This window comes from Zhihengliuella salsuginis (assembly GCF_014651715.1).
In the GTDB taxonomy this organism is placed as follows: domain Bacteria; phylum Actinomycetota; class Actinomycetes; order Actinomycetales; family Micrococcaceae; genus Zhihengliuella; species Zhihengliuella salsuginis.
The window spans coordinates 1-336,243 of sequence record NZ_BMXK01000002.1 but is presented as its reverse complement, the minus strand read 5'-3'; the positions used below and the strand labels follow the sequence as shown (position 1 = coordinate 336,243).

General features: G+C 69.9%; 286 protein-coding genes, 10 tRNA genes, 1 other RNA gene and 1 riboswitch. Of the genes, 91 read left to right on the top strand and 206 right to left on the bottom strand.

Annotated elements, in window-relative coordinates; all coding sequences use genetic code 11:
- Nucleotides 1-36: 36 nt before the first annotated feature.
- The 5 genes from leuA to IE069_RS03585 all read right to left on the bottom strand — a co-directional run bounded on the left by leuA (nt 37) and on the right by IE069_RS03585 (nt 5,966).
- Entirely contained in the window at nt 37-1,782 is a 1,746-nt protein-coding gene (leuA, locus tag IE069_RS03605) for a 2-isopropylmalate synthase (protein ID WP_189348738.1), read from the bottom strand.
- Between the two features lie 233 nt (nt 1,783-2,015).
- Nucleotides 2,016-3,017 carry a GTPase Era gene (gene era / locus IE069_RS03600; RefSeq protein ID WP_189348737.1) on the bottom strand — a complete coding sequence of 334 codons (1,002 nt, stop codon included), beginning with the start codon at nt 3,015-3,017 and terminating at the stop codon, nt 2,016-2,018.
- Nucleotides 3,014-4,339, bottom strand: coding sequence for a hemolysin family protein (locus IE069_RS03595; RefSeq protein ID WP_189348736.1), 1,326 nt, complete (start codon nt 4,337-4,339; stop codon nt 3,014-3,016). The genes era and IE069_RS03595 overlap by 4 nt, the downstream gene beginning before the upstream one ends.
- On the bottom strand, nt 4,336-4,809 hold the full coding sequence (gene ybeY, locus IE069_RS03590; protein ID WP_189348735.1) for an rRNA maturation RNase YbeY: 474 nt from the start codon (nt 4,807-4,809) through the stop codon (nt 4,336-4,338). Before ybeY ends, IE069_RS03595 begins: the two co-directional genes overlap by 4 nt.
- Nucleotides 4,810-4,811: 2 nt before the next feature.
- Nucleotides 4,812-5,966, bottom strand: a complete 1,155-nt coding sequence (locus tag IE069_RS03585) for a PhoH family protein (protein ID WP_229790916.1) — start codon at nt 5,964-5,966, stop codon at nt 4,812-4,814.
- Between the two features lie 462 nt (nt 5,967-6,428).
- Between IE069_RS03585 and IE069_RS03580 the strand changes: the two genes are divergently transcribed.
- On the top strand, nt 6,429-7,226 hold the full coding sequence (locus IE069_RS03580; RefSeq protein WP_189348734.1) for a GerMN domain-containing protein: 798 nt from the start codon (nt 6,429-6,431) through the stop codon (nt 7,224-7,226).
- Here the strand turns inward: IE069_RS03580 and IE069_RS03575 are convergent.
- From IE069_RS03575 to hrcA, 3 genes are all read right to left on the bottom strand, one after another.
- The gene (locus tag IE069_RS03575) at nt 7,223-7,993 is read right to left on the bottom strand and encodes a 16S rRNA (uracil(1498)-N(3))-methyltransferase (RefSeq protein WP_189348733.1); all 771 of its coding nucleotides are present in this window, start codon (nt 7,991-7,993) and stop codon (nt 7,223-7,225) included. The two genes, IE069_RS03580 and IE069_RS03575, sit on opposite strands and share 4 nt — an antisense overlap.
- Entirely contained in the window at nt 7,993-9,114 is a 1,122-nt protein-coding gene (gene dnaJ, locus IE069_RS03570; protein WP_189348732.1) for a molecular chaperone DnaJ, read from the bottom strand. The genes IE069_RS03575 and dnaJ overlap by 1 nt, the downstream gene beginning before the upstream one ends.
- A 75-nt stretch (nt 9,115-9,189) precedes the next feature.
- Nucleotides 9,190-10,203 carry a heat-inducible transcriptional repressor HrcA gene (gene hrcA / locus IE069_RS03565; RefSeq protein ID WP_189348731.1) on the bottom strand — a complete coding sequence of 338 codons (1,014 nt, stop codon included), beginning with the start codon at nt 10,201-10,203 and terminating at the stop codon, nt 9,190-9,192.
- 225 nt (nt 10,204-10,428) lie between these two features.
- On the opposite strand from hrcA, the gene IE069_RS03560 reads away from it, so the two are divergent.
- Together IE069_RS03560 and IE069_RS03555 are read left to right on the top strand one after the other, a co-directional pair.
- Nucleotides 10,429-11,280 (top strand): DUF3097 domain-containing protein, encoded by an 852-nt coding sequence (locus tag IE069_RS03560; RefSeq protein WP_229790915.1) that lies wholly within the window; start codon nt 10,429-10,431, stop codon nt 11,278-11,280.
- A gap of 107 nt (nt 11,281-11,387) precedes the next feature.
- Entirely contained in the window at nt 11,388-11,795 is a 408-nt protein-coding gene (locus IE069_RS03555; RefSeq protein WP_308425368.1) for a DUF4870 domain-containing protein, read from the top strand.
- Nucleotides 11,796-11,811: 16 nt separating this feature from the next.
- Here the strand turns inward: IE069_RS03555 and hemW are convergent, their stop codons facing one another.
- Both hemW and lepA read right to left on the bottom strand, forming a co-directional pair.
- Nucleotides 11,812-13,041 (bottom strand): radical SAM family heme chaperone HemW, encoded by a 1,230-nt coding sequence (hemW, locus tag IE069_RS03550; protein ID WP_189348729.1) that lies wholly within the window; start codon nt 13,039-13,041, stop codon nt 11,812-11,814.
- Nucleotides 13,042-13,043: 2 nt separating this feature from the next.
- Nucleotides 13,044-14,897 (bottom strand): translation elongation factor 4, encoded by a 1,854-nt coding sequence (gene lepA, locus IE069_RS03545; protein ID WP_189348728.1) that lies wholly within the window; start codon nt 14,895-14,897, stop codon nt 13,044-13,046.
- Between the two features lie 189 nt (nt 14,898-15,086).
- Between lepA and IE069_RS03540 the strand changes: the two genes are divergently transcribed.
- Together IE069_RS03540 and rpsT are read left to right on the top strand one after the other, a co-directional pair.
- Nucleotides 15,087-15,650: a type II toxin-antitoxin system PemK/MazF family toxin gene (locus tag IE069_RS03540; protein WP_189348727.1), complete on the top strand. Its 564-nt coding sequence runs from the start codon at nt 15,087-15,089 to the stop codon at nt 15,648-15,650.
- A gap of 180 nt (nt 15,651-15,830) precedes the next feature.
- Entirely contained in the window at nt 15,831-16,091 is a 261-nt protein-coding gene (gene rpsT, locus IE069_RS03535) for a 30S ribosomal protein S20 (protein WP_189348726.1), read from the top strand.
- A 110-nt stretch (nt 16,092-16,201) separates the two neighbouring features.
- On the opposite strand, the gene holA is transcribed toward rpsT, so the two are convergent.
- The 8 genes from holA to IE069_RS03495 all read right to left on the bottom strand — a co-directional run bounded on the left by holA (nt 16,202) and on the right by IE069_RS03495 (nt 28,512).
- Nucleotides 16,202-17,086: a DNA polymerase III subunit delta gene (gene holA, locus IE069_RS03530; protein ID WP_189348764.1), complete on the bottom strand. Its 885-nt coding sequence runs from the start codon at nt 17,084-17,086 to the stop codon at nt 16,202-16,204.
- Entirely contained in the window at nt 17,052-19,886 is a 2,835-nt protein-coding gene (locus tag IE069_RS03525) for a ComEC/Rec2 family competence protein (RefSeq protein WP_189348725.1), read from the bottom strand. Before IE069_RS03525 ends, holA begins: the two co-directional genes overlap by 35 nt.
- Nucleotides 19,886-20,626 carry a ComEA family DNA-binding protein gene (locus IE069_RS03520; RefSeq protein ID WP_189348724.1) on the bottom strand — a complete coding sequence of 247 codons (741 nt, stop codon included), beginning with the start codon at nt 20,624-20,626 and terminating at the stop codon, nt 19,886-19,888. The genes IE069_RS03525 and IE069_RS03520 overlap by 1 nt, the downstream gene beginning before the upstream one ends.
- Before the next feature lie 92 nt (nt 20,627-20,718).
- Nucleotides 20,719-21,666 carry a DegV family protein gene (locus tag IE069_RS03515; RefSeq protein ID WP_189348723.1) on the bottom strand — a complete coding sequence of 316 codons (948 nt, stop codon included), beginning with the start codon at nt 21,664-21,666 and terminating at the stop codon, nt 20,719-20,721.
- Nucleotides 21,667-21,684: 18 nt separating this feature from the next.
- On the bottom strand, nt 21,685-24,183 hold the full coding sequence (gene leuS / locus IE069_RS03510; protein WP_189348722.1) for a leucine--tRNA ligase: 2,499 nt from the start codon (nt 24,181-24,183) through the stop codon (nt 21,685-21,687).
- Nucleotides 24,184-24,456: 273 nt separating this feature from the next.
- Nucleotides 24,457-25,968, bottom strand: a complete 1,512-nt coding sequence (gene glpK / locus IE069_RS03505) for a glycerol kinase GlpK (RefSeq protein ID WP_189348721.1) — start codon at nt 25,966-25,968, stop codon at nt 24,457-24,459.
- Between the two features lie 49 nt (nt 25,969-26,017).
- Complete coding sequence (locus tag IE069_RS03500) at nt 26,018-26,749, bottom strand: MIP/aquaporin family protein (protein WP_189348720.1); 732 nt, start codon at nt 26,747-26,749, stop codon at nt 26,018-26,020.
- A gap of 59 nt (nt 26,750-26,808) precedes the next feature.
- Nucleotides 26,809-28,512, bottom strand: a complete 1,704-nt coding sequence (locus tag IE069_RS03495; protein ID WP_189348761.1) for a glycerol-3-phosphate dehydrogenase/oxidase — start codon at nt 28,510-28,512, stop codon at nt 26,809-26,811.
- A gap of 148 nt (nt 28,513-28,660) precedes the next feature.
- Here IE069_RS03495 and IE069_RS03490 point away from each other — a divergent pair, with 148 nt between their 5' ends.
- Both IE069_RS03490 and IE069_RS03485 read left to right on the top strand, forming a co-directional pair.
- Nucleotides 28,661-29,668, top strand: coding sequence for a sugar-binding transcriptional regulator (locus IE069_RS03490; RefSeq protein WP_229790913.1), 1,008 nt, complete (start codon nt 28,661-28,663; stop codon nt 29,666-29,668).
- 9 nt (nt 29,669-29,677) lie between these two features.
- Nucleotides 29,678-30,559, top strand: coding sequence for an alpha/beta fold hydrolase (locus IE069_RS03485; protein WP_189348718.1), 882 nt, complete (start codon nt 29,678-29,680; stop codon nt 30,557-30,559).
- Here IE069_RS03485 and IE069_RS03480 read toward each other — a convergent pair.
- From IE069_RS03480 to IE069_RS03400, 17 genes are all read right to left on the bottom strand, one after another.
- A complete protein-coding gene (locus IE069_RS03480) occupies nt 30,556-32,604 on the bottom strand; it encodes a primosomal protein N' (RefSeq protein WP_189348717.1) in 2,049 nt (682 codons plus the stop codon). The two genes, IE069_RS03485 and IE069_RS03480, sit on opposite strands and share 4 nt — an antisense overlap.
- A gap of 13 nt (nt 32,605-32,617) precedes the next feature.
- Nucleotides 32,618-33,826 (bottom strand): methionine adenosyltransferase, encoded by a 1,209-nt coding sequence (gene metK / locus IE069_RS03475; RefSeq protein WP_189348716.1) that lies wholly within the window; start codon nt 33,824-33,826, stop codon nt 32,618-32,620.
- Nucleotides 33,827-33,836: 10 nt separating this feature from the next.
- Entirely contained in the window at nt 33,837-35,096 is a 1,260-nt protein-coding gene (coaBC, locus tag IE069_RS03470) for a bifunctional phosphopantothenoylcysteine decarboxylase/phosphopantothenate--cysteine ligase CoaBC (RefSeq protein WP_189348715.1), read from the bottom strand.
- Nucleotides 35,097-35,122: 26 nt separating this feature from the next.
- Nucleotides 35,123-35,389 (bottom strand): DNA-directed RNA polymerase subunit omega, encoded by a 267-nt coding sequence (rpoZ, locus tag IE069_RS03465; protein ID WP_189348714.1) that lies wholly within the window; start codon nt 35,387-35,389, stop codon nt 35,123-35,125.
- Nucleotides 35,390-35,433: 44 nt separating this feature from the next.
- Entirely contained in the window at nt 35,434-36,012 is a 579-nt protein-coding gene (gmk, locus tag IE069_RS03460) for a guanylate kinase (protein WP_189348713.1), read from the bottom strand.
- Between the two features lie 17 nt (nt 36,013-36,029).
- Nucleotides 36,030-36,344 (bottom strand): integration host factor, actinobacterial type, encoded by a 315-nt coding sequence (gene mihF, locus IE069_RS03455; protein WP_189348712.1) that lies wholly within the window; start codon nt 36,342-36,344, stop codon nt 36,030-36,032.
- 167 nt (nt 36,345-36,511) lie between these two features.
- The gene (gene pyrF, locus IE069_RS03450) at nt 36,512-37,393 is read right to left on the bottom strand and encodes an orotidine-5'-phosphate decarboxylase (RefSeq protein WP_189348711.1); all 882 of its coding nucleotides are present in this window, start codon (nt 37,391-37,393) and stop codon (nt 36,512-36,514) included.
- Nucleotides 37,386-40,697 (bottom strand): carbamoyl-phosphate synthase large subunit, encoded by a 3,312-nt coding sequence (gene carB / locus IE069_RS03445; protein ID WP_189348710.1) that lies wholly within the window; start codon nt 40,695-40,697, stop codon nt 37,386-37,388. The genes pyrF and carB overlap by 8 nt, the downstream gene beginning before the upstream one ends.
- Nucleotides 40,697-41,905: a glutamine-hydrolyzing carbamoyl-phosphate synthase small subunit gene (carA, locus tag IE069_RS03440; RefSeq protein WP_229790912.1), complete on the bottom strand. Its 1,209-nt coding sequence runs from the start codon at nt 41,903-41,905 to the stop codon at nt 40,697-40,699. The genes carB and carA overlap by 1 nt, the downstream gene beginning before the upstream one ends.
- A complete protein-coding gene (locus tag IE069_RS03435; protein WP_189348709.1) occupies nt 41,902-42,453 on the bottom strand; it encodes a PH-like domain-containing protein in 552 nt (183 codons plus the stop codon). Before IE069_RS03435 ends, carA begins: the two co-directional genes overlap by 4 nt.
- Nucleotides 42,450-43,793: a dihydroorotase gene (locus IE069_RS03430; protein WP_189348708.1), complete on the bottom strand. Its 1,344-nt coding sequence runs from the start codon at nt 43,791-43,793 to the stop codon at nt 42,450-42,452. Before IE069_RS03430 ends, IE069_RS03435 begins: the two co-directional genes overlap by 4 nt.
- A gap of 134 nt (nt 43,794-43,927) precedes the next feature.
- Nucleotides 43,928-44,890 (bottom strand): aspartate carbamoyltransferase catalytic subunit, encoded by a 963-nt coding sequence (locus tag IE069_RS03425; RefSeq protein ID WP_189348707.1) that lies wholly within the window; start codon nt 44,888-44,890, stop codon nt 43,928-43,930.
- Complete coding sequence (gene pyrR, locus IE069_RS03420) at nt 44,887-45,489, bottom strand: bifunctional pyr operon transcriptional regulator/uracil phosphoribosyltransferase PyrR (protein ID WP_189348706.1); 603 nt, start codon at nt 45,487-45,489, stop codon at nt 44,887-44,889. Before pyrR ends, IE069_RS03425 begins: the two co-directional genes overlap by 4 nt.
- Before the next feature lie 134 nt (nt 45,490-45,623).
- Entirely contained in the window at nt 45,624-49,163 is a 3,540-nt protein-coding gene (locus IE069_RS03415) for a DNA polymerase III subunit alpha (protein ID WP_189348705.1), read from the bottom strand.
- Complete coding sequence (locus IE069_RS03410) at nt 49,160-49,471, bottom strand: DUF6504 family protein (protein ID WP_189348704.1); 312 nt, start codon at nt 49,469-49,471, stop codon at nt 49,160-49,162. The genes IE069_RS03415 and IE069_RS03410 overlap by 4 nt, the downstream gene beginning before the upstream one ends.
- A 183-nt stretch (nt 49,472-49,654) precedes the next feature.
- Nucleotides 49,655-50,419: an SOS response-associated peptidase gene (locus IE069_RS03405; protein WP_189348703.1), complete on the bottom strand. Its 765-nt coding sequence runs from the start codon at nt 50,417-50,419 to the stop codon at nt 49,655-49,657.
- Nucleotides 50,420-50,478: 59 nt separating this feature from the next.
- Nucleotides 50,479-51,288, bottom strand: a complete 810-nt coding sequence (locus IE069_RS03400) for an MBL fold metallo-hydrolase (RefSeq protein WP_189348702.1) — start codon at nt 51,286-51,288, stop codon at nt 50,479-50,481.
- 172 nt (nt 51,289-51,460) lie between these two features.
- On the opposite strand from IE069_RS03400, the gene IE069_RS03395 reads away from it, so the two are divergent.
- Nucleotides 51,461-52,513, top strand: a complete 1,053-nt coding sequence (locus tag IE069_RS03395; RefSeq protein WP_189348701.1) for an alpha/beta fold hydrolase — start codon at nt 51,461-51,463, stop codon at nt 52,511-52,513.
- A gap of 22 nt (nt 52,514-52,535) precedes the next feature.
- On the opposite strand, the gene IE069_RS03390 is transcribed toward IE069_RS03395, so the two are convergent.
- The 12 genes from IE069_RS03390 to IE069_RS03335 all read right to left on the bottom strand — a co-directional run bounded on the left by IE069_RS03390 (nt 52,536) and on the right by IE069_RS03335 (nt 64,085).
- The gene (locus tag IE069_RS03390) at nt 52,536-52,763 is read right to left on the bottom strand and encodes a tautomerase family protein (RefSeq protein WP_189348700.1); all 228 of its coding nucleotides are present in this window, start codon (nt 52,761-52,763) and stop codon (nt 52,536-52,538) included.
- A 218-nt stretch (nt 52,764-52,981) separates the two neighbouring features.
- Nucleotides 52,982-53,054: transfer RNA gene (locus IE069_RS03385), tRNA-Ala, on the bottom strand.
- Nucleotides 53,055-53,146: 92 nt separating this feature from the next.
- Entirely contained in the window at nt 53,147-53,539 is a 393-nt protein-coding gene (gene rsfS, locus IE069_RS03380; RefSeq protein ID WP_189348699.1) for a ribosome silencing factor, read from the bottom strand.
- Between the two features lie 23 nt (nt 53,540-53,562).
- Nucleotides 53,563-54,819: a hypothetical protein gene (locus IE069_RS03375; protein WP_189348698.1), complete on the bottom strand. Its 1,257-nt coding sequence runs from the start codon at nt 54,817-54,819 to the stop codon at nt 53,563-53,565.
- 15 nt (nt 54,820-54,834) lie between these two features.
- Nucleotides 54,835-55,458 (bottom strand): nicotinate-nucleotide adenylyltransferase, encoded by a 624-nt coding sequence (gene nadD, locus IE069_RS03370; RefSeq protein ID WP_268245170.1) that lies wholly within the window; start codon nt 55,456-55,458, stop codon nt 54,835-54,837.
- Nucleotides 55,451-55,675 (bottom strand): hypothetical protein, encoded by a 225-nt coding sequence (locus IE069_RS03365; RefSeq protein WP_229790910.1) that lies wholly within the window; start codon nt 55,673-55,675, stop codon nt 55,451-55,453. Before IE069_RS03365 ends, nadD begins: the two co-directional genes overlap by 8 nt.
- A 114-nt stretch (nt 55,676-55,789) precedes the next feature.
- The gene (locus IE069_RS03360; RefSeq protein ID WP_189348697.1) at nt 55,790-57,076 is read right to left on the bottom strand and encodes a glutamate-5-semialdehyde dehydrogenase; all 1,287 of its coding nucleotides are present in this window, start codon (nt 57,074-57,076) and stop codon (nt 55,790-55,792) included.
- Nucleotides 57,077-57,116: 40 nt separating this feature from the next.
- Nucleotides 57,117-58,265, bottom strand: a complete 1,149-nt coding sequence (gene proB / locus IE069_RS03355; RefSeq protein ID WP_189348696.1) for a glutamate 5-kinase — start codon at nt 58,263-58,265, stop codon at nt 57,117-57,119.
- Nucleotides 58,266-58,279: 14 nt separating this feature from the next.
- Complete coding sequence (obgE, locus tag IE069_RS03350; RefSeq protein WP_189348695.1) at nt 58,280-59,851, bottom strand: GTPase ObgE; 1,572 nt, start codon at nt 59,849-59,851, stop codon at nt 58,280-58,282.
- A 201-nt stretch (nt 59,852-60,052) separates the two neighbouring features.
- A complete protein-coding gene (gene rpmA / locus IE069_RS03345) occupies nt 60,053-60,307 on the bottom strand; it encodes a 50S ribosomal protein L27 (protein WP_189348694.1) in 255 nt (84 codons plus the stop codon).
- Nucleotides 60,308-60,356: 49 nt separating this feature from the next.
- The gene (gene rplU, locus IE069_RS03340; RefSeq protein ID WP_189348757.1) at nt 60,357-60,665 is read right to left on the bottom strand and encodes a 50S ribosomal protein L21; all 309 of its coding nucleotides are present in this window, start codon (nt 60,663-60,665) and stop codon (nt 60,357-60,359) included.
- A gap of 285 nt (nt 60,666-60,950) precedes the next feature.
- Nucleotides 60,951-64,085 carry an Rne/Rng family ribonuclease gene (locus IE069_RS03335; protein ID WP_189348693.1) on the bottom strand — a complete coding sequence of 1,045 codons (3,135 nt, stop codon included), beginning with the start codon at nt 64,083-64,085 and terminating at the stop codon, nt 60,951-60,953.
- Nucleotides 64,086-64,486: 401 nt separating this feature from the next.
- Here IE069_RS03335 and IE069_RS03330 point away from each other — a divergent pair, with 401 nt between their 5' ends.
- Nucleotides 64,487-65,098, top strand: a complete 612-nt coding sequence (locus tag IE069_RS03330; protein WP_189348692.1) for a vitamin K epoxide reductase family protein — start codon at nt 64,487-64,489, stop codon at nt 65,096-65,098.
- Between the two features lie 77 nt (nt 65,099-65,175).
- On the opposite strand, the gene ndk is transcribed toward IE069_RS03330, so the two are convergent.
- From ndk to IE069_RS03260, 14 genes are all read right to left on the bottom strand, one after another.
- Nucleotides 65,176-65,592, bottom strand: coding sequence for a nucleoside-diphosphate kinase (ndk, locus tag IE069_RS03325; protein WP_189348691.1), 417 nt, complete (start codon nt 65,590-65,592; stop codon nt 65,176-65,178).
- Between the two features lie 52 nt (nt 65,593-65,644).
- Complete coding sequence (locus IE069_RS03320) at nt 65,645-66,082, bottom strand: DUF4233 domain-containing protein (protein ID WP_189348690.1); 438 nt, start codon at nt 66,080-66,082, stop codon at nt 65,645-65,647.
- Nucleotides 66,083-66,092: 10 nt separating this feature from the next.
- Nucleotides 66,093-67,463 carry a bifunctional folylpolyglutamate synthase/dihydrofolate synthase gene (locus tag IE069_RS03315; RefSeq protein WP_189348689.1) on the bottom strand — a complete coding sequence of 457 codons (1,371 nt, stop codon included), beginning with the start codon at nt 67,461-67,463 and terminating at the stop codon, nt 66,093-66,095.
- Nucleotides 67,460-70,759, bottom strand: a complete 3,300-nt coding sequence (gene ileS, locus IE069_RS03310; protein WP_189348688.1) for an isoleucine--tRNA ligase — start codon at nt 70,757-70,759, stop codon at nt 67,460-67,462. Before ileS ends, IE069_RS03315 begins: the two co-directional genes overlap by 4 nt.
- Before the next feature lie 285 nt (nt 70,760-71,044).
- A complete protein-coding gene (locus IE069_RS03305) occupies nt 71,045-71,833 on the bottom strand; it encodes an SDR family oxidoreductase (RefSeq protein ID WP_189348687.1) in 789 nt (262 codons plus the stop codon).
- Between the two features lie 94 nt (nt 71,834-71,927).
- Nucleotides 71,928-73,388 carry an FAD-dependent oxidoreductase gene (locus IE069_RS03300; RefSeq protein ID WP_189348686.1) on the bottom strand — a complete coding sequence of 487 codons (1,461 nt, stop codon included), beginning with the start codon at nt 73,386-73,388 and terminating at the stop codon, nt 71,928-71,930.
- Nucleotides 73,385-74,206 (bottom strand): uroporphyrinogen-III C-methyltransferase, encoded by an 822-nt coding sequence (gene cobA / locus IE069_RS03295; protein WP_189348685.1) that lies wholly within the window; start codon nt 74,204-74,206, stop codon nt 73,385-73,387. The genes IE069_RS03300 and cobA overlap by 4 nt, the downstream gene beginning before the upstream one ends.
- Nucleotides 74,203-75,099, bottom strand: a complete 897-nt coding sequence (locus IE069_RS03290) for an ABC transporter permease (RefSeq protein ID WP_189348684.1) — start codon at nt 75,097-75,099, stop codon at nt 74,203-74,205. Before IE069_RS03290 ends, cobA begins: the two co-directional genes overlap by 4 nt.
- Nucleotides 75,080-75,814 carry an ABC transporter ATP-binding protein gene (locus IE069_RS03285; RefSeq protein ID WP_189348683.1) on the bottom strand — a complete coding sequence of 245 codons (735 nt, stop codon included), beginning with the start codon at nt 75,812-75,814 and terminating at the stop codon, nt 75,080-75,082. The genes IE069_RS03290 and IE069_RS03285 overlap by 20 nt, the downstream gene beginning before the upstream one ends.
- On the bottom strand, nt 75,811-76,872 hold the full coding sequence (locus IE069_RS03280) for an ABC transporter substrate-binding protein (RefSeq protein WP_189348682.1): 1,062 nt from the start codon (nt 76,870-76,872) through the stop codon (nt 75,811-75,813). Before IE069_RS03280 ends, IE069_RS03285 begins: the two co-directional genes overlap by 4 nt.
- A complete protein-coding gene (locus IE069_RS03275) occupies nt 76,859-78,199 on the bottom strand; it encodes a sulfate adenylyltransferase subunit 1 (protein WP_189348681.1) in 1,341 nt (446 codons plus the stop codon). Before IE069_RS03275 ends, IE069_RS03280 begins: the two co-directional genes overlap by 14 nt.
- The gene (gene cysD / locus IE069_RS03270) at nt 78,200-79,120 is read right to left on the bottom strand and encodes a sulfate adenylyltransferase subunit CysD (protein ID WP_189348680.1); all 921 of its coding nucleotides are present in this window, start codon (nt 79,118-79,120) and stop codon (nt 78,200-78,202) included. It abuts the gene before it with no gap.
- A gap of 25 nt (nt 79,121-79,145) precedes the next feature.
- Nucleotides 79,146-79,853, bottom strand: coding sequence for a phosphoadenylyl-sulfate reductase (locus IE069_RS03265; RefSeq protein WP_189348679.1), 708 nt, complete (start codon nt 79,851-79,853; stop codon nt 79,146-79,148).
- A complete protein-coding gene (locus IE069_RS03260; protein ID WP_189348678.1) occupies nt 79,850-81,559 on the bottom strand; it encodes a nitrite/sulfite reductase in 1,710 nt (569 codons plus the stop codon). Before IE069_RS03260 ends, IE069_RS03265 begins: the two co-directional genes overlap by 4 nt.
- Before the next feature lie 269 nt (nt 81,560-81,828).
- Between IE069_RS03260 and valS the strand changes: the two genes are divergently transcribed.
- The gene (gene valS, locus IE069_RS03255) at nt 81,829-84,456 is read left to right on the top strand and encodes a valine--tRNA ligase (RefSeq protein ID WP_189348677.1); all 2,628 of its coding nucleotides are present in this window, start codon (nt 81,829-81,831) and stop codon (nt 84,454-84,456) included.
- 126 nt (nt 84,457-84,582) lie between these two features.
- Here the strand turns inward: valS and IE069_RS03250 are convergent, their stop codons facing one another.
- From IE069_RS03250 to IE069_RS03205, 10 genes are all read right to left on the bottom strand, one after another.
- Nucleotides 84,583-85,194, bottom strand: coding sequence for a mycothiol-dependent nitroreductase Rv2466c family protein (locus IE069_RS03250; protein WP_189348676.1), 612 nt, complete (start codon nt 85,192-85,194; stop codon nt 84,583-84,585).
- Between the two features lie 67 nt (nt 85,195-85,261).
- Nucleotides 85,262-86,557, bottom strand: coding sequence for an ATP-dependent Clp protease ATP-binding subunit ClpX (gene clpX, locus IE069_RS03245; protein WP_189348675.1), 1,296 nt, complete (start codon nt 86,555-86,557; stop codon nt 85,262-85,264).
- A 147-nt stretch (nt 86,558-86,704) separates the two neighbouring features.
- Complete coding sequence (locus tag IE069_RS03240; RefSeq protein WP_189348674.1) at nt 86,705-87,364, bottom strand: ATP-dependent Clp protease proteolytic subunit; 660 nt, start codon at nt 87,362-87,364, stop codon at nt 86,705-86,707.
- A 50-nt stretch (nt 87,365-87,414) separates the two neighbouring features.
- Nucleotides 87,415-88,008, bottom strand: a complete 594-nt coding sequence (locus tag IE069_RS03235; protein ID WP_189348756.1) for an ATP-dependent Clp protease proteolytic subunit — start codon at nt 88,006-88,008, stop codon at nt 87,415-87,417.
- 226 nt (nt 88,009-88,234) lie between these two features.
- Nucleotides 88,235-89,593, bottom strand: a complete 1,359-nt coding sequence (tig, locus tag IE069_RS03230) for a trigger factor (RefSeq protein ID WP_189348673.1) — start codon at nt 89,591-89,593, stop codon at nt 88,235-88,237.
- A gap of 85 nt (nt 89,594-89,678) precedes the next feature.
- Nucleotides 89,679-89,752: transfer RNA gene (locus tag IE069_RS03225), tRNA-Pro, on the bottom strand.
- Between the two features lie 141 nt (nt 89,753-89,893).
- Nucleotides 89,894-89,964, bottom strand: a tRNA-Gly gene (locus IE069_RS03220).
- Between the two features lie 82 nt (nt 89,965-90,046).
- Nucleotides 90,047-90,991, bottom strand: a complete 945-nt coding sequence (locus tag IE069_RS03215) for an Fpg/Nei family DNA glycosylase (protein WP_189348672.1) — start codon at nt 90,989-90,991, stop codon at nt 90,047-90,049.
- Nucleotides 90,992-91,465 carry a ribose-5-phosphate isomerase gene (locus IE069_RS03210; protein WP_189348671.1) on the bottom strand — a complete coding sequence of 158 codons (474 nt, stop codon included), beginning with the start codon at nt 91,463-91,465 and terminating at the stop codon, nt 90,992-90,994.
- A 52-nt stretch (nt 91,466-91,517) separates the two neighbouring features.
- Nucleotides 91,518-92,594 (bottom strand): lactonase family protein, encoded by a 1,077-nt coding sequence (locus tag IE069_RS03205; RefSeq protein WP_189348670.1) that lies wholly within the window; start codon nt 92,592-92,594, stop codon nt 91,518-91,520.
- Nucleotides 92,595-92,795: 201 nt separating this feature from the next.
- Here IE069_RS03205 and pepN (IE069_RS03200) point away from each other — a divergent pair, with 201 nt between their 5' ends.
- From pepN (IE069_RS03200) to IE069_RS03190, 3 genes are all read left to right on the top strand, one after another.
- The gene (gene pepN, locus IE069_RS03200) at nt 92,796-95,354 is read left to right on the top strand and encodes an aminopeptidase N (protein WP_229790909.1); all 2,559 of its coding nucleotides are present in this window, start codon (nt 92,796-92,798) and stop codon (nt 95,352-95,354) included.
- Nucleotides 95,355-95,435: 81 nt separating this feature from the next.
- The gene (locus tag IE069_RS03195) at nt 95,436-95,942 is read left to right on the top strand and encodes an OsmC family protein (protein WP_189348668.1); all 507 of its coding nucleotides are present in this window, start codon (nt 95,436-95,438) and stop codon (nt 95,940-95,942) included.
- The gene (locus IE069_RS03190) at nt 95,939-96,355 is read left to right on the top strand and encodes a globin (protein WP_189348667.1); all 417 of its coding nucleotides are present in this window, start codon (nt 95,939-95,941) and stop codon (nt 96,353-96,355) included. The genes IE069_RS03195 and IE069_RS03190 overlap by 4 nt, the downstream gene beginning before the upstream one ends.
- Before the next feature lie 18 nt (nt 96,356-96,373).
- On the opposite strand, the gene IE069_RS03185 is transcribed toward IE069_RS03190, so the two are convergent.
- The gene (locus IE069_RS03185) at nt 96,374-97,042 is read right to left on the bottom strand and encodes a DUF8185 domain-containing protein (RefSeq protein ID WP_189348666.1); all 669 of its coding nucleotides are present in this window, start codon (nt 97,040-97,042) and stop codon (nt 96,374-96,376) included.
- A 111-nt stretch (nt 97,043-97,153) separates the two neighbouring features.
- Between IE069_RS03185 and IE069_RS03180 the strand changes: the two genes are divergently transcribed.
- Nucleotides 97,154-98,053 carry an acyl-CoA thioesterase gene (locus IE069_RS03180; protein ID WP_189348665.1) on the top strand — a complete coding sequence of 300 codons (900 nt, stop codon included), beginning with the start codon at nt 97,154-97,156 and terminating at the stop codon, nt 98,051-98,053.
- A 122-nt stretch (nt 98,054-98,175) separates the two neighbouring features.
- Here the strand turns inward: IE069_RS03180 and ettA are convergent, their stop codons facing one another.
- On the bottom strand, nt 98,176-99,858 hold the full coding sequence (gene ettA, locus IE069_RS03175) for an energy-dependent translational throttle protein EttA (RefSeq protein ID WP_189348664.1): 1,683 nt from the start codon (nt 99,856-99,858) through the stop codon (nt 98,176-98,178).
- Nucleotides 99,859-99,960: 102 nt separating this feature from the next.
- Nucleotides 99,961-100,587 carry a single-stranded DNA-binding protein gene (locus IE069_RS03170; protein WP_189348663.1) on the bottom strand — a complete coding sequence of 209 codons (627 nt, stop codon included), beginning with the start codon at nt 100,585-100,587 and terminating at the stop codon, nt 99,961-99,963.
- Between the two features lie 234 nt (nt 100,588-100,821).
- On the opposite strand from IE069_RS03170, the gene IE069_RS03165 reads away from it, so the two are divergent.
- The 3 genes from IE069_RS03165 to IE069_RS03155 all read left to right on the top strand — a co-directional run bounded on the left by IE069_RS03165 (nt 100,822) and on the right by IE069_RS03155 (nt 103,363).
- Nucleotides 100,822-100,895 (top strand) — tRNA-Arg (locus tag IE069_RS03165).
- Nucleotides 100,896-101,421: 526 nt separating this feature from the next.
- Nucleotides 101,422-102,489, top strand: coding sequence for an MFS transporter (locus tag IE069_RS03160; RefSeq protein ID WP_189348662.1), 1,068 nt, complete (start codon nt 101,422-101,424; stop codon nt 102,487-102,489).
- 244 nt (nt 102,490-102,733) lie between these two features.
- Nucleotides 102,734-103,363 (top strand): uracil-DNA glycosylase family protein, encoded by a 630-nt coding sequence (locus IE069_RS03155; protein WP_189348661.1) that lies wholly within the window; start codon nt 102,734-102,736, stop codon nt 103,361-103,363.
- A 69-nt stretch (nt 103,364-103,432) separates the two neighbouring features.
- On the opposite strand, the gene mptB (IE069_RS03150) is transcribed toward IE069_RS03155, so the two are convergent.
- Together mptB (IE069_RS03150) and mptB (IE069_RS03145) are read right to left on the bottom strand one after the other, a co-directional pair.
- Nucleotides 103,433-105,076 (bottom strand): polyprenol phosphomannose-dependent alpha 1,6 mannosyltransferase MptB, encoded by a 1,644-nt coding sequence (mptB, locus tag IE069_RS03150; protein ID WP_189348660.1) that lies wholly within the window; start codon nt 105,074-105,076, stop codon nt 103,433-103,435.
- A gap of 1 nt (nt 105,077) precedes the next feature.
- Entirely contained in the window at nt 105,078-106,607 is a 1,530-nt protein-coding gene (gene mptB / locus IE069_RS03145; RefSeq protein WP_229790908.1) for a polyprenol phosphomannose-dependent alpha 1,6 mannosyltransferase MptB, read from the bottom strand.
- 202 nt (nt 106,608-106,809) lie between these two features.
- Here mptB (IE069_RS03145) and IE069_RS03140 point away from each other — a divergent pair, with 202 nt between their 5' ends.
- The 4 genes from IE069_RS03140 to def (IE069_RS03125) all read left to right on the top strand — a co-directional run bounded on the left by IE069_RS03140 (nt 106,810) and on the right by def (IE069_RS03125) (nt 108,587).
- Entirely contained in the window at nt 106,810-107,043 is a 234-nt protein-coding gene (locus IE069_RS03140; protein WP_189348659.1) for a hypothetical protein, read from the top strand.
- A gap of 23 nt (nt 107,044-107,066) precedes the next feature.
- Entirely contained in the window at nt 107,067-107,702 is a 636-nt protein-coding gene (orn, locus tag IE069_RS03135; RefSeq protein WP_189348658.1) for an oligoribonuclease, read from the top strand.
- A gap of 176 nt (nt 107,703-107,878) precedes the next feature.
- Nucleotides 107,879-107,951: transfer RNA gene (locus IE069_RS03130), tRNA-His, on the top strand.
- Between the two features lie 63 nt (nt 107,952-108,014).
- Nucleotides 108,015-108,587, top strand: coding sequence for a peptide deformylase (gene def, locus IE069_RS03125; protein WP_189348657.1), 573 nt, complete (start codon nt 108,015-108,017; stop codon nt 108,585-108,587).
- A 61-nt stretch (nt 108,588-108,648) separates the two neighbouring features.
- On the opposite strand, the gene IE069_RS03120 is transcribed toward def (IE069_RS03125), so the two are convergent.
- Together IE069_RS03120 and rnpB are read right to left on the bottom strand one after the other, a co-directional pair.
- Nucleotides 108,649-110,112, bottom strand: coding sequence for a glyceraldehyde-3-phosphate dehydrogenase (locus IE069_RS03120; protein ID WP_229790907.1), 1,464 nt, complete (start codon nt 110,110-110,112; stop codon nt 108,649-108,651).
- A gap of 208 nt (nt 110,113-110,320) precedes the next feature.
- Nucleotides 110,321-110,693, bottom strand: an RNA gene (gene rnpB / locus IE069_RS03115) — RNase P RNA component class A.
- Nucleotides 110,694-110,798: 105 nt separating this feature from the next.
- Here rnpB and IE069_RS03110 point away from each other — a divergent pair.
- Together IE069_RS03110 and IE069_RS03105 are read left to right on the top strand one after the other, a co-directional pair.
- Entirely contained in the window at nt 110,799-111,614 is an 816-nt protein-coding gene (locus tag IE069_RS03110) for a YaaA family protein (protein WP_189348655.1), read from the top strand.
- Nucleotides 111,611-112,441 (top strand): serine hydrolase domain-containing protein, encoded by an 831-nt coding sequence (locus IE069_RS03105; RefSeq protein WP_189348654.1) that lies wholly within the window; start codon nt 111,611-111,613, stop codon nt 112,439-112,441. Before IE069_RS03110 ends, IE069_RS03105 begins: the two co-directional genes overlap by 4 nt.
- A gap of 134 nt (nt 112,442-112,575) precedes the next feature.
- Here the strand turns inward: IE069_RS03105 and wecC are convergent, their stop codons facing one another.
- On the bottom strand, nt 112,576-113,808 hold the full coding sequence (wecC, locus tag IE069_RS03100; RefSeq protein WP_189348653.1) for a UDP-N-acetyl-D-mannosamine dehydrogenase: 1,233 nt from the start codon (nt 113,806-113,808) through the stop codon (nt 112,576-112,578).
- Nucleotides 113,809-114,191: 383 nt separating this feature from the next.
- Between wecC and wecB the strand changes: the two genes are divergently transcribed.
- Together wecB and IE069_RS03090 are read left to right on the top strand one after the other, a co-directional pair.
- Nucleotides 114,192-115,337 carry a non-hydrolyzing UDP-N-acetylglucosamine 2-epimerase gene (wecB, locus tag IE069_RS03095; protein ID WP_189348652.1) on the top strand — a complete coding sequence of 382 codons (1,146 nt, stop codon included), beginning with the start codon at nt 114,192-114,194 and terminating at the stop codon, nt 115,335-115,337.
- A 124-nt stretch (nt 115,338-115,461) separates the two neighbouring features.
- Nucleotides 115,462-116,748 carry a glycosyltransferase gene (locus IE069_RS03090; protein WP_189348651.1) on the top strand — a complete coding sequence of 429 codons (1,287 nt, stop codon included), beginning with the start codon at nt 115,462-115,464 and terminating at the stop codon, nt 116,746-116,748.
- A gap of 1 nt (nt 116,749) precedes the next feature.
- Here the strand turns inward: IE069_RS03090 and IE069_RS03085 are convergent, their stop codons facing one another.
- From IE069_RS03085 to IE069_RS03075, 3 genes are read right to left on the bottom strand one after another with little or no spacing between them, the layout of a single operon-like run.
- The gene (locus IE069_RS03085) at nt 116,750-117,694 is read right to left on the bottom strand and encodes a MaoC/PaaZ C-terminal domain-containing protein (RefSeq protein ID WP_189348650.1); all 945 of its coding nucleotides are present in this window, start codon (nt 117,692-117,694) and stop codon (nt 116,750-116,752) included.
- Nucleotides 117,695-117,699: 5 nt separating this feature from the next.
- A complete protein-coding gene (locus IE069_RS03080; RefSeq protein ID WP_189348649.1) occupies nt 117,700-119,037 on the bottom strand; it encodes a 3-oxoacyl-ACP reductase in 1,338 nt (445 codons plus the stop codon).
- Nucleotides 119,038-120,366, bottom strand: coding sequence for an acetyl-CoA C-acetyltransferase (locus IE069_RS03075; protein ID WP_189348648.1), 1,329 nt, complete (start codon nt 120,364-120,366; stop codon nt 119,038-119,040). It abuts the gene before it with no gap.
- Between the two features lie 85 nt (nt 120,367-120,451).
- On the opposite strand from IE069_RS03075, the gene IE069_RS03070 reads away from it, so the two are divergent.
- Both IE069_RS03070 and IE069_RS03065 read left to right on the top strand, forming a co-directional pair.
- Nucleotides 120,452-121,150 carry a TetR/AcrR family transcriptional regulator gene (locus IE069_RS03070; protein WP_189348647.1) on the top strand — a complete coding sequence of 233 codons (699 nt, stop codon included), beginning with the start codon at nt 120,452-120,454 and terminating at the stop codon, nt 121,148-121,150.
- Nucleotides 121,147-123,222, top strand: a complete 2,076-nt coding sequence (locus IE069_RS03065; RefSeq protein WP_189348646.1) for an acyl-CoA dehydrogenase family protein — start codon at nt 121,147-121,149, stop codon at nt 123,220-123,222. Before IE069_RS03070 ends, IE069_RS03065 begins: the two co-directional genes overlap by 4 nt.
- Nucleotides 123,223-123,277: 55 nt before the next feature.
- Here the strand turns inward: IE069_RS03065 and glgA are convergent, their stop codons facing one another.
- Nucleotides 123,278-124,489 carry a glycogen synthase gene (gene glgA, locus IE069_RS03060; protein ID WP_189348645.1) on the bottom strand — a complete coding sequence of 404 codons (1,212 nt, stop codon included), beginning with the start codon at nt 124,487-124,489 and terminating at the stop codon, nt 123,278-123,280.
- A 98-nt stretch (nt 124,490-124,587) separates the two neighbouring features.
- Between glgA and glgC the strand changes: the two genes are divergently transcribed.
- Genes glgC through pepN (IE069_RS03040) form a run of 4 tightly spaced genes read left to right on the top strand, consistent with a single transcriptional unit; the run spans nt 124,588 to nt 131,111 of the window.
- Nucleotides 124,588-125,862 (top strand): glucose-1-phosphate adenylyltransferase, encoded by a 1,275-nt coding sequence (gene glgC, locus IE069_RS03055; protein WP_373287786.1) that lies wholly within the window; start codon nt 124,588-124,590, stop codon nt 125,860-125,862.
- A 36-nt stretch (nt 125,863-125,898) separates the two neighbouring features.
- A complete protein-coding gene (locus IE069_RS03050; protein WP_189348643.1) occupies nt 125,899-127,419 on the top strand; it encodes an SDR family oxidoreductase in 1,521 nt (506 codons plus the stop codon).
- A gap of 4 nt (nt 127,420-127,423) precedes the next feature.
- On the top strand, nt 127,424-128,479 hold the full coding sequence (locus IE069_RS03045; protein ID WP_229790906.1) for a YeiH family protein: 1,056 nt from the start codon (nt 127,424-127,426) through the stop codon (nt 128,477-128,479).
- Nucleotides 128,480-128,486: 7 nt separating this feature from the next.
- Complete coding sequence (pepN, locus tag IE069_RS03040; RefSeq protein WP_189348642.1) at nt 128,487-131,111, top strand: aminopeptidase N; 2,625 nt, start codon at nt 128,487-128,489, stop codon at nt 131,109-131,111.
- A 64-nt stretch (nt 131,112-131,175) separates the two neighbouring features.
- Here the strand turns inward: pepN (IE069_RS03040) and lplAB are convergent, their stop codons facing one another.
- A complete protein-coding gene (gene lplAB, locus IE069_RS03035; protein ID WP_189348641.1) occupies nt 131,176-132,246 on the bottom strand; it encodes a lipoate-protein ligase LplAB in 1,071 nt (356 codons plus the stop codon).
- Between the two features lie 106 nt (nt 132,247-132,352).
- Nucleotides 132,353-132,610 (bottom strand): type B 50S ribosomal protein L31, encoded by a 258-nt coding sequence (locus IE069_RS03030; protein WP_189348640.1) that lies wholly within the window; start codon nt 132,608-132,610, stop codon nt 132,353-132,355.
- Between the two features lie 182 nt (nt 132,611-132,792).
- Between IE069_RS03030 and IE069_RS03025 the strand changes: the two genes are divergently transcribed.
- Nucleotides 132,793-133,230, top strand: coding sequence for a VOC family protein (locus IE069_RS03025; RefSeq protein WP_189348639.1), 438 nt, complete (start codon nt 132,793-132,795; stop codon nt 133,228-133,230).
- Between the two features lie 21 nt (nt 133,231-133,251).
- Here IE069_RS03025 and IE069_RS03020 read toward each other — a convergent pair whose 3' ends face one another.
- From IE069_RS03020 to IE069_RS03010, 3 genes are read right to left on the bottom strand one after another with little or no spacing between them, the layout of a single operon-like run.
- Entirely contained in the window at nt 133,252-134,079 is an 828-nt protein-coding gene (locus IE069_RS03020; protein WP_189348638.1) for a TrmH family RNA methyltransferase, read from the bottom strand.
- A complete protein-coding gene (locus tag IE069_RS03015) occupies nt 134,076-134,894 on the bottom strand; it encodes a sulfite exporter TauE/SafE family protein (protein ID WP_189348637.1) in 819 nt (272 codons plus the stop codon). The genes IE069_RS03020 and IE069_RS03015 overlap by 4 nt, the downstream gene beginning before the upstream one ends.
- Before the next feature lie 17 nt (nt 134,895-134,911).
- Nucleotides 134,912-135,709, bottom strand: coding sequence for an ABC transporter ATP-binding protein (locus IE069_RS03010; RefSeq protein ID WP_189348636.1), 798 nt, complete (start codon nt 135,707-135,709; stop codon nt 134,912-134,914).
- Nucleotides 135,710-135,818: 109 nt separating this feature from the next.
- On the opposite strand from IE069_RS03010, the gene serB reads away from it, so the two are divergent.
- Together serB and IE069_RS03000 are read left to right on the top strand one after the other, a co-directional pair.
- Entirely contained in the window at nt 135,819-136,781 is a 963-nt protein-coding gene (serB, locus tag IE069_RS03005; RefSeq protein ID WP_189348635.1) for a phosphoserine phosphatase SerB, read from the top strand.
- A 145-nt stretch (nt 136,782-136,926) separates the two neighbouring features.
- Nucleotides 136,927-138,633, top strand: coding sequence for a VanW family protein (locus IE069_RS03000; protein WP_189348634.1), 1,707 nt, complete (start codon nt 136,927-136,929; stop codon nt 138,631-138,633).
- Nucleotides 138,634-138,712: 79 nt separating this feature from the next.
- On the opposite strand, the gene IE069_RS02995 is transcribed toward IE069_RS03000, so the two are convergent.
- On the bottom strand, nt 138,713-139,486 hold the full coding sequence (locus IE069_RS02995; RefSeq protein WP_189348633.1) for an SDR family oxidoreductase: 774 nt from the start codon (nt 139,484-139,486) through the stop codon (nt 138,713-138,715).
- A 115-nt stretch (nt 139,487-139,601) separates the two neighbouring features.
- A complete protein-coding gene (gene fabG / locus IE069_RS02990; RefSeq protein ID WP_189348632.1) occupies nt 139,602-140,327 on the bottom strand; it encodes a 3-oxoacyl-ACP reductase FabG in 726 nt (241 codons plus the stop codon).
- A gap of 143 nt (nt 140,328-140,470) precedes the next feature.
- Here fabG and IE069_RS02985 point away from each other — a divergent pair, with 143 nt between their 5' ends.
- From IE069_RS02985 to IE069_RS02975, 3 genes are read left to right on the top strand one after another with little or no spacing between them, the layout of a single operon-like run.
- Nucleotides 140,471-140,929 carry a DUF3099 domain-containing protein gene (locus IE069_RS02985; protein WP_189348631.1) on the top strand — a complete coding sequence of 153 codons (459 nt, stop codon included), beginning with the start codon at nt 140,471-140,473 and terminating at the stop codon, nt 140,927-140,929.
- Nucleotides 140,926-141,162, top strand: a complete 237-nt coding sequence (locus IE069_RS02980) for a hypothetical protein (protein WP_189348630.1) — start codon at nt 140,926-140,928, stop codon at nt 141,160-141,162. The genes IE069_RS02985 and IE069_RS02980 overlap by 4 nt, the downstream gene beginning before the upstream one ends.
- Nucleotides 141,163-141,166: 4 nt before the next feature.
- Nucleotides 141,167-142,054 (top strand): SURF1 family cytochrome oxidase biogenesis protein, encoded by an 888-nt coding sequence (locus IE069_RS02975; protein WP_189348629.1) that lies wholly within the window; start codon nt 141,167-141,169, stop codon nt 142,052-142,054.
- Nucleotides 142,055-142,150: 96 nt separating this feature from the next.
- Here IE069_RS02975 and IE069_RS02970 read toward each other — a convergent pair whose 3' ends face one another.
- The gene (locus IE069_RS02970; protein ID WP_189348628.1) at nt 142,151-143,752 is read right to left on the bottom strand and encodes an ABC-F family ATP-binding cassette domain-containing protein; all 1,602 of its coding nucleotides are present in this window, start codon (nt 143,750-143,752) and stop codon (nt 142,151-142,153) included.
- Between the two features lie 110 nt (nt 143,753-143,862).
- On the opposite strand from IE069_RS02970, the gene IE069_RS02965 reads away from it, so the two are divergent.
- The 3 genes from IE069_RS02965 to IE069_RS02955 are packed head-to-tail and all read left to right on the top strand — an operon-like array spanning nt 143,863 to nt 145,908.
- A complete protein-coding gene (locus tag IE069_RS02965) occupies nt 143,863-144,483 on the top strand; it encodes a biotin transporter BioY (protein WP_229790905.1) in 621 nt (206 codons plus the stop codon).
- Between the two features lie 24 nt (nt 144,484-144,507).
- Nucleotides 144,508-145,242, top strand: a complete 735-nt coding sequence (locus IE069_RS02960) for an energy-coupling factor ABC transporter ATP-binding protein (RefSeq protein ID WP_189348626.1) — start codon at nt 144,508-144,510, stop codon at nt 145,240-145,242.
- The gene (locus IE069_RS02955) at nt 145,243-145,908 is read left to right on the top strand and encodes an energy-coupling factor transporter transmembrane component T family protein (RefSeq protein WP_189348625.1); all 666 of its coding nucleotides are present in this window, start codon (nt 145,243-145,245) and stop codon (nt 145,906-145,908) included.
- A gap of 105 nt (nt 145,909-146,013) precedes the next feature.
- On the opposite strand, the gene IE069_RS02950 is transcribed toward IE069_RS02955, so the two are convergent.
- The 5 genes from IE069_RS02950 to IE069_RS02930 form a co-directional block, all read right to left on the bottom strand.
- Nucleotides 146,014-146,349, bottom strand: coding sequence for a metal-sulfur cluster assembly factor (locus IE069_RS02950; RefSeq protein WP_189348624.1), 336 nt, complete (start codon nt 146,347-146,349; stop codon nt 146,014-146,016).
- Nucleotides 146,350-146,351: 2 nt separating this feature from the next.
- Nucleotides 146,352-147,107, bottom strand: a complete 756-nt coding sequence (sufC, locus tag IE069_RS02945; protein ID WP_189348623.1) for a Fe-S cluster assembly ATPase SufC — start codon at nt 147,105-147,107, stop codon at nt 146,352-146,354.
- 70 nt (nt 147,108-147,177) lie between these two features.
- On the bottom strand, nt 147,178-148,455 hold the full coding sequence (gene sufD / locus IE069_RS02940; protein ID WP_189348622.1) for a Fe-S cluster assembly protein SufD: 1,278 nt from the start codon (nt 148,453-148,455) through the stop codon (nt 147,178-147,180).
- A 2-nt stretch (nt 148,456-148,457) separates the two neighbouring features.
- A complete protein-coding gene (gene sufB, locus IE069_RS02935) occupies nt 148,458-149,918 on the bottom strand; it encodes a Fe-S cluster assembly protein SufB (protein ID WP_189348621.1) in 1,461 nt (486 codons plus the stop codon).
- Nucleotides 149,915-150,688 carry a helix-turn-helix transcriptional regulator gene (locus IE069_RS02930; protein ID WP_189348620.1) on the bottom strand — a complete coding sequence of 258 codons (774 nt, stop codon included), beginning with the start codon at nt 150,686-150,688 and terminating at the stop codon, nt 149,915-149,917. The genes sufB and IE069_RS02930 overlap by 4 nt, the downstream gene beginning before the upstream one ends.
- Before the next feature lie 204 nt (nt 150,689-150,892).
- Between IE069_RS02930 and IE069_RS02925 the strand changes: the two genes are divergently transcribed.
- The 6 genes from IE069_RS02925 (at nt 150,893) to IE069_RS02900 (ending at nt 156,161) form a co-directional block, all read left to right on the top strand.
- Entirely contained in the window at nt 150,893-151,855 is a 963-nt protein-coding gene (locus tag IE069_RS02925; protein WP_189348619.1) for an ABC transporter ATP-binding protein, read from the top strand.
- Nucleotides 151,848-152,621 (top strand): ABC transporter permease, encoded by a 774-nt coding sequence (locus IE069_RS02920; RefSeq protein ID WP_189348618.1) that lies wholly within the window; start codon nt 151,848-151,850, stop codon nt 152,619-152,621. The genes IE069_RS02925 and IE069_RS02920 overlap by 8 nt, the downstream gene beginning before the upstream one ends.
- A 19-nt stretch (nt 152,622-152,640) precedes the next feature.
- Nucleotides 152,641-153,582, top strand: coding sequence for a COX15/CtaA family protein (locus IE069_RS02915; protein ID WP_189348617.1), 942 nt, complete (start codon nt 152,641-152,643; stop codon nt 153,580-153,582).
- Nucleotides 153,583-153,679: 97 nt separating this feature from the next.
- The gene (locus tag IE069_RS02910; protein ID WP_189348616.1) at nt 153,680-154,234 is read left to right on the top strand and encodes a GNAT family N-acetyltransferase; all 555 of its coding nucleotides are present in this window, start codon (nt 153,680-153,682) and stop codon (nt 154,232-154,234) included.
- Entirely contained in the window at nt 154,231-155,586 is a 1,356-nt protein-coding gene (locus IE069_RS02905) for an alpha/beta fold hydrolase (protein ID WP_189348615.1), read from the top strand. Before IE069_RS02910 ends, IE069_RS02905 begins: the two co-directional genes overlap by 4 nt.
- A complete protein-coding gene (locus IE069_RS02900; RefSeq protein WP_189348614.1) occupies nt 155,583-156,161 on the top strand; it encodes an HhH-GPD-type base excision DNA repair protein in 579 nt (192 codons plus the stop codon). Before IE069_RS02905 ends, IE069_RS02900 begins: the two co-directional genes overlap by 4 nt.
- Nucleotides 156,162-156,248: 87 nt before the next feature.
- Here the strand turns inward: IE069_RS02900 and IE069_RS02895 are convergent, their stop codons facing one another.
- The 4 genes from IE069_RS02895 to coaE all read right to left on the bottom strand — a co-directional run bounded on the left by IE069_RS02895 (nt 156,249) and on the right by coaE (nt 160,705).
- Nucleotides 156,249-157,301, bottom strand: coding sequence for a TerC family protein (locus tag IE069_RS02895; RefSeq protein WP_229790904.1), 1,053 nt, complete (start codon nt 157,299-157,301; stop codon nt 156,249-156,251).
- A gap of 261 nt (nt 157,302-157,562) precedes the next feature.
- On the bottom strand, nt 157,563-159,671 hold the full coding sequence (gene uvrB, locus IE069_RS02890) for an excinuclease ABC subunit UvrB (protein WP_189348613.1): 2,109 nt from the start codon (nt 159,669-159,671) through the stop codon (nt 157,563-157,565).
- Between the two features lie 9 nt (nt 159,672-159,680).
- Nucleotides 159,681-160,076: a hypothetical protein gene (locus tag IE069_RS02885; protein WP_189348612.1), complete on the bottom strand. Its 396-nt coding sequence runs from the start codon at nt 160,074-160,076 to the stop codon at nt 159,681-159,683.
- On the bottom strand, nt 160,073-160,705 hold the full coding sequence (coaE, locus tag IE069_RS02880; protein ID WP_189348611.1) for a dephospho-CoA kinase: 633 nt from the start codon (nt 160,703-160,705) through the stop codon (nt 160,073-160,075). The genes IE069_RS02885 and coaE overlap by 4 nt, the downstream gene beginning before the upstream one ends.
- Before the next feature lie 53 nt (nt 160,706-160,758).
- On the opposite strand from coaE, the gene IE069_RS02875 reads away from it, so the two are divergent.
- On the top strand, nt 160,759-161,448 hold the full coding sequence (locus tag IE069_RS02875) for a YigZ family protein (RefSeq protein ID WP_189348610.1): 690 nt from the start codon (nt 160,759-160,761) through the stop codon (nt 161,446-161,448).
- On the top strand, nt 161,445-162,644 hold the full coding sequence (locus tag IE069_RS02870) for a class I SAM-dependent methyltransferase (protein ID WP_189348609.1): 1,200 nt from the start codon (nt 161,445-161,447) through the stop codon (nt 162,642-162,644). The genes IE069_RS02875 and IE069_RS02870 overlap by 4 nt, the downstream gene beginning before the upstream one ends.
- Here IE069_RS02870 and IE069_RS02865 read toward each other — a convergent pair.
- From IE069_RS02865 to IE069_RS02835, 7 genes are all read right to left on the bottom strand, one after another.
- On the bottom strand, nt 162,639-163,058 hold the full coding sequence (locus IE069_RS02865; protein ID WP_189348608.1) for a hypothetical protein: 420 nt from the start codon (nt 163,056-163,058) through the stop codon (nt 162,639-162,641). The genes IE069_RS02870 and IE069_RS02865 overlap by 6 nt on opposite strands.
- Nucleotides 163,059-163,064: 6 nt before the next feature.
- Entirely contained in the window at nt 163,065-163,595 is a 531-nt protein-coding gene (locus tag IE069_RS02860) for a DinB family protein (protein WP_189348607.1), read from the bottom strand.
- A gap of 93 nt (nt 163,596-163,688) precedes the next feature.
- Nucleotides 163,689-165,164: a 30S ribosomal protein S1 gene (gene rpsA / locus IE069_RS02855; protein WP_189348606.1), complete on the bottom strand. Its 1,476-nt coding sequence runs from the start codon at nt 165,162-165,164 to the stop codon at nt 163,689-163,691.
- 188 nt (nt 165,165-165,352) lie between these two features.
- Nucleotides 165,353-166,675, bottom strand: coding sequence for a GNAT family N-acetyltransferase (locus tag IE069_RS02850; protein ID WP_189348605.1), 1,323 nt, complete (start codon nt 166,673-166,675; stop codon nt 165,353-165,355).
- Nucleotides 166,676-166,701: 26 nt separating this feature from the next.
- A complete protein-coding gene (gene polA / locus IE069_RS02845) occupies nt 166,702-169,431 on the bottom strand; it encodes a DNA polymerase I (RefSeq protein ID WP_189348604.1) in 2,730 nt (909 codons plus the stop codon).
- Between the two features lie 54 nt (nt 169,432-169,485).
- The gene (locus tag IE069_RS02840) at nt 169,486-170,049 is read right to left on the bottom strand and encodes a dihydrofolate reductase family protein (protein WP_189348603.1); all 564 of its coding nucleotides are present in this window, start codon (nt 170,047-170,049) and stop codon (nt 169,486-169,488) included.
- Between the two features lie 145 nt (nt 170,050-170,194).
- Nucleotides 170,195-170,275, bottom strand: a tRNA-Leu gene (locus IE069_RS02835).
- Nucleotides 170,276-170,411: 136 nt separating this feature from the next.
- On the opposite strand from IE069_RS02835, the gene IE069_RS02830 reads away from it, so the two are divergent.
- Nucleotides 170,412-171,014, top strand: a complete 603-nt coding sequence (locus IE069_RS02830) for an ANTAR domain-containing response regulator (RefSeq protein ID WP_189348602.1) — start codon at nt 170,412-170,414, stop codon at nt 171,012-171,014.
- Nucleotides 171,015-171,135: 121 nt separating this feature from the next.
- Here the strand turns inward: IE069_RS02830 and pyk are convergent, their stop codons facing one another.
- The 11 genes from pyk to hisI all read right to left on the bottom strand — a co-directional run bounded on the left by pyk (nt 171,136) and on the right by hisI (nt 186,176).
- Entirely contained in the window at nt 171,136-172,677 is a 1,542-nt protein-coding gene (gene pyk, locus IE069_RS02825) for a pyruvate kinase (RefSeq protein WP_189348601.1), read from the bottom strand.
- A 65-nt stretch (nt 172,678-172,742) separates the two neighbouring features.
- Nucleotides 172,743-174,200, bottom strand: coding sequence for a glutamate synthase subunit beta (locus IE069_RS02820; RefSeq protein ID WP_189348600.1), 1,458 nt, complete (start codon nt 174,198-174,200; stop codon nt 172,743-172,745).
- Nucleotides 174,193-178,803, bottom strand: coding sequence for a glutamate synthase large subunit (gltB, locus tag IE069_RS02815; protein WP_189348599.1), 4,611 nt, complete (start codon nt 178,801-178,803; stop codon nt 174,193-174,195). The genes IE069_RS02820 and gltB overlap by 8 nt, the downstream gene beginning before the upstream one ends.
- A 329-nt stretch (nt 178,804-179,132) precedes the next feature.
- The gene (gene lgt / locus IE069_RS02810; RefSeq protein ID WP_189348598.1) at nt 179,133-180,188 is read right to left on the bottom strand and encodes a prolipoprotein diacylglyceryl transferase; all 1,056 of its coding nucleotides are present in this window, start codon (nt 180,186-180,188) and stop codon (nt 179,133-179,135) included.
- Entirely contained in the window at nt 180,185-181,012 is an 828-nt protein-coding gene (gene trpA / locus IE069_RS02805) for a tryptophan synthase subunit alpha (protein ID WP_189348597.1), read from the bottom strand. Before trpA ends, lgt begins: the two co-directional genes overlap by 4 nt.
- The gene (gene trpB, locus IE069_RS02800) at nt 181,012-182,304 is read right to left on the bottom strand and encodes a tryptophan synthase subunit beta (protein WP_189348596.1); all 1,293 of its coding nucleotides are present in this window, start codon (nt 182,302-182,304) and stop codon (nt 181,012-181,014) included. The genes trpA and trpB overlap by 1 nt, the downstream gene beginning before the upstream one ends.
- 58 nt (nt 182,305-182,362) lie before the next feature.
- Nucleotides 182,363-183,205, bottom strand: a complete 843-nt coding sequence (gene trpC / locus IE069_RS02795) for an indole-3-glycerol phosphate synthase TrpC (RefSeq protein ID WP_189348595.1) — start codon at nt 183,203-183,205, stop codon at nt 182,363-182,365.
- A gap of 2 nt (nt 183,206-183,207) precedes the next feature.
- Nucleotides 183,208-183,471: an HGxxPAAW family protein gene (locus tag IE069_RS02790; protein ID WP_189348594.1), complete on the bottom strand. Its 264-nt coding sequence runs from the start codon at nt 183,469-183,471 to the stop codon at nt 183,208-183,210.
- 123 nt (nt 183,472-183,594) lie between these two features.
- Nucleotides 183,595-184,173 (bottom strand): Trp biosynthesis-associated membrane protein, encoded by a 579-nt coding sequence (locus IE069_RS02785; protein WP_229790919.1) that lies wholly within the window; start codon nt 184,171-184,173, stop codon nt 183,595-183,597.
- Nucleotides 184,173-185,753 carry an anthranilate synthase component I gene (locus IE069_RS02780; RefSeq protein WP_189348592.1) on the bottom strand — a complete coding sequence of 527 codons (1,581 nt, stop codon included), beginning with the start codon at nt 185,751-185,753 and terminating at the stop codon, nt 184,173-184,175. Before IE069_RS02780 ends, IE069_RS02785 begins: the two co-directional genes overlap by 1 nt.
- Before the next feature lie 3 nt (nt 185,754-185,756).
- Nucleotides 185,757-186,176 carry a phosphoribosyl-AMP cyclohydrolase gene (hisI, locus tag IE069_RS02775; RefSeq protein ID WP_189348591.1) on the bottom strand — a complete coding sequence of 140 codons (420 nt, stop codon included), beginning with the start codon at nt 186,174-186,176 and terminating at the stop codon, nt 185,757-185,759.
- Between the two features lie 188 nt (nt 186,177-186,364).
- Here hisI and IE069_RS02770 point away from each other — a divergent pair, with 188 nt between their 5' ends.
- Nucleotides 186,365-187,006: a TIGR03085 family metal-binding protein gene (locus IE069_RS02770; protein WP_189348590.1), complete on the top strand. Its 642-nt coding sequence runs from the start codon at nt 186,365-186,367 to the stop codon at nt 187,004-187,006.
- Between the two features lie 10 nt (nt 187,007-187,016).
- Here the strand turns inward: IE069_RS02770 and IE069_RS02765 are convergent, their stop codons facing one another.
- The 14 genes from IE069_RS02765 to IE069_RS02700 form a co-directional block, all read right to left on the bottom strand.
- On the bottom strand, nt 187,017-187,769 hold the full coding sequence (locus tag IE069_RS02765) for a GNAT family N-acetyltransferase (RefSeq protein WP_189348589.1): 753 nt from the start codon (nt 187,767-187,769) through the stop codon (nt 187,017-187,019).
- A 22-nt stretch (nt 187,770-187,791) separates the two neighbouring features.
- Nucleotides 187,792-188,562: an imidazole glycerol phosphate synthase subunit HisF gene (gene hisF / locus IE069_RS02760; protein WP_189348588.1), complete on the bottom strand. Its 771-nt coding sequence runs from the start codon at nt 188,560-188,562 to the stop codon at nt 187,792-187,794.
- Between the two features lie 13 nt (nt 188,563-188,575).
- On the bottom strand, nt 188,576-189,424 hold the full coding sequence (hisG, locus tag IE069_RS02755; RefSeq protein ID WP_189348587.1) for an ATP phosphoribosyltransferase: 849 nt from the start codon (nt 189,422-189,424) through the stop codon (nt 188,576-188,578).
- 81 nt (nt 189,425-189,505) lie between these two features.
- Nucleotides 189,506-189,769 (bottom strand): phosphoribosyl-ATP diphosphatase, encoded by a 264-nt coding sequence (locus IE069_RS02750; protein ID WP_189348586.1) that lies wholly within the window; start codon nt 189,767-189,769, stop codon nt 189,506-189,508.
- 120 nt (nt 189,770-189,889) lie between these two features.
- A complete protein-coding gene (gene ribH / locus IE069_RS02745) occupies nt 189,890-190,363 on the bottom strand; it encodes a 6,7-dimethyl-8-ribityllumazine synthase (protein WP_189348585.1) in 474 nt (157 codons plus the stop codon).
- 47 nt (nt 190,364-190,410) lie between these two features.
- A complete protein-coding gene (gene ribB, locus IE069_RS02740) occupies nt 190,411-191,691 on the bottom strand; it encodes a 3,4-dihydroxy-2-butanone-4-phosphate synthase (protein ID WP_189348584.1) in 1,281 nt (426 codons plus the stop codon).
- Nucleotides 191,688-192,320 (bottom strand): riboflavin synthase, encoded by a 633-nt coding sequence (locus IE069_RS02735; protein ID WP_189348583.1) that lies wholly within the window; start codon nt 192,318-192,320, stop codon nt 191,688-191,690. The genes ribB and IE069_RS02735 overlap by 4 nt, the downstream gene beginning before the upstream one ends.
- Nucleotides 192,321-192,381: 61 nt before the next feature.
- Entirely contained in the window at nt 192,382-193,479 is a 1,098-nt protein-coding gene (gene ribD, locus IE069_RS02730) for a bifunctional diaminohydroxyphosphoribosylaminopyrimidine deaminase/5-amino-6-(5-phosphoribosylamino)uracil reductase RibD (RefSeq protein ID WP_189348582.1), read from the bottom strand.
- Nucleotides 193,476-194,243 carry a nicotinamide riboside transporter PnuC gene (gene pnuC, locus IE069_RS02725; protein ID WP_189348581.1) on the bottom strand — a complete coding sequence of 256 codons (768 nt, stop codon included), beginning with the start codon at nt 194,241-194,243 and terminating at the stop codon, nt 193,476-193,478. Before pnuC ends, ribD begins: the two co-directional genes overlap by 4 nt.
- A gap of 89 nt (nt 194,244-194,332) precedes the next feature.
- Nucleotides 194,333-194,489: riboswitch (FMN riboswitch) on the bottom strand.
- Nucleotides 194,490-194,506: 17 nt separating this feature from the next.
- The gene (gene rpe, locus IE069_RS02720; RefSeq protein WP_189348580.1) at nt 194,507-195,181 is read right to left on the bottom strand and encodes a ribulose-phosphate 3-epimerase; all 675 of its coding nucleotides are present in this window, start codon (nt 195,179-195,181) and stop codon (nt 194,507-194,509) included.
- 35 nt (nt 195,182-195,216) lie between these two features.
- Entirely contained in the window at nt 195,217-196,725 is a 1,509-nt protein-coding gene (locus tag IE069_RS02715) for an RsmB/NOP family class I SAM-dependent RNA methyltransferase (RefSeq protein WP_189348579.1), read from the bottom strand.
- The gene (locus IE069_RS02710) at nt 196,722-197,702 is read right to left on the bottom strand and encodes a methionyl-tRNA formyltransferase (protein WP_189348578.1); all 981 of its coding nucleotides are present in this window, start codon (nt 197,700-197,702) and stop codon (nt 196,722-196,724) included. The genes IE069_RS02715 and IE069_RS02710 overlap by 4 nt, the downstream gene beginning before the upstream one ends.
- Nucleotides 197,699-198,274, bottom strand: a complete 576-nt coding sequence (def, locus tag IE069_RS02705) for a peptide deformylase (protein WP_189348577.1) — start codon at nt 198,272-198,274, stop codon at nt 197,699-197,701. Before def (IE069_RS02705) ends, IE069_RS02710 begins: the two co-directional genes overlap by 4 nt.
- 119 nt (nt 198,275-198,393) lie before the next feature.
- Nucleotides 198,394-199,248, bottom strand: a complete 855-nt coding sequence (locus IE069_RS02700) for a PD-(D/E)XK nuclease family protein (RefSeq protein WP_189348576.1) — start codon at nt 199,246-199,248, stop codon at nt 198,394-198,396.
- A 242-nt stretch (nt 199,249-199,490) separates the two neighbouring features.
- On the opposite strand from IE069_RS02700, the gene IE069_RS02695 reads away from it, so the two are divergent.
- The 4 genes from IE069_RS02695 (at nt 199,491) to IE069_RS02680 (ending at nt 199,944) form a co-directional block, all read left to right on the top strand.
- Nucleotides 199,491-199,564 (top strand) — tRNA-Gly (locus IE069_RS02695).
- 66 nt (nt 199,565-199,630) lie between these two features.
- Nucleotides 199,631-199,701, top strand: a tRNA-Cys gene (locus IE069_RS02690).
- 27 nt (nt 199,702-199,728) lie between these two features.
- A tRNA-Val gene (locus IE069_RS02685) sits at nt 199,729-199,800 on the top strand.
- Between the two features lie 67 nt (nt 199,801-199,867).
- A tRNA-Gly gene (locus IE069_RS02680) sits at nt 199,868-199,944 on the top strand.
- A gap of 333 nt (nt 199,945-200,277) precedes the next feature.
- Here the strand turns inward: IE069_RS02680 and zapE are convergent.
- Nucleotides 200,278-201,318, bottom strand: coding sequence for a cell division protein ZapE (gene zapE, locus IE069_RS02675; RefSeq protein WP_189348575.1), 1,041 nt, complete (start codon nt 201,316-201,318; stop codon nt 200,278-200,280).
- Between the two features lie 202 nt (nt 201,319-201,520).
- Between zapE and IE069_RS02670 the strand changes: the two genes are divergently transcribed.
- The 3 genes from IE069_RS02670 to IE069_RS02660 are packed head-to-tail and all read left to right on the top strand — an operon-like array spanning nt 201,521 to nt 203,427.
- Nucleotides 201,521-202,438, top strand: a complete 918-nt coding sequence (locus IE069_RS02670) for a sulfurtransferase (RefSeq protein WP_189348574.1) — start codon at nt 201,521-201,523, stop codon at nt 202,436-202,438.
- 15 nt (nt 202,439-202,453) lie between these two features.
- Nucleotides 202,454-202,885 (top strand): SufE family protein, encoded by a 432-nt coding sequence (locus IE069_RS02665; protein WP_189348752.1) that lies wholly within the window; start codon nt 202,454-202,456, stop codon nt 202,883-202,885.
- Nucleotides 202,886-202,893: 8 nt separating this feature from the next.
- On the top strand, nt 202,894-203,427 hold the full coding sequence (locus tag IE069_RS02660) for an aminoacyl-tRNA deacylase (RefSeq protein WP_189348573.1): 534 nt from the start codon (nt 202,894-202,896) through the stop codon (nt 203,425-203,427).
- On the opposite strand, the gene IE069_RS02655 is transcribed toward IE069_RS02660, so the two are convergent.
- Nucleotides 203,424-204,746, bottom strand: coding sequence for an alpha/beta hydrolase family protein (locus IE069_RS02655; RefSeq protein ID WP_189348572.1), 1,323 nt, complete (start codon nt 204,744-204,746; stop codon nt 203,424-203,426). The two genes, IE069_RS02660 and IE069_RS02655, sit on opposite strands and share 4 nt — an antisense overlap.
- A 91-nt stretch (nt 204,747-204,837) precedes the next feature.
- Here IE069_RS02655 and msrB point away from each other — a divergent pair, with 91 nt between their 5' ends.
- From msrB to IE069_RS02620, 7 genes are all read left to right on the top strand, one after another.
- Nucleotides 204,838-205,290, top strand: coding sequence for a peptide-methionine (R)-S-oxide reductase MsrB (msrB, locus tag IE069_RS02650; protein ID WP_229790903.1), 453 nt, complete (start codon nt 204,838-204,840; stop codon nt 205,288-205,290).
- 25 nt (nt 205,291-205,315) lie between these two features.
- Nucleotides 205,316-206,410 (top strand): threonine aldolase family protein, encoded by a 1,095-nt coding sequence (locus IE069_RS02645; RefSeq protein ID WP_189348570.1) that lies wholly within the window; start codon nt 205,316-205,318, stop codon nt 206,408-206,410.
- Nucleotides 206,411-206,511: 101 nt separating this feature from the next.
- Nucleotides 206,512-207,147 carry a DUF3000 domain-containing protein gene (locus IE069_RS02640; protein ID WP_189348751.1) on the top strand — a complete coding sequence of 212 codons (636 nt, stop codon included), beginning with the start codon at nt 206,512-206,514 and terminating at the stop codon, nt 207,145-207,147.
- 69 nt (nt 207,148-207,216) lie between these two features.
- Nucleotides 207,217-208,449: an HRDC domain-containing protein gene (locus tag IE069_RS02635; protein WP_189348569.1), complete on the top strand. Its 1,233-nt coding sequence runs from the start codon at nt 207,217-207,219 to the stop codon at nt 208,447-208,449.
- A 20-nt stretch (nt 208,450-208,469) separates the two neighbouring features.
- On the top strand, nt 208,470-209,540 hold the full coding sequence (locus tag IE069_RS02630) for a nitronate monooxygenase (protein WP_189348568.1): 1,071 nt from the start codon (nt 208,470-208,472) through the stop codon (nt 209,538-209,540).
- Between the two features lie 50 nt (nt 209,541-209,590).
- Nucleotides 209,591-211,726, top strand: coding sequence for a 3-hydroxyacyl-CoA dehydrogenase NAD-binding domain-containing protein (locus IE069_RS02625; protein ID WP_189348567.1), 2,136 nt, complete (start codon nt 209,591-209,593; stop codon nt 211,724-211,726).
- 49 nt (nt 211,727-211,775) lie between these two features.
- Nucleotides 211,776-212,234, top strand: a complete 459-nt coding sequence (locus IE069_RS02620) for a Rieske (2Fe-2S) protein (protein WP_189348566.1) — start codon at nt 211,776-211,778, stop codon at nt 212,232-212,234.
- Here IE069_RS02620 and IE069_RS02615 read toward each other — a convergent pair.
- The 5 genes from IE069_RS02615 to IE069_RS02595 all read right to left on the bottom strand — a co-directional run bounded on the left by IE069_RS02615 (nt 212,231) and on the right by IE069_RS02595 (nt 217,425).
- Nucleotides 212,231-213,661, bottom strand: coding sequence for an ABC transporter ATP-binding protein (locus tag IE069_RS02615; protein ID WP_189348565.1), 1,431 nt, complete (start codon nt 213,659-213,661; stop codon nt 212,231-212,233). The genes IE069_RS02620 and IE069_RS02615 overlap by 4 nt on opposite strands.
- A complete protein-coding gene (locus tag IE069_RS02610; protein ID WP_189348564.1) occupies nt 213,658-214,425 on the bottom strand; it encodes an energy-coupling factor transporter transmembrane component T family protein in 768 nt (255 codons plus the stop codon). Before IE069_RS02610 ends, IE069_RS02615 begins: the two co-directional genes overlap by 4 nt.
- 12 nt (nt 214,426-214,437) lie before the next feature.
- A complete protein-coding gene (locus IE069_RS02605; RefSeq protein WP_189348563.1) occupies nt 214,438-215,244 on the bottom strand; it encodes an ECF transporter S component in 807 nt (268 codons plus the stop codon).
- Nucleotides 215,245-215,333: 89 nt separating this feature from the next.
- Nucleotides 215,334-216,452, bottom strand: coding sequence for a nucleoside hydrolase (locus IE069_RS02600; protein ID WP_189348562.1), 1,119 nt, complete (start codon nt 216,450-216,452; stop codon nt 215,334-215,336).
- A gap of 1 nt (nt 216,453) precedes the next feature.
- A complete protein-coding gene (locus IE069_RS02595) occupies nt 216,454-217,425 on the bottom strand; it encodes an aldo/keto reductase (protein WP_189348561.1) in 972 nt (323 codons plus the stop codon).
- 119 nt (nt 217,426-217,544) lie between these two features.
- Here IE069_RS02595 and argG point away from each other — a divergent pair, with 119 nt between their 5' ends.
- Nucleotides 217,545-218,972 carry an argininosuccinate synthase gene (gene argG, locus IE069_RS02590; protein WP_189348560.1) on the top strand — a complete coding sequence of 476 codons (1,428 nt, stop codon included), beginning with the start codon at nt 217,545-217,547 and terminating at the stop codon, nt 218,970-218,972.
- Nucleotides 218,973-219,054: 82 nt separating this feature from the next.
- Here the strand turns inward: argG and IE069_RS02585 are convergent, their stop codons facing one another.
- From IE069_RS02585 to IE069_RS02555, 7 genes are all read right to left on the bottom strand, one after another.
- Complete coding sequence (locus IE069_RS02585; protein ID WP_189348559.1) at nt 219,055-219,618, bottom strand: hypothetical protein; 564 nt, start codon at nt 219,616-219,618, stop codon at nt 219,055-219,057.
- 54 nt (nt 219,619-219,672) lie between these two features.
- On the bottom strand, nt 219,673-220,350 hold the full coding sequence (locus IE069_RS02580; protein WP_229790902.1) for a DUF402 domain-containing protein: 678 nt from the start codon (nt 220,348-220,350) through the stop codon (nt 219,673-219,675).
- On the bottom strand, nt 220,347-222,341 hold the full coding sequence (gene dxs / locus IE069_RS02575) for a 1-deoxy-D-xylulose-5-phosphate synthase (RefSeq protein ID WP_189348558.1): 1,995 nt from the start codon (nt 222,339-222,341) through the stop codon (nt 220,347-220,349). The genes IE069_RS02580 and dxs overlap by 4 nt, the downstream gene beginning before the upstream one ends.
- Nucleotides 222,342-222,414: 73 nt before the next feature.
- Nucleotides 222,415-223,755 (bottom strand): MFS transporter, encoded by a 1,341-nt coding sequence (locus tag IE069_RS02570; RefSeq protein ID WP_189348749.1) that lies wholly within the window; start codon nt 223,753-223,755, stop codon nt 222,415-222,417.
- Between the two features lie 194 nt (nt 223,756-223,949).
- Nucleotides 223,950-226,655, bottom strand: a complete 2,706-nt coding sequence (gene acnA / locus IE069_RS02565) for an aconitate hydratase AcnA (protein ID WP_189348557.1) — start codon at nt 226,653-226,655, stop codon at nt 223,950-223,952.
- Between the two features lie 140 nt (nt 226,656-226,795).
- Nucleotides 226,796-228,208 (bottom strand): class I SAM-dependent RNA methyltransferase, encoded by a 1,413-nt coding sequence (locus tag IE069_RS02560; RefSeq protein ID WP_189348556.1) that lies wholly within the window; start codon nt 228,206-228,208, stop codon nt 226,796-226,798.
- Nucleotides 228,205-230,223, bottom strand: coding sequence for an APC family permease (locus IE069_RS02555; protein ID WP_189348555.1), 2,019 nt, complete (start codon nt 230,221-230,223; stop codon nt 228,205-228,207). The genes IE069_RS02560 and IE069_RS02555 overlap by 4 nt, the downstream gene beginning before the upstream one ends.
- Nucleotides 230,224-230,379: 156 nt before the next feature.
- Between IE069_RS02555 and IE069_RS02550 the strand changes: the two genes are divergently transcribed.
- Nucleotides 230,380-231,099: a potassium channel family protein gene (locus IE069_RS02550; RefSeq protein WP_189348554.1), complete on the top strand. Its 720-nt coding sequence runs from the start codon at nt 230,380-230,382 to the stop codon at nt 231,097-231,099.
- On the top strand, nt 231,096-231,758 hold the full coding sequence (locus IE069_RS02545; RefSeq protein ID WP_189348553.1) for a potassium channel family protein: 663 nt from the start codon (nt 231,096-231,098) through the stop codon (nt 231,756-231,758). The genes IE069_RS02550 and IE069_RS02545 overlap by 4 nt, the downstream gene beginning before the upstream one ends.
- Here IE069_RS02545 and IE069_RS02540 read toward each other — a convergent pair.
- The 4 genes from IE069_RS02540 to dut all read right to left on the bottom strand — a co-directional run bounded on the left by IE069_RS02540 (nt 231,755) and on the right by dut (nt 234,227).
- The gene (locus IE069_RS02540) at nt 231,755-232,483 is read right to left on the bottom strand and encodes a DUF3159 domain-containing protein (RefSeq protein ID WP_189348552.1); all 729 of its coding nucleotides are present in this window, start codon (nt 232,481-232,483) and stop codon (nt 231,755-231,757) included. The genes IE069_RS02545 and IE069_RS02540 overlap by 4 nt on opposite strands.
- Nucleotides 232,480-232,920 carry a hypothetical protein gene (locus IE069_RS02535; protein ID WP_189348551.1) on the bottom strand — a complete coding sequence of 147 codons (441 nt, stop codon included), beginning with the start codon at nt 232,918-232,920 and terminating at the stop codon, nt 232,480-232,482. The genes IE069_RS02540 and IE069_RS02535 overlap by 4 nt, the downstream gene beginning before the upstream one ends.
- Before the next feature lie 7 nt (nt 232,921-232,927).
- The gene (locus IE069_RS02530) at nt 232,928-233,656 is read right to left on the bottom strand and encodes a DUF3710 domain-containing protein (protein WP_189348550.1); all 729 of its coding nucleotides are present in this window, start codon (nt 233,654-233,656) and stop codon (nt 232,928-232,930) included.
- An 85-nt stretch (nt 233,657-233,741) separates the two neighbouring features.
- Nucleotides 233,742-234,227, bottom strand: coding sequence for a dUTP diphosphatase (dut, locus tag IE069_RS02525; protein ID WP_229790901.1), 486 nt, complete (start codon nt 234,225-234,227; stop codon nt 233,742-233,744).
- 86 nt (nt 234,228-234,313) lie between these two features.
- Between dut and IE069_RS02520 the strand changes: the two genes are divergently transcribed.
- Complete coding sequence (locus IE069_RS02520) at nt 234,314-234,808, top strand: DUF3093 domain-containing protein (RefSeq protein ID WP_189348549.1); 495 nt, start codon at nt 234,314-234,316, stop codon at nt 234,806-234,808.
- A 93-nt stretch (nt 234,809-234,901) separates the two neighbouring features.
- On the opposite strand, the gene IE069_RS02515 is transcribed toward IE069_RS02520, so the two are convergent.
- Nucleotides 234,902-235,201 (bottom strand): DUF4193 domain-containing protein, encoded by a 300-nt coding sequence (locus IE069_RS02515; RefSeq protein WP_189348548.1) that lies wholly within the window; start codon nt 235,199-235,201, stop codon nt 234,902-234,904.
- A gap of 51 nt (nt 235,202-235,252) precedes the next feature.
- Between IE069_RS02515 and IE069_RS02510 the strand changes: the two genes are divergently transcribed.
- Together IE069_RS02510 and sepH are read left to right on the top strand one after the other, a co-directional pair.
- Complete coding sequence (locus tag IE069_RS02510) at nt 235,253-235,435, top strand: hypothetical protein (RefSeq protein WP_189348547.1); 183 nt, start codon at nt 235,253-235,255, stop codon at nt 235,433-235,435.
- Nucleotides 235,436-235,480: 45 nt separating this feature from the next.
- Nucleotides 235,481-236,656 carry a septation protein SepH gene (gene sepH, locus IE069_RS02505; RefSeq protein WP_189348546.1) on the top strand — a complete coding sequence of 392 codons (1,176 nt, stop codon included), beginning with the start codon at nt 235,481-235,483 and terminating at the stop codon, nt 236,654-236,656.
- Between the two features lie 3 nt (nt 236,657-236,659).
- Here sepH and IE069_RS02500 read toward each other — a convergent pair whose 3' ends face one another.
- The 3 genes from IE069_RS02500 to IE069_RS02490 form a co-directional block, all read right to left on the bottom strand.
- Nucleotides 236,660-237,805, bottom strand: coding sequence for an alkaline phosphatase family protein (locus tag IE069_RS02500; RefSeq protein ID WP_189348545.1), 1,146 nt, complete (start codon nt 237,803-237,805; stop codon nt 236,660-236,662).
- A gap of 7 nt (nt 237,806-237,812) precedes the next feature.
- The gene (locus tag IE069_RS02495; RefSeq protein ID WP_189348544.1) at nt 237,813-238,433 is read right to left on the bottom strand and encodes a DUF5998 family protein; all 621 of its coding nucleotides are present in this window, start codon (nt 238,431-238,433) and stop codon (nt 237,813-237,815) included.
- A 77-nt stretch (nt 238,434-238,510) separates the two neighbouring features.
- A complete protein-coding gene (locus IE069_RS02490; protein ID WP_189348543.1) occupies nt 238,511-241,246 on the bottom strand; it encodes a bifunctional acetate--CoA ligase family protein/GNAT family N-acetyltransferase in 2,736 nt (911 codons plus the stop codon).
- An 85-nt stretch (nt 241,247-241,331) separates the two neighbouring features.
- Between IE069_RS02490 and IE069_RS02485 the strand changes: the two genes are divergently transcribed.
- The gene (locus IE069_RS02485) at nt 241,332-244,010 is read left to right on the top strand and encodes a DNA gyrase/topoisomerase IV subunit A (RefSeq protein WP_189348542.1); all 2,679 of its coding nucleotides are present in this window, start codon (nt 241,332-241,334) and stop codon (nt 244,008-244,010) included.
- Here IE069_RS02485 and cydC read toward each other — a convergent pair.
- From cydC to IE069_RS02470, 3 genes are read right to left on the bottom strand one after another with little or no spacing between them, the layout of a single operon-like run.
- A complete protein-coding gene (gene cydC / locus IE069_RS02480; RefSeq protein WP_189348541.1) occupies nt 244,007-247,339 on the bottom strand; it encodes a thiol reductant ABC exporter subunit CydC in 3,333 nt (1,110 codons plus the stop codon). The two genes, IE069_RS02485 and cydC, sit on opposite strands and share 4 nt — an antisense overlap.
- On the bottom strand, nt 247,340-248,362 hold the full coding sequence (gene cydB / locus IE069_RS02475) for a cytochrome d ubiquinol oxidase subunit II (protein WP_189348540.1): 1,023 nt from the start codon (nt 248,360-248,362) through the stop codon (nt 247,340-247,342).
- A gap of 25 nt (nt 248,363-248,387) precedes the next feature.
- The gene (locus tag IE069_RS02470; protein WP_189348539.1) at nt 248,388-249,962 is read right to left on the bottom strand and encodes a cytochrome ubiquinol oxidase subunit I; all 1,575 of its coding nucleotides are present in this window, start codon (nt 249,960-249,962) and stop codon (nt 248,388-248,390) included.
- Nucleotides 249,963-250,152: 190 nt separating this feature from the next.
- Between IE069_RS02470 and IE069_RS02465 the strand changes: the two genes are divergently transcribed.
- Entirely contained in the window at nt 250,153-250,581 is a 429-nt protein-coding gene (locus IE069_RS02465) for a BlaI/MecI/CopY family transcriptional regulator (protein WP_189348538.1), read from the top strand.
- Between the two features lie 23 nt (nt 250,582-250,604).
- Complete coding sequence (locus IE069_RS02460) at nt 250,605-251,537, top strand: M56 family metallopeptidase (RefSeq protein WP_189348537.1); 933 nt, start codon at nt 250,605-250,607, stop codon at nt 251,535-251,537.
- A gap of 27 nt (nt 251,538-251,564) precedes the next feature.
- Here IE069_RS02460 and IE069_RS02455 read toward each other — a convergent pair whose 3' ends face one another.
- Nucleotides 251,565-253,670, bottom strand: coding sequence for a DNA gyrase/topoisomerase IV subunit B (locus tag IE069_RS02455; protein ID WP_189348536.1), 2,106 nt, complete (start codon nt 253,668-253,670; stop codon nt 251,565-251,567).
- 226 nt (nt 253,671-253,896) lie between these two features.
- Here IE069_RS02455 and IE069_RS02450 point away from each other — a divergent pair, with 226 nt between their 5' ends.
- Nucleotides 253,897-254,124 carry a DUF7455 domain-containing protein gene (locus tag IE069_RS02450; RefSeq protein ID WP_189348535.1) on the top strand — a complete coding sequence of 76 codons (228 nt, stop codon included), beginning with the start codon at nt 253,897-253,899 and terminating at the stop codon, nt 254,122-254,124.
- 185 nt (nt 254,125-254,309) lie between these two features.
- Here the strand turns inward: IE069_RS02450 and IE069_RS02445 are convergent, their stop codons facing one another.
- From IE069_RS02445 to IE069_RS02435, 3 genes are all read right to left on the bottom strand, one after another.
- Nucleotides 254,310-255,593 carry an RNA polymerase sigma factor gene (locus tag IE069_RS02445; protein WP_189348534.1) on the bottom strand — a complete coding sequence of 428 codons (1,284 nt, stop codon included), beginning with the start codon at nt 255,591-255,593 and terminating at the stop codon, nt 254,310-254,312.
- A gap of 299 nt (nt 255,594-255,892) precedes the next feature.
- Nucleotides 255,893-257,098 (bottom strand): DUF4192 domain-containing protein, encoded by a 1,206-nt coding sequence (locus tag IE069_RS02440; protein WP_189348533.1) that lies wholly within the window; start codon nt 257,096-257,098, stop codon nt 255,893-255,895.
- 114 nt (nt 257,099-257,212) lie between these two features.
- Complete coding sequence (locus IE069_RS02435; protein ID WP_189348532.1) at nt 257,213-258,130, bottom strand: proteasome assembly chaperone family protein; 918 nt, start codon at nt 258,128-258,130, stop codon at nt 257,213-257,215.
- Nucleotides 258,131-258,402: 272 nt separating this feature from the next.
- Between IE069_RS02435 and IE069_RS02430 the strand changes: the two genes are divergently transcribed.
- The 4 genes from IE069_RS02430 (at nt 258,403) to IE069_RS02415 (ending at nt 264,052) form a co-directional block, all read left to right on the top strand.
- Entirely contained in the window at nt 258,403-259,923 is a 1,521-nt protein-coding gene (locus IE069_RS02430) for a leucyl aminopeptidase (protein ID WP_189348531.1), read from the top strand.
- 292 nt (nt 259,924-260,215) lie between these two features.
- Nucleotides 260,216-261,595: a dihydrolipoyl dehydrogenase gene (lpdA, locus tag IE069_RS02425; protein ID WP_189348530.1), complete on the top strand. Its 1,380-nt coding sequence runs from the start codon at nt 260,216-260,218 to the stop codon at nt 261,593-261,595.
- A gap of 170 nt (nt 261,596-261,765) precedes the next feature.
- Nucleotides 261,766-263,547, top strand: coding sequence for a 2-oxoglutarate dehydrogenase, E2 component, dihydrolipoamide succinyltransferase (sucB, locus tag IE069_RS02420; protein WP_189348529.1), 1,782 nt, complete (start codon nt 261,766-261,768; stop codon nt 263,545-263,547).
- A gap of 154 nt (nt 263,548-263,701) precedes the next feature.
- Entirely contained in the window at nt 263,702-264,052 is a 351-nt protein-coding gene (locus IE069_RS02415; RefSeq protein ID WP_189348528.1) for a hypothetical protein, read from the top strand.
- A gap of 75 nt (nt 264,053-264,127) precedes the next feature.
- Here the strand turns inward: IE069_RS02415 and IE069_RS02410 are convergent, their stop codons facing one another.
- Complete coding sequence (locus tag IE069_RS02410) at nt 264,128-265,633, bottom strand: serine/threonine-protein kinase (RefSeq protein WP_189348527.1); 1,506 nt, start codon at nt 265,631-265,633, stop codon at nt 264,128-264,130.
- A 161-nt stretch (nt 265,634-265,794) separates the two neighbouring features.
- Here IE069_RS02410 and lipB point away from each other — a divergent pair, with 161 nt between their 5' ends.
- The 3 genes from lipB to IE069_RS02395 are packed head-to-tail and all read left to right on the top strand — an operon-like array spanning nt 265,795 to nt 268,202.
- A complete protein-coding gene (lipB, locus tag IE069_RS02405) occupies nt 265,795-266,499 on the top strand; it encodes a lipoyl(octanoyl) transferase LipB (protein WP_189348526.1) in 705 nt (234 codons plus the stop codon).
- Nucleotides 266,496-267,431, top strand: a complete 936-nt coding sequence (gene lipA / locus IE069_RS02400; RefSeq protein ID WP_189348525.1) for a lipoyl synthase — start codon at nt 266,496-266,498, stop codon at nt 267,429-267,431. The genes lipB and lipA overlap by 4 nt, the downstream gene beginning before the upstream one ends.
- A gap of 12 nt (nt 267,432-267,443) precedes the next feature.
- On the top strand, nt 267,444-268,202 hold the full coding sequence (locus IE069_RS02395) for a DUF4191 domain-containing protein (RefSeq protein ID WP_189348524.1): 759 nt from the start codon (nt 267,444-267,446) through the stop codon (nt 268,200-268,202).
- An 87-nt stretch (nt 268,203-268,289) separates the two neighbouring features.
- Here IE069_RS02395 and IE069_RS02390 read toward each other — a convergent pair whose 3' ends face one another.
- Nucleotides 268,290-268,712 carry an RDD family protein gene (locus IE069_RS02390; RefSeq protein ID WP_229790900.1) on the bottom strand — a complete coding sequence of 141 codons (423 nt, stop codon included), beginning with the start codon at nt 268,710-268,712 and terminating at the stop codon, nt 268,290-268,292.
- A 223-nt stretch (nt 268,713-268,935) separates the two neighbouring features.
- On the opposite strand from IE069_RS02390, the gene glnA (IE069_RS02385) reads away from it, so the two are divergent.
- Complete coding sequence (glnA, locus tag IE069_RS02385; protein WP_189348523.1) at nt 268,936-270,360, top strand: type I glutamate--ammonia ligase; 1,425 nt, start codon at nt 268,936-268,938, stop codon at nt 270,358-270,360.
- Between the two features lie 231 nt (nt 270,361-270,591).
- Here the strand turns inward: glnA (IE069_RS02385) and IE069_RS02380 are convergent, their stop codons facing one another.
- The 3 genes from IE069_RS02380 to glnA (IE069_RS02370) all read right to left on the bottom strand — a co-directional run bounded on the left by IE069_RS02380 (nt 270,592) and on the right by glnA (IE069_RS02370) (nt 276,923).
- Nucleotides 270,592-272,397, bottom strand: coding sequence for a BCCT family transporter (locus IE069_RS02380; protein ID WP_189348522.1), 1,806 nt, complete (start codon nt 272,395-272,397; stop codon nt 270,592-270,594).
- Nucleotides 272,398-272,569: 172 nt separating this feature from the next.
- Complete coding sequence (locus IE069_RS02375; RefSeq protein ID WP_189348521.1) at nt 272,570-275,578, bottom strand: bifunctional [glutamine synthetase] adenylyltransferase/[glutamine synthetase]-adenylyl-L-tyrosine phosphorylase; 3,009 nt, start codon at nt 275,576-275,578, stop codon at nt 272,570-272,572.
- A 4-nt stretch (nt 275,579-275,582) separates the two neighbouring features.
- Nucleotides 275,583-276,923, bottom strand: coding sequence for a type I glutamate--ammonia ligase (gene glnA, locus IE069_RS02370; protein ID WP_189348520.1), 1,341 nt, complete (start codon nt 276,921-276,923; stop codon nt 275,583-275,585).
- A 261-nt stretch (nt 276,924-277,184) separates the two neighbouring features.
- Between glnA (IE069_RS02370) and panB the strand changes: the two genes are divergently transcribed.
- On the top strand, nt 277,185-278,051 hold the full coding sequence (panB, locus tag IE069_RS02365) for a 3-methyl-2-oxobutanoate hydroxymethyltransferase (RefSeq protein ID WP_189348519.1): 867 nt from the start codon (nt 277,185-277,187) through the stop codon (nt 278,049-278,051).
- Between the two features lie 35 nt (nt 278,052-278,086).
- On the opposite strand, the gene IE069_RS02360 is transcribed toward panB, so the two are convergent.
- Nucleotides 278,087-278,263 (bottom strand): SPOR domain-containing protein, encoded by a 177-nt coding sequence (locus tag IE069_RS02360; protein WP_189348518.1) that lies wholly within the window; start codon nt 278,261-278,263, stop codon nt 278,087-278,089.
- A 106-nt stretch (nt 278,264-278,369) separates the two neighbouring features.
- On the opposite strand from IE069_RS02360, the gene map reads away from it, so the two are divergent.
- Complete coding sequence (gene map, locus IE069_RS02355) at nt 278,370-279,242, top strand: type I methionyl aminopeptidase (RefSeq protein ID WP_189348517.1); 873 nt, start codon at nt 278,370-278,372, stop codon at nt 279,240-279,242.
- A gap of 59 nt (nt 279,243-279,301) precedes the next feature.
- Nucleotides 279,302-280,102, top strand: a complete 801-nt coding sequence (ppgK, locus tag IE069_RS02350; RefSeq protein ID WP_189348516.1) for a polyphosphate--glucose phosphotransferase — start codon at nt 279,302-279,304, stop codon at nt 280,100-280,102.
- 109 nt (nt 280,103-280,211) lie between these two features.
- On the opposite strand, the gene nrdR is transcribed toward ppgK, so the two are convergent.
- From nrdR to dinB, 25 genes are all read right to left on the bottom strand, one after another.
- A complete protein-coding gene (gene nrdR, locus IE069_RS02345; protein ID WP_189348515.1) occupies nt 280,212-280,700 on the bottom strand; it encodes a transcriptional regulator NrdR in 489 nt (162 codons plus the stop codon).
- Nucleotides 280,701-280,800: 100 nt separating this feature from the next.
- Complete coding sequence (gene hisD / locus IE069_RS02340) at nt 280,801-282,159, bottom strand: histidinol dehydrogenase (RefSeq protein ID WP_189348746.1); 1,359 nt, start codon at nt 282,157-282,159, stop codon at nt 280,801-280,803.
- Nucleotides 282,160-282,273: 114 nt separating this feature from the next.
- Nucleotides 282,274-285,834 carry a DNA polymerase III subunit alpha gene (dnaE, locus tag IE069_RS02335; RefSeq protein ID WP_373287782.1) on the bottom strand — a complete coding sequence of 1,187 codons (3,561 nt, stop codon included), beginning with the start codon at nt 285,832-285,834 and terminating at the stop codon, nt 282,274-282,276.
- A 93-nt stretch (nt 285,835-285,927) separates the two neighbouring features.
- A complete protein-coding gene (locus tag IE069_RS02330) occupies nt 285,928-286,851 on the bottom strand; it encodes an RluA family pseudouridine synthase (protein WP_189348514.1) in 924 nt (307 codons plus the stop codon).
- Nucleotides 286,852-287,355: a signal peptidase II gene (gene lspA / locus IE069_RS02325; protein WP_189348744.1), complete on the bottom strand. Its 504-nt coding sequence runs from the start codon at nt 287,353-287,355 to the stop codon at nt 286,852-286,854.
- Nucleotides 287,356-287,503: 148 nt separating this feature from the next.
- A complete protein-coding gene (locus tag IE069_RS02320; protein ID WP_189348513.1) occupies nt 287,504-288,274 on the bottom strand; it encodes a DivIVA domain-containing protein in 771 nt (256 codons plus the stop codon).
- A 167-nt stretch (nt 288,275-288,441) separates the two neighbouring features.
- Complete coding sequence (locus IE069_RS02315; RefSeq protein WP_189348512.1) at nt 288,442-288,732, bottom strand: YggT family protein; 291 nt, start codon at nt 288,730-288,732, stop codon at nt 288,442-288,444.
- 15 nt (nt 288,733-288,747) lie between these two features.
- Nucleotides 288,748-289,278, bottom strand: a complete 531-nt coding sequence (locus IE069_RS02310; protein ID WP_189348511.1) for a cell division protein SepF — start codon at nt 289,276-289,278, stop codon at nt 288,748-288,750.
- A 68-nt stretch (nt 289,279-289,346) separates the two neighbouring features.
- On the bottom strand, nt 289,347-290,153 hold the full coding sequence (locus tag IE069_RS02305; RefSeq protein WP_189348510.1) for a YggS family pyridoxal phosphate enzyme: 807 nt from the start codon (nt 290,151-290,153) through the stop codon (nt 289,347-289,349).
- A complete protein-coding gene (locus IE069_RS02300) occupies nt 290,150-290,905 on the bottom strand; it encodes a purine nucleoside phosphorylase YfiH/LACC1 family protein (RefSeq protein WP_189348509.1) in 756 nt (251 codons plus the stop codon). The genes IE069_RS02305 and IE069_RS02300 overlap by 4 nt, the downstream gene beginning before the upstream one ends.
- Before the next feature lie 89 nt (nt 290,906-290,994).
- Complete coding sequence (gene ftsZ, locus IE069_RS02295; protein WP_189348508.1) at nt 290,995-292,278, bottom strand: cell division protein FtsZ; 1,284 nt, start codon at nt 292,276-292,278, stop codon at nt 290,995-290,997.
- A gap of 165 nt (nt 292,279-292,443) precedes the next feature.
- On the bottom strand, nt 292,444-293,181 hold the full coding sequence (locus tag IE069_RS02290; protein ID WP_189348507.1) for a cell division protein FtsQ/DivIB: 738 nt from the start codon (nt 293,179-293,181) through the stop codon (nt 292,444-292,446).
- A gap of 2 nt (nt 293,182-293,183) precedes the next feature.
- On the bottom strand, nt 293,184-294,623 hold the full coding sequence (gene murC, locus IE069_RS02285; RefSeq protein WP_373287781.1) for a UDP-N-acetylmuramate--L-alanine ligase: 1,440 nt from the start codon (nt 294,621-294,623) through the stop codon (nt 293,184-293,186).
- Between the two features lie 36 nt (nt 294,624-294,659).
- Nucleotides 294,660-295,763, bottom strand: a complete 1,104-nt coding sequence (gene murG, locus IE069_RS02280; RefSeq protein ID WP_189348505.1) for an undecaprenyldiphospho-muramoylpentapeptide beta-N-acetylglucosaminyltransferase — start codon at nt 295,761-295,763, stop codon at nt 294,660-294,662.
- Nucleotides 295,760-296,962: a putative lipid II flippase FtsW gene (gene ftsW / locus IE069_RS02275; protein ID WP_229790899.1), complete on the bottom strand. Its 1,203-nt coding sequence runs from the start codon at nt 296,960-296,962 to the stop codon at nt 295,760-295,762. The genes murG and ftsW overlap by 4 nt, the downstream gene beginning before the upstream one ends.
- 34 nt (nt 296,963-296,996) lie before the next feature.
- Nucleotides 296,997-298,517: a UDP-N-acetylmuramoyl-L-alanine--D-glutamate ligase gene (murD, locus tag IE069_RS02270; RefSeq protein WP_189348504.1), complete on the bottom strand. Its 1,521-nt coding sequence runs from the start codon at nt 298,515-298,517 to the stop codon at nt 296,997-296,999.
- On the bottom strand, nt 298,518-299,627 hold the full coding sequence (mraY, locus tag IE069_RS02265; RefSeq protein ID WP_189348503.1) for a phospho-N-acetylmuramoyl-pentapeptide-transferase: 1,110 nt from the start codon (nt 299,625-299,627) through the stop codon (nt 298,518-298,520).
- Nucleotides 299,624-301,096, bottom strand: a complete 1,473-nt coding sequence (locus IE069_RS02260) for a UDP-N-acetylmuramoyl-tripeptide--D-alanyl-D-alanine ligase (protein WP_189348502.1) — start codon at nt 301,094-301,096, stop codon at nt 299,624-299,626. Before IE069_RS02260 ends, mraY begins: the two co-directional genes overlap by 4 nt.
- A gap of 2 nt (nt 301,097-301,098) precedes the next feature.
- The gene (locus IE069_RS02255; protein WP_189348501.1) at nt 301,099-302,754 is read right to left on the bottom strand and encodes a UDP-N-acetylmuramoyl-L-alanyl-D-glutamate--2,6-diaminopimelate ligase; all 1,656 of its coding nucleotides are present in this window, start codon (nt 302,752-302,754) and stop codon (nt 301,099-301,101) included.
- A 3-nt stretch (nt 302,755-302,757) separates the two neighbouring features.
- Complete coding sequence (locus IE069_RS02250; RefSeq protein WP_189348500.1) at nt 302,758-304,626, bottom strand: peptidoglycan D,D-transpeptidase FtsI family protein; 1,869 nt, start codon at nt 304,624-304,626, stop codon at nt 302,758-302,760.
- A 48-nt stretch (nt 304,627-304,674) separates the two neighbouring features.
- The gene (ftsL, locus tag IE069_RS02245) at nt 304,675-305,469 is read right to left on the bottom strand and encodes a cell division protein FtsL (RefSeq protein WP_189348499.1); all 795 of its coding nucleotides are present in this window, start codon (nt 305,467-305,469) and stop codon (nt 304,675-304,677) included.
- Nucleotides 305,470-305,474: 5 nt separating this feature from the next.
- Nucleotides 305,475-306,509, bottom strand: coding sequence for a 16S rRNA (cytosine(1402)-N(4))-methyltransferase RsmH (rsmH, locus tag IE069_RS02240; RefSeq protein WP_189348742.1), 1,035 nt, complete (start codon nt 306,507-306,509; stop codon nt 305,475-305,477).
- 250 nt (nt 306,510-306,759) lie between these two features.
- Nucleotides 306,760-307,191: a division/cell wall cluster transcriptional repressor MraZ gene (mraZ, locus tag IE069_RS02235; RefSeq protein ID WP_189348498.1), complete on the bottom strand. Its 432-nt coding sequence runs from the start codon at nt 307,189-307,191 to the stop codon at nt 306,760-306,762.
- A gap of 400 nt (nt 307,192-307,591) precedes the next feature.
- Complete coding sequence (locus IE069_RS02230; protein ID WP_189348497.1) at nt 307,592-307,954, bottom strand: DUF3040 domain-containing protein; 363 nt, start codon at nt 307,952-307,954, stop codon at nt 307,592-307,594.
- Between the two features lie 288 nt (nt 307,955-308,242).
- Complete coding sequence (gene dinB, locus IE069_RS02225) at nt 308,243-309,454, bottom strand: DNA polymerase IV (RefSeq protein WP_189348496.1); 1,212 nt, start codon at nt 309,452-309,454, stop codon at nt 308,243-308,245.
- A 77-nt stretch (nt 309,455-309,531) separates the two neighbouring features.
- On the opposite strand from dinB, the gene IE069_RS02220 reads away from it, so the two are divergent.
- Nucleotides 309,532-310,638 carry a polyprenyl synthetase family protein gene (locus IE069_RS02220; protein WP_189348495.1) on the top strand — a complete coding sequence of 369 codons (1,107 nt, stop codon included), beginning with the start codon at nt 309,532-309,534 and terminating at the stop codon, nt 310,636-310,638.
- 15 nt (nt 310,639-310,653) lie between these two features.
- Here the strand turns inward: IE069_RS02220 and IE069_RS02215 are convergent, their stop codons facing one another.
- Nucleotides 310,654-311,007, bottom strand: a complete 354-nt coding sequence (locus tag IE069_RS02215; RefSeq protein ID WP_189348494.1) for an Rv2175c family DNA-binding protein — start codon at nt 311,005-311,007, stop codon at nt 310,654-310,656.
- Between the two features lie 405 nt (nt 311,008-311,412).
- On the opposite strand from IE069_RS02215, the gene IE069_RS02210 reads away from it, so the two are divergent.
- A complete protein-coding gene (locus tag IE069_RS02210; protein WP_189348493.1) occupies nt 311,413-312,984 on the top strand; it encodes a LysM peptidoglycan-binding domain-containing protein in 1,572 nt (523 codons plus the stop codon).
- 83 nt (nt 312,985-313,067) lie between these two features.
- On the opposite strand, the gene IE069_RS02205 is transcribed toward IE069_RS02210, so the two are convergent.
- The 5 genes from IE069_RS02205 to IE069_RS02185 form a co-directional block, all read right to left on the bottom strand.
- Nucleotides 313,068-314,525 (bottom strand): sensor histidine kinase, encoded by a 1,458-nt coding sequence (locus IE069_RS02205; RefSeq protein WP_189348492.1) that lies wholly within the window; start codon nt 314,523-314,525, stop codon nt 313,068-313,070.
- Between the two features lies 1 nt (nt 314,526).
- Nucleotides 314,527-319,359 carry an NAD-glutamate dehydrogenase gene (locus IE069_RS02200; RefSeq protein ID WP_189348491.1) on the bottom strand — a complete coding sequence of 1,611 codons (4,833 nt, stop codon included), beginning with the start codon at nt 319,357-319,359 and terminating at the stop codon, nt 314,527-314,529.
- Between the two features lie 70 nt (nt 319,360-319,429).
- The gene (locus tag IE069_RS02195) at nt 319,430-320,614 is read right to left on the bottom strand and encodes a CpaE/TadZ family protein (RefSeq protein WP_189348490.1); all 1,185 of its coding nucleotides are present in this window, start codon (nt 320,612-320,614) and stop codon (nt 319,430-319,432) included.
- Nucleotides 320,615-320,688: 74 nt separating this feature from the next.
- Nucleotides 320,689-321,345 (bottom strand): CpaB family protein, encoded by a 657-nt coding sequence (locus tag IE069_RS02190; RefSeq protein WP_189348489.1) that lies wholly within the window; start codon nt 321,343-321,345, stop codon nt 320,689-320,691.
- 133 nt (nt 321,346-321,478) lie between these two features.
- Nucleotides 321,479-322,021 (bottom strand): hypothetical protein, encoded by a 543-nt coding sequence (locus IE069_RS02185; RefSeq protein ID WP_189348488.1) that lies wholly within the window; start codon nt 322,019-322,021, stop codon nt 321,479-321,481.
- Between the two features lie 301 nt (nt 322,022-322,322).
- Here IE069_RS02185 and IE069_RS02180 point away from each other — a divergent pair, with 301 nt between their 5' ends.
- Together IE069_RS02180 and IE069_RS02175 are read left to right on the top strand one after the other, a co-directional pair.
- Nucleotides 322,323-323,201: a LysM peptidoglycan-binding domain-containing protein gene (locus IE069_RS02180; RefSeq protein WP_189348487.1), complete on the top strand. Its 879-nt coding sequence runs from the start codon at nt 322,323-322,325 to the stop codon at nt 323,199-323,201.
- A 42-nt stretch (nt 323,202-323,243) separates the two neighbouring features.
- Nucleotides 323,244-323,948 (top strand): Rv3235 family protein, encoded by a 705-nt coding sequence (locus IE069_RS02175; protein WP_189348486.1) that lies wholly within the window; start codon nt 323,244-323,246, stop codon nt 323,946-323,948.
- 45 nt (nt 323,949-323,993) lie between these two features.
- On the opposite strand, the gene secA is transcribed toward IE069_RS02175, so the two are convergent.
- The 6 genes from secA to mtrA form a co-directional block, all read right to left on the bottom strand.
- Nucleotides 323,994-326,714, bottom strand: a complete 2,721-nt coding sequence (secA, locus tag IE069_RS02170) for a preprotein translocase subunit SecA (protein ID WP_189348485.1) — start codon at nt 326,712-326,714, stop codon at nt 323,994-323,996.
- A gap of 196 nt (nt 326,715-326,910) precedes the next feature.
- Nucleotides 326,911-327,594, bottom strand: a complete 684-nt coding sequence (hpf, locus tag IE069_RS02165; RefSeq protein WP_189348484.1) for a ribosome hibernation-promoting factor, HPF/YfiA family — start codon at nt 327,592-327,594, stop codon at nt 326,911-326,913.
- A 114-nt stretch (nt 327,595-327,708) separates the two neighbouring features.
- Nucleotides 327,709-328,764 (bottom strand): ComF family protein, encoded by a 1,056-nt coding sequence (locus IE069_RS15555; RefSeq protein WP_229790898.1) that lies wholly within the window; start codon nt 328,762-328,764, stop codon nt 327,709-327,711.
- A gap of 119 nt (nt 328,765-328,883) precedes the next feature.
- Nucleotides 328,884-330,605 (bottom strand): LpqB family beta-propeller domain-containing protein, encoded by a 1,722-nt coding sequence (locus tag IE069_RS02155; protein WP_189348483.1) that lies wholly within the window; start codon nt 330,603-330,605, stop codon nt 328,884-328,886.
- A complete protein-coding gene (gene mtrB / locus IE069_RS02150; RefSeq protein WP_229790897.1) occupies nt 330,602-332,185 on the bottom strand; it encodes an MtrAB system histidine kinase MtrB in 1,584 nt (527 codons plus the stop codon). Before mtrB ends, IE069_RS02155 begins: the two co-directional genes overlap by 4 nt.
- A 50-nt stretch (nt 332,186-332,235) precedes the next feature.
- Nucleotides 332,236-332,913, bottom strand: coding sequence for an MtrAB system response regulator MtrA (mtrA, locus tag IE069_RS02145; protein ID WP_189348482.1), 678 nt, complete (start codon nt 332,911-332,913; stop codon nt 332,236-332,238).
- A 210-nt stretch (nt 332,914-333,123) separates the two neighbouring features.
- Between mtrA and IE069_RS02140 the strand changes: the two genes are divergently transcribed.
- A complete protein-coding gene (locus IE069_RS02140; RefSeq protein ID WP_189348481.1) occupies nt 333,124-334,158 on the top strand; it encodes a DUF7847 domain-containing protein in 1,035 nt (344 codons plus the stop codon).
- On the opposite strand, the gene IE069_RS02135 is transcribed toward IE069_RS02140, so the two are convergent.
- Nucleotides 334,155-335,222: a uroporphyrinogen decarboxylase/cobalamine-independent methonine synthase family protein gene (locus IE069_RS02135; RefSeq protein WP_229790896.1), complete on the bottom strand. Its 1,068-nt coding sequence runs from the start codon at nt 335,220-335,222 to the stop codon at nt 334,155-334,157. The two genes, IE069_RS02140 and IE069_RS02135, sit on opposite strands and share 4 nt — an antisense overlap.
- 17 nt (nt 335,223-335,239) lie before the next feature.
- Nucleotides 335,240-335,644: a chorismate mutase gene (locus IE069_RS02130; RefSeq protein WP_189348480.1), complete on the bottom strand. Its 405-nt coding sequence runs from the start codon at nt 335,642-335,644 to the stop codon at nt 335,240-335,242.
- A 162-nt stretch (nt 335,645-335,806) separates the two neighbouring features.
- Between IE069_RS02130 and IE069_RS02125 the strand changes: the two genes are divergently transcribed.
- Nucleotides 335,807-336,181: a hypothetical protein gene (locus tag IE069_RS02125; protein WP_189348479.1), complete on the top strand. Its 375-nt coding sequence runs from the start codon at nt 335,807-335,809 to the stop codon at nt 336,179-336,181.
- The last annotated feature ends 62 nt before the right edge of the window (nt 336,182-336,243 follow it).

The window sequence follows — 336,243 nt, the reverse complement described above, 5'->3', positions numbered from 1 at the left end:
GCGCCCGCCTCGCGCGGCGGGCGCCGTCGTCGGGGATCAGCTGCGGTCGCGGATGGCCCGGTTGACCGCGGAGATCACGGCCTTCATGGCCGCCGTGGACGTGTTGGCGTCGATGCCGACGCCCCACAGGACGCGTTCGCCGATCGCGCATTCCACATAGGCGGCCGCCGTCGCCGTGCCGCCCTCCGACAATGCGTGCTCGGAGTAGTCCAGGACCCGCACATCGATGCCCTCCGCGGCGAGCATGCTGACCAGTGCGTCGATGGGCCCCGTGCCACCGGCGGACCGATCGCTGGTCTGGCCGTCGATCGCCAGCTTGGCGGCCAGCGAGAACGTGCCGTCCTCGCGGCTCGTCGCGGTCGCGGAGGCCAGCTTGAAGTGACCCCAGGCCTCGCCGCCGGCACCCTCGGCACTCGGCAGGTACTCGTCCTGGAAGGCCTCCCAGATCTGGGCGGCGGTCATCTCGCCGCCCTGGCCGTCGGTCTTGCGCTGGATCACGCCGGAGAACTCGATCTGCGCGCGGCGCGGCAGATCCAGGGAGTAGTCGTGGTTGAGCAGGTAGGCGACACCGCCCTTGCCGGACTGCGAGTTCACGCGGATGACCGCCTCGTAGGAGCGGCCGATGTCGCGCGGGTCGACGGGCAGGTAGGGCACGCCCCAGACGATGTCGTCGACCGTCTTGCCGGCCTCCGCCGCCCGGCGGTCCATGTCGTCGAAACCCTTCTTGATGGCGTCCTGGTGGGAGCCGGAGAAGGCCGTGAAGACCAGGTCGCCGGCCCACGGGGAGCGCTCGGGCACGTTGAGCTGGTTGCAGTACTCGGCCGTCCGGCGGATGTGGTCCATGTCGGAGAAGTCGATCTGCGGGTCGACGCCCTGCGTGAACAGGTTCATGCCGAGGATCACGAGGTCGACGTTCCCGGTGCGCTCCCCGTTGCCGAACAGGCAGCCCTCGATGCGGTCGGCGCCGGCCATGTAGGCGAGCTCGGCGGCCGCGACGCCGGTGCCGCGGTCGTTGTGCGGGTGCAGGGAGAGCACGATGGAGTCGCGGTTGGCCAGGTTGCGGTGCATCCACTCGATGGAGTCCGCGTAGACGTTCGGCGTGGCCATCTCCACGGTCGCCGGCAGGTTGAGGATCATCGGGTTCTCGGGCGTCGCCTCGAGGACCTCGGCGACGGCCTCGCTGATCCGCTTCGCGAACTCGAGCTCGGTCCCGGTGAAGGATTCCGGCGAGTACTGGTAGGTCAGGTTCGTGGCCGGATCGAGCATCTCCTCGAACTTCTTGCACAGGCGTGCACCGTTCGTGGCGATGTCGACGATGCCGTCCTGGTCCTGGTTGAACACGACGCGGCGCTGGAGTACCGAGGTCGAGTTGTACAGGTGGACGATCACGTTCCTGGCCCCGTTGACGGCCTCGTAGGTGCGCTCGATCAGGTGCTCGCGGGCCTGTGTCAGAACCTGGATCGTCACGTCGTCGGGAATCTTCCCGTTGTCGATGAGCTGACGGACGAAGTCGAAGTCTGTCTGCGACGCGGCCGGGAATCCGACCTCGATCTCCTTGTAGCCCATGGAGACGAGCAGGTCGAACATCTTCTGCTTCCGCTCCGGGCTCATCGGATCGATCAGGGCCTGGTTGCCGTCACGCAGGTCGACCGCGCACCAGCGCGGGGCTTTCTCGATGACCTTGTCCGGCCAAGTGCGATCCGGCAGTGAGACCGGGATCTGCTCCTGGAAGGGAACGTATTTGTGGATCGGCAATCCGGAGGGCTTCTGTGCGTTCTGCATGGTGATCTCGCCTTGTCTTTGGTGCGGTTGAGTCTGGCTCTCATGAGCACGGCCGGCAGCACGAAACTCCGCAGTGAGGGGGTCGACCTCGGGGCTATGCAGCCTGTGGGCCCTCACCGCGGCGACTTAGAAGAAGCGACATGCAACGCATGCTTGAAACCATAACATCGACTTCACCGTCGAACCCGCCCTCATCTCATTGTTGCGCAGTCGGTCCGGTCCGCCGAACCGGGCTAGAACCCGAGGCGTCCGAGCTGCTTCGGGTCCCGCTGCCAGTCCTTGGCGATCTTGACATGCAGGTCCAGGTAGATCCTGGTCCCCAGCAGCGCCTCGATGCTCTTGCGCGCCCGCGATCCGACCTCCCGCAGCCGGGAGCCGCCCTTGCCGATGATGATGGCCTTCTGGCTGGACCGCTCGACGAAGAGGTTCACGTGAACGTCCAGCAGCGGGTTGTTCTCCGGCCGGCCCTCCCGCGGGATCATCTCCTCGACGACGACGGCCAGCGAGTGCGGGAGCTCGTCGCGCACCCCCTCGAGTGCGGCCTCGCGGATGAGCTCGGCGACCATCTTGATCTCGGGCTCGTCCGTGAGCTCGCCGTCCGGGTACAGCGGCGGCGACAGCGGCAGCTGCTCGACCAGGACGTCGGCCACCGATTCGACCTGGTAGTCGCCGGTGGCGGAGACGGGGACGATGGCGGCCCAGCCGCCGCTGCCCATCGTCTCCTCGCCGAGGGCGGCCACGGCCAGCAGCTGCTCGCCGAGCGCGTCACGCGAGACGAGGTCGGCCTTCGTGACGACCGCGACGACGGGCTTGCGGCCCAGCCCGGACAGCTGCTGCGCGATGAACCGGTCGCCCGGGCCGATCTTCTCGTTGGCGGGGAGGCAGAAACCGATCGCGTCGACCTCGGCCAGCGTCTGCTCCACCAGGTCGTTGAGACGCTGGCCCAGCAGCGTCCGCGGGCGGTGCAGACCGGGCGTGTCGACGAGCACCAGTTGGGAATCGGGCCGGTGCACGATCCCGCGAATCGTGTGGCGGGTCGTCTGCGGTTTGTTGGAGGTGATCGCCACCTTGCGCCCGACGAGTGCGTTCGTCAGGGTCGACTTTCCAGCGTTGGGACGGCCGACGAAGGACGCGAACCCCGCACGGTACCCCTCGGGAACGTCGGTGATGAAAGCGCCGTTCGACTGTCCAGCACTGACTGGACGGCCGGCGTCGTGCTCTTGATGTCCGCTCATTCTGCCTCCTCGGCAATTTCGTCTGCGGTCCGGCGACCGGTGGAACCGTCGTGCCGCTCGGTCGAGTCATGGTCGCTGCCCGGCTCCCAGGCCAGCACGTTCCGGATCCGGTTGCGCCGGCCCTCGAGGTCCTCCGCATGGAGTCGGATCCCGTCGATGGTGACTTCGGAGCCGACGATCGGAACCCGTCCGAGGGTCTTCGCCAGGAGGCCGCCGACCGTGTCGACTTCCTCGTCGTCGAGCTGCCGGTCGAAGATCTCGCCCAGGTCGTCGATCGACATCCGCGAGTGCACCCGGTAGACACCGGGCTCCAGCTCCTCGCTCTCGTGGCGGTCGGCGTCGTACTCGTCGTCGATCTCGCCGACGATCTCCTCGATCAGGTCCTCGAGGGTGACCAGGCCGGCCGTGCCGCCGTACTCGTCGATGACGATCGCAACGTGCGTGGACTCCCGCTGGAGTTCCTGCAGCAGCTCCGCCACACCCTTCGATTCGGGCACGTACCGGACGTCGCGGGCCAGCTCCTCGGCCGGGCGCGGGTCCGCGGGATCGGCGTGGAGCGCCGCCGCGAGGTCCTTGAGGTAGACGATCCCGACGATCTGGTCCGCGCTCTCCTCGATGACGGGGATGCGGGAGCACCCGGAGCGCAGGAACAGGCTCATGGCGGAGGGCAGCCGGGTTCCGGCGTCGACCGTCACCATGTCGGTGCGCGGAACCATCACGGCTCGGACGCGGGTGTCGCCCAGTTCGAAGACGGAGTGGATGAGGTCCGCCTCCACGTCCTCGAGCACGTCGGCCTCGTTGGCGCGGTCCACGAACTCCCGGAACTGCTCCTCCGTGAAGAACGCCTCCTCGTCGGCGGCTTCGCCGGGGCTCAGCTTGGAGCCGAGCCTGACCAGCCACGACGGGATCGGGCCGAGGATCAGGCGCAGGAACCGCACCATCGGCGACGCCAGGAGGACCACGCGCGAGGCGTTGACCTGGCCGAGCCGGCGCGGCGAGATGCCCACGAGCACGAACCCGATCGCGGCCATGCTCGCCGTCGCGAGCAGGCCCGCGAAGAAGAGGTGGTCGAACAGGTCGTGGTAGAGGATGCCGAGGGCGACCGCGGACGCCATCTCGAACCAGATCCTCCAGAAGCGCACCGCATGCGTGTGCGGGGCCGGATCGGCCAGGATCGCCCGCAGACGAGGGCGCTTCCGACCGGCCAGCATCTGCTCGGCCTCTTGGCGGGGCAGGAAGAAGAATGCGGATTCCGCAGCCGTCAGGAGGGCAGCGCAGACGATGCTGACGACCGCCAGCGCGGCGAGTCCGGCAATGATCATTCGATGGTCTCCCGCGGGGCCGGACGGCCGAGGTACTCCGTCAGCAGTTCGCGCTGCAGCCCGAACATCTCGTCCCGTTCCGCGGGCTCATCGTGGTCGAAACCGAGCAGGTGCAGCATCCCGTGCGTGGTCAGGAGCAGGATCTCGTCGGCCAGCGAGTGCCCGCCGCGCTTCGCCTGTTCTTCGGCCACCTGCGGGCAGATCACGATGTCTCCCAGCGTTCCGGCGGGCGTCGGCGACCCCGGACGTCCGGGGCTGAGCTCGTCCATCGGGAACGACATGACGTCGGTCGGGCCGGCCAGATCCATCCATTCGAGGTGCAGCCGCTCCATCGCGTCCTCGTCCACCAGGATGATGGACACCTCCGCCTCGGGATGCACGTAGAGGCGGTCGAGGATGTGCCGCCCGAGCTCGGAGAGCGCCTCGAGGTCGGCTTTCACCGCGGACTCGTTGTTGACGTCGACGGCCATGTTCACTCCTCCGTGTTCTCGACGGCACGACGGCGGCCGGGCGCCTTGGCGCCGCGCGCCTGCCGGCGCCGCCGGTCGGCGGCGTCCGAGTGGCCGGGGGTGCGGTTCGACCACGTCTCGTAGGCCGTGACGATGTCCGAGACGAGGCGGTGGCGGACCACGTCCTCGGCACCAAGGTGGCGGAATTCGATGTCGTCCACGCCCTCGAGGATCTCCGAGACCACGCGGAGGCCGGACCTGGTGCCGCCGGGGAGGTCGACCTGGGTCACGTCGCCGGTGACGACGATCTTGGAGCCGAACCCGAGACGGGTGAGGAACATCTTCATCTGCTCGGGCGTCGTGTTCTGCGCCTCGTCGAGGATGATGAACGCGTCGTTGAGGGTGCGCCCTCGCATGTACGCCAGCGGCGCGACCTCGATCGTTCCGGCCGCGATCAGGCGGGGGATCGTCTCGGGGTCGATCATGTCGTGCAGCGCATCGTAGAGGGGGCGGAGGTACGGGTCGATCTTGTCCGTGAGCGTGCCCGGAAGGAACCCGAGCTTCTCCCCCGCTTCGACGGCGGGGCGGGTCAGGATGATCCGGCTGACCTCCTTGGCCTGGAGGGCCTGGACGGCCTTGGCCATGGCGAGGAACGTCTTGCCCGTGCCGGCCGGTCCGATGCCGAAGATGATCGTGTGGTCGTCGATCGCGTCGACGTAGGACTTCTGGTTGACCGTCTTGGGGCGGATGCTCTTGCCCCGCCCGGACAGGATGTTCAGGCCGAAGACGTCGGCGGCTCCCCCGGCGGACTGGCGCTGATCGTTGACCATGCGCACCAGCTGTTCGACGAGCTGCGGGTTGACCCTGGTGCCCTTGGCTGCCAGGGCGCGCGCCTCGTTGACGACCCTCAGTGCCTTCCCCGCGTCCCCGGGTTCACCGGTCACCGTGAGCTCGTTCCCGCGGACGTGCAGCGCGGCGTGCGGGTAGACGTTCTGCAGAATGCGCAGAACCTCGTCGTGCGCTCCCAGCGAAGCGACCATCTCCTCGGTGGACGCGAAGGTGATCAGGGCCGGCTCGGCAACGCGAGTCCGGTCCTCGTCGGCACGGGAATCGCCGGGGATCGCGTTCAGCGCGTCTCCCAGCTCGTCCGCCATCGGCGAGTCGGCGTCGTGGGTCATCAGTGCGGCAAAGCCTCCTTGGATCATGTCGCGGCCATCCGGCCGCGGTCCCGCGTTCCCGGGCCCCTCCATCCTACGCGACACCCCCCTCGTTGCCGCGACCGGCGGGGGTGGCAACCGCACACCCAAAACCTTTCGAGACGGCGCATAAATCCCCCGGCTCGAATATCAGTACGGCAACAGTTCGCTCGTTCGGCCCGGATCCGCGCGAAGCCCGCCGATCGGTATGCCAAGCTGGGGCCTGCCCGTGAAGCCCACGGCTTCGCTCCGAGACCGGTTCCCGGCGCATGCCGCACAGGACGCATGGACTCCATCCCCCACCGAGAAAGCACCACACGAGTGACCACGAAGCCTTCCGCACGAACACGCTTGATCGCGCTGCCCGCGATCGCGGCTGTCGTGCTGGCATCGGGTTGCGCTGTCGGGGAATCCACTGCTGACGTGTCGGCGAGTCTGGCCAGCATGTCCGCTTCGGCCCCACAGAGCCTGAGCCTCGGCGAGACGGGGCGGCAGGAGAACCTGTCGAGCCACCGCCTCGCCCCCGTCTACTGGACGGGACAGGTGGACGGCGAGGACCGGCTGTACCGGGAGTTCGTGAAGGCCGAAGACGAGGGCGACCCGATCACCACCAGCCTGCGCTACATGCTGGCCAACAAGCCCTTCGATCCCGACTACGGGTCCCCCTGGTCGGCCGAGTCGTCGATCGGCACGTCGATCTCCGACGACAACACGATCACGGTCGACGTCGGCTCGGGCGCCTTCGCGGCCGACCTCTCACCTGAACAGGCCGAGCTCGCGGTCCAGCAGCTGGTCTACACTGCCACCGCCGCAGCGTGGACGTCCGGCCTGCTGGCCGAGGGGACCGCGCCGAGCGTGAGGCTCCTGATCGACGGCCGGACCGATCTGCGTGCCTTCGACCACGTGGACCTCGGCCGCCCCCTGGTCCGGGACGCCGACCTCCGTGCACCCGTCTGGATCATCGACCCCCAGTACGGTACGAGCCGCGCGGCGGGCAGCATCACGCTCACGGGCGTGGCCGAAGACTTCCCCGGTGGACTGCACTGGAAGGTGGCCGAGGCCGAGGCCCCCGAGCAGGTCGTCACCGAGGGAACGTTCGGCGACGACCAGACCGAGGGCGAGGGATTCAGCGAATCGCTGGCGCTGCCCCCGGGGATCTACGAGGTCTCGGTGTGGGGCGTCGACTCGACCGGTGCGACGAGCGGCCTCGATACGAAGCACTTCACCATTTCCGGCACCTAGAACCAGCCCGTCAGGTGGCGGGCCAGAACGATGCCCGCCGGTCCCGCGGTCCCGGAGCGCAGCACGTGCCGCCCCAGGACGACCGGCTTCGCCCCGGCCTCGCGCAGCTGCTCGACCTCGTTCTCCGAGATCCCGCCCTCCGGTCCCACGATCAGGACGATCTCGTGCAGATCGGGCTCGGCCGCGACGGCCGCACGGACGCGCTCGCCCAACGGTTCGGCCGCGTCCTCGTGCATGACGAGGACCAGCCGGGCCCCGCCGTCGTGCCGGATCCATTCCGAGAGCGCCCGCGTCGACATGGCGGCCTCGACGTCCGGGACCCACGCCCGGCGGGACTGCTTGACGGCCGACCGGACCGTCGCCTCCCACTTCTGGCGCCCCTTGGCGGCCTTGTCGCCCTGCCAGCGCACGACGCAGCGCTCGGCCTGCCACGGGACCACGCCGCCCGCGCCGAGCTCGACGGCGGCCTCGACGGCCTGCAGGTCGCGGTCGCCTTTGGCAAGCGCCTGCACGAGGACGATGCGGCACCCGGGCGCCGGCTCGTCGCCGATACGGTCGACGCGCGCTTCCAGGCTGCGCTTCGCGGTGGACGTCACGGTCGCCTCGGCCCGCCGGCCGCGCCCGTCGACGAGGTCGATCGCCTCGCCGGCACGGATCCGCTTGACCGTGACCGCGTGGTGCCCCTCGTCCCCGTCCAGTACGACGACAGCGCCCTCCGCGGTGTCCGCGAGGGCCTCCGGGGCGACGAGGAACGCCTGGTTGCTCATCAGCCGCGCTGGCCGAACTTGTCGCGGAGGCGGGTGAACACGTTGCCGCGGTCCGTGAGGCGGCCCTCGGCCGTCTCCTCGCCCCGCAGCGCCGCCAGCTGCTCGATGAGCTCGCGCTGCTCGTCGGTCACCTTGGTCGGCGTCTCGACCTGCAGGTGGATGACCAGGTCGCCGCGGCCTGCTCCGCGCAGGCGCGGGACGCCGAGCTCTTTCAGGCGCACCGTCTGGCCCGACTGCGTCCCCGGGTCGATCGTGATGTCCTGCTCGCCGTCGAAGGTGTCGAACTTCAGGTCGGTGCCGAGCGTCGCCGCGGTCATCGGGACGGACATCGTGGCGTGCAGGTCGTTGCCCTCGCGCTCGAAGACGTTGTGGCGGCGCACCTCGAGCTCGACGTAGAGGTCCCCGTTCGGGCCGCCGCCGAGGCCGGCCTCGCCCTGGCCGCCCAGGTGGATGCGGGTGCCCGACGCCACTCCGGCCGGCACCTTGAGCTGCTTGGTCACGCGCTCGCGCACGCGGCCCTGCCCGCTGCATTCGTGGCAGGGGTTGGGGATGGTGTTGCCATAGCCGCGGCAGATGTGGCAGGTCTCGACGCTCATCATCTGGCCGAGCATCGAGCGGACCGGGCGCTGGACCTGGCCGCGTCCCTGGCAGTTGGTGCAGGTCTCGGGATGCGTGCCGGGCTGGCAGCACGAGCCCTCGCAGGTCTGGCAGGTCACCGCCGTTTCGATGTCCAGCGGGTAGACGACCCCCTGCACGGCGTCCTGCAGCGAGATCGTCGCCGTGATCAGGGCGTCGCGACCTGGCTGGGTGCGGGAGATGGGGCCCTGCTGGGCGCCGCCGCCGAAGAACTGCTCGAAGATGTCGCCGAAACCGCCGAAACCACCGCCGCCGAAGCCGCCCTGCGGCGCGCCCTTCTCATCACCGGTCGTGTCGTAGTTCTGGCGCTTCTGCGGGTCGGAGAGCACCTCGTAGGCACGCGTGACCTGTTTGAACTGCTCCGCTGCGTCCTCGCCCGGGTTGACGTCCGGGTGGAGTTTGCGGGCCATCTTGCGGTAGGCCTTCTTGATCTCCTCGGCGGAGGCTTCTCGGGCCACGCCGAGGACGTCGTAGTAGTTGCTCACAGTGTTCGCGATGTCCTTTCGAACTGGTCTGCAGGAAGTACGGCGCGTCGGACGCGCCGGGGTGTCGGGACGTGTCTAGCTGGAGAGGATGCGGGAAAGATAGCGCGCCACCGCGCGGACGGCGGCCATCGAAGAACTGTAGTCCATCCGGGTCGGGCCCAGCACACCGACCTTGGCGATTTTGTCGGGCCCGTAGCCGGTGGCGACGACGGACGTCTCCTCCAGCCCGTCGTACATGTTCTCCCGGCCGATCCGCACGGCGACCCCGCGGGGGTCGATCTCCAGTTCGGAGAGCAGCCGCAGGAGGACGACCTGTTCCTCGAGAGCTTCGAGCACCGGCGTGATCGAGAGCGAGAAGTCGCGGTTGGAGCGGGCCAGGTTCGCCGTGCCCGCCATGACGATCTTGTCGACCACGCTGTGCTCGGAGAGCGAGTTGAGCGCTGCGGCGAGACTCGCACCGGCCGCACGCAGCGTCTGCGGCAGGGAGGAGAGCGCGAGCTCCGCCCGGGCGGGCACCTCGTCGAGCCGCGAATCCGCCAGCCCGCCGAGCAGAGCGGCCTTGAGGACCTGAAGGTCCTCCTCGGCGACGTCGCGTTCCAGCTGTGCCACGCGCTGCTCGACCTTGCCGTTGGAGCCGATGAGGACGACCAGTGTCCGGCCCTCGCCGAGACCCACGAGCTCGATGTGCCGTACAACGGTGTTGCTGAACTGGGGAACCTGGAGGACCGCGACCTGGTTCGTCAGCTGCGCCAGGAGCCGGACGGTGCGCTCGAGCACCTCGTCCACGTCGCCGGCGCCCTCGATCAGGGCCTGGATCGCCCGCCGTTCGGCTGACGAGAGTGGCCGGACATCCTCGATGCGGTCCACGAACCGGCGGTAGCCCTGCTCCGTCGGAACCCGGCCCGACGAGGTGTGCGGGGCCACGATCAGCCCTTCTTCCTCGAGCAGCGCCATATCGTTGCGGATCGTCGCTGCGGAGACGCCCAGCTGGTGGCGGTCCAGCAGCATCCGCGAACCGACCGGCTCGCGCGAATGCACGAAGTCCTCGACGATGGCGCGCAGGACTTCGAGGCGGCGTGCTTCCGACATCGCTTCCCTCCGTCTCCGCTCACTTAGCTCACTTAGCACTCGACACGTTCAAGTGCTAAGTCTAATACGAAGAGGCCGTTGTTAGCATGGTGCCCGCCCCGTCGCAGGCGTGAGACCCCACACCAGTGGGCCGGCTGCGCCCGGTCGGCACGACCGCGACGCCCGGCCCGCCGCCGATCCGCGGCAGGGATGCAGATGGACCGAGCCGCAACGAGAAGGAGAACCGTGTTCGATTATTCGTGGGGCGCACAGGAGATTTCCAAGCCGAAGCCCAAGAAACTCCGTCAGGTCCCCGTGGAGCGCGGAATGATCCTCGAGGACGTCCAGACGGGCTGGGTCGGAGAAGCGATTCGCATCGAGAAGTCCGGCGGCATGCTCGTCGTGGCTCTGGAGGACCGGCGGGGCCGGTCCAAGTCGTTCCCCGTCGGGTTCGGCTTCCTTCTGGAGGGCGAACCCGTCGAGCTCGTCGCACCGCAGCGGAACGCGGCCCCGGCACCCCGGCGCACAGCCTCCGGTTCGGTACATGTCGAAAATCTCCGAGCCCGGACGGCACGCGCCAGTCGCGTCTGGGTGGAAGGCAAGCACGATGCCGAACTCGTGGAGAAGGTCTGGGGCCACGACCTGCGGGTCGAGGGAATCGTGGTCGAGCCGCTGCACGGAGTCGACGATCTGGCAGGCCTGATCCGCGATTTCTCCCCCGGCCCCGATCGCCGGCTCGGCATTCTCGTCGACCACCTCGTTACGGGATCCAAGGAGTCCCGGATCGCCGCCGAGGCCATGCGGACCCCCGGCGCGGCCGGAAACGTGCTGATCGTCGGGCACCCGTACGTCGACGTCTGGCAATCCATCAAGCCGCACGTCATCGGGATCGAAGAGTGGCCGCAGGTCCCCCGGGGCACCGACTGGAAGACCGGCATCCTGCGCGGGATCGGCTGGCCGCATTCGTCCCCTGCCGACATCGGCCTCGGTTGGCAGCGGCTGCTCGGCTCCGTTTCCACCTACGCAGATCTGGAACCCAGCCTCCTCGGGCGCGTCGAGGAGGTCATCGACTTCCTCACGGCAGGCGACGCGCGATAGCCCTGCCCGGTGGAGCTTCCGCGGTTCGCCCGCGACTGCGGATACACTTTGACAACGATCTGGTCGCACACGACCGGCGATGAATCACGCTCAGCGAAGGAAACCTTGTGAACGAGAGGATGAAGGACCCCCAGCCGCACCCGGATGCGCCATTCGAGGGTTCCTCCCCGGCGGCCGAGCCCCTGACGCCCAGCCAGGACAGGCAGTGGGCCACCATGGCCCACTTCGGGGCCATTCTCGGCTGCGTGCCCTCGGCGATCATCTACTACGTCTACCGGGACCGCGGCGCATTCACGGAGCAGGAGGCCAAGGAGGCCTTCAACTTCACGCTGCCCCTGACCGTGATCGCGATCGTCTGCAATCTGCTGACCCTGCTCCCATTCATCGGCGGCATCTTCGCGATCATCGCAGTCGGGATCTGGGTCTTCGTCAGCGTCAACGGGGTTGTCGCCGGGTTGGAGGCCAACCGCGGTCGGCCCTACCGGTACCGGATCAACCTGCGGCTGATCTCCTAGCGGGACACGGCCCGCCTCAGAAACCCAGCAGTCGGCGAACCACCGCGTCGGCCAGCAGGCGCCCCTGGAGCGTCAGTCTGATCGTCCCGCGGATCGCGGCCGGCCCCTCGACGAGGTCGTCGGCGATGAGCCCCGCGACCTCGTGGCGCGCCGAGTGCGGCAGCTGGGCTGTCGGCAGTCCGTCGCTGATCCGCGACAGGAGCATGACCCGTTCGAGCAGGCGCGCCTCCTCGTCGGGCTCCTCCCGCCCGGCGGCCGGCGATTCACCGGCATCGATCCGCTGCTGGAATGCGGACGGATGTTTGACGTTCCACCAGCGGAGGCCGCCGACGTGCGAGTGGGCTCCGGGCCCGACCCCCCACCAGTCGCCGCCCTGCCAGTAGGCGAGGTTGTGCCGGCACCGGCCGGCCTCGGTACGGGACCAGTTGGAGACCTCGTACCAGTCGAAGCCGGCCTCTGCGAGCAATCGGTCGGCCAGGAGGTACTTGTCCGCATGATCGTCGTCGTCGATGTCGGGGACCTGGCCGCGGCGAATCTGTGCGGCCAACTTGGTGCCGTCCTCGATGATGAGGGCGTAGGCCGAGATGTGGTCCGGTTCGTAGGAGACGGCCTCGCGGAGACTCGTCTCCCAATCCTGCAGGCTCTCCCCCGGCGTGCCGTAGATCAGGTCGACACTGACGCTCAACCCGGCCTCGCGCGCCCACTGGACCGCCAGCGGGACCCGCGACGGGCGGTGGGTCCTGTCGAGCACCTCCAGGACGTGCGGGACCGCGGACTGCATGCCGATGGACACCCGGGTGAACCCACCCGCCGCGAGGACCCTGAACGTCTCGGGCGTCACGGACTCCGGGTTCGCCTCCGTGGTCACTTCCGCCCCGTCGGCGATGCCCCACACCTCACGGATCTCGGCGAGGATCCGGACGAGATCCTCGGCCGGGAGCAACGTGGGCGTCCCGCCGCCGAAGAACACGGTCTCCACCGGACGGTCGGCGATGCCGGACGCCCGCAGGGCACCCGCGGCGAAGACCACCTCGCGCGCCGCGGCGTCGGCATAGGAGTCCTGGCTGGCACCGGAGCCGAGCTCGGTCGCCGTGTACGTGTTGAAATCGCAGTACCCGCAGCGGACGGCGCAGAACGGGATGTGGACGTAGACCGAGAAGGTCCGCTCTCCAGCACCGTCGGCAGCACTTCCGGGAAGCCTGCCGTCGACCGGGGCCGGATCACCCAGCGGCAGCGTAGAAGGCACGACTACTTCTTCTTCTCCCCGGCAGCGGACGTCGAGGACAGCGCGGCGATGAAGGCTTCCTGAGGGACCTCGACGCGGCCAACCGTCTTCATCCGCTTCTTGCCCTCCTTCTGCTTCTCCAGCAGCTTGCGTTTGCGGCTGATGTCGCCGCCGTAGCATTTGGCCAGGACGTCCTTGCGGATGGCACGGATGTTCTCACGAGCGATGATGCGCGAGCCGATCGCCGCCTGGATCGGAATCTCGAACTGCTGACGCGGAATCAGTTCGCGCAGCTTCTGCGTCATCTTGACGCCGTAGGCGTAGGCCTTGTCCTTGTGCGTGATCGCGCTGAAAGCGTCCACCTGGTCCCCCTGCAGGAGAACGTCGACCTTGACCAGGTCGGCGACCTGGTCGCCGTCCGGCTTCCAGTCCAGGGACGCGTAGCCGCGCGTGCGCGACTTCAGATGGTCGAAGAAGTCGAACACGATCTCGGCCAGCGGCAACCGGTAGTGCATCTCGACGCGGTCCTCGGACAGGTAGTCCATGCCGCCCATCTGGCCACGGCGCGCCTGGCACAGCTCCATGATAGTGCCGACGAACTCGCTCGGGGCCAGCACCGTCGCGGAGACCATCGGCTCGTGCACCTCGAGGATCTTCCCTTCCGGGAATTCGCTCGGATTGGTCACGGTGAACATCTCATTGCCCTCGACCACGACGTCGTAGACGACGTTCGGGGCCGTCGAGATCAGGTCCAGCCCGAACTCGCGCTCGAGTCGCTCGCGGATGATCTCCAGGTGCAGCAGCCCGAGGAAGCCGACGCGGAAACCGAATCCGAGGGCGACGGAGGTCTCCGGCTCGTAGACCAGCGCTGCGTCGTTCAGCTGCAGCTTGTCCAACGCGTCTCGGAGCGTGGGGTAGTCGGATCCGTCCAGCGGGTACAGGCCGGAGAAGACCATCGGCTTCGGCTCGTCGTACCCGGCCAACTGCTCGCTCGCGGGCTTGTTCAGGGTCGTCACCGTGTCGCCGACCTTCGACTGGCGCACGTCCTTCACGCCCGTGATCAGGTAGCCGACCTCGCCCACGCCGAGCCCCTTCGTCGGCGTCGGCTCCGGCGAGCTGACACCGATCTCCAGCAATTCGTGGGTGGCCCGGGTGGACATCATCTGAATACGCTCGCGCGGCTTCAGATTCCCGTCGACCACGCGGACGTAGGTGACGACGCCGCGGTAGCTGTCGTACACCGAGTCGAAGATCATCGCCCGCGCCGGGGCGTCCGCGTTCCCCACGGGGGCCGGCAGGTCCCGGACGATCTTGTCCAGCAGCGCCTCCACGCCCTCACCGGTCTTGCCGGAGACCCGAAGCACGTCCTCCGGTTCACCGCCGATGAGGTTGGCGAGCTCTTCCGCGTACTTCTCGGGCTGGGCCGCGGGCAGGTCGATCTTGTTGAGGACCGGGATGATCGTCAGGTCGTTCTCCATGGCCATGTACAGGTTCGCCAGCGTCTGGGCCTCGATGCCCTGCGCGGCATCCACGAGCAGGATCGCCCCTTCGCACGCTGCCAGCGACCGCGAGACCTCGTAGGTGAAGTCGACATGGCCTGGCGTATCGATCATGTTCAGCGCGTGGGCCTTGCCCTCGAGCTCCCACGGCATGCGCACGGCCTGGGACTTGATCGTGATTCCGCGCTCGCGCTCGATGTCCATCCGGTCCAGGTACTGGGCCTTCATCTCGCGGGGCTGGACGACACCGGTCGCCTGCAGCATCCGGTCAGCCAGAGTCGATTTGCCGTGATCGATGTGCGCGATGATGCAGAAGTTCCTGATGATCGCCGGATCGGTGGCGGCGGGCACCGGTGCGGTGCGGGCCAATGGTGACACGTTGAAGACCTCGTTGGTATACGGACACGGACAAATCCAATTCGCGGCCGCACGCGGCCGCAATGCCCCATCATCCCATGAAATCCCCGCCGTCCCGCATCCGACGCGTTCCGCAGGCGACGGACCGCCGGCCCGTCACGTAGGCTGCTCATCCGCCGGATCGCCGACCACGGCTGGTAGCTTGCTGTCATGCAGATCAACGTGCGAACCGTGCGAAGGTGGGCCGGCATCGTCGGCCGCGTCGTCCGCGAAGTGAAGAAGGCCCGCCGCGCGTCCAACGAATCACCGGGCGGCCGCGGCGGCCGGCACCCCGACGTCGTCCCCGGCCAGGTGGGCAGCGGCAGCTGGGAGGCGGGCGGCTATCCGGGAGACTTCTCCGGACGCATCCAGCCGGTCTACGCGCCGGCACCGGACGGGAAACCGGACCCGGGAGAGATCGTCTGGTCGTGGGTGCCCTACGAAGAGGACTACGGCCAAGGCAAGGACCGCCCGGTCCTCCTGATCGGGCGCGACGGCCGGTACCTGCTGGCCCTGATGCTCACGAGCAGGGACCGCAACAACGAGGACCAGGCAGACCCCGACTACGTCGACATCGGCTCCGGCGACTGGGACGACAGGGGGCGCGAAAGCGAGGTCAAGGTCGACCGCGTCATCCGCCTGCTGCCCTCCGGTGTGCGACGCGAGGGTGCCGTGCTCGCCGAGAACCGGTTCGAGCGGGTGGCCCAGCGCGTGGCGGAGCGCTACGCCGGCTGATCCCCGGCCGCAGCGCCTTTGCGCAGGCGGCAAACTACAGATAGACTTGGCGGCAATGTGCCCGTGCAGGTCGACGGGCGCGTCTTACGGAGTCGCCAAAGGCATCCCCACGCCGCTCAGTCAATGGCTCCAGTAGATAACCCTCAGACCTTATCCACAACAGCAAGAGAGTTTACCTAAGTGGCAAACATCAAGTCCCAGAAGAAGCGCATTCTCACCAACGAGAAGGCGCGCGCGCGCAATGCCGCGTTCAAGTCCGAGCTGAAGACGCTGATCCGCAAGGTTCACGCAGCAGTTGCAGCTGGCAACAAGGAAGCCGCCACCGCGGCCCTCGCAACTGCCAGCCGCAAGCTGGACAAGGCCGTCAGCAAGGGTGTTGTCCACAAGAACCAGGCTGCCAACCGCAAGTCGGGTATCGCGCAGAAGGTTGCTTCCCTCTAAAGCAACCGACTGACGAAGAGCGGGCCGCCCCACTGGGGCGGCCCGCTCTTTTCGCATGCGCGCCTGCTCCTGCCCCGGGCGGTGAGGCCCGAGCCGAGCGGGAGCGGCCATCAACGCCGGGCCGACATCGCAATCCTCGACACCGCGCGTTCGACAGCGTATTCGGGATCGCGCCCGGCGCCCTTGACCAGCTGGTCCGTCTCCGCAATGAGTTCGAGACAGCTGGCCAGATCCGCTTGAGACCAGAAGCGCGCCTGTTCCTGTGCCTGCTGGACCTGCCACGGCGGCATCCCCAGTTCCTGGGCGAGCTGGCCCGACGACTGGCGGACGCCGGCGACCTTGGCGACCTGGCGCAGCTTCATCGCCAGAGCGGCGACGATCGGAACCGGATCGGTGCCCGTCGCGATCGCGTGTCTGAACGTCGACAACGCCACCGCGCCGCGACCGGTCAACGCCGCATCGGCCACTTTGAATCCCGTCGCCTCGACGCGCCCGCCGAAGTACTCGTCCACCTTCTCCTGGGAGATCTCCCCGGTTGCGTCCTGGACGAGTTGCGAGCAGGCGGAGGCGAGCTCCGCCAGATCTGATCCCACAGCCGCGACCAGCGCACGGGCAGCGTCCGGCTGGATTCTGCGGCGGTTGTGCCGGAACTCCTGGGCCACGAACTCCAGCTTGTCCGCGTCCTTCTTCAGCGGCTGACACGGCACGGTGGGGACCCCGGCCTTCTTCAGCGCGTCGAGGAGCTTCTTGCCCCGGTTCCCGCCCGAATGGTGCATGACCACGGTGACGTCCTCGGCGCCGTTCTTCACGAACTCGAGCGCGTCGAGCAGGAAGTCCTCGCTCATCGTCGCCAGACCCCGGACCTCGATGTGCTTGGACTCCCCGAACAGCGAGGGACTCGCGGCCATGAGGAACTCGCCCCGCTCGTACGACGCGGCGTCGAACCGGGTGACCTCCGTATCAGGCGCCGCGTCCAGGACCTGCCGGCGAACCAAATCGAAACAGCGCGAGGCGACGTAGTCCTCGGACCCCGACAGGAGCACCAGGGGTGCCGGCTCTATCGACCGCCAAGCGTGCGGATCGGCGGCGCCGCGCTGGCCACCGCGCCGTTGGCTCGCTCCTGCCATGAATTCCTCCTCGATGACGTCGGTCTACGATCCTATCGCGCCGGTTCGCCCGGCGCGGGCCGATCGCCCGGATCGTCAGCCGTCCGGCTCCGGACCCGTTCTCCAGGTCCACCAGCACAGTTCCCCGTTCATCGGTCCGCAGCAGGGGGACGCCGGCGGCCGCATAGGCCTCCACGACGCGAGGGGATGGATGGCCGTAGGTGTTCTCCCGCCCGACGCTCACGAGGCCCACGCCCGGCAGACTGGTTTCGAGCGCCTCCGTGCCCCCGTTGGCCGCACCATGGTGGGAGACCTTCAGCACGTCCGTCCGCAGGTCGGGTCGTTCGCGCAGCAGAACGGACATGGCCTGTTCCTCGATGTCCCCCGTCGCGAGCATGCGCGCCCGGGCACCCGATTCGCCGACGAGCAGGTCCATGACCAACGACGCGTCGTTCTCCTCTCCGGGGACACTGTCGGCGCGCGGCCACAAGACCTCCCAGGCCAGGGAGAATTCTCCCTTCTCGAAAGCGCCCCTGTCGCCGGCCACGAGCCGGCGGATCGGGGGCGATCCGGCGCCCGACCCGCCGACCAGATCTCCCAGCCGAGCCGGCGGATCCGCCGTGGTCCCGGCAAATGGTCGAGCTGTCGAATAGTAGATGACTCCTACATCGTGCCGCGCGAGCACGCCGGCGAGGGCGCCGACGTGGTCGGCATGCAGGTGACTGATGAAGACGGCATCAAGCGCCTCGACGCCGACCCTGTCGAGACAGGCGAGCAACGCCTCCGGGTCGTCCCCCACGTCGATGGCGACAGCGGCTGACGTACCGGTGCGGAGCAGCAGCGCGTCCCCCTGGCCCACATCGCAGGCCGCGATATTCCATGCGCGGGCCGGTGGCTCCATCAGCGGCGTCGCCGGGAGCACGACGCCGGCGATCAGGGCTGCGCCCGCCGTCACCGCGGCCGCGGTCGCGACACCCCACGGCCCGCCTCCCGGTGCCGGCCCCGTCCGGTTGCGGCTCGACGTTCCGGCGACTCCCCGTCCCGTTGCCCGCCGGGCGGCAGCCCACACCGCGAATGCCGCACAGGTGGCCAGGGCAGCCGCCAGGCCCGAACCCGTCCCGCCCTCGGGCCACGGGACGGAGGCGCCCGGCCAGTCGGCGATCTCCGTCCCCAGGAGACCGACGAGATGGGCCAGCCACCCGGACAGCTGCACCAGCGGTTGGCTGAGGTGTCCGGGCAGGGCGGCGGTGACCAGACCCGCGGTCCCTGCCACGGTGATGACCGGCACGAGGGGCGCGACGACGAGATTGGCGAGGACCCCGTAGGTGGCCAGCCTCGGCTGAAGTGCCACCAGGACCGGCTGGCAGGACAATTGCGCGGACAGGCTGATGGCGACCCCCTGGGCCAGCCATCCCGGCATCAGCCGCGCGAGTCGCCCCGCCATGGGTCGGCCCATGACGACGATCCCCGCCGTCGCGAGCACCGAGAGCTGGAAGGCCGGGTCGCGGGCGAAGCCGGGGTTGAGGCCCAGCAGGATGACGCTGCACGCGCACAGCGCGGCGAACGCCTGACGCCCGCGGCCGACGAAGACGGCTGTTGCCGCGATGGCGCCCATGACGGCCGCTCGGACCACGCTGGCATCGAAGCCCACGAGGACCACGAAACCGGCCAGCGATCCCGCAGCCCCGGCGAAGGCCAGCCAGCGCGGGCAGCGGGCGAGCCTCAGCAGCCACAGCACTGCGCCCATGATGAACGCGCAGTTGGCACCGCTGACGGCGGTCAAGTGGGCCAGCCCGGTCACCTTCATGGCCTCGTCCAGCTGCTCGGACTGACCGCTGCGGTCGCCCATCACCATGCCCGGCAGCAGGGCCGACCCGTACGCCGGCAGGCCCTGGCTGCGTTCGACGAACCGGTCCCTCAGCTGGTGCACGAGCCCGCTCCGGTCGGACTCGACGATCGTGGAGCCCGCGCCCATGGTCGCCCAGAACGAGTGGTTCATGCCGTCCTCGGCCGTTTGCAGGGTCGCGAACCCGAAGATCCTCGTCCCGGCGCGGAGGGGCCCCGGGCGTTCCGGGGTTCCCGCGGCCGGCGCCAAACGGAGGTACACGGGCACGTCCGCCTCGTGCCACCGGCCCCGGGACCAGAAGCGCTGCACGGTCGCCGCTCCCGCCAGCTCCCACCGGCCCGGACCGGCTCGCGTCCCGAGCCCGTCGGGCCTCGGCGGCGGGGCGTCCCAGACGGGCCGCGGCGCGGGTGGCACCGATGCGGGTTCACCGTCCCGGGTCGACCACACGTCCTCCTTCCAGACCGGCAGCGCGTCGCCGGTCAGCTCGGTTTCGATCCGCACCGTCGGCCCGCCCGCCACGTGCTCGGCCAGCCGTGCCAGGCCCGAATTCGCGGGGCCCGCGAGGGCCACGGTGGAGGCCACCAGCGTGGCCCCGGCCAGGGTCGCCGCGGCCGGCCCCCACAGGTGGTGCGACCAGGCGATGAGCCCCTGGTTCCGGACCAGCAGCCAGACGAGCCCGAAGAGCAGGCCCACTCCCCCCGCCGCAGCCCATCCGGCGGCGCCGGCGTCTGCTCCTCCCAACGCGAGCGCGGTCCCCCACGCCCCGGCGACCGCCCAGATGCCCCGGGCATCGAATCGGGCGCGCTCTCCGTCCCGGTGCGTGTCCCCGGCCGCGGTGGGCATCAGAACTCGACGACGTCGCCGAGCTGCTCGAGCAGCACCGGCCCGATGCCCGAGACGGCGTCGAGGTCGGCGATGCCCTGGTACGGTCCGTTCCGCTCGCGGAAGTCGATGATCCTCCCGGCGAGGGCCGGGCCGATCCCCGGCAGTTCCTCCAGCTGGGCGGCCCCGGCCGTATTGACGTTGACGAACGCTGCACCCTCTGCTCCGCCGGTCGTCCCGCCGGCCGGCGGCGGTGCGGGCATTCTGCCGGCCTCGTCGCGGGTCGGGATCCAGATCTGCTGGCCGTCCGCGACCTCGGCCGCCAGGTTGACGCCTTCCGTCGCCGCCTCGCCGGTCGCCCCGCCGGCCGCTTCGAGGGCTTCCAGGGCGCGGGCGCCGCCGTCCAGCTCGTAGACTCCCGGCTCCTGGACGGCGCCGACAACATGCACCAGCACCGTCCGGACGTCCTCGGCCGCGGGCTGCTGATCCGAGTCCCGCGACGACTGCGGCGAAGCCGTCGGACTGCCGGTCGGAGAGGCGGTCGGAGAAGCGGCGGAGGTCTGCGGGCGCTCGTCGAGCTCGACGGTCTCGATCTCCCGGCCGCCGCCGACCCACGGCCGCACGACGAGGCTGACCCCGATCCAGACGATGACGCCGACCGCCAGGCAGACCAGGGCACCCCGGCCGAGCGACCAGCGCACACGGGCCGGTGACGGCCGTTCCCGGGTGTTGTCGCGCGTCTGCCAGCGGTGTCGGACCATGCCTCGACGCTAGGGCGGCGGCGCCTGCTCGATTCCGTTCCAAGCGCGGCCTGTGGACCGGCGCCGCGGAAGCGCCGCCTGTGGACGGGGAGTCAGGCCACGACGACGGCGACCACGCCGGCCCCCGTATGCGCGCCGAGAACCGCGGGCAGCCCCACGACGCGCACCTCGCCGTCGGCATAGGCCGCCAGTTCGTGGACGATCTCCTGCGCCTGGTCGGTGTTCCCGTAGCAGTGCACGGCGATCCGGGCGGGGCGGCCGCTCTTCTCGGCGCGGGCCGTGGCCGCGTCGCGGCTGATCTCCACGAGGCGGTCGAGGGCGCGCGACTGGGTGCGCACCTTGTCGCGGACCTGGATCTGCCCGTCGCGCACGGTCAGCAGCGGTTTGACCGACAGCAGCGTGCCCAGCACGGAGGCCGCCAGTGTGATGCGGCCACCGCGCCGGAGCTGATCCAGCGTGGGAACGACGAAGTTGATGCTGCCGGGACCATCGGCTGCGGCGGCCGCGGCGACGTCGTCCGCGCTCCCGCCGCCGCGTGCCGCCTCCAGCGCCGCGAGGACGGCGTACCCCTGGGCCATGCCGACGGTCTCGGAGTCTACGACGCGCACGTCGATCGCTGCGTCCCGCGCCGCCAGCCGGGCGGCGTCGACCGTCCCGGAGAGTCCGCTGGAGAGGTGGACGGAGACCACGGCCGTGTACCCCGTCTCCGCCAGGTCGCCGTAGGTGCGGGCGAAGACGCCCGGTGCCGGACGGGACGTGCTGATCCGGGCGCCCGTGGCGAGTCCCGTGGCCAGCGCGGTCTCGACGTCGTCGTGCCCCTCGGTGTAGATCTGCCCGTCGATCATGACGGGCATCGGGACGACACGCACGCCGGCGCCGAACGGCTCCAGCCAGTCCTCCGGCAGGGCGGCCGCGCTGTCCGTGACGACGGCGACGCGGTCGGCCGTCTCGGCGCCACCGGCCTGCCGCGGCTCGGAGGAGGCCAGCCCGCGGAGTCGTTCGATCCACCCCGCCGGCTGTCTGCCCCGAGCGTTGCCCATACTGTGCAGCCTACCGGCCTAGGCCGGGACGATGTTGACGAGTTTCGGCGCCCGGACGATCACCTTGCGCGGCTCGGCGCCGTCCAGGAGCTTCTGCACGGCGGGGGAAGCGAGTGCCGTCGCGCGCAGTTCGTCCTCGCTGATGTCCGGCGAGACCTCCAGGCGGTCGCGCACCTTGCCCTTGACCTGGACCACGGCGACGACCGTGTCGTCGACGAGCAGCGCCGGGTCCACCGCGGGCCAGCCGGCCTTCGCGACGGACGGCTCGTGGCCGAGGCGGGCCCACATGTCCTCCGCCGTGTAGGGGGCGAAGAGGCTGAGCATGACGGCGACGGTCTCCACGGCTTCGCGGACCGCCGGGTCGGCCGCACCCGCGCCGGAGTCGATCGCCTTGCGCGTCGCGTTGACCAGCTCCATCGACTTGGCGACCACGACGTTGAACTTGCCGGAGTCCAGCAGTTCCGTCGCCTCGGCCACGGTTTTGTGCGTGACCGAGCGCAACTGCGCGTCGCCCGCCGCGGGATCGGCGCCGGGGCGGCTGGCGACGTCGCCGGCGAGCCGCCAGGCGCGGGCCAGGAACTTGGCCGAGCCGGACGGGGAGACGTCGGCCCAGTCGACGTCGTCCTCGGGCGGGGACGCGAAGATCATCGTCAGGCGCACGGCGTCGACGCCGAACACGTCCAGCTGTTCGCCGAGGTCGACGCCGTTGCCCAGCGACTTGCTCATGGCGCGGCCGCCGTTGAGCACCTGCCCCTGGTTGAGCAGGGCGCTGAACGGTTCGGTGGCGTCGATCAGACCCAGGTCGTGGATGACCTTCGTGAAGAAGCGCGCGTAGAGCAGGTGCAGGATCGCGTGCTCGACGCCGCCGACGTACTGCCCGACCGGCATCCAGTCGCGCACCGCCTGCGGGTCGAACGGACCCTCGGTGTAGTCCGGCGAGACGAAGCGCAGGAAGTACCAGGACGAGTCCACGAACGTGTCCATGGTGTCGGTGTCCCGCTGGGCGGCGCCGCCGCACCGCGGGCAGTCGACGTTGACCCATTCCTCGGCCGCGGCCAGCGGCGAGGTGCCCTTCGGGGAGAGCTGCTCGCCGCGCAGGTTGTCGGGGAGGCGGACCGGCAGCTGCTCGTCCGGAACCGGGACCTCGCCGCACGCGGCGCAGTGGATGATCGGGATCGGGGTGCCCCAGAAGCGCTGGCGGCTCAGCAGCCAGTCGCGCAGGCGGAAGTTGACGGTGTGCTCGCCGGTGCCGGCGGCCTCGACGATCTCTATGGCCCGGGCGATGCCGTCGGCCTTGCTCAGCCCGTCGAGCTCGCCCGAGTTGATCAGCGTGCCCTCCCCGGTGGTGGCGGTCCCCGTGGCGGCCGGGTCCTCCTCGCCGGTGTCCAGGACGGCGCGCACCGGCAGGTCGAAGGTCCTCGCGAAGTCCAGGTCGCGCTGGTCGTGGGCCGGCACGGCCATGATCGCGCCCGTGCCGTAGTCGGCGAGGACGTAGTCCGCGGCCCAGACCGGCAGCTTCTCGCCGTTGAGCGGGTTGGTCGCGTAGCGGCCGGTGAACACGCCGGTCTTCTCACGCTCGGTGGACTGGCGCTCGATCTCGCTCAGCGCCTTGACCTGCTCCTGGTAGGCCTCCAGCGCCGGGCGCTGGGCGTCGGTGACCAGCTCGCCGGCCAGGTCCGCGTCGGCGGCGACGACGAAGAACGTCGCCCCGTGCAGGGTGTCCGGGCGTGTGGTGAAGACGGTGGTCTTCGCCTCCGGCTTGTCGCCCTCGGCGGCGATGACGAAATCCACGTGGGCGCCCTCGGAGCGGCCGATCCAGTTCTTCTGCATCAGGAGCACGCGCTCCGGCCAGTGGCCCTTGAGCTGCTCCATGTCGTCGAGCAGCCGGTCGGCGTACTCGGTGATCTTGAAGTACCACTGGTTCAGGGACTTCTTGGTCACCGGGGTGCCGCAGCGCTCGCACGCGCCGTCGACGACCTGCTCGTTGGCGAGCACGGTCTGGTCCTTCGGGCACCAGTTCACGGGGTGGTTCTTGCGGTAGGCCAGGCCCTTCTCGTAGAAGCGGGAGAACAGCCACTGCGTCCACCGGTAGTACTCGGGGTCCGAGGTGTGCAGGCGGCGCGACCAGTCGGCGCTGATCGCGTAGCGCTTGAAGGACGCGGCTTGGGTGTCGATGTTTTTGTAGGTCCACTCGGCCGGGTGCGCGTCGCGCTTGATGGCGGCGTTCTCGGCCGGCAGGCCGAAGGAGTCCCAGCCGATCGGGTGCAGCACGTCGTAGCCGCACTGGTTCCAGTAGCGGGAGACGACGTCGCCCATGGCGAACGCTTCCGCGTGGCCCATGTGCAGATCGCCCGAGGGGTACGGGAACATGTCCAGCACGTAGCGGCGCTCGCGGCTGCCGTCGTCGGCCGGCGTGAACACACCTAGCTCCTCCCACACCGGGGCCCACTTGGCCTCGATCTCGCGGAAGTCGTACGCGGTACCGCTCTGGGTCGCTTCGCTGGGCTGCGTGCTCACGTGTTGTTTCACCTTCACTGTAGGTACGTCGTGCATCGGCGGTGGCCCCGGGGGCGCGGGGTGCCGGTGGCTTGGCCAGAACATGCAAAAGCCCCTTGCATGCAAGGGGCGCACCGCACGGGGACATCCGGGAGGATGGTCTCCGGCGGTCAACGTAGGGCTGGGCGCAATACCATGTCCGCCAGTTTACAGCACGGGCAGGGACGACGACGGCGGTCCCCCGCCGTCGTCGTCCCCCGTCGCGCCGCTGAAGCCGGTCGCCGGAAGGCGCCCCTAGAGCACGTCCTCGTCGACCCAGTCCAGCGTGCGCTGGACGGCCTTGCGCCAGAGACGCATCTGGCGCTCGCGCTCGGCGTCGTCCATCGCCGGCTCCCAGCGCTTGTCCTCGGCCCACTTGGCCGTGAGCTCGCCGAGGTCGTTCCAGAAGCCCGTGGCGAGGCCGGCGGCGTAGGCCGCGCCGAGCGCCGTCGTCTCGATGATCTCGGGCCTCACGACGGGCACGCCGAGGATGTCCGACTGGAACTGCATGAGCGCGTCGTTCTCGACCATCCCACCGTCGACGCGCAGCTCCGTCAGCGGGACACCCGCGTCCGAGTTGACCGCGTCGAGGACCTCGCGGGTCTGGAAGGCCGTGGCCTCGAGCGCCGCGCGGGCCATGTGATTCTTGTTCGCGAAGCGGGTCAGGCCGACGATCGCGCCGCGCGCCTCCGGGCGCCAGTGCGGGGCGAACAGGCCGGAGAAGGCCGGGACGATGTAGACCCCGCCGTTGTCGTCGACCTTCTTCGCCAGCTCCTCGATCTCCGGCGCGCTGGCGATGATGCCCAGCTGGTCGCGGAACCACTGCACGAGGGATCCGGCGACGGCGATCGAGCCCTCGAGCGCGTAGACGGTCTTGTTCTCACCCAGCTTGTAGGCGACGGTGGTCAGCAGCCCGTTGTCCGAGTGGACGATCTCCTCCCCCGTGTTGAAGATGAGGAAGCAGCCCGTGCCGTAGGTGTTCTTGGCCTCGCCCTGCTTGAAGGCGGCCTGCCCGAAGGTGGCGGCCTGCTGGTCGCCGAGGATGCCGGCGACCGGGACCTCGCGCAGCAGCTGCGAGCCGGCGACGTGCCCGTAGACCTCGGACGAGGACTTGATCTCCGGCATCATCGAGGCCGGGACGCCGAAGTCCGCGAGGATCTCCTCGTTCCAGGTCAGCGAGTCGAGGTTCATGAACAGGGTGCGCGACGCGTTCGTCACATCGGTGGCGTGCACGCCGCCGTTGGTTCCGCCGGTCAGGTTCCACAGGACCCAGGAGTCCGTGGTCCCGAACATCAGGTCGCCGGCGTCGGCCCGCTCTCGGGCCCCCTCGACGTTGTCGAGGATCCATTTGATCTTGGTGCCCGAGAAGTAGGTCGCCAGCGGCAGGCCGACCCGGTCCTTGTAGCGGTCGGTCCCGCCGTCGGCCGCGAGCTCGTCGACGATGCCCTGCGTGCGGGTGTCCTGCCAGACGATGGCGTTGTAGACCGGCTCACCGGTGGTCCGGTCCCAGACGACGGCCGTCTCGCGCTGGTTGGTGATGCCGACCGAGTCGATGTCGTGGCGGGTCAGGTTGGCGCGGGAGAGCGCCTGCCCGACGACCTCGCGGACATTCGTCCAGATCTCGGCGGCGTCGTGCTCGACCCAGCCGGCCTTCGGCAGGATCTGCTCGTGCTCCTTCTGGCCGACCGAGACGATGTTGCCTGCCTGGTCGAAGACGATGGCGCGGCTGCTCGTGGTTCCCTGGTCGATCGCGATGATGTAGCTCATGGGGTCTCCTTTGACGTGGTGGTGGGGCGTGTCGGCGTCGGGGGTCGGGTCAGAAGATCGCACCGGCGGTCAGGCCGCCCAGCGCGCCGCCGACCAGCGGGCCCACGATCGGGACCCACGAGTAGCTCCAATCGCTACCACCCTTGCCCTTGATGGGCAAGAGCGCGTGGGCGATGCGCGGGCCGAGGTCGCGGGCCGGGTTGATGGCGTACCCGGTCGGGCCGCCGAGGGAGGCGCCGATCACGAGGACGAGCAGGCCGACCGCCAGCGGGCCGAGTTCGTGCGGCGTCCCGCCGAGGCTGCCGATGACGAAGACCAGGAAGAACGTGCCGATGATCTCGGTCACCAGGTTCCACGGCTTGTTGCGGATCTCGGGGCCGGTCGAGAAGACTGCCAGCTTGGCCCCGGTCTCGGTGTCCGGGTGGTCGAAGTGGTTGCGGTAGGTCAACCATGCCAGCACGGCGCCGAGGAAGGCGCCGAGCATCTCGGCCGCGAAGTAGAGCAGGGTGTTGGCCACCGTGATGGCCACGCCGGGGGCGAACTCGTGGACGTCCTGGTTGGCGATCAGGCCCACGGTGACGGCCGGGTTGAGGTGGGCCCCGGACTGCGCGGCCACGAACACGCCGGAGAAGACGCCGAGCCCCCAGCCGAAGTTGATGAGCAGCCAGCCGCCGCTGAAGCCCTTGGTCTTGGCCAGGACGACGTTGGCGACGACGCCGCAGCCGAGGGCCAACAGCGTCATGGTGCCGAACATCTCGGCGAGGAATATCTGGGCTGTCATAAGGTGACTCCTTTGTCAGTCGTTGTCATTGCAGGTGTGAGTGGTGTCGGGCAGGTCGCCTAGACGAGCTCGACCTGGTGCTTCTCGTGCAGGACCGAGGTGCAGCCGAGGATCTCGGCGCTTCGCCGGTCCTCGTCCCAGCCGAGGCGCGAGGCGAGCTCGTCCGCCAGCTGGTCGACGAGTTCACGGGTGACGAGCCCCCGGAAGGCGAGGGCGGTGCGGCGGACGAGCACGTCGACGAGGTGGCCGACCTGCTCGTGCTCGACCATGTAGGCCAGCTCGCCGGTGGACAGCTCGTTCGGGTTGCCCAGGCCGGCCAGCGGGAGGTCGCTCTCCCCGCCCAGATACGGCAGGACCTCGTCGGCGCGCGTGCCGTAGCGCTCGAGCAGGATGTCCAGGCGCTCGGCGCTGGCGAAGCGCGTGCGGGCGGAGGCCCAGGCACGGCGTCCGGCGTCGGTCGTCGGGTAGTTGCGGCCGCCGCCGATCGCCAGGCCGGTGGTCTGCACCGAGCGGGCCAGGCCGACCTCGTCGAGGACCTCGTTGGTGAGGTGCTCGGCCACGGCGCGGAAGGTGGTCCACTTGCCGCCGACGAGCGAGAACACGGTGTTGTCTCCGGCGCGGCGCTCGATCCGGTAGTCGCGGGAGACGAAGCCCGGCGCGGTGTCGTCGTGGCGCGGCAGCGGGCGGACGCCCGAGAAGCGGTAGACGATGTGGCTGCGCTCCACGGAGATCTTCGGGAACACGTGCCCGACGAGGTCGAAGAAGTAGTCGACCTCCGCCTCGGTGCAGACCGCGTCGACGCTCATGTCGGCCTCGAGGTCGGTGGTGCCCACGAGGACGCGGTCGCCGAGCGGGTAGATCAGCACGATGCGGCCGTCGGTGTGCTCGAAGAAGATCTCGCGGCCCGCGCAGGCGGCGTGCAGCTCCGGGTGGTCGAGCACGATGTGCGAGCCCTTGGTGCCGCCCATGTAGCTGGTCGCGGCGCCCATGTCGGTGTTGGTCAGGTCGGTCCACGCGCCGGTCGCGTTGACGACGACGTCGGCGGCGAACTCGAAGGTCTCGCCGGTGAGCTCGTCGCGCAGTGTGGCTGCGCCGCCGTCGTTCCCGATGAGCGAGACGTAGTTCGCGGCGCGGGCCTGCGGGTTGGCGGCGAGGCCGTCGCGCAGCACGTCGAGGGTGAGGCGCTCCGGGTTGTGCACGGAGGCGTCGAAGTAGGTGGCCGTGTACTTCACGTCGTCCCGCAGGGCGGGCAGCTGCTCGCGGCTGGCCTTGCGGCCGACGAACGTGTGCCACGGGGTGCTGCGCTTGATGCCGGCGAACGCGTCGTACATCACCAGGCCGAGCTTGATGAGGACGGCGCCGCGCTCGGTCGGCTTCCCGGAGCGGTGAGTGAGGAACCGCGTCGGCGCCGAGAGGATGCCGGAGAACGTGGAGAAGATCGGGATCGTCGTGCGCAGCGGCTTCACGTGGTGGGCCGCGACCTCGAGCAGGCCGTTGCGCTCCTGGACGGACTCGTGCACCAGGCGGAACTCGCCGTTCTCCAGGTAGCGGATGCCGCCGTGGATCATGTGGCTGGACGCCCCGGAGGCGCCCTCGCAGTAGTCGCCGCGCTCGACCAGCGTGACGTCGACGCCCTGGAGCGCGAGGTCGCGGAACGTCGCGACTCCGTTGATTCCGCCTCCGACGACCAGCACGCGGGCTGCGGGGCGCTCCTGAAGCTGGCGGACGATCTGGCGGCTCTGTTCGGTCTGCACGGTGGTGATGACTCCTCAATACGTGGTGACGCGACCCGTCGTACGGGGTCACGCAGAACAGTCTTGGAAACCCTCGCACGATCGGTCAACGCAAATGCACGAACGTGCAACAATGGGTGTCCCAACGACATCTCGACCACCAGATTCGGAGTCGGCAGTGAAAAAACGTGAGGCGAGTCACCGCACGGAGTCGGCCCTCCGACGCGACGCGCAGGCGCTGCGGGCCTCCCAGCTCTACTACGTCCAGCACCTGACGATGGACTCGATCGCCCGCGACCTCGGGACCTCCCGGTCGACGGTCTCGCGCCTGCTGACGTACGCGCGCGACGCCGGGATGGTGACCATCACGATCACCGAGCACGAACGGCAGGCCCCGGAGACCGCCGCCGCCATCGCCAGGACCTTCGGGGTCCGGGTGCACGTGGTGCCGACCGACGGCGGCCTGAGCGAGGCGCAGGTGCTCGACCGCGTCGCCCTCCAGGCGGCGCTGCTGGTCGGCCGGCTCGTGGATTCGGAGATGACCATCGGCGTGGCCTGGGGCTCGACGATGAGCGCCATCAGCCGGCACCTCAAGCGCAAGCCGACCCACGACTCCGTGGTCGTCCAGCTCAACGGGTCCGGCAACACCCAGTCCTCCGGGATCGGCTACTCCTCCGAAATCCTGCACCGGTTCGGCACCGCGTTCACCGCGCGCGTCGAGCAGTTCCCCGTCCCGACGTTCTTCGACCACGCCGAGACGCGGGAGATGATGTGGCAGGAACGCTCGGTGCGCCGCGTGCTGGACCTGCACGCGCACATGGGCCTGGCCGTGTTCGGCCTCGGAACGATCGGTGCCGAGGTCCCCAGCCACGTCTACCGGGGCGGGTACCTCACACCCCTCGACATCAGCGCCCTGCGCCGGCAGGACGTCGTGGGCGACATCGCCACGGTCTTCTTCCGGGCCGACGGCGACACGGCGGGCATCGAGCTCAACCGCCGGTCGACAGGACCCGCGCTGGACCTGCTGAAGACCGTGCCCCGCCGCCTGTGCGCGGTGGCCGGGCAGTCCAAGGTCCCCGCTCTGGCGGCGGCGCTGCACGCCGGCTACATCACCGACCTGGTCGTCGACGAAGGGGCGGCCCGGCACCTCGTGCGGCACCACGAACGCCATGCGGCGACGCGGTAGATTGAAGGCATGACCACCCGAAGCGCCCTCATCAGCACTCATACGGTCTACGGTGCGGCGGTCCGCTGCTGGACGTACCCGGGCCGGGCCGTCGCCGGCAGGGCCGCCCCGGTCATCGTCGCCGTCCACGGGTTCCGCGGGGACCACCACGGCCTGGCCCGCCTGATCGACGGGCTCGAGGACTACACCGTCGTCGTGCCCGACCTCCCCGGTTTCGGCGCCTCGACCGAGGTCGCCGAGTCCTCGGGCCTCCGCCACGACATCGCGGGGTACTCCGCGGTCCTCGGTGAACTCGCCGACCAGCTCGAGGTCCCCGCCGGCTCGACGCTGCTCGGACACTCGTTCGGCTCCGTCGTCGCCGCGGCCCACGCCTCCGCCCACCCGCACCGTTGGTCGCGGCTGGCTCTGATCAATCCGATCAGCGAGCCGGCGCTCGAGGGCTCCGAGGCCCTGCTCTCCCGGCTGGCGCACCTCTTCTACGTCGTCGGGGCCGCCCTTCCCGCCCGGTGCGGCGACGCGCTGCTGCGCTGGCGGCTCGTCACCGACATCATGAGCCTGACGATGACCAAATCACCGGACCCGGCGACCCGCGACTACGTCCGCCAGCAGCACCGGCTCCACTTCGGCGGCTTCACCAGCCGCCGCGCGCTGCTGGAGGCCTTCGAGGCCTCGATCAGCAGCACGGTGCGCGACTACGCCGCGTCGATCCCGATGCCCACCCTGCTGGTCGCCGGTATCGAGGACGAGCTCGGCAGCCCGGCCTCGCAGCAGCACCTGGCGCGCCTGTTCCCGGACGCCAGGCTGCGGATGATCGACGACGTCGGGCACCTCATCCACTACGAGGCCACGGGCCCCGCGGCCTCGCTGGTCTCGGATTTCGCCGCGGGCTAGAGCTGGGTGTCGCCGTCGACGCGGACGTTGACGACCGGCTCGCGGTTCGCCGAGGACACGGCCTTGGCATGGCGCAGCCGGCCCGTGACGGCCGCGCCGTCGGCGTGCCGGAAGAACAGCAGCCACCTGTGGCGGACGGCGTCGTCCTCCTCGAGGATCACGGGGCCGATCCGCCGCACGTCCTCCGGTAGATCCAGCCCGTCGACGAAGGCGTCGGCGGCCGCGGACGGACCCGTGACGACGGCGCTGCGCACCGCCGGCGGCAGCCCCAGCTCCCGGCGCTCCACCAGCTCGCGCTCGGCGAAGCCCGGCGCGTCCCAGCGCACGAACGCCCGCAGCACCTCCGACTCCCCGGCCGTCGCCACGACCGCTCCCCCGTCGTCGCGGGCCCGGCCCAGGGCCGCCGCGCCGAACCACCGGTGCAGGACCTCCTCGGCCGTGCGGAGCGAATCGCGCGCGAGCATCCGGTCGCCGTCGAGGAGCAGAACCGCCGCGTACCCGTCGGCCGCCACGGGCTCCGCCCCGGGGGTCGCGACCACCAGCACACCCTGCCCGGAGACCGACGCCCGCGGGCTGGCACCCGTCGCCGAGACGACCCGCGCCTGCGGGAAGGCGCGCCCGAGCTCCTCGGCCGTGCGGTCGGCGCCGATCGACGAGGCGCGGAGCCGCTGGAACCCGCAGCTCAGGCACGCCCAGCCGTGCGCAAAGGTGCCGCACCAGCGGCACTGGGGCCGGGCGCCCTGCCCGCTCAGCGCCAGCGGCCCGGAGCACTCGAGGCACCTCGCCGGTTCGCGGCAGCGTTCGCAGCGCAGCGCGGGGATGAACCCGGTGCGGGCGACCTGCACGAGCACGGGGCCGCGGGCGAGCCCGTCGTGCGCGGCCTGCCAGGCTGCGCGGGGAAGACGCGCGGCGTGCAGGGCCGGGTCGCGCTCGACCTCGTAGGAGTCGGACGTCGCGACGACGCGCGGGGCGCGGCGCCGCAGCACCGACCGCGGAACCTTCAGCTCCTGCGCCCAGCCCGTGAGGACGAGCCGCTGGGCCTCGGGCGAGCGCGACCAGCCGGCGATCAGCAGCCCGCAGCCTTCCAGCTCGCTGCGCAGCAGCAGGATCTCGCGCGCATGCTGGTACGGGCTGCGCGGTTCGGCGTGGGAGGAGTCGTGGTCCTCCCACAGGACCGCCAGCCCGAGGTTCTGCAGCGGCGCGAAGGCCGCCGATCGCGTCCCGACGGCGATCCGCACGTCGCCGCGGCTGACCGCCAGGAAGCTGCGGTACCTCGCGGTCGCGCCGTCGTCGGCGGTGAGCCGCGCGTAGGCGGAGGCGCCGAAGACGGTGTCGAAGAACTCGCACAGGCGGTCGACGTCCCGCTGGTCGGGGGCGACGACGACGGCGGCGCGGCCGGCGTCGACGGTCGCCGCCACCGCCGAGGCGATCGCGTGCAGCCACGAGGCGCCCGTGCCCTCGTCGGCGCGCTGCGGCGCCGGGACGTTCGGGGCCAGGGTGGCGACCGCTCGGGGCCCGCCGCCCGCGGCGAGTTCGGCGCGGAAGTCGGCGCCGCCGTCGTAGGCGTCCAGCGCGTGCGCGGTGAACCCGGGGGGCGCGGCGGGCTCCGCCCAGTCGGGGCGGCCCTCCTTCTCCACCCTGGCCATGCGCGGCGGGACTGCGGCGCGCACGACATCGGAGACGACGCCGGCGTAGCGGGCGGCGACCGCCTGGCAGAGCGCGAGCACCGGCGCACCCAGGACCCGTTCGGGCGAGACGACCTTGTGCAGCGGCTGGAGTCTCACGCCGGCGTCGGTCTCGGCACGGCGCTCGGTGATGAATCCGCTCAGCTCCTGGCCGCCGAAGCGGACGCGCACGCGCACGCCGGCGACGGCCGTCCCGTCGAGCTCGGCAGTGACCGCGTAGTCGTAGAGCTGGTCGAGGTGCGGCACCGGGGTCTCGAGGAGGACCCGGGCCACGGGCAGGTTCTCGGCCAGCTGGGGACCGCCCGGAGCGGGCCGGCTGACGTCGAATCCCTGCAGGAGGGATGGCTGCGAGGCCTCCATCCGGGAGTCCGGCCTACGCGTCGAAGTAGGCGCGCAGAGCGTCGACCCGGTTCGTGGCCTCCCACGGGAAGCCGTCCCCGTCGCGGCCGAAGTGCCCGTGGGCCGCCGTGCGCTTGTAGATCGGCCGGAGCAGGTCGAGCTCCTCGATGATGCCGAGGGGGCGCAGGTCGAAGATCTCCTGGATGGCCGCCGGCAGGCGCGCCGGATCGACGGTCTCCGTGCCGAAGGTCTCGACGTAGAGCCCCACCGGGCGGGCCTGGCCGATCGCGTAGGCGACCTGGACCTCGACGCGGCGGGCGAGGCCGGCCGCGACGATGTTCTTGGCGACCCAGCGCATGGCGTAGGCCGCGGAGCGGTCCACCTTGGACGGGTCCTTGCCGGAGAACGCGCCGCCGCCGTGGCGCGCGAACCCGCCGTAGGTGTCGACGATGATCTTCCGGCCCGTCAGCCCGGCGTCGCCGACGGGGCCGCCGACGATGAACTTGCCGGCCGGGTTGAGGATGATCTTGGTGTTGGAGGTGTCGAGGTCCAGATCCAGGCCCTCGAGGACCGGGCGGACGACGTCGGCATCGAGGATGTGCTGGAGGTCGTCGAGTTCGAGTTCCCGCGCGTGCTGGGCCGACACGACCACCGTGTCCACGGCGACGGGGCGGTCGCCGTCGTAGCCGATGGTCACCTGCGTCTTGCCGTCCGGGCGCAGCAGCGGCTGCGAGCCGGACTTGCGCACGTCGGTCAGCCGCTCGGAGAGGCGGTGCGCCAGATAGATCGGGGTCGGCATGTGGGCCGCGGTCTCGTCGGTGGCGTAGCCGAACATGAGGCCCTGGTCCCCGGCGCCCTGGGCGTCGCGGGGATCGTGCGCCGAGCCGCTGCGGACCTCGAGCGACGTGTTGACGCCGTCGGAGATCTCCGGCGACTGCTGGCCGATGGAGATGGAGACGCCGCAGCGCTCACCGTCGAAGCCGTTCGCGGAGGAGTCGTAGCCGATGTCCAGGATCGTGTCGCGGACCAGGCGCGGGATCTCGACGTACCCCTCGGTCGTGACCTCGCCGGCGACATGCACCAGGCCGGTGGTCGTCATGGTCTCGACGGCGACGCGCGAGTTGGCGTCCTGGGCCAGCATCGCGTCCAGGATCGCATCACTGATCTGATCGCAGATCTTGTCCGGGTGGCCTTCGGTCACCGATTCGGAACTAAACAGGCGGAGGGAGTTGGCTTCAGTCACCCGAGCTACTTTACCGGTTCAAAGCGCCGGCCATGACGTCGGCGATTTTCCGGGCCACGTCGTCCTTGCTGCCCGCGACGTGCTCCGGCTCCCGCGGACCGCCCGGGGCGTCGTCCCGGAAGAGCAGGGTGGCCGCGTTCTCGTCCCGCCCGAACCCCTTGTCCTCCCCGACTTCGTTGACAACCAGGACTTCGCACCCCTTCCGCGCGAGCTTCGCGCGGCCGTACTCCTCGACGCTCGAGGTCTCGTCCCCGGTCTCGGCGGCGAAGCCGACGATGAGACCGGGCAGGTCCGCCCGGTCGCGGCGCTCGGCCACCAGATCGGCGAGGATGTCGGGGTTGCGCACCAGCTCGATGGCGGGTGCGCCGCCGTCGTCGGTCTTCTTGATCTTGGAGCCGTTGTAGGCGGCGGGCCGGAAGTCGGCCACGGCCGCTGCCATCACCAGGCCGTCGGCCCCGCGCGCCGCCTCGCGGACCGCGGCCTGGAGTTCGACGGCGGTGCTCGCCTCGGTCAGCTCGACGCCCTCGGGCGCCGGCTGGGACAGGTGGGCGGCGACGAAGCGCACGCGCGCGCCGGCGTCGACCAGGGCGCGCGCGACGGCGCTGCCCTGCTTCCCGGAGGAGCGGTTGCCGAGGTACCGGACCGGGTCCAGGGGCTCGCGGGTGCCGCCGGCCGTCACGACGATGGTGCGTCCGGCCAGTGGCTTGTCCCCGCGGGCCTCCTCGACTGCCCCGGCGCCGCCGAGGACGTCCCGCGCGGCGGCGTAGATGTCCTCCGGCTCGGGCAGGCGCCCGGGACCGGAGTCCTTGCCCGTCAGGCGGCCGACGGCCGGATCGAGCACGGCGACCCCGCGGTCGCGCAGGGTCGCCACGTTGGCTCGCGTGGCCGCGTGGTCCCACATCTCGGTGTGCATGGCGGGCGCCAACAGGACCGGTGCGCGGCTCGCGAGGAGCGTGTTCGTCAGCAGGTCGTTGGCCATGCCGGCGGCCGCGCGTCCGAGAAGGTCCGCGGTGGCCGGGGCGACGACGATCAGGTCGGCCTGTTGGCCGAGGCGCACGTGGTTGACGGATTCGACGGCGTCGAAGACGGTGTCGGTCACAGGGTTCCCGCTCAGCGCCTCCCAGGTGGGCTTCCCGACGAACTCCAGCGCGTTGGACGTCGGCACGACGTCGACGTGGAACCCGTCCTCCTTAAACAGCCGCAGCAGCAAAGCGGCCTTGTAGGCGGCGATTCCACCGCAAACTCCCAGGACGATTCGCTGCTGCGACATGTGTTCTGCCCTCAGCTCGAGCCGGACTACTCGGCCGGCTTGTCGGTCGCCTCGGTGACCTGGAGCAGGCCCTCGTTGATCTCGCGCAGGGCGATCGAGAGCGGCTTCTCGTTGAGCTTGGTGTCGACCAGCGGGCCGACGTACTCGAAGAGGCCCTCGTGCAGCTGGGCGTAGTAGGCGTTGATCTGGCGCGCACGCTTGGCCGAGTTGATGACCAGAGCGTACTTGGAGTCGGTGGTCTTCAGCAGATCGTCGATCGGCGGGTGGATGACGCCCTCAAGGTTCGTGGACACGAAGCCTCCAAATTCAGTAGAAAGTCGTTCGATGGAGCCGGTTGTCAGCGCTGGTGCGGGACCAGGCCCATGAGGCCCACAAGTTCGTCCGCAGCGCGCTCGACGTCGTCGTTCACGATCGTGACGTCGAACTCCGACTCGGCAGCAAGTTCCAGTTTAGCGGTTTCCAGCCGCCTCTGCTGCTCCTCGGGCGTTTCGGTGCCGCGGCCGGTGAGCCGGCGGACGAGTTCCTCCCACGTCGGCGGCGCCAGGAACACGAATTTCGCCTCCGGCATCGACGCCTTGACCTGGCGCGCCCCCTGCAGATCGATCTCGAGGAGCACGTGCTTTCCGGCCTCCGCGGCCTCCTCGACCTTGCTCCGGATGGTCCCGTAGCAGTTGCGCCCGTGGACGACGGCCCACTCCAGCATCTGCCCGGTGTCGGCCAGGCGCTGGAACTCGTCGCGGTCGGTGAAGTAGTAGTGCACCCCGTCCTGCTCGCCGGGTCGAGGCTCGCGCGTCGTCGCCGAGACGGAGAGCCAGACATCCGGATAGTTGTCGCGGATATAGGTGGAGACGGTCCCCTTGCCGACGGCGGTGGGGCCGGCCAGGACAGTCACCTGCGGCTGGCGTGTGGCGGACATAGTGCCTTTCGTGGAGGTCAGTCGGCGAAGTGGTCGATCAGCGCCGCCTGCTGTTTGCGCCCGAGGCCCCGAACACGGCGGTTCGCGGAGATCCCGAGGCGATCCATCAGCGCGGCGGCACGGACCTGCCCGACGCCGGGAACGGATTCGAGGAGGTCGGCGACGCGCAGCCGCCCGACGGCCTCGTCCGAGGCGCCGAGTTCCAGCACATCGCCGATGGAGATGCTACCCGTTCGGAAGGATTCCTTGATCTCGGCACGGCGTGTTCGCGACCGCAGGGCCTTGGCCCTCGCGTTCGCTCGATCTTCGTCTGATAGCGATTTCAGGACCATGTCGCTCTACCCCTTGGTTGACTAGGCCGTCTTACAAACAAGACTCTGTGGCTTTGAACCTAGCGAACCCCGGAGTCAGGCGCAATGGTTAGCTGCGAGGTTTTTGCTCAAGATTGGATGCGGGCACGGGGTGGTGAACCTCACCCCGCACCCGTCATCACCAGGGCTCATGCGAGCTCGTCGCGGGCCCTCTCGGCCGCGGATCGCAGCCGGGACGCGTCGGGACCGGCCGCGAGGATCCCCCGGCTGCTGGTCGCCAGCACCTGGCCCCATGCACCGCCGAACGTGCGGCGCATGTCGGCCGGCGTCGCCCCCTGCGCCCCGTACCCCGGGGCCAGCACGGGCGCCCGCGTCGCGGCGAGGTCGATGCCCAGTTCCTCGAGCGCGGGCCCGACGGTCGCGCCGATGACGAGCCCGACCGGCCCGAGTCCCCGGTCGCCCCCGGCGGGCACGACGCCGTCGGGGGCGTTGTCGGCCCTCGTCGCCTCGATGATCCGCCTGGCGACCGACGCGTCTCCGCCGACGTGCTGGACGCTGGCGCCCTCGGGGTTCGAGGTCAGCCCGAGCACGAAGACGCCGCGCCCGGTCTCCTTCGCCAGGTCGATCGCCGGCCGCAGGGACTCGTAGCCGAGGTACGGGCTGAGGGTCACCGAGTCGGCCGCCAGGGGCGAGCCCTCCCCCAGCCAGGCGTCGGCGTAGGCGGCCATCGTGGAGCCGATGTCGCCGCGCTTGGCGTCGGCGATCGTCAGGACGCCGAGCTCCCGGGCCCCCGCGAGCAGCTCCTCGAGCACGGCGAGCCCCCGCGAGCCGTGGCGCTCGAACAGCGCCACCTGCGGCTTGAGGGCCGCGGCGACCGGGGACAGCGCCTCGAGCGCGGTGTGCGCGAACCGGGCCAGCCCGGCGACGTCGTCGTCCAGCCCCCACTCCGCCAGCAGCGACGGGTGGGGGTCGATGCCGGCGCACAGCGGTCCCCGGGCCGCCATGGCGGCCGCGAGCCGCTGCCCGAACGGGGCGCGGGCCGCGGCCGGTTGCGATCCGGCGTCAGGCATCGGATGCCTCCGCGGCGCGCAGGCCGGCCGAGATCGTGCGGGCGTGCTCCTGCAGGCTCGTGACGTTCCACTGGAAGTGGCGCATCGCCGTGATGGCCTGGATCGCCGCCCCGAGCTCCGCGACGGTGGTGATCACGGGCGTGCCGACGCTGGTCGCGGCAGCACGGATCTCGTACCCGTCGCCGCGCGCCTCGCCGCCCGACGGCGTGTTCAGGATGAGGTCGATCTTCCCGTCCGTGACGAGGTCGACGATGTTCTCCTCGCCCTCGGCGACCCCCTCCCGGACCTTGCGGACCACGGTGGCCTCGATCCCGTTCCGGCGCAGGACGTCGGCGGTGCCGCCGGTGGAGACGATCTCGAAGCCCAGGTCTGCGAGGTGCTTGATCGGGATCACGATCGAGCGCTTGTCGCGGTTGGCCACGGAGACGAAGACGCTGCCGGAGGTCGGCAGCGGGTTGTTCGCCGCTGCCTGGCTCTTGGCGAAGGCCGTGTCGAAGTGCTTGTCGATGCCCATGACCTCGCCGGTCGAGCGCATCTCGGGGCCCAGGAGGGAATCCACGACGGTGCCCTCCGGCGTGCGGAAGCGCGCGAACGGCAGGACGGCCTCCTTCACGGAGATGGGGGCCGACTCGGGAAGCGTCGACCCGTCGCCGACCCGGTTGAGCAGACCCTGCCCGCGCAGGTCAGCGATGGTCGAGCCCGTCCCGATGAGGGCCGCCGCCTTGGCGAGCTGGACGCCCGTGGCCTTCGAGGTGAACGGCACCGTGCGGCTGGCGCGCGGGTTGGCCTCGATGACGTAGAGGACGTCCGAGGCCAGCGCGAACTGGATGTTGATCAGACCGCGCACGCCGACGCCGGAGGCGATGTGCCCGGTCGCCTCGCGGACGCGGTCGATGACGTCGGAGGCCAGGGTGATCGGCGGCAGGACGCAGGCGGAGTCGCCGGAGTGGATTCCGGCCTCCTCGATGTGCTCCATGATGCCGCCCATGTAGAGGTCGGTGCCGTCGAAGAGCGCGTCGACGTCGATCTCGATCGCGTCCTCGAGGAAGCGGTCGACCAGGACCGGGTGGTCCTCGGTGATCTCGGTGGCGTTCTCGATGTAGCGGGCCAGGTGTGGCTCGTCGTAGACGATCTCCATGCCGCGGCCGCCGAGCACGTAGGACGGGCGCACGAGCACCGGGTAGCCGATCTCGTCGGCGATCCGCTTGGCGTCCTCGAAGGAGACGGCCGTGCCGTTCTTCGGCGCGATCAGGCCGGCGGCATCGAGCACGCGCTGGAACGCGCCGCGGTGCTCGGCCAGGTCGATGGCCTCCGGCGAGGTGCCGAGGATGGGCACGCCGGCGGCCTTGAGGTCGGCGGCGAGCTTCAGCGGGGTCTGGCCGCCGAGCTGCACGTAGACGCCGAGGACGCCGCCCGTGGACTCCTCCGCGTGGATGACCTCGAGGACGTCTTCCAGCGTGAGCGGCTCGAAGTACAGGCGGTCGGCCGTGTCGTAGTCGGTGGAGACGGTCTCCGGGTTGCAGTTGACCATGACGGTCTCGTGCCCGGCCTCGCGCAGTGCCATGGTGGCGTGCACGCAGGAGTAGTCGAACTCGATTCCCTGGCCGATGCGGTTCGGGCCCGAGCCGAGGATGATGATCGACGGCTTCTCGTGCTGCCCGACCTCGTTCTCCTCGTCGTAGGACGAGTAGTGGTACGGGGTGAAGGCCTCGAACTCGGCCGCGCAGGTGTCGACCGTCTTGTAGACGGGCCGGATGCCCAGCGCGTGGCGGACGCCCCGCACGACGGCCTCGTCGAGGTTGGCGAGCCCGCCGATCTGCGCATCGGAGAAACCGTGGCGCTTGGCCTCGCGCAGCAGCTCCGGGGTCAGGGAGTCGGCGGAGCGGATCCCGGCGGCCACCTCGTTGATCAGGACGAGCTGGTCGAGGTACCAGGGGTCGATCTTGGTGGTCGCGAAGACCTCCTCGATCGTGGCGCCGCCGAGCAGGGCCCGCTGGACGTTCGACAGCCGATCCGTGCTGCCCTTCTCGGAGGCGGCGATCAGCGCGGTCGCCTCCTCGCGGGTCGGAGCGTCGAAGGAGAGCTCGGCACCCTTCTGCTCGAGCGAGCGCAGGGCCTTCTGCAGGGCCTCGGTGAAGTTGCGGCCGATCGCCATGGCCTCGCCGACGGACTTCATGGTCGTGGTCAGGGTCTTGTCCGCCGCCGGGAACTTCTCGAACGCGAAGCGGGGGACCTTCACGACCACGTAGTCGAGCGTCGGCTCGAAACTCGCGGGCGTCTTCTTGGTGATGTCGTTCGGGATCTCGTCCAGGGTGTAGCCGACGGCCAGCTTGGTGGCGATCTTCGCGATCGCGAAGCCGGTGGCCTTCGAGGCCAGAGCGGACGAGCGGGAGACGCGCGGGTTCATCTCGATGACGACCACGCGGCCAGTCTCCGGCTCGATGGCGAACTGGATGTTGCAGCCGCCCGTGTCGACGCCGACTTCGCGGATGACGTTGATCGAGATGTCGCGCAGGTTCTGGTACTCGCGGTCGGTCAGGGTCATGGCCGGTGCGACCGTGATGGAGTCGCCCGTGTGGACGCCGACCGGGTCGAAGTTCTCGATGGAGCACACGACGACGACGTTGTCGTTCTTGTCGCGCATCATCTCCAGCTCGTACTCCTTCCAGCCGAGGATGGACTCCTCCAGGAGCACCTCGGTGGTCGGCGAGTACTGCAGGCCGGCACCGGCGATCCGGCGCAGGTCTTCGGCGTTGTACGCCATGCCGGAGCCGAGCCCGCCCATGGTGAACGAGGGACGGACCACCATCGGGTAGCCGAGCTGGTCGACGGCGGCGAACGCCTCCTCCATGGAGTGGACGATCACGGACCGGGCCGATTCCGCGCCGGAGCGCTCGACGACGCCCTTGAACTTCTCGCGGTCCTCGCCGAGTTCGATGGCGGCGATGTTCGCGCCGATCAGCTCGACGTCGTACTCGGCCAGCACGCCGTTCTTGTCCAGGGCGATGGCCGTGTTCAGCGCGGTCTGCCCGCCGAGAGTCGGCAGGACGGCGTCGGGGCGCTCCTTGGCGATGATCTTCTCGACGACTTCGGGCGTGATGGGCTCGACGTAGGTGGCGTCGGCGAACTCGGGGTCGGTCATGATGGTCGCCGGGTTCGAGTTGACGAGGATGACGCGCAGGCCCTCCTCCTTGAGGACGCGCAGGGCCTGCGTGCCGGAGTAGTCGAATTCGGCGGCCTGGCCGATGACGATCGGGCCGGAGCCGATGACGAGGACGGACTTCAGATCTTCGCGCTTCGGCATTAGTTCTCTTCCTTGGTCGTTGCGGTCTCGGCCGCCATGACGTCGATGAAACGGTCGAACAGGTAGGCGGAGTCGTGCGGGCCCGCCGCGGCCTCGGGGTGGTACTGGACGGAGAACGCCGGCAGGTCCAGGCAGCGCAGGCCCTCCACGACGTCGTCGTTGAGCGAGTAGTGGCTGACCTCGACCCGGCCGTAGCGGCCGTTGGGGGCGGTGGCTGCGCCGTCGCGGGGCGCGTCGACGGCGAAGCCGTGGTTCTGGCTGGTGATCTCGACGCGGCCGGTGGTCTTGTCCATCACCGGCTGGTTGATCCCGCGGTGGCCGAAGCGCAGCTTGTAGGTTCCGAAGCCGAGGGCGCGGCCGAGGATCTGGTTGCCGAAGCAGATGCCGAAGAACGGTGTCTTCGCGTCGAGGACCTGCTGCAGCAGCGCGACCTGGGTCTCGGCCGTGGCCGGGTCGCCCGGGCCGTTGGACATGAAGACGCCGTCCGGATTGACCGCAGCGATGTCCTCGTAGGTCGAGGTGGCCGGCAGGACGTGGACGCGGACACCGCGCTCGGCGAACCGGAACGGGGTCATGCCCTTGATGCCGAGGTCGATGGCGGCGAGCGTGAAGCGCGCCTCGCCGTCCCAGCCGCAGTCGGCCGGTTCGACGACGTAGGCCTCCGCTGCGGTGACCTCCTCCGCCAGACGGGCGCCCTTCATGGAGGGCTGGCCCGACACCTCGGCGACCAGCTCCGCCTCGGGGCGGCGGGCGGCGTCGCCCGAGAAGATGCCGCCCTTGAGCGAGCCGGCCTCGCGCAGGTGGCGGGTGATGGCGCGGGTGTCCACGCCCTGGATGCCGACGACACCCTGCTCCTCGAGCTCGGCGTCCAGCGACTTCTCGCTGCGCCAGTTCGAGGGGCGGCGGGCGGCGTCGCGGACGATGTAGCCGGCGACCCAGATGCGCCGGGATTCGGCGTCCTCCCGGTTCACACCGGTGTTGCCGATGTGCGGCGCGGTCTGGACGACCAGCTGGCGGGCGTACGACGGGTCCGTGATCGTCTCCTGGTAGCCCGTCATCCCGGTCGCGAACACGGTCTCGCCGAGCGTGGTGCCACGCGCACCATAGGAACGGCCGCGGAAGATGCGCCCGTCCTCGAGCACCAGCAGGGCCGGCTCGGCGTGAACCGGACGCGGAGTCGCCAGCTCAGAATTCGTCTGTGCAGTCACTTGGTGTCCTTCTTCTCAACATCGTGGTTGTTCTGTGGGCCGCGGGCCTCGGCAGCGTGCGCGGCGATGATCATGTCGATGGCGGCGACGGCAGCGTCGCCGTCGTCGCCGAAACGCGGACGGAAACCCGTGTCGACGGCCAGGCCGCCGAGCCGCCACTCGGCGACGATGAGCCCGTCCCGTTCGACGAACTTGCCGGCCATCCCCGACTCCCGCCGCACGCTCGTCAGGTCGGCGACCGGGACGAACACGTCCGGGGCGCCGTCGCGGGCGTAGAGCGCGCCCTCGGGGTGCACCGTCAGCACGGCGTTCGCCTTGAAGCCGAGCGAGTGGACGGCGATCCGGTCGAGCCAGTCGCCGGCCGTCGTCGTGCTGACGTACTGCCCGTCGACGGAGACGTGCGGTTCGGAGAGCCCGGCCGGGACGGCCGCCGGCGCGGGCACGTGGCCCTGGCGCCTCAGGCGGTGGCGCCAGCCGAGCGCGACGAGGCCCACGAGCACGACGCAGACCGCCAGGGTGAGGAGGACGGCGGGGACGTATTCGCTCATGCCCACTCCCCCGCGGTCCGCGGGGTGTTCAGCTCGCCGTCGAGCACCGTGGCCGTCCCGTGGAAGAACGTGGCGCGGACCCGGCCCGGCAGCTCGAGGCCGGAGAACGGGGAGTTGCGGCCCATCGTGGCCATCGCCTCCGGGTCGACGGTCCAGCGCGCGTCGGCGTCGACGAGCGTGATGTTCGCCGGCTCGCCGACCGCCAGCGGGCGCCCCTGGTCGGCGACGAGACCGATCTCGGCCGGAGTCGTCGAGGTGACGCGCGCGAAGTCCGCCCAGGTCATCATGCCGGTCTCGATCATGGTGTGCTGGACGACCGACAGGGCCGTCTCGAGCCCGGTCATGCCCATGGCCGCCTGGGCCCACTCGCACTCCTTGGCCTCCGTGGGGTGCGGGGCGTGATCCGTGCCGATGATGTCGATCGTGCCGTCGGCGAGGGCCTCGCGCAGCGCCATGACGTCCTTCTCGCGGCGCAGCGGCGGGTTGACCTTGTAGACCGGGTTGTAGGTGCGGGCCTTCTCGTCCGTCAGCAGCAGGTGGTGCGGGGTGACCTCTGCCGTGACGTTGATGCCGCGGGACTTGGCCCAGCGGATGATGTCGACGCTGCCGGCGGTCGAGACGTGGCACACGTGGAGGCGGGAGTCGACGTGCTCGGCGAGCAGGACGTCGCGGGCGATGATCGACTCCTCGGCCACGGCCGGCCACCCGGGGAGGCCGAGGACGGCCGAGACCGTCCCCTCGTTCATCTGAGCACCCTCGGTCAGACGGGGCTCCTGCGCGTGCTGCGCGACGACGCCGTCGAACGACTTCACGTACTCGAGGGCGCGGCGCATCAGCACGGGGTCGTGCACGCAGATGCCGTCGTCGGAGAAGACGCGGACGGCGGCCCGGGACTCTGCCATGGCGCCGAGCTCGGAGAGCCGCTCGCCGGCGAGGCCGACGGTGACCGCGCCGACCGGCCGGACATCGACCCAGCCGCTGCGCCGGCCGAGGCTCCAGACCTGCTCGACGACGCCGGCGGTGTCGGCCACGGGGTTGGAGTTGGCCATCGCGTGCACGGCTGTGAAGCCGCCCAGCGCGGCGGCCCGGGTCCCGGTCTCGACGGTCTCGGCGTCCTCGCGGCCCGGCTCGCGCAGGTGCGTGTGCAGGTCGACCATGCCCGGGAGGGCGATCAGCCCGTCGGCGTCGACGACGGTGGCCTGCTGCGCCCGTTCGTCGGCCGCCGCGGCGTCGCCGACCGCGGCGATGCGCCCGTCGGCGAGCAGGAGGTCGGTCGGCTCCCCGCCCAGGAGGGAGGCTCCGCGGATGAGATGGGTTTCGGTGGCTGCGGTGCTCGTCATGATTGCTCCAAAGTTTAGTTTGCTTTGGCGGGTGGTGGGTGGTGTTACGACTGCCCTGCCGGGGCCCTGTTCGCGCCGGGTGCGGCAGATCGCGCATCCCCGTCCCGCGAGGTTGTTCGGGTGCGGGCGGCGGGCTAGTGGTCGCCGGAGAGCAGCAGGTACAGGACGGCCATGCGGACGGCGACTCCGTTGCTGACCTGCTGCAGCACGACGGCGCGCGGGGAGTCCGCGGCACCGGCGGAGATCTCCAGCCCTCGGTTCATCGGCCCCGGGTGCAGGATGATGGTGTCGTCGAGGCCGCGCGCATCCAGCATGGCCAGCCGCGCGTCGTCGAAGCCCCAGCGCCGGGAGTACTCCGCGGTGCTCGGGAAGTAGGCGGCGTTCATCCGCTCGGCCTGGACGCGGAGCATCATGACGGCGTCAGGGCCGGCGGCCAGGGCGTCGTCGAGGTCGTAGTTGATCGTGCACGGCCAGGCGTCGGCGCCGATGGGCAGCAGCGTCGGCGGCGCGACGAAGGTCACGTCGGCGCCCAGCGTCTTGAGCAGCCAGAGGTTCGACCGCGCGACCCGCGAGTGCAGGACGTCGCCGACGATGACGACGCTCATGCCGTCCAGGCCGGTACCGAGCGGGTCGACGCCCTTCACCCGGGCCCAGTGCTGGCGAAGGGTGAAGGCGTCCAGCAGGGCCTGCGTCGGGTGTTCGTGCGTCCCGTCGCCGGCATTGACGACCGCGGAGGAGATCCAGTCGGTCTCCGCCAGGCGGGCGGCGGCACCGGAGGCTCCGTGGCGGATCACGACGGCTTCCGCGCCGATGGCCTCGAGTGTCTGGGCCGTGTCCTTCAGCGACTCGCCCTTCGAGACCGAGGAGCCCTTGGCGGCGAAGTTGATGACGTCGGCGCTGAGCCGCTTGGCGGCGGCTTCGAAGGAGATGCGGGTACGGGTCGAGTCCTCGAAGAAGAGGGTGGCGACGGTGCGGCCGCGCAGGGCGGGGAGCTTCTTGATCTCCCGGGTCCCGACCGTTGCCATCTCCTCGGCGACGTCGAGGATCCGGACGGCGTCCTCGCGGCCGAGGTCGTAGGTGGAGAGCAGGTGTTTCATGCGTGGTCCTCGATGACTACCTCGTTGACGGGTTCGCCGTCGAGCGCGTCGAGTTCGGCGAGCCGGACCTTGACCTTCTCGCTCGTGGCGGTGGGCAGGTTCTTGCCCACGTGGTCCGCCCGGATCGGCAGCTCGCGGTGGCCGCGGTCGACGAGGACCGCGAGCCGGACGGTCTTCGGCCGGCCGATGTCGGCCAGCGCGTCGAGTGCGGCGCGGATCGTGCGGCCGGAGTAGAGGACGTCGTCGACGAGGACTACGACCTTGTCGTCGAGCCCCCCGCCGGGGATCCTGGTCGGCGCCGGCGTGCGCGAGGTTCCGTGGCGCAGGTCGTCGCGGTACATCGTGACGTCGAGCTGGCCGACGAGCTCGTCGACCTTCACGTCCGGGTCGGCGGCGGCGATGCGCTGGCCGAGGCGTTGCGCGAGCGGGTAGCCGCGGGTGGGGATGCCCAGGAGGACGAGGTCCTCGGTGCCCTTGTTGGCTTCGATGATCTCGTGGGCGATGCGCGTAAGGACGCGTTCGATGTCGCTGCCCGTCAGGACGGTGCGCGATGTGGTGGGCACAGGTGTGCTGCGGTCCGGTGAATCCGCTGGATTCATTGCGCCGCCTCCTTCCCCGCCTCACAGGACGGAATTTAAAGGGTGACTGCCAGGAGCCAACTTACCACGCGGTTCGCGGCCGCCCTCCGGCCGCATGCACCACCGCGACGCGAACGTGACGGAGGTCATGCGGATTATTTCGGGGCCACCCGGTTGTCGAGGCCCTCGGCCTCCGTGTGGACGTCGAGACGCTGCGGCACGCCGTTGCCGGAGGCGGTGCCGCCCTGCTGCCGCGGGGCGTTCCGGGCCCGGTCCGCGCTCGCCAGGTGGCCCGGCCCGGGCAGCGATGCCGTGTCGGCGAGGTCCCAGGCCTGCAGCGCCTGGACGCTGATCCCGCGCGGCCCCGTCCTCCGGGTGATCCCGTGCATCAGCAGCAGCCGGGTGCCGAACAGGAACGGCCCGGAGCGCTGCTGCGCCTCGTGGAAGAACGTGCAGTCGACGCAGCCCGTGCCGTCGTCGACGCTGATGAAGACGACCCGCCGCCCGCCGCGCATGGGCGGGGTCTGCGTCGCCACGCGAACCCCGGCCACCAGCACCTCCGTTCCGTTGCGCAGCCCGAGCAGCTCGCTCGCGGGGGTGGTGCCCAGCCGGCGCAGGAGCGGGGCGTGGCTGTCCATCAGGTGTCCGCTGACGTCGACGGCCAGCAGGTCCAGCTCGGTGCGCACGGATTCGTCCCGGCTGGGCGCGGAGGCGCCGGTCTGCAGCATCTCGCGCTCGAGGTCCGGCAGGGGAAGCGGCTGCTGCCCCGGAAACGGGCGGCGGGACGCCGGCAGGGCCCGGACGGGCCGGCGCTGGAAGTGCAGTACCAGGTCGGCCCGGTTGCCGCGGCCGTCCTGCAGCGAGTCGAACGCCCCCAGCGCGGCGAACCGTTCGAGCGACGCCCGCTTGAGGCCGGAACGCTCCCGGACGTCGGACAGTGTCGAATAGGGCTGCCCGGACCTCAGCCGCGCGACCTCGCGGGAGGACACCCCGTACACCCCGGTGAGCGCCAGGCGGATCCCCAGAGTGCCGTCGTCGCACCGCTCCACCCGGTAGGAGGTGTCCGAGGCGTTGACGTCCATCGGCAGGATGGGGATGCCCAGGCGGCGCGCCTCCGAGACGAGCAGGCGCTTGGGGTACATGCCGGGGTCGTGCTCCCACAGGCCGGCGAGGAACGCCTCCGGGTGATGGGTTTTCAGCCACGCGCTCTGATAGGTGGGCACCGCGAACGCCGCGCCGTGCGCCTTGCAGAACCCGAAGCTGCCGAAGGCCTGCAGCGTCTGCCAGACCTCGTCGACCACGGCCGGGCTGTATCCCCGTCCGGCCGCGTGCTCGCGGAAGTACGCCTCCACCCGCGGTTCGTGCGTCGTGCTGCCGAGCAGGCGCCGGAAGACGTCCGCCTCGGCGTAGTCGCACCCGGTCATGACGTTCAGGATGCGCAGGATCTGCTCGTGGAACACCGTGACGCCGTGGGTTTCGGCGAGCGCTTCGCGGAGATCGGGGTGCGGGTACACCTCCGGCGCGAAGCCGTGCCGGTTCTCGAGGTACGGCTTGACCATGTTCGACTGCATCGGCCCTGGCCGGAAGAGGGAGATGTCGATGATCAGGTCGTTGAACTCGCGGGGTGCCAGCTTGCCGATCAGCTCGCGCTGGCCCGGCGACTCGATCTGGAAGCAGCCCAGCGTGTGGGTGCTGCGGATCAGCTCGAACGTGGACTCGTCGTCGAAGGGGATGCGTTCGAGTTCGATGGTGCCGTCCGCCTGGACGAAGTCCGGTGCCCGGCGGTCCTGCAGGTAGTCCCCGGCGGCGGCCGCCTGTTCGCCGCTCCCGTGGATGCGACGCACCTCGGAGACGGCATGCGCCATCGCACTCTGCATGCGCACGCCGAGGACGTCGAGTTTGAGCATGCCCATCGGATCCATGTCGTGCTTGTCGAACTGACTCATCGGCAGTTCCAGGCCGCTCGGCTGGACGGGGGTGCGCCGCAGCAGCGAGGTGTCCGAGAGGATCACTCCGCAGGGGTGCATCGAGATGTGCCGGGGCAGCCGGTCGAGTCGTTCGGTGAGGTCCACCAGCAGGTCGAGCTGCCGGTGGGAGCTGACCTGCTCGGAGAGCCGGGCGAGCTCGGGCTTCTCGGCGAGCGCCTCGCGGAAATTCGATGCGGAGAAGCGCCAGAGCTGTTTGGCGATGTCGTCCAGCCCGTCCGCCTCCATGCCGAGGGCGAGACCCGCGTCCCGGACGGCGCCCCGGGCGCGGTAGGCGTTCTGCATACTCATCAGGGTCACACGCTCGGAGCCGAACCGGGCGAAGATCTCCCGGTACACGCGGTGGCGCTCGGCGCTCTCGACGTCGATGTCGATGTCCGGAAGCGTGGTCCTGTTGCGCGAGAGGAAGCGCTCGAAGACGAGGTCGTGGCGCAGGGGGTCGACGTGGCTGATCCCGACCAGGTAGTTCACCAGGCTCGACGCCCCCGACCCGCGGGCGGCGTTGCGCACGCCGAGCCGGGTGATCATCTTGGAGACCTCCGCGACGGTCAGGAAGTAGGAGGCGTAGCCGAGGTCGGAGATGACGTCGAGCTCCGTGCCCAGCCGTTCCCGCAGCCGGGCTTCGGCAGCGCTGCCGGCCACCACGGCTGCCTCGCGCCCGTAGAGGCGGTCGATCCCGGCCTCGCAGCGCAGGGCGAGTTCGCGGTCGGGCGCACCGGTGATCCCGATGACTCCGGCCTCCGGCACCACCGGCATGCCCCACCCTGTGTCCCCCGCCGGGTCCAGCATGCAGGCGGCGGCCACCGCCTCGGTATCGCGCAGCAGGTCCGCGGCGGCCTCCGCCCCGTCGCCGGCCGCGTAGGCGACGTCACGGGCGATCTGCTCCATCGCGGAGCCGTCCTTGAGCCATCCCTGTCCGTTCGGCTGCCACCCGCCGGGGGTGCCCGGCGCGCTGACCTGTCCGAGGTCCCGCAGCGGGGTCAGCGCCCGGACGGCGTCGAGCACGTCGGCGGTCGCCGCCCCGTCGGGTCCGGCGTAGCGCACGGCGTTGGTCAGGACGGTGCTCACGCCCGCCGCCCGCCCGGCCCTGACCATGCGCGCCGCGTGCGACGTGCTCAGGTACGCCCCCGGCGCGTTCAGGTGCGTCACGGCCTCGACGGCCACGGACCCCGCCGGCAGGCAGCGGATCCACCGCTGCAGGAGGGCGCGCTGGCGCACCCCGTCCCGGCTCAGGGACGCCCGCCCGACGTCGGACTCCGGGCCGACCAGCACCGTCAGCACCCCCTGCTCCCCTGCGGCGCGCGCGATCTGATCGCGGGTGACGCCGACCCGGCCGTCCCCCGCGTGGGCGGCGGAGACCAGCTGGCAGAGCGCGCTGTATCCGGCGCCGCCGTCGTGCCCGTGGGCGAGGACGGTCACCCGCCCCTCCACCTCGCCTCCGGGCTTCCCGGGAGCACGACGGCGTCCGCCCCCTGCCGTTGCCGCGCCCCCGTCCGCGAGCACCGCCAGGTTGACGCCGAAGATCGCGGCGATGCCGTTCTCGCGGCAGGCCTTCAGGTGCTTGACGACCCCGTAGAGTCCGTCCCGATCGGTGCAGGCGAGGGCCGGCTGCCCGTCGGCGGCGGCGGCCGCGGCCAGGACGTCGGGGCGGTTCACCCCGTAGTGGGGGCTGAACGCGCTCGCCACGTCGAGGTGGACGAAGCCGCTCATGCCGCCTCCCGCAGCGCCTCGTGGACGCGGATCATGCGCCAACGCTTCGAGCGCTGGTGCCGCGAGAGATCGAAGGTCCGGTGCTGCCCGTCCTCCACCCCGCGGGCCTGTACCCGCCAGATCTCGTGGTCGACGAGGCCGCGACCGCTCCCCCGCTGCGCCCGCTGCTCCTCGGCCCACCAGCTGCGCCGTTCGAACCACCGCACCGGCTCCGCCGAGACGGCATAGTCCTGCCCCTGCCAGTGCAGTCTTTCCGGCACCCCGGCCGGGGAGCAGCTGATCTCGATGCCCTGAGTGAATAGGCCCATGTGTGGAAACCTCCATGCCCGGCGCCGGCAGTGTGAGCGGTTGCGCGGCGCGTGGAAACGGGGAAGTCCTCGCCCTCGGGAAGCGGGAAGACGAGAACTCCATTGTATTCGAAAGTTTGTTCGAATGCATGCTGAAGGGTACCCGCTAGAACCCGCAGAATGGGTGCAGCTGCGCAGCGCAGGCTAGAACAGGGCGCTGACCGGCTCGATCAGCCCGGGGCCGTCGTTGCGGACGTTCCCGACAGCGGCGCCGACGGGGTCCAGGCGCCAGGAGGCGGCGACGTCGTACGCCTCGGCGCGGATGCGCTCGACCAGGGGTGACGCCTCGCGCCCGGCGGGGTCCAGCCAGCCGGCCAGCCCCTCGCGCGAGAGCGGGACGGGCAGCCGGTCGTGCAGCCGCCCCAGGTCGCCGAGCACTCCCCCGGACCCGGGATCGGGCGAGGGCATCGTGACGATGCTCGTCGAGAGCATCCAGCCGCCCGGCTCTCCCGCGGCCACCTCCGGGTCCCTCCACCACTCGTAGAGGCCGGCGAAGAAGCTCAGGCCCCCGCCCTCGGGGTGCACGAAGTACGGCTGCTTGGCCGCGGAGCGCCCGGCCCCCTGGCGCTTCCACTCGTAGTAGCCGTCCATCGGCACGGCGCACCGGCGGGAGACGACGGCGGAGCGGAACATCGGCTTCTCGGTCACCGTCTCGCTGCGCGCATTGAACGCCCGCACGCCGATCCTGGGGTCCTCGGCCCAGCGCGGAACGAGGCCCCAGTGCGCGACGTGCACCTCCCGGCGCGCCTCGCCGTCGACCAGACGTTCGAGCACGATCGGCACGTCGGAGGTCGGCGCGACATTCCAGGAGGGGTGGAGATCGCGCCCCTCGAGCTGTTCACCCAGGAGAGCATCGGCCTCAGCCATCAAGTCGCCGGAAGCCCTCGCCATCACGTATCGGCCGCACATGCGCCCATGGTAGACCCTGCGGCCCGTGAATACCGGCGCATCCGCAGCAGGCCGCGCCCTCAGGTCAGATGGTCGAACTCGCCGCCTGCCCAGGCGGCATGGCGTCGCGCGGAATACCGCAAGGCCTCCTTCGCCCCGGATTCCAGGCTGTTCCCGAAGTTGGCGTAGACGCGGTCAAATTCCAGGGGCTCCAGCTGCTCGACGATGCGCTGCGCCACCGCGCCGGAGAGCGGGATGTAGTTGGGGTAGGACCACATGAAACTCAGCGTCCGCCCGTCCGGGTTGGGTGCGACGGCGTCACCGGCCAGCAGCACGCCCCTGCCCTCCGCGCCGGCTCGCCACAGGGCGACGGCGCTGCCGGGGAAATGGCCGCCGACGCGGTGCAGGGTCATCTCCTGATCGACCTCGACGCTCTCGCCCCAGAGCTCGACCGCCGGGTCGCCCCGGCCCAGCCACTCCCGGTCCGCTTCGTTGACGAGCACGGGCACACCACCCAGCGCCCGGCTCCACTCCACCTGCACCCCGAACATGTGCGGGTGACTGGCCGCGACGGCTCGAATCCGCCCCAGCGCGGCAACCGCAGCGACGGCCTCGTCATCGACGTAGGCCGGAGGGTCCCACAGGAGCCCGCCGTCCACCGTGGTGGCCACGAGCGCCGTATGGCCGATGCCCACCTTCGGATGGGCCCGCAGGCCGGTCAGACCCGGCTCGAATTCCCGCAACCGCACCTCGTGCTCCGGCGACAAGTCCTCCACCGCGAGCCACCGCTGGCCCGAGTCGGGGACGTACTGGCGCTCGTCGGCACAGATGGGGCACGTCGCGGGCAGCGGCCCCTCGCGCTCGACCCCGCACGTGGCGCAGATCCTCATGGTCCTCCTCCGCGGCGTCCCGTGGCTCTCGCGCCCAGCCTTCCCCGCACCCGCGCCCGAAGTCAACAGCTCGGCGCGCGCTTGCACCGCTGAGCACGGTCCGAGGAGGACGACGAAACATCAGGCGTGCAGCTCAAGGCTCACTGCGCGCAGACCCGCGTAGGATGAACAGATGCAGCCGACGGCCCGTTTCTGCACCTCAGCCGACGGGACCGGCATCGCCTTCGAATCGCGCGGTTCCGGCCCCACCCTGGTGCGCGTCGGCACGTGGCTGACCCACCTGAGGCACGACGCGGACAGCCCCCTGTGGTCGCACTGGCTCGAGGCCCTGTCCGCCGGCCGCACCCTGGTCCGATACGACGAGCGGGGATCCGGCGCCTCGGACCGCGACACCGAACGGTTCTCCATCGAGGCGTGGGTCGAAGACCTCGAGGCGGTGGTCGACGCGGCCGACCTCAGGGAGTTCTCCCTCCTGGGCATGTCGAACGCCGCGGCCGTCGCCGTCGCCTACGCCGCTCGTCATCCCGACCGCGTGGACCGACTCCTGCTGTACGGCGGATTCGCGCAGGGCCGCCTGCGCCATGACACCTCCCCACGAGCCCGCGCCGAGGCGGATCTGATGGTCGACCTGATCAGGACCGGGTGGGGCAAGGCGAACCCGGCCTTCCGCAGGATCTTCACCACGCTGTTCGTGCCGGACGCGAGCATCGAGCAGATGACCTGGTTCGACGAGATGCAGCGAATCTCCGCTTCTCCGGATACGGCCGCCTTGATGCGGAACGCCCGCCAGCGGATCGACGTCCTCCCGCTCCTCCCGCGGGTCAAGGCGCCCACACTGGTCATGCACGCCCGGGACGACGCCGTCGCACCGTTCGAGCAGGGCCGGGTCCTCGCGGCCGGTATCGACGGCGCGCGCCTCGTCCCCCTGGACGGGCGGAACCACATCCTGCTGGCGGACGAGCCCGCGTGGCCGGCCTTCACCCGTGAGCTCGACGGCTTCCTGGGCGGCGGGGCCAGTGCCGGATCCGCGACGGGGTCGCTGACTGCGCGGCAGACCGACGTGTTGCGGCTTCTGGCCGGTGGCCGGAGCAATGCGGAGATCGCGGCGGCCCTGCACCTCAGCGAGCACACCGTCCACCGGCACGTCGCGAACATCTATCGCACGCTCGGACTCGGCTCGCGCGCAGCAGCTGCGGCGTACGCCGCCCTCAGGGGCATTGTCTGAGGGCGGCGCTCCGGCGACCGGTTCAGGCCGCTCCGCCGCCTGCGGCGAGTGCGTGGACATCGGCGGTGGTGAGGGCGTTGCCCGCGATTCCCCAGTCTCCGCTGGCGACTTCGTGGATCACACACCACGTGACTGGACGCATGTTCTCGCCCTCGACGGCGACCATGGCGTCGGTGAGTCTGGCGATGATCTCGGTCTTCTGCCCGGGGGTGAAGACATCCTTGATGACGTTTACCTGGATGAGCGGCATGATCCTGAACCTTCCGGAGAGCCCCTGGATGGGACCGTCTGATCTCAGTATCGGCCCGGAGCCGGCCCCCACGCTTCGGCCGTGCGGGCCATCTTCCGTGCGCCCGGGATGGCCCGCACGGGCCGATGGCCCGGGTGCTCCCAGTGACTGATCACGCGACTCGTTAAACAAAGAAGTCCCGGGACATCGAATGAACGATGTCCCGGGACTTCACATCGTGGAGGTAAGGGGATTCGAACCCCTGACCTTCTGCATGCCATGCAGACGCGCTACCAACTGCGCCATACCCCCGGAATGGAGTGCCGCCGCGGAACCTTCCCACGACAACTCGTCCATCATAGTAGAGGATTCGGAACCTCACAAATCAGGCCCGGCTCCCCCGTCTATTCGGCCGAGGCGGCCTCTCCCGGCTTGGCGAAGGACGGCAACTCGATCGTCGGGCAGTCGCTCCAGAGCCGGTCCAGCGCGTAGAAGACCCGGTCCTCGGTGTGCTGGACGTGGATGACGACATCCAGGTAGTCCAGCAGCACCCAGCGGCCCTCGCCCCGGCCCTCGCGGCGAGCCGGTTTGAGGTCCAGCTGTTCCAGCAGCGCTTCCTCGATGCCGTCGACGACGGCGTTGACCTGCCGCTCGGTTTCGGCCGAGGCGATGAAGAAGGCATCGGTGATGCCCAGTCGTTCGCCGACGTCGATGGCCATCAGGTTCTCGGCCAGTTTGTCGTCAGCCGCCTTGGCGGCGATGTTGATGATGTTCTGAGTGTGCTCGTTGAGCGCCACGGGTCTCCCTCGCTGGAAATTCTCTAGTTGCTGTTGGTGATCATCACGAGGCCCGCGATGAAGGTGGCCAATCCGACGCCCAGGGCGCCGAACGACACGAAGAGCCACAGGTTGGCTCGGCGGATGCCTGCTGTCACGGAGTCGAGCGGGTCGAGTCCCTGCGCCTTCACGGCCGCCAACGGCTGACCGCCTGGCCCGGCCTCGCCCGCAGCCCGGTGGCCGCCGGCCTCCGGTCCGGACTCACCCGGCGTATCCGCCGAGTCGTAGTCCGCCTCCGCGACATCGGCCGCCTGCTGCTCGGCTTCCTCCGTGCTTCGTCCCGCGGACTTGCCGCGCGACGAGAAGTCGAGCTCCACCCCGCTCGTCGGCGGACCCGAGATCCCGGTGTTGACGAGCTGGCGTTCGGCTTCCGTGCCGACGAACTGGTTCATCGAACCGGTGAACGGATTCGAGCTGACCTGGTTCAGGCGCTGCACATTCTCGGCCTCGAGACGACGCCGTTCAGCAATGCGGCGGTTGATGATCGCCGCGCGGGCGGCGTGCTCGCGCTGGGCCGCCAGAGTCTCGAGGTCGATCAGCCCCGTATCGTCGGTCGGATAGTCCGCTTCCGTCGCCGGCCCGTCGACGTCGTGCCCAGCCGTATCCGGCTTGGCCTTCTTCTGCTCTTCGAGCGCCTCTTCGACGCTCATCTCGCCCTGGGCGACTCGCTGTCCCGATGCCGCGGGCGGGACGACGGGCCGTGGGGCGGTGTCGAGGTCCGCCGCTTCCTCCGGCGACTCCGCACCCTGCGGCCCGACGGGCGCCGATTCCGCACCACCGTTCTCCGTCGCCGGCTTCTCCTGCCGGCCTGCCGCGGACTTGGCAGCTGCCAGCGCCTGCAGACGCAGTTGACGGCGTGTCAGCGGCGCCGGATCGTCCGCCGGAGCCGGAGCCGGGGCGGTCTCGGCAGCTCGACGACGGCGCAGGTCCTCGCGGTCGCGCGCACGCTGAAGCGAACTCCGCTCCCGACGCTCCGGAACCGCGTCCACCGGGACCTCCGCCGCACGGCGGCTCCGGTTGGCCCGCTGGACGCGCTGAACGGTGTCGTCGGCAGTCGCCTGCTCGGGCTGTGCAGCGTCGGCCTCCGGATCGGTCGGGGAACCGGGCGCAACGCCGCCGGCCGCCGGCTCATCGGTGTGCGCCTCGGCGGCCTCTGATTCGGCACGCTCCGCAGTCTCCTGCGCGCGCCTTCTTTCCCGCAGAGCTCGCCTGGTGAGGGCGGGCTCTCCTTCGTTGCTCATGCTGTCCATTCCCGGTTAAGCATTCTCGGCATCTGACGTTTCCAGATACAACTTGTGTTTTGCGATGTGCTGGACCACACCGTCCGGTACGAGGTACCAGACGGGCTGATGGTCCCTCACGCGGTTCCGGCAGTCCGTCGACGAGATCGCGAGTGCCGGAATCTCCAGCAGGCTGACGTCTTGGCGCCCCAGATCCGGCAACTCGTGGCCCGGCCGGGTGACCCCGACGAAGTGCGCCAGCCCCCAGAGCTCGTCAACGTCCTTCCAGGACATGATCTGCTCCAGTGCGTCCGCGCCGGTGATGAAGAACAACTCCGCTTCGGGACGCTGCTCGCGCAGATCTCGTAGCGTATCGATCGTGTACGTCACGCCCGGACGATCGATGTCGACGCGGCTGACGGTGAATCGGGGGTTCGATGCCGTCGCGACGACGGTCATCAGGTACCGGTGCTCGGACGGCGACACCTGCTTGTGCTGCTTCTGCCACGGTTGACCGGTCGGTACGAAGACCACCTCATCCAGACCAAACTTGGCGGCGACCTCGCTGGCCGCCACCAAGTGGCCGTGATGAATGGGGTCGAACGTACCGCCCATAACCCCCAACCGGACCTTGCGGCCCGCCGTCTTGGAGCTAGTGATTGGCTCCACCGTGGTTGTTGGGGTGCTGACGGTGCGGATCCACGGTCTCGGCGTGGGCGTCGTGGCCCAGACCCCGGTTCGCGAACGAGACGGTGATCAGAAGCAAGAGCAGGAAGGCCGCCATGATGCCACCGCCAATCAACAACGCGTAGTTTCCGGCGCTTTCTGCCTCGGCGGCTGCGGTTACAATGCCGGAGGCGATGAGCTGATCGAGCATGTATCTCCCTTATCTCTTGGCGAACCCGTCACACCCCGAGGGGCGGGCGGAGTCTGTAGTCTGCACCCAATGGTACCCACTGACAGGGCTCCGCCACGAATGACTCGCGTGTCCCTACGGGCGGATCTGCCCGTCGCCCTGGATGATCCACTTGGTGGTGGTCAGCTCGCGCAGGCCCATCGGACCCCGCGCGTGCATCTTCTGCGTGGAGATGCCGACCTCGGCCCCCAGTCCCAGTTGGCCGCCGTCGGTGAAACGGGTCGAGGCGTTGACGATCACGGCGGCCGAATCGATCTCGCGGACGAACCGTTCGGAACGCGCCAGGTCATTCGTCAGAATCGCCTCGGTGTGACCGCTGGAGTACTGGCGGATGTGATCCATGGCGGCGTCGAGCGAGTCGACGACTGCCACCGCGATGTCCATGTCGAGGTACTCCGTCGCCCAGTCCTCGTCCGTGGCGGGAACCGTGTTCAGCCCCGCCGCCAGCTCCGCAGCGCGTTCGTCGACGTGCAGCCGCACGCCGGCGTCCGAGAGCTTCGTCAGGACCTCCCGCGCCACAGCGGAATCCTTGTGGACCAGCAACGTCTCGGCCGCGTTGCAGACGGACGTGCGGTGCGTCTTCGCGTTGACGACGATCGGAACCGCCAGCTCCTCGGTGGCCGACTGGTCGAGGAAGATGTGGACGTTGCCCTCACCGGTCTCGATGACCGGCACGGAGGCGTTCTTGACCACGGCCTGGATCAGGTTGCGCCCGCCGCGCGGCACCAGCACGTCGACCTTGCCGCGAGCACCCATCAACGCGGTCGCGCCCGGACGCCCCAGCTCGTCGATGCCCTGCACTGAGTCGGCCGGCAGGCCGACACCCTCGAGCGCCTCCCGAATCAGGCCGATCAGGACCTTGTTGCTCTCCTCGGCGGCGGAACCACCGCGCAGGAGCACGGCGTTGCCGCTCTTGAGGGCGATGCCCGCGATATCCACGGTGACGTTCGGACGCGCCTCGTAGATCGCGCCGACGACCCCGAGCGGGACGTGCACCTGACGCAGACGCAGCCCGTTCGGAAGCGTCTGGCCGCGCAGGACCTCGCCGACCGGATCCGGCAGGCCGGCCAGGTCCTCGAGCGCGGAGATCAGGCCGTCGATGCGGGCGTCGTCCAGACGCAGCCGGTCGAGCAGCGCCTGCGACGTGCCGTTGGCCTCTCCACGCTCGAGATCCTTCTTGTTTCCCTCGAGGATGGCAGCGCGGTTGGAGTCCAGCTTCTCGCCGATGGCGCCCAGAGCGCGGTCCTTGTGGTCCCGGTTGGCCTGGGCCAGGACGCGGGACGCAGTGCGTGCCCGGTCCGCCTTGGCGGCGATCGCTGCCTCGACGTCGGTTGCGGAAGTTTCGGTGATGGTGTCGGTCATGTCTCCCCCTGGGGGTTGAGTGGCTTCGAGTGGACGGGTGCTAGCGGCGGCGGACTACCACCACCAGGTCATCTACGTGAACAACGGAACGCGCGTAACGCTTCCCCTGCTTCTTCGAGAGCTCTCGTGTGGTCTTGCCGATCATGGCCGGAAGCTCGTCGTTGTCGTAGTTGACGATGCCGCGCGCGATGATCTTGCCCTTCTTGTCGGTCAGTTCGACGACGTCGCCGGCATTGAAGTCGCCGCTGACCGAGGTGATGCCTGCCGGGAGCAGGGACTTCTTCCCGCCGGCAATGGCCTTGACGGCGCCGGCGTCGAGCACGAGGCGGCCGTCAGGGTCGGCGAGGTGCTCGAGCCAGAGCATGCGGGCCGAACGGCGCACGCCGCGCGTGGCGAACCACGTTCCGACGTCTTCACCCTCCAGCACGCGGCCGACGTTCGCGGCCGAGGTGACGAGAGCGGGAATGCCGGACTCCGCCGCCATCGTCGCGGCCCGGACCTTCGTGGCCATGCCGCCGGTGCCGATCCCCGAGCCGGTGCCGCCGATCTCGACGCCGTCGAGATCGGCCGGGGAGTCCACGCGGCTGATGCGCGTGGCGCCCTTCTGCGGCGGCCCGTCGTACACCGCGTCGACGTCGGAGAGCAGCACGAGCGTCTCCGCCTTGACGAGGTCGGCGACGAGGGCGGCCAGGCGGTCGTTGTCGCCGAAGCGGATCTCGTGGGTCGCCACCGTGTCGTGCTCGTTGATGATCGGCAGGACGCCGAGATCGAGCAGGCGGTTCAGGGTGTTGAATGCGTTGCCGTACTGCTCACGGCGGTTCAGATCCTCCGCGGTCAGCAGGACCTGGCCGACGGTGACGCCGTGCTTGGCGAACTCGTCGACGTACTGGGCCACCAGGTGGCCCTGCCCGACGGCGGCCGCAGCCTGCTGGGTGGCGAGGTCGCGGGGGCGCCGCTGGATGCCCATCGGCGACAGGCCGGCGGCGACGGCACCCGAGGAGATCAGGATGATCTCCGTACCGGCGGCGCGGGCCCTGCCGAGCGTGTCGACAAGCGCCTTCAGGGCATCCTCGCTGACGCCGCCGTCAACGGTGGTCAGGGAGGATGAGCCGACTTTGACGACGATTCGTCCTGCACGTGTGATATCGGACCGCTCGCGAACCGCGGACGGTTTGCGAGTTTCTTTCATCCTCAGGCGTTGCTTCATCCCTTGTCGCTGTCTCCTTCAGGGGCGGGCATCTTGTAATTGACCGATTCCGTCCAGATCCCAGCTTTGCGCTCGGCCTCCATCTCGTCGCGGGCTGCCTGCTTGGCATCCCGACGAGCCTGGTGGTCCTCGCGTTTCTGCTGACGCGTCGGGCGGTTGGCTTCGTCCAACCGCACGTCCTGACCTCGGCGCGAACCCAGGAGTTCGGCACCGGCGCTCATGGTCGGCTCCCAGTCGAAGACCACGCTGTCGTGCTCGTCTCCGATCACGACGGCGTCGCCCGGCTGAGCGCCCACCTTAAACAGTTCATCCTCAACGCCAAGCTTGGCGAGACGGTCGGCAAGGTAGCCCACAGCCTCGTCATTCCGGAAATCCGTCTGCTTGACCCAGCGAACCGGCTTCTCTCCGATAATACGGAAGAGCGGCTCGAGATTCCGCTCTTCGCGCCGAATTGTGAACGCACGTTGATTGCCGGCGCGGCGTTTGATAACGGGCGCCTCGACGACCGGCGGCGCGGCATCGATTCTGGCCCGTGCTTCCGCGACCAGATCGGCCATCGCGAACGCGATCTCGCGCAGGCCGGTACGCGCCAAAGCGGAGATTTCGAAGACCCGGTAGCCTCTCTTTTCCAGCTCAGGGCGAACAAAATCGGCCATGTCCTGGCCGTCGGGCATGTCGACTTTGTTCAGGGCGATCAGCTTGGGCCGCTCGTTGAGCGGGATCAGCTGGCCGTCGGATCCGGCGAACGTCGAGTCGACCTCGTACTGCTCGAGCTCCGCCTCGATGATGTCGAGGTCGGAGATCGGGTCGCGATCCGTTTCGATGGCCCCGCAGTCGAGGACGTGCACGAGGGCCGCGCAGCGCTCGACGTGGCGCAGGAATTCGTGCCCGAGGCCTTTGCCCTGGCTGGCTCCCGGAATCAGTCCCGGGACGTCTGCCACGGTGAACCGCGTCGTCCCAGCCTCGACGACGCCCAGATTCGGGATCAGCGTAGTGAACGGGTAGTCGGCGATCTTCGGCCGCGCGGCCGACAGGGCCGCGATCAGGCTCGACTTGCCGGCTGACGGATAGCCGACGAGGGCGATGTCCGCCACCGTCTTGAGCTCGAGCACAATGTCCAGTTGTTCGCCTGGGATGCCGAGCAGTGCGAATCCGGGCGCTTTGCGCTTCCTGGAGGCCAGCGCGGCGTTGCCGAGACCGCCCTGCCCGCCGGCGGTCACCGTGTACTCCGTGCCCTCGCCCACGAGATCAGCCAGGATGTTCCCGGCACGGTCCTTGACGACGGTCCCCTCCGGTACCGGCAGGATCAGGGATTCGCCGTGCCGGCCGGGGCTGTTGTCGCCCTTGCCGCCTTCGCCGTTGCTCGCGTTGCGGTGCGGCAGGTGGTGGTAGTCGAGCAACGTGGTGGTCTGGGTGTCCACGCGCAGGATCACATCTCCGCCGTTGCCGCCGTTGCCGCCATCGGGCCCGCCGAGGGGCTTGAACTTCTCACGATGGACGGAGACGCAGCCATGCCCGCCCGTGCCACCGGACACATGCAGGACTACGCGATCGATGAACGCTGCCACGGATTGGACTCCTCACGATTGCTGCACCCAATGCTCGGGTGCTGATACGACGATCGACGACTTGACGTCGTCGTTCTCTCTCCGACGGTAGACCACCGTCGGGGAAAATAACACTGGATAGACGACTGGAGGGTGGGCCCGCAGGCCCACCCTCCAGTCTAGATAATTCTTCGTTGACGAACCCGTCAACCGATGACTTGGTCAGTCAGCGGAGACGATGTTCACCACGCGGCGACCACGGCGAGAACCGAACTCGACCGAGCCGGCAGCCAGGGCGAACAGGGTGTCGTCGCCACCGCGGCCGACATTGGCGCCCGGGTGGAAGTGCGTGCCGCGCTGGCGAACCAGGATCTCTCCAGCGGAGACGTCCTGTCCACCGAAGCGCTTCACGCCGAGGTACTGTGCGTTGGAATCGCGGCCGTTGCGAGTGGAGCTCGCACCCTTCTTATGTGCCATTGAATATGCCTACCTTCAGATCAGGGGGTTGCTGGTCTCTTCAATCGCCTCAGGCGATCGAAAGGACCTTGACCTTGGTCAGAGCAGCGCGGAAGCCCTGGCGCTTCTTGTAACCGGTCTTGTTCTTGAACTTCTGAATGACGATCTTGGAGCCACGGAAGGACTCGACGACCTCGGCCGTGACCTTGACCTTGGCCAGTTCGTTAGCAGCAGAAGTCACCTTGTCACCATCGACCAGCAGCAGGGCGGGGAGCTCAATGGTGCCGCCGGCAGCTACGGGAACGCGGTCAAGGGTAACGAAGTCTCCTACGGAGACCTTCTCCTGGTGGCCGCCAGCGCGGACAATTGCGTACACCACTTTGGTACTCACTTCTCTCGACGATCTTAATCTCATTACTGCGCAGAGGTGCCCCGAACAGGGCCACAACAGTAGCCCCGGTAAGCTCCAGGATTTGCGCCGTGCAGTCACGCCGATTGGAAAAGGATCCGATGAGCGGCGTTCGCACCGAAGAACTAGACTACGCTAGTTCGACCCCCGGGGGCAAATACAACGTCCCCCGGCGAGTCGTCAAGACCTGCGAGCGGCGGAGTTTCCAATTCCGCGCCCCATGGTCCTCCTAGCCTGTCCAGCTGCTTCGCCTCTTTAGAGTTCCGACGCGGGCACGCCCACGCCAAAAATTGTCGGTTCCGACCCGCTGGTCGGAACATCCCGCGCGGTCGGCAGCTCGCCGACCGTGTGCGCGGTCCCCTCGGCGGCGGGGGCACCGCCGCGCTCGACGGGGGTCTCGCCCGAGCCCTGGGCGCTCGTCGCCACGCGCGACCCGCGACCCCGACGCCTGCCTGGTGCCGGCGCGGCTTCGGGCGCGGCTTCGGGCGCGGCGCGTTCCGGAACAGGGGCGGGTTCGACCGCCGGCTCGGGGAGCACCTCCGCAGGCTTCCGCTCGGCCGGCCGCTCCTCCGCCTGCACCGGCTCCGCGCCGGCCTCCGGCGTGCCGAAGGCCGCCGTCAGGCTCTCGAGGGTCAGCTCGGGGCTCTGCGCGGGTGCGGTCGCCTTGCGGCGTCCGCGGCGGGAGCGCGGAAGCCTCACCTTCTCCCCCGCGATCTCGACCACCGGTTCGCCTTCGCGCCCGGGCTCGGCACCGGCCGGCTGCCGGTCCGGTTCCGCAGCCGGCTGCTCGGCGCGGCTCTGCGGCCGATCCTGCGCGGGCTCCGGCTTCTTCTCCGCTCCGCCCTCGTTCTCGTGGGCGGCGTGCGCGGCGGCCGCGATGTTCGCCAGCGCCTCACGGGTGGCGCTGGCCTTGGCCTCGCGCTCGTCGTCGTTCGACGCGTTCTCGCCGCCCTGGGACTTCTTCTTGCCGGCGTCCTGGCCCTTGCCTGCGTCCTGGCTCTTGCCGTCGCCGCCCTTGCCGTCGCCCTTGCGACGGCGGCGTCCCGAGCGGTCGCCGGCCGGTTCGCCGACGGAGTTGTGGGCGCGACGGTGCTCGACCGGCTCGTCGTGGGTGATGACACCCCGGCCGGCGCACGCTTCGCAGTCCTCGCTGAAGACTTCGAGCAGGCCGGTGCCCATGCGCTTGCGCGTCATCTGGACGAGTCCGAGCGACGTCACCTCCGCGACCTGGTGCTTGGTGCGGTCGCGGCCGAGGCACTCGACCAGGCGGCGGAGCACGAGATCGCGGTTCGATTCAAGCACCATGTCGATGAAGTCGATGACGATGATGCCGCCGATGTCGCGCAGGCGCAGCTGCCGGACGATCTCCTCGGCCGCTTCCAGGTTGTTCTTGGTGACGGTCTCCTCGAGGTTGCCGCCGGACCCGGTGAACTTGCCGGTGTTGACGTCGACGACCGTCATGGCCTCGGTGCGGTCGATCACGAGCGAGCCGCCCGAGGGCAGGAAGACCTTGCGCTCCAGCGCCTTGTAGATCTGCTCGTCGATCCTGTGGGCGCTGAAGATGTCCTCCTCGGCCTCCCACTTCTGGAGCCGCTCGAGAAGGTCCGGCGCCACATACGTCACGTAGGCCTCGATCGTGTCCCAGGCCTCGTCGCCGGAAACGACCAGCTGGGAGAAGTCCTCGTTGAAGACGTCGCGCACGACCTTGATGGTCAGGTCGGGTTCCGAGTAGAGCAGCTCCGGCGGGGTCGTCTTGTTCGACGAGGACTTGTGCTCGATGTCCTCCCACTGGGCGCGCAGGCGGTTGATGTCGTGCATCAGCTCCTCCTCGCTCGCGCCCTCTGCCGCGGTGCGGACGATCACGCCGGCGTTCTCCGGCAGGTGGTCCTTGAGGATCTTCTTCAGGCGGTTCCGCTCGACATCCGGCAGCTTGCGGGAGATGCCGGTCATCGAACCGCCCGGCACGTACACGAGGTAGCGTCCCGGAAGCGAGACCTGCCCCGTGAGTCGGGCGCCCTTGTGCCCGACCGGGTCCTTGGTGACCTGCACGACGACGGACGCGCCCGACTTCAGCGCGTTCTCGATGCGCCGCGGGGAACCGTCCAGATTCGCGGCGTCCCAGTTGACCTCGCCCGCGTAGAGCACGGCGTTGCGGCCCCGGCCGATATCGATGAAGGCGGCCTCCATCGACGGCAGCACGTTCTGCACCTTGCCGACGTAGACGTTGCCGATCAGCGAATCCTGCTGCGTCTTGGACACGAAGTGCTCAGCGAGCACACCGTCCTCGAGGACGCCGATCTGGATCCGGTCGTCGGCGTGGCGGACGATCATCTTGCGGTCCACCGATTCGCGGCGGGCGAGGAACTCGGCCTCGGTGATGACCTGGCGGCGGCGCCCGGAGTCGCGGGACTCCCGGCGGCGCTGGCGCTTCGCCTCGAGGCGGGTCGACCCCTTGACGCTCGTCACCTTGTTCGAGGCGGGCTCGCCGCCACGGGGCGTGCGCACGCGCGTCACGGTCCCGGGAGGATCCTCCTCCGACCCGCCGGTCAGTTCGAGGTCGGCGTCGCCGCGGCGGCGACGACGACGGCGGCGCGACGTCACGCTCTCGTCCTCCGCCGGCTCCTGCTGGTCCTCGGCGACCTCCTGCTCGTCCCGGCCGCCCTTGCGGCGGCGGCGCGAGCGGCGGTTGCGGCCGGCGTCGGCCGACTCGGCGTCCTGCTCGTCCTGCCCGGCGGCTTCGGCCGGGGCCTCGTCGTCCGGTTCCCCGGCCGGGGGAACCGTCGTCAGATCGGGCGCCTGGAAGAGCACGGACGTCGCCGATGGCGCGGCCTTGAACGGGTCGCCTTCCGACGCCTCGCCCTCTGCGGCCGCCACGGGCTCCGCGACGGGACCGGAGGGAACCGCCGGTTCGGCCGGCTGCTCTCCGCCGGTCGCCGGATCGGAGTCGGCGGGGGCCGGCGCTTCGACGGCCTTCTTGGCACGGGACTTGCGGGGCGCGCGCTTGGCCGGGGCCTTCTTCTCGACGGACTCCTCCTGGACGTCCTCGGACGCGGCGTCCTGCGCCGGCTCTGCCGGGGTGGCCTCATCCGCGGCCGGGGTCTCCGCGGCCTTCTTGGCACGCGAGGCTCGCGGAGCCCGCTTGGCAGGAGCCTTCTTGGCAGGCTTCTCGGCGGCCTCGTCAGGACCGCCCGCGGCGTCGGCCGTCGCCTCGCCCGCCCCGGCGGACTCGAGCTCCGCAGCCTCGGCGGCCTTCTGGGCCGCCGTCTTCCGGGGGCGGCGAGCACGCTTCTTCGGCGCGGTCTCCGCTGCGCCCTCGGGCGCGTCCTGCGCGGCTGGTGCCGCGATCTCGAGTTCTGCTGCCTGCGAGGGTGTCTCTGTGGTTTCGTCCATGGGACTTGCATCTCCTAGTCGACGGCTCGTCCACAGCGACGCCGCCGGCGGTCGTTCGGTCCTGTGGGCCGCCGGCTCCTCGCCGGCGCGGCCACGGACCGGAAGTCAGTAGCTATCCGTCCGGGTGCGCCCATTCGTTCTCCGGGTCGCGCCCCTCGTGGACGGACCAGCGGCGCTTTTCCTGGCATGCCGCTTTCTGTTGCGGCGGCCGGGAGCGGAAATCGTGTCGACGGTCTGTGGTTCTCCGTCGTGTCGAAACATCGCTCGAGGGCCTGGAAGCCTGTCGCTGGGTTGCCCGTGGACTGTGGATCCATGGCCAACCACCGCCATTGTCTCACACCCCGGAATCCTCACAGGCGGCGGGTCCGGCGACGGACGGGTTTAGTCCCTAGACTGTGAGCATGTCAGACACCGTGCAGGCGCCAGAGTCGCGCTCCTCTTCGACCGGAAAATCCTTCGGCTGGCTGCTCGCCATCACGGGCACTGTCGCGTGGCTCGCGTCGATCACGCTCGTCCTGGAGCGGCTCGAGCTCTACAAGGACCCGGACCACGTGACGAGCTGCGACATCAACCCGTGGGTGTCGTGCGGTGCCGTCATGCAGGAGTGGCAGGCGGCCCTGTTCGGCTTCCCGAATCCGTTCATCGGCGTGGTCGGCTTCGCGGTCGTGATGACGATCGGCGTGTCGCTGGTCGCCGGCGCCCGCTTCCCCCGCTGGTACTGGGTCGGCACCCAGATCGGCGTCACCCTCGCCTTCGTCTTCATCGTGTGGCTCTGGTCCCAGGCGGTCTACTCGATCCACATCCTGTGCCTGTACTGCATGGTCGTCTGGGCGATGATGATCCCCATCTTCGTGTACACCACCGCCCGCAACATGGCCGCCGGCCTGTTCGGCGGGCCCGAGCGCGTCCGCCGCGCCGCCCGCGACTGGGCGTGGGTCGTCACCACCGGCCTGATCCTGCTGGTCGCCGCCTCTGTGCTGATCAGCTTCTCCGGGGTGTTCTTCGGTTCCTGACCTCCCCGCCCCGAAAACAGAACGACGACGGCACGTTGCGTGCCGTCGTCGTTCTGTTTGTCGTCGGGGAGACCGGATCAGGCGAACCAGATACCGATCTCCCGCTCGGCCGACTCCACGGAGTCGGAACCGTGCACGAGGTTCTTCTGGACCTTCTCGCCCCAGTCGCGGCCGAGGTCGCCGCGGATGGTGCCCGGCGCGGCCGTCGTCGGGTCGGTGGTGCCGGCCAGCGACCGGAAGCCCTCGATGACGCGGTGGCCCTCGAGGACGGCGACGACGCTCGGGCCGGAGAGCATGAACTCGACAAGCGGCTCGTAGAACGGCTTGCCGACGTGCTCCTCGTAGTGCTGCTCGAGCAGCTCGCGCGTCGCCTGTGCCTGCTTCAGCTCGACGATCTTGTAGCCCTTGGCTTCGATGCGGGCGAGGATCGTTCCGGTCAGCTGGCGCTCGACGCCATCCGGCTTCACCAGAACGAGGGTGCGTTCGGTCGTCATGTGTTTCCCTTCGCGGTTGGGGATGATCTGTTGGAAGTCTATGCGGTTCGGCTCAGGCCGTCTCGCCGTGCTCGGCGTCCCAGGCTTCCTGGGCCGCCTCGCGCGCCCGGTTCTCCTCGTCCATCTGCCGCCCCTTGGTGACGGCGTACCACCACGCCACGGCGAAGAGCGCGCCGATGACGAACATGTAGTAGTCGAGGAAGCCGGCCACGATCAGGACCAGCTGGAGCGCCCAGCCGATCCAGTATCCGAAGGGCTTGCGAAGTACCGCGCAGGTGAGGATGCTGACGGCGGCGAGGGACAGCCCGACGCCCCACACCAGCGGCTTGCCGAGTTCGTCCCCGTGCAGGCCGGCGATCGACATCGTCGCGAACAGGAACACGAAGGCTTCGAGGGTGAGGACCGTCGAGGCGAACATGACCCGGATCGACCGGCGCTTCTTCTTCATGCCCGGGCGCCACTCGCGCTGGGCCTTGGTCAGTCGTGCCATCTGTTGCTTCCTAGCTCTTTCCCAGCAGTGTGCGTGCCTCGGCGACGAGGGTGATGGAACCGGTGACGAGGACGCCGCCGCCGCCGAAGTCCTCCGTCGCGTCCGCCCGTCCGACGGCCCATTCGAGGGCGTCGTCGAGCTTCTCCGCGGCGTGCAGGTCCTCGTCGGCGAACCCGGCGTTCAGGGCCAGCCGGCCCAGTTCGCCGGCGGGGATGGCCCGTGGCGACGTCGACTGGGTCAGGCAGATGTCCTCGACGAGGTCGCCGTACGCCTCCCGCAGTTCGACGAGCATCGCCTCGGCGTCCTTCTCGGCGAGGATCCCGACCACCAGAACGAGCTTGGTGAAGCCGAAGACCTCTTTGATCGCCTCGGCCGAGGCCCGCACGCCGTCGGGGTTGTGCGCGGCGTCGACGACGATCGTCGGCGACGTGCGCACCACTTCGAGCCGCCCCGGGCTCGTCACCTTCTCGAGGCCGGCGCGCAGCGTCTCGACGTCGAGTTCCTTCTCCCCGCCGCCGATGAACGCCTCGAGGGCCGCGATCGCTACCGCCGCGTTCTGGGCCTGGTGCGCGCCGTGGAGCGGCAGGAGCAGTTCCTCGTAGCGGCCGGCCAGGGAGCGGACGGTCAGCTGCTGGCCGCCGACGCCCATCTCCCGCTGCTCGACGCCGAATTCGACGCCCTCGAACCGGAACTCGACGCCCTTCTCGCGGGCGGCGTCGAGCAGCACCTGTGCAGCGTCCGGCTCCTGCGCGGCGGAGACGAGGAAACCCCCCGCCTTGACGATGCCGGCCTTCTCCGCGGCGATGTCCTCGACGCGGTCTCCGAGCAGGTCGGTGTGGTCCAGCGAGATCGGCGTCACGACGGAGACCTGGCCGTCCGCCACGTTGGTGGCGTCCGTGATCCCTCCGAGGCCGACCTCGAGGACCACGACGTCGACCGGCTCGTCGGCGAAGACCGCGAACGCGAGGATGGTCACGGCCTCGAAGTACGTCAGCCGGTTCTCGCCGCGCTCCTCGAGCTCGGCGTCGACCATCGACAGGTAGGGGCGGATCTCGTCCCAGATCCGCACGAACGTCTCGTCGTCGACGGGCTCGCCGTCGAGGGAGATGCGCTCGGTCACCTTGGACAGGTGCGGGCTGGTGTAGCGGCCGACCCGCAGGTCGTGCGCCAGCAGGAGCGATTCGAGGATGCGGGCCGTCGACGTCTTGCCGTTGGTCCCCGTGATGTGGATGACGGGCGCGGCCTTGTTGGGCTCGCCAAGGAAGTCCATGGCACGGAACATCGGCTCCATGCGCGGTTCCATCTTGTTCTCGGGCGCGCGTCCGAGGAGCTCGGCGTAGACGCTCTCCACGGAGAACGCGTCGTAGTGGTCGGCACTCATGTGGTCGGCCCCATTTCCTTTTCGGCGGCCTCGGCCTGGGCGACGGTCTCGACCTGCACGGCCGGGGCCGCGCCGTCGTCGGCCGTCTCCAGGACCAGGCCGGTGGTGAGCGTCTCGCTCTTGAGCAGCTCGGTGTGCTGGTGCAGTGCCGCGATCGTCTCCGCGTCAGCGGTGACGACGGCGCGGATCCGGTCGGACACGTTCAGGTCGGCGTCCTTGCGGGCCTGCTGGATGACGCGGATCATGTCGCGGGCAGCGCCCTCGGCGGCCAGTTCGGCGCTGACATGCGTGTCGAGCACGATGAAGCCGACGCCGTCGATGACCGCCGCGGCGATCTCGGCATCCTCGGAGGCGTCCACGACGGTCTCCAGCGAGTACTCGTGCTCTTCGAGCCCGAGGCCTCCGGCGGTGACCGCGCCGGCCTCGTCGACCGACCAGTCCCCCGATTTGGAGCCCTTGATCGCCTGCTGCACCCCCTTGCCGAGTCGCGGGCCGGCGGCCCGGGCGTTGACGACCAGCTTCTGGCTGATGCCGTACTCGCTCGCCGTGGTGTCGGCCGCGTCCTTCAGCTCGACGCCGCGCAGGTTGAGCTCGTCGGCGATGATCGCGGCGTAGGTGCCCTCCAGGTCGGCGGCCCCCGAGGCCACGATCGTGAGCTTGTTCAGCGGCAGGCGGACCCGCAGGTTCGCGCCCTTGCGCAGGGACGATCCGACCGAGCAGATCCGCCGCGTCAGGTCCATCCGCGCAACCTGGTCCGCCTTCCGCGGGAAGGCAGAGGCCTCCGGGAAGTCGGTCAGGTGGACCGAGCGTCCCCCGGTCAGCCCGCGCCAGATCTCGTCCGCCGCCAGCGGCAGCAGCGGCGCCGCGACGCGGGTGAGCGTCTCGAGGCAGGTGAAGAGCACGTCGAAGGCCTGCTCGTCCTCGGCGAAGAACCGCTGGCGCGAGCGGCGGATGTACCAGTTGGTCAACGTGTCCATGTAGCGGCGGACGACGTCGCAGGCGTCCGAGATCTCGTACGCGTCGAGCGACGCCCGGGTCTCGCGGACCAGATCGCCGGTCGCGGCGAGCATGTACTCGTCCAGCGGGTCCGTCGACTCGAACCGCAGCTGCGCGTCGTACCCGGTGCCCCCGCCCGCCGCGTTCGTGTACAGGCTGAAGAAGTGCCACGCGTTCCACAGCGGCAGCAGCACCTGGCGGACGCCGTCGCGGATTCCCTGCTCGGTGACGACGAGGTTGCCGCCGCGCAGGATCGGGCTGGCCATGAGGAACCAGCGCATCGCGTCGGACCCGTCGCGGTCGAGGACCTCGTTGACGTCCGGGTAGTTCTGCAGGGACTTCGACATCTTCGCCCCGTCCGATCCGAGGACGATGCCGTGGCTGATGACGTTCTTGTAGGCCGGGCGGTCGAACAGCGCCGTGGAGAGGATGTGCATCGTGTAGAACCAGCCGCGGGTCTGGCCGATGTACTCGACGATGAAGTCGGCCGGGTGGTGCGAGTCGAACCACTCCTTGTTCTCCATCGGGTAGTGGGCCTGGGCGTACGGCATCGACCCCGAGTCGAACCAGACGTCGAGGACGTCCTCGACGCGGCGCAGCGTGCCGCCCTCAGCGCAGCCCTCGTGGGCGCGCGTCAGGTCGTCGATGAACGGCCGGTGCAGGTCCGGCTCGCCGTCGTGGTTGAGCGGGAGGCGCCCGAAGGCGGCCCGCAGGTCGTCGAGCGATCCGTGGACCTCCCGGTGCTCGCAGTTCGGGCCGTCGCACTCCCAGACGGGGATCGGGGAGCCCCAGTAGCGGTTGCGGCTGATCGACCAGTCGCGGGCGTTCTCCAGCCACTTGCCGAACTGGCCGTCCTTGACGTTCTCCGGGATCCAGTTGATCTGCTGGTTCAGCTCCAGCATGCGGTCCTTGATCCTGGTGACCTCGACGTACCAGGAGGAGATCGCGCGGTAGATCAGCGGCGTGCGGCAGCGCCAGCAGTGCGGGTAGGAGTGGACGTAGCTCGCCTGTTTGACCAGGCGGCCGGCGTCCTTGACGACGCGGGTGATGGTCTTGTTGGCCTCGAAGGCCTGCACGCCGACGATGTCGGCGAGGTCGCCGCCCGCGAAGACCTCGAGGAACTTCGCCCCCGAGTCGACGGAGAGCACCACGGGGATGCCGGCGGCCTCGCAGATCGCCTGGTCCTCCTCGCCGTAGGCCGGGGACTGGTGGACGAGGCCCGTGCCGTCGGTGGTGGTGACGTAGTCGGCGACGAGGAGCTGCCACGCGTTCTCCGTGCCCCACGTCTCCGTGTCCGCGAACGTGTCCCACAGCGGCTCGTAGGTGACGCCCTCCAGTTCCGCACCGCGGAAGGTGCCGGTCACGGCCTCGTGGGCGGCAGCGGCGTCGTCGTACCCGAGATCCTTGGCGTAGTTGCCGAGCAGGTCGGCGGCGATCAGGAACCGGCCGGAGGCCTCGGAGGCCTTGACGCCCGCGGGACCGGCCGGGAGGACGACGTACTCGATGTCCGGTCCGACGGCCAGGGCGGCGTTCGTCGGCAGGGTCCACGGGGTGGTCGTCCAGGCCAGCGCCTGCACGCCCGTCAGGCCCAGGGACCCGGCCTTCTCGCCGGTCAGGGGGAACGAGACGGTGACCGTCTGGTCCTGGCGGTCCTGGTAGACGTCGTCGTCCATGCGCAGCTCGTGGTTGGACAGGGGCGTCTCGTCCTTCCAGCAGTACGGGAGCACGCGGAACCCCTGGTAGGTCAGGCCCTTCTCATGCAGCTGCTTGAACGCCCAGATCACCGACTCCATGTACTCGACGTTCAGCGTCTTGTAGTCGTTTTCGAAGTCGACCCAGCGCGCCTGGCGGGTCACGTAGTTCTGCCACTCGTCGGCGTACTTCATGACCGAGGTGCGGCAGGCGTCGTTGAACTTGTCGATGCCCATGGCCTCGATCTGCACCTTGTCGGTCATGCCCAGCTGCTTCATGGCCTCGAGCTCCGCCGGCAGCCCGTGGGTGTCCCAGCCGAAGCGGCGCTCGACCCGCGAGCCGCGCTGCGTCTGGTAGCGCGCGACGAGGTCCTTGACGTAGCCGGTCAGCAGGTGGCCGTAGTGGGGCAGGCCGTTCGCGAAGGGCGGGCCGTCGTAGAACACGAACTCGCCCTCGCCGTTCTCGCCGGCGTCGCGCTGCTCGATCGATGCGGAGAACGTGCCGTCCCGGCCCCAGTAGTCGAGGATGCGCTCCTCGATCTGCGGGAAGCGGGGGCTGGCGGGCGTCGCGCCCTGCGGATCGGTGGAAGCCTTGGGGTAAAAGCTCATCAGCGGGTCTCTCCTGCAGTCCTGGCATCGGTTGTCGCATCCCGCGCCGGTGGGCGGGACGCCGGGTCCTCGATGCGGGGACGGGGCTTCACGCCTGGGCGTTCGGCTCGCGGTACCACCCCGCTTGCCGCGCTCCGCCTCCCCGAGGGCGACGGCACGCGGCCGCTTGTGGCAGCTGTGACGGGCTTACCCGTCCGGTTCTACTGGGCCCTGGGAGGGGCTGTTCTTCCGGAAGCTCACCGGTGATGGCCGGGTCGTCGCTGGTGGAGTTGCAAGTGTATGCCCCTAGTCTAGCGGCTTGCGAATCACCTTGTGCGCCGCGGCCTGCGCCACCGGGCGGACCACGATCTCGTCGAGGTTCACGTGGTGCGGCGCCGAGACGGCGTAGGCGATGAGGTCCGCGACGTCCCCGGCGGTCAGGGGCTCGTCGACACCGGCGTAGACGTCCCGGGCCGCCTGCTCGTCGCCGAGGCGGTTGAGGGCGAACTCCTCCGTGCGGACAAGGCCCGGCAGCACCTCCACGACCCGGATGTTGTGCTCCGCCTCCTCGAGCCGCAGCGCCTGCGTCATCCCGCGCTGGCCGAACTTGGCCGCGTTGTAGCCGGAACCGCCCTCGTAGCTGACGAGCCCGGCCGTCGAGGTGAGGTTGAGCACGGTGCCGCGCCCGTGGGCGCGGAGCATCGGGAGGAACGCGCGCGTGATCTTCATCGTGCCGATCACGTTGACCCGGAGCATCCACTCCCAGTCCGCGGTGTCGGCCCCGGCCAGGGAGTCGGCGCCCCTGGCCCCGCCGGCGATGTTCACAAGCGTGTCGATGCCGCCGGCGGCGGTGACGGTGGCGAGCAGGCGCGCGACGTCGTCGTCGTCGGTGATGTCGGCGGTCACCGGCACGGCGCCCGTCTCCGCGGCCAGGGCCTCCAGCCGCTCGGAGCGGCGCGCGACGGCGAAGACCTCCCACCCCTGGCGGGCGAGCTGCCGGACGGTCGCCGCGCCGATGCCGGTGCTGGCGCCGGTCACGACGGCGGTGCGGAAGGGGCGGGCTGCGGGATCGGGGGCCGGGACCTTCGGGTTCATGCGCCCAGACTATCCGCTGCCGGACGCGCGATGCGCCGCCCGCGGCACCGGTGGGCCACCGGGCGCGGACGGCGCATCACGGCCGGGACGCCGTCTACGGGTTGCCGGCGAACTCGCGGGCGGCGGAGTGCTCGATCATGGTCTCGCGTTCGACGACCTTCACGCGCTGCCGGGTGACCGGGCCGAAGCGGGTCGGGACCTCGCCGGCGGCCGCCCCCAGGGCGCGCTCGTGCTCGTCGAGGTCGAGCCAGCCGTTCCAGTCGGTGTACGTCACACCGCGCTCGTGCAGCAGCGTCTCGATCGGCTCCTCGACCTGGACGCCGGGAAACGCCGGGGCGTCGGCGAGCAGGTGGGTGATGGTCTCCTGCGCGTCGCCCTTCGTGTGGCCGATGAGGCCGACCGGGCCGCGCTTGATCCAACCCGTCGCGTAGAGCCCCGGAACCGGGGAGCCGTCTGCGTCGAGGACCCGTCCCTCGACATTCGGGACGACGCCGCGCGCGCCGTCGTACTCGATCCCGTCGAGCGCGGACCCGAAGTAGCCGACCGCGCGGTAGACGCCGCCGACCTCGTAGTCGACGTACTCCCCCGTGCCGCGGGCGCCGCCGCTGCCGTCGAGCTCGTTGCGCTCGACGCGCAGACCCGTGACCATCCCATCCTCGCCGAGCAGCTCGATCGGCGACTGCAGGAAGTGCAGGTGCAGGCGCCGGCTCGCGGGCACGTGCTCCGGGTTCTCCTCGCGGTCGTCCTGCTCGACGAGCCAGTTCGTGAGCGTGGAGACCATGGTCTTGACCTGGTTGTTGGACTTGATCTCGGCATCCGAGCCGGCGTCGAACTCGAAGTCCTCCGGGTAGAGCACGATGTCGACGTCCTGGCTGTGCGAGAGCTCGCGCAGCTCAAGCGGCGTGAACTTCACCTGGGCCGGGCCGCGGCGGCCGAAGACGTGCACGTCCGTGACCGCCGAGTCGTTCAACTGCTCGTAGACGTGGTCCGGGATCTCCGTGGAGAGCAGCTGGTCCGCGTGCTTGGAGAGGATGCGGGCGACGTCGAGGGCGACGTTGCCGTTGCCGAGCACCGCGACCTCTTTCGCGTCGAGGGGCCACTGCCGCGGAACATCCGGGTGGGCGTCGTACCAGGAGACGAAGTCGGCGCCGCCGAACGACCCCTCGAGCTCGATGCCGGGGATGTTCAGGTCCGCGTCCTTCTGGGCGCCGGTCGCGACGATCACGGCGTCGTAGCGGGCCTTCAGGTCCGGCAGCGACAGGTCGCGCCCGAGCGCCACGTTGCCGAAGAAGCGGATCCAGTCCTTCTCGAGCACCTTGTGCAGGGCGTTGATGATGCCCTTGATGCGGGGGTGGTCCGGCGAGACGCCGTAGCGGATGAGCCCGAACGGGGTCGGCAGCTCGTCGAAGAGGTCGACGGCGAGGCGCACCTCTCCCCCGGCGACCTGCGGGGACTTCCCCAGCAGGTCGGCGGCGTAGATGCCGGCGGGGCCGGCTCCGACGATCGCGACGCGCAACAGGCGGCCGGTCGGCTGGTCGGTGGCGGTTTCAGTCATGAGAGTTCCTTTGCTGTCAGGTTCGGATGGGCCGCCGACTGCTCGGCGGCGAGAGCTGAGGTGAAGAAGTCCTCGCGTTCCATGTCGGCGAGGGTGACGACGTCGCCGATGACGATGACGGCCGGGTTCGACACGCCGATCGCCCGGGCGCGGGCCGCGATGGTCGCCAGGGTGGCGATGGTGCTGCGCTGGTCGGGCAGGAAGCCGCGCTCGACGATGGCGACCGGCGTGGTGCCGTCGAGCCCGCGCGAGCGCAGGGCCGCGACGGTCGACTCGAGCCGGGCGACGCCCATCAGCACGACGAGCGTGTGGTCGGCCCGCACGGGCACGTCGCCGAGCTCCTCGTGCCCGGTCACCACGGTGAACCCGGTCGCGAGGCCGCGGTGCGTGACCGGGATCCCGGCCGCCGCGGGCACGGAGACCGCCGAGGTCACCCCGGGGACCACGCTGACGTCGATCCCGTGCTCGCGCAGGAACGCCGCCTCCTCCCCGCCGCGGCCGAGCACGTAGGGGTCGCCGCCCTTGAGCCGCACCACCCGGTGCCCGGCGCGCGCCTCGGCGACGAGCCGCACGTTGATCTGGTCCTGCGTGGCCACGTGCGCCCCGGGCGCCTTGCCGACGTCGATCACCCGCGTGCCGGGCCCGGTGTGCTCGAGCAGCTCGCGCGGGGCGAGCCGGTCCATCAGGACGACGTCGGCGCCCGCCAGGGCGCGCGCCCCGGCCAGCGTGATGAGGTCGGCCGCGCCCGGCCCCGCCCCCACCAGGGTGACGGTTCCGGCGCCGGTGCGCGCCGTCGTCGTGCGGGTTTCGCTGTTCATGCGTCGGCCCCCTTCGGGCTGAGTCCGCGTCCGGCGAGCAGCCGCCGCTCCCACGGCGCGAAGACCAGGAGCTCGACGACGATGCCGATCGCGAGGATGACGAGGATGATGAGGGCCACCAGGCCGAGGTCGGCGAGGTCCCGGCCGCGCTGCAGCAGCGAGCCGACGCCGAGGCCGAGGGAGCCGCCGACGGCGATCAGCTCCGCGGCCATGAGCGAGCGCCACGAGAACGCCCAGCCCTGGCGCAGGCCGGAGACGTACCCGGGCAGCGCCGCGGGCAGCTCGACCAGCAGGATGTGCTGGAGCCGGCGGGCGCCGAGCACGTGCGAGAGCGCCCGGTACTGGCCCGGGATCATGTCGATGCCCGCGAGCAGGCCGTTGACGATCGACGGGATCGCGCCCAGGAGGATGACCGCGTAGATGGTCGCGTCGGTCAGCCCGAAGACGATGATCGCGGCGGGCACCCAGGCGACCGACGGCAGCACCTGCAGCGCGGAGACCAGCGGGCCGACCGCCCGGCGCAGCCACGGGGCGTGGGCGAGCGCGAGGGCGAGCGGCGTCGCGATGACGAGCGCGACGGCGAACCCGCTGAGCCCCCGCCAGAGCGAGGTCGCCGCCGCGGAGGGCAGGGTCCCGTCGCCGACGACCCGGCCCGCGGTGGCGAGGACCGCGCCGGGCCCCGGGAACAGGTCGTCCCGCATGGGCGAGGCCCACGCGGCGATCTGCCACAGGCTGACGAGCACGACGACGGCGGCCAGCGGGGGTGCCGCCTTGGACCAGGCCCGGGCGAGCGCCCCGCGGCGCGGCCGCGATGCGGAGGAGCGCGCCGGCGGGGCGATTGCGCCCTCGGGGTCCGGCCCGGTGCGGGAGCGTTCATCGATCAAGGTGCTCATGTTTGAACTGCTCCTTCCTGAGGACGTCGGTCAGCTCCGCCGCGAGTGCGGCGGCCCGGGCGGGGTCCGCCCTGAAGTCGTCGGTGATGGTCCGGGTGTCGATCACGCGGCCGGGGTGCGAGGAGAGGACGAGGATCCGCCCGGCCAGGCGGATCGCCTCGCGCACGTTGTGCGTGACGAAGACGATCGTCATGCCCGTGCGCTGCCAGATGGCCCGCAGCTCCTCGTGCAGCATGTCGCGGGTGATCGCGTCGAGGGCCGCGAACGGCTCGTCCATGAGCAGCAGCCTCCGCCTCTGGGCCAGGGCCCGGGCGAGGGCGACGCGCTGGCGCATCCCGCCGGACATCTCGTGCGGCTTCTTCGTGCGGGCGTGGCCGAGCTGCACCAGATCGATCAGCTCGCGGGCCCGGCCGGAGCGCTCGGCGCGCGGCACCCCGGCGAGGCGCAGGGCGAGCTCCACGTTGTCCTGGGCCGTGAGCCACGGCAGCAGCGTGGGGTCCTGGAACATGAAGGCCGCGCCGTCGTCGGGGACCTCGACGCTGCCGCCGGTGGGCTCCAGCAGCCCGGCCAGTACGTTGAGCAGGGAGGACTTCCCGCAGCCCGAGGCCCCGAGCAGGGCGACGAACTCGCCCGGCTGGATCGATTCCGTCAGGCCGTCCAGCACGACCGGCCCGTCGCCGTAGCGCAGCGTCGTCTCGCTCAGTTCCACGCTCATGGTCCCTGACCTCCTTCGGTATCGCTCTTCGGCCAGTCGGTGTCGATCAGCCCGTCCAGGCCCCCGGGGCCGGCCCCCGGGAGGACTCCGGTCTCCCGGGCCCGCTCGAGCAGGACCGGGTACGTTCCGGCCAGCGGGTCGGCGGTGAATCTCATTCCGTCGATCGCACTCGCCAGGACGGACCGGGACAGGTTCTCTCCCGCGGCCCGCTGGATCGCCGCATCGGCGACGTCGACCAGCTGGTCGGGGTGCTCGTCGGCCCAGCGGATGCTCCGCTCGTTGGCCTCGACGAGCCGTGCCACGGTCTCCGGGTGCTGTCCCGCGAACTTCTGGGAGACGACCAGGACGCTCGTCGGGAAGTCGCCGCCGGGCCAGAGGTCGCGTTCGTCGACGAGGATCTCCCCGTCGTGCTCCTCCACGAGCATCGAGGCCCAGGGTTCGGGCTGCCAGGCGGCCGCGACAGCACCGCGGGCGAAGAGCTGGACGGCCGTGCCGGCGGCCGCGTGGCTGATGGCGACGTCGTCCTCCGCGCCGTGGGAGCGCAGGTAGTCGCGGGCCGCGACGTCCTGCGTACCGGCGTACTGCGGGGTCGCGATCTCGCCGCCGGCCAGGCCGGCGACGTCGGTCGTGCCCGGCTGGGCCACGAGATACGCGCCGCCGCTGGTCGCCCCGGCCACGACGCGGATCGACGCCCCGTCGCTGCCGAGGTAGGAGGCGATCGCCGGGCTCGGGCCCACATAGGCGGCGTCGATCGCGCCCGCGTTGATCGCCTCCATGGCGGACGGGCCCGCGGTGAAGACCTGCGTCTCGAGCCGCGTGCCGTCCGGGTCGAGCCCGTCGGCGAGGATCCCCCGTTCGAGCCCGACGAGCGCCGGGACGTGGGTCACAGTCGCGAAGTACCCGAGCCGGAGCTCCTCGGCCGGGCCTAGATCCGTCGCCTTCGCCGCCAGCTGCGGCGACGGGACGAACGCGGTGCCGATCGCCACCAGGGCGAGCAGCACCACGCCGGCTCCCGCGCCCCATGCACGGCGGCGCGCACGGGTCTCAGGCCGCGACATGTTCCGGGACTCGGCTGCCGTCGGCCGCACCGTGCGCGGCACCCGCGTCCGACTCGATCATGCCGGCCGCCAGCGTGGTGCCGTCCTGCGGGTCGATCATCAGGAAGGATCCGGCGGTCCGGCTGTCGCGGTAGTCGGTGACCGCGAGCGGGACCGCGGTGCGCAGGCGCACGAGCCCGAGGTCGTTCAGTCCGAGGCGGTCCGCCGGGTGCTTCGAGAAGTCGGAGACCCGCAGGACGTGGTCGATGCCCTCCACCTTGGCCTGGACGACCTGCGCACCGTGCTTGATCAGCACGCGCTGGCCGGGGCCTACCGGGACGTCCGAGAGCAGGCAGACCTCGGCGGCGAACTCGCGGGTCGGCTCCGACAGTTCACCGGCGACGATCGTGTCGCCGCGGGCGACGTCGATGTCGGCGTCGAGCTCGACGACGACGGCGTCCCCCGCGTGGGCGGCCTCGATCGGGCCGGTCGTGGAGCGCAGGCCCTCGATGCTGGCCGTGTAGGGCCGGCCGGCACTGAGCACCTGGACGGCATCGCCGACGCGCAGGCTGCCGCCGCTGACGGTGCCCGCGTAGCCGCGGAAGTCGCGGAACGCCTCGGCGTCGTAGCCCGGCTGCAGCGCACCCTGCGGGCGGATGACGAGCTGCACGTCGAGCCGGGCCACGTGCTGCTCCACGGCCACCGGCAGGGTCTCGAGCAGCTCGAGCAGCGTCGGCCCCGTGTACCAGGGCGCGGAGACGCCGCGGTCGACGACGTTGTCGCCGTCTAGGGCGCTGACCGGGATGACCGTGACGCTCTCGATGTCGAGCTCGCGGGCGACGGCGGTGACCTGGGACTCGAGGGCAGCGAACGCGGAGGCGTCCCAGCCGATCAGGTCCATCTTGTTCACCGCGACGATCACCTGCGGGACGCGCAGCAGCCCGAGCACGCCCAGGTGGCGGCGGGTCTGCTCGACCACGCCGTTGCGGGCGTCGACCAGCACGACGGCGGCATCGGCCGTGGAGGCGCCGGTCACCGTGTTGCGGGTGTACTGCACGTGGCCGGGGCAGTCGGCCAGGATGAAGCTGCGCGCCGGCGTCGTGAAGTAGCGGTAGGCGACGTCGATGGTGATGCCCTGCTCGCGCTCGGCGCGCAGGCCGTCGGTCACCAGGGCGAGGTCGAGCGCCGGCTCGTCTCCGCCGAACCCGCGTTCGGCCGAGACGCGGCGGATGTCGTCGAGCGAATCGGCGAGGATGGCCTTGGCGTCGTGCAGCAGGCGGCCCACCAGAGTTGATTTGCCGTCGTCGACGCTGCCGGCCGTTGCGAGGCGGAAAAGTCCGTGTGCCATTTAGAAGTAGCCTTCCTTCTTGCGGTCTTCCATGGCCGCTGCGGAGATTCGGTCGTCGGCGCGGGTCGCGCCGCGTTCGGTGAGCGTGGAGAGCGCCAGCTCGTCCAGGACCTCGGGGACGGTCCGCGCCTCGGACAGGACGGCGCCCGTGCAGCTTGCGTCGCCCACGGTGCGGTAGCGCACCGTCCGGGTCAGGACCTGCTCGCCCTCATTCGGCTGGCTGACGGGTGTGACGGCGCGGATCATGCCCTCGCGTTCGAACACCTCGCGGTCGTGGGCGAAGTAGATCGGGGGCAGCTGGATCCGCTCCCGCGCGATGTAGGCCCAGATGTCGCGTTCGGTCCAGTTGCTGATCGGGAACGCGCGCACGTGCCACCCGGCCGCGTGGCGGCCGTTGTAGAGGCTCCAGACCTCGGGCCGCTGGTTGCGCGGGTCCCAGCCGCCGAACTCGTCGCGCAGGGACAGGATGCGCTCCTTGGCGCGGGCCTTGTCCTCGTCGCGGCGGGCGCCGCCGAAGACGACGTCGAACCGGTGCTCCTCGATCGTGTCGAGCAGCACGCGCGTCTGGAGTCGGTTCCGCGTGCCGTCGGCGTTCTCGCGCAGGCGGCCGTCGTCGATGTAGTCCTGCATGCTGCCGACCACCAGGTTGAGGCCGTAGCGCTCGACGGTGGCATCGCGGAACGCGATCACCTCGTCGAAGTTGTGGCCCGTGTCGACGTGCACGACCGGGATCGGGACCCGCGCCGGGGCCACGGCCTTGGCGAGCAGGTGGAGGACGACGACGGAGTCCTTGCCGCCCGAGAAGAGGAGACCCGGGCGCTCGAACTCCGCGAGGACCTCGCGGATGATGTGGATGGACTCGGCTTCGAGGGCGTCGAGGACGTCGGTCTTCGAGGCCACTTCGCTGGCTACTACGGTCATGAATGCTTCGCTTTCTCGAACGTCTCTAGAGGTGGATGCCGCATTCGGTCTTGGACAGGCCGGCCCAGCGGCCCGCGCGCGGGTCCTCGCCGGGGGCCACGGGCTTGGTGCAGGGCTCGCATCCGATCGAGGGGTATCCGAACCCCAGCAGCATGTTGACCGGCACCCCGTGCTCCCCGGCGTAGTCCGTCAGCTCGTCGAAGCTCCACGTCGCAACCGGGTTGAATTTGATCAGCCCGTGCGCCTCGTCGAAGGAGATCAGCGGGGCGTTGGCCCGCGTCGGCGACTCTTCGCGGCGCACCCCGGTGAACCAGGCGCGGTACCCGCCGAGGGCGGCCTTCAGGGGGTCCATCTTGCGCATCTGGCAGCACTTGGCCGGGTCCCTCCCGAAGAGGTCCTTGCCGTACTTCTCGTCCTGCTCGGCGACGGTGAGCTCCGGCATGACATCGACGATCCTCACGGGCAGGTCCCGGGCGACCTGGTCGCGGGTCAGGTGCGTCTGCTGGAAGTGGTACCCGGTTTCGAGGAACAGGACGTCCACGTCCGGCAGCTCCTGCACCACGAGGTGGGGCAGGACGGCGTCGGCCATCGAGCAGGCGACGGCCACGTCCCGGACGTCGAAGTGCTCGGCGGCGAACCGGACGACGGCGTCGGCCGGAGCATCGAATCCGAGCTCGCGCTCGCCGAGCGCGACGATCTCCCGCAGGCGGGCGTGTTCGGTGGTGGTGGTCATGAGAGCTCCTCGTCCTCGACCCGGTTGGCCCACGCGGCGAACGACTCGTCGTCGGCGGAACCCTCCGAGTAGCGGTCCAGCAGGGTGGTGACGTAGTCCGGCAGTTCGTCGGCAGCGACCTTGAGGCCGCGCACGGTCCGGCCGAGGCTTGCCTGCCCGTCGTCGTTCGTGGCCAGCGTGCCACCGAGGTGCACCTGGAAACCCGGCACCTGCTCGCCGGCGTCGTTGGTGATCAGCTGCCCCTTCAGGCCGATGTCGGCCGTCTGGATCCGGGCGCAGGAGTTCGGGCAGCCGTTGACGTGCAGGCTCAACTTCTTGGGGAGCTTGCCCGCATAGCCCTCGATCCTGGACTCGATCTCCTTGATGGCGGTCGCGGCGGTGTCCTTGGTGTCGACGATCGCCAGCTTGCAGTACTCGATGCCCGTGCAGGCGATCGCGGACCGGGCCAGCAGGCCGGGCTCGGCCTCGAGACCGAGCTCCCGGGCGCCGGCGACGAAGTCGTCGACCTGCTCGGGCGCGATGTCGAGCGCGACGATCTTCTGGTGCGGGGTCGTGCGCAGCCGCTCGGAGCCGTGTTTCTCGAGCAGGTCGGCCAGCGACGTCAGGATCGTGCCGCTCACGCGTCCGACCAGGGGTGTCAGGCCGATATAGAAACGGCCGTCCTTCTGCTCGTGCACACCCGAGTGGTCGCCCGGCTCGCTCGGAACAGGCGCCGGCGGCCCGTCCGGGAGCTCGTACCCCAGGTACTCGTCCTGGAGGACCTGGCGGAACTTCTCCGCGCCCCAGTCGGCGAGCAGGAACTTGAGGCGGGCGCGGTTCCGCAGTCGACGGAAACCGTAGTCGCGGAAGATCGAGACAACGCCCTCCCACACGTCCGGCGCCTGCTCGTCCGAGACGAAGGCGCCGAGGCGCTCGCCCAGACGGGGCGCCGCGGAGAGCCCGCCGCCGACCCACAGGTCGTAGCCGATCCCGAGCTCGGGGTGTTCGACGCCGACGAGGGCGATGTCGTTGATCTCGTGCACGATGTCCTGGCTCGGGTGGCCGGTGATCGCGGACTTGAACTTGCGCGGGAGGTTGGCGAACTCGGGGTTGCCGACGTAGCGGCGCGCGATCTCCTTGATGGCCGGCGTCGGATCGATCAGTTCGTCGGCGGCGATGCCGGCGACGGGCGAGCCCAGGATGACACGGGGGACGTCGCCGCAGGCCTCGGTGGTGTTCAGGCCGACGGCCTCGAGCCGGCGCCAGATCTCGGGCATGTCGCGGACGTCGATCCAGTGCAGCTGGACGTTCTGGCGATCGGTCATGTCGGCGGTGTCGCGCGCGAATTCCGTCGAGATCCCGCCGATGACGCGCAGCTGCTCTCTGGTCAGCGTCCCGCCGTCGATGCGCACGCGCAGCATGAAGTACTCGTCCTCGAGCTCGTGGGGTTCGAGGGTCGCCGTCTTGCCGCCGGGTATGCCCTGCTTGCGCTGGGTGTACAGGCCCCACCAGCGGAATCGGCCGTGCAGGTCCGAGGGATCGATCGATGCGAAACCGCCGTCGGCGTAGATCGTCTCGATCCGCTCGCGCACGTTCAGGCCGTTGTCCTCGGCCTTCATCTCCTCGTTGGCGTTCAGCGGCTCGGTCCCGTCGACCTTCCACTGACCGTTCGGCTTGGAGGAGCGCCGGGCCGGGCGCTTCGGAATTCGTTCGGTCACTTGCGTCATGCCTACGACGCTAGGGCCCGCCGCGGGGTGGGAGGAAAGAAGACTTCGGGACGTGTAGTCACATGACCGGCGGCCCCGACATGACGTCACAAGGCGAAACTTCGAACCCTCAGATCCCCCTCTCGAAGCGGTTTCTCCGAGACAAATCGTCATCATGACGCCGTGTCACGAGAGCAGGTGCGCCTCGCGCCGCGATGCGCTACGCCGCCCGGGGTCCGCCGCCCCGGCGCCGGCAGGAGGACGTCGCCGAGTCGTGAAAGAATGAGCCCATGGCTGATGACAACTTGGGCACAGACACGCCCGCGACCGTTTCCGTCCCCGACAAACCGGGCCTCGAAGGGCTTGAAGCCAAGCTCAGCGAGCGCTGGCGCGAACAGGGGACGTTCACCTTCGACCCGGACACCACGCGTGCTTCCGTCTACTCCATCGACACTCCCCCGCCGACGGCCTCGGGCTCGCTCCATGTGGGACACATGTTCTCCTACACGCAGACCGACGTGCTGGCCCGCTACCAGCGGATGAAGGGCAAGAACGTCTTCTACCCGATGGGCTGGGACGACAACGGGCTGCCCACCGAGCGCCGCGTGCAGAACTACTACGGCGTCCGGTGCGATCCGAAGGTCCCCTACAACCCGGACTACCAGCCGCCGGAGAAGCCCGCGAAGAACCAGCGGGACTGGGACGCCGTCAGCCGGCGCAATTTCATCGAACTCTGCGAGCAGCTCGCCGTCGAGGACGAGAAGGTGTTCGAGCACCTGTTCACGACGCTCGGACTCTCGGTCGACTGGAACCTGACGTACCGCACGATCGACGACGTCTCGCGCTCCGTCTCCCAGCGCGCCTTTCTGAAGAACCTGACCGGCGGCGACGCCTACCTCTCCGAGGCGCCCACCCTGTGGGACGTCACGTTCCGCACGGCCGTGGCCCAGGCCGAGCTGGAGGACCGGGAGATGCCGGGCGCCTACTACCGTCTTCCGTTCTTCGCCGAGGACGGCACCAAGATCTTCATCGAGACGACGCGTCCCGAGCTCCTGCCCGCCTGCGCCGCACTGGTCGCGCACCCGGACGACGAGCGTTTCCAGCCGCTGTTCGGCCAGAAGGTCACCTCCCCGGTCTTCGGCGTAGAGGTCGAGGTCAAGGCGCACGCTCTGGCCAAGCCGGACAAGGGTGCCGGCATCGCGATGGTCTGCACCTTCGGCGACCTCACCGACGTGACGTGGTGGCGCGAGCTGCAGCTGCCGACGCGCGCCATCATCGGCCGCGACGGCCGCGTCATCGCCGAGACCCCGGAGTGGATCACGACCGGGGCCGGCCGCGCCGCCTACGAGGCCATCGCGGGCAAGACCGTCTTCTCCACCAAGGAGGCCGTCGTCGAGATGCTCGCCGAGGCCGACCTGATCGACGGCGAGCCGAAGAAGATCCAGCACCCGGTGAACTTCTACGAGAAGGGCGACAAGCCGCTCGAAATCGTCTCGTCCCGGCAGTGGTACATCCGCAACGGCGGCCGCGACGAGGAGCGCCGCGAGCGCCTCATCGCCCGCGGCCGGGAGATCGACTTCCACCCCGAATACATGCGCTCCCGCTACGAGAACTGGATCTCGGGTCTCAACGGCGACTGGCTCGTCTCGCGTCAGCGCTTCTTCGGCGTGCCGATCCCCGTCTGGTACGGCCTCGACGACTCGGGTGAACCGGACTACGAGAACCCGATCCTGCCGGCCGACGAGGCCCTGCCGGTTGACCCGGCCGCGGAGGCCGCGCCGGGCTTCGACGAGTCGCAGCGGAATCAGCCGGGCGGGTTCATCGGCGACGCCGACGTTCTCGACACCTGGGCGACCAGCTCGCTCACCCCGCAGATCATCGGCCGCTGGAGCCGTGACGACGACTTCTTCGACAAGGTCTACCCGTTCGACCTGCGCCCCCAGGGGCACGACATCATCCGCACCTGGCTGTTCTCGACGGCCGTCCGCGGGGACGCCCTGCACGGCAGCGCTCCATGGAAGAACGCGGCGATCTCCGGTTGGATCCTCGATCCCGACCGCAAGAAGATGTCGAAGTCCAAGGGCAACGTGGTCGTTCCGACCGAGGTCCTGGACCAGTTCGGCGCCGACGCGGTCCGCTACTGGGCCGCCTCCGCGAAGCTGGGCGCCGACACCGCGTACGAGATCGCGCAGATGAAGATCGGCCGCCGTCTGGCGATCAAGATCCTCAACGCCTCGAAGTTCGTCTTGAACCTCGGTGCGACGGAGGCCGATGTCATCACGGGCGACGCCACGGTCGTGACCAACGGGCTGGACCGGTCCCTTCTGGCCCGCCTGTCGACGGTCCTGGACGACGCGAACCGCGCGTTCGAAGCCTACGACTACGCCCGCGCCCTGGACATCACGGAATCGTTCTTCTGGTCGTTCACCGACGACTTCGTGGAGCTGGTCAAGGACCGCGCCTACGGCGGCCGCGGCGACGCGGAGCAGGCATCGGTCCTCGCCGCGCTCGCGACGACGCTCGACTCCGTGCTCCGTCTCTTCGCACCGTTCCTACCCTTCGCGACCGAAGAGGTCTGGAGCTGGTGGCGCTCGGGATCGGTCCACCAGTCGGCCTGGCCGACATCGGATCACCTGTCGGCTGCCGCCGACGGCGCCGATGCCGGAGTGCTGCCGACGGTCGGCATCGCCCTCGGCGGCATCCGCAAGTCCAAGTCCGAAGCCAAGGTCAAGCAGCGCACGGAGGTGCTCTCCGGCACGATCTCCGCACCTGCCGCGCAGCTCGCGCAGCTGCGCCAAGGCCTCGGCGATCTGCTGGCGGCGTCGAATGCCCGCGATCTGGAGCTGGCGGAGTCCGCCGACGAACTCTCCGTGCACGGCGTGGAGCTGGCGGCGCCGGAGGCGCTTCCGGCCGAGTAGCCCGGATTGGGCGGGGTCCGGCGGCGACCGTCCGGCCCCGCCGGCCACCCCGTCTCGGTGGTGAACACGAATGGGCGGCAACCCCCGCGGGGGTTGCCGCCCATTCGCTTGCCGGCGCTGCGGTTCCTAGACGTCGAAAGTCGGGCTCTCCGTGCGGGTGCGCTTGATCTCGAAGAAGTAGGGGAAGCTCGCGAGCTTGACCGACGCGTCGAAGAGCTCCCCGGCCTGCTCCCCGCTCGGGACCCGCGTGATCACCGGGCCGAAGAAGGCTGTCCCGTTGAAGGCCAGGATCGGGGTCCCGACGTCCTGCCCGACCTGCTCGATGCCTGTGGCATGGCTGGCGCGAAGTGCGTCGTCGAACTCGTCCGAGTCGGCCGCCGCCGCCAGCTCGGCCGGAAGCCCGACCGTCTCGAGGGCACGCCTGATGACGTCGCTGCGGTCTGCGACCTTCTCGTAGTGGAGGAGCTCGCCCATCGCGGTGTACAGATCGGCGACGACGTCCTCGCCGTGCTTCCGGGCCGCGGCGATGATCACGCGCACGGGACCCCAGCCGTTGTCCATCGACTTCCGGTAGTCCTCCGGCAGGTCGCGGCCCTCGTTGAGAACGGACAGGCTCATCACGTTCCACTTGACCCGGATCGGACGCACCTTCTCTACTTCGAGGATCCAGCGACTCGTCGCCCAGGCGAACGGGCAGATCGGGTCGAACCAGAAATCGACTGCAGTGGTTTCACTCATGATGACTCCTTGCGCGGCGGTGCCCTCCGGAGGGTTGTCTCCGGAGAGCACCTCGAAAGTGTGGTGGTCAGGCTGACTTGTTGCGGCGCTTCTGCGCGACCTGGTGCGAGATCAGGGTCGGTTCCGCGGTACCGGCGACGACGTCCGCGGTGATGATGCACTCCGCGACGTCCTCCCGGCCCGGCAGGTCGAACATGACTCGGCCGAGCACGGACTCGAGGATCGCCCGGAGGCCGCGGGCCCCGGTCTCACGTTCGATGGCCATCTGGGCCACGGACTCGAGCGCGGCCTGTTCGAACTGCAGCTCGACGCCGTCGATCTGGAACATCTTCTGGTACTGCTTCAGGAGCGCGTTCTTCGGCTCGGTGAGAATCCGCACCAGGGCTTCGCGGTCGAGCTCTTCGACGGTCGCCGTGACCGGAAGCCGTCCGATGAACTCCGGGATGAGCCCGAACTTGAGCAGATCCTCGGGCCGGACGTCGGCGTAGGAGACGTCCTCGCTCTTCAGGGCCGTCAACGGCGCCCCGAAGCCGATCCCCTTGCGTCCGGCGCGGGAGCCGATGATCTCCTCGAGCCCCGCGAAGGCCCCGGCCACGATGAAAAGGACGTTCGTGGTGTCGATCTGGAGGAATTCCTGGTGCGGGTGCTTGCGGCCTCCCTGCGGCGGAACCTGGGCGACCGTCCCCTCCAGGATCTTCAGCAGCGCCTGCTGCACGCCCTCGCCCGAGACGTCGCGCGTGATCGACGGGTTCTCGCTCTTGCGCGAGATCTTGTCGATCTCGTCGATGTAGATGATGCCCTGCTCGGCCTTCTTGACGTCGTAGTCCGCGGACTGGATGAGCTTGAGCAGGATGTTCTCGACGTCCTCGCCGACGTAGCCGGCCTCCGTCAGCGCCGTGGCATCCGCTACGGCGAAGGGGACGTTGAGCCGACGCGCCAAGGTCTGCGCGAGGTAGGTCTTGCCGCACCCGGTGGGGCCGACCAGCATGATGTTCGACTTCGAGACCTCGACGTCGTCGAGGGGGGTGCCGGCCTCGTTGAGCGTCGTGGCCGGGCGCTGCGACTGGCCGTCGCGGATACGCTTGTAGTGGTTGTAGACCGCCACCGAGAGAGAGCGCTTGGCGGCCTCCTGGCCGATCACGTACTCGTTGAGGTGCTCGAAGATCTCGCGCGGCCGCGGCAGGTCGAACTCCTCGGACTCGTCGACCTCGACGAGCTCCTCTTCGATGATCTCGTTGCACAGTTCGATGCACTCGGTGCAGATGTAGACACCGGGACCGGCGATGAGCTTGCGCACTTGCTTCTGGCTCTTGCCGCAGAAGTTGCATTTAAGCAGCTCGGAGCTCTCGCCCATTCGTGCCATCGAGTCCTACTCCCCTAGTACTTGTCTCTGTCTGCCCCGCACCGCTCGCGGGACCGCTCATCCAACTGTAAGTCAGCCGACCTGCAGAATGGCTGAAGGGGCGGACCGTGGTGGAAATCCACGATCCGCCCCTCGGCGCCTGCGACTCTAGTCGATGGCCTGCTGCGGCTTGATCTTGCGCGACTCGAGGACCTCGTCGACCAGGCCGTACACCTTGGCGTCGGCCGCCGTCATGAAGAGGTCGCGTTCGATGTCGTTGCTGACCTCAGCCGGGGTCTTCTTCGTGTGCGACGCGAGGGTCTCCTCCATCCACGAACGCATGCGCATGACTTCTTCGGCCTGGATCTGCAGGTCCGAGGCCGTGCCGCGCTCGCCACCGCCCATCGCCGGCTGGTGGATGAGCGCACGGGCGTTCGGCAGAGCGAGGCGCTTGCCCGGCGCACCGGCCGCCAGCAGCACGGCAGCCGCGCTGGCCGCCTGGCCCAGGCAGACCGTCTGGACCTCGGGGCGGATGAACTGCATCGTGTCGTAGATGGCGGTCATCGCGGTGAACGAGCCACCGGGCGAGTTGATGTAGAGCGTGATGTCGCGTTCGGAGTCCATGGACTCGAGCACGAGCAGCTGCGCCATGATGTCGTCAGCCGAGGCGTCGTCGACCTGTGCGCCGAGGAAGACGATGCGGTCCTCGAAGAGTTTCGCGTAGGGGTCCTGACGCTTGAAACCGTAAGGCGTGCGCTCTTCGAACTGCGGGAGGATGTACCGAGCGGACGGCATATCACCGGCGGCACCGTAGCCGTTGAAGTTCATTTCTACTCCTGAAAAGTAAGTGTCGATGTGTGGCTGGGGCGCGGGCCGCGCTAGGGGTTCATGCCGCCGCCGCCGGCGACGGCCGCGGAGTGCTCCGCGATGTTGTCGAAGAACCCGTACTCGAGGCCCTCGGACGCCGTGAACCACTTGTCGCGCTCGTTGTCCTTGAGGATCGTGTCGACGGTCTGGCCGGTCTGCTCCGCGGTCAGCTCCGACATGATCTTCTTCATGTGCAGGATCAACTCGGCCTGGATGCGGATATCGGAAGCCGTGCCGCCGATGCCACCGGACGGCTGGTGCATCAGGATGCGGGCGTTCGGCGTCGCGTAGCGCTTGCCCTTGGTGCCCGACGAGAGGAGGAACTGCCCCATCGAGGCGGCGAGGCCGGTGGCCACCGTGACGACGTCGTTCGGGATGAACTGCATCGTGTCGTAGATGGCCATGCCCGCCGTGATCGAGCCGCCCGGCGAGTTGATGTACAGGTAGATGTCCTTCTCCGGGTCCTCGGCCGAGAGGAGCAGGAGTTGGGAGCAGATGGCGTTCGCGTTCTCATCACGGACCTCGGAACCGAGCCAAATGATCCGTTCCTTCAGCAGCCGATTGTAGATGTAGTCATCGCGGTTGGCCGGGTCGACCGATGACATCGCTGGGGTCTGGGATTCCTCAGTCATGCTCGAATACCTCTCCGTACGGTTGGTGAACTTGTCTCCGAGATTACTGCCTGGCGCCCGCGTTTGAGACCCGCGACCGCGCTAGTTCGCTGTGGGCGCATAGCCGCCCGCCACCTCTTAAAGCGCCGTGGGGCCATCCGCGAATTCGCGGATGGCCCCACCTGGCCGGCCCGACGGCCGGCGATGCTTGAAGCGGTTCCTACTTGGCGGCTTCCTCAGCGGCCTCGGGCTCGGCGGTCTCGCCCTCCACGGCCTCGTCCTCGCCCTGCGGGGTGACGAACGAGGACAGGTCGACGACATTGCCCTCCGAGTCGGTCACCTTGGCGACCTCGAGGACCTTGGCCAGCGCCTTGCGACGGCGGACCTCGCCGACGATCATCGGCACCTGGCCGGCGCCGTCGAGCATCTGGGCGAACTGGTTCGGATCCATGCCGTACTGCGAGGCCGTCTGGACGATGTAGTCGATCAGCTCCGACTGCTCGACGCCGACTTCTTCCTTCTCGGCGATGGCGTCCAGGATGATCTCGTTCTGGAAGGCGCGGCCGGCGTTCTCGCGGACCTCAGCGCGGTGCTCATCGGTGTCGTGCTCGTCGCCCGAGGTGTGCTCGCCCTGGTTGAAGTGCTGCTCGAGCTGCTCCTCGACGATGGACTCCGGAACCGGAACCTCGATCATCTCGACCAGCTTCTCGAGGACCAGATCGCGGGCCTCGACGCCCTGCTCGGTGACCTTGGACTCTGCAGCCTGCTTGGCCAGGTCCGCCTTCAGCTCGTCGATGGTGTCGAACTCGGAAGCGAGCTGGGCGAAGTCGTCGTTCGCCTCCGGGAGCTCGCGCTCCTTGACGGCCTTGACGAGGACCTTGACCTGAGCGGTCTGGCCCGAGTGCTCGCCACCGGCCAGCGTGGTCTCGAAGATCGCGTCCTCATCGGCCGAGAGGCCGGAAACGGCCTCGTCGAGGCCCTCCAGCATCGTGCCGGAACCGACCTGGTAGGACAGGTCCGCTGCGGAGTCGGCCTCTTCGCCGTCCACGGAGGCCGACATGTCGATGGTCAGGAAATCGTCGTGCGCCGCCGGGCGGTCGACCGGCTTCAGCGTGCCGAAGCGGCCGCGCAGCTCGTCGAGAGCCTTCGTGACGTCCTCTTCGCTGGCCTCTGCGGCGGCGACCTCGACCTCGATGCCGGCATAGTCCGGCAGCTCGACGGTCGGGCGGATGTCGACCTCGAGCGCGAACTTCAGCTCGCCCTCGGCGTCCTTCTCCAGGCCCGGGAGCTCGTTGATCTCGACCTCGGGGCGGGACAGCGGCGTGAGCTCGTTCTCGGTCATCGCCTGCTGGTAGAAGCCGTTCAGGGACTCGTTGACGGCCGTCTCGATGACGTAGCCGCGGCCGACGCGCTGGTCGATCAGTGCGTTCGGGACCTTGCCCTTGCGGAAGCCCGGCACCTGAATCTGCTCGGAGATCGACTTGTACGCGGCGTCGATGCCCGGCTGCAGTTCGGCGAGCGGAACCTCGACATTGAGCTTGACCCGGGTCGGGTTGAGATTTTCGACGGCGCTCTTCACAGCGGTGTACTCCTGAAATGGAATCGGGGGTGGGGGCTCTGTTCGCACAGTCAGCCTCCCGCCACCGGAAGGCCGACTGTCAGAGTCGGGGTGACAGGAGTTGAACCTGCGACCTCACGCTCCCAAAGCGCGCGCTCTACCAAGCTGAGCTACACCCCGATCAGTGCACGAGTAAGTTTACGCAGACCTCGGAGGGATCCGCGAATTCTCCGCTCGCTGCGCGGAACCGCCAGAGAGGCTGTCCGCGCCGTCGCAATGAAAAGGCGGTCCACTTTTCCGTAGACCGCCGTTTCGATAGCGAGGGGATGACGGGAATCGAACCCGCGTCATCAGTTTGGAAGACTGAGGCTTTACCATTAAGCTACATCCCCGCAAAACCGGATTCTTCCGGCTCCGACTGCAAGAGATTAGCAGTGCGGTGGGCCACGCGCAAAATCCGCCGCGACCGCCGTTTCACCCCTGGCAGCCGGGACACCAGTAGAGCTTGCGCCCGGCCACTTCGGTCACGGCGATGTCCGCGGGGCACCGCCGGCACCCCTGACCGGCGCGCTGGTACACGTAGTACGCCTGCTCCGGCCACACGTCGGCGCCGGGTTCCGGCCGGTCGGCCGCGGCGGTCGTGATGATGCGTCCGTCGCGGACGCCGTCGCGCATCAACGACACCAGATCGCGCCACAGTCCGTCGACCTGCTCGGGCCGCAGCCGGTTCGCACTCTGCCACGGGTCCAGGCGTCCGCGGAACAGCGCCTCGGCGCGGTAGATGTTGCCGACGCCCGCCACCCGCGCCTGGTCCATGAGAGCGGTGCCGATCATCGTCCGTGTCGCCCCGAGGCGACGGGCGAATTCCGCCCCGGGGCCCGACGGCGGCACCGCACCCGGCGCGGCCCGGTCGCCGAGAGCGTCGTCGGCCAGCGGATCCGGACCCAGCCGGGAGCGCACGCCCGCCATCTCGAGGGTGCTCAGCACTTCGCAGGCGGAGGCGCCGCGCAGGTCGGCCCAGCCGTGTTCGGAGACCATGCGCAGCCGCACGGCCCCCACGGGCGGCGGCGGACCCGCGTAGGCCGGCGCCCCGCCGTCGTCCCGGGGTCCCGCGGAGACTTCACGCTCGCCGATCCGGCGCGGCGCCCCGATGCTCGAGGCGCCCGCGAAGCTCTCGTCCCCGCCGAAGCTGAACGCGCCGTAGAGGCCCAGGTGCACGCGCAGGTGGTGCGTGCCGTCGGGTCCGAAGTGCACGAACAGCTGCTTGCCGTGCGCGCTCGCGCCGATGACCTCGCGCCCGTCCAGCAGCGCCGCACCGTCGGCGAACCGGCCCTGAGGACTGGAGACGCTCACGCGCTGCCCGCCGAAGACGTCGGAGATCTGCCGGGCGAGACGGTGGATCGAATGTCCCTCGGGCACTTAGCGCAGGATCTCGCCGGTGGCCTCGTAGGCGGCGATCTTCCCGATGCGGCGCGCGTGCCGCTCGGCGCCGGAGAACGGCTCAGCGAGGAACGCGTCGATCAGCCCGGTGGCCTCTTCGAGGCTGTGCTGGCGCCCGCCGAGCGCGATCACGTTGGCGTCGTTGTGCTCGCGGGCGAGCCTGGCCGTGTCGAGGTTCCACGCCAGGGCGGCGCGGATGCCCTCGACCTTGTTGGCCGCGATCTGCTCGCCGTTGCCGGAGCCGCCCAGGACGATGCCGCGCGCCTCCACACCATTCGACTGGTCCGCGACGACCGCGAGGGCCGCGTCGATGCAGAACGCCGGGTAGTCGTCCTCGGCGTCGTATTCGCTCGGCCCGTGGTCGACGACCTCGAAGCCCTTCTGCGTCAGGTGCGTGACCAGGTGGGCGCTCAGTTCCATCCCGGCGTGGTCGGTGGCGATGTGTACTCGCATGCTCTGTGTCCTTCAGGTGCGTCGTGGCGGCATCGGATAAACCGAGTCAACCCTACCGGCTGACCGGTTCGACCCACAGCGGACCCGCACCTGTTGCGACGCCCACCGCGGCGCCGAGCGCCCCGGTCTGCGGGTCGACCGGGTGCGCACCGACGGTTCCCGACGCCTCGCCTGCGACGACAAGGTAGTCGCGCCCTCCGGCGCCCGGCACGACGGCGGCGCCTCGCGGCTGCTTCTCCGTCTCCCAGGTGCCCGCGTAGGTGAGCGTGCCCGAGTCTCCGTCGACGGCGAACCCGGTCACGGTCGACGTCGACCGCTCGGTCGTGTACAGGAAACGCCCGTCCGCGGCCAGGTGCAGGTCGGCGCACCAGATGCGGTCGAGCCCGGGGACGGGCGTGTTGCCGTCCCGCGCCCATCCGGGCACGAGGTCGAGCGAGTCGGGCACCGCGTCGATGTGCTGGAGCCCGGTCAGGCGGCCGGTCGACGCCTCGCGCTCGAACACCGTGACGAGCCCGCTCATCTCGTGCAGGACGTAGAGGCGGTCCCCGGCCGCGTTGAACCGCTGGTGCCGCGGACCGGAACCGGCCGGGCTCGACACGCGGGAGACTTCGCTCAGCCGCGCGCCGTCGACCGCGTAGGCGACCACGACGTCGTCGCCCAGCGACGCCACGTAGGCGTGGGCGCCGTCCGGGGAGACCACCACGGAGTGGGCCTTCTCCCCCGGTGCGTCGCCGGCGACGGCGGGAGGGTCCGGGATGCCGTCGGCGTCGAGCGGCAGGCCGTGCACGCTGTGACCGTGGTAAGAGGCGGAGTAGACCGCCGACCCGTCCTGCGCGAGCGCGATGCTGACGCACTTGGCGGGGACCTCGGCGGTCGCGACCGAGGCGAGGGCGCCGTCGTCGTCCCGGCGCAGGACCTGGACCGTGGCCGGCTGGCTGGACTGACCGGAGTAGAAGAGTCCGCGGTCCGCGTCGTAGGCGGACGTGCGGATGCCCGGCGCCGGGTACGACTCGCCGGTGGCGGTCAGCGCACCGGACGCCGTGTCGAGCGCCAGGCGGTCGATCCGGTCGTCGCCGGCGCAGGCGATGTAGAGGTCGTACACGTTCGCTTCCGCGTCATGCGTGGGCATCAGGTCTCCTCGGTGATCGTTGCGCCAGCGGGCGCGTTCTGCCGACATCGATCCTACGTGCGCCGATGCGGGCTGCGCGATCTATGGTGGACGAAGCTTCACATTGAACCCGCGCCCCTCTGGTCTGCGCTGCCCGCAGGTGAGAGACTGGAGGCAGGTACTCAGCAACTGCTTCACAACCCCTATTGCCAAGGAGGCATTGTGCCCGGTCTCAACCTCACCCGCGCCGAAGCGCAGGAGCGTGCCGGCCTCGTCGCCGTCGACACCTACCGCGTCGAGCTCGACCTCACCCGCGGCGAGCGGATCTTCGGCTCGACCACGACCGTCGAGTTCACGGGGACGCCCGGCGCGTCGACCTTCATCGACGCCGTCACGGACGCGGTCCACTCCGTCACGCTCAACGGGCGCGCGCTCGATCCGGCGCAGGTCGCCGACGGCGTCCGCATCCAGCTGCCCGATCTGGCCGAGCGCAACGAGCTCGTGGTCGTCGCCGACGGCCTCTACACGAATACCGGCGAAGGCCTGCACCGGTTCGTGGACCCGGTCGACGACGAGGTCTACCTCTACACCCAGTTCGAGGTGCCCGACTCGCGCCGCATGTTCGCCGTCTTCGAGCAGCCCGACCTGAAGGCCGCCTTCCAGTTCGAGGTCACCGCTCCGGGGCACTGGGACGTCGTCTCGAACTCCCCCACGCCCGCCCCGGTCCCCGACCCCGAGTCGGCCCTCGAAGGCGCGAAGACGTGGAGTTTCGAGCCGACACTGAGGATGTCGTCCTACATCACCGCGATCATCGCCGGGCCGTACCAGTCGGTCCGCAGCGAGCTGACCAGTTCCGACGGCCGCACGATCCCGCTGGGCGTGTTCGCGCGCGCCTCGATCATGGAGCACCTCGACGCCGAGAACATCTTCCGCCTGACCCGCCAGGGCTTCGAGTTCTTCGAAGCGCAGTTCGGCACGGCCTACCCGTTCCCCAAATACGACCAGCTCTTCGTCCCCGAGTTCAACGCGGGCGCCATGGAGAACGCCGGGGCCGTCACGTTCCTCGAGAACTACGTCTTCCGCTCGCGGCCGACGGACGCGCTCGTGGAGCGCCGCGCGATCACGGTCCTGCACGAGCTCGCCCACATGTGGTTCGGCGACCTGGTGACGATGCGGTGGTGGAACGACCTCTGGCTCAACGAGTCCTTCGCCGAGTTCATGTCCACGCTCGCCGCCGCCGAGAACACCGAGTTCACGCAGTCGTGGACCACGTTCGCATCGATGGAGAAGGCCTGGGCCTACCGTCAGGACCAGCTGCCGAGCACGCACCCGATCGTCGCCGAGATCACGGACCTCGAGGACGTCCAGGTCAACTTCGACGGCATCACCTACGCCAAGGGCGCCTCCGTCCTGCGCCAGCTCGTCGCCTGGGTCGGCCAGGAGGAGTTCATGGCCGGCGTGCGCACCTACTTCTCCAAGCACGCCTTCGACAACACCGAGCTGAAGGACCTGATGGTCGAGCTCGAGGCCTCCTCCGGCCGCGAGCTGACCGAGTGGAGCCGGCTCTGGCTCGAGACCGCCGGTGTCAACAAGCTGACGCCGAAGCTCACCACGGACGACGACGGCACGCTCACCTCGTTCGCCATCGTCCAGTCGGCGCCGGAGGACCACCCGACGATCCGCCCGCACCGGCTCGCGGTGGGCTTCTACGACCTTGTCGACGGCGCGCTGGTGCGCACCCACCGCGAGGAGCTGGACGTCGACGGCGAGTCCACCGAGGTGCCGGGCCTCGTCGGGCGCCCGCGCCCAGACCTCGTGCTGCTCAACGACGACGATCTGGCGTACGCCAAGATCCGCCTCGACGAGGCCTCGCTCGCCGCCGCGGTGAAGCACCTCAAGGACTTCGACGAGTCCCTGCCGCGCACCCTGATCTGGGGATCCGCGTGGGATGCCGCCCGCGACGGCGAGACGCGCGGGCGGGACTACGTGGAGCTGATCCTGAACAACATCGCCCACGAATCCGATTCGTCGGTCGTCATGGTCCTGCTGCGCCAACTGGGCACCACCCTCGACTACTACGTGGCGCCGGCCGCCGCGCCCGGTTTGTCGGAGTTCGTCGGCGACCGCCTCTGGGAGCTCGCGCTCACGGCCGAGGCCGGGTCGGACCACCAGCTCCAGTTCGCCAAGGCCTTCGCCCTGCGCTCCCGCACCGCCACACAGCTGGGCGAGGTCGCGGCACTGCTCTCGGGAGAGACGGTCCTCGAAGGGCTCACGATCGACACGGACCTGCGCTGGGAGCTCCTGACGGCGCTCGTGTCCGGCGGTCGCGCCGGCGAAGCCGACATCGCCGCGGCCCTCGCGGCCGACAACACCGCCAACGGGGCGCTGGCGGCCGAGCTCGCCCGGGCGGCCGTGCCCACGGCAGCGGCCAAGCGGGAGGCCTTCGACGCCGTCGTGCGCCGGGACGAGCTCTCCAACACGCACCAGCGGCAGGCGATCACCGGCTTCAACCGTGTCCACGACGCGTCGCTGATCGCCGGGTTCGCGGACGACTACTTCGCGAACGTGCGGCGCGTATGGGACGAGCGCAGCCACGAGATCGCCCAGCAGATCGTCGTCGGCCTGTACCCGGCCGCCCAGGTCTCGGAGGAAACGCTGCGCCGGACCGACGAGTTCCTCGCCGGGCTCGGAGACGACGAGTCCTCGCTGCGGCGGCTGATGCTCGAGAACCGCGACGCTGTCGTCCGTGCGCTGGCGGCGCGGGCCGCGGACGCCGGCTAGGTCCGGCCAATCGACGGGGCGGCGCCCGGCATCCGGACCACGCGGATGCCGGGCGCCGTCGTTTCCGCGTAGCGTAGAGGCATGAACCTCAGCAGCCACCGCTACGAGATCGGGATCGAATGGACCGGCGCACGCGGGACCGGGACGAGCAGCTACCGGTCCTACGGACGCGACCACGTCATCCGCGCCGCCGGCCTGCCGGATCTGGCCGGCACCGCCGACCCCACGTTCCACGGCGACCGCGACCGCTGGAATCCCGAGCAGCTGCTCCTGGCCGCCCTGAGCCAGTGCCACATGCTCTCCTACCTGCACGTCGCAGTGAAGCACGGGGTCGTCGTGACGGGCTACACGGACGATGCCGAGGGCGAGCTGCGGCTCAACCGCGACGGCAGCGGAGAATTCGCGTCCGCCCTGCTGCGCCCGCGGGTGCAGCTCGCCGACGAATCGCAGCGGGAGCTGGCCGACGAACTGCACGAGCAGGCCAACCGAGTCTGCTTCATCGCGCGCAGCGTCAACTTCGACGTGCGCCACGAACCGCGCCTGCCGGAAGCCGGCACGGACCGCACCGAACCGGAGGACACCGAATGAGCGACTACGAGGGCACCTTCTACGAGCAGGTCGGCGGCAAGGAGACGTTCCGCCGCCTCGCCGAGAAGTTCTACGAGGGCGTCGCCGCCGACGAGGAGTTCCGGGCGATGTACCCGGAGAAGGACCTGGGGCCGGCGGCCGAGCGGCTGCAGATGTTCCTCGAGCAGTACTGGGGCGGGCCGACGACCTACTCTGAACAGCGCGGCCACCCGCGCCTGCGCATGCGCCACGTGCCCTACGCCATCGATTCGAAGGCCCGCGACACGTGGCTAGCGCACATGAGGACGGCCGTGGACTCCCTGGACCTGCCGCCCCTGCAGCACGAGGTCCTGTGGGACTACCTGGAGCGCGCCGCCCACTCTCTCGTCAATACGCCCGACCAGCCCCACTCGAAGGGGCTGCGCCTGGCGTAGCGCACGTCGCGGCCGCTGCTAGAGCTTCGCACCCCGGCGGACGAGGATGTGGCCGGCGGCCGTGGACAGGCGGTGCCACGGGCCCTGCGCGAGGATCCGAGCCGTCCCGTCGCCGGAGATGAAGCCGAGCGTCTTGGCGCCGAAGGCGGCCCCCGAGGGCAGCTCCGGAACCGCGCCGGTTCCCAATGGGCTGGACCAGATGCGCGATCGGACGGTGGCGAGCACCGGCTGTCCCGAGTTCTCCGGCAGCGCGTCGACGACGGCGCGGGTTCCGGCCTCGGCCGCAGCGCGTAGCGCCTCCTCGTCGTACTCCCCCGCTTCGGACCACCCGGAGACCGGTGGGAGGATGCCGGCCCATGCGGCCCGGGACTGCGCCGGCGGCAACTGCAGGGCCGTCTCGATCGGGCTCATCCTGGCGAGCCGGTCGGTGAGGGCTCCCAGCGGGTAGACGACCGTCCCCTCCGCGGGCTCGGCGAGGCGGAACGCGCGCATGCCGAGGATCGTCGGAGTGGGCTCCCCCAGTTCCTGCGGGACGATGACCGGCACGTACACGGCCATGGCCGCCCCCCGCAGCACGAGGGACACGTCGCCGTCGTGGACGCTACGCGCACGGGCCAGGAAGGTCCGCAGATCGGCGGTCGAATCGGGGTCGGCGAGGTGCACGATGGGGTTCTCTGGTGCAGGCATGGAACCATCCTGCCATCTAACGAAGCACCTGTGCTCGGTTGAGCACGATCAGCGGTGCCGCTAGGGTCAAGTGAGATCGACCGCCCCGGGGCACAGCCGACGGGGCTCAATGTGAAGGAGCCACCCATCGTGCGCATCGGCGATTCCGCGGGACTGCTGGAACTGTTGGACCTCGCGAAGGAGGGTGCCCGCACCGACGAGCACATCTTCCTCGGCAGCTCTCCGGAGCAGCCGCACCAGCGCGTTTTCGGCGGTCAGGTCCTGGCTCAATCCATCGTGGCGGCCGCCGAGACCGTCGACGCCGGGCGTCATGTGCACTCGATGCACGGCTACTTCCTGCGCCCCGGGGACGCCGCGAAGCCGATCACCTTCGGCGTCCAGGAGCTGCGCGACGGGCGGTCCTTCTCGGCCCGCCGCGTCCACGCCTACCAGGACGGGCGCCCCATCCTCTCGATGATCGCGTCGTTCCAGGCCGACGCCGACGGACTCGAACACTTCGAGCCCATGCCGGAGGGCATTCCGGCGCCGGAGTCCCTGCCCACCACCGCCGACCTCCTGGGCAAGATCGACCATCCGGCAGCACAGGACTGGGCGTTCAACCGGCCGTTCGACGTCCGCCACGTCCAAGAGCCCATCTACGTCAATGCCCCGGGCCCCGGCGACCTCTCCCCCACGAACGCCGTCTGGCTGAAGACGTTCGGCCCGATGCCCGACGACCAGTCCCTGCAGCGGGCCGCCCTGGCCTACGCGAGCGACTACACCATTCTCGAATCGGTCCTGCGCCGCCACGGCGTCTCGTGGGTGACGCCGGGGATGAGCGTCGCCAGCCTCGACCACGCCATGTGGTGGCACCGCAGCGTCCGGGTCGACGAGTGGCTGCTCTACGTGCAGGAGAGCCCGAGCGCGTCCGGAGCGCGAGGCCTGGGCCAGGGCCGTATCTACAGCCGGGACGGCCTGCTCGTGGCCACCGTGGCGCAGGAGGGCATGGTCCGCCTGCCCGATTTCTCCTGAGTTCAGAGGCCGCGTTCCGGCCCGCTGAGCGGGTGTGAACGCCTCGGGGCCGGGCCCGCGCCTCTGGAATCAGAGGGTGCGGACCCGGCCCCGGGTTTCGGGCTCTCGGCCCAACGATGCTCCTAGCCGCGGGTCAGGCGGCGGTGCGTGACGCGGTGCGGCTTCGCCGCGTCCGGTCCCAGGCGCTCGATCTTGTTCTCTTCGTAGGACTCGAAGTTGCCCTCGAACCAGTACCAGTTGGCCGGGTCCTCCTCGGTGCCCTCGTACGAGAGGATGTGGGTGGCCACACGGTCCAGGAACCAGCGGTCGTGGGAGACGACCACGGCGCAGCCCGGGAACTCGAGGAGGGCGTTCTCGAGGGAACCGAGGGTCTCGACGTCGAGGTCGTTGGTCGGCTCATCGAGGAGCAGCAGGTTGCCGCCCTGCTTGAGCGTGAGGGCCAGGTTCAAGCGGTTGCGCTCGCCACCCGAGAGGATGCCGGCGCGCTTCTGCTGGTCCGGGCCTTTGAAGCCGAAGGCCGAGACGTACGCGCGGGACGGCATCTCGACGTTGCCCACCTTGATGTAGTCGAGCCCCTCGGAGACGACTTCCCACAGCGACTTGTCCGGGTCGATGCCGGTGCGGTTCTGGTCGACATAGGAGGTCTTGACGGTGTCGCCGACCTTGAGGTCGCCGTCGTCCAGTTCCTCCATCCCGACGATGGTCTTGAAGAGGGTCGACTTGCCGACGCCGTTCGGGCCGATCACGCCGACGATGCCGTTGCGCGGCAGCGTGAAGGACAGGTCGTCGATGAGGACGCGGTCGCCGAAGCCCTTCTTGATGTCCTTCGCCTCGATGACGATGTTGCCCAGGCGCGGCCCCGGCGGGATCTGGATTTCCTCGAGATCCAGCTTCCGGGTGCGCTCCGCCTCGGCCGCCATCTCCTCGTACCGGTTGAGTCGGGCCTTGGACTTGGTCTGCCGGCCCTTGGAGTTCGAGCGCACCCAGTCGAGTTCCTCGCTCAGGCGCTTGGCGAGCTTGGCGTCCTTCTTGCCCTGGACGGCCATGCGCTCTTTCTTCTTCTCCAGGTACGTGGAGTAGTTCCCCTCGTACGGGTGAAGACGGCCGCGGTCGACCTCGCAGATCCACTCGGCGACGTGATCGAGGAAGTAGCGGTCGTGGGTCACTGCCAGGACGGCGCCCGGGTAGGACGCGAGGTGCTGCTCGAGCCACAGGACGGACTCGGCGTCGAGGTGGTTGGTCGGCTCGTCGAGGAGCAGCAGATCCGGTTTGGACAGCAGGAGCTTGCAGAGCGCGACACGACGACGCTCACCACCGGAGAGGTGCGTGACGTCCGCGTCGCCCGGCGGGCAGCGCAGGGCGTCCATGGCCTGCTCGAGCTGGTTGTCGAGGTCCCACGCGTCGGCTGCATCGATGTCCTCCTGCAGCTTGCCCATCTCCTCCATGAGCGCGTCGAAGTCGGCGTCGGGATTCGCCATCTCCTCGGAGATCTCGTTGTAGCGCGTGATCTTCCCGTAGATCTCGCCGACACCCTCCTGGACGTTGCCGAGGACGGTCTTCTCCTCGTTGAGAGGCGGTTCCTGGAGCAGAATGCCCACAGAATAGCCCGGGGACAGTCGCGCCTCGCCGTTCGAGGGCGTGTCCAGCCCGGCCATGATCTTCAGGATCGTCGACTTGCCGGCACCGTTCGGGCCGACGACGCCGATCTTGGCACCGGGGAAGAACGACATGCTCACGTCGTCGAGAATGACCTTATCGCCAACGGCCTTGCGGGCCTTGGACATGGTGTAAATGAATTCCGCCATGCGTCCAAGGCTAGTCGGTGCGCGGGCATTGTTCACAATGGGACCCCGCGCGGCCCTGCCGGGGTCCCGCCGCCGGCGGCCGGCGACCAGACCCCGGAGGGTTCAGGCCGCCTGCCGGACGTCCAGGTCGCCATGCCCGTCGCCGCCGTCCTCCTGCTCGTCGTCCAGCTCGGCGTCTCGTGCGCTCCCGTTGCTCGGGGACACGAAACCGGTCCCCCAGTCCCCCGTCGACGCAGCCGGGTCCGGCGACTGCCCCGCGCTCTCCGCTTCACCGCTCCCATCCCCCGGAACCGAGGGCGGCGGGTCCGCCGGGGCGGACACGGGACCGGGCTGGCCGTCGCCCTCGCCCAAGGGCGGCTCGGCCGCCACCCCACGGAAGAAGTTCACGTATCCGCGGGTGAGGTCCACGCCGACGTGGTCGGCCTCGATTTCCGAGAAATACGTCCATTTCGGCTCGGCGTCGGTCCCCTGGTTGACGCGCCGGTTGCGGATGCGCCCGTGGATGACGACGGCGGCGCCCTTGCCCAGCGAGACGGCGACGTTCCTCGCCTGGTCCCGGAAGACGACAATTCGGTGCCAGTTGGTGTGACCGTCCTCCCACTCCCTGCTCGCCCGGTTGAACCGGCGCTCCGTCGACCCCACGTTGAACCGTGCGACCGGAACGCCGGTCCTCGACGAGTACTTGGGATCGGCACCCAGGTTGCCTTTGATCGTGACGAAATCCGTCATTGCCCTTCCAACTCCTCCGTTGATTCCTCAACCGGCGCCTGCGAGTTCCACATGGTGCGGTGCCGCCCCGGCCTGTCCTACCAGTCTGGAAAGGGAGGGGCCCGCCGTCTCCACCCGCGGGGTCCTCTGTGGACAACCCGTGCGTGCGGCGCAGCTGTGGACAGCGGGTCCGAGGTCATTTCAGTGCGCACCGTACCGGTGACTAGAATGGTTGCGGCGCCTTGTTGAGCGCATGCCCCCGTAGCTCAGTTGGATAGAGCAGCAGCCTTCTAATCTGCCGGTCGCGCGTTCGAGTCGCGCCGGGGGCACGGTGAAGCTCCAGCCGGTCCCGCCCGCGCGGTCCCGGCTGGGGCTTCACCCAGTTCTGAGCGCCCCGCCGCGCAGCCGCACGTGCACCCGGGAGCCGAGCCCCGCCGGGACCCATAAGAAACTTCCGCGGAATAATCTGCCCTCGGCGCCCGATGACCCGGGTCGACGCCTGCTTGGCCGAAACAGCGGAGGCCGCGACGAGTCGCAGGCCCTTCAGCCTCTTCACACTTTTTCCCCAGTTCCCCGGTATATCCTTGGTGGCACAGAGTTTCCGGTGCCTGAGCAACAAAGCACGGAGCTCGCCCGCCCCGCACACCCCGGAATAGATGGAGGAACCACGTGACGACGACGCCGCCGACTGCGCCATCGACACCGGCTCCTCCGACACCTCCCACCGCGGGACCAGCCTCCTGGCGAAACGCGGTTCTAGCGGTTTTCGCCCTCTGCGGCTTCGCGACGGCCTCGTGGGTTTCTCGTATTCCGGCCGCCCGCGACAACCTCGGCCTCACCACCGGTGATGTAGGAATGCTCCTCTTCGGGGGCGCCGCCGGTGCGATCGTCGGCTTGACGCTGGCACCGTTGTTCCAGCGGCTGCTCGGTGCCCGCCGCGGCATGCTCTACGGCCTGCTCGGCATGGCCGCCATGACGGCGGTCCTGGGGGTGGCCACGGAGAGCCACAGCACGTTCGCACTGGCGACTGCCGCACTCGTCGGCCAGAGCTTCGCTTTCAGCATCACCGACGTCATCATGAACGTCGAGGGCGCCGAGCTGGAGCGCAGCGTCCGCAAAACGCTCATGCCGCTGCTCCACGCCTTCTTCAGCCTCGGAACCATCGCCGGAGCCCTCGGCGGGGCCGGAGCGGCCGCGGCCGGAATACCGATCTCGGCGCATCTGGCCGTCGTCGGCTCTTCCGTCGCAATCGCCTCCGCCGGCGTCGTGCGCTTCATTCCACGCCTGCCCTCCGTGGACCGGGAACCGCAGACGAAGCAGACCGGTCCGGAGCGGCTGGCGCGATTGGTCAGTCTGCTGCGCGACCCCCGGCTGGCCTTCATCGGCCTCCTCGTCGTCGGCATGACGCTGACCGAGGGCGCCGCCAACGACTGGATCGCTCTGGGGACCGTCGACGGCCACGGCCTGTCCCAGGAGACCGGGGCACTCGTCTTCGGGGCCTTCGTCACGGCCATGACGATCGGGCGGATGCTCGGCGGCCCGATCATCGACCGGTTCGGACGCGCCAAGAGCCTGACCTGTCTCGCCTTCTTCGGCCTCTCCGGACTGATGTTGTTCATTCTCGCCGAGAGCTTCTGGCTCGTCGTCATCGGCGCCCTGCTGTGGGGCGTCGGCGGATCCCTCGGGTTCCCCATCGGCATCACCCTGGCAGCGGACCACCCCACCCATGCCACCGAACGCGTGAGCGCGGTGGCCATCTGCGGATACTTCGCGTTCCTCGTCGGCCCCCCGGCCCTTGGCCTGCTCGGCGAGCACTGGGGCGTACTCAACGCCCTCTACGTGGTGGCAGGCCTGCTGGCCGTGTCCCTGCTCGCGATTCCGCGGGCGGCACGCCCGACCCGGGAGACCGTGTCGGGCTCGTAGCCGCTGCGCCGCACAGCGGCAACGCGGGCACGGGTGGGAAGTCTCTCACCGACTGATTTCATCGCGGCGTCCAATTTCCGTTCATACATTGGTAACCTTGGAAGGTCCCGCGGCGATACGCCGCGCTCTGAAGGTTTCCGGGCCGACCCAGCAGGTCGCAGCCGGAGCCCTCCTATCAGTTTCAACGCCAACGTTCTGCGTGCAGTCAACGCGCCCAAAAATCGCCAAGGAGTGTCGCCCCTTCATGACAGCTGTTGCCACGGAAACATCGACCCCGTTGTGGGACCGTCGTTACGAGGAGCACATCGCTCCTGTCAACCGCATTCTCGATGAGACGGCAGCTCTGCGCCCCGACTTCTCGGTGAGCTACGTGGATCCCGTTCATGATGTGGACCAGGCGAAGATCGTCTCCCTCTACTCGAACGTCGGCGTGGCCGACGCGTCCGGCCTCATCACGGCCGGGGACTCGGAAGCAGTCACCCGCCAGCTCGGCCTGCATTGGCAGCTGGGACTTCGCCCGGAGTACGTGATCCCGTGGAACGTGTACCCCTGGCACGCCCCCAATGAGCCCAACGGCCGCCTCCAGCCGCCGCAGATCCGCAGCGGGCTCAAGCCGCTGCTGCGGATGCTCAAGGTCGTCGAACGGACGTCCGTGCTCGTCGCCCACGGCACGGAGGCGCACCGGCTCGCGGACCTGCTGCTGAAGACGGAGAACCCGCTTCTCTGGCGTCGCGGTTTCAAGGTCTACAAGGTCAAGTCATTCGGCGGCCGGGCGTTCGCCGGAGCGCCGGAGCGCCAGCACGCCAACCTCGAGGAGATCCGCAACGCGTATCAGGACTCCATGGCGAGGACGGGTATCGCCATCCCGCGCTAGTCCCGCCGCCTGGGACGAACGCGTCTACGGCCGCTGCAGCTGTCCAGCTGCAGCGGCCGTACGCGTTTCTCACGGCAACCGCCGCTCCCCCACGTGCCGTCGCTTGACGATGTGACTGCTCAGCGGCGCGAAGAGCCGGGCGGTCTTCGGGTCGACCAGCATGATGTAGGCCAGGTAGACGACGCCGCCCAGCGCGGCGATCACCTGCACCAGGAGCTGGTTGATCCACTGCGCCACGCTCACCTGCTCGATGACGACGAGCAGGACCAGCACCATGCTCAACGCGTACCAGAGGCGGGCAAGGCGTCCCCCGTACTGCCGGTACGCCGCGAACAGCGGCGCGAGCCACAGCAGGTACCACGGCTGGATGATCGGGGCGAGGAAGACTGCAGCTGCCAGGGCGAGCCCGCAGGACAGCAGGGCCTCGTGCGCGGGGCGCCGGAACGCCCACCAGAAGGCGAGGGCCACCGCGAGGTAACGGAAGAAGGAGAAGACGCCGCCCGCCACGGTCATGGTGTCCGCGCCGAACAGCGAGGCGATCCACCCGATCAGCAGCCCGAGCAGGCCGATGGGCGCATAGGGGAAGGCGGCCGATCCGGCGGTGGCCATCGCCGTGATCCACCCGAACCAGAGCCCGGTGGCACCGCCGATGAGGGCGAGCGTCGCGGCTGCGACGCCGCCGGTGAGTATCCAGACGCGCATCTTCTGCCAGAGGGTCACTGCCGCCGAGTCCCTGCTGTCGCGGGCACGGAGCATGGCGAGCCCCACGAAGGGCAGGGCCAGCACGACGATGGGCTTGATGGCGATCGCCACCGAGACCCAGACGACGCCGAGGACCCGCTGTCCGCGGGCGACGCAGAGGAAACCGAGCAGCAGCCCGCCGATCATGACGGCGTCGTTGTGGACGCCGGCGACCATCGTGACCAGGAAGAACGGGTTGGCGATGCACACCCACGTGGCCCAGCCGGGGTCCGTGCCGTGGGCCGCAGCGAGTCGCGGAAGGGCATAGAGGCAGGCGAGGACGCCGGCCACCGCCAGAACCCGCAGGATCAGCACGCCCCACTCCGGCACGCCCCCGGTGACGAAGTAGGTGGCACGGGCGAACAGCAGGAACAGCGGGCCGTACGGCGACGGCGACTCGGACCAGAGGCTGTCCGCGCCTTCGGCGTACCACCCGGGGAGCTGCGACACCCAGTTCTCGTACGGGTTCAGCCCCTGGTGCATCAACCGCCCCTGCGCGAGGTAGGAGTACACGTCGCGGCTGTAGATCGGAAAGCTCAACAGCATCGGCGCCGACCAGGAGAGCACCGCGCGGCGCACGGCGACCATGCCGGCCTGACCGGCCATGATGCGCTGCCCCAGGCGCAGCCAGGCGCGGCACAGGAGCATCGAGCCGAGCGCCAGGAGCAGGGAGCAGACGAGGACGACCCACGTCTCGGCCCGCAGCATGTTGAGCGTGGCCGCCCGGGCGAAGATCGACTCCTGACTGGTCGCGAGCCAGCCCACCCCCCACGAGCCGACGAGGATCATGATGCCGGCCAGGAGCCCCTGGGCGAGGACGACGTGGACGTCCGCTTCGGGACCACCGGTGAGGTGGCGGAGGATCGGCAGACGGGACAGCCGTCGTCGTAGTGATTCCAGCCCCCCGGTCAGGCCCGGAAACGGGACCTGGGGCGGCTGGGACGGGTCCGTCGGGGCGGGGAGGCGCGCCACGCTAGCCCGCCTTCCCGAAGCGGAACCGGCGGGGCAGCCTCAGCGTCTTCCAGAACTCGACGAAGATCAGCCGCGTCTTCGGGTCGAAGAACGCGAGGTAGGCCATGAAAGCCCAGGAGATGAACGTCGCCAGCTGCTGCAGAAGGGGCTTGATATCGCCCAGGAACTGCCAGACGAAGAGCTGGTCGGCGACGCCGTAGGCGATGAAGAACGCCACCGTGAAGTAGACCCAGATGGTCTGCCAGTCGTCCCGGATGCCGGAGGCCGCGAAGAACGGCAGCAGCCACAGCAGGTACCAGGGGTGGATGACCGGGGAGAGGACCACCAGCGCGGCGAATGCCAGGACCATCCGCTGGACGATGTGCCCGTGGCTGCCCTTGAACATCAGCAGCAGCACGATCGCGACCGAGGCCAGGCGGCCGATGAGTTTCAGCGTGGGCAGCACCCAGGAGGTTTCGAGACCGAGCGGGCCCAGCGTGCCGTGCAGGAAGTTGATGAGGATGCCGATCGGCGAATAGACGCTGTACCCCGTGCCGGTCGTGAGCATCACGGTCAGCCAGCCCAGGCCGTACCCGTTGACGTAGCCGATGACCACCATCAGCCCGAGCCCGATGGCGGCGGTGTAGGCCCAGTAGACGAACCTGCGCAGCCACGACGCGCCGGGGCCGGCCCACAGGAGGCCGATGAACGGCAGCAGGACCATGGTGATCGGCTTGATGCCGATCGACGCCGTGATCAGCAGAACGCCGCGGATGCCGCGGCCCGTCGCCGCGAAGTACGTGCCGGCGACCGCGAGCCCCACCATGAGCGCGTCGTTGTGGGCGCTCGCGATGAACGAGATCAAAAAGAGCGGGTTCGCAACGGTGATCCACGTGGCCTTCGCCCCGGAGACGCCGTGCAGCGCCGCGAGCTTCGGCGTGTAGACCATGCAGAGCACGACGCCGGCGTAGGCCGCGAGCCGGAACAGGATGATCGCGAGGTCTGGGTTGTCGCCGGCGATCATCATCACGAGATGCTCGACGTTCAGGAACAGCGGTCCGTACGGCGTGGTCGACTCGGACCACATCGTGTCGGTGCCGAGCTGGAACCAGTTCGAAATGGTCGAGATGCCCTGCTGGTAGGGGTCGTGCCCGGCCTCCACGAGCCGCCCCTGGCCGATGTAGGCGAAGACGTCGCGGCTGAAGATGGGCACGCAGGCGAGCAGCGGCAGCCCCCACGCCCAGCAGGCGCGGCGAACGGCGGCCAGCGACCCCTCGGGCCAGCCGCGCAGCTTCTGCCCGAGCCGCAGCCACGCGCGGAACATGATCCAGCAGCCGATCGTCATGGCCGCCGTCGAGGCGATGACGCCCCACGACTCGGTGCGCAGCGAGATCAGCAGCGGCATCCGGTTGAGCGGCGAGACGGAGGCCAGCCACCCGATGCCGAGCGAACCGGCGACGACGAGGATCGATCCGATGCTCCCCTGGACCATTGTGCGGGTCAGCTTCGGCAACGCAGTCCGGTCGGCAGTGCCGGGTTCGGTCACGTTCACGCACGTTCCTTCGAGTCGGGACGGTTCGGATCCTGCGGCCGCGCATTTCGGGCGCACGCGGGGTTAATCAATGCCCTAGATCCTAACATCGGCGCACCGATCCCCGGGGAGGAACCACCCGCCGTCGGCTTCGCCTGCGTCACGTCGGGCACCCCCGGAGCCTATGCTGGTCGTATCCGGTTTCCGCCTTGTCAGGAGCGTCATGGGCCGCCACGCCTCAAGCACCCCGGACGGCACGCGCCGCCCGTCCCGCCCCGCGGGCGTCCACGCCCTGCTGGGCTGGGGGCTCTTCGCCGCGCTCGTCATCGGCATCGCCGGACCGCGCCTCGGTCTGTCGCTGGGGGAATCCGTGGCAGCCAGTGCGACGACGGCCGTCGCCTTCGCGCTCCTCTGGCTCGTCTCGCTTCCCGCCGCGCGGTCCAGACGCCGCCGGTAGCCTGCGGGAGGTAGATTGGGACCGTGCCTATTTCTGCAGAGAACATCGTGTGGATCGATTGCGAGATGACCGGACTCGACCTCGGAGCCGACGCGCTCATCGAGGTCGCCGCGCTCGTGACCGATCCTGAACTGAACATCCTCGGCGACGGGGTCGACGTCGTCATCAGACCATCGGACGAGGCCCTGGCCCAGATGGGCGACTTCGTCCGGAGCATGCACACCGACTCGGGCCTGCTCGAGGTCCTCGCCGACGGCACGTCGATGGAGGACGCCACGAGCCGGGTGATGGCGTACATCCGCGAGTGGGTACCGGAACCGAACAAGGCCCAACTGGCGGGCAACACCGTGGGCACGGACCGGAACTTCCTCGCGCGCGACATGCCGGAGATCATCGAGCACCTGCACTACAGGATCATCGACGTCTCCACGATCAAGGAGCTCGCCCGGCGGTGGTACCCGAAGGCCTTCTTCCAGGCCCCGGCCAAAACGGGCGGGCACCGCGCCCTCGGCGACATCCGCGATTCGATCCAGGAGCTGCGCTACTACCGCCAGGCCGTCATGGTGCCGGCACCCGGCCCCGACAGCAAAACCGCCCAGAAGATCTCCCGCGCGATCGTGGCCGAGAACGGCGGCGACAACAGCTCCTCCACGACCTAACCCCGGGTGTGGCGCACCTCACACTCTTCCGATTAGGCCGTCGAGGCGTGAATGTGTGTAAGATGGTGTGCGTTGCCCGGACGGCGGGAGGCGAAAACCTCACGCCGGACTTGCACAGCGCCCCAGCACTGCAGACGTAGACTTCGGTTTCGGATGCACGCGCAGGAGCCGCAATGGTGGGTATAGCTCAGTCGGCAGAGCGTCTGGTTGTGGTCCAGAAGGTCGCGGGTTCAAGCCCCGTTACTCACCCCGAAGAAGCCGCCCCGGTCACCACCGGGGCGGCTTGTTTTTTGCCCGCCGAGGAGGAGACCCATGGCCGTTCGACCGATCGTGATCTACGGCGACGACGTTCTGCACCACCGCGCGCAGGAGGTCGCCGAGTTCGACTCCGGGCTCCGCGCCCTCATCCAGGACATGTTCGACACCCAGGACGAGGCCAACGGCGTCGGCCTGGCCGCCCCGCAGGTAGGAATCGGCCTGCGCCTCTTCACCTACGAGTTCCCCAACGAGGACGGCGTCCCGGCGCGCGGCGTCGTCGTCAACCCGCGGCTGACCCTGTCGAAGGTCTCGGGCGCGCAGCCGGACCCGGACGAGGAAGCCGAGGGCTGCCTGTCGGCACCGGGCCTCTCGTTCCCCCTCAAGCGCGCGGAGTACGCCCGCGTCGAGGGCTTCGACGGCGACGGGAAGCCCCTGTCCTTCGAGGCCACCGGCTGGTTCGCGCGCGTCATGCAGCACGAGTACGACCACCTGGACGGGTTCCTCTACGTCGACAAGCTCAACGAGAAGTGGGGCCGGCGCTGGAAGAAGGCCAAGAAGCAGCTCGACTGGGGCGTCGCCGGCAACACGTGGCTGCCGGGCGTGGATCCGGACCCGTTCGGCCACTAGCCGGGTACGGCAGAGGCCGGGTCCCGATCATCTCGATCGAAACCCGGCCCCGTGCTGCGCCCTACAGTGCGACGGCGACTTCCGCGTCGACGACCGGGAAGGCCCTCGGGTGGGTGCCGGCGAGTTCCTCGACGACGCGGATCACCTGGCAGGAGTAGCCGAACTCGTTGTCGTACCAGACGTAGACGACGGCGTTCTTGCCGTTGGCGATCGTGGCCAGGCCGTCGACGATTCCGGCGCGGCGCGAACCGATGAAGTCCGTCGAGACGACCTCGGGCGAGTCGATGTAGTCGATCTGCTTGTGCAGCGCGCTGTTCAGCGACGTCTGGCGGAGGTAGGTGTTGACGTCCTCCTTGGTCGCGTCCTTCTCCAGGTTCAGGTTCAGGATGGCCATGGAGACGTCCGGCGTGGGGACGCGGATGGCGTTGCCGGTGAGCTTGCCCTCGAATTCGGGCAGCGCCGTGGAGACGGCCTTGGCCGCCCCCGTCTCGGTCAGCACCATGTTCAGTGCGGCGGAGCGGCCGCGACGGTCGCCCTTGTGGAAGTTGTCGATCAGGTTCTGGTCGTTGGTGAACGAGTGGACCGTCTCGACGTGCCCGTGGACGACGCCGTACTCGTCGTTGAGGGCCTTCAGCACGGGGGTGATGGCGTTCGTCGTGCAGGATGCCGCGGAGACGACCTTGTCGTCGTCGGTGATGTCGCCGTGGTTGATCCCGTGCACGATGTTCTTCACGTCGCCCTTGCCCGGTGCCGTCAGCAGGACCCGGGCGACGCCCTTGGACTGCAGATGCTGCTCGAGGCCCTCGCGGTCGCGCCACTTGCCCGTGTTGTCGACGACGATCGCGTTGTCGATGCCGTACTCGGTGTAGTCGACCGCGGACGGGTCGGACGAGTAGATGACCTTGATCAGGGTGCCGTTCGCCTGGATCGTGTTGTTCTCCTTGTCCACGGTGATGGACCCGTCGAACGGGCCGTGGACGGAGTCGCGGCGCAGCAGCGACGCGCGCTTGACCAGATCCGTCTCCGAGCCCTTGCGCACCACGATGGCGCGCAGCCGCAGGCCGTAGCCGCCGCGCTCGATCAGGATGCGGGCCAGCAGGCGGCCGATGCGGCCGAATCCGTAGAGGACGACGTCGCGCGGCTCCGCCTCGGAGGCGCCGGCGGAACCGACGATGTCTCCGAACTCGGCCTTCAGGAAGTCGGAGAGCTCGGCGCCGTCGCCGGTCTCCTTGTACTTCCGTGTCAGCTTGGCGAGGTCGATCGACGAGGCACCCAGATTGAGGCCGTCGATGGCCAGCAGCAGCGGATACGTCTCCTCTAGCGGGAGCTCCCTGCCGTCGTTGTGGCGGGCGATGCGGTGGGCCTTGAGAATGTCGACGGCCGACTTGTTGATCAGCTTGCGCCCGTAGATGGAGGTCACCACGTTGTTCTTGCGGTAGAGACGCCCGATGAGCGGGATCATGGCCTCGGCGAGTTCTTCGCGTCCGCTCCACTCGGAGAGGGCCGCTGCAGACTGCTGGGTCACTAAATGTCCTTCCTTCGCACCGGCCGTGGATCCGCTGGCCGGCTGGCACCGTGTAAGCACCATTGCAGATACGGTTCGCGGGGTGTCAGGATCTTTCCCCGATGGAGCCTCATTGCTCCTCACCGTCCATCATATGTGGCCCGCCGGCGGCTGGGGGACCACAAGTCGTGAGGATCATCACAATCCGGGGCGGCGCAGGGAGATGGTGTGGACGGGACAACCTGTACGCCGGGTTTTGTGCCTGCCGCGGTTGCCCGACTGGCAGGTGACGATCATCCATCTAGGCGCACCGTTGCCGGTGCGCTCGAGCGGCCTACCCGGCTGCTGGGGCGGACCGCCTCATGCACAGCCTGTCTGGCCTTGCTCCGGGTGGGGTTTACCGAGCCGACCCAGTCGCCTGGGCCGCTGGTGGTCTCTTACACCACCGTTTCACCCTGACCCGCCGCGAACGGCGGGCGGTCTGTTTTCTGTGGCACTGGCCTGCGGGTTACCCCGAGTGGGCGTTACCCACCACCCTGTCCTGTGGAGCCCGGACGTTCCTCGAGCCGCCTCAGGCGGCGCGCGATCGTCCAGTTGTCCCGTCCAAGCTTCCAGTCTAACCCGGCCATGGGGGTGCACGACGACGCCGCGTGCCGCGCGTGCCCGGCGAATCGCTGGCGCCCCGCGCGCCCGATACGATGCTAGGCGTGCTCATCCTCCTCCCGCCTTCCGAAGGCAAACAACCGGCCGCGACGCAGACTCCTTTTCACGCCGAGAACCTCTCGTTCAGCGCGCTCACCGACGCCCGTCTGACGATGATGGCGGCCCTCGCCGAGGCCTCGGGCGGCGACGACGCCCACTCCGTCCTCGGCGTCGGCGAGTCCCTGGCGCACGAGCTCGAGCGCAACCGGCGCCTCGACAACGAGCCGGCGGCGCCGGCCCACACGATCTACACGGGCGTGCTCTACGAGGCGCTCGGCTACGAGGTCCTCTCCCCCGCCGCGCGCCGGGCCGCGGACGAGTCGATCGTCGTCGTCAGCGCCCTCTGGGGCGCCGTGGGGTTCGCGGACGCCATTCCCGCCTACCGCCTCTCGATGTCGGTCAAGCTCCCGGCACCCGCCGGCGCGCCGATCGGCCGCCTCGCCTCGTGGTGGAAGCCGCGACTCAAGCCCGTGCTGGACGAGCGCGCCGCTGACAAGCTGGTCATCGACTGCCGTTCCAGCACGTACGCCGCCGCGTGGGCGCCGCCCGCCGGCACCTCGGTGACAGCCGGCGTCGTGCAGGTCCGCAACGGACAGCGCAAGGTGGTCTCGCACTTCGCCAAGCACACGCGCGGCCAACTCATCCGGCACCTGCTGACCCGGCCCGGCCCCGCACCGGCCACGCCCGATGAGCTGCTTGCGGCCGCCCGGGAACGCTGGGAGGCTGAGCTCACGCCCGGCACCGCGCGCAAGCCCCACCAGCTGACCATCGTGCTGCCGGAGGACCACTCGTTCGCGCGCACCTCGGAAGGGACCCCATGACCGACCAGACTGTTTCCACCGCCCTCGGGGCGATCGCCGACTGGCCCGTCGACAACGCGGCGGCCGCGGTCGTGGGCGACGACGGCACCCGGTTGGGGTCGGCGGGCGATGTCACCCGGCGCTTTCGGCTGGCCTCGGTGACGAAGCTGCTCTCGGCGTATGCCGCGCTGCTGGCCCTCGAGGAGGGCGCGCTCGAGCTGGAGCAGCCGGCCGGCCCCGAGGGGGCCACGGTGCACGACCTGCTGGCGCACACTGCGGGCTACGACTTCGGCAGCCGCGATATCAAGGCGGCACCGCGGACCCGGCGCATCTATTCGAACGCGGGGTTCGAGGTGCTCGGCGAGACGCTCGAGACGGAGACGGGCATGACGTTCGCCCAGTACCTCGACGAGGCCGTCCTGCAGCCGCTCGGGATGTCCTCGACGTCGCTCGAGGGCTCCCCCGCCGCCGGTGCCGTCTCCACGGTCGAGGATCTGGAGAAGTTTGCGGCCGAGCTCATGGCGCCGCGCCTCGCCGCGCCCCAGACCCTCGCCGAGGCGGCGAGCGTGCAGTTCACCGGGCTGGCGGGGATCCTGCCCGGGTATGGCCGGCAGCAGGACAACGCCTGGGGTCTGGGCTTCGAGATCAAGGCGAACAAGACCCCGCACTGGACGTCCGCACTGAATTCCGCGGCGACGTTCGGGCATTTCGGGCAGTCCGGCACGTTCCTGTGGGTCGACCCGGAGCTGAAGGTCGCCTGCATCGCGCTGGCCGACCGCGACTTCGGGACGTGGGCCGTCGACGCCTGGCCGCCGTTCTCCACGGGTGTGGTCCAGGCCCTGAGCTGAATCAGCCGGGCGCGCGGTGATCCACAGCGCCGGCGCGTGACGGCGTCGTGCTGCAGATCAAACGTCCGAGGGGTTCACCCGATCAGCTGATCGGGTGAACCCCTCGGGCGTTGTCGCAGGATGAACCGGCTGGATCAGCGCCACATGCCGCGGGTGTCGATCACGGCCTTGCCGGCGAGGGCCGACCGGTCGATCGACTTGAACTGCGCGTGGTCGACCAGCAGCAGGACGATGTCCGCCTGCTCGATGGCGTCGTCGGTGGAGACCAGCTCGGCGTTCGCGAGGCCGGAGAGCTGCTTCGGCATCTCGTCGATGTGCGGCTCGACGATGAGGAACCGGGCATCGCCGAACTCGGCGCCCAGGCGCTGGGCGATCGAGATCGCCGGGGACTCGCGCAGGTCGTCGATGTTCGCCTTGAACGCGAGGCCGAGCACGGCCACCTTCGGGGTGCCGTCCACCTGGGCGACGGCCTTCTCGACCTGCTCGATGACCCAGCCCGGCTTGCTGTCGTTGGTCACGCGCGCCTGGTGGATCAGCTTGGCCTCCTCCGGAGCGCTCGAGACGATGAACCACGGGTCGACGGCGATGCAGTGGCCGCCGACGCCGGGGCCCGGCTGCAGGATGTTGACGCGCGGGTGGTGGTTGGCGAGCTCGATGAGCTCCCACACGTTGATGCCCAGCTTGTCCGAGATGACGGAGAGCTCGTTGGCGAACGCGATGTTCACGTCGCGGAAGGAGTTCTCGACCAGCTTGGCCATCTCCGCGGTGGTGGCGTCCGTCAGCAGGATCTCGCCCTCGCAGAACGTCTGGTAGAGGTCGCGGGCGGCCTCGGCCGCGGCCGGGGTGATGCCGCCGACGATGCGGTCGTTGGTGACCAGCTCGACCATGACCCGGCCCGGCAGGACGCGCTCCGGGCAGTGGGCGACGCGCAGATTGTCGATCGTCAGGTCCTCGCGCAGGCCGAGGATGTGGTCCGCGAGGTGCTGGGTCGCGCCGGGAGGGGACGTCGACTCGAGGATGATCAGCTCGTCGCCGACGAGCTGGGGCGCGATGGCGGAGCCGGCGGCCTCGATGTAGGACAGATCAGCGGTCTTGTCATCGTTGAACGGGGTCGGCACGGCGACGATGTAGGCGTCGGCCTTCGGCGTCTCCAGGGAGGCCGTCAGCGTCCCCTCCGACACGGCCCTCGAGACGTGGCCGCCCAGATCCGGCTCGACGAAGGGAACCTCGCCTCGGCTCACCGCTTCGACGGTCTTCGGGTTGACGTCGACGCCGACGACGTCGACACCGTTCGTGGCCAGAATCGCGGCGGTGGGCAGGCCGATGTAGCCCAACCCGATGACCGCGACGGTCTTGATTTCCGCCATAGAGGCTTCCTCACCTGTTCTCTGTCTTGCTGTCGATTGGTCGGAGCGAACCACCCGGAAGGGTCGAATTGATTCACCGCACGGCACCGCTGGCGGCCCGTGAACCGAAGATACGCGTAGATGCGAAATCGCGAGCCGTCCGCCACTCCGCGGACAAAATCCTAACACTGCGCCAGCTCGCGTCCGATGCGGCCCCGCGCGGGCGCGGACTCGGAGACAGTCCCCGCGGGCACCGTCCGCCGCGACGTAGATCACGAACCCTTAATAATCGGCGGATATCGCCCGGCAGCGCCCTTCAAAGAATCCCCGCCACCGTTGGTACAGTGGTGCCGAATACCTCGAACGAGCGAAACGACCTGACACCAAGGGGAAAAAGCACCACTATGCGACCAGTGATCATGCCCATCTATGGCACCCGTCCGGAAGCCATCAAGATGGCCCCGATCGTCAAGGCCCTCGAGGCTTCGGACCTGTTCGACAGCCGGGTCGTCGTCACCGGCCAGCACCGCGAGATGCTGGACCAGGTCAACGAGCTCTTCGACATCGCGCCGGACGTCGACCTGAACATCATGCGCCCGAACCAGAGCCTCAACGGCGTGATGACCCGCACCATCGACGGCCTCGACGCCATCTTCCGGGAGAACAAGCCCGCCGCCGTGATCGTCCAGGGCGACACGACGACGTCGACCGCCGGGGCCATCGCCGCCTTCTACCACGGCATCCCGGTCGTCCACGCCGAGGCCGGACTGCGCAGCTTCAACATCCTCTCCCCGTTCCCCGAGGAGGCGAACCGGAAGATGACCTCCCAGATCGCGAGCCTGCACCTCGCCCCGACCTCGGTGAGCAAGCAGAACCTCCTGACGGAGAACACCAACGGCGACGACATCGTGGTCACCGGAAACACCGTCATCGACGCCCTGCTGACCACCGTCGACAAGCAGGTGCCGTTCTCGGACCCGCAGCTCGAGGAGCTCGCCGCCTCCGGCAGCAAGGTCCTGCTGGTCACGACCCACCGCCGCGAGAACCAGGGCGGAGCCATGGAGGGCGTCGGCCGCGCCCTGGCCCGCATCGCCAAGGCGGAGCCGGACCTGACCATCGTGCTGCCGGCCCACAAGAACCCCGTCGTCCGCGAAGCGGTCCTGCCGGCGCTCGAGGGCCTCGACAACGTGATCGTCACCGAGCCTCTGGCCTACGGCGAGTTCACGCGCATGCTCTCCGTCTCGACCATCGTCCTCACCGATTCCGGCGGCGTCCAGGAGGAGGCGCCGAGCCTCGGCAAGCCCGTCCTGGTCATGCGCGAGAACACGGAGCGCCCCGAGGCCGTCAGCGCCGGCACCGTCGTCCTGATCGGCACCGATGAGGAGCGGATCTACTCCGAGGTCTCCGAACTGCTGCACGACGACGAGCACTACACCGCGATGGCCAACGCCGTGAATCCCTACGGCGACGGACGCGCCGCGGAACGCACGGTCGCCGCCGTCGCCCAGCTCCTCGGTGTTGGCGAGCGCATCGCCGAATTCGAACAGTAGACGATCACAACAAGCCCTGAGCCTTGTGCGCAAGCTTACAAGGCTCAGGGCTTGTTCGGCCTGGCCGGTTCAGAAGCCGTGAGAAAATGGCGCGAGTCGATGCGACGAGGCGAGGAGGCCAGCAGTGCCAGGCGAAGACACCCCTGACGGACACCGGATGGACGTCCGGCGCATCGCCGTGCTCTCCCTGCACACCTCGCCGTTGACCCAGCCCGGAGGCGGCGACGCCGGAGGCATGAACGTCTACGTCCGCCAGCTGTGCCGGCACGTCGCCCGTCTGGGCGTCGAGGTCGACGTCTTCACGCGGGTCCCGGAGACGGAGCCCGCCCACGCCGTCGAACCGGCGCCGGGGGTCACGGTCTACCACCTCCCGGCCGGCCCGGCCGCGGCCACCAAGAACGACCTGGCGGAGTTCGTCCCGGAACTCGCCGCGGCCGTCGCCCGCCACTACGCTGACACGGCGGCACCCGACGCGGTCCACAGCCACTACTGGGTCTCCGGTCTCGCCGGCCTCCAACTGAGCGCGGAATGGTCCGTCCCCCTCGTTCACACGATGCACACGCTCGCCCGGGTCAAGCTCCGCGAGGACCCGACGGCCGTCGAACCCCGGGCCCGGCTGGAGGCCGAGGACCGGCTCGCGGCGGAAGCCGACGTCCTCACCGCGAACACGCCGACGGAGTGCCAGGAGCTGCGCGACCTCTACGGCGCCTCGCCGTCGTCGATCGCCGTGATACCGCCGGGCGTGGAACGGTCGGTCTTCCGCACCGAGGGCCCCGCCCGGTGGCTGGAACCGGCAGCGGGGGCGACTGCGTCGTCGCGGCCGTTGCGCATCGTCTTCGCCGGGCGCATCCAGCACCTCAAGGGGCCGCACATCCTGCTGCAGGCGCTGAAGCGCGTGGGCGTGCTCGACCCGGCGGCGCGCTGCGAGGCCGTCCTGATCGGCCAGCACTCCGGGCCGGACGAGCTGGACCTCGAACGGCTGCTCCCCTCGGCCTGCGGCCCGGTCACTGCACGGCTCCTCGAGCCCATGCCGCCGGCCGAGCTCGCGGCCTGGTTCCGCGGCGCCGACGTCGTGGCGGTCCCGTCCTACAGCGAGTCGTTCGGGCTGGTCGCCGCCGAGGCCCAGGCCTGCGGGACGCCCGTGCTGGCGAATCTGGTCGGCGGGCTGCGCCACATCGTGCACGACGGCGTGACGGGCCGGCACGTCGTCGGGCAGACGCCCGAGGCGTGGGCCCAGGCGCTCCTGACCCTCGGCGCGCGCCGCGACGTCCTCGAGCAGTGGGGCCGGCAGGCGGCCGTGCATGCGGACCGGTTCGACTGGAACCAGGCCGCACGCACGATGCTCTCGCTGTACCGCTCGCACGCGGTCCGGGATCTCGGCCTGCTCGGCTTCAGCCCCTGCCACCACTAGCTCACCGGGGTGCGACGTACCCGGAGAAGTGCTCGCGCGAGGCGCCGCGCCGCCACCCCGTGAAGGCCACGGTGCCGTAGGGATCTGCCCCGCCCTCCGCGTCCGCCACCGAGAAGTCCACGGTTCCGGGCAGGAACACGGGGGACGCGAACTCGATGCCCCACTCGTAGCCGCCCTCACGCGGGGCTGCGCCCGCCAGCGCCCGCCCGGCGAGGTACATGCCGTGCGCGATGTGCCGCTTCATGCCCAGCGCCCGGGCCGACAGGCTGGTCAGGTGGATGGGGTTCCAGTCGCCGAGCACGCCCGCGTAGGCGCGGCCGGTGTCGGCGGCCAGGCGCCACTGGCCGGTGCGCGTCGGGGCCGTGAAGACCGGCTTCTCCGGGCGCTCCGGCCGCGTCCGCCCGGGCAGGTCGACCCCCTTGGCCAGGTAGGTCGACACGCCCCGCCAGACGGCCTCTCCCCCGGCGCCGACCTCGGCGACGACGTCGACCTGGGCGCCGGCGAAGTGCGGACGCAGGTCCTCGGCCCACGCGCGCACCGAGAGCTCCTCGCCGGGGCGGATGCGCCGCAGATGCTCGACGCGGTTGGACAGGTGCACCATGCCCAGCAGGGGCAGCGGGAACCCGTCGTCCACCATGACGCTCATGGCGACCGGGAACGCGAGCCCGTGCACGAAGACCGACGGCAGGTCCTCGCGCACCGTGTCGCCCATGAGCCGCTGGTAGCGGGTCAGCCGTCCGGTGTCGACGCGCAGGCGGCGGACCCGGTGCTCGACGGCGGGCAGCTGCCACCGGCCGTCGTCGTCCGCTCCCCGGCGCCGTCCGCCGCCGGGGAGCACTCCGCCGATCCGGCTGGCGGCGGTCTTCTTGACCGCGGCCGCGTAGATCCCGCCGAGCGCGGGGACCTCCGGCAGGTCGATGCAGCGGCGTTCGGCCGTTCCACTCATCCGCCTCACCTGCCGATCAGGCTCTGGCCGCAGACGCGCAGCGTCTCGCCGTTGACGCCGGCGGCCGCATCGGAGGCGAGGAACGAGATCGCCTCGGCCACGTCGACGGGCAGGCCGCCCTGCATCAGCGACGGCATGACCATGCGCGCGACGGCGCGGGTCGCCACCGGGACCCGGGCGGTCATCTCGGTCTCGATGAAGCCCGGCGCCACGGCGTTGATGCCGCCGTCGATGTCGGCGAAGGCCGCCGAGGAGGCGCGGACCATCCCCATCACCCCGCCCTTGGAGGCCGCGTAGTTGGTCTGCCCGCGGTTGCCGGCGATACCGCTTGTGGAGGCGAGGGAGACGACGCGCAGCCCGGGCAGTCCGGCTGCGAGGAACGCCTGGTTCATGCGCAGCTGCGACTCGGTGTTCACGGCGATCACCGACTTCCACCGCCCCTCGTCCATGTTGGCGAGCAGCTTGTCGCGCGTGATCCCGGCGTTGTGGACGACGATGTCGAGCCGGCCGTGGCGCTGGGTCGCGTGCTCGATGATCAGGTGCCCGGCGTCCGCCCGGGTGACGTCGAGCTGCAGCGCCGTGCCGCGCACGTCGTTGGCGACGCGCGCGAGCGCGCTGCCGGCCGCGGGGACGTCGACGGCGACCACCGTGGCGCCGTCGCGGGCGAGCGTCGCCGCGATCGACGCGCCGATGCCGCGGGCGGCGCCGGTCACGACGGCGACCTTGCCGGCCAGCGGCTTCTCCCAGTCCTCCGGGAGCTTCCCGCGCCCGTCGGAGACCTCGAGGAACTGGCCGTCGACGTAGGCGCTCCGACCCGAGAGGAGGAAGCGCAGGGCGGCCTGCGCCGAGGGGGCGCCCATGTCGACGCCCTCGGCGAGCAGCAGGCCGTTGGCCGTCGCTCCGCCGCGCAGTTCGCGCCCCAGCGAGCGCATCAGGCCGTCGACGCCCTGCCGGGCGGCGGCCAGCTCGGGGTCCTTCCCGTCGCCCGCGGGCCGCGAGATGGAGACCACTCGCCCCCCGGGCACCAGGGACTTCACGGCGGGGCCGAGGTTCAGCGCGACGTCGGCGAGGTCGCCCGGGCGGGCCACGTCGTCGTACGCGACGACGACGGCGCCCACCATGCGCCCCGGCGGCAGGTGCCGCAGGACGTCGAGGCCCCAGCCGAGCAGGAGGTCGGCGGTCGGCTGCGCGGACGCCCCGTCGCCGAGGACCACCACGGGTCCGGGGACGAGCGGCGCCCCCGCCGCGTGGCGGCGCAGGACGGCCGGGCGCGGCAGCCCGAGCTGCTTGGCGATCTTCTTGGTCAGCCCCGTGTTGACGAGTTTCTGGTACTGGTTGGTCATCTAGCGTGCCTCCAGAACGGCGACGACGCCCTGGCCGCCGGCCGCGCAGACGGAGATCAGGCCGCGGCCCGAGCCCTTCTCGTGCAGCAGCTTGGCCAGGGTGGCGACGATGCGCCCGCCCGTGGCGGCGAACGGGTGCCCGGCGGCGAGCGACGAGCCGGCGACGTTGAGCTTGGACCGGTCGATCGAGCCGAGCGGGGCGTCCAGGCCGAGCTTGTTCCGGCAGAAATCCTCGTCCTCCCACGCGGCCAGGGTGGACAGGACCGTTCCCGCGAACGCCTCGTGGATCTCGTAGAAGTCGAAGTCCTGCAGCGTCAGCCCCTGGCGGGCGAGGAGCCGCGGGACCGCGTAGGCGGGAGCCATGAGCAGCCCCTCCTTGCCGCGCACGAAGTCGACCGAGGCGGCCTCGAAGTCGACGAAGTTCGCCAGCATCGGCAGGTCGTTGGCGCGGGCGAACTCCTCGGAGCCGAGGAGGACCGAGGACGCGCCGTCGGTCAGCGGCGTCGAGTTGCCGGCCGTCATGGTCGCCTTGTCGCCGAGGTCCCGCCCGAAGGCCGGCTTGAGACTGCCGAGTTTCTCCAGCGTGGTGGAGGGGCGCAGGTTGTTGTCGCGGCCGACACCCCGGTACTCGGTGATGAGGTCGTCGAAGAAGTTGCGTTCGTAGGCGGCGGCGAGGTTGTGGTGGCTCTTCAGGGCCAGCTCGTCCTGCGCCTCGCGGGAGACGCCCCACGCGGCGGTCGTCAGCGCCTGGTGCTCGCCCATCGACAGCCCCGTGCGCGGTTCGCCGGTGCCGGGGGCGTGCGGCGCGAGGTCCTTCGGGCGGAACTTGGACAGGGCCGCCAGGCGCTGCTTCGGCGTGCGCGCCCGCGCCAGTTCGAGCAGGACCCGGCGCAGGCCCTCGCTGACGGCGATCGGCGCGTCGGACGTCGTGTCGACGCCCCCGCCGATGGCCGAGTCGAGCTGCCCGAGCTTGATCTTGTTGGCCAGGGAGCCGATGGCCTCCATGCCGGTCGCGCAGGCCATCTGCACGTCGTACGCCGGCGTCGTCGGGTCCAGTGCGGTCCCGAGAACGGACTCGCGCACGAGGTTGAAGTCGCGCGAGTGCTTGAGCACCGCACCGGCGGCGACCGCGCCGATCCGCTGGCCCTGCAGGCCGAAGCGCGCCACCAGGCCGTCGAGGGCGGCGGTGAGCATGTCCTGGTTCGAGGCGTCCGCGTAGGCGCCGTTCGAACGCGCGAACGGGATGCGGTTGCCGCCGATGACGACGACGGGGCGGACGCCCTGCGATGCCTGGCTCGGCGAAGCGGCTGACGACGTGGAAGTGGCCATGGTTCCTCCTGGAATCGGTCCTCGGTGCGGATCGAATGTGTGCTCCGCACCACTGTGACCGAGCTTACCTGATACGCTCGGTATCGTGAACTCGGAGAATGATCGGGGCCCCGCCCCGGAACAGGATGGACGCGCCGCGCGCTGGGAGGCCCACCGGGAGTCCCGGCGGCTGGACCTGCTGCGCATCGCCCGCAAGGCCATCCACCGCCTGGGGCCGGGCGCGTCCATGGAGGACATCGCGGCGGAGGCCAGCACCAGCAAGTCGGTCTTCTACCGGTACTTCGGCGACAAGTCGGGCCTGCGCCGGGCCCTCGGGCGGCTGGTCGTCGAGCACATGCGCACCACCGTGCTGGAGGCCGGCAAGGCCGCGCCCACGGAGGAGGAGGGCCTGCACCAGATGGTCTCCGCCTACCTCGCCATGGCGCAGCGCTCGCCCAACGTCTACTTCTTCGTCACGGCCCTCGACCACGACCCGTTCGCCGCCGGGGCCCGGACGGAGGCGGCCGACGACGAGGAACCGCTCGACACGTTCTTCCGAGACATCACGACGATGATGGCGGAATCCCTCACCCGCTACCTGAACCGCACCGAGCCCTCGACCGGCAGCGACCGGCGAGCGCAGTTGTGGCCGCAGGCCTCGATCGGCATGGTGCGCGCCGCGGGCGAGGCGTGGCTGCGCATGCCCGCCTCGGACGCGAAGCCCACACACGCAGAACTCACCAACACGATTACCGGCTGGCTGGTGCACGGCATCAGCAGCCCTTCACGAAAGGCCAGGTCATGAGCCAAGACGTACCCGAGTCGACAACCGAGGACCCGCGCGTCGACGTGGCGGCCCTCGGCGAGCAGCTGCTGGGGCGCTGGGCCGACGTCCGGCGCACGTCCCGCGCGCTGGCAGCCGAGCCGCGCACGCAGAAGATCGAGGGCCAGAGCATGGACGAGCACCGTGAGCGGGTGCTCGACCAGCTCGGGTACCTCGTGGAGCAGAAGGCGGTGCACCGGGCGTTCCCGGAGCGGCTGGGCGGCCAGGAGAACCCGGGCGGGAACATCGCGGGGTTCGAGGAGCTCGTCGTCGCGGACCCGTCCCTGCAGATCAAGGCCGGGGTCCAGTGGGGGCTGTTCGGTTCGGCCGTCCTGCACCTGGGCACGCGCGAGCACCAGGACCAGTGGCTGCCGGGGATCATGAACATGGACATCCCGGGGGCGTTCGCGATGACGGAGATCGGGCACGGGTCCGACGTGGCGTCGATCGCGACGACGGCGACCTACGACCCGGCCGCGGAGGAGTTCGTCCTCCACACGCCGTTCCGTGCGGCGTGGAAGGAGTTCCTCGGCAACGCCGGGCTGCACGGGAAGGCCGCGGTGGTCTTCGCCCAGCTGATCACGGCGGGGGTGAACCACGGGGTGCACGCGTTCTACGTCCCCATCCGGGACGAGGACGGCTTCCTGCCGGGCATCGGCGGCGAGGACGACGGCCTCAAGGGCGGCCTGAACGGCATCGACAACGGCCGCCTGCACTTCGACCACGTGCGCTTCCCGCGGACGAACCTGCTGAACCGGTACGGGGACGTCGCCCCTGACGGGACCTACTCCTCCCCCATCGAGAGCCCGGGCCGCCGGTTCTTCACCATGCTCGGCACCCTGGTCCAGGGCCGGGTCTCGCTCGACGGCGCGGCGACGGCCGCGTCGAAGGTCGCCCTGCAGATCGCGGTCGGCTACGCCAACGAGCGCCGGCAGTTCAACGCGTCGAGCGACACGGCGGAGGAGGTACTCCTCGACTACCAGCGCCACCAGCGCCGGCTGCTCCCGCGGGTCGCCGCGACCTACGCGATGAGCTTCGCGCACGAGGAGCTGCTCGAGAAGTTCCACGAGGTCTTCAGCAAGGACGCCACCGACGACGAGCGCCAGGACCTGGAGACCCTCGCGGCCGCGCTGAAGCCGCTGTCGACGTGGAACGCCCTGGACATCGTCCAGGAGTGCCGCGAGGCGTGCGGCGGGGCGGGGTTCATCACGAAGAACCGGTTCACGTCGCTGCGCGCCGACCTGGACGTCTACGTCACCTTCGAGGGCGACAACAACGTGCTGCTGCAGCTGGTCGCCAAGCGCCTGCTGGCGGACTACGCCCAGGAGTTCCGCAAGCTGGACGCCGGCGCCCTCACCAGGTACGTGGTGCGGCGGGCCGAGGGCGTCGCCCTGAACCAGTCGGGCCTGCGCCAGCTGGCGCAGACGTGGACGGACGCCGGCAGCGAGAAGCGCAGCGCGAACTTCCTCAAGGACCCGGACACGCAGCGGGACCTGCTCGCCGAGCGGGTGCGGACGATGGTCGCCGAGGTGGCCGAGGACCTCAAGGGGGCGGCCAAGCTGCCGCAGGCGCAGGCCGCCGCCGTGTTCAATGAACGCCAGGAGCAGATCATCTCCGCTGCGCGCGCGCACGCCGAGCTGCTGCAGTGGGAGGCGTTCACCCGCCAGGTCGAGAAGATCGAGGACCCGGGTACCCGGTCGGTCGTCACGTGGCTGCGCGACCTGTTCGGCCTGTGCCTGATCGAGGCGGACCTGGGCTGGTTCCAGATGTCCGGGCTGCTCTCGGGCCAGCGCGCCCGCACCCTGGGCCCGTACATCAACCGCCTGCTGGCGCGCCTGCGCCCGCACGCCCAGGACCTGGTCGACTCGTTCGGCTACACGCAGGCCCACCTGCGCGCCGACATCGTCTCCGGCATCGAGGCGGAGCGCCAGGACGAGGCCATGGAGTACTTCCGCACCCTGCGCGCCTCGAAGGACGCGCCGATCGACGAGAAGATCGTGCTGGCCCGCAAGCGCGCGGCCGGGAAGGCGGCGAAGAGGGCCGGCGCCCGGTAGTCTCCGGCGCACGACGGCGGTGCGGGCACCCGGGTGCCCGCACCGCCGTCGTGCGCTACCGGGAGGTGTGGGACGCCACGGCGGTCCGGTACACCTCGAGGGTGCGCTCGGCGATGGCCTCCCAGGAGAAGTGGTCGGCGGCGCGCCGGCGTCCGGCGGCGCCCAGCGCGTCGGCGTGCTCGGGGTCTGCGAGGGCCCGGTTCAGGGCCGCGGCGAAGTCGGCGACGAAGACCTCCTGGTCGAGCGGGGTCCCGGTGCCGTCCGCGGCCTGCTCGATGGGGACGAGGTAGCCCGTCTCCCCTTCGGCGACGACCTCGGGGATGCCCCCGGTCGCGGTCGCGACGACTGCGGTGCCGCAGGCCATGGCCTCGAGGTTGACGATGCCGAGGGGCTCGTAGATGGACGGGCACGCGAAGACGGTCGCGTGGGTGAGGATCTGCATGACCTGCTCCCGCGGGAGCATCTTCTCGATGACGACGATGTTGCCGCGATCGGCGCGCAGACCCGCGATGAGCTCGTTGACCTCGGCGGCGAGCTCGGGGGTGTCGGCGGCCCCGGCGCAGAGGACCAGTTGGACGTCCTCCGGCAGGAGGGCGGCGGCCCGGAGCAGGTAGGGCACCCCCTTCTGCCGGGTGATCCGGCCGACGAACGCCACGGTGCGGGCCTGGGGGTCGATCCCGAATTCCTCCAGCGCGTCGGTCTCCTCGCGCGGGCTCCACAGGTCCACGTCGACTCCGTTGTGCACCACGTGGACCCTGCCCGGATCGACGTCCGGGTAGGCCTGCAGGATGTCCTGGCGCATGCCGGCCGAGACCGCGATGATGGCGGCGGCGCCGTGGTATGCGGTCGACTCCGCCCAGGAGCTCAGGGCGTAGCCCCCGCCGAGCTGCTCGGCCTTCCACGGGCGCAGCGGCTCGAGCGAATGCGCGCTGACCACATGCGGGACGTCGTGCAGGAGCGATCCGAGGTGACCGGCCATGTTGGCGTACCACGTGTGCGAGTGCACGACGTCGGTCCCCTCCAGATCTCCGAGGATCGACAGGTCGGTGCCCAGGGTCTGGACCGCGGCGTTCGCCCCGGCGAGGTTCTCCGGCGTCGCGTAGCTGGCGACGGACGCCCCGTGGAAGTCGTCGGGGCGCGGATCGCCGAAGGCGCGGACGCGGATGTCGGCACGGGGGGCCAGCACCCGGGAGAGCTCCGCGACGTGGACACCGGCGCCGCCGTAAATGGTCGGGGGGAATTCTTTGGTAACAATGTCTACTCGCACACACACAACGTAGCCGGTACAGGGAAACTCACATAGTGTTTTCCCTACGTACTACGCGGTTCGGTCTTAAATGGCCCAGCCAAACGCCACATGAGGGAGTGCCGATGCCGAAATGCAAGGTCCTGGCCGTTGTTCTGGCCGGTGGAGAAGGCAAGCGGTTGATGCCGCTCACAGTGGACCGGGCCAAGCCCGCGGTCCCGTTCGCCGGCGAGTACCGGCTCGTCGATTTCGCGCTCTCGAACGTCGTGAACTCGGGGTACCGGCAGGTCGTGGTCCTGACCCAGTACAAGTCGCATTCGCTCGACCGGCACATCTCCGAGACGTGGCGGATGTCGACCCATCTGGGCAACTACGTCGCCTCGGTGCCCGCACAGCAGCGGCTGGGCAAGCAGTGGTTCCTCGGCTCGGCGAACGCGATCTTCCAGTCGCTGAACCTGATCCACGACGCGAACCCGGACTACGTGCTGGTGGTCGGCGCCGACCACGTGTACCGCATGGACTTCTCGGCGATGCTCGACGCCCACATCGAGGCGGGCGTCTCCGTCTCGGTCGCCGCGGTCCGCCAGCCGTTGAACCTGGCGAACCAGTTCGGGGTCATCCAGCTCAATGAGGACGACCCGCAGAAGATTGCGGGTTTCATTGAGAAACCGGAGACCACCGCGGGCCTCGAAGACGACCCGTCCATGTTCCTGGCGTCGATGGGTAATTACATTTTCACCAAAGACGCGTTGATCGAAGCATTAACGGCGGATAACAAAAAAGAAAACACCGCCCACGACATGGGCGGGGACATCATTCCCGAATTCGTCTCCCGCAACGACTGCGCGGTCTACGACTTCTCGAAGAACCCGGTCCCGGGCGAGCAGCCGACGGGGGTCCGCTACTGGCGCGACGTCGGCTCGCTCGACTCGTACTACGACGCCCACATGGATCTGCTGGCTCCGGTTCCGGCTTTCGACCTCTACAACAAGGAGTGGCCGATCTTCACCCGGCAGAACGCCTCGCCGCCTGCCAAGCTGGTGCGCGGCAAGGACGGCACGCCCGGCACAGCCCACGACTCGCTGCTCTCCGCCGGCGTCGTGGTCTCCGGCGGAACGGTCGAGCACTCCGTCCTCTCCGGCGACGCGACCGTCCTGTCGGGGGCGAAGGTCACCGAGTCCGTCATCCTCGGCAACGCCCACATCGGCGCCGACGCGGTGGTGCACCGGGCCATCCTGGACAAGAACACCGTGGTTCCCGCCGGAGCCCGGATCGGCGTGGACCACGACCTGGACCGGGCGCGCGGATTCCTCGTCACCGACTCCGGCCTGACAGTGCTCAGCAAGGGACAGACCGTCCCCGTCGACGCGCAGGTCCCGGAAGAGGCCGTTTAGGGGACGGTTCGCTCATGACGGTAAAGTTCTACCGTCATGAGCGAAACCGCCCCGAACGCCCCCGCCCCCGTCGCAGACCCCGGCTCCGCCGAGCCCGAGATCTCCGAATCCGACCTGGCCGTCTGCCTGCGCGTGCTCGACTCCGTGCACACTCTCAGCAATGACGACGAACGCTTCGTGGCCGTCCGCGACGGCACCGCCCGGATGTTCAAAGCCGTCAAGCGCTACCGGCGGGCGCAGGCCCGCCAGGCGGTGCAGGACGCCGACCGCGCCGCCGTCGAACGCACGGCCACCGGCTCGCGCGACCGGCTCGACGACGAGACCCTGGGCCTGCAGCTCTCCCCCGGGGCGGACGGCGAGTCGAACGGCCACTTCGTGCGCCCGCGCGGCTGCTACGTCTGCAAGCGCTCCTTCACGAAGGTCGACGCCTTCCACCATGCGCTGTGCCCGGAGTGCGCCGTCGAGGGCCGCTCCTGGCGCGAGGCCCGCACCGACCTGACGGGGCGGCGCGCCCTGCTCACGGGAGGCCGCGCCAAGATCGGCATGCACATCGCCCTGCGCCTGCTGCGCGACGGCGCCCACACGACGATCACGACCCGCTTCCCCCACGACGCGGCCCGCCGCTTCGCCGCCGTCGAAGACAGCGCCGACTGGCTGCACCGGCTCAAGATCGTCGGCATCGACCTGCGCGATCCCGGCCGCGTCGTGGCCCTCGCCGACGAGGTCGCCGCTGCCGGTCCTCTGGACCTCCTGATCAACAACGCGGCCCAGACGGTGCGGCGGACCGCCGGCGCCTATCGGCACCTCGTGGAGAACGAGTCGACTCCGCTGCCGCGGGAGCTGACGCCGGCGGGCGGCGGTCCCGAAGTCGTCGGGACCGGCCACGCACCGCAGTCGCACCCGCGGGCCCTCGCTGCGGCCTTCGACCTGACGGGCACCGAGCTCACGGCGTCCGAGGCCATGGACCCGGACGAGCTCGCCCGGCTCGCCATGACGGCCGGTTCGTCCTCCCTCGAGAAGCTCGCCGCCGGGTCGGCGATCGACGCCGGCGGACTCGTGCCGGACCTCGGCGGCGAGAACAGCTGGACGCAGGTCCTCGGCCAGGTCGATCCCCTCGAGCTACTCGAGGTCCAACTGTGCAACGTGACGGCACCCTTCCTGCTGGCGAGCCGCCTGCGCCCTGCCATGGCCGCCTCGGACGCCCGGAGGAAGTACATCGTGAACGTCTCCGCCATGGAGGGCCAGTTCTCGCGCCGGTACAAGGGACCCGGGCACCCGCACACCAACATGGCCAAGGCCGGGCTGAACATGCTCACCCGCACGAGCGCCGAGGAGATGCTGGCCGCCGACGGGATCCTCATGACCGCCGTGGACACCGGCTGGATCACCGACGAGCGCCCCCACGACGACAAGATGCGCCACGCCGGCGATGGCTGGCACGCCCCGCTGGACCTCGTCGACGGCGCCGCCCGCGTCTACCACCCGGTCGTGGCCGGCGAAGCGGGACAGGATCTCTACGGCTGCTTCCTCAAGGACTACAAACCGTCACCGTGGTGAACCGGTGAGCGCAGGCCCACCCGGAGCGCTGGCGCGCATGCGCCCGCTGCTCCCGGGCCTGCTCGCCGCGGCCGTCGTCGTCGGGTGCGGCTTCGGCCTGCACGCGGCCCTCGGCGCCCTGCCGGTGATGACGCTGTGCGTGCTCGGCGGCGCCGTCGCCGGCCACCTCCTGCGCTCCCCCGCCCGCCGCGCCCACGCCCTGCGCCGGCTGGACGCACGCATCGCCCCGGGGCTCGCGGCGGCGGGGCGCACCCTCATGCGCGCCGGGATCGTGCTGCTCGGCCTGCAGCTGGTCCCCGCGGACCTCGCCGCCCTCCGGCTGCAGGGCGTCGGGATCGTCCTGGCCGCCGTCGCGCTCGCCTTCGCCGGCACGTGGCTGACCGCCCGGCTGTTCCGCCTGCCCGGGGACGAGCCCGTGCTGCTCGCCGCCGGGTTCTCGATCTGCGGCGCGAGCGCGATCGGGGCGATGGGCCAGGCGCGCGGCACGGCGCGCGACGCGTCGACGCCGATCGCGCTCGTCACCCTGTGCGGCACGCTCTCGATCGCCCTGCTGCCGTTCGCGAACGAAGGGCTCGGCCTGGCCCCCATGACGTTCGGCCACTGGGTGGGCGCCTCGGTCCACGACGTCGGCCAGGTCGTGGCCACGGCCCAGACGGCCGGCACGACGGCGCTGGCCGCCGCCGTCGTGGTCAAGCTCGTCCGCGTGCTCGCCCTGGCGCCGGTGGCGACGCTGGGGGCCTGGCACGCCCGGCGGGCGCGGGGGCCGGCCGCCGGGGGTGCACGCGCGCCGATCCTCCCGCTCTTCGTGGTCGGCTTCGGCCTGATGGTGGCGTTGCGGACCACCGGCTGGCTGCCCGACGCCGCGCTCGAGGCCGGGCGGATCGGACAGGAGCTGCTGCTGGGGGCCGCGCTGGCGGGCCTGGGCTACGCGATCGACCTGCGCACGCTCTTCGCCTCGGCGGGGCGCTCGACGGGTGCGGCGGTGGTGGCCTGGGCCTGGGTCGCCGCCGTCGGGCTCGCGGTCGCACACCTCTTGTCAAACGGTTCTTTCATGATCTAATGAGCGTGTGGACTCGAAGAATCTGACGCGCAGCGAAGCGGCCGAGCGGGCCGACCTCATCTCCGGCCTGGCCTACCGGCTGGAGCTGGACGTCTCCCGGGCGGCGGACCCGTCGACGACGACGTTCGGCTCGCGCACGACCCTGACCTTCCGGGCCGCCTCCCCCGGGGCCACGACCTTCCTCGACTTCCTGCACGGCGGCGTCGACTCCGTCGTCCTCAACGGCGAGGAGCTGGACACCGCCCGGGTCGTCGGCGAGCACCGCATCGAGCTGCCGGGCCTCGCGGCCGAGAACACCGTCGTCGTCACGGGCCGCGGCCTCTACTCGCGAAGCGGCGAGGGCCTGCACCGCTACGTCGACCCGGCCGACGGGCGCACCTACCTCTACACGCAGTACGAACCGGCGGACGCCCGGCGCGTCTTCGCGAACTTCGAGCAGCCGGACCTCAAGGCCGCCTACGACGTCGAGATCACCGCCGACGCGTCCTGGCACGTCGCCTCGAACGGCGGCACGGTCCGCATCGACGACCAGGGCGACGGCTCCGCGACCTGGCATTTCGCGCGCACCCGCCGGATGTCCACCTACATCACCGCACTGCTCGCCGGGCCGTACCACCACGTGAGCGACGAGTGGACGGGGACCCTGGACGACGGCTCGAGCCTGACGATCCCGCTGGGCGCCACGTGCCGCGCCTCGCTCGCGGACGCCTTCGACCCCGAGCAGATCTTCGACGTCACCAAGCGCGGCCTCGATCTCTTCCACCGCCTCTTCGCGTACCCGTACCCGTGGGGCAAGTACGACCAGGCGTTCGTGCCGGAGTACAACCTCGGCGCCATGGAGAACCCGGGCCTGGTCACGTTCACCGAGGCCTACGTGTTCACCTCGCGCGCCACGGCCGCCCAGTACGAGGGCCGCGCCAACACCCTGCTGCACGAGATGGCGCACATGTGGTTCGGCGACCTGGTGACCATGGAGTGGTGGGACGACCTCTGGCTCAAGGAGTCCTTCGCGGACTTCATGGGCACGTTCGCCGTAGACCGCGCCACGGACCTCGGCCAGCCGTGGGTCACCTTCGCCAACCGCCGCAAGGCCTGGGCGTACGTGCAGGACCAGCTGCCGACCACGCACCCGATCGTCGCGGACATCCCCGACGTGGAGGCCGCCAAGCAGAACTTCGACGGCATCACCTACGCCAAGGGCGCCTCCGTGCTCAAGCAGCTGGCCGCCTACGTGGGCGAGGACGCGTTCTTCGCGGCCTCGCGCAGCTACTTCGAGCGCCACGCCTACGGCAACACCACCCTGTCCGACTTCCTGACGGTCCTGGAGGAGTCCTCGGGCCGGGACATGTCCGGCTGGGCCGACGCCTGGCTCAAGACCGCCGGCGTGCCCGTGATCGGCGTGGACGTGACCACGGACGACGACGGCGTGGTCACCGGCGCGAGGATCGTCCAGGAGGCCTCCGATCCCGTCACGGGCGAACCCGTGGTGCGGCCGCACGTGGTGCGCGTCGGCACCTTCGACCTGGCCGGCGGCCGGCTGGCCCGCACGGGCGGCTTCGCCGTCGAGCTCGCCGGGGCCGGCGCGGACCTGCCGCAACTGGTCGGGAAGCCGCGTCCCGCCGTCGTGCTGCCGAACGACGAGGACCTGACGTATGCGAAGGTCCGCTTCGACGCCGCCAGCCTGGAGACGCTCCTGGCCCGGCTCGGCGACCTCGACGAGCCGCTGGCCCAGGCCACGGTGTGGGCGGCACTGTGGAACATGGTGCGCGACGCGGCGCTGCCGGCGACGAGGTTCGCGGACGCCGTCGCCCGCATGTCGCCGAGGGTCGGCGAGGTCGGCGTCGTGCAACTGCTGCTCGAGCAGGCCGAGTCGGCCCTGGCGCGGTTCGCGCCGACGACGACGCGCGACGCGGCGTTCGCCCGGCTGGCCGACACCGTGCTGGGGCTGACCCACGCCGCGCACCCGGGGTCCGACCACCAGCTCGCGTTCGCCCGCGCGCTGGCGCGCCTCGGCCGGTCCGCGGCGGTCTCGCGCGACGTGGACACGGCCGTCGACGGCCTGCTCACCGGGGACCTGGCCTTCGAGGGGCTGGAGGTCGACGAGCAGCTGCGCTGGTCGCTGGTGCAGGCCCGCGCCGCCCGCGGACGCGCGGACCAGGCGGGGATCGACGCGGCCCTCGGCGCCGCACCGAGCGCCGTCGCCACCGTCGGCCACGCGCTCGCCTCGGCGGCGCGCCCGGAGCCGGAGGTCAAGGCGGCCGCCTTCCGCGCCGTGTTGACGGGCCGCGACAAGGATTCGAACATGCTGTCGAACGACGTGCTGAGTGCGACGGCGGCCGGCTTCCGGCTGGGCTCGCACGAGCTGATCGACGGCTTCTACCCCGAGTACTGGGACTCCCTCGAGGACCTGTGGGACCGCCTGAGCATCGGGCTGGCCACCCGCACCGTGCAAGGGCTGTTCCCGGGCGCGCAGGACGTCGCTCCGGCCGGCGTCGACGCGCACGCGGTGCTGGTCACGGCCCGCGACTGGCTGGACCGGCACCACGACGCCCCGGCGGCGCTGCGGCGCATCATACTCGAGCAGACGGACACGCTGGAGCGCACGTTGACCGCGCAGGCGGCCGCGCGCTGATCTGCTGCACGCGGGCGACGGCCGGCAGGGACGAACCACTCGCCCCGGCCGGCCGTTCCCGTAGTCACGGCACCCGCTGCAGCCACTCCTCCGTCAGGAACTTCTCCTGCGCGAGCGCCTCGGCGCGAGCGAGCGTGTCCGCGTCGAGCTCGCCGCGACGGGCGCCGTAGCGCTTCTCGAACACGCCCATCATGACCTCGAAGATGTCCGCCCGGCTGCGGCCGGCCTGGCGCTTGAGCGGGTCGACGCGCTTCTTCGCGCTCGCGATCCCCTTGTCGGAGATCTTCTCGCGGCCGATGCGCAGCACCTGCATCATCTTGTCGGCGTCGATGTCGTAGCTCATGGTGACGTGGTGCAGCAGGCCCCCGTTGGCCAGCCGCTTCTGCGCCGCCCCGCCGATCTTGCCGTGCGCGGTGGCGATGTCGTTCAGCGGCTTGTAGTGGGCGTCGATGCCCACCTCGGCCAGGGCCTCCATGACCCAGGCGTCGAGGAACGGGTAGGAGTCGGCGAAGCTCATCCCGTCCACCAGGGAGACCGGGACGCAGAGCGAGTAGGTGATGCAGTTGCCGGCCTCCATGAACATGGCCCCGCCACCGGAGATCCGGCGCATCACGGTCACGTCGTGCGCGGCGGCGGCGTCGGCGTCGACCTCGTTCTGCAGCGACTGGAAGCTGCCGATCACGACGGCGCGCTCCGACCAGTCCCACAACCGCAGGGTCGGCCTCCGGCGCCCGGCGGCGACGTCGCGCGTGATGACCTCGTCGAGGGCGACGTTGGTGGCGATCGGCAGGTCGCGCGGCGGCAGGATCTCCCACTCGTGGTCACCCCACGTGCTCGCGTGCCCGAGGGCCCGGCGGACGGCCGTCGCGACGGCGGCGGCGTCGAAACCGATCATCTCCGCCCCGTCGCGCAGGCCGTGGACGACGGCGTCGCGGATGGTGCCGTGCCCCGCGTCGACGGGCAGCCCCGTCAGGGCGGCGTTGAGGTCGTCGAGGGCCTCGTCGGGCTCGAGGAAGAAGTCGCCGTTGATGTTGGCCTCGGCGATGCTGCCGTCCGCGACGATCAGGTCGGCGACGACCAGCTTGCCGCCGACGACCTTGTACTCTCCGTGCTGTGCCTGCGCATTGGAACTCATGGTTCCAATCCTAGGGGCTGCGGCAACAGCCGCGCCGGCGGGCGTTAAAGACGTGGGGCCCGCTCCGGATCGGAGCGGGCCCCACGTGGGCGGTGAAGCAGGAAGACTACTTCTTGCCGCCGAAGTTCTTGAAGCGTGCGTTGAAGCGCTCCACGCGGCCTGCGGAGTCCATGATGCGCTGCTTGCCCGTGTAGAACGGGTGCGAGGCGGCGGAGATCTCGACGTCGATCACCGGGTAGGTGTTGCCGTCCTCCCACTCGATGGTCTTCTGCGACGTGGTGGTCGAGCGGGTCAGGTACTTCTCGCCGGAAGCCAGGTCGTTGAAAACAACCGGGGCGTACTCGGGGTGCGTGTTTGCCTTCATGAATGAACCTTTTCTCTGCGCCACTGGATTTTGCCAGCAGCTAGTCTGTGGAGGTGGGTCCGCGCGAAGGTGGACCGACGCACCATCCTAGCTCATCGCGCACCCAACCCCCAAAAGGCGCCGGCCGACCTTCAGCCGCCCTGGCACTAGAGCCGTCGACCTCTGATCGGTAGGCTGCGGGCATGGCCATCAAACTGGAGAACGTCGGCATCGCGGTCCGCGACCTGGAGGCGGCGATCTCCTTCTTCGCCGATCTCGGCCTCACGGTCGCCGGCCGGGACACGATCAGCGGCGACTGGGCGGACACGGCCGTGGGCCTCGACGGGAACCACGCCAGGATCGCCCTGCTGACGACTCCGGACGGGCAGGGCAAGATCGAGCTCTTCGAGTACATCCACCCTGAGGCGGTCGAGACCGAGCCGACGCTGCCGAATGAGATCGGCATGCACCGGGTCGCGTTCTCCGTCGACGACATCGACGCGGCGCTCGAGACCGCGGCGAAGCACGGCTGCCACCCGCTCCGGGGCGTCGCCACGTACGGGGACGTCTACAAGCTCACGTACGTCCGCGGGCCCAGCGGCATCCTGGTGATGCTCGCGGAGGATCTGACGAAGGGCTGACGGACTGAGCCCCAGTTGTACTCAGCGCGCCCGCAGTTCCCAGAAGGCGACCGCCGACGCAGCGGCGACGTTGAGCGAGTCGACGCCGGCTGCCATCGGGATCACGACCTGAACATCCGAGTCAGCAATCGCGGCCGCCGAGACGCCCGCACCCTCGGTGCCCAGAATGATGGCGAGCCGCTCGTGGTTCTCCGCCGCGACGTCGTCGACGGGCCTCGCCTCGTCCGTCACCTCGAGCGCCGCCAGGGTGAACCCGGCGGAGCGAAGGTGCGCGACGGCGTCGTCCCAGTCGCCGAGGCGCACCCACGGGACCTGGAAGACCGTCCCCATCGAGACGCGGATCGACCGCCGGTAGAGCGGGTCGGCGCAGCGCGCCGTGACGAGGACCGCGTCGATCCCCAGCGCAGCGGCCGACCGGAAGATCGCGCCGAGGTTGGTGTGGTCGGAGACGTCCTCGACGATCGCGACACGCCGGGCGCCCGCGAGCACGTCGTCGAGGGACCGCGGCTCCGGGCGGTCCATCGCCGCGAGCGCGCCGCGGTGCAGGTGGAACCCGGCGATCCGCTCGAGCAGCGCGGGTTCGCCCACGTAGGCGGGGACGTCCGGGAACTTCTCGAGCACGTCGGAGAGGCCCTCGAGCCATTTCGGGGCGAGGAAGAAACTGCGGGGCGCGTGGCCCGCGGCGACCGCCCGGCGGACCACCTTGGAGCTCTCGGCGATGTAGCGCCCATTGGCCGGGTCGGCGACCTGCCGCAGCGCGGCGTCCGACATCGCGAGGTAGTCGGCGACGCGCGGATCGGACGCGGGGTCGTAGGACGCGCCGTCCTCCGGCGTGAGATCGACGATCATCCGCCGTTCACCAGCCTCGCGATCAGGTTCACCAGCGCCATGCAGCCGAGCACGATGATCACGCCCCGCAGCCACCCCGGGGAGAGCTTCCGGCCGATCTTCGCGCCGACGAACCCGCCGACCAGGGAGCCGCCCGCGATGAGGGCGACGATGACCCAGTCGATGCGCTCGAAAGCGAAGAGCAGGTAGGAGATCGCGGCGATCATGTTCACGCCGAGCGAGAGGATGACCTTGATGGCGTTGGACTGCTGCAGGCTCCCGTGGAAGAACACGCCGAGGATGCCCATGAGCAGCACGCCCTGGGCGGCCGTGAAGTAGCCGCCGTAGACGCCGGTGATGAAGACCAGGACGTACACCAGCATCGGCAGCCGCTGCCGGTCGGCCATCTCCGGGTGCACGTGCTCGGCGCCCTCGCGCCGCTTGGCCCACGCCGACAGGCGCGGCTGGAAGATGACCAGCAGCACGGCGACGACGATCAGGACGGGGGCGACGACGTCGAACACCGACTCCGGCAGGTGCAGGAGCAGAAACGCCCCCAGCAGCCCGCCCACGAGGGAGACGGGCAGCAGGCGCAGCAGCGTCTTGGGCACGGAGCGGGCCTCGCGCCGGTACCCCCACGCGCCGGAGAAGCCGCCGGCGATCAGCCCCATCGCGTTGGAGACGATCGCGTTCACGGGCGCCGTGCCGAGCGCGACCAGCACGGGGAAGGTCACAAGGGAGCCGGAACCGACGATCGTGTTGATCGTGCCGGCCCACAGGCCGGAGACGAGGATCAGCGCCTCGCGCCAGAACTCCCAGATTGCCAGATCAGCCATGGGGCGGGGTCCGGCCGCTAGCCGGCGTCGGAATCGCGCGCGACGGCCGTGTAGCGCCCGCCGTTCTCGATGAGCTTGAGGTCGGCTCCGAACGTCGCGGACAGGTTGGCCTCGGTCAGGGTCTGCCCGAGGGGCCCGGACGCGACGACGCCGCCGTCGCGCAGCATCAGGACGTGGGTGAACCCGGGCGGGATCTCCTCCAGGTGGTGGGTGACGAGCACGGTCGCGGGGGCCGCCTCGTCGGCGGCGAGGGACGAGAGGCGCTTGACGAGGTCCTCGCGCCCGCCCAGGTCCAGTCCGGCGGCCGGCTCGTCGAGGATCAGCAGCTCCGGGTCGGTCATGAGCGCCCGGGCGATCTGCACGCGCTTGCGCTCGCCCTCGCTGAGGGAGCCGAACTGGCGGTTGATCAGCGTGGACATGCCCCAGTCGTGCAGCAGGCGGAAGGCCCGGCGCTCGTCCATCTTCTCGTATTCCTCGCGCCAGCGCCCGGTGGTCCCGTAGGCAGCGGTCACGACGACGTTGAGCACGGTCTCGTGGCCCGGGATCTGGTTCGCGAGGGCGGCCGAGGAGAGGCCGATCAGCGGGCGCAGCTCGAACACGTCGAACCGGCCCATGGTCTCGCCGAGGATTCCGGCGCTGCCGCTGGTGGGGTGCATCCGCGTGCCGGCGATCTGCATCAGAGTGGTCTTCCCGGCGCCGTTCGGGCCGAGCACCACCCAGCGCTCGCCCTCGCGAATCTTCCAGTCGACCCCATCCAGCAGTCGCTTCTTGCCACGGACGACCGTGACCGCAGCAAAATCCAACACGTCAGTCATGAGGAAAACACTAGGCCAGCGCACGCCGAAACGGCCAAACGACGTGCGGTAGCCGTCATGATCGGGCCCTCTTTTGCCTCGGAGACGGGGGGAACGGAAAATCATAGGCATGCAGATCACCGCCTACGTCGTCCACATCCACCGCGCCGACGCCTCCCCCGCACTCTCGAGCGGGGCCCTCACCGCCGCCGTCTCGCACCTGGGGACCGTCGTCGGCTCGGAGCCGCTGACCGCGCCGCAGGTGTACGACGACGCCACGCACGCGCCCGGGGTCGCGTACGCCGGCCTGCGGCTCGCCGTGGAGGACGCCGACGTGGACTCGCTGCGGGCCGCGGCGGCCGCGGCCCTGGACGCGGCGGGCGTCCCCGGCCCGGACAAGTGGGAAGGGCCGGAGCGCACCGGCGAGAGCGTCGCCGTCGTGCCGGCCGCCCTCCTGCAGGCGCCGACGAAGCTGCTGGTCATGGACGTCGACTCGACGCTGATCCAGCAGGAGGTCATCGAGATGCTGGCCGCCCACGCCGGACGCGAGGAGGAGGTCGCCGCCGTGACCGAGGCGGCGATGCGCGGCGAACTGGACTTCGCGCAGAGCCTGCACGCCCGCGTCGAGGTGCTCGCGGGGCTGGAGGCCTCGGTGGTCGACTCCGTGCGCGAGCAGGTCGCCTTCTCCCCCGGCGCCCGCGACCTGATCCGCGCCCTCCGGGCCGGCGGGCACCGCATCGGCGTCGTCTCCGGTGGATTCATCCAGATCCTGAAGCCGCTCGCTGACGAGCTGGGGCTGGACTTCGCCGTCGCCAACGACCTGGAGATCGCCGACGGCAGGCTCACCGGCCGGGTCGTGGGCGACGTCGTCGACCGGGCCGCCAAGGAGGGTTTCCTGCGCCGCTGGGCGGACGAGCTCGGCCTGCCGCTTGAGGCGACGATCGCGGCCGGCGACGGGGCGAACGACCTGGACATGGTGCGGGCGGCCGGTCTCGGCGTCGCCTACTGCGCGAAGCCCGCGCTGGCCGTCGAGGCCGACGCGCGCATCGACCTGCCCCGCCTCGACGTCCTCGGCGTGTACGCGGGGATCTGAGACGCTCGGCACGATCCGGTAACAACCGTCCGCCGGGAGCGCGGCGGGGACGGCGACCACAGGTTTCGCCGCTACTCTTGGGTATTGTTGCGTGACCGGTGCATCCGGTCACCCCAGGTCCCATACCGGAAAGCATTCAAAGCACGTGACGTCATCGAAAAAGGGACTCTCCCGCGCGGCCAAGGGCTGGATCATCGGCGGCTCCATCGCCGTCGTGGCCGCGGGCGCCTATGCCGGAACGGCCTACGCGCTGGTCGGCCAGGTCCCGCACGGGACGACCGTCCACGGCGTCGGCATCGGCGGCCTCAGCAACGATCAGGCACTGGAGAAACTCGACACCGAGCTCGGCCCGCTGGCCGAGGCCCCGTTCGAGGTCGTGGTCGGCGGCGAGAGCGTCTCGGTGGATCCCGCCGAGGCGGGACTCGGGCTCGACCTCGAGTCGACGGTCGCCGGCTACGCCGGCTTCACCCTCGACCCGGTCAAGCTGTGGCAGCACGTGGTAGGCGGCTCGGAGGTCGCCCCGGAGCTCTCCGTCGACGACCCGAAGCTCGAGTCCGCCCTCGCGTCGGCCGCCGAGGAGCTCGACGTCGCACCGACGGAGGGTTCACTCGAATTCAACGAGCTCGAGCCCGTCGTCACCGCGCCGCTGCCGGGCGAGCAGGTCGCCCAGAACGCGGCGTTCGGCACCGTCGTCGAGCGCTGGTTCGACCCGGCCGCGCCCATCGATCTGCCCACCACCGTCGTCCCGGCCGACGTACCGGCCGAGGAGTTCGACCGGGCCGTCGAGAACCTGGCCGAGCCGCTGGTCGCCGGCGCGATCACAGTCCGTGCCGAGGAGCACTCGGCGGAGCTCTCCCCCGCCCTGCTCGCCGGTGCCGCCACGTTCACACCGGAGAACGGGACGATCGAGCTGGAACTCGACGCGGAGAAGATCGTCGGTTCCATCAGCGAGGACAACCCCGGCCTCGGCGTGGAGGCACGGGAGGCACGGGTCGTCCTCGAGGACGGGAAGCCCGCGATCATCCCGTCCAAGACGGGACTGCGCGTCTCCCCCGCCGGCCTGGGCGAGAAGATCATCGCCGCCGCCGGCACCCAGGAGCGCTCCGTCGCGGCCGAAGCCGAGGTCACCGAACCCGAGTTCACGACCGACGACGCGAAGGCCTGGGGCATCGAGGAGGAGATCCTCACGTTCTCGACCCCGTACCCCGACTACGACGCAGTCCGCACCAAGAACCTCGAGGCGGGCCAGCGCAAGCTCAACGGCGTCATCGTCGAGCCCGGCGAGACGTTCTCGCTCCTCGGCGTGCTCGGCCCCATCACCAGGGAGAACGGCTACTTCGAGTCCGGCGTCGTCGAGTCCGGGTTCTCCACGACGGCCCTCGGCGGCGGCCTCTCCCAGATCTCGACGCAGATGTTCAACGTCGGCTGGCTGGCCGGCTACGACGACGTGGAGCACCGCCCCCACACCCGCTGGTTCGACCGCTACCCCGCCGGGCGCGAGTCGACCCTCTGGGAGGGGCAGATCGACATGAAGTGGAAGAACAACACGGACACTGCGGTCATGATCCAGGCCTGGGTCGGCGCGGACCGCGTGTACACACGGCTGTGGGGCACGGAGCACTGGGACGTGACAACCGCGACGAGCGACCACTACAACCTGACCGACCCGGAGACCAAGTACAACGAGGACGAGCAGTGCGTCCCCGAGTCCGGCGGCCAGAAGGGCTTCACCGTCGATGTCACGCGCACCCGCACCTCCGCCGCTGAGACGCTGCCGAAGGAGACCCTGACGTGGACATACGCCCCATGGCACAAGGTCGTCTGCGGCCCGCCGCCCGGCGACGACGACTGAACGCGGGGTTGAACGACGGCGGGGCGCCGGCAGCAGGGTTGGAACCCGCCGCCGGCGCCCCGCCGTCGTCGTACCGCTTCTAGCCCCGGCCGCCCGCGGCCAGGAAGTCCTCGGCGCCGCCCACGTACTCCGTGTGGCCGTGCTCGACGTCGGCGCCCACCATCGAGGCCACCTCGACGGCGAACTCCTCGACCGAGTAGAGCTTGCCGGCCGCCTCGCGGCGGGCCTCGATCGCGCCCGGCGTCGACCGGTCCAGAAGGGTCGCCGTGATGGTGCCCTCGATCATGTCCCCGGAGACCACGACGAACCTGACGCCCTTCTCCTCGAGCATCGGCAGACGCTCGCGCAGGGCGACCTCGCCGGCCCGCTTGGACTTCGCGACCGGTACGTACGCGTCCATCGTCGGCACCGTGTCGATGAAGTGGGCCTGGTGGCTCGTAACGAACACGACGCGCCCGCCCGGCTTCATGACGGACGCCGCAGCCTCGAGCATGTCGACCTGGGCGTCGCGGTTCAAACGAAGCGCGTAGTCCTCGCCGAGGCCCGACTCCATGCCGCCGGACGCGTTCAGGACCAGGATGTCGACGCCGCCGAAGGCCTCGACGGCCGCGTCGACCAGCGTCTGCGCCCCGCCGTCGGTGAGGTCGGCGCCCACTGCGATGGCCTGGCCGCCCGCTTCCTCGATCGCGGCCACGACCTTGTTCGCCCGCGGCGCCTTCTGCCGGTAGTTCACCACGACGTTGGCGCCGGCGGCGGCCAAAAGCTTGGCCGTCTCGGCGCCGATGCCGCGGGAAGACCCGGTCACAATGGCCGTCCTACCGCTGAGGTCGGTCGCTGCCGTCGTCTCGCTCATGCTGGCTCCTGTTCGTGCGTTTGTGGAAAAGCTTCAAAAACTGCGCCGCAGAAAGGGCGCCCGGAACCATTTTGCCAGCCCCCGGCGCCCCCGCGGTTGTAGGAAACCTCTAAGGTTAGTGACCCATGCCCAGACCGCCGTCGACCGGGATCACGGCGCCCGAGATGTAGGCCGCCTCGTCGCTGGAGACCCAGCGCACGACGTTTGCAACCTCCTCCGGCTCCGCGAAGCGGTTCGCCGGGATGGCGGAGAGGTAGTTCTTCTGCGTGTCCTCGGGCAGCGCCGCGGTCATCTCCGTATTGATGAATCCCGGGGCGACGACGTTGGCGGTGATGCCCCGGCCGCCGAGCTCGCGGGTCATCGAGCGGGCGATGCCGACCAGGCCGGCCTTCGATGCGGCGTAGTTGACCTGGCCCGGCGAGCCGTAGAGGCCGACGACGGAGGAGATCAGCACGACACGGCCCTTGCGCAGGCGGATCATGCCCTTCGTCGCGCGCTTGATCACGCGGAACGCCCCGGTGAGGTTCGTGTCGACGACGGACGTGAAGTCGTCCTCGCTCATGCGCATCAGCAGGGTGTCGCGCGTGACGCCGGCGTTCGCCACCAGCACCTCGACCGGGCCGTGCTCGGCCTCGACGGCCGTGAACGCCGCGTCGATCGACGAGGCGTCGGTCACGTCGGCCGTGACGCCGAACAGGCCCTCGGGCACCTCGCCGCTGCGGTACGTGATGGCCACCTTGTCGCCGTTGGCCTCGAAGGCCCGGGCGATCGCCAGGCCGATGCCCCGGTTGCCGCCCGTGACGAGGACGGAGCGCTGCTGGTGTGCCGTCGCGTCAGACATGTTTTACCTCCATCGGATTGCCGCCGGGACTGCCCGGCGGCCCACGTTCGTTGATTCGCAAGCCATCCTATCGGGCGGCGGCCCGAATTCTGCGCCCGGACCGGACGGTGAGACAATGGAAGCAACTGCCGTGGGAAAGATAGATGCGCGATTCAACTGATTCAGGATTCGACGATGCCGACCCCCGCCCGGGCGCGGCACAAAACGGCTCTGAGCACGTGTACAACATCACAGAAGCCGACGAGTCACACACCGCGGACGTGCATTCCCGCATGTTCAAATACACGCTGACCATGGGCATCCGTCTGGCCTGCTTCATCGCCGCGTTCTTCTTCCTCGACTCCTGGCTCGTGTGGGTCTTCCTCGCCGGCGCGGCCTTCCTGCCCTGGGTCGCCGTCGTCATCGCCAACGGGGCCACCAAAGACCACTCCCGCGATCCGGCGCCGACCAGCCTGATCGACCACGCCCCGTACGAGGAACTCGGCGCGGAGCACCCGGTCGACGAGCCGGACGACGAACCCGTCACCCTCGAGGGCGAGCTGTACACCGACGAACACCCCGAGCCGACACCACATCCGAAGACGAAGGAGGAAGGCCCGTGAGCCTCTTCAGCCAACTCGCCGGCGAGCACGGGCCGGACGCCCCGACGTGCTCGCGGAAGGGCTGCCGCGCCCCCGCCGCCTGGTCGCTCCTGTGGAACAACCCCCGCATCCACACACCGGACCGCCGGAAGCAGTGGCTCGCCTGCGGGGAGCACCGCGACTGGCTCCAGGACTACCTGACCCAGCGGGGCCTGTGGAAAGAGACCCTCCCGTTCGATTCGAAGGAGCAGTAGAGGCGTGTACCGCTTTCTTGTCAGCACACGGTGGTTCGGGTGGCTGCTGCTCGTCTGCGTCTTCGCCGGAGCCTGCACGTGGCTGGGGAACTGGCAGATGAGCCGACTCGACGAGGCGCGCGCCGCCAATGAGATCGTCGAGAACAACTACGACGCCGAGCCCGTCGCCTATGCGGAGGCCGAGGCCCTGTTCGACGGCCTCCCCGCGGAGCGGGCGTGGACGCCCGTGCGCCTCGACGGCCAGTACCTGGCGGACGACACGCTCATCGTCCGCAACCGGCCGCTCGGCGGACGACCCGGGTACGAGGTGCTGGTGCCCTTCCGCACGGACTCAGGCGACGTCGTCGTGATCGACCGCGGCTGGCTGCCCATCGGCAACGAGCACGCGGGCCGGCCCGACGTCATCCCCGCTCCGCCCGCGGGCCGGGTCGAGGTGGTCGCCCGCCTGCGCCCGCCGGAACCGACGCTGGACCGCGACGCGCCCGAGGGCCAGGTCGCCTCCATCGACCTCCCGCACGTCTCCGAGGTGCTCGGGATCCCCGTCGCCGAGGGCGCGTACGCCCGCATGGCGTCCGAGTCGCCCTCCCCCGCCGAGCTCCCGCAGGCGCTCGAGCGGCCGGTCCTCGAGGAGGGCAACCACCTCTCGTACTCGCTCCAGTGGTTCGCATTCGGCGTCCTGGGCTTCGTCGGGCTGGTCTGGGCCGCGCGGCAGCAGGCGCGCATCAACCGGGAGGACCGCGAGGAGGAGGCCGAGGCGGCCGCAGCCGGCCTCGAGATCAAGCATTCCGCCTACCGCGCGCCCCGCCGGAAGCAGTCGATCCGCCGCGACGGCCAGCCGACCGACGAGGAGCTCGAGGACGCCTACCTGGACGCGCTCGAACAGGAGCGGTAGCCGGCCCGGTACGCAAGAAGGGGCCCGTTTCCGGGCCCCTTCTCGCATCTCGGGACGACGCCTCGCCGTGCTGGGCCCCCGGGAAGGGGCGCGCGGTCAGGCCAGGGCGACCAGCTCGAGGTACTCCTCGCTGAAGAGGTCCTCGTCGCCGTCCGGCAGCAACACGACGCGCTCCGGATTCAGCGCCGCGACCGCGCCCTCGTCGTGGCTGACCATCACGACGGCGCCCTCGAAGTTCGCGAGCGCACTGAGGATCTCGGCGCGGGAGGCCGGGTCCAGGTTGTTGGTCGGCTCGTCGAGCAGCAGGACGTTCGCGCTGGAGGCCACGATGGTCGCCAGGGCCAGTCGGGTCTTCTCTCCGCCGGAGAGCACGCCCGCGGGCTTCTCGACATCGTCGCCGACGAACAGGAACGATCCGAGGATGCCGCGGATGTCTGCGTCGGCGAGGTGGCTCGGCGCGTTGTTCCGCATGTTCTGGAGCACGCTCGCCTCGTGGTCGAGGGTCTCGTGCTCCTGGGCGTAGTAGCCGACCTTCAGCCCGTGGCCGGGCTGCAGTTCGCCCGTGTCCGGCTGGGTGACGCCGGCGAGCATGCGCAGCAGCGTGGTCTTGCCGGCGCCATTCAGACCCAGGATGACGACCTTGGATCCGCGGTCGATCGCCAGCGAGACGTCGGTGAAGATCTCCAGCGATCCGTAGGACTTGCTGAGCCCCTCCGCCATGAGCGGGGTCTTGCCGCACGGGGCCGGAGTCGGGAAGCGGAGCGCGGCCACGCGGTCGACCTGGCGGACGTCCTCGAGCCCGGCCAGGAGCTTGTCGGCGCGCGCCGCCATCTGATGGGCGGCGGACGCCTTGGACGCCTTGGCGCCGAAGCGGGCGGCCCGGTCCTTGAGCTGGGAGGCCTTCTTCTCGGCGGTCGCGCGCTCCTTGCGGCGGCGCTCCTCGTCGGCGACGCGCTGGTCCTGGTAGCGCTTCCAGCCCATGTTGTAGACGTCGACCGTCGCGCGGAGCGCGTCGAGGTAGAGGACCTTGTTGACGGTCGCCTCCAGCAGGTCGGTGTCGTGGGAGATCACGAGCAGCCCGCCCTGGTGGTTCTTGAGGAACTCGCGCAGCCAGGTGATCGAGTCCGCGTCGAGGTGGTTGGTCGGCTCGTCGAGCAGGAGCGTGTCGGCGTCCGAGTAGAGGATGCGCGCCAGCTCGACACGGCGCCGCTGACCGCCCGAGAGCGTGCTCAACGGCTGGTTGAGGATGCGCTCCGGCAGGGCCAGGTTGTTCGAGATCGCGGCGGCCTCGGACTCGGCGGCGTAGCCGCCACCGGCGATGAACTCGGCCTCGAGGCGGTCGTAGCGGTTCATCGCCTTCTCGCGGACGGCCTCGTCCTCGCTGGCCATGTCGTCCTGCGCCTTGCGGAGCTTTCCGACGATGACGTCGAGTCCTCGGGCGGAGAGGATGCGGTCGCGGGCCAGCTGTTCCATGTTCGGGGTGCGCGGATCCTGCGGGAGGTACCCGATCCGGCCGGACTGGGTCACGCTGCCGCCGGCGGGCTGCCCCTCTCCGGCCAGGACACGGGTCATCGTCGTCTTGCCGGCGCCGTTGCGGCCGACCAGGCCGATCTTGTCCCCACTGTCGATGCGGAAGGCGACGCCCTCCATGAGCAGACGGGCGCCGGCTCGCAATTCGAGATCGGCTACGGAAATCACCGGCACATTCCTTTCGATGGGGACGCAAAATGACGGACGTTCCAGTCTAGCGGTGTCGGCTCGTGTACCATCATTGAACACCGTTCAATATGGCTTTCGAAGGAACGATCGTGACAAATCACACTACCGCACCCTCGCCGGGCGCGCCCCGGGTCCTGGCCCGACCGACGGCCCGGGACCTCTCGCTCGTCGCCGTCTTCGCGGCGCTCATCGCCGTGCTGGCGCTCGTCCCGGCCGTTCCGGTCGGCCCGCTGGGCGTGCCCATCACGCTCCAGACCCTGGGCATCTCGCTGTGCGGCCTGATCCTCGGCGGTTGGCGCGGCGGATCAGCCGCGCTGCTCTACCTCGTCGTCGGCCTGGCCGGCGTGCCGATCTTCGCGAAGTTCTCCGGGGGTCTCGGCGTCCTGGCGGGCCCGACGGCGGGATACCTCCTCTCCTTCCCGTTGACGGCTCTGCTGACCGGCGCCCTTGCAACGTGGCTGCTGCGCCGCACCACCCGCCTGCGCTTCCTGTGGCTCTTCGCCGCCTCCTTCGGCGCCTCGATCCTCGTGAACCACCCGCTGGGAGTTCTCGGCATGAGCATCAACGGCGACCTGCCGCTGGCGCAGGCCTTCCTGTACGACCTCCCCTACTGGCCGGGCGACATCCTCAAGTCCCTGGTGGCTGCGGGCATCACCGTGACCGTCTTCAAGGCGTTCCCGCGATTCGCCCGCCGCGATTTCCGGGCCTGATCGGGTCTGTGGGTTACTGGAGACATGCACGAATCGACAGTCAGCTTCGAGTCCGCCGCCCTGGCGGTGGAGGATGAGGCCGCGGTAGACGCCAGCGCGAAGGCCGTCCCGCAACGGACGGTCCTCTCCCCCGTCACCCTGACCCTGTCGGAACCGCGGGTCGCCGTGATCGGCGCGAACGGGTCCGGGAAGTCCACACTGCTGAAGATGATCAACGGGCTCGTGGCCCCGAGCGGGGGCCGGGTCCTCGTCAACGGGCACTGCACGCGGCAGGCGACCAAGCGGGTCCGCCGCGATGTCGGATTCCTGTTCACGGACCCCCTGGCCCAGCTGGTCATGCCGGTCGTCCTCGAGGACGTCGAACTCTCCCTCAAGGCGAGCGTTCCCGACCGCGGCGAGCGCCGCCGTCGTGCCCTCGAGATCCTCGAGCGCCTGGGCCTGGACCACCTGGCGCACCGGAGCGTCTACGACCTCTCGGGCGGAGAACGTCAGCTCGTCGCCCTGGCGACCGTGCTCGCCGCCGGGCAGCGGATCCTCGTCGCCGACGAGCCGACGACCCTGTTGGACCTGCGCAACAACGCGCTGCTGCAGCGGACCTTCGCGACACTGGAGCAACAGGTCGTCTACGCCACGCACGATCTCGACTTCGCCGCCCGGGCCGACCGCGTGCTGGTCGTCGACCAGACACGCGTGGTCTTCGACGGCGCACCCGACGAGGCGGTCGCCGCCTACCGGCAGCTCGCCCTGCGGGAGGCCTGAGTGCGGGGGCGGATGATGACGCTCGGGCTGGCCATCCCCGGACGCAGCGGGATCCACCGGGCGCCCCTGTGGGCGAAATACCTGGTGGTCCTGGCCTTCGGCGTGTGCGCCCTCGCCTGGCGGGAGGCGCCGGTGGCCCTGGCCCTGATCGGCCTGACCGTGCTGCTCTACGCGGCCGCCGGCCGGCGGGTGCTGGCCTGCTGGGCCGACCCGCTGCGCTACCTGTGGTGGATGTTCGCAATCCTCGGCGCGCACCAGTGGTGGCTGGCGTTCTCCGCCGGCGCCACGGGAATGGAGTCGGCCGCGCGCGCCGTCGCGATCGTGGGAGGGATGCTGGCGGCCCTGCAGGCGGCCCGGCTGCTGCTGCTGGTCACTGAGCTGACCGTCCTCATGGACGGGCTCGGCCGCGCCCTGCGCCCGCTGCGCCACGTCGGGATCGATCCGGAGGCCCTCTCCCTCGGGGTGAGCCTGATGCTGCGCAGCATCCCGGCGATCGCGGCCTCGGCCGTGGAGGTCGGCGACGCCGCGCGCGCCCGCGGGATCGGGCGCAATCCGGTCGCGCTGGCCGGGCCCGTCGTGGTCTCGGCGATCGACTACGCGCACCGGACCGGCGACGCGCTCGCCGCGCGCGGGCTCCTCGACCACGACGACGAACCCACCGGCTGAGGCGCCCGCACGCACGAAGAGCCCGGGCCCTTGACCCCGGCCGAGAGATTGCCTCTCGGTTGAGGTCAAGGGCCCGGGCTCTTGCGCACTACGGACCGCTGCGTCCTAGATGTTGAAGCCGAGGGCCCGCATCTGGTCGCGGCCGTCGTCGGTGATCCGCTCCGGACCCCACGGCGGCATCCAGACCCAGTTCAGCCGGTGCTCGTCCACGACGCTCTCCAACGAGGAGCCGACCTGCTCCTCGATGATGTCGGTCAGCGGGCAGGCAGCCGTCGTCAACGTCATGTCGATGATCAGCGTGCCCTCGTCGTCGTACTTCAGCCCGTACAGCAGGCCGAGGTCGACGATGTTGATCCCGAGCTCGGGATCAATCACGTCCTTCAGCGCCTCCTCGACGTCCTCGAGGGGCGTCTGCGTGTTGCCCTGGGTCGTCTCGCTCATGGTCAGGCCTTCACCGTGAAGCGGTCGTAGCCCTCTTCCTCGAGCTGCTCGGCCAGTTCCGGGCCGCCCTGCTCGGCGACGCGGCCGTCGACGAACACGTGCACGAAGTCCGGCGTGATGTAGCGCAGGATGCGGGTGTAGTGGGTGATGAGCATGGTGCCCATCTCGTGGTTCTCCGAGGCGCGGTTCACGCCCTCGGACACGACCTTCAGGGCGTCGACGTCGAGGCCGGAGTCGGTCTCGTCGAGGACGGCGAAACGCGGCTTGAAGAGCTCGAGCTGGAGGATCTCCACGCGCTTCTTCTCACCGCCGGAGAAGCCCTCGTTGACGTTGCGGTTCGCGAAGTCGGCATCGATCTTCAGGTTCGCCATGGCCGCCTTGACGTCCTTGGTCCAGTGGCGGAGGCTCGGCGCCTCGCCGTCGATGGCGGTCTTCGCGGTGCGCAGGAAGTTCGTCATGGTGACGCCCGGAACCTCGACCGGGTACTGCATGGCCAGGAACAGGCCGGCGCGTGCGCGCTCGTCGACGCTCATCTCGAGCACGTCCTCGCCGTCGAGCAGGATCGAGCCGGAGGTGACGTTGTAGCGCGGGTGGCCGGCGATCGTGGAGGCCAGCGTCGACTTGCCGGAGCCGTTCGGGCCCATGATGGCGTGCGTTTCACCGGTGTTGATCGTCAGGGTCACGCCCTTGAGGATTTCCTTGGTGCCCTGCTCGGTGTCGATCGAGACGTGCAGGTCCTTGATTTCCAGAGTAGACATTTTGTCCGTATCTCTCCTGTAAGCCGCTTGCAGCGGCGTGGGTCTGTGAATTCTTGCGGCCTGCGGGGGCCTAGTTCTCGGTGGCGGCGAGCTCTGCTTCGACGGTCTCGTTGAGGCGGTCCTCGAGATCGGCCACGCCGATCTTCTGGATGATCTCGTTGAGGAATCCGCGGACGACGAGCCGGCGCGCGGTCTTCTCGTCGATGCCGCGGGCCATCAGGTAGAACAGGTGCTCGTCGTCGAACCGGCCGGTGGTGCTGGCGTGGCCGGCGCCCTCGATCTGCCCGGTTTCGATCTCGAGGTTCGGCACCGAGTCCGCGCGCGCGCCGTCCGTCAGGACGAGGTTGCGGTTGGCCTCGTAGGAGTCCGTGCCCTCGGCGTTCTTGCGGATCAGGACGTCGCCGACCCACACCGTGTGCGCGTCCTTGCCCTGGAGCGCGCCCTTGTAGAGCACGTTGGACTTGCAGCGCGGCTGGTTGTGGTCCACCAGCAGCCGGTGCTCGAGGTGCTGGCCGGCGTCGGCGAAGTAGAGGCCGTACATCTCGGCCTCGGCGCCGGGTCCGTCGAAGCGCGCCGACGGGGTCAGGCGGACGAGGTCGCCGCCGAAGGTCACGGCCACGTGCTTGTAGTACGCGTCCTTGCCGACCTTCGCCTGCTGGGCCGAGGTGTGGATGGCGTCGTTCTGCCAGGCCTGCAGCGAGACGAGCGTCAGCTTGGCGCCCTCCTTCACGTCGACCTCCACGTTCTGGGCGAGCACCGCGGTGCCCACGTGGTCCAGGACGACGACGGAGCTCGAGTTCGGCTCGGCCACGATCACCACGTGCTGCGCGGCTGCCTCCGAGGAGTCGCCCTTGATCGTCAGGATCGCCTCGGCGCCCTCGGCACCTGCCGGAATCGACAGGACGGTGGCCTCCTTGGCGGCGTTCCAGGCGTTCGCGGAGACGCGGTCGTCCGGGACGCCGGCCGAACCGACGCGGGCGTCGTCCATGGCGACCGTCTCGAGGGCCAGGCCCTCGCTGCCGGCCAGGGCGACGGCGGGGGCGTCAGCCGACGGCGCGGCCTTGTGCAGGCCGCCCAGGCGCTTCAGCGGGGTGAAGCGCCAGTCCTCTTCACGGCCGGTCAGGGCCGGGAAGTCCGCCAGGTCGTAGCTGGTGGGGCGCTCGCCGCGGGATGCCTGCGGGATGCCTGCGGCGGCACCATGGCTGTGGGCCTTCGAGGCGTCGCCGCCCAGCGGCGATGCGTCCTCGTTCAACGGGGAGAGGTTCTCGCCCTCCTCGGTGAATCCCGCGATCGACGGCGAGCCGATGCGTGCCTTCTCGCCGGAGAGAGTAGTTGCGGTATCAGTCATGGTTAACCGACGGATCCTTCCATCTGAAGTTCAATGAGGCGGTTCAGCTCGAGCGCGTATTCCATCGGCAGCTCGCGGGCGATGGGCTCGATGAAGCCGCGGACGATCATCGCCATGGCCTCGTCTTCCGCCATGCCGCGGGACATCAGGTAGAACAGCTGCTCCTCGGAGACACGGGACACGGTGGCCTCGTGGCCCATCGTGACGTCGTCCTCGCGGACGTCGATGTACGGGTATGTATCGGAGCGGGAGATCTGGTCGACCAGCAGGGCGTCGCAGACCACCGAGTTCTTGACGCCCTTGGCGCCCTCGCGCACCTGCACCAGACCGCGGTAGGCCGAGCGGCCGCCGTTGCGGGCCACCGACTTCGCGACGATCGAGGAGGAGGTGTTCGGCGCGATGTGCACCATCTTCGAACCGGTGTCCTGGTGCTGCCCCTCGCCGGCGAAGGCGATCGACAGGGTCTCGCCCTTGGCGTGCTCGCCGACCAGGTAGACGGCCGGGTACTTCATGGTGACCTTGGAGCCGATGTTGCCGTCGACCCACTCCATCGTGGCGCCCTCTTCGCAGATGGCGCGCTTGGTGACCAGGTTGTAGACGTTGTTCGACCAGTTCTGGATCGTCGTGTAGCGGACGCGGGCGCCCTTCTTCACGATGATCTCGACGACGGCCGAGTGCAGCGAGTCCGACTGGTAGATCGGGGCCGTGCAGCCCTCGATGTAGTGGACGTAGGAGTCCTCGTCGGCGATGATCAGCGTCCGCTCGAACTGGCCCATGTTCTCCGTGTTGATACGGAAGTAGGCCTGCAGGGGGATGTCGACGTGGACGCCCTTGGGGACGTACACGAACGAGCCGCCCGACCACACGGCGGTGTTCAGCGAACCGAACTTGTTGTCGCCGACCGGGATGACCGAGCCGAAGTACTCCTGGAAGACCTCCGGGTAGTCCCTCAGCGCGGTATCCGTGTCGAGGAAGACGACGCCCTGGGACTCGAGGTCCTCGCGCAGCTGGTGGTAGACGACCTCGGACTCGTACTGGGCGGCCACACCGGAGACGAGGCGCTGCTTCTCTGCCTCGGGGATGCCCAGCTTGTCGTAGGTGTTCTTGATGTCGTCGGGCAGGTCTTCCCACGTCGTGGCCTGCTGCTCGGTCGAGCGCACGAAGTACTTGATGTTGTCGAAGTCGATGCCCGAGAGGTCTGCGCCCCACGTCGGCATCGGCTTGCGCTCGAAGTACTTCAGGCCCTTGAGCCGCAGGTTGAGCATCCACTCCGGCTCGCCCTTCTTGGACGAGATGTCACGGACGACGTCTTCGTCGATGCCACGCTTGGCGTTGGCTCCGGCGTCGTTCTTGTCCGACCAGCCGTACTCGTAGTTGCCGATCCCATGGAGCTCCGGATTCTTCTCCAGGATCTCATTGTTCACGCCGGGATCGGCGGTCTCCTGTGCAATCTGATCCGTCATCGCGGCCTCTCCTGCTTGTTGATCTTGATTCGAGTTCTCTTCTCAGCGCGCTGAGGAGTCTTGTGGCGTCCAACGGGAACGTGGGTGGTGCACACGTGCCCTCCGCCGGCGAGCGTGGACAGCCGGCGCACATCGACGCCGAGCAGCCGCGCGAAGGTCTTGGTTTCCTCGTCGCAGAAGTCGGGGAACTCCGCGGCGAGGCCCTGGATCGGGCAGTGCCCCTGGCAGAGCTGGACGCTCTGCATGGCCTCGGGCAGGGTCGCGCCGACTTCGCGGGTGTAGCCGACGAATCCGTCGGCGGCCAGTGCTCCGGCCAGCGCCTCGGCCCGGGCGGTCACATCCTCGCCGGCGGCCTCGACGATGGGCCGGTAGCGGCGCTCCATGGCCCCGAAGCGCCGGGCGGCGAAGGCGTTGACGGCCTCCTCGCCGACGGCATCGGCGAGCTCGGTGAGCGCGTCGGCTGCGATGTCGAGGTAGTCGTTGCCGAGCCGCGTCTGGCCGCGCTGGCTGAGCACGTAGCGACGCGCTGGGCGGCCTGCACCCGCACCCTGGCTCGCGATGACCTTGACCTCGACGAGGCCCTGCTTGCTGAGGGAGTCGAGGTGGCGGCGGACGGCCGCGGGCGTGAAGCCGAGCGACTCCCCCAGCTCCGCAGCACTGACGGGCCCCTGCTTCAGGACGGCCTGCAGTACGCGGTCACGGGTACGATCCTCGGTTTCGGGCGCCCGGCCACCATGGGACCGCGCCCCATCGTCTTCCGGAGTCGTCAACTGAGCTGAATACACAACACAATCATGACCTATTCGGGCCCTGTTGACTAGCAAGGCGACCCTTAGCCGGAGAGCGCCCGGCCGTGAGTTCCGACACACCCCGCTCTTCGGGGGCCGGCCCGGGGCTCCGGGCAGCGCAGTGGCGCGCGGTCCGACCCTACCGCACCCGCCGTCGGCCGGATTCTCTACGTCACGTAGAATGCTGTGGTGTCCTCGTCAGCCCCCGCCCTCGCCGTCGAATCCCTCCGCAAAGACTTCGGACCCGTCGCAGCCCTCGACGGCCGCATGGTCCGTGTGCTGCACGGCGTCTCCCTGCGCGCCGAGCGCGGTGCGGTCACCACGATCCTGGGAACCAACGGCGCGGGCAAGTCGACCACGCTCGGCTGCGCCCAGGGCCTGCTGAAGCCCGACGGCGGCTCGATCTCCCTGCTCGGCCACAACCCCTTCACGGCGTCCTCCGATCTGCGTTCGCGCGTCGGCGTCATGCTCCAGGACGGCGGCCTCCCGCCGTCGGTCCGCCCGATCCCGCTGCTCAAGCACGTGGCGGGAATGTACCGGCGGCCCGCCGACGTCGACGCCCTGATCGCGCGCCTCGGCATCGACGGCTTCGCCTCCACATCCGTGCGCCGCCTCTCCGGCGGCCAGAAGCAGCGGGTCGCCCTCGCCGCCGCCCTCGTCGGCCGGCCGGAGATCGTCTTCCTCGACGAGCCGAGCGCCGGCCTCGACCCGCAGTCCCGCCAGGTCGTCTTCGACCTGATCTCCGAACTGCGCGACGCCGGCCTCGCGATCGTCCTGACCACCCACCTCATGGACGACGCCCAGCGCCTGTCCGACTACGTCTACATCATCGACGACGGCCGCAACGTCGCCGAGGGCACCGTCGCGGAGCTGACCGCCCACGCCGAGACCGAGTCGCGCGTCCTCGAGATCAGCACGACGGCGGAGCTGAGCGCCGACGACCTGCGCGCCACCGCTGGGCTCACCCTGACGCGCGGGTCCGCGGGCCACTACCGCATCACCGGCGTCCACACGGCCGAGCACCTCGCCGCGGCGACCCGGTGGCTGGCCGAGGCCGACGTACTGCCCACCGCCCTGAGCATGCAGCCGCGCAGCCTCGAGGACGTGTTCCTCGATCTGGCGTCCACCAAGGAGCAGTCCGATGACTGAGACCACCCCCGCCCCGGCCGCGCCGTCGAACGCGGCCTCCGTCGCCCAGCGCATCCTGCGCCACGGCGGCTACGAGACCACGCTCATGCTGCGCAACGGCGAGCAGCTCGTCCTCGCCGTCGTGCTGCCCCTGCTCGCCCTCGTGGCGCTGACCTTCGTCGACCTGCTCGACGGCGTCGCCTCCTCGCGCATCGAGGCCGCGGCCCCCGGCGTGCTGGCCCTCTGCGTCATGTCGACCGCCTTCACGGGCCAGGGCATCGCGACCGGGTTCGACCGCCGCTACGGGGTCCTGACGTTCCTGTCGACGACGCCGCTCGGCCGGGTCGGCCTCATCTTCGGCAAGGCTCTCGCGGTGCTGGCCGTCCTGGCGGTCCAGCTGGTCGTCGTCGGCGGAACGGCCCTGCTCATGGGCTGGCGACCGGACCCGCTCGGGACCCTGATCGGCCTCGGCCTCCTGCTCGCGGGCGCCGCTGCGTTCACCTCCCTCGGCCTGCTCATCGCCGGCACCGTCCGCCCCGAGGCGACCCTGGCCATCACCAACCTGGCCTGGATCCTCCTGGCGGCGGCCGGCGGGATCCTCATCCCGGGCAGCCACCTGCCCGGGGTCCTCCCGGACATCGTCCAGGTCCTCCCGTCGGCAGCGCTCGGCGACGCCATGCGCGCAGCGCTGATCGACGGCACCGTGGCGACGGGATCCGTCGTCGTACTTCTCGCGTGGGCCGCCGTCGCCGGCACCGCCGCGACCCGCTGGTTCAAATGGACTTAGGTCCGATCGGAGTCACATCATGAGTTCCACCGTCTCCACCTGGACGGACCGCCTCCCCACCCGCGTCGGCCGCGGGGTGCACGCGCTCGCGATCGCGTCCCTGGTCTCGCAGATCGGGATCATCGTCACCGGCGGCGCCGTGCGGCTGACCGAGTCCGGGCTGGGCTGCTCGGAGTGGCCCAACTGCGTGCCGGGCTCCATGACGCCGACCCCGGAGATGGGCATCCACGGGCTGATCGAGTTCGGCAACCGCACGCTGACCTTCGTCCTCGCGGCGATCGCTGTCGCCATGATCGCCGCGGTCTGGAACATGCGCCGCACGCACCCGACGCTCTTCCGCCTCGCGCTGGGCCTGCTCGGCATCATCCCGGCGCAGGCGCTCATCGGCGGCATCACCGTCTGGACCGACCTGAACCCGTGGGTGGTGAGCCTGCACTTCCTCGTCTCGGCGACCGTCGTCGGCTTCGCCATGCTGCTGGTGAACCGGACGCGCATGCACCGGCGCGGCGAGGAGCGGATCATGCCGGCGGATCCGCCCGCCGGGATCGTCGCGGCGGGCTGGGCGATCCTCGCCACGGCGGCGGCCGCCGTCGTCCTCGGCACCGTCGTGACCGGCACCGGTCCGCACGCCGGCGACTCCGGTGCGCCTCGCCACCCGTTCGACCCGGAGATCGTCACCCGGCTGCACACGGCGCCCGTCTACGCCCTGGTCGCCGCCACGCTGGTCGCCGCGTTCCTGGTCTACCGCCGCGGGCAGCAGGCCACCGCGCAGATCTCGAGACTGCGGCGCGGCCTCGTGCTGCTGGTCCTCGTCCTCCTCGCCCAGGCGGGCATCGGCTACTGGCAGCACTTCACCGGGCTGCCGATCGGGCTCGTCCTGCTCCACATGCTCGGTTCCGCACTGCTGGTCGCGGCCGCAGTGAATGTGTGGGACCGGGCGACGGGCCGGTTCCCCCTCTGACCATGCGCGGCCCGACCGCGCTAGGATCGGGCCGAGACCTTGCGGCGCAGCGGCTCCCTGCTGCCATGCGTCCCGACCCGCAACGAGGAAGTAAGGCATGACTCAAACCACGTGTCGAATCCGCCCGGCCGAGCCGCGCGACGTCCCGGTCCTGCTGGCCCTGATCACCGAACTCGCCGAATACGAGCGCGAACCCGACGCCGTGCGCAACACGGGCGCCCTGCTGCACGAGCACCTGTTCGGCCCGGACCCGAAGGTGTTCGCCCACGTCGCCGAGGAGACCACCACCGACGACGACGGCGCCACGGTCGGCGACCCGGCCGTCGTCGGCATGGCGATCTGGTTCCTGAACTACTCCACCTGGGAGGGCGTGCACGGAATCCACCTCGAGGACCTGTACGTGCGGCCCGACGCGCGGAAGAACGGGCACGGCCGGGCGCTGCTCGCCACCCTGGCCCGCCTGGCCGTCGAGCGCGACTGCGCCCGCCTGGAGTGGCAGGTGCTCAACTGGAACGAGCTGGCGATCGGCTTCTACGACTCGCTCGGCGCCGAGGCCATGTCCGGCTGGACCACCCGCCGGCTCGACGGCGAGGGGCTGACCCGGCTGGCGGATCAGGCGCCGAAGGCGCCCGCGGAGGACCCCGCCGGATGAGCGCCCAGGCGACCGCGCACCGCACCGCCGCGACCCACGCGCACCGGGGGCTGAAGGCGACCGAGCACTACCTCGACGTCCCGCTCGACCACGGCGATCCGTCCGGCGAGCAGATCACCGTGTTCGCCCGCGAGATCGTCTCCACCGACGTCGACGACCCGGCGGCGCTGCCCTGGCTGCTCTTCCTGCAGGGCGGGCCGGGTGGCGCCGGCCCCCGCATCAGCTCCCTGTCGGGCTGGATCGGCGAGGCGGCGAAGTCCTTCCGCGTCCTGCTGCTGGACCAGCGGGGCACGGGGCTGAGCGCGCCGGTGAACCGGCAGAGCCTCCCGGTGCGCGGCGGCGTCGACGCGCAGGTCGCCTACCTGCGGCACTTCCGCGCCGACTCGATCGTCCGCGACGCCGAGGCCCTGCGCCGCGCCCTCGGCGTCGACCGGTGGACCACCCTGGGGCAGAGCTACGGCGGCTTCATCACACTCTCCTACCTGTCCCTGGCGCCCGAAGGGCTCGAGCGCTGCCTCGTCACCGGTGGCCTCGCCGCGGTGACGGGTCACGCGGACCGCGTCTACCGCCACACGTACGCCCGCATGGCGGCGCGGAACGCCGAGTACTTCGGCTGGTACCCGGAGGACCGGGACACGCTCGACCGCGTCTTCGCGCACGTCGACGAGGTCGCGGAGGTCCTGCCCGACGGCCGGCCCGTCACCCGTGGCGTCGTCCAGATGCTCGGCCAGTACTTCGGCGGGAACTCGCGCGTGCACCAGCTGCACTTCGCCCTCGAACAGGCGTTCGTCGAGACGGCGGACGGGCCGCGGCTCTCCGATGCGTTCCTGGGCACCCTGTACGCCCAGGCGTCCCGCCTGGCGAACCCGCTCTACGCGCTGATGCACGAGTCGATCTATGGGCAGGGAACGCTCGGACGGAACGACGACGGCTCGGTCGCCACGGCGTGGGCCGCCGAGCGGGTGGCGGAGGAGTTCGCGGACTTCCTGCCCGCCGCCGAGCGCCCGCTCCTGACGGGAGAGATGGTGTACCCGTGGTTCTTCTCCGCGGACCCGGCGCTCGTCCCCCTGCGGGAGGCGGCGGAGGCTCTGGCGGGCGTCGGCGACTGGCCGGACCTCTACGACCTCGACGTGCTGGCCACCAACACGGTGCCCGTCGCCGCCGCCGTCTACTCGGAAGACGTGTACGTGGACCGGGAGCTCAGCCTGGAGACCGCCTCCCGGGTGCGGGGGCTGCGCGTGTGGGAGACCGCCGATTTCCACCACGACGGCATCGCCGACGACGGTGCCGGGATCTTCGCCCGGCTGCTGTCGATGACCATGCCGGAATCGAAAGAAGGAGCTGCCCGATGAGCCTGCACATCACCGGTGACCCGGAGGCCGACGGCCTGCTGGACCGCGATCCCCTGGCGCTGCTGATCGGGATGCTGCTCGACCAGCAGGTGACGATGGAGTCGGCGTTCGCCGGGCCGGCCAAGATCGCCGAGCGCGCGGGAACCCTCGATCCCGGGGTGCTCGCGGACATGAAGAGCGACGAGTTCGTGGAGCTCTTCCGCATCACACCGGCCGTCCACCGCTTCCCCGGGTCCATGGCCGGGCGGGTCCAGGCCGTGTGCGCCGCGATCCGCGACGAGTGGGATTCCCGAGCGGAGAACATCTGGACCGCCGGGGATCCGGACGGGAGGGAGATCCTGAAGCGGCTGAAGGCGCTGCCCGGCTTCGGCGAGCAGAAGGCGCGGATCTTCCTGGCACTGCTCGGCAAACAGCGGGGTCTGGAGGCGGCCGGCTGGCGCGAGGCCGCGGGCGCCTACGGCGAGGACGGCGCCGACATGTCGGTGGCCGACATCGTCGACGAGCCGTCGCTGCAGCGGGTGCGCCAGAACAAGAAGGCGATGAAGGCCGCGGCCAAGGCGGCCAAGCAGAAGTAGCCACCGGCAACGAGAAAGCCGGGTGGCCGCCCCTGACGGGGTGGCCACCCGGCTTCGTCGTTCTGCGCGCGGTCGGCGACCGGTGCGCTACTTCTCTTCCGAGCCGGCCTCGCTGACCTGTTCGGTGTGCTCGGCCTGCTTGGCACGCTGCGCGAGGGCGGCCGCCTCGCGGCCCTTCTTGGACAGCAGGGAGGCCGCGGTGGCGATGATGATCGTGGAGAGGATCACGATCAGCGACAGGTTCGTGGAGATATCCGGGACCCACTCGATGTGCTCGCCGCCGTTGACGAACGGCAGTTCGTTGTGGTTCAGCGCGTGGAAGATGAGCTTCACGCCGATGAACGCCAGGATGAAGGACAGGCCGTGCTTGAGGTAGATCAGCCGGTCCATCAGGCCGCCCAGCAGGAAGTACAGCTGGCGCAGGCCCATCAGGGCGAAGATGTTGGCGGTGAAGACGATGAACGCGCTCTGCGTCAGGCCGAAGATCGCCGGGATCGAGTCGATGGCGAACATCAGGTCGGTCATGCCGATGGTGATGAAGACCATGACCATGGGCGTGAACATCTTGCGGCCGTCGACGGTGGTGCGCAGCTTGTTGCCGTCGTAGCTGTCGCTGATCGGAAGCTTGCGGGTCAGGCGGGCGACCAGGCCGTTGTTGGCCCCGGCTTCCTCGTCCTCGCCCTCGTCCTTGAGCTGGTGCCAGGCGGTCCACAGCAGGAACGCGCCGAAGATGTAGAACACCCAGGTGAAGTGCTCGATCAGGGTGGCGCCGACCAGGATGAAGATGCCGCGCAGGATCAGGGCGATGATGATGCCGAACATCAGCACTTCCTGCTGGTACTTACGCGGTACCGAGAAGCGGGCCATGATGATGATGAAGACGAAGAGGTTGTCGACACTCAGGCTGTACTCGGTGATCCAGCCGGCGACGAACTCCTGACCATACTTCGGGCCGGCCTGCCAGTACATGAGACCGGCGAAGACGAGGGCCAGGGTCACGTAGAAGCCGACCCACAGGCCGGCTTCCTTCATGGACGGTTCGTGGGGGCGCTTGACCACATAGAGGAGGTCGAAGAGCAGGATGAGGCCGAGCACCGTAAGCGAAACGGCTTCGAACCCGAAGGTCAGCTGATCTGACACGGACTACCTTTCATAGGGCGGCCGGAATCGCGGCCGCTGCGGGTACAACTTGTTGCCGCAAGTCTCTCCGCCGCCCGTGATCTGCTGCCGCCTGAGCGGTCAGATCGTCGGGTTCGGCCACTGCGCCCGGCTGATCGCGGCCCGTGTCTGGGCCGCTGACCGTCGTTGGTGTGTCAGCGTGTTGACGTCCGCAGTGTTCGGGATACTCCCCTACGTGCCATCGATTCTACCGCACATGCAGCCGTGGCCACGTCGTCCGTGTCACGCGTGCCCCGCGTCCTTCATCTGCCGCAGCTCCCGCTTGAGGTCTCCCAGCTCGTCGCGCAGGCGCGCCGCCAGCTCGAACTGGAGGTCGGCAGCGGCAGCGTGCATCTGCTCCGTCATCTGGGCGATCAGCTCCCCGAGGTCCTCCGCGGGGGCCGCGGCCAGCTTGCGCTTGCCCGGTTCGACCTTGCGCTGCGCCTCGGTCTTGGTCGAGTTGATGCCGCGCTTGCCCTTGCCGTAGTCGAACTCCTCGAGGAGCGCCTGCGTGTCCGCGTCCTCTCGCGCCAGCTGGTCGGTGATATCGGCGATCTTCTTGCGCAGCGGTTGCGGATCGACGCCGCGCTCCTTGTTGTACGCGATCTGGATCTCGCGGCGGCGCTCGGTCTCCTCCATCGCGTTGCGCATCGAATCCGTGATCCGGTCGGCGTACATGTGCACCTGGCCGTCCACGTTGCGGGCCGCGCGGCCGATGGTCTGGATGAGCGACGTGCTGGAGCGCAGGAAGCCCTCCTTGTCCGCGTCGAGGATCGCGACCAGCGAGACCTCGGGCAGGTCCAGGCCCTCGCGCAGCAGGTTGATGCCGACCAGGACGTCGAAGGTGCCCATGCGCAGCTCGCGCAGCAGCTCGACGCGGCGGAGCGTGTCGACGTCGGAGTGCAGGTACTCGACCTTGACGCCGTGCTCGGTGAGGTAGCCGGTCAGATCCTCGGCCATCCGCTTGGTCAGCGTCGTGACCAGGATGCGCTCGTTGCGCTCGGTGCGCTCGCGGATCTCCCCCAGCAGATCGTCGATCTGGCCCTTGGTCGGCTTGACCTTGATCTCCGGATCGACCAGGCCGGTCGGGCGGATGATCTGCTGGACGACGCCCGAGGACTGGCTGAGCTCGTACTTTCCCGGCGTCGCCGACAGGTAGACGGTCTGGCCGATGCGCTCGAGGAACTCGTCCCACTTCAGCGGGCGGTTGTCCATGGCGGAAGGGAGACGGAACCCGTGATCGACGAGGGTGCGCTTGCGCGACATGTCGCCCTCGTACATGGCGCCGATCTGCGGGATGGTCACGTGCGACTCGTCGACGACGAGGAGGAAGTCGTCGGGGAAGTAGTCGATGAGGCAGTGCGGTGCCGAACCGGTGCCGCGGCCGTCGATGTGCCGCGAATAGTTCTCGATGCCGTTGCAGAAGCCCATCTGCTGCATCATCTCGAGGTCGTAGGTGGTGCGCATGCGCAGCCGCTGGGCCTCGACGAGCTTGTTCTGGCCCTCCAGCGCCTCGAGCCGGACGCGCAACTCGTCCTCGATCTTGGTGATCGCCCGGTTCATCCGCTCGGGTCCGGCCACGTAGTGGCTGGCCGGGAAGACGTACATCTCCTCCTCCTCGCGGACGATCTCGCCGGTCAGCGGATGGAGGGTGTAGACGTTCTCGATCTCGTCGCCGAAGAACTCGATGCGGATCGCCAGCTCCTCGTAGACCGGGATGATCTCCACCGTGTCGCCGCGCACGCGGAAGGTGCCGCGCTGGAAGTCCATGTCGTTGCGCGAGTACTGCATGTTCACGAAGTGCCGCAGCAGGTCGTCCCGGTTGAGCTCCATGCCCTTCTTGAGCGTCACCATGCCGGAGACGTACTCCTCCGGCGTCCCGAGGCCGTAGATGCAGGAGACGGTCGCCACGACGATGACGTCCCGCCGGGTCAGCAGCGCGTTCGTCGCCGAGTGCCGCAGGCGCTCGACCTCCTCGTTGACCGAGGAGTCCTTCTCGATGAAGGTGTCCGTCTGCGGGACGTACGCCTCCGGCTGGTAGTAGTCGTAGTAGGAGACGAAGTACTCGACGGCGTTGTTCGGCAGCAGTTCGCGGAACTCGTTCGCCAGCTGGGCGGCGAGCGTCTTGTTCTGCACCATGACGAGGGTGGGACGCTGCAGCTTCTCCACGAGCCAGGCGGTCGTCGCGGATTTGCCGGTGCCGGTCGCGCCGAGGAGGACGACGTCCTTCTCGCCGGCATTGATGCGCTCGGTCAGCTCCTCGATGGCCGCCGGCTGGTCGCCGGCGGGGTCGAACTCGCTGATGACCTCGAACGGGGCGACGACGCGCTGGATGTCCTGGGCAAGACTCATGCCCCTAGGCTACCCCTGCGGGGGCGGCCCCGGCACCCGCTGATTCGAACTTTTCTTCGAAGGCGGAATCGGGCCGTGGCGACGTCCGCCGCGGTGCGCGCGGCCGCCCAGGAATCCGGTGAACACCGGGCCTGCGTCGACCCTCGTCAGGATGGCGATCGCGATCTGCTGGACGAAGAGCAGTCCCGCGACGGCGGCCACCGCCACCGACGACAGGCCGAGCCAGGCCCCCGCCACGACCGGTGCCCCGTACGGCTCGCCGGCGACGAACCCGGCGCGGCCGCCGAACCCGAGCCAGACGACGAGCCAGCCCGCCAGGAGCAGGCCGGCAACGGCGAAGAGCCGGCGCACCCACCTCATGCCCGGACCGAACTGGAAGGGGACCTGCTCCGGCGCCGCGCTCACGCCCGCTCCCCCGTCAGCTCGGTCCACACGCGGCGGACCGCGCGCCTGAGGTCGTCGCGGGTGGCGTCGTTGCGCAGCAGGGCGTCGGCGACGGCGGCCCGCTCCTCGTCCGTGGCCTGCGCGGCGATTCTGGCGCGGGCGTCCGCCTCGGTCATGCCGCGGTCGGCCACCATCCGGCGCACCCGCTCCTCGAGCGGCGCCTGCACCACGACCACGTAGTCGAACCGGTCCGCCTGCCCCGTCTCGACGAGCAGCGGGATGTCCTGCACGACGACGGCCCGCCCCCCGCCCGCCGCGTCGATCGCCTCCCGCCGCAGCCGGGACGCCTCCGCCCGCACGCGCGGATGGATGATGCCGTTGAGCCTCTCGCGGGCGCCGTCGTCGCCGAAGACGAGGGCGCCGACCGCTGGGCGGTCCATCTCGCCCGCCGCGGTGAGCACCCGCTCGCCGAAGGCGGCGACCACCTCGGCGAGCCCCGCGGTACCGGGGGCGACGACCTGCCGGGCCAGGGCATCGGCGTCGACGACCGTCGCGCCCAGCGCCGCCAGCTCGGCCGCGACCGTCGACTTGCCGGAGGCGATGCCGCCGGTGAGGCCGACGTCGATCACGTGCTCGCGCTGCTCAGTCATGCCCTCCAGCCTACCGAGCGTGGCGCGCAGCCCGCGCCCGGTAGGCTGGACGGGTGAATCAGAGCGAGACGCGGGCCACCAGCTACACCACCATCGGGGCCGGGGTGGTCCACGAGCTCGAGATCAAGCGCTCGCGCTTCATCACCTATCTGCGCCGGGTCGAGACCGAGCAGGAAGCGCGCGACCTCGTCGCCGAGCTGCGCAGATCCCACTTCGACGCGCGCCACCACTGCACCGCTTTCGTCCTGGGCGCCGACCGCGACGTCCAGCGCAGCAACGACGACGGCGAGCCGTCGGGCACCGCCGGAGCCCCCATGCTGGAGGCGCTCACGCGCCGCGAGACGCACGACGGCGGCGCGGACCTCTCCGACGTCGCCGCCGTGGTCGTGCGGTATTTCGGCGGCGTCCTGCTGGGAGCCGGCGGCCTGGTCCGCGCGTACTCCGAGTCCGTCTCCGCCGCCCTGGACGAGGCGCGCCTGGTGCGCCGGCAGCGGATGCGCCGCTACGACGTCGTGGCGGAGATGACGATCGCGCCGCGGCTGGAGAACGACCTGCGCACCTCGGGATACCAGGTCCTCGGCACGGACTACTCCCCCGGCCCCGACGGGCAGGTTCGGGCCGGAATCCGCGTGGCACTGGCCGACGCTGCGGACGTCGAGGAGGCGTTCTCCGCCTACCTGGCCTCGCACACCGCCGGCGGCGCCTCCTGGCAGCGCGGCGAGACCGAGTGGGTGGACTTGTGAGCGGCACGCCGACCTTCCCGAACCACGCGGAGATCTTCGCCCGGCTGCGCCGGTGGCCCGACGTCGAGGCCGAGAACCTCCAGGCGCACGACTCGGCTGACGAGCTCCTGCTGGCCACGGCCTCCGACCTCCTCGCCGAGGCCCCGATCGCGGGCGAGGAGATCGCCGTTCTCGGCGACCGCTACGGCGCCCTGACCCTGGGCCTGGCAGCGGCCGGCCTCACCGGGCTCCGCGTGCACACCGATCCGCTCGCGTCGCAGCTGGCCATCGACGCCAACGCCCGCACCCTGGGGCTGGAGGGCGCCTACCGGCACGTCCAGCCCGCTCCGGAGGGCAGCCTCGAGTCGCTGGGCCGGGAGCTGCTGACGGGAACGCGTCTCGTGGTGCTGGCGCTGCCGCGCTCGCTCGACGAGCTGCGGGACTGGAGCCGACTGATCACGACCTGCGCCCAGGATGCGGTCCGGGTCCTGGCCGGCGGCCGCGTCAAGCACATGAGCCGGGGCATGAACGAGGTCCTGGGCGAGTCGTTCGCGAGCGTCGGCGCGTCGCTCGCACGGCGCAAGGCGCGCGTCCTGACTGCATCCTCGCCGGTGCGCCCCGCGCCCGGTCCTCCCGGGCCGAGCACGGCGGGCTACGACGTCGGGCTGGACCGCCGGCTGGTGCTGACCGCGACGGGCGCGACGTTCGGCGGCGCCAAGCTCGATCCCGGGTCGCGCCTCCTCCTGCCCGCCCTCGCCCAGGCGCGGCCCGCGGACCGGGCCATCGATCTGGGCTGCGGCAACGGGACCCTCGCCGCCTTCCTGGCTGTCTCCCAACCGGACCTCCGCGTCCTGGCCTGCGACCAGTCGGCCGCCGCGGTCCTCTCGACCCGGGCCACGGCGGAAGCCAACGGCGTCGCCGAGCGCGTGCGGGCCGTCCGCGACGACGCGCTCGCCGCCCAGCCCGACGCGAGCGCCGAGTTGATCGTGCTCAACCCACCGTTCCACATGGGCAGTACCGTCCACGCCGGAATCGCGCTGAAGCTCTTCGCGGACGCCGGGCGCGTCCTTGCCGACGGCGGCGAGCTCTGGTGCGTCTGGAATTCTCACCTGCGCTACCGCGGGCAGCTCGAGCGGCTCGTCGGTCCGACCCGGCAGGTCGACCGCGACCCCCGTTTCACCGTCACGGTCTCGCGGCGCGAACGCGCCGGGTCATGACTCAACTGGAATCAGGCGCTGCTCAAGGTCCGGCCAAGGAACCGTGATTCGCTCAGTCGGAGTCAGGGACTTGGCGGCCAGCAGATCGGTGGCGATGATCCCGTTCGGTGAGATCTCGACAATCGTCAGATCGGAGGACATCCAGGCACCGGCAGCGGCCATCGCCGGCATCGGCCCTGCGAGCCGCCACGCGCCCGCCACGTGCGAGATGCCGTGCTCCAATAGCCTTTCTTCACCGTCAATGAAGTCGGCCGCCCCGCCGACTTTGTGCCCCAAGACGTCTCGCGGCTGAAGCCTGTCGTAGTCTGGTTGCCCGGATGAGTCCAGGTCAGGCTCAAGGTATCCAACAGTCTCCCGGTCTTCCCTCAGTACCGGGATCCATGTGGAAACCGCGTCCTCATGTTCGTTGTTCATCGCTGCTCAGTCCCCGACGCTGCCGTCGATGCTCTCGCGGAGCAGGTCCGCATGCCCGGCGTGGCGGGCGTACTCCTCGACCAGATGCACGAGCATCCACCGCAGCGTCACCTGCTTCCCGTCGCCGTCCGGACGGGCGAGCGGCTGGTCGAGGTCCCGGAAGCGTTCCACGGTGTCGCGGGAGCGGTCGATCTCGCGCAGGTAGAGGCTGGCGACGTCCTCCCAGGCATCGCGGGCGGCGGAGTTCCAGTCCCAGTCGACGTCGCTCTCCCAGTCGACCCCGCCCCACGGCTCGGTCCACTCGTTGCCCTCGAGCCGGTAGCTGAACCACTCGTGCTCCACGTAGGCGAGGTGCTTGATCATCCCGGCGAGCGTCATGGTGCTGGGCGGGACGCTGAGGGCGAGCTCCTCGCGGGTGAGCCCCTCCGCCTTGCGGAGCATGACGGACCGGTAGTAGTCGATGAAGTTCAACAGCATCTCCCGCTCCGGTGCATCGTACGGCGGATCGGCTGGCAGGGGCGTCGACGGCTCGTTCATGATGTCAGCCTAGACGCAGGAAATCCCCGCGACCACCGTAGTGGTCGCGGGGATTTCCCGTCGGTTCAGTCGCTGACTCGCAGCAGACGAAACCTAGTTGCCGGTCAGCTTCTCGCGCAGTGCGGCGAGTGCCTCGTCGGATGCCAGGGTGCCGGCATCGGCGACCGGGACGTCCGAGGAGAAGCTGGCGGAGGAGGAAGGCTTCTCCGCCGGGGTCTCGTCGACGGCGGCGCGGTCGTCGTTGAGGTGCTGGGCGACCTGCTTCTTGTGGGCTTCCCAACGCTCCTGGGCGGCGCCGTACTGGGCCTCCCAAGCGGAACGCTGCTCGTCGTAGCCCTCGAGCCACTCGTTGGTCTCCGGGTCGAAGCCCTCCGGGTACTTGTAGTTGCCCTCGTCGTCGTACTCGGCAGCCATGCCGTAGAGCGCCGGGTCGAACTCGGTGCCCTCCGGGTCGACGCCCTCGTTGGCCTGCTTGAGGGACAGCGAGATGCGGCGGCGCTCCAGGTCGATGTCGATGACCTTGACGAACAGCTCGTCGCCGACGGAGACGACCTGCTCGGCCAGCTCGACGTGGCGGACGGCCAGCTCCGAGATGTGGACCAGGCCCTCGATGCCGTCTTCGACGCGAACGAACGCACCGAACGGAACCAGCTTGGTGACCTTGCCCGGCACAACCTGGCCCAGGGCGTGGGTGCGGGCGAAGGTCTGCCACGGATCTTCCTGCGTAGCCTTCAGCGACAGGGAGACGCGCTCGCGGTCCAGATCGACCTCGAGGACCTCGACGGTGACTTCCTGGCCGACCTCGACAACCTCGTTCGGGTGGTCGATGTGCTTCCAGGAGAGCTCGGAGACGTGCACGAGGCCGTCCACGCCGCCCAGGTCCACGAAGGCACCGAAGTTGACGATGGAGGAGACGACGCCCGGACGGACCTGCCCCTTCTCCAGCTTGTTGAGGAAGGAGGAGCGGACCTCGGACTGGGTCTGCTCGAGCCACGCACGGCGGGACAGAACGACGTTGTTGCGGTTCTTGTCCAGCTCGATGATCTTGGCTTCGATCTCCTGGCCGATGTACGGCGCCAGGTCGCGGACGCGGCGCATCTCGACGAGCGATGCCGGCAGGAAGCCGCGCAGGCCGATATCCAGGATCAGGCCGCCCTTGACCACCTCGATGACGGTGCCGGTGACGACGCCGTCCTCTTCCTTGATCTTCTCGATGTCGCCCCAGGCGCGCTCGTACTGAGCGCGCTTCTTGGACAGGATCAAGCGGCCTTCCTTGTCCTCCTTGGTGAGGACGAGGGCCTCGACGTTGTCGCCGACGACGACAACTTCGCCCGGGTCGACGTCGTGCTTGATGGAAAGCTCGCGGGAAGGAATGACACCCTCGGTCTTGTAACCGATGTCGAGCAGGACTTCGTCGCGGTCGACCTTGACGACGGTGCCTTCGACGAGGTCACCATCGTTGAAGTACTTGATGGTGGCGTCGATAGCCGCGAGGAAGTCTTCAGCGGTGCCGATGTCGTTGATTGCGACCTGGGGGGCACCGGTCTTCTCGTTGGAGGTGATGGTCATGTAGTAGGGGCTCCGATGTGGATAGTCTCGTCAGTCGGGCAGTCGGAAGTCCCGACATGCTCCGAGGTGGATCTTGAAATTTGTGCTCGTCCGTCCGGGCACGCGCAAGCGCACGCGAACGTAGACATGCCCGATTATTCTAGCGCTCAGCCGAGAGGGGGTCAAAGCGCATTCGGCACCGGCGGCGGTCAGAAGAACGTGTGGTTCATCGGCCGCGGCCTGCCGCCGAAGATCCTGCGCATCGCCGCTGCGCCGCGCTCCCCGCCGGCGAGTCGACCTGTGGCCTCCGCCTGCCAGGGCTCGATCGCCCCGGTCAGCAGGGAGCCGAGCGTCTCGACGCCGACCCGCACGGTTTCCGCGGCGCCGGCCGGGCCCGGGGCCCCCTCCCCGGCGCGGCGCACCGAGGCGGCGCCGCCGTCGACGGTGAGCACCCACGTGCCGTCGACGTATCCGAGGCTGTCCTCGACGTCGAGGACGATCCGCCCGTCGGCGGCGAACTCCGACGCCCGGACGATGGCCGGCAGGTCCAGCGGCCGCACCCAGAGCGAGTCCTCGACGTCGCGGGTCTTGACGTCCCGGGGGTCGGCCAGGGCCCACCGCAGCGGGTCGTCGACGCGCGCCCGGCCGAAGGTCAGCACCTGCACCAGGTCGTGGGCGCCGAGGTGATCCCAGAGCGCCAGCTCGGCGGCGGGGTCGCCGGCGACGAGGTCCACGACGCGCAGCTCCTTCGGCGTCTTGTCCCACCCTCCGAACCGGGCCGTCGCGAACCCCAGCGGACGGCCGTCGGCGGCGTGGTAGGCGTAGCCGCGGAGGTCGTCGGCCGCCCCGCGGCCGTCCGGGCCCCAGCGGCCGGTGACCCGCTGGACGTCGTCGTAGGAACGCGTCACCGATCCGCGCGAGGCGGCGTGGAAACCGGCGAACACGGCATCGTGGATCCCCGCCAGGTCGCGCGGATGCACGTCCACGACGCGGCCGCCGGCACCGTCCACGAGCGCCCGCGCCTCCGGCCGCAGCCGGAGACCGCTCCGGACGTCGACGCGGACCGGCTGGCTGTGCGCCGCGGGCGAGAAGCCGAAGCGCCCGTAGATCCCCGCCTCGGAGGCGGTGAGCACGGCGACGGCCGCTCCGGCGGCCGCGGCACGGGACAGGGAGTCCTCCAGCATGCGCCGCAACAGGCCGCGGCGCCGGTGCGTCGCCCGCACGGTGACGTCCGAGATCTGGTGGGCCGGCACCGCCGCGTTCGGACCGACCGTGAACTCGCCGGCGAACTCGGCGAAGGTCGCCACGGGCAGGGTCGCGGCCAACGACGGCGGCGCGGCGCCGTCGTCGTACACGCCGACGAGCCGCGTGCCGCGGGCGCGCAGGGCGTCGACGACGCGCTGCATCGCCTCGGCGTCGCGTTCCTTGTCGTAGAAGCCCAGGTCGGTCGCGCGCACCCAGTCGGCGACGCGCTCGTCGCTGTCGCCGGGCCGCCCCGGCACGGTGAACTCCTCGAATCGAAGGGACTCCACGGCTCGCCTCCCTCTCTGCCCGTGCCCTAGTGGCCGGCGTCGTGCCAGCTGCGTCCGATGCCGACCTGGACCTCGAGCGGCACCGCCAGTTCGGCGGCGGCGGCCATCCTCTCCCGGACCAGCGTCTCGAGCGGCTCGAGCTCGCCCTCGGCCACCTCGAACACGAGTTCGTCGTGCACCTGGAGCAGCATGCGCGAGGCCAGCCCGGCCTCGTCGATGCCGGCCTGCACGCCGAGCATCGCCCGCTTGATGATGTCGGCGGCCGAGCCCTGGATCGGCGCGTTGAGCGCGGCCCGCTCCGCCATGTCCCGCAGCTGACGGTTGTCGCTTCCGAGGTCCGGCAGGTAGCGGCGACGGCCCTCGATGGTCGAGGTGAAGCCGTCCTGCCGGGCCTGCCCGACGACGCCGCGCAGGTACTCGCGGACCGCGCCGAAACGGTCGAAGTAGTCCTTCATGAGGCTCCGGGCCTCGTCGACCGAGATCTTCAGCTGCTTCGACAGCCCGAACGAGCTCAGGCCGTAGGCGAGCCCGTAGGACATCGCCTTCACCTTGGAGCGCATCTCGGAGGTCACGTCCTCGGGAGCGACGTCGAAGACGTGCGAGCCGACGAACCGGTGGAGGTCCTCGCCGTCGCGGTAGGCCTGGATGAGGCCCTCGTCGCCGGAGAGGTGCGCCATGATGCGCATCTCGATCTGCGAGTAGTCCGCGGTCAGCAGGGTCTCGTAGCCGTCGCCGACGACGAAGACGCCGCGGATCCGGCGGCCCTCCTCGCTGCGGACCGGGATGTTCTGCAGGTTCGGGTTCAGCGAGGACAGGCGCCCCGTGGCCGCGACGGTCTGGGCGTAGGTCGTGTGGATGCGGCCGTCGTCGCCGACGGCCTTGCGCAGGCCCTCGACCGTCTGCCGGAGCTTGGTCGCGTCGCGGTAGGCCATGAGCGCCACGAGGAACGGGTGCTGCGTCTTGACCAGCAGGTCCTGCAGCGAGTCCGCGTCCGTCGTGTACCCGGTCTTGATCTTCTTGGTCTTCGGCAGCTCGAGTTCGTCGAAGAGGACGCCCTGCAGCTGCTTCGGCGAGCTGAGGTTCACCTCGTGCCCGATCGCGTCGTAGGCCTCCTTGGTGGCGGCCTCGATGGTCTTGGTGAAGTCGCCGAGGAGCTCGTCCAGCTTCTCGCCGTCGACCGCGATGCCGGTCCGCTCCATGTGGGCCAGCGTGACGGCCAGCGGCAGCTCCATCTCCGTCAGGAGGCCGCTCGCGCCGTGCTCGACGACCTGGCCGGCCAGGTGGAGGGTCAGCAGCCGCACGATGTAGGCGGCGCGCACGGCCGGGACCGCCGCGTCGTCCTCGAGGCCGAGGGCGAGCTGGCCGTCGTCCGCGTCGTCCGCCGCGTCGAGGGTCAGCCGCAGGTGGACCTGCGCGATGTCGGCCAGCTCGTGGCTGCGCCGGTCCGGCTGGATCAGGTACGCGGAGATCATCGTGTCGTCGACGACGCCCGCCAGGTCGATTCCGCGCTCGCCCAGCAGCTTGTAGGCCAGCTTGAAGTCGTGCACGGCCTTCGCCACGCCGGCGGCGCCGAGGATGGCGGCCAGCGCCTCCTCGGTGGCCTGGTCCGCGTGCTCGAGGTCCACGTACGCGGTCGCCCCGTCGGCCGCGAAGGCCAGCCCGACGACGTCGTGCGCTCCCCCGGACGACTGCACGGTGGCGAGGTGCAGGCCGAAGGTCTGACCGGCGCGGGACGCGAACCACGCGTCGATGCCGTCCGCGGTGTCGAGGCGCTCGGACTCCGGCATCGGGTCCTCCTCCACGGCCTCCTCCTCCTCGCCGAAGAGGTCGAAGAGCCGCTTGCGCAGGGTGTTGAACTGCAGGGCGTCGAAGAGCTCCTCGACGGCCTCGCGGTTCGGGCGGTCGAGGGTGAGCGCATCGAAGGCGACGGGCAGCTCGAGATCGCGCAGCAGGTGGTTGAGCTTCCGGTTGCGCTTGACGTCGTCGACGTGTGCGCGCAGGGACTCGCCGACCTTGCCCTTGATGGAGTCGATGTTCTCGAAGACGCCCTCCAGGTCGCCGTAGAGGTTCAGCCACTTGGCCGCCGTCTTCGGCCCTACCCCGGGGACGCCGGGGAGGTTGTCCGCGGTCTCGCCGACGAGGGCGGCCAGATCCGAATAGCGCTCGGGGCGGACGAAGTACTTGGACTCGACCGCGTCCGCATCCATCGGCGGGATGTCGGAGACGCCCTTCTTCGGATACAGCACATGCGTCTTGTCGTTGATGAGCTGGAACGCATCACGATCGCCGGAGACGACGAGGACCTCCGCGTCCGCGTCCTCGCCGCGCGCGGCGAGCGTGGCGATGATGTCGTCCGCCTCGTACCCGTCGAGGCTCAGGTGCGGGATGTTCATCGCTTCCATGACCTTCTGGATCAGGTCGATCTGGCCGTAGAACTCCTCAGGCGTCTTGTTCCGGCCGCCCTTGTACTCCGCGTACTCCTCCGAGCGGAACGTCGGCGTGTCCAGGTCGAAGGCCACGGCCACATGGGTGGGCTTCTGGTCGGAGATCATCCGGATCAGCATCGAGACGAAGCCGTACACGGCGTTGGTGTGCTGGCCGGTGTCCGTGGCGAAGTTCTCGGCCGGCAGGGCGTAGAACGCCCGGAAGGCCATCGAGTGGCCGTCGATGACGAGGAGGCGCTGCGGGCCGTCCGCGCCGTTCCCGGCAGGGGTGGAAGATGCTCTGGCTTTGGAGGTCTGGGCTGAACTGCTCACCCGGACAGCCTACGTGAAGACGACGCCGAAGGGGCGTCTGGAACGCGTGGCGGATCAGTGCTGCCGCGGCGCGCCCGGCGGCTTGACGACGTCGTACGTGTCCTCGACGACACCGTCGGCGAACGCCCGTCGGTTCGTCAGCGTCAGGGAGACCGAGCCGCGGGTCGCGAAGAGGCGGCGCCCGCCGCCGAGGACGACTGGGACGGTGGTGAGGATGAGCTCGTCGAGGAGGCCGCTCTCGATGAGCTGGCCGGCCAGCGAACCGCCGCCGAGGAGCCAGGCGTCCTTGCCGCCGGCCGCGTCCTTGATGTCCGGGACCCACTCGGAGGGCTCGCCGCGCACGAAGGTGATGTCGGCGTCGGGCACGGCCTGCAACTCGCGGTGCGTGAAGACCCACGTCGGGATGGCCCCGTACGGCCATTCGCCCGGGCTGTGGGCGACGAGCCAGGCGTAGGTGTCGGCCCCCATCGCGATGGTGCCGATCTGCTCGATGAAGCCGCCGATGGCCTCCTCGAGGCCGGGCGTCGAGTCGAAGGGGGTCAGCCAGTCCAGCCGGTCCTGCTCGTCGGCGATGTAGCCGTCGACGGATGCGGCGACGTAGTAGCGCATACGGGTCATGGGGCCCACCATAGGCCACGCACATGAACCGGGGCACGTCGGACGGGGACCGGCCGCCGAGCGCGGCCGATCTAGTGCGAAAGAAAAAGCCCCGGCCGCGAAGCCGAGGCTGCCAACCCGGAGAAGACCGGGGCTGCACGTGCTGTGCCCGAGGTGGGACTCGAACCCACACGGTTTTACCCGCCGCATTTTGAGTGCGGTGCGTCTGCCATTCCGCCACTCGGGCGCAAACGCGACGTTCGGACGACTCGTGAGTCGTTCCTCCCGCGCTGTTGCGGAAAACTACTCTACATCCCGATAGGCTTGTAGGCAGAATCGTCGTATCTCATCAACGCCCGCCGGGCACACCAGGAGGACAATCCATGTCTGAAACTCCCACAGAAGAAACGACGACCCCCGCACGCCGGGTCGTCGTCGCCGAGGATGAGACTCTCATTCGGCTCGATATCGTCGAGATCCTGAAGGGCGAGGGCTACGACGTCGTCGCCGAGGCCGACAACGGCGAGAAGGCCGTGGAACTGGCTCGCGAGCACAAGCCGGACCTGATTCTGATGGACGTCAAGATGCCGGTCATGGACGGGATCACCGCCGCGGAGACCATCGTCAAGGAGCGGATCGCCCCGGTGGTCCTGTTGACCGCGTTCAGCCAGAAGGAGCTCGTCGAGCGCGCCCGCGAGGCCGGCGCCATGGCCTACGTCGTCAAGCCCTTCACCCCGTCGGATCTGATCCCGGCGATCGAGCTCGCGGCCGCGCGCCACGACGAGATCATCGCCCTCGAGAACGAGGTCGGGACCCTCCAGGAGCAGTTCGAGACGCGCAAGCTGGTCGAGCGCGCCAAGAGCGTGCTGACCACGAAGATGGGCCTGACCGAACCCGAGGCGTTCCGCTGGATCCAGAAGACGTCGATGGACCGCCGCCTGAGCATGCGCGAGGTCGCCGAGACGATCCTCGCTCAGGTCAAGTAGCCGGGCCCTCTCCCCCGACGCCGTCAGGCCGCCTCCAGCACCCGCTGGAGGCGGCCTGACGCTTTAACGCCGCGAGGCGGGCCCCGTCGGGACCCGCCTCGCGGCATCGGAAGCCGGACGACTAGCTGGTGCGGTCGTCGTCGCCCCGCATGTAGGTGACGAGGTCGTCGAGCGCCTCCTCGCGGGTGCGCCACGGCCCGACCTTCTCGCGCGCCGGGGGCTCCTGCCCCTCGAGCAGCTCGCCCGCATCCGCAACATCGCCCACGCGGTGCACGCGCAGCGAGTTCGTCGAGCCCGCCGTTCCGGGAGGGGAACCGGCCGCGATGCAGACGAGGTCGCCCACATTGGCCAGGCCCTCGAGCTGCAGGGACTTGTCGACCTGGGCCGTCATCTTGTCCGTGTGGTCCGCGTACTCGACCACGCGGGGCTGGACGCCCCAATACAGCGACATGATGCTGAACGTGTGGTTGAGCGGCGTGAACGCGAGGATCGGCTGCTTGGGGCGCAACCGCGAGAGACGACGTGCGGAGTCGCCGGACTGCGTGAAGGCGACGATGAACTTCGCATCCAGCTGATCGGCGACCTCGACGGCGGCACGCGTGATGGCGCCACCACGGGTGCGCGGACGCGATCCCAGGGGCGGGATCCGGCGCAGGCCGTGCTCCTCGGTGTTCTGGATGATGCGGGACATCGTCTCGACGGTCTTGATCGGGTAGGCCCCGACGCTCGTCTCGCCCGAGAGCATGACCGCGTCCGCACCGTCGAGGACGGCGTTGGCGCAGTCCGAGGCCTCGGCCCGGGTGGGCAGCGGGCTCTCGATCATCGACTCGAGCACCTGGGTCGCGACGATGACCGGCTTGGCCCAGCGGCGCGCCAATTCGACGGCGCGCTTCTGCACCAGCGGGACCTCTTCGATCGGCAGCTCGACGCCCAGATCGCCGCGGGCGACCATGATGGCGTCGAACGCGTCGATGATCTCCTCCAGGCTGTCGACGGCCTGCGGCTTCTCGATCTTGGCGATCACCGGGAGGCGGCGACCCTCCTCGTCCATGATCTCGTGGACGCGGTCGATGTCGGCCGCGTTCCGGACGAAGGACAGGGCGACCATGTCGACGCCGGCCCGGATGGCCCAGCGCAGATCGTCCTCGTCCTTCTCGCTCAGCGCGGGGACGTTGACGGCGACACCGGGCAGGTTGATGCCCTTGTTGTTGGAGACCTCGCCGCCGACGACGACCTCGGTCACGACCTTGACGTCGTCGACCTCGGTGGCCCGCAGGGCCACCCGGCCGTCGTTGATCAGGAGGCGGTCGCCGACGTTGACGTCGCCCGGCAGGCCCTTGAAGGTCGTCGAGCAGATGTCCTTCGTGCCCTCGATGTCCTCGACCGTGATGGTGAAGGTGTCGCCGACTTCCAGCACGTGCGGTCCGTCCGCGAAGCGGCCCAGCCGGATCTTGGGACCCTGAAGGTCCGCGAAGACGCCCACGGGGCGCTTCAGCTCGGCCGAGGCCTGGCGCACGTTGGCGAGGTTCTCTGCGTGAGTGGAGTGCTCACCGTGGCTCATGTTCAGGCGGGCGACATCCACACCCGCTTGGAGAATCTGCACCACCTTGTCGTAGGTGCCGATTGCGGGACCAAAAGTTGCCACAATTTTTGCGCGTCGCATACGTCGACTAACCGCCTTTTCTCAGTCGTTCACGTCCGGGAGTCCTGCAGTTGCAGAATGCCCGGTCAGAGCATTGAAATGGCTTGATCCGTCGGTGCCACGGGGGCAGGCAATCGGGTCTCGCCCATCAGGTACTTGTCCACCGCAGCAGCGCATGCGCGCCCCTCAGCGATGGCCCACACGATCAGCGACTGTCCGCGGCCGGCGTCGCCGGCAGCAAACACGCCGGGCGTGTTGGTCATGTAGTAACCGTCACGGGCCACGTTGCCCCGGTCATCAAACTCGGTGCCGGCCTGCTGCTGCAGACCAGCGGGCTCGGGGCCGGTGAAGCCCAGAGCCAAGAGTACGAGATCGGCTTTGATCGTACGCTCGGTACCCGCCTTGGGGAGGCGCCTACCATCAACAAATTCAGTTTCGGCGACCGTGATCCCAGTCACACGGCCTTCCTCGCCTACAAACTCTACCGTAGACGCAAGATAGGTGCGATCGCCACCCTCCTCGTGGGCCGACTGGACCTCGAACACGGTCGGCATCATCGGCCACGGCTGGTGCTCGGGGCGCTCCACCGGCGGCTCCTTGCCGATGGCCAGCGTGGTCACGGAGGCCGCACCATGGCGGTGCGACGTCCCGATGCAGTCGGCTCCGGTGTCGCCGCCGCCGAGGATGACGACGTGCTTGCCCTTGGCATGGATCTGGTCGGGCACCGCCTCGCCGGCCACCGAACGGTTGGACTCGGTCAGGTACTCCATCGCGAAGTGCACGCCGTCGAGTTCGCGGCCGGGGATCGGCAGGTCGCGCGGGATCGTCGACCCGGTGGCGACCACGACCGCGTCGTAGCGACGACGCAGCTGGTCCCACGAGATGTCCTTGCCCACCGCGACGTTCGTGCGGAACCGCGTCCCCTCGGCCCGCATCTGCTCCAGGCGGCGGTCCAGGATGGACTTGTCCATCTTGAAGTCCGGAATGCCGTAGCGCAGGAGGCCACCGACGGCGTCGTCGCGCTCGTAGACGGCGACCGTGTGGCCGGCGCGCGTGAGCTGCTGCGCCGTGGCGAGGCCGGCCGGACCGGAGCCGATGACGGCCACGGTCTGGTCGGTGTGGCGCTGCGGCAGGATCGGCTCAACGTTGTTGTCGTCGAATGCCTGCTCGGCGATCTCGGCTTCCATCTGCTTGATGGTCACGGCCGGCTGGTTGATGCCGAGCACGCAGGACGACTCGCACGGGGCCGGGCACAACTTACCCGTGAACTCCGGGAAGTTATTCGTGGCGTGCAGGCGCTCGGAGGCCTCCCCCATGCGGCCCCGGTAGACGAGGTCGTTCCATTCGGGGATGAGGTTGCCGAGCGGGCAGCCCTGGTGGCAGAACGGGACGCCGCAGTCCATGCAGCGCGAGGCCTGGTCGTGCAGGGTCCCGGCCTGCTGGCGCTCGTAGACTTCCTTCCAGTCCATGATGCGCACCGGCACGGGGCGGCGCGGCTGCGTCTGGCGTTCGCGTACCTTCAGAAATCCACGGGGATCAGCCACGGGTAGCCTCCAAAATCCGATTCCAGACGACGTCGCCGTCCGGGTCAAGTCCTTCCGCCACCGCGGTGGCGCGAGTTTCGAGTACCGCTTCGTAGTTGCGCGGCATGACCTGCGTGATGCGGGCCAGGGTGTCCTGGAAGTCGACCAGCAGCTTCGCGGCCAGGGCCGAGCCGGTCTCCTCGGCATGGCGGACCAGCAGGTCGCGGAGGGCGTCGCCCTCCTCCAGCGGGACGGGCCGCAGGATCAGGTCCTCGTTGGCGAGCGCGTCCTTGTTGATCTTCCTGCGGTCCAGGTCGAGCACGTAGGCGACGCCGCCGGACATGCCGGCGCCGAAGTTGCGGCCCGTCGCGCCCAGGATCAGCGCCAGCCCGCCGGTCATGTACTCGCAGCCGTGGTCGCCGATGGCCTCGACGACGGCGGTCGCTCCGGAGTTGCGCACCAGGAACCGTTCGCCGACGGCACCGCGGAGCAGGATCTCGCCGCTCGTGGCGCCGTAGCCGATGACGTTGCCGGCAATGACGTTGTCCTCGGCGAGGAACCCGGCATCGCGGTCCGGGCGGACGATGATGCGGCCGCCCGAGAGGCCCTTGCCGACGTAGTCGTTCGAGTCGCCGAAGAGGCGCAGCGTGATGCCCGCCGGCATGAACGCGCCGAGCGACTGGCCGGCCTGGCCCTTGAGCGTGACGTCGATCGTGTCCGTCGCCAGCTCCTCCGTGCCGAAGGTCCTGGTGACCTTGTTGCCCAGCATCGTGCCCACCGAACGGTCGGTGTTGATGACGTCGAGGCTGATGCGCACCGGCTGCCGGTGCTCGAGCGCGTCGGAGCTGAGCTCGATCAGCTTGTTGTCGAAGTGCTTCTCGAGCTCGTGGTTCTGGCCGTGCAGGTTGCGCACCGGCGAGTTCACGTCCTCGTAGGTCTCGAAGATCGGGCTCAGGTCGAGGCCCTCGGTCTTCCAGTGCTCGATGGCCGCGTTCTTGTGCAGCAGTTCGGCGTGCCCGATCGCCTCCTCGATGCTGCGGAACCCCAGCTCGGCCAGGATCTCGCGCACCTCCTCGGCCAGGAACTCGAAGAAGTTGACCACGAACTCGGCCTTGCCGTTGTAGCGCTTGCGCAGCTCGGGGTTCTGGGTGGCGACGCCGACGGGGCACGTGTCGAGGTGGCAGACGCGCATCATGATGCAGCCGGAGACGACGAGGGGGGCGGTCGCGAAACCGTACTCCTCGGCGCCCAGCAGCGCGGCGATGACGACGTCGCGGCCGGTCTTCAGCTGGCCGTCGACCTGCACCACGACGCGGTCGCGGAGGTTGTTCAGGCGCAGCGTCTGCTGGGCCTCGGCCAGCCCCAGCTCCCAGGGGGCGCCGGCGTGCTTGAGGGAGTTCAGCGGCGAGGCGCCCGTTCCGCCGTCGTGCCCCGAGACCAGCACGACGTCGGCCTTCGCCTTGGTCACGCCGGCGGCCACGGTGCCCACTCCGACCTCGGAGACGAGCTTGACGTGGACGCGGGCCAGCGGGTTGGACCGCTTCGCGTCGTAGATCAGCTGCGCGAGGTCCTCGATCGAGTAGATGTCGTGGTGCGGAGGCGGCGAGACCAGCGGCACGCCCGGCGTCGAGTGACGCGTCCGGGCGACCCACGGGTACACCTTCTGCCCCATCAGCTGACCGCCCTCGCCGGGCTTGGCGCCCTGGGCCATCTTGATCTGGATGTCGTCGGCGTTCGTCAGGTACTGGCTCGTCACGCCGAAGCGGCCGGAGGCGATCTGCTTGACCGCGCTGCGGCGCGTCGGATCCATGAGGCGGTCGATGTCCTCGCCGCCCTCACCCGTGTTGGACTTTGCACCCAACTGGTTCATGGCGATGGCGAGCGTCTCGTGCGCCTCCTGGGAGATCGAGCCGTAGCTCATCGCGCCGGTGGAGAAGCGCTTGACGATCTCCGAGACGGGCTCGACCTCCTCGAGCGGGACCGGGGTCCGCTCGGAGAGCTTGAAGCCCAGCAGACCGCGGAGCGTCATGAGCTCGCGGGCCTGGTCGTCGACGCCCTTGGTGTAGGCCTTGAAGATGTCGTAGCGGCGCTCGCGCGTCGCGTGCTGGAGGCGGAAGACCGTCTCCGGGTTGAACAGGTGCGGCGGTCCCTCGCGGCGCCACTGGTACTCGCCGCCGACCTCGAGCCGGCGGTGCGGGTCCTGGTTGCCGTCGTGCGGGTAGGCCGAGGCGTGGCGTGCCGCCGCCTCTCCGGAGATGACGTCGATCCCGACGCCGCTCATCTGCGAGTGGGTGCCCGTGAAGTAGGCGTCGACGAACTGCTGGGACAGGCCGAGCGCCTCGAAGGTCTGCGCACCGCAGTAAGAGGAGACCGTGGAGATGCCCATCTTCGACATGATCTTCAGGACGCCCTTGCCGAGCGCCTTGATCAGGTTCGTGTGGGCGGCCTCGGGGGCCACGTCGCCGAGTTCGCCGTGGAGGGCCATCTCCTCGACGGTCTCGAGCGCCAGGTACGGGTTGATGGCCGAGGCGCCGTAGCCGATGAGCACTGCGACGTGGTGCACCTCGCGCACGTCTCCGGCCTCGACGATCAGCGAGGCCTTGGTGCGGTTGGCGCTCTTGAGCAGGTGGTGGTGCACGGCGCTGGTCAGCAGCAGCGACGGAATCGGCGCCCACTGGGCGTTCGAGTCGCGGTCGGAGAGCACCACGTACTTCACGCCGCGGTTGATGGCGGCCGAGACCTTCTCGCAGATCTCCTGCAGACGCTGCTTGAGCTCGTCCGGACCGCCGGCCGGGCGGTACAGGCCGCGGACCTTCAGCGCAGACTTCGCGCCGGATTCGTCGCGGATGTTGGCGATCTTGGCCAGCTCGTCGTTGGTGATGACCGGGAAGTCCAGGGCGATCTGCGGTTCGCGGACCTGCTCCAGGGACAGCAGGTTGCCGTCCGGGCCGATGGACGACTTCATGCTGGTGACGAGCTCCTCGCGGATCGCGTCCAGCGGCGGGTTCGTCACCTGGGCGAAGGACTGCGAGAAGTAGTCGAAGAGCAGGCGGGGCCGCTTCGCGAGAACCGCGATGGGCGTGTCGGAGCCCATGGCCCCGAGCGGCTCGGCGCCGTTCTTCGCCATCGGGTTCAGCAGGATGCGCAGTTCCTCCTCGGTGTATCCGAAGGTCTTCTGGCGCAGCTGGATCGATGCCGTGTTGTGCACGACGTGCTCGCGTTCCGGCAGGTCGGCGAGGTTGACGAGGTTCTGCTTGACCCAGTCGGCCCACGGCTCCGACTCGGCAATCTCCTGCTTGATCTCGCTGTCGTCGATGATGCGGCCGGCCTCCGTGTCGACCAGGAACATCTTGCCCGGCGACACGCGGCCCTTGGAGACGATCGTCTTGTCGGAGAGGTCGACGACGCCGACCTCCGAGGCCAGCACGACGAGGCCGTCGTCGGTGACCCAGTAGCGCGCCGGGCGCAGGCCGTTGCGGTCCAGGACGGCTCCGACCTGCTTGCCGTCGGTGAAGGAGACGGCCGCGGGGCCGTCCCAGGGCTCCATGAGCATGGAGTGGTACTCGTAGAAGGCGCGGCGGGCCGGGTCCATCGTCTCGTGGTTCTCCCACGCCTCCGGCACCATCATCATGACGGCGTGCGTGATCGGCCGGCCCGAGAGCATGAGCAGCTCGGCCACTTCGTCGAAGGACGCGGAGTCCGAGGCGCCGGGGGTGCAGATCGGGAAGAGCTCCTCCGGAACTTCGCCGAGCACGTCGCCCAGGAGCTGGGACTGGCGGGCGCGCATCCAGTTGCGGTTGCCCTTGACGGTGTTGATCTCGCCGTTGTGGGCGATGGTGCGGAACGGCTGGGCCAGCGGCCAGGACGGGAACGTGTTGGTCGAGAAGCGCGAGTGCACGATGCCGAGCTTCGTCTTGAATCGCTCGTCGGAGAGGTCCGGGAAGAACGGCTCGAGCTGCGCGGTGGTGAGCATCCCCTTGTAGACGATGGTCTGGGAGGAGAGCGAGGGGAAGTAGACGCCGTACTTGTTCTGGGCGCGCTTGCGCAGCCGGAAGGCCCGGGCGTCGAGCGAGGCCAGCGACTCCCCCGTGCCCTCGACCGTGGTCAGGAACAGCTGGACGAACTTCGGCATGCAGGCGCGGGCGGCGGCGCCGATGATCGAATCCTCGATCGGGACCTCGCGCCACCCGAGGATCTTCAGCTGCTCCTGTTCCGCCAAGTCCTCGAGTCCGGCGCGCGCCGTCTCCTCCTCGTCGGCGATGTCGGGCAGGAACGCCGAACCGACGGCGTAGGCGCCGGCGGCCGGAAGGTCGAAGTCGACGACGGCCCGGAAGAACTCGTCCGGCACCTGCGTCAGCAGACCGGCGCCGTCGCCCGTGCCCTCGTCGGCGCCCACGGCGCCGCGGTGCTCGAGACTGCGCAGGGCGGTCAGGGCGTGGTCGACGATGTCGTGGCTCGGCTCGCCCCGCATGGAGGCGATGACGGCGAGTCCGCACGCGTCCTTCTCCGCTTCGGGGGTGTACGCGCCGGTGGCTTCCGGGATCTGCGCAAATCGCTTGAAAGGCGACACGGCAACCTCTGCTTCGCGATCGAGACCTTCGATCGGGGTTCCTGTCTGAGTCATAGAGTCCTTTCTCCGGAACGAGAATGCGCACCACGAACCATCGGCGCTGGGTGCGGAGGGGACGGCGTTGGCCCCGGTGGGTGAACGGGCAGCTACCAATGCGTAGCACGACTTGGGATGAGAGTCCGGCCTGCGGCCGGACTCGAGAACATCTCTCCAGGGGTTCGGAGAACCACTTCGTCGTGGCACCGGTTCGTCGCGGGAGCTTAGTCCTCCCGCGGGCCGGTGGATCTGCGTGGGTCACGGCTCTTGTCGGGCCGCGACCACATCACACAAGTACGGTGAGATTAGCACTGCCCCGGCCACCCGCCACAGAGAAGGCGGAATTTTTACGCTCCGGTTGCCGTCCCGTTGCGATTTCCGCCATCATGTTCGGCTTCTTCCGCGGAATCCGGGCTCCCCGACGTCCCTGAGGCGGCCGGCGGGACCTCAGCCGCGCTCCCGTTGTCGCTGGTCAGGCTGCCTTTAGCGCCAGCATCCGACGCCGCGGCCGCGGACACGCCGGCCTCGTCGCGGCGCCCTGGAAGATAGACCCCCGGGTCCGGCCGGCCGCGCGACGTGATGACCGTCACGGTGAAGGCGACAGCCGCGACGACCAGGAGGAGGACGCTTGTCCAGACGTTCAGCCGCTGCGTCATGCCGAAGAACGTGATCAGTTCCGCGTCGTCGATGCGCAGCATCTCGATCCAGACCCGGCCGAGGGTGTAGACGAAGATGTACAGCCACATCATGGCGCCGCGACGGAACTTGAACTTCTTGTCAAGGGCCAGCAGGAGGACGACGCCGAGAACGTTCCACACGAGTTCGTAGAGGAAGGTCGGGTGGAACAGGGTGCCGGCGGCCATGTCCGCCGGGAACGTCGGGCTGTCGGCGTCGATCTCCAGTCCCCACGGCAACGTGGTGGGGCCGCCGAAGAGCTCCTGGTTGAACCAGTTGCCCAGGCGGCCGATGGCCTGCGCGAGCAGGACTCCCGGAGCGGCGGCGTCCGCGAACGAGGACAGGCGGACGCCGTAGCGCCGGCACGCGATCCACGCGCCGATGAGGCCGAGGGCCACGGCGCCCCAGATGCCGAGGCCGCCGCGCCAGATCTGCCAGGTCAGGCTGAGGTCGCCCGTGCCGTCGAAACCGGGACCGAAGTAGGCGTCCGGCGAGGAGAAGATGTGGTACAGACGTCCGCCGATGATGCCGAACGGGATCGCCCAGATGCAGATGTCCCAGACAACACCCTCGGGCCCGCCTTTGGCGCGCCAGCGCCGGTTGGTCAGCCACATGGCCACGACGATCCCCGCCAGGATGCACAGTGCGTAGGCGTGGATGGTCAACGGTCCCAGGCTGATGCTCGACCATTCGGCCGGGGGGCTGGGGATCGACGTGGGAAGTGTCATGCGGGCTGGTCCTTTCGGCCGCTGAGGTGTGCGGTGAGTTCGGCGACGGCTTCGACCCCGCCGTCGCGCAGGGCCGCGACGAGCGCCGTGCCGACGATGACGCCGTCGGCGTAGGAGCCGATCTCCTCGATGTGGGAGCGGTTGGAGACGCCGAGTCCGACACAGGCCCGCCCGGCTCCGGCGGCATGCGCGGCCGCGACGACGCCCTCGGCGGTCGTCGCCACCGAGGTGCGGGCGCCGGTGACGCCCATGATCGAGACGCAGTAGACGAAGCCGCGGCTTGCGCTCACCGCCTCGGTGAGCCGCTTCGGCGTCGAGCTGGGGGCGACCAGGAACACCCGGTCCAGTCCGTGCTCGTCCGACGCGGCGAACCATTCGCTGGCCTCGTCCGGGATGAGGTCGGGGGTGATGAGGCCTGCGCCGCCGGCTTCGGCGAGCTTGCGGGAGAACTCGTCCACGCCGTGGCGCAGCACCGGGTTCCAGTAGGTCATCACGAGGACCGCGGCGTCGCAGCGCTCGGTGATGCCGCGGACGATGTCGAAGATCTGGGCGACCTTGAACCCGCCCGCGAGGGCCTGGACCGTGGCGGCCTGGATGACGTGCCCGTCCATGACCGGATCGGAGTACGGGATGCCCAGCTCGATGATGTCGGCACCGTTGTCGGCCATGGCGACGGCGGCGTCGATCGTCGTCTGCGCATCCGGGAACCCGGCCGGCAGGTAGCAGATGAGGGCGGGCCGGCCCTCGCCGCGCGCCTTCTCGATGGCTGCCGCGGCCTTGCTGCCGGTCGGCACGGCGTGGTTGGTCGGCGATTCGGTGGTCATTATTCGCCCTGCCCTTCGGCGTCGAGGTAGTTGAACCATTCGGCGGCGGTCCCGACGTCCTTGTCACCGCGGCCGGAGAGGTTGGCGATGATGACGACCTCGTCCGGGACCGCGCCCGCCTCCACCTTGCGGCGCCCGACCTTCATGGCCCCGGCCAGGGCGTGCGAGGACTCGATCGCCGGGATGATCCCCTCGGTGCGGCACAGCAGCTCGAAGGCCTCCATGGCCTCCGCGTCCGTGATCGGCTCGTAGGAGACGCGGCCGATGCTGTGCAGGTACGAGTGCTCGGGGCCCACCCCCGGGTAGTCGAGCCCGGCCGAGATCGAGTGCGACTCGATGGTCTGCCCGTCCTCGTCCTGCATCAGGTAGCTCTTGGCGCCGTGCAGCACGCCCGGGCGGCCCAGCGTGATCGTGGCCGCGTGGCGCGGCGTGTCGACGCCGTCCCCGCCCGCCTCGAAGCCGTAGAGCTCGACCCCGCGGTCGTCGAGGAAGCCGTGGAAGATGCCGATGGCGTTCGAGCCGCCGCCGATGCAGGCGCAGACGGCGTCCGGCAGGCGCCCGGTCTCCTCGAGGATCTGCTCGCGCGCCTCATCGCCGATGACCTGGTGGAAGTAGCGCACGAGGGCCGGGAACGGGTGCGCGCCCGCCGCGGTGCCGAGCAGGTAGTGGGTCGAGTCGACGTTGGCGACCCAGTCGCGCAGCGCCTCGTTGATCGCGTCCTTGAGCGTCTGGGATCCGGCCTCGACCGGGATCACCTCCGCCCCGAGCAGGCGCATGCGGGCGACGTTCAGCGCCTGCCGGCGCGTGTCCGCCGCGCCCATGTACACGACGCATTCCAGGCCCAGCAGCGCCGCGGCGGTCGCGGAGGCGACGCCGTGCTGGCCGGCCCCGGTCTCGGCGATGATGCGGGTCTTGCCCATCCGCTTCGCCAGCAGCGCCTGGCCGAGGACGTTGTTGATCTTGTGGCTTCCGGTGTGGTTCAGGTCCTCGCGCTTGAGGAAGACCCGCGCCCCGCCGGCGTGCTGGCTGAAGCGCTTGGCCTCGGTCAGCAGCGACGGCCGGCCGGAGTACGTCCGGTTCAGCTCGCGGACCTCCTCGACGAACCCGGGATCGTTCTTCGCGGTCTCGAAGGTCTCCGTGAGCTCGTCGAGGGCGGCGATCAGCGACTCGGGCATCCACCGCCCGCCGAACTCGCCGAAGTACGGGCCCGGCGCATCGCGGAGGCTCGAGTTGTCATTCAGGAATGCCCGGACGGGGTCGTCTCCTGCGGGAACGTGCGCGGAATCGCTCACGGTGTGCCTACCTTCCGGATCCAGCGAGTGGGATGTTGTCTTCCTTGCGCCGGGCGCTTCAGGCCCGGGCTCGGGCCGGCTTCGCGGCGCTGCCCTGGGCAACGAACGAAGCGATGGCCTGCTGCGGGCTGTTGTCTATCACGAGTGCCTCGCCCACGAGGATCGCGTCGGCGCCCTTCGCTGCGAATCCGACGGCGTCCTCGACTCCGCGGACGCCGGATTCGGCGACGATCACGGCGTCTGCGGGAATGCGGTCGGCCAGACGGGCGAAGGTGCCCCGGTCGACCTCGAGCGTTTTCAGGTTGCGCACGTTCACGCCGATGATCCGCGCGCCGACGGCCACCGCCCGGTCGATCTCCTCCTCCGTGTGCGCCTCGACGAGTGCCTCCATGCCGAGGTCGCGCGTCAACGCGAGGAACTCGGCGAGCTGCCCATCGCTCAGTGCGGCGACGATCAGGAGGACCAGGTCGGCGCCGTGGGCGCGCGCCTCGTGGATCTGGTAGGCCTCGACGGTGAAGTCCTTGCGCAGCAGGGGCAGCTCGACGGCGGCGCGGACGGCGTCGAAGTCCTCGAGCGATCCCCCGAAACGGCGCTGCTCGGTCAGGACGGAGATCACCGAGGCGCCGCCCTCCTCGTACTGGCGCGCGAGCTCGGACGGCTCGGGGATGTCCGCCAGGGCGCCCTTGGACGGGCTCTTGCGCTTGACCTCGGAGATCACGCGCAGACGGGTATCGCGTTCGGCCCCGGGGTCCCCGTCGCGCACGCCGCCGAGCGCCGCGAAGGCATCCCGCGCCGCGGGAGCTGCGGCGGCGAGGGACGCGATCTCGTCGTCGCCGAGGAGGGCGCGCCGCGCCTCGAGGTCCTCACGGACGCCGGCGATGATGTCGTCGAGAACGCTCACGATCAGTGCGAGGACTTGGACTTGGCGCCGCCGACGCCGAACCCGGCCTTCTTGAGGATCCAGCCGAGGATCAGGCCGGCGAGGATGATCACGATGCCGACGGACAGGACGATCATGTTCGCGATCGTGAAACCGACGCAGCCCACGGCGAAGCCCAGGAGCATGACGGCCACCATCGACCAGGCGGCGACGCTGTTGCCGTGGCCCGGCTGCTCCGCGTGCATCGGGTCGATCGCTTGTGTTGTCTGAGTAGTGGCGTTAGCCATGATCGTTTGACTCCTTGTGGGTGCGGGCGGGGATTTCGCCCCTTTGTAGAACTACATCCATTCTGCCACTGATCGACGTGCTTTGCGTCCTCGGTGACCTCTCGCGCGTCCGGCCGCGCGCGCTCAGCGGGTGGGGTCCTCGCCGCGCGAGAGCCGGTCCCACCCGTCGATCTCGTCGACGCGCGAGTCGTCGTCGGCCGCGGCCTCCGGAGCCGCGGGCTGCTCCCCCGCAGCGGCGTACTTGCGGCTGTCCGCCCAGCGGCGCGCGCTGACGGCGACGAGCAGTCCAGCGACGACGATCCAGACGCCGGCGGCGATCCCGACGACCGGCCAGGCCGAGGTCTCGTAGTCGGCGAGGATCTGCGCGGTCCCGGCGGCCTCGCCGACCAGACCCGCGGCGGCGGACTCGGGGTCCCCGAGGACCGACGCCGCGGCGAAACCGACCCCGGTGCCGGCCGCCACGAGCAGGGCGGCGATGATGTACCGGGCGATGCGCCCGGCGATCGACAGGCTGATGCTCGCGGCCAGCGCCACGATCGCCAGCGCCGAGACGCTGGTCGCAGCATCCGATCCCGGGACGACGACGGTGCTCTGCACGATCGCGGACTCCGCCGGGGTGACCGTGATCCAGGTCCGGGTCACGGTCAGCAGGGCCAGCAGCGCGCCGGCCAGCCCCGTGAAGACGGCCGCTCTCCGCGACATCACGCCCCCTCCCCGCCGGTGCCGGCGGCCCGGTGCCCGGCCATCGTCCCGGCCGCCCAGACGGCCCTCAGCGGCGCGGCGGACTTGTTGACCGTCTCCAGGGCCTCGGCGTCGAGGTCGGAGTCGTTGACGATGCCGCCGCCGGCCTGGACGTAGGCCGTCCCGCCCTTGATCAGGGCCGAGCGGATGGCGATCGCCATGTCCATGTCGCCCGCGAAGTCGAGGTAGCCGACGACGCCGCCGTAGACGCCGCGCCGGTGCGGTTCGAACTCGTCGAGCAACTGCAGGGCGCGCGGCTTCGGCGCCCCCGAGAGCGTCCCGGCGGGGAAGGTCGCGGCCAGCACGTCGTAGGCCGTGGCGTCGTCGCGCAGGTGGCCGACCACGTTGCTCACCAGGTGCATGATGTGGCTGAAGCGCTCGACCTCCATGAACTGCGTGACGTCGACGGTTCCGGCGTCGCAGACCTTCGAGAGGTCGTTGCGCGAGAGGTCCACGAGCATCAGGTGCTCGGCCCGCTCCTTCTCGTCCGCCAGGAGGTCCTTCTCCATCAGGGCGTCGTCCTCGTGGGTGGCCCCGCGGGGGCGGGACCCGGCGATCGGGTGGGTGACGACGTCGCGGTCGTCGACCGTCACCAGCGCCTCCGGGGAGGAGCCCACGATCGAGTAGGTGCCGCCGTCGTCGTCCGCCATCGTGTACAGGTACATGTACGGGCTCGGGTTGGTCGTGCGCAGGACGCGGTAGACGTCCAGGGGGTCCGCCTCGGTGGCGAGTTCGAACCGGCGCGAGACGACAACCTGGAAGACTTCGCCGTCGACGATCGCCTCCTTGCCGCGCAGGATGGCCTGGCGGTACGAGTCCTCGTCCCAGCTGTGGGTGACGGCGCGCATCAGCTCGCCGGCGTCGACGTCGGCGCCGGAGAACGTCGAGGTCGTCGTGGCGACGGGACCGTTCAGTGCCGCGAGCATGGCCTGGAGCCGCTCGACGGCGGCGTCGTACGCCTCGTCGACGCCGGTGTCCGCGCCGTTGTGGTTGATCGCATTGGCGATCAGCGTGACGGTGCTGTCGGTGTTGTCGTGCACGGCCATGTCGCCGACGAGGTTCATCGCCAGCTCCGGCAGGTGCAGGTCGTCGACGGGCGGGTCGGGCAGCTTCTCCCAGTGGCGGACGCAGTCCCAGCCGACGAACCCCACCATGCCGCTGGTCAGCGGGGGCATGCCCGGCAGGGGCTCGGTGCGCAGGGCCGCGACCGTGTCCCGCAGGACGTCGACGGCGAGCCCGTCGGAGGGCAGGCCGACGGGCACGTCGCCCGTCCAGTGCGCGGCGCCGTCGCGGGCGGTCAGGGTGGCGGGCGAGCGCACCCCGATGAACGAGTGCCGGCTCCAGACGCCGCCGGCCGCCGCCGACTCCATCAGGAACGTGCCGGGCCGGCCGCCGGCCAGCCGCTCGTAGATCGAGATCGGCGTCAGGCTGTCGGCCAGGACCTTCAGCGTCACGGGGATGACGCGCCGGCCGGAGGCCAGATCCCGGAACTCCTCTTTGCTCGGGCTGATCACGCCGAGCCCGCGGACGTTTCCGCTCATGCCCTACTCCCCTTCCCGCTCGTCGTCGCCCACGACAGCCTCGAGCTCGCGGCCCGTGAAGCAGGTGGGGGTACCGGTGTGGCAGGCCGGGCCGATCTGCTCGACCATCACGAGCAGCGCGTCGCCGTCGCAGTCGAGGCTGACGCCCTTGACGGTCTGGGTGTGACCGGAGGTGTCGCCCTTGCGCCAGTACTCGGCGCGGGATCGGGACCAGAAGGTCACGCGGCCGGTCGTCAGAGTCCGGTGCAGGGCCTCCTCGTCCATCCAGCCGAGCATGAGGACCTCGCGGGTGTCGTGCTGCTGCACGACGGCGGCGACGAGGCCGTCGCCGTCCTTCTTCAGGCGCGCTGCGAGGTCGGGATCGAGATTCCCGACAATGCGGCCGGCGGTCTTTTCAGCGGGGATTTCAGGGTTCGCGGACATCGCCTGCCAGTCTAGTGCTCCGGCGGCCCGATGCCCCACCAGGTGACCCTCCGGGTCGTGTCGACACGACCCGCGACACGCCCCGACGGGAGGTCCTTCGGGGTCCCACCTCGCAGTCCGTCGAAACGTTACGAGATACGGCACCGCGTACCCGGACACGGCCTGCCGGTCGTGTTACTTTCGAGTTGATGAGATTCGTTCCACCGTCACGCGAAATGCTCGCCGAGACCCTGCTCGCAGCAGGCCCCTCGGCTGAAACGCTGTGCGATGGATGGGAATGCCGCCACCTCGCGGCGCACCTGGTTCTACGCGAGCACCACGCGCTCGCCGCCGGCATCGCCGGAGGACCGCTGGAGAAGCCGATGATGCGCCTGCTCGACAAATGGGCGGACGAGGCCCGCAGCATCCCGGGCTACCAGCGGCTGGTCGAACGCTTCGCCGCCGGTCCCGGCAGCTTCTCGCCGTTCGCCATCGGCCGCGTGGAACGTGCGGCGAATCTCACCGAGTTCTTCGTGCACACCGAGGACATCCGACGCGCCCACGAACGCTGGGCGCCGCGCGTGCTGGACCGGGAGTACTCCGAACGGCTCTGGTCCGCGCTCACGCGCGTCTCGTCGCTGCTGTACCGCGGCGTCGACGTCGGCGTCATCCTGGTCCGGCCCGACGGCAAGCGCCACGTCGCCAAGAAGGCCAACACCTCCGTCGCCATCACGGGCGAGCCGTCGGAACTGCTGATGCACGGCTCCGGGCGGCGCGACCACGCCCTGGTCACCTTCGAGGGGACCGACGACGCCGTCGCGCTGCTGTCGGACGTCTCCGTCAGCCGCTGACCGCGCCCGTTCAGCGCCCGGCGCGCAGGGTCCGGTAGTAGTACGACGACGCGGTGGTGAAGCCCAGCTCGTTGTAGAGCTGGATCGCGGCGGTGTTCGACTCGCGCACCTGCAGCCACAGCCCGGTCAACGATTCGAGCGAGGCGGTGCGCAGCACGGCCCGCATGATCCGGCGCGAGTAGCCGTTGCGGCGCGCCTCGGGCCGGGTGACGACGCAGTAGATGCCGCCGAATCTCCCCTGCTCGCCCTCGTCCTCCTGCGTGACGAGCGCCAGCCGGGCGATGGCCTCGGTCCGGCCGTCGACCCGCAGGGAGAAGTAGAGCGCGTCCACGCCCGTCAGAATGAACTTTGAGACGCGCCGGTCCTCGGGGCCCTCCGGTCCCTCCTGCGACCAGAACAGCTCGAGCCACTCCTGGTCCGGTTCCCCCGCCACATCGATCCCGGAATCCGGGTGGGCGACCACGTCCACGTCCGAGAGCTCGCTGCCGTGCAGGATCTGGACGAGCGTCGGCGAGCCCACGGTGTAGCCGCGGTCGGCCAGCAGGGCGTCCAGCTCCTCCGGCTGGGCGACCGCCGTGATCTGGAAGGCCGTGTTGATCCACCGGGCGGAGTTCCGCTCCTCGACCTCCGTGATGGCGCCCGGCACGTCCGCCGGCGCACGCACCGGGAGGACCGAGTTCGCCCGCTGCGTCACGCCGCCCGAGAAGCGCAGCCGCCAGCCGGCGATCTCGCCGCGTTCGACGGCCGGCCAGCCGGCGTCCATGAGGACGTTGAGGAGGCGGGGATCAGCGAACAGGGAAACCGGCCTCCCGGATGGCCTGCTTCACCTGGGCGATCATGTCGACCGGACCGAAGTGGAAGATCGACGCCGCCAGCACGGCGTCCGCGCCGGCCTCGATCGCCGGCGGGAAGTGCGCCGGCCCCCCGGCGCCCCCGGAGGCGATGAGCGGCACGTCGACCGCGGCGCGCACGGCGCGGATCATCTCGAGGTCGAACCCCGCCTTGGTCCCGTCGGCGTCGATCGAGTTCAGCAGGATCTCGCCGACGCCGCGCCCGGCCGCCTCGGCGGCCCAGGCGACGGCGTCGATCCCCGTCCCCGTGCGACCGCCGTGCGTGGTCACCTCGTAGCCGGATTCGACCTGCGGATCGTCGGTGCGGCGGGCATCGAGCGACAGCACGAGCACCTGGGATCCGAACCGGTCCGTGATCTCGCTGATTACCTCGGGCCGGTTCACCGCCGCCGTGTTGATCGAGGCCTTGTCCGCGCCGGAGCGCAGGAGACGGTCGACGTCGTCGGCCGTCCGGACTCCGCCGCCCACCGTCAACGGGATGAAGACCTCCTCGGCGGTCTGCCCGACGACGTCGAACGTCGTCTCGCGGTCGCTCGAGGACGCGGTGACGTCGAGGAAGGTCAGTTCGTCGGCCCCGGCCGCGTTGTAGCGCTTGGCCAGCTCGACGGGGTCCCCGGCATCGCGCAGGCCCTCGAAGTTGACGCCCTTGACGACCCGGCCGGCGTCGACGTCGAGGCACGGGATCACTCGGATGGCAACGCTCATGGTTCGTTCTCCCCTAGATGCGGCAGGCGTGGATCTGGCTGACCAGAATCGCGCGTGCGCCCAGATCGTAGAGCTCGTCCATCATCGAGTTGGTCTGGCTCTTCTTGACCATGGACCGCACGGCCACCCAGTCCGAGTCCCGCAGCGGCGAGACCGTCGGGGACTCGAGCCCCGGCGTCAGGGCGCAGGCCTGCTCGACGAGGTCGCGGGTGATGTCGTAGTCGAGCATGACGTAGCGGCTGGCGACGAGCACGCTGTTCAGGCGGCGCTTGAGCACCTCGATGCCCGCCGGCTTCTCCCCTGCGCGTCCGATCAGCACGGCCTCCGAGGCCAGGATCGGCTCGCCGAACGTCTCCATGCCGGCCGCCTTGAGCGTGTTGCCGGTCTCGACGACGTCGGCGATGGCGTCCGCCACACCGAGGCGCACCGAGGACTCGACGGCACCGTCGAGCCGCACGACCTCGGCGTCGATCCCGCGGTCGGCGAGGTAGCCGCGCAGCAGGCCGTCGTAGCTGGTGGCGATACGCTTGCCGTCGAGCTCCGACTCGGAGGTGAAGTGCCCCACGGGGCCGGCGAAACGGAAGGTCGAGGCGCCGAGGCCCAGGGGCAGGACCTCTGCGGCGTCGGAGTCGACCTCCGCGTCGAGGAACAGGTCGCGCCCGGTGATGCCGACGTCGAGGATGCCGCGGCCGACGTAGACGGCGATGTCACGGGGCCGGAGGTAGAAGAATTCGATGTCGTTCTCGGCGTCGACGATCGCCAGCTCGCGCTTGTCGCGGCGCTGGAGGTAGCCGGCCTCGGTGAGCATGGAGGTGGCGGCGTCGGACAGGGCGCCCTTGTTGGGGACTGCTACTCGCAACATGTTGTAGATCCTTCGGTGTGGTCTCTGGTGAACGGACGATGTTTTCAGGCAACGAGCCGCCGGGCCGAAACCGGCCGGCGGCTACAAATGCTTGTACACGTCCTCCAGCGACAGACCCTTGGCCAGCATCAGGACCTGGAGGTGGTAGAGCAGCTGCGAGATCTCCTCGGCCGCTTCGGCATCGGATTCGTACTCGGCGGCCATCCAGACCTCGGCCGCCTCTTCCACGATCTTCTTCCCGATGCCGTGGACACCCGAATCCAGCTCGGTCACAGTGCGGGAGCCCTCCGGGCGCTGCTCCGCTTTGTCGGCCAGTTCGGCGAAGAGGGTGTCAAAGGTTTTCACCCCTCAACCCTAACGGTTCCGTCCGAACGCCCGGGCACCGCGCCGACGTATGTGACGAACGACAAGACCCGCCGCACCCCGCGCTCCGGGTACGGCGGGTCCGCCGGCCGGGGCGGCCGGTCAGCTCGCGGCGAGCACGGCCGCTGTCTGCAGCGCCGCCGCGGTCGCCTCGTACCCCTTGTCCTCCTTCGAGCCTTGGAGCCCGGCCCGGTCCAGGGCCTGCTGCTCGTCGTCGCAGGTGAGCACGCCGAAACCGACGGGGACGCCGGTCCGCACGGAGACATCGGTCAGCCCGGCGGTGGCCCCCTGGCAGACGTAGTCGAAGTGCGGCGTGCCGCCGCGGATCACGACGCCGAGAGCGACGACGGCGTCGTACTGCGGGGCCAGGCGCGCGGCCGCGACGGGCAGCTCGAAGGTGCCCGGCACCCGCACGATCGTCGCCTCGGCGGACGCGTCGGCGACGGCGCGCTCCGCGCCGGCGACGAGGCCGTCCATGATCTGCGTGTGCCAGCGCGCCGCGATGATCGCGACCTTGAGTCCGGCCGACGCCGCGAGTTCCTCCGCGCCGGTCTGCGGCGCTCCGTGTCCTGCCATGGTCTTCCTCTTCTCCTGTGGTGTCCGGCGGCCCGTGCGGGGCCGGGCTAGATGTCGAACGTGGTCGTGTCGAAGCTGTGGTCCATCCGCTCGCGCTTGGTCTTCAGATAGCGCGTGTTCTCGGGGCGGGCGGGGATGAGCGCGCGGACCGTCTCGACGACGTCGATCCCCGCCTGGTGCAGCCAGCTCGTCTTGACCGGGTTGTTGGTCAGCAGGCGGATCCTGGTCAGCCCGAGGGAGCAGAGGATGCCGACAGCCGCGTCGTAGTTGCGCCCGTCGACGGGGAGCCCCAGCTGCTCGTTGGCCTCCACGGTATCGGCGCCGCCGTCCTGGAGGGCGTAGGCCCGGATCTTGTTCGCGAGCCCGATGCCGCGGCCCTCGTGACCGCGCAGGTACACGACCGTTCCTCCCTCGGCCGCGACCCGTCCGAGCGCGGTGTCCAGTTGTTCGCCGCAGTCGCAGCGGTAGGAGCCGAACACGTCCCCGGTCAGGCACTCGGAATGCAGGCGCACCAGCGGCTCGTGCCCGCCGGCCGGGCCGGTGCCGGGGTGCGAGAGCGTGAGGTGCTCGTCGCCGGTGGCGTGGTCGGACCAGACCCGCACCGTGAACGTCCCATGCGGGGTCGGCACCTCGACGGCAGGCCCGGCCGAGACGACCTCCTCCCCCGGCGCGCCGGGCGGGGCCGCCTCCGGCGCTTCGGGGACGACGGCGCCCGCCCGTGCAAGGTGGGCGGCCAGGCCCTCGATGCTCACCAGGGGGACGCCCCACGCATCGGCGAACTCCCGGAGGGCGGGCAGCCGCATCATCGTGCCGTCGTCGTGCACGACCTCGGCGATGACGCCCGCAGGCTGCAGGCCGGCGAGCCGGCACAGGTCCACGGACGCCTCGGTGTGCCCGCGGCGGGCGAGGACGCCGCCGTCGGCGGCGCGCAGCGGGAAGAGGTGCCCCGGGCGGGTGAAGTCGCCGGCCGTGGCCGCCGTGTCGGCGAGCAGCCGGGCGGTCAGGGCGCGGTCGGCGCCGCTGATGCCCGTGCTCACGCCCGCGGCCGCGTCGCAGGAGACGGTGTAGGCGGTGCCCTTGGCGTCCTCGTTGACCTCCACCATGGGCGGCAGGCCCAGCGCGTCGGCGCGGTCGCCGGCGAGCGGCGCGCAGACGACGCCGGAGCTGTAGCGGACCGTCCAGCCCATGAGCTCGGCGGTGGCGAATTCGGCCGCGAAGACGATGTCGCCCTCGTTCTCCCGGTCTGCGTCGTCGACGACGACCACGGGCCGCCCGGCGGCGATCGCCGCGACGGCCGCCTCGATGCCGTCCAGTTCGATGCCGCTCACGCGTCGCCTCCCGTCAGTCGCGCGAACGCGGTCAGCCGCTCGGCGTACTTGGCGATGACGTCGACCTCGAGGTTGACGCGGTCCCCGATGGCGCGGTCGCCCAGGACCGTCTCGCGCAGGGTCATCGGGATGAGGCCGACCTCGAACCACTGCTCGTCCTCGGCCGGCTCGGACACGGCCGTGACGGTCAGCGACACGCCGTCGATCGCGATGGAGCCCTTGCGGGCGACGTAGCGACTCAGAGGGGTCGGGACCGAGTAGCGCAGGCGCTCCCACTCCCCTTCGTCTTCGCGCTCGAGCAGGCGGCCCACGCCGTCGACGTGCCCCTGCACGATGTGGCCGTCGAGCCGCCCGTGGGCGGGCAGGCAGCGCTCCAGGTTGACCTCGTCGCCGACGGCGAGGGTGCCGGTCGTGGTCAGGTCCAGCGTCTCGCCGATGACGTCGAGGTCCAGGGAGTCGCCGTTGATCGCGGTCGCGGTCAGGCAGACGCCGTTGACGGAGATCGACCCGCCGAGCCCCAGGTCCTCGACGTGGCCGGGGGCGTCGAGGGTCAGCACGACGGTTCCGGTGCCGGGCTGCGCGACGACTGATTCGACGCGGCCCTTGCCGCTGATGATTCCGGTAAACATGGTTGTCCTTAGCTGGTTCAGAGGCCCGGTGACAGGCGCGTGAAGTGTGGAGTCGGAGGGCTCAGGCCGCAGGGGCCGGGCTGAGGTGGAGGACGACGTCGTCGCCGCACCGCTGGACCGCACCGTCGCCGACGTCGTCGTATTCGAACCGCTTGGCGTCGGCGAGGGACTCGATGCCCAGGTCGACGACGGCGGCGCGGCCGGCCCCCAGCATCAGGGGCGCCTGGTACAGCCAGATCTCGTCGACGAGGTCCGCGGCGAGGAACGCGCTGGCGATGGACGCCCCGCCCTCGATCATCACGTGGGCGATGCCCAGCGAGCCGAGCTCCGCGAGCGCCTCGCTCGGATGGCGCGTGCGGACGTGGTGGAAGTGCCCGTCGCCGATCATGGCCGCGCCGGCCGGGACGTCGCGGTGGCCCATCGCGACCCGCAGCGGCTGGCGGGGCGCGTCCGTCCCGTCCGCGAACCGCGCCGTCAGCCGCGGGTCGTCGGCGAGGACGGTCCCCGTCCCGACCACGATGGCGTCGGCGCGGGCACGCACCCGGTGGCTGTGATGCCGCGACGCGGGACCGGTGATCCACTGGCTCGTGCCGTCGGCGGCGGCGATCCGCCCGTCGAGTGTCTGCGCCAGGTGCAGCGTGGTGAAGGGGCGGGACGACGCCCGCGCGGCGAACCACCGGTGGTTCGCGGCCCGCGCGGCCCCGGCCCACCGGGGGTCGATGTCCTCGCCGGCGATGACCCGGCACCCGTGGGCGGCGAGCCACGCGGCGCCTCCCGCGGCCTCCCGCGTGGTGTCGGAGGCGCCGTACACCACGGTCCCGATGCCGGCGTCGCGGATCGCGTGCGAGCAGGGGCCCGTCCGGCCGCTGTGGTTGCAGGGTTCGAGGGTGACGACCATCGTCCACTCGGCCGGCCCGTTGCCGGGCAAGGCGTCGATCCGGCCGGAGTCGAGGTCGGCCCGGAGCTGGTTGAGCGCATCGGCTTCCGCGTGCGCGGTGCCGGCGCCCCGGTGGTGGCCGACGGCGAGCAGGCGCCCGGCCACGTCGACGACGACGGCGCCCACGATCGGGTTGGCGCCGCGGGTGCCGAGCCGGGCGGCCGCGATCGCGCGCCCGCCGATGTCCTTCAGGTCGAAGGGGAGCTGGTGGTTGCCGGTCATTCGGTCCCCCGCTCCGCAGCTGCCGCGGATTCGCGGGAGCCGGCCTGCTGCACGCGCGGGTCGGGCAGGCGCGTCTCGACCCGGGGCTTCTCCTGCACCTTGGCCCGCCACCACACGAAGAACCCGACCAGCGTGAACACGCCGTAGAACAGGTACATGAAGGCCGTGGCGTAGTAGCCGGCCGAGAACAGCAGGGGCACCCCGACGATGTCGACGGCGACCCAGACGAGCCAGAATTCGACCCACCCCTTGGCCATGCCGTAGGTCGCCAGCAGCGAGCCGACGAACGTCCAGGCGTCGGCCCAGACGGGTTCGTAGGAGCCGAGGGCGGTGAAGACCGGGGTGAGCGCGACGGTGCCGACGATCAGCGCGGCCGCGAGGCCGAGCCGCTGCGGACCGGTGGCCCAGCGCGGCGTGACGGCGTGGCCGGCGGCGGAGCCGTCGTCGTGCCCGGCCTGCTCGGCTCGGGCGGCGCGCCACTGGCGCCAGCCGTAGACCGCGACGGCGATGAACATGACCTGGCGTCCGGCCTGGCCGAGCAGGTTCGCGCTCCCGTCGTCGCCGAAGATGCTGCCCAGGAAGACCGTGAGCAGCAGCGCGTTGCCGATGATTCCGACGGGCCAGGCCCAGATCTTGCGGCGCATGCCGCCGAGGGCGCTGGCCAGGCCGAACGCGTTGCCGACGACCTCTCGGACCAGCAGGCCGCCTCCGCCGACGGGCAGGTACGCGTTGAAGATTTCTATGAGCCACCGCAGGGCGTCCATCGTTCCTCCTTCGAAGCTGCGGCGGCTCCGGGGGTACGACAGGTAGGCGGCGGCTCCGACACCGATGGCGCCGGACCGAGCCGTGGCTGTACGTGCTTCTCCCATCCAGACTTTAACTGTCGGTACCGGAATTTCACCGGTTCAACCGGCCATCCGCGGCGTCTCCCGTCGGGGAGGACGCCTCGAGACGGCCGGGTCGCGGACTGTCACCGCCGGTTCGGACTTTCACCGACCCCGGAGCACGTTGAGTTGTACGTTTTGAATTAGACCACAGGAGTATGCATCGTCGTGACCACGTTGCGCAACGTGTCGATGGCCACGCTCGGCTCGTCGGCCCCGTACACCGCGCTCCCGGCCACGAAGACGTCCGCGCCGGCCTCGGCCGCGCGCAGGATCGTGTCGCGGGAGATGCCGCCGTCGACCTGCAGGGCGATCGGCAGCCCGGAGCCCTCGATCGCCGCGCGGGTGCGGCGGATCTTCGGCAGCGTCATGTCCAGGAACGACTGGCCGCCGAAGCCGGGCTCGACGGTCATGATCAGGACCATGTCGAGCTCGGGCAGCATGTCGAGGTACGGCTCGATCGGCGTGGCCGGCCGCAGCGCCATCGCGGCGCGCGCCCCGGAGGAGCGCAGGTCGCGCGCGAGCTTGACGGGCGCGTTGGAGGCCTCCGCGTGGAAGGTCACGGACTGCGCGCCCGCCTCGGCGAACCCCGGCGCCCACCGGTCGACGTCCTCGATCATCAGGTGCACGTCCAGCGGCAGGCCGGAAACCTGCTGCAGCCGCTGCACGATCGGCAGCCCCAGCGTGAGGTTCGGCACGAAGTGGTTGTCCATCACGTCCACGTGGACCGCGTCGGCCGTGTGGATGCGGCGCAGTTCCGACTCCAGGTTGGCGAAGTCGGCGGAGAGGATGCTCGGGTGGATGCGGCAGTTGGTCATTGAGGTCCCTTGCGTGTCTTGGTCAGGCTCTCAGCCTAGGGTTCGAGGGTGAAGAGCGCCATGAACATGGCGTCCGTGGCGTGCACGTGCGGCCACAGCTGGGCCGTCCGCGCGCCGGGCACGGGTGCGCCGCGCCGGCCGGGGACGTCCGCCCCGGAGCCGGTCGGCTCCAGTGCGACGGCGTCCAGTGCCGCCTCGGCGTCGAGCGCGGTGAGCTTCGGGTGGCGGGCCAGGGCGTCCAGCACGACGGCGGTCGTCTCGGCCGGGTGCGGCGAGCACGTCACGTAGGCCAGGACGCCGCCGGGCCGCAGCGCGGCCACGGCCGCGTCGAGGAGGTCGGTCTGCAGTCCGGTGAGCTCCGGGATGTCGTCCGGGGTCTTGCGCCACCGCGATTCGGGCCGGCGGCGCAGCGCGCCGAGGCCGGAGCAGGGGGCGTCGAGCATGATGCGGTCGAACTTCGCGTCCTGCTGCCCGTAGCGGCGCCCGTCGCCGGCGACGACGCTCCACGCCGTCTCCGGCACGGCGGCCAGCGCGTTCTCGACCAGGGTGGCGCGGTGCGGTGCGACCTCGTTGGCCTCGAGGCGGGCCCCGCGCTGCGCGGCCAGGGCGCCGAGCAGGGCCGCCTTGCCGCCCGGGCCGGCGCACAGGTCCAGCCACCGGGAGTCCTCACCCGTCAACGGTGCCTCGGCGAGCGCGCGGGCGACGAGCTGCGAACCGGCGTCCTGCACCCGGACCGTGCCGGAACGCACCGGCTCGAGCCGCGAGGGGTCGCCGCCGTCGTACAGCACGGAATCGGGGGCGAGCGTTCCGGCAGTGCCGCCGTGTTCGAGGATCCCGCCGGTGTCGCCGAGTCCGGGCAGGGCGACGAGGTTGACGACGGGTGGCGCGTTGTCGGCGGCGAGCAGCTGCTCGATCTCGTCGACGCCGCGGCCGTGGGCGGCGAGCCCCTGGCGCAGGGCGCGCACGATCCACTCCGGGTGGCTGTGCGCGATGGCCGCGCGGGCGGTGTCGTCGGCGACGGACGCGGTCAGCTCCTGAGTCCACTCCTCGAGGCTCCGGGCGGAGACCTTGCGCAGCACGGCGTTGACGAGGCCGGACGCGCCGGCGCCGATCTCTGCGCGGGTCAGTGCCACCGTCTCGTCGAGGGCGGCGTGGTTCGGCACGCGCATGGCCAGCAGCTGGTGCGCCCCGAGGCGCAGCGCGTCGAGGACGGGGGCGTCCAGCCGCTTCAGCGGTCGGTCGACGCAGCGCGACAGGACGGCGTCGTACAGGCCCTGCCCGCGCAGGGCGCCGTAGGTGAGCTCCGTGGCGAAGCCGGCATCGCGGGCGCCGAGATTGTACCGGCGCAGGCGGGCCGGCAGCACGAGGTTGGCGTAGGCGTCGTCGGAGGAGACGGCGCGCAGGACCTCGAAGGCCACGAGGCGGGCCGGGTCGGCCCGGCGCTTGCGGGCGGCCGGGGCCGAGGAGCTGAAACTGCGGGTTCCGCCGCGGTTGCGCTCGCGGCCCTTGTCGTTGCGGCGCTGGCCGCCTTGCTGCGCGCTCATGCGAACTTCGCTTCCTGAGCCGCGCCGCCGCGTGCCCAATCGGTGGCCGGCATCATCTTCTTGCCGGCCGGCTGGACTGTTTCGAGCTCGATGGGGTGCGAGCCCGTCCCCACGAAGGGGCGGGGGTTCTTGCCGGGGACGATGAACACGCGGCCGGGTTCGAGCGCGGCGAGGGGCGGGTGCTCCTCGGCGAGCGCGCGGGTGGCCTCGCGCGTCGACGCCCCGTTCCAGGCGTCGCGGCGGAGCGGGCCGATCTTGAACCGGGCGCCGTCGAGAGTCGTCCACGCGCCGGGCTCGGGCGTGACACCGTTGATGCGGCGGCGGATGGCCAGGGCCGGCTGTGCGAAGTCGATGCGGCCGTCGTCGATGGTCAGCTTCGGCGCGTGTGTGGCATCGCCCGACTGCGGCACGGGGGCCAGCCGGCCGGCGTCGACGCCCGCGAGCGTCTGGGAGAGGAGGACGGACCCGGACTCGGCGAGGTCATCGAGCAGCTCGCCGCTCGTGGTCGACGGGTCGACGGCCTGCGTCAGCTGGCCGAACACGGGGCCCGTGTCGAGCCCGGCCTCCAGCTGGAAGGTGACCGCGCCCGTGACGTCGTCGCCGGCGATGACCGCGTGCTGGACGGGGGCCGCGCCGCGCCAGGCCGGAAGCAGGGAGAAGTGGAGGTTGATCCACCCGTGCTCGGGGATCGCGAGCGCGTCGGCCGGGACGAGCCCGCCGTAGGCGACGATCGCGGCCACATCGGCGCCGGCGGCGGCGATCGCCTCCTTCGCCGCGGGGGTGATCCGGTTGGCCTTGATCGTGGCCAGGCCGAGCTCGGCGGCGGCGGCGGCCACCGGAGAGGGGGTCAAGACGCGTTTGCGCCCCAGCGGGGCGTCCTCGCGCGTGAGGACGGCGACGACGTCGTACCCGTCCGCCACGAGGCGGCGCAGCGAGGGGACGGCGACGGCCGGCGTGCCGGCGAAGAGGACCTTCATCGCCCGCCCCCGTTCAGCGCGCCGCGGCCGAAGGCGCTGCCCACGCGCTCGGCGCGGGAGGCGACGGTGGAGCCGGAGACCCGGTTGAAATCGGCGGCGCGGATGCGGCGCATCGCGTCCTTGCGGGGCTCCCCGGCGAGCCGGTCGATGTAGAGCCGGCCGTCGAGGTGGTCGCACTCGTGCTGCAGGCAGCGTGCGAGCATCCCGGTGCCCTCGACCTCGACGGGGTTGCCGTCCACGTCCACGCCGCGGACCCGGGCCCGGTCCGGGCGCCCGGTCTCGTACCCGAGGCCCGGCACGGAGAGGCAGCCTTCGGATCCGAGCGGCTGGCGCTCGTCGGAGACCTCGATCACCGGGTTGACGACGTAGCCGGCGTGCCCGTCGATGTCGTAGGTGAACACCCTCAGCCCGACGCCCACCTGGGGCGCCGCGAGACCCGCGCCCTCGACGTCGCGCATGGTCTCCTCCATGTCCGCGACGAGGCGGGCCAGCTCGGGCCCGAACTCGGTGACTTCCTGGGCGGGTGAGCGCAGGACGGGATCGCCGACGATCCGGATCTGCAGTACGGCCACGTTCTGCTCCTCAGCTGCCGCGGGCGCCCTCTGATCGCGTCCAGTCGTGGGCGCGGGCCCGGCGCGGGCGTGCGGCACTCAATGTGCTGTGGTCTGGTGGTCCGCCGGGCCCGACCAGTCTAGACGCCCGCGGCGGCCGGTGGGCCGATGGGGCGCAGTGCGGGCCCCGCCTCGGCGAGGGCGCGCCCCGTCTCCCACACCTGCCGCAGCGCCCAGAACCGCCGCCACTGGGTCGGCAGGGTCTCGGGGCTGGCCTGCTGGACCACGACCTCCGTCTCCGCGATCGCGACGCCGAGGAGCATCGGGGCCTCTCCCCCGTAGGGCCACGGCACCCACGTTCCGGCGTCGGCGTCGGTGCACAGCTCCTCGGCCTTGTAGCCGGCGGCGAGCTGCATGCCCACCTTGGGATCCAGCGCCTTCGCCCGCCCGTCGCGCGTGGTGCCCTTGGTCTTGAAGTCGATCAGGCACAGCTTGCCGCCGATCTCAGCCACGAGGTCGAGCGTGCCGGCGTACCCCACGGTCTTGTTCCACACCGTGGCCTCGGCCGCGATCGGCCGCACCCCGTACAGCTCCCACCACTCGTCGACGCGGTCGGCGAAGGCCGTCTCGCCGTTCCCGGCCAGCGCCGCCCGCGTCGCCTCGAGCGCGTGCTCCGGCCCCAGGTCCCGCAGCGCCAGCTGCTCGCAGTAGGCGTGCACCCGGTCGCCGCGTTCCGCCGCCGCGTCGCGGAACACCTCGGCCGCGCGGGAGGCCTCGCGGGCGATCGCCTTGAGCCGGCCCGGCTGGCCGACGGCCGCGGCCAGCTTCTCGTCCTGCACGACGGCGGTCGCCGCCATGTGCCCGGCCCACCCGGTCAGGTCCATGGCCGCCTGGGAGATGACGGTCGTGATGGAGGGCACTTCGAGCGCGCCGCCCACCGATCGCGCGTACATCCGGCCGTGTTCGGTCTGCTGGGCGAGTCTCGGGGCTGTCATGGCACCGATTCTGGCACGAAACCCGCCGTCCGGGGCGCCGGCCGAAAATATTCTGAAAACTTCTTCACCCCCGTGATTCCGGGCCGCGATCGCCCTTGTGGGCCCCGAAAAGGCCGGCTGAAGCCCCGAATCGGACACCTCGATTTGCACACCCCCGAACCACTCGTATAGAGTTTTTACTCGTTGGAACGCGGCCGGGACGGCGACGAACAAAGTCTCCGGAAAGGCCGCGATCTCGACATGCGGACATAGCTCAGCTGGCTAGAGCGCCACCTTGCCAAGGTGGAGGTCGCGAGTTCGAATCTCGTTGTCCGCTCGCAAGACACTGTAAGGTCTTCACGACCGCCCAGGAACGATGTCCCCGGATATTGTTCTCGGACATGGTGGGGTGGCCGAGAGGCGAGGCAGCGGCCTGCAAAGCCGTTTACGCGGGTTCGAATCCCGTCCCCACCTCGCTTACAGCGATTGCAACCCTGACAAGGGCGATTGGCGCAGCGGTAGCGCGCTTCCCTGACACGGAAGAGGTCACTGGTTCGAACCCAGTATCGCCCACTCGAGAATCCTTCTCGCCAAGGATTCCTGATTCGCCTCTGCGGGCTCCGGCCGGCAGAGGCGATCTGCGGACATAGCTCAGCTGGCTAGAGCGCCACCTTGCCAAGGTGGAGGTCGCGAGTTCGAATCTCGTTGTCCGCTCCACATGAACGAAAGCCCCGGTCCTCGGACCGGGGCTTTCGTCGTTTCCGCCTCCTGCACACCGCCCCCGTGTCCCCCGCGCGCTTCCAGGCATCGGTTCGGCGACAATCGGTGCAGTTCCTCGGGCGGACCCCTCTCGTTGCCGAGTGGACGACGTTGAGCCCGGATATCGCCGGATCGCTCGACCCTCCGCGCCGCAGTGCCCGCCATGAACACGTTCTCCGGCTCCTACAACCGCGGGGCCCGCCCACACGCCTCCGCCCACGCGGCGGAGACGACGAAGCCCGCCCCGCGACGAGCGCGGAGCGGGCCCCATCCGCCAGGGGCGCCCCTACATCAGGCGGCCGACTCCGCAACCTGGCCGTTGCGCGCCAGGGCGGTCAGCCGGGACACGGCGCGGAAGTACTTCTTCATGTAGCCGCCGGCCATCATCTCGGGGGTGAACAGCTCGCTGAAGGAGACGCCCGAGGCGACGATCGGCACGTCGCGGTCGTAGAGGCGGTCGGCGAGCACCACGAAGCGCAGCGCCAGGGACTGCTCGGTGATCGTCGAGACGTTGTGCAGCACCAGGACGTCGATGCCGTCCATCAGCTGCCGGTACCGGCTCGGGTGCACGCGCTGGAGGTGCTCGGTCAGCTCGGCGAAGTCGTCGACGGCGAGCGTCTTGTCTCCGAAGCGCTCGGCCGCGAACGCCTCGAGCGCGTCGTCGTCGAGCGTGGCGGGGGCCTCCGGCAGACCGCGGTGGCGGTAGTCCTCGCCGTCGACCCGGACCACCTCGAACTGGTCCGCGAGGACCTGGATCTCCCGCTTGAAGTCGGCCGCCGCGAAGCGCCCGTCGCCGAGGGCGCCGGGGAGGGTGTTGGACGTCGCGACCAGCCTGACCCCGGCATCGGAGAGCTCCCGCATCAGGCGGGACATGAGGACCGTGTCGCCCGGGTCGTCGAGCTCGAACTCGTCGATGCAGACGAGCCGGTACCCCTTCAGGACATCCACCGTCTTGCGGAAGGAGAGCGCGCCGACGAGGTTCGTGTACTCGACGAACGTGCCGAACGCCTTGGGGCCCGGAGCAGAATGCCAGAGCGAGGCCAGCAGGTGGGTCTTGCCGACGCCGAACCCTCCGTCGAGGTAGAGCCCCGTCTTGGCCGGCTTCTTGGACTTGCCGAACAGCTTGCCCAGGAATCCCCCGCCGCCGGCCGTCATGGACTCGGCGAATTCGCGCAGCTTCGTCACGGCGATCGTCTGCGACGGCTGGTTGGGGTCCGGGATGTAGGAGTCGAACGAGACATCGCCGAACCGGTAGGACGGTTCGAAGCCGTCCAGCAGGTCCTCGGGTGAGACGTGCGGCGTGCGTTCGGTGAGGTGTTCGATCGTGGGCACGGGTGAAAGGTCCTTCGGTTGGAGCGCGGCGTCGATGCCGCCACGGCAACTTTACGCGGCCCCGCGGCCCGGACGCACGTGCGCGTCCCGTCGGCGGCCGGGCGGGCGTGTAACGCCGGACGACGCCGGGGCGCGGCCGGGGCCTCGACGGCAGTAGGCTGGAGGCTGCTCCATGTTGTCTACAAGTGAACCGAGGTGCACGATGCCCGTTGCTGCCGACGCCAACGAGAAGTTTTCCGCCTACGCCCACCCCGAACGCCTCGTCTCCACGGAGTGGCTGGCCGAGAATCTCGGTGCCGACTCCCTGGTCGTGGTGGAGTCCGACGAGGACATCCTCCTCTACGACACGGGACACATCCCCGGCTCCGTCAAGGTCGACTGGCACACCGAGCTCAACGACGAGGTCACCCGCGACTACGTCGACGGCGCCGGTTTCGCCGCGCTGATGAGCGCCAAGGGCATCAGCCGCGACGACACCGTGGTGATCTACGGCGACAAGTCCAACTGGTGGGCCGCGTACGCCCTGTGGGTGTTCACGCTCTTCGGCCACGAGGACGTGCGCCTGCTCGACGGCGGCCGCGACAAGTGGATCGCCGAGGACCGCGAGCTGACCCGCGAGAAGCCGGAGCGGACGGCCGCCGACTACCCCGTCGTCGAGCGCGACGACTCCGTCATCCGCGCCTACAAGGACGATGTGCTCGCCCACCTGGGCAACGGACCGCTGATCGATGTGCGCTCCCCCGAGGAGTACTCCGGCGAGCGCACCCACATGCCCGCCTACCCGGAGGAGGGCGCGCTGCGCGGCGGCCACATCCCGTCCGCGGCGTCGGTCCCCTGGGCCAGGGCGGCGGAGGAGGACGGGACGTTCAAGCAGCGCGACGCCCTCGAGGGGATCTACCTCGGCGAGGCCGGCCTCGCCCCCGGCGACGACGTCGTCGCGTACTGCCGCATCGGCGAGCGCTCGAGCCACACGTGGTTCGTGCTCGAGCACCTCCTCGGCTTCGAGAACGTCCGCAACTACGACGGCTCCTGGACCGAGTGGGGCAACGCCGTGCGCGTCCCGATCGTCAAGGGCACCGAACCGGGCGAGGCGCCCGGCGCCGCGAAGGCGGGTGCGTAGGCCGTGGCCGGATCGATGCCCGCCGAGCTCGCGGAGATCGTGGACGACTTCAACGCCCTCACGGAGGCGGAGCGGCTCGAGCTGCTGCTCGAGTTCTCGGACGCCCTGCCGGAGCTGCCGGAGCGGTTCGCCGACCATCCGGAACTCCTGGAGCAGGTCGTCGAGTGCCAGACGCCGCTGTTCCTGACCGTGGAGGTCGAGGAGTCGGAGCCGCGGACGGTCGGCCTCTACTTCTCCGCGCCCCCGGAGGCGCCGACGACCCGCGGGTTCGCGTCGGTGCTCGCCGAGGGCCTGAACGGCAGGCCGGCCGCGGAGATCCTCGCGGTGCCGGACGACATGCCGAACCAGCTGGGCCTGACCCGCGCGATCACGCCCCTGCGCATGCGCGGCATGACCGCGATGCTGGGGCGCATCAAGCGGAAGATCAACGAGGCGCTCGCAGCCTAGGGGAACGTATGGGCAGGAAGAGGCGCCACGGGAAAGGCACGCCGGCCGCAGGAGAGTTGACTGCGGCCGGGGTGCCCTTCGCCGTCCACACCTACGTGCACGACCCGGCCGCCGAGTCGTTCGGGTCGGAGGCGGCACGGGCGCTCGGCGTCGACGCGGCGCGCGTGTTCAAGACCCTGATGGTGCGGCTCGAGTCCGTGCGCGGCGGCGCCTCCGGTACCACCGCCGAGGAGTACGCGACCGCCGTCGTCCCCGTCACCGGACGGCTCGATCTGAAGGCGGCGGCGGCCGCGTTCGGCGCCAAGCGGGCGTCGCTCGCGGACCCGGCGGTGGCCGAGCGGCTCACCGGCTACGTGCTGGGCGGGATCTCCCCGCTGGGGCAGCGGCAGCGCCACCGCCTCGCGCTGGACGTCTCGGCGCTGTCGGCGGAAGCAGGGACGATCTTCGTCTCCGGCGGCCGGCGGGGGCTGGAGATCGAGCTGGCCCCGGCGGATCTGCTCGCCGTCTCCGGCGGTACGACGGCGGGGCTCGCCTCGGGCTAGCCGCCGCCGTGGTGCCCCGGGGCCGGGGCGTCGAGCCGGGCGCCGAGCCACGTGCGCACGGTGTCGTCCCAGCGCTGCGGGTCCACGTTCCATTCGTGCGTGTGCCGGGCCCGGGTGAAGCGCTCGAACGTCACGAGGCCCGGGTTCAGCTCGGCGAGGGCAGCGGACGGGCCGATGGGCACGAAGTCGTCGTCTTCGCTGTGCAGGATGAGCGTCGGCGTGCGCAGGTGGTCCGCACGGTCGACCCAGTTCAGCTCCTTCAGGTCCACGGGGGCCGCCAGCCCGGTCACGAGGCGCCCGGCCCGGTGCCCGATGAGCCACTGGCCGAGGCGGCCGACGGATTCTGGGATGCGGTTGATGCGCGCCTGGTGGGCGAGGACGTCGATCCAGTCGACCACGGGCCCGTCGAGGACGAGCGCGGAGATCTGGTGCGCGTGGCGCGACTTGTCCACCGTCTGGAGGCAGATGGCCCCGCCCATGGACCAACCGAACAGGACGATCTCCCGGGCGCCGCCCGCCAAGGCGTACTCGATGGCCGCGTCGACGTCCTGCCATTCGGTGCTGCCGAGGCCGTAGCGCTGGTCCTCGGCCTCGGGAGCGAACCCGTCGTTGCGGTAGGACAACAGCAGGCTGGTCATCCCGAGCTGGTGGGCCACCGGCAGCCCGCGGATCGTCTCCAGGCGGTTGGACCCGCGGCCGTGCACCATGATCGCCCACGTGTCGCGGCGGTGCGCCCCGGCGACGAGCCAGGACTGGGAGACGCCGCCCTGGACAGGCACCTCGACGTCGTCGTACGCGTACCCCATGGCCTGCGGCGTCGGGTAGATGACGCCGGACCAGCGCCCGCGGACGGCGGTCAGCAGGTCGCCCTCGTAGACACGCTCGACGTGGCGCGTGACGGTTCCGTCGGCGGGTGCGAACGAGACGATCCCGCCGATCCTCGCGTGGCCCCGGCCCGAGTCGAAGAACAGTGAATAGGTCCCGGGCACGGTGGTCTCCGCGCGGGCCGGCAGGATGATGTCCCAGCCGACCGCGGCGGTGGCCGCGCTGTGCCGGCCGTGGGAGGCGTCCTGCGGACCCGCCCCGCCGTGGGTCGGCTCCGGCGACGGGACGACGGCGAGGATCTCGATGACCTCCGCCCGCTCCCTGGCCGGCGTCACGATCTGCCGGGCGAAGTAGCTGGCCAGGCCCGAGACGGCGGTGGCGAACAGGGATCCGGCAGCAGCCCCCGCCACGGCACCGACGATGCCCCATTTGACGGGGACGGCCCAACGGTCCCGGCCCGTATTCGAGTGGTGCACGGCTTTCTGACGCGACATGCCCCCATCATGTCAACCGCGGGACGCCGGTCAAAGCGCGCCGCCCCCGCAGGCCGGGAATCTCAGCCGACTCCCAGACGTTGACCAAGGTGTGAGTGAAAATTCAGCCTCCGAGGCCCAGCAGCCCAAAGTCACCAAGTCCGACGACGAGTGGAAGCGGGAGCTCTCCCCCGCCGAGTACCAGGTTCTGCGGCAGGCCGGTACCGAGCGCCCGTACACGGGCGAGTACTGGGACACGCACACCGAAGGCGTGTACGCCTGCCGCGCGTGCGGCGCCGAGCTCTTCACGAGCCGTGAGAAGTTCGACTCGCACTGCGGCTGGCCGTCCTTCTTCGCGCCGCTGGCCGAGGGACGCGTCCGGTACCTGCGCGACGAGTCGATGGGCATGGTCCGCGTCGAGGTGCGCTGCGGCACCTGCGACTCCCATCTGGGACACCTGTTCGAGGGCGAGGGGTACGCGACGCCGACCGATCAGCGCTTCTGCATCAACTCCGTGTCCCTGAGCCTGCGCCCTGCCGACGACGGCGAAACGTCCCCGCAGTAGCGCCGGTGTCGGTACCCTGAATGGCGTGAGCAACGAGAACACATTCCCCACCGACCCGTCCGCGCGCCTGCACGACCCCGCACTGCGCGTCTTCGCCTCCGACAACTACTCGGGGGTCCACCCGCAGATCCTCACGGCCCTGGCGGCCGCGAACGAGGGACACCAGGGCGCCTACGGCGTGGACGACTACACCCACGCCCTCGGCGGCGTCGTCGAGCACCACTTCGGCGCCGGGGCGACCGTCTTCCCCGTGTTCAACGGCACCGGGGCCAACGTGACGGCCCTGCAGTCGCTGCTGCCGCGGTGGGGCGCCGTCGTCTGCGCGGAGACGGCCCACATCAACGTGGACGAGAACGGGGCACCCGAACGCGTCGGCGGCATGAAGCTGCTGACCGTGCCCACGCCCGACGGCAAGCTGACCCCCGAGCTGATCGACCGCGAGGCCTGGGGGTGGGGCGACGAGCACCGCGCCCAGCCGCTCGCCGTCTCGCTGACCCAGTCGACCGAGCTGGGCACCCTGTACTCGGTCGAGGAGCTGCGGGCCATCACGGATCACGCCCACGCGAAGGGGATGCGGGTGCACGCCGACGGGGCGCGCCTGTCCAACGCGGCGGCGGCGCTGGATCTGCCGCTGCGCGACTTCACCACGGACGCGGGCATCGACATCCTGTCCCTCGGCGGGACGAAGAACGGGATCATGTTCGGCGAGGCCCTGGTCGTGCTGGATCCGGAGGACGCCGCGCTGGCCGACTCCCTGAAGTACCTGCGGAAGATGAACATGCAGCTGGCCTCCAAGATGCGCTTCATCTCCGCGCAGCTGGTGGCCCTCTACGGGACCGGCCTCTGGCTCGAGTCGGCCCGGCACGCCAACGCGATGGCCCAGCGCCTGCGCGCCGGCGTCGAGTCGATCGACGGCGTGACGCCGACGCAGGCGACCGAGGCCAACGCGGTGTTCGCCCGGCTCCCCAAGCCCGCGGCCGACGCCGTCCGCGAGCAGTACAAGTTCTACGACTGGGACGAGGCGGCCTCGGAGGTGCGCTGGATGTGCTCCTTCGACACGACCGAGGACGACGTCGACGCGTTCGTGGCCGCGATCGCCCGCGCCATGGACGGCCGGTAGGACGCCTCCGCCGGGCGGCGCGCGGAGACGTAGTTCGCCCCGCCCGGCGAGTCGGACCCCCGTTTTCCCAGCTCGCTCCTAGGATCGGGGGCGTGGCAAGTATCGGGGAATTGGCGGCCGCTCCGCCGGAATTCGTTCAGGCGCTGACGGCACTGCGCCGCGCCGGGCCGCGGCCCGAGGTCGCCCTCGAGGAGATCCCGGCGCCCGCCAGGCTGGCCCCGTACGGGGTGGCCCTGTCCGCGGACGTCTTCGAGAAGACGGCGGCCGCCCAGCGCCCCGCCCACGGGCCCGCAGCGGCCTTCTTCCATACGCCCAGCGAAGAGGCGACGGAACTGGCCACCGGCCGGTTCATCCTCCTGTTCGACCCGGCGGGCTCCCCCGTCTGGGACGGGCGGTTCCGGGTCGTGACGTACATCCGCGCCGAGCTGGACGCGCAGATGGGCAACGACGAGATGCTCGGGACCGTCGCCTGGACGTGGCTCTCGGACGCACTCGAGGAACACAGCGCCCGGTACGCCAATGCCGGAGGCACCGCCACCCGGGTCCTCTCCGAGAGCTTCGGCACGCTCTCCGAGCGACCTCAGACGATCGACATCGAGCTGCGCGCCTCGTGGACGCCGGCCGATTCGGACGTGACCGCCCATCTGGAGGCCTGGGCCGACATGGTGTGCGCCTTCGCGGGGCTGCCGCCCCTGCCGCCGGGGGTCACCCCGCTGCCGCGCCGACGCCTGACCTGACCACTTCGCCGGCCGCGGGCCGCTTCATTCCCACCCCTGCAGGCCGTTCCACGTAGACTGGGGGCCATCATGACGGATACCAGCGAAGAAATGCCTCCTCCCCCCACGCCCTTGAAAGAGCCCCGGGACGGCGTGCCGCTGGTCATCAACACCGAGTCCGGGCTGCGCCGCGCGGCCGCGGCGCTCGCGAACGGCACCGGGCCGGCCGCCGTCGACGCCGAGCGCGCCTCGGGGTTCCGGTACGGCCAGCGCGCCTTCCTCGTCCAGATCCGCCGCGAAGGCGCCGGGACGTGGCTGATCGACCCGGAGGCGTTCGAGAACCTCGAACCGATCGACACGGCTCTGCGCGGCGTCGAGTGGATCCTGCACGCCGCCAATCAGGACCTGCCGTGCCTGGCCGACGTCGGAATGCATCCGGACGCCCTCTTCGACACCGAGCTGGGGGCGCGGATCGCCGGCCTCCCGCGCGTCGGCCTGGGGGCCGTCGTCGAATCCCTGCTGGGGCTCGCGCTGGCCAAGGAGCATTCGGCGGCCGACTGGTCCAAGCGCCCCCTGCCGCAGTCGTGGCTCACCTATGCGGCCCTCGACGTGGAGATCCTCGTCGACCTCCGCACCGAGCTCGTCGAACTGCTGGAGGAGGACGGCAAGCTCGACTACGCGCTCGAGGAGTTCGCGGCCATCCGAGCTGCCGGGCCGCCGGCCCCGCGCCAGGACCCGTGGCGGCGCACCTCGGGGATCCACGCCCTGCGCGACCGCGTGCAGCTGGCGGCGGCCCGCGAGCTCTGGTACGAGCGCGAGTCCCTCGCCGAGAACCGCGACGTCGCCCCCGGGCGCATCATCCCCGACAAGGCCATCGTCGCGGCCGCCAAGGCCATGCCGGCCACGGTCCCCGCGCTGCTAAACACGCCCGGGTTCCACGGCCGCGCCGCCTCGAAGGAGGCGCCGCGCTGGATCCGGGCCCTGAACGAGGCCCGCCGCACCGACGACCTCCCGCCCATGCACCTGTCCTCGAACACCCCGCCCCCACCGCGGGTCTGGGCCGAGAAGAACCCGGAGGCCGCCGCCCGCCTGAACACGGCGAAGCCGCGCCTGGCGCGCAAGGCCGAGGAGCTGAACATCCCGCTGGAGAACCTGCTGACGCCGGACTTCCTGCGCCGCGTCGCGTGGAACCCGCCGCGGCCCGTGGACCCGGACTCCGTCGCCGCGGCCCTGCGGGATCTGGGTGCCCGCGAATGGCAGATCCGCCTGACCTCGCCGATCATCACCGTCGCGTTCCTCGATCCGGATCCGATCGGCGCGTAAGACACCACCCGGGAGGCCCCATGCTCGACCGCACGCTGCCCATCGTCCAGGCGCCCATGGCCGGCGGACCCTCGACGCCGGAGCTGGCCGCGGCCGTCGCGGGGGCCGGCGGCCTCGGCTACATCGCCGGCGGCTACCTCACGCCGGAGCGCCTGCTCGAGGCCGTCCGCGCCACACGCGGGCTGACCGCCGAACCCTTCGGCATCAACCTGTTCGTCCCCTCCCCCGAAGCCGGCCAGCGCGCGGCCGTCGGCGCCTACCGCCAACGCCTGCTCCCGCACGCCGAGCGCGTCGGCGCCTCCCTGCCGGGTGTCGACGAGCTGCCCTGGGACGACGACGACCACTACCGCGCCAAGATCGACGCGCTCTGCGCGCTCGAGACCCCGCCCGCCCTGGTCTCCTTCACGTTCGGCCTGCCCGGGCACGACGACGTCGCGCAGCTGCGCGCCCGCGGCACCCTGACCGTCGCGACGGTGACGGACGAGGCCGAGGCGAGGGCCGCCGTCGCGCTCGGTGTCGACGGGCTCTGCGTGCAGGGTCCCGAGGCGGGCGGGCACCGCGGCACCCACGACGCCCTCGCCGATCCGGACACCCGGCCCCTCGCCGAGCTGCTGCCGGCCGTCCTCGACGCCGTCGCCGACGTGCGCGGGCGCCTGAACGTCACGGCCGCCGGGGGCATCGACACGCCCGGGCACGTGCGCCTCATGCTCGGTCTCGGCGCCGACGACGTCCAGGCCGGCACCGCCTACCTCCTCGCCGACGAGGCGGGCACGAACCGGACGCACGCGGCAGCGGTCGCCGCCGGAGGGCGCGGCACGCTCGTCACCCGGGCCTTCACCGGCCGCCCGGCCCGGGCGCTGGCCAACGCGCTCGCCCTCGAGATCGGCGACGCGGCCCCGGCGGCCTACCCGGCGGTGCACCACCTCACGCGCCCGCTGCGCGCCGCCGCGGCCGGGGCGGGCGATCCGGAGCTGCTGCACCTGTGGGCAGGCGCCAACTGCTCCCGCGTGCCCGCGGCGCCGGCGGCGGAGATCACCCGGTGGCTCGCCGGCGGCGACGCCGCAATTGCCACAGATATTACCGACGAGTAACCTATGGTTCAGGTCACACCGAGTTTGACCGCACGTCGAAAGGACTCTCCATGACGCAGGAACCCGCCCAGGACGAATTCGCGCGCTTCTCCGATCTCGCGGCCGAGGTGCCTGACGAGATCGTCACGCATTCCGCCACCGCCGACCACGCGCTGCCCGGCGGCCGCACGCTCGCGGTGATCACCCTCGACAACGGGCTCGACGCCAAGCGCCCCACGACCCTCGGGCCGAACTCCCTGATCGAGTTCGGCCGCGCCCTCGCCGCCCAGCGCGAGCGCGCCGCCCGGGGCGAGATCCACGGCGTCGCCGTCGTCGGCAAGCCCGGTTTCTTCGTCGCCGGCGCCGACCTGTCCACGGTCTCGACCCTGCGCGACAGCACTCTCGGCGGCCAGATGGCCGAGGTCGGGCACGCCGCCTACGCGATCCTCGCGGACCTGGGCGTCCCGACGTTCGCCTTCGTCAACGGCGTCGCCCTCGGCGGCGGCCTCGAGGTCGCGCTCGCCGCGAACTACCGGACGGTGGCCGCCGGCGCGAAGGGACTCGGCCTGCCGGAGGCCTTCATCGGCCTGGTCCCGGGCTGGGGCGGAACCTACCGCCTGCCCCGCCTGATCGGTCCCGAAGCGGCCCTGAAGCTCATGATCGAGAACCCGCTGAACAACAACCGCTCGCTGTCGGCCGCGCAGGCGCACGAGCTCGGCATCATGGATGCGCTCTTCGACGACGGGACGTTCCTGGAGGACTCCGTCGCCTGGGCGGCCTCCGTCCTGGACGGCGCCGAGGTGCCCCGCCCGCACGCCGTCGACCCGACGTCGCCGGAGGGGGCCGAGCGCTGGGACGCGGCCCTCGAGAAGGCCTCCGCGTTCGTCGAGGCCAAGATCTCCAACGCCGCGCCCGCTCCGTTGAAGGTGCTCGAGGTGATGAAGGCCGGCCAGCACCTGAGCCAGCCCGAGTCCGTCCGGCTCGAGGTCGACGCGCTCGTGGCCCTCATGGCATCGCACGAGTTCCACAACACCGTCTACGCGTTCCTCGACCTGGTCCAGAAGCGCGCCAAGCGCCCCGCCGGCGCCCCGGATGCGGCGCTGGCCCGCCCCGTGGAGCGCATCGGCGTCGTCGGCGCCGGCCTGATGGCGGGCCAGTTCGCGCTGCTGTTCGCCACGCAGCTGCGCGTCCCGGTGACGATCACGGACATCGACGCCGAACGCGTCGAACGCGGGCTGGCCTACATCCGCGGCGAGCTCGACAAACAGGTCGCCAAGGGCCGGATGCGCGCCGAGGACGCCGCCGCCGTGAAGGACCTCGTCGTCGGCACGACCGACAAGGCCGACTTCGCCGACGCCGACCTCGTCATCGAGGCCGTGTTCGAGGAGCTCGAGGTCAAGAAGAAGGTCTTCGCCGAGGTCGAGGCCGCGGTCTCCCCCGAGTGCATCCTGGCGACCAACACGTCGTCGCTCTCCGTGACCGAGATGACCGCGGACCTGGCCCACCCGGAGCGCGTCGTCGGATTCCACTTCTTCAACCCGGTGGCCGTCATGCCGCTGGTCGAGATCGTGGCCACCCCGGCGACGGGCGACGCCGTCGTCGCGACCGCCTTCGCGCTCGCCAAGGGCCTGCGCAAGACGGCCGTGCTGGTCCAGGACGCGGCCGCGTTCGTCGTCAACCGGGTCCTGCTGCGCCTCATGGGCGAGGTGCAGAACGCGTACGACGACGGCACGCCCGCGGACGTCGCGGATCGCGCCCTGCGGCCCATGGGCCTGCCGATGACGCCGTTCACGCTGCTCGCCATGGTGGGCCTGCCGGTCGCCCAGCACGTCATGGAGTCCCTGCACGCGGCCTTCGGCGACCGCTTCCGCGTCTCGTCGAACCTGCAGACGCTGATCGACCACCGGATCACCGGCCTGTGGCAGAAGGACGACGACGGCGCACCCGTAGTCCCCGACTCCACCACGGAGCTGCTCTCCTTCGGCGACTCGCCGTCGAGCTCCGGGGAGCTGCTGACCCGCACCCAGGACGCCCTCGCGGAGGAGATCGGGCTGCTGCTGGACGAGGGCGTCGTCGCGAGCGCCGAGGACGTGGACCTGTGCATGATCCTCGGCGCCGGCTGGCCGATGCACCTCGGGGGCATCACGCCCTACCTGGACCAGGTCGGCGCGTCCGAACGGGTCAACGGCCGGCGCTTCCACAGCTGATGCGCCCCGCACCCGTGCCCGCGGTATGCCGGATCGGTAAGCTGGCACCATGACCGATTCGACGCCCGCGGGCATCCGCCCCGCACTCTCCACCACGTCCCGCCGGCGCGTGCTCGCCGCCGCCCCCGTCGCCGGCGCGGCGGCCGCGCTGGCCGCGTGCTCGGCTCCCGCCGAGCCCCAGGCCGTTCCGACCGCCGGCACCGAGGCCGAACCGCACGTCGTGGCAGCGGTTTCCGACCTGCCGCGCGGGTCGAAGCTCTCGGTCGAGATCGACGGGCGGAACTACCTGCTCTTCCGGCCGAGCGAGACCGACGTCCTCGCCTACCGGGCGCTGTGCACGCACCAGGGCTGCCAGGTGATGGTCGGCGAGGCCGAGGCCTTCCAGTGCCCGTGCCACAACTCCGAGTTCTCCCCCGAGGACGGCGCGGCGATCGCCGGCCCGGCCGACGATCCGCTCGAGCGCTTCGCCGCCGAGATCGACGGCGACGACGTCGTCGTCTTCGTCTAGGGTCCGTTCGGCGCCGCGCGTTCCAGCCGGGTGGTGCGGTGGGCCACGGCGGCCGCGAACGGCTCGTCGTGGGTGCTCAGCAGCACGGCGGCGCCCGTCTCCAGCGCGTACCGGATCGCGTCGACCAGGTGGCGCCGGCCGCCGGCGTCGAGCGCAACGGTCGGCTCGTCGAGCAGCAGCACCCTCGGGCGTCGCACCAGCACCGACGCCAGCGCCACGAGGCGCCGCTGGGAGGCCGGCAGCTCGTACGGGTGCGTCCCGGCGACCCCCGCCAGGCCGAGCCGCCCCAGCACCTCCGCGACGGCGGGATTCCGCCGCCCGCCGCGCAACCCGAACCCGACCTCGCGTTCGACCGTTCGCTCGAAGAGCTGGTCCGCCGGGTTCTGCAGCAGCAGCCCCGGCTCCTCGACGCGCAGGCGGCCGCCCTCGGGCCGCAGCAGGCCCGCCGCGGCCTTGAGCACGGTCGTCTTCCCGGACCCGTTGGGCCCGAGCAGCGCCGCGCACGTGCCTGCGTCCGCGTGCAGGCTCAGCCCGTCGACGGCGGGCGCCGCCGCGGACGGGTAGCGCAGGCGCACCCGCTCGAACTCGAGCAGCGCCTCGCCGGCGGCCGGCCCGGCCGGCACCGGCGCGGGAGCCCCGGTTCCGACGAGGACGCCGCACTCCTCCGCCGCCCCGCGCACCTCGGAAGGCGCCCCGGAAGCCGCCGCCCGGCCACCGGAGAGCACGTGCACCGTGCGCGCCCGCGTGACCAGCTCGTCGAATGCGTGGGACATGACGACCACCGCCGTCCCCCGCTCGCGCAGCCGGGATATCAGCCCGTCGACCTCTGCGCGCGCGTCGGCGTCGAGCCCCGCCAGGGGCTCGTCCAGCACGACGGCGCCGGGGTCCGCCACCGCCAGCGCGGCGATGGCCACGAGCCGCTCCTGCCCTCCGGAGAGCCGCTCGGGGGACGCGTCGAGCAGATGGGCGATCCCCAGCTCGCCGGCGACCGACTCGACGGCGGCGAGCATCCTCGAGCGCGGCGTCCCGGCGTTCTCGAGGCTGAACGCGAGCTCCTCGCGCACGGTGGCGCGCACCCCGGAGAGGTAGTGGCGGGCGTCCTGAGGCAGCATCCCGACGCGCCTCGCCCACGCCGCCACGTCGATGCGCGGCGCGTGGTCGGCGTCGAAGACCACCTGCTGGCCGTCGAGGCCCAGCCGCCCGCTCAGCCGGTCGTCGTCGTGCCCGCCACCGGGGGCCGGCCCCCGGGACCCGCGCGGCAGCAGGCCGGCCAGGACGGCCCCGAGCGTGGACTTGCCGCTCCCGGCGGCCCCGACGATCCCGGTCAGGGAGCCGGCGGAGATGTCCACCGCGAGGCCGGAGAGCGCGTCGACCCCGGCGGCCGCATACCGGAAGGACCCGATCTCGGCGCGCACGACCCCGCTCATGCCCCGCCCGCCGGAAGCAGGACGGGGACCCCGAGCACCGCCACAGGTCCGACGACGGCGGCGGCGAGCGCGAGGCGCCGCACCCGCCGCTGGGCGGTCGAGTCGGGCACCCGGCGCAACCGGGTCACGCGCGAGCGCGGCGGGAAGCCGCGGGCGGCCAGATGCGGCGCCCGGTCGGCGGCGTCGTGGACCGAGGAGAGCACGAGCGGCACGGCGCGCAGCCGCAGCCGGGTCCACCAGCCGGACGGGCCGCGGCCGGCGCGGGCGCCGCGCAGCGTCTGCGCCTCGCCGATCGCGCGCTGGCGGGCCGCCAGCTGCGGCAGCAGCGAGAGGGTCGCCGCGACGAGGTAGCCGACCTGCGGCGGCGCGGGCGAGGAGTCGACGGCGGCGACGAGGTCGTGCGTGTCGACGAGCAGCGCGCACAGCAGCCCGGCGACCACGAGGACTGCCAGGCGCGCCCCGAGCCCGGCGGCGGTCTCCAGGCCCTCGGAGGTGACGCGCAGCGGCCCGGCCGCGGCGATCACGTGCTCGCCGGCGCGGCCCGCGAGCCCGTGGATGATCAGCTGCGATCCCCACGCCGGCGCGAGGATCGCGAGCGAAGCGACCGCGAGGCGCGCCAGCACCCCGGCGGCCGCGGCGAGCGCGAGGCACCCGAGCACGACGGCGAGGCTGACCCACCAGGTGCCGAGCGCCGTCGTCGTGGTGACCACGGCGGCGGCGACGGCGAGCGGGGTGAACGGGTGCAGGCGGGCGGCGGAGAGCACGGGCGGGCCGGGCTACCCGGCGGCGCGGCGGCCGAGGACGCGGTGGCGCCGCACGAAGTCGAAACGGGAGGTCAGGCGGGCCGGCAGCGCGTAGACGAGCAGGGCCACGACCAAAAAGACGATCGCCTTGTCTCCCGGGTCGGAGAGGAGCGCCTGCTTGGTGACGGCGCCCAGCAGCGAGTCGCCCATGGCCCGGAACGCGCCGACCAGGGCGCCGGTGCCGACGCCGGCGGTGCCGCCGAAGACGAAGGCGGCCACCGGCGCGGAGACCACGCCGGCCAGCACGCCGGCGACGAGGCCCGCGACCGGGGCCAGGTACACGCGGCGCACCGCGCCGATGCGGGCGGCCGTCCCGGCGAGGAACCCGACGAGGGCGGCGCCGGCGGCGAACGGCAGCACGGTCGGGTTGAACAGCGACCAGACCAGGGTGCCGAGGATGCCGGTGGCCGCACCGGCACGGCGGCCGGCGAGGAACCCGACGAGCACTGTGCCGATCGAGTCCAGGTAGAGCGGGATCATGACGGACCCGACGAACTGGCCGAGCACGATGTTCAGCGCCAACGCGATCGGGATGAGCGTCAGCGCGGCCGGCGGCAGCTGCGGCAGCGCCGCGGCGAGCAGCAGGAGCGCGGCGGCGAGGTAGGCCCCGAACGTGGCGAGGGCGACGCCCTGGCCGATCCCGTCCACGAGGCCCGCCGGCTGGGTGGCCACGAGGGCCGCGTACGTCCCGGCCAGCAGGACGATGCCGAGCGCTGTCAGGAGGCGGCCGCGGCCGCGCCGGGTCTGGTCGGCGGCGGGCAGGGTCAGGGGGTGCGACATAGGGGTGTTCCTCACGGGGGCAGCATGCGGGTGATGCCGGCGGATCGTTGCCGGGAGGGCCCTATGTCACCTCGGGCCGATCCACGATTCTAGCCGATCGCCGGGCCCGCTGCAGGTCCGCCGCCTCCCTGTTCCCCGACGCGGCGCGCCAGGGCGCCGGTGCGCCGGACGAGCTCCGCGAAGCCGGCCGGCGGGTCGTTCCAGGAGACCACGTGCGCGTTCGCCGGCCGGTCCCGCAGGCCGCGGAAGTCGGCCACGGTGGTGCCGAAGAGCAGCGGCGATTCCGTCTCCACGTCGACGTCCGCCTCGCGGGTGCGGTAGTCGAGCGTCCCCGCGGCGACCCCGGCGGCGAAGTAGTCGTGCACGTGCGCGATGTACCCCTGGTCGTAGTGCCGGTGGAACTCGAAGTAGAAGCGCAGGGCGTCGGAGAGGTACCGCACCAGCGGGTTCGACGCCGTGCTGCGCGAGCCCTCCGGGTCGGCCGGCAGGACCCGTTCGGCCTCGGCGCACCCGGCGGCCTCGGCGAGCTCGCCCACCAGGGACGGCTGCATCTCGTAGCGCTCCGTCGTGTCCAGGGAGCACAGGACCGGCAGCTTCCCGGCCTCGAGCCCCGCGCCGGCCGCGGCCGTGTAGGCGGCGAACACCTCCTTCGCGGCGTGCGGGTCCACGTGCGTGTTCCACTCGGCGGTCGGCGTCGTATTCCCCTGGTGGTAGAAGGCGCCGCCCATGATGACGACCCGCTTCAGCAGCCACGGCAGCTCGGGTTCGGCGCGCAGCGCGTGCGCGAAGTTCGTCAGCGGCGCGGTGAGCAGGGCGGTCAGCTCCCCCGGGTTCGCCCGGGCGGCGCGGATCCAGTGCGCGACGGCGTCGTCGGCCCCCGTCGTCGTCCCGTCCGCCGCCTGTCCCGGCGGGGCGGCGAGCTCCGCGTAGCCCACGCCCTGGGGGCCGTGGGTCTCGGGCGTCGTGACGAGCGGGATCTGCAGCGGCTCCCGCGCGCCGATCAGCACGGGCACGTCGGGGCGGCCGCAGAGCGCGAGCAGGGCGCGGTTGTTGGCGGCGACCTGCTCGACGCCGACGTTGCCCGGCGTGCTGGTGACGGCGACGAGCTCGACGTGCTCGCACGCGGCCAGGTAGGCCAGCGCGAGGGCGTCGTCGATGCCGGTGTCGTTGTCGAGAAGGATCCTCACGCGCTCGGGCAGGTCGGGCATCTCAGAACAGCGCGATCTTCTCGGGGGCCGGGAAGATCTCGTCGAGTTCGGCCAGGTCCTCCACCGAGGGCGCCCAGGAGGCGGCCGCGGCGTTCTGCACGATCTGCTCGGGGCGGGTGGCGCCGGCGATCACGCTGGAGACGGCCGGGCGGGACGCGAGCCAGGAGAACGCGACGGTCAGCTCGTCGAGACCGCGGGCGGCGGCGAAGTCCCCGAAGCGGCGCAGCTGCTCCCAGTCGGCGGCGGCGAGCTTGTCCTCGCGGGAGGCGAGCCGGCTGCCCTCCGGCGCCCGGCCGGAGGAGTACTTGCCCGTCAGCAGGCCGGAGGCGAGGGGGAAGTACGGGAGCACCCCGAGCCCGAACGCCTCCGCCGCCGGCAGGACCTCTAGTTCGGCCCGGCGGTCGATCAGGTTGTAGTGGGACTGGCTGGAGACGAATCGGTTCGTCCCCCTCATCCGGGCGGTGAATTCCGCCTCCGCGATCTGCCAGCCGGCCCGGTTCGAGTGGCCGATGTAGCGGATCTTGCCGGCCCGCACGGCGTCGTCGAGGGCGGCGAGCGTCTCCTCGACGGGCGTGGCCGGATCAGGCGTGTGGAACTGGTAGAGATCGATGTAGTCCGTCCCGAGCCGACGCAGCGAGGCGTCCACCGCGCGGGTGACGTAGCGGCGCGATCCCCGCGCCGAGAAGTCCGCCCCGTTGGCCCCGCGCAGATCCATCCCGAACTTGGTGGCGACCACGACGTCGTCGCGCGCCGACCCCAGGGCCGCGCCCAGGCGCCGCTCCGAGAGGCCCGGCTCGGCGCCGTAGTTGTCGGCGGTGTCGAACAGCGTCACCCCGGCCTCGACCGCGGCCCGGACGACGACGTCCGCGCCCTCCTGCGTCTCGGTCGCCGACCCGGCGCGGCCGAGGTTGTTGCAGCCCAGTCCGACGGTCGACACGGTCAGGCCCGAGGCCCCCAGCTGACGGTATTCCATGGTTCTCCTTGTGCGTCGCGGCGTGTGCCCCCAGCCTAGTCAGTCACGGCCTGTGCATAGTCATTCACAGTTACGCATAAAAATTGTTTTTCGGGCGGAAACCGCCTAGGCTGTGGTGCATGTCAAAAGTCCTCACCTCCCTCCCCGTCGGCGAACGCGTCGGCATCGCCTTCTCCGGCGGCCTGGACACGTCCGTCGCCGTCGCCTGGATGCGCGACAAGGGCGCCATCCCCTACACCTACACCGGCGACCTCGGCCAGTACGACGAGACGAACATCGACTCGATCCCGGGCCGCGCCGTCGAGTACGGCGCTGAGAAGTCGTGCCTGGTCGACTGCAAGCCGCTGCTCGTCGAGGAGGGCCTCGTCGCCCTCGCGTGCGGCGCGTTCCACATCCGCACCGGCGGCAAGCCCTACTTCAACACCACCCCGCTCGGGCGCGCGGTGACCGGCACGCTGCTGGTCCAGGCCATGCGCAACGACGGCGTGGACGTCTGGGGCGACGGCTCCACCTACAAGGGCAACGACATCGAGCGGTTCTACCGCTACGGGCTGATGGCCAACCCGAACCTGCGCATCTACAAGCCGTGGCTCGACCCCCAGTTCGTGCACGAGCTCGGCGGGCGCCAGGAGATGAGCGAGTGGATGACCGCGCACGGCTTCCCGTACCGCGACTCCGCCGAGAAGGCGTACTCCACCGACGCCAACATCTGGGGCGCCACCCACGAGGCCAAGACGCTCGAGTACCTCGACACCTCGCTGGAGACCGTCGAGCCGATCATGGGCGTGAAGTTCTGGGACGACTCGGTCGAGATCGCCACCGAAGAAGTCACCATCGACTTCGAGGCCGGCCGCCCGGTCGCCATCAACGGCACCGAGTACTCCGACGCCGTCGCCCTCGTGATGGAGGCCAACACCATCGGCGGCCGCCACGGCCTGGGCATGACGGACCAGATCGAGAACCGCATCATCGAGGCCAAGTCCCGCGGCATCTACGAGGCACCGGGCATGGCGCTGCTGCACATCGCGTACGAGCGCCTGCTCAACGCGATCCACAACGAGGACACCGTGGCGACCTACCACGAGCAGGGCCGCCGCCTCGGCCGCCTGATGTACGAGGGCCGCTGGCTGGACCCGCAGTCCCTCATGCTGCGCGAGTCGATCCAGCGCTGGGTCGGCTCCGCCGTCACCGGCTCGGTCACCCTGCGCCTGCGCCGCGGCGACGACTACACGATCGCCAACACCACCGGGCCGGCCCTGAGCTACCACCCGGAGAAGCTCTCGATGGAGCGCGTGGGCGACGCCGCCTTCGGCCCGATCGACCGCATCGGCCAGCTCACCATGCGCAACCTCGACATCGCCGATTCGCGCACCCGCCTCGAGCAGTACTCGAAGTCGGGCCTGGTCGGCGGCACCACGAGCGATCTCATCGGCGACATGGAGGCCGGCGGCGCCGACGCCATCACGGGCGGCACCCGGATCTCCGAGGACGACCGCGCTGCCGACGAGGCCCTCGAGCGCGCCTCGTTCGACACCGGCACGGACTAGTCCCCGGCCAGAGACGAAAACGCTCCCCGCGCCGCCTGCACTGCAGGCGGCGCGGGGAGCGTTTTCTCGTTGCGGCGGCTGATCAGTCGACGCTGAACGGCTTCGGCGGGCTCGGGTGCTTCTGCTTCAATGCCGTCGGCTCCCCGAACGGTGCGATGCCGATGCGCAGCTTCGACAGGTCGAGGTCGTGCTCGCGTACGGCCGCCTTGAGCGCCGGCACCACCTTCTTGGGGTCCGGGGTGAGGATGTGCAGGTTCAGGGTCCCGGTGCCGAAGGTGGTCTCCTCGATCGTGCCGAGCCCGCGCCAGGCGAGGTGCCCGGTCAGGACCTGCACGGCCGTGTCGCGCAGGCGCTCGGCGTAGGCGCCGCCGGTCTTGGCCGGCCACTGGGCGATCGCCCAGAACTGCTCCTCGGCCGGGAGCTCGGCGTAGCCGTCCTCGGCGCACTGGGCCTCGAACGCGGCCAGCAGCGAGGCGCCGGTCTCCTCGTCGACGTTCTTGACGTCCTTCGTCGTCGACATGTGGCCGACCGCGCCGTGGTTGATCACGAACTGGCCCGCCTCCTCGTTCTCGTACGCCTCGAACCAGGCCTCGCGGAAGTCGAGACTGCCGTCGTCGTTGCGGCGGAACGTGCGGATGATCGCCATTTTTCTCCTCAGGTGGGTGTCTGCGGGCGGGTGGATCCCGTCTGCATCGAATCTCTAGCGGGCGGACGACGGCGCCGCGGACCGGGCGGCATCGAACCAGTCCTGCGCCGCGGCGGCGATCCGCGTGTCTGCATCGGCGGCGAACACGCCGCGCCCCTCGCGCACGGCGGCCAGGAGCTCGTCGGCCGCGGGCCGCAGACGGTCCACCAGCCAGTCGGGGTATCCGTAGCGGAGCGTGTGCTCGTCGAACTCGTCCTCGTCGTCGATGAACGCCTCGGCGTCGACCGTGCCGACCACGTCCAGGTCCATGTCGACGGAGTGGATCTCCCAGCCCGAAGGGGCCAGCGGGCGCCACCCGATCGCCGTCGAGACGTCGATGTAGACGCGCATCGCCTCCGGGTGGCCCTCGTCGTAGAAGGTCGCGACCCAGTCGCCGGTCCGCACGCCCGAGCCGCTCCCCGCCCCGTCGCCGTCCTGGTGCGGGAAGAGGCAGACGGCGTCGGAGTCGGCGAAGAACCCCGCCCCGGGCCGGGCGACGAACGATCCGGCGGGCTGGAAGATCCAGTGCCCCGCGGCGTCGGCGCCCAGGTAGACACCCGGCACGACCCAGTGCGGGCCGGCGTCGTACTTCCACGCCCGCGCGACCACGAGATCGCCGGCCGCGATCGCCCCGGGCGCCGGCACCGCGTCGGCCGGGAACGGGGCGGGGATCGGCGGGCGGGGTGCGCTCACAGCTGCGGCAGCTGTCCGGTGGGCAGGTCCTGGCCCTCGAGGGGGCGCGCGAACGGGACCTTGGTGCCCAGGACCTGTGCGAGGGTGTCGTGCGCGACCTGCTGGGCGGTCACGCCCACCCGGGCGAGGACCTCGCTGCGCGAGCCGTGGGCGAGGAACTCGACCGGCAGACCGACCTCGTTGAGCGCCGTGTCGACGCCGGCCTCGCGCATGTCCTGGCGGATCCGGCCGCCCACGCCGCCGGCCTTGACGCCGTCCTCGAGACAGACGACGATCCGGTGCCGGGCGGCCAGCGAGACGATCGAGCGCGGGACGGGCAGCACCCAGCGCGGGTCGACCACGGTCGAGCTGATGCCCTGGTCCTCGAGCCGGACGGCGACGTCCAGGGCCATCTCCGCCATCGACCCGACGGCGACGATCAGGACGTCGCGCTCGTCGCGGCCCTCGCGCTGCTCCGGCTTGGCCGTGCCCCGCCGGGCGAGGACGTCGACGCCGTCGGAGAGCCGCTCCAGCGCGCGGAGCGGCGCGCCGACGCTGCCCTTGGAGAACCGGACGACGGTCGGGGCGTCGTCGACGGCAACCGCCTCGCGCAGCTCCTCGCGCAGCGTGTCGGCATCGCGCGGCGCGGCGATGTGCATGCCCGGGACCGACTGCAGCAGCGAGAGGTCCCACATGCCGTGGTGGCTGGGGCCGTCGGGGCCCGTGACGCCGGCCCGGTCGAGGACCACGGTGACGCCGGCCTTGTGCAGGGCCACGTCCATCAGCAGCTGGTCGTAGGCGCGGTTCAGGAACGTCGCGTACATCGCCACCACCGGGTGCATCCCGCCGAAGGCCAGGCCCGCGGCACTGGTCAGCGCGTGCTGCTCGGCGATGCCGACGTCGATCACGCGGTCCGGGTGCTTCTCCGCCATCTTCTTCAACCCGACGGGGATGAGCATGGCGCCGGTGATGCCGACGATGTCCGCGCGCTCGTCCGCGATCGATGCGATCTCGTCGCCGAAGACGCTGGTCCAGGACTGCTTCGAGGGCGTCTCGACGGGTTCGCCCGTCGTCGGGTCGATGACGCCGACGGCGTGGAACTGGTCGGCCTCGTGCGCCCGGGCGGGGGCGTAGCCCCGGCCCTTCTCGGTGAGCGCGTGGACGATCACCGGCCCCTCGTAGGCGCGCGCCTGCTGGAGTGCCTCCTCCACGCTGGCCTGGTTGTGGCCGTCGATGGGCCCGATGTACTTGAGTCCGAGATCCTCGAAGAGTCCCTGCGGAGCCCACCAGTCCTTGATGCCCTTCTTGGCCGCATGCAGGGACTTGTAGGCGAACTTGCCGACGGTCCCGCCGCTCTGCAGCCGGTGCTTGACCTTGTCGAGCGTCTCCTCGTAGGCCTGCGAGGTCCGGAACTTGTCGAGCGTCATCTGCCGCAGACCGGCGAGCTGGTTCGCGAGGCCGCCGATCGTCGGCGCGTACGACCGGCCGTTGTCGTTGACGACGATGACGAGCTTGCGCTCCTTGTCGGCAGCGATGTTGTTCAGGGCCTCCCAGGCCATGCCCCCGGTCAGCGCGCCGTCGCCCACCACGGCGACGACGTAGCGGTCCGACTCCCCCGAGAGGACGCGGGCACGCGAGATCCCCTCCGCCCAGGAGAGGGAGCTGGAGGCGTGGGACGACTCGACGATGTCGTGCACGGACTCGGAGCGGTCGGGGTAGCCGGCGATCCCTCCCTGCTGGCGCAGCGTGCCGAAGTCCTGCCTGCCGGTGACGAGCTTGTGCACGTAGGACTGGTGCCCGGTGTCGAAGACGATCGAGTCCTTGGGCGAGTCGAAGACGCGGTGGATGCCCAGCGTCAGCTCGACGACGCCCAGGTTGGGCCCCAGGTGTCCGCCCGTGCGGGCGACGTTGGCGACGAGGAATCGGCGGATCTCCTCAGCGAGGGCGACGGTCTGCTCGTCGTCCAGCGCGCGCAGGTCGTCCGGTTCGCCAATGGCCTCCAGCAGTGACACTCGTCTTCCTTTCGCCGTCGACTTCTCCAATGCTCCGCCGCCGGTCTGCGGCCACGGTTGCTTTCCGTCAATCCTAACCGCCCGCGGCCGGCGGCGCGGTCTCCGGGGCGTCCGCGAACGTCGTCGACAGCCTCCGGTAGGAGCGCGAGCAGAGCGCCGCCGCCCCCAGACCGATGGACGCGAGACCCGAGACCAGGAACACGAGGGCGATGCCGCGCGCATCGCCCGCACCCAGCAGCGGGCCCCACGCCTGCCGGCCGTCGGCCGAGTCCATGTAGGGGATGATCCAGAATTCGGCCAGCGGAGCGATGAGGAAGGCCGTGATGGGCGCCGCCGCGGCCTCGAAGGTCATCGCGAATCCGAAGACCCTCCCCTGGACCGCGTACGGCACGACCTTCTGGATCACGGTCTGCTCGGCCGCCTCGATGGCCGGGATGAGCATCATGAAGACCCAGATGCCGACGGCGAAGAGCCACCACCACTCGCGAATCGTGAACGTGGCCCCCAGGACGCCCGTGCAGACCACCAGGATCAGCAGCGTGCGGATCGGGTTGGCGCCGAGGCCGAATCTGGCCACCACGCCGCCGCCGATGAGGAAGCCGGTCGCCGTGATGCCCAGGACCAGACCCCAGACCTCCACGGGGAAGATCGTCAGCCCGTAGGGGTCCATGAGCGCCATGAAGACGCCGCCGGTGAGATTGTTCAGGGTCGTGAACAGGATCAGCGCGAACAGGCCCCGGGTCGCGCGCACGGCCGCGATGCCGGCCCGCAGCTCGGAGAAGCTCTCCCGCTGCGCCGCGCGGACGATGTCCGGCTCGGGGATTCTGAGCGCCAACAGGTGCGCCAGCACGGCGGTGCAGGCAACGAGAGCGATGACGATCGTCCCGCCCATGCCGAGTATGCCGATCGACAGGCCGCTGAAGACCGAGGTGACCATGAAGGCGAGGCCCTGCACGGTCCCGACGAACCCGTTGGCGTTCGCGCGGCGGTCCGGTGCCACGAGGAGGGTGACCGTGGTCGACAGTGCGATGTTGCGCAGCTGCTCGACGACGGCCCCGATCAGGACGATGCCGGCGAACAGCCAGAACCAGATCCCGGTCAGGTCCAGAAGCGCGGTCTCCGGCAGCAGCAGGAACATCGTCCCCGCCAGCCCGAAGCAGAGCACGGTGAAGAGGGTGGACCCGACCATCACCGCGTGCTTCCGGTACCGGTCCACGAGCACTCCGAAGAGGAGTCCGAAGAAGGCCACGAGGAGCATGTAGGCCCCGCCGATGACCCCGGTCGCCAGGACGGAGCGGGTCTCGAGGTAGACCCAGAACGTCAGGCCGAACCAGAGATAGCTCGTGATGACGTTGGCGCACGCCGTATTGACCAGGACGTGCATGAACGTGCGGTGCCCGGGGCCGTGCGGCATCGTCGCCGAGGCCCGATCGCCGGTTCGGCCGGTGCTCTTCGGGGAACGCGCGTCCTGCGCCATGGACTCAGAATAGTTCCTCTGGACCCGCCCGGACAGGCCGCGGGCCGTACCCGTTCCCGCTTCGGGACCGAACGCCGCTGGGGCGGGCACCGGTTTCCCGGTGCCCGCCCCAGCGGTTGGTCGATCTGCGCCTAGTTCGCGGAGATCTGGCGCAGCACGTACTGCAGGATGCCGCCGTTGCGGTAGTAGTCGGCCTCGCCCGGAGTGTCGATGCGGACGACCGCGTCGAACTCGACCGTCTGACCGTCGGCCTTGGCGGCTGCGACCTTCAGCGTCTGCGGGACGGAGCCGTTGTTCAGCTCCGTGATACCGGTGATGTCGAAGGACTCCGTGCCGTCCAGGCCCAGCGAGTCAGCCGACTCGCCCGCCGGGAACTGCAGCGGCAGAACGCCCATGCCGATGAGGTTCGAACGGTGGATGCGCTCGAACGACTCCGTGATCACGGCCCGCACACCCAGCAGCGCGGTGCCCTTGGCCGCCCAGTCGCGGGACGAGCCCGAGCCGTACTCCTTGCCGCCGAGGACGACCAGCGGGGTGCCGGCCTCCTTGTAGTTCTGCGCCGCGTCGTAGACGTAGGCCTGCGGCGCGCCCTCCTGGCTGAAGTCGCGCGTGAACCCGCCCTCGACACCGTCGAGCAGCTGGTTCCGGATGCGGATGTTCGCAAACGTTCCACGGATCATGACCTCGTGGTTGCCACGGCGCGAGCCGTAGGAGTTGAAGTCCTTGCGGTCCACCCCGTTCTCCAGCAGGTAGCGGCCCGCCGGGGTCTCCGACTTGAAGGAACCGGCCGGGGAGATGTGGTCGGTGGTGACCGAATCGCCCAGCTTCAGCAGCACGCTCGCACCCTCGATGTCCTTCACGGCATCCGGCTGCGCCTTCATGCCCTCGAAGTACGGGGGCTTGCGCACGTAGGTGGAGTCCTCGGCCCAGGAGAACGTGTCCCCGGCCGGGGTGTCCAGCGCCTTCCAACGGTCGTCTCCGTCGAAGACCCCGTCGTAGCCCTTGGCGAACATGCCCTCGTCGATCGACTTCGCGATGGTGTCCTCGACCTCGAGCGGGGACGGCCAGATGTCGCGCAGGAAGACGTCGTTGCCCTCGGCGTCCTGGCCCAGCGCATCGGCTTCGAAGTCGAAGTCCATGGTGCCGGCCAGCGCGTACGCGATGACCAGCGGCGGCGAGGCCAGGTAGTTCATCTTCACGTCCGGGTTGATGCGGCCCTCGAAGTTGCGGTTGCCCGAGAGCACCGCGGTGGCCGCCAGATCGTTGGCCTGCACGGCCTCCGAGATCTCCGGCTCGAGCGGACCCGAGTTGCCGATGCAGGTGGCGCAGCCGTAGCCGACGATGAAGAAGCCGAGCTTCTCCAGGTACGGCGTCAGCCCCGACTTGTCGTAGTAGTCGGTGACGACCTTCGAGCCCGGTGCGACCGAGGTCTTCACCCACGGCTTCGAGGTCAGGCCCTTGTCGACGGCGTTGCGCGCCAGCAGCGCCGCCGCCAGCATCACCGACGGGTTCGACGTGTTGGTGCACGAGGTGATCGAGGCGATCGAGACCAGACCGTGGTCGAGGGTGAACTCGCGGCCGTCCTCCATCTTGACCTCCACCGCCTTCGACGGACGGCCGACGTTCAGCGCGTCGGAGTCGTCGCCGGAGTAGTTGTGGATGTCCTGGCGGAACTGCTCCTTGGCGTTCGTCAGCTCGATGCGGTCCTGGGGACGCTTCGGGCCGGCGATCGAGGGGACCACGCTGGACAGGTCCAGCTCGAGGTACTCCGAGAAGCGCAGCTCGTGCGCGGGGTCGTGCCAGAGGCCCTGCTCCTTGGCGTACGCCTCGACGAGGGCGACGTTCTCCTCGCTGCGCCCGGTCAGGCGCAGGTAGTCCAGCGTCACCTCGTCGATCGGGAACATGGCCGCCGTGGAGCCGAACTCCGGGGACATGTTGCCGATGGTCGCACGGTTGGCCAGCGGCACCGCGGCCACGCCCTCGCCGTAGAACTCGACGAACTTGCCGACCACGCCGTGCTTGCGCAGCATCTCGGTGATCGTCAGCACCACGTCGGTCGCGGTCGCGCCCGCCGGGATGGACCCGGAGAGCTTGAAGCCGACCACGCGCGGGATCAGCATCGACACGGGCTGGCCCAGCATCGCGGCCTCGGCCTCGATGCCGCCGACGCCCCAGCCCAGCACGCCCAGGCCGTTGACCATGGTGGTGTGGGAGTCGGTGCCGACGCAGGTGTCCGGGTAGGCGCGCAGCTTGCCGTCGACCTCGCGGGTCATCACGGTGCGCGCCAGGTACTCGATGTTGACCTGGTGCACGATGCCCGTTCCCGGGGGGACGACCTTGAAGTCGTCGAACGCGGTCTGGCCCCAGCGCAGGAACTGGTACCGCTCGCCGTTGCGCTGGTACTCGATCTCCATGTTGCGCTCGAGCGCGCCGGCATTGCCGAACGCGTCGATCTGCACGGAGTGGTCGATCACCATCTCGGCCGGAGCCAGCGGGTTCACGCGCGAAGCGTCGCCCCCGAGCTCCTTGACGGCCTCGCGCATCGTCGCCAGATCGACCACACAGGGAACACCCGTGAAGTCCTGCATGATCACACGCGCCGGGGTGAACTGGATCTCGGTGTCCGGCTGGGCGTTCTCATCCCAACCGGCCAGAGCACGAACGTGCTCGGCCGTGATGTTCGCACCGTCTTCGGTGCGAAGCAGGTTCTCCAGCAGAACCTTCAGGCTGTACGGAAGGCTGTCGGCGCCTTCAACGGCGTTCAGCCGAAAAATTTCATATTCCTTGCCACTGACGTCAAGAACGCCCTTGGCTCCAAAGCTGTCCACATTGCTCATTGGGACTCCTCTCGCCAGATTTTCATCTTTGTTGCACGCACTATCTGGCGCCAGTTAGGAAACCCTAACCAACACAAGATGGATGGTTCGCGGCAGAGCTGCGCCCCAGTCTATCGGTTCACGTGCGCCGCGCCTCAGGGTTACGCCCGGGCGAAGTGCCCGACCGTCTCCAGGTGGTGCGTGTTCGGGTACAAATCGAAGACCCTCGCTGTGACCAGCTCGTATCCGCGACGCCGAAGATCCGCGGCATCACGGGCGAAGGACGCCGGATCGCACGAGACGTAGGCGATCGTCGCCGGCTGCGCCTGCGCGATCAGCTCCACGGCCCGCTTGCCGGCTCCCGCGCGTGGCGGATCCAGGACGACGGCGTCAAGCCGGCGGGTGCCCCGCCCGCCGGACAGCCGCTGGAGCTGCCCGCGTAATGTGCGCTCCACGCGCCCCTGGGCGATCACCGCCTGCCGGTGCTCGTGGAGATTGCGCCGCGCATCCTTGCTCGTGCCCGGCGCCCCCTCGATCGAGAGCACGCGGCCGCCAGAGCCCACCCGCTCGGCCAGCGGCAGGGTGAAGAGGCCGGCCCCGGCGTACAGGTCCGCGACCGTCTGCCCCGGCTCCGGCGCGACGATCCCGAGCACCGCGTCGGTCAGCGTCGCCGGCGCGGCGCGGTGGATCTGCCAGAACCCCTCCCCCGTCACCCGGAACTGGTAGTCGTCGCCGGACGCCAGCTCCACCGATTCGGAGAGCCAGGTGCGGCCGGAGATGCGCTGCAGCGCGCCCCGGCCGTCGGCTGCGGCCCCTCCCTCCTGCGTCAGCACGGACACCGAGGCGCTGTCCGGCAACTGCGACGCCACGCGGCGGGCGGCGCGCCGGACGCCGGCCGCGTCGGCCGCCGCAGCGGACGGGACCAGCAGCACCAGGGTCTCGTCGCCGCCGGCCGGGGCCGCGATCTCGACGCGTTCGAAGCCGGAGAAATCCGCGTCCCACGGGCTCAGCCGCTGGATCTCCTCGCTGGCCAGCGGCATCGACGAGAGGGCGACGAGGTCGTCGCTGCGATGCGGGTGCATCGCGAGCCGCCCGTCCGCGTCCACGGCGAAAGCCATCCGCGTCCGCCAGAAGCGTCCCAGCCCGTCCTCCTCTCCAGCGGCCTCGACCCCCGCGAATCCCAGCGCGGAGACGTCGATCGAGGCGGCGCGCTCGAGGTGCTCCGCGAACACCTCGCCCTTGAGCCGCCGCTGGGCCTCGAGTCGGATGTGCCCGAACTCGGCACCGCCGGCGGCCGGACGCCCGGATCGGGCCGCCGCGAGGGCGTCGGCCTGGTCCCAGACGTGGTCCTGCCGGTCGGCACTGGCGTCGAGCACGTCGACGACGTCGGCGCGCCAGAACCGGGCGCCGTCGTCGTGCTCGGTCAGGCGCGCCAGCACCCGCTCGCCCGGCAGCGCGTGCCGGACGAAGACGACGCGGCCCTGGTGGCGGGCCACGAAGTGGCCGCCGTGGGCGACCGGGCCGATCGTGAGCTCGACGACCGGTGCGGGCTCGGGGGCGGCAGGCTGGTTCACTGGGGGTCCTTGCTCGGGTCGGTGGGAGGGGTCGTGCCGAAGTCGTTGTCGAAGAGCGCGCGGCCGTGGGTGTCCGCCGAGAGCTGCCAGGGAACGGACGCGACGACGACGCCCGGCTCGAAGTGCAGGCGCGCCTTGATGCGCAGGGCCGTCTGGTTGTGCACCAGCTGCTCCCACCAGCGGCCGACGACGTACTCCGGCACGTAGACCACGACGAGGTCCCGCGGGGAATCGCGCTTGATGCCCTTGATGTAGTCCAGCAGCGGCGGAGCGACCTCGCGGTAGGGCGAGGCGAGGACCGTCAGCGGGACGGGGATGCGCAGCTCGTTCCACTTCTCGATCGTCCGCTGGGTCCGCTCCTCCTCGGTGTCGACGACGATCGCATCGAGCTTCGAGGGGCGCGAGGCCCGGGCGAACGCGAGCGCCCGCAGGACCGGTTTGCGCACCGAGGAGACGAGGATCAGGGCGTGCACGCGGGCCGGGAGCGCCTTCGCCTCCGCGTTCGGATCGATGGCGAGCTCCCGGTCGACGGCCTCGTAGTGGCGGTGCAGCGAGAACATGATGAGGTACAGCAGCCCGATCGCCGCGACGGCCAGCCAGGCCCCGTGGACGAACTTGGTGATCAGCACGACGACGAGCACGGCGGCCGAGAGGACGAACCCGACGAGGTTCAGCAGGCGTGAGCGGACGATCTTCGCGCGCGCCGGGCGGCTCGGGGTCTGGACGTACCGGCGCTTCCAGTGCCCGAGCATGCCGAGCTGGCTCAGCGTGAAGGCCACGAAGACCCCGACGACGTACATCTGGATCAGCCCGGGCAGGTGCGCGTCGAAGGCCAGCACGAGCACGATGGCCGCGATGCCGAGCGCGGCGATGCCGTTGCTGTAGCCGAGCCGGTCCCCGCGGGTGCGCAGCTGGCGCGGCAGGTAGCCGTCGACGGCGAGCAGCGAGGCGAGGAACGGGAAGGATTTGAAGGCGGAGGCGCCGGCGGTCCAGAGCACCCAGATCGTCAGGACCAGGATGGCGATGAATCCGAACGTCCCGGAGCCGAAGACCGCCATGGCCAACTGGCCGAGGACGGGGATCTGGAAGTACCCCTCGGGAATCGGGCCGCCGTCGAGCTGCAGGGACTCGTGCGGGAACTCCACCAGGCGCATGTTCGTCGCCTCGGCCAGGAAGAGGGTCCCGAGGGTCAGGACCGCGGCCAGGATGCCGAGCCAGACCAGGACCGAGGCCGCGTTCTTGGCCCGCGGCGGGGCCATGTCCGGGACGCTGCTCTGCGGGGCCTCGATACCCGTGAGGGCGGCGGAGCCCGTCGAGAACGCGCGCAGGATCAGGAGGGCCCCGAAGAAGCCCGTCAGCCCCTCCTCGAAGCCGGCCTGCGGGGCGATGGTGAAGTCGGCGCTCGGGGCCTGGCCCAGCTGGCCCGTCACCGCGAGGATCGATCCGACCACGAGCATGAAGAGGACGCCCGCCACGAACAGGTAGGTCGGCAGCATCTGCGCCCAGCGCGAGCGCCCGAGCCCGCGCAGGCTCGCGAACGCCAGCAGGGCGACGCCCCACGCGGCGATCTCGCCGCGGTGCCCCTGCAGCTGCGGCAGGGCGGCCACCAGGTAGTGGGCCGCCGCCGACATCGAGACGGCGACTGTCAGGACGAAGTCGATGAGCAGCGCCGCGGCCGCCGTCGTGCCGGCCCTCGGGCCGAGGTTCGTGCTGGCGATGATGTAGTCGCCGCCACCGCCCGGGTAGGCCTTCACCGACTGCCGGTAGGAGGCGATGATGACGAACATGACGACCATCACCGCCGCGCCCACGAGCGGCGAGAAGTGGATCGCGCTCATCCCGGCGATGGCGAGGGTCAGGAGAATCTCGTCGGGCGCGTAGGCCACCGACGAGAGCGCGTTCGAGCTCACCTTGCCGAGGGCGACGAGTCGGCGCAGCGGGGTCCGCTTCAGGCTTTCGGTCTCAAAGGGCCGCCCGACCAGGACCCGCTTGAGTGCTTCGAGGAACGTCAACACTTCGTCAAAGTTAGCCTGTCGGCCGCGCTGTGTCATTCCTCGCCCCGCGCACGTCCGCGCGGGCACCCGGCGGACGGGCCCGGCGACGTGACACACTAGTGACGGAATATTCGTGCGGTCTCCAACCGCGAGACGCTTCACCAGCGGAGGAACCACATGCCGCATTTCGTCATCATGGGCGCCGGCCGCGTCGGCGTGACGCTCGCCCACACCCTCGACGAAGCCGGTCACACCGTGGCCATCATCGACCAGGACGAGCGGGCCTTCCGGCGGCTCGGGAGGCACTACTCCGGGCGCCGGGTGACCGGCGTCGGCTTCGACCGCGACACGCTGGAGCGAGCGGGCATCGAGGAGGCGTACGCCTTCGCGGCCGTCTCCAGCGGCGACAACTCCAACATCCTGGCCACGCGCGTGGCGCGCGAGACGTACAACGTCCCCCACGTCGTCGCCCGGATCTACGACCCGGGCCGCGCCGAGATCTACCAGCGCCTGGGCATCCCCACGGTCGCGGCCGTCCGCTGGAGCGCCGACCAGGTGCTGCGGCGGATCCTGCCGGAGACCGGAGTCCAGGGCGACTTCCGGGAGGCCTCCGGCCGGCTGCTGCTCGGCGAGGTGGGCCTGCACCGCGACTGGTACGGCAAGCTGCTGACCGAGATCGAGGAGGCCGTGCACCTGCGCGTGGCCTACCTGACCCGCTTCGGCCAGGGCATCATCCCCACTCCGAAGACCCGGCTGCAGGAGGGCGACATCCTGCACGCCATGATGCCCGTCGAGTCGACGGCCGACATCGACCGGGTGCTCTCCAAGGCACCCGCGAAGAAGGCGGGCGCGTCGACGCGGCCGACCAAGGACGAGGCCCAGGAGGACGAGCAGTGAAGGTGGTCATCGTCGGCGCGGGCAGCGTCGGCTCCTCGATTGCGCGGGAGCTCATGTCCCACGGGCACTCCGTGCTCCTCATCGACGCGAAGCCGGAGTCGATGGGCCGCAGCGACCTCGGCGACGCGGAATGGCTCATCGGCGACGCGTGCGAGCTCAGCGTCCTGCAGGACGCCGGGCTGGACGACACGGACGTCGTCGTCTCCGCGACCGGCGACGACAAGGTCAATCTCGTGGTGTCCCTGCTGGCGAAGAGCGAGTTCGGCATCGGCCGCACCGTGGGCCGGGTGAACAATCCGAAGAACGACTGGATGTTCAACGACTCCTGGGGCGTCGACGTGGCCGTGAACACGCCGCGCCTGATGACGGCCCTCGTCGAGGAGGCCGTCGAGATCGGCGACCTGGTGCGCCTACTGACGCTGCGCACGGGCGAGACGTCGATGGTCGAGTTCACCGTTCCATCGGATTCGCCGCTGATCGGCAAGACCCTGGGATCGCTGAACTGGCCCGAGGACTCGGCCGTCGTGGCCCTGCTGCGCGACGAGGTTCCGATCGTCCCCAGCGCGGACGACGTGGTCGAGGCCGGCGACGAGATGTTCTTCATCACCGCCATCTCCGCCGAGGACGGGCTGCGGACCACACTCCGCGCGGCCGACTAGTTGCGCGGGCGGGAGATCATCCAGGCCACCCAGAGGCCCATCGCATAGAGCGGGACGCCCATGATCAGGCGCGCCGACCCGAGCGCGGTGAGCGCGCCGTCGTCGTCCGCCGACGCGTAGTAGAGCGGGAGCTGGACCGCGAGGCGGGCCGCGAACACGGCGACGATGATCCACGTCGCGATCGCATACGCGCGGATCCGCCCCGGCGCCTGCCGCCAGTCCAGTCCCTCGCCGCGGATGAATCCGAACACGACGCCCATCAGCGGCCACTTCACGAGGATCGAGACGACGAGCGCCGCACCGTAGGCGACGTTGGTCAGGAAGCCCGGGACGTAGAAGCCGCGGGCCTCCCCGGAGGTGCGGGAGAAGAGCGCGCAGATCACGACGCCGGCCAGGCCGGCGAGAGCCTGCGTCAGCGACTGGCGCTGGATCAGGCGGAGGACGGCGAACACGACGGCGATGCCGAGCGCCCCGATGAGCGCGATGTCCAGCTGTTGCGTGGCCGTGAACGCGACGATGAACACCAGGCCGGGCCCGATGGCCTCGGCGAGCCCGCGCACGCCGCCGACGGTCGCGAGGACGTCGACCTGCCCGTCGTCCCGGCGCCGGACCCCGGCGCCGGCCGCGACCTGCCGGGCCAGCTGCTCCGGGGACGGCTGCTCGGGAGATTCGTCCCCGCCGCCCGTCCGCTGGCGGGCGTCTTCCGGTCCCTGGCCCGCAGTCATCGCGTCGCCTTTCCACTCAAATGGCTTTTGACCTGTCGATTCGTCGTCAGGCGGTCCTGCAGTTCGGTCTTCGAGGCGAGGATCTCGTAGTTGGGGTCGTACATCGTCGTGATGCCCTTCTCCTGCGAGACCGCGCCGACGACCCGGACCCACACGCCCTGGTCGATGCCGGGCACCCGGCGCTGGCCGTGCCAGACGACCAACATGCGCGGCGGCGGCGTCCTGCGGCCGCCCGGGCCCGCAGGGCTGTCGACGATGCTAGCCGCGAATTCCGGCGCGTCGCCGGCCGCCGAGAAACGGACGTATTCGACGAATCCGCCGGTGGTGACGCGGCCGCGCTGCGGGATGCTGGCGATCCTGAGGCAGGAGTCCGCGGCACCGGCCAGCGGCAGGCCCGCGCCCGTCGTCACCCCGGCGACCTCGGGTAGCCCGTTCACCGCGGGATCAGCCGATCTCGGTGATCTCGGGGCCGCGCTCCGGCGCCCGGAGCCCCGGCTCTGCCCCGCCGGCCTGCTGCTTCGGGTCCTCGTCGGAGCGCGGCACGGCGCCCTCGGGGACCTTCAGCGGCAGCAGCTCCGACGGCGGCATCGGCGAGTCGCCGCGGACGACGATGGCCCGGGCCATGCGCTCCTCGAGCGCTTCGGCCTTGGAGCGGTCGAGAGCCGCCGGGCCGCCGACGACGCCGCGCAGGAACCAGCGCGGGCCGTCGAACCCCAGGAAGCGGGCGACCATGAACCCGTCCGTGCCGTCGGGACGCTTGGCCGGGACGCGGGCCACCAGCTCTTCGCCGAAACGGCCGCTGACCTTGTCGGTCTTGCCGCCCTGCTTGTCGATGCTCGCGCCGATCTGCTCCTGGATGCGCGGCCACAGCGTCTCCGACTTGGGTGCGGCGAAGACCTGGAGCTGCAGACGGGAACCGTCCAGCTCGAGCGCGACGGCGATGACGCGCTTGGTCTTGTCCTCCACTTCGAGCCGCATCTGCATGCCCTCGACCGGTTCGACCAGCAGCGAACCGAGGTCCAGGTAGCCCTCGCGGTCCGGGTGCTCGTCGCCGTCGAAGGGACCGACGGCCTGCTGCGCCTCGGCGGCCTGCGCCGTCTCGGTCGTCTGCGCCTCGTGAGTCGTCTGTTCTTCGGCCTCGTCGGCCGCGCGCTGCTTGCGCTTGAAAATCATGCTGCTCCTCGTGCCGGTCTCCCGGCCATCTTATGTCGCCAACCTGACCGTCGGCCGTGCCGGCGGCGCCTCCGCGGAGGCGCGCTCAGCTGGCGCCCGCGGCGGCGGCGGGTTGGAATCCGCCCGTCGACCCGAAGCCGCCCGCGCCGCGCGCCGAGTCCGGCAGCTCCTCGACGGCCACGAACCGGGCCGTCTCGACTCTCTGGATCACCAGCTGGGCGATGCGGTCGCCCCGCTTGAGCTCGATGGGCGTGCTCGCGTCCGTGTTCAGCAGGGTCACGGCGATTTCGCCGCGGTAGCCGGCGTCCACGGTGCCGGGCGCGTTCACGACCGTCAGGCCGTGCTTGGTCGCCAGGCCCGACCGCGGATGGATCAGTGCCACGAACCCGAAGGGCAGGGCGAGGGAGACCCCCGTCGGAACCAGAGCCCGCTCCCCCGGTGCGAGCACGACGTCGGCGCGCGCGCGCAGATCAGCGCCGGCGTCGCCCGGGTGGGCGTACGACGGCGGCTCGATACCCGCGTCGAGCATCTTCAGTTCTACTTCAAGGGTGGTGTCGTGTTCGGCAGCCATGCGCCGCTCTACTCCTGCCGTCGGCTGGTTCGGGACGCACATCACTCTAGTCACTTTCGCCGCGCGCGTGAACCTAGACTGGTTTCATGCCTGAATCGATTGACGCGCACAGCACCGAACCGGCCGGCGCCCCCGGCCCGCCCTACAGCGAGTACCTCTGGCCCGCGTGGTGGATCTGGGTCGTGATCCTTGGGACCGGCGGCGCCGGCTACGTCATGTTCGCGCCGATCAGCGTGGGCACGGGGGTCATCGCGGGCGCGATCGTGGCCGCCGTGCTGGCGGTCATCACCGTCAACCACACGCTCACCGGCGGCAAGGTCGAGGTGACCGACGAGTGGGTGCGGGTCGGGCGCGCCCGGATCGAGCGCAGATTCGTCGGCGAGGTCGCCGCCTTCCGGGGCGAGGAGGCCCACGCGGCCCGCGGACCGAACCTCAACGGGACGGCGTTCATGTGCTTCCGCGGGTGGATCGACCCGGTCGTGACCATCGAGATCACCGACCCGGCCGACTCGACGCCCTACTGGATCACCAGCACCCGCCGCCCCGAGGAGCTCGTCGCCGCGCTCGAGGCCGCCCGCTAGACACGCGCGACCCGGCGGTCGGACGACGACGGCGGCGCACCCCGCGTGGGGTGCGCCGCCGTCGTCGTGTCGTACGGGGCGTGACGGGTGGATCTACCCCTCGCAGTCCTTGCAGTAGAACAGGCCGCCCTTTTCCTTGGCTACCTGCGAGCGGTGACGCACGAGGAAGCAGGAGGCGCAGGTGAACTCGTCGGACTGGGCGGGGAGAACCCGCACCAGGAGCTCTTCGCCGGAGAGGTCGGCGCCGGGGAGCTCGTAGCTGTCCGCGGTCTCCGCCTCGTCCTCGTCGACGACGGAAGACTGCTTATCGGAACGCCGGCCCTTCAGCTCCTCGATAGAATCCTCGTTGACCTCGTCGTCGTTCTTGCGCGGCGCGTCGTAGTCGGTCGCCATATTCTTTCAATCACGCTCCGGTGTTAGCTGCTGAACTTTTTCTGCTCGCAGGTGACCCTGGAGCAGCTGACACTGTGGCTTTATCTGCCCGTGACGCACAGATTGTTCACCATCAAGGCTGAAAAAGCCAATCTTTTTCGTCGTTCGTACCACAACCCGGGGCAGGGGGCGTTTTATTCCTCTCCCGACACCCGCGCCACACCACCCAAAATCACCGGAAAACGCCCGCCGTAGTGGCAGAGTCTGAGGGAGTAATCAACGGTGTGTGGAGGACTTGGAATGCAGCAACTCCGGCTTGTGGGTGTCCACGAGGATGGCGAGCACCTGTTAGTGGCGTCTGACGAGGGAGCAACCTACCAGTTGCCCCTCGACGAGGCCTTGCGTGCCGCCGCCACCCGACCGACCGGCCGCACGGCTGCGGGGCAGGCGGCGGACTCCGAACCGCGCCCGCTCTCGCCGCGCGAGATCCAGGCGCGGGTCCGCTCCGGTGCCTCGGCAGAGGACCTCGCGGACGAGACCGGCCTGCCTCTGGACGGGATCATGCGCTACGCCGGCGCCGTTTACGCCGAGCGCGAATTCGTCGCCCAGCAGGCCCGCAGCATCGAGGTGTCCGGCCCGCAGGGGCACGACGCCTACCGCTCGGCCTTCGGCGACGAGCCGGCCACCCTGGGCGACATGGTCAACGTCCGGCTGGCGAGCTTCGGCGTCCAGCCCGACGCCGTCGAGTGGGACGCTGCCCGTCGCTCCGACGGCGCCTGGGACGTCACGGCCCGGTTCGACTCCCCCGAGGGCTCCGGGCGCGCCGCGATCGGCGAGGAACCGCCGGCCCGCTGGGTCTTCCACCCGGCCCGCAAGCTCCTCCAGAACACCAACCGCTGGTCGCAGGTCCTCTCCGAGCTGGAGCCGCTGGACTCCCCGTTGACCGCGCGCCGGCTGACGGCCGTCAAGGACCGCCCGTTCGACGTCGAGGCAGACGAGGAGCCGGAGGCCCCGTCGGCGGAGTCGGCCGTCTCCCCCGGGGACGAGACCGACGAGTCCCGCGCCCAGGAGGAATTCCTCGACATCCTGCGCTCCCGCCGCGGCCAGCGCCTCGGCGAGGACGAGGACGGCGACGACACGCTCGCCACCATGCTCACCCAGGGAGTGCCGGCCGCGCACCCGCGCGATGAGGACTTCGCCGACGCCGACGAGGCCCGCCGCCTCGGCTTCGCCGACGACGAGGCGGACGAGGAAGTGCCCCGCCTGCACGACGGCGTGAGCACCGAGACCTCGGAGGTCACCGTCGTCCCCAACCTGCGCGCCCTGCGCTTCGCCGACCACGCCCCCGCAGACGAGACGGCGGCCGGCGACGAGGACCCCGACGGCCACGACGACCCGGGCCCCAAGCGCCAGAAGCCGAAGCGCTCCTCGGTGCCGAGCTGGGACGAGATCGTCTTCGGCAAGAAGTCGGACTAGGGCCTAGGTCCGCGCGAGCGTCAGCAACGGCACCTCGCGCTCGGCACGCGTGAGCGACCCGTGCTGGCCCACCATGTCGAAGGCGTGCGGGGCGACCCGGCGCCCGTCGTACAGCGCCAGCTCGTGCTCGCGCGCCAGCACCAGGACGTCGCCGATACGGCCGAGGACCCCGTCGCGGACGTCCGCCCCGAAGTACCCGGCCTGCAGCGCCTCGTCGCGGGTCAGAGCCCAGACCTTGGCGCCGAAGTGCGCCCGCCACGCGGCGGCCACCTGCTCCGCCCGACCCGGATCCGCCAGGTGCAGCTGCACCGCGCGCGGCTCTCCCGCGGTCAGCTCGACGCCGTCGAGCAGGTCGGCGTGCTGCGAGTAGTCGACCCGCTGCGATGCCGGGACGTCGACCATGCCGTGATCGGCCGTAAGCAGGACCAGGGTCGACGCCGGCAGCCGCCTGGTGAGCGTGCGCAGGGCGAAGTCCAGCTCCTCGAGCTGCTCGCCCCACTTGAGGGAGGCGGCGCCGTGGCGGTGACCGGTCTTGTCGAGCTCGTTGAAATAGAGGTACACGAGCGACCTCTCGTGTTTCGCCAGCGCCTCTGAGGCCGCGCGCACGCGCGCCTGCACCGACCGGGCGCCCACGAATTCGCCTCCGCGCAGCGCGGCCCGGGTCAGCTGGGAGGACGCGAACTCGGGCAGACTCACCGTGGTGACGCCGACCTCCTCGGCGGCGCGCTCCAGAACGGTCGGCCGGGGCTGCCACGCGGCGGCGTCGAGCCAGCCGGGCCAGTTGCCGAGCTGGTTCACCACGCTCCGCGTGCCCGGGTCGACGACGTCGTAGCCGACGAGCCCGTGGACCGCCGGGGACTCCCCGGTGCCGAAGCTGGCGAGGGAAGCGGCCGTCGTCGTGGGGAAGGCGACGTCCAGCGTCCGGTTGGTCGGCAGCGCTGCGCGCAGGAAGGGGGCGTGCCCGCCACGGGACTTCAGCAGGGACAGTCCCAGTCCGTCGACCATCACGACGCAGACGCGGCGGGCGGGAGGCAGGCCCAGGGTGTTCTCGAAGCCCCCGACGCCGAGCACGGCCGCGGCGCTCGGGAGGACGTGGCGCAGGTGCGGTCCGTCGTAGCGGGGAACCGCGGGCAGGTCGTTCGACGCCATCCGGCGCCTACGCCCGGCGCCCGAGGGCGGCGGCCGTGTTGATCTTGCGCAGGGTCCGGGCGAAGCGGCGGGCGTCCTCTACCGCCGTCGGCCCGTCCGCCTCCGCGCTGATCCGCAGCACGAGGTCCTCGCGGGCGACCGTGCCGGTGTAGCCGTGGTCGGCGTCGCACTGCGGGTCGGAGCAGCCGGCCGGCATCAGGTCGAGTCGCTGGCCGCCGGACCACGCGATGGCCAGAGTCATCTCGCGGACCGGATCGCCGGACTTGTACTCCTGCGGCTGGTGGTAGACCGAGCTGAGCAGCACGGACCCGATGCGTGCGACCGGCACGGTCTCGGTCGAGGCCTGGGCGACGACGTGGTCGCCCTGCTCGTCGAGCTGCTGGTCGTCGACGTGCACGATCACGAGCACGTCGCTGGTCAGCACCAGCGCGGTGACGTGGCGGTGGACCTCGTCGTGGTCGAAGTGGGTCTCGAGGTGGATGAAGTGGTCCACCGGGACATCGGAGTCGAGGGCATCCACGACGACGTCCTCGACGAGCTGGGGGTAGAAGGCGGCTCGGCTCAGGCTTTGGCGCAGAGCAGGGAGCGCGTCGTGTGAATCCGAGGGGTTCTGGGGTCGCGAGAACATAGTCTCCAGTCTATCGACGCCAGGCAATTCCGCAGTCCCGTCCTGTGGACACGGGGGCAGATGACGCGGCGCCCGGGTCAGAACTTCGACATGGACCGCCGTGCGCTGTCCGTGCGCTCGGCCGGGTTGCCGATGCGCACATCGGCCGCGAGGATCGTCACGCCCTCCGACGCGACGAGGACCGGATTGAACTCCAGCAGGGCGATCTCCGGATGCTGGTCCTTGAGGGTCGCGACCCGGTTCAGCACGTCCTCGAGCGCGGCGACATCGACGGCCGGCAGCCCCTGGTAGCCGAAGAGCTTCTCCGCTGCCCGCGGGCTGCGCACGAATTCCGCCAGGTCGGTGCTGCTCAGCGGAGGGATCACGTGGGCCCAGTCGTCCAGGAGGTTCACCGCGTCGCCGGCCAGGCCGTAGGAGACGAGCGGGCCCAGCAGCGGATCCTCGAGGGCCCTGACCACGCACCCCTGCCCCGAGGGCGCCATGGCCTGGAGCTCGAGGCCGACGGCGCCGAAGGGCTCGAGGATGCTGCGCATGTGCCGGATGTTGCCGCGCAGGCTCTCCTCGTCGTACACGTTCAGGCGGACGCCGCCGAGATCGAGCCGATGGCGCAGGTGCTCGTCGGTCGTCTTCAGCGCGACCGGGTATCCGATCCGACCGGCCGCGGCGACCGCCTCGTCTTCGGTCTCGAAGGCGGCGGATTCCAGGACGGAGATCCCGTAGCAGCCCAGCAGCTCGGCGGCCTGCGCGTGGTCCAGGCGCAGCAGCTCGGTGTCGCTGACCCGGCCCAGATGCCCCGCGACCAGCTCCTCCGCGCGGTCGACGTCGGCGTCGGGGACCCCGACCGGCTCGCCGAAATCGCGCTCGCGCCATCGCACGTAGGAGACGATCTGGCCCAGCGCCGCCGCCGCCTGGCCCGGGCTGGCGAAGTACGGCAGTGCCGGCTGCAAACCCGAGAGCGCCCGGTTCGAGGAGTCCGCGACGACCGGCCCCTCTCCCTCCTCGAGGACGCCCTCGGCCGGGAACGCCGGGTCGAGCAGGCCGGAGAAGGCGACGACGACCGGTTTGCCCGCGGCCCGGCCGGCGTCGTAGATGGCGCGGGCCAGGGTGGCCACTGCGATGCCGCGCACGGGCAGCAGGACCACCAGACCGGCGTCGACCTCTTCCGGCTCGAGGGCCGCCGCGAGCGCCCGGTTCAGGCGCGGCAGGGCGCGCGACTGGCCGTCGTCGAGCTCGAGGCCGCCGTTGGTGCGCGCCGGTTCCAGGCCCTGCTGGACGACGGCGTCCGCGACGACGTCCGCCAGCGCCGGCGAGTTCGTCACGATGGACACCCGGCCCCCGGCGGGCAGCGGCTGGCTCGCGACGATCTGGGCGATGTCCATGAGCTGCTCGTTGGTCTGCACGCGGATGACGCCGGACTGGCGCAGCATCTCGTCGACGGCGCCGAGCGGGGCCTGCGTGGTGCGCACGGCGTGTCCCGGGGGCAGGCGCACGCCCATGTAGTCGCTCTTGGCGACGATGACCGGCTTGGAGCGCGCGAGCCGGCGGGCGATGCGCGAGAACTTGCGCGGGTTGCCGAAACTCTCCAGGTAGAGCCCGACGGCGGAGGTCGCGTCGTCGTCCTCCCAGAACTGCATGGCGTCGTTGCCGGAGACGTCGGCGCGGTTGCCGGCCGAGACGACGCTGGAGACGCCGACGCCGCGGCGGCTGGCCGTGGTGAAGAGGATGATTCCCATCGCGGCCGACTGGCTGAAGAGCCCGAGCGTCCCGGCCTTGGGCATGGCCGGCGCGACCGAGGCGTTGAGGCGCACGTCGGAGGCCGTGTTGACGAGTCCGAGGGAGGCCGGCCCGACGAGGCGCATGCCGTTGCTGCGCGCGAGCCGGACGAGTTCGCGCTGCTGCTCGGCGGCCCCCTCGCCGGCGCCGTCGAACCCGGAGGTCACGACGACGACGCCCCGGACGTCCTTCGCGGCGCAGTCGGCGATGACGGCGTCGAGATCTGGGCGCGGCACCGCGATGACGGCCAGGTCGACGTCTCCGGGCACCTCGGCGATGCTCGCGTGGGAGACCATCCCGGCGATCTCCAGCGCGTCGGGGTTGATCCCGTAGACGGGTCCGCTGAACCCGCCCTCGATGAGGTTCTCGAGCAGGGAGTAGCCGACCGAGCCCCATTCGCGGCTGGCGCCGACGACGGCGACCGAGCGCGGGGCCAGCAGTCCGCCGAGGCTCCGCGCCTCGGCGCGGTGCTCGCGGGCCTCCATGACGGCCCGGGACCTGTCGGTGGGGTCGATGGGGAACTCCAGGGCGACGACGCCGTCGTCGAACCGCCGCTTGACCTCGTAGCCGGCCTCGGCGAACACTGTCAGCATCTTGCGGTTCTCGGGGAGCACCTCGGCGCTGAAGCGCTCGATCCCGTTCTCCCGGGCCGCAGCCGCCAGGTGTTCGAGCAGGATCGAGCCGACGCCTTTGCCTTGGGTGTTGTCCGCGATGTTGAACGCCACCTCCGCCTCCGCGGGATCGTCGAGGCGGTCGTAGCGGCCGACGCCGATGATGGCGCCCCCGCGGACGGTGACGAACGCGACGCGGTCCCGGTGGTCGACCCCGGTGAACCGCGCGAGCTCCTTCGACGTCAGCTTCGACTTGTAGGTGAAGAACCGCAGGTAGATCGACGCCTCGGACTGCGAGGTGTGCATCCGCTGCAGCTCGCCGGCGTCGGAGGGGGCGATCGGGCGCAGATGTGCCGTGGAACCGTCCCGGAGGACGACATCTGCTTCCCAGTGGGCCGGATATTCACCGTTTTCGCCTCGGTCCGCCATAGGCTTAGCCTACGGCCTGCGCGTGGTCATTGCCCGGATACAACGCAGCACGTCACTCAGATTCACGGAGGGAACCCAGACACCTATGGCGCGTCGGCAGAGTTCGATACTGGACGAGGACTTCACGGAGAGCATCGTGGACGTCGATGTCACCAGTGAAATGGAGGACTCGTTCCTCGAGTACGCCTACTCGGTGATCTACTCGCGCGCCCTCCCGGATGCCCGCGACGGTCTGAAGCCCGTCCAGCGGCGCATCCTCTACATGATGACGCAGATGGGCCTGCGCCCGGAGAAGGGGCACGTCAAGAGCGCCCGCGTGGTCGGCGAGGTCATGGGCAAGCTGCACCCGCACGGCGACGGCGCGATCTACGACGCCATGGTCCGCCTCTCCCAGACCTTCGCGATGCGCCTGCCGCTGGTGGACGGCCACGGGAACTTCGGCTCCCTCGACGACGGCCCCGCCGCCGCGCGCTACACCGAGGCCCGCATGGACGCGGCCTCGGTCGCGATGACGGACAACCTGGACGAGGACGTCGTCGACTTCGTCCCCAACTACGACAACCAGCTGCAGCAGCCCGACGTCCTGCCCTCGGCGTTCCCCAACCTGCTGGTCAACGGCACGACCGGCATCGCCGTCGGCATGGCCACGAACATGGCCCCGCACAACCTGGGCGAGGTCGTGGAGGCGGCGCGCCACCTGGTCGCGCACCCGGACGCCACGCTCGAGGACATGATGAAGATCGTCCCGGGCCCGGACCTGCCCGGCGGTGGCATCATCGTCGGCCTCGACGGCGTCAAGGACGCGTACGCGAAGGGGCGCGGATCCTTCAAGACGCGGGCCAAGGTCTCGCTCGAGCAGATCTCGGCCCGCAAGAAGGGCCTGGTCGTCACCGAGCTGCCGTACATGGTGGGCCCCGAGAAGATCATCGAGAAGATCAAGGACGCGGTCACGGCGAAGAAGCTGACCGGCGTCTCGGACGTCGTCGACCTCACCGACCGCAAGAACGGCATGCGGCTCGTGATCGAGCTGAAGAACGGCTTCAATCCGAACGCCGTGCTGGCCCAGCTGTACAAGTTCACGCCGATGGAGGACTCGTTCGGCATCAACAACGTGGCGCTCGTCGACGGCCAGCCGCGGACCATGGGCCTGCTGGAGCTGCTGCAGGTCTACGTGGGGCACCGGCTCGACGTCGTGCGCCGGCGGACCGCGTACCGCCTCGGCAAGCGGCGCGACCGGTTGCACCTGGTCGACGGCCTGCTCGTGGCGATCCTCGACATCGACGAGGTCATCCAGATCATCCGCACCTCCGACGAGACGGCGGCGGCCCGCGAGCGGCTGATGAAGATCTACGACCTGACCGAGGTCCAGGCGAACCACATCCTCGAGCTCCGCCTGCGCCAGCTGACCAAGTACTCGCAGGTCGAGCTCGAGGCCGAGCGCGACAAGCTCCGGCAGGAGATCGCCGAGCTCGAGTCGATCCTCGCCTCCGATCAGCGGCTGCGCGACGTGGTCTCCTCCGAGCTGGCCGACGTCGCCGAGAAATTCGCGACCCCGCGGCGCACCGTGCTGCTGAAGAAGGACGACGGCAAGCCGCTGAAGGGCTCGGCGCTGCCCAGCGAGCCGGCCGCCGCCCCGGGGGCCAAGGCCGGCCTGCCGCTGGAGATCTCCAACGACCCCTGCTACGTGCTGCTCTCCGCGTCGGGGCAGCTGGCGCGCACGGCCGACCGGTCCCAGCTCAACGAGTCGGGGCAGCGCGTCAAGCACGACGCCGTCCGCTCCGTGCTCCCGGCGACGGCCCGGGGCGAGGTCGGGGCGCTGACCTCGACGGGGCGCCTGATCCGCCTGCAGGTGGTGGACATGCCCGTGCTCGCCCCCACGCCCGGCTTCCCTCCGCTGGCCCAGGGCGTGCCGGCCAAGGAGTTCGCGACCCTGCAGAAGGGCGAATCCGTCGTCGCGATCGTCCCGATGAACGAGGCGTTCGCCCTCGGAACCCGCAAGGGCGTCGTCAAGCGGGTCACGCCCGAGTACCCGTTGAACCGCGACGAGTTCGAGGCCATCACGCTCAAGGACGGCGACGAGGTCATCGGCGCCGGGGCCACGCGCGAAGACGACGCCCTCGTGTTCGTCACCCGACAGGCCCGCCTGCTCCGCTTCGCCGCGTCCATGGTCCGTCCGCAGGGCCGCCTGGCCGGCGGAATGGCCGGCATCAAACTCGCCGCCGACGACCAGGCCCTGTTCTTCGGGGTCGCCGCCGACGACGCGGACGCCGTCGTCGTCACGATCGCCTCGGGCTCCGGCGCGCTGCCCGGCACCGAGGCCGGGACCGTCAAGGTGACGCCGCTCTCCGAGTATCCGGCCAAGGGCCGCGCGACCGCCGGTGTGCGCGCCCACCGCTTCCTCAAGGGCGAGGACGCCCTGACGCTGGCGTTCGCGGGCCGCGGCCCGGCGAAGGCGAGCTCGGCGGCGGGCATCTCGCGCGCCCTGCCCACCGAGCACGGCCGCCGCGACGGTTCCGGCGTGCCGCTGGCTCAGCGGATCGACCTGCTCGCCGGTTCGGTCGGCGGGCTCGACCCCGAGGCCGGCGCCGCCGACGGGCCGGCACCGCAGGCGGATGCCGCTCCTGCGGCGGACCGCGCGCCGTCCCGGACGGCGGAGCCCACGCTGGACTCGCTGCTGGACGACGAGCCGCGCCGCGCCCCGCTGGCGGCCCCCGAGCAGGACTCGATCCCGTTCGGCGACCCGGGGGTCGTCGAAACCGACTAGACGCCGGCGCCGACCGCTCCGAGGCGCACGTGCTCGTCGCCGGGGCGTGCCAGCCGGGCGTCGTGCGTGACCAGGACGACCGCCTGCCCGGCGAGCGCGCCGCGGAGGTCGGCGATCAGCGCCAGCGCCTCGTCCTCGCCGAGATGGGCGGTCGGCTCGTCCAGGAGGACGACGTCGGCCCGCGCCACGAGCGCCCGCGCGACGGCCAGGCGCTGGCGCTGCCCGCCGGAGAGCGAGTGGCCGCCGGAGCCGATCCTGGTCTCGAGGCCGTCCGCGCGGCCGGCCAGCCACGACCCGAGCCCCACCCGCTCGAGGGCTCCGCGCAGTTCGGATTCCGTCGCCGGGTCCGCCCGCGGGTCGCGGCCGAGCCCCAGATTGGCGCGGACGCTGGAGTCGAACAGGTGCGCCTCCTGCGGGCACCACGCGATCCGTCCGTGGTCGGCGGCCGCCGCGGGCAGCCAGGCGCCCCCGCGCCGGACCTCGAGCCGGCCCGCGCCCGGTTCCAGAGCGCCCAGCAGGACGGCCAGGAGCGTCGATTTGCCGCTGCCCGACGGGCCGGAGACGACCGTCCACTCCCCGCGGCCCGCCTCGGCGCCGACCCCGGACAGGACGGGTTCGCCGCCCGGGGACCACCGGGCCTCGACGCCGACCGCGCGCAGCCCGTCGATCGGTGCCGCGCCGGTACCGGAGCCGCCGTCCGGGGCGCCCGCCGTTTCCTGCGCCGGCAGGACGGCCGCCAGCTGCCGCACGCCCTCGTCGAGCGCCCGCGCGTTCTGGGCGGCGGTGGCCGTCGTCGCCATCGGCTCGGACAGGGCCAGCATCAGCAGCGCGCTCATGGCGGCCGCCTCGCCGCCGTGGCCGGCGGCCGCGATGAGCGCGCCCACGGCACCGGCCGAGGCGATGCCTGCCGCGGCGGCCGCCCCGACGGCCTCCGCGCGGCCGGTGGCGGTCAACCGCGCGGAGGCGGCGGCGTCGTACCGGGTGAAGGCGCTCAGCGCTGCGGCGGCTGCGCCGTTGGCGCGCAGCTGGCCGGCCGCCCGCACCAGGACGGGCACCCGGCGGGCGAGCCACGCCCGGTGCTCGGTCACGTCGGCGCGGGCCGCGGCGTCGACCCGGACGATCGCCGCCGGCAGGACCACCCAGCCGAGGACCGTCACGGCCACGGCGACCCACAGGGCGCCCGGCGCCCAGAGACCGATCGCGGTGCAGACCCCCGCCGCGGTCAGCAGGCCGGTCACGGGCGGGAAGACCACGCGCGGCAGCGCATCGCGCACCTCGTCGATGCGGGTGACCAGGTACTCGAGCGATCCCCCGCCGCGGGTGATCCTGCCCCACCACTGCGGGGCGGCGACGAGGCCGTCCCAGGCGCGCTGCCGGACGGCGGCCGCCCACGCCAGGAGGGCGTCGTGGACGATCAGCTGTTCGACGTAGCGGGTCACGGAGCGGCCGATCCCGAAGAAGCGGACGCCGACGATCGCGACCATCAGGTGCAGCATGGGCGGCTGGTGGCTGGCCGAGACGATGAGCCAGCCGGAGACGCCCGTCAGCGCTGCGGCGAAGAGGGCCGAGACGGTCCCGACCGTGATCCCGAGAGCCGCGCGTCCGCGCGGCAGACTGCCCAGTACCGCCCGCCAGGCGCCGGAACCCGGCGCCTGGGCGGCGGGCGCCTCCGCCTCGTCCGGTTTCGCGGGCACGGCCGGTGCCGCAGGCACCGCCTCGTGGGCCGCCGCGGGTTCCTGCTGCCGCAGCCGGGCGGCCAGCCGGCGGTCGTGCGTGGCGATCAGAGCCGCGCGGGGGCCGGCCATCTGCACGACGGCGTCGCGTGCGCGTTCGGCGTTCTCGGCGTCGAGGTGCGCGGTGGGCTCGTCGGCAAGGAGCACGTCGACCGGGGCGCCGTAGCGGATCCGGGCCATGGCGCGGGCGAGGGCGGTCCGGCGCAGCTCCCCCGGGCTCAGCGCCGCCGGGTCGAGTCCCCCGGCCCCGCGCAGGCCGACGGCGTCGAGGACGGCGTCCGTCTGGGCGCGGGTCAGCCGGACGCCGGCGTACAGGCCGAGTTCGTCCGCGACGGTGGCCTCCGTGGTCGAGGGGTGCTGCGGGACCCAGACCATCCGCGCCGCGTCGAGCGCGATCTCCCCGCGGACGGCGGTCGCCGGCAGGGTCCCGGCGACCGCCGCCAGGAGACTGGTCTTCCCGCTGCCGCTCGGCCCGTCCAGGACCTCGACCTGCCCGGGGGCGAGCGCCAGGTCGACCGGCCCGACGACGCGCTCGGCGGCGTACTCGACGGCGACCCCACGCAGTTCGAGCCCGCCGGGGCGCCCGGGCGCCCCGGACCGCTCGCGCGTGCCCCCGGGGTGCCCGGTGCCGCCGACGCGCTCGCGCGTCCGGCGCAGGGCTTCGACGCCGTCCTCGGAGGCGTGGAATGCGGCGCCGACCTCCCGCAGGGGCAGGTAGCACTCCGGGGCCAGGATCAGCGCCACGAGGCCGGCGGTGAGCCCCATGTCGCCGTGCACGAGCCTGATGCCGACGAACACCGCGACGACGGCGACGGAGATGGTCGCGATGAGCTCGAGCGCCAGCGAGGACATGAAGGCGGTCCTCAGCGTCTGCATCGTCGAAACGCGGTAGCGCTCGGACACCTCGCCCAGGGCCCTCCGCTGGGCCCCGGCGCGACGCAGGCCGATCAGTGCCGGGAGCCCCTGGGCCAGCTCCAGCAGGTGCGCGGAGAGGCGCTCGATCGCCGCCGCTGCGTCCGCGATCCGGTCCTGCGTGTGCAGCCCGATGAGGATCATGAAGAGCGGAACCAGCGGCACCGTCAACGCGACGATCAGCGCCGAGACCCAGTCCGCGGCGAGGATGCGCAGCCCGACGACGGCGGGGACCACCGCGGCCGTCATGAGGGCCGGGACGTAGGTCGTGAAGTAGGCGTCGAGGCCGTCCAGCCCGCGGGTGGCCAGCGCCGAGACGGTGCCGACGTCGTCCTGCCCGTCCTGACCGCCGGGGCGCGGGGTTCCGCCGAGGAGCCGGTGCCGCAGCAGCCGGGACCGCAGCTCCTCCTTCGCTCCGCGCCCCGCACGCTGGGCGAGCAGACGCGTACCACCGGCCGCGCCGGCGCGCACGACCGCTCCGCCGATCCCCCAGAGCGACAGGCGGGCCAGGTCGACAGGGTCGCCTGCGGCGGCCTGCCCGATCCCGACGGCGAGCGCGTCGGCGACGAGGATCAGGCCGGCGGCCTTGGCGAGAGCGAGGCCGGCGAGCAGGGCCAGACGGCGGCGTGTCCCGGGCAGGGACGCCTCGAGGAGCGGGGCCAGTGGCGACGTCGTGCGTGCCATTCAGACGATCCTCGTCACGGCGTGCGCGTCCGGGATGTGGTCCTCGGTCATCCTGCGGCGGAAGACCCAGTACGTCCACGCCTGGTAGCCCAGCACGAGAGGCAGTCCGAAAGCGGCGACGATGCTCATCACCTGCAGCGTGTACGCCGAGGACGACGCGTTCGCCACCGTGAGGTCGAACGCCGGGTCGATCGTCGACGGCAGGACCACCGGGTAGGCGGCCGTGAAGAGCGCGGCCACCGACGCGAGCAGGAAGACCCCGAGCGAGAGGAACGCCCGCCCCTCCGCCCGGCGCGCGGCGAAGGCCCACGCCGCTGCTGCTGCCGCGGCGGCCACTGCCAAGGCGGCGACGGCACCGGTGCGCGGGCTGCCCGCGACGACCACGGCCACCCAGGCGACGAGCGGGGCCAGCAGCACCGGGAACCAGCGCGCCAGCAGACGCGCAGAGCGCACCCGCACGTCGCCGTCCGTCTTGAGGGCGAGGAACGCCAGCGCCTGGGCCAGGCAGAACCCGACGACGGCCAGGCCGCCGAGCACGGCGGGCCAGGTCAGCCACGCGAACGGGCCGCCGACCCGGTCGCCGTTGGCGTTGAGCGGGAGCCCCGTCGTCGTCACGGCCAGCAGGACGCCGACGCCGAAGGCGATCACGAGGCTGCCGCCGGAGAGGGCGATCGTCCAGAGCCGCCGCGCGGCCGCGGTCTCCGCTTTGCCCCGGTACTCGAACGCGACGGCGCGGAAGATCAAGGCGAGCAGCACCACCACGAGCGGCACGTACATCGCAGCGAAGAGCGACGCGTACCAGTGCGGGAACGCTGCGAAGGTCGCACCGGCGGCCGTGATCAACCAGACCTCGTTGCCGTCCCAGACGGGGCCGACGGTGTTGATGAGCAGCCGGCGCTGCTTCTCGCGGCGCGCGAACGGGCCGAGCAGCATGCCGACGCCCAGATCGAAGCCCTCGAGGAAGAGGTAGCCGGCCCAGAGGACGGCGATGATGACGAACCACAGCGTGGGGAGGAAATCCATGACGAGTCCTTTGCGTCGCGAGTCTCTAGTAGGCGAAGGCCAGAACGTCGTCGTCCTCGCCGGGGCCGTCGTCGGTATCGTTCAGTTCCGGCATCGCCGAGCCGACCCCGCCGCCGACGTACCGGAAGAGCAGCACCACCTCGACGACGAGGAGCACGGCGTACACGCTCGTCAGCGCGATGAGCGAGAAGAGCATCTCCCCCGCGCCCACACCCGGCGAGACGGCCGCCGCGGTGAACATGAAGACCTGGTCGACGCCGTCGAACGTCGGGTTGGGCGCCACGACGAACGGCTGGCGCCCCATCTCCGTGAAGATCCAGCCGGCGCTGTTCGCCGCGAATGGGGCCAGGATCCCGAAGACGGCCAGACGCGAGAGCCACCTGACGCGCGGCACCGTGCCTTTGCGCACGATCCACAGCGCGACCGCGGCGGCGAAGGCCGCCAGACCGCCGAAGGTGATCATCGCCCGGAAGCCCCAGTAGGTGACCTCCATCAGCGGCAGGTAGTTGATCTCCTGCCCGGCGCGCTCGCCGTACATCGGGTCGTCGGGCAGGTGGGTGCCGTACTTCTCCTGGTACTCCGGCAGCAGCGTGTTCACGCCTTTGACCTCGGTGGTGAAGTCCTCGTTGGCGAGGAAGGAGAGCAGGCCCGGGATCTCGTAGACGCCGACGATGTCGTCGCAGGTGGTCGCGCCGTCGCTGGACAGGTCGCCGATGGAGAGGACCGAGAAGCCGGTGCCGTCGTGGCAGGCGGCCTCCGCGGCGGCCATCTTCATGGGCTGCTGCTCGAACATCAACTGGGCCTGCGCATGCCCGCTGAAGGCGACGCCGATGAAGGAGACGAGCGCGACGACCGCGCCCAGGCGCAACGACGTGATCCAGACCAGGTAGTCGGTCCTGTCCCGGTTGCGTCCCCGGTCCGTGTCCTCTCCGACGACGACGCGGCCCGCTTCGTCGACGGTGTCGATGCCGGCGGCGCGTCGCTTGTAGAGGTGGAACCACGCGATGCCGAGCAGGAACGCCCCGGCGACGGCGAACGCGCCGAAGATCGTGTGGGGGAAGGTCACCAGCGCCGTGTTGTTCGTGAAGACCGCCCAGGCGTCCGTCATGACCGCCCGGCCGTCGATGATCTCGGTGCCGACCGGGTGCTGCATCCACGAGTTGGCGACCAGGATGAAGTAGGCGGAGACGACCGTGGCCAGCGAGGCGCACCAGATGCAGGCCAGGTGGACGGCCTTGGGCAGCCGCTGCCAGCCGAAGATCCACAAGCCGAGGAACGTGGACTCGACGAAGAACGCCAGCAGGGCCTCCATCGCCAGCGGGGCGCCGAACACGTCCCCGACGAAGCGGCTGTACTCGCTCCAGGCCATGCCGAACTGGAACTCCTGGACGATGCCGGTGGCGACGCCCATGATGAAGTTGATCAGGAAGAGCTTGCCCCAGAACTTGGTCATGCGCAGGTACTGCTCGCGGCCTGTCACGTGCCAGGCGGTCTGCAGGGACGCGACGAGGACTCCGAGTCCGATCGTCAGCGGGACCATGAGGAAGTGGTAGACGGTGGTGATGCCGAACTGCCAGCGGGCGATGTCGAGCGGGTCCAAGAGTGCCTCCCGGGATGGGTGCGTGCCGAACCGCGAGGGTCTCGCCGATCCGACTTCTACGAGCCGTAGAATAACTTCTACACGACGTAGAATACCTCCCGTTCTACTCCGCGTAGAAATCTGCGGCGATTCGCGGTAAATTTGAGGTGCACACCCTTTTGGAACTTCACGTGGAAAGCAGGACCAAGCAGTGGCCTCACTAGGCGACCTCGAGCGCTCCGTCATGGACCTTCTGTGGGACAGCACTGAAGCCCAGACGGCCAACAGCCTCCGTGATGCGCTGGCCCACGCAGGCGCAGAGGACGGCAAAGAGCTCGCCGTGACCACCGTTCTGACCGTGCTGGCGCGTCTCGAGAAGAAGGACCTCGTCGCCCGCGAGCGAGATACCCGCCCCCACCAGTACCGTGCCGTGATGAGCCGCGAGGAGCACACGGTCGAGCTCATGAACGAGGCCCTCGGCAACGTCATGGACCGGGAAGCGGTGCTCGCCAGGTTCATCGGCGGGATCTCCGGCGGCGAGGCCGCCGCGTTGCGCCGCCTCCTCGAAGGCCCCGCCGCCGAAGCGGCCCGGCCCCTGGACTCCGGAACGCCGCACACCACCTCGGGCCAGTCGGCCTAGCCTGACCACGGGCCCGGCCCAGCGTGCTGCTGACCTCGTATCTGCTGGCGGGTCTCGCCATCGCCCTGGCGTGGCCCGTCCCCGTCTGGCTGTCGCGCGCACGGTTCACCAGCCGCTCCCCGTTCACCACGCTGATCTTCTGGCAGGCCATCGCACTGGCCGGCGGCCTCTCGATGATCGGGGCCATGCTGATCTGGGGGCTCGCGCCCCTGGGCGACAACCTGCTCTCCGGCCTCGGCGCACTGTGGGGGGTCGTCTCGGGGCGGCTGTCCGCCGACCACCTCGGGCCGGTGCACCTCTTCGCCTTGAGCGCCGCGGTCCTGCTCGGACTCCACCTGGTCTTCACGCTGCTGCTGACCTGGGTTCGCGTGCACCGGCACCGGTCCCGCCACCGGAAGCTGCTGGCCCTGTTGTCGAACCCGGCGCCTTCCGACTCCCGGACCGTCGTGGTCCAGCACGACGCCCCCGTGGCATACTGCCTGCCCGGGCTCACGAGCTCGGTCACCGTGGTCTCCCGGGGCCTGATGGAGGCGCTCGACCCGGAGGGCCTCAAGGCCGTGCTCGCCCACGAGCGGGCCCACCTGGACCAGCGCCACGATCTCCTGGTCCTGGCCTTCGAGTCGTGGCATCAGGCCCTGCCGTGGCTTCCCACATCCAAGCTGGCCCGCGGTGCCGTCCACGAGCTGATCGAGATGCTCGCCGACGACGCGGCCCTCCGCCAGGTCGATTCGGCCGTGCTCCTGCGAGCCCTGATCACGGCGGCGACCGGCGAGGCGCCTCCCCCGGGAGCCTCGTCGGGTCTTCCGGAGGGCGACCTTTCGGCTCAGCGCCTCAAGCGCCTGATCACCCCGTCGCCGCGCCTGTCGAGGTCCGCCAGGCTGGCGCTCGTCGCTGCCGCCGTCCTGCTCGTCGTCGCCCCGACCGTCCTCCTCGTCGCCCCCGCACTGCCGCTCTGATTCCGCCCCGAAGGGATCCGGGCGGCGTCAGACGTCGATCTGCTCGCGGTCCAGACGTTCCGATCCGGTGATGATGAACTCCTTGCGCGGGGCCACATCGCTGCCCATCAGCAGCTCGAAGACCCGTTCCGCCTGCTCGGCGTGGTCGATGTTGACGCGGCGCAGCGTGCGGTGGCGCGGATCCATCGTCGTCTCGGCCAGCTGCTCGGCGTCCATCTCGCCGAGGCCCTTGTACCGCTGGATCGGCTCCTTGTACTTCCGGCCTGCGGCCTCGAGCCCGTCGAGCACGCGGTAGAGCTCGGACTCGGAGTAGGTGTAGACCATCTCGTTGCTCTTCGAACCCGGGTTGACAACCTCCACCCGGTGCAGCGGGGGAACCGCGGCAAAGACACGTCCGGCCTCGATCATGGGTCGCATGTAGCGGAAGAAGAGGGTGAGCAGCAGGGTGCGGATGTGGGCGCCGTCGACATCGGCGTCGGTCATCAGGATGACTTTGCCGTAGCGCGCCGCCGACAGGTCGAAGCTGCGGCTGGAGCCGGCGCCGATGACCTGGATGAGGGCCGCGCACTCCGTATTGGAGAGCATGTCGCCCACGGAGGCCTTCTGCACGTTCAGGATCTTGCCGCGGATCGGCAGCAGCGCCTGGAAGTCCGAGCTGCGGGCCAGCTTCGCCGTGCCGAGCGCGCTGTCTCCCTCGACGATGAAGAGCTCGGACTGCTCGACGTCGTTGCTGCGGCAGTCGGCCAGCTTCGTCGGCAGCGAAGAACCCTCGAGGGCCGACTTCCGGCGCTGGGTCTCCTTGTGCACGCGCGCGGAGATGCGCGACTTCATCTCGTTGACGACCTTCTCGAGCAGCTGGGTCGACTGCTGCTTGTCGTTGCGCGCGCGGGAGTTCAGCTTCTCCTGCAGCGACTTCTCGACGACCTTGGAGACGATCTGGCGCACCGCCGACGTGCCGAGGACCTCCTTGGTCTGGCCCTCGAACTGCGGCTCGGCCAGGCGGACCGTCAGGACCGCCGTGAGCCCCGCCGTCACGTCGTCCTTCTCGATCTTGTCGTTGCCCGCCTTCAGCCGGCGCGCGTTGGCCTCGATGTGCTTGCGGAACGTCTTCAGCAGAGCCTGGTCGAACCCGGTCTGGTGGGTGCCGCCCTTGGGGGTGGCGATGATGTTGACGAAACTCCGGTTCGTCGTGTCGTAGCCGACGCCCCAGCGCAGCGCGATGTCGACTTCGCAGGCGCGCTCGACGTCGGTGATCTGGCTGTGCCCGCTGTCGTCGAGGACCGGCACGGACTCCGTGAAGGTGCCGGTTCCGTGCAGACGCCAGATATCCGTCACGGCAGCGTCGGGCGCCAGGTACTCGACGAACTCTGAGATGCCGCCGTCGTGGTGGAAGACCTCGCTGACAGGGCCGTCGGCACCGGGCGTCCCGGCGAGGCGGCGCTCATCGCGCAGCTCGATCCGCAGCCCCGGCACGAGGAAGGCGGTCTGGCGGGCGCGGCTCTGCAGCTCCTCGTAGGAGAACTTGGCGTCGCGCGTGAAGATCTGGTGGTCGGACCAGTAGCGGATGCGCGTGCCGGTGACTCCGCGCTTGGCCTTGCCGACGACGTCGAGCTGTGATCCTTCGACGAAGGGGGCGAAATCCGCAGACGGCTTCGGCTTGCCGCTGTCCGCGAACCGGCCCGGTTCGCCGCGGCGGAACTGCATCCGGTACGTCTTCCCACCGCGGTCGACCTCGACGTCCAGTCGGGAGGACAGCGCGTTGACGACGCTGGCGCCCACTCCGTGGAGGCCGCCGGACGCCGTGTAGGAACCGCCGCCGAACTTGCCGCCGGCGTGGAGTTTCGTGAAGACGACCTCGACGCCGCTCAGCCCGGTTCGCGGCTCGACGTCGACCGGGATGCCGCGGCCGTCGTCCCAGATCTCCACGGAGTCGTCCGGATGCAGGATGATCTGGATGTTCTGGCCGTGGCCGGCCAGGGCCTCGTCGACAGAGTTGTCGATGACCTCCCAGAGGCAGTGCATGAGTCCGCGCGAGTCGGTGGATCCGATGTACATACCGGGGCGCTTGCGTACGGCCTCCAGACCCTCCAAGACGGAAAGGTGTCGTGCGCTGTACTCGGAACTAGGTGCCACGCGGCTGCAACTCCTCGGGATCTGCGTCGATACGCGGTCGGCGATGGTCCCCTCAACCCTACTCCGCGCAGTCGTGCGGACCCGGGTGGCTCGCCGCAGGCGGCCCGTGCGGGCCCGTATTCCCGGCGATGTGCGGCTACGCGGTGAGCGAAAGACCGCCCCAATAGCGATGATTCGGGCCGCGGAACTGGTTGTATTGGATACTACCGATATTGAGGAGGTCGTCATGAATGCAACTTCAGTGGCAACACGTGGTCTCACCGCGTTGGATCGTTGCGATCGCTGCGGGGCCCAAGCTTACGTACGCGCGGTTTTGGCGACCTCGGGCGGAGAGCTGCTCTTCTGTGCACACCACGCGCGCGAGGTGGAGTCCAAGCTCCGTCCGCAGACGACGGAGTGGCAGGACGAGTCCAGCAAGCTCCACGAGAAGCCGGTGTTCGAGGACGCGGACTAAGACGCGTCCGGCCTCCGGAGCAGCTAGAACCCAGTCCTTCGGGGCCGGTCCTTCGGGGCCGGCCCCGAAGTGCGTTTCGGCCAGTGGGCTCCACCCGCTTGCTGGCACCCGGCCGGAAACGACCAGTGGCCCGGCCCCGGAGAGGGGCCGGGCCACCGGACTCGTGCCGAGACCGTCCGGGTTCTCTAGTCCAGGTAGTCGCGCAGGACCTGCGAGCGGGACGGGTGGCGCAGCTTGGACATCGTCTTGGACTCTATCTGTCGAATTCGCTCCCGCGTCACACCGTAGACCTTGCCGATTTCGTCTAAAGTCTTCGGCTGTCCGTCGGTGAGGCCGAAGCGCATGGCGACGACGCCGGCTTCCCGTTCGGAGAGTGTGTCCAGCACGGAGTGCAGCTGTTCCTGCAGCAGCGTGAAGCTGACCGCGTCGGCGGGCACGACGGCCTCGGAGTCCTCGATCAGATCGCCGAATTCCGAGTCCCCGTCTTCGCCCAGCGGCGTGTGGAGGGAAATCGGCTCCCGGCCGTACTTCTGGACCTCGACGACCTTCTCCGGCGTCATGTCGAGCTCCTTGGCGAGCTCCTCCGGGGTGGGCTCGCGGCCCAGATCCTGCAGCATCTGACGCTGGACGCGGGCGAGCTTGTTGATGACCTCGACCATGTGGACCGGGATGCGGATGGTGCGCGCCTGGTCGGCCATGGCACGCGTGATCGCCTGGCGAATCCACCAGGTGGCATACGTGGAGAACTTGAAGCCCTTGGTGTAGTCGAACTTCTCGACGGCGCGGATCAGACCGAGGTTGCCCTCCTGGATGAGGTCCAGGAACAGCATGCCGCGCCCGGTGTAGCGCTTGGCCAGCGACACGACGAGGCGAAGGTTGGCTTCCAAGAGGTGGTTCTTGGCGATCTTGCCGTCGTGGACCACCTGCTCCAGGTCCCAGCGCAGGCGCTTGTCCATCTTCTCGCCACCCTGGGCGAGCTTGTGCGACGCGAACAGGCCGCCTTCGATGCGCAGCGCGAGGTCGACCTCCTGCTCCGCGTTCAGCAGGGCGACCTTGCCGATCTGCTTGAGGTAGTCCTTCACGGGGTCGGCCGTGGCGCCGGCGACGAGCACCTGCTGCTGCGGCGCGTCGTCTTCATCCGTGGTCAGGACGAATCCGCGGCTCTCCTCCTCAGGCTTGCCGTCCTTGCCCTTGGCGTCGGCGGCCGGCTTCTGCCCGTCCGCCTCCGCGTCGCCCTCCGCCTGGGGAGCTGGCTCCTCGATCGGAGCGGCCGCAGGCTTCTTCGCCCTGGTCGCCCGCTTCGGCGCGGTGCCCGAGGTCTCCGCAGAGGCCTTCTTGCGCGCCCGGGTGCGGGCCGCCTTCTGCTGCGGCGTCAGCTCCTCTTCCTGAGGTGCGTCCGACTCGACGGCTGGCGCCGACTGCTGATCCCGCGAACGGGCGTCCTGAGAACTGGTCTCGGTTGCTGGCACGAATTACCTTCCTCACGTGTGATCCGTGGAGTCTCCCGGTGGGTAACGCCACTATGACCCTGTCAAGTCCGGTTGGCCGCACACGGCGGCCCGGTCGCAGGGCCTTCGTACTGTCGAACGCCTGCAACCGCTCCGGTGTTCCCAATTTCTGTGAAGAAGCTGGAAATTGCGTGCCCCTCTTGCGAGAAGGCGCGAACCGGAAACACGGACCCAACGGGGTCTCGGGTTACATTGTCTCACGAAAAGCCATGGAGTGCGTTCAACAGGTCGGGCGGGCCGGGGCCGGATCGGCTCCCAGCCTAGGCCGCCCGTCGATGTTCCAGAGGGCGCCAGGCGCGGCCCCGGTCCTGGACCCACGAGGCGAATTCGCCCCGGTTCATCATGGTCGTGGCGATCAGCGCGAGATCGTCCTGCCGCTCCAGTCCCCCACTGCGCTCGAGCAGTGCCTGCGCGGCGGTGCTCCGGCCGCGGGCCCACTCCATCCACGCCATCATCGTGAGCAGCGACGAGCGGTCGCGTCCGTCCGTCGCGGGAATCAGCTCATAGGCGAGGTTCCACAGCCGGTCCAGCCGGTGCCAGTCGGGCGCGACCTCGGCGTCCCCGACGATGAAGTCGACTGACCGCTGCGCCAGCCGGTGAGAATCCTCCATGAGCTGCTCGAAGTCGTCCGGATCGTATCCGAGGTCGCCATCCTCCCGCGGAATATCGGCGTAGGCGCTGACGCCTGCGGCCATCGCCAGGAGCATGTTCCGCGATTGATACCGGTGCAGCCCGGCCACGACCGCGCCCGTGAGCACCGCGTCCTGCCGGAGCGCCGAGACGGCAGCCTCGGCCGGCATCGAGAGCAGGAGCTCCCAGCGTCCGAGAAGTTGCCGCAGGGTCGCGTGCGGGAGCTCGCCTCCGAGGCAGCCGGCGACGATCTCCCTGACCCGCGCCGCGTCCGGCCAGACCTCGTTGTTGGTCCCATCCCAGACGCCGGCCTTGGGCGCGCTCCCGCGAAACGTCATCTCCGCGTTGGCCTCGGTCGCTTCCAGCCCGTCGACCGGATTCCCGTCCGCAGGGCAGCACTCGGGCCTCTGACATCCGTAGTGGATCCAGCGTCCGCCCCCGACGTACCAGGCGCCGACGATCCCCACACCCTCCAGCGCCAGCGTGATGCCGAGGTGATCAAGCAGGCGGGCGTAGGGGAGGTCGGGCCCGCCGGTCGGACGGTCGCCGTAGGCCACGAGGAGTACGGAATCGACGTCGTCGAGCGGATCGACGAGACGGCCGACCCGGGCCGAGATCTCGAGATCGTCGGACTCCGCTGTGGTCCCGTCGGCCTGCGGACGCGGCAGATCCACGCGGAGGGTCGCCACGAGGCGCTTGTCCGAGAGCAGCAGCAGCGCCAGCGAACGCTCGGGCTCGAAGCCGAGCAGGTGCGGAACCAGGGCTAGCACATTGGCCGAATCGGACACGGACAGGCAGTCGACGGCGGGGTCAGGGGATGCTTGTGGGTTCGTCATACCCACACCCTGCCGGGCCGGTCAGCGGCTGCTCAGGCCCCGGCGAGGGATTGTGGATACCGTAGCCTGCCTCCGCTGCTGTGGACGGACAGTCGCGGCCACCCGCCGTCGACCTCAGCCGTCTTCGGCGCGCCGGCCCGACAGATAGGCTTCGGCAGCCTCGGCGAGGTCCTCGGCATCGGGCATCGGCTCCCCCGCCCCCAGCAGCAGCGAACGGCGCTGCTGCTGCGGAACGTGCTCGTCGAAGCGCTCCTCGAATTTCGAGACCATCCGCTGGATCTCCGGCGAACCGGCGACCTGCGACTCGATCTGCTCCTCGACGTTGCGCCCGGCCTCCCGCAGGCGGTCCGTCGGCAGGCCGAGCCCCATGGCGGCACCCAGGTGCTCGAGTGCGGCCACGGCCACCTGCGGGTACTCCGCGTCGCCGAGGTAGTGCGGCACGTGGAGCGTGAAGCCGACAACATCGCGCCCCCGCTGCGCGAGCTCGAGCTCAATCAGGTGGGCCGCCGACGCGGGTACCTCCGCGGTCGGGTTCCAGGTCGTCACCCCCTCGGCCAGATCGGGGCGGTTCCCGTAGACCGTGACGCCGAGCTGCCGGGTGTGCGGCACAGGCATCGGCACGCCGGTGAAGGAGGCGACCAGACGGACGTTCAGGGCTGTCGCCAAGCGGACGACGGCGGCGGCGAACCTGTCCCACTGGAAGTCGGGTTCGGGTCCGGTCAGCATGAGGAAGGGCGTGCCCAGTCCGTCGGTCAGCGCGTAGAGCTCGATCCGCGGCCGCTGGTAGGCGGTGAAGTGGTCCCCGAGGAAGGTGATCTGCGGCCGGCGCTCGCGGTAGTTGATGAGCTGGTCGGCGTCGAAGGACGCCACGAGTTCGGCATCCAGCTCTTCGAGGAGGACACCGCGGACCTGTCGCATCACGTGTCCGGCGTCGGCATGGCCGTCCAGAGCGATGATCAGGTCCCGTCCCTGCAGTGAGACGTCGTCGGCCACCTCGTCGTTCAGACGGACCAGCGACAGTGGATCCAGCACGTGTTCTCCTCTCGCAGCACTCAGCGGGTCTCCGGTGGAGCCCGCATACGTCAACCGTCCGGCGACGGCATTTGTTCCCCGGGGCGGGCGGCCCCGATTTCGCCCAGCGGCGAATCAACCCGCCAAGTTTAGCGGGATCGCACCATCTCCGGTGTGGCAGGCGTTACGATGCAAAGGACCCATTAAATAGTTTCGGGCCGCCTCCCAGCAGCGGTCCGATGAGCGTTCAGCAGCGGATGGGCCCGCGCTGGGCATTAAGGATTTCAGCTTTCGTGATCACTAGCAGCGACCTGAAACTAACGGCCGTTTCAACCGACATCAAACGTCTCGCCGCCGACGCCCTCGTGGTGGGCGTGGCCGCCGCCGAGGACCCGGCCAAGGATGCGCCGCACCTCGTCGCGTCGCCGCTGTCGAAGGCGGAGACCGCTGAGCTCGAGCGCGCACTGCGCCTCGCCGGGGCAACGGGCAAATCCGATGAGATCGTGCGCCTGCCCGCCGGTGAGGGCACGAAGGCCGACGTCGTCATCGCCGTGGGCCTCGGCAAGGTCGCCGACGGCTCGGTCGACACCGAGACCGTGCGCCGCGCGGCGGGCACCGTCGCCCGCCAGGTGACGGGTCTCGAGAAGATCCTGTTCGCGCTTCCGGCAGCGGATGTCGCCGCGGCGGCGGCGGTGGCCGAGGGCATCGCGCTCGGTGCCTACCGTTTCGAATCGCTGCGCTCGTCGAAATCCGACGAGACGGTGCTGGCCGAGGGCATCGTCGCCACGGACGCAGCCGTCGACGCGGCGCTCCCCGCCGCCTTCAAGCGGGCTGCCGTCGTGGGACGGGCGGTGCGCGCAGTGCGCGACCTCGTCAACACGTCGTCGAACATCCTCTACCCGGAGACGTTCGCCCAGGCCGCCTACGACGGCGCGAAGGCCCACCGCCTGAAGGTCACCGTGCTCGACGAGAAGCGCCTCGAGAAGGACGGCTACGGCGGCATCATGGGCGTCGGGCGCGGCTCCGAACGCCCCCCGCGTCTGGTCAAGGTGGAGTACTCGCCGTCCAAGCCGAAGAAGCATCTGGCCATCGTCGGCAAGGGCATCACCTTCGACACCGGCGGCATCTCGATCAAGCCCGCCTCCAACATGCACCACATGAAATCGGACATGGCCGGTGCGGCGACGGCCCTCCAGACGGTCCTCGCCGTCGCCGAGCTGGGACTGCCGGTGAAGGTCACGGTCTGGCTGTGCCTGGCGGAGAACATGCCCTCCGGCTCCGCGACCCGCCCCGGCGACGTCGTCACCATGTTCAACGGCAAGACCGTCGAGATCCTCAACACCGATGCCGAGGGCCGCATGGTCATGGGCGACGGTCTCGCCGCCGCCAGCCTGGAGAAGCCCGACGTCGTCCTGGACATCGCCACCCTGACCGGCGCCCAGATGGTCGCCCTCGGCCGCCGGACGACCGGCCTCATGGGCGACGCCGAGGTCCGCGACGCGCTCAAGGACGCGGCCGACGCCGCGGGCGAGGCCGCCTGGCCGATGCCGCTGCCCGAGGAGCTCCGGCCTTCGATCGCCTCCGAGGTCGCCGATCTCGCCAACATCGGCGAGCGTTTCGGAGGGATGATGACCGCCGCGGTGTTCCTGCAGGAGTTCGTCGGCGAGGTCGACGGCCGGAGGATCCCCTGGGCGCACATCGATATCGCCGGACCCTCGTTCAACGACTCGAGCGCCTTCGGGTACACGCCGAAGAACGGCACCGGCACCATGGTCCGCACTCTGGTCGGCTACGCGGAGTCCCTCGCAGACTGACCTGCGCGGACGTCCGACTCCGGACGCCGACGACGGCGGCTGGATCACACGCGGGCGCGCCGCATCTCACAACACGAGGTGAATCCGCACGAGAAGCCCGTCACTGCGCATTCTTTTACGACGTGATGGGCTTCTCTTGTGTCCTGGCCGTATGCCAGCAAGGGTGTATTCCGGCTAAGGTACTTCATGACAGAACACCGCAATGAACTGGTGGCGACGACCGTCACTGCCGGTTTCCCCATAGCAATTCCCGAATCCTCGGGAGCCCATCACATCGCGAGGGAGCGTTCAAGTGGCCGACACGGCAACAGCGCAAGAGTTTGACGTCCTGATCCTCGGCGGCGGCAGCGCCGGCTATTCGGCTGCACTGCGCGCCGTACAGCTCGACCTGTCCGTCGGACTGATCGAAAAGGCAAAGGTGGGCGGCACGTGCCTGCACACCGGCTGCATTCCCACCAAGGCCTACCTGCACTCCGCTGAGCTGGCGGAGAACGCACGCGAGGGCGCCAAGTACGGCATCAACACGGCACTCGAGTCGATCGACATGGCCAAGGTCCGCGAGTACAAGGACGGCGTCGTCGCCGGCAAGTTCAAGGGCCTCACCGGTCTCTTGAAGATGAAGAAGGTCACGGTCATCGAGGGCTCCGGCCGTCTGGTCGGCCAGGACACCATCGACGTCGATGGTGTCCCCTACAAGGGCAAGAACATCGTCCTCGCCTCCGGCTCCACGGCCAAGACGATGGGCATCGAGATCGGCGGTCGCATCCTGACCTCGACCGAGGCGCTCAACATGGAGTCGCTGCCCAAGTCCGCCATCGTCCTCGGCGGCGGCGTCATCGGCGTGGAATTCGCGTCCGTCTGGAAGTCCTTCGGCGTCGACGTCACCATCGTCGAGGGCCTGCCGAGCCTGGTCCCGAACGAGGACCCCTCCATCATCAAGAACCTGGAACGCGCCTTCAAGAAGCGCGGCATCAAGTTCAACACCGGCACCTTCTTCGAGAAGGTCGAGCAGAACGACGACGCCGCGAAGGTCACGCTGTCCGACGGCAAGACGTTCGAGGCCGACATCGTGCTCGTCGCCGTGGGCCGCGGACCCGTCACCGAGGGGCTCGGTTACGAGGAGCAGGGCGTCCCCATGGACCGTGGCTTCGTGACCGCGAACGAGCGGCTGCACACGGGCGTCGGCAACATCTACGCCATCGGCGACATCGTCCCGGGCGTGCAGCTCGCGCACCGCGGCTACCAGCACGGCATCTTCGTCGCCGAGGAGATCGCCGGCCTCAACCCGGTCGTCGTCGAGGACGTCAACATCCCGAAGGTCACCTTCTGCGAACCGGAGATCATGTCGGTGGGCTACTCGGAGCCGAAGGCGGCCGAGAAGTTCGGCAAGGACGCCATCGAGACGCAGGAGTACAACCTGGCCGGCAACGGCAAGTCCTCCATCCTCGGCACGAGCGGGATCATCAAGCTCGTCCGCGTCAAGGACGGCCCCATCGTCGGCGTCCACGGCATCGGCGGCCGCATCGGCGAGCAGATCGGCGAATCGCAGCTGATCGTGAACTGGGAGGCCTACCCGGAGGATCTCGCCCCGTTGATCCACGCGCACCCGACCCAGAACGAGTCGATCGGCGAAGCAGCCCTGGCTCTGGCCGGCAAGCCGCTGCACGGCTGACAGCCGTGGAGCGCACCGCGGCGGCGCGTCGCCTGCTCCCGTCATCTCGACGATCGCAGGCGGCGCCCCGGCCGTCAGGTGCACTAAGCTCGCAAATAGTCGTTTGAGGCCGCTCCCACCGCGCCGTCGGCCGTGATCTAGATTCAAGTCCATAGGAGGACGGGGACGAAATGTCTGAAACCGTGAACTTGCCCGCCCTCGGTGAGAGTGTCACCGAAGGTACCGTTACCCGCTGGCTGAAGGCCGTCGGCGACCGTGTAGAGGTCGACGAGCCGCTGGTGGAGGTGTCGACCGACAAGGTCGATACCGAGATCCCGTCGCCTGTTGCCGGCGTCATCGAAGAGATCCTCGTCGGCGAAGACGACGAGGCCGAGGTCGGCGCGCCGCTCGTGCGCATCGGCGACGGTTCCGGCGCCAACTCCGACGAGTCGGAGGCCCCGGCCGCCGAAGAGGAGTCGCCCGCCGAGGAAACGCCGTCCGAGGAGGCTCCCGCCGAGGAACCCGCTGCTTCGACTGAAGAGGCCCCCGCCGAGGAGGCACCCGCCGAGGAATCCGCTCCGGCCGGATCGGGCGATGCCACCGAGGTCACGCTGCCCGCGCTGGGCGAATCCGTGACCGAGGGCACCGTCACCCGCTGGCTCAAGGAAGTCGGCGACGAAGTCGCCGTCGACGAGCCTCTGCTCGAGGTCTCGACCGACAAGGTCGACACCGAGATCCCGTCCCCGGTGGCCGGCACGCTGCTCGAGACCCGCGTCGGCGAAGACGACACGGCCGAGGTCGGTGCGGTTCTCGCCCTGATCGGTTCGGGCTCGGCGCCGGCCGCGTCCTCCGAGCCGGAGGCGCCGAAGCCCGCCGAGTCCGAGAAGGAAGAGGAGCCGAAGGAAGCCGCTCCGGCTCCGAAGGAAGAGGAGCCGAAGAAGGAGGCCCCGAAGGAAGAAGCCCCCAAGGAAGCCGCTCCGGCTCCGAAGGCGGAATCTCCGGCTGCTGCCGCGACTCCCGCTGCATCGGATTCGTCCAACGACGGTTACGTGACGCCGCTGGTCCGCCGGCTGGCCAACAAGAACGACATCGACCTGAGCTCGGTCAAGGGCACCGGCGTCGGCGGCCGCATCCGCAAGCAGGATGTCGAGGAGGCCATCACCTCCAAGAAGTCCGCTGAGCCGGCTGCGGCTCCCGCCGCAGCTGCACCGGCGGCCAGCGCTCCGGCCGCGCCGAAGGTCGAGGTCTCCTCGCTTCGCGGCACGACGGCGAAGGCACCGCGCATCCGCCAGGTCATCGCCCGCCGCATGCGCGAATCGCTCGACGTCTCGACCCAGCTGACGCAGGTTCAGGAAGTCGACATGACCCGGATCGCGAAACTGCGGACGGCGGCCAAGGCCAACTTCAAGGCCGTCAACGGCACGAACCTGACCTACCTTCCGTTCATCGGGAAGGCCGTCACCGAGGCTCTCAAGCAGCACCCGAAGCTCAACGCCGAGTACGACGAGGAGAAGCAGGAGATCACCTACCACGGTGCTGAGCACCTGGCCGTCGCCGTCGATACCGACAAGGGCCTCCTCGTCCCGGTCATCCAGGATGCCGGCGACCTCAACATGGCCGGACTGGCCGGCAAGATCGCCGACGTCGCGGCACGCACCCGCGACGGCAAGATCGGACCGGACGAGCTTTCGGGCGGCACGTTCTCGATCACGAACATCGGATCCGTCGGCGCACTGTTCGACACCCCGATCATCAACCAGCCGCAGGTCGCCATCCTCGGCACGGGCGCGATCGTCAAGCGCCCCGTCGTCGTCACCACGGACGGCGAGGACACGATCGCCATCCGCCAGATGATGTACCTGTCGCTGACCTACGATCACCGACTCGTGGACGGCGCAGATGCGGGACGCTTCCTGCAGACGCTCAAGGCGCGACTCGAAGGTGGCGCGTTCGAAGGCGAGCTCGGCCTCTAGAGGCCCGCGCGCCTGGATCCGCAAGCGCCGGTGGGCGGCCACTCCTGCGAGTGGCCGCCCACCGGCGTTTCTGCTTCCATGCCCGTCCCACGATTGCCGATCCGCGGCTCCCCCCGCTTTTCGACACAGCGTCGAAGTACCTTAGACTGGGTGCATGGACTTCCTGCACACTCTCCTGGTCTTCTTCCACATCCTCGGTGCCGCCGCGCTCGTCGGCGGCTGGCTGGCGGCCTTCAAGACGCCGACCGTCGGCACCTGGCAGTTCATCGGCGCCTGGGTCCAGCTGGCGACCGGCCTCGCGCTGACCGTGCTCGCGGAGATGGGCACCGACCCCGTGAACCACGCCAAGATCGGCGTGAAGCTCATCCTGCTGATCGCCGTGCTCGTCGCCGCGATCATCGGCCGCAAGAAGATGAAGAAGGGCGAGGACGTCCCGAAGGGCATCGCCCACACCGTGGGCGGATTCTCCCTCGTCAACGTCGCTCTGGCCGTCTTCTGGTCCTGATTCCGCATCGTCCGGAGTACGACGCCGGATCATGGCGTGGCCGTCCCTTCGGGGGCGGCCACTTCTCGTTGGAGGCTACTGCCCGTCGGCGGCTTCGAGCGACGCGATCCTCCACCCGTCCGCCGTGCTCCGCAGCTGGAGGATCAGGTCCTGCTCTTCCGCTTCCGCGACCGTCTCCACCTGGGCGCCGGACTCGTCGACAACGGAATAGGGCAGGATGCGGCTCAGGACCCGCACGCGCTGCCCGTCGTCGTCCTGCGCCAGTACCACTGCGTCGCTCATGGTGATGGACAGGCCCTCGTAGCGGCGGCCTTGTGCGACCAGGGCGTCGATGACCTCCCTATCCGCCGATGCGGCCTCCTCCGAGGCGTAGACGTCGGCCAGGAGGTCCGGAGACAGCTGCGTCAGCGCCTCGCTCCTCCGCTCGGCGAGGGTCTGGACGATGTCCGCGACACCCGCCGGGACTGTCTGCGACGACGTCTCGGGGGCAGGCGCACTGCTGCTCGAGGTGGACCGGCCTCCGTTTTCCGCGGTAGCTCCTGAGCCGGTCGTGTCCGTCGTCAGAACGCCGTTGCCGGCCGCCCACGCGATCGAGGCCGCGGCCAGAACGACGACGCCCGCGGCCACTGCACCGGTCTTCCAGCGGCGCCCGGCGCGCCCGTCGGCTCCGGGGCGCCCAACCGCCGCTCGCCGTGCAGACCGGCGCTGTGCTGGCTGCGCCGGAACTCCGGGCACCGGTTCGGACGCCCCGGTCGCCGCCGTCCTGCTCGGCGAGTCGGCCAGATCCAGGGGCTGCGGCTCCCCCGCAGCGAAGATGCCGATCCAGAACTCCTCGGCCGTCGGGCGACGCCCCGGGTCGACGTCGAGCGCCCGCTCGAGCAGGTTCGACGCCTCTTCCGGCAGGCTGGGCAGGGCGCGCCGGCCCGATGCGGCATCGTGCCCCGCCCCTGTCAGCGCGAACCGCATCAATGCCCCCAGGGCATAGACGTCCGCCTTGCGTTCATCGGCAGCGTGCTTGTCGGCGGAGGGATCGCGCACCTCCGGCGCAGTGAAGCCGGGGTGCCGCGTGGGAAGGTCGCTCCGCCCGAGCAATGCGGAGAATCCGAGTTCGCCGAGCTTCGGCCGCCCCTCGGCTGTGAAGAGGATGTTGCCCGGGGTGACATCACCATGGGCGGCTCCCTGCTCGTGCAGGTACGCCAGCGCGGCGGCGATGGGGGCGACCAGAGTCACAGCCGCGCCCGGCGAGACAGCCCCTTTCCGCGCTATCAGCTGCTGTGCCGTCCCGTCGGGCAGGTACTCCATCAACAGGCCGAGCCCCTGCTCGGAGGACGCCCACCCGTGCATTTCGACCAGGTGGTCGTGGCGCAGCGACTGGAGGGCGTCGGCCTCGCGACGGCGAACCTGGAGACCGTCGGGCGATTCCGTCGCGACCTTCAGCGCACAGCTCCTCTCCTCCCCCGGGCGCCGCACCTCGTAGACGGTCCCGGTGGCCCCGGAACCGATTCGACGCACGATCTCGACAGCCGCGGTACCGCCCCGCAGGGCGTCCGAGAAGCTCGCTTCGTTGAAGTCTTCTGTCATCTCACCGACTCTATCGGCCGGAGCCGGAGCGGGCGGCTGTGTCGGGTCGTTTCTCGCCATACAACAGTTCTATCTGGTTTTTTGACCCCCTCCGAGGTTATCCACAGGCCATGGCGTTATCTGAGTGGCATCGTCACCGCCCCCCGCGTACGCTGTCGCACATGTCACTGACTTTCCGACGACTCGGTCTCGACCCCGAATTCGTTGATTACAGCGAATGCTGGGACCTTCAACGAACCATCCATTCCGAAGTCCTCGCCGGCGAGCGGTCCCCAGAGGTCCTGCTGCTGGAGCATGCCTCCGTCTACACGGCCGGCAAGCGCACCGAGGAGATCGACCGGCCGCACGACGGGACCCCCGTCGTCGACGTGGACCGCGGAGGCAAGATCACCTGGCACGGACCGGGCCAGCTCGTCGCCTACCCGATCATCCCGCTCGCGAACCGCGGTGCTGTGAAGGACTACGTGTGGCGGCTCGAGGAGGTCCTCATCAAGGTTGTCGCCGACTACGGCATCGAGGCCACCCGCGTCGAGGGACGGGCAGGCGTTTGGGTTCTGGGGACCGCCGGGGCCCAGGACCGGAAGATCGCCGCAATCGGCATCCGCGTGCTCAAGGGCGTGACGCTTCACGGCTTCGCTCTCAACTGCTCCAACTCGCTCGCCGCCTACAACCGGATCATCCCGTGCGGCATCACCGACGCGTCCGTCACGACCATCAGCGACGAAATCGGACGCGACGTGAAGCCGAGCGACATCGTCGAGCGCGTCCAAGAAGAATTCGAGCGGCTGCTGCCCGCAGCCTTGGCTCCGGAGTCGGCCCACAAGGCCGCCTCCACTGAACCCACCACCCAGGGAGTACCCGCATGACCTTGGCCCCCGAAGGCCGCCGCCTTCTCCGCATCGAGCAGCGCAACGCCTCGACCCCAGTCGAGCGCAAACCCGACTGGATGAAGGCGAAGGTCAACATCGGCCCGGAGTACTTGGAGCTGAAGAACCTCGTGAAGTCCGAGGGGCTCCACACGGTCTGCCAGGAGGCGGGCTGCCCGAACATCTTCGAGTGCTGGGAGGACCGCGAAGCGACGTTCCTCATCGGCGGCTCGGCATGCACCCGGCGCTGCGACTTCTGCCAGATCGACACGGGCAAGCCCGCGCCCGTCGACCGCGCCGAGCCGTTCAAGGTGGCCTCCAGCGTCAAGAAGATGGAGCTGCGCTACGCGACCGTCACCGGCGTGGCACGCGACGACCTCGAGGACGAGGGAACGTGGCTCTACGCCGAGACCGTCCGCCAGATCCACCGGATGAACCCTGACACGGGCGTCGAGCTGCTCATCCCCGACTTCTCCGGCAACCCGGACTACCTCGACGAGATCTGCGATTCGGCCCCCGAGGTCTTCGCCCACAACGTCGAGACCGTCCCGCGCATCTTCAAGCGCATCCGCCCTGCCTTCCGCTACGAGCGTTCGCTCGACGTGCTGACGCACGGCCGCAACCGCGGGATGATCACCAAGTCGAACCTGATCCTCGGCATGGGCGAGACGCGCGAAGAGGTCTCGCAGGCGCTTCAGGACCACCACGACGCAGGTTGCGACTTGATCACGATCACGCAGTACCTGCGCCCCAGCGAGCGTCATCTGCCGGTGGACCGCTGGGTGAAGCCGCAGGAATTCGTGGAGTTGAAGCAGGAGGCCGAGGAAATCGGCTTCCTGGGCGTCATGAGCGGGCCGCTCGTGCGTTCGTCGTACCGGGCCGGAACGCTGTGGCGCGAAGCGATGACAAAGAAGGGCCGGGAGATCACGTAGAATTAAGCCATTATGGCCAACACCTCCAACAGCGCATCCGCACAGGAGCCGCAGAAGCGCGGCCTCTTCAAACGCAAGCCCAAGGAAGAGAAGGCAAACAAGGAACCCGGGCGCCTGAAGCAAATCGCCCAGGTGTTCAAGATGACCCGCCGCTACGACCCGAGCGTCGTCTGGTGGATGGCCCTCGTATTCCTCGGCGTCGTCGCCGTGGGGCTCGTCGTGGGCCTGTTGATCAACAACTGGGTCACCCTGCTCCTGATCTCCATCCCGATCGGCCTGCTGCTGGCCGTGATCGTACTCTCCCGCAAGGCGGAGACCGCGGCCTTCGCCCAGATCGAGGGCCGTCAAGGCGCCGCCGGTGCCGCCATGAGCGTTCTCAAGCGCGGCTGGAACATCAAGGAAGAGCCGATCGCCGTCAGCCCGCGAACCCAGGATCTGGTGTTCATGGCCATCGGCCGGGCCGGCGTCGTCCTCGTGACCGAAGGTCCGACGGGTCGTGTCAAGACGCTGGTCGACGGTGAGCGTCGACGCATGTCGCGCGTGCTTCCCAACGTCCCGATCCACGTCATCAACGCCGGCTCCGGCGAGGGGCAGACGAAGCTCGGCGACGTGGCCAAGAAGATGAAGAAGCTTCCGAAGAAGCTCAACAAGACCGAGGTCCACGCCGTCGACCGCCGGCTGAACGCTTTGGGCACCGGGAAGCTCCCGGTCCCCAAGGGCATCGACCCGATGCGGGCCCGCCCGGACCGCCGCTCCAGTCGCGGCCGGTAGCGGACGCCCGCCCGTCTCCGGAGATCAGAAAGGGGGCCTTCCATTGCGGAAGGCCCCCTTTTGTTCTGCCAGTCTGCCAGGAGGTCGCTAGCGCGTCCGCACCAGGATGGTCCCGCGGATCCGGTCGTGCAATCCACGCTGATCCTTGTCGGAGATGAACGCAGGGACGACCAGGCACATGAGCAGCGTCCTCAGGACCCCGTCCAGCGGGCGGACCGCCGAGCCGTCGAGCCGCTGGACCTGCATACCCATGACGCGGTGTCCCACCGTGTGGCCCGTGACGCTGACGAAGAGCAGCGTCGAGGCCGCGAAGACGGTCAGGTTCGCGAAGGCGTCGCCATCGAAGAAGATGAACGAGACCAGCATCGACAGTCCCCAGTCGATGCAGATCGCCACCAGTCGGGTGCCGATCCTCGCGATGCTGCCCGGCCCGGACTCCGGGCGCCCCAAAGTCTTGCCGGGCCATTCGTCTGCGTGCAGTTGCGGCGGGCCTTCGAGCCACGAACCCAAGTCTCTTCTTTCCACGCTTTCCAGACTACCGCGCCCGGCTGGGTTGACGCCGCACGAGGCCCGGAATCACCGGCCTTCCGGGGCCGCGTAACACCCCGGAAACAATTGCGTCACCAGCGGGTAACGCCGAATAGTTAGGGTTGCTACTAATCTCGGGGACAAAACATCCGAGACGTCGGGCCTCGCTTGCCGACGTTGAATGCACACCAAGGAGCAGTTCTAGATGTTCAAGAATCCAGACGAAGTCCTCAAGTTCATTGCCGACGAAGAAGTGAAATTCGTCGACATCCGATTCACCGACCTGCCGGGTGTGCAGCAGCACTTCAACGTCCCTGCCAAGACGGTCGATGCGGACTTCTTCGTCAACGGCCAGCTGTTCGATGGTTCCTCCATCCGCGGCTTCCAGGGCATCGCCGACTCGGACATGCAGCTGATCCCCGACGTGAGCACCGCCTTCGTCGACCCCTTCCGCGTCGAGAAGACGCTGGCGATGAACTTCTCCATCATCAACCCGCGCACCGGCGAGCCGTACCACCGCGATCCGCGCGGCGTGGCCGAGCGCGCCGAGGCCTACCTCGCCTCGACCGGCATCGCCGACACCGCATTCTTCGCCCCCGAGGCAGAGTTCTTCATCTTCGAGAACGTCCAGTACGAGTCCAAGCCGGAGGGCTCCTTCTACAAGGTCGACTCCGACGAGGCGCCGTGGAACACCGGCCGCGCCGAGGCCGGCGGAAACCAGGGCTACAAGACCCCCGTCAAGGGCGGCTACTTCCCGGTCTCCCCGACCGACAAGCAGGCCGACCTGCGCGATGCCATCTGCGTCGAGCTGGACGCCGCCGGCCTCGAGGTCGAGCGCTCCCACCACGAGGTCGGTGCCGCCGGCCAGGCGGAGATCAACTACAAGTTCAACACGCTGACCCACTCGGCCGACGACATCCTGAAGTTCAAGTACATCGTCAAGAACGTCGCCGACGCCTTCGGCAAGTCGGCCACGTTCATGCCCAAGCCGATCTTCGGCGACAACGGCTCCGGCATGCACTGCCACCAGTCGCTGTGGTCCGACGGCGTCCCGCTGTTCTACGACGAGAAGGGCTACGCCGGCCTCTCCGATGTGGCCCGCTGGTACATCGGCGGCCTGCTCAAGCACGCGTCGGCCGTCCTGGCGTTCACCAACCCGACGGTGAACTCGTACAAGCGACTGGTCAAGGGCTACGAGGCCCCGGTGAACATGGTGTACTCGCAGGGCAACCGCTCCGCCGGCATCCGCATCCCGATCACCGGTTCGAACCCGAAGGCCAAGCGCATCGAGTTCCGCGCCCCCGATGCCTCCTCCAACCCGTACCTGGCCTTCGCCGCGCAGCTGCTGGCCGGCCTGGACGGCATCAAGAACCGCATCGAGCCGGCCGCGCCGATCGACAAGGACCTCTACGAGCTGCCGGCCGAAGAGGCCGCCGGCATCCAGATCGCCCCCGCTTCGCTGGAGGAGGCGCTGGACGCCCTCGAGGAGGACTTCGAGTTTCTGCTCGCCGGTGACGTGTTCACCGAGGACCTGATCAACACGTGGATCGAGTACAAGCGCGAGTTCGAGATCAAGCCGCTGTCGCTGCGCCCGAACCCGTATGAGTTCGAGCTCTACTACGGCGTCTAAGTTCTTCAGACAGCAACGACGGCGGGGTGCCGCCCTGGGAGACCAGGGCGGCACCCCGCCGTCGTTCTCCCCGGCAACGGCCCTGCCCGGGCCGGGCGTCGCCGCACTCCGCCGGTGGCGCGACCCGGAGGACGCGCGCACGCAGCGTGCGGCCGGCCAGTGACGCGAAAAGCCGGTGGCCTCCTCCCCTGTGCTGGGGAGGAGGCCACCGGCTGACGGCGGCTCGGGAGCCTAGGAGTTCCTGATGCTCTCGGACGAGGAGCCGTCCGAGCCGGAAACTGCTTCCTGCTCGTCGGTGTTGGCCTCCAGCGTGTGGATCTCGAACGGCTCGCCGTCGTAGCGGTCCACGGCCGTGGCGACCGTGTCCGCGAGGACCTGGCGCGCCAGCTGCCCCTGCAGGACCACCGCATCCTGCGACAGATCCTTCCAGAGCGAGACGCAGAGCAGCAGCATCACGATCAGGAACGGCAGAGCCGAGACGATCGTGATGTTCTTCAAGCCGGTCAATGCCGCGGCCGGGTCGTCGCCCCCGGCCAGGAGCATGGCCGCGGCCACGGCTCCCACGGCGATGCCCCAGAAGATCACGGTCCGGCGGCTCGGCTCGGTCGAGCCGTTCTCAGACAGGGTGCCCATCACGATCGACGCCGAGTCGGCGCTCGTGATGAAGAAGATGCCGATCAGCACCACCGCGATGATCATCATGGTCACCGACAGCCACGTCGGAACCTGGAGATGCAGCATGAAATCGAACAGCGCGGTGTCGAAGTTGAGGTCCGGCGCACCCTCGACCATGTTGACGATGGGTTCGATGACCCCGCCGGACTGCTCGGCGCGCTGCTGGATCCCGATGGCTCCGCCGCCCATGATCGAGAACCAGATGAGGGAGATGACCGTCGGGACCACGAGAACGCCCGTGACGAACTGGCGGATGGTGCGGCCGCGGGAGATGCGGGCGATGAAGAGGCCGACGAACGGGGTCCACGAGACCCACCAGGCCCAGTAGAAGATCGTCCAGGACGACATCCAGGCTTCGAGTTCCTCGCCACCGGAGGCGGCAGTCCGCGAAGCCATGGTCGGCAGGTCGGCGATGAAGGAGCCCAGCGCGTTCGGCAGGACGTTCAGGATGAACAGCGTCGGGCCGCCGATGAAGACGAGCGCGGCCAGCAGGATCGCCAGGACCATGTTGATGTTGGACAGCGCCTGGATGCCCTTGGCGATGCCGGAAGCCGCCGAGGCGACGAAGCCCGCCGTGAGGACCGCGATGATGACGACCAGCGTCGACGTTCCGATGGACTCCATGAGTCCGACCGACTGGATGCCGCCGCCGATCTGGATGGCTCCGAGGCCGAGCGAGCAGGCAGATCCGAAGAGCGTCGCGAGAATCGCGAGGATGTTGATGATCTTGCCGCCGATGCCGTTGACGGCCTTCTGGCCGAAGAGGGGCACGAACATCGAGGAGAACAACTGGCTGCGGCCGAGGCGGAAGGTGCCGTACGCCAGGCCGAGGCCGACAATCGCATACATGGCCCACGGGTACAGGCCCCAGTGGAACATCGTGGTGCCCATGGCCGTCAGCATCGCCTCGGAGGTCTGTGCATCGACTGTTCGGGGCGGCGGCGCCATGTAGTACCAGAGGGGCTCGGCCACGCCGTAGAACACCAGGCCGATACCCATGCCGGAGGCGAACATCATCGCGATCCAGGAGGAGGTCCGGAATTCCGGAACCTCATCGTCCTTGCCGAGTCTGATTGTGCCGAACTTGCTCGCTGCGACGACGATCACGAATATCAGGAAGAACGACGCGGCGACGATGAAAAGCCAACCGAAGTTGCTGATCGTCCCGTTCAACATGACGCCCGCAACGTTGCTCAGGCCAGTAGGGGAAACGAAACCCCAGGTGACGAAGGCGACCGCCAGAACGCCGGCGATGCCGAAGATCAGCTTGTCGAGGCCCTTTTCGCGCGGTGGGCGCTGCTTGCGCTTGGTGATTTTGTGGAGTGCTTGAAGTAGGTCTCGCGTTGATTCAGGTGTGCTCATAAGTCGATATGGCCGGATTTGCTCTCAGCGTTCGCCGGCCACAGGTCCTTCCACTTTCGGTGGGCTGAGGGCATAACGGATCTACCATAGCCAATTCTCAACAACCCTTGCAGACTCTTTGGCTATTATGTGTTTTATGCCACACGGAGACTGTCTGCGACGCGTGGGTGTATTAATTGAATCCGTAGAAATGGCGCTCGAAAACCTGCCGGGCCAAACGCGTCGCCCTGCGGTAGTCCTCCTCCAGGTGGCCGCCGCCACCCTGCTCGTAGCCGCACCACCGGGCCACCGCCTCGAGATCCTGCCAGCTGCGCGGCAGGACGTCGGAGGGCCGGCCCGTGGCGATGAGCGTGGCGCTGCGGACGCGTGTTGCGAGCGTCCATGCACTGTCCAGCAGCTGGACGTCCTCCCCGGCCAGAATGCCCTCCGCTGCGATGGCCCGGAGCGCCTGCCGCGTCGACTGCGTCTTCAGCACCGGATGCGACTGCGCGTGCTCCATCTGGATGATCTGGACAAGCCATTCGACGTCGCTGAGGCCGCCTCGTCCGAGCTTGACGTGCAGGGCGGGATCCGCGCCGCGCGGAAGTCGCTCGGCCTCGACGCGCGCCTTGATCCGGCGGATCTCGCGCCGGTCGTCATCGCTGAGACCCGTGCCGTAGCGCACCTCGTCGACGACCTCCATGAAGGCGGCGGCAACCGCCGCCTCGCCGGCCATGGGCCGGGCCCGCAGCAGGGCCTGACGCTCCCACGTCACCGCCCATTTCCGGTAGTACTCGCGATAGGAGTCCAGCGACCGCGCCAGGGCTCCCTGTTTCCCCTCCGGCCGGAGGGCCGCGTCGACGGTCAGCTTGATCTCGGCCGGCACGGCGGGCCTCAGCGGTGCGGTCAGGAGCTGGCTGATGCGGGTGGCGATCCGCGCGGCCTGTTCCTGGGCCACCTGCGCGTCGGCCCCCTCGCGGGGGCGGTGGACGTACATGACGTCCGCGTCGGAGCCGTAGCTGATCTCCTGGCCGCCCTGGCGGCCCATGGCGATCACGACCAGGTCGGTCAGCAGTTCGCTCTCGTCCTCGACCTCCTGCTCGGCGACGGTCAGGGCGGCCTGGACGCAGGCCCCGTCGGCGTTGGAGAGCGACAGGCCCACCTCGTCGACGTCGATCAGCCCGGCCCCCTCGGCCAGCGCGGTCCGGAGCATCTCGCGGCGTCGGTTGATGCGGATCAGCCGCATGCCCGACTCGGAATTGTTGTGGCGTCTGAGCTTCGCCGAGTTCTCGCGCAGCAACTGCTCGGACCGCAGGGGCTTGAGCTCGTCGTCGCTGCCGAGCCAGGCCACCGATTCGGGCGAGACCTCCAGCCAGTCGGTCAGCAGGCGCGACGACGACAGGATGCGGCAGAGACGCTCCGCCGCCGCGTTGGAATCCCGCAGCAGGCCCAGATACCAGGGGCTCTCCCCCAGCCGCTCGCTGATGCGGCGGAATCCGAGGAGACCGGCGTCCGGGCTGACGCCCTCCGCGATCCACCCGAGGAGGACCGGCAGGAGCTGGCGCTGCAGGGACGCACGGCGGCTCACCCCGGCCGTGAGGGCCTCGATGTGGCGCATCGCGCCCTGCGGGTCGAGGTAGCCGAGCGCGGCGAGCCGCGCCTGCGCGGCCTCCGGGCTCAGCTTGACGTCGTCGGTGCTGAGGTTGGCGGCCGTCGCCAGCAGCGGACGGTAGAAGATCCGCTCATGCAGCGATTTGACCTGGCGCTTCGTCTGCTGCCACCGCTTGGCCAGCAGTTCGGCGGTGTGCCGCTTGACGGCCGCGGGCGGCTGGGCGGCGCGGGCCAGGGCCCGCTGCGCCGCCTCCTTCGTCGGCATCAGGTGGGTGCGGCGCAGGTGGACGAGCTGGATCCGGTGTTCCAGAACGCGGAGGTAGCGGTAGGCGGAGTCGAAGTCGATGGCGTCGGTGCGGCCGATGTAGCCGGCCTCGCTCAATTCCCGGATCGCGCCGGTCGTGTCCCGCACGTGGAGTGAGGCGTCGACTCGACCGTGCACGAGCTGGAGGAGCTGGACCGTGAACTCGACGTCGCGCAGGCCTCCGGGTCCGAGCTTGATCTGCCGCGCCACCTCCTGCTGCGGGATGTTGTCGGTGACGCGCCGCCGCATGCCCTGCACCGACTCGACGAACCCGTCGCGCTCGGAGCAGGACCAGATCATCGGCGACACGGCCGCCTCGTAGTCGCGCCCGAGCTCGCCGTCGCCGGCGAGGTGCCGCGCCTTGAGCAGGGCCTGGAACTCCCAGCTCTGCGCCCACCGCTGATAGTAGGTCATGTGCGATTCGAGGGTCCTCGAGAGCGCCCCCTCCTTGCCCTCGGGCCGCAGGTTGGGGTCGACCTCCCACAAGCCGGGTTCGATGCCGGAGGAGCCGACGATCTGGGCCATGGCGCTCGCCAGGGCGGCGGCGATGCCCGCCGCGACCGACTCGTCGAGGTCCTCCGCGGCGTGCACGTAGATCACGTCGACGTCGGAGATGTAGTTGAGTTCCCGGGCGCCGCACTTGCCCATGCCGATGACGCTGAGGCGGACCCGGGCGATGTCCTCGGGATCGAAGTGCTCTGCCAGATCGGCCCGGCCGACCGCGAGGGCCGCCTCGATGGCCGCGGCCGCGGCATCCGCCAGCTCGGCCCCCACGGACGGCATGACCGCCAGCGGGTCCGCGGCGTTGAGATCCCGCAGTGCGATCCGGACGACTTCCGCGCGGTAGGCCACGCGCAGCGCCTGCGCCCCCTCTGCCCCGGCCTCCGCGGCGACCCACCGGCCGTCGGGGCCCTCGGCTCCCACCGATTCCAGTGCACGACGGCGGAGCTCACCTGCGGATTGCTGGCTGCAGGCGGCGTCGTCGAGCTCGATCAGGGCCAGCTGGTCCGGGTGCCGGAGCAGGAACTCCGCGAGCGCCTCGGAGGCCCCGAGCAGGCGGAAGAGCCGTGGCCGGATCCGGTCGTCGGCCACGAAGCCGACGACCTCCGGGGCCCGCTCGGCCAGGCGGACGAGCGAGAGCAGCGCCAGATCCGGGTCGGCCGCCGTCGAGAGGCCCTCGAGCAGGTGTCCCCGCGAGGACTCGGCGAGCTCCGGGGCCTCGAGGAACCGGCGCGCCCGCTCGACGTCGTCGAATCCGGCCGTGATGAAGTCTCGAGTGGAAAACACGACGTCAGAGGATGCCGAGGTACCGGTTGATCTCGAAGGGCGAGACGTTCTGCCGGTAGGCCGACCACTCGTCGCGCTTGTTCCGCAGGAACGAGTCGAAGACCTGCTCGCCCAGCACCTCGGCCACCAGCTCGGAATCCTCCATGACCCGAATGGCGTCGTGCAGGCTGCCCGGCAGCGGATTGTGGCCCAGCGCCCGCCGCTCGGCGTTGGAGAGGCTCCAGACATCGTCCTCGGCGGCCTCGGGCAGTTCGTAGCCCTCCTGGATGCCCTTCAGGCCGGCTCCGAGGAGCACGGAGTAGGCCAGGTAGGGGTTGGCCGCGGAGTCGATGCCGCGGTACTCGATCCGCGCGGACTGCCCCTTGTTCGGCTTGTACAGCGGGACGCGGACGAGCGCGGAACGGTTGTTGTGCCCCCACGACAGGTGGCTCGGGGCCTCCCCGCCGCCCCAGAGGCGCTTGTAGGAGTTGACGAACTGGTTCGTGATGGCGGTGAACTCCGGCGCGTGGTGCAGGATCCCGGCGATGAACTGGCGCGCCGTCTGCGAGAGCTGGTACTCGTGGCCGGCCTCGAAGAACGCGTTCGTGTCGCCCTCGAAGAGGGAGAAGTGCGTGTGCATTCCGGAGCCCGCGTGCTCGGAGAAGGGCTTCGGCATGAACGTCGCGTAGATGCCCTGCTGCAGGGCGACCTCCTTGACGACCGTGCGGAAGGTCATGATGTTGTCCGCGGTCTGCAGCGCGTCGGCGTAGCGCAGGTCGATCTCGTTCTGCCCGGGACCGTTCTCGTGGTGGCTGAACTCCACCGAGATGCCGACGGCCTCGAGCATCGTGACGGCCTTGCGGCGGAAGTCCTGGGCGACGCCGCCGGTGACGTGGTCGAAGTAGCCGCCGTGGTCGACGGGGATCGGATTGCCGGCCGCGTCGAGGTCGTCCGACTCGAGGAGGTAGAACTCGACCTCCGGGTGCGTGTAGCAGGTGAAGCCCATGTCGGCCGCGTGCGCGAGCTGGCGCTTGAGGACCTGGCGGGAGTCGGCCGGCGAGGGCGTCCCGTCGGGGGTGAGGATGTCGCAGAACATGCGGCTCGTCGGCTCAACCTGCCCGCGCCACGGCAGGATCTGGAACGTTGAGGGGTCCGGCTGCAGCAGCATGTCGGATTCGTAGATGCGGGAGAGCCCCTCGATCGACGAGCCGTCGAAGCCGAGTCCCTCCTCGAAGGCCCCCTCGACCTCGGCCGGAGCCAACGCGACGGACTTCAGGGAGCCCACGACGTCGGTGAACCACAACCGCACGAAGCGGACGTCGCGCTCTTCAATCGTCCTCAGCACAAATTCCTGCTGACGGTCCACTTGGGTCTCCTTCCACGTCGACGCAGTCGTCACGACGTCGACCTACTTGGCACTTCCCCGACGGGATCGGTCGCCCCGACCTCGTCGAAGCATCCCGCTCCGCAAGGCATGTCAGTGCCACTCTACTCGGGAGGCCCCAGTATGCCGTGCACACATGACAAGGCCGTTTCGTCCGCGTGAACCGGCGCCCCACGGACCCTCCCGCCGTCGCTGGAGCACCGTTCCCGCCCCCGCCGCGACGGAGTGAATTAGGCTGTGGGCATGAGTTCCGAGCAGACCGCACCGTACGCCAGCTCCGCCGCCGAGTCGGGTCCGACCCCGCCGCCGGCGGCGCCGGCGAAGATCCGAATCCACCACCTGGCCGCGGCCAAGGCGGAGGGGCGCCGATTCTCGATGCTGACCGCCTACGACACGCTCATGGCCGAAGTGTTCGACGAGGCCGGCGTGGAGACGCTGCTGGTCGGCGACTCTGCGGCCAACAACGTGATGGGCCACGCGACCACGCTGCCCATCACCCTCGACGAGATGATCGTCTTCGCCAAGTCGGTCGTCTCGGGCGCCAAGCGCGCGCTCGTCGTCGTCGACCTGCCCTTCGGCTCCTACGAGGCCTCGGTCGAGCAGGCCGTGACGACCGGCGTGCGCCTCATGAAGGAGTCCGGCGTGCACGCCGTCAAGCTCGAGGGCGGCGCGTACTTCGCCGACCACGTGCGCGCGCTCACCGCCGCCGGCGTGCCCGTCATCGGCCACATCGGCTTCACCCCGCAGAGCGAGCACGCCCTGGGCGGGTACCGGGTCCAGGGCCGCGGGGACGCGGCGGAGGCCCTCCTCGAGGACGCCCGGGCGCTCGAGACCGCCGGCGCGTTCTGCGTCCTGATGGAGATGGTGCCCGCGGACGCCGCAGCGCGCGTCGACGAGGCCCTCGCCGTTCCGACGATCGGCATCGGCGCCGGTAATTCCACCACGGGCCAGGTCCTGGTCTGGCAGGACCTGCTCGGGCTGCGCCGCGGGCGCCTGCCGCGCTTCGTGAAGCAGTACGCGGACCTGCGGTCGATCGTGCACGACGCCGTCTCCGCCTACCGCTCCGACGTCGCCTCGGGCGCGTTCCCCGACACGGAGCATTCCTTCTAGCGGCATCTCATGTAAGATGCATCACTGGCGGCGATCTAATCGTCGTCGGCGTCGTCCCATGCCTCGTTGCGTTGGCGCACCTTCTCGAGGGCCTTCTCCGCCGCTTCCCGCGTCGGGTACGGCCCGATGAGCTGGGTCCAATCAGACTGGGCGCCAACCTCTACCTGGTGGGTCTCGACGTTGTACCAGTAGTCACCGGTGGGTTCGCTCATTTGGTGTCCCTCCCTTGTGGATTCCGCGTTGCGATGGTGCTCGCGTCACCTTCTTGCCAGCAACGATACTCGCACGCGTGCGAGTCACATGGATAGGATCGGACCCATGGCCATCTCCACCGCTCCCACAGGACAACTGACCCCCGGCACGCCCACGCCGATCCGCACCGTTCCGACGTCCATCCCCCGCCCCGAGTACGTCGGGAAACCGGCCCCCGCCCCGTACGAGGGCTCGGACGTCTACGATGCGGAGACGATCGAGAAGATCCGCCACGCCTCCGCTATCGCCGCGCGCGCCCTCGACGAGGTCGGGCGCGCTGTCGCACCCGGAATCACGACGGACGAGCTGGACCGGATCGGGCACGAGTACCTCCTCGACCACCACGCCTATCCCTCGACGCTCGGCTACCGCGGCTTCCCGAAGAGCACGTGCACCTCGATCAACGAGGTCATCTGCCACGGCATCCCCGACACCACCCGCCTCGAGGACGGCGACATCGTCAATGTCGACATCACCGCCTTCGTCGACGGCGTCCACGGCGACACCAACCGCACCTTCCTGGCCGGCAACGTCGACGAGGACTCCCGCCTTCTCGTGGAGCGCACCGAGGAGTCCCTGCGCCGGGCGATCAAGGCGGTCGCGCCGGGACGGGAGATCAACGTCATCGGGCGCACGATCGCCTCCTACGCCAAGCGCTTCGGCTACGGCGTAGTCCGCGACTTCACGGGCCACGGTGTCGGCAAGGCCTTCCACTCCGGTCTCATCATCCCCCACTACGACGCCGCCCCGGCCTACAGCCAGCGGATCGAACCGGGCATGGTGTTCACGATCGAGCCGATGCTGACGCTCGGCGCGCAGGAGTGGGAGATGTGGGAGGACGGCTGGACGGCCGTGACCCGCGATCGCCGACGCACCGCGCAGTTCGAGCACACGCTCGTCGTGACGGATTCGGGCGCCGAAGTACTCACCGTCCCGTAGGGATTTTCGCTCGCAAGTAACTCCCGCCCCGCGCGGCGGGACCGACTCAGAGGAATCAGATGGCCAAGGACAAGAAGAAGGACCAGCCGAAGACGGCGATCGGCGTCGACATCGGCGGGACCGGCATGAAGGGCGGCATCGTCGATCTGAAGAAGGGCAAGCTGATCGGCGACCGCTTCCGGATCCCGACGCCGAATCCTTCCACCCCCGAGGCCGTGGCCGACGTTCTGGGGCAGATCGTCGACGAGCTGATGAAGCGGGACGAGGCGCCGTCTGCCGACACCCCGGTGGGCGCCGCCTTCCCCGCCATCATCGACGACGGTGTCGCCCGCTCGGCGGCCAACGTCGACAAGTCGTGGATCGACGCGGACGTCGACAAGATCTTCACCGAGCGCCTGGGCCGGGAGGTCCACATCATCAACGACGCCGACGCGGCCGGCCTCGCGGAGGCGCGCTACGGCGCGGGCCAGGACGTGAAAGGCACCGTCCTGGCCATCACGCTGGGCACCGGCATCGGCTCGGCCATGCTCTACGACGGCCAGCTGATTCCGAACTTCGAGCTGGGCCACCTCGAGCTGGACGGGCACGGCGCCGAGACCCGCGCGTCGGCGTCCGCGCGCGAGCGCGAAGACCTCCCCTGGGACGAGTACGCGGACCGCCTGCAGCGCTACTTCTCCCACGTGGAATTCCTGTTCTCGCCGAAGCTGTTCATCATCGGCGGCGGCATCTCCAAGCGCAGCGACGACTACCTGCCCCTGATGAACCTCCGCACGCCGGTCGTCACGGCCGAGCTGAAGAACAATGCGGGCATCGTGGGCGCCGGGCTGCAGGCCGCCCTGCACTTCAAGCTCGTCGAATAGGCGCCGCGCCGGACAGAGAAATCCGGTGGCGGTCTCGGCTTCCCCTCCGAGACCGCCACCGGATTTTTCATGCCGCCGGGCGGGTCCTGCTGCCGCCGGCGGAGTCTGGTTAATCCGCCGTCAGCGGCCGCTGCCTGCCGACGGCGGCCTCCGGGCTCTCCTTGCGGAGCTTCGCAATGGCTGTTTCGAAGTCCTCCAGGGAATCGAACCCCTGGTAGACACTGGCGAACCGGAGGAAGGCGACCTGGTCGAGCTTCTGCAGCGGCCCGAGGATCGCCAGGCCGACCTGGTGGGCGTCGATCTCCGCGGTGCCCGAGAGCCGAACGGCCTCTTCGACCTCCTGGGCCAGCAACGCCAGGTCGTCGTCCGTGACCGGGCGCCCCTGGCAGGCCTTGCGGACGCCGCTGATGACCTTGGACCGGCTGAACGGCTCCGCCACGCCCGAGCGCTTGATCACGGAGAGGCTGGCCGTCTCGACGGTCGTGAACCGTCGGCCGCATTCGCCGCACTGGCGGCGGCGCCGGATCGCGGACCCGTCGTCTGCGACGCGCGAGTCGACCACGCGCGAATCGGTGTTGCGGCAGTACGGGCAGTGCATCAGCCGTTCCTCCTCACGCGCTTCGAGCGACTTCTCGCCGGATGACTACATCTAGTGTAATCACAAAGTTGTCATTCCCACATCTAGTGGCCCCGGGGAGCTACTCCCCGACTCCCCGCACGAGGACCGCGTCGCCGTGGGCCGGCAGATCCTCCGCCCGCGCCAGGGTCACGACGTGTCCGGCGACGTCCGCGAGGGCCGCCGCCGAGTAGTCGACGACCTGGATGGCCTTCATGAACGTCGCCACGTTCAGACCGGACGCGTGGGCGGCGGTGCCGCTGGTCGGCAGGACGTGGTTGGAACCGGCGCTGTAGTCCCCGAGGCTCACGGGGCTGTAGGGACCCACGAAGATCGCGCCGGCGGCGGTCACGCGCGCCGCGGTTTCGGCGGGGTTCCTGGTGTGGATCTCGAGGTGTTCGGCCGCGTAGACGTTGCACACGCGCAGTCCCGCATCGAGGTCGTCGACCAGGACGATCGCGGACTGCCGCCCGGCCAGGGCCGTGACGACGCGCTCGTGGTGCTTCGTCGTGGCGATCTGGTCGAGCAGCGCCGCCCGCACGCCGGCGGCGAGCTGCTCGGAGTCCGTGACGAGCACGGCCGCCGCGTCGGGGTCGTGCTCCGCCTGGCTGATCATGTCGGCGGCGACGAAGCTCGGGGTCGCGCTCTCGTCCGCCAGGATCGCGATCTCCGTCGGCCCCGCCTCGGCGTCGATCCCGACGACGCCCTTGAGCAGGCGCTTGGCCGTGGCCACGAAGACATTGCCCGGGCCCGTCACCACGTCGACCGGTTCGATGGCCGCGGCCGAGCCGGTGGCCCCGATGCCGTAGGCCAGGGCCGCCACCGCCTGGGCGCCGCCCATGGCGTGCACCTCCTCGATGCCCAGCAGGTGGGCGGCTGCGAGGATGGTCGGGTGGGGCAGGCCGCCGAACTCGCGCTGCGGCGGCGACGCCAGGGCCAGCGATTTCACACCGGCGGCCTGCGCGGGGACGGCGTTCATGACGACGGAGCTCGGGTAGACGGCGAGGCCGCCGGGGACGTACAACCCCACCCGGCGCACGGGCTCCCAGCGCTGGGTCACGACGGCGCCGTTGCTGAAGGTCGACGCCGCGTCGCGGGGACGCTGGGCGGCCGCGAACTCGCGGGCCCGCGCGATCGACTCCTCGAGGGCCGCGCGGACCTGCGGATCGAGCTCGGCTGCCGCCCGTTCGAGCTCGGCTGCGGGGACGCGGGTGGTGGACAGCTCGACGCCGTCGAACTTCAGGGCCAGCTCGGCCAGCGCGGCGAAGCCCTCGGCCCGCACCCGGCGGATGATCTCCTCCACGGCAGCCGTGGCCGTGCCTGAATCCTGCTCGGGCCGCGGCATGACGGCCTTCAGCTCGGCATGCGTGAGCTCATGACCCGTCGCGCTCACACGCAGATCCATGGTCCGCACGGGGGCGTCGCTGTCGGAAAAGGGCATCGGGGTTGTCGCGTTCTCACTCACCCGAGCAAGTTTACTTGCGACGGCCCGGAAGCGGGCGTCGTCGTACCCCCGTGTGACGCACCGGCCGCCGGGCCCCGCCGGTCCGCGAGCCTAGACGTCGAGGCAGGCGGGACCGAGCAGGACCTTCAGATCGCCGAAGAGCGCGGGGTTCGGGTTGACCCGGAAGTCCGGGCCGAGGCGCATCAGCTGGACGGACCGGGTGCCGGCGAGCTTGACGCGCACCTCGGTGCTGCCCGGGTGCGTCTGCAGGACGCTGCCCAGCTGCGAGACCACGTCCTCCGTCGCCTTGTGGCTCTGCATCGAGATCACCACCGGCCCGGCGAGGCCGTCCTCGCTGATCTCGGGGATCGTCATCTCCTGCGCGGAGATGCTGATGGCGCCGTCGTCGCGCTTCTGGAAGCGGCCCTTGATGACGACGATCAGGTCCTCCGCCAGCACGGACGCGATCGGCCCGTAGGCCTGGCCGAAGAACATGACCTCGATGGAGCCGGACATGTCCTCCACCTCGCAGCGCGCGTAGGGGTTGCCGCTCGTCTTCGCGATGCGCCGCTGCAGGGAGGTGATCATGCCCGCGATCTTGACGACCTGGCCGTCATGCGGCGCGTCCTCGCCGAGCAGGTGGTTCACGGGCATGTCAGCATGCTGCTCCAGCACGCCGCCGAGCCCCTGCAGCGGGTGGTCGGAGACGTAGAGGCCCAGCATCTCGCGCTCGAAGCCGAGCTTGTCCTTCTTCTCCCACTCCGGCAGGTCAGGGATCTCGACCGTCAGGCTGGAACCGGCGTCGGCGTCGTCGAGGCCGCTGAAGAGGTCGAACTGGTTGGCCGCCTCGTTGCGCTTGAGGATGACGACCGAATCGACGGCCTCCTCGTGGATCATGGCGAGCGAGCGGCGCGAGTGCCCCATCTCGTCGAAGGCGCCGGCCTTGACGAGGGACTCGATGGTCCGCTTGTTGCACACCACGGCCGGGACCTTCTGGAGGAAATCGCTGAACGACTCGAAGCGTCCCTTCTCCTCGCGGGCCTCGACCATGGCGTTGACCACGTTGGTGCCGACGTTGCGGATGGCCCCCATTCCGAAGCGGATGTCGTTGCCGACCGGGGTGAAGTTCAGGGAGGATTCGGAGACGTCCGGCGGCAGGACCGTGATGCCCATGCGCCGGCATTCGTTGAGGTACATGGCCAGCTTGTCCTTGTCGTCGCCGACGGAGGTCAGCAGGGCCGCCATGTACTCGCCCGGGTAGTGGGCCTTGAGGTAGGCGGTCCAGTAGGAGACCAGCCCGTACGCCGCGGAGTGCGCCTTGTTGAAGGCGTAGTCGGAGAACGGGAGCAGGATGTCCCACAGCGACTTGATGGCCGCCTCCGAGAAGCCGCCGTCGACCATGCCCTGGTGGAACGCCTCGTACTGCTTGTCCAGCTCCGACTTCTTCTTCTTGCCCATCGCGCGGCGCAGGATGTCGGCCTGGCCGAGCGAATAGCCGGCGACCTTCTGCGCGATGGCCATGACCTGCTCCTGGTAAACGATCAGGCCGTAGGTGGTGTCGAGGATGTCCTTGAGCGGCTCCTCGAGCTCCGCGTGGATCGGAGTGACGTCCTGGAGCCCGTTCTTGCGCAGCGCGTAGTTGTTGTGCGAGTTCGCGCCCATCGGGCCCGGACGGTACAGCGCGATGACGGCGGAGATGTCCTCGAAGTTGTCGGGACGCATGAGGCGCAGCAGCGCGCGCATGGGTCCGCCGTCGAGCTGGAACACGCCGAGCGTGTCGCCGCGGGCCAACAGCTCGTAGGCGGCCCGGTCGTCCGTGGCGAGTCGCTCGAGGTCGAGGGTCTCGTTCCGGTTCGCCTGGATGTTCTCGATGGCGTCCGAGACGATCGTCAGGTTGCGCAACCCGAGAAAGTCCATCTTGATCAGGCCGAGGCCCTCACACGTCGGGTAGTCGAACTGCGTGATGACCTGCCCGTCCTGGAGCCGGCGCATGATGGGAATGACGTCGATCACCGGGTCCGAGCTCATGATCACGCCGGCCGCGTGCACGCCCCACTGGCGCTTCAGCCCCTCCAGCCCCTTCGCCGTCTCGAAGACGCGCGCCGCCTCGGGGTCGTTGGCGAGCAGGTTCCGGAAGTCGCCGGCCTCGGAGTAGCGCTGGGACTTCGGATCCTCGATGTCCTTCAGTGGGATGTCCTTGGCCATGACGGCCGGCGGCAGCGCCTTCGTGAGCTGCTCGCCCATGCTGAACGGATAGCCCAGGACGCGGGACGAGTCTTTGAGCGCCTGCTTGGTCTTGATGGATCCGTAGGTGACGATCATCGCCACGCGCTCGTCGCCGTACTTCTCGGTCACGTACTTGATGACCTCGGAACGGCGACGATCATCGAAGTCGACGTCGAAGTCGGGCATGGAGACGCGGTCCGGGTTGAGGAACCGCTCGAAGATCAGGCCGTGGCGCAGCGGGTCCAGGTCGGTGATGCGCATCGCGTAGGCGACCATCGAGCCTGCGCCCGAGCCTCGGCCCGGTCCCACGCGGATGCCGTTGTCCTTGGACCAGTTGATGAAGTCGGCGACCACCAGGAAGTAGCCCGGGAAGCCCATCGTGATGATGATGTCGAGCTCGTAGTCGGCCTGCTTGCGCACATCGTCCGGAATCCCGTCCGGGTACCGGTAGTGCAGCCCCTTGTCGACCTCCTTGATGAGCCAGCTGGTCTCGTCCTCCCCCGGCGGGCAGGGGTACTTCGGCATGTAGTTGGCCTCCGTGTCGAAGGAGACCTCGGTGCGCTCGGCGATGAGCAGCGTGTTGTCGCACGCCTCGGGCATCTCCTTGAAGAGCTCCCGCATCTCGCGGGGGCTCTTGACGTAGTAGCCGGACCCGGAGAAGGCGAAGCGGGAGCCGCCCTGGTCGTACGTCGGCTCGTTCAGCGTCGAGCCAGAATTGATGGCGAGCAGGGCCTCGTGCGCCTTGGCGTCGTGCTCGTGGGTGTAGTGCAGGTCGTTCGTGGCCAGCAGCGGCAGCTCGAGCTCCTTGGCCAGCCGCAGCAGATCCTTCGTGACACGCCGCTCGATCTGCAGGCCGTGGTCCATGAGCTCGCAGAAGTAGTTCTCGGCGCCGAAGATCTCGCGGTACCCGGCAGCCGCCTTCTTGGCCTCCTCGTACTGCCCGAGCCGCAGCTTGGCCTGCACCTCGCCGGACGGGCAGCCCGTCGTGGCGATCATTCCCTCGGAGTGCTCGTTGAGGAGCTCGCGGTCCCAGCGCGGGTACTTGCCCAGCGGAGAATCGAGCGAGGCCCTGGAACCGCCCTTGAAGAGATTGCGCATACCGGTGTTGTTGTAGCTGAGCAGTGTCATGTGCGTGTAGAGGCCGCCACCGGCGACGTCGTCGCCCTTCTGGGATTCCTCGGTGCGCCATTTCACGCGGGTCTTGTCGTGCCGCTCCGTGCCCGGCGTGACGTACGCCTCGACGCCGATGATCGGCTTGATGCCGGCGTTCGTCGCCTGGTTCCAGAAGTCGAAGGCGCCGAAGAGGTAGCCGTGGTCGGTCGTGGCGATGGCGTCCATGCCCAGCCGCTCGGTCTCCTTGAAGAGCTCGGGCAGGCGCGCCGCCCCGTCGAGCATCGAGTACTCGGTGTGCGTGTGCAGATGAACGAAACCGTCTTGATTAGCCACCAGAACATTCTAGAAGCCCCGACGGGCGATTGCGCACCGGGCGCGGAACGCAGGCGCGCCCACGGTCCCGCCGTCGTCGTGCCGTCCGCTGCCCTAGTGCAGGCCGTCCCGCAGCAACTCGAGTGCCTCCTGCAGATCGGCCGGGTAGTCGCTGGCGTATTCCACCCACTCGCCCGTGACCGGATGTGGGAAACCCAACTTGTGGGCATGCAGCCACTGGCGGGTCAAGCCGAGCGCGGCGGCCAGTTTCGGGTCCGCCCCGTAGGTCAGATCGCCCGCGCAGGGGTGGTTGAGCGCGGAGAAGTGGACGCGGATCTGGTGGGTGCGGCCCGTTTCCAGGTGCACCTCGGCCAGCGAGGCGCGCCCGAAGGCCTCGATGACCTCGTAGTGGGTGATCGAGTCGCGGCCGTCCTCCAGGACGGCGAACTTCCAATCGTGCCCGGGGTGCCGCCCGATGGGCGCGTCGATGGTGCCCTTCAGGGGGTCGGGGATGCCCTGGACCACCGCGTGGTAGACCTTCTTCGGCGTCCGGTCGCGGAAGGCCTGCTTCAGCGTGGTGTAGGCGCGTTCGCTCGTGGCCACCACCATGAGGCCGGACGTGCCGACGTCGAGCCGGTGGACGATCCCCTGCCGCTCGGCGGCACCCGAGGTGCTGATCCGGTACCCCTCCGCGGCCAGGGCCCCGACGACCGTGGGGCCGACCCACCCCGGCGACGGGTGCGCGGCGACGCCGACGGGCTTGTCGATCACGACGTAGTCGTCGGTCTCGGCGATGATCTTCAGAGCTTCCACGGCCTCAACCTTCACTTCCAGCGGGTCCGGGCGCTCCGGAACCGTCACGTCGACGCTCTCGCCGGCGGCGAGCCGCCGCGACTTCGCCGCCTTCCTCTCCCCGATCAGCACGTGGCCGTCTTTGCAGAGCTGGGCCGCGTGCGAACGTGAGATCCCCAGCATGTCGGCGATGAATGCGTCGGCCCGGGTCCCCTCGTCGTACTCCTCGACCTCGAGAACGGGCATTCAGTCCTCCTCGTCCCGGGCCGCTGCGCGCTCGGCGTCCTCAGCCTCCGGGCGGTGCCCGTCGAGGTTGACGCCGCGGAAGATCAGCAGGCAGACCCCGATCATCGAGCACACCACGAACGAGTCGGCGATGTTGAAGACGGCGAAATTCGGCACGGCGATGAAATCGACGACGTGGCCCATCCCGAACGACGGCTCCCGGAAGAGCCGGTCCACGAGGTTGCCGGCGGCCCCGCCGGCGACGCCGCCGAGGGCGAGCGCCCACGGGGTGTACCTGACGCGCGCGGCGATGACCGCGATGTAGACGACGACGGCCGCCTGGAAAAGCGTGAACACCCAGGTCACGCTGGTTCCGATCGAGAACGCGGCGCCCGGGTTCAGGATGTAGTGCCAGCTGAGGACCGGGTCGATCACGGGGATCGACTCCCCGAGGTCCATGTTCGACTGCACCAGCCACTTGGTGAACTGGTCCAGTCCGAGGGCCACGGCGAAGACCAGGCCCATCAGGGCGAACCGGCGCGGCGGCTTCGGGTGCGGTGCTGTTTCCACGGTGGCTGTCTCCAGTCTCGGGTGCGGGGGCGTCGTCGCAGACTCCCGGTTAACGCACGATCGGCGGCCGGTAGTTCCGGCCGCCGATCGTGTTCGTTGCAGGTTAGGCGTTGTCCAGGCTGTCCGGTGCGGACGAGCCCTTCGCGTCCAGCTCGCGGAGCTGGCCCTCGATGTACGCCTTGAGGCGACCGCGGTAGTCGCGCTCGAAGGTGCGCAGCGAGTCGACCTTCTGCTCGAGCTCGGTCTTCTGGACCTCGAGCGCGTTCAGCGTCTGACGGCTCTTCTCCTCAGCCTCCTCGACCAGCGTCTTGGCCTGGGTCTGGGCCTCGGCGATGATCTTGTCGCGCTTCTGGTTGCCTTCGCTGACGTACTCGTCGTGCAGGCGCTGGGCCATCGCGAGGACGCCTGCGGCGGACTCGGCGGACCCGCCCTGGGCGGCCGGGGCAGCAGCCGCCGGAGCGGCGGCACCAGCGGTCGGTGCAGCAGCAGAGGCAGTCCCCGTCGAGGCCGGGGTCGACTCCGCCGGCTTCGCGTCGGCAGCCGGTGCGGCGTCCGCCTTCGCGGCCGGCTTCTCGGCCTTCTCCTCGACCGTGGCCTTCTTGTCGGCCTTGGCGTCCGACTTGCCCTCGGTCTTCTCCTCGACCTTGCCCGCCGGAGCGGCGGCAACCGGAGCCGGAACGGCTGCGGTCTCGGCACCCTCGCCGGAGTCGGATTCGGCTACGCGACGACGAAGTTCGTCGTTCTCCTGATTCAGGCGACGCAGTTCGACGACGATCTCGTCGAGAAAGTCGTCAACCTCATCCTGATCGTAGCCCTCACGGAACTTGGTCGGCTGGAATCGTTTGTTGACAACGTCTTCTGGCGTGAGCGCCATCTGGTCACCTCAATACTTAGGTCTCTCCCGACCGCAGCGTTTGTGCCGGGCGGCTTGTCACATTCAATACCTCGGAAGTCGGGCTCCCGAGGCACTTCGTTCACAAGACTATAGCGGTCTTGGCGGTTCCGCTAAACATTCACCCATATTTTATGAGCATCTTTGCACTACTGAGCGATCGATGAAACGACCAGTTTCGCGATCACGACCGCGAAAAACAAGATGAGGAATGCCAGATCGAGCCGCATCCCCCCTAGGTCCAAGGGCTTGACCTTGGACCGGAGCCAGCGCATGGGAGGGTCCGTCATCCGGTAGACGAACGAGGCCACGACGAGCGCCAGACCGGACGGACGCCACGACCGGGCGAACATCTGGACGACGTCGTACACGATCCTGATCATCAGGACGACCTGGAAGACCGTCAGGACGATGTAGACCAGCGCGAGGAGTAGTTCCACGGACCGTCTTTCCCGCTAGCTCTGGTTGAAGAAGGCGGACTGCTCTTCGGAGGCCTTCTTGTCCTCGCCGAGGACCTCGACCGTGGCCGGTGAGAGCAGGAACACCTTGTTGGTAACACGTTCGATCGTGCCACGCAGGCCGAAGACGAGCCCCGCCGAGAAGTCGACGAGCCGCTTCGCTTCCGCCTCCCCCATGTCGGTGACGTTCATGATCACCGGAATCCCGTCACGGAAGCTCTCACCGATGATCTTGGCATCGTTGTACGAGCGTGGGTGAACGGTCGTAATCTGGCGCAATTCGAAATCCTCGTCCCTCGATGAAGCCGCGCGCTTGATGGGCGTCACCGGCGCCCGGTATTCCTTCTCGGACTCTTGAGCTTCGGGCTTGGCCGCCGACTGGGCGGGCTTCGCCTCCTGAGACGGCGTGGGCTCGGAGCGGCGCACGTCTTCGCGTTCGACCGCCTCGACACGCTGATCGTCGTCGTAGTGCTCGTCGCCGTCGGCGAGTCCCAGGTAGATCATCGTCTTGCGCAGTGCGCCAGCCATGGTCTTCTCCTTGTAGTCGTGCGCGGTCCAGCGCCTCACGATCGCCGGCTCATCCGCTTAGTTCGACGCTACCGCAACGGGGGCCGCGGCCCGAGCACATCTGAGCCGATTCGCAGGTGTGTCGCGCCCGCTGCGACGGCCTCCTCGAGGTCCTGGCTCATCCCGGCCGAGACGGTCGTGGCGTGCGGATGCTCCTGCTGGAGTTCGCGCGAGATGCGCATCAGGCGGGCGAACGCGGCCGCCGGTTCGCCGCCGAGGGGTGCCACGGCCATCACGCCGCCCAATTCGAGGTTCGGGTCCTCCTCGACGAGGGCTGCGAGCGAGTGGACGTCGGCGGGGGCGGCGCCGCCGCGACCGAGCGTCGCGGCGCGGTTCCCGCCCTCCGGGGCCGGCTCGCGCGCGTCCCGCTCGAGCTGCTCGGCGGTGCGCAGGTCGACCTGGATCAGGACCTCCAAGGTGCCGCGGTCCGGCAGGCCGTCCTCCGCGCGCCGTTCGTGCTCGCGCCGCATGGCCTTGCCCAGCGCAGCGACGAGCTGCGGCCGGTCGATGGACTGCACGACGTCGGCGTACTTGACGACGGACTTGGCCTTGTTCGTCTGGAGCTGGCCGATGAAGTGCCGGCGCAACACCAGATCGTCGGTGTCCGCCGCCTTGGCGCCGGCCTCCTGGTCCCGGTTCTCCCCCACCTGCCGGACGCCGAGCGCCGCCAGATGCCGCACATCGTCGGCCGGGAAGAACTTGGTGACGACGATCAGCTCGGGCTCGTCGGCCCGCCCCGCGGCGGCGGTCGCGTCGGCGATGCGGCGCCGGACGCGCCCCAGCCGCTCGGCGAGGTCCGCGCGCCGCGCCTCGGAGTCGCTGCTCTGCCCTGTCATGCCTTCTCCCTTCGAGTCTCCGCGCCGCCGCCGGCGCCGAGCCAGATGATGCCCGCGATCCGCCCGGTGCCGGGGTCCTCGCGGTACGAGTAGAACCGTTCGTCCTCCAGCGTGCAGGCGCCCGACTCGACGACGTCCGCGCCCAGTCCGCGGAGCTGGCGGGCGGCGCCCGCCGGCAGGTCCAGTCCGTCGCTGCCCCAGCGCGTCGTGCTGCCGGTCCCGGGCAGCTGCTGCTCCGCCTCGGCCCGCATCGTGGCGGGAACCTCGTAGCAGCGGCCGCAGATGGACGGCCCGATCCACGCCGTGATCACGGGCTCCGCGCCGCCGTCCGCCGGCACTGCGGCCCGCAGCGCGGACACCGTCTCCCGCAGGACGCCGTCAAGCAGGCCCCGGCGGCCGGCGTGCGCGGCCGCGAGGGCCACGCGCCCGCCCGCGACGGCGGACACGACGACGGGCAGGCAGTCCGCGACCATCACCGCCAGCGGGAGATCGTCCGCGGTGGTGACCAGCGCATCGGCCGTGGGGGCCGGGGAGACCGGGCCCTCGACGTGTGCGACGAGGCTCGAGTGGATCTGGTCCATGAACTGGGCGGGCCCCGGCAGGCCGAGATCCGGGACCAGGCGGTCCCGGCGCGCCGCGACGGCGGCCGGGTCGTCGCCGACGTGGAGCGCGAGGTTTCCCGCCTCGCGCGTGGTGAACGCGACTCGGACGGACCGGTCCCCGCCGTCGACGGGCTGGCTGAACTGCAGCATGACGCTCCTCGCCGCTGGCAGGTGGAAGGTTTTTTAACGACGTCGGCCGGCCGAGCGGGTGCCCGGCCGGCCGACGGCAGCTCGTGTTCCTACTTCAGGAAGTCGGGCACGTCCAGGTCGTCGCTCTCACTGGCGCTCAGGTCCTGGTCGACGACGGTCGGCAGCTCCTCGTACTGCTGCCCCGGCCGCGACTCGGGCTGGGCCGGCTCGGCGGCGGACTGCGCGGACGCCGCCACCGGCGAGGATGCGGCCGGCGGGTTCACCGGCATCGTCCCCGGCACGCCCTGCCCGTTGGACGGGGCGTTCAGCGGCATGGTCCCCGGAACCGAGACCGCCTGGCGCGGCGCCTCCGCCGGCTGACCGCTCTGGCCCGCGGCCGACTGCGCGTTCGCGGAGCCCTGGCTGCTGGCCGGGGCGTTCGTGACGTCGACCTGGTCGAAACCGGCCGCGATCACCGTCACGCGGGCCTCGTCTCCGAGAGCGTCGTCGATGACGGCGCCGAAGATGATGTTGGCCTCCGGGTGGGCGACCTCCTGGACCAGCCGCGCGGCCTCGTTGATCTCGAAGAGACCGAGGTCGGAGCCGCCCTGGATGGACAGCAGCACCCCGTGGGCCCCGTCGATGGAGGCCTCGAGCAGCGGCGACGCGATGGCGAGTTCGGCGGCCTTGACGGCACGGTCCTCTCCCCGCGCCGAGCCGATGCCCATGAGCGCGGAGCCCGCGCCCTGCATGACCGACTTGACGTCCGCGAAGTCGAGGTTGATCAGGCCCGGGGTCGTGATCAGGTCAGTGATGCCCTGGACACCCGAGAGCAGCACCTGGTCCGCCGAGCGGAAGGCGTCGAGGACCGAGACGTTGCGGTCGCTGATGGAGAGCAGACGGTCGTTGGGGATGACGATCAGCGTGTCGACCTCGTCGCGCAGCGCGTCGATGCCGGCCTCGGCCGAGGTCGCACGACGGCGGCCCTCGAACGTGAACGGACGCGTCACCACGCCGATGGTCAGGGCGCCGAGGGAGCGGGCGATCCGGGCGACGACGGGTGCGCCGCCGGTGCCGGTTCCACCGCCCTCGCCGGCGGTCACGAAGACCATGTCGGCCCCGCGGAGGACCTCCTCGATCTCCTCCGCGTGGTCTTCGGCGGCCTGCCGGCCCACCTCGGGGTTGGCACCGGCGCCGAGACCACGGGTGAGCTCGCGGCCGACGTCGAGTTTGACGTCGGCATCGCTCATGAGCAGCGCCTGCGCGTCGGTGTTAATCGCAATGAATTCGACGCCACGGAGGCCGACTTCGATCATGCGGTTGACGGCGTTGACGCCGCCACCGCCGATTCCGACGACCTTGATGACGGCGAGGTAATTCTGGGGAGCTGCCACGTCCTGTTTCCCTTGCTCGGTGTGTGCTGTGCGGGTCTGCTTTTCGACGTTCAACCCTAACGTTGAAGTTGAGGGTTATAGTTATGTCAAGCTGCTGCTATCTAGACGCTATGGTTCCGGTGGGCCCGAAGCAATGACCTGCGCCGCGTGTCGTTGCAATCATCGTCATCGCGTGACCGGACGCTCCGGACTGGAGACGTCGTAGACCGACACCGCGGGCTGGTCCTCCGGGGGCTCGACGCCCAGCAGGGCCGTCAGGACACCCGCCTTCTCGGGGTTGCGCTCAGCGCTCCCCCAGCGGACGCGTTCGCCCGTGACCAGTTCGAGCTCGACGGAGTCGATCGTCTCGGCCGTCGCGAACTTCAGCTGCGCGAGCACGTCTTCGGGCAGCGCTGCGAGCACCGTGGTGATCGTCTCGAACAACTCGGGCTTGGAATCGCCGGAGACCCCCGAGATCTGCGGCAGCTCGAAGTCGTCGCGGTTCTCCACGGTTTTCAGGTAGCGTCCGTCGGCGGCCACCAGCTTGTACGCCCCGTCGCCTCCCGTGATCGCCACCGGCTGGAATTCGGTCACGATCACGTGCAGGGTGTCGGGCGCCTCGGCCTGGATCACGACGTCGTCGACGGCCGGCTGGTCCGCCAGCAGGTCGCGGACCGTGCCCGGACCCACGCGCGGCAGCGGAACCCCGTGCAGCGGCTCCAGGTCACCGGCCACGGACTCCGCAGACGCCAGCTGCTGCCCGGTGACCTCGATCTTCTCGATCGCCAGCAGCGGCGAGTAGAGCAGGACCGCGATCAGAGCCAGGACCACGACGAGGGTCGCGGACCCTCCGATGAGGAGCCGCTTCCTCCAGACCTTGGCCGGCTGCGGCGGCAGCTCGACGATGTTGTGCTCGACGGACACTGCTACCCCGCCGACACGGCGGTCGCGCGCAGCGCGTCCAGGATCCGGGGCCCGTACTCGGTGACGTCGCCGGCGCCGACGGTCATGACGATGTCGCCCGGCCGCGCCGACGCGGCCAGCCGGGACGCGGCGTCGTCGGCCGCGACGAATCCGCCGTCGGTGCTCAGCGCGTCGGTCACCAGGTCGCTGGTCACGCCCTCGATCGGGGTCTCGCGCGCCGGATAGATCTCCAGCACGTGCGCCGAGTCCGCGAGGGAGAGCGCTTCGGCGAATTCGCGCGAGAACTCCTTGGTCCGCGAGAACAGGTGCGGCTGGAAGAGCACGTGGACACGGTGGCCGGCCGAGACCGCGCGTCCGGCGCGCAGCGCGGCGGCGACCTCCGTGGGATGGTGCGCGTAGTCGTCGTAGACGCGGACGCCCGCCTCCTCGCCGCGGTACTCGAACCGGCGCGCCGCCCCCGAGAAGGACGCCAGCCCCGCCACGGCCTGCTCAGCGCTCATCCCGAACTCGTGTCCGACGGCGAAGGCCGCGGCGGCGTTGAGCAGGTTGTGGTCGCCCGGGACCGCCAGATCCAGCGTCGCCGTGCCGGCCGTGCCGAAGCCGAGCCGGCATCCGTAGCGCAACCCGTCCGCATGGGCCTCGGCGAGCTGCCAGTCGGCGCCGTCGGAGAACCCGTAGGTCTGCACGCGGACGTCGGGGCGCTCACGGCGCACGCGCTCGGCCAGGGCGGCCGCGCCGTCGTCGTCCGCGCACGCGACCAGCAGGCCGTCCGGCGGCAGCAGGGAGGCGAAACGGTAGAAGCTCTCGTGCACGGCCTCTGCCGTGCCGTAGTGGTCCAGGTGGTCGGCCTCGACGTTGGTCACGACGGCGACGTCGGGCGTGTAGTTCATGAAGGAGCCGTCGGACTCGTCGGCCTCGGCCACGAAGATCCGGCCGTCGCCGAGCTCCGCGTTGACGCCCAGGCCGCCGACGTTGGCGCCGATCGCGAAGGACGGGGCCAGGCCGGCGTGGCGCAGCATCACGGCGACGAGCGACGTCGTGGTGGTCTTGCCGTGGGTGCCCGCGATCGTGACGACCCGGTGGCCCTCCATGGTGGCCGCGAGGCCCTCCGACCGGTGCAGGATGCGCACGCCGCGGCGGACGGCCTCGTCGTACTCGGGATTGCCGTCCTTGATGATCGAGGAGGCGACGACGGTGTCGACCTCGCCCAGGTTCTCCGCCGCGTAGCCGACGTGCACGCGGGCGCCTCCGTCCGCGAGCTCGTGCAGGACCGGCAGGTCCTTGCCGTCCGTGCCGGAGATCGTGGTGCCGCGGGCCTGCATGAGGCGCGCCACCGCCGATACGCCGACTCCGCCGAGGCCCAGGAAGTGCACGCGCCCCAGGTCTTCGAGCCGACGCGGTGCGGCGGCGGGCTGGTCAACGTTCTTCGTCATGGGTTCCATCTCTTCGTCCTCGGTCCTCACGGTGTCGTCTCGGTTTCAGGCGCCGGCTGCTGCTTCGAAGACGAGCTGCGCCACGGCCTCGGCGGCGTCGCGCCGCCCGTGGTGGGCGGCCGCCCGGCCCATCGCCTCCAGCCGGGCGTCGTCGTTCAGCAGCGGGACCACGTGGTCGCGCACGTAGTCCGCCGTGAAGTCGGCGTTGTCGACCATGACGGCGCCCTGCGCGTCGACGAGCGGCTGCCCGTTGTGGCGCTGCTCGCCGTTGCCGATCGGCAGCGGCACCAGCACGGAGGGCAGCCCGACGGCCGCGAGCTCGCAGACCGTTCCGGCACCGGAGCGGCACACCATCAGGTCGGCCGCCGCGTAGGCGCGCTCCATCCCGTCCACGTATTCGACCTGGACGTACCCGGGTGCCGCCAGCGGTTCGCCGTCCGCGCCGGTGATCTGCTTGTCGCGCCCGGTGACGTGGAGGACCTGGACCGCCGGTTCCGCCCGCGAGATCGCGTCGAGTGCGCCGACGAGGGCCTGGTTCAGAGTGACGGCGCCCGAGGACCCGCCGGTGACGACGAGGGTCCTCTTCTCCGGGTCGAGCCCGAGCGAGACCCGCGCGTCGCGACGCGCGGACGCCCGGTCCAGCCGGGCGATCTCGCGCCGCATCGGCATCCCGACGACCTGCGCCTTCGGCAGCGACGTCCCGGCGAACGCGGCGGCCACGCGGGCGGCGAAGCGCGCGCCGACCTTGTTGGCCAGCCCGGCGCGGGCGTTGGCCTCGTGGATCACCACGGGGACGCCCCGCCGCCTGGCCGCGAGGTAGACCGGGGTGCACACGTAGCCGCCCACGCCCACGACGACGTCGGCACCGGCGCGGTCGATGATCTCGCCGGCGTGCCGCACGGCCTTCGCGAAGCGGAACGGCAGCTTCAGCAGCGCCGTCGACGGGCGCCGCGGCATCGGCACGCGCTCGATCGTCTCGAGCTCGTATCCGGCAGCGGGCACCAGGCGGGTCTCCATGCCGGAGGCGGTGCCCACCGTGGTGATCCGCGTTCCGGGGGCGGCGCCGACGAGGGCGTCCGCGATCGCGAGGAGCGGGGAGATGTGGCCGGCGGTGCCGCCGCCGGCCAGGACAACCGAGATGTCGTTCATGCGGGCTGCTGCGTCTTTCGTCGTGATGGTGTGGAGGATCCGGTCTTGGCGCTCTGGCGCGCGAAGGCGAGGATCACGCCGATGGCGGCGAGGGAGATGACGAGCGCGGAACCGCCATAGGAGATGAAGGGGAGCGGGATGCCGATCACGGGCAGCAGCCCGGTCACCATGCCCATGTTGATGAAGGCCTGCCCGATGAGCCAGGCCATGATGCCGCCGGTGGCCACGCGGACGAACGTGTCCCGGCTCTGGAAGGCCACGCGGTACATGGCGGCGGCGAGGCCGGCGAAGAGCACCACGATCACGAGGGTGCCCACGAGCCCGAGCTCCTCGCCGACGATGGCCAGGATGTAGTCGGTCTGGGCTTCCGGCAGGTAGTTCCACTTCTGTCGCGACTGGCCCAGGCCGACCCCCCACCAGCCGCCTGAGGCCAGCGCGTAGAAGCCGTGCATCGGCTGGTAGCAGGCACGGTTGCCTTCGCAGTCGATCTGGAGCCAGGCGTTGAGCCGGCCCATGCGGTTCTCGGAGAAGGCGAACACGGCGATCGCGCCCACGATGCCGGCGAGGCCGCCGAGAACGAAGATCCGCTTGGGCGCGCCGGCCAGGAACAGCACGGCGGCGACGATGAGGACGAGCACGAGCAGCGTGCCGACGTCGTGCCCGAGCAGGACGAAGAGCAGGATGATCGCCGAGCCCGGGACGACGACCGGGATGAGGGCGTGCTTCCAGTCCCTGACCAGATGGCCCTTGGTCGCCAGGATGTGGGCGCTCCAGACGGCCAGTGCGAGCTTCGCCGCCTCCGAGGGCTGCGCACGGATGCCTGCGAGTTCGATCCAGTTGCGGTTGCCGTTCACGGTCACGCCGAGGGGCGTCAGCACGAGCGCCAGGGTGACCACGGCGATCCCGAGCAGCGGCCACGCGAGGCGCCGGTACCAGCGGATCGGGACCCTGGAGAGGACCAGCATCGCCACGACACCGACGACGGCGAAGATGCCCTGGCGGATGAACAGGCCGTAGGAGTTGGACTCCTTGGAGATCGCGGAGACGGACGAGGAGGAGAGGACCATGAGCAGGCCGATCACGGTGAGCGCGAGCGCGCTGCCGAGGATCATGTAATAGCCGCTGTTGCGGCCGCCGCCCTCCTGGCCCTCGAGCAGACGCCAGAATCGCGTCAGGCCGCCTGCTCGTCGGGTCTTCACGTCGGGTCCCTCCGGCTCTGCCTCGTGGCCCGGGTCAGGATTCGGGCCGTTCCATCAATTCACGCACCGCCTCCATGAAGGCGTTGCCGCGCTGCGCATAGGACGTGAACTGGTCCATCGACGCCGCGGCCGGTGCCATGAGGACCGTGTCCCCCGGTTGCGCTGCCTCCGCGGCGAGGTCGACGGCTTGTGCCATGACCGCCGTCCCGGAGACGGAATGCGAACCGGCCGGTCCTGCACCACCAGTGTCCCCCACCGACGTCGCCAATACGGGAACATCCGGAGCGTGTTCTCGCAGGGCCTCGCGCAGGCCCGTCGTGTCGACTCCGATCAAAACGACCGCGCGCAGGCGTTCGGCGTTGTCAGCGACGATCCGGTGGTAGTCGACGCCCTTGGAGAGGCCGCCGGCGATCCAGACCACCGAGCGGAACGAGCCCAGGGACGCGGCCGCGGCGTGCGGGTTGGTCGCCTTGGAGTCGTTGATCCAGAGGATGTCCCCGCGGCGGGCCACCGCCTGGATCCTGTGGTCGCCGGGCTGGTAGGCCAGCAGACCGTCCCGGACGGCCTCGGCCGGGACGCCGTGGGCGCGCACGAGAGCCGCCGCGGCCAGGGCGTTGGCGACGTTGTGCCGGGCCGGCACCTCGCCGACGTCGTTGACGGCCGCCAGCTCGATCGCAGAGTTCGCCCGGTCTTCGAGGTAGGCGCGGTCGATGAGGAGCCCCTCGGCGATGCCGACCATGCTGCGGGCGGGGACGCCCGTGGTGAAGCCGATGGCCCGGCAGCCCTCGACGACGTCCGCGTTCTCGACCATGCGCATGGTCACGGGGTCCTCGACGTTGAAGACGGCGGCGACGCGGGTGCGCTCGTAGATCTTCGCCTTCGCCGCCCGGTACTCGTCGAAGGAGCCGTGCCAGTCGACGTGGTCCTCGGCGATGTTCAGCACGACGGAAGCCTGCGGCGACATCGTGTGTGTGTAGTGCAGCTGGAAGCTGGAGAGCTCGACCACGAGGACGTCGAACCCCTGCGGGTCGCGGATGGCGTCCAGGATCGGGGTGCCGACGTTGCCGACGGCCAGGGCGCGCAGTCCGGCGGCCTGGAGCATCGACTCGGCCATGGAGACCGTCGTCGTCTTGCCGTTGGTGCCGGTGAGCACGAGCCATTCGGCCGTCGGGCGGCCGGCGCGCTCGCGCACCCGCCAGGCGAGCTCGACGTCGCCCCACACCGGGATCGCGGCCTCTTCCGCGGCGGCGATGAGCGGCTGGCGGGGGCTCCAGCCCGGCGAGGACACGACGAGCTCGGGCGCCCCGCCGTCGATGAGCGGCAGCACGTCCTGGTTCCCGGCGCCGAGCAGGACGTCGGCGGCGCCGACGATGCGCAGTGTGTCCGCGCGCTGCCGGTTCTCCTCCGAGTCGTTCCCGTCGACGACGACGACGCGCGCGCCGAGCTCGATCAGGGTGTCCGCCGCGGAGAACCCGCTGAGCCCCAGACCCGTGACCACGACCCGCAGGCCGGACCAGTCGGCGTCCCAGCTGGTCAGTTCGTCCAGATTCGCCATTTAGAGGCCCACCACCCATTCGGCGTAGAAGATTCCGAGGCCGGCCGCGACGAAGAGCCCCGCCAGGATCCAGAAGCGGACCACGACCGTGACCTCGGCCCAACCCTTGAGTTCGAAGTGGTGCTGCAGCGGGGCCATGAGGAAGACGCGCTTGCCGCCGGAGAGCTTGAAGAAGCCGACCTGGATGATGACGGAGAGCGTGATGACGACGAACAGGCCGGCGAGGACCAGAAGCAGCAGCTCGGTGCGCGAGAGGATCGCGAACGCGGCGAGGGCGCCGCCGATGGCGAGCGAGCCGGTGTCGCCCATGAAGATGTGCGCCGGGGACGTGTTCCACCACAGGAAGCCGATCAGGGCGCCGCAGAGGATCGCGCCGAGCAGCGCCAGGTCCATTGGGTCGCGGACCTCGTAGCAGACCGAGCCGATCGCACGGGAGGACCCGCAGGCCTGGTTGTACTGCCAGATGCCCATGAGCGTGTAGGCGCCGAACACCATGATGGATGCGCCGGCGGCCAGCCCGTCGAGCCCGTCGGTGACGTTGACGCCGTTCGTGGTCGCGGTGACGATCAGGTTGGACCAGATGACGAACAGGATCGCGCCGACGATGGGCCCGAAGAAGGCCAGGTCGAGCCATGGGATGTCGCGGATGAAGGAGATCTGGGTCGACGCGGGCGTCAGGCCCTTCTCGTTCGGGAACTGCAGGGCCAGCAGGGCGAACGCGATGCCCACGAGTGCCTGGCCGAGGATCTTCTCCCAGGGGCGCAGGCCGAGGCTGCGCTGCTTCGAGATCTTGATGAAGTCGTCGAGGAACCCGACGAGGCCCATGCCGATCATGAGGAACATCAGCAGCAGGCCCGAGGTCGTCGGGCCGGTGGCGTGCTCGCTGGTGAGCGCCCGGATGCCGTGGGTGAGGAAGTAGGCCAGCACCACCGCCAAGACGATCATCGCGCCGCCCATGGTGGGCGTGCCGCGCTTCGTGTGGTGCGACGTCGGGCCGTCGTCGCGCACGAACTGGCCGTACCGCCGGTGGACCAGGAGTTTGATCAGCAGCGGCGTGCCGACGAAGGTGAGGATCAAGGCCAGGCTGGCGCCCATCAGCAGTGCGATCATTCCGTGGTCTCCTCTGGGGCGGTGGCTGCAGCACTCGCCTGTGCGATCCGGTCACCCAGGTGCCGCAGGCCGGCCGAGTTCGATGACTTGAACAAGACGATATCGCCGCTGGCGAGCTGCTCGGTGAGCAGCGCCTCGGCCTCGTCGATGGTCTCGGCGTAGAACGCCTCGTCCCCCCAGCTTCCCTCGAGCACCGCGGAGTTGTAGGCGGGCTTCGCCTCGCGCCCCACGACGACGAGCTTCTTGATGTTCAGGCGCACGGCCTGGCGGCCCAAGAGGTCGTGCTCTAGCACGGACTCGTCGCCCAGCTCGAGCATCGGCCCCAGGACGGCCCACGTGCGGCGCGCCTGGCCGGCCCCGTCGGGCAGTCCGAGCTCGGCGAGGGTCTGCAGTGCGGCCCGCATCGATTCGGGATTGGCGTTGTAGGCGTCGTTGACGACGCTCACACCGTCCGCGCGCTCGGTCCGCTCCATCCGCCAGCGGCTCGTCGGCCCGCGGCCGTCGAGTTGCGCGACGATCGTCCCGGGGTCCACGCCGAGCGCGAAGGCAGCGGCCGCGGCGGCCAGCAGGTTGTAGACGTGGTGGCGGCCGATCAGGCCGCTGACCAGGCTGAACTCACGGCCGTCCGGGAATACGACGTCGAACGCGGGCTGACCGTTCCGGGTCACCTCGACGCGGCGCGCGGAGATGACGTCGACGCCGTCGACGGGCCCGGCGTCGATGCCGAACCCGATGACGCGCGCCGAGGTGCGCTCGCGCATCCGGGCGACGCGGGCGTCGTCGAGGTTGATGATCGCGGTGCCGTCCGCCGGGAGCGCCTCGACGAGCTCGCCCTTGGCGCGCTCGATGTTGTCGACGCCGCCGAACTCCCCGGCGTGGGCGCTGCCGACGCAGAGCACGACCCCGGTGTCCGGCTGCACCATGTCGGTGAGGTAGGTGATGTGGCCGACGCCGGTCGCCCCCATCTCGATGACGAGGTTCCGGGTGCTCTCGCTGGCGCGGAAGACGGTCAACGGCACGCCGACCTCGCCGTTGTAGGAGCCGACCGGGGCGATGGTCTCCCCCGTCGTCTCGAGGATCGAGGCGAGCAGGTCCTTGGTCGTCGTCTTGCCGGCCGAGCCGGTGATGCCGACGACCCGTGCACCGCGCCCCTTGAGGAAGCGGACCAGGTGGGCGGCGACGGCCCCCATGGCGTCCACGGCATCGTCGACGATGACCGCGGGATGCTCGTTCCCGTCGGCGTCGAGGGTCGTGCGCTCGGTCAGGGCCAGGACCGCGCCGGCGGCGAACGCCGCATCGAGGAAGTGGTGGCCGTCGGAGAACTCCCCCGGCTTGGCGACGAAGAGCCACCCCGGTTGGATCTCCCGGGAATCGGTGTCGACGCCGAGGATCCGGGTCGCGCCGTCGGCGGACGCGCTCAGGCGACCGCCGGTGATCTCGGCGATCTGGGCAGTGTTGAGTTCAATCATGGCTATGAGGACTTTACTCCCTCGGGGTCCGGACCCCGGAACTCGTCTCGTGTGGTGCTGCCCTCAATCGGGGCTCCGCCGAGCACGCTGTGGCCGGCGGCGAGCAGCGCGCGCCGCAGTTCGACGCGGTCGTCGAGGGCGTGGTCGACCCCTTGGACCTCTTGGATGGTCTCGTGTCCGCGGCCGGCGATCAGGACCGTGTCCTGCGGCCTGGCCAGCTGCACCGCGTGCTCGATGGCCCTCGCCCGGGGCGCGGATTCCACGACGTCGGCAGCGAGGTTCTCCGCGCGGACCGCGGCCCGCGCGCCCTCCAGCACGGCGGCCCGGATTCCGGCCGCGTCCTCGCCGTGCGGGTCGTCGTCGGTGACGACGACGACGTCGGCGTGCCGTGCGGCGACCGCCCCCATGACGGGCCGCTTGGTCGCGTCGCGGTCCCCCGTCGCCCCGAAGACCACGATGACCCGGCCGCCTGTATCGGCCGGACGCACCGCGTCGATGGCGCGTTCGAGGGCGTCGGCGTTGTGCGCGAAGTCGACGACGGCGGCGGGCCGGGTCCCGATGACCTGCATGCGCCCGGGAACCTCGACCGTGAGCGGGTCCAGGGTTGAAAGGGTCTGCTGCAGCGTGCCCAAGTCGGCGCCGGAGGCGACGATCATGACGACGGCCAGCGCGGCGTTGGACACGTTGAACAGGCCCGGCAGCCCGGTGCTGACCTGCAGAACCGCGCCCCGGGGCCCGTGCAGTTCGAACGCGTGGCCCAGCCCGTGGGGGCGGATGCTGCTGACCACCCAGTCGGCGTCGGGTGCTGCGCCGGCCGCGGTCGCGAGTGTCAGTGTGGCAGCGCCGGAGGCCCGGCGCTCGGCGGCGAGCCGGGTGCCCCACTCGTCGTCGACGGTGACGACGGCGCTGCGGCTCGTCTCGGCCGCGAAGAGCCCGGCTTTGGAGGCGAAGTAGTCCTCCATCGTCCCGTGCAGATCGAGGTGGTCCTGGGTCAGATTCGTGAAGCCCGAGACCTGGAACGCCAGGCCGGCCACCCGCTGGTAGTCGAGCGAGTGCGAGGAGACCTCCATGGCGGCTGCCGTGATGCCCCCCTCGCGCATGCGGGCCATCAGGGCGTGCAGCTGCGGCGCCTCCGGCGTCGTGAGGACGGACGGCACGGGCGTGGCGCCGGCGACGATCTCGATGGTGCCGATCAGTCCGGTCTCGTGTCCGAGTGCCCGGAGCAGGGAGCGCAGGAAATAGGTGGTGGTGGTCTTCCCGTTGGTGCCGGTGACCCCGAAGAGTGCGGGAGCGTCGGCGCGCGTCCCGTAGACGAGGGAGGCGACGCGGCCGATCACGCTGCGCACCGCCGTCGTGCTGAGCACGGGGAGGCCGCTGCCGGCCGCCAGGGACGCGCCCTCGTCGTCGGTCAGGATCGCGGCGGCGCCCGCGGCGGCCGCGGCGGCCGCGAACCGGGCGCCGTGCACGCGTGCGCCGGGCAGCGCCACGTACAGGTCGCCGGGCTGGACGGCACGCGAATCGAGGCATACGCCCGTGACGGCGGCCGCGGGGCCCGCGTAGTCGATCTCATCGACGGCGGCGGAGATCTCCTCGAGCTGGACGCGGTCGTGCCGGGCCGGGCGGAACTCCCGCTCGGCCTCCTGATGGTTGAGCCCCACGTCCTACTCCCAGCTGTACTTCTGCTGGTCGCCGACGAACACGTCGTACGGGTTGGGCTCGGTGTCCGACGGCGGGACTTCGTAAGAGTTCAGAGTCTGCTCCATGATGGTCTTAAAGGTATCGGTGACGTACCAGTCCCTCCAGCTGCCCTGCGGGCGGTGCATCGTCACGGCGACGACGTACTGGGGGTCCTCGAGCGGTGCGACGCCGGCGAAGGAGCTCGTGTAGCCGTCGTAGCCGCCGGACGGTCCCGCGGCCTGGCCGGTGCCCGTCTTGCCGCCGACGCGGTAGCCGTCGATCGCGGCACCCTGGGCGGTGCCGTCAGTGACGACCGTCTCCATCATGCGCAGCATGACGTCCGATGTCTTCTGGGAGACGACGCGCTCCGGCTTGTTCTCCGCGACGGGGTGATCCGTGCCGTCGGCGTCGATGTAGGAGTCGACGAGCTGCGGCTCGATCATCAGGCCGTCGTTGGCGATCCCCTGGAACTGCATCGCGGTGTGCAGCACGGTCTGCGTGTACGCCTGGCCGAACATGGTGGTGAACTGCTGGCGCCGGTCCCACGTGGAAGGCTCGGCGAAGATGCCATCGCTCACGGGCAACCCAATGTCGATCGTGTCCCCGATGCCGAACTTCTTGAAGAAGTCGTAGCGCTGCTCGTTGGAGAGGCGTTCGCCGATCATGACCGTTCCGGTGTTGTAGGAACGCGCGAAGATGCCCGCGGCCGTCATCGGGTAGGTGGCGTGATTGAGCGAGTCGTTGATCGTCTCGTGGTCGGTCGTGTAGGCGTTCGGGACTTCGAAGCCCTCCGTCGGCGAGACCACGCCCGCGTCGAGCGCGGCGGCGAATGTCGCGAGCTTGCCCGTCGACCCGGGTTCGAACGCGTTCAGCAGCGCCTTGGAGCGGCGGTACTCCCCTTCGGTCGCAGCGGGGTCGTTGGGGTCGACGGAGCGCGAATCCGCGATGGCCAGCACCTCGCCCGTTTTGATGTCCAGCACGACGGCGGCGACGAAATCCGGGTTGAACTGCTTCTGCTTGGCCATCACGGCGTTCTGCGCGGCCCACTGGACGTCGCTGTTGATGGTCAGCTTCACGTCCTGCCCGTCGACTGCGGGAGTCTCCGAATACGTCGCGGTCGGGATCCGCACACCGTCGGCGCCGACCTCGTAGGTGCGTTCGCCCGCGGTGCCCGCCAGCTGCTCCTCCTGCGTCCGCTCGAGCCCCTCGGCGCCCTTCTCCTGGCCCGTCTCGGTCTGCTCGGCCGCGCTCAGGAAGCCCAGCAGCGGGCCGGCCACGGAGCCGTTCGGGTACTGGCGCTCGCTGCGCTGCTCGGTGACCATTCCGGGGATCCCCAGCTCGACCACGGCGTTCCGGACCTCGGGGGTCACCCCCTTCGCGACCACGGAGTAACGCTTGGGGTTCGTCGGATCCTCGGGAACGAGCGAGCCGGTCAGGGTCTCGGTGTCCTGGCCGAGCAGGTCGCTGAGCACGGCGATGGTCTCATCCATGGTGACGTCCTCGCGGTCCCCGGTTTCGGGGTTCCGGCGCTGGAACTCGTCCTCGTACCACTTCTGGTCGACCACCAGGTCGTACCGGATCACCGACGTCGCCAGGGTGCGCCCCTCGGTGTCGATGATGTCGCCGCGCTTCGGAGCGATGAGGTCTGTCCGGGTCCGGTTGCTCGTCGCCTCCTGGGCGATCGCCTCCGGGTCGAGGCCCTGGACGAAGAAGAGCCGTCCCGTGAGGACGAGGAGCAGGGCGAGACAGAGCGTCAGTCCGACGCGTAGCCGGCGATGACCCGCCGTCTCGTCGGACCGGTCGCCCCGGCCGCCCTGCCGAGCGCCGGCCGTGCGATGCGTTGTCCCCGCCATGGGCTGCTCTTCCCGTCTACTCTCGTGGCACTTTCTGCGCCGCCTGGCCTATTCCGTACCCTGCAGCGATGGAGCCGGAATCGATCCCCCGTTGAGCTCCGAGTCCGAGAACTCCGGCCGCTCACCGGCCGGCGTCGCCGGTTTCTCGGCGTCGGCCGCGTCCTGGCCGGCTTTGTCTTCGCCGGTCTTGTCGCTGTCCGCCGCCTGGTTCTCGGCCTTCGAGTCCGCGGCCTCGGCCGGCGGCTCCTCGGCGGCCGTGGAGCCACCCGCTGCCGGCTTCCGCACGGCGGGCGCCTCGACCGGGGCCGGCGGTTCGTTCACGAGTGACGTTACGTTGTTCCCGGCCTCGGCCGGTGTAGCGACACCTGCGACTTCGGCGCGCTCGACGTCGATCGATGCCACGTTCCCCGATGGGACCATCCCCAGATCGGCAGCCTTCGCGGCGACGTTCTGGGGGGCCTCGAGGTACTGCACCTTCTGGTTGAGGGCCTCGTTCTCCTGAGTCAGGGTGCGTTCTGTGGAGCGCAGCTTCACCAGCTCGTACTGCCCGCTCGAGACCTGGACGTTGAGCAGGAGGACCGACGTCAGCGCTGCGACCAGGAAGGCCACGCACAGGATGAGGAACGGCAGGCGCCGATTCTTGCCGACGGTCGGCACGATCGACAGCGCCGTACGACGGCGGCCGGCACCGTCGGCGGTCTTCGGCGCCCGGGGTGCCGGGTCGGGGGCGAGGACGCGCGCTGTCGCACCGTCGATACTGCCCGCGTACGTCTGTTCGGATTTCATGCTGGCCCGGGTGCTGGGAGCCCGCCCGTCACGGCGGATGGTGGCTGGTGCGCGCATGTCCATCAGTCCTTCATGATCCGTTCGACCGCGCGGAGCTTGGCTGAGGCTGCGCGCGGGTTCTCTGCGATTTCTTCCTCGGTCGGCTTCTCGGTGCCCTTCGTGAGCGTCGTGAAGCGGGGCTTGTGTTCTTCGAGTTCGACGGGGAATCCCACCGGCGCCGACGACTTCGACCCGGCCTGGAAGAACCGCTTGGTGATCTTGTCCTCGAGCGAGTGGTAGCTCATGACGACCACACGGCCGCCGATCGACGTCGCCGACATCGCCTCCGGGATCGCCCGTTCGAGGACGTCCAACTCCTCGTTGACCGCGATGCGCAGCGCCTGGAACGTCCGTTTCGCCGGGTGCCCCGACGTTCGGGCCGCAGCCGCCGGGACTGCCGTCCGGATCACCTCGACGAGGCGCCCGGTGGTGGTCAGCTTCTCCTCGTCGCGGGCCCGGACGATGGCGGAGGCGATGCGGCCGGCGAACTTGTCCTCGCCCCAGGTGCGGATCATGCGCGCGAGTTCTCCGTGCGTTGCATGGTTGACGATGTCGGCCGCGGTCTGCCCGCGCGAGGTGTCCATGCGCATGTCCAGCGGCGCGTCGTAGGAGTATGCGAACCCGCGTTCGCGTTCGTCGAGCTGCAGGGAGGAGACCCCGAGGTCGAACAGCACCCCGTCGACCGTGGCGAATCCGAGGTCCCTCGCGACGTCGGCGATCTCGTCGTAGACGGCATGGACGAGGTCCGTCCGCCCGGCGAACCGGGACAGCCGCTCGCCGGCGAGGGACAGCGCCTGTTCGTCCCGGTCGAGTCCGATCAGATGCGCGTCCTCGAAGCGTTCGAGCATCGCCTCGGCGTGTCCGCCCATGCCGAGTGTGCAGTCGACGACGACGGGGCGCCTCCCGGCCTCGCGGGCCGCCTCGACGCCCGGGGCCAGCAGGTTCACGCACCTGTCGAGGAGGACGGGAACGTGGCGTTCGCTCGTGGGTTTCGGGTTGGCCTCGGATGGCGAGGACGCGCCACGCGCCTCCGCGCGCTCCGCGTCTCGTTCTGCCATCATCGCCGGCCCCTCTCCACTCGGGTCTGTGTCTATCGGGCCGAAGCCCTTCCTGCAGCTGGAACCGGGTGCACCTCGTGCACCCGGCCTGTCTTGGCGGTCTGCTGGCGGCAGTGACCTTGGGTCAGATCCCCCACCGCTCCGGTTCCACCGCCTGACTCCGGGGAAGGTGAGTCAGGTGGTGGTCCGGGCGGGGAGAGATCTGGCCCAAGCCCGTCGTCCGGTCCCCCTCGGGCACCCTCTCGGTGCCCTAGAAGATTCCCGGAAGAACCTCCTCGTCGGTTTCGGAGAACGCCGTCTCCTTCTCGTCGAGGTATTCGCTCCACGCCGCGCTGTCCCAGATCTCCGCCCGGGTACCAGCGCCGATGACGGTGACCTCACGGTCCAGGCCGGCGTAAGCGCGTAGCGAGGACGGAATCGTGACCCGCCCCTGCTTGTCCGGGACCTCGTCCGAGGCCCCTGAGAGGAACACGCGGATGTAGTCCCGCGCCTGCCGGGAAGACAACGGCGCCTGCCGCATCTGCTCGTGAACGCGTTCGAACTCCCGCTGGCTGAAGACGTAGATGCACCGTTCCTGGCCCCGTGTCAGAACCAGCCCGTTGCCGAGCTCGTCCCGATACTTCGCCGGGAGAATCAGACGACCCTTCTCGTCGAGACGCGGCGTGTATGTCCCGAGGAACATGCGCACCGCCTTCCCTGCAGAAAGTGCCTCCTAGGTGGATCCACTCCTCCACTGCCCTCTACTGACCCCCACTTTACTCCACCTTCTACCACTGTCAACGACATCCTGCCTGGTTCCGCCCGGGGGCACACGAGAAGAACCCCGGAATCACGCGGATCCGGATCGGTGGCGCAAAGTGGAGGATAAATTGGCAGGAAACACCCAGCATCAAGAACGACTCAAGGAAAACACCGCGTTAAACACGAAAACCCGCCGGTTTCGGCGGGTTGTGGTGCGAAGTGGAGCGAGTAGTGGGCGGTGGTGGGGCCGGGCGTGGAGGGAAAGGGAGCGGCCTCAGATGACCTCCGACGCGCACGCGCGACATGCGCACATCGCGGCCGTCGCCTCTGCCGGTCGGAACCTAGAACTCCTGGTCTCGGCGACGCTCGTCCCATTTGGCTTCGAGATCGGCCATGAAGCTGCTGCCGCCCTTGCCGGGCGATTTCTTCGACGGACCCTGGCTCCGGGCGCTGCCTCGCTTGGAGAGGGCGAAATACACTCCGATGCACATGAGCGCGAATCCGATCACGCCGATGATGATGAGCTGACTGGAGATGCCCACCAGGAGCGCTATGACTCCGACGACGCCGATCAGCGCACCAATCACAATATTGCGCGTCGAATAGCCGCCACCGGACTTCATGGTCGACGCAAATCGCTGATCCTGATGCAGCTGCTTCTCCAGCTGCTCCAGGAGACGCTGTTCGTGATCGGAAAGCGGCATTGTCCTTCCCCATTTCTTCCTGTCATCCACTGGCACCGGCGGTCGCCGGTACCGGGTCGATGACCTCACACACTACGTACTCAATTCAACGTCGCGAACTCCGGACTTGTTCCGTCGAATTCCTGTCTCGTCCGTTCGCCCCGTGCCCTGGACGGCAACCAGCCGGCCGACTCGGCTCCCGTCCCCATTGCCGGGCACGGCACCTCGTCGCTTACCACCCAGTCACGCTGGCCAAGTACATACCTCAAGGATACTGGTGCAACCCGTTTCACGGTAGCCGGATCGGGATCAGCCGTCACTCTTCTCCTCGGGAGCCCGAGCGCCGCCGGCCGGCCGGTTGAGCAGAGTCGCGGGTTTCACGCCCGAATCGGCGAATCGGTCCCGGATCCTGTCCATGGCGGCCTCCGCCGACTCCCAGTTCGCATCGGAGCGCTCGAAGCTGAACTGCACACCCGCCCCACCTGAGAACTGCTCGGCGCGGAGTCCGACGAGGCGGATGGCGTCGCCATCGCGCCAGAGCGCGTCGAAGAGGCCGGTCGCCGATTCGGCCAGAGCCACCGCTGACGACGACGCCTGCGGAAGGCGCCGGCTGCGGCTGACCGTCCTGAAGTCCTCGTAGCGGACCTTGATGGCCACGGTTCCAGCGAGCTTTCCCGCCCTGCGCAACCGCTCCGCAACCCGGTGCGCCAAGCGCAGGAATTCGGTGTGCAGCACGTCTGGATCCCGCACGTCCTCAGCGAACGTCTCCTCGGCCCCGATGCTCTTCTCTTCCCGGACGGGCTCGACGGCGCGTTCGTCACGCCCCCATGCGAGCTCGTACAGCTTGGCCCCCGTGCTCCCGAGCATCTTCCCCAGTGTGGCCGGAGGCGTCTGCGCGATGTCCCGCACTGAATGGATCCCGGCGCGGGCCAGCACTTCCCCTGTCCGCTGCCCCACACCCCACAACGCGGAAACCGGCAGCGTGTGCAGGAAGGGGACGGTCTCGTCGGGGCGGATCACCAGCATTCCGTCGGGCTTCGCCCGCGTTGAGGCGATCTTGGCGACGAACATGTTCTTCGCGATCCCCACGCTTGCCGGCAGGCTCAATTCGCTGCGAATCTGATCCCGGATGCTCTGCCCGATCCGGGGCGGGGAACCGAGCCTCCGCAGGCTGCCCGTGACATCCAGGAACGCCTCGTCGACGGAGAGCTGCTGCACAGCCGGCGTCACGTCGCGGAAGATCGACATGATCCGGCGGGAGGCGAGCCGGTACTGCTCCTGATGCGGCTCGATCACCGTTGCCTGCGGTGCCAGGCGCATCGCCGTCGACATCGGCATGGCTGAGCGCACGCCCAGCGCCCGGCACTCGTAGGAAGCCGACAGCACCACCGAGCGTCCCGCAGGGTGGCCGACGATCACCTGCTCGCCGATCAATTCCGGGCGCTCGAGCAATTCGACGGACACGAAGAACGCGTCCATGTCGACGTGCAGGATCGCCCGTGGGCGGGCAGTCTCATTCATGGTCAACAGCCTATAAAGTGGAAGGGACGCCACGGCAGCCCCGCGGCCCGAACGAAGAATCTCACAGAATCGGCCCCATGACCTCTGGTTCCAGCACCCAGCCCGCAGCGGACGACCACCGCGCCGTCGACGTCGCAGCCTTCACCGCCCGCGTGAACGGGGCGCTCGCGTCGTTCCTGGACGAGCAGCGGACGATCATCGGCCGCATCTCACCTCACGCCGACGAGCTGATCGCGAGCATCCACGACCTCACGCTGAACGGGAAGCGCCTGCGTCCGCGCTTCGCCTTCCTGGGGTTCGTCGGGGCAGGAGGGGTCCCGGAGGACGAGGACATCGTGAGGATCGGCGCCTCGCTGGAGCTCTTCCAGGCGGCCGCGCTGATCCACGACGATCTCATCGACCGGTCGGACACGCGCCGGGGGCAGCCGAGCGTCCACCGCCGGTTCGAGGCCCTGCACCGCCGGGCGGGATGGGCACGCGACGCCGCGCGATTCGGCGAAGCCGCGTCGGTGCTCGCCGGCGACCTGTGCCTGTCCCTCAGCGAGCAGATGTTCGGCACGACGTCGGCACCGCCCGCCGCACGACGCGTGTTCGACACCATGCGCACGCAGGTCATGTCCGGCCAATTCCTGGACGTCCTGGAGGAATCGGCCGGACCGTCCTACGGGGCGGACGACGCAGTCAGCCGCGCGCGGACCATCGTCCGCTACAAGAGCGCGAAGTACTCCACGGAGAATCCGATGCTGCTCGGAGGCGCGCTGGCCGGCGCGAGCGAGGATGTTCTGCATCAGTACTCGGCATTCGCGCTGCCTCTCGGCGAGGCCTTCCAGCTGCGCGACGACGTCCTCGGCGTCTTCGGCGACCCGGCGACCACCGGGAAACCGGCCGGCGACGACCTGCGAGAAGGCAAGAGGACCGAGCTGATCGCACATGCCCTGCGACTCAGCCCGGCATCCGACGGCGACTTCATCCAAAACCGCCTCGGCGCGGACGATCTCGGTGACGCCGAGGTGTCGAGGATGTGCACGATCCTCGTCGATTGCGGGGCGCTGGCGGCCACGGAGGACAGCATCAGCGAGCTCTCCGACCAGGGGTTCGACGCCCTGGCCCATCTGCACGTCCCGGAGCCGGTCCGAGAAGCACTGCGCCGCTTGGGGCTGGCTGCGATTCGCCGGACGTCCTGACCGGCAGCGCCCGGCTTAGAAGCCTGCTGCCTGGGCGCGGCGCCGGATCTCCGTCTTCCGCCCCTCGCGCAGCGCATCGATCGGCCTGCCCGGCAGGGAATCGTCAGCGGTGAACAGCCAACGGATCAGTTCATCGTCGTCGAACCCGGAGTCCGACAGGACCGTGACTGTCCCTTTGAGGCTGTCCAGCACCTGCCCGTCCTTGAGGAAGGCCGATGGAACAGCGCGAATCCTCCGGTCGCCGATCCGGTATTCGACGAGCGCCCGGTCGCGAATCAGACTGTGCACCTTTCGGATGTCGACGCCCAATGCGTCCGCGACGTCGGGCAGGGGAAGCCAGTCGGCTACAAGGTTCTCAAGATTACTCACGTACCAAGGGTGCCACACGGTGAACCGTTAAATCGCGCGCCCGCGCACCCGGGCCAGCGAATACACCCGCCCGCCGGCGACACGCCCGTCCTTTAATTTCTCCTTGATAACGGTTTCATCGTCCACAGTTCGTGGTGTAGATTCACAAGAGTCACACTCGCAACACGAGTCACAGGAGTATCACGGGGAAGATCCTTCTGCGGCGATGCGATCCGACCACGACAGAGGATTCCCATGCCACAGCCCCGCGCCGAGAGCGCACGAATGACCGAAACCGGCCGCACGAGCCGAAGCCGCCTAGCTTCGGGCACCGTTGCTGCTGCGACTCTTCCGGCCGTCATGCTGACCGGTTTTGGCGCCGCGGCTCCGGCAGAGGCAGCACCGGTCCCCGCCCCAGCCCAGACGATGGCTCCCAAGACCGCGACGGCGGCGAACATCGCCGCCGCGCAGAATCGAATCGCCGCCCACCTGGTGGCCGCCCAGGTCCCCTCGCAGCTAGGGAGCGTCCTTCCGGCAGCGGCCCCGAAATCCGTGACCGTCGAATCCGGCGACACGCTTTCGCACATCGCGGCGCGCGCCGGCGTCTCGCTCAGCACGATCCTCAAGGCCAACGACCTGTCGAGCTCCGCCGTGATCCGTCCGGGGCAGAAGATCAAGCTCGCCGGCGGCTCGTCGAGCAGCAGCACGTCGACGAAGGTTGCCTCCAGCGGGACCACGAAGCACTACACCATCGAGCACGGCGACACGCTCTACGGTGTGGCTGCTCGCTACGACGTGTCGCTCTCGGAGCTGCTCGCGATGAACCCGAAGCTCAAGAAGTCGGCGATCATCCATCCCGGCCAGCGCGTGATCGTCGCCACCAGCAAGGTCGAAGCCGCGGCATCGACCTCGTCCAGCACGTCGTCCTCTTCAGCGTCGGCCAAGTCGTACACGGTGTCGAGCGGCGACACCCTCTCGGGCATCGCGGCCGGCAACGGCCTGTCGCTGTCCAAACTGCTCGATCTCAACAGCCTCAAGAGCAGCACGACCATCTACCCGGGCCAGAAGCTCCGTCTGACCGCGGGCTCCAGCTCCACCAGCTCGTCGTCCAGCTCCTCGTCGTCGTCCTCTTCGGCATCCGCCAAGTCGTACACGGTGTCGAACGGCGACACCCTCTCCGGCATCGCGGCCGGCAACGGCCTGTCGCTGTCCAAACTGCTCGACCTCAACAGTCTCAAGAGCAGCACGACCATCTACCCGGGCCAGAAGCTCCGCCTGACCGCGGGCTCCAGCTCCACCAGCTCGTCGTCCAGCTCCTCGTCGTCGTCCTCCTCGGGCTCGTCGTCGCGAACGCACACGGTCGCCTCGGGTGAGACCCTCTCCGGGATCGCCGGCAAGTACAGCATCGGGCTGAGCAAGCTCCTCGCCGCGAACGGTCTCAAGAAGACGTCCGTCATCCATCCCGGAAAGAAGTTGAAGGTCCCGGGGTCGGGGTCGACGGAGGCGGCCGGTCAGCTGGTCCCCTCGACGTTCCTCCACTACAAGTACCCGGAGTCGACGGTCAAGAGCGCCAACGAGAACAAGGCGCTCCTGCTCTCGCGCGATCTTCCGAGCCGTTCGCAGATGCGCAGCATCATCACCTCGACGGCACGGCAGTTCGGCGTGGACCCGTCACTCGCACTCGCGCATGCGTACCAGGAGTCCGGTTTCAATCCGACGGCGGTCTCCCCTGCCAACGCCATCGGCGCCATGCAGGTCATCCCGTCGTCGGGCGAGTGGGCTTCGACTCTCGTCGGGCGGAAGCTGGACCTGCTGAATCCGCATGACAACGTCGTCGCCGGCGTCGCCATCATCGCGGCCCTGCAGCGCACATCCGACACCTTCGAGGACGGCATCGCCTCGTACTACCAGGGGCAGGGCTCGGTTCGGCGCAATGGAATGTACGACGACACCAAGGACTACGTGAAGTCCGTCAAGGCGCACCAGAAAAAGTTCTAGCAGACCGCGCGACGCCCCGGCAACGGCGAAGGCCGGGCGGCGAACCCCCTGAGGGTTCCGCCGCCCGGCCTTCGCCGTTGCGCCTACGCTGCCTGGTCGACCGGCAGTGTGACCGTCACGCGGGTCCCCTTGCTCTTGCGGGGCTCCCATCGGATCTCGCCACCGAGCTCGCTCGTGACGAGGGTCCGGACAATCTGCAAGCCGAGGCCGTTGGTCCCGGGCTCCTCGGTGATGCCGACCCCGTCGTCCGTGATGGTCACGTTGACCATCTCGCGCCCGGTCTCGTCGTTGGCGCGCTCGGCGTCGAGGCAGACGGTTCCGTCCTTCTCGCCGAGGCCGTGCTCGACCGCGTTGGCCACGAGTTCGTTGATCACCAGCGAAAGGGGTGTGGCGATCTCGCTCGGCAGCGCACCGAAAGTTCCCGTCCGCTCGGTACGGACGACCTGGCCCGGCGAGGACACCTCGGCGGCCAGACGGAACTGGCGGTCGATCAGTTCGTCGAACTCGACGTTCTGAGTCAGCCCCTGGGACAACGTCTCGTGCACGAGGGCGATCGTCGCCACTCGCCGCATCGCCTGCTCGAGGCCGGCTTTGCCCTCGTCGCTCTTCATGCGTCTCGACTGCATCCGCAGCAGCGCCGCAACGGTCTGCAGGTTGTTCTTGACTCGATGGTGGATCTCGCGGATGGTCGCATCCTTGGTCACCAATTCCATCTCACGACGACGCAGCTCGGTCACGTCGCGGCAGAGCAGCACGGCGCCGTACCGGGTCGCTCCGTCCCGCAGGGGTATGGCCCGCAACGACAGTGTGACGCCGTGGGCCGAGATCTCCGTGCGCCAGGGCATCTTGCCGGAGAGGACCAGAGGCAGCGCCTCGTCCGACATCCTCCGGACCTTCAACAGGTCCGTCGCCAGTTCCGGCAGGGACCGCCCTTCCAGGCTGTCGCTGCCGCCCAGACGTCGGAACGCCGAAACCCCGTTCGGGCTCGCGTACTCGACCACACCGTTCGGATCGAGGCGGATCATCCCGTCCCCGACGCGGGGCGCACCGCGCCGGGAACCCGTGGGCGAGGCGAAATCCGGCCAGATGCCCTGGTGGCACATCCCGAGGATGTCCCGAGCGCACTGCCGGTAGGTGATCTCCAAGCGTGACGGGAGTCGCGTTCCTCCCAGATCCATGTGGCTCGTCAAGACGGCGAGAGTCCGCCCTCCCCGTCGCAGGGGGACGGCTTCGATCTGCATCGATCCGTCCCCTTTCGCCTCCTGGAATTCGCCCGTGTGCCAAGCACGGTCGACGAGCGACTTGAGGTCCTTGCGGATGCGCTCGCCCACGAAGTCCGTGTGGAAAACCGTATGACTCGTGGAGGGACGAACATGCGCCAAGGCGATATAGGAGCCATCCGGCCCGGGGTGCCAGAGCACCAGATCGGCGAAGGCCAGATCAGAGACCAGCTGCCAGTCCCCCACCAGGAGGTGCAGCCAGTCCTCGTCGCCCGGGCCGAAATCCGCGAAGGGCCGGATGGCCTCCGTGATGATCGCCATTCTACCTCCGCACGATTGAACGCAGCAGTCGCAGAGCGACCGACAGGGATGCCATGTCGTCGCGCTCTTGGCTGTTCACCTCGTCGAAGACGTGCTTGACCCTCTCGAGGCTCTGCTGCTGCTCGGCTTCCCACGCGTCCAGCTTCTCCTCCGGCGTCCCTTCCGGCGTGATGGTCATCGCGGATCGTGCGATGTCCAGGGCCGTCGTGTAGACGTCGTCGCGGAGGCCGGCACGCGCCAGCGACTGCCAGCGGTCCTCGCGCGGCAGGTTCGTAATGCGTTCCAGCAGGGTGTCGATATCGAATCGCTCGTAGACCGTGTAGTACACGGCTGCGAGCTCGTCGGCGTCGAAGTCGTCGTCGTTCACCGCCTGGGCGATGTCGAGCAGCGGGAACGTCTCGAACTGCTCCGACCAGCGTTTGGCCAAACCGGCGCCGATGTCCCAGCCCCGGGCGGCGTCGTACCGCTCCGCGACCCGCTCGGAGTCACCGGCCTGCAGCAGGGCCTGCATCCGGCCGCAGAGGCGTTGCACCGTCGGCCGGAACATGTCGATGGCGGCCTGGACGTCCGCGTCCCCGACATGCGCGATGAACCAGCGCGTGGTCCGGTCCAGCATGCGACGCGTATCCAGCTGGAACTCGCTCCACTGCTCTGTCGAGAACGACACCGGCAGGTTGTGGACGTCGGAGAAGATGCGGTCGAACTCGTAGATCTCCTGCAGGGCGACGAACGCCTGCGCCACGCTCAGCTCCGAGGCGCCGGTTTCCTCGATCACCCGGAACGCGTAGGTGATGCCGCCAGTGTTCACGATGTCGTTCGCGACGCACATCGCCACGATCTCCTGCCGCAGCGGATGCGCCAGGATGTCATCGCGGAAACGCTCGCGCAGCTGGGACGGGAAGTACTCGACCAGGGTCTCGTTGAAGTACGGATCGTCTGCGAGGCGGGCATCGGTCAGCGCCGACGTCAGTTGGAGCTTGGCGTAGGCCGCCAATACGGAGAGCTCCGGGGACGTCAGTCCCTGCCCGTTGGCGCGGCGTTTCTTCAGATCGGCAGCACTCGGCAGGAATTCCAGCTCGCGATCGAGCCCTGCGTACTGCTCCAGCCAATCCATCAGACGTTCGAAGCTCGCGCTCCACGCACTCATCTTCTGCCGGTCGTTCACTAGCAGCACGTTCTGGTCGAAGTTGGTCTTGAGAACCAGGCTCGCAACCTCACTCGTCATCGACTCGAGGAACGAGGCGCGATCGTCCACTCCGAGCTTCCCGCCGGCGACCAGACGATCCACGAGGATCTTGATGTTGACCTCGTGGTCGGAGCAGTCGACGCCGGCCGAATTGTCGATCGCATCGGTGTTGAGCAGCACGCCGTTGAGTGCGGCCTCGACACGACCGAGCTGGGTCAACCCGAGGTTGCCTCCTTCACCGATCACACGCGCCCGGACCTCGCGGCCGTCCACGCGGATCTGGTCGTTCGCGCGGTCGCCGACATCGGTGTGCGATTCGCTGCTGGATTTGATGTACGTCCCGATGCCGCCGTTGTAGAACAGGTCGACGGGTGCCCGCAGGATGGCCCGGAGCAGCTCCGGCGGCGTCAGCTTGGTGACGTGCCCCTCGATGCCCAGTGCCTCTCGCACCTGTGGCGTGATGGGGATGGTCTTCGAGTGACGCGGGTAGATGCCGCCGCCCTCGCTGATCAGATCCTTGTCGTAGTCTGCCCAGCTCGACCGCGGCAGCTCGAACAGTCGCTCGCGCTCCTCGAACGACGTGGCCGCGACCGGTGCGGGATCGAGGAAGATGTGGCGGTGGTCGAACGCGGCGACCAGACGGATGTGCCGCGACAGCAGCATGCCGTTGCCGAAGACGTCGCCGCTCATGTCGCCGACACCGGCCACGGTGAAGTCCTCTGCCTGCGTGTCGTGGTCGAGCTCCTTGAAGTGACTCTTGACCGACTCCCAGGCGCCGCGGGCGGTAATGCCCATGGCCTTGTGGTCGTAGCCGACGGATCCGCCGGAGGCGAAGGCGTCACCGAGCCAGTGCCCCATATCGAGGGAGATCTCGTTCGCGACGTCGGAGAACGTCGCGGTCCCCTTGTCCGCTGCGACGACGAGGTAGGTGTCGTCTCCGTCGAGGCGGACGACATCCTCCGGCGGGATGACCGTCTGGGTCCCGTCGGGGGCGATGTCCAAGTTGTCGGTCACGGAGAGCAGCGAACGGATGAAGATGCGGTAGGCGGACTTCCCCGCTTCGAACCAGGCACCGCGGTCGACGGCCGGGTCAGGGAGCTGCTTCGCGAAGAATCCGCCCTTGGCACCGTCCGGCACGATCACTGCGTTCTTGGTGACCTGTGCTTTGACGAGGCCGAGGACCTCGGTCCGGAAGTCCTCCCGGCGGTCCGACCAGCGCAGGCCACCGCGCGCGACGGCCCCGAACCGCAGGTGGACGCCCTCGACGAGCGGCGAGTAGACCCAGATCTCGTACTTCGGGCGCGGGTAGGGGGCGCCGTCGATGTCACCGGGGCTCAGCTTGAAGGTCAGCGCCTCGGCGTCCTGCGCATAGAAGTTCGTGCGCAGCGTGGCGGCGATGACGTTCTGGAACCGCCGCAGCAGGCGGTCCGCATCCAGCGTGGCCACTTGTTCGAGGCCGTTGGAGAGTTCCTCCCGGGCCTTGTCCACGGCGGCTTCGCGTTCTCCGTCGGCGAGATCGGGCCGGAACGTCGCTTCGAACACGTCGATCAGGGCCTTGGAAACGTCGGGATTCGCCAGCAGGGTGTCCCCCATGAACTCGTAGGAGTTCGAGTTGCCCAGCTGGCGCAGGTACTTGGCGTACGCCCGGAGGACGCTGACCTTCCGCCAGGTCATCCCCTGGGCGAGGATCAGCCGGTCGAAGACGTCGGTCTCCGCCCGACCGAGCGCGACGGCGCGGTAGGCCTCTCCCAGCAGGTCGTAGACCTCGAGGGCGTCGCCGCCGGTCGGGAAGCGGAGCCCGAAGACGTAGAGATAGAGCTCGGAATTATCGCCCCGGCGCACGGTGTACGGCGTCTCGTCGATGACTTCCAGGCCCTGGTTGGTGAGCACGGGCAGGATCCTGCTCAGCGACATCGTCGCATCCACGTAGATCTTCAGTCTGGCGGTCAGACCGTTCGACTCCTCCTCGGCGGTCGCCGGGGAGATCCTGACGACGGGGCCCTGGTGGCCGGGCGACTCGAGCAGCGTGAACTCGGCGATGTCCTTCAGGGCGTCTTCGACCTCGAAGGCGACGCGGTACGCCGCCGGGAATGCCTCGGCCCACTGGTGGATCAGTTCCCGCGCCGTGTCCGGGTGCCGTTCGCCCAACACCTGGGAGACGCCTTCCGGCCAGGACCGGACGGCGCGAACCAGCCGCTTCTCCAGTTGCATGCGGTCGACCCGGGGCACCTCGCCTCCCTTGGGGAGGCGGATACGGAAGAACACGCGGACGAGAGCGGACTCGCTCATGTGCACTTCGAAATCCAGGGATTCGGACTCGAAGGTGTCCTTCAGTTCGGATTCGATCCGGCGCCGGACATTGGTGGTGTAGCGGTCGCGCGGCACGAACACCAGTGCGGACATGAAACGCCCGTACGTGTCGGGACGCAGGAAGACGCGCGTCACGCGGCGCTCCTGGAGTTTCAGGATGCCCATGACCGTCTCGTAGAGGTCGTCGACCTCGATTTGGAAGAGCTCGTCCCTCGGGTACGCCTCGAGGTTCGCGATCAGGTCCTTGCCGGAGTGCGATTCTGCGGCGAAGCCGGCGCGGTGGCGGACGGCGTCCACTTTCTTCCGGACGACGGGGATGTCTCGCACCGAACGGATGTACGCGCTGGACGCGAACAGCCCGATGAAGCGGCGCTCGCCCGTCACATTCCCCTGCTCGTCGAAGGACTTCACACCGATGTAGTCGAGGTACACGCTGCGATCCACTCGCGAACGGCGGTTCGCCTTCGTGATGACGAGCGGCTTCTTCTCCCGGGCGTGGGCGCGGCCGAAGGAGTTCAGCTGCTGCACGACCGATTCCGGCGTGTTCCGCCGCATGAGGCCGAGGCTGCTGTCGATCTGGATCTCGAGGGCGTCCTCGCCCTCGGACTCGATGAGGTCGTATTCGCGGTACCCGAGGAAGGTGAAGTGCCCGTTGTCGAGCCAGCGGAGCAGTTCGGCCGCCTCCTCGAGTCCGTCGACGTCGAGCGTCGCGCGTTTCGCCTCGAGGTCGGAGACGATCTCCTGGACCTTGTTGCGCATCAGCTGCCAGTCGTCGACGGAGACGCGGACGTCCGCCAGCGCGGCCTCGAGCCCGGCGACGAGCTCGTCGCACTCCTCCTCGGTCTTCTCTGCCGCGAGCTGCACGGCGATCCAGGACTCGATCTTCGTGTCCGAGTCGGCGTTCTGCAGGAACTGGGCCATGCTCGGAAGCGTCGCCGTATCGCCACTGGAGATCGGCGCCACCGTGGAAATCGGATCAACGTTGGTCAGGCGGCCGGTCGCCTGGTCCCGCTGGACGATGAACGTCGGGTGCGTGACCAGCGAGATGGCGTGCTGCTGCCGGACGATCTCGGCAACGACCGAGTCGACCAGGAACGGCATGTCATCGGTGACGACGTAGACGACGGTCTTTCCGTCGTCGTTTCTGGCGAAGACAAGCGCTTGGTCGCTGTGGCGCTCGAATCCCAGTCGGAGATGGGTCTCAACGCGTTGATCGAGATCTACATCGTTGTAGCTCTCGGCGTCCTCCTGGGCTAGATGCCCGTAGTAGGACTCCGCGAATGAGGGAGCGAGTGTGTCAGCGATGAACCGATCGGCCATGCTGGACCCCGTCGACATAATTTAGGCCTCCATGTCAAGACATTTCCGCCGCGTCTTCGCGGCATGATATGTCCAGCCTATCCCCGGTTCACCCCCGTGGCATCCCACCGCCGCGCCGACGCGAGAAGAGGTTCCGACGCGGCGTGACATCGTGACCGGCCAGCCGGGCGATCGACACCCGCAAATCGGCCTCCGGGCTCGACTCCGCGAACGCATTACCCTTCAACAGGGCCAGGGCTGCAGCGTCCCCGTCCCACGGCAGGTAACCGCGGATCGGCGTGCTGGGACCGAACCGCTCCCACGTCTCGCGCAACTGCCGTTCCGGATTCGGTCCGAGGCCGGTCTTCGACATCTTGTTGAAGACGACCCGGGGCAGATGGTCCGGCAGCAGCTCCCCGAGCTGTTCGAGTGCCTTGATCATCCGCGGCACCCCCACGGCGTCGGCCTGCCCCACCGCGATGACCTCGTCCGCGTTCTCCAGGACGGCGAGAGTCGCAGCGTTGCGTTGCGGGGCGGCGGTGTCGAAAGAAAGCTCCTCGTCCTGTTCGAGCAGCGCGGCAACGTCGACGACGACGACGTCGACGATCGTTCGCAGATACGCGAGGACTCGTTCCAGCGACGACTTGCGCAGTTCGGGCCAGCGCTGCGGCCTCGGCAGTCCCGTGGCAACCCGGATGCGCGCCCCCGCCACGGGCAGCACCGGGCATGCGCGTTCGAAACTGGACCGGTCCAGCACCCCTTGGTCGGAGAGACGGCACAGCTGCGCGATGCCGGCCGACTCCTCCATCAGGCCGAGATGCACAGAGATGCTGGCGCCGTACGTGTCGGCGTCGACGAGCGCGACGGCGGATCCGGCGAGCGCGGACTCCACCGCGTAGTTGACGGCCAGGGTCGTCCGGCCGGGCGCCCCGGTCGGCCCCCACACGGCGATGACCTGGCCGCGCGCCGCCTCGGGTGCCGGCTGCTCCGTGTCGGCCGGCCGGCGGTTGAGCGCGCCGGAGGGAGCGGGCGTGGTGGACATGGTCAGTTCGAACAGGTCCGCCAGTGCCTGCGGCGACGCCGTCGCCGATTCGCACGTCACGCCGAGCTCCTGCAGCCGGGCCTGTTCACCCGGATCGTCGACGAGGGCGACGACGACGGCGCCCCTCTCGCGCAAGGCGTCCACCACGTGTGCGTCGATGTCGGGAGACGCCCCCGCGAGCAGCACGGCGTCGGCCAGGCCCGACTCCACGAGAGCGATCGTCTCGAGGATGTCCTCGCACTGACGTGCCACCGTGACTGGCCCACGGATTCCCTCGATGCCATCGCTGATACCGAGCGTGTCCGCCCATACGACCAGTGAGACGTTCACTCTTCGCCTCCGACAGCGCTGTAGACGACCGTGATCTTCGCATCGTTCGCCAGGGCCCCGAGCAGTGCCGGAAGTTCGTCGTCGGTCACGAGAAGTTCGAGGTTCGTGCCGCTCGTACCGCCGAACCCTGATTGGATGTCCGCGACGGAGGCGACCTCGACCTGCTGCAGCACCCGGGCCGGCTCGCCGAACTCGTTGCCGACACCTGACGGTGCGGCCGACCAGACGTCGACGTGCCCGCCGACACTGATGGCCTCCGAGAGGGCGCCGTCGACCGGAACGGAGACCGGCTTGCGCCCCTGCTGGTCGGTGCCGACGACGGCTCGGGCCGGGATCAGCTCCCCGGCCTTGACGAACGCCGAAGCGCGCACGCCGTCCTCGAGGGGTGCACCGGCGGAGACGTACATGTCCTCCATCCCGTCGACCCGCACCTCGACCACGGACAGGTCCTCGGTGCTGATCTGCTCGCCGACAGTCAGGTCGTCCTTCGCCGCATAGACGTCGACGGTCCGGTCCAAGGCGGTCACAAGCCCGACGACGCCCGCGATCGAGGCGACGACCAGAAGGAGTCCGATGATGAGCCGGGGGTCCCTCCAGCCGGGTCGTTGAAGTCGCTTCGTCTCGGTCGGAACCGATGTGCCTTCTGCGCTCACGCGTCTTCCTTCTCTCGCTTCAGCCCCCAGCGTCCAAACCACTGGTCGCCGATGTGTCGTGTTAACCCTAAGCATGAGATGTATCAGGGCCGGACCTTTATGTCATTTTTGTGGATAACCCCATCGGGGCGTCCTAGGAGCGCCGCTGGATGACGGCTACGGCCGTGAGGGGCAGGACCTGACGGGCAGTGATGGCCCCCCGCTCGGGGAGCTCCCCCGACGCGTGCACGGCGATCTGCAGGAAGTCCGTCCCGACATAGTCGATGGTCCCTGCCGCCGCCACCTCCCCGTCCGTGGCGAAGACCGTCACGGCGGCCCTGTCGCGTGCGATCGCCCGCAGGGCCAGCCTGAGGCTGATGCGTCCCCTCTCTGCGGAGCCGACGCGCTGACCCCGGCCTTCGATCGACCGGATGGCCCCCGTCAGGACAACGTATTCGAGGGGGCCCGACTGGAGGGCCACCCAACCGGAACCCGAGGTGCGCAGGACACCGGAGAACCGCTGCCCGCCGAGGGTGACGAGGTCGACCGGCTGCCCCACCCAGGCGACGAGGCGGCCGGCCATCGGGACCTGCGACCGCTCGTAGCCGACCATCTCCTGGATCTCGGCGGTCCGGCCGCGGGCGGCCTCCCCGTTGAGCTGCGCCTCAAGGTCTGCAAAAAGAGTTTCCCACCGCATATCTCCACCTTAGATGCCTGATCAGCCCGAGGACGAGGCGGCCGGTCCCGGGGCCGGCCGCCGACATTCATCCCTGCACTCTGGACAGAATTGCTCGAACCTGCAAACATAAACATTGGAAAAACACCAAACAGCACCAAACGGCAAGGTAAGCGGCAAATCCGGCGGTTCAGGTGCACGAGCTACGGGAGTACTCATGAGGGGACGAGGAATGACCGCTCGGCGTTACCGGGCGGCAGCGCCCCTGGATCCGGGCGCGGAGAACCATGCCGGTCGACGACGAGCAGTAGCAGCTGCCGATGTGACGTGGACCGTCTGCGTCTTCGGGCTCGGTGCACTGATCACCCTGGCCGGCGCCGTCATCTGGAGGAATCAGACGGGCTCCGGTCTCGACGTCGGTTCGATTGCCGCGTGGGGCGTGCCCCGTTCGCTCGGAGACCTCGAACACCTGATGGCACTGGCGTTCTGCGCCCTCGGCATCCTGACGCTTCTGTGGTGGACGCTGTCGCTCCTGGCCGCACTCGCCGGCGCTCTCCTCCTCCGCTTCCACCGGCCGCGGGCCGCCCAGCTGATGGCACGGTGGTCGCCGGCGTACATGCGCCGGCTGGCCGTGGCCGTGCTGGGGGTACAGCTCATCGCCGCCCCGGGGGCCTTCGCCGCCGATCTGCCTGCTTCACCCGTGGACGAGCAGCAGACGACTCAGGTCGCGCCGTCGCCGGCCTGGTCGGCCGCTGACGAGCAGAGCGCCGGCCCGACGACTCCTTCGCCGGCAGCCCGCACCCACGCGGAGGCACCGTCGCCGGCGTGGCAGCCGGGCGGCGCGGCCCCGCAGTTGGACCGCGTCCTCGACGCGGCACCGCTCGCGCCTGAGGCCACACCGGTTTCGGCGGGAAGCACGGAGACCGCCCCCTCACCGGCCTGGAACCCCGGTCGGACGGCGCCGGAGATCGATCGCGTGCTCGGTGCCACACGTAGCGCCGGCGACGAGGTCGTCGTCGCCCCCGGCGACACCCTGTGGAGTCTCGCAGCCGACTCCCTGGGACCGGACGCCACGACAGCGGAGATCGCCGCGGAATGGCCTCGGTGGCACGCCGCGAACCGCGACGTCATCGGCCCCGACCCCGACCGGCTGACCATCAGCATGGTCCTGGAGCGCCCGGCAAGCGCGCCCGTTTCCTGACCACTCGCGCCGTCCCACTCGACACACTTCAGAGGAGAACCCATGACCGCCCTGGCCGACAACGAAGAGCCGCTGCAGCCCGACGGAGAATCCGACCTCTCCGGCCCCACCCTGCCCGACCTGCTCGCCACATCGAACTCGCAGAAACCGCTGCGCGTCATCCACCTGTCCGAACTCCACCACCAGTCGGCCAGTCAGTCCCAACCGGTACGCCGGTTCAGCGACCTTCTCGAGGGGCGCGAGGAACCATCGGCCACGATCATGCCGTTCCCGACCCGCCGGGCGCAGGCGCGAGTGGACGCCCCTGACCAGCAGTCAGAGGCGGCATCCCGGCCGGTCCCCTCGGACCAGTGGCAGGCACCCCCGGAGTCGCTGGCGGCCGAACGACTGAAGCGCCGCCTCGCCGCCGAGCACCAGCAGATCTCGAAGATCGCCAGGGTCGTCAGCCAGTGCGCCTTCGAAGTCCTCAGCGGGAACCGTTCGCTGACGCAGATGAACCGCTGGCTCGACCTGCCCACCATGGAGCGTCTCCGCGAACGGGTCTCGCTGACGCTGGCCGGGCCGCAGACTGCGTCGACCCGCGTGAAGCGGACGACGACGGTCCGCCGCTCCCGCCTCTGCCGGATCTCGGACGATGTCTACGAAGCGACCGTCACCGTGCAGTGCCACGACCGGATCCGCGCCGCCGCGCTCCGCCTGGAGCGTCGACGCGGCCAATGGCGGGTCAACGCACTAGAACTCGGCTAGGAACCTTCCGGTTCCCGCCGAGTTCTAGTACGGACCAGGACGGCCCTACTTGCGCTTCTTGTCCTTCGAGCGACGCTCAGCGCGGTTGACCGGCTTCTCCGCAGCCTGGCGCTCCACCTTCGTCGCCGCCTGGCCCGTCTCGCTCGGGGCCGTGTACTGCAGGCTCGCCGGCTTCGCCGGCGCATCGAGACCCGGCGTTGCGAAGGCCGGTTTCTCCGTGGCCGACCGCGCGTCCGTGACTCCCGGCAGGTTCACGCTGGACTGCTGCTTCGTCTCCACCTTGATGTTGAAGAGCATCCCGATGCTCTCCTCGCGGATGGACTCCATCATCGTCTGGAACAGCACGAATCCCTCGCGCTGGTACTCGACCAGCGGATCACGCTGCGCCATCGCCCGCAGGCCGATGCCCTCCTTGAGGTAATCCATCTCGTAGAGGTGCTCCTGCCACTTCCGGCCGATGACACTCAGAACGACACGGCGCTCCAACTCGCGCATGTTCTCCGACCCGACGGATTCCTCACGCGCCTCGTACTGGACGCGCGCATCCGAGAGCAGCTCCTCATGCAGCAGGTCCGAGGTCACATTGCCTCGTCCGCCGGCTTCGTCCGCCACGTCCTCGAGCGTGACGGAGACCGGGTACAGCTGCTTGAGGTTCACCCACAGCTGCTCGAGATTCCAGTCGTCTGGGTTCCGCTCGCTGGTCGCCTCCTGGACCATCGCCGTGATGACATCCTCCAGGAAGTGCTGGACCTTCTCGTGGAGGTCGTCGCCTTCGAGAATGCGGCGGCGGTCGCCGTAGATGGCTTCGCGCTGGCGGTTCAGCACGTCGTCGTATTTCAGGACGTTCTTGCGCTGTTCGGCGTTCGTCGACTCCACCTGCGCCTGCGCGGTCTCGATGGCCTTGGAGACGATCCGGGATTCCAGCGCCATGTCGTCCGGCAGGCTGGGATTGCTCATGATCCGCTGCGCTGCGGCCGCGTTGAACCTGCGCATCAGATCGTCCGTCATCGACAGGTAGAAGCGTGACTCGCCCGGGTCGCCCTGACGTCCGGAGCGACCGCGCAGCTGGTTGTCGATGCGCCGCGATTCGTGGCGCTCGGTACCCAGCACGTAGAGACCGCCGAACTCGCGCACCTGCGCGGCCTCGTTCTCGACCTTCACCTTGGCCTCGCCGAAGACGCCGTCCCAGACCTTCTCGTACTCTTCGGCGTTCTCCTCCGGGTCGAGCCCGCGGCGGTTCATCTCGGTGACGGCCAGGAATTCGGCGTTTCCGCCCAGCATGATGTCCGTGCCGCGGCCGGCCATGTTGGTGGCCACCGTCACGGCGGACTTGCGCCCCGCCTGGGCGATGATGGCCGCTTCCCGCGCGTGCTGCTTGGCGTTCAGGACCTCGTGGCGCACGCCGGCCTTGGCCAGCTTGCGCGAGAGGTATTCGCTCTTCTCAACGCTGGTCGTACCCACGAGGACGGGCTGACCGGCCGCGTGCCGCTCGACGAGGTCCTCGACCACGGCGTCGAATTTCGCGATCTCGTTCTTGTAGATGAGATCCGACTGGTCCTTGCGCTGCATCGGACGGTTGGTCGGGATTTCGACGACTCCGAGCTTGTAGGTCCCCATGAACTCCGCGGCTTCCGTCGTGGCCGTACCGGTCATGCCGGAGAGCGTCGAATAGAGGCGGAAGTAGTTCTGCAGGGTGACCGTCGCCATCGTCTGGTTCTCGGCCTTGATCTGCACGCCTTCCTTGGCCTCGATGGCCTGGTGCATGCCTTCGTTGTAGCGGCGTCCCGCGAGGGTGCGGCCGGTGTGCTCGTCCACGATGAGGATCTCGCCGTTCATCACGACGTAGTCCTTGTCCTTGGTGAACAGCTCGCGCGCCTTGATCGCGTTGTTCAGGAAGCCGATGAGCGGCGTATTGGCCGTCTCGTAGAGGTTGTCGATGCCGAGATAGTCCTCGACCTTCTCGATGCCCGGTTCCAGGACGCCGACCGTCCGCTTCTTGATGTCGATCTCGTAGTCGGTCTCGGGCTCGAGGCGGCGGACGATCCGGGCGAACTCGTTGAACCACCGGTTCACGTCGCCCTGGGCCTGGCCCGAGATGATGAGCGGGGTCCGGGCCTCGTCGATGAGAATCGAGTCGACCTCATCGACGACCGCGAAGTGGTGCCCGCGCTGGACCAGCTCTTCCTTCGACCACGCCATGTTGTCGCGCAGGAAGTCGAACCCGAATTCGTTGTTGGTGCCGTAGGTGACGTCGGCGTTGTACTGCTCGCGGCGGGTGGCCGGATCCTGCTTCGAGAGGATGCACCCGCTGGTCAGGCCAAGGAAGCGGAAGACGCGGCCCATGAGGTCCGACTGGTACTCGGCCAAGAAGTCGTTCGTCGTGATGATGTGGACGCCCTCGCCCGTCAGCGCGTTCAAGTAGGCGGGTGCCGTGGCCACGAGCGTCTTGCCTTCACCGGTCTTCATCTCGGCGATGTTTCCGAGGTGCAGGGCCGCGCCGCCCATCAGCTGGACATCGAAGTGGCGCATGCCCAGGGTCCGGCTCGCCGCTTCGCGGACGGTCGCGAAGGCCTCCGGCAGCAGAGAATCGAGGCTCTCCCCGTCCTGGTACCGGGCCTTGAACTTGTCCGTCTCGGCGCGAAGTTCCTCGTCGCTGAGCGATCGAAACTCTTCCTCGAGTGCATTGATTGCACTGACATACCGGCGAAGACGCTTCAACATCTTCTTGTCGCCGGTGCGCAGGACGCGTTCTAGCAGTGACGCCACGTGGTAGCTCCATATTCTTCGGCACAGGAAATCTGGCTAGCTCAGTCTACGTGAGACGCGATCGACAGCGGCCATATGCGCCCTTTCGGAGGGGCGAACCCGCGGTTTTGCGCCTGTTAGCTGAATCTCGCACAGAACGCCGCCGGGCGGGGCGCCCTTGCAAGACGCCCCGCCCGGCGGCGGATGCTGGATTCAATCAGACGACAGCGGCTGCCGCTTCCTGTTCGCGGTAGTGCCGCGTTTCGATGGTTTCCTCGTCCTGGCACTCCTCGTCCAAGGTGATGATGCCGTACGACCACCCCTTGCGCCGGTAGACCACCGACGTGCGGTCCGTCTCGTCATCGACGAAGAGGTAGAACGGGTGGCCGACCAGCTCCATCCGGTCGACGGCGTCGTCCACGTTCATCCGGGTGGCGGGGAAGACCTTCCGCCGGATCTCGACCGGATTCTCGTCGGGCGCCTGTCCGTTCTGCTCGGCAACCTCGTTGGCGGCCGTGACGTGCAGGGGGACGTCGGTCTGGACGGGTTCGAGGCCACCCGTGGCTTCGAAAACGGCGGTCGGAGTGTGCCGGCCGTGGTGCACCTTCTTCTTGTCGCGCGCTCGACGCAGACGCTCAAGCAACTTCGCAAAGGCCTGGTCGAAGGCCGCGAACTTCTCGCCGGCCTTGGACTCTGCTCGGATCGCGGGGCCCCGGGTGACAACCGAGAGCTCAACCGTCAGCTGGGTCTCCGGGCGCTTCGAATGGGGCTCCTTCGTCACCTTGATGTCAAGCCTCTGGACCTTCGAGGCCAGCTGCTCCACCTTGCCGACCTTCTCCGTGACGTACTCGCGGAATCGGTCGGAAACGCTGATGTTGCGTCCGGTGAACGTCATCTCCATGGTGTCCTCCTGCTTTCTTCGGGTGACACAACAGCGGCTGAAGAGATTCCTCCTCCCAGCCGCTGAAGATGGGTGCTTATCCTCTTCTCTGAGGTGCCCATACTTCACCGTAATTCACCCGGGCCGATAATCAACCCTTTGGCCGGAGATTTCTAGTTCTCTCTCAGCAGACACGCCCCGAGGGTCGTGCGCAGCAGCGATCGCGACGGCCCCGACAACCCGTGCACCGGCGGCCGCCAGGGCCCGGTGGGCCTCCCCCAGCGTCGCCCCCGTGGTCAGCACGTCGTCCACGAGAAGGCAGACGCGCCCGGAGAGCTCGGCGCGCCCGATACCGCTTCTGACGCCCATCGTGCCCCGGACGGCCGTCCTGGCACGCCGGCCTCTGCGCTTCTGCGGGCTGCCTCGGCCCGCCGCCGCCGGCGTCGTGCGCGCCCGGTCCCGGCCGCCGCCGGCCGGGTCGACGCTACGCGCCCACCGGCGGCGCAACGCCGCGACCACGGCGCCCGCGCCACGATCCGCCCCCTGCGCGAAGACCCTGGGCAGCCCCTCCGGCAGCATGTCCGGCCAGGGATCACCCACATACAGGACATCGGCGAGAACATGGCCCTCCGGGAGCAGACCCCTGCGATCGATCCAGCGCACCAGTTCGAGAACAGGCGCGAAGCCGCGTTCGATCGTGGACGACCGCCGTCCCGGGACGGGGACCAGGAGAATCTCCGGTGCCGCGTCCGCGGCTCCGGCACCCCACCACGCGGCGGCCTCAGCGGCCGCGGGGGCGACCGCGTGCAGGGACCCCGCCAGGGCGGGGCCGAGCACGCTGCGCAGCTGCAGCCGCTCCCGGTCCTTGTAGGCGAGGACGGCCGCGCTCACCTCCTGCGCGTAGTGACCGGCGGCGACCACGGGCAGGGGCGTGTCGAAGTCGTCGACCGGCAGCGATTCCGCGGCGTCCTCCACTCGGATCGGCCGCACCGTCCGTTGACGGAAGCGGGCGTGGCAGCGGGGGCAGAGGACGAAGTCCGGCACCCCGCAGGCCACGCAGTCCGTGGGTGCAACGAGGCTCGCGAATTCCGCGAGCGCCGCCCGGACGGCCGACCCCCTGGCGCCCAGCACGGCGTTGTCCACGGCCCGGCCGCCCCGGTGCCGGGCGCGCCGGTCTGCCGTATCGCCCATCGTCCCTCCTCCGCCGTCCGCTGGGACGACGGTGGCATCAACGTGGCGGCCGGCGCCGGCGTCGTGGTCCTGCTGTGGACGGTTCTCGCCGCGAGTGCAGCTGTGGACGCCGAGTCGGGTCAGCCCGGGTAGGAGAGGCCCGAGGCCGTGCCGTCCTGCTTCTTCCAGACCGACGAGACCCGCGACCACACGCCCTCCGGCGTCTCGGCGTAGATGATGATCTGGTTCCCGGGACCGCTGGAGATGTTGGTCATGCCGAGCAGCGGGGTGAAGAGCTCGGATCCGCCGCCGAGGTCGAGCCGTTCGGCGTGCACGGTCTCCTCCGCATTGGGCTCGAGGACGATCACCGAGCTCGACGAGTCCCACACGACCTGGCTCGCCGGGACGCTGGCCTGCAGCTCGACGGGGTCGGTGAAGCCGCGCGGCACCCCCATCGAGTCGCGGACGAGCCCGACGATGAAGACATCCGACTCGCCGCCCTCGTTCGTCACGACGGCGGCGCGCGTGCCGTCGAGCGAGACCTTGAAGGAGGTCACCGTCCGGTTCTCGAGCCAGTCCGCGGCGATGCTCCTGCTCTGCTTGTCGTGCACTGTCCCGTCGACGGGCGTCCGTACAACCGTGACCTCGCTGGTCGCCGAGTCCACGGTCCAGTGCCAGCCGTGGACGTCGATGCTCGGGCGGACCAGGCGCTCGCCCGCGACCGCAGGCTCCGCCTCGCCGTCGACGACCATGACCATCTGCGTCCGGTCGCTGTTCAGGAACGAGTACTGGTTCCCGAAGTCCTGGCCGGCGGGCGACATCGCCGGATCGCGCGGCCCGTAGCCGCTGATGTCCTGCATGTCGCCGATCGCGAGCACCCCGTCCCCCTGATAGAAGACCAGCTGGTCGTCGGCCACCGCGATCTGCGTGTCGCCCACGCTGGGCGAGGTGCTCACCGTGCGGAATTCACTGGACTCCACGCCGAGGGCGACCGGGGTCTGGTTCAGGGTCATGGCGACGCTCGTGATGTCGCTGACGCCGCGCAGCGTCAGCTCGAGCTGCTGGTCCATGCGCTGCCTCCGGAGGTCCGGGGCGTCCTCGAAGACCTGCTCGGTCAGGTCCACCGTGGCCCGCTCTGACGCGACCGGGACCGAGTTGCGGGCCAGGGCGCTCCCCTGCGGGAAGGCGCTCACGACGGCGTTCTCCAGATACGGCGAGGGCCCCTCGAGCAGAGCGGTCACCAGCGTGGCGGCCAGCGACTGCCGGGTGGCGTACCAGCGGTAGTCCGGCACCGCATACGCGTACGTCGGATCGTAGTAGTACAACGGGTAGGAGGCGAAGACCGCGTCGAAGCTGCTCTCCTCGAGCATCGTCCCGTCAGGGATGTCGGCGATGCGCCACTGGCCGTCGATGTCCTCCACCTCCACCTCGACGGTCTCGATCGTCGGCTGCTCGAATCGCGTCATCCGCCCGTGCTCGTCCACCTTCGCGACGACGGCGAATTCGAGGCTGTAGTTCCCCGACCCGATGTTGGAGGCGATGTTCGGGCTGCCCTCGTAGACGAAGGTGCTCGACGTCGCCTGCCAGCTGCGGGAGAGCTGGGGGGCCAGGAATTCGCGCGCGGTGTTGTAGTCGTCCGCGGGCGACAGGCCTGCCGTGACGAACCCCGTGATGATGTTCTCCGGTTCGGCATCCTCTGCGGGGCCGGAGGGATCGAACGCGTAGTCGATCGTGTCGGGCCGGGTGTTGTCCGGAGCACTGGTGCCGACCGGGCCGCTCGTCGGAATGGCCGCGCATCCGGCCATGGCGAGCACCGCGCAGACGAGGACCGCCAACAACCTGATGGTGTTCCCCTGGCTCATGACGTCTCCTCTCCGGCGAGCAGCTGCCCCGGTTCGACCGGGGGAAGCGCGAGCGGCGGCGTCGACATGCTGCCGCCGACCCGCTTGGGCAATGTCACGCGGAAGCAGGCGCCTTGGCCGACGTCGCCCCACACGTCCAGGCGGCCGCCGTGGAGCCGTGTGTCCTCAGTGGCGATCGAGAGGCCCAGCCCACTGCCGCCCGTCGTCCGCGCCCGCGCCGGATCCGCCCGCCAGAAACGGTCGAAGACCCGGCGCGCCTGCTCCATCGTCATGCCGATGCCGTGGTCCCGCACAGCGACCGAGACCGCGCTGTCGTTGTCGGCGACGTAGACGTCGATCGGCTTGCCCTCGGAATGCTCGACGGCGTTCATGACGAGGTTCCGGACCACTCGTTCGATGCGGCGCGGATCCATCTCCACGATACAGGGGCCGTCGTTGTGCATGCGCAGCTGCGACCCCACCCGGTCGCTGTGCGGGCGCGCCGTGTCCAGCACGCGATTGACGACGGGCACCATGTCGAAATCATCAGCGTCGAGGGCGGCGGCACCGGCGTCGAACCGGGAGATCTCGAGCAGGTCGTTGAGCAGGGACTGGAAGCGCCCCACCTCGTTGTAGAGGAGCTCCGCGGAACGCTGGTTGACCGGATCGAACGAGTCCCGCGCGTCGTGCAGGACTTCGGCCGCCATCGCCACCGTCGTCAGCGGCGTGCGCAGCTCGTGGGACACATCGGAGACGAAGCGCTGCTGCATCTGGGACAGCGCGGCGAGCTGGACGATCTGGTCCTGCAGGTTCCCTGCCATGTGGTTGAAGGAGCTCCCCAGCCGGGCGAGCTCGTCCTCGCCGCTCACCTCCATCCGCTGCTCGAGGTGGCCCGAAGCCAGTCGTTCGGAGGCGGCGGCGGCCGTCGAGACCGGCCGGACGACGAGCCGGGTGGTGTACCAGGCGATGACGCCGATGACGGCCAGCAGCAGCGCGCCGGCCAGGCCGACGGTGCGGTGGAAGAAGTCGAGCGTCTCCTGCACGCTGGAGAGGTCGTAGATCAGGTACAGGCCGTAGTCGCGGCCCGGCGGCAGCGAGACGCGCGTGCCGAAGGCCAGGCCCGGCACCTCGACGTTGTCCTTCACGTAGGACATCGACTCCCAGTAGACGCCCGGCTCCGCGCGGACGACCTGGTCGAGCTCGACCGGGACGACGCTGGTCGTCAGGCCCGTGCTGGCCAGGGCCGGGACGTAGGGGTTGTCATCCGCAGGCAGAGGGGCCAGGACGAACGAGCGCTGGACGTTCACGCCGTCGCCCTCCACGCTCTGGAGCGTGTCCTCGACGTCCGTCTTGACCTGATCGGGGTCGGTGGCCTCCAGCGAGTCGAACGTCGCCTTGACGTTGTTCAGGCCGCTGACGGCCTCGGTCTCCACCTGGCGGAAGCGCTCGTCGAACAGGCCCGTAGCGATCTGCTGGGACAGGAACAGTCCGGTCGCGCCCAGGGCGAGCGCCGAGAGTGTCACGGTGACGGCGACGACGCGCAGCTGGAGGAAGCGGCGCCAGAACATGCCGGCCAGGCGCCACACGATGCGCGGGCGCACGAGGAGCCGTCGGGCCCAGGCCGTGACACGGCCGGGTGCACGTGTTGTGGTCAGTTGGTCCCCGCCTTGTAGCCGACGCCGCGCACGGTCATGACGACCTCCGGCTTCTCAGGGTCGATCTCGACCTTGGACCGCAAACGCTGGACGTGCACGTTGACGAGCCGCGTATCGGCGGCATGGCGGTAGCCCCACACCTGCTCGAGCAGCAGCTCGCGGCTGAAGACCTGCCACGGCTTGCGGGCGAGGGCCACGAGCAGCTCGAACTCCAGGGGCGTCAGCGAAATCGGCTCCCCGCCCCGCGTCACCGTGTGACCGGCCACGTCGATCGACAAGTCTGCGATGTGCAGCGTCTCCGGGGCGTGCTTCTCGCCGGGTCGCAGGCGCGCCTTCACGCGCGCGATGAGCTCGGCCGGCTTGAACGGCTTCGGCACGTAGTCGTCGGCACCCGATTCGAGGCCGCGGACGACGTCGGCGGTATCCGATTTGGCCGTCAGCATCACGATCGGGACGTCGTCCTCCGCGCGGATCTGCCGGCACACCTCGATGCCGTCGACGCCGGGGAGCATCAAGTCCAGCAGCACCAGGTCCGGCTTCGCGTCGCGAAACGCGTCCAGTGCCTTGGCGCCGTCATTGCAGAAGAACGGCTCGAAATCATCATTACGGAGGACGATGCCGATCATCTCCGCCAGCGCGTCGTCATCGTCAACCACCAGGATCCGGGCCTTCATGACTTCCCTTCGTCGCATCGTCAACACGGCGTGGGCCGTATACACCTGCCTTTCAGCCTAGCGGGTCACCGCCCCACCCACATCCACCGGCACGCCATCGGCGTTTGTCCACAAAGCAGGATCCGGTTGCTCAACCCGATATAGGGTGATGGTCGGGGGAACCGGATTCCCCTGGACAGCCAGCGCCGGGATCGATCAGGAGACGCCCCCATGACCCACCATCCGTACGTGCCGCCGCCCCAAGCCCCGCGGCCGGGGGCGCTGCCCCTGCGCTTCCTCGGCCTCGGCGACTACTTCGAGGGCCTCTTCCGCGTCATAGGCCGCGGCCCGATGGCGACGCTGCTGCTTCCAATCGTGACGCAGACGGTCGGCACCGTGGCGGTCCTGTTGGGCATGGGCGTGGTTTTCTCGGACGTCCTGTTCTTCATGTCGTCCGGTCTCGATTCCACACCACCCCCGGTGCCGACCCCCGGGCAGCTGTTCGGCGGTCTCGCGGTGTTCCTCATCGGTTTGGCCGTCGCGTTCCTCGGGCAGGTTGCCGCCTCCGGCTTCAGCACGATCACGACGGTTCGCGCCGCCACGAACCAGCGCACATCGCTCGCGGACGCGTGGTCGCTCTTCCGACCGCGCACCGGACGGTTCCTCGGCCTCTACCTCTTGATCCTCTACCCGATCGGCATCGCCTTCTTCCTGGCCGGAACCGCCATCGTCACAGGCTGGTTCATGCTGCTCTTCCGGGCCCTCGAGAACGGCATCGCCGGCGGCGGCCTGTGGGTCCTTCCGCTGGTCGGCTTCGCGCTGCTCGCGGTCGGTATCTGGCTCGGCATCAAACTCTCCGCAGCGCCCTCGGCCCTCGCGGCCGAGGACATCTCGGCCACCGAGGCGATCCGCCGGTCGTGGCGGCTCACCCGCGCCCAGTGGTGGCGGGTCCTGGGCATCCAGTTGCTCTTCGGCCTCCTCATCAGCGCGATCACCGCAGCTCTCACCACGCCGATCGAAGTGGTCACGGGTTTCTCGGACTTCTGGACGGGCGAAGCAGCCTTCACCGCCCTCGTCTTCACCGGGCTCGTCGTCTCGTCCGTGATCACCGCAGGCGGGTCGGCACTGCAGCTCGTCGTCACGGCAACCATCTACACCGACCTGCGATTCAGGAAGGACCAGCTCCACGAGGCGATCCGGGCCGACCTCGCCGCGGGCCGCGTGCAGCCGCTGCCGCGCGCCGAGCGCCCCGACGGGACCGCTTAGGCGTCGACGACGACCTGGCTCAGCGCGTCAGCCGTCTGGTGCAGGCGGCGCAGAACCGCCCGCGCGTCCTGCGGCGCGACGCCGTCGAACCCCGCGGAGGGCATCAGGGTCACGGCCGAGAGCTGGGCGTCCGTCAGCCCCAGCCGGCGCCACGGCCGCCGCACCTCCTCGACACACCGGGTCACGCCCGGCAGGTCGTCGGCCGGCGTCGCCGGGTCGAGCAGGCCGAGCCACAGGCCGGTCCCGTCCTCGACGAGGCCGGCCGCGGTCTCCCACGCGCCGACGTCGAGCTGATGCGGCGAGACCGCGAGACCGTCGACGTCGACCGCCGCGAGCGCCTCGGCGAGCGGGCCGAACGTGCGCGCCTGCGCGTCGGTCCCGAGCACGACGGCGGCCGCGCCGGCTCCGCGGGCCGCCTCAGTCACGGCGCGCAGCGACTGGATCATCTCCTGCCGCGGCACCGAGCGCAGCGTCCGGTACCCGCTGGCCGTGGGGACGGCCCCCTCCAGGATCTCGGTCAGCCCCGGCTCGTCGAGGTGGACGGTGACGCGCGCCGGCCCGGCCCGGCGCACGGCGGCGAGGTGCTCCCCGAGCCCCGCGGCCAGGGAATCGGCCAGGTCGCGGCGCGCACCGTGATCGCGCAGGGCGCGCTCGCCCGAGGGCAGATACAGGTCCGCAGCGAGCGACAGGGGTCCGCGGACCCGGATCTTCAGCTCGTCCCCCGGTTCCTCCTCGGCGCCGACGACGTCGCCGAGAACGTTGAGGTCGGTCTGCAGCAGGCTCGCCGCCCGGCGCGCCTCGTGGCCCGGCCGCTGGGTCAGGCGCCAGCCGTACGGCAGCACCTCGGCCGTGAGGTCGGCCAGGATCGCGACGGCGCGGCCGACCGCATCGGCCCCGACCCCGCGGTCCGGCAGCTCGACGAGATGCGGCAGGTGGGGGCGCCCCAGTTCGCCGCGGACGATCCGGGTGGACTCGACGAGGTCGAGGCCGGCCATCGGGCCGTGGCCGGTGACGCGGACGGCGGCGGGAGTGTCGGAATCCGCGTGGCTCAGCTCTTCAGACATGGATCCCAGCGTATCGGCTAGGAGTCGCCGGATGCATGCGACCGGGAGATGGCCTGATGATGGCGGATGACCTCGGAGATGATGAAGTTCAGGAACTTCTCGGCGAAGGCCGGGTCGAGCTGCGCGTCCTCGGCGAGGCGCCGCAGGCGGTTGATCTGCGCCGCCTCGCGGCCCGGGTCCCCCGCGGGGAGCTTGTGCACGGCCTTGAGGTGCCCGACCCGCTGGGTGGCCTTGAAGCGCTCCGCGAGCAGGTACACCAGCGTCGCATCGATGTTGTCGATGCTGCCGCGCACGGCCAGCAGCTCGTCCATCACCGACTGGTCGACCTCGCCCGTGAGCGAGCTCGCCTGCGGGTCGTAGTCGCCGCTGTGGGGGCCGTCGGGTTGGGCGTCCTGTGTCGACGCCGACTGCGTATCGCTCATGGCCCCAAGTCTAGTGGCCGGGACGTGCGCGAAGCCCGCCGGGACGGCGACTGTTGCGCCGCGGGAAGCAGGCCCCGCCGCCCCGTGCCGCTGCCCCACGCCGCCGGCCGGGGCCCGGCGCGGAGCAGCGGCCGGGCCGTTTTGGGTCTATGCTGGCAAGCTATGCTGACCCGCCGAGACGCCGCCATCGCCCTGGACATCCCCCTCGAAATGGCCAAACGCCACGGAATCCCCTCGAGGCTCTCCGAGTCCGACCTGCAGGCGCTGATCGCCGACCCGCCCGCCTGGCTGGCGCAGTCGAAGGCGAACCGCACCGGGAAGCGCCCGGTCTGGCTCCACCTGACGTGCACCGTCTGCGGCTTCACGGAAACGGTCCGGCCCAAGAAGTGGTGGCCGGACTTCGACTTCCTCTACTGCGCCTCCCACCCGGCCCGCGAGCTGCCTCCGACCGGGCCGGGCCTCGTGCGCTGCGAGTACGAAGAGGTCGGGACCCGGCTGACCGGCGTCGTCGACGAGTCGGGCGACGCCCCGGCCTAGGAGACTGCTGAACTATTGGGTATCGGGGCGTCCGTTTCGCGCGTTGTGGCGTGCGAGGCGGA

What these genes read in the sequence shown, in the direction of transcription:
- leuA (WP_189348738.1), bottom strand. Translation starts at nt 1,782, where the DNA reads ATGCAGAACGCACAGAAGCCCTCCGGATTGCCGATCCACAAATACGTT.
- era (WP_189348737.1), bottom strand. Translation starts at nt 3,017, where the DNA reads ATGAGCGGACATCAAGAGCACGACGCCGGCCGTCCAGTCAGTGCTGGA.
- IE069_RS03595 (WP_189348736.1), bottom strand. Translation starts at nt 4,339, where the DNA reads ATGATCATTGCCGGACTCGCCGCGCTGGCGGTCGTCAGCATCGTCTGC.
- ybeY (WP_189348735.1), bottom strand. Translation starts at nt 4,809, where the DNA reads ATGGCCGTCGACGTCAACAACGAGTCCGCGGTGAAAGCCGACCTCGAG.
- IE069_RS03585 (WP_229790916.1), bottom strand. Translation starts at nt 5,966, where the DNA reads ATGACCCACGACGCCGACTCGCCGATGGCGGACGAGCTGGGAGACGCG.
- IE069_RS03580 (WP_189348734.1), top strand. Translation starts at nt 6,429, where the DNA reads ATGTCCGCTTCGGCCCCACAGAGCCTGAGCCTCGGCGAGACGGGGCGG.
- IE069_RS03575 (WP_189348733.1), bottom strand. Translation starts at nt 7,993, where the DNA reads ATGAGCAACCAGGCGTTCCTCGTCGCCCCGGAGGCCCTCGCGGACACC.
- hrcA (WP_189348731.1), bottom strand. Translation starts at nt 10,203, where the DNA reads ATGTCGGAAGCACGCCGCCTCGAAGTCCTGCGCGCCATCGTCGAGGAC.
- IE069_RS03540 (WP_189348727.1), top strand. Translation starts at nt 15,087, where the DNA reads ATGCAGATCAACGTGCGAACCGTGCGAAGGTGGGCCGGCATCGTCGGC.
- IE069_RS03525 (WP_189348725.1), bottom strand. Translation starts at nt 19,886, where the DNA reads ATGCCCACCGCGGCCGGGGACACGCACCGGGACGGAGAGCGCGCCCGA.
- IE069_RS03520 (WP_189348724.1), bottom strand. Translation starts at nt 20,626, where the DNA reads ATGGTCCGACACCGCTGGCAGACGCGCGACAACACCCGGGAACGGCCG.
- IE069_RS03515 (WP_189348723.1), bottom strand. Translation starts at nt 21,666, where the DNA reads ATGGGCAACGCTCGGGGCAGACAGCCGGCGGGGTGGATCGAACGACTC.
- glpK (WP_189348721.1), bottom strand. Translation starts at nt 25,968, where the DNA reads ATGAGCTACATCATCGCGATCGACCAGGGAACCACGAGCAGCCGCGCC.
- IE069_RS03500 (WP_189348720.1), bottom strand. Translation starts at nt 26,749, where the DNA reads ATGACAGCCCAGATATTCCTCGCCGAGATGTTCGGCACCATGACGCTG.
- IE069_RS03485 (WP_189348718.1), top strand. Translation starts at nt 29,678, where the DNA reads ATGACCACCCGAAGCGCCCTCATCAGCACTCATACGGTCTACGGTGCG.
- IE069_RS03480 (WP_189348717.1), bottom strand. Translation starts at nt 32,604, where the DNA reads ATGGAGGCCTCGCAGCCATCCCTCCTGCAGGGATTCGACGTCAGCCGG.
- coaBC (WP_189348715.1), bottom strand. Translation starts at nt 35,096, where the DNA reads ATGTCGCAGCAGCGAATCGTCCTGGGAGTTTGCGGTGGAATCGCCGCC.
- gmk (WP_189348713.1), bottom strand. Translation starts at nt 36,012, where the DNA reads ATGTCCGCCACACGCCAGCCGCAGGTGACTGTCCTGGCCGGCCCCACC.
- mihF (WP_189348712.1), bottom strand. Translation starts at nt 36,344, where the DNA reads ATGGTCCTGAAATCGCTATCAGACGAAGATCGAGCGAACGCGAGGGCC.
- pyrF (WP_189348711.1), bottom strand. Translation starts at nt 37,393, where the DNA reads ATGCCTGACGCCGGATCGCAACCGGCCGCGGCCCGCGCCCCGTTCGGG.
- carB (WP_189348710.1), bottom strand. Translation starts at nt 40,697, where the DNA reads ATGCCGAAGCGCGAAGATCTGAAGTCCGTCCTCGTCATCGGCTCCGGC.
- IE069_RS03435 (WP_189348709.1), bottom strand. Translation starts at nt 42,453, where the DNA reads ATGAGCGAATACGTCCCCGCCGTCCTCCTCACCCTGGCGGTCTGCGTC.
- IE069_RS03430 (WP_189348708.1), bottom strand. Translation starts at nt 43,793, where the DNA reads ATGACGAGCACCGCAGCCACCGAAACCCATCTCATCCGCGGAGCCTCC.
- IE069_RS03425 (WP_189348707.1), bottom strand. Translation starts at nt 44,890, where the DNA reads ATGAAACACCTGCTCTCCACCTACGACCTCGGCCGCGAGGACGCCGTC.
- pyrR (WP_189348706.1), bottom strand. Translation starts at nt 45,489, where the DNA reads ATGAATCCAGCGGATTCACCGGACCGCAGCACACCTGTGCCCACCACA.
- IE069_RS03415 (WP_189348705.1), bottom strand. Translation starts at nt 49,163, where the DNA reads ATGAGCGGCTTCGTCCACCTCGACGTGGCGAGCGCGTTCAGCCCCCAC.
- IE069_RS03410 (WP_189348704.1), bottom strand. Translation starts at nt 49,471, where the DNA reads ATGGGCCTATTCACTCAGGGCATCGAGATCAGCTGCTCCCCGGCCGGG.
- IE069_RS03405 (WP_189348703.1), bottom strand. Translation starts at nt 50,419, where the DNA reads ATGTGCGGCCGATACGTGATGGCGAGGGCTTCCGGCGACTTGATGGCT.
- IE069_RS03400 (WP_189348702.1), bottom strand. Translation starts at nt 51,288, where the DNA reads ATGAGGATCTGCGCCACGTGCGGGGTCGAGCGCGAGGGGCCGCTGCCC.
- IE069_RS03395 (WP_189348701.1), top strand. Translation starts at nt 51,461, where the DNA reads ATGCAGCCGACGGCCCGTTTCTGCACCTCAGCCGACGGGACCGGCATC.
- IE069_RS03390 (WP_189348700.1), bottom strand. Translation starts at nt 52,763, where the DNA reads ATGCCGCTCATCCAGGTAAACGTCATCAAGGATGTCTTCACCCCCGGG.
- IE069_RS03375 (WP_189348698.1), bottom strand. Translation starts at nt 54,819, where the DNA reads ATGAGCAACGAAGGAGAGCCCGCCCTCACCAGGCGAGCTCTGCGGGAA.
- IE069_RS03365 (WP_229790910.1), bottom strand. Translation starts at nt 55,675, where the DNA reads ATGCTCGATCAGCTCATCGCCTCCGGCATTGTAACCGCAGCCGCCGAG.
- IE069_RS03360 (WP_189348697.1), bottom strand. Translation starts at nt 57,076, where the DNA reads ATGACCGACACCATCACCGAAACTTCCGCAACCGACGTCGAGGCAGCG.
- proB (WP_189348696.1), bottom strand. Translation starts at nt 58,265, where the DNA reads ATGAAAGAAACTCGCAAACCGTCCGCGGTTCGCGAGCGGTCCGATATC.
- rpmA (WP_189348694.1), bottom strand. Translation starts at nt 60,307, where the DNA reads ATGGCACATAAGAAGGGTGCGAGCTCCACTCGCAACGGCCGCGATTCC.
- IE069_RS03335 (WP_189348693.1), bottom strand. Translation starts at nt 64,085, where the DNA reads ATGGACGAAACCACAGAGACACCCTCGCAGGCAGCAGAACTCGAGATC.
- IE069_RS03330 (WP_189348692.1), top strand. Translation starts at nt 64,487, where the DNA reads ATGTCAGACACCGTGCAGGCGCCAGAGTCGCGCTCCTCTTCGACCGGA.
- ndk (WP_189348691.1), bottom strand. Translation starts at nt 65,592, where the DNA reads ATGACGACCGAACGCACCCTCGTTCTGGTGAAGCCGGATGGCGTCGAG.
- IE069_RS03320 (WP_189348690.1), bottom strand. Translation starts at nt 66,082, where the DNA reads ATGGCACGACTGACCAAGGCCCAGCGCGAGTGGCGCCCGGGCATGAAG.
- IE069_RS03315 (WP_189348689.1), bottom strand. Translation starts at nt 67,463, where the DNA reads ATGAGTGCCGACCACTACGACGCGTTCTCCGTGGAGAGCGTCTACGCC.
- ileS (WP_189348688.1), bottom strand. Translation starts at nt 70,759, where the DNA reads ATGAGCTTTTACCCCAAGGCTTCCACCGATCCGCAGGGCGCGACGCCC.
- IE069_RS03305 (WP_189348687.1), bottom strand. Translation starts at nt 71,833, where the DNA reads ATGAACCCGAAGGTCCCGGCCCCCGATCCCGCAGCCCGCCCCTTCCGC.
- IE069_RS03300 (WP_189348686.1), bottom strand. Translation starts at nt 73,388, where the DNA reads ATGACTGAAACCGCCACCGACCAGCCGACCGGCCGCCTGTTGCGCGTC.
- cobA (WP_189348685.1), bottom strand. Translation starts at nt 74,206, where the DNA reads ATGAACAGCGAAACCCGCACGACGACGGCGCGCACCGGCGCCGGAACC.
- IE069_RS03290 (WP_189348684.1), bottom strand. Translation starts at nt 75,099, where the DNA reads ATGAGCACCTTGATCGATGAACGCTCCCGCACCGGGCCGGACCCCGAG.
- IE069_RS03285 (WP_189348683.1), bottom strand. Translation starts at nt 75,814, where the DNA reads ATGAGCGTGGAACTGAGCGAGACGACGCTGCGCTACGGCGACGGGCCG.
- IE069_RS03280 (WP_189348682.1), bottom strand. Translation starts at nt 76,872, where the DNA reads ATGTCGCGGCCTGAGACCCGTGCGCGCCGCCGTGCATGGGGCGCGGGA.
- IE069_RS03275 (WP_189348681.1), bottom strand. Translation starts at nt 78,199, where the DNA reads ATGGCACACGGACTTTTCCGCCTCGCAACGGCCGGCAGCGTCGACGAC.
- cysD (WP_189348680.1), bottom strand. Translation starts at nt 79,120, where the DNA reads ATGACCGTAGTAGCCAGCGAAGTGGCCTCGAAGACCGACGTCCTCGAC.
- IE069_RS03265 (WP_189348679.1), bottom strand. Translation starts at nt 79,853, where the DNA reads ATGACCACCACCACCGAACACGCCCGCCTGCGGGAGATCGTCGCGCTC.
- IE069_RS03260 (WP_189348678.1), bottom strand. Translation starts at nt 81,559, where the DNA reads ATGACGCAAGTGACCGAACGAATTCCGAAGCGCCCGGCCCGGCGCTCC.
- valS (WP_189348677.1), top strand. Translation starts at nt 81,829, where the DNA reads ATGGCTGATGACAACTTGGGCACAGACACGCCCGCGACCGTTTCCGTC.
- IE069_RS03250 (WP_189348676.1), bottom strand. Translation starts at nt 85,194, where the DNA reads ATGAGTGAAACCACTGCAGTCGATTTCTGGTTCGACCCGATCTGCCCG.
- clpX (WP_189348675.1), bottom strand. Translation starts at nt 86,557, where the DNA reads ATGGCACGAATGGGCGAGAGCTCCGAGCTGCTTAAATGCAACTTCTGC.
- IE069_RS03240 (WP_189348674.1), bottom strand. Translation starts at nt 87,364, where the DNA reads ATGAACTTCAACGGCTACGGTGCCGCCGGTGATATGCCGTCCGCTCGG.
- IE069_RS03235 (WP_189348756.1), bottom strand. Translation starts at nt 88,008, where the DNA reads ATGTCATCGGTCGACCCGGCCAACCGCGATGACTACATCTACAATCGG.
- IE069_RS03210 (WP_189348671.1), bottom strand. Translation starts at nt 91,465, where the DNA reads ATGCGAGTACACATCGCCACCGACCACGCCGGGATGGAACTGAGCGCC.
- IE069_RS03205 (WP_189348670.1), bottom strand. Translation starts at nt 92,594, where the DNA reads ATGCCCACGCATGACGCGGAAGCGAACGTGTACGACCTCTACATCGCC.
- IE069_RS03195 (WP_189348668.1), top strand. Translation starts at nt 95,436, where the DNA reads ATGAACCTCAGCAGCCACCGCTACGAGATCGGGATCGAATGGACCGGC.
- IE069_RS03190 (WP_189348667.1), top strand. Translation starts at nt 95,939, where the DNA reads ATGAGCGACTACGAGGGCACCTTCTACGAGCAGGTCGGCGGCAAGGAG.
- IE069_RS03185 (WP_189348666.1), bottom strand. Translation starts at nt 97,042, where the DNA reads ATGCCTGCACCAGAGAACCCCATCGTGCACCTCGCCGACCCCGATTCG.
- ettA (WP_189348664.1), bottom strand. Translation starts at nt 99,858, where the DNA reads ATGGCGGAATTCATTTACACCATGTCCAAGGCCCGCAAGGCCGTTGGC.
- IE069_RS03170 (WP_189348663.1), bottom strand. Translation starts at nt 100,587, where the DNA reads ATGACGGATTTCGTCACGATCAAAGGCAACCTGGGTGCCGATCCCAAG.
- IE069_RS03160 (WP_189348662.1), top strand. Translation starts at nt 101,422, where the DNA reads ATGCTCCTCTTCGGGGGCGCCGCCGGTGCGATCGTCGGCTTGACGCTG.
- IE069_RS03155 (WP_189348661.1), top strand. Translation starts at nt 102,734, where the DNA reads ATGACAGCTGTTGCCACGGAAACATCGACCCCGTTGTGGGACCGTCGT.
- IE069_RS03140 (WP_189348659.1), top strand. Translation starts at nt 106,810, where the DNA reads ATGGGCCGCCACGCCTCAAGCACCCCGGACGGCACGCGCCGCCCGTCC.
- def (WP_189348657.1), top strand. Translation starts at nt 108,015, where the DNA reads ATGGCCGTTCGACCGATCGTGATCTACGGCGACGACGTTCTGCACCAC.
- IE069_RS03105 (WP_189348654.1), top strand. Translation starts at nt 111,611, where the DNA reads ATGACCGACCAGACTGTTTCCACCGCCCTCGGGGCGATCGCCGACTGG.
- wecC (WP_189348653.1), bottom strand. Translation starts at nt 113,808, where the DNA reads ATGGCGGAAATCAAGACCGTCGCGGTCATCGGGTTGGGCTACATCGGC.
- wecB (WP_189348652.1), top strand. Translation starts at nt 114,192, where the DNA reads ATGCGACCAGTGATCATGCCCATCTATGGCACCCGTCCGGAAGCCATC.
- IE069_RS03085 (WP_189348650.1), bottom strand. Translation starts at nt 117,694, where the DNA reads ATGAGTGGAACGGCCGAACGCCGCTGCATCGACCTGCCGGAGGTCCCC.
- IE069_RS03080 (WP_189348649.1), bottom strand. Translation starts at nt 119,037, where the DNA reads ATGACCAACCAGTACCAGAAACTCGTCAACACGGGGCTGACCAAGAAG.
- IE069_RS03075 (WP_189348648.1), bottom strand. Translation starts at nt 120,366, where the DNA reads ATGGCCACTTCCACGTCGTCAGCCGCTTCGCCGAGCCAGGCATCGCAG.
- IE069_RS03065 (WP_189348646.1), top strand. Translation starts at nt 121,147, where the DNA reads ATGAGCCAAGACGTACCCGAGTCGACAACCGAGGACCCGCGCGTCGAC.
- IE069_RS03050 (WP_189348643.1), top strand. Translation starts at nt 125,899, where the DNA reads ATGAGCGAAACCGCCCCGAACGCCCCCGCCCCCGTCGCAGACCCCGGC.
- lplAB (WP_189348641.1), bottom strand. Translation starts at nt 132,246, where the DNA reads ATGAGTTCCAATGCGCAGGCACAGCACGGAGAGTACAAGGTCGTCGGC.
- IE069_RS03030 (WP_189348640.1), bottom strand. Translation starts at nt 132,610, where the DNA reads ATGAAGGCAAACACGCACCCCGAGTACGCCCCGGTTGTTTTCAACGAC.
- IE069_RS03025 (WP_189348639.1), top strand. Translation starts at nt 132,793, where the DNA reads ATGGCCATCAAACTGGAGAACGTCGGCATCGCGGTCCGCGACCTGGAG.
- IE069_RS03020 (WP_189348638.1), bottom strand. Translation starts at nt 134,079, where the DNA reads ATGATCGTCGATCTCACGCCGGAGGACGGCGCGTCCTACGACCCCGCG.
- IE069_RS03015 (WP_189348637.1), bottom strand. Translation starts at nt 134,894, where the DNA reads ATGGCTGATCTGGCAATCTGGGAGTTCTGGCGCGAGGCGCTGATCCTC.
- IE069_RS03010 (WP_189348636.1), bottom strand. Translation starts at nt 135,709, where the DNA reads ATGACTGACGTGTTGGATTTTGCTGCGGTCACGGTCGTCCGTGGCAAG.
- serB (WP_189348635.1), top strand. Translation starts at nt 135,819, where the DNA reads ATGCAGATCACCGCCTACGTCGTCCACATCCACCGCGCCGACGCCTCC.
- IE069_RS02995 (WP_189348633.1), bottom strand. Translation starts at nt 139,486, where the DNA reads ATGAGCGAGACGACGGCAGCGACCGACCTCAGCGGTAGGACGGCCATT.
- fabG (WP_189348632.1), bottom strand. Translation starts at nt 140,327, where the DNA reads ATGTCTGACGCGACGGCACACCAGCAGCGCTCCGTCCTCGTCACGGGC.
- IE069_RS02985 (WP_189348631.1), top strand. Translation starts at nt 140,471, where the DNA reads ATGCGCGATTCAACTGATTCAGGATTCGACGATGCCGACCCCCGCCCG.
- IE069_RS02960 (WP_189348626.1), top strand. Translation starts at nt 144,508, where the DNA reads ATGCACGAATCGACAGTCAGCTTCGAGTCCGCCGCCCTGGCGGTGGAG.
- IE069_RS02950 (WP_189348624.1), bottom strand. Translation starts at nt 146,349, where the DNA reads ATGAGCGAGACGACCCAGGGCAACACGCAGACGCCCCTCGAGGACGTC.
- sufC (WP_189348623.1), bottom strand. Translation starts at nt 147,107, where the DNA reads ATGTCTACTCTGGAAATCAAGGACCTGCACGTCTCGATCGACACCGAG.
- sufD (WP_189348622.1), bottom strand. Translation starts at nt 148,455, where the DNA reads ATGACTGATACCGCAACTACTCTCTCCGGCGAGAAGGCACGCATCGGC.
- sufB (WP_189348621.1), bottom strand. Translation starts at nt 149,918, where the DNA reads ATGACGGATCAGATTGCACAGGAGACCGCCGATCCCGGCGTGAACAAT.
- IE069_RS02920 (WP_189348618.1), top strand. Translation starts at nt 151,848, where the DNA reads ATGACTGAGACCACCCCCGCCCCGGCCGCGCCGTCGAACGCGGCCTCC.
- IE069_RS02915 (WP_189348617.1), top strand. Translation starts at nt 152,641, where the DNA reads ATGAGTTCCACCGTCTCCACCTGGACGGACCGCCTCCCCACCCGCGTC.
- IE069_RS02910 (WP_189348616.1), top strand. Translation starts at nt 153,680, where the DNA reads ATGACTCAAACCACGTGTCGAATCCGCCCGGCCGAGCCGCGCGACGTC.
- IE069_RS02905 (WP_189348615.1), top strand. Translation starts at nt 154,231, where the DNA reads ATGAGCGCCCAGGCGACCGCGCACCGCACCGCCGCGACCCACGCGCAC.
- IE069_RS02900 (WP_189348614.1), top strand. Translation starts at nt 155,583, where the DNA reads ATGAGCCTGCACATCACCGGTGACCCGGAGGCCGACGGCCTGCTGGAC.
- uvrB (WP_189348613.1), bottom strand. Translation starts at nt 159,671, where the DNA reads ATGAGTCTTGCCCAGGACATCCAGCGCGTCGTCGCCCCGTTCGAGGTC.
- coaE (WP_189348611.1), bottom strand. Translation starts at nt 160,705, where the DNA reads ATGACTGAGCAGCGCGAGCACGTGATCGACGTCGGCCTCACCGGCGGC.
- IE069_RS02865 (WP_189348608.1), bottom strand. Translation starts at nt 163,058, where the DNA reads ATGAACAACGAACATGAGGACGCGGTTTCCACATGGATCCCGGTACTG.
- IE069_RS02860 (WP_189348607.1), bottom strand. Translation starts at nt 163,595, where the DNA reads ATGAACGAGCCGTCGACGCCCCTGCCAGCCGATCCGCCGTACGATGCA.
- rpsA (WP_189348606.1), bottom strand. Translation starts at nt 165,164, where the DNA reads ATGACCATCACCTCCAACGAGAAGACCGGTGCCCCCCAGGTCGCAATC.
- IE069_RS02840 (WP_189348603.1), bottom strand. Translation starts at nt 170,049, where the DNA reads ATGACCCGTATGCGCTACTACGTCGCCGCATCCGTCGACGGCTACATC.
- IE069_RS02830 (WP_189348602.1), top strand. Translation starts at nt 170,412, where the DNA reads ATGTCTGAAACTCCCACAGAAGAAACGACGACCCCCGCACGCCGGGTC.
- pyk (WP_189348601.1), bottom strand. Translation starts at nt 172,677, where the DNA reads ATGCGACGCGCAAAAATTGTGGCAACTTTTGGTCCCGCAATCGGCACC.
- gltB (WP_189348599.1), bottom strand. Translation starts at nt 178,803, where the DNA reads ATGACTCAGACAGGAACCCCGATCGAAGGTCTCGATCGCGAAGCAGAG.
- lgt (WP_189348598.1), bottom strand. Translation starts at nt 180,188, where the DNA reads ATGACACTTCCCACGTCGATCCCCAGCCCCCCGGCCGAATGGTCGAGC.
- trpA (WP_189348597.1), bottom strand. Translation starts at nt 181,012, where the DNA reads ATGACCACCGAATCGCCGACCAACCACGCCGTGCCGACCGGCAGCAAG.
- IE069_RS02790 (WP_189348594.1), bottom strand. Translation starts at nt 183,471, where the DNA reads ATGGCTAACGCCACTACTCAGACAACACAAGCGATCGACCCGATGCAC.
- IE069_RS02785 (WP_229790919.1), bottom strand. Translation starts at nt 184,173, where the DNA reads ATGTCGCGGAGAGCGGCCGTCTTCACGGGGCTGGCCGGCGCGCTGCTG.
- IE069_RS02780 (WP_189348592.1), bottom strand. Translation starts at nt 185,753, where the DNA reads ATGAGCGGAAACGTCCGCGGGCTCGGCGTGATCAGCCCGAGCAAAGAG.
- hisI (WP_189348591.1), bottom strand. Translation starts at nt 186,176, where the DNA reads ATGTCCGCGAACCCTGAAATCCCCGCTGAAAAGACCGCCGGCCGCATT.
- IE069_RS02770 (WP_189348590.1), top strand. Translation starts at nt 186,365, where the DNA reads ATGAGATTCGTTCCACCGTCACGCGAAATGCTCGCCGAGACCCTGCTC.
- IE069_RS02765 (WP_189348589.1), bottom strand. Translation starts at nt 187,769, where the DNA reads ATGGACGCCGGCTGGCCGGCCGTCGAACGCGGCGAGATCGCCGGCTGG.
- hisF (WP_189348588.1), bottom strand. Translation starts at nt 188,562, where the DNA reads ATGAGCGTTGCCATCCGAGTGATCCCGTGCCTCGACGTCGACGCCGGC.
- hisG (WP_189348587.1), bottom strand. Translation starts at nt 189,424, where the DNA reads ATGTTGCGAGTAGCAGTCCCCAACAAGGGCGCCCTGTCCGACGCCGCC.
- ribH (WP_189348585.1), bottom strand. Translation starts at nt 190,363, where the DNA reads ATGGCAGGACACGGAGCGCCGCAGACCGGCGCGGAGGAACTCGCGGCG.
- IE069_RS02735 (WP_189348583.1), bottom strand. Translation starts at nt 192,320, where the DNA reads ATGTTTACCGGAATCATCAGCGGCAAGGGCCGCGTCGAATCAGTCGTC.
- ribD (WP_189348582.1), bottom strand. Translation starts at nt 193,479, where the DNA reads ATGACCGGCAACCACCAGCTCCCCTTCGACCTGAAGGACATCGGCGGG.
- pnuC (WP_189348581.1), bottom strand. Translation starts at nt 194,243, where the DNA reads ATGGACGCCCTGCGGTGGCTCATAGAAATCTTCAACGCGTACCTGCCC.
- rpe (WP_189348580.1), bottom strand. Translation starts at nt 195,181, where the DNA reads ATGACCAACTGCCGCATCCACCCGAGCATCCTCTCCGCCGACTTCGCC.
- IE069_RS02715 (WP_189348579.1), bottom strand. Translation starts at nt 196,725, where the DNA reads ATGAGCGCGCAGCAAGGCGGCCAGCGCCGCAACGACAAGGGCCGCGAG.
- IE069_RS02710 (WP_189348578.1), bottom strand. Translation starts at nt 197,702, where the DNA reads ATGAAGGTCCTCTTCGCCGGCACGCCGGCCGTCGCCGTCCCCTCGCTG.
- IE069_RS02700 (WP_189348576.1), bottom strand. Translation starts at nt 199,248, where the DNA reads ATGACAGCCCCGAGACTCGCCCAGCAGACCGAACACGGCCGGATGTAC.
- IE069_RS02670 (WP_189348574.1), top strand. Translation starts at nt 201,521, where the DNA reads ATGCCCGTTGCTGCCGACGCCAACGAGAAGTTTTCCGCCTACGCCCAC.
- IE069_RS02665 (WP_189348752.1), top strand. Translation starts at nt 202,454, where the DNA reads ATGCCCGCCGAGCTCGCGGAGATCGTGGACGACTTCAACGCCCTCACG.
- IE069_RS02660 (WP_189348573.1), top strand. Translation starts at nt 202,894, where the DNA reads ATGGGCAGGAAGAGGCGCCACGGGAAAGGCACGCCGGCCGCAGGAGAG.
- IE069_RS02655 (WP_189348572.1), bottom strand. Translation starts at nt 204,746, where the DNA reads ATGTCGCGTCAGAAAGCCGTGCACCACTCGAATACGGGCCGGGACCGT.
- IE069_RS02635 (WP_189348569.1), top strand. Translation starts at nt 207,217, where the DNA reads ATGACGGATACCAGCGAAGAAATGCCTCCTCCCCCCACGCCCTTGAAA.
- IE069_RS02630 (WP_189348568.1), top strand. Translation starts at nt 208,470, where the DNA reads ATGCTCGACCGCACGCTGCCCATCGTCCAGGCGCCCATGGCCGGCGGA.
- IE069_RS02625 (WP_189348567.1), top strand. Translation starts at nt 209,591, where the DNA reads ATGACGCAGGAACCCGCCCAGGACGAATTCGCGCGCTTCTCCGATCTC.
- IE069_RS02620 (WP_189348566.1), top strand. Translation starts at nt 211,776, where the DNA reads ATGACCGATTCGACGCCCGCGGGCATCCGCCCCGCACTCTCCACCACG.
- IE069_RS02615 (WP_189348565.1), bottom strand. Translation starts at nt 213,661, where the DNA reads ATGAGCGGGGTCGTGCGCGCCGAGATCGGGTCCTTCCGGTATGCGGCC.
- IE069_RS02605 (WP_189348563.1), bottom strand. Translation starts at nt 215,244, where the DNA reads ATGTCGCACCCCCTGACCCTGCCCGCCGCCGACCAGACCCGGCGCGGC.
- IE069_RS02600 (WP_189348562.1), bottom strand. Translation starts at nt 216,452, where the DNA reads ATGCCCGACCTGCCCGAGCGCGTGAGGATCCTTCTCGACAACGACACC.
- IE069_RS02595 (WP_189348561.1), bottom strand. Translation starts at nt 217,425, where the DNA reads ATGGAATACCGTCAGCTGGGGGCCTCGGGCCTGACCGTGTCGACCGTC.
- argG (WP_189348560.1), top strand. Translation starts at nt 217,545, where the DNA reads ATGTCAAAAGTCCTCACCTCCCTCCCCGTCGGCGAACGCGTCGGCATC.
- IE069_RS02585 (WP_189348559.1), bottom strand. Translation starts at nt 219,618, where the DNA reads ATGGCGATCATCCGCACGTTCCGCCGCAACGACGACGGCAGTCTCGAC.
- IE069_RS02570 (WP_189348749.1), bottom strand. Translation starts at nt 223,755, where the DNA reads ATGCCGCACGGCCCCGGGCACCGCACGTTCATGCACGTCCTGGTCAAT.
- acnA (WP_189348557.1), bottom strand. Translation starts at nt 226,655, where the DNA reads ATGAGCAATGTGGACAGCTTTGGAGCCAAGGGCGTTCTTGACGTCAGT.
- IE069_RS02550 (WP_189348554.1), top strand. Translation starts at nt 230,380, where the DNA reads ATGCCGCATTTCGTCATCATGGGCGCCGGCCGCGTCGGCGTGACGCTC.
- IE069_RS02540 (WP_189348552.1), bottom strand. Translation starts at nt 232,483, where the DNA reads ATGACTGCGGGCCAGGGACCGGAAGACGCCCGCCAGCGGACGGGCGGC.
- IE069_RS02530 (WP_189348550.1), bottom strand. Translation starts at nt 233,656, where the DNA reads ATGATTTTCAAGCGCAAGCAGCGCGCGGCCGACGAGGCCGAAGAACAG.
- dut (WP_229790901.1), bottom strand. Translation starts at nt 234,227, where the DNA reads ATGGCTGCCGAACACGACACCACCCTTGAAGTAGAACTGAAGATGCTC.
- IE069_RS02520 (WP_189348549.1), top strand. Translation starts at nt 234,314, where the DNA reads ATGCCTGAATCGATTGACGCGCACAGCACCGAACCGGCCGGCGCCCCC.
- IE069_RS02515 (WP_189348548.1), bottom strand. Translation starts at nt 235,201, where the DNA reads ATGGCGACCGACTACGACGCGCCGCGCAAGAACGACGACGAGGTCAAC.
- sepH (WP_189348546.1), top strand. Translation starts at nt 235,481, where the DNA reads ATGCAGCAACTCCGGCTTGTGGGTGTCCACGAGGATGGCGAGCACCTG.
- IE069_RS02500 (WP_189348545.1), bottom strand. Translation starts at nt 237,805, where the DNA reads ATGGCGTCGAACGACCTGCCCGCGGTTCCCCGCTACGACGGACCGCAC.
- IE069_RS02495 (WP_189348544.1), bottom strand. Translation starts at nt 238,433, where the DNA reads ATGTTCTCGCGACCCCAGAACCCCTCGGATTCACACGACGCGCTCCCT.
- IE069_RS02490 (WP_189348543.1), bottom strand. Translation starts at nt 241,246, where the DNA reads ATGGCGGACCGAGGCGAAAACGGTGAATATCCGGCCCACTGGGAAGCA.
- IE069_RS02485 (WP_189348542.1), top strand. Translation starts at nt 241,332, where the DNA reads ATGGCGCGTCGGCAGAGTTCGATACTGGACGAGGACTTCACGGAGAGC.
- cydC (WP_189348541.1), bottom strand. Translation starts at nt 247,339, where the DNA reads ATGGCACGCACGACGTCGCCACTGGCCCCGCTCCTCGAGGCGTCCCTG.
- cydB (WP_189348540.1), bottom strand. Translation starts at nt 248,362, where the DNA reads ATGGATTTCCTCCCCACGCTGTGGTTCGTCATCATCGCCGTCCTCTGG.
- IE069_RS02450 (WP_189348535.1), top strand. Translation starts at nt 253,897, where the DNA reads ATGAATGCAACTTCAGTGGCAACACGTGGTCTCACCGCGTTGGATCGT.
- IE069_RS02440 (WP_189348533.1), bottom strand. Translation starts at nt 257,098, where the DNA reads ATGACGAACCCACAAGCATCCCCTGACCCCGCCGTCGACTGCCTGTCC.
- sucB (WP_189348529.1), top strand. Translation starts at nt 261,766, where the DNA reads ATGTCTGAAACCGTGAACTTGCCCGCCCTCGGTGAGAGTGTCACCGAA.
- IE069_RS02415 (WP_189348528.1), top strand. Translation starts at nt 263,702, where the DNA reads ATGGACTTCCTGCACACTCTCCTGGTCTTCTTCCACATCCTCGGTGCC.
- IE069_RS02410 (WP_189348527.1), bottom strand. Translation starts at nt 265,633, where the DNA reads ATGACAGAAGACTTCAACGAAGCGAGCTTCTCGGACGCCCTGCGGGGC.
- lipB (WP_189348526.1), top strand. Translation starts at nt 265,795, where the DNA reads ATGTCACTGACTTTCCGACGACTCGGTCTCGACCCCGAATTCGTTGAT.
- lipA (WP_189348525.1), top strand. Translation starts at nt 266,496, where the DNA reads ATGACCTTGGCCCCCGAAGGCCGCCGCCTTCTCCGCATCGAGCAGCGC.
- IE069_RS02395 (WP_189348524.1), top strand. Translation starts at nt 267,444, where the DNA reads ATGGCCAACACCTCCAACAGCGCATCCGCACAGGAGCCGCAGAAGCGC.
- glnA (WP_189348523.1), top strand. Translation starts at nt 268,936, where the DNA reads ATGTTCAAGAATCCAGACGAAGTCCTCAAGTTCATTGCCGACGAAGAA.
- IE069_RS02380 (WP_189348522.1), bottom strand. Translation starts at nt 272,397, where the DNA reads ATGAGCACACCTGAATCAACGCGAGACCTACTTCAAGCACTCCACAAA.
- panB (WP_189348519.1), top strand. Translation starts at nt 277,185, where the DNA reads ATGAGTTCCGAGCAGACCGCACCGTACGCCAGCTCCGCCGCCGAGTCG.
- IE069_RS02360 (WP_189348518.1), bottom strand. Translation starts at nt 278,263, where the DNA reads ATGAGCGAACCCACCGGTGACTACTGGTACAACGTCGAGACCCACCAG.
- map (WP_189348517.1), top strand. Translation starts at nt 278,370, where the DNA reads ATGGCCATCTCCACCGCTCCCACAGGACAACTGACCCCCGGCACGCCC.
- ppgK (WP_189348516.1), top strand. Translation starts at nt 279,302, where the DNA reads ATGGCCAAGGACAAGAAGAAGGACCAGCCGAAGACGGCGATCGGCGTC.
- nrdR (WP_189348515.1), bottom strand. Translation starts at nt 280,700, where the DNA reads ATGCACTGCCCGTACTGCCGCAACACCGATTCGCGCGTGGTCGACTCG.
- hisD (WP_189348746.1), bottom strand. Translation starts at nt 282,159, where the DNA reads ATGCCCTTTTCCGACAGCGACGCCCCCGTGCGGACCATGGATCTGCGT.
- IE069_RS02330 (WP_189348514.1), bottom strand. Translation starts at nt 286,851, where the DNA reads ATGCCCGTTCTCGAGGTCGAGGAGTACGACGAGGGGACCCGGGCCGAC.
- lspA (WP_189348744.1), bottom strand. Translation starts at nt 287,355, where the DNA reads ATGGGCCTGGTCTTCGCCGTGGCCCTCGGACTGGACCAGTTCACCAAG.
- IE069_RS02320 (WP_189348513.1), bottom strand. Translation starts at nt 288,274, where the DNA reads ATGGCGCTCACGCCAGAAGACGTTGTCAACAAACGATTCCAGCCGACC.
- IE069_RS02310 (WP_189348511.1), bottom strand. Translation starts at nt 289,278, where the DNA reads ATGGCTGGCGCACTGCGCAAGACGATGATCTACCTGGGACTCGCCGAC.
- IE069_RS02305 (WP_189348510.1), bottom strand. Translation starts at nt 290,153, where the DNA reads ATGACAGGGCAGAGCAGCGACTCCGAGGCGCGGCGCGCGGACCTCGCC.
- IE069_RS02300 (WP_189348509.1), bottom strand. Translation starts at nt 290,905, where the DNA reads ATGCTGCAGTTCAGCCAGCCCGTCGACGGCGGGGACCGGTCCGTCCGA.
- murC (WP_373287781.1), bottom strand. Translation starts at nt 294,623, where the DNA reads ATGGAACCCATGACGAAGAACGTTGACCAGCCCGCCGCCGCACCGCGT.
- murG (WP_189348505.1), bottom strand. Translation starts at nt 295,763, where the DNA reads ATGAACGACATCTCGGTTGTCCTGGCCGGCGGCGGCACCGCCGGCCAC.
- murD (WP_189348504.1), bottom strand. Translation starts at nt 298,517, where the DNA reads ATGGCGAATCTGGACGAACTGACCAGCTGGGACGCCGACTGGTCCGGC.
- mraY (WP_189348503.1), bottom strand. Translation starts at nt 299,627, where the DNA reads ATGATCGCACTGCTGATGGGCGCCAGCCTGGCCTTGATCCTCACCTTC.
- IE069_RS02260 (WP_189348502.1), bottom strand. Translation starts at nt 301,096, where the DNA reads ATGATTGAACTCAACACTGCCCAGATCGCCGAGATCACCGGCGGTCGC.
- IE069_RS02250 (WP_189348500.1), bottom strand. Translation starts at nt 304,626, where the DNA reads ATGGCGGGGACAACGCATCGCACGGCCGGCGCTCGGCAGGGCGGCCGG.
- ftsL (WP_189348499.1), bottom strand. Translation starts at nt 305,469, where the DNA reads ATGCGCGCACCAGCCACCATCCGCCGTGACGGGCGGGCTCCCAGCACC.
- rsmH (WP_189348742.1), bottom strand. Translation starts at nt 306,509, where the DNA reads ATGGCAGAACGAGACGCGGAGCGCGCGGAGGCGCGTGGCGCGTCCTCG.
- mraZ (WP_189348498.1), bottom strand. Translation starts at nt 307,191, where the DNA reads ATGTTCCTCGGGACATACACGCCGCGTCTCGACGAGAAGGGTCGTCTG.
- IE069_RS02230 (WP_189348497.1), bottom strand. Translation starts at nt 307,954, where the DNA reads ATGCCGCTTTCCGATCACGAACAGCGTCTCCTGGAGCAGCTGGAGAAG.
- dinB (WP_189348496.1), bottom strand. Translation starts at nt 309,454, where the DNA reads ATGAATGAGACTGCCCGCCCACGGGCGATCCTGCACGTCGACATGGAC.
- IE069_RS02220 (WP_189348495.1), top strand. Translation starts at nt 309,532, where the DNA reads ATGACCTCTGGTTCCAGCACCCAGCCCGCAGCGGACGACCACCGCGCC.
- IE069_RS02210 (WP_189348493.1), top strand. Translation starts at nt 311,413, where the DNA reads ATGGCTCCCAAGACCGCGACGGCGGCGAACATCGCCGCCGCGCAGAAT.
- IE069_RS02205 (WP_189348492.1), bottom strand. Translation starts at nt 314,525, where the DNA reads ATGGCGATCATCACGGAGGCCATCCGGCCCTTCGCGGATTTCGGCCCG.
- IE069_RS02200 (WP_189348491.1), bottom strand. Translation starts at nt 319,359, where the DNA reads ATGTCGACGGGGTCCAGCATGGCCGATCGGTTCATCGCTGACACACTC.
- IE069_RS02185 (WP_189348488.1), bottom strand. Translation starts at nt 322,021, where the DNA reads ATGCGGTGGGAAACTCTTTTTGCAGACCTTGAGGCGCAGCTCAACGGG.
- IE069_RS02175 (WP_189348486.1), top strand. Translation starts at nt 323,244, where the DNA reads ATGACCGCCCTGGCCGACAACGAAGAGCCGCTGCAGCCCGACGGAGAA.
- hpf (WP_189348484.1), bottom strand. Translation starts at nt 327,594, where the DNA reads ATGGAGATGACGTTCACCGGACGCAACATCAGCGTTTCCGACCGATTC.
- IE069_RS15555 (WP_229790898.1), bottom strand. Translation starts at nt 328,764, where the DNA reads ATGGGCGATACGGCAGACCGGCGCGCCCGGCACCGGGGCGGCCGGGCC.
- IE069_RS02155 (WP_189348483.1), bottom strand. Translation starts at nt 330,605, where the DNA reads ATGAGCCAGGGGAACACCATCAGGTTGTTGGCGGTCCTCGTCTGCGCG.
- mtrA (WP_189348482.1), bottom strand. Translation starts at nt 332,913, where the DNA reads ATGAAGGCCCGGATCCTGGTGGTTGACGATGACGACGCGCTGGCGGAG.
- IE069_RS02140 (WP_189348481.1), top strand. Translation starts at nt 333,124, where the DNA reads ATGACCCACCATCCGTACGTGCCGCCGCCCCAAGCCCCGCGGCCGGGG.
- IE069_RS02135 (WP_229790896.1), bottom strand. Translation starts at nt 335,222, where the DNA reads ATGTCTGAAGAGCTGAGCCACGCGGATTCCGACACTCCCGCCGCCGTC.
- IE069_RS02130 (WP_189348480.1), bottom strand. Translation starts at nt 335,644, where the DNA reads ATGAGCGATACGCAGTCGGCGTCGACACAGGACGCCCAACCCGACGGC.
- IE069_RS02125 (WP_189348479.1), top strand. Translation starts at nt 335,807, where the DNA reads ATGCTGACCCGCCGAGACGCCGCCATCGCCCTGGACATCCCCCTCGAA.